At 67.9% G+C, this 461,373-nt stretch carries 408 protein-coding genes, 2 tRNA genes, 4 pseudogenes and 1 riboswitch (1 of these 415 only partly in view); of the genes and pseudogenes, 191 read left to right on the top strand and 223 right to left on the bottom strand.

Annotated elements, in window-relative coordinates:
- The 3 genes from ACFXIV_RS14225 to ACFXIV_RS14215 form a co-directional block, all read right to left on the bottom strand.
- A protein-coding gene (locus ACFXIV_RS14225) for an amino acid adenylation domain-containing protein (RefSeq protein ID WP_379399285.1) crosses the window boundary here: on the bottom strand, positions 1-10,818 show its 5' portion. 2,589 nt of this gene lie to the left of the window's left edge; only the first 10,818 of its 13,407 coding nucleotides appear in the window; the start codon lies at positions 10,816-10,818; the stop codon falls past the left edge of the window.
- Positions 10,819-10,827: 9 nt separating this feature from the next.
- Positions 10,828-11,538: a DUF6875 domain-containing protein gene (locus ACFXIV_RS14220; protein ID WP_379399286.1), complete on the bottom strand. Its 711-nt coding sequence runs from the start codon at positions 11,536-11,538 to the stop codon at positions 10,828-10,830.
- A gap of 190 nt (positions 11,539-11,728) precedes the next feature.
- Positions 11,729-13,120: a glycine--tRNA ligase gene (locus ACFXIV_RS14215; RefSeq protein ID WP_364617741.1), complete on the bottom strand. Its 1,392-nt coding sequence runs from the start codon at positions 13,118-13,120 to the stop codon at positions 11,729-11,731.
- Positions 13,121-13,268: 148 nt separating this feature from the next.
- Here ACFXIV_RS14215 and ACFXIV_RS14210 point away from each other — a divergent pair, with 148 nt between their 5' ends.
- Positions 13,269-13,664: a metalloregulator ArsR/SmtB family transcription factor gene (locus ACFXIV_RS14210; protein ID WP_040861788.1), complete on the top strand. Its 396-nt coding sequence runs from the start codon at positions 13,269-13,271 to the stop codon at positions 13,662-13,664.
- A 3-nt stretch (positions 13,665-13,667) separates the two neighbouring features.
- Positions 13,668-14,078: a Fur family transcriptional regulator gene (locus ACFXIV_RS14205; protein WP_354835448.1), complete on the top strand. Its 411-nt coding sequence runs from the start codon at positions 13,668-13,670 to the stop codon at positions 14,076-14,078.
- A gap of 70 nt (positions 14,079-14,148) precedes the next feature.
- Here ACFXIV_RS14205 and ACFXIV_RS14200 read toward each other — a convergent pair whose 3' ends face one another.
- The gene (locus tag ACFXIV_RS14200) at positions 14,149-15,114 is read right to left on the bottom strand and encodes a hypothetical protein (protein ID WP_379399287.1); all 966 of its coding nucleotides are present in this window, start codon (positions 15,112-15,114) and stop codon (positions 14,149-14,151) included.
- Positions 15,115-15,216: 102 nt separating this feature from the next.
- Between ACFXIV_RS14200 and ACFXIV_RS14195 the strand changes: the two genes are divergently transcribed.
- Positions 15,217-15,855 carry a TetR/AcrR family transcriptional regulator gene (locus tag ACFXIV_RS14195; RefSeq protein ID WP_379399288.1) on the top strand — a complete coding sequence of 213 codons (639 nt, stop codon included), beginning with the start codon at positions 15,217-15,219 and terminating at the stop codon, positions 15,853-15,855.
- Between the two features lie 30 nt (positions 15,856-15,885).
- On the opposite strand, the gene ACFXIV_RS14190 is transcribed toward ACFXIV_RS14195, so the two are convergent.
- From ACFXIV_RS14190 to recO, 4 genes are all read right to left on the bottom strand, one after another.
- Positions 15,886-16,293, bottom strand: coding sequence for a hypothetical protein (locus ACFXIV_RS14190; RefSeq protein ID WP_379399289.1), 408 nt, complete (start codon positions 16,291-16,293; stop codon positions 15,886-15,888).
- On the bottom strand, positions 16,290-17,093 hold the full coding sequence (locus ACFXIV_RS14185) for an isoprenyl transferase (protein WP_364617730.1): 804 nt from the start codon (positions 17,091-17,093) through the stop codon (positions 16,290-16,292). The genes ACFXIV_RS14190 and ACFXIV_RS14185 overlap by 4 nt, the downstream gene beginning before the upstream one ends.
- Positions 17,094-17,220: 127 nt before the next feature.
- Positions 17,221-18,447 (bottom strand): arylsulfotransferase family protein, encoded by a 1,227-nt coding sequence (locus ACFXIV_RS14180; protein WP_379399290.1) that lies wholly within the window; start codon positions 18,445-18,447, stop codon positions 17,221-17,223.
- 112 nt (positions 18,448-18,559) lie between these two features.
- Positions 18,560-19,351: a DNA repair protein RecO gene (recO, locus tag ACFXIV_RS14175; RefSeq protein ID WP_379399291.1), complete on the bottom strand. Its 792-nt coding sequence runs from the start codon at positions 19,349-19,351 to the stop codon at positions 18,560-18,562.
- A gap of 301 nt (positions 19,352-19,652) precedes the next feature.
- On the opposite strand from recO, the gene ACFXIV_RS14170 reads away from it, so the two are divergent.
- A complete protein-coding gene (locus ACFXIV_RS14170; RefSeq protein ID WP_379399292.1) occupies positions 19,653-21,068 on the top strand; it encodes an amidase in 1,416 nt (471 codons plus the stop codon).
- Positions 21,069-21,259: 191 nt separating this feature from the next.
- On the opposite strand, the gene era is transcribed toward ACFXIV_RS14170, so the two are convergent.
- The 10 genes and pseudogenes from era to hemW all read right to left on the bottom strand — a co-directional run bounded on the left by era (position 21,260) and on the right by hemW (position 31,315).
- Complete coding sequence (gene era, locus ACFXIV_RS14165; protein WP_379399293.1) at positions 21,260-22,213, bottom strand: GTPase Era; 954 nt, start codon at positions 22,211-22,213, stop codon at positions 21,260-21,262.
- A gap of 158 nt (positions 22,214-22,371) precedes the next feature.
- Positions 22,372-22,668: pseudogene (locus tag ACFXIV_RS14160) on the bottom strand (cytidine deaminase); the annotation flags it as partial.
- Positions 22,661-23,986 (bottom strand): hemolysin family protein, encoded by a 1,326-nt coding sequence (locus ACFXIV_RS14155; protein WP_379399294.1) that lies wholly within the window; start codon positions 23,984-23,986, stop codon positions 22,661-22,663. The pseudogene ACFXIV_RS14160 and the gene ACFXIV_RS14155, both read right to left, overlap by 8 nt.
- Positions 23,983-24,540, bottom strand: a complete 558-nt coding sequence (gene ybeY, locus ACFXIV_RS14150) for an rRNA maturation RNase YbeY (RefSeq protein WP_354835462.1) — start codon at positions 24,538-24,540, stop codon at positions 23,983-23,985. The genes ACFXIV_RS14155 and ybeY overlap by 4 nt, the downstream gene beginning before the upstream one ends.
- A gap of 22 nt (positions 24,541-24,562) precedes the next feature.
- On the bottom strand, positions 24,563-25,633 hold the full coding sequence (locus ACFXIV_RS14145) for a PhoH family protein (RefSeq protein WP_379399449.1): 1,071 nt from the start codon (positions 25,631-25,633) through the stop codon (positions 24,563-24,565).
- A 209-nt stretch (positions 25,634-25,842) separates the two neighbouring features.
- Complete coding sequence (locus tag ACFXIV_RS14140) at positions 25,843-26,583, bottom strand: 16S rRNA (uracil(1498)-N(3))-methyltransferase (protein ID WP_379399295.1); 741 nt, start codon at positions 26,581-26,583, stop codon at positions 25,843-25,845.
- Between the two features lie 4 nt (positions 26,584-26,587).
- Positions 26,588-27,742, bottom strand: a complete 1,155-nt coding sequence (gene dnaJ / locus ACFXIV_RS14135; protein ID WP_379399296.1) for a molecular chaperone DnaJ — start codon at positions 27,740-27,742, stop codon at positions 26,588-26,590.
- Between the two features lie 37 nt (positions 27,743-27,779).
- On the bottom strand, positions 27,780-28,823 hold the full coding sequence (hrcA, locus tag ACFXIV_RS14130) for a heat-inducible transcriptional repressor HrcA (protein WP_379399297.1): 1,044 nt from the start codon (positions 28,821-28,823) through the stop codon (positions 27,780-27,782).
- Positions 28,824-29,043: 220 nt separating this feature from the next.
- Positions 29,044-29,901: an alpha/beta fold hydrolase gene (locus ACFXIV_RS14125; RefSeq protein WP_379399298.1), complete on the bottom strand. Its 858-nt coding sequence runs from the start codon at positions 29,899-29,901 to the stop codon at positions 29,044-29,046.
- A 247-nt stretch (positions 29,902-30,148) separates the two neighbouring features.
- Complete coding sequence (hemW, locus tag ACFXIV_RS14120) at positions 30,149-31,315, bottom strand: radical SAM family heme chaperone HemW (RefSeq protein ID WP_379399450.1); 1,167 nt, start codon at positions 31,313-31,315, stop codon at positions 30,149-30,151.
- Positions 31,316-31,520: 205 nt separating this feature from the next.
- Here hemW and ACFXIV_RS14115 point away from each other — a divergent pair, with 205 nt between their 5' ends.
- The 7 genes from ACFXIV_RS14115 to ACFXIV_RS14085 all read left to right on the top strand — a co-directional run bounded on the left by ACFXIV_RS14115 (position 31,521) and on the right by ACFXIV_RS14085 (position 38,398).
- Positions 31,521-32,384, top strand: coding sequence for an immunity 49 family protein (locus ACFXIV_RS14115; RefSeq protein ID WP_379399299.1), 864 nt, complete (start codon positions 31,521-31,523; stop codon positions 32,382-32,384).
- Between the two features lie 165 nt (positions 32,385-32,549).
- Positions 32,550-32,642, top strand: a complete 93-nt coding sequence (locus ACFXIV_RS14110) for an Ms4527A family Cys-rich leader peptide (RefSeq protein ID WP_354835468.1) — start codon at positions 32,550-32,552, stop codon at positions 32,640-32,642.
- A 120-nt stretch (positions 32,643-32,762) separates the two neighbouring features.
- On the top strand, positions 32,763-34,553 hold the full coding sequence (locus ACFXIV_RS14105) for a nitrite/sulfite reductase (RefSeq protein WP_379399300.1): 1,791 nt from the start codon (positions 32,763-32,765) through the stop codon (positions 34,551-34,553).
- Positions 34,554-34,568: 15 nt separating this feature from the next.
- Positions 34,569-35,279, top strand: coding sequence for a phosphoadenylyl-sulfate reductase (locus ACFXIV_RS14100; RefSeq protein ID WP_379399301.1), 711 nt, complete (start codon positions 34,569-34,571; stop codon positions 35,277-35,279).
- Positions 35,258-36,211, top strand: a complete 954-nt coding sequence (gene cysD / locus ACFXIV_RS14095) for a sulfate adenylyltransferase subunit CysD (protein ID WP_379399302.1) — start codon at positions 35,258-35,260, stop codon at positions 36,209-36,211. Before ACFXIV_RS14100 ends, cysD begins: the two co-directional genes overlap by 22 nt.
- Positions 36,211-37,500, top strand: coding sequence for a sulfate adenylyltransferase subunit 1 (locus ACFXIV_RS14090; protein ID WP_379399303.1), 1,290 nt, complete (start codon positions 36,211-36,213; stop codon positions 37,498-37,500). The genes cysD and ACFXIV_RS14090 overlap by 1 nt, the downstream gene beginning before the upstream one ends.
- A 1-nt stretch (position 37,501) precedes the next feature.
- Positions 37,502-38,398, top strand: coding sequence for a sirohydrochlorin chelatase (locus ACFXIV_RS14085; protein WP_379399304.1), 897 nt, complete (start codon positions 37,502-37,504; stop codon positions 38,396-38,398).
- Positions 38,399-38,414: 16 nt separating this feature from the next.
- On the opposite strand, the gene ACFXIV_RS14080 is transcribed toward ACFXIV_RS14085, so the two are convergent.
- Positions 38,415-39,122: a TIGR00266 family protein gene (locus ACFXIV_RS14080; RefSeq protein WP_379399305.1), complete on the bottom strand. Its 708-nt coding sequence runs from the start codon at positions 39,120-39,122 to the stop codon at positions 38,415-38,417.
- Positions 39,123-39,258: 136 nt separating this feature from the next.
- On the opposite strand from ACFXIV_RS14080, the gene ACFXIV_RS14075 reads away from it, so the two are divergent.
- The 3 genes from ACFXIV_RS14075 to ACFXIV_RS14065 all read left to right on the top strand — a co-directional run bounded on the left by ACFXIV_RS14075 (position 39,259) and on the right by ACFXIV_RS14065 (position 41,378).
- On the top strand, positions 39,259-39,825 hold the full coding sequence (locus ACFXIV_RS14075) for a hypothetical protein (RefSeq protein ID WP_379399306.1): 567 nt from the start codon (positions 39,259-39,261) through the stop codon (positions 39,823-39,825).
- Between the two features lie 24 nt (positions 39,826-39,849).
- A complete protein-coding gene (locus tag ACFXIV_RS14070; RefSeq protein WP_379399307.1) occupies positions 39,850-40,497 on the top strand; it encodes an HAD family hydrolase in 648 nt (215 codons plus the stop codon).
- A gap of 116 nt (positions 40,498-40,613) precedes the next feature.
- Positions 40,614-41,378 carry an SDR family NAD(P)-dependent oxidoreductase gene (locus ACFXIV_RS14065; protein ID WP_379399308.1) on the top strand — a complete coding sequence of 255 codons (765 nt, stop codon included), beginning with the start codon at positions 40,614-40,616 and terminating at the stop codon, positions 41,376-41,378.
- Positions 41,379-41,820: 442 nt separating this feature from the next.
- On the opposite strand, the gene ACFXIV_RS14060 is transcribed toward ACFXIV_RS14065, so the two are convergent.
- From ACFXIV_RS14060 to ACFXIV_RS14030, 7 genes are all read right to left on the bottom strand, one after another.
- The gene (locus tag ACFXIV_RS14060) at positions 41,821-43,962 is read right to left on the bottom strand and encodes an Hsp70 family protein (RefSeq protein WP_379399309.1); all 2,142 of its coding nucleotides are present in this window, start codon (positions 43,960-43,962) and stop codon (positions 41,821-41,823) included.
- Between the two features lie 690 nt (positions 43,963-44,652).
- Positions 44,653-46,236, bottom strand: a complete 1,584-nt coding sequence (locus ACFXIV_RS14055; RefSeq protein ID WP_379399310.1) for an FAD-dependent oxidoreductase — start codon at positions 46,234-46,236, stop codon at positions 44,653-44,655.
- A gap of 16 nt (positions 46,237-46,252) precedes the next feature.
- On the bottom strand, positions 46,253-47,257 hold the full coding sequence (locus ACFXIV_RS14050) for a diiron oxygenase (protein ID WP_379399311.1): 1,005 nt from the start codon (positions 47,255-47,257) through the stop codon (positions 46,253-46,255).
- Between the two features lie 157 nt (positions 47,258-47,414).
- Positions 47,415-48,437, bottom strand: a complete 1,023-nt coding sequence (locus tag ACFXIV_RS14045; protein WP_379399312.1) for an Hsp70 family protein — start codon at positions 48,435-48,437, stop codon at positions 47,415-47,417.
- Positions 48,438-48,780: 343 nt separating this feature from the next.
- Positions 48,781-50,568, bottom strand: coding sequence for an N-acetylmuramoyl-L-alanine amidase (locus ACFXIV_RS14040; protein ID WP_379399313.1), 1,788 nt, complete (start codon positions 50,566-50,568; stop codon positions 48,781-48,783).
- Between the two features lie 366 nt (positions 50,569-50,934).
- The gene (locus ACFXIV_RS14035; RefSeq protein ID WP_379399314.1) at positions 50,935-51,396 is read right to left on the bottom strand and encodes a ubiquinol-cytochrome c reductase iron-sulfur subunit; all 462 of its coding nucleotides are present in this window, start codon (positions 51,394-51,396) and stop codon (positions 50,935-50,937) included.
- A gap of 131 nt (positions 51,397-51,527) precedes the next feature.
- Entirely contained in the window at positions 51,528-52,085 is a 558-nt protein-coding gene (locus ACFXIV_RS14030) for a sigma-70 family RNA polymerase sigma factor (RefSeq protein ID WP_379399315.1), read from the bottom strand.
- Between the two features lie 184 nt (positions 52,086-52,269).
- Between ACFXIV_RS14030 and ACFXIV_RS14025 the strand changes: the two genes are divergently transcribed.
- The 3 genes from ACFXIV_RS14025 to ACFXIV_RS14015 all read left to right on the top strand — a co-directional run bounded on the left by ACFXIV_RS14025 (position 52,270) and on the right by ACFXIV_RS14015 (position 54,288).
- Positions 52,270-52,650 (top strand): hypothetical protein, encoded by a 381-nt coding sequence (locus ACFXIV_RS14025; protein ID WP_379399316.1) that lies wholly within the window; start codon positions 52,270-52,272, stop codon positions 52,648-52,650.
- A gap of 73 nt (positions 52,651-52,723) precedes the next feature.
- The gene (locus tag ACFXIV_RS14020; protein ID WP_379399317.1) at positions 52,724-53,473 is read left to right on the top strand and encodes an SDR family oxidoreductase; all 750 of its coding nucleotides are present in this window, start codon (positions 52,724-52,726) and stop codon (positions 53,471-53,473) included.
- Between the two features lie 62 nt (positions 53,474-53,535).
- Positions 53,536-54,288, top strand: coding sequence for an alpha/beta fold hydrolase (locus ACFXIV_RS14015; protein WP_379399318.1), 753 nt, complete (start codon positions 53,536-53,538; stop codon positions 54,286-54,288).
- A 75-nt stretch (positions 54,289-54,363) separates the two neighbouring features.
- On the opposite strand, the gene ACFXIV_RS14010 is transcribed toward ACFXIV_RS14015, so the two are convergent.
- The 4 genes from ACFXIV_RS14010 to ACFXIV_RS13995 all read right to left on the bottom strand — a co-directional run bounded on the left by ACFXIV_RS14010 (position 54,364) and on the right by ACFXIV_RS13995 (position 58,663).
- Complete coding sequence (locus ACFXIV_RS14010) at positions 54,364-55,737, bottom strand: bifunctional lysylphosphatidylglycerol flippase/synthetase MprF (protein WP_379399319.1); 1,374 nt, start codon at positions 55,735-55,737, stop codon at positions 54,364-54,366.
- 112 nt (positions 55,738-55,849) lie between these two features.
- Positions 55,850-56,812 (bottom strand): DUF5996 family protein, encoded by a 963-nt coding sequence (locus tag ACFXIV_RS14005; protein ID WP_379399320.1) that lies wholly within the window; start codon positions 56,810-56,812, stop codon positions 55,850-55,852.
- 52 nt (positions 56,813-56,864) lie between these two features.
- Complete coding sequence (locus ACFXIV_RS14000) at positions 56,865-57,521, bottom strand: FMN reductase (protein WP_379378829.1); 657 nt, start codon at positions 57,519-57,521, stop codon at positions 56,865-56,867.
- Positions 57,522-57,529: 8 nt separating this feature from the next.
- Positions 57,530-58,663, bottom strand: coding sequence for an LLM class flavin-dependent oxidoreductase (locus ACFXIV_RS13995; RefSeq protein WP_379399321.1), 1,134 nt, complete (start codon positions 58,661-58,663; stop codon positions 57,530-57,532).
- A 306-nt stretch (positions 58,664-58,969) separates the two neighbouring features.
- On the opposite strand from ACFXIV_RS13995, the gene ACFXIV_RS13990 reads away from it, so the two are divergent.
- The 5 genes from ACFXIV_RS13990 to ACFXIV_RS13970 all read left to right on the top strand — a co-directional run bounded on the left by ACFXIV_RS13990 (position 58,970) and on the right by ACFXIV_RS13970 (position 66,492).
- Positions 58,970-59,332, top strand: a complete 363-nt coding sequence (locus tag ACFXIV_RS13990) for a hypothetical protein (protein ID WP_379399322.1) — start codon at positions 58,970-58,972, stop codon at positions 59,330-59,332.
- 92 nt (positions 59,333-59,424) lie between these two features.
- Complete coding sequence (locus tag ACFXIV_RS13985; RefSeq protein ID WP_379399323.1) at positions 59,425-62,766, top strand: BTAD domain-containing putative transcriptional regulator; 3,342 nt, start codon at positions 59,425-59,427, stop codon at positions 62,764-62,766.
- A gap of 63 nt (positions 62,767-62,829) precedes the next feature.
- Positions 62,830-63,210, top strand: coding sequence for a nuclear transport factor 2 family protein (locus tag ACFXIV_RS13980; RefSeq protein WP_379399324.1), 381 nt, complete (start codon positions 62,830-62,832; stop codon positions 63,208-63,210).
- Between the two features lie 2 nt (positions 63,211-63,212).
- Positions 63,213-65,282 carry an MMPL family transporter gene (locus ACFXIV_RS13975; RefSeq protein ID WP_379399325.1) on the top strand — a complete coding sequence of 690 codons (2,070 nt, stop codon included), beginning with the start codon at positions 63,213-63,215 and terminating at the stop codon, positions 65,280-65,282.
- Positions 65,283-65,427: 145 nt separating this feature from the next.
- A complete protein-coding gene (locus tag ACFXIV_RS13970; protein WP_379399326.1) occupies positions 65,428-66,492 on the top strand; it encodes an AraC family transcriptional regulator ligand-binding domain-containing protein in 1,065 nt (354 codons plus the stop codon).
- Here the strand turns inward: ACFXIV_RS13970 and ACFXIV_RS13965 are convergent.
- Together ACFXIV_RS13965 and ACFXIV_RS13960 are read right to left on the bottom strand one after the other, a co-directional pair.
- Entirely contained in the window at positions 66,419-67,150 is a 732-nt protein-coding gene (locus ACFXIV_RS13965) for a DUF998 domain-containing protein (RefSeq protein WP_379399327.1), read from the bottom strand. The genes ACFXIV_RS13970 and ACFXIV_RS13965 overlap by 74 nt on opposite strands.
- A gap of 2 nt (positions 67,151-67,152) precedes the next feature.
- Positions 67,153-67,905, bottom strand: a complete 753-nt coding sequence (locus ACFXIV_RS13960) for an SDR family oxidoreductase (protein ID WP_379399328.1) — start codon at positions 67,903-67,905, stop codon at positions 67,153-67,155.
- Between the two features lie 331 nt (positions 67,906-68,236).
- Here ACFXIV_RS13960 and ACFXIV_RS13955 point away from each other — a divergent pair, with 331 nt between their 5' ends.
- Entirely contained in the window at positions 68,237-69,688 is a 1,452-nt protein-coding gene (locus ACFXIV_RS13955) for a DUF1254 domain-containing protein (protein ID WP_379399329.1), read from the top strand.
- 89 nt (positions 69,689-69,777) lie between these two features.
- Here the strand turns inward: ACFXIV_RS13955 and ACFXIV_RS13950 are convergent, their stop codons facing one another.
- From ACFXIV_RS13950 to ACFXIV_RS13940, 3 genes are read right to left on the bottom strand one after another with little or no spacing between them, the layout of a single operon-like run.
- Positions 69,778-70,890 (bottom strand): alcohol dehydrogenase catalytic domain-containing protein, encoded by a 1,113-nt coding sequence (locus ACFXIV_RS13950; protein WP_379399330.1) that lies wholly within the window; start codon positions 70,888-70,890, stop codon positions 69,778-69,780.
- Positions 70,890-72,014: an acyl-CoA dehydrogenase family protein gene (locus ACFXIV_RS13945; protein ID WP_379399331.1), complete on the bottom strand. Its 1,125-nt coding sequence runs from the start codon at positions 72,012-72,014 to the stop codon at positions 70,890-70,892. The genes ACFXIV_RS13950 and ACFXIV_RS13945 overlap by 1 nt, the downstream gene beginning before the upstream one ends.
- Before the next feature lie 9 nt (positions 72,015-72,023).
- Entirely contained in the window at positions 72,024-73,190 is a 1,167-nt protein-coding gene (locus ACFXIV_RS13940; RefSeq protein WP_379399332.1) for an acyl-CoA dehydrogenase family protein, read from the bottom strand.
- Between the two features lie 127 nt (positions 73,191-73,317).
- Here ACFXIV_RS13940 and ACFXIV_RS13935 point away from each other — a divergent pair, with 127 nt between their 5' ends.
- Together ACFXIV_RS13935 and ACFXIV_RS13930 are read left to right on the top strand one after the other, a co-directional pair.
- Positions 73,318-74,271, top strand: coding sequence for a patatin family protein (locus tag ACFXIV_RS13935; RefSeq protein WP_379399333.1), 954 nt, complete (start codon positions 73,318-73,320; stop codon positions 74,269-74,271).
- A complete protein-coding gene (locus ACFXIV_RS13930; protein WP_354835528.1) occupies positions 74,268-74,852 on the top strand; it encodes a QsdR family transcriptional regulator in 585 nt (194 codons plus the stop codon). The genes ACFXIV_RS13935 and ACFXIV_RS13930 overlap by 4 nt, the downstream gene beginning before the upstream one ends.
- 31 nt (positions 74,853-74,883) lie before the next feature.
- Here the strand turns inward: ACFXIV_RS13930 and ACFXIV_RS13925 are convergent, their stop codons facing one another.
- Positions 74,884-76,038: an alkaline phosphatase family protein gene (locus tag ACFXIV_RS13925; protein WP_379399334.1), complete on the bottom strand. Its 1,155-nt coding sequence runs from the start codon at positions 76,036-76,038 to the stop codon at positions 74,884-74,886.
- Positions 76,039-76,075: 37 nt separating this feature from the next.
- Between ACFXIV_RS13925 and ACFXIV_RS13920 the strand changes: the two genes are divergently transcribed.
- Positions 76,076-76,678 carry a GNAT family N-acetyltransferase gene (locus ACFXIV_RS13920; protein ID WP_379399335.1) on the top strand — a complete coding sequence of 201 codons (603 nt, stop codon included), beginning with the start codon at positions 76,076-76,078 and terminating at the stop codon, positions 76,676-76,678.
- A gap of 293 nt (positions 76,679-76,971) precedes the next feature.
- On the opposite strand, the gene ACFXIV_RS13915 is transcribed toward ACFXIV_RS13920, so the two are convergent.
- Both ACFXIV_RS13915 and ACFXIV_RS13910 read right to left on the bottom strand, forming a co-directional pair.
- Positions 76,972-79,311 carry a heavy metal translocating P-type ATPase gene (locus tag ACFXIV_RS13915; RefSeq protein ID WP_379399336.1) on the bottom strand — a complete coding sequence of 780 codons (2,340 nt, stop codon included), beginning with the start codon at positions 79,309-79,311 and terminating at the stop codon, positions 76,972-76,974.
- 136 nt (positions 79,312-79,447) lie between these two features.
- Positions 79,448-79,741: a hypothetical protein gene (locus ACFXIV_RS13910; protein ID WP_379399337.1), complete on the bottom strand. Its 294-nt coding sequence runs from the start codon at positions 79,739-79,741 to the stop codon at positions 79,448-79,450.
- Between the two features lie 209 nt (positions 79,742-79,950).
- On the opposite strand from ACFXIV_RS13910, the gene ACFXIV_RS13905 reads away from it, so the two are divergent.
- Genes ACFXIV_RS13905 through ACFXIV_RS13895 form a run of 3 tightly spaced genes read left to right on the top strand, consistent with a single transcriptional unit; the run spans position 79,951 to position 82,691 of the window.
- Positions 79,951-80,304 (top strand): YciI family protein, encoded by a 354-nt coding sequence (locus ACFXIV_RS13905; RefSeq protein WP_379399338.1) that lies wholly within the window; start codon positions 79,951-79,953, stop codon positions 80,302-80,304.
- Entirely contained in the window at positions 80,301-81,533 is a 1,233-nt protein-coding gene (locus tag ACFXIV_RS13900) for an RNA polymerase sigma factor (RefSeq protein WP_379399339.1), read from the top strand. Before ACFXIV_RS13905 ends, ACFXIV_RS13900 begins: the two co-directional genes overlap by 4 nt.
- Before the next feature lie 42 nt (positions 81,534-81,575).
- Positions 81,576-82,691 carry an alpha/beta hydrolase family protein gene (locus tag ACFXIV_RS13895; protein ID WP_379399340.1) on the top strand — a complete coding sequence of 372 codons (1,116 nt, stop codon included), beginning with the start codon at positions 81,576-81,578 and terminating at the stop codon, positions 82,689-82,691.
- 48 nt (positions 82,692-82,739) lie between these two features.
- Here the strand turns inward: ACFXIV_RS13895 and ACFXIV_RS13890 are convergent, their stop codons facing one another.
- On the bottom strand, positions 82,740-84,188 hold the full coding sequence (locus ACFXIV_RS13890) for a DHA2 family efflux MFS transporter permease subunit (protein ID WP_379399341.1): 1,449 nt from the start codon (positions 84,186-84,188) through the stop codon (positions 82,740-82,742).
- A 114-nt stretch (positions 84,189-84,302) separates the two neighbouring features.
- On the opposite strand from ACFXIV_RS13890, the gene ACFXIV_RS13885 reads away from it, so the two are divergent.
- Entirely contained in the window at positions 84,303-84,962 is a 660-nt protein-coding gene (locus ACFXIV_RS13885) for a TetR/AcrR family transcriptional regulator (protein WP_379399342.1), read from the top strand.
- A 78-nt stretch (positions 84,963-85,040) separates the two neighbouring features.
- Here the strand turns inward: ACFXIV_RS13885 and ACFXIV_RS13880 are convergent, their stop codons facing one another.
- The 3 genes from ACFXIV_RS13880 to ACFXIV_RS13870 form a co-directional block, all read right to left on the bottom strand.
- Positions 85,041-85,412, bottom strand: a complete 372-nt coding sequence (locus ACFXIV_RS13880) for a hypothetical protein (protein WP_379399343.1) — start codon at positions 85,410-85,412, stop codon at positions 85,041-85,043.
- A 95-nt stretch (positions 85,413-85,507) separates the two neighbouring features.
- Positions 85,508-85,975 (bottom strand): hypothetical protein, encoded by a 468-nt coding sequence (locus ACFXIV_RS13875; protein ID WP_379399344.1) that lies wholly within the window; start codon positions 85,973-85,975, stop codon positions 85,508-85,510.
- 82 nt (positions 85,976-86,057) lie between these two features.
- Positions 86,058-86,369, bottom strand: a complete 312-nt coding sequence (locus ACFXIV_RS13870) for a hypothetical protein (RefSeq protein ID WP_354835563.1) — start codon at positions 86,367-86,369, stop codon at positions 86,058-86,060.
- Between the two features lie 325 nt (positions 86,370-86,694).
- Here ACFXIV_RS13870 and ACFXIV_RS13865 point away from each other — a divergent pair, with 325 nt between their 5' ends.
- Positions 86,695-87,879, top strand: a complete 1,185-nt coding sequence (locus tag ACFXIV_RS13865) for an RNA-guided endonuclease InsQ/TnpB family protein (protein WP_379399345.1) — start codon at positions 86,695-86,697, stop codon at positions 87,877-87,879.
- A gap of 216 nt (positions 87,880-88,095) precedes the next feature.
- Positions 88,096-88,746: a zinc ribbon domain-containing protein gene (locus ACFXIV_RS13860; protein ID WP_379399346.1), complete on the top strand. Its 651-nt coding sequence runs from the start codon at positions 88,096-88,098 to the stop codon at positions 88,744-88,746.
- Between the two features lie 7 nt (positions 88,747-88,753).
- Here the strand turns inward: ACFXIV_RS13860 and ACFXIV_RS13855 are convergent, their stop codons facing one another.
- From ACFXIV_RS13855 to ACFXIV_RS13835, 5 genes are all read right to left on the bottom strand, one after another.
- Positions 88,754-90,076 carry a serine hydrolase domain-containing protein gene (locus ACFXIV_RS13855; RefSeq protein ID WP_379399347.1) on the bottom strand — a complete coding sequence of 441 codons (1,323 nt, stop codon included), beginning with the start codon at positions 90,074-90,076 and terminating at the stop codon, positions 88,754-88,756.
- 118 nt (positions 90,077-90,194) lie between these two features.
- Positions 90,195-91,496 carry a hypothetical protein gene (locus tag ACFXIV_RS13850; RefSeq protein ID WP_379399348.1) on the bottom strand — a complete coding sequence of 434 codons (1,302 nt, stop codon included), beginning with the start codon at positions 91,494-91,496 and terminating at the stop codon, positions 90,195-90,197.
- Positions 91,493-93,007 carry a tetratricopeptide repeat protein gene (locus ACFXIV_RS13845; protein WP_379399349.1) on the bottom strand — a complete coding sequence of 505 codons (1,515 nt, stop codon included), beginning with the start codon at positions 93,005-93,007 and terminating at the stop codon, positions 91,493-91,495. Before ACFXIV_RS13845 ends, ACFXIV_RS13850 begins: the two co-directional genes overlap by 4 nt.
- A 1-nt stretch (position 93,008) precedes the next feature.
- On the bottom strand, positions 93,009-94,127 hold the full coding sequence (locus tag ACFXIV_RS13840) for a hypothetical protein (RefSeq protein WP_379399350.1): 1,119 nt from the start codon (positions 94,125-94,127) through the stop codon (positions 93,009-93,011).
- Positions 94,124-95,644, bottom strand: a complete 1,521-nt coding sequence (locus tag ACFXIV_RS13835) for a hypothetical protein (RefSeq protein ID WP_379399451.1) — start codon at positions 95,642-95,644, stop codon at positions 94,124-94,126. The genes ACFXIV_RS13840 and ACFXIV_RS13835 overlap by 4 nt, the downstream gene beginning before the upstream one ends.
- Positions 95,645-95,792: 148 nt before the next feature.
- On the opposite strand from ACFXIV_RS13835, the gene ACFXIV_RS13830 reads away from it, so the two are divergent.
- Both ACFXIV_RS13830 and ACFXIV_RS13825 read left to right on the top strand, forming a co-directional pair.
- Complete coding sequence (locus ACFXIV_RS13830; protein WP_379399351.1) at positions 95,793-96,362, top strand: lipoprotein LpqH; 570 nt, start codon at positions 95,793-95,795, stop codon at positions 96,360-96,362.
- A gap of 105 nt (positions 96,363-96,467) precedes the next feature.
- The gene (locus tag ACFXIV_RS13825; protein ID WP_379399352.1) at positions 96,468-97,256 is read left to right on the top strand and encodes a hypothetical protein; all 789 of its coding nucleotides are present in this window, start codon (positions 96,468-96,470) and stop codon (positions 97,254-97,256) included.
- An 81-nt stretch (positions 97,257-97,337) separates the two neighbouring features.
- On the opposite strand, the gene ACFXIV_RS13820 is transcribed toward ACFXIV_RS13825, so the two are convergent.
- Together ACFXIV_RS13820 and ACFXIV_RS13815 are read right to left on the bottom strand one after the other, a co-directional pair.
- The gene (locus ACFXIV_RS13820; RefSeq protein ID WP_379399353.1) at positions 97,338-97,904 is read right to left on the bottom strand and encodes a YbhB/YbcL family Raf kinase inhibitor-like protein; all 567 of its coding nucleotides are present in this window, start codon (positions 97,902-97,904) and stop codon (positions 97,338-97,340) included.
- Between the two features lie 29 nt (positions 97,905-97,933).
- On the bottom strand, positions 97,934-98,803 hold the full coding sequence (locus ACFXIV_RS13815; protein ID WP_379399354.1) for an alpha/beta hydrolase family esterase: 870 nt from the start codon (positions 98,801-98,803) through the stop codon (positions 97,934-97,936).
- Between the two features lie 473 nt (positions 98,804-99,276).
- Between ACFXIV_RS13815 and ACFXIV_RS13810 the strand changes: the two genes are divergently transcribed.
- Entirely contained in the window at positions 99,277-100,071 is a 795-nt protein-coding gene (locus tag ACFXIV_RS13810; RefSeq protein WP_379399355.1) for an SAM-dependent methyltransferase, read from the top strand.
- 33 nt (positions 100,072-100,104) lie between these two features.
- On the opposite strand, the gene ACFXIV_RS13805 is transcribed toward ACFXIV_RS13810, so the two are convergent.
- Positions 100,105-100,923, bottom strand: coding sequence for a GNAT family N-acetyltransferase (locus ACFXIV_RS13805; RefSeq protein WP_379399356.1), 819 nt, complete (start codon positions 100,921-100,923; stop codon positions 100,105-100,107).
- 167 nt (positions 100,924-101,090) lie between these two features.
- Entirely contained in the window at positions 101,091-101,918 is an 828-nt protein-coding gene (locus ACFXIV_RS13800; RefSeq protein ID WP_379399357.1) for a helix-turn-helix domain-containing protein, read from the bottom strand.
- A gap of 162 nt (positions 101,919-102,080) precedes the next feature.
- On the opposite strand from ACFXIV_RS13800, the gene ACFXIV_RS13795 reads away from it, so the two are divergent.
- The gene (locus tag ACFXIV_RS13795) at positions 102,081-102,515 is read left to right on the top strand and encodes a DoxX family protein (RefSeq protein WP_379399358.1); all 435 of its coding nucleotides are present in this window, start codon (positions 102,081-102,083) and stop codon (positions 102,513-102,515) included.
- An 18-nt stretch (positions 102,516-102,533) separates the two neighbouring features.
- Here the strand turns inward: ACFXIV_RS13795 and ACFXIV_RS13790 are convergent, their stop codons facing one another.
- Positions 102,534-103,523 (bottom strand): cyclase family protein, encoded by a 990-nt coding sequence (locus ACFXIV_RS13790; protein ID WP_379399359.1) that lies wholly within the window; start codon positions 103,521-103,523, stop codon positions 102,534-102,536.
- 90 nt (positions 103,524-103,613) lie between these two features.
- On the opposite strand from ACFXIV_RS13790, the gene ACFXIV_RS13785 reads away from it, so the two are divergent.
- The 4 genes from ACFXIV_RS13785 to ACFXIV_RS13770 all read left to right on the top strand — a co-directional run bounded on the left by ACFXIV_RS13785 (position 103,614) and on the right by ACFXIV_RS13770 (position 106,105).
- Positions 103,614-104,048, top strand: a complete 435-nt coding sequence (locus ACFXIV_RS13785; protein WP_379399360.1) for a T6SS immunity protein Tdi1 domain-containing protein — start codon at positions 103,614-103,616, stop codon at positions 104,046-104,048.
- A 45-nt stretch (positions 104,049-104,093) separates the two neighbouring features.
- The gene (locus ACFXIV_RS13780; RefSeq protein WP_379399361.1) at positions 104,094-105,263 is read left to right on the top strand and encodes an alpha/beta hydrolase family protein; all 1,170 of its coding nucleotides are present in this window, start codon (positions 104,094-104,096) and stop codon (positions 105,261-105,263) included.
- Positions 105,264-105,338: 75 nt separating this feature from the next.
- Positions 105,339-105,686 carry a DoxX family protein gene (locus ACFXIV_RS13775; protein WP_379399362.1) on the top strand — a complete coding sequence of 116 codons (348 nt, stop codon included), beginning with the start codon at positions 105,339-105,341 and terminating at the stop codon, positions 105,684-105,686.
- 26 nt (positions 105,687-105,712) lie between these two features.
- The gene (locus ACFXIV_RS13770) at positions 105,713-106,105 is read left to right on the top strand and encodes a nitroreductase/quinone reductase family protein (protein WP_379399363.1); all 393 of its coding nucleotides are present in this window, start codon (positions 105,713-105,715) and stop codon (positions 106,103-106,105) included.
- Positions 106,106-106,114: 9 nt separating this feature from the next.
- Here the strand turns inward: ACFXIV_RS13770 and hutU are convergent, their stop codons facing one another.
- A complete protein-coding gene (hutU, locus tag ACFXIV_RS13765) occupies positions 106,115-107,764 on the bottom strand; it encodes a urocanate hydratase (RefSeq protein WP_379399364.1) in 1,650 nt (549 codons plus the stop codon).
- Positions 107,761-109,305, bottom strand: a complete 1,545-nt coding sequence (gene hutH, locus ACFXIV_RS13760; protein ID WP_379399365.1) for a histidine ammonia-lyase — start codon at positions 109,303-109,305, stop codon at positions 107,761-107,763. The genes hutU and hutH overlap by 4 nt, the downstream gene beginning before the upstream one ends.
- 158 nt (positions 109,306-109,463) lie before the next feature.
- Between hutH and ACFXIV_RS13755 the strand changes: the two genes are divergently transcribed.
- Entirely contained in the window at positions 109,464-110,255 is a 792-nt protein-coding gene (locus ACFXIV_RS13755) for an SAM-dependent methyltransferase (protein WP_379399366.1), read from the top strand.
- A gap of 70 nt (positions 110,256-110,325) precedes the next feature.
- Here ACFXIV_RS13755 and ACFXIV_RS13750 read toward each other — a convergent pair whose 3' ends face one another.
- Positions 110,326-111,366 (bottom strand): hypothetical protein, encoded by a 1,041-nt coding sequence (locus ACFXIV_RS13750; RefSeq protein ID WP_379399367.1) that lies wholly within the window; start codon positions 111,364-111,366, stop codon positions 110,326-110,328.
- A gap of 122 nt (positions 111,367-111,488) precedes the next feature.
- On the opposite strand from ACFXIV_RS13750, the gene ACFXIV_RS13745 reads away from it, so the two are divergent.
- Positions 111,489-111,842, top strand: a complete 354-nt coding sequence (locus tag ACFXIV_RS13745) for a hypothetical protein (RefSeq protein ID WP_379399368.1) — start codon at positions 111,489-111,491, stop codon at positions 111,840-111,842.
- A gap of 1 nt (position 111,843) precedes the next feature.
- Complete coding sequence (locus ACFXIV_RS13740; protein WP_379399369.1) at positions 111,844-112,860, top strand: alpha/beta hydrolase; 1,017 nt, start codon at positions 111,844-111,846, stop codon at positions 112,858-112,860.
- A gap of 23 nt (positions 112,861-112,883) precedes the next feature.
- Here ACFXIV_RS13740 and ACFXIV_RS13735 read toward each other — a convergent pair whose 3' ends face one another.
- Positions 112,884-114,389: an MFS transporter gene (locus tag ACFXIV_RS13735; RefSeq protein ID WP_379399370.1), complete on the bottom strand. Its 1,506-nt coding sequence runs from the start codon at positions 114,387-114,389 to the stop codon at positions 112,884-112,886.
- A gap of 183 nt (positions 114,390-114,572) precedes the next feature.
- On the opposite strand from ACFXIV_RS13735, the gene ACFXIV_RS13730 reads away from it, so the two are divergent.
- Positions 114,573-118,406: an arabinosyltransferase domain-containing protein gene (locus ACFXIV_RS13730; protein ID WP_379399371.1), complete on the top strand. Its 3,834-nt coding sequence runs from the start codon at positions 114,573-114,575 to the stop codon at positions 118,404-118,406.
- Positions 118,407-118,643: 237 nt separating this feature from the next.
- On the opposite strand, the gene ACFXIV_RS13725 is transcribed toward ACFXIV_RS13730, so the two are convergent.
- Complete coding sequence (locus ACFXIV_RS13725; protein ID WP_379399372.1) at positions 118,644-119,774, bottom strand: alpha/beta hydrolase; 1,131 nt, start codon at positions 119,772-119,774, stop codon at positions 118,644-118,646.
- A gap of 164 nt (positions 119,775-119,938) precedes the next feature.
- Positions 119,939-120,319 carry a cyclophilin-like fold protein gene (locus tag ACFXIV_RS13720; protein WP_379399373.1) on the bottom strand — a complete coding sequence of 127 codons (381 nt, stop codon included), beginning with the start codon at positions 120,317-120,319 and terminating at the stop codon, positions 119,939-119,941.
- A 158-nt stretch (positions 120,320-120,477) separates the two neighbouring features.
- On the opposite strand from ACFXIV_RS13720, the gene ACFXIV_RS13715 reads away from it, so the two are divergent.
- Positions 120,478-121,092 carry a hypothetical protein gene (locus ACFXIV_RS13715; protein WP_379399374.1) on the top strand — a complete coding sequence of 205 codons (615 nt, stop codon included), beginning with the start codon at positions 120,478-120,480 and terminating at the stop codon, positions 121,090-121,092.
- A 187-nt stretch (positions 121,093-121,279) separates the two neighbouring features.
- Here the strand turns inward: ACFXIV_RS13715 and ACFXIV_RS13710 are convergent, their stop codons facing one another.
- Positions 121,280-121,486, bottom strand: coding sequence for a hypothetical protein (locus ACFXIV_RS13710; protein WP_379421260.1), 207 nt, complete (start codon positions 121,484-121,486; stop codon positions 121,280-121,282).
- A 383-nt stretch (positions 121,487-121,869) separates the two neighbouring features.
- On the opposite strand from ACFXIV_RS13710, the gene ACFXIV_RS13705 reads away from it, so the two are divergent.
- Positions 121,870-125,148, top strand: a complete 3,279-nt coding sequence (locus tag ACFXIV_RS13705) for a protein kinase (RefSeq protein WP_379399376.1) — start codon at positions 121,870-121,872, stop codon at positions 125,146-125,148.
- Between the two features lie 159 nt (positions 125,149-125,307).
- Here ACFXIV_RS13705 and ACFXIV_RS13700 read toward each other — a convergent pair whose 3' ends face one another.
- The 5 genes from ACFXIV_RS13700 to ACFXIV_RS13680 form a co-directional block, all read right to left on the bottom strand.
- Positions 125,308-125,928, bottom strand: coding sequence for a response regulator transcription factor (locus tag ACFXIV_RS13700; protein WP_379399377.1), 621 nt, complete (start codon positions 125,926-125,928; stop codon positions 125,308-125,310).
- Positions 125,925-127,226: a bifunctional 3,4-dihydroxy-2-butanone-4-phosphate synthase/GTP cyclohydrolase II gene (locus ACFXIV_RS13695; protein ID WP_379399378.1), complete on the bottom strand. Its 1,302-nt coding sequence runs from the start codon at positions 127,224-127,226 to the stop codon at positions 125,925-125,927. The genes ACFXIV_RS13700 and ACFXIV_RS13695 overlap by 4 nt, the downstream gene beginning before the upstream one ends.
- A 276-nt stretch (positions 127,227-127,502) precedes the next feature.
- The gene (locus tag ACFXIV_RS13690; protein WP_379399379.1) at positions 127,503-128,108 is read right to left on the bottom strand and encodes a TetR/AcrR family transcriptional regulator; all 606 of its coding nucleotides are present in this window, start codon (positions 128,106-128,108) and stop codon (positions 127,503-127,505) included.
- Between the two features lie 164 nt (positions 128,109-128,272).
- Positions 128,273-129,598: a flavin monoamine oxidase family protein gene (locus tag ACFXIV_RS13685; protein WP_379399380.1), complete on the bottom strand. Its 1,326-nt coding sequence runs from the start codon at positions 129,596-129,598 to the stop codon at positions 128,273-128,275.
- Between the two features lie 20 nt (positions 129,599-129,618).
- Positions 129,619-130,701 (bottom strand): LLM class flavin-dependent oxidoreductase, encoded by a 1,083-nt coding sequence (locus tag ACFXIV_RS13680; RefSeq protein ID WP_379399381.1) that lies wholly within the window; start codon positions 130,699-130,701, stop codon positions 129,619-129,621.
- Between the two features lie 315 nt (positions 130,702-131,016).
- On the opposite strand from ACFXIV_RS13680, the gene ACFXIV_RS13675 reads away from it, so the two are divergent.
- The gene (locus ACFXIV_RS13675) at positions 131,017-131,763 is read left to right on the top strand and encodes a hypothetical protein (RefSeq protein WP_379399382.1); all 747 of its coding nucleotides are present in this window, start codon (positions 131,017-131,019) and stop codon (positions 131,761-131,763) included.
- A 95-nt stretch (positions 131,764-131,858) separates the two neighbouring features.
- Here the strand turns inward: ACFXIV_RS13675 and ACFXIV_RS13670 are convergent, their stop codons facing one another.
- The 5 genes from ACFXIV_RS13670 to ACFXIV_RS13650 form a co-directional block, all read right to left on the bottom strand.
- On the bottom strand, positions 131,859-132,509 hold the full coding sequence (locus tag ACFXIV_RS13670) for a hypothetical protein (protein ID WP_379399383.1): 651 nt from the start codon (positions 132,507-132,509) through the stop codon (positions 131,859-131,861).
- 52 nt (positions 132,510-132,561) lie between these two features.
- On the bottom strand, positions 132,562-132,714 hold the full coding sequence (locus tag ACFXIV_RS13665; protein ID WP_379399384.1) for a hypothetical protein: 153 nt from the start codon (positions 132,712-132,714) through the stop codon (positions 132,562-132,564).
- A 226-nt stretch (positions 132,715-132,940) separates the two neighbouring features.
- Positions 132,941-133,258 carry a DMT family transporter gene (locus tag ACFXIV_RS13660; protein WP_379399385.1) on the bottom strand — a complete coding sequence of 106 codons (318 nt, stop codon included), beginning with the start codon at positions 133,256-133,258 and terminating at the stop codon, positions 132,941-132,943.
- Between the two features lie 55 nt (positions 133,259-133,313).
- Positions 133,314-133,838 carry a flavin reductase family protein gene (locus ACFXIV_RS13655; protein ID WP_379399386.1) on the bottom strand — a complete coding sequence of 175 codons (525 nt, stop codon included), beginning with the start codon at positions 133,836-133,838 and terminating at the stop codon, positions 133,314-133,316.
- Complete coding sequence (locus ACFXIV_RS13650) at positions 133,835-135,178, bottom strand: FAD-binding oxidoreductase (RefSeq protein WP_379399387.1); 1,344 nt, start codon at positions 135,176-135,178, stop codon at positions 133,835-133,837. Before ACFXIV_RS13650 ends, ACFXIV_RS13655 begins: the two co-directional genes overlap by 4 nt.
- A 399-nt stretch (positions 135,179-135,577) precedes the next feature.
- Between ACFXIV_RS13650 and ACFXIV_RS13645 the strand changes: the two genes are divergently transcribed.
- From ACFXIV_RS13645 to ACFXIV_RS13625, 5 genes are all read left to right on the top strand, one after another.
- Positions 135,578-136,609, top strand: a complete 1,032-nt coding sequence (locus tag ACFXIV_RS13645; RefSeq protein WP_379399388.1) for a phosphotransferase family protein — start codon at positions 135,578-135,580, stop codon at positions 136,607-136,609.
- A 40-nt stretch (positions 136,610-136,649) separates the two neighbouring features.
- On the top strand, positions 136,650-137,852 hold the full coding sequence (locus ACFXIV_RS13640) for an acyl-CoA dehydrogenase family protein (RefSeq protein ID WP_379399389.1): 1,203 nt from the start codon (positions 136,650-136,652) through the stop codon (positions 137,850-137,852).
- 190 nt (positions 137,853-138,042) lie between these two features.
- On the top strand, positions 138,043-139,305 hold the full coding sequence (locus tag ACFXIV_RS13635; protein ID WP_379399390.1) for a cytochrome P450: 1,263 nt from the start codon (positions 138,043-138,045) through the stop codon (positions 139,303-139,305).
- Between the two features lie 40 nt (positions 139,306-139,345).
- Positions 139,346-140,281: an SDR family NAD(P)-dependent oxidoreductase gene (locus tag ACFXIV_RS13630; RefSeq protein ID WP_379399391.1), complete on the top strand. Its 936-nt coding sequence runs from the start codon at positions 139,346-139,348 to the stop codon at positions 140,279-140,281.
- An 89-nt stretch (positions 140,282-140,370) separates the two neighbouring features.
- The gene (locus ACFXIV_RS13625) at positions 140,371-141,837 is read left to right on the top strand and encodes an amidase (RefSeq protein WP_379399392.1); all 1,467 of its coding nucleotides are present in this window, start codon (positions 140,371-140,373) and stop codon (positions 141,835-141,837) included.
- A 62-nt stretch (positions 141,838-141,899) separates the two neighbouring features.
- Here the strand turns inward: ACFXIV_RS13625 and ACFXIV_RS13620 are convergent, their stop codons facing one another.
- The 9 genes from ACFXIV_RS13620 to ACFXIV_RS13580 all read right to left on the bottom strand — a co-directional run bounded on the left by ACFXIV_RS13620 (position 141,900) and on the right by ACFXIV_RS13580 (position 152,243).
- On the bottom strand, positions 141,900-143,384 hold the full coding sequence (locus ACFXIV_RS13620) for an APC family permease (protein ID WP_379399393.1): 1,485 nt from the start codon (positions 143,382-143,384) through the stop codon (positions 141,900-141,902).
- Positions 143,385-143,471: 87 nt separating this feature from the next.
- Entirely contained in the window at positions 143,472-144,962 is a 1,491-nt protein-coding gene (locus tag ACFXIV_RS13615; RefSeq protein WP_379421259.1) for an APC family permease, read from the bottom strand.
- Between the two features lie 235 nt (positions 144,963-145,197).
- Positions 145,198-146,697, bottom strand: coding sequence for an aldehyde dehydrogenase family protein (locus ACFXIV_RS13610; RefSeq protein WP_379399395.1), 1,500 nt, complete (start codon positions 146,695-146,697; stop codon positions 145,198-145,200).
- A gap of 17 nt (positions 146,698-146,714) precedes the next feature.
- Positions 146,715-148,454 carry a class I adenylate-forming enzyme family protein gene (locus tag ACFXIV_RS13605; protein WP_379399396.1) on the bottom strand — a complete coding sequence of 580 codons (1,740 nt, stop codon included), beginning with the start codon at positions 148,452-148,454 and terminating at the stop codon, positions 146,715-146,717.
- A gap of 10 nt (positions 148,455-148,464) precedes the next feature.
- Entirely contained in the window at positions 148,465-149,598 is a 1,134-nt protein-coding gene (locus ACFXIV_RS13600; protein ID WP_379399397.1) for a thiolase family protein, read from the bottom strand.
- Complete coding sequence (locus tag ACFXIV_RS13595; RefSeq protein ID WP_379399398.1) at positions 149,595-150,035, bottom strand: Zn-ribbon domain-containing OB-fold protein; 441 nt, start codon at positions 150,033-150,035, stop codon at positions 149,595-149,597. Before ACFXIV_RS13595 ends, ACFXIV_RS13600 begins: the two co-directional genes overlap by 4 nt.
- Positions 150,028-150,846 carry an alpha/beta fold hydrolase gene (locus tag ACFXIV_RS13590; RefSeq protein ID WP_379399399.1) on the bottom strand — a complete coding sequence of 273 codons (819 nt, stop codon included), beginning with the start codon at positions 150,844-150,846 and terminating at the stop codon, positions 150,028-150,030. Before ACFXIV_RS13590 ends, ACFXIV_RS13595 begins: the two co-directional genes overlap by 8 nt.
- A gap of 56 nt (positions 150,847-150,902) precedes the next feature.
- A complete protein-coding gene (locus ACFXIV_RS13585; RefSeq protein WP_379399400.1) occupies positions 150,903-151,307 on the bottom strand; it encodes a RidA family protein in 405 nt (134 codons plus the stop codon).
- 30 nt (positions 151,308-151,337) lie between these two features.
- Positions 151,338-152,243 carry a Rieske 2Fe-2S domain-containing protein gene (locus tag ACFXIV_RS13580; RefSeq protein WP_379399452.1) on the bottom strand — a complete coding sequence of 302 codons (906 nt, stop codon included), beginning with the start codon at positions 152,241-152,243 and terminating at the stop codon, positions 151,338-151,340.
- On the opposite strand from ACFXIV_RS13580, the gene ACFXIV_RS13575 reads away from it, so the two are divergent.
- Positions 152,172-152,324 (top strand): hypothetical protein, encoded by a 153-nt coding sequence (locus ACFXIV_RS13575; protein WP_379399454.1) that lies wholly within the window; start codon positions 152,172-152,174, stop codon positions 152,322-152,324. The genes ACFXIV_RS13580 and ACFXIV_RS13575 overlap by 72 nt on opposite strands.
- 61 nt (positions 152,325-152,385) lie before the next feature.
- Here the strand turns inward: ACFXIV_RS13575 and ACFXIV_RS13570 are convergent, their stop codons facing one another.
- Positions 152,386-153,483 carry an LLM class flavin-dependent oxidoreductase gene (locus ACFXIV_RS13570; protein WP_379399401.1) on the bottom strand — a complete coding sequence of 366 codons (1,098 nt, stop codon included), beginning with the start codon at positions 153,481-153,483 and terminating at the stop codon, positions 152,386-152,388.
- Between the two features lie 359 nt (positions 153,484-153,842).
- Here ACFXIV_RS13570 and ACFXIV_RS13565 point away from each other — a divergent pair, with 359 nt between their 5' ends.
- The 5 genes and pseudogenes from ACFXIV_RS13565 to ACFXIV_RS13545 all read left to right on the top strand — a co-directional run.
- The gene (locus ACFXIV_RS13565; protein ID WP_379399402.1) at positions 153,843-155,573 is read left to right on the top strand and encodes a 4Fe-4S binding protein; all 1,731 of its coding nucleotides are present in this window, start codon (positions 153,843-153,845) and stop codon (positions 155,571-155,573) included.
- Between the two features lie 16 nt (positions 155,574-155,589).
- Positions 155,590-155,706 (top strand): annotated as a pseudogene (locus ACFXIV_RS13560) (3-hydroxyacyl-CoA dehydrogenase); the annotation flags it as partial.
- A gap of 333 nt (positions 155,707-156,039) precedes the next feature.
- Positions 156,040-157,383 (top strand): flavin monoamine oxidase family protein, encoded by a 1,344-nt coding sequence (locus ACFXIV_RS13555; protein ID WP_379399403.1) that lies wholly within the window; start codon positions 156,040-156,042, stop codon positions 157,381-157,383.
- Entirely contained in the window at positions 157,380-158,726 is a 1,347-nt protein-coding gene (locus ACFXIV_RS13550; RefSeq protein ID WP_379399404.1) for a flavin monoamine oxidase family protein, read from the top strand. Before ACFXIV_RS13555 ends, ACFXIV_RS13550 begins: the two co-directional genes overlap by 4 nt.
- A gap of 264 nt (positions 158,727-158,990) precedes the next feature.
- Positions 158,991-159,401 (top strand): annotated as a pseudogene (locus ACFXIV_RS13545) (transposase); the annotation flags it as partial.
- Here the strand turns inward: ACFXIV_RS13545 and ACFXIV_RS13540 are convergent.
- From ACFXIV_RS13540 to ACFXIV_RS13530, 3 genes are all read right to left on the bottom strand, one after another.
- A complete protein-coding gene (locus ACFXIV_RS13540; protein ID WP_379399405.1) occupies positions 159,398-159,763 on the bottom strand; it encodes a hypothetical protein in 366 nt (121 codons plus the stop codon). The pseudogene ACFXIV_RS13545 and the gene ACFXIV_RS13540 overlap by 4 nt on opposite strands.
- Before the next feature lie 118 nt (positions 159,764-159,881).
- Positions 159,882-160,421 (bottom strand): TIGR00730 family Rossman fold protein, encoded by a 540-nt coding sequence (locus tag ACFXIV_RS13535; protein ID WP_379399406.1) that lies wholly within the window; start codon positions 160,419-160,421, stop codon positions 159,882-159,884.
- Positions 160,422-160,469: 48 nt separating this feature from the next.
- The gene (locus ACFXIV_RS13530) at positions 160,470-160,820 is read right to left on the bottom strand and encodes a nitroreductase/quinone reductase family protein (protein ID WP_379399407.1); all 351 of its coding nucleotides are present in this window, start codon (positions 160,818-160,820) and stop codon (positions 160,470-160,472) included.
- Positions 160,821-160,921: 101 nt separating this feature from the next.
- Here ACFXIV_RS13530 and ACFXIV_RS13525 point away from each other — a divergent pair, with 101 nt between their 5' ends.
- On the top strand, positions 160,922-161,188 hold the full coding sequence (locus ACFXIV_RS13525; protein ID WP_379399408.1) for a hypothetical protein: 267 nt from the start codon (positions 160,922-160,924) through the stop codon (positions 161,186-161,188).
- Between the two features lie 106 nt (positions 161,189-161,294).
- Here the strand turns inward: ACFXIV_RS13525 and ACFXIV_RS13520 are convergent, their stop codons facing one another.
- Positions 161,295-162,542 (bottom strand): glycosyltransferase 87 family protein, encoded by a 1,248-nt coding sequence (locus ACFXIV_RS13520; RefSeq protein WP_379399409.1) that lies wholly within the window; start codon positions 162,540-162,542, stop codon positions 161,295-161,297.
- A gap of 32 nt (positions 162,543-162,574) precedes the next feature.
- Positions 162,575-163,210 carry a TetR/AcrR family transcriptional regulator gene (locus ACFXIV_RS13515; RefSeq protein WP_379399410.1) on the bottom strand — a complete coding sequence of 212 codons (636 nt, stop codon included), beginning with the start codon at positions 163,208-163,210 and terminating at the stop codon, positions 162,575-162,577.
- A 174-nt stretch (positions 163,211-163,384) separates the two neighbouring features.
- On the opposite strand from ACFXIV_RS13515, the gene ACFXIV_RS13510 reads away from it, so the two are divergent.
- Both ACFXIV_RS13510 and ACFXIV_RS13505 read left to right on the top strand, forming a co-directional pair.
- A complete protein-coding gene (locus tag ACFXIV_RS13510; RefSeq protein WP_379399411.1) occupies positions 163,385-164,320 on the top strand; it encodes a metal-dependent hydrolase in 936 nt (311 codons plus the stop codon).
- Positions 164,320-165,459, top strand: coding sequence for a hypothetical protein (locus ACFXIV_RS13505; RefSeq protein WP_379399412.1), 1,140 nt, complete (start codon positions 164,320-164,322; stop codon positions 165,457-165,459). The genes ACFXIV_RS13510 and ACFXIV_RS13505 overlap by 1 nt, the downstream gene beginning before the upstream one ends.
- A gap of 34 nt (positions 165,460-165,493) precedes the next feature.
- On the opposite strand, the gene ACFXIV_RS13500 is transcribed toward ACFXIV_RS13505, so the two are convergent.
- The 3 genes from ACFXIV_RS13500 to ACFXIV_RS13490 all read right to left on the bottom strand — a co-directional run bounded on the left by ACFXIV_RS13500 (position 165,494) and on the right by ACFXIV_RS13490 (position 168,918).
- Positions 165,494-167,209, bottom strand: coding sequence for a BTAD domain-containing putative transcriptional regulator (locus ACFXIV_RS13500; RefSeq protein ID WP_379399413.1), 1,716 nt, complete (start codon positions 167,207-167,209; stop codon positions 165,494-165,496).
- A 161-nt stretch (positions 167,210-167,370) separates the two neighbouring features.
- Entirely contained in the window at positions 167,371-168,393 is a 1,023-nt protein-coding gene (locus tag ACFXIV_RS13495; RefSeq protein WP_379399414.1) for an AraC family transcriptional regulator ligand-binding domain-containing protein, read from the bottom strand.
- Positions 168,394-168,516: 123 nt separating this feature from the next.
- Entirely contained in the window at positions 168,517-168,918 is a 402-nt protein-coding gene (locus ACFXIV_RS13490; RefSeq protein ID WP_379399415.1) for a hypothetical protein, read from the bottom strand.
- A 345-nt stretch (positions 168,919-169,263) separates the two neighbouring features.
- On the opposite strand from ACFXIV_RS13490, the gene ACFXIV_RS13485 reads away from it, so the two are divergent.
- The 3 genes from ACFXIV_RS13485 to ACFXIV_RS13475 all read left to right on the top strand — a co-directional run bounded on the left by ACFXIV_RS13485 (position 169,264) and on the right by ACFXIV_RS13475 (position 173,027).
- Positions 169,264-170,115 carry an SDR family oxidoreductase gene (locus ACFXIV_RS13485; protein WP_379399416.1) on the top strand — a complete coding sequence of 284 codons (852 nt, stop codon included), beginning with the start codon at positions 169,264-169,266 and terminating at the stop codon, positions 170,113-170,115.
- Between the two features lie 12 nt (positions 170,116-170,127).
- Positions 170,128-171,396 carry an MFS transporter gene (locus tag ACFXIV_RS13480; protein ID WP_379399417.1) on the top strand — a complete coding sequence of 423 codons (1,269 nt, stop codon included), beginning with the start codon at positions 170,128-170,130 and terminating at the stop codon, positions 171,394-171,396.
- A gap of 92 nt (positions 171,397-171,488) precedes the next feature.
- Positions 171,489-173,027: an MFS transporter gene (locus tag ACFXIV_RS13475; RefSeq protein WP_379399418.1), complete on the top strand. Its 1,539-nt coding sequence runs from the start codon at positions 171,489-171,491 to the stop codon at positions 173,025-173,027.
- Positions 173,028-173,093: 66 nt separating this feature from the next.
- Here ACFXIV_RS13475 and ACFXIV_RS13470 read toward each other — a convergent pair whose 3' ends face one another.
- Together ACFXIV_RS13470 and ACFXIV_RS13465 are read right to left on the bottom strand one after the other, a co-directional pair.
- Complete coding sequence (locus tag ACFXIV_RS13470; RefSeq protein ID WP_379399419.1) at positions 173,094-173,381, bottom strand: hypothetical protein; 288 nt, start codon at positions 173,379-173,381, stop codon at positions 173,094-173,096.
- Positions 173,375-174,592 carry a glycoside hydrolase family 1 protein gene (locus tag ACFXIV_RS13465; protein WP_379399420.1) on the bottom strand — a complete coding sequence of 406 codons (1,218 nt, stop codon included), beginning with the start codon at positions 174,590-174,592 and terminating at the stop codon, positions 173,375-173,377. The genes ACFXIV_RS13470 and ACFXIV_RS13465 overlap by 7 nt, the downstream gene beginning before the upstream one ends.
- Before the next feature lie 149 nt (positions 174,593-174,741).
- On the opposite strand from ACFXIV_RS13465, the gene ACFXIV_RS13460 reads away from it, so the two are divergent.
- The 3 genes from ACFXIV_RS13460 (at position 174,742) to ACFXIV_RS13450 (ending at position 177,558) form a co-directional block, all read left to right on the top strand.
- Positions 174,742-175,467, top strand: coding sequence for a hypothetical protein (locus ACFXIV_RS13460; RefSeq protein WP_379399421.1), 726 nt, complete (start codon positions 174,742-174,744; stop codon positions 175,465-175,467).
- A 26-nt stretch (positions 175,468-175,493) separates the two neighbouring features.
- Complete coding sequence (locus ACFXIV_RS13455) at positions 175,494-176,255, top strand: hypothetical protein (RefSeq protein ID WP_379399422.1); 762 nt, start codon at positions 175,494-175,496, stop codon at positions 176,253-176,255.
- 85 nt (positions 176,256-176,340) lie between these two features.
- A complete protein-coding gene (locus ACFXIV_RS13450) occupies positions 176,341-177,558 on the top strand; it encodes a lipase family protein (protein WP_379399423.1) in 1,218 nt (405 codons plus the stop codon).
- A 5-nt stretch (positions 177,559-177,563) separates the two neighbouring features.
- Here the strand turns inward: ACFXIV_RS13450 and ACFXIV_RS13445 are convergent, their stop codons facing one another.
- Positions 177,564-178,181 carry a TetR family transcriptional regulator gene (locus ACFXIV_RS13445; RefSeq protein ID WP_379399424.1) on the bottom strand — a complete coding sequence of 206 codons (618 nt, stop codon included), beginning with the start codon at positions 178,179-178,181 and terminating at the stop codon, positions 177,564-177,566.
- Positions 178,182-178,911: 730 nt separating this feature from the next.
- A complete protein-coding gene (locus ACFXIV_RS13440; RefSeq protein WP_379399425.1) occupies positions 178,912-179,721 on the bottom strand; it encodes an SAM-dependent methyltransferase in 810 nt (269 codons plus the stop codon).
- Positions 179,722-179,893: 172 nt separating this feature from the next.
- Here ACFXIV_RS13440 and ACFXIV_RS13435 point away from each other — a divergent pair, with 172 nt between their 5' ends.
- Positions 179,894-180,460 (top strand): hypothetical protein, encoded by a 567-nt coding sequence (locus ACFXIV_RS13435; RefSeq protein ID WP_379399426.1) that lies wholly within the window; start codon positions 179,894-179,896, stop codon positions 180,458-180,460.
- A 322-nt stretch (positions 180,461-180,782) separates the two neighbouring features.
- Here the strand turns inward: ACFXIV_RS13435 and ACFXIV_RS13430 are convergent, their stop codons facing one another.
- Positions 180,783-181,538, bottom strand: coding sequence for a Mut7-C RNAse domain-containing protein (locus ACFXIV_RS13430; RefSeq protein WP_379399427.1), 756 nt, complete (start codon positions 181,536-181,538; stop codon positions 180,783-180,785).
- A gap of 158 nt (positions 181,539-181,696) precedes the next feature.
- Between ACFXIV_RS13430 and ACFXIV_RS13425 the strand changes: the two genes are divergently transcribed.
- Entirely contained in the window at positions 181,697-181,888 is a 192-nt protein-coding gene (locus ACFXIV_RS13425) for a bacterioferritin-associated ferredoxin (protein WP_379399428.1), read from the top strand.
- A 57-nt stretch (positions 181,889-181,945) separates the two neighbouring features.
- On the top strand, positions 181,946-182,425 hold the full coding sequence (gene bfr, locus ACFXIV_RS13420) for a bacterioferritin (protein ID WP_379399429.1): 480 nt from the start codon (positions 181,946-181,948) through the stop codon (positions 182,423-182,425).
- 29 nt (positions 182,426-182,454) lie between these two features.
- Here the strand turns inward: bfr and ACFXIV_RS13415 are convergent.
- Positions 182,455-185,196, bottom strand: a pseudogene (locus ACFXIV_RS13415) (aminotransferase class I/II-fold pyridoxal phosphate-dependent enzyme); the annotation flags it as partial.
- A gap of 290 nt (positions 185,197-185,486) precedes the next feature.
- Here ACFXIV_RS13415 and ACFXIV_RS13410 point away from each other — a divergent pair.
- Positions 185,487-185,966, top strand: coding sequence for a hypothetical protein (locus ACFXIV_RS13410; protein ID WP_379399430.1), 480 nt, complete (start codon positions 185,487-185,489; stop codon positions 185,964-185,966).
- A gap of 42 nt (positions 185,967-186,008) precedes the next feature.
- On the opposite strand, the gene ACFXIV_RS13405 is transcribed toward ACFXIV_RS13410, so the two are convergent.
- From ACFXIV_RS13405 to ACFXIV_RS13325, 17 genes are all read right to left on the bottom strand, one after another.
- On the bottom strand, positions 186,009-186,860 hold the full coding sequence (locus tag ACFXIV_RS13405; protein WP_379399431.1) for a class I SAM-dependent methyltransferase: 852 nt from the start codon (positions 186,858-186,860) through the stop codon (positions 186,009-186,011).
- A 10-nt stretch (positions 186,861-186,870) separates the two neighbouring features.
- On the bottom strand, positions 186,871-192,351 hold the full coding sequence (locus ACFXIV_RS13400) for a biotin carboxylase N-terminal domain-containing protein (RefSeq protein WP_379399432.1): 5,481 nt from the start codon (positions 192,349-192,351) through the stop codon (positions 186,871-186,873).
- 46 nt (positions 192,352-192,397) lie between these two features.
- Entirely contained in the window at positions 192,398-192,754 is a 357-nt protein-coding gene (locus ACFXIV_RS13395; RefSeq protein ID WP_379399433.1) for a hypothetical protein, read from the bottom strand.
- A 357-nt stretch (positions 192,755-193,111) separates the two neighbouring features.
- A complete protein-coding gene (locus ACFXIV_RS13390) occupies positions 193,112-193,603 on the bottom strand; it encodes a TetR/AcrR family transcriptional regulator (RefSeq protein WP_379399434.1) in 492 nt (163 codons plus the stop codon).
- 57 nt (positions 193,604-193,660) lie between these two features.
- A complete protein-coding gene (locus ACFXIV_RS13385; protein ID WP_379399435.1) occupies positions 193,661-194,404 on the bottom strand; it encodes a thioesterase II family protein in 744 nt (247 codons plus the stop codon).
- Complete coding sequence (locus ACFXIV_RS13380; protein WP_379399436.1) at positions 194,394-194,912, bottom strand: DUF2505 domain-containing protein; 519 nt, start codon at positions 194,910-194,912, stop codon at positions 194,394-194,396. The genes ACFXIV_RS13385 and ACFXIV_RS13380 overlap by 11 nt, the downstream gene beginning before the upstream one ends.
- Positions 194,913-194,943: 31 nt before the next feature.
- Positions 194,944-195,339 (bottom strand): hypothetical protein, encoded by a 396-nt coding sequence (locus ACFXIV_RS13375; protein ID WP_379399437.1) that lies wholly within the window; start codon positions 195,337-195,339, stop codon positions 194,944-194,946.
- Between the two features lie 34 nt (positions 195,340-195,373).
- On the bottom strand, positions 195,374-197,566 hold the full coding sequence (locus ACFXIV_RS13370; RefSeq protein ID WP_379399438.1) for an MMPL family transporter: 2,193 nt from the start codon (positions 197,564-197,566) through the stop codon (positions 195,374-195,376).
- A gap of 27 nt (positions 197,567-197,593) precedes the next feature.
- The gene (locus ACFXIV_RS13365; RefSeq protein ID WP_379399439.1) at positions 197,594-199,036 is read right to left on the bottom strand and encodes a DHA2 family efflux MFS transporter permease subunit; all 1,443 of its coding nucleotides are present in this window, start codon (positions 199,034-199,036) and stop codon (positions 197,594-197,596) included.
- Positions 199,037-199,109: 73 nt separating this feature from the next.
- Complete coding sequence (locus ACFXIV_RS13360) at positions 199,110-199,622, bottom strand: TetR/AcrR family transcriptional regulator (protein ID WP_379399440.1); 513 nt, start codon at positions 199,620-199,622, stop codon at positions 199,110-199,112.
- A gap of 65 nt (positions 199,623-199,687) precedes the next feature.
- On the bottom strand, positions 199,688-201,574 hold the full coding sequence (locus ACFXIV_RS13355; protein ID WP_379399441.1) for an anthranilate synthase family protein: 1,887 nt from the start codon (positions 201,572-201,574) through the stop codon (positions 199,688-199,690).
- On the bottom strand, positions 201,571-202,197 hold the full coding sequence (locus tag ACFXIV_RS13350) for an isochorismatase family protein (RefSeq protein WP_379399453.1): 627 nt from the start codon (positions 202,195-202,197) through the stop codon (positions 201,571-201,573). The genes ACFXIV_RS13355 and ACFXIV_RS13350 overlap by 4 nt, the downstream gene beginning before the upstream one ends.
- Before the next feature lie 48 nt (positions 202,198-202,245).
- Complete coding sequence (locus ACFXIV_RS13345) at positions 202,246-203,010, bottom strand: 2,3-dihydro-2,3-dihydroxybenzoate dehydrogenase (RefSeq protein ID WP_379399442.1); 765 nt, start codon at positions 203,008-203,010, stop codon at positions 202,246-202,248.
- On the bottom strand, positions 203,007-204,497 hold the full coding sequence (locus ACFXIV_RS13340; RefSeq protein ID WP_379399443.1) for an amidohydrolase family protein: 1,491 nt from the start codon (positions 204,495-204,497) through the stop codon (positions 203,007-203,009). The genes ACFXIV_RS13345 and ACFXIV_RS13340 overlap by 4 nt, the downstream gene beginning before the upstream one ends.
- Entirely contained in the window at positions 204,494-204,763 is a 270-nt protein-coding gene (locus ACFXIV_RS13335) for a phosphopantetheine-binding protein (RefSeq protein WP_379399444.1), read from the bottom strand. The genes ACFXIV_RS13340 and ACFXIV_RS13335 overlap by 4 nt, the downstream gene beginning before the upstream one ends.
- On the bottom strand, positions 204,760-206,367 hold the full coding sequence (locus ACFXIV_RS13330) for a (2,3-dihydroxybenzoyl)adenylate synthase (protein ID WP_379399445.1): 1,608 nt from the start codon (positions 206,365-206,367) through the stop codon (positions 204,760-204,762). The genes ACFXIV_RS13335 and ACFXIV_RS13330 overlap by 4 nt, the downstream gene beginning before the upstream one ends.
- 9 nt (positions 206,368-206,376) lie before the next feature.
- Complete coding sequence (locus ACFXIV_RS13325; protein WP_379399446.1) at positions 206,377-207,411, bottom strand: ketoacyl-ACP synthase III family protein; 1,035 nt, start codon at positions 207,409-207,411, stop codon at positions 206,377-206,379.
- A 178-nt stretch (positions 207,412-207,589) separates the two neighbouring features.
- Between ACFXIV_RS13325 and ACFXIV_RS13320 the strand changes: the two genes are divergently transcribed.
- Both ACFXIV_RS13320 and ACFXIV_RS13315 read left to right on the top strand, forming a co-directional pair.
- Positions 207,590-208,924, top strand: coding sequence for a phenylacetate--CoA ligase family protein (locus ACFXIV_RS13320; protein ID WP_379399447.1), 1,335 nt, complete (start codon positions 207,590-207,592; stop codon positions 208,922-208,924).
- A gap of 46 nt (positions 208,925-208,970) precedes the next feature.
- Entirely contained in the window at positions 208,971-210,296 is a 1,326-nt protein-coding gene (locus ACFXIV_RS13315) for a salicylate synthase (RefSeq protein ID WP_379399448.1), read from the top strand.
- A 167-nt stretch (positions 210,297-210,463) separates the two neighbouring features.
- Here the strand turns inward: ACFXIV_RS13315 and ACFXIV_RS13310 are convergent, their stop codons facing one another.
- Genes ACFXIV_RS13310 through ACFXIV_RS13245 form a run of 14 tightly spaced genes read right to left on the bottom strand, consistent with a single transcriptional unit; the run spans position 210,464 to position 237,712 of the window.
- Positions 210,464-211,159 carry a hypothetical protein gene (locus ACFXIV_RS13310; RefSeq protein WP_379404542.1) on the bottom strand — a complete coding sequence of 232 codons (696 nt, stop codon included), beginning with the start codon at positions 211,157-211,159 and terminating at the stop codon, positions 210,464-210,466.
- A gap of 56 nt (positions 211,160-211,215) precedes the next feature.
- Positions 211,216-212,937 (bottom strand): ABC transporter ATP-binding protein, encoded by a 1,722-nt coding sequence (locus ACFXIV_RS13305; RefSeq protein WP_379404541.1) that lies wholly within the window; start codon positions 212,935-212,937, stop codon positions 211,216-211,218.
- Positions 212,934-214,676 (bottom strand): ABC transporter ATP-binding protein, encoded by a 1,743-nt coding sequence (locus ACFXIV_RS13300; RefSeq protein ID WP_379404539.1) that lies wholly within the window; start codon positions 214,674-214,676, stop codon positions 212,934-212,936. The genes ACFXIV_RS13305 and ACFXIV_RS13300 overlap by 4 nt, the downstream gene beginning before the upstream one ends.
- 13 nt (positions 214,677-214,689) lie before the next feature.
- Positions 214,690-214,923, bottom strand: coding sequence for a LuxR C-terminal-related transcriptional regulator (locus ACFXIV_RS13295; RefSeq protein ID WP_354835720.1), 234 nt, complete (start codon positions 214,921-214,923; stop codon positions 214,690-214,692).
- A gap of 24 nt (positions 214,924-214,947) precedes the next feature.
- On the bottom strand, positions 214,948-216,141 hold the full coding sequence (locus ACFXIV_RS13290; RefSeq protein ID WP_379404537.1) for a thioester reductase domain-containing protein: 1,194 nt from the start codon (positions 216,139-216,141) through the stop codon (positions 214,948-214,950).
- Between the two features lie 24 nt (positions 216,142-216,165).
- Positions 216,166-217,413 (bottom strand): aspartate aminotransferase family protein, encoded by a 1,248-nt coding sequence (locus tag ACFXIV_RS13285; RefSeq protein ID WP_379404535.1) that lies wholly within the window; start codon positions 217,411-217,413, stop codon positions 216,166-216,168.
- A 10-nt stretch (positions 217,414-217,423) separates the two neighbouring features.
- Entirely contained in the window at positions 217,424-217,834 is a 411-nt protein-coding gene (locus ACFXIV_RS13280) for a type II toxin-antitoxin system RatA family toxin (protein WP_379404533.1), read from the bottom strand.
- A gap of 13 nt (positions 217,835-217,847) precedes the next feature.
- The gene (locus tag ACFXIV_RS13275) at positions 217,848-219,635 is read right to left on the bottom strand and encodes an acyl-CoA dehydrogenase family protein (protein ID WP_379404531.1); all 1,788 of its coding nucleotides are present in this window, start codon (positions 219,633-219,635) and stop codon (positions 217,848-217,850) included.
- Entirely contained in the window at positions 219,632-221,449 is a 1,818-nt protein-coding gene (locus tag ACFXIV_RS13270; RefSeq protein ID WP_379404529.1) for an acyl-CoA dehydrogenase family protein, read from the bottom strand. Before ACFXIV_RS13270 ends, ACFXIV_RS13275 begins: the two co-directional genes overlap by 4 nt.
- Complete coding sequence (locus ACFXIV_RS13265; RefSeq protein ID WP_379404527.1) at positions 221,446-223,041, bottom strand: PfaD family polyunsaturated fatty acid/polyketide biosynthesis protein; 1,596 nt, start codon at positions 223,039-223,041, stop codon at positions 221,446-221,448. The genes ACFXIV_RS13270 and ACFXIV_RS13265 overlap by 4 nt, the downstream gene beginning before the upstream one ends.
- A complete protein-coding gene (locus ACFXIV_RS13260; RefSeq protein ID WP_379404523.1) occupies positions 223,038-230,030 on the bottom strand; it encodes a beta-ketoacyl synthase N-terminal-like domain-containing protein in 6,993 nt (2,330 codons plus the stop codon). The genes ACFXIV_RS13265 and ACFXIV_RS13260 overlap by 4 nt, the downstream gene beginning before the upstream one ends.
- A 31-nt stretch (positions 230,031-230,061) precedes the next feature.
- Positions 230,062-236,067 carry an SDR family NAD(P)-dependent oxidoreductase gene (locus ACFXIV_RS13255; RefSeq protein ID WP_379404521.1) on the bottom strand — a complete coding sequence of 2,002 codons (6,006 nt, stop codon included), beginning with the start codon at positions 236,065-236,067 and terminating at the stop codon, positions 230,062-230,064.
- Between the two features lie 28 nt (positions 236,068-236,095).
- Positions 236,096-236,377: an acyl carrier protein gene (locus tag ACFXIV_RS13250; protein WP_354835740.1), complete on the bottom strand. Its 282-nt coding sequence runs from the start codon at positions 236,375-236,377 to the stop codon at positions 236,096-236,098.
- Between the two features lie 33 nt (positions 236,378-236,410).
- Entirely contained in the window at positions 236,411-237,712 is a 1,302-nt protein-coding gene (locus ACFXIV_RS13245) for an NAD(P)/FAD-dependent oxidoreductase (protein ID WP_379404519.1), read from the bottom strand.
- 258 nt (positions 237,713-237,970) lie between these two features.
- Here ACFXIV_RS13245 and ACFXIV_RS13240 point away from each other — a divergent pair, with 258 nt between their 5' ends.
- Positions 237,971-238,795 carry a UbiA family prenyltransferase gene (locus ACFXIV_RS13240; protein ID WP_379404517.1) on the top strand — a complete coding sequence of 275 codons (825 nt, stop codon included), beginning with the start codon at positions 237,971-237,973 and terminating at the stop codon, positions 238,793-238,795.
- Here ACFXIV_RS13240 and ACFXIV_RS13235 read toward each other — a convergent pair whose 3' ends face one another.
- Both ACFXIV_RS13235 and ACFXIV_RS13230 read right to left on the bottom strand, forming a co-directional pair.
- On the bottom strand, positions 238,796-239,443 hold the full coding sequence (locus ACFXIV_RS13235; protein ID WP_379421258.1) for a response regulator: 648 nt from the start codon (positions 239,441-239,443) through the stop codon (positions 238,796-238,798).
- 8 nt (positions 239,444-239,451) lie between these two features.
- Positions 239,452-240,429: a sensor histidine kinase gene (locus ACFXIV_RS13230; protein ID WP_379421257.1), complete on the bottom strand. Its 978-nt coding sequence runs from the start codon at positions 240,427-240,429 to the stop codon at positions 239,452-239,454.
- Between the two features lie 579 nt (positions 240,430-241,008).
- Between ACFXIV_RS13230 and ACFXIV_RS13225 the strand changes: the two genes are divergently transcribed.
- The 7 genes from ACFXIV_RS13225 (at position 241,009) to ACFXIV_RS13195 (ending at position 248,769) form a co-directional block, all read left to right on the top strand.
- Entirely contained in the window at positions 241,009-242,013 is a 1,005-nt protein-coding gene (locus ACFXIV_RS13225; protein WP_379399609.1) for a hemin ABC transporter substrate-binding protein, read from the top strand.
- Between the two features lie 585 nt (positions 242,014-242,598).
- Positions 242,599-244,287, top strand: coding sequence for an MFS transporter (locus ACFXIV_RS13220; RefSeq protein ID WP_379399610.1), 1,689 nt, complete (start codon positions 242,599-242,601; stop codon positions 244,285-244,287).
- Positions 244,288-244,349: 62 nt separating this feature from the next.
- Positions 244,350-244,571, top strand: coding sequence for a hypothetical protein (locus ACFXIV_RS13215; RefSeq protein ID WP_379399611.1), 222 nt, complete (start codon positions 244,350-244,352; stop codon positions 244,569-244,571).
- Between the two features lie 393 nt (positions 244,572-244,964).
- Positions 244,965-247,352: a nitrate- and nitrite sensing domain-containing protein gene (locus ACFXIV_RS13210; RefSeq protein ID WP_379399612.1), complete on the top strand. Its 2,388-nt coding sequence runs from the start codon at positions 244,965-244,967 to the stop codon at positions 247,350-247,352.
- 55 nt (positions 247,353-247,407) lie between these two features.
- Positions 247,408-247,815, top strand: coding sequence for a roadblock/LC7 domain-containing protein (locus ACFXIV_RS13205; RefSeq protein ID WP_379399613.1), 408 nt, complete (start codon positions 247,408-247,410; stop codon positions 247,813-247,815).
- Positions 247,812-248,192, top strand: a complete 381-nt coding sequence (locus ACFXIV_RS13200) for a DUF742 domain-containing protein (protein WP_379399614.1) — start codon at positions 247,812-247,814, stop codon at positions 248,190-248,192. Before ACFXIV_RS13205 ends, ACFXIV_RS13200 begins: the two co-directional genes overlap by 4 nt.
- A complete protein-coding gene (locus ACFXIV_RS13195) occupies positions 248,173-248,769 on the top strand; it encodes an ATP/GTP-binding protein (RefSeq protein ID WP_379399615.1) in 597 nt (198 codons plus the stop codon). The genes ACFXIV_RS13200 and ACFXIV_RS13195 overlap by 20 nt, the downstream gene beginning before the upstream one ends.
- Positions 248,770-248,869: 100 nt before the next feature.
- On the opposite strand, the gene ACFXIV_RS13190 is transcribed toward ACFXIV_RS13195, so the two are convergent.
- The gene (locus ACFXIV_RS13190; RefSeq protein ID WP_379399616.1) at positions 248,870-251,968 is read right to left on the bottom strand and encodes a protein kinase; all 3,099 of its coding nucleotides are present in this window, start codon (positions 251,966-251,968) and stop codon (positions 248,870-248,872) included.
- 171 nt (positions 251,969-252,139) lie between these two features.
- A complete protein-coding gene (locus ACFXIV_RS13185) occupies positions 252,140-252,778 on the bottom strand; it encodes a TetR/AcrR family transcriptional regulator (protein ID WP_379421256.1) in 639 nt (212 codons plus the stop codon).
- A gap of 155 nt (positions 252,779-252,933) precedes the next feature.
- On the opposite strand from ACFXIV_RS13185, the gene ACFXIV_RS13180 reads away from it, so the two are divergent.
- The 4 genes from ACFXIV_RS13180 to ACFXIV_RS13165 all read left to right on the top strand — a co-directional run bounded on the left by ACFXIV_RS13180 (position 252,934) and on the right by ACFXIV_RS13165 (position 257,239).
- Positions 252,934-254,004: an alpha/beta hydrolase gene (locus ACFXIV_RS13180; protein WP_379399618.1), complete on the top strand. Its 1,071-nt coding sequence runs from the start codon at positions 252,934-252,936 to the stop codon at positions 254,002-254,004.
- Positions 254,001-254,981 carry an MBL fold metallo-hydrolase gene (locus ACFXIV_RS13175; protein ID WP_379399619.1) on the top strand — a complete coding sequence of 327 codons (981 nt, stop codon included), beginning with the start codon at positions 254,001-254,003 and terminating at the stop codon, positions 254,979-254,981. The genes ACFXIV_RS13180 and ACFXIV_RS13175 overlap by 4 nt, the downstream gene beginning before the upstream one ends.
- Positions 254,982-255,009: 28 nt before the next feature.
- Entirely contained in the window at positions 255,010-255,621 is a 612-nt protein-coding gene (locus ACFXIV_RS13170) for a fumarylacetoacetate hydrolase family protein (protein WP_379399620.1), read from the top strand.
- Between the two features lie 337 nt (positions 255,622-255,958).
- Positions 255,959-257,239, top strand: a complete 1,281-nt coding sequence (locus ACFXIV_RS13165; RefSeq protein ID WP_379399621.1) for a lipase family protein — start codon at positions 255,959-255,961, stop codon at positions 257,237-257,239.
- 72 nt (positions 257,240-257,311) lie between these two features.
- Here ACFXIV_RS13165 and ACFXIV_RS13160 read toward each other — a convergent pair whose 3' ends face one another.
- The 10 genes from ACFXIV_RS13160 to ACFXIV_RS13115 form a co-directional block, all read right to left on the bottom strand.
- Positions 257,312-258,757 (bottom strand): wax ester/triacylglycerol synthase family O-acyltransferase, encoded by a 1,446-nt coding sequence (locus ACFXIV_RS13160; protein WP_379421255.1) that lies wholly within the window; start codon positions 258,755-258,757, stop codon positions 257,312-257,314.
- A gap of 349 nt (positions 258,758-259,106) precedes the next feature.
- The gene (locus ACFXIV_RS13155) at positions 259,107-260,000 is read right to left on the bottom strand and encodes an SDR family NAD(P)-dependent oxidoreductase (protein ID WP_379399623.1); all 894 of its coding nucleotides are present in this window, start codon (positions 259,998-260,000) and stop codon (positions 259,107-259,109) included.
- A gap of 25 nt (positions 260,001-260,025) precedes the next feature.
- Positions 260,026-261,069 carry an NADP-dependent oxidoreductase gene (locus tag ACFXIV_RS13150; protein WP_379399624.1) on the bottom strand — a complete coding sequence of 348 codons (1,044 nt, stop codon included), beginning with the start codon at positions 261,067-261,069 and terminating at the stop codon, positions 260,026-260,028.
- 8 nt (positions 261,070-261,077) lie between these two features.
- Positions 261,078-262,223: an acyl-CoA dehydrogenase family protein gene (locus tag ACFXIV_RS13145; RefSeq protein ID WP_379399625.1), complete on the bottom strand. Its 1,146-nt coding sequence runs from the start codon at positions 262,221-262,223 to the stop codon at positions 261,078-261,080.
- Between the two features lie 8 nt (positions 262,224-262,231).
- Positions 262,232-263,284 (bottom strand): zinc-binding dehydrogenase, encoded by a 1,053-nt coding sequence (locus tag ACFXIV_RS13140; RefSeq protein WP_379399626.1) that lies wholly within the window; start codon positions 263,282-263,284, stop codon positions 262,232-262,234.
- Between the two features lie 42 nt (positions 263,285-263,326).
- Positions 263,327-264,898: an AMP-binding protein gene (locus ACFXIV_RS13135; protein ID WP_379399627.1), complete on the bottom strand. Its 1,572-nt coding sequence runs from the start codon at positions 264,896-264,898 to the stop codon at positions 263,327-263,329.
- 21 nt (positions 264,899-264,919) lie between these two features.
- Positions 264,920-266,224 (bottom strand): acyl-CoA dehydrogenase family protein, encoded by a 1,305-nt coding sequence (locus tag ACFXIV_RS13130; RefSeq protein ID WP_379399628.1) that lies wholly within the window; start codon positions 266,222-266,224, stop codon positions 264,920-264,922.
- Between the two features lie 13 nt (positions 266,225-266,237).
- Positions 266,238-267,083, bottom strand: a complete 846-nt coding sequence (locus tag ACFXIV_RS13125; protein WP_379399629.1) for an enoyl-CoA hydratase/isomerase family protein — start codon at positions 267,081-267,083, stop codon at positions 266,238-266,240.
- A gap of 34 nt (positions 267,084-267,117) precedes the next feature.
- Entirely contained in the window at positions 267,118-268,350 is a 1,233-nt protein-coding gene (locus ACFXIV_RS13120) for a thiolase family protein (RefSeq protein ID WP_379399630.1), read from the bottom strand.
- A 2-nt stretch (positions 268,351-268,352) separates the two neighbouring features.
- Positions 268,353-269,471, bottom strand: coding sequence for a saccharopine dehydrogenase family protein (locus ACFXIV_RS13115; protein ID WP_379399631.1), 1,119 nt, complete (start codon positions 269,469-269,471; stop codon positions 268,353-268,355).
- A 325-nt stretch (positions 269,472-269,796) separates the two neighbouring features.
- Between ACFXIV_RS13115 and ACFXIV_RS13110 the strand changes: the two genes are divergently transcribed.
- Positions 269,797-270,765 carry a helix-turn-helix domain-containing protein gene (locus ACFXIV_RS13110; RefSeq protein ID WP_379399632.1) on the top strand — a complete coding sequence of 323 codons (969 nt, stop codon included), beginning with the start codon at positions 269,797-269,799 and terminating at the stop codon, positions 270,763-270,765.
- Between the two features lie 209 nt (positions 270,766-270,974).
- On the opposite strand, the gene dmpG is transcribed toward ACFXIV_RS13110, so the two are convergent.
- From dmpG to ACFXIV_RS13080, 6 genes are read right to left on the bottom strand one after another with little or no spacing between them, the layout of a single operon-like run.
- Positions 270,975-272,003, bottom strand: coding sequence for a 4-hydroxy-2-oxovalerate aldolase (gene dmpG, locus ACFXIV_RS13105; protein WP_379399633.1), 1,029 nt, complete (start codon positions 272,001-272,003; stop codon positions 270,975-270,977).
- Positions 272,000-272,986: an acetaldehyde dehydrogenase (acetylating) gene (locus ACFXIV_RS13100; RefSeq protein ID WP_379399634.1), complete on the bottom strand. Its 987-nt coding sequence runs from the start codon at positions 272,984-272,986 to the stop codon at positions 272,000-272,002. Before ACFXIV_RS13100 ends, dmpG begins: the two co-directional genes overlap by 4 nt.
- Entirely contained in the window at positions 272,983-273,795 is an 813-nt protein-coding gene (locus tag ACFXIV_RS13095; RefSeq protein WP_379399635.1) for a 2-keto-4-pentenoate hydratase, read from the bottom strand. Before ACFXIV_RS13095 ends, ACFXIV_RS13100 begins: the two co-directional genes overlap by 4 nt.
- Before the next feature lie 37 nt (positions 273,796-273,832).
- Positions 273,833-274,663 (bottom strand): alpha/beta fold hydrolase, encoded by an 831-nt coding sequence (locus ACFXIV_RS13090; RefSeq protein ID WP_379399636.1) that lies wholly within the window; start codon positions 274,661-274,663, stop codon positions 273,833-273,835.
- Positions 274,660-275,598 (bottom strand): 3-carboxyethylcatechol 2,3-dioxygenase, encoded by a 939-nt coding sequence (locus ACFXIV_RS13085; protein WP_379399637.1) that lies wholly within the window; start codon positions 275,596-275,598, stop codon positions 274,660-274,662. Before ACFXIV_RS13085 ends, ACFXIV_RS13090 begins: the two co-directional genes overlap by 4 nt.
- A gap of 26 nt (positions 275,599-275,624) precedes the next feature.
- Positions 275,625-276,608 (bottom strand): zinc-binding dehydrogenase, encoded by a 984-nt coding sequence (locus ACFXIV_RS13080; protein WP_379399638.1) that lies wholly within the window; start codon positions 276,606-276,608, stop codon positions 275,625-275,627.
- Positions 276,609-276,935: 327 nt separating this feature from the next.
- Here ACFXIV_RS13080 and ACFXIV_RS13075 point away from each other — a divergent pair, with 327 nt between their 5' ends.
- The 8 genes from ACFXIV_RS13075 to ACFXIV_RS13040 all read left to right on the top strand — a co-directional run bounded on the left by ACFXIV_RS13075 (position 276,936) and on the right by ACFXIV_RS13040 (position 284,103).
- Positions 276,936-278,108 (top strand): SRPBCC family protein, encoded by a 1,173-nt coding sequence (locus ACFXIV_RS13075; protein WP_379399800.1) that lies wholly within the window; start codon positions 276,936-276,938, stop codon positions 278,106-278,108.
- Positions 278,105-278,443 carry a non-heme iron oxygenase ferredoxin subunit gene (locus ACFXIV_RS13070; RefSeq protein WP_379399639.1) on the top strand — a complete coding sequence of 113 codons (339 nt, stop codon included), beginning with the start codon at positions 278,105-278,107 and terminating at the stop codon, positions 278,441-278,443. Before ACFXIV_RS13075 ends, ACFXIV_RS13070 begins: the two co-directional genes overlap by 4 nt.
- Positions 278,443-279,657, top strand: coding sequence for an NAD(P)/FAD-dependent oxidoreductase (locus tag ACFXIV_RS13065; protein ID WP_379399640.1), 1,215 nt, complete (start codon positions 278,443-278,445; stop codon positions 279,655-279,657). Before ACFXIV_RS13070 ends, ACFXIV_RS13065 begins: the two co-directional genes overlap by 1 nt.
- Positions 279,658-279,722: 65 nt before the next feature.
- Positions 279,723-280,283 carry a 3-phenylpropionate/cinnamic acid dioxygenase subunit beta gene (locus ACFXIV_RS13060; protein WP_379399801.1) on the top strand — a complete coding sequence of 187 codons (561 nt, stop codon included), beginning with the start codon at positions 279,723-279,725 and terminating at the stop codon, positions 280,281-280,283.
- 24 nt (positions 280,284-280,307) lie between these two features.
- Positions 280,308-281,192, top strand: coding sequence for an alpha/beta fold hydrolase (locus tag ACFXIV_RS13055; protein WP_379399802.1), 885 nt, complete (start codon positions 280,308-280,310; stop codon positions 281,190-281,192).
- Positions 281,189-282,022 (top strand): 3-(cis-5,6-dihydroxycyclohexa-1,3-dien-1-yl)propanoate dehydrogenase, encoded by an 834-nt coding sequence (gene hcaB, locus ACFXIV_RS13050; protein ID WP_379399641.1) that lies wholly within the window; start codon positions 281,189-281,191, stop codon positions 282,020-282,022. The genes ACFXIV_RS13055 and hcaB overlap by 4 nt, the downstream gene beginning before the upstream one ends.
- 30 nt (positions 282,023-282,052) lie before the next feature.
- On the top strand, positions 282,053-283,642 hold the full coding sequence (locus ACFXIV_RS13045) for an AMP-binding protein (RefSeq protein WP_379399642.1): 1,590 nt from the start codon (positions 282,053-282,055) through the stop codon (positions 283,640-283,642).
- Positions 283,643-283,644: 2 nt separating this feature from the next.
- Positions 283,645-284,103, top strand: a complete 459-nt coding sequence (locus tag ACFXIV_RS13040) for a hypothetical protein (protein ID WP_379399643.1) — start codon at positions 283,645-283,647, stop codon at positions 284,101-284,103.
- A 35-nt stretch (positions 284,104-284,138) separates the two neighbouring features.
- Here the strand turns inward: ACFXIV_RS13040 and ACFXIV_RS13035 are convergent, their stop codons facing one another.
- Positions 284,139-284,777 (bottom strand): helix-turn-helix domain-containing protein, encoded by a 639-nt coding sequence (locus tag ACFXIV_RS13035; RefSeq protein WP_379399644.1) that lies wholly within the window; start codon positions 284,775-284,777, stop codon positions 284,139-284,141.
- Between the two features lie 360 nt (positions 284,778-285,137).
- Between ACFXIV_RS13035 and ACFXIV_RS13030 the strand changes: the two genes are divergently transcribed.
- Both ACFXIV_RS13030 and ACFXIV_RS13025 read left to right on the top strand, forming a co-directional pair.
- Positions 285,138-285,926 (top strand): IclR family transcriptional regulator, encoded by a 789-nt coding sequence (locus ACFXIV_RS13030; protein WP_379399645.1) that lies wholly within the window; start codon positions 285,138-285,140, stop codon positions 285,924-285,926.
- Positions 285,927-286,131: 205 nt separating this feature from the next.
- A complete protein-coding gene (locus tag ACFXIV_RS13025; protein WP_379399646.1) occupies positions 286,132-286,944 on the top strand; it encodes a response regulator transcription factor in 813 nt (270 codons plus the stop codon).
- A 5-nt stretch (positions 286,945-286,949) separates the two neighbouring features.
- Here the strand turns inward: ACFXIV_RS13025 and ACFXIV_RS13020 are convergent, their stop codons facing one another.
- The 3 genes from ACFXIV_RS13020 to ACFXIV_RS13010 form a co-directional block, all read right to left on the bottom strand.
- On the bottom strand, positions 286,950-287,195 hold the full coding sequence (locus tag ACFXIV_RS13020) for a hypothetical protein (RefSeq protein WP_379399647.1): 246 nt from the start codon (positions 287,193-287,195) through the stop codon (positions 286,950-286,952).
- A 489-nt stretch (positions 287,196-287,684) separates the two neighbouring features.
- On the bottom strand, positions 287,685-289,190 hold the full coding sequence (locus ACFXIV_RS13015; RefSeq protein WP_379399648.1) for a GAF domain-containing sensor histidine kinase: 1,506 nt from the start codon (positions 289,188-289,190) through the stop codon (positions 287,685-287,687).
- 281 nt (positions 289,191-289,471) lie between these two features.
- Positions 289,472-290,794, bottom strand: coding sequence for an amidase family protein (locus tag ACFXIV_RS13010; protein ID WP_379399649.1), 1,323 nt, complete (start codon positions 290,792-290,794; stop codon positions 289,472-289,474).
- Positions 290,795-290,913: 119 nt separating this feature from the next.
- Between ACFXIV_RS13010 and ACFXIV_RS13005 the strand changes: the two genes are divergently transcribed.
- The 3 genes from ACFXIV_RS13005 to ACFXIV_RS12995 are packed head-to-tail and all read left to right on the top strand — an operon-like array spanning position 290,914 to position 293,530.
- The gene (locus tag ACFXIV_RS13005; RefSeq protein ID WP_379399650.1) at positions 290,914-291,546 is read left to right on the top strand and encodes a DUF1989 domain-containing protein; all 633 of its coding nucleotides are present in this window, start codon (positions 290,914-290,916) and stop codon (positions 291,544-291,546) included.
- Complete coding sequence (locus ACFXIV_RS13000) at positions 291,543-292,664, top strand: NADH:flavin oxidoreductase (protein ID WP_379399651.1); 1,122 nt, start codon at positions 291,543-291,545, stop codon at positions 292,662-292,664. Before ACFXIV_RS13005 ends, ACFXIV_RS13000 begins: the two co-directional genes overlap by 4 nt.
- Positions 292,661-293,530, top strand: coding sequence for a polysaccharide deacetylase (locus tag ACFXIV_RS12995; protein ID WP_379399652.1), 870 nt, complete (start codon positions 292,661-292,663; stop codon positions 293,528-293,530). Before ACFXIV_RS13000 ends, ACFXIV_RS12995 begins: the two co-directional genes overlap by 4 nt.
- Positions 293,531-293,588: 58 nt before the next feature.
- On the opposite strand, the gene ACFXIV_RS12990 is transcribed toward ACFXIV_RS12995, so the two are convergent.
- The 3 genes from ACFXIV_RS12990 to ACFXIV_RS12980 all read right to left on the bottom strand — a co-directional run bounded on the left by ACFXIV_RS12990 (position 293,589) and on the right by ACFXIV_RS12980 (position 297,069).
- On the bottom strand, positions 293,589-295,163 hold the full coding sequence (locus tag ACFXIV_RS12990; RefSeq protein WP_379399653.1) for a PucR family transcriptional regulator ligand-binding domain-containing protein: 1,575 nt from the start codon (positions 295,161-295,163) through the stop codon (positions 293,589-293,591).
- An 89-nt stretch (positions 295,164-295,252) separates the two neighbouring features.
- Entirely contained in the window at positions 295,253-296,227 is a 975-nt protein-coding gene (locus tag ACFXIV_RS12985) for an aldo/keto reductase (RefSeq protein WP_379399654.1), read from the bottom strand.
- A gap of 185 nt (positions 296,228-296,412) precedes the next feature.
- The gene (locus tag ACFXIV_RS12980; protein WP_379399655.1) at positions 296,413-297,069 is read right to left on the bottom strand and encodes a response regulator; all 657 of its coding nucleotides are present in this window, start codon (positions 297,067-297,069) and stop codon (positions 296,413-296,415) included.
- A gap of 193 nt (positions 297,070-297,262) precedes the next feature.
- Here ACFXIV_RS12980 and ACFXIV_RS12975 point away from each other — a divergent pair, with 193 nt between their 5' ends.
- From ACFXIV_RS12975 to ACFXIV_RS12960, 4 genes are all read left to right on the top strand, one after another.
- Positions 297,263-297,553, top strand: a complete 291-nt coding sequence (locus ACFXIV_RS12975) for a hypothetical protein (RefSeq protein WP_379399656.1) — start codon at positions 297,263-297,265, stop codon at positions 297,551-297,553.
- Positions 297,554-297,807: 254 nt separating this feature from the next.
- A complete protein-coding gene (locus tag ACFXIV_RS12970) occupies positions 297,808-298,290 on the top strand; it encodes a Dps family protein (RefSeq protein WP_379399657.1) in 483 nt (160 codons plus the stop codon).
- A 49-nt stretch (positions 298,291-298,339) separates the two neighbouring features.
- Positions 298,340-299,317 carry an NAD(P)-dependent oxidoreductase gene (locus tag ACFXIV_RS12965; RefSeq protein WP_379421263.1) on the top strand — a complete coding sequence of 326 codons (978 nt, stop codon included), beginning with the start codon at positions 298,340-298,342 and terminating at the stop codon, positions 299,315-299,317.
- 133 nt (positions 299,318-299,450) lie between these two features.
- The gene (locus ACFXIV_RS12960; protein WP_379421254.1) at positions 299,451-299,648 is read left to right on the top strand and encodes a hypothetical protein; all 198 of its coding nucleotides are present in this window, start codon (positions 299,451-299,453) and stop codon (positions 299,646-299,648) included.
- A gap of 129 nt (positions 299,649-299,777) precedes the next feature.
- On the opposite strand, the gene ACFXIV_RS12955 is transcribed toward ACFXIV_RS12960, so the two are convergent.
- Positions 299,778-301,022, bottom strand: coding sequence for a M24 family metallopeptidase (locus tag ACFXIV_RS12955; RefSeq protein WP_379399658.1), 1,245 nt, complete (start codon positions 301,020-301,022; stop codon positions 299,778-299,780).
- Between the two features lie 121 nt (positions 301,023-301,143).
- Between ACFXIV_RS12955 and ACFXIV_RS12950 the strand changes: the two genes are divergently transcribed.
- On the top strand, positions 301,144-303,879 hold the full coding sequence (locus ACFXIV_RS12950; RefSeq protein WP_379399659.1) for a helix-turn-helix transcriptional regulator: 2,736 nt from the start codon (positions 301,144-301,146) through the stop codon (positions 303,877-303,879).
- Between the two features lie 16 nt (positions 303,880-303,895).
- Here ACFXIV_RS12950 and ACFXIV_RS12945 read toward each other — a convergent pair whose 3' ends face one another.
- The 5 genes from ACFXIV_RS12945 to ACFXIV_RS12925 all read right to left on the bottom strand — a co-directional run bounded on the left by ACFXIV_RS12945 (position 303,896) and on the right by ACFXIV_RS12925 (position 307,137).
- Positions 303,896-304,714 carry a class I SAM-dependent methyltransferase gene (locus ACFXIV_RS12945; protein ID WP_379399660.1) on the bottom strand — a complete coding sequence of 273 codons (819 nt, stop codon included), beginning with the start codon at positions 304,712-304,714 and terminating at the stop codon, positions 303,896-303,898.
- 99 nt (positions 304,715-304,813) lie between these two features.
- Positions 304,814-305,812, bottom strand: coding sequence for an MBL fold metallo-hydrolase (locus ACFXIV_RS12940; RefSeq protein WP_379399661.1), 999 nt, complete (start codon positions 305,810-305,812; stop codon positions 304,814-304,816).
- Positions 305,813-305,937: 125 nt separating this feature from the next.
- Positions 305,938-306,144: a hypothetical protein gene (locus tag ACFXIV_RS12935; RefSeq protein WP_379399662.1), complete on the bottom strand. Its 207-nt coding sequence runs from the start codon at positions 306,142-306,144 to the stop codon at positions 305,938-305,940.
- 11 nt (positions 306,145-306,155) lie between these two features.
- A complete protein-coding gene (locus ACFXIV_RS12930) occupies positions 306,156-306,647 on the bottom strand; it encodes a MarR family transcriptional regulator (RefSeq protein WP_379379002.1) in 492 nt (163 codons plus the stop codon).
- Between the two features lie 46 nt (positions 306,648-306,693).
- Positions 306,694-307,137: a nitroreductase/quinone reductase family protein gene (locus ACFXIV_RS12925; protein WP_379399663.1), complete on the bottom strand. Its 444-nt coding sequence runs from the start codon at positions 307,135-307,137 to the stop codon at positions 306,694-306,696.
- Positions 307,138-307,249: 112 nt separating this feature from the next.
- Here ACFXIV_RS12925 and ACFXIV_RS12920 point away from each other — a divergent pair, with 112 nt between their 5' ends.
- The gene (locus ACFXIV_RS12920) at positions 307,250-307,681 is read left to right on the top strand and encodes a hypothetical protein (RefSeq protein WP_379421253.1); all 432 of its coding nucleotides are present in this window, start codon (positions 307,250-307,252) and stop codon (positions 307,679-307,681) included.
- The gene (locus tag ACFXIV_RS12915) at positions 307,678-308,394 is read left to right on the top strand and encodes a class I SAM-dependent methyltransferase (RefSeq protein ID WP_379399665.1); all 717 of its coding nucleotides are present in this window, start codon (positions 307,678-307,680) and stop codon (positions 308,392-308,394) included. The genes ACFXIV_RS12920 and ACFXIV_RS12915 overlap by 4 nt, the downstream gene beginning before the upstream one ends.
- Positions 308,395-308,598: 204 nt before the next feature.
- Here ACFXIV_RS12915 and ACFXIV_RS12910 read toward each other — a convergent pair whose 3' ends face one another.
- A complete protein-coding gene (locus ACFXIV_RS12910) occupies positions 308,599-309,921 on the bottom strand; it encodes a family 1 glycosylhydrolase (RefSeq protein ID WP_379399666.1) in 1,323 nt (440 codons plus the stop codon).
- Between the two features lie 440 nt (positions 309,922-310,361).
- Here ACFXIV_RS12910 and ACFXIV_RS12905 point away from each other — a divergent pair, with 440 nt between their 5' ends.
- Both ACFXIV_RS12905 and ACFXIV_RS12900 read left to right on the top strand, forming a co-directional pair.
- On the top strand, positions 310,362-311,225 hold the full coding sequence (locus tag ACFXIV_RS12905; RefSeq protein WP_379399667.1) for an Ig-like domain-containing protein: 864 nt from the start codon (positions 310,362-310,364) through the stop codon (positions 311,223-311,225).
- Between the two features lie 331 nt (positions 311,226-311,556).
- Positions 311,557-312,096 (top strand): NUDIX hydrolase, encoded by a 540-nt coding sequence (locus tag ACFXIV_RS12900; protein WP_379399668.1) that lies wholly within the window; start codon positions 311,557-311,559, stop codon positions 312,094-312,096.
- Here the strand turns inward: ACFXIV_RS12900 and ACFXIV_RS12895 are convergent.
- The gene (locus ACFXIV_RS12895) at positions 312,080-313,447 is read right to left on the bottom strand and encodes a hypothetical protein (RefSeq protein WP_379399669.1); all 1,368 of its coding nucleotides are present in this window, start codon (positions 313,445-313,447) and stop codon (positions 312,080-312,082) included. The two genes, ACFXIV_RS12900 and ACFXIV_RS12895, sit on opposite strands and share 17 nt — an antisense overlap.
- A gap of 216 nt (positions 313,448-313,663) precedes the next feature.
- Between ACFXIV_RS12895 and ACFXIV_RS12890 the strand changes: the two genes are divergently transcribed.
- The 6 genes from ACFXIV_RS12890 (at position 313,664) to ACFXIV_RS12865 (ending at position 316,781) form a co-directional block, all read left to right on the top strand.
- Positions 313,664-313,840 (top strand): hypothetical protein, encoded by a 177-nt coding sequence (locus ACFXIV_RS12890; protein WP_379399670.1) that lies wholly within the window; start codon positions 313,664-313,666, stop codon positions 313,838-313,840.
- Positions 313,841-313,843: 3 nt separating this feature from the next.
- Positions 313,844-314,101 carry a helix-turn-helix domain-containing protein gene (locus ACFXIV_RS12885; RefSeq protein ID WP_379399671.1) on the top strand — a complete coding sequence of 86 codons (258 nt, stop codon included), beginning with the start codon at positions 313,844-313,846 and terminating at the stop codon, positions 314,099-314,101.
- Positions 314,098-314,457, top strand: coding sequence for a hypothetical protein (locus ACFXIV_RS12880; RefSeq protein WP_379399672.1), 360 nt, complete (start codon positions 314,098-314,100; stop codon positions 314,455-314,457). Before ACFXIV_RS12885 ends, ACFXIV_RS12880 begins: the two co-directional genes overlap by 4 nt.
- 550 nt (positions 314,458-315,007) lie before the next feature.
- Positions 315,008-315,466, top strand: a complete 459-nt coding sequence (locus ACFXIV_RS12875) for a hypothetical protein (RefSeq protein WP_379399673.1) — start codon at positions 315,008-315,010, stop codon at positions 315,464-315,466.
- Positions 315,467-315,555: 89 nt separating this feature from the next.
- Entirely contained in the window at positions 315,556-315,840 is a 285-nt protein-coding gene (locus tag ACFXIV_RS12870; RefSeq protein WP_379399674.1) for a hypothetical protein, read from the top strand.
- Positions 315,841-316,070: 230 nt separating this feature from the next.
- Entirely contained in the window at positions 316,071-316,781 is a 711-nt protein-coding gene (locus ACFXIV_RS12865) for a transposase family protein (protein WP_379421252.1), read from the top strand.
- A gap of 243 nt (positions 316,782-317,024) precedes the next feature.
- Here ACFXIV_RS12865 and ACFXIV_RS12860 read toward each other — a convergent pair whose 3' ends face one another.
- Entirely contained in the window at positions 317,025-317,330 is a 306-nt protein-coding gene (locus ACFXIV_RS12860; RefSeq protein WP_379399676.1) for a hypothetical protein, read from the bottom strand.
- A 415-nt stretch (positions 317,331-317,745) separates the two neighbouring features.
- Here ACFXIV_RS12860 and ACFXIV_RS12855 point away from each other — a divergent pair, with 415 nt between their 5' ends.
- Entirely contained in the window at positions 317,746-318,111 is a 366-nt protein-coding gene (locus ACFXIV_RS12855) for a hypothetical protein (RefSeq protein WP_379399677.1), read from the top strand.
- Between the two features lie 62 nt (positions 318,112-318,173).
- Here the strand turns inward: ACFXIV_RS12855 and ACFXIV_RS12850 are convergent, their stop codons facing one another.
- Together ACFXIV_RS12850 and ACFXIV_RS12845 are read right to left on the bottom strand one after the other, a co-directional pair.
- Positions 318,174-319,298, bottom strand: coding sequence for an RNA polymerase sigma factor (locus ACFXIV_RS12850; protein ID WP_379399678.1), 1,125 nt, complete (start codon positions 319,296-319,298; stop codon positions 318,174-318,176).
- 230 nt (positions 319,299-319,528) lie between these two features.
- On the bottom strand, positions 319,529-319,801 hold the full coding sequence (locus tag ACFXIV_RS12845) for an alpha/beta hydrolase fold domain-containing protein (protein ID WP_379399804.1): 273 nt from the start codon (positions 319,799-319,801) through the stop codon (positions 319,529-319,531).
- A 15-nt stretch (positions 319,802-319,816) separates the two neighbouring features.
- Between ACFXIV_RS12845 and ACFXIV_RS12840 the strand changes: the two genes are divergently transcribed.
- Positions 319,817-320,488, top strand: a complete 672-nt coding sequence (locus ACFXIV_RS12840; protein ID WP_379399679.1) for a helix-turn-helix domain-containing protein — start codon at positions 319,817-319,819, stop codon at positions 320,486-320,488.
- Positions 320,485-321,282 carry a hypothetical protein gene (locus ACFXIV_RS12835; protein WP_379399680.1) on the top strand — a complete coding sequence of 266 codons (798 nt, stop codon included), beginning with the start codon at positions 320,485-320,487 and terminating at the stop codon, positions 321,280-321,282. Before ACFXIV_RS12840 ends, ACFXIV_RS12835 begins: the two co-directional genes overlap by 4 nt.
- An 87-nt stretch (positions 321,283-321,369) precedes the next feature.
- On the opposite strand, the gene ACFXIV_RS12830 is transcribed toward ACFXIV_RS12835, so the two are convergent.
- Positions 321,370-321,442, bottom strand: a tRNA-Ala gene (locus ACFXIV_RS12830).
- A 188-nt stretch (positions 321,443-321,630) separates the two neighbouring features.
- Here ACFXIV_RS12830 and ACFXIV_RS12825 point away from each other — a divergent pair.
- From ACFXIV_RS12825 to ACFXIV_RS12810, 4 genes are read left to right on the top strand one after another with little or no spacing between them, the layout of a single operon-like run.
- Positions 321,631-322,734: a serine/threonine-protein kinase gene (locus ACFXIV_RS12825; RefSeq protein WP_379399681.1), complete on the top strand. Its 1,104-nt coding sequence runs from the start codon at positions 321,631-321,633 to the stop codon at positions 322,732-322,734.
- 9 nt (positions 322,735-322,743) lie between these two features.
- Positions 322,744-322,887: a hypothetical protein gene (locus ACFXIV_RS12820; RefSeq protein ID WP_356999350.1), complete on the top strand. Its 144-nt coding sequence runs from the start codon at positions 322,744-322,746 to the stop codon at positions 322,885-322,887.
- Positions 322,888-322,896: 9 nt separating this feature from the next.
- Positions 322,897-324,144, top strand: coding sequence for a hypothetical protein (locus ACFXIV_RS12815; RefSeq protein WP_379399682.1), 1,248 nt, complete (start codon positions 322,897-322,899; stop codon positions 324,142-324,144).
- Complete coding sequence (locus ACFXIV_RS12810; RefSeq protein WP_379399683.1) at positions 324,141-326,366, top strand: hypothetical protein; 2,226 nt, start codon at positions 324,141-324,143, stop codon at positions 326,364-326,366. Before ACFXIV_RS12815 ends, ACFXIV_RS12810 begins: the two co-directional genes overlap by 4 nt.
- Here ACFXIV_RS12810 and ACFXIV_RS12805 read toward each other — a convergent pair.
- On the bottom strand, positions 326,337-327,692 hold the full coding sequence (locus ACFXIV_RS12805) for a DUF2254 domain-containing protein (RefSeq protein WP_379399684.1): 1,356 nt from the start codon (positions 327,690-327,692) through the stop codon (positions 326,337-326,339). The genes ACFXIV_RS12810 and ACFXIV_RS12805 overlap by 30 nt on opposite strands.
- A 125-nt stretch (positions 327,693-327,817) precedes the next feature.
- A complete protein-coding gene (gene phaZ / locus ACFXIV_RS12800) occupies positions 327,818-328,657 on the bottom strand; it encodes a poly(3-hydroxyalkanoate) depolymerase (protein WP_379399685.1) in 840 nt (279 codons plus the stop codon).
- 216 nt (positions 328,658-328,873) lie between these two features.
- Here phaZ and ACFXIV_RS12795 point away from each other — a divergent pair, with 216 nt between their 5' ends.
- On the top strand, positions 328,874-330,547 hold the full coding sequence (locus ACFXIV_RS12795; protein ID WP_379399686.1) for a PHA/PHB synthase family protein: 1,674 nt from the start codon (positions 328,874-328,876) through the stop codon (positions 330,545-330,547).
- On the opposite strand, the gene ACFXIV_RS12790 is transcribed toward ACFXIV_RS12795, so the two are convergent.
- A complete protein-coding gene (locus tag ACFXIV_RS12790; protein ID WP_379399805.1) occupies positions 330,529-332,427 on the bottom strand; it encodes a heavy metal translocating P-type ATPase in 1,899 nt (632 codons plus the stop codon). The genes ACFXIV_RS12795 and ACFXIV_RS12790 overlap by 19 nt on opposite strands.
- 179 nt (positions 332,428-332,606) lie before the next feature.
- On the opposite strand from ACFXIV_RS12790, the gene ACFXIV_RS12785 reads away from it, so the two are divergent.
- Positions 332,607-332,966: a metalloregulator ArsR/SmtB family transcription factor gene (locus ACFXIV_RS12785; RefSeq protein ID WP_354835904.1), complete on the top strand. Its 360-nt coding sequence runs from the start codon at positions 332,607-332,609 to the stop codon at positions 332,964-332,966.
- A gap of 51 nt (positions 332,967-333,017) precedes the next feature.
- Here ACFXIV_RS12785 and ACFXIV_RS12780 read toward each other — a convergent pair whose 3' ends face one another.
- Positions 333,018-334,349, bottom strand: coding sequence for a putative glycoside hydrolase (locus tag ACFXIV_RS12780; protein ID WP_379399687.1), 1,332 nt, complete (start codon positions 334,347-334,349; stop codon positions 333,018-333,020).
- Between the two features lie 123 nt (positions 334,350-334,472).
- Here ACFXIV_RS12780 and ACFXIV_RS12775 point away from each other — a divergent pair, with 123 nt between their 5' ends.
- From ACFXIV_RS12775 to ACFXIV_RS12760, 4 genes are all read left to right on the top strand, one after another.
- Complete coding sequence (locus ACFXIV_RS12775) at positions 334,473-335,477, top strand: polysaccharide deacetylase family protein (RefSeq protein WP_379399688.1); 1,005 nt, start codon at positions 334,473-334,475, stop codon at positions 335,475-335,477.
- Positions 335,478-335,569: 92 nt separating this feature from the next.
- Complete coding sequence (locus ACFXIV_RS12770) at positions 335,570-336,643, top strand: hypothetical protein (RefSeq protein ID WP_379399689.1); 1,074 nt, start codon at positions 335,570-335,572, stop codon at positions 336,641-336,643.
- 74 nt (positions 336,644-336,717) lie between these two features.
- Positions 336,718-338,091 carry an FtsW/RodA/SpoVE family cell cycle protein gene (locus ACFXIV_RS12765; protein WP_379399690.1) on the top strand — a complete coding sequence of 458 codons (1,374 nt, stop codon included), beginning with the start codon at positions 336,718-336,720 and terminating at the stop codon, positions 338,089-338,091.
- 46 nt (positions 338,092-338,137) lie between these two features.
- Positions 338,138-339,211, top strand: a complete 1,074-nt coding sequence (locus tag ACFXIV_RS12760) for an amidohydrolase family protein (RefSeq protein ID WP_379399691.1) — start codon at positions 338,138-338,140, stop codon at positions 339,209-339,211.
- Between the two features lie 74 nt (positions 339,212-339,285).
- On the opposite strand, the gene ACFXIV_RS12755 is transcribed toward ACFXIV_RS12760, so the two are convergent.
- Positions 339,286-340,098, bottom strand: a complete 813-nt coding sequence (locus ACFXIV_RS12755; RefSeq protein WP_379399692.1) for a class I SAM-dependent methyltransferase — start codon at positions 340,096-340,098, stop codon at positions 339,286-339,288.
- Positions 340,099-340,220: 122 nt separating this feature from the next.
- Here ACFXIV_RS12755 and ACFXIV_RS12750 point away from each other — a divergent pair, with 122 nt between their 5' ends.
- Both ACFXIV_RS12750 and ACFXIV_RS12745 read left to right on the top strand, forming a co-directional pair.
- Positions 340,221-340,844 (top strand): TetR/AcrR family transcriptional regulator, encoded by a 624-nt coding sequence (locus ACFXIV_RS12750; RefSeq protein WP_379399693.1) that lies wholly within the window; start codon positions 340,221-340,223, stop codon positions 340,842-340,844.
- A gap of 14 nt (positions 340,845-340,858) precedes the next feature.
- Positions 340,859-342,268, top strand: a complete 1,410-nt coding sequence (locus ACFXIV_RS12745; RefSeq protein ID WP_379399694.1) for a sensor histidine kinase — start codon at positions 340,859-340,861, stop codon at positions 342,266-342,268.
- Here the strand turns inward: ACFXIV_RS12745 and ACFXIV_RS12740 are convergent.
- Complete coding sequence (locus ACFXIV_RS12740) at positions 342,182-342,904, bottom strand: response regulator transcription factor (RefSeq protein ID WP_379399806.1); 723 nt, start codon at positions 342,902-342,904, stop codon at positions 342,182-342,184. The genes ACFXIV_RS12745 and ACFXIV_RS12740 overlap by 87 nt on opposite strands.
- A 98-nt stretch (positions 342,905-343,002) precedes the next feature.
- Between ACFXIV_RS12740 and ACFXIV_RS12735 the strand changes: the two genes are divergently transcribed.
- Positions 343,003-343,716: a phosphatase PAP2 family protein gene (locus ACFXIV_RS12735; RefSeq protein ID WP_379399695.1), complete on the top strand. Its 714-nt coding sequence runs from the start codon at positions 343,003-343,005 to the stop codon at positions 343,714-343,716.
- Positions 343,717-343,751: 35 nt separating this feature from the next.
- Here the strand turns inward: ACFXIV_RS12735 and ACFXIV_RS12730 are convergent, their stop codons facing one another.
- On the bottom strand, positions 343,752-344,930 hold the full coding sequence (locus ACFXIV_RS12730; protein WP_379399696.1) for a cytochrome P450: 1,179 nt from the start codon (positions 344,928-344,930) through the stop codon (positions 343,752-343,754).
- Between the two features lie 129 nt (positions 344,931-345,059).
- Here ACFXIV_RS12730 and ACFXIV_RS12725 point away from each other — a divergent pair, with 129 nt between their 5' ends.
- Complete coding sequence (locus tag ACFXIV_RS12725) at positions 345,060-345,872, top strand: SAM-dependent methyltransferase (protein ID WP_379421251.1); 813 nt, start codon at positions 345,060-345,062, stop codon at positions 345,870-345,872.
- Between the two features lie 24 nt (positions 345,873-345,896).
- On the opposite strand, the gene ACFXIV_RS12720 is transcribed toward ACFXIV_RS12725, so the two are convergent.
- The 4 genes from ACFXIV_RS12720 to ACFXIV_RS12705 form a co-directional block, all read right to left on the bottom strand.
- On the bottom strand, positions 345,897-346,301 hold the full coding sequence (locus ACFXIV_RS12720; RefSeq protein WP_379399698.1) for a hypothetical protein: 405 nt from the start codon (positions 346,299-346,301) through the stop codon (positions 345,897-345,899).
- A gap of 32 nt (positions 346,302-346,333) precedes the next feature.
- A complete protein-coding gene (locus ACFXIV_RS12715; RefSeq protein ID WP_379399699.1) occupies positions 346,334-346,552 on the bottom strand; it encodes a hypothetical protein in 219 nt (72 codons plus the stop codon).
- Positions 346,553-347,065: 513 nt separating this feature from the next.
- The gene (locus ACFXIV_RS12710; protein ID WP_379399700.1) at positions 347,066-347,212 is read right to left on the bottom strand and encodes a hypothetical protein; all 147 of its coding nucleotides are present in this window, start codon (positions 347,210-347,212) and stop codon (positions 347,066-347,068) included.
- Positions 347,213-347,346: 134 nt separating this feature from the next.
- Positions 347,347-349,509, bottom strand: a complete 2,163-nt coding sequence (locus ACFXIV_RS12705) for a germacradienol/geosmin synthase (RefSeq protein WP_379399701.1) — start codon at positions 349,507-349,509, stop codon at positions 347,347-347,349.
- 280 nt (positions 349,510-349,789) lie between these two features.
- Here ACFXIV_RS12705 and ACFXIV_RS12700 point away from each other — a divergent pair, with 280 nt between their 5' ends.
- On the top strand, positions 349,790-350,998 hold the full coding sequence (locus ACFXIV_RS12700) for a glycosyltransferase (RefSeq protein ID WP_379399702.1): 1,209 nt from the start codon (positions 349,790-349,792) through the stop codon (positions 350,996-350,998).
- Positions 350,999-351,133: 135 nt separating this feature from the next.
- The gene (locus ACFXIV_RS12695) at positions 351,134-351,481 is read left to right on the top strand and encodes a ribosomal subunit interface protein (RefSeq protein ID WP_364608230.1); all 348 of its coding nucleotides are present in this window, start codon (positions 351,134-351,136) and stop codon (positions 351,479-351,481) included.
- A 33-nt stretch (positions 351,482-351,514) separates the two neighbouring features.
- Here ACFXIV_RS12695 and ACFXIV_RS12690 read toward each other — a convergent pair whose 3' ends face one another.
- On the bottom strand, positions 351,515-352,396 hold the full coding sequence (locus ACFXIV_RS12690) for a response regulator transcription factor (RefSeq protein ID WP_379399703.1): 882 nt from the start codon (positions 352,394-352,396) through the stop codon (positions 351,515-351,517).
- A 55-nt stretch (positions 352,397-352,451) separates the two neighbouring features.
- Here ACFXIV_RS12690 and ACFXIV_RS12685 point away from each other — a divergent pair, with 55 nt between their 5' ends.
- From ACFXIV_RS12685 to ACFXIV_RS12655, 7 genes are all read left to right on the top strand, one after another.
- Positions 352,452-354,089: an AMP-binding protein gene (locus ACFXIV_RS12685; protein ID WP_379399704.1), complete on the top strand. Its 1,638-nt coding sequence runs from the start codon at positions 352,452-352,454 to the stop codon at positions 354,087-354,089.
- Positions 354,086-355,786 (top strand): AMP-binding protein, encoded by a 1,701-nt coding sequence (locus ACFXIV_RS12680; protein ID WP_379399705.1) that lies wholly within the window; start codon positions 354,086-354,088, stop codon positions 355,784-355,786. Before ACFXIV_RS12685 ends, ACFXIV_RS12680 begins: the two co-directional genes overlap by 4 nt.
- A 41-nt stretch (positions 355,787-355,827) precedes the next feature.
- On the top strand, positions 355,828-356,019 hold the full coding sequence (locus tag ACFXIV_RS12675) for a hypothetical protein (protein WP_379379084.1): 192 nt from the start codon (positions 355,828-355,830) through the stop codon (positions 356,017-356,019).
- Positions 356,020-356,144: 125 nt separating this feature from the next.
- Positions 356,145-357,065 (top strand): AraC family transcriptional regulator ligand-binding domain-containing protein, encoded by a 921-nt coding sequence (locus tag ACFXIV_RS12670; protein WP_379399706.1) that lies wholly within the window; start codon positions 356,145-356,147, stop codon positions 357,063-357,065.
- Positions 357,066-357,156: 91 nt separating this feature from the next.
- Positions 357,157-358,029, top strand: coding sequence for an AraC family transcriptional regulator ligand-binding domain-containing protein (locus tag ACFXIV_RS12665; RefSeq protein WP_379399707.1), 873 nt, complete (start codon positions 357,157-357,159; stop codon positions 358,027-358,029).
- A gap of 9 nt (positions 358,030-358,038) precedes the next feature.
- Positions 358,039-359,031, top strand: a complete 993-nt coding sequence (locus ACFXIV_RS12660; protein ID WP_379399708.1) for an AraC family transcriptional regulator ligand-binding domain-containing protein — start codon at positions 358,039-358,041, stop codon at positions 359,029-359,031.
- A 258-nt stretch (positions 359,032-359,289) separates the two neighbouring features.
- Positions 359,290-359,481, top strand: a complete 192-nt coding sequence (locus tag ACFXIV_RS12655; RefSeq protein WP_354835950.1) for a hypothetical protein — start codon at positions 359,290-359,292, stop codon at positions 359,479-359,481.
- 22 nt (positions 359,482-359,503) lie between these two features.
- On the opposite strand, the gene ACFXIV_RS12650 is transcribed toward ACFXIV_RS12655, so the two are convergent.
- The gene (locus tag ACFXIV_RS12650; RefSeq protein ID WP_379399807.1) at positions 359,504-361,099 is read right to left on the bottom strand and encodes an NRAMP family divalent metal transporter; all 1,596 of its coding nucleotides are present in this window, start codon (positions 361,097-361,099) and stop codon (positions 359,504-359,506) included.
- A 155-nt stretch (positions 361,100-361,254) separates the two neighbouring features.
- Entirely contained in the window at positions 361,255-362,550 is a 1,296-nt protein-coding gene (locus ACFXIV_RS12645; protein ID WP_379399808.1) for a magnesium transporter MgtE N-terminal domain-containing protein, read from the bottom strand.
- 226 nt (positions 362,551-362,776) lie between these two features.
- Positions 362,777-362,957: riboswitch (M-box (ykoK) riboswitch) on the top strand.
- Positions 362,958-363,146: 189 nt separating this feature from the next.
- Between ACFXIV_RS12645 and ACFXIV_RS12640 the strand changes: the two genes are divergently transcribed.
- Positions 363,147-363,593, top strand: a complete 447-nt coding sequence (locus tag ACFXIV_RS12640; protein ID WP_379399709.1) for a hypothetical protein — start codon at positions 363,147-363,149, stop codon at positions 363,591-363,593.
- 97 nt (positions 363,594-363,690) lie between these two features.
- Here ACFXIV_RS12640 and ACFXIV_RS12635 read toward each other — a convergent pair whose 3' ends face one another.
- From ACFXIV_RS12635 to ACFXIV_RS12600, 8 genes are all read right to left on the bottom strand, one after another.
- Entirely contained in the window at positions 363,691-364,203 is a 513-nt protein-coding gene (locus tag ACFXIV_RS12635) for a DUF3558 family protein (RefSeq protein WP_379399710.1), read from the bottom strand.
- A complete protein-coding gene (locus ACFXIV_RS12630; protein ID WP_379399809.1) occupies positions 364,203-364,727 on the bottom strand; it encodes a DUF3558 family protein in 525 nt (174 codons plus the stop codon). Before ACFXIV_RS12630 ends, ACFXIV_RS12635 begins: the two co-directional genes overlap by 1 nt.
- Before the next feature lie 383 nt (positions 364,728-365,110).
- The gene (locus ACFXIV_RS12625) at positions 365,111-366,073 is read right to left on the bottom strand and encodes a DNA polymerase domain-containing protein (RefSeq protein WP_379399711.1); all 963 of its coding nucleotides are present in this window, start codon (positions 366,071-366,073) and stop codon (positions 365,111-365,113) included.
- 62 nt (positions 366,074-366,135) lie between these two features.
- Positions 366,136-367,365, bottom strand: coding sequence for a VWA-like domain-containing protein (locus tag ACFXIV_RS12620; protein ID WP_379399712.1), 1,230 nt, complete (start codon positions 367,363-367,365; stop codon positions 366,136-366,138).
- Positions 367,362-368,609, bottom strand: a complete 1,248-nt coding sequence (locus ACFXIV_RS12615) for an AAA family ATPase (RefSeq protein WP_379399713.1) — start codon at positions 368,607-368,609, stop codon at positions 367,362-367,364. The genes ACFXIV_RS12620 and ACFXIV_RS12615 overlap by 4 nt, the downstream gene beginning before the upstream one ends.
- Positions 368,610-368,646: 37 nt before the next feature.
- Positions 368,647-369,690 (bottom strand): hypothetical protein, encoded by a 1,044-nt coding sequence (locus ACFXIV_RS12610; protein WP_379399714.1) that lies wholly within the window; start codon positions 369,688-369,690, stop codon positions 368,647-368,649.
- Positions 369,691-370,198: 508 nt separating this feature from the next.
- Positions 370,199-371,467 carry a glycosyltransferase 87 family protein gene (locus ACFXIV_RS12605; protein ID WP_379399715.1) on the bottom strand — a complete coding sequence of 423 codons (1,269 nt, stop codon included), beginning with the start codon at positions 371,465-371,467 and terminating at the stop codon, positions 370,199-370,201.
- A gap of 144 nt (positions 371,468-371,611) precedes the next feature.
- On the bottom strand, positions 371,612-373,555 hold the full coding sequence (locus tag ACFXIV_RS12600) for a serine/threonine-protein kinase (RefSeq protein ID WP_379399716.1): 1,944 nt from the start codon (positions 373,553-373,555) through the stop codon (positions 371,612-371,614).
- 505 nt (positions 373,556-374,060) lie between these two features.
- Between ACFXIV_RS12600 and ACFXIV_RS12595 the strand changes: the two genes are divergently transcribed.
- The 6 genes from ACFXIV_RS12595 (at position 374,061) to ACFXIV_RS12570 (ending at position 381,904) form a co-directional block, all read left to right on the top strand.
- A complete protein-coding gene (locus ACFXIV_RS12595) occupies positions 374,061-374,471 on the top strand; it encodes a hypothetical protein (protein ID WP_379399717.1) in 411 nt (136 codons plus the stop codon).
- Positions 374,471-375,847: a hypothetical protein gene (locus ACFXIV_RS12590; RefSeq protein WP_379399718.1), complete on the top strand. Its 1,377-nt coding sequence runs from the start codon at positions 374,471-374,473 to the stop codon at positions 375,845-375,847. Before ACFXIV_RS12595 ends, ACFXIV_RS12590 begins: the two co-directional genes overlap by 1 nt.
- On the top strand, positions 375,844-377,184 hold the full coding sequence (locus ACFXIV_RS12585) for a VWA domain-containing protein (protein WP_379399719.1): 1,341 nt from the start codon (positions 375,844-375,846) through the stop codon (positions 377,182-377,184). Before ACFXIV_RS12590 ends, ACFXIV_RS12585 begins: the two co-directional genes overlap by 4 nt.
- Before the next feature lie 13 nt (positions 377,185-377,197).
- Entirely contained in the window at positions 377,198-378,316 is a 1,119-nt protein-coding gene (locus ACFXIV_RS12580; protein ID WP_354835976.1) for an AAA family ATPase, read from the top strand.
- A 2-nt stretch (positions 378,317-378,318) separates the two neighbouring features.
- Entirely contained in the window at positions 378,319-381,114 is a 2,796-nt protein-coding gene (locus ACFXIV_RS12575; RefSeq protein ID WP_379399810.1) for a DUF5682 family protein, read from the top strand.
- A gap of 160 nt (positions 381,115-381,274) precedes the next feature.
- Positions 381,275-381,904 carry a hypothetical protein gene (locus ACFXIV_RS12570; RefSeq protein WP_379399720.1) on the top strand — a complete coding sequence of 210 codons (630 nt, stop codon included), beginning with the start codon at positions 381,275-381,277 and terminating at the stop codon, positions 381,902-381,904.
- Positions 381,905-381,986: 82 nt separating this feature from the next.
- Here ACFXIV_RS12570 and ACFXIV_RS12565 read toward each other — a convergent pair whose 3' ends face one another.
- Positions 381,987-382,712 (bottom strand): BTAD domain-containing putative transcriptional regulator, encoded by a 726-nt coding sequence (locus ACFXIV_RS12565; protein ID WP_379399721.1) that lies wholly within the window; start codon positions 382,710-382,712, stop codon positions 381,987-381,989.
- Positions 382,713-383,111: 399 nt separating this feature from the next.
- Here ACFXIV_RS12565 and ACFXIV_RS12560 point away from each other — a divergent pair, with 399 nt between their 5' ends.
- The 20 genes from ACFXIV_RS12560 (at position 383,112) to ACFXIV_RS12465 (ending at position 403,249) form a co-directional block, all read left to right on the top strand.
- Positions 383,112-383,708 carry a TetR/AcrR family transcriptional regulator gene (locus ACFXIV_RS12560; RefSeq protein ID WP_379399722.1) on the top strand — a complete coding sequence of 199 codons (597 nt, stop codon included), beginning with the start codon at positions 383,112-383,114 and terminating at the stop codon, positions 383,706-383,708.
- A 241-nt stretch (positions 383,709-383,949) separates the two neighbouring features.
- Positions 383,950-384,882, top strand: a complete 933-nt coding sequence (gene fabD / locus ACFXIV_RS12555) for an ACP S-malonyltransferase (protein ID WP_379421250.1) — start codon at positions 383,950-383,952, stop codon at positions 384,880-384,882.
- A 100-nt stretch (positions 384,883-384,982) separates the two neighbouring features.
- Positions 384,983-385,408, top strand: a complete 426-nt coding sequence (locus ACFXIV_RS12550; protein WP_379399724.1) for an acyl carrier protein — start codon at positions 384,983-384,985, stop codon at positions 385,406-385,408.
- Positions 385,408-386,187 (top strand): SDR family NAD(P)-dependent oxidoreductase, encoded by a 780-nt coding sequence (locus ACFXIV_RS12545; RefSeq protein WP_379399725.1) that lies wholly within the window; start codon positions 385,408-385,410, stop codon positions 386,185-386,187. Before ACFXIV_RS12550 ends, ACFXIV_RS12545 begins: the two co-directional genes overlap by 1 nt.
- Positions 386,188-386,208: 21 nt before the next feature.
- A complete protein-coding gene (locus ACFXIV_RS12540) occupies positions 386,209-386,658 on the top strand; it encodes a hypothetical protein (RefSeq protein WP_354840748.1) in 450 nt (149 codons plus the stop codon).
- Positions 386,658-387,962, top strand: coding sequence for a beta-ketoacyl-[acyl-carrier-protein] synthase family protein (locus ACFXIV_RS12535; RefSeq protein WP_379399726.1), 1,305 nt, complete (start codon positions 386,658-386,660; stop codon positions 387,960-387,962). Before ACFXIV_RS12540 ends, ACFXIV_RS12535 begins: the two co-directional genes overlap by 1 nt.
- Entirely contained in the window at positions 387,959-388,456 is a 498-nt protein-coding gene (locus ACFXIV_RS12530; RefSeq protein ID WP_379399727.1) for a 3-hydroxyacyl-ACP dehydratase FabZ family protein, read from the top strand. Before ACFXIV_RS12535 ends, ACFXIV_RS12530 begins: the two co-directional genes overlap by 4 nt.
- Positions 388,453-389,727 (top strand): beta-ketoacyl-[acyl-carrier-protein] synthase family protein, encoded by a 1,275-nt coding sequence (locus ACFXIV_RS12525; protein WP_379399728.1) that lies wholly within the window; start codon positions 388,453-388,455, stop codon positions 389,725-389,727. The genes ACFXIV_RS12530 and ACFXIV_RS12525 overlap by 4 nt, the downstream gene beginning before the upstream one ends.
- A gap of 18 nt (positions 389,728-389,745) precedes the next feature.
- Entirely contained in the window at positions 389,746-392,151 is a 2,406-nt protein-coding gene (locus tag ACFXIV_RS12520) for a beta-ketoacyl synthase N-terminal-like domain-containing protein (RefSeq protein ID WP_379399729.1), read from the top strand.
- Positions 392,152-392,164: 13 nt separating this feature from the next.
- Positions 392,165-393,295, top strand: coding sequence for a 3-oxoacyl-[acyl-carrier-protein] synthase III C-terminal domain-containing protein (locus ACFXIV_RS12515; RefSeq protein ID WP_379399730.1), 1,131 nt, complete (start codon positions 392,165-392,167; stop codon positions 393,293-393,295).
- Positions 393,282-393,821, top strand: a complete 540-nt coding sequence (locus ACFXIV_RS12510; RefSeq protein WP_379399731.1) for an ester cyclase — start codon at positions 393,282-393,284, stop codon at positions 393,819-393,821. The genes ACFXIV_RS12515 and ACFXIV_RS12510 overlap by 14 nt, the downstream gene beginning before the upstream one ends.
- Positions 393,818-395,041, top strand: a complete 1,224-nt coding sequence (locus ACFXIV_RS12505; protein WP_379399732.1) for an FAD-dependent oxidoreductase — start codon at positions 393,818-393,820, stop codon at positions 395,039-395,041. Before ACFXIV_RS12510 ends, ACFXIV_RS12505 begins: the two co-directional genes overlap by 4 nt.
- A 1-nt stretch (position 395,042) precedes the next feature.
- Positions 395,043-395,750 carry a bifunctional 2-polyprenyl-6-hydroxyphenol methylase/3-demethylubiquinol 3-O-methyltransferase UbiG gene (gene ubiG / locus ACFXIV_RS12500; protein ID WP_379399733.1) on the top strand — a complete coding sequence of 236 codons (708 nt, stop codon included), beginning with the start codon at positions 395,043-395,045 and terminating at the stop codon, positions 395,748-395,750.
- On the top strand, positions 395,747-396,712 hold the full coding sequence (locus ACFXIV_RS12495) for an NADP-dependent oxidoreductase (protein WP_379399734.1): 966 nt from the start codon (positions 395,747-395,749) through the stop codon (positions 396,710-396,712). The genes ubiG and ACFXIV_RS12495 overlap by 4 nt, the downstream gene beginning before the upstream one ends.
- A complete protein-coding gene (locus tag ACFXIV_RS12490; protein ID WP_379399735.1) occupies positions 396,702-397,109 on the top strand; it encodes a hypothetical protein in 408 nt (135 codons plus the stop codon). The genes ACFXIV_RS12495 and ACFXIV_RS12490 overlap by 11 nt, the downstream gene beginning before the upstream one ends.
- A gap of 155 nt (positions 397,110-397,264) precedes the next feature.
- Positions 397,265-397,738 carry a DUF1772 domain-containing protein gene (locus tag ACFXIV_RS12485; RefSeq protein WP_379399736.1) on the top strand — a complete coding sequence of 158 codons (474 nt, stop codon included), beginning with the start codon at positions 397,265-397,267 and terminating at the stop codon, positions 397,736-397,738.
- A 66-nt stretch (positions 397,739-397,804) separates the two neighbouring features.
- A complete protein-coding gene (locus tag ACFXIV_RS12480) occupies positions 397,805-399,613 on the top strand; it encodes a BTAD domain-containing putative transcriptional regulator (protein ID WP_379399737.1) in 1,809 nt (602 codons plus the stop codon).
- Positions 399,614-399,615: 2 nt separating this feature from the next.
- Positions 399,616-400,119 (top strand): DUF2505 domain-containing protein, encoded by a 504-nt coding sequence (locus ACFXIV_RS12475; protein ID WP_379399738.1) that lies wholly within the window; start codon positions 399,616-399,618, stop codon positions 400,117-400,119.
- A complete protein-coding gene (locus ACFXIV_RS12470; RefSeq protein WP_379399739.1) occupies positions 400,116-401,048 on the top strand; it encodes an SDR family NAD(P)-dependent oxidoreductase in 933 nt (310 codons plus the stop codon). Before ACFXIV_RS12475 ends, ACFXIV_RS12470 begins: the two co-directional genes overlap by 4 nt.
- Before the next feature lie 5 nt (positions 401,049-401,053).
- Complete coding sequence (locus tag ACFXIV_RS12465; RefSeq protein WP_379399740.1) at positions 401,054-403,249, top strand: MMPL family transporter; 2,196 nt, start codon at positions 401,054-401,056, stop codon at positions 403,247-403,249.
- A 98-nt stretch (positions 403,250-403,347) separates the two neighbouring features.
- Here ACFXIV_RS12465 and ACFXIV_RS12460 read toward each other — a convergent pair.
- Positions 403,348-403,420 (bottom strand) — tRNA-Ala (locus ACFXIV_RS12460).
- Positions 403,421-403,549: 129 nt separating this feature from the next.
- Between ACFXIV_RS12460 and ACFXIV_RS12455 the strand changes: the two genes are divergently transcribed.
- Positions 403,550-405,142 (top strand): DUF222 domain-containing protein, encoded by a 1,593-nt coding sequence (locus tag ACFXIV_RS12455; protein ID WP_379399741.1) that lies wholly within the window; start codon positions 403,550-403,552, stop codon positions 405,140-405,142.
- A 189-nt stretch (positions 405,143-405,331) separates the two neighbouring features.
- Positions 405,332-405,652 carry a hypothetical protein gene (locus ACFXIV_RS12450; RefSeq protein WP_379399742.1) on the top strand — a complete coding sequence of 107 codons (321 nt, stop codon included), beginning with the start codon at positions 405,332-405,334 and terminating at the stop codon, positions 405,650-405,652.
- Between the two features lie 16 nt (positions 405,653-405,668).
- Here the strand turns inward: ACFXIV_RS12450 and ACFXIV_RS12445 are convergent, their stop codons facing one another.
- From ACFXIV_RS12445 to crcB (ACFXIV_RS12420), 6 genes are all read right to left on the bottom strand, one after another.
- Positions 405,669-406,406, bottom strand: coding sequence for a DsbA family protein (locus ACFXIV_RS12445; RefSeq protein ID WP_379399743.1), 738 nt, complete (start codon positions 406,404-406,406; stop codon positions 405,669-405,671).
- A 72-nt stretch (positions 406,407-406,478) separates the two neighbouring features.
- Positions 406,479-407,705 carry an MFS transporter gene (locus ACFXIV_RS12440; protein WP_379399744.1) on the bottom strand — a complete coding sequence of 409 codons (1,227 nt, stop codon included), beginning with the start codon at positions 407,703-407,705 and terminating at the stop codon, positions 406,479-406,481.
- Positions 407,706-407,782: 77 nt separating this feature from the next.
- Positions 407,783-409,423: a phosphoglucomutase (alpha-D-glucose-1,6-bisphosphate-dependent) gene (gene pgm, locus ACFXIV_RS12435; RefSeq protein WP_379399745.1), complete on the bottom strand. Its 1,641-nt coding sequence runs from the start codon at positions 409,421-409,423 to the stop codon at positions 407,783-407,785.
- A gap of 47 nt (positions 409,424-409,470) precedes the next feature.
- On the bottom strand, positions 409,471-409,833 hold the full coding sequence (gene crcB / locus ACFXIV_RS12430; protein ID WP_379379169.1) for a fluoride efflux transporter CrcB: 363 nt from the start codon (positions 409,831-409,833) through the stop codon (positions 409,471-409,473).
- On the bottom strand, positions 409,830-410,174 hold the full coding sequence (locus ACFXIV_RS12425; RefSeq protein ID WP_379399746.1) for a DUF190 domain-containing protein: 345 nt from the start codon (positions 410,172-410,174) through the stop codon (positions 409,830-409,832). Before ACFXIV_RS12425 ends, crcB (ACFXIV_RS12430) begins: the two co-directional genes overlap by 4 nt.
- On the bottom strand, positions 410,167-410,598 hold the full coding sequence (gene crcB / locus ACFXIV_RS12420) for a fluoride efflux transporter CrcB (RefSeq protein ID WP_379399747.1): 432 nt from the start codon (positions 410,596-410,598) through the stop codon (positions 410,167-410,169). Before crcB (ACFXIV_RS12420) ends, ACFXIV_RS12425 begins: the two co-directional genes overlap by 8 nt.
- A 131-nt stretch (positions 410,599-410,729) precedes the next feature.
- On the opposite strand from crcB (ACFXIV_RS12420), the gene ACFXIV_RS12415 reads away from it, so the two are divergent.
- A complete protein-coding gene (locus tag ACFXIV_RS12415) occupies positions 410,730-411,920 on the top strand; it encodes a lipase family protein (RefSeq protein WP_379399811.1) in 1,191 nt (396 codons plus the stop codon).
- 68 nt (positions 411,921-411,988) lie between these two features.
- On the opposite strand, the gene ACFXIV_RS12410 is transcribed toward ACFXIV_RS12415, so the two are convergent.
- Positions 411,989-413,485: an MFS transporter gene (locus tag ACFXIV_RS12410; RefSeq protein ID WP_379399748.1), complete on the bottom strand. Its 1,497-nt coding sequence runs from the start codon at positions 413,483-413,485 to the stop codon at positions 411,989-411,991.
- Between the two features lie 118 nt (positions 413,486-413,603).
- Here ACFXIV_RS12410 and ACFXIV_RS12405 point away from each other — a divergent pair, with 118 nt between their 5' ends.
- The 5 genes from ACFXIV_RS12405 (at position 413,604) to ACFXIV_RS12385 (ending at position 418,391) form a co-directional block, all read left to right on the top strand.
- Entirely contained in the window at positions 413,604-414,278 is a 675-nt protein-coding gene (locus tag ACFXIV_RS12405) for a TetR/AcrR family transcriptional regulator (RefSeq protein ID WP_379399749.1), read from the top strand.
- 33 nt (positions 414,279-414,311) lie between these two features.
- Positions 414,312-415,610, top strand: coding sequence for a D-arabinono-1,4-lactone oxidase (locus ACFXIV_RS12400; RefSeq protein WP_379399750.1), 1,299 nt, complete (start codon positions 414,312-414,314; stop codon positions 415,608-415,610).
- Between the two features lie 152 nt (positions 415,611-415,762).
- Complete coding sequence (locus ACFXIV_RS12395) at positions 415,763-416,128, top strand: hypothetical protein (RefSeq protein ID WP_354840665.1); 366 nt, start codon at positions 415,763-415,765, stop codon at positions 416,126-416,128.
- Positions 416,129-416,370: 242 nt separating this feature from the next.
- Positions 416,371-416,766 (top strand): large conductance mechanosensitive channel protein MscL, encoded by a 396-nt coding sequence (gene mscL / locus ACFXIV_RS12390; protein ID WP_379399812.1) that lies wholly within the window; start codon positions 416,371-416,373, stop codon positions 416,764-416,766.
- Between the two features lie 74 nt (positions 416,767-416,840).
- Complete coding sequence (locus tag ACFXIV_RS12385; protein ID WP_379399751.1) at positions 416,841-418,391, top strand: MFS transporter; 1,551 nt, start codon at positions 416,841-416,843, stop codon at positions 418,389-418,391.
- An 18-nt stretch (positions 418,392-418,409) separates the two neighbouring features.
- On the opposite strand, the gene ACFXIV_RS12380 is transcribed toward ACFXIV_RS12385, so the two are convergent.
- The 4 genes from ACFXIV_RS12380 to ACFXIV_RS12365 all read right to left on the bottom strand — a co-directional run bounded on the left by ACFXIV_RS12380 (position 418,410) and on the right by ACFXIV_RS12365 (position 422,227).
- Positions 418,410-418,925: a sigma-70 family RNA polymerase sigma factor gene (locus tag ACFXIV_RS12380; protein WP_379421249.1), complete on the bottom strand. Its 516-nt coding sequence runs from the start codon at positions 418,923-418,925 to the stop codon at positions 418,410-418,412.
- Between the two features lie 333 nt (positions 418,926-419,258).
- Positions 419,259-419,969 carry an ANTAR domain-containing protein gene (locus ACFXIV_RS12375; protein ID WP_379399753.1) on the bottom strand — a complete coding sequence of 237 codons (711 nt, stop codon included), beginning with the start codon at positions 419,967-419,969 and terminating at the stop codon, positions 419,259-419,261.
- 110 nt (positions 419,970-420,079) lie between these two features.
- Positions 420,080-420,766: a GAF and ANTAR domain-containing protein gene (locus ACFXIV_RS12370; protein WP_379399754.1), complete on the bottom strand. Its 687-nt coding sequence runs from the start codon at positions 420,764-420,766 to the stop codon at positions 420,080-420,082.
- A 117-nt stretch (positions 420,767-420,883) separates the two neighbouring features.
- Complete coding sequence (locus tag ACFXIV_RS12365) at positions 420,884-422,227, bottom strand: DUF3533 domain-containing protein (RefSeq protein WP_379399755.1); 1,344 nt, start codon at positions 422,225-422,227, stop codon at positions 420,884-420,886.
- Between the two features lie 75 nt (positions 422,228-422,302).
- Between ACFXIV_RS12365 and ACFXIV_RS12360 the strand changes: the two genes are divergently transcribed.
- Positions 422,303-422,923, top strand: a complete 621-nt coding sequence (locus ACFXIV_RS12360) for a TetR/AcrR family transcriptional regulator (protein ID WP_379399756.1) — start codon at positions 422,303-422,305, stop codon at positions 422,921-422,923.
- 130 nt (positions 422,924-423,053) lie between these two features.
- A complete protein-coding gene (locus ACFXIV_RS12355; RefSeq protein WP_379399757.1) occupies positions 423,054-423,653 on the top strand; it encodes a TetR/AcrR family transcriptional regulator in 600 nt (199 codons plus the stop codon).
- 23 nt (positions 423,654-423,676) lie between these two features.
- Here ACFXIV_RS12355 and ACFXIV_RS12350 read toward each other — a convergent pair whose 3' ends face one another.
- A complete protein-coding gene (locus ACFXIV_RS12350) occupies positions 423,677-425,788 on the bottom strand; it encodes a prolyl oligopeptidase family protein (protein ID WP_379399758.1) in 2,112 nt (703 codons plus the stop codon).
- 108 nt (positions 425,789-425,896) lie between these two features.
- Here ACFXIV_RS12350 and ACFXIV_RS12345 point away from each other — a divergent pair, with 108 nt between their 5' ends.
- Positions 425,897-427,144: a DUF4132 domain-containing protein gene (locus tag ACFXIV_RS12345; RefSeq protein WP_379399759.1), complete on the top strand. Its 1,248-nt coding sequence runs from the start codon at positions 425,897-425,899 to the stop codon at positions 427,142-427,144.
- Here the strand turns inward: ACFXIV_RS12345 and ACFXIV_RS12340 are convergent.
- From ACFXIV_RS12340 to ACFXIV_RS12325, 4 genes are read right to left on the bottom strand one after another with little or no spacing between them, the layout of a single operon-like run.
- On the bottom strand, positions 427,120-428,577 hold the full coding sequence (locus ACFXIV_RS12340) for an FAD-binding protein (RefSeq protein ID WP_379399760.1): 1,458 nt from the start codon (positions 428,575-428,577) through the stop codon (positions 427,120-427,122). The genes ACFXIV_RS12345 and ACFXIV_RS12340 overlap by 25 nt on opposite strands.
- Positions 428,574-429,074: a VOC family protein gene (locus ACFXIV_RS12335; protein WP_379399761.1), complete on the bottom strand. Its 501-nt coding sequence runs from the start codon at positions 429,072-429,074 to the stop codon at positions 428,574-428,576. The genes ACFXIV_RS12340 and ACFXIV_RS12335 overlap by 4 nt, the downstream gene beginning before the upstream one ends.
- Before the next feature lie 37 nt (positions 429,075-429,111).
- Positions 429,112-429,771 carry a TMEM175 family protein gene (locus ACFXIV_RS12330; RefSeq protein ID WP_379399762.1) on the bottom strand — a complete coding sequence of 220 codons (660 nt, stop codon included), beginning with the start codon at positions 429,769-429,771 and terminating at the stop codon, positions 429,112-429,114.
- Entirely contained in the window at positions 429,764-430,453 is a 690-nt protein-coding gene (locus ACFXIV_RS12325; protein ID WP_379399763.1) for a VC0807 family protein, read from the bottom strand. Before ACFXIV_RS12325 ends, ACFXIV_RS12330 begins: the two co-directional genes overlap by 8 nt.
- A gap of 227 nt (positions 430,454-430,680) precedes the next feature.
- Between ACFXIV_RS12325 and ACFXIV_RS12320 the strand changes: the two genes are divergently transcribed.
- Entirely contained in the window at positions 430,681-431,472 is a 792-nt protein-coding gene (locus ACFXIV_RS12320; protein WP_379399764.1) for a VOC family protein, read from the top strand.
- A 146-nt stretch (positions 431,473-431,618) separates the two neighbouring features.
- Here ACFXIV_RS12320 and ACFXIV_RS12315 read toward each other — a convergent pair whose 3' ends face one another.
- The 12 genes from ACFXIV_RS12315 to ACFXIV_RS12260 all read right to left on the bottom strand — a co-directional run bounded on the left by ACFXIV_RS12315 (position 431,619) and on the right by ACFXIV_RS12260 (position 443,135).
- Positions 431,619-432,494, bottom strand: a complete 876-nt coding sequence (locus ACFXIV_RS12315) for a fumarylacetoacetate hydrolase family protein (protein WP_379399765.1) — start codon at positions 432,492-432,494, stop codon at positions 431,619-431,621.
- 19 nt (positions 432,495-432,513) lie between these two features.
- On the bottom strand, positions 432,514-433,686 hold the full coding sequence (locus tag ACFXIV_RS12310) for a glycerate kinase (RefSeq protein WP_379399766.1): 1,173 nt from the start codon (positions 433,684-433,686) through the stop codon (positions 432,514-432,516).
- A 9-nt stretch (positions 433,687-433,695) separates the two neighbouring features.
- Entirely contained in the window at positions 433,696-435,474 is a 1,779-nt protein-coding gene (gcl, locus tag ACFXIV_RS12305) for a glyoxylate carboligase (protein WP_379399767.1), read from the bottom strand.
- A gap of 2 nt (positions 435,475-435,476) precedes the next feature.
- Positions 435,477-436,367, bottom strand: a complete 891-nt coding sequence (locus ACFXIV_RS12300; protein ID WP_379399768.1) for a 2-hydroxy-3-oxopropionate reductase — start codon at positions 436,365-436,367, stop codon at positions 435,477-435,479.
- Positions 436,368-436,421: 54 nt separating this feature from the next.
- A complete protein-coding gene (locus tag ACFXIV_RS12295) occupies positions 436,422-437,243 on the bottom strand; it encodes a hydroxypyruvate isomerase family protein (protein WP_379399769.1) in 822 nt (273 codons plus the stop codon).
- Between the two features lie 182 nt (positions 437,244-437,425).
- Entirely contained in the window at positions 437,426-438,832 is a 1,407-nt protein-coding gene (locus ACFXIV_RS12290; RefSeq protein ID WP_379399770.1) for a nucleobase:cation symporter-2 family protein, read from the bottom strand.
- A gap of 31 nt (positions 438,833-438,863) precedes the next feature.
- Positions 438,864-439,769 (bottom strand): factor-independent urate hydroxylase, encoded by a 906-nt coding sequence (gene pucL / locus ACFXIV_RS12285; protein ID WP_379399771.1) that lies wholly within the window; start codon positions 439,767-439,769, stop codon positions 438,864-438,866.
- A gap of 6 nt (positions 439,770-439,775) precedes the next feature.
- The gene (gene uraH / locus ACFXIV_RS12280) at positions 439,776-440,120 is read right to left on the bottom strand and encodes a hydroxyisourate hydrolase (protein ID WP_354840832.1); all 345 of its coding nucleotides are present in this window, start codon (positions 440,118-440,120) and stop codon (positions 439,776-439,778) included.
- The gene (uraD, locus tag ACFXIV_RS12275) at positions 440,108-440,605 is read right to left on the bottom strand and encodes a 2-oxo-4-hydroxy-4-carboxy-5-ureidoimidazoline decarboxylase (protein WP_379399772.1); all 498 of its coding nucleotides are present in this window, start codon (positions 440,603-440,605) and stop codon (positions 440,108-440,110) included. Before uraD ends, uraH begins: the two co-directional genes overlap by 13 nt.
- Positions 440,606-440,819: 214 nt before the next feature.
- Positions 440,820-442,247, bottom strand: a complete 1,428-nt coding sequence (locus ACFXIV_RS12270) for a nucleobase:cation symporter-2 family protein (protein ID WP_379399773.1) — start codon at positions 442,245-442,247, stop codon at positions 440,820-440,822.
- A gap of 266 nt (positions 442,248-442,513) precedes the next feature.
- Positions 442,514-442,885 (bottom strand): helix-turn-helix domain-containing protein, encoded by a 372-nt coding sequence (locus ACFXIV_RS12265; RefSeq protein WP_379421248.1) that lies wholly within the window; start codon positions 442,883-442,885, stop codon positions 442,514-442,516.
- A gap of 10 nt (positions 442,886-442,895) precedes the next feature.
- Positions 442,896-443,135 carry a thiamine-binding protein gene (locus tag ACFXIV_RS12260; RefSeq protein ID WP_356999696.1) on the bottom strand — a complete coding sequence of 80 codons (240 nt, stop codon included), beginning with the start codon at positions 443,133-443,135 and terminating at the stop codon, positions 442,896-442,898.
- A gap of 82 nt (positions 443,136-443,217) precedes the next feature.
- Between ACFXIV_RS12260 and ACFXIV_RS12255 the strand changes: the two genes are divergently transcribed.
- The 3 genes from ACFXIV_RS12255 to ACFXIV_RS12245 all read left to right on the top strand — a co-directional run bounded on the left by ACFXIV_RS12255 (position 443,218) and on the right by ACFXIV_RS12245 (position 445,315).
- A complete protein-coding gene (locus tag ACFXIV_RS12255; RefSeq protein WP_379379229.1) occupies positions 443,218-443,982 on the top strand; it encodes an IclR family transcriptional regulator in 765 nt (254 codons plus the stop codon).
- A 126-nt stretch (positions 443,983-444,108) separates the two neighbouring features.
- The gene (locus ACFXIV_RS12250) at positions 444,109-444,507 is read left to right on the top strand and encodes a CD225/dispanin family protein (protein WP_379399775.1); all 399 of its coding nucleotides are present in this window, start codon (positions 444,109-444,111) and stop codon (positions 444,505-444,507) included.
- Positions 444,508-444,826: 319 nt separating this feature from the next.
- Positions 444,827-445,315, top strand: coding sequence for a hypothetical protein (locus ACFXIV_RS12245; RefSeq protein WP_379399776.1), 489 nt, complete (start codon positions 444,827-444,829; stop codon positions 445,313-445,315).
- 23 nt (positions 445,316-445,338) lie between these two features.
- On the opposite strand, the gene ACFXIV_RS12240 is transcribed toward ACFXIV_RS12245, so the two are convergent.
- On the bottom strand, positions 445,339-445,761 hold the full coding sequence (locus ACFXIV_RS12240; RefSeq protein WP_379399777.1) for a MarR family winged helix-turn-helix transcriptional regulator: 423 nt from the start codon (positions 445,759-445,761) through the stop codon (positions 445,339-445,341).
- 105 nt (positions 445,762-445,866) lie between these two features.
- On the opposite strand from ACFXIV_RS12240, the gene ACFXIV_RS12235 reads away from it, so the two are divergent.
- From ACFXIV_RS12235 to ACFXIV_RS12210, 6 genes are all read left to right on the top strand, one after another.
- Positions 445,867-447,306 carry an MFS transporter gene (locus ACFXIV_RS12235; RefSeq protein WP_379399778.1) on the top strand — a complete coding sequence of 480 codons (1,440 nt, stop codon included), beginning with the start codon at positions 445,867-445,869 and terminating at the stop codon, positions 447,304-447,306.
- Between the two features lie 113 nt (positions 447,307-447,419).
- The gene (locus ACFXIV_RS12230; protein ID WP_379399779.1) at positions 447,420-448,574 is read left to right on the top strand and encodes a serine hydrolase domain-containing protein; all 1,155 of its coding nucleotides are present in this window, start codon (positions 447,420-447,422) and stop codon (positions 448,572-448,574) included.
- A gap of 99 nt (positions 448,575-448,673) precedes the next feature.
- Positions 448,674-449,201: a phenolic acid decarboxylase gene (locus ACFXIV_RS12225; RefSeq protein WP_379399780.1), complete on the top strand. Its 528-nt coding sequence runs from the start codon at positions 448,674-448,676 to the stop codon at positions 449,199-449,201.
- Positions 449,202-449,289: 88 nt separating this feature from the next.
- On the top strand, positions 449,290-449,979 hold the full coding sequence (locus tag ACFXIV_RS12220; protein WP_379399781.1) for a DUF899 domain-containing protein: 690 nt from the start codon (positions 449,290-449,292) through the stop codon (positions 449,977-449,979).
- A 127-nt stretch (positions 449,980-450,106) separates the two neighbouring features.
- Positions 450,107-451,150: a Rieske 2Fe-2S domain-containing protein gene (locus tag ACFXIV_RS12215; protein ID WP_379399782.1), complete on the top strand. Its 1,044-nt coding sequence runs from the start codon at positions 450,107-450,109 to the stop codon at positions 451,148-451,150.
- 101 nt (positions 451,151-451,251) lie between these two features.
- Entirely contained in the window at positions 451,252-451,743 is a 492-nt protein-coding gene (locus tag ACFXIV_RS12210) for a hypothetical protein (protein WP_379399783.1), read from the top strand.
- On the opposite strand, the gene ACFXIV_RS12205 is transcribed toward ACFXIV_RS12210, so the two are convergent.
- The 6 genes from ACFXIV_RS12205 to ACFXIV_RS12180 all read right to left on the bottom strand — a co-directional run bounded on the left by ACFXIV_RS12205 (position 451,744) and on the right by ACFXIV_RS12180 (position 456,995).
- On the bottom strand, positions 451,744-452,268 hold the full coding sequence (locus ACFXIV_RS12205) for a hypothetical protein (protein ID WP_379399784.1): 525 nt from the start codon (positions 452,266-452,268) through the stop codon (positions 451,744-451,746).
- 7 nt (positions 452,269-452,275) lie between these two features.
- Complete coding sequence (locus tag ACFXIV_RS12200) at positions 452,276-453,175, bottom strand: hypothetical protein (protein WP_379399785.1); 900 nt, start codon at positions 453,173-453,175, stop codon at positions 452,276-452,278.
- 194 nt (positions 453,176-453,369) lie between these two features.
- Complete coding sequence (locus ACFXIV_RS12195; RefSeq protein WP_379399786.1) at positions 453,370-454,158, bottom strand: hypothetical protein; 789 nt, start codon at positions 454,156-454,158, stop codon at positions 453,370-453,372.
- A complete protein-coding gene (locus ACFXIV_RS12190) occupies positions 454,122-455,594 on the bottom strand; it encodes a hypothetical protein (RefSeq protein WP_379399787.1) in 1,473 nt (490 codons plus the stop codon). The genes ACFXIV_RS12195 and ACFXIV_RS12190 overlap by 37 nt, the downstream gene beginning before the upstream one ends.
- Complete coding sequence (locus tag ACFXIV_RS12185) at positions 455,591-456,316, bottom strand: hypothetical protein (RefSeq protein WP_379399788.1); 726 nt, start codon at positions 456,314-456,316, stop codon at positions 455,591-455,593. Before ACFXIV_RS12185 ends, ACFXIV_RS12190 begins: the two co-directional genes overlap by 4 nt.
- Positions 456,317-456,350: 34 nt before the next feature.
- Complete coding sequence (locus ACFXIV_RS12180) at positions 456,351-456,995, bottom strand: Crp/Fnr family transcriptional regulator (protein WP_379399789.1); 645 nt, start codon at positions 456,993-456,995, stop codon at positions 456,351-456,353.
- Positions 456,996-457,578: 583 nt separating this feature from the next.
- On the opposite strand from ACFXIV_RS12180, the gene ACFXIV_RS12175 reads away from it, so the two are divergent.
- Entirely contained in the window at positions 457,579-458,985 is a 1,407-nt protein-coding gene (locus ACFXIV_RS12175; protein WP_379399813.1) for an alpha/beta hydrolase family protein, read from the top strand.
- A gap of 51 nt (positions 458,986-459,036) precedes the next feature.
- Here ACFXIV_RS12175 and ACFXIV_RS12170 read toward each other — a convergent pair whose 3' ends face one another.
- Positions 459,037-459,510 (bottom strand): NUDIX domain-containing protein, encoded by a 474-nt coding sequence (locus ACFXIV_RS12170; protein ID WP_379399790.1) that lies wholly within the window; start codon positions 459,508-459,510, stop codon positions 459,037-459,039.
- A gap of 135 nt (positions 459,511-459,645) precedes the next feature.
- On the opposite strand from ACFXIV_RS12170, the gene ACFXIV_RS12165 reads away from it, so the two are divergent.
- Entirely contained in the window at positions 459,646-459,858 is a 213-nt protein-coding gene (locus tag ACFXIV_RS12165; protein WP_379399791.1) for a DUF5302 domain-containing protein, read from the top strand.
- 755 nt (positions 459,859-460,613) lie between these two features.
- Positions 460,614-461,195 carry a DUF4240 domain-containing protein gene (locus ACFXIV_RS12160; protein ID WP_379421247.1) on the top strand — a complete coding sequence of 194 codons (582 nt, stop codon included), beginning with the start codon at positions 460,614-460,616 and terminating at the stop codon, positions 461,193-461,195.
- Positions 461,196-461,373: the final 178 nt, after the last annotated feature.

Genomic DNA, 461,373 nt, shown 5'->3' with positions numbered 1-461,373 from the left:
CACCCGGGTGGCGATGAGCGAATTGCCGCCGAGGGCGAAGAAATCGTCGTCACGCCAGACCTGGTCGACGCCGAGGACCTCGGTGAAGGCCGCCGCCACCGCCGTCTCGACGGGCCCCTCGGGCGGTCGCTGCTCCCCTGCCACCAGCTGCGGTGCGGGCAGGGCATCGAGGTCCAGTTTGCCGTTGGCGGTGCGCGGCAGGTCGGGCAGCACCGTGATGGCGGACGGCACCATGTAGGACGGGAGCCGTTGCGCGGCCGCCTTCTTCAGAGCCACCGGATCGGGTTCCGTGCCGTCCGCGGCGACCACGTAGGCGGCGAGCATGCCGCCGCGCCCGTCGTCGCGGACCACCGCGACCGCGCGCGCGACCGTGGGCTCCGCGGTCAGCGCCGCCTCGACATCGCCCAGTTCGATGCGCAGGCCGCGCAGTTTGACCTGGGTGTCGGTGCGTCCCAGGTATTCCAGGTCCCCGTCGCCTCGCCGCACCAGGTCGCCGGTCCGGTACATGCGCCGGCCGGCCGGGCCGTGCGGGTCGGCCACAAAACGGGCTGCGGTCAGGTCGTAGCGGTCGAAATAGCCACGCGCCAGGCCGATTCCCGCGAGGTACAGTTCGCCGACCACGCCGTCCGGAACCGGGCGCAGCCGGTCGTCGAGGACGAGGGCCCGCATGCCGGGTGCGGCCCGGCCGATGGTGATCGGCGCACCGGGATGCACGGGCGCGCCGGCAGCCGTCACCGTGGCCTCGGTCGGCCCGTAGTCGTTGAAGTGGTTGCGGCCCTCGGCCGCCCACGCGGCGACCAGTTCCGGCGGGCAGGATTCGCCGCCGGTGACGATCAGGCGCAGATCGTCCAGGCCGGACGGATCCACGGTCGACAGCGCCGAGGGCGTGAGCGCGATGTGCGAAACCCGTTCGCGTGACAGCAGTTCGCCCAGCTCGGGTCCGGCGAAGACGGTGGGGGGCGCGATCACCAACGTGGCGGCCGCGCCCACCGCCATCAGCAGTTCCACGACGGAGGCGTCGAAACTCGGCGACGCCACGTGCAGGACCCGGGATTCCGAGGTGAGTGCGTCCCGGTCCCGCTGTGCGGCAGCGAGATTCGCCAGACCCGCGTGGGAGACCACAACCCCCTTGGGTGCGCCCGTCGATCCCGAGGTGAAGATGACGTACGCCGGATGGGCTGTGTTCCTGCTGATTTCATGAACCGCGAGCGGATACTCCTCCGCCTCGCGGTCGTCCAGGCACCACCATTCCACCGTGCCCGGAAGTCGGTCCCACTGCGCGCGCACGGTGAGACCGAGACATACCCCCGAAACGTCGATGATCCGGGCGATCCGATCCGGCGGATAGGCCGGATCCACCGGGACGAAGGCCGCCCCGGCCCGCGCGACGGCCCAGACCGCCAGCACCGATTCGATGGACCGCGGAATGCCCACGGCCACCAGTGTTTCCGGTCCGGCGCCGGCCGCGGTCAGCCGCCGCGCCAGCTGCTCGGCCCGGGCGTCGAGCTCACGGTAGGTGAGCCGGCGGTCCCCGCAGATGACGGCGAGGCCGTCCGGGTTCGCCGCGACCGCGTCGGCCATGAGGTCGGCCAGCATGCGCGGGGACGCGACGGGTTCGGCGGCCGCGTGCAGCCGCTCGTGCTCCGCCGCGGTGAGCAGGTCGAGATCACCGATCGGGCGGGCGGGTTCGGCCGTGATCTCGGCCAGCACCCGCACCAGTCGGCCGGTGAAGTCCGCCATGGTCGACGCATCGAAGAGGTCGGTGGCGTAGCAGCACCGCAGTTCCATGCCGTCGGCGTCGCCGATGACCGTGAGACTCAGGTCGAAACGGCTGTTGGTCTGCGGCAATTCGAGCGGGGACACGGTCAGCCCGGGCAGCTGGAGCTCCGGCATGGCCAGGTTCTGGAACACCAGCATGACCTGGACGAGCGGGTGCCGGGACTCCGACCGGGCCGGGGCCAGCACCTCCACGAGCCGCTCGAACGGCACGTCCGCATGTTCGAAGGCAGCGAGATCGGTATCCCGCACCCGATCGAGCAGCGCGGCGAAACCCTCCTCCGGGCGAATACCGGTGCGCAATACCAGCGTGTTCACGAACATGCCGACCAGGTCGTCGAGTTCACGCACGCCACGCCCCGCGACCGGGGTGCCGACCACCACGTCCGCGGAGCCGCTGAGGCGGGACAGCAGCACGGCCAGTGCGGCGTGCACCACCATGAACGGGGTCGCCCGATGCGCGCGGGCGCAGCGGTCGATCGCGGCGGTCAGGTCCCGGTCCACGCGGGCGGTGCATTCGGCCGCCCGATGCGAGGCACGGGCCGGACGCGGCCGATCCGCCGGCAGCTCCAGATGATCCGGCACCCCGGCGAGGGTGTCCGACCAGTACCCGAGCTGCCGGGCCGCCAGCGAGTCCGTGTCCGCCTCGGAGCCGAGCCGATCCCGCTGCCACAGTGTGTAATCCGCGTACTGGACCGGCAGCGGCTCCCACGCCGGCGCCTGCCCGGCGGCCCGCACCGCATAGGCGGCGGCCACATCGCGGGTCAGCGGGGCCATCGAGAAACCGTCCGTCGCAATGTGATGCGCGACCAGCACGACCACGTGCTCTTCGAACTGGCCGTCCGTCATGGCGCGCGGGCCGTAACTTGCTGCGGCTTGGATTATTTCGCGGTCGTCGACGACAAACACCCGGACCCGGAGCGGGACCGCCGCGGTGACGTCGAACCCACGGCCGATGGTGTCCGCGACGACCTCGGGTAGCCGGTCGAGGGACACCGGCACCGGGTCGAGGTCGAGCGGGACGTCCTCGGCGGGGAGCACCCGCTGCATGCCGACGCCGTCGATATCGGGATAGACCGTGCGCAGTGTCTCGTGGCGGGCCAGCACATCCCGCAGCGCGGCGCGCAGGGCGTCCTGGTCCAGGTGGCCCGAAAGACGCAGCGCCACCGGCACGTTGTAGGCCGGGGAGGCCGGGTCGTAGCGGTTGACGAACCACATGCGCTGCTGAGCCGGGGAGAGCGGGACCAGGTCGGGGCGCTCGGTCCGGGTGAGAGCGGGTGCGGCGGTGTCGGTCTCGGCGGCAGACAGCCGAACGCCCAGGTCGGCGACCACCGGGGCCTCGAAGAGCAGGCGGACCGGAACGGTGCGGCCCAGGTGCGCGGTGAGACGGGCGGCGACGCGGGTCGCGATGAGCGAATCGCCGCCGAGCGCGAAGAAGTCGTCGCGAGCACCGACGCGATCCAGCCCCAGCACCTCGGCGTAGGTCTCGGCGATGGCCACCTCGGCACCCGCCGGGACGACGTATTCGGCCTGTACCAGCTGGGGTTCGGGCAGGGCGCGCAGGTCCACCTTGCCGCTCGCCGTCAGCGGCAACTCCGGCAGCACCTGCAGGCCGGCGGGCATCAGGTAGCGCGGCAGCCGGCCGGAAGCCCAGGCCAGCAGCTCCGGCACCGAGGCCGGATCCGACAGCGCGACATACGAGCACAGCGTCATCGCGCCGGCGGGGTTGCGGCGGGCGACGGTCACCGCGGCCTCGATGCCCGGATGCGTCAGCAGGACGGCGTCGACCTCACCCGGCTCCACCCGGATGCCGCGGATCTTCACCTGGAAGTCGCTGCGACCGGCGTACTCGAAACCGTCCGCGGTGCAGCGCATCAGGTCGCCGGTACGGTACATGCGCTGTCCGGCGGTGAACGGGTCGGCGACGAACCGGCTCGCGGAAAGCGCTGCACGACCGGCATAGCCACGCGCCAGCCCCGAACCGCGCACATACAGTTCGCCGACCGCGCCCAGCGGTACCGGACGCAGCCAGGCGTCCAGCACGAGCAGGGTCGTCCCCGGCACCGGTTCGCCGAGCAGGGTCGAGGTGCCGGCCGTCATCGGGTCGCCGAAGCTCGCGGCGATCGTGGTCTCCGCCGGGCCATAGGAATTCACGAACGCGCGACCCTGACCCAGACGTGTCACCAGCGCGGGCGGGCAGGGTTCGCCACCCATGACGACCGTCCGCACACCGTGCAGGTCTGCGGCATCGAGGGTCGCGAGCACGCTCGGCGTACAGGTCAGGTGGGTGGCAGCGCCCGCGCGGATGGCGGCCGCCAGCTCCGCACCCGCACTCGCCTCCGGCGGTGCGACGACCAGCGTCGCGCCGGCGGCGAACGCGGACATCCACACCAGCATGGCCGCGTCGAAAGCCGGGTTGAGGCAGTGCATCACGCGCGAATCGCGATCGATGCCACCGCGTTCCGCCATGGCCGCCGCCATATTGGCCAGCCCGGTGTGCGAGACCACGACACCCTTCGGCGTGCCCGTGGACCCCGAGGTGAACACCACGTAGGCCGCATGCTCCGGGCGCAGGAGCGCGAGCCGGTCGGCATCGGTGACCGGCTCGGCGGACATCGCCGCGCACTCGGCGACCAACGCGTCGCTGTCCAGCCGCAGCCATGCCACGTCGCCGGGCAGATCCGTCACCTGATCCGAGGTGATCCCCAGTACCGCACCGCATTCCGAGGCGATGGCGCTCGTCCGCGCCGCCGGCTGCGTGACATCCGCCGGCACGAACGCCGCCCCGGTCTTCGCGACGGCCCACACCGCGACCATCGACATCACCGATCGCGGCAGAGCCACCAGCACCGCCCGCTCGGGCCCGGCACCGGCTTCGATCAGCCTACGAGCCAATCGATTCGACGCGGCCGCCAGCTCGGCGTAGGTCAGCTCGGCAGCGCTGTCGGCCGTTGAGGCGGCGCCGACGATCGCGGTTGTGTCCGGGTATCCGTTGGCGGACAGGAGATCCGGGAGGAGCTGCACCTCGCGGGAGTCGGCCCCGGGTCGGACCGAGACCAGCGCGTCGGGGTCCGTGCCGCGCAGCCCGGCGGCGCGGCGGCGCGAGTCGCCGGTGAGGTCGGTCAGCAGGCGGGACAGCGCCGCTGCCAGCGCATCGGCCTGGGAGGCGTCGAAATAGTGTGGGGAGCGGGTCAGTTCGAGGCGGAGGCCGTTGTTGGCGTAGGCGGCCAGCGAGAGGGGGTAGTGGGTGCCGTCCTGGGCGCGCAGGGACGTGACGGTGAGGTCGGCCTGGCGGGTGGCGGCGGTGAGGGTCGCGGCGTCCACCGGGTAGGACTCGAAGACGGTGGCGGTGTCGAAGAGCGGGCCCAGGCCGGTGGCTGCCTGGATCTCGTCGAGGCCCAGGTGCTGGTGGTCGGCCAGGGCGGCCTGCTCGCGCTGCACGCGGGTGAGCAGGTCGGCGATCGATTCGGCCGGGTCCAGGGCGATGCGGACCGGGACGGTGTTGACCAGCATGCCGACCATGCGCTCGGCGCCGGCCAGTTCCGGCGGGCGGCCGGACACCGTGGCGCCGAAGACGATGTCGGAGCCGCCGGCCTGCTCGGCCAGCAGCAGCGCCCAGGCCACCTGCACGAGGGTGTTGACGGTGACCTGGCAGGCCGCGGCCGTGCGGCGCAGGGCGTCCGGCAGACCATCGGGCAGGGGCACCTCGTGGGCGACCGGGGCGGTCGCGGCGTCGGCGCGCGGCGCGGTCGGGGCGATCAGGGTCGGGCCGTCGAGGCCGGACAGGGACTGCGCCCAGGCTTCCCGGGCCAGGTCGTCGTCGCGGGCGGCCAGCCACTCCAGGTGCGTGCGGAAGGGGGCCGGGGTCGCGAATCCGGTGTCGTCGCCGGAGGTTTCGTAGAGGGCGATGAGTTCCGCGAACAGCATCGGCATGGACCAGCCGTCGAGGATCAGGTGGTGGTTGGTGATGACCAGCCGGAAGCGCCGATCCCCCGCCGCGATGCACAGGAATCGGATCAGGGGCGGGTGGTCGACCGAGAACGGCTCACGCAGTTCGGCCGCCGCGATCTCGTCGAGCTCCGCCGGCGTGGCGCCGATCGCCTCCCGATAGGCGCACGGCACCGCGACCTCGGCCGGAATCACCTGCACCGCACCGGTATCCGAGGCCAGGAAGCCGGCGCGCAGCACATCGTGGCGGCGGACCAGCGCCTCGGCGGCGGCCGTCAGCCGGTCGCGATCGAGGTCGGCCTCGACATCGATGATCGCCTGCACCGAGTAGCCGTCCGGGCCGCCCGCGGCCAGTTGCGCCTGGAACAGCAGGCCGCGCTGCAGCGGCGTCAGCGGCCAGGCATCGGTCAGACGGCCGAAAGCCCGCTCCCACGACTCGATCTCCGGCTGCGCGACGGTCAGCAGCGGCAGATCGGCAGGGGTGAGGCCACCGGCGTCGGGCCGCCGTACCAGCTCGGCGATCTCACCGACGGCCGAAAGCCATTCCCGCGCCAGCGCTTCCACGTCCCCGGCCGCGACCGCATGACCGGCGAACTGCCACACCGCCCGGATCCGCTGCCCACGCTCCGACTCCAGCGTGACCGCGTCCACCGAGATGACCGCCGCCAGCGGCATATCCGGATCCGCGTGCCCGCCCAGGCGGTCCCCCATCGCGACCGGCAGCCAATCGCCCACGGCGAGCTCGGGAATCTGCCCGAGGTAGTTGAATCCGATCTGCGGATCCGGCAGTGCCGCGAGCTCCCGGGCCGTCCGCGCGTTCAGGTAGCGCAGCAGCCCGTAGCCGAAGCCGCCGCGCGGCACGGCCCGCAGCTGTTCCTTGACCGTCTTCAACGCGCTGTCCACGCTGGCCGCGCCCGAATCTCGCTCCACGGCAACGGGTCCCAGGCGCACCGGCACCTGCGTGGTGAACCAGCCGACCGTCCGCGACAGGTCCGCACCGGGCACCGCGGCCTCGTCGCGGCCGTGCCGCTCGACCGTGACCACGGTCCCGGCGGCGACCGCATCCTGCCCGTCCCGCCAACGCGCCAGCGCCAGCGCGAGGGCCGCCAGCAGCGCGTCCTCGACGCCGCAGCGGTAGGTGCCCGCGAGCCGGGCGATGAGCGCCGCCGACACCTCGCCCGGCACCTCGATATCGATCCGCCGGGCGGTCCGATGGGTGTCCACCGCCACGTCCAGCCGGCGCCGCCCGATCAGGGCATCCGGGGCCAGCACGTCACGCCAGTACCCGAGTTCGCTGACCGGCCAGGGTGATTCGACGGCAGCCGAGTCATCGGCCGGCGCGCCCGGGATGTCCGGTGACGCCAGCGCCTCCAGTGCGTACGCCCAGGTGCGCATCGAGGTCCCGGTCTCCCGCAGCTCGGGTTTCGTCCCCGCCGCGGCCTGCGTCCAGGCGGACATCAAGTCGGGCAGCAGGATTCGCCACGAGACCGCGTCACAGGCCAGGTGGTGCACCGCGATCGCCAACCGGCCCGGCCGCGCCGGACCGGCGTCCAGCCAGTTCAGTGCGATCATCACACCCGCACGCGGATCCAACCGACCGGCGGCATCCGTCAGCGCTCGGTCGACCGCCGCCCCGGACACGTCGGCCGCCGTCCACTCGAAGTGTGTCAGCAGCGTCGCCGCCTCGATGTCATCCGCCGGGGGGACGTCCAAGCGGAGCCCGTCGTCGGTGTCGACCAGGCGGGCGCGCAGCACATCGTGGCGGTCGAGCAGCGCCTGGACGGCGCGCAGCAGCACCGGGAGTTCGACCCCGGCCGGCACCTGGACCACCATCGACTGGGCGAAATGCCGCCAACCGGGACGGCCGAGCAGCCAGGCCGCGATCGGCGTCAGCGGCAGGCGTCCGACGCCACCGCCCGCCAGTTCGGGCAGCCGTTGCGGACGGTCCTCGAGCCGGGTGACCACGGCCGCCAGGGCGGCCGGGGTGCGGTGCTCGAAAACCTCACGGGCGGAGAAGACCAGGCCCGCGGCACGAGCGCGCGACACCAGCGTGATCGCCATGATCGAATCGCCGCCCAGGGCGAAGAACGAGGTGTCCGGACCGGCCTCGGTCCCGAGAACCTCCGCGAACAGGCTGCAGAGCAGGCGTTCGGTGGCGGTGGCCGGCGCGCGACCCGACATCGATTGCGCCACCACGGGTTCCGGCAGCGCCCGGCGATCCACCTTGCCATTGGCGGTGAGCGGCAACGCACCCAGCACCGTGACGGTCGCGGGCACCATGTACGGCGGCAGGCGGTGGGTGGCGTGGTCGAGCAGCTCGGGCTCGGTGATCACCTGACCGGCGTGCGGAACCACATACGCGTCCAGCACGGTGCCGCCGCCGGGACCGGGCCGCGCCACCGTGACCGCGATCTCCACCGACGAGTGCGCGTTCAGCACGGCGTCGATCTCACCCAGCTCGATCCGCATACCGCGCAGCTTCACCTGGAAGTCGCTGCGACCCACGTACTCGAGCACGCCACTCTCGGTCCAGCGCACCAGATCTCCGGTGCGGTACATGCGGGCCCCGGCCGGACCCGAGGGGGCGGGCACGAAACTCTCGGCGGTCGGCCCGGGACGGCCGACGTACCCGCGCGCCACCCCCGGCCCGGTCACGTACAGCTCCCCGGCCACCCCGATCGGCACCGGCCGCAGCCAGCGATCCAGCACCAGCATCCCGGCGCCCGGAATGGGGTCGCCGAGCCCGGCATTCACGCCCGGCACCAGCCCCCGGGTGTAGGTGACGGCCACCGTGGTCTCGCTGGGACCGTATGAATTCAGCAGCTCCCGCCCGATCCCGAAGCGCGCCACGATATCCGGCGGCGTCGGCTCCCCGCCCGACGACACCGCGCGCACCCCGTCGAGCGCGTCCGGCTCCAGCGTGGACAGCACCGCGGGTGTCGAACAGCCCTGGGTGATGCCGAAATCCCGGACCAGCCCGGCCAATTCGGCGCCCACCACCGGATCCGATTCGGCCACCACCAGGGTCGTGCCCGATGCGAACGCCATCAGCCATTCCAGCACCGACGCATCGAAACTCGGATTCAGGCACTGCAGGACCCGTGCACCCGGCGCGACCCGGTACGCCGTCACGATCGCCGCGGCCAGCCCGGCCAATCCGGCATGGGTCACCGCCACACCCTTGGGCACCCCGGTCGATCCGGAGGTGAACACCACGTACGCCGGATTGCCGGCCCGCGGCCGCCCCCGCAACTCCTCGGCGGTGAGCGGCGGATCGGCCGGCGCCACGTCCTCGTCGAGCAGGTCGTCGAGAGTGATCCAGTGGACCGAATCCGGCAGCGCGGCAGTCGATTCCGCGATTGTCAGGCCGATCGTCGCGCCCGCGTCGGCGGCAATGCGCGCCATCCGGTCGGCGGGCAGCGCGGTACCGAGCGGCACGAACGCCGCGCCGGTCTTGGCCACCGCCCACAGCGCGACCATCGCCTCGATCGAACGGGGAAGCGCCAGCAGCACGGTCGATTCCGGTCCGACGGCCGCGGCTTCCGGTAGCCCGGAACCGGATTCGGCAGCGCCAGCCCGCACGATCCTCCGCGCCAGCCGATTCGACAGCGCGTCCAGCTCGCCGTAGGTCAGCCGCCGGTCGCGGCCCATGACGGCGACCGTCTCGGGTCCTGCGCGGCGCAGGCCGTCCGCCAGGATCTCCGGCAGCAGCCGCGGCTGCGGCGCCGCCGGCCCGTGCGCGCCCGCCAGCACCGGCTGCTCGTCCGGCACCGTGTAATCCAGTGCCGCGACCGGTGTTCCGGCCTCCGCCGCCAGCAGCGAATCCAGCACGGCGAGGAATCGCCGATGATGCCGGTTCAGCGAATCCTCGTCGTACAGGCGCGGATTCGCGGCGAAGTCGACATGGATCGGCGCGCCCGCACCGTGCTGGTAGAAGTTGACGAACAGGTCCTCGATCGGGCCCGAGGTGACCACGTGCAGGCTCGACTCCACGCCCTCGAAGTCGATCCCGTCCGGGAACATCATGATGTTGATGACCGGCCCGGTCATGCCGCGCCCGAACTCGTCCCGGTCGCCCTCGTCCCGCATGTCCTCGTGGCGGAAGCGCTGATGCCGCAAGGCCCCCGACGCCGCCACCCGCACGGCATCCAGGACCTCCCCCACCCGTCCCGCGCGCGGCACCGGCACCCGCAGCGGCACCACATTGGCGATCATGCCGCCGGAATGCCGCAGCACCGCGGTGGTGCGGCCGGACACGGGCAGGCTCAGGACGACGTCCTCGGTGGCCGTGAGTCGGGCGTAGTACAGCGCGACCGCGGCCATCACCACGCCCGCCGCACTGGTGTCGAGACGGCGGGCCGCGCTCGCCAGCCGCTCGGCCGTCCGTTCCCCCAGCTGGGCGCGCGCCTCGCGGGCCAGCGCGCTCGCGGGCGCGGTGGCCCCGACCAGGCTGCACCGGTCGGGCATGCCCGCGGTGGCCTCGCGCCAGTAGCGCTCGTCGGTGGCGTACCGGCTCGATTCCCGGTACGCCATCTCCGACTCGTGCACGTCCAGCAGCGAGGCCGCGGTGCCGGGAGGCGCCGTTTGCCCGCGCACCGCGGCGTTGTACAGCTCGGCGACCCGATACAGCATGGTCATCGAGCCGAATCCATCGATGAGGAGGTGGTGTGCTCTGGTGTACCACAGGTGATGGGACTCGCCGACCCGGATCACGGTGGATATCCCAGCCTGTGCACCGAACAGCTCGATCGGCGCCGCCACATCGGCGCGCATCCACTCCAACGCGTCCGCAACCGGGTCCGGTCGGTCCTGGAAGTCCAGGAAGCCGACCGTCGCGTCCAGTTCGGTATCGACCACCTGATACGGCCGATCCTCGACCTCGACGAATCGCAGGACACCGGAACCGAATTCCCGCGCTGCCTGCGCCCCCACGAGCCGCAGCGCCGCGATATCCAGCGGTCCGTGCATCTCGATGTACTGGGCCTCCGACAGCGGCACCGCCGGATCCAGTTGCTGCGCATAGAACATCCCCAGCTGAGCCGGGGAGAGCGGGAAGACGGTGGCGGTCCGATCCGCCGCGATCTCACGCGTCATAGGAACTACCTAACTGCTGGCCGAACAGGATGCGTCGTCGTCGGCGCCCACCTCGTAGGCGGGCACGAAGGCGGGACGAGATGTCAAGCGCTCCACCATGACCGAGCGCACATGCGCGGGCAGCCCCGGCGCGAACTTGCGCACGAAGGCGTCGGCCCACTCCGGTCTGTCGAGCAGGAACGGAAAATCGGTCGTCATCATGCTGCGCACCACCAACATCGGCATCGGTGCGTCCAGCGGCCGAAAATCCTTGTTCCACAGGCCCGCCTGGTCACAGCCCGGATAGAATTGCCCGAGCATGATGCCGCGTTCCACGAATTTGCTCTTGAATTCATCGTGGATCTCATCGATCAGCGAACAATCCGTCAAATTCGGGAATACGGTGATCAATGCGCGCAGCACGGAGGTGGAACTGCCGTTCCCCGTGGGCAGTCCGGAATAGGCCTCCAGCGCGTCACGGATGATCGCGCGCACCCACGTCGGCCGCGGCTCCACCGCTGGAACCTGCGCCAGCCACATCAGATCTCGCCGCATGGCCGGTCGTACATACGGGCAGACCGGCCCGTCGCGGCCCAGTTCGTCACTGGGTTGGGTCAGATAGGACTCGGCCCATGATCGAAATGCCGCCACCGTGGATCGGGCGGCAGGGCACGATGATCCGGTGTCCCCCAATGAGACCCATTGCAGCCCCGAGCGGGGGCCGATAACACGCTCGCTCATGACTCACCTCGGATGATCGAGCTACGGCAGAGATGCGCCGTTGCCCACATCCTTAAATAGTGCTCCGGTCATGGGCCGTTAACGTGAGTAGTCGGTTACCCAATTTCGCGACACCGCCCCGGATTTCGGGGGCAATGGAATAAAGAAAAGACCGGTCAGGCATTGACCGGTCTTTTCTGTGAACTTGGACTCAGGCGCCGACGAGGCGCGCCGCCAGGTAGCCCTCTACCTGATCGAGAGCGATGCGCTGCTGAGCCATCGAGTCCCGCTCACGCACGGTGACGGCCTGGTCCTCCAGCGTGTCGAAGTCGACCGTGATGCAGAACGGGGTACCGATCTCGTCCTGACGGCGGTAGCGGCGGCCGATCGCCCCGGCGTCGTCGAAGTCCACGTTCCAGTTCCGGCGCAGCTGCGCGGCCAGGTCCTTGGCCTTCGGCGACAGGTCCGCATTGCGCGACAACGGCAGGACAGCCGCCTTGACGGGCGCCAGGCGCGGGTCCAGGCGCAGTGTGGTGCGAGTCTCCATGGTGCCCTTGGCCGTCGGCACCTGCTCCTCGTGGTACGCGTCGACCAGGAAGGCCATCAGCGAGCGGGTCAGACCGGCCGCCGGCTCGATCACGAAGGGGATGAAGCGCTCGTTGGTGTTCTGATCGAAGAAGCTCAGATCCGTGCCGGAATGCTCGGAATGGGTCTTCAGGTCGAAGTCGGTACGGTTGGCGACGCCCTCGAGCTCACCCCACTCGGAGCCCTGGAAGCGGAAGCGGTACTCGATGTCCACCGTGCGGGTGGAGTAGTGCGAGAGCTTGTCCTTCGGGTGCTCGAACAGCCGCAGGTTCTCCGGGTCGATGCCCAGGTCGGTGTACCAGGCCAGGCGGGTGTCGATCCAGTACTGGTGCCACTGCTCGTCCTCGCCCGGCTTGACGAAGAACTCCATCTCCATCTGCTCGAACTCGCGGGTACGGAAGATGAAGTTGCCCGGGGTGATCTCGTTGCGGAACGACTTACCGATCTGCGCGATGCCGAACGGCGGCTTCTTGCGCGCGGTGGTCTCGACGTTCTTGTAGTTCACGAAGATGCCCTGCGCGGTCTCCGGGCGCAGGTAGTGCATGCCTTCTTCGGATTCGACCGGGCCCAGGTAGGTCTTCAGCATCATGTTGAAGTCCTTGGGCTCGGTCCACTTGCCCACGGTGCCGCAGTCGGGGCACACGACGAGCTCCATGGACACCGAGTCCGGGTTGTCGATCTTGTTCTTCTCGGCGTACGCCTCCTGCAGATGGTCCTGCCGGTGCCGCTTGTGGCAGTTGAGGCATTCCACCAGCGGGTCGTTGAACACCGCGACGTGGCCCGAGGCCACCCACACCGGACGCGGCAGGATGATCGACGAGTCCAGGCCGACCACGTCGTCACGGCTGGTCACCATGGACCGCCACCACTGCCGCTTGATGTTCTCCTTGAGCTCGACGCCCAGCGGACCGTAGTCCCAGGCCGACCTCGTTCCGCCGTAAATCTCACCGCTCGGGTACACGAGACCCCGACGCTTGGCGAGATTGGCGACGGTGTCCACCTTCGACTTGGGTGCCACTGAACAGTTCTCCATCCGTGTCCGGAAGATTGCAAAGGATTCGGTCCAGACTATCTGCCGTGTGCTACGGGTTTAACACCGTGTCGCGTTTGACATGCGTACACGTGCATATAAGAATGGCATCGGTTTCCAATAAGGAGTTGGTTCGATGACCACGGACAGCGGCGCGCCCCTGCGGCGCTCCCACGTCGCGACGGAGACCCCGGCCGCGATCCCCCACGACCCGTACCCCTACCGGTCTCCCCAGCCGCCGGCCGTGCCGTCGCGCACCATTCTGGACTCCGCCGGAGAACTATTGCGCGCACTGGCGGCGCCCGTCCGCATTGCCATCGTGCTCCAGCTCCGCGAGTCACCGCGCTGCGTGCACGAACTGGTCGATACCCTCGGAGTGACCCAGCCGCTGATCAGCCAGCACCTGCGCATCCTCAAGTCCGCCGGGGTGGTGCGTGGCGAACGCACCGGCCGCGAGGTCATCTACGAACTGGTCGACGAACATCTCGCGCACATAGTCATCGACGCGGTCGCACACGCCGAGGAAGGGTGATCCGTGGGAACAAGCGAGAAGACCGTCGGGGTCCGCAGCACCCGTCAGCGCAGTGCCATCGCCGCACTGCTCGCGGACATCGACGAATTCCGCTCCGCACAGGAGCTGCACGACGAACTCCGCAAGCGCGGTGAGGGCATCGGGCTGACCACGGTGTACCGCACCCTGCAGTCGCTCGCCGACGCCGGGATGGTCGACGTGCTACGCACCGACACCGGCGAATCGGTGTACCGGCAGTGCTCCACCGGACACCACCATCACCTGGTCTGCCGCCAGTGCGGCCGGACCGTCGAGGTGGAGGGGCCGACCGTGGAGGCCTGGGCGGACTCGATCGCCACCGAGCACGGGTTCACCGATATCAGCCACACCATGGAGATCTTCGGCACCTGCCAGAACTGCTGCCACAAGAGCTGACAGCGAGCAGCCGCGCACCCCTTGCTCATCGAGCGAGGGGTGCGCGGCTGCTGCCGTCCGGGTGGCGAGTTCAGGCCGCGGGCACCAGGTCCGGGGCGAGAGCCGGGACGGTCCGCCGAGTGCGGGCGATCCCCACACCGAGGAGAGCGAGACCGGCTGCGGCCCAGCACAGCAGGACCGTCAGCGGGCCCGCGATGGCGGCGTCACCGAAGAAGGCCGTCGAACGGAGCAGGGTGGCGGCAGCGCCGGGCGGCAGCAGCTGGCCGATCTCGCCCCACGGCTTGGGCAGCAGTTCGGGCGCGGAGGTGGCTCCGGAGAAGGGGTTTCCGACGAGCAGCATGGTGAGCGCGCCCAGGCCGATGCCCGCCTGACCGAGCACGGCGGCCAGACCGACCACGGTGCCGGCGACGGCGAGGGAGACCAGGCCGCTGATCGAGGCCATGGCCAGGTACGCACCGGGGAGCAGGTGCAGCCAGCCCTGGACGATCGACATGCTCAGCAGCCCACCGGCGATCGCGAAGACGGCCAGGCCGAGAGCGCGGGCGCGCAGCGACGGCACCAGCAGGGTCAGCAGCACGCCACCGGCCAGGCCGGACATGACCAGCGGGAGAACCATTGCGCCGAAACCGCTACCGCGCGGGTCGTGGACGTCGGCGGCGACCACGTCCTGCACCGGTGCCGCCTGCGCGCCGTTCAGCTGTTGCGCGAAGGCCGAGAGCTGCTGGGCCACAATCGGACTCGCGGCCGAGGCGATCAGCACCCGGGGCTGTCCACCGGTCAGGATGGCCCCGTATACATCTCGATGCTCGATGGCGTCGCGAGCAGTGGATTCGTCTGCGACGGTGCGGATGTCGAAGCCGCCGGGCTCGCGATCGGTCAGCTGCCGGGCGACCGCGGCGGCCTGCGGGCCGGTGATGGCGATGGGGAGATCCCGGGGCGCGACGCGGGCGGCGGGCCAGGCGAAGGCGATGAGCATCAGGGCCTGAATGGCGGCCGCGGCGAGACCGAGGGCGAGGGAGCGCTGGACTGTGTTCATGACCCATCCAAAGAAAGCGAAGGTTCGTTCTTTTTGATTGGGACAAGGCTGACACCCCAATGTCCCCTTGTCAAGAACGGATATTCGTTTTACTTTGGGCGCATGCCCAGAGTCAGCGAGGAACACCTGGAACGCCGCCGGCAGCAGATTCTCGACGCCGCGCAGTCCTGCTTCGCCCGCAAGGGACTGCACGCCACCACCATGCAGGACGTCTTCGCCGAATCCGGCCTCTCGGCCGGGGCGGTCTACCGGTACTTCAAGTCCAAGGACGACATCATCAAGGACCTCGCCACCGACGCCACCGTCGACCTGCGCGCGGCCCTCAGCGAAGCCGTCTACAGTGACCCGCTCCCCACTCCCCCGGACCTGGTCCGCATCATGTGCGAGGCCATCGTCCGGCTCAGCGTCCCCGGCGGGCCGGTCCGCATCATCCCGCAGGCCTGGTCGCTGGCCCTGACCGACGCCAATATCGCCGACTACGTCCGCACCAATATCCTCGGCATCCGCCGCCTCTGGTTCGACTACGCCGAACGCATGCGCGACGTCGGCTGGCTCCCCCCGGACGCCGACACCGACGCGGTGGCCAAGATCTTCCTCGGCCTACTACCCGGCTTCATCCTGCAGCACCTCATCCTCGGCGACGTCGACCCCGACACCTTCGCGCGCGGCATCACCGAGATCCTCCCCGACTACCGCCGCGCCGCCGAGGCCGCGGCCGCGGCCGAATCCGCCCGAGCCTGAACCGATCCCGGGCGGCACCGGGTATCGGTGTCAGAGCAGCAGGCCCTGGCGGGCACGGCCCGCCCCGGAGAGGGTCAGCAGCAGGATGGTGGCCAGCGGCTCGTCCTCGAGCCCGGCGGCCGGGAAGGTGTAGCGCAGGATGACATCCGCGAGCTTCTCGCGGGACACGACGGTGAGCGTGCCGAACTGGAGCGCGGCATTGCGTTCGGCGACCCGCTTGTGCAGCTGCGGTTTCACCGGACGATCCCAGGCCAGGATGCACATGAGCGCCAGCACATCCAGGCCGGGCGAGAGGTTGACGCCGCGCAGCGAGCACAGCGCGCCCTCGTACTCGAAGCCGAGGCCGCCGTCCTCCTCGCGAACCTCCACGCCGTAGCGCAGCAGCAGGGCGCGGGCGCGGTCCTGGAGCGCCTCGGCGGGGGTGAGCTGGTCGGTCATTTCACGCCTCCGAAGCGACGGTCACGCTTGGCGTACTCCAGGCAGGCGTCCCAGAGGTTGCGGCGGTCGAAATCAGGGAAAAGCGTTTCCTGGAACACGAATTCGGCGTACGCGGCCTGCCAGATCAGGAAGTTGGAGGTGCGCAGTTCACCCGAGGGACGCAGGAACAGGTCCACGTCCGGCATATCGGGTTCGTCGAGGTAGCGGGCCACGGTGGCCTCGGTGATCTTCTCCGGGTCGAGTTCCCCGGCGGCCACCCGGCGCGCGATTTCCCGTGCGGCGTCGGCGATCTCGGCACGACCGCCGTAGTTGACGCACATGGTGAGGGTCATCACCGTATTGTCCCGGGTGAGCTCCTCCGCGATCTCCAATTCCTTGATCACGCTGCGCCACAGGCGCGGTCGGCGGCCGGCCCAGCGCACCCGCACACCCATCTCGTGCATCTCGTCGCGGCGGCGGCGGATCACATCGCGATTGAAGCCCATCAGGAAGCGCACCTCGTCGGGGCTGCGCCGCCAGTTCTCGGTGGAGAAGGCGTAGGCCGACAGCCACTTCACGCCCATCTCGATACAGCCCTCGACGGTGTCCATGAGCACCGCCTCGCCGCGCTCGTGGCCCGCGGTGCGGGGCAGCCCGCGCTCCTGGGCCCAGCGGCCGTTGCCGTCCATCACCAGCGCCACATGCCTGGGCACGAATTCCGCCGGAATCGCCGGCGGCTTCGCCCCCGACGGATGCGGCGACGGCGGCCGCACAACACGCTGCTCAGTCGATGACTTCCGGTTCCCGATCACGACCACCATCCTGCCCGACGCTCCGCGAGGCCGGACGGCGCCCACACCATTGCCACCGGACCTCCACATTTCCTCCACCGGACGGCGTACGGCGGCGGGGAAACCGGCATTTCCCCGCCGCCGAGCGCCCGGCCGGTCAGCTGGGGAGACTGTCGAGGTAGGCGCGGTAGCTGCCGAAGGGCAGGACGGCGTCGTAGACCAGCTCGCCGCTCGGGGTGAACTCCGAGATGCGGGGCGTCATGCCCCAGCTGACCAGGGTATTGCCGTTCGGCAGGGCCTGGGCATTGCCCATGGCGGGGGTGACCAGACCGTCCGGGTGCTCCTGATTGCGCACCAGGGTGGCGCGCCCCGCGGCCGGGTCGAGGTGGATCCACTCCACGCTCGACTTCCCGCGCGATTCCACACCGCTGGAGTTGTTGTCGAACAGCCGCAGCGTCGAGGCGTCGGCGAACTCGGCGTCGTGCTGGAAGGCGAACTGCACGTCCGGATCGGCGGTCAGGGTCGGATGCTTGCCGCCGAGCTGCCAGCGGATATCGCCGGTGTTCGGGTCGACGTCGTAGACAGCGGACGTATTGCGCAGGGACACAACCAGATTCCCGGACGGATCCTGGCTGATCGAGTTCATGTGATACGGGTCGTAGACGTCGCCCGCCAGCTTGCCGGAGGTCTCCGAATCACTCAGCGGCACATGCTCGGCCGCGCTCCAGCGGAACAGCTGCCGGCCCGAGGCGACATCGATCACCAGGGCGACGGTATCGAACATCTTCCCGTTCGCCGGGCCGCCGATGGCGGTGAGATCGGCATCGACCTGCGGGTACGAGGTGAGCAGCGCGTGACCGTCGGGGGTCAGCCGGAATTCGTGCACATCCGCGCCCGCCCCACCCGGGTCGACGGTCGCCAGCACATTGAAGGTCTCGTCCGCGATGATTCCCACACCCGAGCCGTGCCCGGCGACCGTGCTGCCCTGCCACCAGGTGAGCACCTTGCGCCCCTGGTAGATCTGCGTCCGGAAGTTCGAGACATCCTGTCCCGCAGGCGGTTCGTAGCGTTTGATCTCCTTGCCGGACCGGTCGGCAATGACGTTCGCGGGCTTTCCGCCCGGCAGCACCTGCGCCACGGTACCCAGCCCGGGCACCAGCGCGGCGGCGCTCACACCGGTGGTGTAGTAGATGAATCCGTCGCTCTCGCCCGGCTTTTCGACCTTCACCGTGTACGCGAGCCCGCCGAACGGCGAACTCGGCAGCACCGGCTGGGCCGCGGCGGTCGCGGTCGCCGAGGCGGCCAGCACGGCGGCGACGGCCAGCGACACCGGCAGGCGGCGGACAGCCGCCGGCGAGGACTTTCGATGAGGAGATCCCGACACGCCGTGAACTTTAGGCTCCCTAACGTTCGATGGCTCTGTATCGAATCTCACTGATCCGGACCCGCTTTCCCGCGCCCGCTCACCGGGACTCCCAGGGTGATTCGGCCCGGCGTCAGCCGATGGCGGCACGGGGACGCTCGGCCGCCGCGTCGCGCTCGACGGCCTCGTGCGGGCGGGTGCGCTCGATGAGCGGCAGCGTGCGCAGCTGTCGTTCCAGGTGCCACTGCAGATGCGCGGCAATGAGACCGCTGGCCTGGCGTCGCATGGCGTCGGAGACGGCGTCGACGCCGGACCAGTCGCCCCGATTGAGAGCGCTCATGTGGTCGAGAACGCCGACCATGGGCGTGGCCGCGCCGGGCGGACGGCAGTGCACGCACACCGCGCCGCCCGCGGCCACATGGAAGGCGCGGTGCGGGCCGGGGGTGGCGCAGCGGGCGCAGTCGTCGAGGGCGGGCGCCCAACCGGCGAAAGCCATGGCGCGCAACAGGTATGCGTCCAGGATCAGTTCGTGGGGGCGGCGGCCCAGCGCGATGGCGCGCAGCGCGCCGGCGGTGAGGGTGTGCAGGCGGGCGGCGGGTGCGCCCTCCTCGCCGGCCAGGCGCTCGGCGGTCTCGAGCACGGCGCAGGCGGTGGTGTAGCGGCCGTAGTCGGCGACGATGTCGGCGGCGAAGGTCTCGACCGTGTGCACCTGGGTGACGGTGTCGAGATTGCGGCCCGGATACAGCTGCACATCCACGTAGGCGAACGGTTCCAGCCGCGCCCCGAACTTGGAGCGGGTGCGCCGCACACCCTTGGCGACCGCGCGCACCAGACCGTGCTGGCGGGTCAGCAGCGTGACGATGCGGTCCGCCTCGCCCAGCTTGTGCTGGCGCAGCACCACCGCCTGATCCCGATACAACCGCACCGCAACAGTCTCGCACGCGCGACCGACCGGACCACGACGAGTCACCGGACGTGTGCCGATCAGAAGTTCGTTGGCCCGCGATTGGCCGCGCGCCGCACGCTGAGCGCGCCCCTCGGACCGAGGATTCGGACGCGCTACACCGCCACGCCGCTGGTGTGGATCGCCGTGGGACACATCGGCCGCGCCCTCGCCGCCGATGAGGCGTGATCGACCACTGCCCGGTCGATCACGCCGCCACACGTTGGACGTGTGACCAGAATCGCGCTAGGTTACTCCCGAGTACGGGAGAGACGGGATTCACATGACACTGGCGTCGGTTGGCGAGCTCGGGCTGGCGGAACTCGCGGCGGCACTGGCGGCGGGCACACTCACCTCGGTCGAGGCGACCAGCGCGGCGCTCGACCGGATCGAGGCCAGCCAGGGGGCGCTCAATGCCTTCCGGATCGTGCGACGGGCCGAAGCGCTCGCCGAGGCCGCCGACGCCGACCGCAAACTCGCCGCCGGCCACCGCGAGCCCCTGCTCGGGGTGCCGCTGGCCATCAAGGACGACACCGACTTGACCGGCACCCCAACGGCTTTCGGCTGCGGCGGCGAATTCCCCGCCAAGACCGAGGACGCGGAGTCGGTGCGGCGGCTGCGTGCGGCCGGGGCGGTCATCGTCGGCAAGACCAATACCTGCGAGCTCGGGCAGCTGCCGTTCACCAGCGGAGACGCCTTCGGGCACACCACGAATCCCTGGAGCGCCGGGCATACGCCGGGCGGGTCGTCCGGTGGATCCGGCGCGGCGGTGGCGGCCGGATTGGTGCCCGCCGCACTGGGATCCGACGGCGCGGGCTCGGTCCGCATCCCGGCCGCCTGGAACAACCTGGTCGGCATCAAGCCGCAGCGCGGCCGCATCTCCACCTGGCCGCTGCCGGAAGCCTTCTACGGGCTCACCGTGAACGGCCCGCTGGCCCGCACCGTCGCCGATGCGGCGCTCCTGCTGGACGCCGCGGCCGGACCTCATCCGGGCGACCTGCACACCCCGCCCGCACTGCGCGTCTCCGACGCCGTCGGCCGCGATCCCGGCCGCCTGCGCATCGCGCTCTCCCTGCGAATCCCGTTCACCGCCACCAGGACCACCCTCGACCGCGAGGTGGAGGCCCGGGTGCACGCCACCGCCGCCACGCTGCGCCGCCTCGGTCACGAGGTCACCGTCGCCGACGTCCACTACGGCGTCCTGATGGGTGCGACCTTCCTCCCGCGCTCCATGGTCGGCATCCGCGAGGCGCTGGACCGCCTCCCCGGCGCGCAGGTGGATCCGCGCACCACCCACAATGCCGCCGTCGGCCGCATCCTCTCGCCGCTGCTGTTCGCCGCCCGCCGCGCAGAACCCTTGCTGCGCACGCGAACCGGCCGCATCTTCGACGACTTCGACCTGGTGCTGGCACCCACCACGGCCACCCCGCCCCCGGGCGTCCACGAGATCGACGACATCGGCAGCTGGGCCACCGACGAACTGATCACCGCGGCCTGCCCCTACACCTGGCCCTGGAACGTCCTCGGCTGGCCCGCCGTCAACATCCCCTCCGGCTTCACCGCCGCCGGCCTCCCCGTCGGCTCGCAGCTCATGGGCCCCGCCAACTCCGAACCGCTCCTGGTTTCTGTTGCGGCCCAGTTGGAATCGGAGCTGGAATGGCACAAGAACCGCCCGACACCCTGGTGGCCCCAGCCCTGACCCGCGGCCAGGAGGCGGCCCGTCCGATGCTCTGACGGCCTGGACTACGCCCCGACCCGTCCGCCCCACAGGGACATACACCCAGGCGATACCTGGTCCCGTGCCGCGGCGACGCCGAAATCGCCGACAGCACAGGGCAATCCGCTGAAACTGCCCGCAGCCGCTCACGTGGCCGCGGGCAGGCGGCGGGGTCAGAAGCCGAGCTTGCCGAGCTGCTTGGGGTCGCGCTGCCAGTCCTTGGCGACCTTCACGTGCAGGTGGAGATAGATGCGGGTGCCGAGGATGTGCTCGATCTGCTTGCGGGCGTTGGTGCCGACCTCCTTGAGGCGGGCGCCGCCCTTGCCGATGATGATGGCCTTCTGGCTGGGGCGTTCGACGTAGAGGAGGGCGTGGACGTCGAGCATGCCCTCGGCGGAGCGGCGGCCGTCGGTCTCCTGGTCCTCGTTCTCCTCGCGCTCGAGGACCTCCTCGATCACCACCGCCAGCGAGTGCGGGAGCTCGTCGCGGACGCCCTCGAGGGCCGCCTCGCGAATGAGCTCGGCCATCAGGACTTCCTCGGGCTCATCGGTGAGTTCGCCGTCGGGGTAGAAGGCGGGGCCCTCGGGCATCTGGGAGGCGATGACGTCGACGAGCACCTCGACCTGCTCGCCCTTGACCGCGGAGATCGGGACCACCTCGGCCTCGGGGCCGAGCAGCTGGGACACGGCCATGAGCTGGTGGGCGACCTGGTCGCGACTCACCTTGTCGATCTTGGTGACCACACCGAGCAGGGTCGTCTTGGGCGCCATGGTCTTGATCTGGTCGACGATCCAGCGGTCACCCGGGCCGATCTTCTCGTCCGCCGGAATGCAGACGGCGATGACGTCCACTTCCGAATACGTATCGCGCACCAGGTCGTTGAGGCGTTGGCCGAGCAGCGTACGCGGCCGGTGCAGACCGGGGGTGTCCACCAGGATCAGCTGCGCGTGATCGCGGTGCACGATGCCGCGAATGGTGTGCCGCGTGGTCTGCGGCCGCGAGGAGGTGATGGCGATCTTCTGCCCCACCATGGCATTGGTGAGCGTGGACTTGCCGGTGTTCGGCCGGCCTACGAAACACACGAAGCCGGACCGGAATTCACCGCTGTCCTGACCCTTGCCGCTCACTCGAAAACCTCCGATTCGGTCTCCACATCGAAGCCCGCCGGGACCTCGCGCTCGCCGGCCGCGTCGCCCGTCGTGGGCTGCTGTGCCGCAATGGGATTCTCGACGCCGTAGTCCGCGGGCGCACCGGGCTCCAGCACGTCGAACACCGCGCTCTTGGCATCGGTGAAAATGATGCGCGCCGACGGCGAAACCTCACGCACGGCCGACACCCCGGGATCCGACAGCTCGCCCGCGACCACCACGGCCGCCTCGAAACCGCCTGCGCCACTGGAGATCGCGGCCGCCACCGCCGACTGCAACGCGGTCAGCTTCAGCGCGGTCAGCTCCACGGTTCCGGCCGCGTAGGTGCGTCCGTCCGAATCACGCACGGCCGCACCGCCATTGCCGCCAGTACGGCCCATGGCGCCACGGGCGAGGACCAACAGCTTGTTGTCCTCCGCATCCAACTCAATCATCGGCCTCTCCATCCTCGTGTACGTCGTCGGCCGGTTCGTGTTCCGCCGGTTCGGTTCTCGTCTGCTCCGGGCCCTTGCGCACCACCACGGTGTGGATCCGCATGCGGCCGCGCGCGTCGGCCGCGCCCTCCCCCTTCAGTTGCAGGCCGTGGATGACGGCCTTGGAGCCGGGCAGCGGGACGCGGCCCAGGGCGTGAGCGAGCAGACCGCCGACGGTGTCGACGTCCTCGTCCTCGATCACCATGTCGAACAGCTCGCCCAGGTCGTCCACCGGTAGTCGCGCCGAGACCCGGAACTTGCCCGGGCCGATCTTCTCGATCGGCGCGATCTCGTCCTTGTCGTACTCGTCGGCGATCTCGCCCACGATCTCCTCGAGGATGTCCTCGATGGTGACCAGCCCGGCGATGCCGCCGTACTCGTCCACCAGCACCGCCATATGGTTTCTGCGCCGCTGCATTTCGTCCAGCAGCGCGTCCAGCGGCTTGGAGTCCGGCATGAACACGGCGGACCGCATGACCTGCCGCACTTTCACCTTCCGGCTCCGATCCGCGTACGGCACCAGGTCTTTCAGGTAGACGACACCCAGAATGTCGTCGACGTTCTCGCCCACCACCGGGATTCGCGAGTGCCCCGATCGCACCGCCAGCGACATGGCCTGCGCCGCAGTCTTCTCCGCCTCGATCCACACCATCTCGGTGCGCGGCACCATGACCTCGCGGGCCGGGGTGGTGTCGAGCTCGAAGACCGACTGGATCATGCGGCGCTCGTCGGCATCCACCACACCGCGCTCCCCCGCCAGATCCACCACCTCGCGCAGCTCGATCTCGGAGGCGAAGGGGCCGTTGCGGAAACCCTTACCGGGGGTGATCGCATTACCGATCAGAATCAGCAGCCGGCTGACCGGGCCCAGCAGCGAGCCGATGGCCTGCAACGGCAGCGACGCGCCCAGCGCCAGCGAATACGCGTGCTGGCGGCCCAGCGTGCGCGGCCCGACACCGATCACCAGATAGTCGACCAGCACCATGACCGCCGCGGTGATCAGCAGCGCCGGGCCCTCGTCCAGCCAGTCCATGAGCACCGCCGCCAGCAGCACCGTCGCGGTGATCTCGCACGTGAGACGCAGCAGCACCATGAGATTCACATAGCGCGGCCGATCCGCGATGATGCGTGCCAGCCGCACCGCCCCGGTCCGGTCGGCACGCACCAGATCCTCCACGCGCGCAGGCGAAATCGTGTTCAGCGCCGAATCCAGCGCCGCGAACACGCCACCGGCGGGGACCAGGACGATCGCCAGCAGGAGCAGAACGAATGAATTCACGCCGGGCCCAGCGGATCACCGGTGGTATCGGTGAATCCGGTCTTGCCCAGCAGCCGCTGGTCGCGCTCGGCGAGCTCCGCGCGGCGCATTTCCTGGCGCACGTTCTCGTACCAGCCCTCCAGCAGGGAGGCCTGCAGCGCGAACATCTCCTTCTCCTCCTCCGGCTCGGCATGGTCGTAGCCGAGGAGGTGCAGGACGCCGTGCACGGTCAGCAGCGCCAGCTCGTGATCCATGGAGTGCCCGGCCTTCTCGGCCTGCTGGGCCGCGAACTCGGGGCAGAGCACGATGTCGCCGAGCATGGAGGGGCCGGGCTCGGCGGCATCGGGCCGCCCGCCCGGCTCCAGCTCGTCCATGGGGAAGGACATGACATCGGTGGGACCCGGCAGGTCCATCCAGCGCATGTGCAGGTCCGCCATGGTGTCGAGATCGACCAGCACCATCGACAGCTCGGCCGCCGGATGCACATCCATCTGAGCGATGACGAACCGCGCGACGCTGACCAGTTCTTCTTCGGATACCTCGATACCCGATTCGTTGGCGATCTCGATACTCACCCGATCAGCCTAGAGGGAGAGGTCAGTGTCGTTCTCCTCGGCTCGCGGCACGTCGCTGTGCCCGATTGCCGGGGTAGTGGACCGCGGCCGGGGGCCGCGACTCCGCCTCGAACCGGTCGTAGGCGTCGACGATCTCCCCGACCAGGCGGTGACGGACCACATCGGCGCTGGTGAGCTCGGCGATATGGATGTCGTCGATGCCGTGCAGGATCTCCGTCGCCGCGCGCAGACCCGAGCGCGCGCCGTGCGGCAGATCGACCTGGGTGATGTCACCGGTCACCACGATCTTGGAACCGAAGCCCAGGCGGGTGAGGAACATCTTCATCTGCTCGGCCGTGGTGTTCTGCGCCTCGTCCAGAATGATGAACGAGTCGTTGAGCGTGCGACCGCGCATGTAGGCCAGCGGGGCGACCTCGATGACACCGGCCTGCATGAGCTTCGGGATCGCCTCCGGATCCATCATGTCGTGCAGGGCGTCGTAGAGCGGGCGTAGGTACGGGTCGATCTTCTCGTTCAGCGTGCCCGGCAGGAAGCCCAGCCGCTCGCCGGCCTCAACCGCGGGCCGGGTCAGGATGATGCGGTTGACCTGCTTGGTCTGCAACGCCTGCACGGCCTTGGCCATGGCCAGATAGGTCTTGCCGGTACCGGCCGGGCCCACCCCGAACACGATGGTGTGTGCGTCGATGGCGTCGACATAGCGCTTCTGGTTGAGCGTCTTGGGCCGGATGGTCCTGCCGCGCCGGGACAGGATGTCCAGGCTCAGCACCTCTGCCGGAGAATCCGAGGAGCCCTCGGTGAGCATGGAGTAGGTGTGCCGCACGGCCTCGGGCGAGACCACCCGATTGCGCGCGGTGAGCGCGACCAGCTGCGCCACCACTCGTTCCGCCAGCGCGACATCGGCCGGCTTACCGGTCAGCGTGACGGAATTGCCGCGGACATGGATGTCGGCATCGAGGAGGCGCTCGAGTTCACGCAGGTTCTCGTCAGCCGAACCCAGGAAACCGAACACCGATTCCGGTGCCAATTCGATGCTGGAACGAACGGTCCGCCCCGCCGGTCCGGAACCGTTGACGCCGGCGCCGATGCCGACAATGGGTGTGCTCTGATCGCCGATTTCGCCTGGTGTTCTCAAAAGTGGCTATGGCCTGCTTTCCGGTCTCGATGCCGTTTTCGTTGACAGAAGTTTACCGCCGCCCACCGACACCGCCCAGTGAATAGACGGCTACCAGCAGGGGTAACACACCGGTGTCATCCAACTGCCGCACCCCCGAATCCATTCCGTGGCGAACCGCGCGGAAAGGCCTACCAGCGCGGGGTGAGCGCGCCCAGCGCGCCGAGGGCGACGGCGGCCGCGGTGGAGGTGCGCAGCACGGTCGGGCCGAGCAGGACCACGTCGGCGCCGGCGTCGGCGAGGGCCTGCAGTTCCGAGTCGTCGAGGCCGCCTTCGGGGCCGACGATCAGGACCACTTCGGGGACGCCGGTGAAAGAAAGGTCGGTCAGGCGGGATTCGCCGGACTCGTGGAGGGCGGCGACGATCGCGCCGTTCGCCTTCGCGGTGCGGACCAGGTCCAGGAGGTCGCGGGTGGTGTGGAGGTCGGCGACATCCGGGATGTAGGCGCGGCGGGATTGGCGGGCGGCCTGTTTGGCGGCGGCACGCCACTTCTCGACGCCCTTGCGGGCCTTGGCTTCCCAGTTGGAGACGCAGCGCAGGGCCTGCCAGGGGACGATGGCGTCGGCGCCCGCCTCCGTCATGAGTTCGACTGCCAGTTCCGAACGGTCGGACTTGGGCAGGGCCTGGACCACCGTCACCTGCGGGGTCCAGGGCGCGGCCACCCGTTTGGCCAGCACCTTCAGTTCGAGGCGATCCTTCTGGGCCGCAACCACTTCCGAGTCGGCGAGGATCCCGTGCCCGTCGGAGAGGGTGATGGGTTCCCCGACCCGGATGCGACGCACCGTGGCGGCGTGGCGGCCCTCGGGGCCGTCCAGCACCGCGGTCGCACCCGGTTCGGGAATGTCGTCGAGGTAGAAGACGGTGGCGGCCAACGGATCAGCGTCCGCTGAAGGAGGCGCGCAGGCGTGCGAAGAGGCCGGAGTTGTGTTCGGACTGGGCGGTCATGACCTCGGTGTGCTCGTTGACGCGCATGCCCTTGTACTTGCGCAGCAGGTCGGCCTGCTTGGAGTCGAGCTTGCTCGGCACCACGATGTCGAGGTGCGCGATCAGGTCGCCGCGCGAGTTGGCGCGCAGCTTGGGCATGCCGTGGCCGCGCAGCACCGACGCCTCGCCGGGCTGGGTGCCCGCCGGGATGGTTAGCTCCACCGGGCCGTCGAGGATGGTGTCGATGACGACGGTCGTGCCGAGTGCGGCGTCCACCATGGGGACGCGGATGGTGCAGTGCAGGTCGTCGCCGTCGCGCACGAAGGTGTCGTGCGGCTGCTCGACGATCTCTACGTACAGGTCGCCGGCCGGGCCGCCGCCGGGTCCGACCTCGCCCTGCGCGGCCAGCCGCACCCGCATGCCGTTGGCGACACCGGCCGGGATGGGCGCGGCGATCTCGCGGCGCGAGCGCACGCGGCCGTCGCCGCCGCACTTGCGGCAGGGGTCGGGGATGGTCTCGCCCGCGCCCCGGCAGGTGGGGCAGGGGCGGGAGGTCATGACCTGGCCGAGGAAGGACCGCTGCACGGTCTGCACCTCGCCCGCGCCGCCACAGGTCTCACAGCGCACCGGCTTCGAATTGCCGTTGGTGCCGGAGCCCTGGCACAGGTCGCAGAGGATGGCGGTGTCGACGGTCAGGTGCTTGGTGACACCGACCGCGCACTCCTGCAACGACAGTCGCGTGCGCAGCAGCGAATCCGCGCCCGGCTGCACGCGGCCGCGCGGCTTGCGGGTGCTGCCGGAGGCGTTCATGCCGCCGAAGAACGCCTCGAACACGTCGCCGAGGCCACCGAATCCGGCGCCGGAGAAGCCGCCGCCCATGCCGCCGGCGGATTCCAGCGGGTCACCACCGAGGTCGACGATGCGCCGCTTCTCCGCGTCGGACAGCACCTCGTAGGCCGTGGAGACCTCGCGGAACTTCTCCTGGGCCTCCGGGTCCGGATTGACGTCGGGATGCAGTTCACGCGCCAGCTTCCGGTAGGCGCGCTTGATCTCCTGGTCGGTCGCACCGCGTGCGACTCCGAGCAGTGCGTAATAGTCCCGTGCCACGTGCGCTCTCTAGTCCTGTTTCGTCTTCTGGGCCTGCTCACCGTTCGGCGAGCACCTCACCGATGTATCGGGCGACAGCTGCCACCGAGGCAATGGTCCCCGGGTAGTCCATGCGGGTCGGTCCGAGCACCCCCATACCTCCGAGCACCGTACCGGTCAGCCCGTAACCGGTGGACACCACGGCGGTCCCGCGCATCTGCTCGACCTTGGTCTCCTCGCCGATCTGCACCGTCACGGTACCCGGGACCTGTGCCGCGGCCAGCAGCTTCAGCACGATCACCTGCTCTTCGAGGGCCTCCAGGACCGAACGCAGCGAACCCGGGAAACCGTTCCCGGCGAAGTCGGAGGCATTGCGGGTGAGGTTGGCGGTGCCGCCCAGCACCAGGCGCTCCTCCGGATGCTCGACCAGCGTCTCGACCAGCACGGTGGAAACGCGGATGAGCACATCGCGGAGCTTGGGCGACGGGGAATGCTCAGGGAGTTCGGCGACCGACACGGACGCGGCGGCCAGGCGCTTGCCGTCCATGGCCTTGCCGAGCATGCCGCGCAGGGCGGCCAGATCGTCCTCGCTGACGACGGTGCCCAGATCGACCAGGCGCTGGTCGACGCGGCCGGTGTCGGTGATCACGACCAGCAGCAGGCGGGCCGGGTTGAGCGCGACGACCTCGATGTGGCGCACGGTGGACGCGGACACGGTCGGGTACTGGACCATGGCGACCTGCCGGGTCAGCTGGGCCAGCAGGCGGACGCCGCGGCGCAGCACGTCGTCGAGATCGACGCCGCTCTCCAGGAATTCCATGATCGCGCGGCGTTCCGCGCCGGACAGCGGCTTGACCTCGGAGATGTGGTCGACGAACTGCCGGTAGCCCTTGTCGGTGGGGATGCGGCCGGAGGAGGTGTGCGGCTGGGCGATGTAGCCCTCGGCCTCGAGCACCGCCATGTCATTGCGGACGGTGGCGCTGGAGACACCCAGATTGTGCCGCTCGACCAGGGTCTTGGACCCGATGGGCTCCTTCGTCGCGATGTAGTCCGCGACGATGGCCCGCAGGACCTCGAGCCGTCGTTGCTCGGTGCTCGACATGATGGCCCCACCTCCTTGCTCGCCCTCGGGTACGCCTCGTGCACGCCCGAGCCCTCCGCGGCAGGAAGCAGCCGATCATTCGGCACCGGCCACGCGGATTTCCCGGATTATCTCCTCCAGTTTAGTGTCCCCGACGCAAGTCGCTGTGCGACCGCCCGCCACCTGGGCGGAGTCGGCGCACGTGCCGTGCCCCGGTGTCCGCATGTGCTGTGCCCCGGTGTCACTGACCGGCGGCGGCCTCCACGACTGCGGCCACATCGGCCGGGTGGGAGACGAGGCCGGCGTGGGAGGCGTCGATCGAGGAGGTGTGGGCGTTCATGCGCTTGGCCATATCCCATTGGGACGCAGGGGGAATCACGCGGTCGGCGGTGCTGACCAGATACCAGCTCGGGGTGGCGGCCCAGGCGGGTGAGCCCGAGGGTTCGAGGTTGGCGGACAGGGCCAGGGAGTGCTGGCGGGCGGCCATGGCGGCGGCGGTGGCCGGATCGACGTCCTGGGCGAAGACGTCGGGGAAACTGGCGGGGTCGATGTAGGCGTCCACATTCCTGTCCGCGATCCCCTGCTGGTCGTTCACCACCTTCAGCCGCAGGGCGAGGGTGAGTTGCGAGCCGGGGTACTGGATCGGATTCAGTTCCAGCAGTGCGGCTTCACCCTGGGTCGGCGCGAAAGCCGAGATGTAGACCAGGGATTCGATCTTCGAGTCGTGCACGTTGCTGATCACGGTGCCGCCGTAGGAGTGGCCGACCAGCACGATCGGGCCCGCGATGCCGTCGATCGTGTGCTGGATCGCCGCCGCGTCGTAGGCGGGTCCGCGCAAGGGATTCTCCGGCGTCACAACGGAATAGCCGTCGGCGCGCAGTTGGGCTGCCACGCCGTCCCAGCTGGAGGAGTCGGCGAAGGCGCCGTGCACCAGCACGATCGTGGGCAGGGCCGCGGCCGTGGCCGGTGCGGCGGCGAGCGGGGTCACGGCCGGCGCCAGGGCCACCCCCGCCGCGCACACGGTTCGGGAGGCCGCGCGACCGGCACGGATACGGAGGCGATTCAGAAGCTCGACGTGTCGCACAGGTGGCTTCACCATGAGATGTCCTCGGGCCGAAGGTTGTTCGGGGCACTGCCGTAGGTTGCTCCGGGGGCGCTACGGGCCGCGGCCGAGGCTCCGACCGCGATACAGACCGGCTGTACGAAATCTCCGTCCGTCAATCTAGTCCGGACCGACCGGTTTTATCCGATGTTCGCCGATCTCCGCAGGTCACAGCCCAAGTCCGACCGCGATCCGGAACGGAAACGGACAGTCCGGCCGGCCCTGTCGGGCGAAGGCGCCGAGGTCAGCCCAAAAGGGTCCGGACAACACCGTCCGCGAGCAGTCGGCCGCGGTCGGTCAGAATCAGGTGGTCGCTCACCCGCTCGGCCAGGCCATCGGCAATGACGCCGTCAGCAGCAGCGCGGCCGTCGGCATCGAGATCGGCCAGAGGGAGGCCCGTCCGGAGGCGGACGGTGAGCATGACGCGCTCGGTGTAGCGCTCCTCGGGCTTGAGGGACTCCCAGCCCGCTGCGGGGAGAGCGCCGGTCGTCACCCGATCCGCGTAGCGCGCCGGGTGTTTCACGTTCCACCAGCGGACGCCGCCGACGTGACTGTGCGCGCCCGGCCCCGCGCCGAGCCAGTCGCCGCCGTCCCAGTAGCCGAGGTTGTGGCGGCAGCGGGCCGCGTCGGAGGCGGCCCAGTTGGAAACCTCGTACCACTCCAGGCCGGCCGCGGACAGGCGGGCGTCGATGCGCTCGTAGCGGGCGGCGAGCACGTCGTCGTCGGGGGCGGGAAGTTCGCCGCGCCGGACCCGGCGGGCCAGGGCGGTGCCGTCCTCGACGATCAGGGAGTAGGCCGAAACGTGGTCGACCCCGGCAGACAGGACGGCATCGAGGCTGGCGTCGAGGTCGGCGTCGGTTTCGCCGGGCGTGCCGTAGATGAGATCCAGATTGACGTGCTCGATGCCCGCGGCACGAGCTTCCTTGGCGGCGGCCACGGCCCGGCCCGGCGTGTGGGTCCGGTCCAGGATCTTCAGCACGTGCTGGGCGGCGGACTGCATGCCCAGCGAGACGCGGTTGTACCCGGCCGCGCGGATGCGATCGAAGAATTCGGGCGAGGTGGATTCCGGATTGGACTCGGTCGTCACCTCGGCCCCGGGCGCGAGCGTGAAGTTCTCGCGAATGGCGTCGAGCACCCCCGCGAGCCCGTCCCCACCGAGCAGCGACGGCGTGCCACCGCCCACGAACACGGTCTCCACCGCCGGCGTGGCGGACGGCAGCCCGTCGAATTCTCGTGCCGTCGTGGCAAGTTCACCCTTCAGCGCCTCGAACCAGGATTGCGGTGACGACGAGCTCCCCAGCTCCCCCGCCGTATAGGTGTTGAAGTCGCAATACCCGCACCGCGTCGCGCAGAACGGCACGTGGATGTAGATCCCGAACGGCCCGCCCCCGAAATCGCGCAGCACCGGCACGTCGGCGGCGGCCGCCGCGGCAGTGCCGGAGGTCTGTTGGGGAGCAGTCGAGGTCACTCATCCAGTGTGACCGGTTGCCCCGGTCACAGCGCACCCGCCTGCGCGGGGACGCTGCTCGGACTGCGGGGCACCTCGAATCCGGATACATTCCAAGGGATTTCGGCGAGCCGGGCGAGCGGCTCCAGGTGCGGACGGGGACGGGCCGATGATCGAGGTACCGCGGCACGGGGTCGATGCCAGGTCGATCAGGGAGGTCGACGAGGGCTCCGTGGCCCCGGTGGTCTATCGGTCGCGAATGCCGGTGCGGCCGGAGGGCCCGAACTTCTCGCGGTCGATGGACGGTGTGCTGCTGGCCACCATGCTGATGTCGGATCCGCCGGCGTTTCGGGCGCGGACCTGGTATTTCGCGCATTCGACCGAGCAGACGGTGACGCGGCGGTTCCGGGCGAGCGGCATCGAATCCGGCTTCGACAAGTACGACCGGGTGGCGGGCTGGCGGGCGGCGTTCTGGTGGACGCTCGTCGCCCGCGATGCCGAGGCCATGGGTGAGCTGGTCGAGTATCCGATCGAGCGGCTGCGCGAGTTCGGTGACGGCGCCTTCGACGACTTCCAGTACGAGTGGGTGCGGCTGCTGCAGACGGCCTGGCGGTTCGGCCCGAAGAGCGTGTACGAGGCGGCCTGGGCGCTGGACACGACCAGCCGGGTGGGTGCGCAGCGGGTGACGGACCTGCTGTTCCGACCGGCCGTGGAGGTGTTCCTGCGCCTGGCGGACGGTGATTCCGAGGGCTTCGACTGGGAGATGACGAACGCGCTGCGGCTGCATCGCGCCTTCTTCGACAACGACACCTGGCGCAACGATCCCGAGGGCATCCTGGCGCTGCCGCTGCTGGCTCTGGCCTGCTGGGCGCGGGATCTGGGCTATCGGACGGCCGTCCGTTCGCCGTACCTACCGGCCGGATTCATCGATCGCCCGGATTGGGCGATCTCCCCCGAACTGGCCGATGAGCTGGGCCGGCTGGCGGCGGCCAAGGCCCGCCTCGGGGCGTCCGACGCCGATCGGATGACGTAGCCTCGTCGGCGCAGCCGTTCAGGTCAACCGTCCAAAGGTATGCCGGGCGTTGATCTATGATGCCCGTCACAAATCGGACAGTATATCCAGGGGATTTCCCGGGAAACTGCGGAAAATTCGATGCGGCAGTCGGAACGACCCTTCTGACGTGGCACAATAAGCCCCATGACTGGACTTGGAGTGCGACTCGTGGCGCGTCGCCATGTCGACTTCAAGCGTGTCTGCAGCGCGAGCTGTCTGCCTGGAAGCCTCCGGTAGATCGGCTCCCATTCTCCCGGAATCCGGCGTCCACCTGACGCCGTAAGAGCCGGTTCTCTGATATCGGAGGCGTGAGCCAGCCCCTCCCGCCTGCCCGCAAGACCCTTCAGGAGCGACCCCATGACGTCGAGCACCGACGCCACCAGTTCCGATAACGCTCGATCCGCCCGGCCCGAAAAGCCCGCCGCGGAGCGACGCGTGCGTCCGGATCGCCCGCGGTCGGAAGCGCCCGTCGCGCCGCGGGAGCGCACCGCGCGACCGGTGAAGCGCAAGTCCGAGGGACAGTGGGCGCTCGGGTACCGCGAGCCGCTCAATGCCAACGAGCAGAGCAAGAAGGACGACAACCCGCTCAACGTGCGGGCGCGCATCGAGAACATCTACGCCAAGGGCGGATTCGACTCGATCGACAAGAGCGATCTGCGCGGCCGCATGCGCTGGTGGGGTCTTTACACCCAGCGTGAGCAGGGCTACGACGGCACCTGGACCGGCGACGAGAACATCGACATCCTCGAGGCCCGCTACTTCATGATGCGGGTGCGCTGCGACGCCGGCGCGCTGAACCTGAAGCAGCTGCGCACCCTCGCGCAGATCTCCACCGAGTTCGCGCGCGACACCGCGGATCTGTCCGACCGTGAGAACGTCCAGTACCACTGGATCGAGATCGAGAACGTGCCGGAGATCTGGCGGCGGCTCGAAGCGGTCGGCCTGCAGACCACCGAGGCGTGCGGCGACTGCCCGCGCGTGGTGCTGGGCTCGCCGCTGGCGGGTGAATCCCTCACCGAGATCATCGATCCCACCTGGGCCATCGACGAGATCGTCAAGCGCTACATCGGCAAGAAGGAATACTCCAACCTGCCGCGCAAGTTCAAGACCGCCATCTCCGGCCAGCAGGACGTGGTGCACGAGATCAACGACGTCGCCTTCGTCGGCGTCGAGCACCCCGAGCACGGCCCGGGCCTGGACCTGTGGGTGGGCGGCGGCCTGTCGACCAACCCGATGCTGGCCCAGCGCGTGGGTGTGTGGGTGCCGCTGAACGAGGTGCCCGACGTGTGGGAGGCGGTCGTGTCGCTGTTCCGCGACTACGGCTACCGCCGCCTGCGCACCAAGGCCCGTCTCAAGTTCCTCGTGAAGGACTGGGGCATCGAGAAGTTCCGCGAGGTGCTCGAGACCGAGTACCTGAAGCGGAAGCTCATCGACGGCCCGGCGCCGGAGCAGCCGAAGCGGCCGATCGACCACATCGGGGTGCAGAAGCTGCGCAATGGGCTGAACGCGATCGGCTTCTCCCCCATCGCCGGTCGCGTCTCGGGCACCATCCTGAGCCAGGCGGCCGACGCGATCGAGCGCGCGGGCTCCGACCGGATCCGTTTCACCCCGTATCAGAAGCTCATCGTGCTCGACGTCCCCGACGACAAGGTCGAGCAGCTGATCGAGGAGCTGGAACCGCTGGGCCTGCACGGCCGTCCGTCGCACTGGCGGCGGAACCTGCTGGCGTGCAGTGGTATCGAGTTCTGCAAGCTGTCGTTCACCGAGACCCGCAAGCGGTCGCAGGTGCTGGCGCCCGAGCTGGAGACCCGGCTCGCGGATATCAATGCCGACCTGGACGTGCCGATCACGGTGAACATCAACGGCTGCCCCAACTCCTGCGGCCGGTCGCAGATCGCCGACATCGGTTTCAAGGGCCAGCTGGTCGACGACGGCGACGGGAATCAAGTGGAGGGTTTCCAGGTTCACCTGGGCGGCTCCCTTGGCCTCGACTCCGGCTTCGGCCGAAAGCTCCGGCAGCACAAGGTGACCAGCGAAGAGCTGGGCGACTACATCGAGCGCGTGGTGCGCAACTTCATCAAGAACCGTGATGAGGGTGAGCGCTTCGCGCAGTGGGCGGTCCGAGCCGATGAAGCAGACCTGCGGTAGTTGGGAGAAACATCAATGACCACAACGAAACTCGCGGAATCCGAGCTGCGCGCCCTGGTCGAGAAGGGCAATGCCGAGCTCGGCCCGAACGCGACCGCGCAGGAACTGCTGCAGTGGACCGAGGACACCTTCCGCGCGAATTACATCGTGGCGTCCAACATGCAGGACGCGGTGCTGGTGCAGCTGGCCGCCCAGGTGCGCCCGGGCGTGGACGTGCTGTTCCTCGACACCGGTTACCACTTCGCCGAGACCATCGGCACCCGTGACGCGGTCGAGCTGGTGTACGGCGTGAACATCGTCAATGTGCAGCCGGAACACAGTGTGGCCGAACAGGATCAGCTGCTCGGTAAGGACCTGTTCGCGCGGGACGCCGCCGAATGCTGCCGCCTGCGCAAGGTGGTGCCGCTGAAGAAGTCGCTGACCGGGTACAACGCCTGGGTCACCGGCATCCGCCGGGTGGAGGCGCCCACCCGCGCCAATGCGCCCTTGATCTCCTTCGACGAGGGCTTCGGCCTGGTGAAGATCAACCCGATCGCCGCCTGGTCCGACGAGGAGATGGCCGCCTACATCGAGGCGAACGGCATCCTCGTGAATCCCCTTGTCGAAGAGGGATATCCGTCCATCGGTTGCGCTCCGTGCACGCGGAAGCCGGAACCTGGATCCGATCCGCGATCCGGCCGCTGGGCCGGGCTCGCCAAGACCGAATGCGGGTTGCACGCATCATGACTTCCATCGCTGCATCTGATCTTCTCGCTCCGCTCGGGGCAGACTTCGACACTCTGGCCGCCCTGGAGTCCGAGTCCATCCACATCTTCCGTGAGGTAGCGGGCGAGTTCGAACGCCCCGTCATCCTCTTCTCGGGCGGTAAGGACTCCACGGTGCTGCTGCACCTGGCGATCAAGGCCTTCTGGCCCGCGCCGCTGCCGTTCGCGCTGCTGCACGTGGACACCGGGCACAACCTGCCCGAGGTCCTCGACTTCCGCGACAAGGTGGTCGAGAAGTACGGCCTGCGACTGCATGTCGCGTCGGTCGAGGAGTACCTCGCCGACGGCCGCCTGCAGGAGCGCCCGGACGGGATTCGCAATCCGCTGCAGACCGTGCCGCTGCTGGACGCCATCAACGAGAACCGCTTCGACGCGGTCTTCGGTGGCGGCCGCCGCGACGAGGAGCGGTCGCGCGCCAAGGAGCGCATCTTCTCGCTGCGCGATGCCTTCGGCCGCTGGGACCCGAAGCGGCAGCGGCCCGAGCTGTGGAACCTGTACAACGGCCGGCACGCTCCGGGCGAGCACGTGCGCGTGTTCCCGATCTCGAACTGGACCGAGCTCGACATCTGGCGCTACATCGCCCGCGAGGACGTGGAGCTGGCCAGCATCTACTACGCCCACGAGCGCCCGGTGTACCAGCGCGACGGCATGTGGATGACCCCCGGCGTGTGGGGCGGCCCGGCCGACAACGAGGAGCTGCTGATCAAGTCGGTGCGCTACCGCACCGTCGGCGACGGATCCACCACCGGCGCAATCATTTCCGATGCCGCCGACAATGACGCGATTCTGGCCGAGGTCGCCGCGTCCCGGCTCACCGAACGTGGCGCGACCCGCGGCGACGACCGCGTGTCCGAGGCAGCCATGGAAGACCGCAAGCGAGAGGGTTACTTCTGATGTCCGACCTATTGAGACTGGCCACCGCCGGATCGGTCGACGACGGCAAGTCCACCCTGGTCGGACGGCTGCTGTACGACACCAAGTCCGTGCTGGCGGACCAGATCGACGCGGTGACCCGCGCCTCGGTCGACAAGGGTCTGTCCACGCCGGACCTGTCGCTGCTGGTGGACGGCCTGCGCGCCGAGCGCGAGCAGGGCATCACCATCGACGTGGCGTATCGCTACTTCGCCACGCCCAAGCGGTCTTTCGTGCTCGCCGACACCCCGGGACACGTCCAGTACACCCGCAACACGGTGTCCGGCGCGTCCACCGCGCAGCTGGTCATCCTGCTCGTCGACGCTCGCAAGGGTGTCATCGAGCAGACCCGCCGGCACGCCGCGGTCATGGCGCTGCTGGGGGTGCCGAAGCTGGTACTGGCCGTCAACAAAATCGACCTGGTGGACGATCCGGCCGGCGTGTTCGACAAGATCACCTCCGAATTCGCCGAGCTGACCGCCAAACTCGGCTGGTCGGCCGGCGATGTGCAGGAGATCCCGGTCTCCGCGCTGCACGGTGACAATGTCGCCTCGCGCTCGGAGAACACCCCGTACTACGACGGGCCCTCGCTCATCGAGCACCTGGAGTCGGTGCCGGTCGACGCGGACGTGCACGGCCGCCACGAGGTGGGGCTGCGTTTCCCGGTGCAGTACGTGATCCGGCCGCGCACCGCCGAGTACCCGGACTACCGCGGCTACGCGGGTCAGGTCGCGGCGGGCGTGGTGTCCAAGGGCGACGAGGTCGTGGTGCTGCCGTCCGGCACCCGCACCACGGTCGAGCGCATCGACACCCCGAACGGTGAACTGGGTTCGGCCCAGCCCGGCCGCAGCGTCACCCTGATCCTGGCCGACGACGTGGACGTCTCGCGCGGTGACGTGATCGCCGCCGCCACCGGCGCTCCCGAGCCGATCGAGGCCTTCGACGCCACCGTCTGCTGGCTCGGCGACAAGCCGCTGCGCCCGGGCGCACGCCTGCTGCTCAAGCACGGCACCCGCACCACGCAGGCCATTGTCGGCACGCTGCTGGAGCGTTTCGACGAGCAGCACCTGGCTGCCGATCCGGACCCGGAGTCGCTGTCGCTCAATGACATCGGCCGCATCTCGGTGCGCGTGGCCGACCCGATCGTGGCCGACGACTACAGCGTCAACCGCCACACCGGTTCGTTCCTGCTGATCGACCCCGCGGGCGGCAACACCCTGGCCGCGGGCCTGGTCGGCGACGCGCTGACCGCAGTCGAGGTCGGGGCCTGAGATGAATCCGCCCGGCAACGGCGCAGTTCCGGCCGTCCCGCCGGGCGGAGCGGCCGCGCACCGCGCACCCGGGACGCTGTCCACGGTGCGCGGCGGCCCGGCCCGGCCCTTCCGGATCGAGGACGCGCCCGCGCTCATCGCCGTGGCGCACGGCAGCCGGGATCCGCGCTCGGCCGCGACCATGCGGGCCGTGGTCGCGCGGATCGCGGCCCAGCGGCCGGATCTCGATGTGCGCCTGGCGTTTCTGGATCTGAGCACGCCCTCGGTGGATCAGGTCGTGGATGAGGTTGCGGCCGACGGGCATTCGCATGCCATCGTGGTTCCACTGCTGCTGGGCAGTGCCTTTCATGCCCGGGTGGACCTGCCCGGGATGCTGGAGGCTGCTCGCGCCCGGCATCCCCGGCTGCGGCTGACCCAGGCCGAAGTGCTCGGCCCCGATCCACATCTGATCATCGCCCTGCGCGACCGCATCGCCGCGGCCATGACCGTCGATGCCCTGCCCGCGACCTTGACCGACGTCGCCCACGGCGCGAGCCGGTCCGCCGGTCCACGCTGGGGCATTGCCGTTGCCGCCGTGGGCTCCTCGTCCGCGGCCGCCAATACCCGCACCGGTGACGTGGCACGGCTGCTGACCGCGATGACCGGCTGGGACACCGAAATCTGCTTCGCCACCACCGAACCCACGGTGCAGAAGGCGTTCGCCCGGCTCCGGGCCCGCGGCGCGGTCCGTATCCTGGTCGCGCCCTGGTTCCTGGCCCCGGGCCTGCTCACCGACCGGCTGCACGACGCCCTGCCGCAACTGCCGCACGCCGAAACCATCGGCGCGCACCCGCTCCTGGCCGAAGTGGCCCTGGACCGCTACGCCACCGCCGCCCTCCCCCTCGAACTCTCGGCCTGACGTCACACCGGGTGCGTCAGCGCTGCTGGGCGCCGACTTCCGGGATGGGCAGGTACGGAATGAGGGAGTGGGCGAGGTTGGTGATGGTCAAGGACTGCAACCAGACTCGGCCGGGGCCGGTGAGGGCGGCGAGGAAGAGGCCGTCACCGCCGAAGAGCACATTGCGGATGCCCTTGACCATGGTGATGTCGAAATCCACCGAGGCGTCGAACAATCCGACGTGGCCGGGGTGGACGCGGAGGGTTTCGCCGGGGGCCAGATCGTATTGGATCACCTCGCCGGAGAGCTCCACCCAGGCGTAGCCGTCGCCGCTGAGGCGCTGCAGCGTGAAGCCGGTGCCCCCGAAGATGCCCGCGCCCAGGCGGCGCTGGAAGCTCAGGGCGACGCGGACATCGCCTGCGGCGCAGAGGAATCCGTGCCGGTGCACCAGGTATTCGCGCCCCTTGCCGATCTGCACGGGCAGGATCTGGCCGGGGAGTTTGGCGGCGAAGGAGACCCGGCCCGGATCGCGGTGGGCGGTGTACTCGGTCATGAACAGGCCCGCGCCCGCCATGGCGCGGCGGACCGCGCCGAAGACGCCGCCCGCGGCGCCGCGGGTGGAGGTGCTGAGGCGGATGGAGTCGGTCATCCAGGAGAGCTGGCCGGCCTCGGCGATGAGCCGGTCACCGGGGTCCAGTGCGACCTCGAGCACCGGCATGACGGTTCCGCGAATCCTGGCGTCCATCAGGTTCTCCCCTCCCGCGCACGACAACTCACACCAGTGTGCCTCGATGCGAGCCGCGGCGGGATCGTTGCCGACTTGCCACCGGGACGACCTTCTTAGTAGTTTAGGATTCCCTTACCTAACAGAAGGCTCAGCCATGCTCCAGACCAGTGACGCCCGGTATCACACCGGGACGGCGGGACTCCCGCACGATTCGTGGCGAATCGTGTCCGCCGCGGCGCTACTGGCCACCGGCACCTTCGCGGCCGCCGTCTGGATCGCCGCCCACGTCACCGCCAGCCCGGCCGTGCACACCGGCGGGCTGTTCGTCCACCTGGCGTCGCTGGTGGTGGGTTTCGGCGGGGTGCTCATGGCCGATTCCTTCGTCCTGCGGTGGGCCGCAGGACGTCTCGGACTGGCCGAGACCCTGCGGGCGGTCGGCCGCCTGCACGCGCCGATCTGGCTGGGCCTGGCCGGGCTGGTGGCCAGCGGCTGCGTGCTGGAACCGAATCTCGCCTCCACCATGACTCGCACCAAGCTGGCACTGGTACTCGTGCTGACACTCAACGGGATTCAGGCGTGCGCGCTCAACCGCCGCCTACAGGCCCGCGGCGAGCGCCCACTGACGCCGCGGCTGCTGGCCTGGGGCGCGGCCACCGGACTGGTTTCGCAGCTGTGCTGGTGGGGCGCGACCGTCATCGGCTTCCTCAACGCACAACGCTGAACCACGGCCCGATACGCTGGGCGAATGATCAAGGCTGCGGTATTCGATGTGGGCGAGACGCTGATCGACGAGACGCGCATCTGGTGCCGATGGGCCGATCGGCTCGGCGTGCCGCGCTTCGCGTTCCTGGGCGTGATCGGTGGCATGGCGGCCACCGGGCGGCCGCTCACCGACGCCTTCGAATTGGTGCGGCCGGGCATCGATATCGAGGCCGAGCAGGTCGCGTGGGCCGCCGAGGAGCCGGAAAGCCTGCGCAACAACTTCGACGCCGACGACCTGTACCCGGATGTGCGGCGGGCGCTGGGCGAGCTGCGGGCGCGCGGCATCAGCGTGATCATCGCGGGAAACCAACCGCCGCAGGCGAAATCGGCACTGGAGCGGATGGAGCTGCCGGTGGACGCGGTGTACACCTCGGCCGAATGGGCGCTGGAGAAGCCGGATCCCGAGTTCTTCGCGCGGGTCGCGGAGGTGGCGGGGGTCATGCCCGGCGAGATCTGCTACGTCGGGGATCGGGTCGACAATGACGTGCTGCCGGTCCTGGCGGCGGGCATGATGCCGGTGCTCATCCGGCGCGGGCCCTGGGGTTACCTGACCGCCGAGCAGCCCGGCGCCGCGCGGGCGACGGTCGTCGACGGACTCGACGAGCTGCCGGATCTCCTCACACGGGCCTGATTCCCGTTAAATGACACATCAAGTGTGACGGCGGTTTTCCGCCAGCGGCCGCTCCTCTCGCGGCGTTGACTATGACATGTCAACGAAATCAGCTCTACCGCAAGGGGAATGCAGTCATGACGGATGCTCGATTCGAATCCAAGGTCGTTCTGATCACCGGCGCCACCTCGGGAGTCGGTGCGGCCGTGGCGCGGCGGATCGCCGCCGAGGGCGGGGCCGTGGTACTCGGGGCACGCGGCAAGGACGCCGGTGACCGGATGGCGGAGGAGATCCGGGCCGCGGGCGGACGCGCGCTGTTCGTGCCCACCGACGTCACCGTCGAAGCCGACGTGGAACGGCTGACCGGGGCCGCCATCACCGAATTCGGCCGCCTGGACGCGGCTTTCAACAATGCGGGCGCGGTCAATGCCTTCGGTCCGGTGCAGGACATCGACGAGACCGGGTGGCGCGCGGATCTGGAACTCAACCTGACGGCCGTCTATTACGGCCTGCGCCACCAGGTTCCGGCGCTCGCGGCCGGCGGTGGCGGCGCGATCCTCAACAATGCCTCCAACCTCGGCGTCGTCGGCATGGCGCAGGTCGCGCCCTATGTCGCCGCCAAACACGGTGTGGTGGGCCTGACCCGGGCCGTCGCCATGGAAGCGGCCGACCAATCCATCCGGGTCAACGCCCTGGTCTCCGGCGCGGTCGACACCCCCGCCTTCCGCGCCTCCATGGGCGCCACCCCGGAGGGCGAGGCCGCCATCGCCGCCCTGCACCCCCTCGGCCGCATCGCCCGGCCCGCGGAAATCGCCGCCTTCTGCGCCTACCTGCTCAGCGACGAGGCGAGCTTCATCACGGGCGCGGCTCTCGCCATCGACGGCGGCTTCACCGCCCGCTGACCCGCGACTGGCCCACCACCGCGCCCGGGCACAGGAAACGCGAGGTGGGCCGGTCACTTTCGACGATGGGGACGCGGACGTTGCAGGTCCGCCACTCCCCCATCGCCGGTCCGTACGGGCGAGCTGCCGCTCGCCCGAGCCCGGGGACGAGGTGGGGCGGGTTGGTCAGTCCCGCCGGCCACCTACGTCACCGTGGGGAGCGGGCCGATGGTGGGACGCCACCGCCCGATCTCCCCCGCAACCCCCACCGGCGTGCGGGAGAACACGCCCGATGGGGGATTCGCCGAAAAACCTTCGCCCACAACGAATCGAGCCCATCTCAGGTCCGGCGCCCGAACGATGCAGGCGCCCACCGAAGATCAGTGCGGCCAGGAGCGTCGCGGCGGGATCCGCGGTGCGGCCGAACGACCCCGGCCGACTGGATGCACAGTGCCGCAGGGGATCAGTGGTGACCACCGCCGCCACCTCCGCCCCTGCCGCCGCCACCCATACCGCCACCCATACCGCCGCCGCCCATACCGCCGTGGCTGCCGCCGGGGCTGCCTATGCCGCCGCCGTGGCTGCCGCCGGGTGAGGAGCCGCCGGGGCTGCCTATGCCGCCGCCGAGGCCGCCGCCCTTAGGAGAACCGCCGCCGGAGGCGTTGCCGCCGGTGTTGGCGCCGCCGGTATGGGTGCCGCCGCCGGTCGAGCCACCAGGGGTCGAGCCTCCGGGAGAGATTGCGCCCGCGCCGGTTCCGCCAGGCTCCAAGCCACCGGGCTTCGAGCCACCGGGCCTCGAGCCGCCGGGGTTGGAACCACCCGGGTTCGAGCCACCAGGGTTGGAACCGCCCGGAGAACTGCCCGTGTTGGCTCCCGCCGGGTCGCCGCTTGCCCCGCCCGGAGTGCTGCCGCCACCGCCTGCTGGGGTACCGCTGCCGGGGGTCGAGGTGCCGGGATTGCCGCCGGTCTTGGTTCCGCCGGTGGAGGTGCCCGGGGCAGAACCGCCAGGGTTCGAACCGCCCGCGGTTCCGGCCCCGGGTGTTCCACCTGGGGTACCGGGTTGGGTTCCGCCCGAAGTACTTCCGGGAGTTGTGCCACCAGGCTGGCCTGCGCCGGGCTGACCGGTACCAGGCTGACCCGCGCCGGGCTGACCGGTACCACGCTGACCCGCGCCGGGCTGACCGGTACCGGTCAGGCCCGTGCCGGGTTGGGTTCCGGGTTGCGTTGCGCCGGGGAGGGTGCCGGGGACGCTGACCTTGGGGACCTGGCCGGAGTACGAGCCGACGGTCCAGCCGCCGAGGGCGGAGTTCTGGAACGGGAGGGGGTTGGTGAACTGCGCCGGGTTGCCGTAGGTGCTGACCGTGCCTGTGACAGAGCGGGTTTCGCAGTGGGTGCCGCCGCCGGTGGAATCGACGGGGTGGCCGGCGACCCACGTGGGGGTGACGGTCGGGGCCAGCGGGGAGTAGGCGCGGACGGCTGCCACGGTGGCGATGGCGTGGGTGCCGGTGCCGGGCAGCGCGCCGGCATCGTCGAGGACGATGACATCGTGGGTACCGAGGGGCGCGGTCCCGGCGGACGGGTCGGCGGGTTCGGGGGCGGCCTGGAGTCCAGGCGGTCCGGCAACGGGCCCGCCGAGTACGGTGGCGGCGGACATGGCGAGCGCGGAAGCCACTGCGGCGCCGGAGATCACGGCGGCGCGGGGGGCGTATCGGGCGATGGCGGAGCCGGTGTCCGCGCTGTGAAAGGCCGCGATGGACGCACCCACCGCCACGGTATTGGCCGGATCGGGCGACATGACGACCGGGCGGCCCAGGTCCGACAGCACGCGGGCCACCTCGGCGGGGCGGGCCGCACCGCCGATCAGCAGGACCCGGTCGATCTCCTCCATGTGCAGCCCGGCCCTGTGCACGACCGAACGCACCAACCGTAGCGAATTGCGAATGTGCCAGCTGCGCAGGCGATTCGTGTCGGAGGCGGGCACCACGGCCGAGACCGGCTGCGTCGAGCCGGGCGCAATGCTGCGCGCGTAGCGGGCCAGCAGGGTGCCCAGCGGCCGTCCGCCATAGTCGTGCGAGCGCTCGGCCCGCCCGAGGATGCCGCGTTCGTCGCGATCCGACTCGGTGCGCACGACCGCGACGTCCAGGGCGTTTCCGCCGAGATCGTAGACCAGGGTGAGCCCGGATTCGGAGATGCCGTATTCCTCGTCGAGCCATTCCACCGCCGCCACCGGCTCGGGCATGAGCATGACGTCGGCGGCGCCGGACCAGTCCAGTGCCCGCCGCAATCGCGTGACGTGTTTGTCCGAATAGCAAGCGGGATAGGTGGTTACGGCGGGAGCCTCGGGGGCGTTGGTCTCGATGAGCCCGTTCACCACGGCCGCCACCAGGTCCGCCGGGGACCAGATGCGACCGCCGATGACCACCGGGTCCGGCTCGCTGGTGAGATCGGCGAAGTCGGTGACCACCGGGACGAAGTGGGGAATGCCCCCGATCTGCGGGCCGCCGGCGCTGTCGAAGGTGACGGCGGTCCGGCGAACGCGCACCGCGGGCCGGTTCCGATCACCGGCCGTGGTCGCCCAGACGGAGTTCACTGTGCCGATGCTCATGCCAAAGCCAACTGTCATTGCTATCCCGTCAACGCACCGAGACCACGGCCCACGGGCGTACCAACCATGTGGTCGCGGTCGTTTTCCAAACAGCGCGTTCAGGTTAGCTGGCGATTGCGGTACTCGAATATCGGATTGGGAGAAAAGATTTCGCGTCCAGTAGCGAAGATAGCGAATCTACTGGTCACAGAATCGTCCGAACAAGATCGAATCCAACTGCACGATGAAAGCAACCGAACAGTCTTTCTCAATAGCTACAACTCAGCGAACAAATAATTCATACCGACCGGTAGGCGAAGAGTGTCCGAAAAATCAGACCGCAGTGTCAGTACGGGGGTGTGGACTTCCGATCACTGGTCGGTAGCTGCCCCGGATTACCCCACGCGAGCCGCTTTACCGTCCGTGATTCGCAATGAAATCTTCTCTACTACCGCAGATGTCGCAGCGAGCAAACACAGCATTACAACTCGCACAACAACATCGGTACAGTGCCTCCGCTCCACCCACGAAAATTCGCAGCCGGAGCGCGACCGGATACGTTGCCCAGCACAAAAAGTCATTACCGTTAATACGAGAAGCCCACCGAGGCAGGGGAAGACCGGCCACAAAAGGGACGAAACGGCGAAAGCCGCCGCACGCGCAGGGGGTTGGCGTGCGACGGCCTTCATGGGCGGCGCTGACCGGGGTGGGTCAGCGGCGCACCATCAGGGAAAGCTTGCGACGGGGGCGGTTGACCGCGCCGCCACGGATGGCGTGCGGTTGACGCTCACCGACCAGTCGGTCGAAATCGCCTGCGCTGTGCGCCGGTTGCGCCAGGCGGCCGGCATTGAAGTCGTCCACCAGCTGACGCACGGTCTGCTGCGCGCAGGACTTGTTGGTGCCGATGAACCCCGTCGGACCGCGCTTGATCCAGCCGGTGGCATAGGCACCCGGCACCACCGAGCCGCCGGACTCCTCGAGCACCCGGCCGTCCAGATTCGGGATGACCCCGGCCCGCTCGTCGAACGGTACGCCCGGCAGGGCCACACCCCGGTAGCCCACCGAGGTCAGCACCAGTCCGGCGTCGAGGGTCTCGATCTCCCCGGTCGGGACCGCGTGCACCGCACCGTCATCGCCGGTGACGAGCTCGTTGCGCACCACCTCGACCCCGGTCACCCGGTCCACGCCCGCGATCGCGACCGGCGCCGACAGGTACCGGAAGACGATACGCTTGCGACCGCCCACGGGCCGATCCGCCAAGCCGCGCAACAGCTTCAGCTTGTGCTCGACCTTCTGCGACATGCCCTCGACGATCTCGGGAATCTCACCCTCGACCACGATGTCGACATCCGCGCCCAGCAGGCCCACGAATTCCGGCACGGTGAAGGCGGATTCGGCCGGACCGCGCCGCCCGAGGATCACCACCTCCTCGATATTGCTGCGCCGCAGGGCGTTCAGCGCCCGCTGCGAGACATCGGTGCCGGCCAGCAGTTCCGGATCGGCGGTGAGAATCCGCGCGACGTCCAGCGCCACATTGCCGTTGCCCACGATCACCGCGCGCCGGTGCGACAGGTCGAAGAACCGGCCCGCCTGATCCGGGTGCCCGTTGTACCAGGCCACGAAGTCGGTGGCGGAGGTACTGCCCGGCAGCCCCTCCCCCGGAATCCCGAGCTTGCGGTCCGAGGACGCACCGACCGCGTAGATCACCGCGTGGTGGTGCGCCAGCAGCTCCTCGTGCGAGACATGCTGTCCCACATTCACATTCAGGTAGGACCCGAAGCCCGGCTGCGCCGAGATCACGTCGAAGAGGTCCCCGACCTTGCGAGTCTTGGTGTGATCGGGCGCGACACCGAAGCGGGCCAGGCCGTAGGGCGTGGTCACCTTGTCGAACACGGTCACGGAAACACCGGGCTGCGTGAGCAGTTCGTCGGCCGCGTACATGGCCGCGGGCCCGGAGCCGATGACCGCCACCCGCAGCGGCTCCCGCCCGGGCTTGACCTCCGCGGCCGGAATCGGCTGCGCCAGCAGCGGCCGCGGCCGCTCCTGCCGGTAGAAGTCGGCATTGATCTCGATGAACGGCAGCTGCTCGGAAGCCAGCTTCTTCGACGACGTGATGGCGTCCACCGGGCACGCAGTGGCGCACGCCCCGCAGTCCACGCAGGCCTGCGGGTCGACGTAGAGCATTTCCGCGGTCAGGAAGTCCGGCTCGTCCGGGGTCGGATGGATGCAGTTGACCGGGCAGGCGTAGACGCAGGACGCGTCGCTGCAACAGGATTGGGTGACAACGTACGGCACTGTACGTCCCCCTCCCCTACGCGGCCTTGCCGGAGCGGATCGGCTCCGAGCGGTAGCGCGAGGCCGGGCCGTCGACGCCGAGCAGCTTCCAGACCCGCTTGGAGATCGGGTTCATCAGGCCGATCTCGTGGGCCAGCGCGCGCACGTCGATGAAGTAGTCGCTGAAGACCTGCTTGGCCTCCTTGGAGCCGTAGAACAGCTCCTTGCGCACCTGCTCCGGAATGTCGAACTCCTGGAAGAACTTCTTCGGCGGGGTCGCGATGGAGCGGCCCAGGATGAACATGACGATCGGCATGGCGATCGAGAGGATGAAGCGGTTGGCCGCGTTCTGCTCCGGCACGTGATGCTTGAGGAACTCGTGCGCGAAGGAGATGTGGCGCGCCTCCTCGGCGACGTGAATGCTCATGACGCCGCGCATGATCGGGTGCACCTCCTCACCCGAGCGCAGGATCTGCTTCTGGATGTGGTCGATCGGCTCCTCGCCGGCGAGCACGGCCATGAAGAACAGGTTGGGGAACGCGATGGCGACCGGCACGCCGAACAGGCGCAGCTGCCGGACGAGCGGGCCCATGCCCGGGACGTCCGCGCCGATGCGGTTCACCATCTCCTGGAACATCAGGGTGTGGTTGAGTTCCTCGGCCATCTCGTGGGTGCAGTAGCGGAACTCCGCGTCACCGTTGGGCAGCGAGAAGGTGTGGTTCACCATGCCGCTGATCAGGATGGACTCGAACTGCAGGCCGACCTTGGCGATATTGGCCTGCCGGTACTTGCCTACCTCGATCTGCCGCTCCACCGTGAGCGACTGGTACCAGTCGTGGCGGCCGAGGGGGTCCGCGGACTCCGGCAGGATCCAGCGCTCGGGGCGGGCGTTGGCGTCGAAGTCGGGGTTGTCCCAGTCGATGTCCTCGTAGGGGTCGAAGTGCTTGTTCACCGACCCTTCCGAGAGCAGCAGCAGCTTGTTGGCGTACTCCTGAGCTTCGGCAACCACGGGGTCGTCAAGGGGGGTCGTGGTCGGAGACATCGTCGTCACCTCTCCAGTCAGTGGCGTTATGTGTATCCCATAGTTACACCAAACAGGAGGGGCGTCAACAGCCCGTTCGCAAGATGCTTGCACGAGTTAGCGCCGATTAGCACGCGAGGCCGCGGCGAACCGGCGAGTAGCAGGACAAATGATCACTTCAGAGCGCTGCCACCCTGGTGACGCGCCGGAACAGACCCGTCAGTGAACGAGGCCGATGGCTCCCCGAACCCTGGGCGATCAGCGCCTGCCGGGCCGCGATGGCAGCGCCATCGGCGATCGTGCGCTCCGGATCGGAGGCCACCATCACCGGACGCGCCAGCTCCTTGGCGAGCACCTGCGCCACCTCCGGCGGCCGCGCCGCGCCGCCGACCACCAGGATCCGATCCACATCGGCCATGGTGACGTCCGCGATGCGCAGGCACCGGTAGACCAGCGCCAGCGAACGGCGAATGTGCTCGCTGCGCAACTCGCCCGAATCGGCGTCCGAGAGCCCGCGCGGCACCACCTGGGATCCGGCCGTGCGCCGCAGTGTGCGCGCCACCAGGTCCCCGAAGGCCCGGCCCCCGAATTCGACCGAGTGCAGCGATGATCCGACGATGGGATTGCTCGGCGCGCCCATGCCCACCCGCAGCAGCGTGACATCCAGCCCGGACCCGCCGAGGTCGTAGACCAGCGCCAAACCCGGTGTGAGCGGCCCCCGTTCGGCAGCCAGCCAGGACACGGCGGCGATCGGCTCGGCCACCAGGGTGGCCCGGGTGAGGCCGACGCCGTCGAGGGCGGTGCGCAACTCGGCCACCAGGGCGGCGGGGTATCCGGCCGGATGGGTCACCGCGATTCCCGTGTCACCGGCGCCCAGCGGCCCCGCCGGCGCCTGCCCCAGCACCTCCGCCACCACGCTGCAGGCCACCGTCGCCACCAGATCCGCGGCCGACAGCGCCCGATGCCCGACCCGCGCGACCGGAGCCCCCCGCTGGGTGAGGTCCGCGAATTCGGTGATGACCCGCCCGTGCCGGGGAATGCGGCCGACCCGAGCGGTGCCCGAACTGTCGAAGGTGAGGGTGGTGCGCCAGGTGGCCGGAGGCGCACCCCGACGGCCGTGCGGAAGCTTTCCGGATCGATCCGCCGCCGTGGAACAGACCGTATTCACCGTGCCGATACTCAAACCCACACCGAGCGCCATCATCCACCTCGATCGATGAGTCGATTACGCCGGCCGTCCGACCCGACCCGAATTCATGCAACTCCTGCGCCGGATGCTTGCCAACCACCGGACACGAGGTTGTCCGCTCGTGCGCCGGTGAGCTGCCACGACCACGCTGTCCAGGCAGTCGATGGCGAGCTACCCCCGCGCGCGCTCGGATCGCGGAATGTTTGCCCCAATGTCGGCTGTTCGCCCGATACGGCACACCGGATGCCGAGCGGTTCGAATGGGGTCGATGTGGACGAAAATCGCCCCCGCTCCGGAGGATTCGGAGCGGGGGCGATTCGTACCGCACTGATGATTCATACCGCACTGATACGGACTACTTGGTGGCCGTGCTCAGCAACGTGCTGGTCAGCACCGACACGAGGCTGTAGGCCAGGTTGACCGCGTCGGAAGCGAGACCGGAATCGCCCGTGAGCATCTTGGCGAGCGGGCCGAGGAACTTGACGGCCAGCTGCACCAGCGAACTCACGGAAATCCCGTCCAGCCGAGTGGTTTTGGAATTCTTGTCGGTCGCCGGGGCCTGCGCACCCGGAACCTGGGCAGCCGGGGCCTGCGCACCCGGAGCCTGCGCACCCGGGGCCTGCACGCCCGGGGTCGACTGCGTACCCGGGACGGCCGGCGTGGCCGGAGTCCCCTGACCGCCCGTAGTGCCCGGCGATTGTCGTTGCGGCGCAAGCTGATCCGCGATCGGCCGCGCGACGGGCTTGGTCTGCGCCGGCGGTGCGGGCTGCGCCGCCTGCGGCTGGGCGCCGGTCTGCGGCGGCGTGCCCGGCTGCGGCGCGGCCTGCGGCTGGGTACCCGGCGTCTGCGACTGCTGCCAGGTCTTCAGGAACTGATCGGCGAGCTGCTGGGCGACCTGCAGACTGCCCTCGAGCGCCGCTTCACCCGGCTGCTGCGCAGGAGCCGGATTCTGTGGCGCCGGAGCCGGATTCAGTTGCAACGGTGCAGGCGCCGCCGCATACCCGGGAAGCTGCGCCGGGAACGTCGACGCCTGCCCCTGCTGAGCAGGCGTCGGCTCCGGTTGCGCCGGGGTCTGTCCCGCCTGGGCCGGCGCCGCCGGAACAGCGGCCTGGGGCGCCTGAGCCGGCACCACGGCCGGCTGCGCCTGCGGAACCGCCGCCTGCGGTGTCTGCGCCGCAGCAGGATTCTGTTGTGCCGCAGCCGGATTCGGCTCCACAGGAGCGCCGGCCTGCGGCGCCGGCGCCGGGACGGGGGCCCGCGCGGGCTGCGGCTGCGGCTCGGCGGGCTGTGCCGGAACCTGTTGTCCCGGTTGCGTTCCCGGCTCGGACGCCGGCCCGGCGTCGGCGGGCACCGGCACGCCTAGCAGGTAGGACGCGATCCCGGTGGTGATGGTGACGGCGTGCTTGAGCTGTCCCTCGGGGGATTCCAGCTGCTGCGCGTCCTCGGCATTGGCGCCGTTACCCATTTCGAGGAATACGTCCGGCACGGTGGTCAGCGCGGGCCCGGCGATGTCGGAGCGGGTCTGAAGTCCGTCGACCGCCCCGTTGTAGGTGGCGACCTGATACCCGCTCTGCACGTAGGTATCTCGCATCGCCTTGCTGGCGGTCAGCCCGGCGCCGCCCTGCACCTCGTTGACCTTGGCGTCGGCGACGGGCAACGCCGGCACGATGAGGTGGAAGCCGTGCCCGTCGGCAGGACCGCTGTCGGCGTGGATGCTGAGGGCGATATCGGCGCCGGAGGCATTGGCGGCCTTGGCCCGATCGTCGATGCAGCCACCCCAGCCGGTGTCGTCGGGGCGACTCATGACCACGTGCGCGCCCAGGCCCTCGAGCGAGGTGCGCACCAGCTGCGCGACATTCCAGTTGATGGTGTGCTCGGCAATGCCGTGCAGGCTGGTCATACCGGTGGTCTGGCACGCCTTGGTGCCACCGCGACCATCGCTGACCTGCTTGTTCTCATCCTGAGTGTGATTGTCGCCCTGATGGCCCGGGTCCAGGAAGATGGTCTTCCCGGCGAGCTTCTGGGGCAGCTCCGGCAGCGCGGGCGCGGCCAGGGCGGCGACCGGGACGATCCCGGCCACGGTGGTGATCGCCGCGGCGGTGACGGCGGTGCAGATTCCGGCCTTAGTGATGCTTGGCTTCATAAGCGGACGGCGCTCGGGGCGGAGCGCCCCTCCCTTCCCACTAGTAACACCAGACCCAGCTGTTCACTCTGGCAACACCAGTTACTTTCTGGCAAGCTTCGTGATGGAACCGTTACCAGTGGTCAGACGTCCGAAAATCACCATCCTGGGCGCAACCGGCCGCAATGGGCAAAAGACCACTGCGCCCACTATCCCGCACTTCGCAGCCCCCACCCGGGCGACGCGCCCGGACGGAATCCGCCCCCGCAGCTCGAGGCGTGCGGGGGCGGTCAGGTCGGTGCTGAGAGCAGGTAGCTCGACACGCCCGGAGCCGAGCTCGGGGCGGCTCGACGCTCTCCCTGGCGTCGAGCTCGATGACGGGTGAGATCAGGCCGAGACGATCTGATCCCCGTCGACGCGGATGGCCCTGGGGTCCAACGCGCGCGGCGCGGGACCGCCGGCGACCGTGCCGTCCAGGTTGAATGTGCTGCCGTGGCACGGGCACTTGATCAGGCCGCCCTCGACGGCATTCACCTTGCAGCCCAGGTGGGTACAGGTGGACGAGAACCCGTCGAAGGTGCCGGCGACGGGCTGGGTGATCACGGTGTCACCGCTGATGATGCCGCCGCCGACCGGAACGTCGCTGGTACTGGCCAGAACATTGCCCTGTTTCTTGGCGGCGGCCGGGTCGTTCTTGGCGGGGGCCGGATTGGGTGCCGCCGAGGCCGATTTGTCGGAGGTGCTGCTGCAACCGGCCACGGTGAGCGCGGTCGCGGCGACCGCGGTGGTGGCCAGGGCGGTCCGGCGGTCCATGCGGAACCCGCCGGGGGCCGGGGTGGTGTCGGTCATCGGTAACTCCTCGCTCGGGGCCGAGCCGATGTGGATCGGCCGCTGCTTGTTCGACGTGTGGAGGGGTCTGTGGGTTCACCCATCCGCGACATGCCTGCGGCCGCCCGGAAACTACCCCCTCCCGCGTCGGGTCACGCGCTGATCGGCAATCGGCGCAGCGAGCGCAGGGCGTAGTGCACCCGAGTCTTGACGGTGCCGACCGGTATGCCCAGGTCGGCGGCCACATCCTGGTAGGCGCGATCCCGCAGGATCACCTGCACAATGGCGTCGCGCTGCGGCGGCGGCAGCTGGTCCAGCAGGTCGGCGACCAGCAGCCCGTCGGTCAGCGCCTCGGTGAAGTCGGGGCGGGGGCAGCGGTTCTCGGCCTGCTCCCCGATCTGGTCCCAGCTGGTGTCGCCGGGGCGGGCGGCCCGGAAGCGGGCGGTATCGATGAGCACATTGCGTTCGATGGTGAGCAGCCAGGTGCGCACGCTGCCCCGATCCGGGTCGTAGCTGGCGCAGGCGCGCCACGCCCGCAGCAGGGTCTCCTGCACGGCGTGTTCGGCGAGGCCCGGGTCGCCGAGGCGGCTGATGGCCCGCCAGTGCAACAGGCCGCGGTCGGCGGCCAGGACGGCCGCCAGGCCCGCGTCGGTGCACAGCCGAGCGCAGTGGTCGGCGCATCCGGTGCTGACCGGGCGAAGACTTCCCATGCTTGAATATCGTCGCGGGAGCCGAAAGAGCATCGCTCGAGTTTGTGAATTCTCCGAAACCTCCCGATTTCCCGAAAACAGACCGCAATCTCTGATAGACCCTCCCCCGGGAGATGCGGGGATCTCTCCCGACGCCGCACGCCGGGAACCGTGCGGTGCAGTGAGCTGCTCAGGGAGGAACACCGTGCGTGCAGGCGCGCTCATGGTCGCGGGAGCATTCGCTTCCGCGCTGACAATGGCCGCAACCGGAATTGCGGCCGCCGAACCGGCCACCGATATCACGGTGGACGGGACGTATCTGGTCAATGTGGATATCAAGCCGGGCACGTATATCGGCGACGGGACGCCGGATCCGGGCGCCGGCGCGTGCTTCTGGCGGCGGCTGTGGAAGGTCCAGCAGCCGGGCGACTACCCGGACCCGAACTACTACATCATCGCCAGCGACTTCACCCGGACGAAGCCGATCACGGTGGAGATCAAGGCGACCGATGTGGGGTTCTCGACCGAGAACTGCGGGACCTGGCATCTGCAGCCCGCGCGGCCCAGTACGGGCTCGTTCGGGTGACCACGGTTCGGAAGGGGTTTCGGGGGCTTGTCCGAGACCCCTTCCGAGCGCATCCCACGGCTAGGGTGGCCGCATGACCAGGTGGAAGATTCTCATCACCGGCGCCAGCTCCGGATTGGGCGCGGGTATGGCCCGCGAATTCGCGCGTCGGGGACGGGATCTGGCGCTGTGCGCGCGACGGGTCTCGAACCTCGAGCAGCTGCGCGACGAACTGGTGGCCGCGCACCCGGGGATCACGGTCGCGGTGCGCGCGCTGGACGTCGATGATCACGCCGCTGTCCCGAAGGTCTTCGACGAGCTGCGCGCCGAGCTCGGCGGGCTGGACCGGATCATCGTCAATGCCGGGATCGGCAAGGGCGCGCGCATCGGCACCGGCCGCGCCGACGCCAATCTCGCCACCGCCACCACCAACTTCGTGAGCGCGCTGGCCCAGGCCGAGGCGGCCATGAGCATCTTCCGCGAGCAGCGGGCCGGGCACCTGGTGCTCATCTCGTCGATGAGCGCGGTGCGCGGGCTGCCGGGCAAGAAGGCGGCGTACGCGGCCAGCAAGGCGGGCGTGACGGCGCTGGGCGAGGGGCTGGCCATCGAGCTGCGCGGGACCCCGATCCGGGTGACCACGGTGCAGCCGGGTTTCATCGCCACCGATATGGCGGCCAAGGCCGGGGACGCGAAACTGGTTGTGCCGCTGGACAAGGGCGTGAATTCCATGGTGGCCGCCATCGAGCGGGAGGCGGTGCGCGCGTCCGTGCCCGAATGGCCCTGGCGGGTGCTGGGATTGGTGATGCCGCTGCTGCCGCGCGCGATCATGGCGCGGATGGGCTAGGACCGCGGGCAATCGGCGCGAAGACTGTCGCATGATCGAATCGCACCGATAGCATCGCGGCCATGGCGAAATTCACCACCTGGGACGGCTTGGAGCTCAACTACCGCGTGTGGGAGGGCGAGGGCGTTCCGGTGGTGCTGCAGCACGGAATCGTGGCCGACACCAATGCCAATTGGATGAGCGTGGGTGTGGTCTCGGCGCTGCAGCGGGCGGGCCATCACGTCATCTCGCTGGACGCGCGCGGCCACGGCCGCTCCGAGAAGCCGCACGACCCGGCCCGCTACTCGTGGCAGGCCATGGCCGACGACCTGCGCGCACTGTTCGACGAGCTCGGGCTGGATCGCGTCGCGCTGGCCGGCTATTCGATGGGTGCGATCATCTCGCTGCTGGTCGCGGGCGCCGATAAACGGGTGGAACGGCTGGCCATCGGCGGCATCGGCAGCGGCGCGGTGGACTGCGGCGGAATCGATTGGCGTGTCATCGATGCCGCGGACCTCACGACCGCCATGTCCGGTGACGGCTCCGGTGCGGTCCCCCAGGCTCGCATGTTCCGCATCCTGGCCGACGCCCTGGGCGCGGACCGCGAGGCCATCGCGACGCTCGCCGCCGGATTGCGTGAGGCCCCGATCGAATCCCTGTCCGGCATCACCATTCCCACCCTGGTGCTGGCGGGCGACAACGATCCGTTCGCGGCCGAACCGGAACGCCTCGCCGCCGCCCTGCCCGATGCCACCTGTGTGGTGGTCCCCGGCGATCACCTCGCCGCCGTCGCCAACCCCGCCTTCTCCGCCGCCCTGGTCGACTTCCTGCGGTGAGAATTGCGCTGGCGACGCCGACCCGGCTTCCAGGGGTTTCAGGGGCTTGCCCCTGAGAGTTACGAGAGTCGGCGGCTAATACTGCTTGCGGTGGGGGACGAACTCCAGGGTGAGCAGTGCCAGCGCGGCGATCAGGACCTCGCGCCAGCGGATCAGGACATAGCGCTGATCGCCGAAGGCGTTGAACTTGCGCAGGAATCGGTACAGCGATTCCAGCCGGATGAGCGGATCGCCCAACCGCACCGCGAGATACACCGTCTGCATGGTCCGCGTCCGGTGCTTGTCGGCGAAGATCTCCGGAAACGCCGCGAAGGCCAGCGAGATTCGCTTGATCCCGTGTTCGCGCGCGTACTCCACCAGGTCCACGATCATGCGCTCGTCGAGCCCGTTGGGTGCGTCGCGCCGCCGCCATGGCACGTCCAGGCTGAGTTCCTGGCCGTTGCCGGAGGCGCCGTAGCGCTGGAATCCCACCACCTGGCCGTCGGCGTCGCGGGCTATCACCACCAGCATGCCGGGGTGCCGGCCGTCGAGCAGGTGGTCGAGGATCATGGAGAAGCCGCGGGTCTGCCGCCCGCTCCCCCACTCGTCGACGATGGCCAGCAGTGTCTCGCGCTGGGGTTCGGTGAGTGCGACCTCGGGGAGGATCTCGGTGGTGACGCCGAAGTTCTTGGTGCGGCTCACCGCCTGCCGCAGATTGCGGTACTTGCGGCCGACCATGTCGAAGCGGTCGACGTGGACGATCACGTCCCGGCCCACGGCGATGGCGCGCAGCCCGCGGTGGTCCACCGCCCGCCGCTGCCACATCTCGGTGACCTCCGGGCTGGCGCCCAGGACCGCGATGCGCCAACCGTGGCCGCCCGCGAACAGCGAGAATTCGGTGAGCAATTCGGGGAACCGGCCGGGGTCGCCGATCGGATCGCCGGAGACGACCGCGATTCCGAGCCGGGCCCGGTAGGCGATGGCGGCGGAGCCGCTCTCGTTGAAGAAGTAGGTCTTGGACGAATGCAGCGCGAAGGGGGCCAGCGGATCCCCCTGGCTGCGCCGCACCAGTTCGGCCACCCGGGGCAGCTGCTCGGGCTGCGGCTTGCTGCCCTGCGGCAGCACCAGGATGGCGCCGCTGGCGGCGAGGAAGACGAAGCCGACCACCGGGTGTTCGGTGCGATAGCTGAAGTTCGAGACCACCAGGGTCAATGCCGCGTAGGTGAGGTGCGGCAGGGTGATGGGCCGGCGCAGGTACAGCCCGCGGGCCACGAACAGCCCGGCGAAGGACACCGCCACGAACCAGCCGTGGTCATTGCCCTCGCGGGAGGCCCGCTCGGCTGCCCAGACCAGGATCACGCTGCCCAGGACCAGCGCGCCCATCAGGCCGACACGGGTACTGGGCCCGGCGGTGAAGGTGGTTTCCCGATACGCGGTCAACGTCGGATTCGGTATGCGTTGCTCACGCATCTGGACCCCTTTTCTCCACATGCGAAAGTCTCACGGGCCCTCTCCCCATGGTGAGTCCTCCGCATCTCCCTCTCCAACACACTATGTCGGAGAGACGATTCGAGGCACCGAGTTATTCCGGCCAACCCAGCCGTTGCGAGGTGAGCACGGGGTCGGTTATGCCATTGTTGCAGGCCAGACCGACCGCGTCCCAGCCCGCGAGACTCGATCCGGCCTCGTATTGGGATTGGAAGAAGTCCAGGGCGGTGCCGACGGGGTCGGCGCTGGTACGGACGTCGTCGTAGGGCAGGTAGGCGTTGTGGCCGGACCCGGAGACCACCCAGTGGGCCTCGGCCGGTCGGAGCGGCCGATCGCTGAGTCCGGCGGGCTCGGGCGCGGTGTAGGAGTAGAAGGTCGGGGCGGGTGTCTTGTCGTCGCCGAACCAGAATCCGGCGCTGATCACCTCCCGGGAATACGCCTCGCGAGTGACCGGATCCACACTGTCGGGCATCGGGATCTTGCGGTCGGAGAAGCGCTGCACGGACAGGTCGAAGGTGTGCCAGAACAGCTGGACCGGGCTGATCTTGCCGGAGTAGGTGGCGCTGAATTCTTCCAGGATGCGCCCGACCTGGCTGTGTACGTGGAACGCGCGCCGGGCGGCAGCCGGGTCGTAGGTGTGGTGTTTTTCGTCCTCGTCGAAGGGCCGGCCGTGGTCGGGCAGGTCGAAGGGGGTGGGGTGGGCCAGGACCACCTCGACGCCGAGGTTGCGCAGCGCGTTCATGGCCTCGACGTAGAAGCTCGCCACCGACTGGCCCGCGAGCGGGACCTCCTCCTCCGTGCCGCGGTCGTTGCAGATCCGCAGCACGTGGTCGAAGAAGTCGAAGGAGCAGGTGAAGACCGGGCCCTCGGTTGCGGTGCCGAGCGGGACGGTGGTCCAGCCGCGGGCGGTCAGCCGGTAGGTCAGGTGCCACCAGTGGTTGCGTCTGATGCCCTTGGCCAGCGCTACCTTGCCGATGATCTGGGCGTAGCGGTGCAGAAGTTCCTTGGTGGGCCGCCACGAGTCGAGCGGGATGGCGGGCAGTATTTCCTCGGCCATGCGCTCATGCTACCCAGCGACCGATCGACTACCGCCCGTCTCCGGCGTGCGACTACCGACCGTCTCCGGCGTGCCCGGCCAGCAGCTCGCTGAACGGGCGCACCGCGCCGACGCCATTGCCTGAGCTGCGACGATGGACCGGCTCGTCCTGCAGAAAGCCCTGGACGCCTGTGGGTTCGGCGACCATGAGCTGGGCCAGTTCGGCCGCCGCGCGGTGGATGCGCTCGGCCAGTCCGGTGGAGCCGAAGTCCTCGGTGGCGGCGAAGACGCCGGTCGGTACCACCACGGACCGCAGGTAGGTGAACAGCGGACGCATGGCGTGGTCGAGCACCAGCGAATGCCGGGCGGTGCCCGCGGTGGCGGCGATCAGGACCGGCATGCCATTGAGCGCATCGGTGTCGAGGACGTCGATGAACATCTTGAACAGGCCGCTGTAGCTGGCCGTGAACACCGGTGTCACCGCGATGATGCCGTCGGCGTCGGAGACCCGCTGCCGGGCCGCGGCCACCGCGGGCGTGGGCAGCCCGCCGGTGGTCATGGTGGTGGCGAGATCGCTTGCCAGTTCCCGCAGTTCGATGACCTCGACCTCGAGGCTCTCCCCGCGCCCGCCCACCGCCGCGGTGACCGCGGCGGCGAGCTGGTCGGCGAGCAGCCGGGTGGAGGAGGGCTGTGAGAGCCCGGCGGTCAGCACTACGAGTTTGCGACTCATGCTCGTCCTCAGTTCTTTTCGGCGAGCACGCGCTCGCGGGCGGGCTCGACCAGGTGGTGCGGGGCGTCCGGTCCGGCGGCGACCAACGCCGCGTGGGTGGGCGGATCGCTGGGCACTCCGGCGGGGCGGCGCGCCTCGAATTCCTTGCGCAGCACCGGGACGACCTCCTTGCCGAGGATCTCGAGCTGGTCGAGGACCATGTCCAGCGGGAGGCCGGCGTGGTCCATGAGGAACAGCTGCCGCTGGTAGTCGCCGACATTGTCGGCGAAGCCCAGGGTGCGCTCGATGACCTGTTCGGGGGTGCCGACGGTGAGCGGGGTCAGTTCGGTGAAGTCCTCCATCGACGGGCCGTGCCCGTACACGGGCGCATTGTCGAAGTAGGGGCGGAAGATCCGCTTGGCCTCGGCCTCGGTCTCGGCCATGAAGACCTGGCCGCCGAGTCCGACGATGGCCTGTTCGGCGGCGCCGTGCCCGTAGTGCTCGAAGCGGCGGCGGTACAGGTTCACCATCTGCCGGGTGTGCTGCTGGTCCCAGAAGATGTTGTTGTGGAAGAAGCCGTCACCGTAATAGGCGGCCTGCTCGGCGATTTCGGGCGAGCGGATGGAGCCGTGCCACACGAACGGCGGGGTGCCGTCGAGCGGGGCGGGGGTGGCGGTGAAGCCCTGCAGCGGGGTGCGGAACTTGCCCTCCCAGTCCACCCGCTGTTCGCGCCACAGGCGGCGCAGCAGGTGGTAGTTCTCCACCGCGAGCGGGATGCCGTCGCGAATGTCCTTGCCGAACCACGGGTAGACGGGTCCGGTGTTGCCGCGGCCCATCATGAGATCCACCCGGCCGCCGGCCAGGTGCTGCAGCATGGCGAAGTCCTCGGCGATCTTCACCGGGTCGTTGGTGGTGATGAGGGTGGTGGAGGTGGACAGCACGAGCTTCTCGGTCTGTGCCGCGATGTAGCCGAGCATGGTGGTCGGCGAGGACGGCACGAACGGCGGGTTGTGGTGCTCGCCGGTGGCGAAGACGTCGAGGCCGACCTCTTCCGCTTTGAGGGCGATGCGGACCATGGCCTGGATGCGCTCGGCCTCGGTCGGGGTACGGCCGGTGGTGGGGTCCATCGTCACGTCACCGACGCTGAAAATTCCGAACTGCACGGGTCCTCCTCGGGTCGCTGCCATTTTTGGTGGATATGGCAACCACTTGAACATAGGGGGTGGCGGGGGTATTCCGGGGCGTGAACACGGGGTGATTCGCGCCACTACCGCACCCGCGGAGCAACCGGAGCCACAACGCCGGAATTCCGCCGACACCTGGCCGATTCGGCCTATCAGAGACTGTGCAGTACCCGCAAACTACCTGTGGGTACAGCGAAAGACTCAGTAGTGCAAGATCTTTCGACGTATCCTGAACATTCCCCGCGCAACGCCGGAGATCTCGAGCATGGACAGGGGGTAGATCCAATGGCGGACAACACCGTCGGTACGGCATACGCCGTTGTCGTCACCGCGGTCGCCGATCCGATGCAGGTGGAGGGCCTGGAATGGGATCGTGCGGTGGAATACCTGCCCAGTATCGATTCCCGCACCATGCAGAAGTGGGTGCGCTCCCAGGAGGACGGCCCCGATCCCCGCCGCGGCGTGGTCATTCCGGGCCCGCAGCGCCGGGCCGGGCACCGACATCCCTATCGCGAGGTCTGCGTCCCCTCGGCCGAATACCAGCTCTTCAGCGCGGCGGTCCGCACCAACCGCCGCCACGCCCTGGCCACCACCTGCGCCGAGGACGACGCTCGTCAGCGAGCCCGCCTGCTGTCCACGGCGCACTGACCCGTCCTATATATCCACTGACCGTCGCGTCGGGCCGCTCGGGGGGTCGAGCGGAACTCGGAGACGGGTTGGCGGCGTGTCAGACTCGCGGTGTGCGCATCGCGATTCTGGGTCCGCTGGAAGTAGTGGCCGGTGACCGCCCGGTGCCGGTCGCCGGAACGCGATTGCGCGGACTGCTGATTCGGCTGGCTCTGGACCCCGGACGTCCGGTGAGCGTGGGCGCGCTGGTCGAGGCGGTATGGCCGGAGCGGATTCCCGCACGGCCCGAACACGCCCTGCACGAACTGGTTTCCCGTCTCCGGCGCGCCCTGCCGGACGAGGTGAGGATCCGGTCGGGCGCGGGTGGCTATCGCCTCGAGGTCTCGGCGCTGTCCGTGGACGCCTACCGCTTCGAGCGGCTGGTGCGCGGCGGTCTGGTGAGCGGGGAACGCGGTGATCACGAGCGCTCGATCGCCCTGCTGCGCGAGGGACTCACACTCTGGCGCGGCCCCGCGCTGGCGGATGTCGCGGATCTGCCCTTCGCCGCGGCGGCGGCCGCCAGGTTGGAGGAGCTCCGCGTCAGCGCCACGGAATCGGTGATCGCGGCCGAACTGGCCGTACGCCCGGGCAATGCACTCCTGATCACCGAGCTGGAGGAACTACTCGCGGCGTACCCGCTACGGGAGCGCCTGCGACTGCTGCACATTCGCGGCCTGCACGACGCGGGCCGCACCGCCGACGCCCTGACCGCCTTCGATGGCTACCGCACCCGGCTGGCCGCCGAACTCGGCACCGACCCCGGCCCCGACCTGGCCGAGCTACACCTCCGACTGCTGCGCGGTGAACTCCCCCGCACCCAACCCCCGATCGACGATGCCGCACATGGGGCGTCGGTGACCGCGCGACCGGATTCGGGGGCGGGCCCGGGGAGCGAGACGCTGGGCCGGGGGCGGGCCGGGCGGCTGCGGGTGCCGTTGACGAGCTTTGTGGGGCGGGAGCGGGAGCTGGCCGAGGTCGGGGCGCGGGTCGGGCGGGCGCGGCTGGTGACGCTGGTGGGGCCGGGCGGGGCGGGGAAGACCCGGTTGGCGATGGCCGTCGCCGCGGAGTTGGGCGAGCGATTTCCGGGTGGGGTGGGGGTGGCGGAACTGGCTGCGGTGAGCGATGTTTCGGATGTACCGCAGGCGGTGGCGACGAGCCTGGGGGTGGTGATGGCACGCGGGCTCGAAGCATCGAGGGCGGATCCGGTGGGCCTGCTGGCGGACGCCTTGCCGACCGCGCCGACGCTGCTGGTGCTCGACAATTGTGAGCATCTCGTCGACGGCGTCGCGGACCTCGCCGGGGAACTGCTCGGCTGTGTACCCGAGCTGCGGATTCTCGCGACGAGCCGGCAATCGCTGGGGATCACCGGGGAAACACTGTGGGAGACCGCGCCTTTGGCGGTGCCGGCGCCGAACTCACCGGACGCCGCTACCTATCCGGCGGTGCGGCTGTTTCTCGATCGGGCCACGGCGGTCCGCCCCGACCTTCCGGTGTCCGGCCCGGAGCTGGAGACGATCGCGGAGATCTGCCGTCAGCTCGACGGTCTACCGTTGGCGCTGGAGCTGGCCGCCGCGAAGGTGCGCGTCATGCCGCTGGCCACGTTGCACGCGCGGCTGGCCGACAGGTTCACAGTGCTGGCAGGCGGCAATCGCACCGGGCTCCCCCGGCATCGCACGCTGCGGGCCGTATTGGATTGGGACTGGGAACTTCTCGGCGAGGCCGAACGCACGGCGCTCGCGCGTCTTGCCGTCTTCGCCACCCAGTTCACGCAGGCTGCGCCCGAGTCGCTCGGCGTCGCTGCCGCCGAGCTCGAGGCCCTGCTCGACCGGTCGTTGTTGCAACTGCTGGAGCCGATCCCCGATCCGTCGAATCCCGGTGCGCCGATACCGCAACCGCGCTATCGGGTGCTCGAAACGGTCCGCGAGTACGGGCTCGCACAGCTCACGGCCCGGGGCGAACTCGACTCCACCCGGGCGGCGCACGCGACCTACTACCTGGCGCTGGCGGAGCGGGCGCAGCCGCGGCTCCGCAGCCGCGATCAGCTCCCTTGGCTGCGCCTCCTCGATGCCGAGCAGGAGAATCTGCTCGCGGCCCTCCGCTTCTCGCACGACTCCGGCGACGCGCACACCGCGGCGCGACTGGGCTCCGCACTCGGCATGTACTGGGCTCTGCACGGAGCGCACGCGGATGCGGTCCGCATGCTCCGGCCGGTGCTGCACCTGCCCGCCGTCCGGCCCCATCCGCCGCTCGCGGCTGCGTTCGCCCTGCACTCCATGCTGGCCGCCCAGGCGGCCGAACTGAACGCGGCCACCGACCACATCCGCCGCTGGACCGGCGCCGGCCGCTTCGGCACATCCCCTGCACTCGAAAATCCCATGGGCCATCGGGATTTCACCAATGGATCCGCGGTGTCCGAATTCGACAAGCCGGGCGGGGATGGGTCTGTCGAATTGGCATGTGCACTAGTGGAATTAACGGCCGAGCGGATCGAGGCAGGGCTCGCACTGGTGAAACCGTGGCTGGGGCATCCGGATGCGTGGACCCGGGGGATGTTCTGGCTGGTGCGATCCTTCTTGAACGCCAATGAATCCGGGGTGGCCCGGCTGGATGAGGACTTGCGCACTGCGGCTGCGTGTTTCGAGGAGGCCGGGGAGCGGTGGGGGCAATCGACGGCCCTGACGTATCTGGCGTTCGCGCGTGCCACGCTCGGGGATCTCGATGGCGCGGCCGATGCGATGGCGGCTGCCCTGGTGGCGGCCGAAGAGCTGGGTAGCACTGTCGCACTGCGTATCTGGCTGGTCATGATTCGCTTGCACTCCGGTGAGGTCGAGGCGGCGCGCACGGATCTGAATGCGGTGCTCGCCGAATCGCTCTCGGCCCGGGACACGGTGATGGCGCGGTTCCTGGCCGCGGACATCGCGCGGATCGACGGAGATATGCCCGGGTCGGCGCGGCAGTTGCGGATCGTGGAGGCCGATCTGAATCGGGCCATGACCGAGGATCGGTCGTATCGGGCCATGTTCGGGCTGCGTATGGGTTTCTTGCGGGCGGCGGAGGGCCAGGTGGGTGCGGCGGTCGCGCACTGTGCCGACGCCTGGGCGAATGCGGTGGCGATCCGGGACATGCCGATGGCCGCCGAGGTGAGTGTCGGGGTGGCGCGGACCTGTCTGGCGGCCGGACTGGCCGCGGTGGCGGCCGAGTCGCTGGGAGCCGGGCACGCTCTGCGCGGTGCGCCCGATGCCCGGTATCCCGACATCGTTTCGCTCCGAACGGAATTGGACGCAGTGCTCGGAGCCGAGGCGACTGCAGTCTACGAGCGTGGCCGGGCGCTCCCCCGCGCCCAGGCCGTTGCCGTGATCGAAGCATGCCTGTCGGCGGCGCGCGAACACCGTGGTCTCCCTGGACCGGGTGAGTAGCGTGGACGCCCGTATGAGCGGGATGTGAGCTCGGTATGAGAGTGGCCCAGCACTGTGGGCCGCATGCGAAACGAATCCGATCTGTACGAGTACCTGACCACCTATCCCCAGGAGATGGCGTTCGGCGCCGACGATCCCGCTGTCCTGGTCGACCGCTGGTTCGCACCCGACATCGACTACCGCAACGACGGCTTCCGCCTGAACCGCCACGCCCTGGTCGCGCACGCCCGCCCCGCGCGCAAGAATGCCGAGTCGGTGCGGGTGGAGGTGCACCGCGCCCTGCTGTCGGGTGACGCCATCGCCGCCCACTACACGCTGTACGCCACCCTGCGCACCACCGGCCCGACCGCCACCGAGATCTGCATGGTGGGCAGGCTGGCCGCCGACGGCCGGATCGTGGAGGTCGATCAGCTCACCCGTGCCGTGCCGGTGGAGGGCGAGTAGCCGTGGGGAAGCTACTGCGCCGAATGGTGTGGGCCGCCATCGCCTTCTGGGTGGTGGCCATCGTCGCGACCGGTGGGTTGGCCGGCAAGCTGGGTTCGGCGGAGAAGAACGATGCCACCACCTGGCTGCCGAAAAGCGCCGAGTCGACGAAGGTTTCGGAACTGGCCGGGAAGTTCACCGGAAAGGATGTGTACCCGGCGGTCGTCGTCTACGACCGGGGCGGCGCGGTCCTGAGCGCGGCGGACCAGGATCGGGCCCGCGTGGATATCGGCCGGTTCGCCGCACTGCCGAATGTGCACGGGCCGGTCGAGGGGCCGATGGTGTCCGGCGACGGCCAGGCCATCCAGGTCGTGGTCCCGATCACCGTGGGGGTCAAGGGAATCAGCGGCACCCTGCCGACGGTGAAGTCCATACGAGCCATGGTCGCGGGCTCGGGAATGAGTGTCCATGTCACCGGACCGGCGGGTTACGGGGCCGACTCCGCGGACGCGTTCTCCGGGGTGAACTCCACCCTGCTGTATGTGACCATCGCGATCGTCGTGGCGATTCTGCTGGTCACCTACCGCAGCCCGGTGCTGTGGCTGCTACCGCTGCTCTGTGTCGGGGTGGCCCTGACCGTCGCGCAGGCCCTGATCTACCTGCTGGCCGCGCACGCCGGCCTGACAGTCAACAGTGATACCGAATTCCTGCTCACCGTCCTGGTTTTCGGTGCGGGCACCGATTACGCCCTGCTGCTCACCGCCCGCTACCGGGAGGAATTGCGCCGCCGGGAGGACCGCTATGCGGCCATGGCCACCGCCATCCGCCGGGCCGGGCCGGCGATCGCCGCGAGTGCAGTCACGGTGGCGCTGAGCCTCCTCTGCCTGGTCGTCGCGGACCTGAACTCGACCAAGAGTCTCGGTCCGGTGATGGCGACCGGTGTGCTCGTCGGCTTCGCGGTACTCACCACCCTGTACCCCGCCCTGCTGGTCCTGTGCGGGCGCTGGATATTCTGGCCCGCCGCACCACGTTTCGGCGATCCGGAACCGTCCGGCGGTCGCTGGATGCGCACCCTCACCCGGTTGACGGTTGCCCGCCCGCGCCGCGTCTGGCAGCTCACCGCCGCGGCCCTCGCGGTGCTGGCCCTGGGCCTGTTCGGCCTGCACGCGGCAGGCCTGAAGCCCCAGGACACCTTCCGGACCCGGCCGGAGGCAGTGGCGGGCGAGCAGGTGCTGCTGCGCCACTTCCCAGGTGGATCGGGCGATCCGCTGCAGATAATCGGCCCGGCCGCCCAGGGTGAGCGGCTGCGCGCGCTGGCCGCCGAAGTCCCCGGTGTGGTCGCGGTGTCCGCACCCGCGACCATCGACGGCCTGGCCTACCTCGAAGCGACCACAGCGGACGCCACCGACAGCGTTGCCGCCTTCGCAACCGTCGACCGGCTCCGGTCGGCCCTGCACCCGGTGCCCGGCGCCATGGTGGGCGGCGGCAGCGCGGTGGCGCTCGACACGCTGAACTCCTCTGGTCGTGACCGCAATCTCGTTGTGCCGCTGGTTCTCTCGGTCGTCTTCCTGATCATGGCCATCCTGCTGCGATCCCTCGTGGCGCCGGCGCTGATTCTGGCGACCGTCGTACTGTCTCTCGCGGCGGCGCTGGGCGTCAGTGCCGTGGCCTTCGACAAGCTCCTCGGCTTCCACGGCGCGGATGCGGCATTCCCCCTGTGGACCTTCGTGTTCCTGGTCAGCCTGGGCATCGACTACTCGATCTTCCTGATGGCCCGGATCCGCGAGGAGAGCACCCGCCACGACACCACCACCGCCACGGTCATCGCCGCCCGCACCACCAGCGGCACGATCACCGCCGCGGGCGTCGTCCTCGCGGGCACCTTCGCAGCATTGCTCACTCTCCCTCTGGTCTTCGCGGCGGAGATCGGCTTCGCCGTGGCCTTCGGAGTCCTCCTGGACACCTTCGTAGTCCGCACAATCCTGGTTCCCGCCCTGGCCATGGACCTGGGCGAACGCCTCTGGTGGCCACGACGCCGGGCGAAGACACCGAATGCCCGGCGAGAACTCGTCTCACCGGGCATCCCGGAGTAGCGACGGGACAGGTGGCCGCGAACAACTCATGCACGAACGGAAGTTCTTCGTCGACGAACACAACAATGAGCTGTACGAGCGCGAATTCTCCCTCTGCGAACACTGATTCGACCGAACCTCATCATGGCGCAGAATCGAGATGGTGATGGATATCGCGAATCCCGCGCTCGAGCGGACCGTGTCGGGGCACGTGGTGCGCATTGTGCTGGACACGACGGCCAGGTCCGGTATCGACGAGGTGGAGGCCACGCGAATCGGGGGCGTCGATCGGAAGTTGCTGGCCGATGACCGGATTCGCATTCCCTCGGAGAGCCAGTATCGACTGTGGGCACTGATGGAGCACGTCGTCGGCAACGAGGCGGGCGTGCGGGCCGCGGATATGGCCGATCGCGGGCGGTTGCATATCTGGGACTACCTGTTCAGCAGTGCTCCGACACTGGCCGAAGGATTTCACGACGCGTCCCGGTTCAGCGTCGTGATCTGCGATCCGGCGGCGCAGTTGGAGGTCACCGACAACGGGTCCGCGCTCACGGTCGGGTACCGCGGCACCACCTATGGCGAGACCCGCGGCATCATCAACGAGTTCGCGGTGACCGTGGCCGTCCGGCGCGCCCGCGATGCCTTCGGCGACGCAGCGGTGCCCGTGCGAGTCGACTTCGCGCACCCGGCGCCCCGGCATCATCGATATCTCGAAGATGCCCTGGGCACCAAGGTGATTCATTTCGGTCAACCGGCAGACCTGATCCACTATCGGATCACTGGAAGCCGGACCGAGGTGCGCCCGCATGATCCCGGCCTGCGCCGGATCCTGCACACCGCCGCCCAGCATGCCATCGACGCGGCGCGTCCGATTCCCGGATGGATCGAATCCTTCCGCGCAGCACTGTATTCGGAGGTAACGCAGAGCGCCGGGCCGACGGACAGCTCGCCGAAACGGGGCCCGCGGGTCGCCGCCGTGGCCGCGCGGCTGCGGATCAGTGACCGCACCCTGCAGCGGCGGTTGTCCGAGGCGGGCACCTCCTGGAGCGAGGAGCTGGCCGCGATGCGCTGTGAGCAGGCCACCCGGCTGCTGCGTCACACCACGCTCACCGTGCAGGCCATCGCGCTGCGCGTCGGCTACAGCGATGCTCGCGCGCTCAGCCGCGCCTTCGACGGTTGGACCGGCCTGTCTCCGGATGCCTACCGCCGTGCCGACCGCCTTCGGGGGTGAGCAACAGAACGCATCCGACCTGCCCGCCCCACACGGTGAGCGTGTCGAACGCGATGCGTTCCGACACGCCGGCACCGAGACCGAAATGGTTTTTCGCGAACAGGAACACACCGCCGATCACCGAGATCGTCACGGCCAGCGCGGTGCCGACGGCCAGGCCGCGCCGCCTGCGCGCCACCTCCGGCGTGATCAGCACCATGCCCGCCAACTGCGCGAACCACTGCGCCAACGCGATGGTGTCGTGTGCCTGCGGCCGAATATCCCAGGGCGCCAGCCCGATTCCCGTTATCCCGAGACCGGCGACAGCCACCAGCGCGCACCCGGCCCGGAATCGACGACCGCTCCACATCCGCGCCCAACCCAGTGCCCCGGCAAAGGTCAGCAGACCGGTCGACACGAACATCACGTTCTGCACCGCGTGATCGGGCGAGCACACCCATCGCGAGGCCCCATCGCGATCGACGTATTCGCCACACCGCGTGATGCCCAGGTCGCTGATGTAGTTGCCCGACATGCTGTATCCCGCCGGCCACGCGTGGGCCACCACCAGCGAGACGGGAAAGTACGACAGCGTGAGCAACCAGCAGGCGGCGGTGGCCCATGGCAGCCAGGTGCGATTCGACCGCACCCGGCCGGTGCCCACGGTTGAGGTGGGCATGCTCAGAACATCGCGCCGTTGGCCCGGATCGTCTGTCCGGAGACCCAGCCCGCCTCGACGCTGACCAGCCACCCGACCAACGGTGCCGTGTCGGTGGGGAGACCGAGACGCCCGTGCGGATTGTGCAGTGCCGCGGCCGCAATGGATTCGGGCGTCTCCGCGCCGCGGAAGAAGTCGTCGTCGACCGGACCGGGCGCGACGGCATTGACCGTGATACCGCGCTCACCCAACTCCTTGGCCGCGGCGACCACCATCCGCTCGACAGCCGCCTTCGATCCCGAATACAGCCCGTAGGTGCCGGTCATGATCGAGGTGAGGGTGGTGGACAACACGACATAGCGGCCATTGTCGGCAATGTGCCGGGCCGTGGCGCGCAGCGTATTGAACGCGGTCCGGGTATTGCGCACGATCAGCTGATCGAAGTCGTCGTCGGTGGTATCCGCGATCGGCTTCTTGATGACCCGCCCCGGCACGTGCACGACGATATCCAGCTTGCCGTGGCGCGCAACGACATCCGCGAACAGTGCGTCGACCTCCGCGGCCGAGGTGGCGTCGGAGCGGACCGCTTCCACTGTCACGCCGAATGTCTCGAGCGTCGTGAGCGTTGCCTTGGCGGCCTGCTCGTCCCCCTGATAGGTGACGATCGTGGTGGCACCGCGCCCAGCGATGTTCTTGGCGAATTCCGCACCCTGATTCCGAGTGCCGCCGATGATCAGAGCGACCTTGCCCTCGAGGTCCCGGATGACTTGCGACATCAGTCGAATCCCTTTTCTCTCTTCGGTTTCGAACCTCTGCCATTCTGTCGAGAACCGCACGCCAGGCCCAGGACCGATCGCGTCACCCCGGTAACCGACTACGCCAAGCGGACCGCTGTCGGCTCATCCCCGCAACGGCTGATCGCTATCTGATTGCTGATCACTGTTGAGATTCCAGCTAGAGAACGCCAGCTTGCAGGACAAGACTTGAAATGAGGTTTCGTCCTCTAAATTACGCACTTCTACCCCACCGCTCGATACTCTCGCTGAGAGTTTGCTGTCAATCAGTGAGCTCGCGCTGCGTTCGAAAATACCCAACCAGGAGGATGCGGTGATCACTAGTTCGAGAACCCGGTGGGCCCGGGCGGCCATGGCGACGGGCCTCGTGGCCGCAGTCGCGGTGGCGTCAGCCGCCTGCTCGAAGAATTCATCGGAGTCGTCAGCGACGACATCGCCCTCGTCCGCGCCCAGCGCCGACGATCTGGCGGTGCAGGCATACGCCTACACCTATCCGCTGGTGTCGGTCGAGGTGACACGGAGGCAGTCGACGAACCTTCCCGCGGCGGATCCGTCGACAGGCAGGGCGCCGATGAATCAGCTGGCGCCCCTGCACTTCCTGCCCGATGCGAAGTTCACCAGCGTGGTGCGCCCCAATGTCGACACCCTCTACACATCGATGTTCTTCGACGTATCCCAGGAACCGCTCGTGGTGAGCGTGCCCGATATGGGCGGGCGGTATCACTTGTTCCCGATCCTGGACATGTGGAGCAATGTCGATGCTGCCCCAGGCCCCCGCACGCTGGGGGATGTGCACGGTTACCAGTTCGCGATCGTCGGCCCGAACTTCCACGGCAGCCTGCCCGAGGGCGTGCACGAATACCGTCTCCCCACCGATTCCGGCTGGATGATCGGCCGCATCGAAGTCGACGGCCCCGAGGACGTTCCCAATGTGATCGCCATCCAGAACCAGATGACGGCGGCCCCGCTCAGCGCCCGCGGCACCGCGTACACGCCGCCGCAGAACACCGATCCGCACCCGGACTGGCCCAAGGATCAGGAGGTCGCCCAATACATTCACAATCTGACCCCGCAGCAGTACTGGGACCTGTACTACTCGGCCTTGTCGCACAACGAGACTCGCCCCGATGACAAGGCCCTGCTCGACAAGCTGGCCGCGGCCGGCTGGACGCCGGACAAGAAGCTCGACCTGTCCACACTGTCCGAGACCGAGCGCACCCGCTGGGAGCAGGCCTGGCCCAAGGCGCTTTCACAGATCGAAGCCATTCCGGACAAGAACGAGGTCAACGGCTGGAAGATCACGCGCAGCGATATCGGTGACTACGGCACCGATTACGCCACCCGCGCCATGATCGCCTACGCAGGTCTGGGCGCCAATCTGCCCCAGGACGCGATCTACCCGTCCAGTAGCGTCGACGACAAGAAGACCCAGTTGAATGCGGACAACACCTATGTTCTGCACTTCGCCGCCGACCGGATGCCACCGGTCAAGGGCTTCTGGTCGCTGACCATGTACGACCAGCGTGGCTTCTTCGTCGACAACCCGTTGAACCGCTACGCGGTGCGCGGCGAACGCCTGACCGAGAGCTCGGATGGGTCGATCGACATCTATGTTCAGCGCGAGAACCCGGGCCCGGAAAAGGAATCCAACTGGCTTCCGGCCCCCGCGTCGGGTGATTTCAACCTGATGCTGCGCACCTATTGGCCCGATCAGAAGATCGTCGACGGCAGCTGGAATCCGCCGGCGGTGACTCGGACCAACTGACATTCGACGTCTGAACCGGGCGAAGACCCGGCGAGAGGTTGGCTCGCCGGGTCTTCGCTGTCTTTCACTGCGGTGCAGCCACTCTCGATTCAGGAATGGTCGAACACGATGATCTGGCGAACCGCTGCTCCATCGGCCAGGAGATCCAACGCTTCATTGATCTCCTCGAGCCCGATTCGAGAGGTGATCAATTTCTCGACCGGCAGCCGCCCTTCCCGCCACATCTGTTCGTAGCGTGGAATATCCCGGGCCGGCACCGCGGAACCCAGGTACCTGCCGACAATGGTGCGGGCTTCGGCGGTGATGCTCAGCGGCGGCAGGGTGACCGTCGAATTAGGCCCCGGCAGGCCGACCGTGATGGTCATGCCGCCGGGTTCGGTTGCTGTATAGGCGGTTTCGAATGCGGCCGGATGCCCGGCGCACTCCACCACGTACCGCGCCCGGATCCCCTGGTCGGCGATCTGCTCCGGCATGTACGTCTCGGTGGCCCCGAGCTCCTTCGCCATGGCGAGTTTGTCCGCCAGCCGATCCACCGCGATGAGCCGTTCCACGCCAATGGCTTTCGCGGTCAGCAGGGCGGCCATCCCGACGCCTCCGAGCCCGACCACCATGAGACTGTCCTGCGGACGCGGATCGGCCACGTTCAGTACCGCCCCGCCGCCGGTCAGCACCGCGCACCCGAACAGTGCCGCGATCTCCGGCGGCACCGAGTTGCCGACCGGCACCAGGGAGGCCCGGTCCACCACGGCGTGTGTGGCGAAGCCGGAGACGCCCAGGTGGTGCCGCACCCGGTCGCCGCCGCGCGACAGGTGCCCGGCATGGTGCAGCAGTTCACCGGCGGTATTGGCGCGGGTGCCCGCGGTGCAGGGCAGCTGCCCGTCCCGCGCGCACGCGTCGCACTCTTCGCAGCGCGGCAGGAAGGACATGACCACTCGCTGTCCGATGAGCAGATCGGCGACCCGCTCGCCGACCGCCACCACGGTGCCCGCGGCCTCGTGGCCGAGCAGCATGGGCAGCGGGCGGGGCCGATTGCCGTCCACCACACTCAGATCCGAGTGGCACAGCCCGGCCGCCTCGATGGCGACCAGCACCTCGGTGGGCCCGGGATCGCCGAGTTCGAGCCGGCACACGCTGATCGGCCGCGACTGCGCGTACGGCCGCGCCCGTCCGATCTCCTCCAGGACCGCGCCGCGAATGTGCATCAGATTTCGACCATCTGGTAGTCGGCCACGTACCCGCCGAGGTAGCGCAGGTGGTCGGTGGAGTCACCGAGGGTGTGCTCGATGGCGGTGAGCCGGGCGGTGTAGTGGCCGACGGGGTATTCGTCGGTCATGCCGATGCCGCCGTGCATCTGGATGGCCTCCTGCCCGATGTGCCGGGCGGAGCGCCCGATCCGCAGTTTGGCGCGGGAGGCGACGACCGGATCGATGATGCCGTCGGCCAGCGACATGGACGCGTACATGCTCATGCCGCGGGCCAGCTCCAGCGACACGTACATGTCGGCGGCGCGCTGGGTCAGCGTCTGGAAGGTGCGCAGCGGCACCCCGAACTGCTTGCGCGTCTTCAGGTATTCCGCGGTGAGCCGCAGGGACTCCTCCATCGCGCCGATCGCCTCGGCGCACAGCGCGGCCTGCGCCCCGGCCAGGGCGGCCTGGATGGCTGCAGCGGCATCGACCGGCTCGCCGAGCGGCTCGGCCACCGCGCCGTCGAATACGATGTCCGCGCCGCGCAGCCCGTCGTGGGTGGCGTAGGGGGTGCGCCGCACGCCCGGATCGGCGGGATCGACGAGGAACAGCCCGATACCGTCGTCGAGCGCCGCGCTCACGATGAGCAGATCGGCGCAATCACCGTGGGAGACCGGGTGTTTACGGCCGGTGATCCGCCAGCCGTCCGGCTGCCGCACCGCCTGGGTGGCGGTGTCGGTGGCGGGCCAGCGCAGCCCCGGCTCGCCGTGCGCGAAGGCGAGCTTGAGCTCCCCCTCGGCGATGCGCGGCAGCAGGTCCTTGCGCTGTGCGTCGGCGCCGACGGCGGAGATGAGCCCGCCCGGCAGCAGCGCGCAGTCCAGCACGGGTTCGGGGGCCAGAGCGCGGCCGATCTCGGTCATGACCAGCATGGCCTCGATGGGCCCGGCACCCATGCCGCCGTCCTCCTCGGCGAAAGTCAGTCCGAGCAGGCCGATTTCGGCGAAGGTGGCCCATATCTCGGTATCCCAGCCGAGTTCGGTGCCGACGCTGTCGTTGCGGCGCTCGGGGGTGTAGCCGCGGGACAGCACGTCACGCACGGTGTCGCGCAGCATGTCCTGTTCGGGGGTGAGATCGAAATCCATGGTGCTGCCTCACAGTCCGAGGATCGTCGAGGCGATGATGCCGCGCTGCACCTCGTTGGATCCTCCGTAGATCGATGTCTTGCGGTAGTTCAGGTAGGTGGCGGTGCTGCGGCGGGCCCAGTCGGGATTCGACTCGTCCTCGCGCGCAACGGAATCCGGTCCGGCGATGTCGACCAGCAGCTCGGTGACGGCCTGCTGGAGTTCGGTGCCGCGCAGCTTGAGAATCGAGGAGACCGGGTTGGGCTTGCCGTCGGCCGAGCCCGCGGCCACCCGCAGCTGCACCAGTTCCAGTGCCAGCAGCTCGTTTTCGAGCTCGGCGAGGCGGGTCGCGAAGAGCTGATCCTCGAGCAGGGTCTTCTCGCCCAGGCGGGTCTGCTTGGCGTGCTCCTTGGCCAGCCACAGCTTCACCTTGGTCTGACCGACCGCGGCGATGCCGGTGCGCTCGTTGCCGAGCAGGAACTTGGCGTAGGTCCAGCCCTGGTTCTCCTCGCCGACCAGCTGATTCGCGGGCACCCGGACGTTCTCCAGGAACACCTCGTTGACCTCGTGGCCGCCGTCGATGAGCTTGATCGGCCGCACGGTCACGCCGGGGGTGTCGAGCGGGAACAGCAGCATGGAGATGCCGGCCTGCTTCTTGGGCGCGTCCGGGTTGGTGCGCGCCAGGCAGAACATCCAGTCGGCGGACTGGGCGGCGGTGGTCCAGGTCTTCTGGCCGTTGATCACGTAGCTGTCGCCGTCGCGGACCGCGACCGTGCGCAGCCCGGCCAGGTCGGAGCCCGCCTCGGGCTCGGAAAAGCCCTGGCACCACCAGATGTCGAGGTTGGCGGTGGCCGGCAGGAAGCGTTCCTTGAGCTCCTGGGCACCGAAGTGCGCGATGACCGGGCCGATCATATTGGTGTTGAAGGTCAGCGGTTCGGGCACCGAGGCCAGCTGCATCTCGTCGTGCCAGAGGTGGCGCTGGATGGGGGTCCAGTCCTTGCCGCCCCATTCCACCGGCCAGTTCGGGGTGGCCAGCCCGTGCGCGTTGAGGATGCGCTGGGTGGTGACGATGTCGTCCTTGCTCAGTTCCTGCCCGTGCCGCTGCCGGTTGCGGATGTCGGCCGGGATCTCGCTCCGATAGAACGCGCGCAGCTCGTCGCGGAAGGCGAGCTCGTCGTCGGTGAGCGCTAGTTGCATGCGTTGACCTCCAGTTTCATGGCTACCCACGCCATCGCCGGATATGATACACAGAGTCACCAGTGTCTCAAATAGGGTCGTATACTCGAACGGCCGCGCACACCACCGACAGCCAAGGGAGCCATCCGTGCCCGACCACGACCGCACACTCGGCGTCGGCGAGCTCATCGCCCACCGGCATCGCGAGGGCAGCGCGCCCGGGCAGCGCACGGACTCGCATCGGCTGGCCCTCGTCATCGAGGGCGGCTCCTCGCGCGGCGCGTACTCGCACGGCATGGCCATGGCCATCGAGGAATTGGGCATCCTGCCCTGCTTCGACGCGGTGTACGGGGCGTCGGCGGGCGCGTTGAACGCCGCCTGGCTGCTGTGCGGGCGCGCGGTGGACTCGCGGCGGGCCTGGAATCCCGAGGTGATCAACCGCGTGATCAATCCGGCCCGGGCCCTGCGCGGCGGCCGCGTGGTCGATACCGAATACCTGGTGCACACCGTGTACGAGCGCATCGTGCCCATGGATTTCCCTGCGATCCTGGCCAATTCGATCACCTTTCACCCCATCGCCACCGACGCCGACACCGGCGCGGCCGTCGATCTGCATCCGGAGCTCAGCGATGTGCGCTCGGTGCAGACGGCGCTGCGTGCCTCGACCTGCCTGCCGATCCTGGCCGGGCGGCCGGTGCCGATCGGCGCGCGCCGGTATGTCGATGCCGGGCTCTCCGAATCCGTCCCGGTGCGAACGGCATTGACCCAGGGCGCGACCCGCGTCCTGGTGCTGCGCACCCGCCGCGCCGGCGAAACCATGCGTCCTCCTTCGGGTCTGGAATCCCGGGTGGTGGCCCGCTTCCTGTCCCGGCACGCGCCGGGGACGGTCGGACCGTGGCTCGATCGGGTCCAGCGACACCACAGCGACGAGCGTGACTTCGACTCCGATCCGGCCGTGCTGCAGATCCGCCCGCCGCACAGCGCACCCGATATCGGGCGCATCGACCGCGATCCCGGGGTGCTCCAGCAGGCCCTCACCCTGGGGCGGGTGGCCACCGCCCGCACACTGTCGGCATACCTGGCCCCTAAGCTGTCCGCGTGACACGCGCGGAGGGAACCAGAGCACCGGGCCGGCCCGCCTCGGCCAGCCGGGACGATGTGCTCGAAGCCGCCATCGCCGTGTTCCTGAGCGGAAAACGGGTGGACGTCAATGCCATTGCCGCCCAGCTGGGGGTGGGCCGCGCGAGCATCTACCGCTGGTTCGGGTCCCGGGACGGCCTGCTGGGCGCGGCCGTGGCGCGGCAGCTGGAGCGGGTCGTGGCCCATGCCGATCGCCGCTCCCGCGGGGCGGGCGGTGAGCGGCTCACCGCGGCACTCAACCGGACCATCGATCTGCTGGTCGAGAACGACGCGCTGCGTTCATATTTCGACAATGAATCGACCGCGGCCCTGCGCCTGATCACCCGCGGTGACGGAATCGTGCACCAGACCGCGGTGGCCCTGGTGGAGCGGTTCATCGAGCGCGCCGAGTCCGAGGGCTACCAGCCTCCCATCGAGCGCGACACCCTGGCCTACGCCTTGGTCCGGCTGTGGGAGGCGTTCCTCTACAACGACGCCGTGGCCGGCTTCCGCGGTGATGTGGACCGCCTGCGCAAGGTCCAGACCGCGCTACTGCGCACCTGAGCGCTGCAGCGAGCGCCGCACCCACTCGAAATCAGGGTGTGGTGATGAGGGGGACGAGTTGCTCGGCCGGGGTGCGGGCGCCGTGGTGGCCCACGAGGGCGGACTCCAGGGGCTCGAGGGCGGGGCGGACCAGGACCGCGGCACCCTCGGCGACGGCGATGAGATCGCCGATGCGGGAGGCGATCACCGGTGTGGGCGGGGTCGGGCCGAACCAGTGCTCGTCGAGCGCCTGCTCGCGGGTCACGACCGTTGCGTGCGTGGACAGTTCGGCGGTCCACGCGGAGTGGGCGTCGGCCAGGGCTTCGGGGCGGTCGAGGTAGATGTGGCGGACCCGCGCCTCGCCGCCGATCAGCCGGACATCGCGATGCAGCGCGGGCCGCGCGTCCAGATCGATGACGGTGTCCACGTGGATCATTCCGTGATCGCCGGTGATCAGCACCGTGCAGGTGGAGGGGAGCTCGGCGAACAGGCCGGCGAGGCAGGCGTCGATATCGCGGAGCACGGCCAGCCACTGTGGCGATTCGGGTCCGTACAGGTGACCGTTGGCATCGAGATCGGGGAAATAGGCGTAGGCGAAGCGGGAGTTCGTGCCGGAATGCCGTGCGACAGCGAGGATTCCGGCGCGCAGCTCGTCGAGGGTGGTGGCCGGGTGCAGGGTGCCCGGCGCGCGGAAGGCGGCCCGGGTCAGACCGGAGGTGCGCTGGTAGGCGGGGATCACGTAGTGCAGCTCGACGCCGTGGGCGGCGAGGTCCTCCAGGCGGCTGGTGCGCTGCTGCACCGACTCCGGCGGGTACGCGTCGCGGGCGTCCTCGCCGGTCGCGCTGTCGAGACTCCAGCGCAGCGCATTCAGCAGGCGGAGACGGTCGCCGACGGGCAGGGCGAAGCTGTAGCCGATGATGCCGTGTGTCGCGCAGGGCGCACCGAGGGCGAGGCTGGCGAGACTGGTCGCGGTGGTGGCGGGGAAGCCCGCGGTGAGGGTGGTGCGGACGTGCGCGGCCAGGGTGGGCGCGCTGTCGGCGTGGCGGGCGAGGAGTTCCGCGCCGAGGCCGTCGATCAGCAGCACCACCACATCCCGGTTGGGCACGAGGGCCAGCGGATTGCGCTGGTCGAGCCCGAAGGACGCGGCGACGGACGGCAGGACGTCGGCGAGCGTGGCCGGCGACGTCCCCGAGGGTGAACTGGCCATTCGCCGACTCTATTGATCTCGGCGCGATAATTCACCGGTGTTCGAATCCGCCGACTTTTCGATCAAGCCCACCCTGACCGGCGCGAAAGTTCTCCTGCGGCCGTTCATCCCCGAAGACCTCGACGCCATCCTCGCGGCCCTGCGCGATCCCGACGTCCGCAGGCTGACCGGCAGCGTCCACGCGGAGTCCACCGAGCCCGTGCCGGAGGATCCGGCCGAGCACGAGCGCTTGCGCGACTGGTACGCCACGCGCGAAACCCAGCCGGACCGTCTCGATTTGGCCATTGTCGACATCGCGACCGGCCGCTGCGTCGGGGAGGCCGTCCTCAATCGGTGGGATCCCGGCAATGGCAGCTGCAACTTCCGCATCCTGATCGGCCCCGATGGCCAGGGCCTCGGGCTGGGCACCGAGGCGACGCGGCTGATCGTCGGGTACGGGTTCGAGAAGCTCGGCCTGCACCGAATCTCCCTGGAGGTCTATGCCTTCAACCCGCGCGCCCGCCGCGCCTACGAGAAGGCCGGCTTCCGTCCCGAGGGCATCCTGCGCGAATCCCTGCGCTACGGCGACGAGTGGATCGACGCGACCGTCATGTCCATCCTGTCCCGCGAATGGGCCGAGCACCGCGGCCACCCCGCATAACCCTGCCCGCATACGCGAAAACCGCCTCCGAGGAGGCGGTTTCGTGCGTTGTGGGGCGAATCAGGCCAGGCCCCACGCCTTCAGGAGGTAGGTGATGTTGGCGGCGATTCCGGTGACGGTGCTGGCCAGGTCGATGGCGGCGGAACCGAGGTTGACGATGGGCATGTTTCAAGTCTTTCGGGCCGGGAACATGGTGCAGTTCCACTGTATTAGCGGCAGCTAACTCCCAGCATCATGAATCCACTCACCCCTCGGCCGAGGTGTAACCCGGCGCACAGCGGTACCGGTGCGGCTCAGTCCCGTTCGGGCAGGCGCAAACGCTTCAGGGACAGGGCGTTCAGGGCCACGATGATGCTGGACCCCGACATGGACATGGCGGCGATCTCCGGTCGCAGCGTGAAGCCGAAGGCGGGCTCGAAGACGCCGGCCGCGATGGGCAGGGCCAGGCTGTTGTAGCCGACCGCCCAGGCCAGGTTCTGGTGCATCTTGCGCAGCGTGCCGCGGCCGATGCGCAGCGCGGTGGGGACGTCCAGCGGATCGGAGCGCATGAGGACCACATCGGCGGTCTCGATGGCGACGTCGGTGCCCGCGCCGATGGCGATGCCGAGATCGGCCTGGGCCAGGGCGGGGGCATCGTTGACGCCGTCGCCGACCATGGTGATCTTCCGTCCGGCGGACTGCAATTCGATGATCTTGGCGGCCTTGTCGCCGGGCAGCACCTCGGCGATGACGGTGTCGATGCCGAGTTCGGCGGCGATGCGTTCGGCGGTCGCCCGGTTGTCGCCGGTCAGCATCACCACTTCGACGCCCATGTCGTGCAGGTCCGCAACGGCTGCGGCGGAGCTCTCGCGGGGCGCGTCGGCAATGCCGATGACCGCGGCGGGCCCGCCGTCGACGGCGGCCAGCACCGCGGTCCGGCCCGCGCCCGCCACCCGGTCGCGGGCTGCGGCCAGCTCGCCCAGGTCGACGCCCTCGCGGTCGAGCAGGCGGCGATTGCCGATGACCACGCGGCGGCCGTCCACGGTGGCGATCGCGCCGTGACCGGGGACGTTCTCGAAGTCCACGGCGCGGGCGTCGGTGGGGCCGTGTTCCTTGGCGTAGCGCACCACGGCGTCGGCCAGCGGGTGCTCGGACTCGCGTTCGACGGCGGCCAGCAGGGGTAGCAGGTCGGCCTCGGAAAGCCCGGGGCCGGTGACGATTTCGGTGACCTCCGGCTCGCCCTTGGTGAGGGTGCCGGTCTTGTCCATCACCACGGTCCGGATGCGGGCCGAACTCTCCAGTGCCATCGCGTTCTTGAACAGCACGCCGCGTTTCGCGCCCAGGCCGGTGCCGACCATGATGGCGGTCGGGGTGGCCAGGCCGAGGGCGTCGGGGCAGGTGATGACCACGACCGTGATGGCGAACAGCATGGCCTTGGCGAAGGTGGCCCCCGCCGGCAGCCACACCGCCAGGGTCAGCACACCGCCGATCAAGGCGACCAGCACCAGCCAGAAGGCGGCCCGGTCGGCCAGTCGCTGGCCCGGGGCCTTCGAATTCTGGGCCTGCTGCACCAGATTCACGATCTGCGCCAGCGCGGTGTCCGCGCCCACCTTGGTGGCGCGCACCCGCAGCGTGCCGTTCTCGTTGAGGGTCGCGCCGATGACCGCCGAGCCCGGCTCCTTGTGCACCGGCAGGCTCTCGCCGGTCACCATGGACTCGTCGACCTCGCTGGTCCCGTCCTCCACCAGCCCGTCCACCGCGATCTTCGAGCCCGGGCGCACCAGCAGCAGATCGCCGACTTTCACCTCGGCCGTGAGGATTTCGATTTCCTGCCCGTCCCGGATCACCACCGCCTGCGGCGGCGCCAGATCCAGCAGCGTGCGAATCGCGTCGTTGGCACCGCCCCGCGCCCGCATCTCGAACCAGTGGCCGAGCAGCACGAAGGTGGCCAGCATGGTCGAGGCCTCGTAGAAGACCTCGCCGCCGCCGGTCAGCGTAATGCCAAGGGAGTACAGCCATCCCGCCCCGATGCCGACCGCGACCAGCAACATCATGTCCAGCGTCCGCGCCTTCAGCGCCGCCCACGCCCCGGTGAAGAAAATGGTCGAGGAGTAGAAGATCACCGGCAGGCTGAGGATCAATTCCCAGATGTCCGAACGCATTCCGAACGGCACCGGCAGATGCCACCCGAACATGTCGGTGGCCATCGGCGACCACAGCATCACCAGCACCGAGAACACGGCGGCCACCACGAACCGGTTCCGCATGTCAGCGGCCATGTCCTCCATGGACATCCCCGCATGCCCGGCATGTGCACCGTGCCCCATCGCGGCATGATCCATCCCCGCATGCGCTGCATGGTCCATAGCGGTAGGCGCCGGGGCGGCGGGCTCGGCCATGGGGTCGCAGACGTGGTTGGGAACCGATTGGCCGGCGCAGTGCAGGCCGCATTCCTGGATCCAGGTGCGGAGGTCGGCGACGGAGGTGTGGGCGGGGTCGAAGGTGACGGTGGCGGTTTGGGAGACGGGGTTGGGGTCGACGGCGAGGACGCCCGGCCGGCGGCCGAGGACCGACTTCACCACGTTCTGCTGGCTGGCCCAGTGCAGGCCCCGGATGTCCAGGACCGTGGTCCGCTGGTCGCTCTGCCGATCCATCTCGCACTCCTCAGCCGACTCGCTCTCACCGCCCTCGACCATATACCCCGTAGGGGTAATTGGCAGGCATCCGGCAGTAACGAGCCGTCAGGGCGGGCACCGGGCCCGGTGGGGTGCGGGCCCGGACACTCGGGCGTCAGGACATGGGGACGGGTTCGCCGACCTCCACGCGGCCGCCATAGGTCAGGCCCGGGCAGCCGGAGGCGAGTTTCACCGCCGAGTCCAGGTCGTCGGCCTCGACGGCGACATAGCCGGAGAGCCGGTCGGGCGCGGCGGGGTTGTCGCCCAGCATGACGGTCTGGCCCACGCGATTACCGAAATCGGTGACGCGCTCGCCGATCTCGGCGAACCAGTCGGCCCACAGCTGCTCCTGCTCGGGCGTGGCTGCGCGGTTGGGGTCGTTGCGGAAGGCGAGGATGTAGGTGGACATTGTCGTTTCTCCTGTCGGGTGGACGGCCCGGTCGGCCGACTCGTGAATCCGTCGCGCGGCTCCGGCCGGGAATCGACAATCGGGTCGAGAATTTTTTCGCGACCGTGTCGATTTCGCCGCCTTCCCGAACGACGGGTTGAGCGACAACGACGTCAGCAGTGACACGGCAACGGAGCCGTGCGATCCACCCGAGCGAAGGGAGCAGTGATATGCCCGAGTACCTGCTGCTGATCCACCAGGACGAACAGACCTGGCTGGGCGCGGATCCGGCCGTGCGGCAGCGCACCCTGCACGAGCACCTCGAGTTCATGGCCGCGCACGCCGACCGGCTGCGCGGCGGTAACCGTCTGCGCCCCACCTCGACCGCGACCACGGTCCGGCACGACGAGCACGGCCGCACGGTCATCACCGACGGGGTGTTCGCCGAGACCAAAGAGGTTCTGGGCGGCTACTACCTGGTCGAGGCGGCCGATCTGGACGAGGCCATCCGGATCGCCGTGGACGTACCGTCGCCGTTCGGGTGTGTCGAGGTCCGGCCGATCCACCCGCACGACGAGCCGTGACGACGCCGGAGGTGGCCGCCGCGGTCGCCGACGCGCACCGGCGCGAGTGGGGCTTCGTGCTGGCGGCGACCGTGCGGGTGACCCGCGATATCGATCTCGCCGAAGAGGCTGTACAGGAGGCGTTCACGCAGGCCCTGCAGGCCTGGCCGGAGTCGGGGATCCCGGATCGCCCCGGCGCCTGGCTGACCACGGTGGCCAGGCGGCGCGCCCTGGACGCCCTGCGCCGCGACATCGCGTTCGAGCGCTCGATTCCACTGCTGGTGGAGGATCCCGTGCCCGACCCGGCCGCCCCGGACTCGGTGGCCGACGATCGGCTGCGGCTCATCTTCATCTGCTGCCACCCGGCCCTGTCGATGGAGGCGCGGGTGGCGCTGACCCTGCGCCTGCTGTGTGGTCTGTCCACTACGGAGATTGCGCGCGCCTTCCTGGTCGCGGAACCGACCATGGCGGCGCGTATCACGCGGGCCAAGAAGAAGATCGCCGAGGCGCACATCCCCTACCGCCTCCCGTCCGACGAGGAACTGCCCGACCGCGTCGACGCGGTGCTGACCGTGCTGCACCTGCTGTTCACCACCGGCCACACCGCCCCGGCCGGCGCCGAACTGGTCCGCCCCGAACTGGTGGAGCGCGCCCTCGACCTGGCCCGCATGCTGCGCCTGCTGCTGCCCAACGACCCGGATGTGGCGGGCCTGTACGCGCTGCTGCTGCTCACCGACGCCCGCCGCGGCACCCGCACCGACGAGACCGGACGCTTCCTGCCGCTGGCCGAGCAGGACCGCGCCCACTGGGACCGCCGCGCCATCTCCGAGGGAATAGCCTTGGTGCGCAGATCATTACGCGGCCGCGCGCCGGGCCGCTTCCCGCTCATGGCGGCCATTGCCGCGGTCCACGCCGAGGCCCCCGCGTTCGACGCCACCGACTGGCACGAGATCGCCGGTCTCTACGATCATCTCATCGCCGTCTGGCCCTCCCCTGTGGTCGCCCTCAATCGCGCCGTCGCCCTCGGCCACGCCGACGGCCCGCAGCGCGGCCTGGACGAACTCGACCGCCTGGCCACCGAACCCCAGCTCACCGCCTACCACTACCTCCCCGCCGCCCGCGCCGAATTCCTCACCCGCCTGGGCAGATTCGACGAGGCCCGGCTCGCCTACCAGGAGGCCCTGCTGCTCGCCGAGAACAAGGTCGAAGCAGACTTCCTCACCTCCCGCCTGCACGACCTCGACCGCTGAATCGGATTGCCGCATCGCGCACCGGCGGTTAGATTGCCGCTCATGGGGATCCGCGGGGCAGTGGCACTGGTGGCGATCGCGCTGGTCGTGGGTACCGGCGGCGTGGCCGCGGCGGAGCCCACGGTCGAACGCGAGTCCTTCACCTTCCAGTTCGGAGATTTCACCGGCTCGGGTGAGCTCGACTTTCCTGCGGGGGCGCGCAATGCGCCTGTGGTGGTGCTGATTCCGGGGTCGGGCCCCGAGGATCTCAACGCCGACCAAGCGTCCGGCTCCCATATCTTTCTCGATATCGCGGACGACCTGACCAGCCGCGGGTACGCCGTCATGCGCTACAACAAGCGCTATGTGCGCGGCCCCGGCGATGTCGACAGCGCCGACTACTGGACCAAACTCGACCTGAACGACATGCGGGACGACGCCGATCAGGTTCTGCGCGCCGCCGAGCAGGATTCACACGTCGACGCGCACCGTGTCTTCGTCTACGGCTGGAGCGAGGGCAGCACTGTCGCGGCCGCCCTGGCGACGACCCATCCGGAATTGGCCGGAACCATCTTCCAGGGCCCGGTGGCACTCCCCTGGCGCGTGACCTTCGGCTATCAGGGCGAGCAGGTCTACGCGCCGTACCTCTCACGGTTCGCCTTGAACGGCCTGCTCGGGCCCGACGAACTCGACCGCGCCTTCCACGGCGACGGCGGGCTGATGGCCAAGCTCGCGCTCCGCTTCGCCTGCGTGAACGCCGATGCCGGAGACTTCACCGTCCGCCCGACCTGGGATCTCAACCGAGACGGCAAGCTCGACGTGGACCTCGAGTTTCGCCCCGTCTACCAGTTCTACCTGGAGTCCGCGATGCGCCCCGGCGGCATCTACGACATCTACGACCCGGCCCGCGCCCTCCCCAGCCTCATCGAACAGGCCCCGAAACTGACTGCGCCCGTGCTCATCCTGCAGGGGGTGGACGACGCCAACGTCCCTCCCGCGGGTTCGTCCAGCCTCGACGCCGCCCTGGCCGCCGCCGGCAACCGCGACCACACCCTCCATCTCTTCCCCGGCCTCGGCCACTCCCTCGGCCCCACCACCGATGTCCTGCACGACAACTTCCAGCCCATCGACCAGTCGGCCCTGGACACCCTGGCGCACTGGCTGGACGCCCGCCGATGACCAGCCCGCACGTCTGCCGAACCAGCTGTACCGGGACCGCATCGCCGATCAACTCGCCCCGGCGCTGACCGCCGGGCGCTTACGCGATCGACGCTCCAGCACCGCCAACAGCCCGGTCGGCAGGAGGGCGAGGGCGGAGCCCGCGAACACCCAGCCGAAGGTCACCGCGAAGGCGTCCCCGTGGCCAGGCCGGCCGATCCCGCCAGGCAGGTGCCGTTGCAGGATCACGACGAAGGCGGCGGTGCCGATCGAGCCGCCGACACGCTGCATGACGGTGAGTTGCGGTGTGGCGTCGATGATTTGGGAGGGAGTCAGATCCCGCATGGCCGCCGTCATGGCGGGCATGGCGGCCAGTCCGATACCCAGGCCGCGCACGATCATGGCGAGGCAGAGCAGCCAGTAGGGGGTGTCATCGGCGAGCAGCATGAACGGCACGGTGGCGACACAGCAGACGAGAGCACCCAGCAGGCAGGTGAGGGCGCCGACGCGCTCGTAGAGGCGCGCGGACAGGCCCATGGCAATGGCCGCGCCGATGCCCTGCGGTGCCATCAGCAGGCCGGTGTGGGCGGCGTCCTGATGGCGAATCAGCTGAAAGTACAAGGGCAGCAGCACCATTGCCCCGAACGTCACCGCGCCGATGACAAGGGTCGAGACCGTCCCCGCGGCGAAGTAGCGGTCCCGCCACAGGCGCAGGTCCAGGACCGGATTCCGGACCCGCAGCGAATGCGCGACGAATACCGCAACCAGAATCGCACCGCCGCACAGTGTTACGAGCACCTTCGGGTCGGTCAAGCCGCGCGACGCCGCCTCGGACAGTCCGTAGGTGATTCCGACCATGCCCGCCGAGACCAGGATCAGACCGAGCGCATCAAGCGCCTCCGCGGATTCGGCGCGCTCATCCCGCGGCAGCAGCCGCGCGGCCAGCACCAGCCCGATCGCGCCGATCGGCGCGTTGATCAGGAAAATCCATTGCCAGCCCGCGTATTCCAGCAGTAGCCCGCCGATCGTCGGTCCGATCACCGGGGTCAGCACCATCGGAATACCCGCTGCCGCCATGGCTTTCGCCATCCCGTCCCGCCCTGCCGCGGTGACCAGAATCATCTGCCCGACCGGGATCATGACCCCGGCCCCCAGTCCCTGGGCCACCCGGGCCGCGATCAGCATGCCGACGCTCCCCGCGGCGGCACAGGCCACCGAGGCGAGCGTGAACAGCAGCAGCGCACCGAGATAGAGCCGTTTACGCCCGACGCGCCGTGCGGCCCAGCCGGTCACGGGCAGCACGGCCGCCTGCATCAGCAGGTAGACGGTGACGACCCACTGAATCGCGCCGAGCGTGCCGCCCAGATCGGCGGCCAGCGATTTCAGGGACACATTGACGACGGTCGCGTCGAGGAAGGCGAGTACCGCGCCGACCAGCACGACCACGATGGCCCGGCGGGCCTGCGGAGTGAGCGCGGACCGATCCACGGCCGCGCCCGGGATGTTCGAGATAGTCACACGTCGAAGTGTCATCCGTTTGGATAAAAGTGTCAACCAAATGGATGACATACGGATGTATGACACAGTCGGCTCGGTGGATGACACAGTCATCCACCGCATTACGATGAACGGATGGCAACCGCGCCCGACCCCGACACGGACCCCGTCCCGCCTACCGCGGGCCGCCGGCCCCGGCGCGCGCCCAGCGCCGCCGATCGCCGACGCGATGCCGAGCGCTCCCGCCAGGCTCTGCTGGACGCGGCCCTGGACGAGTTCGCCGCCAAGGGTTTCGACGGTGCCCGGGTCCAGGAGATCGCCGATCGCGCCGGGGTCAACAAGCAGCTGATCGCCTACTACTTCGGCGGCAAAGAGGGCCTCTACCAAGAGATTCAGCGTGGCTGGCCCGCGGCGGAAGCCGAACGCGCGGATCCGGAACTCCCGCTCGACGAGGTCGCCGCCCGGTATCTGTCCGCAGTGCTCGCCGATCCCCGCCCGGCCCGCCTGCTGGTGTGGCGCGGCCTTACCGGAAGTGGTTCCGCCACCGACTATTTGGACGGATCGGCCACTGTCGACGCCGATCTGGAGAACCTGACCCGAGCCCAGGAACGCGGCGAGATCTCCCCCGGGATCGACCCCGCCTTCATCAGAATGGCCCTGATGGGCATGATCCTGGCACCTGTCATGCTTCCCGAGACAGCCTTGCAGGCGACCGGAAAGCAGCCCGGCTCACCGGAATTCGAAGAGTATTACAGTGCGCAGCTGCGCAAATTGATCCGGCTACTCGGCCGGTGAGTTTCGGAATTCACTGCGAGAGTAGCGGTTCGGAGCGATCTCACCGAGGGCGAGTCAGGATTTTCGACTGCGGGGGAATTATCTGCAGACCGTGGAATATCGGGTGCACACCGTCCAGCCGGTGCCATCGGGGCGGGCGACGGGCATCCAGGTGTGGTCCGAACCGCCGGTGCTGAGCCGGTTCGCGGTAGCCGGGTCGGGGGCAGCGGGTTGTGGGGCGGGGTCGACGTATTCGTACTGGTAGGAGTAGCCGTAGGGATCGGTCGAGTAGGTGATGACGGTGTGGTGGGATGTGCCCGGGGTGGTGGATCCGGCCCCGGAGCCGCCCGAGATCGTCGAGCCCGGCGGTTCGGCCACGGCGATGCCGGCGGCGGTGGCGAACAGGGCTCCGGCCGCGACCAGGCAGGTCAGCGGTTTCCGGACGGCGATCAGGGCGTTGTTGGTGTGCATTGAATGAACCTCCTCGTTCGCCCTAGATACGACGCCGGGTTACGTGGTGGCTCGGTAGTTGATCGAACAGTGAAGGCCGACAGTGGATTACGAGATCAGAAGCCCGGTCCGGGCGGCGGCGGCAAACGGCGCTCGCGGGGGATCAGCAGGAGCAGTAGCGACAGCACCAGCCCGCCGCCGACCAGGTACAACCCCCAGGTCCCGCTGAGCAGATGCCGATAGTCGGTGCGCAGCTCGTGATCGAAGCGCTGGTCGAGCCGCCAGGTCAGCACGCCGAGCCCGGCCAGGCCGACGAGGACGCCGATCCAGCCCAGGATCCGCGATCCGAACAGCGCGGCCACCAGCACCACGGCCGCCACTCCGAGCAGCCCGATGGCCAGGGAGGTCGTGAAGGACCCTGACTGCGCCCCGATCTGGTCCAGTGACCGGCCCGAAGCGAATCCGCTCCGCAGGTCGGAGAACTGGACATTCCGCGCGTCGACCGTGCCGACCAGCGGACCGAAAACCCCGACCGCCACCGCGATGGCGGCGGCGAACAGCAGCAGATGAACGAAAGTGCGCATACTCCACGGTATTGCGCTTCCGGTCCCCCGGCACGCCCTCGAACCTTACGGTCCGAAACACGCCGGAGAACCGGCGGATGAATCAGGCGCGACGGTCCACCGCGGCCCACGCGGCCACCGCGACCACACCGGACACGACCGCGACCGACGGCCAGGCGCCGATCTTCTTGGCGAGCGGGTGCGAGGCGCCCATCGCGCCGACGGCGAGCCCGGTCAGCGCGGCCGCACCACCGGTGCCGACCGTCTTGCGCCAGCGCGGGAAGGCGGCCGCCGTGCCCGCCGCGAACACCGCGCCACCGAGCTGACGCTTCTTGGTGGCCTGAGCGAGGGCGAAGCCACCGGTGAGCCCTCCGGCCACCAGCAGCGAGGTCGGTACCGCGGGAATCCCTGCCATCTCCATACCTCCAACAGACGAGCGAACGAACTATCGCTCCCGACATTAACCGGAGTCAGTTCCACCGGTTCGATCCGGGTCTGTCACCAGCGACCAGTTCAACTGTTCTGTGCTCATCGGCGTAAGCGAGTGAGGTTCCGTGCGATGTACCAACCACCACCGACAACGACGCGCCGAACCGATCCGGCGAGATAGGAACCCGATCACAGGAGGACCCTGCCGGTCAGCAAACCAAAAGTCCTCGAAATGCATAGGCAGCAGCAGCATTTCAGGTGAATGCCGGTGAACACCAGGTGACCATGAACCAACACGCTATGGTTGGCGGGTGAGCGATCGCGGGGGTCGAACGGCCAGGTATACGTACCGGCTGCGTGTCTCCGTGGTCGCGGAGGGTTGCTTGAACGCGGAGTGGGGTCGTTGCCGGTGGGTGTGGAACCAGTGCGTCGCCGAATCCCGTGCCGCGCACAAGGCCGGAGTGTCGTGCGGCCCGGCCACTTTGGACAAGATGTTGACGGGCTGGCGCGCCGAACATCAGTGGCTACGCGATGGTGCGTCAGTGCCGCAGCAGCAGATCATCCGTGACTTCGCCAAGGCCCGCGCGAAAGCGTTGAAAGACATCAAGAACCAGCTGCCGATGCGGCAACGCACCGGGATGCCACGGTTCAAGAAGCGTGACGTCGCTGACCCGACACTGAACTACACCAAACGTGGGTTCCGAATCCATGACGGGAACCTGTACCTCGCGGGCGGCGTGGTCGTGTCCGTGGTGTGGTCGCGCGGATTGCCCTCCGAACCGTCCTCAGTGCGCGTCTACCGCGACAGCATCGGCCACTGGTACGCCTCGTTTGTCGTAGAAACCAGCGTCGAGCCGTTACCGGCGACCGGCGCGAGCATCGGGATCGACTGGGGTGTCAGGGAAACCGGCACCACCACCAGCGACCAGCACGACCTACCGCACCCTGAATACGGGAAGAAAGCTGCCGCGAACCTCGCCCGCTATCAGCGGATGATGGCTCGCCGCCGCCCAGCAAAGGGCACAACGGCGTCGAAGCGGTACCGGAATGCGAAACAGAAGACGGCGAAGGCGCAGGCAAAGGTCGCCCGGCAACGCCGAGACACCGCGCGCAAGTGGGCAAAAACCATTGTGCGTGACTTCGACCAGATCGCGGTCGAGGACTTCCGCCCCAAGTTCCTCGCTGCATCCGCGATGGCGCGCAAGGCCGCCGACGCCGCGATCGGCGCCACCAAGGACGCGTTGATCGAGATCAGCCGTAAACACGGGCGTGATGTGAGGCTCGTGCCCCCAGCGAACACAACAACCGATTGCAGCAACTGCGGAGCGAGAACCAAGCTGCCGCTGTCGCAACGCATCTATTCGTGCACGGTGTGCGGTTTCGAGGCCCCCAGGGACAAGAACTCCGCGCTGATAATTCTCGCCAGGGCTGGTTTCAACCCTGCTGATGTCGAGGGCGGAAGACCCGACCGTACGCAGTGCGGCCGGGCAGCCTGAGTCAGGAATCCCCACCTTCGGGCCGGGGAGGAATCAATACCTCCAACACACGAACCCCCCACCCCGCCACCGTCCCCGCCCCGGCCGCGGGGGATTCGTGGGATGTGTTGCGGGCGAAGCGAGTCATACGATAAGAACCTGACGAAACACGGTCCGGGGGGCTCCGGGCGCGTCCGTTCACAGAGTTCCGCTCAGCCGCAAAGGAATAACTCGACCATGACCGGTCCGGTCGTCTTCACCAGCTACTACCACGACGAATCCAACGACGACGGATTCCAGTGGGAGTTCCGCTGTGATCGCTGCAGCACCGCTTACAAGTCGCCGTTCGAACAGAACTACTTCTCCCGCGGCCGGGGTGCGCTGCGTGTGCTGCGCGATCTCTTCGGCGACCAGGTGCGCGCCATCGACAAGATCTCCAACGCCGCGGAGAGCTACTCGAACCACTGGGGCGGCTCCTCCTCCAGCACCAAGGACAAGGCGTTCGCGCGCGCGGTCGAACAGGTGCGCGACGACTTCCGGCTGTGCGGCGGCTGCGGCCGCTGGGTCTGCCACCAGGTGTGCTGGAACGAGCAGGTCGGTCAGTGCACCAATTGCTCGCCGCAGGTGGCGCACCAGATTGCCCAGGCGCAGGCCGAGGCCCGCGGCTCGCAGATCCGCGAGGCCGCCTATCAGCAGGACTGGGCGTCCCAGCACGATGTGGCCACCCCGGCCCGGGTGTCCTGCCCGACCTGCGGCGCGCACACCACGGGCGGCAAGTTCTGCTCCACCTGCGGCACCGCCCTGTCCCTGCAATCGAATTGCCGGGGTTGCGCCCATCAGGTGCAGGTCGGGGCGGCCTTCTGCGCCAACTGCGGTCAGCCGCAGTAGCGTTCGGTCAGCGGATGCCGGGGGTCGCCGGGTCGGTCCCCACGCAGCCGAGGATGAAGCAGCCCGGCGGCCAGTCGCCGAACGGCGGATACAGCGGCTTGCCGAGGCATTCCAGAATGCCGCAGCCCGGGTAGGCCATCGGGCCGAGACCCAGCGCGGACAGCGTGGCGTCCGGGTTCATGAACATCGGGTCGGTGAGGCTGGTGTCCGGCCGCGGTACGTACGGACCCGGATCGGGCAGGCTCGGGGTCCGGAACGCGGTGGTGAGCCCACGCAGCACGTCGTGCGGAAAGCTCACCGCGCCATTGGGAACCGTGACACCGGTCCAGCTGACCAGCAGGCCCAGGCTGGGGACGATGAAGTTGTCCTGGCGCATCATCCCGGCCATCTGGATGGCGTCCTTGGGCAGTCCGGGGAACAGGTCCTCGCAATCCGGGCCGTTGACGGTGATCAGGAAGCCGTAGCAGGGATTGACATCGTTCGGCGTCGTGGCCGCGGCCAGGTAGCCGGTGGAGATCAGCTGCCGGCCATGCCAATTGCCGCGATTCACCAGCAGCAGGCCGAGTTTGGCGTAGTCGTCGGGCGGCAGCACCAGGTGAGCGTGCCCGTAGGTGTTGCCGCTGCGGTCCCGCGCCCAGAGATAGTCGGACTTCTCGATACCCAACGGGCCGAACAGATTCCGCTGCGCGTACGCCTGGAAGTCCTCGCCCACGGCCTGCTGGATGACATAGACCAGCAGGTCCACGGCCCGCTGACTGTACTGCCAGGTCTCGCCCTGCGCATGCTCGATCGGCATGGCCAGCGCCTGCGCCACCACGTTCGGGTCGAGCCGGGCCAGCCCGGTGACGCCCTCGGAGGCAATGGCGACCTCCATCCCGGAGGTCTCGGTCAGCAGGCTGCGCACGGTGATCGCGCGATGTCCGGCATCGCCGAGCCCGGCGGGCAGGTAGAGGTCGATCGGATCGTCCACGCGCAGTTTGTGTTCGTCCACGGCGATCCCCGCGACCAGGGACACCACGCTCTTGGTGCCGCTCCACAGATTCCACGCGACGCCGCCCGCGCGTTGATTGGTGGGCCCACCGCCGATCAGGCAGTTGTTGCGGAATACCTGCACGGTGAATCGGGTCGGGTCGGAGGCGAAGTCCACCGCCTGCCGCAGCGCGGCCGAATCCAGTCCCACCTCTTCGGGTGTCGCGGTCTCGGGCTGCCGGCCCGCGCTGACCTCGCAGTGCCGCAGGCCATCCGGCTCGGCGCGGCCGATCGGCCCCGCGATCAATGCCAGGGCGGCCGCCAGCGCCGCCACCACGATGCCTGTCACGATTCGCGCCATTCGCCCTCCGCTCCCGATCTTTCGTGAAGCTTCATCGGAGAGCCTGTGGGGCCGTTATCCTTTCGTGACCCGTGACTTCCTGGGGCGATAGTTCTGGGGGCTCAGCCGTTCCGGTGGCTCAGCGGCGGGCGTCGACCGTGGCGAAGGCGGCCCAGATCAGCGGGGAATGCTGGATCTCGCCGGTGCTGCGCCAGGCGGCCAGATGCGCACGCTGCCACGCATTGAGAGCGGCGACGGGATCGGGCGATTCGTGGGCAGCGTCGATGGCGCATACCGCTTCCTGGAAGGGGTGCGTGGTGGTGGGCGTGCCCGCGAAGCGATGGAAAGCGAGATCGGTGGGCAGTGGCCAACGTCCGGCCGTCACCACTTCCGCGCCTCCGGTGAGCATGGCCGCGACCAGGCCGAGGGGCTCGGCGAAGCGGAGATCGCCGCCGCTCTCACAGGCGATCAGGGCGACCCGGCTCGGGATCGGCCAGATTTCGGGTCCGGTGCGCGGAACCGCCGCGCCGTGCCCGTTGCCCGAATAGTCATGGCCCGCACCGTCCGTGAGCGCATGTGTGCCGAGCAGCAGGTCGCGGGCCGAGAGCGGGCGGTGGTCACGGTAGGCGGGTGCGCAGCCCGGACTGGCGGCGGTACAGGACAGGTGCAGGGTGGCCGATTCACTGCGGCCGGATTCGGGGGCCGCGGCGGTGACGTGACCGACGTACAGCAGGCGGGCCGCGCCCGCGTGCAGGGTGCGGCTCAGCCAGGCCCGGTCCAGATCGGTCCGGCGGAACGCCGCGAGGGGATCGCCGACGGCCGGGCTCAGCCGATCGGCGGCGGCGTGCGTGGCGACCAGGGCGGCGAGTGGCGCGTCCGCAGCCATCCGGCCGAGCACCGACCCCAGTGCGGAGTCGGCCCGGAAGCCGGGCACCCGTGGATCCAGGATGGCGACCACCGGCAGCGTCCGGGTCTCCGCCCACGACCGCGTCGCGCGGGCGGGCGCGTGCACGATGCCGGTGGGCGCGAGCACGCTCACGTCGGCGATCTCCACCAGCCGCACCTCCGGATCGGGAGCGATGAGCTCCCACGGCACCTGCGCGGTGCGCGGCGACGGCTGGATGCGGATGTGCGGCCGGATGCCCTGCGAATAGAGCTCGTGCAGCCGCACCGCCAGGTTGTAGGGCAGGAACGTCGACGAGAGGTATTGGGCCAGCGTGTTTTCCGCCGGATAGGAGGCCAGTTCACCGGTGGTGAGCGCGGATTCGAGACCACCGGCCACGCCGGGCGCGGGCAGGGCCGCCGCGAACCGGGCCACGGCCGCCGCGACCTGGTCCTCCGGCACCACGCCGACGCCACCGGGCGCGCTCTCGCCGGTCCAGCGCCAGGTCAGGTAGAGGTCGCCCGCATCGGCCATGCGGACACAGACGGTCGGTGTCATACGGGTATCACCCGCTCGGCGCGGACGCGACGGCCGTAGCGCTGCTCGGCGGCATCGAGCCAGGCGGACAGGGCGATATGGCCGTCCGGCGGAATGGAGACCCGTGGCGGCGGGCTGACGGGCAGGCCCGCGCCGGCCGCCACCGCCGCGAGCGCGGTGCCGAGTTGCAGCGCGTCCTGAACGGCGGCCGACTCGGACGGCGGTTCGAACGGCTGGAACAGATCGAGCGGCGCGGGCGGTTCCGCGGACAGACTGTCGATATCCACAATTGCTCCCGCACACTGATTTTCGATGAGATCGGCGACCAGCCGGGCATCACCGGCCAGATACGAGTACCGGAAGGCCAGGCGCAACGCGGGATTCACGATGCGACGGTTCCAGGTGTCGCGCTGGGCGCCGTCGGGCAGCTCGTAACGGACGGCGTCCAGGGCCAGCGCCGCCGGAACCGCGAGATCCACTGCCCGCGTGAGCAATCCGGGCACCTGGGCGACGAGCGGCTCCAGCAGCCCGGCGTGCCAGTAGTCGAGCTGCGCGCAGTGCAGGCCCAGGCCGCGCACCGCGTAGATGGCGCGGGCGGCGGCCAGTTCGGATTCGCCCTCCTCGAACCGCCCGGCCGCGAATGCCGTGGCGGCCAGGCGGAGTCGCACATCCGCGGTGTCGATGACCGCCCGGGATTCCTCGAATCGGCGCAACGCCTCGCGATACCGGGCCTGCGCCACCTCCGGCCGACCCCGGTGCTCGGCGATGAATCCCATGACCTTCAGCCCGATTCCGGCGCGATGCACCGCACCGGCCGCCTCGAAGTGCTCCTGGGCCGCGGCGAGCAGCGGCTCGGCCTCATCGAAGGATCCGGTACGCGTGTACATCAGCGCCAGGTTCTGCCGGGTCTCGGCCACCCCCGCGCTGTCGTTCACCGCCGCGAAGGCCGCCAGCGCCTGACCGGCGAAATCCTGTGCCAGCTCCCAGCGCCCGGTCTCGAAGTGGGCGGCGGCCAGGTTCATGAGCGGGTGCCCGACCCGCTCGGGATCGAAACGCCGTGCCGCATCCAGGGATTCGACCGCCAGATCGAGAGCCCGCCACCAGTGCTGCCGATGCAACGCCACCGCCGTGGACGACACCAGGCACGCCAGGCGCAGGTCCCCCGGCGCATCCGCGCGACCCAGCGCCGCCCGAGCCCGCTCGAGAGCCTCCTGCGCCCCGTCCAGATCCCCGAGGTTCTGCATGGCCTGCGACAACCCGATCAGCGCACCCGGATACATCCGCGGCGCGTCGGAAGACATCTGCCCCAACGCTTCCCGAAACCGCTCCACCGCCGCCGCGTGATCCCCCAGCTGATCTGTCACCACCGCCACGTCCACCAACGCGCACAGCCGCAGATCCCCGGTCTCCGTCTCCGCGGCCTGCTCGAAGACCCGCAGCGCCTCCCACAACTCGCCCCGCGCGACCGCGTCGGCCCCGGCCCGCAGCAGTGGACTCTCCGCTGTGTCGACCCCCGACTCCCCGTACGACATGTCAGTAGTCCGAATCCGCCTCTGCGGCCGCGATTTCGGCGAGCAACGGGGCCAGCGGGCCGGAGTCGTCGGCGGCCGGGCCGGCCGCTGTGCGGAGCCGGGCGGACGCGAAGTCGCGGATCTGGCGGCGCAGGGCGGCCGCGGTGTCGGCGGCCGGGCCATCGGCCGGGGCCGGGCCGGCCTCCGGATCCGGCCCGAAACCGGGAACGTGGATGGCGACCCGGACGGCGGAAGCCGGTGCGGACAGGACGGATTCGCCGATCCAGGTGTCCTCGGCGGCCCGCAGCTCGGTGTCGAGCTCGCCACGGCCGGTATCGATGCGGGCCCAGGGCCGCAGGTGGGCCGGAACCACATCGGGCAGGCCCGGGTGCGCCGCCACCGCGATGGCCACGCTGGTCGCTCCGGCGTCGCGGACGAGTTCCCAGGACACCGCGGATTCGGAGGCGTCGACCAGCCCGGGCGGGCAGCGGCGCCAGTCCCACCCGCCGGTACCGCGGGCCAGTACCAGGGTGCCGCCGGGCCGGGCCTCGTCACCGGCGGCGAGGGCGTAATCCGAAGCGCGCAACGATGTTTCGAGATAGGCGGGAGCGGGCGGGGCGAGCGCGTCCGCGCCGTCCACCAGCAGTTCGCACTCCTCGGTCAGCAGGGCGATATCGCGGTCCAGCAGCGCCGGGTCGAGGTCGGCGATGCCGTCCAGGGTGGACGCCGGCCACCACCGCGATGCCCAGTGCGCGTACGCGAGTCGGCGGGCGCTGACGGCCTGGGACCGGAGCACGGGAGCGGCGGGCACCTCGACCGGCCGCTCGTCCGTGGCGACCGCCGGCACCGGCTGATCGTCCGCTGTCGCGACCGGCCCGCCCGGACGGACGGAGTCGAGGGCCAGGGCGGCGGATTCGCCGTAGAGCGCCCACACCCATTCCTGCGCGGCATCCACATCGTCGATGAGGGCCGCCGGAAGTTCTTGTCCGGCAAGCACACTCCAGATGAGGTGGCCGCCGACGACCTCGAGCACCATGGAGTCGGGCCCCGGGGCGGTGTGCAGGGCGGCCGGGTCGCCGACCGGGACTATGCCGCGCAACCCGTCGGGGTAGCGGTGGATCGTGACCGCCGAGTTCGTCATCCCACCCTCGATTCCCGATCGCCGGGCTCGGCCGCCGCGGCGACGGCCAGGGCCCGTTTCACCCGCATCCGGTGGTCCAGGATCACCGATCGGGCCACGCCGTCCAGCAGATCCCAGAGCTCGTCCACGGCGTACACGGGGAACTCACGTACATCCCGCCCGTGCAGTCGCGCCCACAGTCTGCGCAGGTAGGGACGCCACGGCACGCGCAGATCCGCCGCTATCGCCCCCAGTGGACCGTCGACCGCGCCCACCCGCACCGCCATGCGCCGCGCCTGCAGCACATAGGCCTCGCGCTGCCATCGCCCATTGATCAACCGCGCCGCCGCACCGCCGCTCGATGGCGCGCCCGGCCGGGTCGGACCGGCTGCGGCACTGGTCAATCCGGCGACGGCGCCCGTCACCCCGGCCGCGGTACCCGCCAGCCCGGTCGAGCCGGCGAGCAGCCCGGCGGCCGTGCCGGTCAGGCCGACGGCCGCGCCCAGCAGACCGGTGGCCGCACCGGCCAGGGTGACAGTGGATCTGGAGGCAGGGGCGGCGTCGCCGTCCGGAGCGTAGCCGGTGGGAAGCGGTGCGCCGAGGGGGCGGAGGTCGACCGCCAGGGTGGCGCCGGCGGCAGCGGCCACCCGGAGGGATTCGTCCAGCAGGGCCCAGGGGGCGCAGGCACGGGCGATTTCGGCGGCGACCAGTTCGGGGATCTCAGGCAGGTCGGACCGTTCGCTGGAGGCTTGCAGAACGGTGAAGATCCGCTCGTGGATGGTCCGGTCCAGGGGCAGCCCGAGGGTGGCGGTGGAGGCCGAGAAGCCGACCTGGGGCGGGAGCGGGAGGGGGTACAGCGTGAGTCCGAATTCCTGTGCGGTGCAGCCTATTTCATTGATCCACAGCCGGATTCCGGTGTGGGTGCCGACGTAGGCGTCGATGACGGCGTCGATATCGGCGGGGTCACCGGCGCCGTCGAATCTGGTTGCGGCGCAATCCTCCAGGAGTCCGGCCAGCAGCTCGGAGTGGTCGGGCACCTCGGTCAGCGGGCGCCGCCGCCAGGCGGTCTGGATCAGTTCGGTCAGCTCGCCGACCCGGGCCGGTTCGGACAGGTATTCCTTGAGCGCCTGGGTGGTGCGGCCGGCGGCGAGCCCGTGGATCTCGCGCAGCGCGGCTTCCGCGGCGGTTCGGTCGCCGACCGGGTCCGGCAGGCCCGAGACGGTGGCGAGTTCGAAGCAGCGCTGGAAGTACAGGTCCTGGGCATTGCCCTCGGTGATCCGCAGCGCCCGGCGCGTCTGCTTGAGCAGTGTGAACCAGGCCGCGGTGGCGCGCAGGACATCGGCGGCGGCGTGAATCCGGGTGGCCAGCAACACCGCTCCGTCGGCGGAGAGCATCGAGCCCGCGCACTGCGGGTGCTGAACCGGGCGGATGACCAGCGGATCCAGGATCAGCTTGACGGTCCGCCGCAGGGGTCCGCCGTGCGGTCCGCTCAAGGGTTCGACCCCGTCGAGGCGGCGCCACACCTCATCCAGCACCATGGCCCGCGGTCGTCGCATTCGCCCAGGTTAGCCCAGTTTCACCGCCTTTCGCGTGCCGGAAGTTGGGATCGGTAGGCCGGGTGCCGATTTCTACGGTTCTGACATCGGTTCCACCACGGAGCCAGCATCACGAGAACGAGGAATGACCATGAACTCCAAGCCCGTCCGCCTGACCACCGCCGTCCTCGCCGCCACCGCCGCGGCGGCCCTGCTGGTCACCGGTTGCTCCAGCAACTCGAGCAGCTCCAAGTCCAGCCCGACCACCGCCGCCCCCGCGGCCACCTCCGCCGCGGCCACCTCGGCCCCGGGCTCCGCGGCCCCCGCCGGCGGCGCGTCCTCGGCCTCGGTCGACGGCAAGGCGATCACCGCCAAGTTCGAGACCACCTGCGCCAAGCAGGGCGGCAATCTGGCGCTGGCACTGACCGACAGCGGCAACTCCACCTACGGCACGCTCGGCGCGAGCGCCACCATCACCGGCGACACCACCGTGCAGGCGGTCGGCATCACCGGCACCAAGGGCGGCGACAACGGCCAGCCGTACGCGCTCGGCTTCGGCAACGGCATGCCGGGCGGCAACGCCAAGGTGACCAAGAGCGGCAACACCTACACCGTCACCGGCGAGGGCGTCGGCACCCCCGATCTGTCCAACCCGATGGCCGGCCCGAAGACCGAGAAGTTCGAGATCGTCTTCGCCTGCAGCACCATCGTCGGCGGCTGAGCCGGTCCGTCCACCGGCCCCCGACGCGGGGGCCCTGTTCTCCCCGCTCGTGCCATCGGGCATGAGCGGGCTCTTCCTCCCCCACGTCTCCGATCCGGAAAGCTCATGAAGAACCAAATCCGCTACGCAGCACTCGCTCTCGGCGTCCTGGCCATCGGCTACTACCTGTGGCACGGCCTCACCTCCGACAGCGTCTTCGGCTGGGTCGGCCCGCAGATGGCCCTGCCGATCATCGCCCTGACCATCGTCCCCATCGCCTTCGCCTTCACCGGCGACGGCATCGTGTCGGCCTTCACCGGCAACAACAGCTCCCAGTTCCGCGCTGGCCTGGTGGGTCTGGGCACCGTCGAGGGTGTCCGCCAGACCGGCGTCTACCTCAACGAGCAGCCCCAGGTGCGCATCGACTTCCGGGTCGAGGGCGCCGACGGCAAGGTCTTCGCCTCGCACGCCAAGATGATCGTGCCGCTGACCCAGCTGGCGCTGCTGCGGTCCGGCGTGGTGCTGCCGGTCCGCTACCTGCCCGACCGGCTCGAGAAGGTCGAGGTGGACATGTCCGGAGATACCTCCGCGGCGCAGGAGGCCATGAACGCGGCCAACATCCGCAAGGGCTTCACCACCCCCGCCAAGCTCGATATCGCCCGGCGCGGCATCGCGGCCCAGGCCGTGGTGCGGTCGCTGTCGGTGCCCGGGGAGATCCGCGACGGCCACTCGCGGCTGGATCTGGTGCTGGTGGTCACCCGCCCCGACGGCAGCAGCTTCGAGACGCGCACCGAGAAGTTCCTGCCCCCGGCGGCGGTCTCGATGGTCCAGGTCGGCCGCGTGGTGAACGTCCACTATCTGCCCGAGAACGAGCAGGAGGTGGTGCTGTCGCTACCGGTCAACACCGCCAACTGACAGTGGTATCCGAAAAGAACAGAGCCGCAGGCCTATCGGGCCGCGGCTCTTCGTCATGTCCGGGGTCTCTTTCGTATCCCGTCAGGGACGTTCGTAGAAACCGTCGATCCGGCCCCGGGCATGCGCCCTGGCAGCGGCGAGTACCGCCCGCGGCTTGGCCGATTCGGGAGCGCCGCCGCCGGGGATGGTGACCGGTTCTGTCAGCGCGAAGACCTGGAAGACGTACCGGTGCGGCCCGTGCCCCGGGACCGGACCCGGACCCAGGTATCCGCGCCCCCAGCTCGAGCGCAGCACCTCGACACCGTCGATGGTGGGGCCGGAAGCCAGTGCGCCACTGGGTAATTCGCCGATCTTCGGATCGAGCAGTGCGAGCGCGTGCACGAAGGGACCGCCGAACGGCGCGTCCTGATCCTCCACGACCAGCAGCAGCTGCACGGTGTCCGCGGGGACTCCCGACCAGGCCAGTTCGGGCGACAGGTCCTGTCCCCCGACCCGTTTCATGGCGTGCCGGACATCGAGCGCCGCCTCGTGCTCGAAATCCGTGCTGGTCACCTCGAAGACGTCACCCGCTGCCAGATTCGGCCGGCACCAGGCCAGGCCCTCGGGCCCGGCGCGCCGGTTCCGCAGCAGTCTGCCGATGATCGCCATTCCGTTCTCCTTTCGGCGGATAGACCTTTTCAGAGCTTGCGGGCGTCCGCTGACAACAGCAGCGGCTCGGCGAAGCGCCAGATCTGCTCGGCGGCATCGAATTCCAGCGACACCGCCGAGCCCGGGCTGCCGGCCCAGGGTTCCGGCACAGGTGTGCCGGGCCAGGTGTGGCCACCGCCGAAGACCGTCCACTCCGATACCACGGTGCCGCCCACGCCCTGGCTCACCGTGGTGCGGCTCGACCGGTCGGTGGTGACGGTCTCGGCGGGCCCGGCGCAGCCGTCGAGCTCGCGCCAGTACCGCGCGGAGTCCGCCAATCCCCTGGTGCCGCCCCGCGATTCGCCGTTCGGACCGAGATGCCGCGAGTAGCCGCCGGTGATGGGCACCACCGGATCGGCGTCGCCGTTGATGAGCATGGCCGACACCGCGTGCCCGGGGCGGATCCCGGTCAGCGCCTCCGGCAGCCCGCCCGCGACGGCGGCGAAGACCGCCACCCGATCGCCGGCCTCGAGCGCCATCCGGTGCGACATGAACGCGCCGTTGGAGATGCCGGTGACGACCGCGCGATCGTCCTGGGTGTCGAATTGCGCAGCGCACCAGTCGATCACGGCCCGCAGGAAGGCGACATCGTCCACGCCCGCCTCGTCCGCCGTGGTAACCCCGCGACCGTCGGCCCAGCAGCCTTCCCACCCGTCCGGGTAGACGACCCCGATCCCCCACTCGTCGGCGTGCCGGGCGAAGCTGGTCCAGTCGTACATCAGCCGCTCGGTCGTCGACGAGCCCTGGTTTCCGTGCAACACCAGCACCAGTGGCGCGTGCTGCCGCCGCGGTGGGCGCACCCCGAAGGTCCGGCGCAATCCATTGATGCTCAGTTCACCTTCGACCAGGTCAGCGGCCACGGTCGTCCCTCCTGCCAGGACGGCGCGGCCTGATGTTCCGCGAACCCGAACCCATCTTCACTATGTGCGCCTGTCATGGTAGTTCAAGTCGAATGTCCAGCTGGACCGGGTATTCCGGCGGCGCGAGGGCATGCCGGTCGAGCAATCCACTCCCACCCCCTGTGTCGAACTACCAAGGGACCCCAACCCGAGGCGTCAACACCGAACCCTCAACCCCGACCCAACCCTCTGATCCCGCACCGTCGACGTACTCGACTCGGGAGGAGATGCTGGCCGACGGGCTGCGCGCGGTGGGACCGAACATGCAGGTTCGGCCGATCATGGAAGTTGCGTTGGGGCAACATGTTCGGACTATTGTACGGGCTGGGTTGCGCTGTGTAGCGTCGGAGGACGCCGGAGGTGCACGACCGGGTCGGGGGTGGGCAGCACGGCTGGTGTGGGGCGTGTGCATCGACGAAGGAATGGAATTCGACGTGAACGAGACCGGACCGGTGATCCGTACCGATATCCCGCATTCGGCGCGGATCTGGAATTTCTGGATGGGCGGCAAGGACAACTACGAGATCGACCGGGAGGTCGGTGAGCAGAGCCTGAAGATCGATGCCGACATCGCGACCATGGCGGTGCAATCGCGCGAGTTCCTCATCCGCGCGGTCCGCCACCTCGCCCGCGAAGCCGGGATTCGTCAGTTCCTCGATATCGGCACCGGCCTGCCCACGATGCAGAACACCCATGAGGTCGCCCAATCTGTGGCGCCGGAAGCCAAGATCGTCTACGTCGACAACGACCCCCTGGTACTCGCCCACGCGCGCGCGTTGCTGACCGACACCACCGCTGAGGGTGTCACCACCTATATCGAGCGCGACTTCCACGATCCCGAGCAGATCATCGCCGAGGCCCGCACCGTGCTGAACTTCGACCAGCCCATCGCGGTGATGTTCATGGGGGTGCTCGGGCACGCCCGCACCTACGACGACATGCTGCGGATCGTGCGCACGGTTATGCAGGCGGTACCGTCGGGCAGCTATCTGGTGCTGTGGGACGGCACCACCGACAGCCGGCCGTACGTGGAGTTGTGCGAGGAATACGCCAAATCCGGTGGCGTCCCGTACTACCCACGTACCCAGGAGCAGATCCGGGCAGCCTTCGACGGCCTGTCCTTCGACGAGCCGGGGTTCGTGCGCATCACCGAATGGCGCATCAACCCCGCCCGAATCGGCGAACCCGCCCCGATCGCCGCCTACGGCGGCCTCGCACACAAGGCGTGACCGTCCTTCACTTAGCAGAAGGTGACACGACGCTCACTCGAAGGCGTAGTGCACCTCGTCCATGACCGCCTCGAATCCGATGGCGCGGTAGATCTTGTTCGAGGTCGGATTGTCGATGTCGGCGTACAGGCAGACCTCGGCCCCGGTCTCGCGCAGCCGCCGGGAAACCTCCGCTACCAGTGCCGAGGCGTAGCCGTGGCCGCGGGCGGCCCGGGGCGTGAAGACCGGCCCGATCCGGACCCAGCCGTTGACCGGGACCTGGTGCGCCGTCAGGGACACCGGTTGCCCGTCGTCCTCCCACAGCCACCAGCGTCCGGCCTCGATGCGGGCGCGGATTCCTTTGTCGTTCATGGCCAGGTGCTTATCGCCCAGTTCGCGGGCCATCTCGGCCAGCCAGCGCCCGCTGACATCGATATCCGCTGCGGTGGCGGGGCGAGCCCTGCCCGGGGGCGCAAGCGGCGGGCGCAGCGGCCCGAGCCGGTACAGCCGCGCACCGTGGTCCGCGTGACAGGCCCTGCCGCGCAGCGCACTCCACGCCGCCGCGAACGGCCCGGCCAGCGGCTCGGTGCCGTGCACGTCGTCGATCTGCGGCAGGAGCTCGGCGAACCGGGTCACCAGGAGCGGCACCGCGTCGATCGGCAACCGCCCCAGCCACACTCCGCGCCCGGCGCTCCGCATGGCAACGCCCACAACGTCATCCGTGTGCACCGACGCGAAATAGGAAGGCTCACGGGCGATGGTGAGACGGGCGATCTCATTGGCGAGGACCGTCGACATCACCGTGTGCCGCAAGGGATCACGCCCGAGAAACCCGGCCACCCGCCGCTGGAATTCCGCCGGATCGCTCGTCATCTCCACCCGCACCGGCCCAACCTAACGCGACGATCCGAGAGGTCACAGCCGAATCGCCCGGCAATCACAAAATTCCCCGAAACGATCTGTCGTGGTGGCGGCGCCGATGCCCGGACCGTCGGGCTCGAACAGCGTGCCGCGCGGTGATGCTTCGCCTCGGGCCGGATCTATTGCCCGGTGAGGTCCAGGCGGAAGCGGGTGGGGGTGGTGGCGGTGTTCGCGCGGAAGAACTTGGTGAAGTTGGCGGGGTCGTCGAAGCCGAGGCGGCGGGCGCATTCGGCGGTGGTGACCGGCTCGTGGGCGAGCAGGCGTTTGGCTTCGAGGGTGACGCGGGCGTTCAGGTACTGCTTGGCGGTGGCGCCGATGGCCGATTGCACGGCGCGCGAGAGGGTGCGGGGCGAGTAGCCGAGTTGGGCGGCGTACCAGGCGACTTCGCGGGTTTCGGAGTGGTACCGCTCGGCCAGGCGGGCGAAACGGTCGAAGAGGTCGGTGGGATCGGGCAGGGCGGGCAGACCCGCGGCCAGCCGGAGCGTCACCGCGCTGAGCAGGTGGTGCAGGATGGCCGTATTCGGCGGATCGACGGCATATTCACTGGTCAGATGTTCGAAGGCGGAGTCGGTCAACGGATTCGCGGTCACCACCGGGGGTGTGGCCGGGGACGGCAGGTGCCCGAGGGCCGCGGCGGGCACCAGTTCCGAGCGGCACAGGATGAGATCGCCCTTCAGCTCGGCGATGTCGTCCCAGCGGTGGGTCCAGCCGGGGCGGATCCAGGCGACCGTGTCCGCGGCCAGGTCGTGCGCGACGAAGTCGATGGTCACGCGCCCGCTTCCGGCGGTGCAGCGGGCCAGGACGTGGAAGTCGCCGCGGATCACCTCGTGGCCTGCGGCCACCGGCATCCGGCGCAGCTGGTCGAAGGTCAGCAGTTCGAGACCGGTGGGGGAACCGGCCGTCGGCGCGTACTGCAGTGTCCGGATGGGCTGTCCAATTTTGACCATGAGCGGTGCCGAATCTACCTGGCCGGCCCGGGTTTCGGGCCCATACCGCCGAGCCTCGTCCCGACGTCCGGGGTGGTCTGCCATCCTGGATATCCGGAATAAATAGTCGCTGATGATCATTCATGTCCCCGTCAAGATTGATCTCCCCCAGAGGAGTCCACGATGGCACCGCTCATCGTTCTCGTCGTCGTCTCCGGCCTGGCCCGCTTGGCCGGGTGGCTCGATCTCATCGATTGGCTGAACTCCTGGCCGCACGCCGCCCGGATCGGCCTGGCCGCCATGTTCGCGCTGACCGCGTCGGCGCACTTCTTCCAACCCCGCCGCGACGGCCTGATCGCCATGGTCCCGCCGCGCCTGCCCAATCCGGCGGGCCTGGTGACCCTGACCGGTGTCCTCGAATTGGCCGGAGCCATCGGCCTGCTCATTCCGTGGGCCGCGCCCCTGGCGGCCGTCTGCCTGGCCGTGATGCTGGTCTTCCTGTTCCCGGCCAACGTCCGGGCGGCCCGCGCCGACCTCGGCATCAAGTCCATGCCGCTCCCGCTGCGGGGCCTGGTGCAGGTGGTCTTCATCGCCGCCCTGGTGTTGGCGGCGTTCTGAAAGGTGTTCCCGGCCGGTTTATTTGATGGCGATGGGACTGATCGGGCTCCCCACCGCACCCGGGATCCGCAGGGCGGGCGCGCACAGCAGGAAGTCGTGGACACCGTCCTCGGCGCAGTCGCGGGCCAGGGCTTCGAGGTCCCAGATCTCGCCGAGCGGCAGTCCCATGTCGCGCAGCGCGAGCATGTGCAGCGGCATCATGACGTCGTCCTCGGGGCGCATGACCTCGACGGCCGGATTGTCCACCGCGACCGCGGCGATGTCGTGCTCGTGCAGCCATTCCGCGCAGCGCCAGCTCAGGCCGGGGCTGCCGCCGAACCATTCGGCGGCCCTGCGGGTTTCGAGGAATCGGGTCCACCAGCCGGTGCGCACCAGCAGGATGTCGCCGGGGCGCAGCTCGACGTCCTGCGCGTCCGCCGTCGCCTGCAGGTCGTGCGGCGTGACGACGGTCCCGGCCTCGAGCCGATCCAGGTTGTGGTGCCGGGCCACGTCCAGCAGCACGCCGCGGCCCACCACGCCGCCGCGCTCGGCCACGTGTTCGATGCCGAGCTTGGCGGCGCCGAAGCTGGTGACGGCCGCGGCCGGATAGCCGTTGTAGAGCAGGCCGTCGTAGTACACGTGGGAGAGCGCGTCCCACTGTGTGGCCGTCTGCAGCGGCATCATGATGTAGTCGTCGTTGTAGCGCATCGGGCCGGCGGCGTACATGCCCGCCACCTGTGCCTCGTTCCGGCCGCCCCAGCCGTCCAGGGCGGTCGCGAGGTCGGCGTCGCCGCCGTCCACGGCCATGAGGTGGATGGGGTTGCGCCGGAAGCCACTCGAGCCCTGCGGGCCGTACGCGTCGAACGGGATGCCCAGCTGGATGGTGCGGCCCGCGCGTGCCCGGGTGGCGGCAAAGGCGATGCGGTCCGGGGTCAGCAGGTTCAGGGTGCCGAGCTGGTCGTCCTCGCCCCAGCGGCCCCAGTTGCGGACGCGCTCAGCGACTTTGCGCCATTCTTCGGTCACGGGCACCTCCACTACGACGGTTGATTCGATCTTCGCGCGGTGCGGCCGGACCTGTCGAGGATCGGTCCCGGTCGCCGGTCTGGTTGGATGGGCGCAGTGACCAGCGTTCCCTTCCGTTTGATCGGCGACCAGCGTATGGACCGGGTGATGCCGGCCTGGGCCGAACACTATCCGCAGTTCGACACGGTGGTCGGCTACTCGGATCTGGGGTGCGCGTTCCTGATGAGCAGCCGGACCGGCGAGTACGGGATCCTCGATCCGTACAGCCCCGGCGTGAAGCCGTACGGCGTCTTCACCGAGATCACCGAGTTCGTCAGCCGGGTCCTGTTCGATCCGAACGTCATCACCTATGTCCTCCAGCCGGGGCACGTCGCCGACATCCGCCGGCGCCTGGGCCCCCTCGCCGACGGCGAGGTGTACATCGCCACCCCGTACCCGTTCCTGGGCGGATCCGAGACACCGGACGCGTACCAGAAGGGCGGCGTCTGGGTGTTCTTCGATCTGGTGGCGCAGGCCCACGGGATGGAATGACGACGGTATGGTCGGGGGGTTGCCCGCCGAAAGGGAGTGATGGCCATGCCGATTCGTCGCAGGTTCGCAGCCGCGGTCCGGCAGGCCGCACTGGCGGCGGGCACGATGAGCGCCTGCGCCGCGCTGACCGCCACCCTGACCGTGACGGCGGCGCCGGCCACGGCCGACAGCAATGATCTCGGGCGGCTGAGCGGGATCGAATTGCTCAATGGCGCATGGTCTTTCGACCGGGCCGCGGAGTCGCTCGGCTTCACCTACACCACCGTCGATCAGCGGGAGAATCCGGCCCGGGCCGGCGCGGCGCTGTATCTGCCGTCCGGGCTGCCGCCGCAGGGTGGCTGGCCGCTGGTGGTGTGGGCGCACGGCACGACCGGGATCGGCAATGACTGCGCGCCCTCGCATCGGCCGCAGTCGGATCGAAATCGCAGCTATTTCAACCAGATTCTGGACCGGGGCTACGCCGTGCTGGCGCCCGACTATCAGGGTCTGGGCACCGGCGGCAATTTCAGCTACTACAACACCGCGGTCGAGGGCCGCTCCATTCTCGACTCGATCACGGCGGTCCGCGGTCTGCCCGTCCCGCTGTCGGCGCACTGGGTGCTCATCGGCCAGTCCGAGGGCGCGCACGCCGTCATGAGCGCGGCCGCCCTGTACGCCCGGAACCCGTCCGCCGTCAGGGGACTCACCGGCGTGATCGCCACCGGCCTGCGCACGAATCCGGCCAAGAGCCTGCGTGAGATGTTCCGCCGCGGCTCGACCGGCTCCGAGAACCAGGTCGGCTACGCGGGCTACTATCTCGCCGCGCTGGAGGAGCTCGCGCCCGGCACCGTGACCCCGTACCTGTCCGACTTCGGCAGGCAGTACGTGGAAAAGGCTGCCACCGCATGCCTTTCGGATCTGGTGGCCGCCGCCGAAGGCCGCCGTCCCGAGGCGCTCGTCGCCGATCCGGACAACCCCACCCCGACCTTCGAGGCCGACATCAGATCGCTGGTCTCCTATCAGGAGGACCTGGTCCCCGCCGACCTCATGATCGGCTACGGCACCGCCGATATCGACGTCCCCCCGGCCGACACCCCCGCCTACGGTGCCGCCCTCCAGGACCACAACCCCTGGGTGCAGGTCACCGTCACGGCCTACCCCGGCAAGGACCACAGCGGCGCGTTCCTCGCCTCCCTGCCCGAGGCCCTCACCTTCCTGCAATCCCACCTCCCCTGACCCCGATGTCACTCCTCGGGCTCCCGCTTCGTCATTCAGGTAAGAGCACAGCAAACCTGAAAGGACGTGGCTCCCATGAACCTCGCCTACCACATCGTCGGTGTCGTCTCGGCCCTCTGGATCGGCTTCTCCGGCTACTCCCTGTTCACCAAGCAGCAGTTCGTCGTGGACCCGCTGATCGACTACGGCGTCCCCCGTACCTGGTGGAACTGGCTGGCCCTGGCCAAATCGGCCGGTGCGCTGGGCCTGGTGGCCGGTTTCTTCCTCCCGCCCCTCGGCATCGCGGCCGCCATCGGCGTGATCCTCTACTTCACCGGGGCCGCGGCCACCACCATCCGCGCCCACTCCTACAAGACCACCCCCTTCCCCCTGCTATACCTCGCCCCCGCCGCCGCCACGCTGGCCCTGCAACTGGCCCGGTGAGCCGCGGCCGGTGCTAGCGTCGGCTCATGCCGAGCCGACGCGATCTGCAACACGCCATGGTCACGACACTTCAGCGGAGGGTGGGCAACCCGATCCTGGGCCGCCTACCCATCCAAACCCTGCTGGAGACCACCGGCCGGGTCAGCGGCCGCCCCCGCCTCACCCCGATCGGCGGCCGCCGCTCCGGCGCGTCCTTCTGGCTGGTCTCCGAATTCGGCACCCGCTCGCAGTACATCCGCAATATCGAAGCCGACCCCCGCGTCCGCCTCCGCCTCCACGGCCGCTGGTACACCGGCACCGCCCACCTCCTGCCCGACGACGACCCCATCGCCCGTCTGCGCACCCTCCCGAAGGCCAACAGCGCAGCCGTACGGGTGATGGGCACCGACCTCCTGAGCGTCCGCATCGACCTGGATTGAGGCGCCGGATCAGCCCTCCCACAAAGGAATTCGAATATTCTTCGCGCGGGCGACCGATTCCGCTTCCGGGTATCCGGCGTCCACGTGACGCAGCACGCCCGTGGCCGGGTCGTTGGTGAGGACCCGGTCGATCTTCTGCGCGGCCAGCGGGGTGCCGTCGGCGACCGTGACCTGACCGGCGTGGATGGAGCGGCCGATGCCCACCCCGCCGCCGTGGTGGATGGAGACCCAGCTCGCGCCGGACGCGGTATTGACGAGGGCATTGAGCAGCGGCCAGTCCGCGATGGCGTCGGAGCCGTCGGCCATGGCTTCGGTTTCGCGGTAGGGCGAGGCGACCGAGCCGCCGTCGAGGTGATCGCGGCCGATCACGATGGGGGCCGCGACCTGACCGCCGGCGACCAGCTCGTTGAATCGGAGTCCGGCGGACCGGCGTTCGCCGTAGCCGAGCCAGCAGATACGGGCGGGCAGGCCCTGGAACGCAACCCGGTCCCGCGCCAGGCGGATCCAGCGGGCGAGGGACTCGTTCTCGGGGAACAGCTCGAGAATGGCGCGGTCGGTGGTGGCGATATCGGCCGGGTCTCCGGACAGGGCGACCCAGCGGAACGGGCCCTTGCCCGCGCAGAAGAGGGGCCGGATGTAGGCGGGCACGAAGCCCGGGAAGTCGAAGGCGCGCTCGTATCCGGCCAGCTTCGCCTCGCCGCGAATGGAATTGCCGTAGTCGAAGACCTCCGCGCCGCGGTCCAGGAAGCCGACCATGGCGCCGACGTGGATGGCCATGGAATCCCGTGCGCGCCGGGTGAATTCGTCGGGCTTGCGGCCCGCGTAGTCGTCCCAGTCCTCCAGTGCGACACCGATCGGCAGGTAGGTCAGCGGGTCGTGGGCCGAGGTCTGATCGGTGACGATGTCCACCTCGACCTCGCGGCGCAGCAGTTCCGGCAGTACCTCGGCGGCATTGCCGATGAGCCCCACCGACAGTGGCCGCCGTTCGGCCTTGGCGGCGAGCACCCGGGCCAGGGCGTCGTCGATGTCGTCCGCGATCTCGTCCAGGTACCGGGTCTCGACCCGGCGGCGGGCATGCCGCGGATTGCATTCGACACACAGCGCCACGCCGCCGTTCATGGTGACGGCCAGCGGTTGCGCCCCGCCCATGCCGCCCAGACCCGCGGTGAGCGTGAGGGTTCCGGCCAGGGTGCCGCCGAATCGCTTGGCGGCCACCGCCGCGAAGGTCTCGTAGGTGCCCTGCAGGATCCCCTGGGTGCCGATATAGATCCAGGACCCGGCGGTCATCTGCCCGTACATGGTCAGCCCGGCCGCCTCCAGGCGGCGGAATTCGGGCCAGTTCGCCCAGTCCGGAACAAGATTCGAGTTGGCGATGAGCACGCGCGGCGCCCATTCGTGGGTGCGCAGCACGCCGACCGGCCGGCCGGACTGGACCAGCAGGGTCTCGTCCTCGCGCAGGTCGAGCAGGGTCCGCGCGATGGCGTCGAAGCTGGGCCAGTCCCGGGCCGCCCGCCCGGTCCCGCCGTAGACGACGAGATCCTGTGGCCGCTCGGCCACCTCGGGATCCAAATTGTTGTGCAGCATGCGCCAGGCCGCTTCGGTCTGCCAGGTGCGGGCGGTGAGCGTGGCGCCGCGGGCGGCCCGGACGATTCGGGTCATGACGAAACCCCCTGGTCGAGAAGGTGATCCGCCGCACCCGACCGCACCAGTGCGGCCACGGTGGCGATATCCGGTGCGAGGTGGCGGTCGGGCCCGGGTCCCGGCACCCGTGCTCGCACCAGGTCCCGCAGCGCCCCGGTCACCGGAGCGGGCCGCAGAGGTGCGCGGAGATCCAATGCCCGTGCGGCGGTGAGCAATTCGATGGTGAGCACGGTGGTCAGCCCATCCACCGCGCGCCGCAGCTTGCGGGCCGCGGTCCAGCCCATGGACGCGTGGTCCTCCTGCATGGCGCTGGAGGGGATGGAATCCACCGAGGCCGGCACCGCGTACCGCTTCAGCTCGGTCACCACTCCGGCCTGGGTGTACTGGGCGATCATGTAGCCGGAGTCCACGCCCGGATCGGCGGCCAGGAATGCGGGCAGCCCGTGTGATCGGTGCACGTCCAGCATGCGGTCGGTGCGGCGTTCGGCCATGCCGGCCACGTCGGCGACCGCGATGGCCAGGAAATCCAGCACGTAGCCGACGGGGGCGCCGTGGAAGTTCCCGTTGGACTCCACCCGGCCGTCGGCGAGCACCACGGGATTGTCTATGGCGGACCGCAATTCGCGTGCGGCGACGGTCTCGGCGTGGTCCAGGGTGTCCCGCGCCGCGCCGTGCACCTGCGGCGCGCACCGCAGCGAATACGCGTCCTGTACCCGCGGGCAGTCCTCGCCCCGGTGACTGGCCACGATCTCGGAACCGGCCAGCGCCGCCAGCATGCGCGCCGCCGACACTGCCTGTCCGGGATGCGGGCGCAGTTCCTGCAGATCCGCCGCGAACACCCGATCGGTGCCCAGCTGCGCCTCCACGCTCATGGCCGCGGTCAGATCGGCCAGATCGAACAGCCGCCGCAGGTCCTCGATGGCCAGCACCAGCATGCCCAGCATGCCGTCGGTGCCATTGGTGAGGGCCAGGCCCTCCTTCTCCGCCAAGGTGATCGGTGTCAGCCCGTGCTCGGCCAGCGCGGGCCCGATCGGGCGCGGACCGCCCGGCCCGAGTACCGACCCCTCCCCCATGAGTGCCAGCGCCACCGCCGCCAGCGGGGCCAGGTCACCCGAACAGCCCAGCGAACCGTATTCCGGCACAACCGGAATCAGCCCGCTGTCCAGCAGTGCGGCCAGCGCCCGCGCGGTCCCGGGCCGCACCCCGGTGTGCCCGGACAGCAGGGTGCGCAAGCGCAGCAGCATCATGGCCCGCACCACCTCCGCCTCCACCGGTGCACCGGCCCCGGCGGCGTGCGAACGAATCAGCGAGCGCTGCAGGTCGGTTCGCCGGGCCGGCGGTATGTGCCGCAGCGCCAGCGCCCCGAACCCGGTGGACACCCCGTATACCGGCCGGTCGCTGTGTGCCAGCGCGTCGATGTGCTGCCGCACCCGCGCCAGCTCCGCCAGCGCATCCGCGTCCAATTCCACTCGTGCGCCGCGCCGGGCCACCGCCACCACGGCCGCCCGCGTCAGGGGTCCCGCTCCCACCGGCACCCGTTCGGCTCCGATTCGAGTCATGGGCACTATTCCAGCGCTTCCGGCCGCGCAGATCGAGCACCCTCGGCCCGGTTTCGCGAGCTTTTTCGGACGCCTGGCAGGTTGCCGACAAGCTGCGCATTTCTCTCTGGCGTGCGCCGCAAATTGTTACGATCGGCGGGGATCTCGAGGGAGGTGCGGTGTCTGAGCTCAATCGAGCACCGGTGGGCGTGGATCCATTCCGGCCCAACGCTGCTCGCGTGTACAACTACATGCTCGGTGGCAAGGACAATTACGACGCCGACCGCGCACTCGGCGACAAGATGCTGCAGGTCGCCCCGGACACCCGGGAGACCGCCTGGCACAGCAGGCAATTCCTGCTGCAGGCGGTGCGACGCGCGGCAGAGGAGGGCATCCGTCAGTTCGTGGACATCGGCGCGGGCATTCCGATCAGCCCGAATGTGCACGAGGTGGCACAGGAGGTCGACCCGTCCGCCCTCGTCGCCTCCATCGACTACGACCCCGTGGTGTACGCCCACAGCAACGCGCTGCTCCCCGGCGCACCGGGCGTCACGCCCATCCTCGCGGATATTCGCGAACCGGACAAAATTCTCGAATTAGCGCGCACCGAGGGCGGAATCGACTTCTCCCTGCCGGTTGCCGTCGTGATCGTCGGAGTCCTGCACTTCGTCATGGACGACGAGAAGCCCTACGAGGCCGTGGCACGCCTGCGTGACGCCATGGCGCCCGGCAGCCTGCTGGTCATCCAGCACGCCTCCACCAATACCCACCCGTTCTTCCAGAACGCCTCCACCAGCGACACCGTCGGCAGCCCCTCCCAGATCGACTTCCGGCCGCCGGAGCAGGTCGAGCGCTTCTTCGAAGGGCTGGAGATGTTGCCGCCCGGCCTCGCGCCCGCCAATGAGTGGCTCGCCGGCAACCTTCAGCCCACCCGCCTGGTGGTCCTCTGCGGCATCGGCCGCAAGAACTAGCCACCCGGACTCGAGCCGCCGCGCCGTCGCGGAACCCGCTGTGGCGTAACCGAACCCGCGCTGGCGCCGCTCAATCCACCGCAGCCAGCGTATCCGCCCGCGCGACCAGCGCATCGGCGATCGGGCGGGGACGCCGGCCCAGGCCGCAGGCGCTGGCGACGCCGTCGAGCGGGCGGCCCAGCACCGATTCGATGGTGCGCAGCGTCTGGATCTGCTGAGCCTCGGTCGGGGTCTCGTGGACGAAACCCGCATAGAAGCGGGTCGTCGGCGGTGGGTCCAGGCCCGCGAGCGGGGCATAGAACTCCGGGCGGGTGGAGGGCGGAATCTCACCGGCCGCGAGCGGGCCGTGGATGAATTCCAGGGTCCGGCCCGAGGGCCATTGCCGGGCAATGGAATTGGCCAGTTCGACCAGGGGGCGGGTATCGCGCAGTGTGGTCCGTGCCTTGTTGCGCATGCTGCCCAGGCACAGGTGCACGCCGATGCGGGTGCCCTCCGGGGTGGCCGCCGCGAGCTCCGCGATGCCGCGGCCCAGGCCCAGCGCCGCATCGATACGCCGGTGCAGCGGCTGGGTTTTGGCCATCAGCACCATTTCGGCGGTGGCCTCGAACTGCAGCACCACCTGGTCGCCGGCCCGGGCGCGAATGGCCTCGATATCGCGAATCGTCGCTTCGCGGAAGGCTTTCCGATACCGTCGCACCCCGCCCACCCCCATCGCGATGAAGGCCATCGTGAAATCGGTCGGCATGCCGATCTGGAGTGACAGCTCGGGTAGATCCCGTTCCGAGCGTAGGGTTTCGAAGGTCGGCAGCGCTTCTTCTGCCTCGCCGCGGTAGCCGAACTCCATCATGTCTCCGGTCAGCCCGGCGTCCCGGGCGGCGCGGTGGATGGTCCGCTCCCGGCTCGACGACCATGAACCGCTGCGTTTCACTTCCAGCGCACCCTGAGTAACCAGATTGTCGATGATCGGCTGGATGTACCACTCGTAGCGTCTGGTCTCCCCGGTCGGCAGCGTCCGCAACCGGGTGCCCGCACCGTCGAGCATCGCCCGCATCGCATCGCCGGTGCTCTCGGCCGGAAAGCTCCCGACGAAGTGCACATTTCGCGCGCCCATACCGTGCATAGTAGATCTTCGACCACGTTCCCGAATGCACCGTTCACGGATCATTGTGTGGAGTATCGTCATTCGCCAGAGAATGGCCGGACTCGGAACCGCTCCTGGGAAGAATTTCGGTGATGAAGAAGCTCTATGCCCGTTTGATGAAGGCCTCATGCCCCGTCGATCCGGAGTCGATGGCGGTCAATCTTCCCATCATCCAGGGTGAGGTCGTCCCGTACGCCATGTCGGATCCGGGCGCACGCCAGATCTTCTTCTTCCTGGACGAGCAGGACGGGACCATGTTCTCGATCACGCTGTACGACACCGAAAAAGACCTCGAACACGCCATGCGGGACGCCGACAGCGAGCACCGCCACACGACGCTGGCGCGGCTGGGCTGCACACCCATCGACGCGCGCACGCTCGAGGTGGTGGCGGGCGCGGTCGCCGACAACGCCGCGAAAGTCGACTTCAGCCAAGGGATTTCCTGACGTGCGCACCTCGTTGCGGGCGCTGGCCGTCTGCGCGGCCACGACCCTGCTCTCCCTCACTCCGGTACTGGCACAGGCCGATCCCGCGGTCCCGGCCGATCACTGCCAGGACGTGACGTTCCCGGTCCCGCAGGGCACCATCGCGGGCACCCTGTGCCTGCCGGACGGGCCCACGGACACGGTGATGATCCTGATGTCGGGATCCAACTACAACCACCTGTACTGGGACTTCCCGTACCAGCCCGACACCTACAACTTCCGACGCGCCATGAACGCGGCCGGTTACGCGACGCTGGTGGCGGACCGGCTCGGCAATGGCGCGAGCAGCCGGCCGCCGAGTCTCAGCCTGACGGCCTCCGAGACCGCGGAGGCCCTGCACACCATGGTGCAGGCGCTGCGCGGCGGCTTCGCGGGCAATGCCCCCTTCACCAAGGTGGTCACCGCCGGTCACTCGCTGACCTCCGGCACCTCGGTCATGGAGGCCACCAGTTACCACGATGTCGACGGCGTCCTGCTGACCGGTTACTCGCACACGCTCAGCGTGCCGGACGTGCTCGGCGTCATCAGCACCTACTACCAGGCGGTCAATGATCCCGAATTCGCCGGGCGCGGTTACGATCCCGGCTATCTGGTCACCCGACCTGGCACCCGCGCCGCCGATTTCTATGGCATGAACCCGGACCCCCGGGTCGTCGCGCTCGACGAGGCCAGCAAGGAGACCTTCTCCCTCACCGAGTACCCCGACGGCCTGCTCTCCACCCTGCCCGGCATGTCCAGCTTCATCACGGCGCCGGTGCTCATCGTGAACGGGAGCCGGGATCGCATGAGCTGCGGCCCGGATTTCGGCACCTGCACCGACACGACCACCCTGGATGCGGCCGAGCGCCCGTACTTCTCCCCCGCGGCGAAGCTGCGCACCTTCGTGCTCCCCGACAGCGGCCATGCCATCAATCTCGCGCCGAATACGGGTGACTACCGCGCGGTGGTCCTCGACTGGATGAAGTCGCTGGCCAACTGAGATCCGGTGCGGGCCTGCCGGACTCAGGTCGAGAACGGCGAGCCCGCGCCCTCCGCCCGGGCCGTACCCTCGCGTCGGGTGGCCGCCAGGGGCAGGGCGATGTCCTCGAGCGACCGGCCCTCGGCATCCACCGCGAGGAGCTGGGCCACCACACCACCCGCGATCATGACCGCCGCGCCCAGCAGATAGCCGAGGAACAGGCGGACCGGATGTGAGCCGTCGCCGATCAGCGCACCGTAGATGACGGGCCCGAGCGCGCCGAAACACTGTGCGATGGCGAAGAATACGGCGATCGCCTTGGCCCGGACCTCGAGCGGGAAGATCTCGCTCACGGTGAGATAGGCCGAACTCGCGCCCGCCGAGGCGAAGAAGAAGATGACGCACCAGCACGCCGTCTGGGTGATCGCATTCAGGACCCCGGCGTAGAACAGCACCGCCGAGATCGCCAGCAGCACACCGGAGAGGATGTAGGTGCCCGCGATCATGCGACGGCGGCCGATGGTGTCGAAGAAATGCCCGATGGTGAGCGGCCCGGCCAGGTTTCCGACCGCGAAGGCGATCAGATAGATGGGCGTGGAACCGGAGGGCACCCCGTAGAACTTGCCGAGCACCAGCGTGTAGGTGAAGAAGATCGCGTTGTACAGAAACGATTGGCTGATCATGAGACTCGCGCCCAGGATCGCGCGCTGCGGATACTCGCGGAACAGCACCTTGGTCAGTGCCAGATAGCCGATGCGATCGGCGGGTTTCACCGCCATGGCCCGGGATTCGTCGACCGGCGGCAGCGACACCCCCGTTGCCTCCACCTCGCGCTCGATCTCCGCGATCGACTGCTCAGCGTCGCGGGCGTGGCCGTGCATGATCTGCCAGCGCGGGCTCTCCGGGAGATGGCGGCGCACGAACAGGATCACCAGGCCCAGCACCGGGCCGATGAGGAAGCCCAGCCGCCAGCCCAGCGACAGGCTCAGGTGATTGAGCAGAATGTAGGTGCCCAGGGTGCCGATAATCGCTCCGGCCCAATAGGTTCCGTTCACCGCGATGTCGACGCGGCCGCGATAGCGGGCCGGAATCAGCTCGTCGATGGCGGAATTGATGGCCGCGTACTCGCCGCCGATACCGGTGCCGGCGATGAAACGGGTGACGTACAGGAAGACCACCCAGCCCGCGCCATTGCCGAGAGTCGCTGCGGTGAGCCCGCTTCCGAGCAGATAGACGCCCAGGGTGATCAGGAACAGCTTGCGCCGGCCCAGACGATCGGAGAGGTTGCCGAACACCAGCGCGCCGACCACCTCACCCGCCAGGTACACCGTCGCGATCAGGCCGACCGCGGTCGAGGACAGGTGCAGGGTCTCGGGTTTGGTGAGGGTGTCGGCGACCGCGCTGGCCACCGTGATCTCCAGGCCGTCGAGAATCCACGCCACGCCCAGCGCGACCACCAGCCGGGTGTGGAATCTCGACCACGGCAATCGATCGATCCGGGCGGGCACCAGGGTCCGCACCACGCCGCCGCCGTCGAGCGCCTCCGCCATCACGACTCCTGAGTCCGGTTACCGCGTCCTCTGTCCACCATCGAATGCCCCGACAAACGATAGGCCAATCATCGACGATCACCGCTCGAACTGCGAAGATGCGGGTCGATCGGCGCCGGAGAACGTGCCGGTCCGAATATTCCGCGATGAGTTTCGCGGAAGCTATGGCTAGCATCGGCGTTCGTGCGTTCAGTTTCCGGGGGAGTTTTTCCAATTCGACTGATCGCCCTCGTAACGGGGGTGCTCGGTGTTCTGCTGGCGGTGCTCACACCACTACTGCCGGTCCGGCAGGATCGGGCCGGCCTCGATTGGCCACAGGCACAGGCGCTTCAGATGACCGCGCCGCTGGTGGATTACGTGCCGCTGTCGGTGGATATGAGCGTGCCATGCGCCGTGCTGCGGGACATGCCCAGCGGGACAGTGCTATCCACGGTGCCCACACAGGCCCCCGGCGCAGCCGCCGAAGGTCTGATCGCCCGGGTCGAGGACCGACCGGGCACCGGCCGCACTCTGTCGGTGACGCTGCGCAACATCCCGCTGCTCACCGCCTCGATCTTCGAAATGACCGGTGTTGGAACAGCTTCCGACCCGGTCATCACCTCGCCCTCCAGCGTCGCCCCGCAATCCGGCACCACGCCGACCCCGACACCCGGAGCCACGCCGCCTGCCAACGCGAACCCCACGCCCGGCGCCACACCGCCGCCCGGTGCGAATCCCGCACCCGGAGCGGCACAACCGTCCGGCGCGAACCCTGCACCCGGCGCTGCACCACCCTCGGGCGCGAATCCGGCCCCGGGAGCGACACCGCCCCCAGGCGCGAATCCGCCTGCCGGAGCGACACCACCGCCAGGAGCCACGCCGCCGGCGGAAGCCGCACCGATAGCGGGCTCGAATCCGGCGCGAGGAGCAACCCCGCCGCCCGGTGCCACGCCGCCGCCGGGAGCGAATCCGCCTGCTGGAGCGACACCGCCGCCGGGTTCGACACCGCCGCCGGGAGCCACCATGCCGGCGGATGCGCCGCTGCCGCCGGCCGGTAGCACCGATCCCGGTACGGCTGCCGGGCCCGGGGCTGGGAGCGGGTCGAATCCGAATCTCGTGCCGCACGCCGGTTGCGGTGCGCTGGTTGTGCATTCGAGTGCGGAGGTCACCACCGCCGAGTTGACCGGGTTGACCAAGTCGGACGGTTCGCCGTTCCGGACCACGGTCACGCGGGATGTGCGGCCCCAGATCGTCGGGGTGTACACCGATCTGGATCGGACCCGGCTGAGTGATGCCAAGTTGCACGCCGAGGTGGATTCGCGGTTCTCGTCGAGTCCGAGCGTGCTGAAGCTGGCGGCCATGGCGGGCGCGGTGCTGTGCACCCTCGTCGCGCTGGTCTGCCTGTATTTCATGGATGCGGCGGACGGCAGGCGCAGGCGGAGGTTCCTGCCGGCGCGCTGGTGGCGGTTCACGCTCACCGACGCGGTCGTGCTTGCGACGCTGGGTGTATGGCATGTGATCGGGGCCAATACCTCCGACGACGGCTACATCCTCACCATGGCGCGGGTATCCGAGTACGCGGGATACACCGCCAACTACTACCGGTGGTACGGGGTGGCGGAAGCGCCCTTCGGGTGGCCGTACGAACTGCTGGCGCAGATGACCCGGGTCACCGATGCCGGTGTCTGGATGCGGTTGCCGGCGCTGCTGGCCGCGGTGCTGTGCTGGTGGGTGATCAGCCGGGAGGTGTTGCCGCGCCTGGGTTCCCGGGTGCGCGCCGCATCGGGTCCGCGCTGGGCGGCCGCGCTGGTGTTCCTGGCGCTGTGGCTGCCGTTCGACAACGGTCTGCGGCCGGAACCCCTGATCGCGCTGGGCGCGCTGCTGACCTGGTGCTCCATCGAACGCGCGATCGCCACCAGGCGCTTGCTGCCCGCCGCGGTCGCGGTGCTGATCGCCGCGTTCTCGCTGGCGGCGGGACCGTCCGGATTGATCTGCCTAGCAGCACTTTTCGCCGGTTCGCGACGGGTGCTGCGGATTCTCCTCACCCAGGTGCGCGCGGAAGCCGGCGGGCTCCCGGGCCTGCTCGCGCGCATCGCTCCGGTGCTGACGGCGGGCACCCTGGTCCTGACGGTGGTCTTCGCGGATCAGACCCTGGCGTCGGTCGCCGAGGCCACCCGGGTGCGAAAGCTGGTGGGCCCCAACCTGTCCTGGCCGGACGAACCCACCCGCTGGATCTCGCTGCTCTCCCTGACCCCGGACGGCTCGCTGTCGCGGCGCTTCGGCGTGCTCGCCATGCTGCTGTGCCTGGCCGTCTGCGTCGCGGTGGCGCTGCGCAAGGGCGGCCGGATTCCGGAGACCGCCCGCGGGCCGGCGGCGCGGGTGCTCGGCATCGCCGTCATGTCACCGCTGCTCATGGCCTTCACGCCGACCAAGTGGACGCATCATTTCGGTGTCTATGCCGGACTGGCGGGTGCACTGGCTGCGGTGACAGCGGTCGCGGTGGGCGGCAGGGGAATCCGGCTGCCGTACCTGCGCTCGCTGTTCGCGGCGGCGGTGCTGATCCTGGTGGCGTTCTGCTTCACCGGCTCCAACGGCTGGTGGTACGTGTCCGGCTACGGCGTGCGCTGGCCGGATCGCGCACCCGTGGTGGGCGGTACCAGCGTCGCCTCGCTGATCCTCGGGCTGGGCGCGTTGTGCCTGCTGGTGGCGGCCTGGCAGTACTTCCGCGAGCCCTATCAACCGGCCGGAAACGCCGCGGCGGCACGGGTTTTCGATCGAATCGCCATCCGGCCGCTCACGGTCGCCGCCGCCCTGGTGGTGCTGTTCGAGGTGGCGACCATGGCTTCGGCGGCGTGGACGCAGTACCCCGCATACTCGGTCGCGCTGTCGAATCTGCGGGCCCTGCAGGGGAAACCGTGCTCAATGGCCGATGACGTGCTCGTGGAGACCAAGCCCGAGGAATCCCTGCTCACGCCCTACACCGGCACCGCAGCCGACGGACTCGCCGCGGACAACAGCGGATTCACCGCCAATGGTGTCGGAGACCTCGCGCCCGAAGGCGGCGGCCCCGGCGGTGGCAGCGGTCCGGGCGGTGGCAGCGGCGGCGGGAGCGGCGGTCCCGGCGGTGGCGGCCAGCAACAGGGCACTCCCCCGCCCGGCGGCGGCCCCGCGGACAAACCCAAGGCCGACCCCGGCATCAACGGCAGCACCATCGCCCTGCCCTACGGCCTCGACCCCAAGCTCACGCCCATTCTGGGCAGCTACACCACCGGCCAACCGCAGCCCGCGCATCTCACCACCCAGTGGTATCGCATGGATCTTGCTGCGGCACAGCGGGATTCCAGCTACCACATCCTGGTGCTGACCGTGGCCGGCCGCATCGCCGGTGAGGAACAGGGCCGCCGGATCGACGGCGCTCAACTGCACCTCGAGTTCGCCCACCGAGCCGACGACGGCACCATCGAACCCCTCGGCACCCTGGCGCCCCCGACGATCGGCGGCGCCCCCGGCTGGCGCAACCTGCCCATCCCCCTGGACCGAATCCCCGCCCGGACCACCGCGATTCGCCTGGTGGCCACCACTGACGACCCGACCGGCAAGCAATGGCTCGCCCTCACCCCGCCCCGCCTGCCCCGCCTGGCCACCCTCGACACCGTCGTCGGCCACGACACCCCGGTCCTGACCGATTTCCATGTCGGCCTGGCCTTCCCGTGCCAGCACCCCTTCGACCACCGCGACGGCATCGCCCAGCTCCCGTCCTGGCGCATCCTCCCCGACAAGCTGAACGCCCAGGTCTCCGAAACCTGGCAGGGCGACACCGGCGGCGGCCCCCTCGGCTGGTCCAGCCTCCTACTCCGCTCCCAGCCCGTCCCCGCCTACCTCAACCACGACTGGACCCGAGACTGGGGCGAACTCCAGAAACTCACCCCCTACATCGACGCACCCCCCGCCCCCGCCACCGTCCACGTCGAAACCCGCTGGGGCTGGACCGACGACACCCCCATCAAGGCCGCCCCCGACCCCACCCAAACCCACTAGAACTCGACCGAGCCGGGCCTTCGGGCCCGGACTCGGTCGTGTATCAACGGAATTCGTGAACGACTTCGATCGGGCCCACCAGGTGCGCATTGAACTCTTCCAGTTCGAGAATGGTCGGCCCACCATCGCCGCGCAATTCGCGCGTGGCCGAGCTGACAAGCAGAGACCCGCCGCGGTCCGAATGCTCGGACGGCGGCGGGTCTTTCGGTTCGGCGTTGTTGATTCGGTTGGGCCCGGTCAGTTTTGCGGGGCCGGGGCTCCGGCGGGCGGGGCGCCGTTCGGGGGCTGGCCGCCGCCCGGGGCGTCGGCCGGGGGCTGGGCGGGCTGGGCGCCCGGGGGGAGGGGCTTGCCGATGTGCTGGGCGATGTCGGGGAGCATGCGGTTGGCGACCTGCTCCCAGTTGCCCCAGTTGTGGACGCCGATGCTCGGGAAGTCGTAGCTGACGTTGTCGTAGCCGAGGGACTGCAGGCGGGACTGGAAGGCCTTGGTGTTGGCCAGGGCGATGCCTTCCAGGGGCATGCCCTGGATGACCGCGTCCGCGGAGGACAGGTCCTGCTGAGCGGGGACGGCGCTGCCCGCGGCGATATAGAGGCGGGTGTTGTTGTCGATCAGCTGCTGGACGAAGCCGTACGGGTCCATCCGCTGCCACTTGGCGCTGCCCGCGGCGGCCATGGAATCGATGTTGTAGCCGCCGGCCGCGAGCAGGGCCAGGCGCAGGGCGTCACGCATGCCGGGCGCCGACATGTACAGGTAGCCCGACAGTGAACCGGCGTAGTTGAACTGGCCGGGGTGATAGGCGGCCATCAGCAGGGCCGCGCTGCCGCCACTGGACAGTCCGAAGATGCCATTGCGAGAGTCACTGAACCCCAGTCGATCTCGCAGCGCATTACGCAGGTTCTGGGAGAGGAAGGTCTCCCACTGGTAGGTGTAGGACTTGCCGGAGGTCTCGTCCCAGCCCGCGACCGCCGAACCGGAATCCCGGCTCGGGAACAGCGACGCATCGGGATTGGCGCCGCCGAAGCTGCTCGGGGCATCCCAGTCCTGATAGAAGCTGGATTCGCCGCCGACCGGCATCACCACATTGATATTGAATTTGGCCAGTGCCGCCGGGATGCTGGTGTGAATCTCCCAGCCGTTGTAGTCGTTCTGCGCACGCTCGCCATCGAGCAGGTACACCACCCGGTCGGTATTTCCGTCGGCCGCGCGCACGATCCGGGACTTGATCGAACCCATGCTGGAGTCGACATAGAAGTCGAACGCATCCGGATTCGTGTCTGCCGCAGCCGGTCCGGCCGTCAACGCCCCGAACGGCAGCAATACGGCCACCGCGGCTCCCGCCAGGCCCCGCTTGGCCCATCCACCCCGCATATCCTGTTGTGCCTTTCACTCCACGGCCGAACCCGGCCGCTCCCCTCGATCTTCCCCCGCTCCTCTGTTCCCGGCGCGGCGGTTCGCCGAGCAGCATAGCCGCTGCCGATGGATCGGGTCCCCCCGAATCATATTGCGGCACTGGGCCGGATCGGATTGCGGCGCTAGGCGAGTTCGACGCGGATGGGGTCGCCGCCGCGAACCGTGGCGAGTAGATGCGGGTCGCCGTCGATGCGGCCGAGGATATTGCACGGGCTGGCCAGACGGCATTCGCCGGCGCGGGATACCGGGGTGGGGCCGAACGGGAGGGCCAGGGCATCGCCATCGGTCCAGAAGGCGACGGTTCCCGGGTCGACTACCTGTTGGGCGTCGGGTTCGCGCGGGACGCTCACGTCGGTCTCGAAGTAGACCTCGTCACCCCAGGTGCTGGCGACAGCGCTGATCGGCAGAGCGTTGAGCAGCGCCCGCACCGTCGGGGTGTCGTCGAGGGTGGCAGTCAGGCGGTTGCCGGGCCAGCTGATACAGATGCGGGTCGGGTGCGTCACGAGTCACATTCAACAAGATGTTGAAGACATTTTCAACAAGATGTTGATATCCCTGCGGCGCAATGATCTGTTAAGCGAACCCGAAGGTTTCACACGAAGGCTGCTACCGCGAACAGTTCGAGTCCCACAGGACTGAACACCGGCGGAAGGGGACGGGGATGGAGGCAGCGGTGCTTGTCTTCGGTGTGTTGTTCGGGATCCCGCTGGTACTGCTGATGGTGTTGCTGCCCATCGCGATTCTGGCCGAACGGAATCGGAAGGCGCGACTGCGGGATTGGGCCGTGGTCAATGGCTGGACCTTCCAGGAACGATCGTTCGCGCCGTGGACCGCGCGGCTCCCGGGACGCAATCGCCGCGGGCTCGGCGTCACCCTGACCGGGCGGGTGGGCGGGCGCTGGGTGACCGTCGCCGAGTACTCGTACGAAACCACTTCGAGGACAGGCGAATCCACGACCACCACCACACACCGCTATCTGGTGGCGCTGGTGCTGCTGGACCGGCCGCATCCCGCCCTCGCGGTGCGGCAGCGCGGGCTGATGTCGCAGTTCGGCCGGGCCCTGTTCGGCGACAAGCCGACCGCCACCGGCAATGTGCTGTTCGACGCCCGCTTCCGGATCGATGCGATGGCCTCGGCGTACGCCAAGGCCATGGTCGGACCGGCACTGGTCGCCGCGCACATCGCGGGCGCGGTGCCGCAGTGGAGCCTGGTCGGCAACGAGTTGCTCACCTTCGCGCCCGGCGGAAAGCTGAAGGACCCGAACCTGATTCCCTGATTCGCCGGGCAGCTATGCCAGGTGGCCGACCTGCTCGGTCCGGTCGACTTCGCCGCCCGCCCCGGGCTGCCCGACACACCGCGCTAGCTAGTCGCGCGGGATGCGGTCAATAGCTGGCGGACTCGTTCGACGGTGATCTCGGCTTCGTGTTCGGCGATCTCGGCCGCGCAGCGCGCGACAACCTGGTCTATCTGCTCTCGAAGCGCTGCCGCCTCGCTGTCGCGGCGCTGCTCAGTCTGGGGAGCGCATTCCACGCGGTCAGGTAATTGCGCCAGATCCCGGCGTAGCTGTCCGGAATACCGTGTGCGGCCATCACATCCAGCGCCTCGTGGATCCAGACTTCGAGGTCCGAACCGTCGCCGACGTAGTCGGCGAAGACCATGGCTCCGGCCATGGCAGCTGGAACGCTGCGTATCGGCGATTCCGGGACCAGTGCAGAAGCCGGCTCGGTTGCCACGAACGACATGTCTCCGAACGCGACCTACGGAGCAAGGAAGCCTGGAGCAATGGATTCGGAGAATCCCGCCCCCGGTAGTCAGGGCAACGTCGATTGCACGATGCTCAGGCGCGACGGCCGTTCTATCCGCGACCTAACTACTTCCCGCTCTTCACCGAGGCGCCGGTGCCCGCGCGTCACCGGACGCAGCGGTGGTTCAGCCCGCACGCATCATTTTGCCGCGTTGCCTACCCACGGGACCGAAGGTGTTCGCCATGGTCCGGACACGCGTGCAGAGATACTCTGGCTGATGTCCGCCGCGGGCGAATTGCGAGTAACCGATGGTTGAGAGCGATCCATTCGAAACGCAGCGTGATGCCGGTCTCGACGTCGTCACGGAGTTACGCGCGGCCGGGTTCGACGACGCCGACGAGATCGGGCGGGGTGGTTTCGGGGCTGTCTATCGGTGTATTCAGGTTGCCGCGGACCGCACGGTGGCGGTGAAGGTCCTCACTGGTGAACTGGAGGAGAACCGGGAGCGATTCTTTCGCGAGCAACGTGCGATGGGGCGGCTCACCGGGCACCCGAACATCGCCGGGATGCTCGAGGTCGGGGAGACCGGTAGCGGTCGTCCTTACTTGGTGATGCCGTACCACTCTCAGGGCTCGCTCGACGCTCGTATCCGGCACGGCGGCCCTCTGTCCCTCGCGGAGATGCTTCATGTCGGGGTAAAGATGGCGGGTGCGCTGGAATCCGCGCATCGAGCCGGAGTTCTCCACCGCGACATCAAACCGGCGAACATCCTGCTCACCGACTACGACGAGCCGGCCTTGACCGACTTCGGGATCGCCCACATCACCGGCGGCTTCGAGACCACGTCAGGAGCGATCACCGGCTCGCCGGCCTTCACCGCGCCCGAGGTGCTCGGAGGACAGGCACCCAGCCGCGCCTCGGACGTCTACGGGCTGGGAGCCACGTTGTTCTGCGCGCTCACCGGCCACGCGGCCTTCGAACGCCGTAGCGGCGAGCAGGTGGTGGCCCAGTTCGTGCGGATCACCACCCATCCGATTCCGGACTTGCGCGAGAGCGGTATCCCGGGGGATGTGTGCGAGGTTATCGAGGCGGCGATGTCTCGCGACCCGCACGACCGCCCCACCGCAGCCGTGCTGGGTCAGCAACTGCGCCGAATACAACTGGATCACGGTCTCACGGTCGATGAGATGGCGCTGCGAGCGGAACCAGGGTCCGAACCCGAATCCGCCGCCCCTTCGGTACCTGTAGTGCCACAAGGAATTCCACGTATCCCCAGCGACGGGTTGCACGAGGGGGCAGGTAACTTGCCTCTCGAGCTGACCAGCTTCGTCGATCGCCGGACCGAGTTGTCCGAGGTCGCAAACCTGTTGCCGGGGTCACATTTGGTGACCGTGACTGGGATCGGTGGGGTCGGAAAGTCACGGCTCGCACTGCGAGTCGCTCACAAGGTCCGGCGAAAGTTCGCGAACGGGGCATGGCTGATCGAGCTGGGGGAGCTGAGCGATGCTGCGTTGCTGCCCGACGTTGTGGCTGCCGCTTTCGGAATGCGAAGCCAGGGCAGCAGATCCGTGCTCGACACGCTGGTGGAGGGCCTGGCCCCACTCGATCTTCTGCTGGTGCTGGACAACTGTGAGCACCTGATCGACGCGGTTGCCAAGCTGTCCGAGTCGCTGCTGCGGGCGTGTCCGAACCTGCGAATTCTGGCCACCAGTCGCGAGGCTGTAGGCATCGGCGGAGAAACCGTGTATCCGCTACGGCCGCTTGGGATTCCCGATTCGATCAGCCAGCGAACGTTGGCACAACACCACGCGGTGACGCTGTTCATGGAGCGCGCCGCCGCGGCGGTGCCCGGGTTCGAGGTGACCGAGGGTAACGAGCGCGGCATTGCCCAGATTTGCACCCGGCTGGATGGTTTGCCATTGGCAATCGAACTGGCTGCGGCACGGCTGCGCACGATGTCGGTTGAGCAGATCCAGACCCGGCTGAGAGACAGTTACAGCCTATTGACCCGGGGCGGGCGGGACGCGCCGAAGCGGCAGCAGACGCTGAGGTATTGCATGGGCTGGAGCTATGACCTGTGCACGCTCGACGAAAGGCGGCTGTGGGCCGGCTTGTCGGTGTTCGCCGGCGGTTTCGAACTCGACGCGGCCGAGCAGGTGTGTGCCGGTGACATGACCGAGTCCCAGCTGCTCGATACGTTGGCCGCGCTGGTGGATAAATCGATCCTCATCCGGCAGGAGACCGACGGGGCTGTGCGCTTCCGGATGCTGGAAACAGTTCAGGAGTTCGGCCGAGAGAAGGCCCAGGACTCCGGGCAGTTCCCGAGCCTGCTCCGAAGGCACCGGGACTGGTGTGAACGATTGGTGTACGAGGCGTACGCGGAGTTGATCGGTCCGCGCCAACTGGAGTGGGTTGCCCGGCTGGAGCGAGAGCTGCCGAATATTCGAAAGGCACTGGAGTTCAGCCTGTCCGAGTCCGACAGCGGCGGACTCCCGATAGTCGCAATGCTCTACCTGTTCTGGACTCTGCGTGGCCGGGTCAATGAGGGGCGCCGCTGGTCCGAGCGCGTGCTCGCGCATTCACCCGGTGGCCGGACCGCGGACCGAGGCAAGGCGCTCGCCGCGGCCGGTGCGATGGCGGCTATGCAAGGCGACCTACAGGCTGCGGCCGGCCAGGCCGCGGAGCTTCGCACCCTCGCCGAGCAGACAGGGGATCCGTTGGTCACGGCCCTGGTCGCCCACGTCGAGGCAAATGTCGCTCTCGTCGGCGGTAATGCCGGTCGGTCTCACGCGGCTGCCCGCCTGGCGGATGTCGTCCGCAGCCACGAGGTGTCCGGTGACCTCGGGATTCAGTTGGATGCCCGAATCTCCCTCGGCTGGGCCTACGCCCTGCAGGGCGATGTTTCCGAAGCCGTCGCCTGTCACGAGAAGACGGTCAGTATCACCGAAGACGCCGGGGAAACGATCTATCGATCATGGGCGTTGTGGGGGGCGGGCTTCGCCGTGTGGCGCGGCGGCGACGCCGAACGCGCCACGCACTTGTTGGAAGACGGTATTCGATTGTCCGAACTGATGGCCGATCCGTTCGTCGCCGCAGGCTGCTTGGAGTCGCTGGCCTGGATTGCTGCCGACAAGCGCGAAGCCCAACGTGCTGCCGTGCTGATGGGCGCGGCAGACACGCTGGGACTCGTCGCCGGCACCTCCACATTCATCTTCCCCGAACTGCTGACCTACCGTGACGAGTGCACGCTGAGTAGCCGCCGAGTGCTCGGCGTGCGAGCCTTCGACAAGGCCCGTGGGGAAGGTTCTGCGATGAGCCTCGACGCCGCGGTACGGTTCGCGCTCCATGAACGATCCGAAGCCGGCCCAGAGATTGATCGTTCGTCGGAGGACCTGACGAGGCGTGAACGCCAAGTCGCTGACCTTGTCGCAGAAGGTCTGACCAACAAGGCGATCGCCGGGCGTCTTGTGATCTCACAACGTACCGCGCAGGGGCATGTCGAACACATCCTGGCCAAGTTGGGATTCACCTCTCGCGCGCAGATAGCTGCTTGGGCCACAGCGCATTCCGGCAGCACATCGGACTGACCCCTGCCGGATCCCACTGAACGTCGAGGCAAGAGTGCGGTGCGGGCGACAGCCGCATATCATCCAGGTTTCTGGTATCCAGCCACTGCGGCCACTTCTGGATCGCGATACCGCAATCAGGGGACTGAGCCGAGACACCAAAGGCAGCCTCGGCGTGAGTCATGCAGGCAAGGGTCGGCGCGGCTCCACGATTCCCAGACGTTTGCCGCGTAGGACTGCGTCGGTTCGGTTGCGTGCGCCGAGAGTTCGCAGCAACCCCCGGGTGTGTGCCTTGATGGTATGTGGCGACAGTGAGAGCTGTTGTGCGATCTCACGATTCGTGGCGCCGGTCATCATCAGTCGAAGAACCTCGAGTTGGCGAGCCGACAGTGCGGGAGCACTGCCCGCCTGGGACGATTCCCGCGGAGCAAGGCGCCCCTTGTCCCCCTGCATCACGGCACTCAGGAGTGTTCTCGCATCCCAGTCCCGTCCGATCCAACCAACGATGCTGCGGTCCGCCACCGGGCTGGGGCGAGAAGTGTGCACCGTTTCCATCGCCAGGATGTGGCACTGCGGCCACGCCTGCGCGATCTGCGGTGCGATGTCGTTGACGGACACCTCGCCGAGCCAGTCCTTGACGATGGCAACATGCGGCCGCCACCGCCGTGCGGCTTCAACGGCTCCTTCGAGCGAGGCCGCAGTGAGGCAGCGCTCGACCCATTCCTGGCTGTTGAGCAACGCACGGAAGCCAATGCGCACGACTTCGTGGTCGTCGACGATCAGTATCCGGCGGCCGTTCATCGTGCACCCCGCATAGACGCGGTGCCGGTCCGCGGCAGATCGAATAGCCGATCTCTGGTTTCGAGACCGTCCAGCAGGTGGCCGAACCTATCTCGTTTGGTACGGAGATAAGTGAGACTCTCGGCGGTCGCCGCGGGCGTCAGTGGGACCCGCTCCAACACATCCAGACCGGTGTGAAGCAGTGCCGCGACCTTGTCCGGATTATTAGTGAGCAGTCGAACTTGCTGCACGCCAAACCATTTCAGGACCTGCCCGGCAAGGGTGTAATCCCGCGCGTCGGCTTCGTGACCCAGCTCGACGTTGGCATCCACGGTATCCAGACCCTCGTCCTGGAGTGCGTAGGCACGAATCTTCTCCAGCAATCCGATTCCGCGTCCCTCGTGGCCGATCGCATAGAGCACGATGCCACGCCCGACCTCGGCGATGATCTCCATCGCCGAGGTCAGCTGACGGCCGCAGTCGCAGCGCGCCGAACCGAACACATCACCGGTGAGGCACTCCGAATGCAGCCTCACGTGCACAGGCGCCCCGGTGGTCAGATCACCGAGCACCAGGGCGAAGTACTCGGAGCGCTCCGGCCAAACCGGCCGGAATCCGAACGCCCGGAACTCTCCGAACGACGTAGGGAGGCGAGTCTCGGCGACGCATTCCACCAACTGCTCGGTGGCGCGGCGGTACTGCGCAATCTCATCGACGGTCACCAGCACGAGATCGTGCCTTCGGCTGAAATCAACCAACTCACGACATCGAGCCATCGAGCCGTCTGGCGACATGATCTCGCAGAGAACGCCATATGGCAGGAAGCCCGCGAGCCGGGCCAGATCGCTGGCTGCCTCGGTATGACCCCGGCGTTCGAGGACACCGTGCGGTCTCGCCCGTAACGGGAACATGTGGCCCGGGCGAACGAGGTCGGTGGGGCGAGTCTTCGGGTTGCAGAGGGCCAGGATGGTCTCGGCCCGATCCGCTGCGCTGATCCCGGTGCGTCCCTCGCCGGCGATATCCACCGACACCGCGAAGCCGGTGTGGAAGGAGCTCGTGTTGTCCGAGACCATCGGCGGCAGCTCGAGCTCGTCCAGGCGCTCCGACGGCAACGCCACGCAGGTCAAGCCGCGCCCGAACTGAGTCATGAAGTTCACCGCCGCAGGCGTCACCGCCTGCGCTGCCATCACGAGATCGCCTTCGTTCTCGCGGCCTTCGTCGTCGACGACCACCACCATGCGGCCGGCCTTGATGCTTGCGATGGCGGCCTCGACCACCTGGAGGGCATCCCTGGGACCGCATGTATCGAATTCGCCCATTGTGTTCTACCTAAACGTCAGCCGATGTGCTCGGGCCGGGCGGCAACCGTAGTTACCGGTATCACATCAATCTATACGTACGTTTGTTTACGCGCAACCCTGGGTTTGGACGCCAGCAATTGCCGAAGACCAGGCAATTCCCTGTTACAGCAACATTTTCGGCAGCGTGCAACGCTGGGTTGCACACACAGGCACACGACAAAAGAAGCCACCAGCCATCACAGAGTGATAGCTGGTGGCTCTCGAGTTTTGGATCGCGGCGCGAAACGAAGCTGGTCAGACTACGTCAACCTGATGACCATCCGCAGCATCGGTCCCGCGAAACGAACTGAACATCCGCCGCTGGGCGGCGGCTACCCGAGCCGGATCCAGCACGCGACTCGGATCCAGGAACGCCTGCATCAGCAGACCGTCGAGGACGGCCATGATGATGCCCGCCGCGTCGTCCGCAGCCTGGTCATCCCCGAGCCCGAACGCAATCGCCATTGCAGGACGCAGCGTCGCGTAGGACTCTGCGAGCGGATGACGCACCCGCTCGTCGTGCGGTGCGCGAGCCAAGGCCGTGAAGAATGCTCCCAGTAGCCCGGAGTACTGGCCCATCCCGGACAGCACGACGTCTATCGCCTGCTCGAGCCGATCGCCGAAGTCTCGGACCGGCAGTCCGACAATGTCGGCGATGACCTCGTCCTGCCAGCGCTGAAAGGCCACATCCATCGCCTCGGCGAGCAATCCGTCCTTGGAGCCGAAGTGATAACTGATCGATGCCAGATTCGCACCGGCTTCCGTCGAAATCACCCGGGCGGTGATGGATTCGGGCGGCAGTGTCTGCAGGCAGCGGATTGCGGCCTCTACGAGGGCGGTTCGGTTGCTGTGTTGGGCCATTACCGATCATTCGTGGTTGTGTGTCGAGAAGTGCGGCACGACGATTCCGTGAGGAACTGGTTGACATCGACCTTAACGCGGGTGGTCGTCCCTCCGGGCCAGCCCATGTCCGGATGGGTTGCGCCGGACAGCGCCGCTCGACACCGTCCGGCGCTCCCCAGGCCTCAACGCCCTAGCATCCCCGACAGTTGAGACGCAGCCAGATAGCCGCTCTGGATCGCACCGTCGATCCAGCCGACCAACCCCGTCGCGATATCGGCGCTCGCGAAGGCGATTCGGCCTTCCGGCGCCCGCATGCCGGACAGGTAGGGCAACATTCCGACCGGGTACGCGGCCCATCCGCCGCCGGCGAACGAATCACGAGTCCAGTCATGCCCGCCGACCTCGACCACCGTGCATCCTGGGATGAAGCGATCGAATGCCTTCTGCACCTGGGCTCGGTCGTGGATGTCGAACTGCTGCTCGCGCGGCTGATCCGCACGGTATCCCAGCGGCGTGAAGTAGCTCATCAGCTGTGCGTCACCCAGATCGTATTCCGAGATGACCGTGGTGACGCCGTCACCCGATTCGGGGCTGGCCAAACCACTGAACGCGGGTGGCGCGTCTTTGACCAGAGCCCAGCCCTTCATACCGGTGCATCCGGGCCGGAGGTAGGCGCCCTGTTGTTTGGCATCGCTCAGCTCCGGCGAGAACTCGATCGAATTCCAGCAGTTCGCTGGAACAGCCACGACCGCGCCGCGAGCCCACACCACATCCCCGCTGGCAAGCCTCACGGTGACGCCCTCGTCGCACTGGTCGATCTTCGTCACGATGGCGTTGCACCGAACTTCGATCGCGTTCTCGGCGAGCATCGCCTCGAGCAGTTCCATCGATCGAGTCGGTCGCCGCAGCTCGAGGGTGAACCAACCGGCAAGACTCTTACCGCGATTGGCCGTCCACCACAGAAACATCAGTGCGCTGAATTCGTCGGAGGGACGGCCGCCCTCGGTCGTGGGCCACGACTCCAGCAGATCGCGGAAGCCGGGGGGCGGCTCCAGACGATCCAGCATCTCGCGCCAACTGACGTCCAGGTCGTCCAGCTGCTGCGACTCGAGGGGCAAAGCCGGGTCGATTCGATGGACCATCTGCAGCAGTTGGAATGCAGCCTTCTCGGATCCGAGGATCTCCTCCGGCAGCAGTGGAACCGGGTGGGTGATGCGCTGGCCCCCGAAAAGGTAGGCGAAGCTCTGCGCATCCCGGGAGTGCGACCACTCCACTCCGTAGTAGGCCATCTCCCGTTCCATGAACGGGCATCCGGGCGGACTCCAGGCGCCGCCCATGTCCACCGTCACCCCGGTGCTACCGAAGGTATCGGTGAACACCTTGCCGCCCACACGATTTCGACCCTCCAGGAGCAGGACACGCTGACCTTCGCGCGCCAGATTCCGGGCGGCCGTGACGCCTGCATAGCCGGCACCTACGACAATGACGTCCCAGCCAAGCTCATCCATATTCGAATTCCGTATCGCGATCAGCGGACCGCGGCTTCGACATCCAGCGCCCGCAAGCCCGGCAGCACATCGCGGGCGAAGACCCGCATGCTTTGCTCGACATCGGCCATCGGCACACCACCGGAGGCAAAGGTCACCACAAGGTGTCCGCACCCGGTCTTCTGCTGGATCAATTCGAGCTGTTCGCGGCATTCGGCCGGGTTGCCCCACACACAGGTGTCGATGAATTCCTGAACTTCGGCATTGTCGTCCGATTCGGTGGTGTCGGCCGAGGTGTCGTAATGCTCGTAGCCCTTCACCTTCGCGAAGGTCTCGGACTTATTCAGGCCGTAGTGCTCGACAACGCTGCGGTAGTAATTCCCCATGTAGCGGTGGGCGATCTCGCGAGCGCGCGCCGAGTCCTCGTCGCAGAAGACGAGAACATTCGTGAGCGGCGCGGGTGCCGGCGTGCCGTGTGTTTCGGCGAATACCGCCCGGTATCGCGACACATCCGCGGCCACATCGTCCCACGATTTGAATGCGATGAGCAGCACGCCGACACCCAGCTTCGCGATGATCTCGAATGAATCCGGAGACATTGCTGCAGCGAAAGTGCGGTTCCGGAAAGGAGCGGTCGGCGCGGGACGCAGATTCCGCTCCGGCTGCTGAAAATGCTTTCCATCGTAGGCCAGCATGCCGGTGTCCAGAGCCTTCAGAACAATGTCTGCCGATTCGAGGAAGCGCTCCCGGGATTCGTCCATCGGAATACGCAAGCCTTCGAATTCGGTCTTTCCGAGACCACGGCCGATGCCCAGAATCACGCGGCCACCGCTGAGCACGTCCAGGACGCTGATCTGCTCGGCCACCCGCACCGGGTCGTGCCAGGGCAGAATCGTCGCCGCCGTACCGAGCCGGATATCGGGATTCAGCGCCGCTACGTAGGTCAGGAACTGCAGCGGGTCCGGCGTGATGTCATAGCTGGTGAAGTGGTGTTCCGTAGCCCAGACACCGTCGAAACCGAGTTCGATGGCCAATTCGGAGCTGCGTACCGCGTTGGCCCAGACCTCGGTGTCGGTGAGCGCATCCTCGAAGCTTTGGAAGGAAAGGCCAAGACCAACGTGCATGAGAAGAACCTCTCGGAAGTGGACCCGGCGGGGAGAAAGTATTCCCTCCGCGTGGGCTGGTCAGATTCGGACAGGGTCATCGTCTGCAGCCCACCGCAATCCAGTCAATGAATCACCCTCGGGAATCACCCCATTGGGTAAGTGTCGAGTCCCGTTCGCACCCAGATCCTGGGCCACCACCGATATCCGCGGTATAGCCCATCAGGCTAGTCCACGGCACACCCGCTTGACGCGATCGGAAACCGAGCAGCAGCATCTTCGCAGTGATTCCAATCACACCGAGGCAAGACTTTTCGGAAAGAAAGATTGAAACCGATGAACAAACTCACCCGAACCGCTGTCACCTCGACATTCGCAACCGCGGCACTCTGCCTCATGGCAGGCACGGCCACCGCCGATCCGGCCACCGACTCGACGGTGACGACCGACATCGCACCGGGCGTGCGCTACACCGGAAATACGTCGGATAATTCGGCTGCGGTGGACACCGCATTCGGGTCGTTCGTCATGCGGGACGGCCAATTCCAACTCCGCGACAGCCAAGGAAATCTGGTGGTCGGCAATCCGGCGGTCGGAGATGTGCAGTCGGTCGCCGCGGTCGATTCCGGATCGGAGGCGGCGGAGCCGAATACCCCGGCGGCGGCCACCTCTTGGAACGAAGAGTCCGCCCCCGCCCCGGTACCGGACGTACCCGCCCGAGTCGCGACCGACGCCGCCGCGGCGTCGACGCCGATGCTCCAGAACGTCGATGCCACAGCCGATTTCAACGGTGCCCTGGGCGTCGTGGCCACCCAGTTCGGCCTGGCGACCGGTGTCGGGACGCTCGCCGGCGGCATTATCGGCGCTGGTGTCGGCTGCGTCGGCGGCGCGCTGACCGGAGGGTTCGCAGCGATTCCGACCGGACCTGTCGCCCTGCCCGCGGCGGCCCTGGGATGCCTGGTGGGCTCGAGTGTCGGTATCGCGCTCGGCAGCCTCGCCGGAGCCGCACTCATCGGCATCCCCGTGGGGATCGCAAGCGGTGTGCAGATGTACAACAGCCTGCACGATCAGGGCGATATCTGACCTTCTCCGCTCTTTCACGGCCCGGCTTCCCCGACCGAAGCCGGGCCACACCGCTGTCCACACCGGGCGGTCGCCCGCCTACTGGTTCCGCAACGTCACTCGCCGAGCGCCAGGGCGACGGCCGCCGCACCCGACATGTCCTCACCCGCTCGGCGCGCGGTCGCGAACTCCGCGTCACCGAGAGCCGCAATGGCACGCCGGACACATTCGGTGTGGCTGGTGAGCAGGTTCGGCGAGAGGATCGGCCAGTTGCCGGCCGCGGTGGCCAGCGCCCCGGCCGCCCCCGTCAGCACCGCAGCCCGCTCCGGGTCGTCGGTGTCGCAAGCGATCCAAGCCAACGCCTCCAGACACATTGCCGTACCGACCGGATCGACGATCAGCCTGGCCAGCCGTTGCAACGCCTCGTCCAAAAGCTGTGTAGCCCGGTCGAATTCACGGTGTTGCCACTCCAACAACCCGGTTGCCCACTGCGCGTAGGAACGGGCCACGGACTCGCCCGACGACTCGGTGATCTCCAGGACCCGTACGTAGCATTCGTTCGCCTGCTCGGCGGATCCGCACATCGCGTGGCAGAGGCCCAGCATGAAGAGCGCCTCGACCTCGAGAGCGAGTCTGTGCTGCTGACGGAGTTCCGCCGCGACATCCGTCAGCACGTCGCGGGCCTGGTAGGCGCGCCCGCTGTAGTAGGCGGGAAATCCTTCGGCATAGGCAGCTGTGGTATCGACGGGTCGAATCCGACAGGACACCCGCCAGCGCGTGCCCCTCCTGGACCAGCGCCTCGCCCGCTTCGAGGTCGCCCTACATATCGGCGAGCGCGCTGTCGGCATAGAGCGACAGCACCCGATCAGCCTCGCCACGGCCCCGATCGCGTTCCAGGAGCCGATCGAACCAGCGTCGACCTTCGCTGTAGCGGCCACGGGAGCTCCAGTACAGATATGACGCTGTCGCCATTCGGATTCCGGCTCCGGGGTCGTCGGAAATGCTGGACTCCAAAGCATCTCGCAGAAGCGCCTGTTCACGCTCGAGTCGAGTGATCCAATCCAGTTGCCGCGCACTGGTCCACTACCAACCGCAGGCACCAGTCGCGATGTCGGCGCCGTAGGTCCAGCAGGATCCGTCGGATTTTCACGATAACGCGGCTCAGGCGAAGCGTGCCGGGAACCGCTTCGGTCGATACTCACGAGGCGAGCTTGATGATCCCCGCTCCCACCAGCACCAGCAGTACCCCGGCGATTTGTGCCGGAGTCAGGCCTTCGCCCAGGAATGCCGCGCTGATCAGGGCGATCAGCACCACCCCGACTCCGGCCCACACGGTGTAAACGACCGCAAGCGGCAGCCCGCGCCGGATGACCTCGGCGAGCAGGACGAACGATGCGGCATATCCCGCCACGACCATGCCGACCGGGCCGGCGCGGGTGAACCCGTCGACCAGTCGCAAGGACATGGTCGCGGTGACCTCGCACAGAATCGCCGCGCCGAGCAAGATCCAGACCATCTGGTCTCCTTCGAGTTCACGTGCTGGTCGATCCGGCGCACCGGCGAGCCCGCTGTCAGGAGCGATCGGCGGGCGCGGTGATCGCGTAGCCTCCGCGATAGAACAGCAACGGCAATCGGTCGGGATCGGCACCGAGATGGCGGACTTGGCCGACCACGATCGTGTGATCGCCGCCGTCGTATTCCTTCCACAGCTCGCAGTCGATCCACGCGCTGACACCGGGCAGCAGTGGCGCCCCTGAGGGGGTGCGTGTCCAATGCACGTCGGCGAATTTGTCCGCACCGGAGCGCGCGAATCCGGCGCTGTGATGCTCGTGGTCCTCGGCGAGCACGTTGACGCAAAACGCACCGATCTCGCGAATTCGGGGCCAGGTGGTCGAGGTCCGGGCCGGCGAGAAGGTGATCAGCGGCGGATCCAGCGACAGCGAGGCGAACGACTGACAGGTGAAACCGACCGGACCGTCAGGGCCGGTCGCGGTGATCACCACGATTCCCGATGCGAAATGCCCCAGTACCTCGCGCAGTATCTGGGACGTCACAGTGTCCGAAACAACTGCCGTGTCCACCGAATTCACCGTCATGTCCGATCTCCATTCAACCCGTTGGTTCCTGCCGTCCGCGCCGGTAGGATGTTGTAGTTCAAGTGAAAGACGTTCTCCGGGTCATAGATCGACTTGAGCTGGGCAAGCTTCTGATAGACATCCGGGCCGTAGTTCTCCACGACAATGGCTTGGGAGACATCGGAAATACTGTGAATATTTCCGGACACCGGCGAGATGACCCCGGCGCTCGACAGCGTCGTGTTCAACCCGTCGATTAGCGCGTCGAATCGCACCGCGTGGTCGATCCCGCGCCATCCAGCCTCGATCATGACGCCCGGTCCATCGCGGTGTTTGGCCGGCGTGCCCAGCGCGTTGTCGATCGGTTTGCCTTCGACGATGATCGAGACCGTGCCGTGGCACTCCGCATCGGTGAGCAGCCGGTCCGCATTCGCGGCGACGACCTCGCCGAACCGTTTTGGCGTGCAAGCCAATTCGTAGTCGGTCCAGCGCCGGCAGAGTCCATCCTCGAATCCCGCCAGCTCGTCGATGCGCTCCTGCAACACCTTGACCGCATCCGGGTATTCGTTACGAGCGATCGAGTCGTCGACCGCGGGCTCCAGCGCACGGATCGAGCCGATCTCACGATCGGCGTCCTCGACCGCCCCGACATGGCACAGCACCGCCGACACCGAGACCCCGCCGGACTCGTCGCGACCAATGATCATGACCGGGTAGAGATCATCCGAGGTGGCCTGCAGCGCGGTGAGCAGCGTTGCCAGAAACTCGGCCAGCCGCTCCCGTACCGGCATCCAGGTGATCATCCCGGAGAGCACGCTGTCGGGCAGATCGTGCAGCGCGATCTCGATCTCCGTGACGACCCCGAAGTTGGACCCGGCGCCTCGCAACCCCCAGAACAGTTGCGGGCGTTCGTCTTCCGAACAGCGAACCAACCCACCGTCCGCGGTCACCAGAGTCGCGCCGGTGATGTTGTCGCAGACCATCCCGTGCCGGTAGGTGAAGAACCCCTCCCCACCGTTGAGCGCGAGCCCGCAGAAGCCGATCGCCGGCAGAATCCCCGTCACCGGGACCAGCCCGAACTCCGCGGCCTCGCGCACCACGTCCCCGGCCAACGCCCCGCCGCCGACTCTCGCCCGGCGCGCGACAGGATCGATGTGCACGCTGTTCATCCCCCGCAGATCCAAGACGATGCCACCGTCGTTGATCGCATAAGCGTTCGGATTGTGGCCGCCACCGCGGACCGAGACCTCGAGATCGTGGCTTCTCGCATAGCGCAGGGCGGCGCGCACGTCCGCCGCGCCCGAACACCGTGCAATGAGCGCGGGACGGCGGCCGTGGCGGTCGGCCCAGATCGCGGCCACCTCGTCGAAGCCGGCTTCTCCGGCGGCCAGAACCTCGCCTCGAAGCTCCAGATCCGGGTGCGTGGTCGATGTCATCAGAAGCTATCTCTTTCTACCGATCGGACCCGTGCCGGCGGGATATGAATCGCTCGGCGAATCGATCGTGCCGATAATGCGGTGTTCAATCAGGTTGACCACCAAAGGAAGCGACGCTGGGCGTCCAGATGATGCTGTCCTCACAATTCCGGAGCGGTCAAGCGCTATGGCACCGTATTGACCCATCGGGACTACATGCGAGTCGGCGACGATATTGCCGACTGACCCAATGGGCGAGAGTCGACGTTCTGATCGTTGACAGCGCGTGGAGGGCCTTGCGACCGTGCCACCTGCCCCTATCCCAGAACCGCGAGGCTGCCGTTTATGACCGACATCGATATGCTGCTAAGCCCGGAACGGCTCGGACCGGCGCTGGCAGAGGCCACCGACGACGACCGCTGGCGGATGTTCGACGCCGCACTCGTCTCGGGCGGCAAATCGAACCTCACATTCCTATTGCGCAGCACCGCAGGAGAACTCGTCTTACGCCGGCCACCGGAGGGGGAATTGCTGCCCAGTGCCCATGACATGCGGCGTGAGACCCGGGTGCAGCATGCGCTGGCGGATTCCGAGGTCCCGGTCGCGAGGGTTGTGCTGGCCGTGGAATCCTCCGACCTGATCGGGGTGCCGTTCTATGTCATGAGCAAGGTCGACGGCCACATCATCCGCGGGGCGATCCCCGTGGGCTACGCCGACGCCGACGCTGATCGGGTACGCATGACCGATGCGCTCGTCGACACGCTCGCACTGCTGCACAGCGTCGAACCCGCCGCCGTCGGGCTCTCCGATTTCGGCCGCCCCGACGGCTTCCTGGCCCGCCAACTCCACCGTTGGCAGGCGCAATCGGCAGCCAGCCGTATCCGGGATCTCCCGGTACTGGATGAACTCGCGCACAGGCTCACCGCGGCGCTGCCGGCCAGTCCGCCGGCCGCCCTCGTACACGGCGACTACCGCCTCGACAACTGCATGATGGACTCCTCCGACCCGGGCCGGATCGCCGCTGTTCTCGATTGGGAGATGTCGACGCTCGGCGATCCGCTCACGGATCTGGGCCTGCTGGCGTTCTATTGGACGGAGCCGGGCGATCCGCCTGTGCCACTGGTCCCCGATGTCACTGCGCAACAAGGATTTCCGCCTCGGGCGTATCTGCTCGAGCGATATGCCGCCCGCACTGGGCACGACCTGACGGACTTCCCGTTCTACGAGGCCTTCGCGAGATTCAAGTTCGCGGTCATCCTGCAGGGCATCGCCGCGCGGTCCGCAGCGGGTGCGATGGGCGGGCAGCAGTTCGGTGATCTCGAGGATGATGTGGTCCGGGTCGCGGAATCCGGGCTGGCCGCCCTGCATCGGTCGTGACAACGACCTCCCCGAGCGATCACCCAGCCAGGAGCATCCAATGGACTTCAGCCCGTCTCCCCGTACCACCGAGCTCTGCGCCCGGGCCTGGGATTTCATGCGCGAGCACGTCTTTCCCGCCGAATCGGCGCTGAGCCACCACCTCACGTCCGCTGCGCATCTCGGGGCGAACCTGCAGGCCGCTCTGGCCGAGGAAGCTCGGCGACGCGGGCTGTGGAACCTTTTCCTCCCCGCCGTCTCCGGGTTGTCGACGCTCGAGTACGCCCCGATCGCCGAAATCACCGGATGGTCGCCGGTGGTGGCGCCACAGGCGATGAACTGCGCGCCGCCCGACAGCGGGAACATGGAGATTCTGCACATGTTCGGCACCGAGCAGCAACGGGCGCAGTGGCTGGATCCCTTGCTGGACGGCACGATTCGATCGGCCTTCGCGATGACCGAACCGGCCGTCGCCAGTTCCGACGCCGCCAATATCTCGACCTCCATCACACGCGACGGTGACCACTACGTCGTCAACGGGCGCAAATGGTGGATCACCGGAGCCGCCGACACCGCCTGCGAGATCTTCATCGTAATGGGCAAGACGGATCCCACGGCACCGCGCCACAAGCAACAGTCGATGATCCTGGTGCCGCGCAACACGCCCGGGGTGCAGATCCTCCGGCGACTGCCGATCTTCGGATACTGGGACCGCCAAGGACATTCGGAGATCGTCTTCGAGAACGTGCGAGTACCCGCAGCCAACATCCTGGCGGGTGAGGGCGAAGGGTTTGCCATCGCGCAGGCTCGGCTGGGTCCAGGACGGGTCCACCACGCCATGCGGGCGATCGGCATGGCCGAGCGGGCTCTGGCGCTGATGGTCGAACGGGCGGGCAGCCGTACCGCTTTCGGCGATCTCCTCGTCGACCGGGGCGTCGTCCGCGATCTGATCGCCCGCTCCCGCATCGAGATCGATCAGGCGCGTCTACTGATCCTGCACACCGCCTGGCTCATCGATACCTACGGCGCCCAGCGGGCGACCACAGAGATCGCGGCTATCAAGGTCGCCGCGCCCGCGGTGGCGACACAGGTCGTCGACCGTGCGATCGAGATCTTCGGCGCCGCCGGTGTCAGCGATGACTTCCCGCTCGCCTACTTCTACGCCGCCGCCCGGACCCTGCGCATTGTCGACGGGCCGGACGCCGTGCATCTGCGCACCATTGCCCGCCGGGAAATCCGGCGAGACCGGCCGTATGTGGGTTAGCCCGAAAGGCTAGTAGCGGACCCGCGGCGCTTGACGGCCGCGTAGCCGACTACGAGCATATAAGGACGAGACCCCATGCTGAGAAACAGCTCCCCCGGTCGCCGAGTCGCATTGTTAATTCGATTTCGGATCAATTGTTCCCGCGCTGAACAATACCCCAGAAAATTCGCTTCGAGAGGACAAACGGACCATGCCGGATTCTCCGGGAACGACAGGTATCAGCGCCTGCCCCCATTTCGCGAAGTATGATCCGCTCCACCCCGACGAGCTCCGCGATCCCTACCCCAGCCTCGCGGTCTCGCGCCGCGAGAATCCGGTGTACCACCTGGAGGCCTTCAACATCTGGGAAGTCACCCGGCAGGCCGACGTGCTGGCCATTCTGCGCGACGACGAGAACTTCTCGGCCGAGGGCGCGCTCGAAAGCTACCCGCTGCCACCGCAACTGCGGGAGCGGATGGCCGGCTATCCGTGGTCGGAATCGGTGCTCATGCTCGACGATCCCGACCACCGGCCGATGCGGGCGCTGGTACAAGCCCCGTTCACGCCGCGGAGCCTGGCCGCGCGCGAGCCGTTCCTGCGTGAGCGCGCGAAGCGGCTCCTGCAGCCGCTGACCGACGAGGGCACCATCGATTTCGTCAACGAATATGCCATTCCGCTGTCGCTGGGCGCGATCGCGAGCATCACCGGCGTGCCGGAGGACAAGTCCGACCTGATGATGCGCGCAGTCGAATCGGAGTTTCGGCTTTGCAGCTTCGCACCGATCGACGAAGCCGAGTATCTCGCCGCCGCAACCGATATCGCGGAACTCTACGAATACTTCGGCGAACTGATCGCCGACCGACGTGCCCATCCACGCGACGACTACGCGTCGGTGATGATTCAGCGGCTCCGCAACGACCAGTCGCCGGAAGCCACCAAACGCATCATCGTCGGCCTGTACGACATCCTCGTCGCCGGATTCGAAACGTCCGCGCAGATGATGGCTCAGGGCGTCAGATCCCTACTGACACACCGTGATCAGTGGGAGTTGCTGGTGCGGGATCCAGCGCTGGTGCCCTCGGCGGTCGAAGAGACCCTCCGGCAACGGACACTCGTCAAAAGGATCTTCCGGCTGGCCAAGCACGAGGTTTCGGTGGGCGGGGTCAGTATTCCGGCCGGCGGGCTGGTGTCGTTGATCCTCGCCTCAGCCGACCACGATCCCGACGTGTACCCGGATCCGGAGCGCTTGGACATCACCCGGCAGGCCCCACATCTGGCCTTCGGCAAGGGCAAACACTTCTGCATCGGCGCGCCGCTGGCCCGCATCGAAATGCGGATCACCCTCGAGGTACTGCGCGAGCGCTTCCCCGACCTCGAGCTCGCCCCGGACCAGGAACTGGAGTGGCGCCCCGACATTCGGATCGACACCATCAACCAGCTTCGGCTCCAACTACCGACAACCGCCCGGGCCTGAACTCCCCATCGAGCAAGCATCCCGAACGAAGGATCGACACATGAGTAAGAGACTGCACGGGAAGGTCGCAGTCGTGACCGGAGCCGGGCGGGGAATCGGGCGCGCATATGCCCACGCCCTGGCCGCCGAGGGAGCGAAGATCGTTGTCAACGATCTCGGTGCTGCTGTCGACGGCACCGGCGGGGAGGAATCCTCGGCCGCCGCGGTCGCCCGCGAGATCGTCGAGCTCGGTGGCGAAGCCGTAGCCGACACCCACAGCGTCGCCGATTTCGACAGCGCCGAGCAGATCATGCAGACCGCGGTGTCGGCATTCGGCCAGCTCGACATCCTGGTCGCGAATGCCGGCAACATTCGCATGGCGCAGCTGCACGAGTCGAGTCCCGGTGACTGGAGCGACGTGATGGCCGTACACGCCGACGGCACCTTCAACTGCATCCGCCACGCCGCGCCCCTCATGCGTGAGCACGGCGGCACGATCATCACGACCGGCGATCTCTCACAGGGCTTCTACTACCCCAAGCTCGGCGCCTATCGCGCCGCCAAGGCGGCCATCATGGTCGTCACTCTGACTGCGGCGCACGAGTTGAAACAGCATGGAATCAACGTGAATTCGGTCTTCCCCGGCACCACGTCGACTCGCATGGCCGAGGCGTTCTTCGACGGCCTCGACGACAGGGAGAGTTTCTACGCCGATGCCAAGGAACACTTCCAAGCCGACAGCGAGGCGGCGGCAGCAGCGCCCGAAACCGTCCCGCCGCTGGGGGTCTACCTCTGCACCGACGAGGGACGCTCCATCACCGGCCGCTCGTTCGTCATGGACGGCACCGGAATCGGTCTCTGCACCACTGCTTCGGAGTTGAGCTTCATCGCACCGAACACTGACGCCTGGACCACCGAAGAGCTCATCGCCCGAATCCCGACCTGGCTGACGGCCACCGAAACCTCCGCCGCCGCGGTTGCTTCGATCCACAGCTGACGCGTACAGCCCGGGCCCGGTACCTCCTCCCATGGTCAGGTGCCGGGCCCGTGTCGTACCCGTCGACGCCACGTATCCGAAAGAGTCCCATGACAAATCCCCACCGTCCCCCGGATGACCTCGACTACCTGTCTGCGAGCGAACTCGCGCTACTCGTTCGCCGACGAGAGGTGTCGCCGGTCGAATTGGTCGAGCACACCCTGGGCCGGATCGAGGCCCACAACGGGCAGCTGAACGCGTATCTGACGGTCTGCGCCGAACACGCTCGATATGCGGCGCGCTTCGCCGAGCAGGAGGTCATGTCCGGCCGCAACGAGCTCGGCCCCCTGCACGGAGTGCCCTTCTCCGTGAAAGACCTGCTCGAAACCGCCGGTGTCCGAACCACATACGGATCCCGCCTGCACGAGACCAACGTGCCGTATGTCGATGCGCTCGCGGTCACGCGGCTGCGGCTGGCGGGCGCGATCCTGGTCGGCAAGACCAATACCTCCGAGTTCGGAATGCTCGGCGAGACAAGGAATCTCCTGGCACCGGATTGCCGGAATCCGTGGGATCTCGCACGAACCACCGAAGGATCCAGCGGCGGCGCCGCAGCTGCGGTAGCCGCCGGCCTGGGACCGTTCGCGGTGGGTACCGACGGCGTCGGCTCGATTATCGCGCCCTCCGCCGTCTGCGGCGTCGTCGGCTTCAAACCGACAACCGGCCGCGTACCGATGTGGCCGACCCCGCCGTCATCACGCTTGTTCGTGACAGTGGGTCCGATCGCCCGGACGGTGGCCGATGCCAAGCTGGCGCTGGAGGTCATGAGCGGCCCGGACCGGCGCGACCCGATCTCTCTACGCGACCCCATGCCCTGGTGGCGCGAGGCCGACGATATCCCGCCGCCGCGGGTGGCATGGACTCCGGACCTGGGGCAGTTCGCGGTCGACAACGAGGTGGTCGCATCCTGCGAGCTCGCCCTGGGCGTGCTCGCCGAACTCGGCTGGTGTGTCGACTCGGCCCACCCCGCCATCCCAAGCCCCTGGCCGACCTACGGTCCCTTGTTTCGCGCGGATGCCTGGCTCGAGCTCGGGGAAGCCGCTGAGGCCACTCCCGAACTGTTCGATCCCGAGGCACTCTCGGAACTCCTCCCGGCAAGGCACGTCAGCACCGGAGAGGTCATCACCGCGTTGAACCGGCTCACCGAGCTCCGGCGGACGATCGACGACTTCTTCCTCGACTACGACGTACTTGCGATGCCGGCGACCGCGACCACGGCATTCCCGATCGGCTTGCCTCCCACGGTGATCGGCGGACGCCGCGTCGAACCCGGCTGGACAACCTACATGCCGTTCACCGCGGCCTGGAACATGGGCGACAATCCGGCCGTGACGATTCCCTGCCCGCCGACCGCCGGCGGCCTCCCCGTCGGTCTGCTGCTCGTCGCCCGCGTCGGTCGCGAGGACCTGGTCCTGCGCACCGCCAGGGCACTCGAGGAAGCCCTGCCGTGGGCGCATCGCCGCCCCGATCTCGAGCCCGCACCGGTCGATCGACGAACTTTGGATCGACTGATCTGAAACCTCGTGCAGCCACCCAGGTTTCGGCTACTAGCCGGTCCTGGGTGGCCGCGCTTCGAGCGTTAGCCAAGCCTGCGACCGATTCTGCGGTAGACGTGCGGCCGCCAAGCGCGGAGCGCAAAACCGTATCCGACTCCCCCGACGAGCACGATCAGCAGGGCAGCGGGAACTGCATAGTTGAAAATCGAGTCCCGGCCGGCCAGCGCCGACGGATTCGCCAACGCCAAGACGAGGATCGCAGCCAATCCCCCCAGGGCGACGCCGGACGAGAACAGCAGCCGGCCGGTCACCAGCGCGAGTTTCCGGTTCCGCACGAAGTAGACGAAAATACTCGCACCGACCACGACGTAACTGGCGAGCAATGGGATTCCGGCGATGAACAATGCCCAGGTGAACACATCCATGGGCGACAACCCGCAGGCGGCGACGGCGAGTGTCAGCGCGACGCTCGCGATTCCCAGCAACACGGCGGCCCGATGCGGCGAACGATGCCGAGAGTGCGCACGCCCCAACGCATTCGGGAGGACGCCGTCGCGGCCCATCGAGTACAGGTACCGACAGACAGTGTTGGCATAGGACAGCTGGCAGGCGAAAACACTGGTGATCAGCAGATAGCTCGAGATGGTCATCGCGGTCGAACCCAGGTAGCGCTCGACCCCGCCGAAGAACATTCCCGCAGGGTCCTCTTGCGCACGGCCGACCGCCTCCTCGGTGCCGAACGCCGTGATCATGCACCAAGCCGACAGCGCATAGAAGACCGCGATGAAGCAGACGGATACGTAGGTGCTGCTTCGTATTGTTCGTACCGGATCCTTGGCTTCCTCACGGAAGAGCGTGGTCACCTCGAATCCAACGAACAGCAGGAAGGCGAACAGGGCCGCGATCGCGGGCGAGCCGGAGAAGGCCGCATGCGCGGTGAACGATTCGAGCGATCGCCCGGTCGGCCCGCCGCGAAGACCGACGAACAGGTCGAAGACCACCACGATCCCGACTTCGAGCGCCATCACCACGGTCATCACCCGCACCGACGCGTCGATCCTGCGATAGCTGAGCGCGGTGACGGCACCGATGAATCCGAGTGTGTAGGCCCACCACGGTACGGCGGCGCCGCCGATCCGCACGTGAATCGTGCTGCTCGCGACGATTCCACCGAAGACGCAGAATCCGAAACCGCCGACCAGATATCCGATCGTCGTCAACAGCCCGGTGCCCAATCCGACTGCACGCCCAAGGCCCACGGAAACATAGGCGTAGAACCCGCCGGCATTGGGCACCAGCTGCGTCATCCTGGTGTATCCGGTTGAAAAGATGAGAATCAGAATCCCAACGGCGATAAAGGCGGCCGGTGCACCCAGGCCGTTTCCGCTGGCGATGATCAAGGCGACATAGCCGGCTACGCCGCCCAGCGGTGCGGTGAATGCAAGAACCGCAGACACCACACCGAGGACACCCAGCCGCCCCCGCAGTCCAGCTGTCGGCTCGGTCGAGTTCGAGCCCTCCGCTGTGGCAGCGTCTTTGTCCGCATCGTCGATCGAGGATGAAGCCATCGTGTTGTCACTCCGTTTTCGGGTGGACCGAGGATAAGTCCGCTGGGGTTCGAATCGCACCGAGCCGACAGTCCGGGGCGGAAGCCGCTACTGCCGGCCGATCCGCCGGTAGACGTCCGGCCGCCGGATCCGCAGGTATATGGCGTAACCGGCGCCGCCCACGGTGACGAGCAGCAGACCGATCGGTATCAGGTGGTTGAAGACCGACTCCTGCCCGGCGACCGCTTCGGGATTGAGCAGTGCCCAGATCAACGTCGCCGCGAATCCGACGACAGCGATACCGGCGAGCAGAAGGCGTGCCGCAGTAGCGATTCCGTCGCGTCGGCGTGCGAAGAAGACGAAGACGGCCACACTCATGAGGAAGTAGCTGGCGAGAATGGCTACCGCGACGGCGAAGGCGGACCAAGCGAATATGTCGCTCGGCGACTGCCTCGCGACCAGCACGACGATCAGGCCGACGAGATGGAGCATTGCCAGTACCACAGCAGCCCGGTGCGGTGAGTGCCGCTCATCGTGCGCACGGCCCAGGGCCGGTGCGAGAACACCGTCCTTGCCCATCGAGTACAGGTAGCGGCAGACCGAATTGCTGAGCGACAGTTGGGAAGCGAAGACGCTGGTGACAAGCAACACGCTGGTCACCGTCATCATGGTCGACCCGAGGTAACTCTGCACCGCGGTCGCGAAAATGCCGGTGGGGTCCTGCTGCGCCTCGCCGACGACCTTGTCAGTACCGTACGCCGTGATCAGACACCAGGCCGAGAAAGCGAACAGCAGCGTAATGAGGGAAACCGAGATGTAGGTGCCGCGGCGAATGGTCTTCACGGGCTCCTTCACTTCCTCACGGAACAGCGTCGTCACTTCGAAGCCGGTGAACAGCAGCACCCCGAAGAGCGCGGCCATCGGTACCGAACCAGAAGCAAGCGAGTGCCAGGTGAACGAATCCAGTGGCCGACCGGTCGGACCGCCGCGGAAGGTGACGACGAGATCGAACACCAGGACGATTCCCACCTCGAACACCATCACCGTGGACAGGGCTCGGACCGACGAATCGATGCCGCGGTAGGCCAAGGTCGAGACGACCAGAATGAAGCCGGCCATATACACCCACCATGGAATATCCGGGCCGTGCAACGCAGTCCGGACAGTACTACTGGCAACGATTCCACCGAAAATATAGAAACCGAAGCTGCCGACGAGATAACCGACCGTGGTCAGTAGACCCGTTCCCAGGCCGGCCGCTTTGCCGAGGGCGGCAGTCACATAGGCATAGAATCCGCCTGGATTCGGCACCAACTCGGCCATCTTGACGTACCCCACCGAGAAAATCAGCACCAGAGTACCGACGATGGCGACCGTGACCGGGGCGCCGAGTCCATTGCCGCTCGCTATTACGAAGGCCAGGTAACCGGCAACGCCGGCCAATGGGGAAGCAAAAGCAACAACAGCCGCGACCAGGCCTGGAACCCCGAGTCGTCCACGCAGCCCCGGCGGAGCTTCCGCGGGTCTCGCTGCCGTCGTCTCGAAATTCGCCTCGCCGGGGATGCCATCCACATTGTTGGAAACAGGGGGTACGCTCACGGTATTACTCTCACTTCGGGGAGAATGGCGCTCGAATGAGCGCTCTGATCGGATCGATAGCTCCGCCAGAGGCCCCTACTACGGTGACGAAGACGCTATGTGATTGTCGGGAAATATCGACCAATAATTGCGGCCGCGTGCCTACCCGGTCTGATATTCGGGTGCCGGTATACGCGGCCACAGAGATCCCTCATCCGCATCAGAGATCTCCGCACCCGGCGAATCCGGTCTCCTCTCAGCTGAATTGGATGAAGGTGGACTTCGGTTCGAGATAGGCGGCCAGACCTTCCTCGCCGTGCTCGCGGCCGATGCCCGAGGCTCCGAACCCGCCGAACGGCGCAGCCGGATCGCCCAGACCCCAGCAGTTCACGTAGACCGATCCGGCCCGCAGCAGCGCCGCGAATTTGTGGGCGGTCGCCAGGTCTCGGGTGAAAACGCCTGCCGCCAGGCCGTATTCGGTGTTGTTCGCCCGGTGCGCCACCTCTTCGATGGATTCGAACGGCTGGGCGACGAGAACGGGTCCGAAAATCTCCTCACGGACGATCTCGGCGGTGTCGTCGGTCGTGGTGAAGAGGGTCGGATCGACGAAGTAGCCGGCCCGGCCCGCATCGATCGTTCCTCCTGCGACCAACTCAGCGGATTTCCTTCCGCTTTCGATGTAACCCGCCACCCGGGTGTGCTGCTCGTGGCTCACCAGCGGGCCCAGGTAAGCGTCGTCGTCGAAAGCACTGCCTACGACGCTCGTCCGAGCCTTCTCGGCGATTCCGGCGACGACCTGCTCGAAGACGCTCTCGTGGGCGAGCAGCCTCGACGAGGCCGAGCACACCTGTCCCGAGTTGAAGTAGATCCCCGCGAACGCACGCTTGACGACGGCGTCCAGATCGGCATCCGGCATGACGATCAGCGGTGACTTGCCGCCCAGTTCGAGGGTCACCGACTTGAGGTCGCGACCCGCGCGCTCGGCGATGGCCCGGCCTACCGCCGTCGATCCGGTGAAGGAGATCTTGTCCACCCCCGGATGCGCGACCAGCGCCTTGCCTGTTTCGCCGTCTCCGGCAACGACATTGAACACACCGGGCGGAATTCCCGCCTCGAGCGCGAGCTGCCCGAGCCGCAGCGCGGTCAGCGGAGTCTGCTCGGCGGGCTTGAGCACGACGGTGCAGCCGGCGGCGAGTGCGGGCGCGATCTTCCAGACCGCCATGACGAGCGGAAAATTCCACGGGACGATCTGCCCGCAGACACCGATGGGCTCACGGGTTGTGTAGCAGAAGACGTCTTTGCCACGCACCGGTACGGTGCGTCCTTGAATTCTGGCCGGGGAGCCGATGTGGTAGCGCAGGTTGGCAATTGCGCCGGGAACGTCGATCTGGCGGGCGAACCGTCGCGGCTTCCCGTTGTCCAGCGCTTCGAGATCCGCGAGCTCGTCTGCGTGCGACTCCACCAGGTCTGCGAGCCGGCCCAGCAGGACACCGCGCTCCGCCGCGGCCATGCGGCGCCACGGCGAGCCGATCTCGAAGGCACGGCGCGCGGCCTGAACCGCAAAATCGACGTCGGCGGCGGTGCCGTAGGCAACCTTGCCCAGCACCGTCTCAGTGGACGGGTCGATCGTGTCGAAGGTCGATCCGTCCTGGGACGGCGTCGACTGCCCGTCGATGAGGTGGTTGTGCTGTGCGGTGGCGAGAAACTCGCGCGCCGGACGGCTCACGCTCTCGTGCAAAGTGAGGGATGTACTCATGAAGGTCTCCTGGTTGTTCAGGTGATCGGGGTGGCGCTCAACGCCTTTCGGCGCAACTTGCCCAGATGGTCACGCGGCAGTTCCGGGACGAATACGATGATTCGCGGCGCCTTGTACAGCGACATCTTGGATTTCGCGAACTCTCTGATGCTTTCCCGGAGGGCGTCGCCGTCGTCGGGGTATTCGGGGCGCAGGCAGATGAAGGCCTTGATGACTGCCGTGTGATCCGGCATCGGCAGAGCGATGACGGCGACATCCTCGACGGCCGGGTGCAGTTTCAGCACTTCCTCGACTTCGACGGCGGCAACGTTGCGCCCGCTGATGCGCATCATGTCGTGCACGCGGGACAGGAAGTAGAACCAGCCGTCGTCGTCGATGGCGACCTCGTCGTCGCTGAGGTGCCAGCCGTCCTGTTGGTCGGCCTTCATCAGCGCAGGCAGGTCCGGGTTGAGATTGGTCCAATAGGTCGGACCGACCGGTCCGCGAAACGCGAGACGCCCTGTCAGCCCAGGGGATTCGGGCAGCAACTCGCCGTCGGGGGTGACTACCGCGACCTCGATACCCGGGATCGGCAATCCGATCGACGCCGCCGGACCCACCTTCCGTCCCGCGATCAGCGACGTGATGAGCGTGCTCTGGGTTGTCACACACCCGTACGAATTCGCCAGGGGCGCAGCCGGACACACCTGCAGCCATCGGTCGCACAGCTCCAGGGTGAGGCCTTCACCGCCCGCCTTGGCCAGGCGCAGGCTCAGCTCCGGTGTCGAATCCCCCATGGCGTCTAGGATTCGGGCATACATGGCAGCGATGCCCGCGAAGTAGGTGACGCGGTGGCGGACCAGCAGTTCGAGACAGTCCGCGCCGGTCGGCCGGTCTTTGTAGACCGTGGGGATCAGCGCCCGCAGCGGATAGTTGATCTTCTCCATATTGCCGAACGCGTGTCCGAGGGGCGCGTGCGTCATCCAGACATCGTCGCCGCGCGGCCGCCTCGTCGACCAGATCGCCATATCCGTCGGCTGATGAGTCTCGTGGAAGTGCGTATAGATGACGCCCTTCGGCCGCCCCGTCGTGCCGCCCGTGTAGTAGATACTCGCTGCGTCCAGTGGCGCAGTCGCGGCGATGTCCACGTCCGGGCTGCCGGTCGCGACCAGCTCACCGAACGAAAGATGCGGTGATCCCGCCGGGGCGGCCGGCGACACGACGACCGCCCGCACGGCGCTCGAACCCTGTTGCGCCACCGCCTCGTCGACGACATTCAGGCGAGCGTCCTGGGCGACGACGATCGATACCTCGGCATCGGCGAGGACATAGGCGAGCTCGGCGGGACCGTCCTGCAGACCCGAGGGAATCGCGATTCCCCCGGCGATCAGGATTGCGAGCTTGGTGACCGCCGCATCGCCCACCTCACCGAAGCGATAGAGCACGCGGTCGCCAGGCTGTAACCCCAACGCCCGCAAGCTGTTCGCGAGCCGATTGGCGTTCTCCCAGATCTGCCCGAAGGTCAGTTCGATTCCGCGGGTCTCGTCGTAGATCCCGATTCGGTTCGCCGCTTCCGGGGTATCCGCGAGCCGGCGGCCCAGCAATTCGAATCCCGCGTTCAGCTGGGCGGCGTGAATTACCGTGTGCATCCACGGGATTGGGAAGTAGTAGGTGGCTGCGCATTCGGCCGGCGGCAGGAACCGCTCGGGCACGTTGCGAAACATGTTGTTGCCGCTGACCGGAGCGCCCAGCACGTGGGAATGGGTCGGGTCGTTCAAATCTCTCACCTCACCGTGTGAATATGTGGACGCTGCACGCGTCACCCTCGATCTCCGGGAAGGAGCCGCCGAAGATGTGTGCCAGACCGACGCGCGCGCCCGGAACCTGCCGGTCCTTGGCCTCGCCCCGAAGCTGGGTGACGATCTCGTGGACCTGCGCCAATCCCGTCGCTCCGAGTGGATGTCCGCGCGCGATCAGACCTCCGCTGGGGTTGATCGCGACGCCTTTGCCGTCGATATCCGCATATCCACCACTGATATAGCGGCCGCCGTGGCCGGCGTCGCACAGTCCCAGGCTCTCGGCGTGCAGGGGTTCGGAGATCGTGAACGGCTCGTGCACCTCGCACAGGCTCAGATCCTCCGGCCCGATGCCGGCCTCCGCGTACGCCAGGTTTGCTGTCCGTTTGGTCGTCCCGCGACGCGCGCCTGCCCGATCCGCGATCCCGCCCGACGTCAGCGCACCACCGGCGATCCGGACCGCCCGTTGCCGGCCCAACCGGCGCACCGCCGACTCGCTGACGACGACCGCCGCCGCGGCGCCGTCGACATTGGGGCAGCATTGCAGTCGTGTCAACGGCTCAGCGATCATCGGCGAGGCCAAGACCTCGTCCACCGTTACCGGCGTGCGGAAGTGAGCGAACTTGTTCAGCGCGCCATTGGCACGGTTCTTGACCGCCACCGCAGCCAGATCGGCAACCGTGACATCACATTCGTGGAGGTATCGGGCCGCAGTGAGGGCATAGATGCCAGGAATCGGCACGGCCACCTTCAGTGGGTCGCGATGCGCGGGCTCGATCGGGCCCGCGCTCGCCGAGGTCAGGATGTCGATACCGACGACGAGGGCCACATCGATGGCACCGGCCTCAATCCACATCACCGCCTCGCGCAGCGCGGATCCGCCACTGGCACAAGCCGCTTCGACATTGGTGATCGGAATCCCGGTCATCTCCAGGCCGGCCAGCACGCGCTGCCCGATTCCCACCCCGCCCTGCACCGAGCCGAAGAAGGCGGCTTCCACCTCCACCCGCTCGAGGTCGGCGTCGGTGAGGGCGGCCAAAATCGCCCGGCCACCGAGCGTCTCGGCGACGATGCCGTTCCATTTCGTGAATCGGGTCATTCCGACACCGAGAACGAAGGCGGTCACCGTGTCACCCCATCGCGTGCCGGGTGCAGCGAGACGGCGAAACCCGCCTGGTCGAGGCTCTCCGCGCCCGGCATCGGCACCAATTGCACGACATCGCCGATCGCCGCCCGGTCGGCGCCGTCACCGACGAGCACGGTGCGCAGTCGAATGCCTTCGGACAGATCGACTACCGCGACCGTGTACGGGACCAGGGTTCCGGGAAATCCGCGATGCACCACGGTTTTGCTGTAGATCGTCGCTGCTCCGGTGAGTTCGATCGTGGACGCCGATTCGCTCGTGCACCGGCGGCAGATGAGGTGGCGGCTGGGCAGACGCACCTGTCCGCACGAATTGCATTGCCATCCAATGGGTTTTGGATCACCGTCGGAGTCGACGAGCCACAGTCGCGCCCGCCCGGCCAAGTCCTCGACACCAGGAACTTCCACGACGTCAGTCATTGCCGTCGCCACCGATCGGGTGCGCGCGCAGGAATTCGAGGGTGGCCGTGGTGAACTCGGCAGCCATCTCCCACGGGAATGCATGGCTGGAGCGGGAGCCGGTGAACACCCGGAATTCGGCTTTGTCGATCCGGCGGGCCACCAGTTCGGAGTAGCGCGGCGGGATCATGACGTCGTCCGCTCCGGCGGTGACTAGGGTCGGCGCCTGGATCAGCGACAGCTTCGACAACGAGTCGTGGTTCGCGTTGGCGATCATGTGCCCACGCATCCCCGCGGTATTGCGCTCGGCGTTGGGATTCTGGACGTAGCACCTGGTGACCATCTCGGCGACCGCAGCGGGTTCGCGCGTCTCGAGATAGTCCGCACTGAGCATCCACATCATCGTGATGCGGAAAGCCGCCCGGGCGTCACCGTGGTCGAGAGCGAACTTGCTGGTGTAACCGAAAGCCCGGCGCAGCCATTCGTCATTGCGCGCCTTCGTCGCATGCAGCTGCAGGCTGTGGACGACCTCGGGATGCCGGATGGCGAGCTGCTGGCCGATGCTCGCGCCGAGGGAATGCCCGGACACATGCGTGGGACCGAGGTCGAGCGCGCGAATCAGACCGGCAATGTCGTCGGCCATGATCTCGGTGCTGTAACCGTCGGCGTCGGCAGCCGGGACATCCGAGTAGCCCGACCCTCGATTGTCCACCACGATCACGTCGTATTCACCGGCATACGCGGGTAACTGCAGGTCCCAGAACCGGCCGTCGGTGCCTGTTCCCGGCAGCAGCACCAAGGGTTCGCCGGCGCCGTAACGGTGGTAGCTCAACCGAACACCGGTTTCGAGGAGGACATCGGCGCGACATACCTCGGGTAGGGCCGACGTCATTGCGCGACCGCCGTTCCTCTGACCTCGAGCTTGGCCTGCGGATCGATGAGCCGCGACACCTCGACGATCGTGGTCGCCGGAAAATGCTTGCCCACATGGCGAAGCCACGGCGCGCCCAGACGATCTCGGCAGTCCAGGTACTCCTCCATGCTGGTTATGTAGATGACCAGCTCACAGATGTCGGTCCCGGTCGCGCCGGCCGCCTCGACTACGGCGGCCACGTTGGCGAGCGCCTGATCCCATTGATCTGCGAAATCGCCGGGTACACATTTCTGGGTCTCGGGATCCCACGGCAGCTGGCCCGCGATATGGATCTGGCGTCGGGGCGAGTCGACGATCGCGTACGAGTACCCGCTGGCGCGTGCCCAGCCCGCGGGGCGGATGGTGGTCAATTGGCTCACTGTGTTCCTCATTGGTTCCTGCGACAGGGGTCAGGGCAGATACGGGCCGACCCGGCTGAGTTTGCTCAGTAGTTGGCGATACCCGAGCGCGATCGCATCCGGCACCTTCAAGTGGAGCTCCTCGCGCAACTCGACGGGGATGTGCTCGGGACGCTGGCTCTCCACGATGACCTGGTCCTGATCGAATACGAGCTGGATGAGCTCACCGTCGAACTCGGCGTCAGGGACGTCGAGCGAGTAGTTCCGGCACGAGGCGTAGAAGATGCGGGTGAGCTTCTCGTCGACCGGTGAGTGGAATGCCGCCCAGCACATGACATTGTTCTCGAATTCACCGCTCACGGCGCCCGAACCATTCGCCGGGGCCATTCCGGACTTCTTGGCGATGACCGTGAACGGAGCATGAATCTGCCATTCCCAGGACACCTGGCCGTCGCGGTACATCGACCGCAGGCCGTAATCGGTGGGTTCGACCACGTGTTGGTGGATGACCGGTCCATCCTGCAGCGGAATGTAATCCCGATGCACGAAATTCAGGTGCGACAGATCGGCGGCATTCTCGGTGGCTCGTCCGGCATTCGCCCGCCATTCTTTCGGCAGCACGGCATGGCCATGGAAGTTCGGATCTTCCCACATGTCGTCCGGCCAGCGCGGAATATCCCGAATCGGACCTCCGAGCGCAACCCAGACCAGTCCGTACTTTTCGACCGCCTGGTACTTGCGGATCCTCGCTTTCCGCGGGATCGCCCCGCCCTCACCGAGCTGAGGAATATGGACGCAGGCACCGGTGCGGTCGTATTTCCAGCCGTGGTAGGCGCAGGTCAGGACGCCGCCCTCGGCGCTGCCAAGGGAAAGGGCCACACCGCGATGAATGCACAGGTCCTGGAATGCCACGACCCCTTCGGCATCGCGAAGCAGGACCAGGCGCTCACCGAGCAGCGTGAAAGGTGTGGGCTGGTCCCCGACTTCGCTGCTGTGAGCGACGGGATGCCAGAAGTCCTCGAGCGTTGCACCGACTAGCTGTTCACCGAATGATCGGCTGGTAATGGGCTGGACTGACACTTTGATCCTCGCTGATTTCTCACACGTCGCTGACGGAGTAGTCCGGCTGCTGCACTCGAGATACAGCGGCGGACTTGCCGGGGTTCGGCCGCCGGAACTCCGGGAAGACGTAATTGCCCAGCATCTTCATCGAGCGCACGATTTCGTTGTGCGGAATGCCGGCGTGGTTGATATTGATCTCGTCCACGCCGAGCGATTCGTACAGCCGCACCATTTCGATCCAGTGGTCGGGATCGCCGGAGATGATCACGCCGTTGGCGCGGAGTTTGTCGTATTCGTATCGACCAGCGCGCGCGCTGACCGGGTCCATGTCGGGCTTCTCCCGGCTGAGCTTGGCCTGATACATGGTGTCCGCGTCGCGAATCCAGTCGATGAACGGCGGCCCGGCGACCTCGCGCGCCCGCTCGTTCGTGATGCCGCAGTAGCCGCGCAGTCCGAGCACGACCCGGCTGTTTCCCTGGTACGGGCCGACCGGTTCCGGATTCGCCGCGGCGTCGCGATACAGCGCGATCCGTTCGGCGAACTTCTCGAAGGAGACGCCGGTCGGACCGGTCATGAGACCCAGTCCCAGTCGGCCGGCATTCTGGTGCGACTCCGGACTGATGGCCGCGTAGAAGATCGGCGGATGCGGCTGCTGGACGGGTTTGGGGCACAGCGTCCGGGGCGGAATCTTGTAGAACTTGCCGTCGTAGGAGAATTCTCCTTCGGCGGCCCAGGCTCCGGTGATGATGGCCAGAGATTCGGCGTAGCGCTCATAGGCTTCCGCGAGCGGAACTCCGAACGCTTCGAACGCGAGCATCGAATTACCGCGACCGGTACCGAATTCGATCCGCCCGTTGGACAGAATATCCAGCGTCCCGATTCGCTCGGCCACCTGCAGCGGGTGGTAGAGCGGCAATGTCGCCGTCGTCGTGCGGATCGTGATGTGGCGCGTATTCTTGGCCACCACCGCATGGAGGAGATCCGGCGCGGAAATAAGCGCTGACGGGGAAAAGAAGTGCTGATCCGAAGCCCCGACCGAGTCGAAGCCCAATTCCTCGGCAAGCAGCATCTGCTCGACTGTTTCATGGTATCTGCGGGCAGTGTCGGCCTCGCCGAACATGGTTGCCTCAGTCACGTATCCGAATCGCAACGCTGCTCCCTTGACGTCTGTGGGTGGTTTCGCCACGATGCTGCGGCGCAGAACTCGACGTGGTCAAGGATTGCCGCCGCCGATTAGCCGATCGGGTTATGCACCCTCCGCCACGACCGAAACCGCCGCTAGCCCAACAGGATTACCGGGCATTGCCGACGCCGCGGGTGCGTGGCAGCATCGCCCGCACCTGTTCGCTGGGCCCCTGCAAAAGTCGGCGTTCAGGCGTTCCTCACCTGGGGAAGCCGCGCCCCAGGTGAGGAATCCTTCGCCGGCCCAACTCGAGCCTGGACCGCTCGGCCGGACACGGCCCCGGTCCAGGTCGGTCAACCTGAGGACTGAAATTGCCTTACGTCATTACTCAACCGTGTTGCAACGACGCCACCTGCGTGGAGGTCTGCCCGGTGGATTGCATCCGCCCGAGGCCGGACGATCCGTCCTTCGCGGCCGCGGAGATGCTCTACATCGACCCCGATACCTGTATCGACTGCGGGGCCTGCGCCGACGCGTGCCCGGTCGACGCGATCGTGCCGGTCGACGAATTGACCGCCCGTAGCGCTCGATACGAGCAGATCAACGCGGACTACTTCCAGCGCTTTCCGTTGGAGTCCGACTGGGATGCATTCGGGGCGCCGGAATTCGATCCGCAGGAAGGCAATTCGCGCGGCAGTATTTCCGGCGAGTCCGAGACCACCCGGATTGCGATCGTCGGTGCCGGCGCCTCGGCGTGCTATGCCGCCAACGCCTTGACAGCGCGGCTCGGGGACGCGGTCGAGGTGGAGATGTTCGATCGCCTGCCGACACCGTGGGGACTGATCCGGGCCGGCGTGGCTCCCGATCACCAGGGCACCAAAAGGGTGACGGACACCTTCCGATCGGTGAACAAGCAGGCTGTGCGCCTGCACCTCAATGTCGACATCGGAACACACCTGACCCACGAAGAATTGATGGCGCACCACCACGCGGTGATCTACGCAAACGGCGCGAGCGGGGATCGGAACCTCGGAGTTCCCGGCGAAAGCCTGCCAGGATGCCATGGGGCCACCGCGTTCGTCGCCTGGTACAACGGCCACCCCGATTACGCGCATCTGAAGGTCGATCTGTCCTGCGAACGAGCCGTCATCATCGGCAATGGCAACGTCGCGCTCGACATCGCTCGAATTCTGGTCACCGACCCGAGCGAGCTGGCCGCCACCGATATCGCGGACTACGCACTGGAAGCCTTGCGCCACAGCGCCATTCGAGAAGTCGTGGTACTCGGCCGCCGCGGTCCGGCCCAGGCCGCGTACACGAATCCGGAGCTCCTGGCCCTGGGCCATATCCCGGGGGTCGACATCGTGGTCGATCCCGCCGAGCTTGTCCTCGACGACCGCAGTCGCGCCCTGCTGGACGACCATGCGGATCCCGCGACCGTGCTCAAAGTACAGGTCGTCGAGGAGTACGCGGCGCACACCGCACGCACCGGCGACAAGCGAATTGTCCTGCGCTATCTCGCCTCCCCCACCGAGGTACTGGGTCGCGATCGGGTCGAGGCTCTACACATCGTGCACAACAAACTCACCGAGGACGAGAACGGCCGACTCGCCGCCGCACCGACGGACCGCACCGAGACCATCGCCACCGGACTCGTCCTTCGCTCGATCGGATACCGCGGAATTGCGCTGCCTGGCCTCCCGCCCCTCACCCAGTCCGGCGCGCTCCCGAACATCCACGGTCGGGTGCTCGGCGAAAACGGGGTTCTCTTGCCCGGGGTCTACACGACGGGCTGGCTGAAACGCGGGCCTTCAGGCGGCATCGGCACGAACCGGCATTGCGCGAACGAGACCGTCGACATGCTCGTCGAAGATTTGGCCGCCCGCCTTCTACCCTCTCCATCCCACGACCGGCAAGCCCTCGCAGCCCTGGTCACCGAGCGTCGACCCGAAGCGATCGACTGGGCCGGATGGCAGGCAATCGACGACATGGAGCGTGACCGAGGGCAGGCGGTTGGCCGCCCTCGCAGGAAGATCATCTCGACTGCGGCAGCGGTTGCCGTCGCCCAAAGCCGTTCGCGCGCTGAGGGAGAGAGCAAATGAACATCGACAAAGCGGCCTCCCCCGCGTCGCCACCACCTCGCCCGGACTATATGAAACCCCGATGATGGCGGGCCTTCCCGAGGCTGCGCAGAAGTCGCTGGAGAAACAGGTGCCACACCCCTCCAGGCTCGGCAAGGCACGCCGAACGCCCGGCGCGGTGCCCCCAGCCACCGACCTGGCTGCGCTTCAAAAGAATCACGGACTTAGCCCGAAGGGCTAGTAGCTCCGCCATTTCTGTTGACGCAGTCGGGGGTGCAGAGCAGCATTATCTCGACGAAACTCACGAAAACAAATAGTTTTCCGGATATATTCAGCCGGCCGCTGGAGTATCGATACAAGAATTCCAGCCGAGATATTCGTCGCGATTTGATCGGGTTCCTCGTGATCCCACCGATTCACGGAGCGCCCGCAGGATCGGCAATCGGTCGATTCGATTGCCACAGAACAAGAGTGAGAGTGACATCTGATGCATTCCAATGAAGGGCTGTACGAGGACACGTACGACGCGGTGATCATCGGCGCTGGGTTCGCGGGTGCGATCGTCGCGCGCGAGTTGGCCAACCGTGGGCTGCGAACAGTGATCCTGGAGGCGCGCGATCGGATCGGCGGGCGAACCTGGACCATTCAGACCGACGACGGCGAACCCCTCGACATCGGTGGCACGTTTGTGCACTGGACTCAGCCCCAGTTCTGGGCCGAGGTCACTCGATACGGACTGACCGGCGACCTCGTCGACTCGATCGAGACACCGGCGGACTGGGTGCTGTCCCCCGCGGGCGGCGGTCTCGACTGGCGCACGGCCGAGCAGCACGCCGAAATCGAGAAGCATTTGATGGAGCGCTTCTTCGAGCAGTCGTGGACGGTCTTTCCGCGGCCGTACGACCCGCTGTTCGCCCGCGACGAGGTAGCCGCTCTCGACCATATGACGGTCCGCGATCGCCTCGATCAACTCGACTTGGCGGCGGATGACGACGCTCACTTGAGTGCCGTCTTGTCGGCGATGTCGTCGAACACTGCCGAGGAGACCAGTTACCTCTCCCTGTTGCGGTGGTGGGCGCTGACCGGTCACACCTACGAAGGACTGTGGTCGGCGCTGTCCGGCTACAAGCTGAAGCACGGCACCCTGCCGCTGCTCGATGCGATCCTGTCCGACAGCGGGACGGAGGTGAGGTTGTCCTCGCCGGTCAAGGGGGTCGCCTCCGACGAAACCGGTGTGCAGGTGACGCTGGCCACCGGTGAGGTGGTCAAGGGCCGCGTCGCGGTGGTGGCTACCCCGAGCGGGATTTGGCCGAATCTCCAGTTCTCCCCGACACTTTCGCCCGAACGACTCGAAGCCGCACGCGCCGGAATGCAGACACCGCGCGGATCGAAGGGTGTCGTTGTGCTCAAGGGCGAGCCGCGGAACATATTCATCAACGGCCGTCCGGGCGATCCGATCAACCTCTTGTGGACCGGGAAGCGGATCTCCGAGGATGAGCAGGTCGTGGTGTTCTACTGCGGTCCGTCGATGAAAGACCCGGAAGACCCTGTGGAGATCGAGGTGGAACTCACCAAACTGTTGCCGCATGTCGAACTCGGCGAATTGCATGCCAGCCTTTTCGGTCCTACCGATGAGTTCTCGCTCGGCGGCTGGCCGATGTTGAAGCCCGGCCAGCTGACCCGGTGGGAGCCCTACGAGAACTTCTCCAAACAGGAGGGCAGGGTGGTGTTCGCGACAGGCGACATTGCCTCGCACTGGACCTCGTTCATCGATGGGGCCATCGAGTCAGGGTTGCGCGCCGCCCGCGACGTTCGCGAGATTCTGCGATGACCGGGCAAACGCCTTCGGCGGCCTATGACGTGGTGGTGATCGGCGCCGGATTCGCCGGCGCCACGGCGGCGAGAGAGTGCGCGATCCGCGGTCTGCGCACGCTGGTGCTCGAGGGCCGAGATCGGGTCGGCGGGCGGATCTGGACTTCGCAACTGTCCGACGGCGAGACGATCGACCTCGGCGGGACGTTCGTGCACTGGTCTCAACCGCACACCTGGACCGAGATCATGCGATACGACCTCACCGGCGACGTTGTGGACGCCAATGCCGCACCCGCCGACTGGGTCCTCTCCGCCCATGGTGACGGACTGGAATGGACCACCGCCGAAGCACACGCGGAGCGCGAAAAGGCGCTGCTGGAGCGGTTTTTCGAGGATTCCTGGCGAGTCTTCCCCCGACCGTACGACCCGCTGTTCGCCGCCGACGCGGTGGCCGAAGTCGATCAGCTGACGGTACGGGATCGGATCGACCAGCTGGATCTGGCTCCCGACGACGCCGCGCACCTGAGCGCATTGTTGTCGACGCTGTCGGGCGAAGTGGCGGAAAAGGGCAGCTACTCCGCACTGCTGCGATGGTGGGCGTTGGTCGGTCACGGGTACGACGCTTTGTGGCTGGCTTTGGCGAGCTACAAGCTGAAGCACGGCATGACGAGTCTGCTCGACGCGATTCTCGCCGACGGTGGGGCGGAGGTCCGCCTGGCCGCACCGGTCAAGGGCATCACCTCCAGTGACACCGGGGTCGAAGTGACACTGGCTACCGGTGAGGTGGTCTCTGCGGGAGCCGCGGTGGTCGCAACACCGGCCGGCGTTTGGCCCTACCTGGAATTCTCGCCGGCTCTCTCGCCGGGACGACTCGACGCTGCACGCGCAGGGTTGCAGTCGCCGAGGGGATCGAAGGGCGTTGCAGTGCTGAAAGGCGAGACTCGTCGGATCTACGTCAATTCCCGGCCCGGCGACCCCCTTGCCCTGCTCTGGACAAGCCATCATCGATCGCAAGATGAGCAGGTCGCCTTGTTCTATTGCAGCTCCGCAATGCACGATCCCGACGACCCCGAAGAAGTCGGTGCAGCCATCCGTGCACTGCTGCCGAACGTCGAGGTTCTCGAGGTTCACAGCGGCAGCTGGGGCGCAGACGATGAGTTCACGCGTGGCGGCTGGCCGATCCTCTGGCCTGGGCAGCTTTCCCGTTTGGCACCCCATCGGACGCTGAGCAAACCGGAAGGACGAATTGCCTTCGCAAGCGGCGAAATTGCGTCGTTCTGGAGCTCTTTCATCGATGGCGCGATCGAATCGGGCATCCGAGCCGGCAGGGACGTGAGAAAGATTCTCGGGCTGACTTCATAGGCTGGAGAAGGCTCCCCGCCTCGACGATGTGACGAGCTACCGAACGAGCCCCGGACCGATCTGCGTTGGTTCGGGGCTCGTTCGGTGGTAATCGCCCATGATGATCACTCAGCATGTTTGACGGCGAGGACAGTGCGCGGCGTATATCCAGGGCCAGCATGACAGTTGTATCTCGTTGTGCTGCAGCCGTATTGATTCAGACAGGCTTCTTGTCCTGCCGGATGATGTTGTCGCTGAGGATGTTTCGGCATAGGGGTCAGGCTCTATCTGACCGGGATGCTGGCGCCGGTGGAGCGGAAGAACTCCTGGCCGTTGCCCGAGGCCGCGGGTGTGGTGGAGACGGGTGGGTTGCAGCACTTCTTGAACCGGTCCCACTGGGATGCCGATGAGCTGCGTGATCGGTTGCGTTCGTATGTGGCCAAGGCGCTCGCGGGCCCGGATCGTGTCCTGGTGGTCGACGAGACCGGATTCCTCAAGAAGGGAACGAAATCGGCCGGCGTCCAGCGTCAGTATTGGGGCACCGCTGGGCGGGTGGAGAACGGCCAGGGTGGCCCGTGGTATCGGCATATCACCCTCGCCGCCGCAGACTGGCGCAGAGGCCATCAAGCCCACTCCAGAAACCCCAGATACCAGCGAAAACGATTACACCGCAACGAAATACAACTGACGCGCTAATCGGCGTCGGCGGATTCGGCCGCCTCGGGCTCGACGGTGAAGACCGGGCTGCGCCCGCGGGCGTCCAGCCGGCCGTCGCCCCAGCTGGCACTGCCGTAGGCGTCGATATCGATGGCGTACGCGCCGGCGGGGAGCGCCTCGGGCAGCTGGATCGAGGTCCGATCCTGCCCGTCGACCAGCCCCAGATAGGTCCGGCAGGGCCGGGAACCGAGCGCCACCAGGAAGATTCGCGCTGATTCGAACCGCCGGTAGGCCGCCGCGTCCACCGACCAGCCCACCCCCAGCGACCGATGGGCCGCGTCGGTGAAATCGACGGTGACGCGCAGCGCCGAGCGCTCCCCGAGTCCTGCCCGGTCCTTCACGGCTGCCTCCTCGAGCACCCGGCCGGACGCACATCGATATGCCCGGGCAGATGTCCCACTGCAACCAGGCTGGCACGGACCCCGCGGCGCGGCAACGCGAATCCGCCCGGGGAGACGCTCAGCCGCGTCGTACCGCGTTCTCGAGATAGGCCATCGCGTGCGCACCGTCGGCGGCGAAGTACACGAGGTCGGCCAGCGGCAGCGGCAGGAAGCCCTCCGCCTCCATGCGCTCGAACTGCTGCATCAGCCCGTCGTAGAACCCGGCGGTGTTCAGCAGGACCACCGGCTTCCGGTGCATCCTATGCTTTTTCATCTCGAGGATCTCGGTGGCCTCGTCGAGGGTCCCGGTGCCGCCGACCATGATGACCACGCAGTCGGCGAGCTCGAGCAGCTTCGCCTTCCGCGCGGCCAGATCGGGGGCGATGATCATCTCGTCGGCGTTGGCACGCGCCTTGCCGCGCAGGAACTCCGCCGACACCCCGACCAGCCTGCCGCCGCTGTTCTGCACCCCGTCGGCAACGACCTTCATCAACCCGGCTTCGGACCCGCCCCACACCAGCGTGTGCCCGCCCTTCCCGATCAACTCCGCGAACTCGCGGGCGGGCCCGGTGTAGCGCTCGTCGAGGTCGGCGGCCGACAGAAACACGCAGATGTTCATGCAGCCACTGTATTGCCGAAATGGGCCGCGGCCCGGCCGCGGTGGCGCTCAGGCCTTGTCGTCGAGGGTGACCCGCACCGAGACCCGGCCGTCGTCGCGCTGGGTCACCGCGTGGCCCGTGCGGTCGACGCCGTTCAGGTGCAACGAGATCGGCCCGCCCTCGCCCTGGAAGTTGCGCCACCAGCTCTTCTTGTCCGGCATGCCGACGCCGATGACGAGTTCGTCGCCCGAACGCCAGTAGTTGACCGGCGTGGAGAAAGTCTTGCCCGAGCGGCGGCCCGTGTAGGTGATGACGACGAATCCGCGGCCCATGAGCGGGCCGATCACCGGGAGCTTGGTCAGCGCCACGATACCGGCATTGACCCCGCCCACAACCTGTGCCACAACATTTTTCACCATGTGCGCCCTCCTGTTCCGGGGCACGGTAGCACGGGTGAGATCGGGGTCCGGGGCGGCGGACCGCCCCGGACCGGCGGCTCTACGGGAGGAACCACTTCGCGATGAGGGTGTTCACAGCGTCGATGAAGTCGCCGATGAAGTGCGGAATCATGGGCCTTTCCTCCTTTGTGGAAAATTCTGAACAAATAACCGTTACCAGTCGGTTCGTACCTGAACCGCCAACGGTGCTGATCACCTATTCGTTGCCGGAGACTGGACGGATGGCAATCAAATCCATTCCTGCCGGAATAGTCCGGGAAATGCCTTGGAAAGGAACAAAATTCGCCGCCGGACCGCACCTTTCACCGCTGACAGCGTGTTTGCTATGAATTTCCTAGGCTATCCCTCTCCGGTACCGCATCGTCACGGCAAATCACGATGAATAAATCGGAGTATTCGATCAGCGACCATGGCCCGCCGCGAATCTCGTGTATGTCAGCCGACGCGGATCGGATCCGCGACCGATGCCCCGGGCCGCTCGACCTCGGCGCGGCGCGCCACCGACAGGCCGTACAGCAGGGCGAACCCGTACACGATCACGTGGGCGTTCTCCAGAATCGGCTCGGTGTGCCAGGGTTTGGGCAGGACGAAGACGCCGACCGAGGCGAAATCCGGAGTCCACTGGTACGTCCATGCCCCGGTGGCCACGAACAGCAGCGCCGCCGCGAGCCACCACGGCGGCCGGGTCTGCGCCCGGTGCACGAGATGGACCAGCAGCGGGACGAACCACACCCAGTGGTGTCCCCACGAGAACGGCGACACCGCGCAGGCCGTCATCCCGCCCAGCGTGACCGCGAGCAACCGCTCGCCGCAGCGGTCCAGCACGGCGACGAGCGTCAGGCCCACACCCGCCACCACACCCCCGAGGATCAGCCACAACCAGACGGGCGCGCCGCCCCCGGTAAGGTGCGCGAGCACTCCCCGGACCGACTGGTTGGCCGGCTCGGTGTCGGGCGCGATGCGCTCGGAGTGGAAGAAGGTCGAGAACCAGTACTCGCGGGATTCACCGGGTGAGACGAGCCAGGCCAGGGCGACCGTCGCCGCCAGCGTCACCGACGCCGTCGTGGCCGAACGCCATTGGCGCAGCACCAGATACTGCACGATGAAGAAGGCCGGCACCAGCTTGATCCCGGCGGCCACCCCGACGCCGAGGCCACGCAGCCGCCCGCCCTCGGGCCGTGCGAAGTCCCACAGCACCAGCAGCATGAGCACCAGGTTGATCTGCCCGTAGAACAGCGTGGTGCGCACCGGTTCGAGGAAGACGCACGTAATCGCCAGCAGCGCACCGATACTCGCCACGCGTGCGTTCATCCGGTAGCCGAGCATCCGCCAGCACAGCAGGACACAGGTATACAGCACACCGAGATTCACCAGCAGGAACGCAGCGGTGATCCAGGCCGCGGGCACGGCGAGCCCCGGGATGAACGCCATGGCCGAGAACGGCGTGTAGGTGTAGAGCAGCCCGCCGACGGTCTCGTCCCGATACAGCGAATGCCCGTGCAGCAAACGCCAGGCACCCTCACGGTAGATGTGCACATCGAGCCCGCCCGCGAGAATTCCCGCCTTCTCCAGCCAGGGATCGACCGTCGTGAACACCAGCACCAACGCCAGCAACGCACTCAGTGCGAGCACGAAAAGCGTTGCACCGGAGCGGGAAACCTCCATCGAGCGTGAATCCGACACAACCAATTAGCCTAGTGAATAACCTGGCGTGATCACGACCGCCCGTTCGGCGCACCCGACACGGTGCTCGCCTGGGCGATGATCGCCGACCCCATCCAGCGGCGCAGATACCGCCGCAACTCCGCGTCTTCGCGCGGCGGATTGCCCGGCGAGATGAAGAACGACTGCATGGTGCGCAGCAGGAATTCCACCAGCTCGCGCAGGGATTCGTCGTCGTAGCCGTAGTGCCGCCAGTCCACGTCGAAGCGTTTGATCATGGTCATGCCGAAGGCCTGCGCCTCCGCGGAGGTGATGCCGGCGGGGTCGGCATTGGAGTAGGTGGCGGCCAGCAGGATGCCCAGGTGCGGCGTCCGGCGCACCTCGGCGAGGGTGTAGACGACGCCCTCGGTCATGGCCTCGACCGGATCGGTCATGCCGCTGACCTGCGCGGCCAGCCGGTCCAGGAAGTCGTCCACCGAGGCGATGGCCGAGGCCCGCATGAGCGCGTCCGCGCTGGGGAAGTACCGGTACACGGTCTGGCGGATCACCCCGAGCGATTCCGCGACGTCCGCGATGCTGATCTCCGCACCGGTGCGCGCGATCAATTCGACTGCGGCGGCGACGATTCGACGGGATGCCTCCTCGTCGTTCTCCGGCGGACTCCCGCCCCACCCGCGCCTTCGTGCCACGGCCCGACCGTAACACGCGGGATCGTCCCGTCCAGTACGGCATACGGTCTGAGCTGGGTTTTCCAATCATACACTTGTACGCGCCTGTGTATGTTTGTATGTTCACAGCGGCATCGGAGCGCTCGACCGGGCCACCGGACCCATCCACCGCCAGAAGACGAGGTATCGCCCGACATGACGGATTTGATTGTGCGGAAGCTGACGTTCGCGTTCGAGGAACACGACGTGCCGTTCCTCTGGAATCCCGAGAACCCGGCCTTCTCCAGCATGGCCAACGCGGTGTCGTTCCTGGCCATCGGTTTCGAGAAGATGATCGTGCAGATGATCACGCAGGCCAAGCCGCGATTCACCGACGCCGCCGTCGCCGAGGAGGCCGACGCCTTCATGCGGCAGGAGGGGCAGCATTCGACCGCGCACCGGCAGCATGTGCGCGGATTGATCCGCGCCTATCCGGGATTGCAGGAGACCCTTGACGAGGTGGTCGGCGAATTCGACCGGCTCACCGCCGAGACACCACTCGAGTACCGGCTGGCCTACACCGCCGATCTGGAAGCCACCTTCACCTCGGTCTTCAAGCTCATGCTGGACAACGAGGCGACGCTGTTCCGGCCCGGGGACGACCGGGTCGCGTCGCTGTTCATCTGGCATTTCGTCGAGGAGGTCGAGCACCGAAGTTCCGCGCTCATCATCTTCGATTCGCTGGTGGGCAGCGATCTCTACCGCATGCGGGTGGCGCCGTCCATCTTCCGGCATGTGCTGCGGGTCGTGCGCATCGCCTGCGCCGGATTCAACAAGCATGTGCCACTGGAGGATCGGAAGATCGACGCCATGTCGATGTTCGCGACCTACCGCTACCAGCAGTTGCTGGGCAAGCTGGTGCCGCGCTTCGCGCTGCCCTACGCGGGCCCGGGGCCGCGCGCCTTCGACGACCTGCCGCTGGGCGAGCAGCTCACCGCGCTGCGCGGCATCATCCGCAGCCAGCTGCCCAACCATGATCCGGCACACGAGAACACACCGGCGCTGGCCGATGTGTGGTTCGAGCGCTACCGCAACGGGTATGACGTCACGCGCTGGTACACCGCGGAGGCGACCGGGGCGGAGGCGAACTGATGGCCGGCCACTGCGCACCCACCTTCGACCAGCTCGCCCGATCGCTCGGCTTCTCCTGCGATACGGCGGGCGGGCTGGTCGAGGTGAGAAACCCGCTGGCACTGGAGAACTGGACGCTGCCCGTTCTCGAGCTGACCGTGATCCTCGGCTCGGTGCTCGCGCTGGTGTGGGCCATCGTGCGGCTGCGCCGCCACGGCGATCCCACCAACCTGGTGCTGTGGTTCGGCGCGACCGCGTACCTGTTCATCATCGAGCCACCGTTGTATTTCCCCGCGGCGTTCGGTATTTCGGGGCATGTGGACACGATGTTCGCGCACAACGTCTTCACGGTGGATTTCCTGTGGGGGCGGTTGCCGCTCTACATCGTGGCGATCTATCCGTTCATGGCGACGCTCGCGTACGAGATCGTGCGCATGCTGGGGGTCTTCCGGACCTACGGTGCGATCGCCGGGGCGGCCTGCGTCGGATTCGTGCACCACGCGTTCTACGAGATCTTCGATCAGATCGGGCCGCAGCTGCGCTGGTGGGAGTGGTCGACCTCGAACCCGCTCAACCAGCCCATGTTCGATTCGGTACCGCTGTCGAGCGTGGTGGTCTTCGCCGCGCTGTGGCCGATGTCGCTGGCGTTCTGCGTGTACTGGTTCGTCGGGCGCCGCGTCGACGGCGGCGAGCGCTTCACCGGCTTCCAACTGGTCTGGCGCACCATCGTGATCGGCCTGCTGGCCTCACTCGGAACCTTCATCCTCCCGCTGCCCGCCACCGTGCTCGGAGCCGGCAGCACGACCGTCCGCGGCATCATCTACGCGCTCGAACTGATCGTTCTCATCCTGGCGGCGATCGTGCTGATGTACCGCCAGTGGACGCGCCGACGACAGCCCGGATCGGCCGACCCCGGCTACGACAACCGGTTCGTCCGCGCCTACAGCGTGGTCTACCTGCTCGTCATGGCCGTCCTGTGGGCCACCGCCCTCCCCGACTTCCTCGACGCCACCGGCGGAGTCACCCGCAACGGCGACCCCATCGGCAACCTCTGGTACACCCTCGCCTGCTTCGCCATCGGCATCCTCTGCATCGCAGCCGTTTTCACCCTGCCCACCACCGCCGTTTCGGAGAAGAAGGATTCACCCGCGACTGCTTGATCGAATGCGGTACCGGCGCACCCGATCCCGGTGACTACGCGACGCTCTGCTCGGAGCAGACGGTGGAACCGACGAAAGCCCGGATGGTTTCCAGCATCCGGTAGCGGCGGCCGTCGAACTCGACCAGGGATTTGTTCACCAGGCGGCTCAGCGGGCCCAGGATGTCGCCGGGGCCGACCTCCTGGAGGGTTTCGAGGGTCGCGCCATCCGGGAACAGCCAGAGGCGTTGGGCCAGGCGACGTTCCGGGGCGGCAAGGGTGTCCCAGCTCCATTCGATGGCGGTGTAGAGGGAGCGGTGCCGTTCCACGGCGGAGCGTGTGCCGGCCAGCAGGCGGAAACGGTCGTCGAGGCGGCGCAGGATCTGGGCGGGGGTCATGGTGTGGACGCGGGCGGCGGCCAGTTCCAGGGCCAGCGGGATGCCGTCCAGGCGGCGGCAGATGGCGGCGATCGTCTCGTAGTTCTCGTCGGTCAGGGTGAAGCCGGATCGGACCGCGCGGGCCCGGTCGAGGAACAGGTGTACCGCGGCGGAGCCGAGGGCCTGCGCGGGGGCCGATCCGGGTGGCGGCGACGCCAAAGGCCGGACCGGGAACAGGGTTTCGCCATTGATGCCGAGGGGCTCGCGGCTGGTGGCCAGCACCGTCAGGTCGGGGCAGCGGCTGAGCGCGTCCGCGACCAGCTCCGCGATATCGAGCACGTGCTCGCAGTTGTCGAGGACGAGCAGCAGCTTCGCGCCGACGGCCGGGCGGTGAATCGGGCAGGCGTGCAACGAATTCGGCTCGGCGCGCAGCCCGAGCCCGGCCAGCAGGTGCTCGCCCGCGGTGGCGGCGTCGCCGATCGCGGCCAGCTCGACCAGGCGGCAGCCGTCCGGCCAGTGGGGGGCCAGGCGGGTGGCGGCCTCCAGGGCGAGGCTGGTCTTGCCGATCCCGCCGGGACCGGTCAGGGTCAGCAGCCGGGTCGAGGGCAGCAAGGTCGCAAGGCGGTTCAGGTCGGGTTCGCGGCCGATCAGGCTGGTCAGGCGGACCGGCAGGGCAGGCGCGGGAGCGGCTGCGGGGCCCTCGCCGCGGTCGAGGGCGAGGACCAGCTCGCGGGACGGCGGCACGCCGAGCTCGCGGCGCAGCTGCGTACGGGTGGCGTCGAAGACCTCCCGGGCCCGGCCGGACCGGCCGGCGGCGGTCAGCGCATGAATCACCCGCACCGCCAAGGACTCTCGCAACGGCTCGTCGCGGAGTTCCGCCTCGAGGGAGGCGACCAGCTCCCGTGCCCGGCCCAGTGCGATGTAGGCGTCGGCACGGGCCTCGACCGCGTGCAGGCGCAGCTGGTTCAGCCGGTCCGCGTGCCAGTACAGTTCCGGATGATCGGCCAGGTCCGCGAAGGCCGCACCGCGCCACAGGCCGAACGCGACATCGAGGGTCCGGGCGGCGGCGGCGACCTCACCGGCCGCCAACCGGCCGATGCCCTCCTCGGCCAGGCGCGTGAAGCGGTGCATGTCGATGTCGTCGGCCGCGACGCGCAGCCGATACGCGCCGCCGTCCGATTCCACCGCCGCGTGCTCCGGCAGCACCGCGCGCAGCCGTTTCACCAGTGTCTGCAGGGCATTCGCCGGATCGGCCGGCAGGCTGTCGCCCCAGATGGCGCCGATCAGCGCGTCACAGGTCGTGGCCCGGCCGGGCTGCAGGGCGAGCAGTGCCAGCAGCGTGCGCACCCGCGGACCACCGACCCGTTTCACCTGCCCGTCGGCCGAAATGCCCACTCCACCAAGGAGCGTTATCTGTCCCACACGTCCCTCGCTCGACATCAACCCACTCGATTCGGCTCCCCCGCATCGTCAGTTTCATGGGACGACCGGTCCGTGGACGAGGGTTGATTGCGCCAATCACAAGGCAAAAACGTGCCAATCCGGACGAGAGTGCGTCAGTCCTGCCACCGTTCCACCGCGCGGCGGGCCGACCGAAGATCCTTGTAACCGAGTAATTCCGTCTGTTCCGACCGGGTGAGCGGGCCGTCCACCGCGGCCTGCTCGTACCGTCGGCGCCGGGCGCGCTCGAGCTCGGTGCGCCAGGTCGTGCCGTGCTCGGCCAGGCGCCGCTGCAGTGAGCGGCGGCTCAGGAACAGGCGGGCGGCGACCTGGTCGATGGTGACCGAATCCTGCTCCAGGGCAGCCGAAATGACCAGGCCCAGATGGTCGGTCCAGGTGGTGGCGCGCGGCGGCGCCACGGGCTGGGTGGTGGCCGCGTACCGCTGCAGGATCTCGGCCAGCCGCGGGTCCGCGGTGCGCAGCGGGCGGGCCAGATCGGCGGTGCTGACCGTGATGCTGTCCGCGGGTGCGCCGAAATCGATGGCGTCGGTGGCGAACAACTCGACCAGCCGGTCGTGGTTGCGCGGCGCCCGCTGGTGGAACGCGATACGGACCGGGCTCACCGGACCGTCCATGACCAGCCTGCTGCGCGTGAAGATCGCGGCCAGGCCCCACTGCGCGGCCAGCTCACGGCCCCGGCCCTCGCCATTGATCATGCCGATCTCGAAGGTGACCTCCTCCTCGGTCTCGAGGCCCGGCTCCATACGGAAGTTCGTGGTGATGGCCCCCAGGTACGTTCCGCACATTTCCAGCCCGGCCCCCAGCGTCGGCGCGGTGCTGAAGAGATAGTCGTACAAACCCACTTGGCCCAGGACGTACCGCTCGGCGATATCGAGCGCCGCGTCCGGGTTACCGAGCCCGTGCTCGACCACCTCCCAGGTGCGCAGGTATCCGGCACTGGGGACGCGATACTCCTCGCCGTCGCTCAGCGACCAGGTGGGTACTCCCGAGTCCCGGGTGAGCTGTCGCGGTTCCAGTCCCGCGGAAACCGCGTGCCGCAGTATCGATTGCGGCAGCCGGACATTGTCGGTCGCCTCGACCTGCACGCGGAGCTCCTCCGCCGCCGAAACCGCAACCATCGGCCTACCTCCCTGCCTCGCGCACACACCAGGTTCAGCGCGTTCTCCCTCACATAGCTTGTGGCGCGACGGGATCCGGAACAAGAGCGATCGTCGAGAAGAGCGGTTCAGCCCAACGGCGGCCTACTGTGCGAAGCAGGTGCTGCCCAGGTTGACCCCGGCGCCGCCGACCTGCACGGTCGTCGTGGCGGGCGCCTGGTCACCGGTGGTGAACAGGGCCGTGATGACGTGGGTGCCGGTGGTGGAGGGTGTCCAGGCCAGCGAGGCGGTGTTGCCGGAGACCTGGAGGTTCTGGTTGCTGCGGATCGGATAGTCGTTGTCCATGAAGGTGATTCGGTAGGCGTCCTCGTCCACGGTGGCGGACACCTGGTAGCTGCAGCCGGTGCCGTAGCCGCCACCCACGCCGGGGGCGACGGTGACCGCGGTGATGGTGTGCGCCGCGGCCTGTGGCGCGGTGACGACCAATCCGGCTGCGACGGAGGCTAAGACGGCGATCGGGGCGACGCGGTGCGCGGTATGCGACATGGTTGACTCCTTCAGTTGGTACGGACGTCGGTGCGGTGGAACGGCTTTCATATAACCGGACGACCACTGACGGTGATCTCGGGGACCTCCTCGCGCAGTCCCGAGGCTCGGCGATGCAGCCGTCGGCGGTGCGGAAGGTGTCGACCACGGCGGTGCAGCGGTCGCCGTCATGCCCCGCAGTTTGCGGGACCATCCTGGCAAAGCGCTGTCAGCGCGATGGCACCGTCGGGCGGCCTACCCTTGCGCTCTCGACGTGATCGGTGCAACAGGCTAAGCTGACCGACTTATGAGTCAGTCTGCTTGCTTCGGATGGCGGAGACGAGCGAAAACCCAGGAAGGAACCTCATGTCTGAATCAGATCTGTTCAGCGGCCGGACCGCCGTGGTCACCGGCGCGGCCGGCGGGATAGGAGCCGCGCTCGCGGCGGAGCTCGGCGCGCGCGGAATGTCGGTCGTGCTGGCCGACATCGACGAGATCGGTGTCCGGCGGGCCGCGGCGGAGCTGCGCGAGAGTGGGGTACGGGCGCTCGGCTACGGGGTCGATGTGGCGGATCCGGGGTCGGTGGCGGAGCTGGCGGCGGCGAGCTATGCGGAGTTCGGATCGGTCGAATTGCTGTGCAACAACGCGGGGGTGCTGCTGTTCGGGCCGGTCGCCGACGCGACGATCGGCGACTGGCGGTGGCTGTCGTCGGTGAATGTGGAGGGGATGCTGAACTGCCTGCACGCCTTTCTCCCCCGCATGAGCCGGGCCACCGGGTGGCGGCACGTCATGAATACCGCGTCCACGCACGCGTTCCTGCCGGACACCGCCACCAGCGCGCTGTACAGCGCCACCAAGCACGCGGTCGTCGGCGTCACCCTCGGACTGCGGAGCGAGCTGGCCGATGACGGCATCGGCGTCACCCTGCTGTGCCCGGGACAGGCGGCGACCCGCATCCTCGACGCACAGCGCAATCGGCCCGACAGTTTCGGGCGGCGGGCGCGGGAACCGTTCGGCACCGGAGTGATTCCGCTGGCGATCGAACCGCACGACGTCGCCCGGGCGGCAGTCGACGGGATCCTGCGTAACGAACCCCTGGTCTTCGCGCTGCCAGAGTTCACCCGCGACACCTTCCGCAGTCAGGTCGAGGAGATGTGGCGGCTGGCCGATGACGCGCTCGCCGCTCGGGTCGAAACACCATGCCCTTCCGGCGATTAGCGCGAGCACCAGATGGACGAAAAGCTCGCTCCCGCCGCCGCGATGCGCACCCCCGACGGCGCTCCCCCGGCCGACCGCGCGCTGAAACGATTGCTGGCCTCGGTGCCCTTCGCCAGCGCGAGCTCCGCATTGGGCTTCGCGGTGTCGGGATACTATCTGGCACTTCAGGTTCAGGCCGTCGACGCCGATGCCAAGGTCGGCAATCTGGCACTGGTACAGGCGGCCGGCGCGGTGGCCGCCATGGTCGCCCAGCCGCTGATCGGGGTGCTGTCCGATCGCACCCGCACCCGGGCGGGGGCCCGCTCCCCGTGGATTCTGCTCGGCGCGCTGATCGGTGCGGCCGGGCTGATCACCGCGGGACTGTCGACCACCATCGCCTGGCTGGTGGTGGCCGCCATGACCATCCAATTCGGTTTCAACGCCCTGGCGGGACCACTGTCGGCCATCCTTCCCGACCGGATTCCGATCCCGTTGCGCGGCCGGTATTCCACGCTGTCCGGATTGGGATCGATCGCCTCGGCCATTGTCGGACCGGTCCTCGCCTCGCTGTTCGCCGACCGAATTCCGCTGGGGTACTTCAGCGCGACCGGCGTGATCCTGGTGATCGTCGTGGCCTTTCTCGCGGTGAATCCGGAGGCTGACAATCGCGGCATCCCGCGACCCGGATTCTCGGTGCGGGACTTCCTCACCGCCCTGTGGGTCGATCCTCGCGAACATCCCGATTTCGGCTGGGCCTTCCTCGGACGCCTGTTCATTTTCGGCGGCTATTTCATGGTGCTCACTTATCAGCTGTATCTCGCGCAGGGCTACATCGGGCTCAGCACCGGCGAAGCCGCCAAGGTGGTGCCGCTGGTCGGCGTGGTGGGCCTGCCCGGATTCCTGGTGGCCATCGTGGTGGCGGGGCCGTACTCCGATCGCATCGGCCGCCGCAAACCCCTGGTGCTGGTGGGTGGGCTGATCGTCGCGGCCTCGACGCTCATTCCGCTCGCCGCCCCGACGGTGGCCGGACTGTTCGCCTCCGGCGCGGTGACGACCATCGGCTTCGGCATTTTCACCGCGGTCGATATCGCGCTGGTCTCCGAGGTGCTGCCCGCCAAGGACGACTTCGCCAAGGACCTGGGCATTCTCAATATCGCCACCACCCTGCCCAGCGTGCTGGCCCCGGCCATCGCGGCCGCGATCGTGCACCTGTCCGGCAGCTACGGCGCGGTCTATCCGACCGCGGCCATCGTCTCCGCCCTCGGCGCGTTCGCGGTGCTGCCGATCAAGAGCGTCCGCTGAGGACGCGGGGAACCCCTCCGAACACCGAAAACCCTTTCAGGGCAACGGCTTCACCCTTCTCCACTCACAATCCCTCGAAAGGACTCCCTGTCGTGACCTCCTCTGCCTCCTTCGACGGCACCGAACCCGCCCAGCAGGTCGAACCACCGGGGATACCGCAACCCGGCTGGAATTGGCGCGCGGTCTGCTCGCTGGCCGCGCTGGTCGCCGTCGTCGAGACGCTCGCCCTCAGTTACCCGCTGGTGCCGATGGCGGAACCCGCCATCACGGCGCACTTCCATACCACCCAGGCCGGCTGGGTGATGACGTCGTTCCTGCTGGTCGGCGCCGCCACGGCGCCCCTGCTGGGCAAGCTGGCCGATCTGCACGGCAAGCGCCGAATCCTGCTGAGCTGTCTGGCATTGTCGGCGGCCGGTGCGTTGATGTCCGCGCTGGCGCCCAGCTTCGCGATCCTCCTGGCCGGGCGCTGCCTGTTCGGACTGCTGGTGCCCTGCCTGTTCCTGAGCTACTCGCTGGTCCGGGATATGTTCCCGCCCAAGATTATTGCGCTGGCGGTGTCCATCGTGACCTCGGCGGTGGGACTGGCCGCCATTCCCGCGCCGTATCTGACCGAACGACTGCTCGACGATCACGGGTATCGCACCGTCTTCGGGTTCTTCTTCCTGGTCACCGCGTTCGCGGGGGTGGCGGTGGCGGTCACCACGCGGGAATCGACTGTGCGGCTGCCGGTCCGGGTGGGCGTGCGCGGCGCGGCGCTGCTCGGTCTCGGACTGGTGATCGTGCTCATCGGGGTGTCGCAGGGACCGGCGTGGGGTTGGGTCACGCCGTCCACGCTCGCCTGCCTCGGCGTCGGCGCCGTGCTGATCGTCGCCTGGCTCGCGACCGCGGCCCGGACCGGGGACGCGATGGTCGACATCAGGCTGTGGCGTCGTCGCCCGGTGCTGCTCACCGCCCTCGCCGCCGGATGCGTCTATGCCGCAACGGGTTTGTACGCCATGGTGCTGCCGATGCTGATCCGGACCCCGGCCATGCTCGGGCTGGGCTACGGCTTCGGCGTGACCCCGAAGGGCGTCGCCGAATATCTGGCGCCGATCGGACTGCTGAGCGTGGTCGGCGGTATCGCGGTCGGTGTTCTCGCCGGCCGCCGGCTGATCCGGCCCGGTCTGCTGCTGGCGCTCGGAATGCTGTCGACCGCAATGGGTTCCGCCCTCACGGCGTATTCCCACGACAGTAAGGACCTGCTGCTGCTCTTCGCCGGGCTCGTCGGCCTCGGCACCGGCCTGGCGTACGCGGCGACGCCGAATCTGCTGATCGCGGCGGTGCCGCCCGGTATCCAGGCGTCGACGGCAGCGCTGGTCAGCGTGTGCCAGACCGTGATTCCGGCGATCGCGCCGATCATCGCGTTCTCCATGATGAACGGTTCCCATGTCGCCAAGCTGCCGCCGATGATCACGCGGATGCTCAATGGCGCGGTCGTCTACACCGAAGCGGGACTGAAGATCGGATTCCTGATCGCGGCCGCGATCGCCCTCGCCGGGCTGCTGTTCGCACTGCTGCTGCCTCGCGCCATCGAGCAGGTGAGCATCGGGGCGATCGCGCCCGAACCCGCCTCGCCCGAACAGGCGGGCTGACCTCCCTCGAAACGCCGCTGGCCGGAACGGATTCCGTTCCGGCCAGCGGCCTGTTGCGGGAGGGGCTCAGCGTTCGAGACGGAGAGCGGCGATATGCGGCCGGAGCACCTCGATCCAGGCGGCATACCCGGCACCCGACAGATGCAGCCCGTCACGCGTGAATTCCTGCCGGAGCGCGCCATTGGCGTCGGCGAGGGCGGGCCACAGATCGATGTACACCGCATCGGCCTGCGCGGCGCTGTCGCCGAAGAACACCACCCGGCCGGTGGGCGCCGGCAGCTCGGCGAACTGCGAGGCGCGCATGGCGATGAAGGTTCGGAGCATGTAGCGACGGCCCAGTTTGTAGATCAGCACGGTTGCTTCTCCTGACAGGCGGCGACAGGCAGTACGTTCTCGCGGGCGACCGAGCCCAGCCAGGCCAGGCTGGGTTTGGGTGTGCGGGCGAAGGTCTTGCGGTCCACCGCGATGAGCCCGAAAGTCGGCCGCCAGTGCCCCCATTCGTAATTGTCCAGCGCCGACCAGTGCAGGTAACCGCGCACCGCGACGCCGTCGGCCATGGCCAGCCGCAGGTGGTCGAGTGCCTCGGTGGTGTAGGCGATGCGCCGGGTGTCGTCGGCAGTGGCAATGCCGTTCTCGGTGACCAGCACCGGAGTGCCGCCGGTGACCCGCCAGGCATGACGCACCGCGATAGCCAGTGCGTCCGGCCGATAGGCCCAGCCGGTGAGGGTGTTGCCGGGATCCTCGGCGTGCGGGATGGGACCGCCGGGTCCCACCACCCGGCTGGTGTACGCCTGGGTGCCGATGAAATCGTCGTCGCGGGCGGCCTCCAGGTACGGGTCCTCCCACAGCCGATTCGCCTGTGCCAGTTGCTCTTCGCAGCCCGGAGCGGCGACGAACGCCTGCTGCGCGACACTCCACCCGACCGCGGCGTCGGTCTCGGCCTTCACGATCTCGGTGGCGATGTGGTGGGCCGCGATCAGGATGCGGGCGGCGCCCGGGTCCGGGTCGGGCAGCGCACCGGAAGCGAAGGCCCGCACGGCTTCCGCGTCCGGAACCGCGCGCTGCACGCCCGCCATGGTGGCGACCATGTTCGGCTCGTTGATCGTGCACACCCAGGGCACATCGCCCAGGATCGGCGCCACGGTGCTCACGAACCGCGCGAAATGCCCGACCGCGTGCGGGTTCGTCCAGCCGCCCAGTTCGGCGAACCAGCGCGGGCCGGTGAAGTGGTGCAGCGTGACGACCGGTGTGAGACCGCAGTCGAGCGCGGTGTCGATCATGCGGCGGTAGTGGGCGAGCGCCGCGAGCGAGACCTGTCCCCGCTCGGGTTCGATACGCGCCCACTCGACGCCGAACCGGTAGGCGTTCAAGCCCGCTCCCGCGAGCAGGGCCATGTCCGCGGGGTAGCGGTGATAGCTGTCGACGGCGTCCCCGCTGCGCTCAGGAATGACCGGGTGTTCGGCGTTTTCGAGGGCCCACCAATCGCTGCCGATGTTGTTTCCCTCGGTTTGATGCGGTGAGGTGGCCGCGCCCCACAGGAATTCGGCGGGCAGCTTCGGGGTCATGTGCCGGGTACCTCATAGCGTCGATGCATTGTCGGAATCCTTTCCACACGGAATGTGCCTGATTTTCGTTTGGCGATTTTATAGCAGACTGACTCATCAGTCGGTACGCTCACCGGCGATAAGGCAGTACGAACAATTGAGGTATTCCCATGCAGAATCGTCGCGCGGGCCTGATCGCCGCCTGTGCAGTCGCCGGTGTGGCCGTGACCGCGGCCACCGCGAACGCGGCTCCCGAACAATCCGTTTCACCGGTCGGCTACCACGCCGGCCTGACCGACGGCACCGTGGTGGTCAGCCTGGACCACGGCACCTTCGCCCCGGCCGCCGCGGATGCCATCGGCATTCGCGACGACGCGGGCACCGTGCTGGACTCGCTGCCGCTGGCCTACACCATCGACGGGCAGCGGCTCTCGATTCGCCAGCAGGTGTCCGACGACGGCCGCACGCTGCGCCTGACGCCCGACGCGGCGGCCGTCGACCGCCCGATCGCGGCGCCGCTGACCCCGGTCGCCTCGCCGCTGGAGAACCAGCTGGCCATGAACGACATGATCAACTCCGTCAGCATCGGCACCTCGGTGGGCAGCCTGATCGGCACCGCCATCGGCGCAGCCATCGGCCTGGGCGTCGGATTCACCGTGGCGGGCGCGTCCTGCCTGGTCCTGAGCCTGGGCTGCGTCATCGCGGTGTTGCCGATCGTGAGTCTGGTCGGCGGCGTCGGCGGCCTGGCCGGATTGGTCATCGGCGGCGGACCCGCGGCCGCCTACGCCGTCTACCAGTACGTCACCGCGCTCAATGCGGCTCCGGGACAGAGCATTTACGCCAAGGACCTCCAGGGCAGGCCAGGCGTTCCGGCCGCGCCGGCCGAGGGCAACTGAACCGGGAAGCACCGAGGAACTCCGAGATGAACCTTCGCGCAACGCTTTCCGTCGCGTCCCTGACCGTGTGCGCGGTCGCCGCCGGGACCGGCACCGCCCTCGCCGAACCCGCCGCCGAGCCCGCTGCCGAGCCCACCGTCGCCGCCCGGGTGGTCGGCGACTCCGTGCTGGCCGTGCTCGATCACGCACTGTTCACCGCCACCGCCGACGGGCAGGGAGTCGAAATCCACACCCTGGACGGGCAATCCGTCCTCAGTCTGCCGACCCGATTTCTGCTCGACGGCGTGCTGCACCCGATGCGATACCAGGTCATGGACTCCGGGCGCGCTCTCACCCTGACACCGGACACCGGGCTGAAACCGGTCGCCTCCCCCATGGAGGAACAGCTGGCGGTCAACGACTTCGCCGCCAATATGGCCAAGGTGCCGCTGGGATCGATCGCGGGCGCGCTCCTGGGCGCGGCGGTCGGGGCGGTCATCGGTCTGGGCTCGTGCCTGGTGGTCGGGCCCGCGTGCCTGGCAACCGCACCCGCCGCCATCGGCACCTTCGCGGGCGCGGGCGGGCTGCTGGGGACGCTCGTCGCCGGTGGCGCCGCGCTGGCCGACGGCGTGTGGCGTTACATCTCGACGGTGAATGCCGCACCCGGCGAGAGCATGTACGCCCACCAGGGCGGCGTGCTCGATCCGAACGGTACCGGCGTGCCCGACGCCGTGCTCCGCATGCCGCCGTCGATCGGGTCGGGCAGCAGCAGCGGCGGGTCCGGCAGCAGCAGCGGATCCGGTAGCTGAAACCCGGGACGGCCGGTGGGGCGGCGGGCCGACGACGATTCGACAATCAACCGAGAGAGTGCATTTCATGTTTTCGCGTCTTACGGTGGCTGCCACACTGACCGTCACCGCGGCGGCCGCCACCGTGCCGATGTCCGCCGCCGTGCCGGTATCCGCCGAGGAGCCCCCCGCCGTCACCGTTTCCGTTGTGCCGGAACAGGATCCGTTCTACACCCCGCCACCCGATATCGGCTCTCTGCGCAACGGCCAGGTGGTGGCGGGGCGGGAGATCGGCACCAAGCTGCCGGTCTCGGTGCGCGCCTGGCAGGTGTCGTATCGCACCAATGATTCGCTGGGAAACCCGGAGCTGGGCCTCACCACGCTGCTGGTGCCGACCGCGCCCTGGACCGGTCCGGGCTCCCGGCCCGCCGTATCCGAACAGATTCCGGAGGACTCCACCGGCACCCGGTGCGCGCCCTCGTACGGAATAGCCACGGGCACTTTGCAATCCGGGGATCAGATCGCCGCCATGCTGTCCGAGGGCTGGGCGGTGGCGGTACCCGATTTCGAGGGGCCGAAGTCGGCCTTCCTCACCGGCCCGCAGTCCGGGCACGCCATCCTGGACGGGGTCCGGGCCGCCGGGGCATTCACGCCCGCCGGGCTCGGACCGGATACCCGCTGGGCGCTGGACGGTTACTCCGGCGGAGCGGCGGCCACCGGCTGGGCGGCGGAACTACAGCCCGCCTACGAACCCGAGCTGACCTTCACCGGAGCCGCCCTCGGCGGGGTGCCCGCGAATCTGCCGGCGGTCATGAAAAACGTTGACGGCGGGGTGTTCTCGGGCTTTCTGGTCGGCGTGCTGGTGTCGTATCAGCGCGAGTTCCCCGGCGCTCGCATCGACGAGCTGCTCAACGAGCGGGGGCGGGCGGACACCGCGGCCGCCGCCGACGTGTGCGTCATCGAACTGCTGATTCGCTACCCGTTCTGGCGGTTGGCCGCGGCCACCGCCGACGGGTACCACGACGACACTCGGCTGACCGAAGCGCTGCAACGGAATTCGCTCGGCGGCGGCGCACCGACGATGCCCATCCTCGACTACCAATCGGACTCGGACGAAGTCGTGCCGGTCGCCCAGGCCGACGATCTGGTTGCGGCCTGGCGGCGCGGCAGCACGACCGTCGTCACCGTGCGCGACCCGATCGGCGAGCACGGCTTGGAGGCGTCGAAGCGGCAGGCCACGGCGCAGCAGTTCCTGCGGGAACGGTTCGCCGGTGGCCCGGTCGCCAATGCCGACCTGGATCGCCCGGTGGGACCTGGGCAGTGAGAAGGTCAGTCCTGGTCCGGCGCCAGATCCCGGCGCAGCAGGCCGGTGAGCATCCGGACCGCGCCCACCATGTCCAGCGAGTCGTCGCGCAGCCAGAGTTCGGTCAGGCCGGTGAGTGCGCCCACCAGCAGCAGCGCGGCGGCCTCGGTATCGACGTCGGCGCGGATATCACCGGCGGCGGCGCTCTGCTCGATCACCCGGGCCAGGTTGTCGCGGTAGGTCCGGATGCGCTGATTCGACCACTCGTGCGCCACATCCGGGGCGTCGGCGGAGCCGAAGAGGGCCAGATGGCTCAACCGGGTGAGCTCCGGATCGGCCCGATTGCGCTCGGCCAGATCATCCACGATCTCGAGAGCGCGCAGTACCGCCGGACCCTGGTACTCGCGATCGACCTCGACCGCGTCGAACGCCTGCTGATCGCGTTCGGCCAGCACCGCCGACAGCAGCGCCTCCTTACTGGAGAAATGGTGCAACACCCCGGACCGCGTGATGCCCGCCGCGGCGGCGACCGCCGCCAGCGAGGTGCCGCGGTACCCGTTCTCGGCGAACAGCGTCATCGCGGCGGCCAGGATCTGGCCGCGCCGCGCCGCACCCGACTGTTCGGCGTCGCGTGTTCGCGCCATGCGTCCGACCTCCCGCCCGCCGAACGGGTTTCGTTTGCACCGATATTGCCCTCGCCAGCCTACTGTCCAGTCATGCGGCCGGATCACGGGGGCAAGCGCCACCGACTTCCCAGGAGAAGGAGCATCACATGATCACCTCGGGTGCGCGCCGCGCCGACTACTACCCGACCCGTCCCCCACTCCCCTGCTCCATCGCCGACCCACCCACCAGCTGCACCGAACCGGTGCGCTGATCGCGGCCCGACGCGGCCGATATTCCCATATCAGTTGCGGCGCAAGCCAATTAGAGCGCGAAATACAAAGAGCGAATGACCCCCGGGTCTGCGACCGGGGGTCATTCGCGTGATACCAGCGCACGAACCGTGCGGTGCCGACCCGGGTCAGATTTCGTGGTTACCAGGATTCACAACGGTCATCGCGGCGACCCCACTGATCATTGTCACTGTCGTGCCAGTAACCATTCCGATCACAATGCCGGTCACGATCTCGCGGACCGTCATCACCGCGCCAATCGCGACCTTCGTTGGGCCACATCCCTGCCGATCCGGGCGGCGGCGGTTGCTGATGCGACGGGACCGCGGCGCTCGCCACCCCCGCAAGCGGAGCGGACATCAATACACCCACCGCGATCGCGGCGAATACCCGGCCGACCCTCTCTTGTGCCACAGTGAGCCCCTTCCAGTCGTTCGACCTCGAAGAAGAACCACAGACAGCAAAATACGGGGACAGCCTAGATCTTCTTGCCCACGCCGCCGTAAAGCGACACGACCTTGTCGTGGCCGGGTGGGTGGTCGATGCCCTCGCTGCGCCAGCGGTGGATCACCTCTACGCCGGGGGGCACCAGTTCCAGGCCGTCGAACAAGCGCTCGACCTCGGCGCGGGTGCGGGGACGGACGGGAATTCCGCGGTCGATGTAGACCTGTAGCAGGCGGGCCATGCCGTCGGGGTCCGAGTCGCCGTCGTCGAAGTCCGTTGTCACATGCGAGATCGCGAGGTAGGAACCCGGTGCCAGGGGCTCCATGAGGGTCTTGACGATCTCGTGGACGTCGCCGGGAACGAAATGGAGCAGTGCCATCAGGGAGACGGCCACCGGCCGCGAAAGATCCAGTGTTTCCCGCAGTTCCGGGGCTGCGAGGATATCGAGCGGGCGCGCGGCGTCGGCCTGGACGTAGGCGATGCGGCCCTCCGGCGAACTCACCAGCAGTGCTCGTGCGTGTGCGAATACGAGCGGATCGTTGTCGACGTAGACGACCCGGGCGTCCGGCGCCAGTTCCTGCGCAACCTGATGCAGATTCGGCTCCGTCGGGATACCCGTGCCGATGTCGAGGAACTGCGTAATCCCCTGCCCCGCGAGATAGCGCGTGGCATGCCGCATGAACTCACGATTCGTGCGCGCGGTTACCCGAACCGCGGGAAACTCCTGCAACGCTTTTTCGGCGGCATCACGATCCGCCTCGTAATTGTCCTTGCCACCGAGGAAGTAGTCGTACATACGAGCCGAATGCGGCACGTCGGTGTGCAGATCGATCTGACCGGGCATCGGCAAGCCCCCTGTACGCTGAGATCTGAAATCCCGTATACCGCAGGTATACCCCACCCCGACATTCCATACGACACGATCACGAACAAGTGGCGGAATGGGCACGCCGCCTCGAGGGGCAGTCGGACATCCGCCACCGCCACCGCTGTTTCGAGGCTTCTAGAATCCCGGCGTGGCTCTCACTCTTGCCGACCTCACCGGCTACACCGAACGTGATCTCGGCGGCGATCTGGACCGCTGGTTCTCCGACGCCCCGACGGTTCAGGTGCCGGAGGAAACCCGTACGGTGGCACCGCTTCTCGCGCATCTCGCGCCGGGCGATGCCGCTGCGCTGGAGGCGTTCGATCGTCGAGTGCGGTCTGGCCGGATGCCGCAGTTCTTGGACATCTTCTTCTGGTCGTACGGCTTCGACTTCGCCGGAAACGATTGCGGTATCCGCGATTCGGACTACACCACCGAGCTCACCGACGACGACGTGTACTCGATCGGCGCGGACGGTGGCGGAAACCTGTACGTCGTTTTGACCAATGGTCAGGTGGCCGTGTGGTTCCACGAGGAGGAGGTGCTCGAGGCCAACACCCGCTTCGACAACCTCGATGTCTTCCTCTGGTCGTTCGTGCGCTACCGCGCAGTGCGCGCGGGGAAGCTCCCGCTCTCGGCGGTCGAGGCGGACTTCCTCGCACTCGGCCAGGACGGCGCGCTCGTCCCCGACCTCGGCCTGCTGAGTCTCATGAGGTAAATCGGGGCTCGGCTTGCACCGGAGAAACGACGGCGCGGCGACCCTGGTTGGTCGCCGCGCCGTCGTACGTTTGCCCCCGAACAGATCAGTCCCCGGTAGTCTCTATCGAAATCTCGAGTCTCAGTCGTCGCTGACCACTCGATTTTCCAATCGACTTGCCGGGGGCCTGGCCGAATCCTGTGGGCTCCACCGCTCATTTTGACGGACGTCTCCATCGCCATTGCGGCGTTCTCCGGTGTTTCGGTGTATACACAAGTCTCCTCCACCTTTGCCCGTAGTCAATACATGCGGGCACATCGGTGGCAATTTTTTTCTCGGCCCGTTACGCCGACCCGATCGCGGCGCGGATTCGGGCGACGAGGTTGTTCAGGCGGGGCTGATGCGAACCCTCCCAATAGATCCGGCCGCACTCCGGGCACTGGCGGAAGGTGTCGTAATAGCGGCGGGTGAGGGGTTGGAGCCGATCGATGATGTCCTGCTTGGGCACGTCGGTGAGCAGACCGCCGCAGCGCAGGCAACGGGTGAAGGGGGCCAGCCGATCGGCCAGGTCGAGGCGGCGGATCACCTCCACCAGCTGTTCGAATGGGCGGTTCGAGCGGACGAAGACGCCGTGGGTCACGTTGCGCCGCTTCAGAAGTCCGCGGTCGCGGGTGAGCAGGATGCGATTCTCCGCGGCGGCCGTCGCGGCGAGAGTGGCATCGTCGGCGTCCCACTCACAGCGAGCATCGAGTCCCATCAGCCGCAGCAGCGGTCCGAGCCCGCCGAGATTGACGTCGACGACGAAACGCGGATCACGCAGCGGATTGGGGCGTACCCGGGTCAGCGGGCCGATATCCAGCGTCTCGAACATCGGGTAGGCGACGAGCCGATCGCCCGGCTGCAGGTGGTGGCCGAAGCCGACGGATTCGCCGTTCACCAGGATCAGGTCGACCTCGGTGTGCGGGATACCGGCAGCCTCGACGACGTCTTTCACGGTCTGATGGGGACGGATCGGCCGAGGCTGCGCCGTGTACCGGACGTCCTGGTGCAGGAAGTCGTTCAGCTCGGCGTACACGCGCAGTTGGACACTGCCGGTCATACGACCATTGTCGGCCCGGGCAGCGGTACCCAGGTGCCGAGCGGCGAGCCGCGCGAGCGCGGCCTTCCCGATTCCCGCATACGGTGCTATAAATTAGGGGAGGCTTACCTCCATGGACGGTCTCTTCGAAAAATCACTCCCGCCAGCGAGGCCCGCCCGTGTATGTCTGCATCTGCAACGCCGTCTCCGAAGACGATGTGCACGACTGCGTTTCGCGCGGCGCCCACTCCGTCCGAGAGGTGAAACGCGCTTGCGGCTGGCGGCCGGGCTGCGGTAATTGCACGAGGCGACTGGCGGAGGTTTTCAGCCAGGCTCAGGCGTCGTCCGGCACCGAGTCCTCAGCGGCCTGATCCGACACGCGCGCTCGCACCTCGCCACTGCGTGTGATCTGTGCCACGATCACGCCCATGAAGGGCGACAAGGACATCATTGCACTGCTCAATGACCAGCTGACGGCCGAACTCACCGCGATCAACCAGTACTTTCTGCATGCCAAGATGCAGGAGCACTGGGGCTTCCCGAAACTGGCCCAGCACACCCGTCACGAGTCGATCGACGAGATGCGGCACGCGGAAATCCTCACCGATCGCATCCTGTTTCTCGATGGGCTTCCCAACTATCAGAAACTCGGCCTGCTACGTATCGGACAGACCGTTGCTGAACAGCTACAGGCCGATCTGCAGATCGAAATCGACGCCGTCGACCGGCTGCGCCCGGGCATCGAGCTGATGCGCTCGCGAGGCGACGCGACCTCGGCTCGCCTCTTCGAGCAGATCCTCGAGGACGAAGAGCAGCATGTCGACTACCTGCAGACTGAGCTAGACCTCCTCGAGAAGCTCGGCGAAGCGCTCTACCTCCAGCGCTATACCGACGCCCCGGAGGACTGATCTTGCCTCGTCACAGTCGGCACACCGTTGACCGTGGCGACACCCAGGCGCCGGGCCGTGAGCCGCGCGAGCGCGGCATCGGTGAAGACCGACAACCCGAGGTCGGGGTTGTAGCCGTGGATTTCCTTGACGTCGAGCTCGGCCAGGAAATAGAGGATCTCCCGCGAGATCACCTGACCCGGGACCAGCACCGGGAAGCCGGGCGGGTAGGGGACGACGAAAGTCGTCGACACCAGGGTCTTTCCCTGGGCGATCCGGCGCCCGGCCTCGCCGAGCAGGACGTGTTCGCGGTCGGACTCCTCGTATCCCGCGTAGAAGGCCGATCGCATGTCGCCGAACGAGCTGGCGCCGTCGGGACGGAAGGCGGTGTCGAACTCGCTGAAGTCGGGTAGCGCGGGCAGATCCTCGGTGATCGCCTCGACCCGGCGCAGGTGCAGGGCGCGATCGGCCTTGCCGGCCGCGCTCTCGCTGCGCTCGAAGTCGGTGGCGATCCGCCGCAGCACGTCGAGCAGGTACTGCACGCTCGACCAGGTGACGCCGATCGTGAAGATCAACAGCACACTGTTGATCGAGGTCTTGTTGATCTGGATGCCGAATCGGTCCATCAGGACCTTCCCGCGGAACTCGTATCCGTTCATGCCGGTCTTGCCGATGAACAGGGTGACCCGCGTCGCGTCGAGCACGAACTGATCGGACCGCCACGCCTCGTTCCATTCCGCCAGCCCACCCTGCCTGACCTGCCGGTACGAGCTGACCTCGGAGGCCCGGAACTCCTCGGGCACCAGGTCGGCCTCGTCCAGGATGCGGAACCACTTGCCGATCAGCCGGTCCTTGCGGACCCGGTGCCGGAAGACCAGCGCCATGTCGTAGACGTTCCGGACCAGCTGAAAGCCCTCGATGTCGACCTGCCGGCGCGCCAGATCCAACGACGCCAGCAGTTGCTGGTTCGGCGACGTCGAGGTGTGGGTCAGAAACGCCTCGGTGAACGTCTCGCGGACGAGAGCTGCGAAATCCTGGTCGCGGATATGGATCATCGACGCCTGCCGAAGCGCCGACAGCGACTTGTGGGTGGAATGCGTCGCGTATACGCGCACCCGCGCGCGCCCGGGGTCGGGAAGCAGCCGGCGGTCGGCCCACTCGGCACGGTCCACGCCCTCCATCGACGCCTTCCACCGGCGGTACTCTTGGGCGTAACCGGGTGAGGACAATGTCGATTCGAGTTGCTCTGCGGCGACCATCGCGGTCCGCTGCCGGGCCCACGGCACCGCGGTCGCGAACGCGTACCACGCTTCGTCCCACAGGAAGCAGATGTCCGGCTTGATCGCCAGGACCTCCTCCATCACCCGCCGGGGGTTGTAGACGATGCCATCGAAGGTGCAGTTGGTGAGCAGCAGCATGCGCACTCGGTCCAGCTGCCCGGCAGCCTCGAGGTCCAGCAACGCCTTCTTGATGGTGTGCAGGGACACCGCTCCGTAGATCGCGAACGGCGCGAGCGGGTAGGCGTCCAGGTACATCGGGTATGCGCCGGCGAGCACCAGGCCGTAATGGTGCGACTTGTGGCAATTGCGGTCGATCAGAACGATGTCACCTGGCCGGGTCAGGGCCTGCACGACGATCTTGTTCGCGGTGGATGTTCCGTTGGTGACGAAGTACGTCTGATCGGCACACCACGTCGCGGCGGCTTTGTCCATGGCCGCCCGGATCGTGCCGTGCGGGTCGAGCAGCGAGTCCAGCCCGCCGGAGGTGGACGACGTCTCCGCCATGAAGATGTTGCGGCCGTAGAACTCGCCCATGTCCTGCAGCGACTTGGAGTTGAAGATGCTGGCGCCGCGCGCAACGGGAAGGGCGTGGAACTGGCCGACCGGTGCGGCCGCATAGGCCCGCAGCGCATCGAAAAACGGTGTGGCGAACCGGTTCCGGATGCCGGCGAGCACTGTGCTGTACAGGTCGGTGACATCGTTGAGCCGATAGAACGTGCGGTCGTAGACGTCCAGCTCGCCCTCGGTCTCCGCGGCGATCGACTCGTCGGTCAGCAGGTACAGGTCGATATGAGGCCGCAGCTTCCTGATCCACTCACCACATTCGACCCAGTCGTGGGTGCGGTCGGTCACGACCACGTCCTCGTTGGCGCCGAGCAGTGTGTTCATCAACGGCACCCGGTCGCGGGAACGCAGCGGCAGGTCATGCCGGATGATCGCCGCCTGAATCTCGCCGTTCAACGCGACAGCGGTGATGGCGTCCTCGATGCTCGTGACGACGAGCAGCTCGAACTGCACATCGTCGGACGGGTCGCGAAGCGCCCGCAGGCTCTCCGCCAGGCTCTCGGGAGCCTCGGGCGGGGAATCGTCGCCGAGCACGACGGTATAGAACTGCTGCTGTTTGGTCCGAGCCACGAGTTCCTGATCGGCCAGTGGCGCGGCGGTGTCGAACAGAGCTGTGCGGTCGCCGTACTCGGAGAGCAGGCGCACGGCCAGGGACACCTCCTCGGTGAGCCGCGCCGTGGCAAGGTCGGCGACATATCTGTGAAACGCCGCCAGTCGCTCCGCTCCCGGATACAGCCAGTACCGCTCGTAGGCGCCGAGACGATCGAGGAGACGTCGCACCACGGCGACTTCGTGTGTGGTGTCCTGACCGGCACGGTCGACATCGGCCAGCTGACGGCACGCGTCGTCGAGCAGATTCCACGTATCGATGCGCGAGTACGACGGATTGGCTACCGCCGCCAGCGCGGAAACACTGAGCCGTTTGGGTCGCTCACCGTCTCGGTGCATGTCGGTTCCGCCCCAATCAGTGCAGACGAGGTGGGTCTGTCGAAAACGACAGATCGCTCTGGAACAGTCATCCCTGCAAGTATTGTGTCCCGTTGTCGAGCAAATTCCTAGCTCGCGTTCGGCGGCAGTGTGCCGCCACCGGGTTGCCCCGCGGCGACGCGCGGGGCGATGCCGTGAATATCGGATCTCGGGTTGTTTTACTGGCAGGGTGCTCGTTCAGGGCAGTCGTCAGCACGTCGCCGATCTCGATGCACGCAGGAATCAGCAGGAATCAACTGTGAGGAGGGCTAGTGACGAAGAACGTGATTCGCGGGGTTGCCGGCGCGGTCGGCAGGCTGGGTTTCGCGGGTGCAATCGCAAGCGCGCTGGTTCTGGGGCAGCACGCCGTCGCTCACGCCGCGGAGACGACCATCTTCCAGCTTCCATTGATGGAAGTATCCCAATCAATGGGAGTTCCGAAGCAATTCACGATCGCCTTGACGGCGACCGTCGGCGAGCAACGCGGAGTCACCACCTTCGGTGTCGCCACCCCACCACAGTTCGACGGTGGCAGCATCGACCCGGCCGTCCAGATCCACTGGGCGAACCTGACGACCGGAAAAACGGGTGTGACCGGCCTGCCAATTCGAGCAATTGCGCAGCAGCCCTGCGACTGCGCCCCGGTATCGGTGTCGGTGTTCACCGGAGCAGGCCGGATCGTCGCTGCCGCCACCGCCGACGGCCTAGCCATCAACGTGTTCTCGGGGCTGGGTACGTTCATGGCTTCTTGAGCCCCACGATCTCCGCGAAACGCCTGAAGCTCGGCCAGCGGCTCAGTGGGTCAGCCGGAGCACGGCGCTCCACGGGATGACCGTGCCCGGCTTGCGTGGATTCGGTTGCGGCAGACGGGAAAAGAAGCGATACATCGGTGAGAGCCGCCGAAACCGGCTCGCTGCCAGCAGGATCGACTCGATATCGAGCACTTCCCATCCTTCGTCCTCGAAGAACGCGACCCCATTCGCCGGTGTGAAGGTGAAGGGCGCGTTCTTCAGCAGGCCGTCACCACTACGTTCCAAACGCTCGGCAATCACGACCGACACGATGTCGACCGCCCACCAGGCGATCTCCTCGCGCCGGAAGTCCACTGCCAGTTGCCGGACCTCGTCGGGCCGCAGGTACATGACCAGTCCCTCGGTGATCACGAATGCGCGGGCGGCCCCGGCGAGGGCGTTGTTCAGAAACGCCCGCCGCGCCACCGAATCGGAGAGGTCGACGGCGCGCCTGATCAGCCGGCAACGCGGCGTGTACCGGTCGAGCAGCCGCTTCTTCTCCTCCAGCAGCGCCGGCAGATCGGCTTCGATCCACGTCAGGTCTGCGGGCAGATCGAGCCGGTAGGGCCTGGTGTCCAGGCCTGCCGCCAGGTTGATCACCCGGTCGCAACCGCCGTTGATCGCCGAGCCGATCATGTCGTCGATCAGCTTGGTACGGGCGACGATCGGCCACCCGTGATCGCCCATCACACGGGTCGTCTCGGCCGCGATGACGGGCCCGACGTCACCTGCGAGCATGCCCGCCAGCGGATCACGGAACAGTGCGTCCGGGCGCGCCGACTCGATCGCCCGGTACACCGCGACCCACCGTGCGGTGTCGGACACGCTGGAGATGATCGGTTTCATTTCTGTCATGGGAAGACGCTCACCAGACGGCGGCTATGGCGGCCGCGATGCGTGCGCGGAGTTCGGGAACGGAGACGACCGCGTCGACCGAGCCGACCTCGACCGCCCGCTGGATGCTGTGCACGCCATCGAATTCGGTCCCGAGGGCGGACAGGTGCTCGGCCCGTACCGTGACACGTTCGTCCGCCAACTCGGTGACCAGCTCGGCCCGCTTGCCGGGGTCTTCCGTCATGGCTATTTCCTCCTGGAGACGGCGGATACGCGGATCGGCTGCGGTCCGAGCGTCGACGGTGCGGGCGAACACCACCGCCGCGGCAGGGGCACCGCCGATCACGGATGCGAAGGAGCCCTCGACGGCCAGCACCGTCATGTTCGGATTGAGCGCCTTGGAGAACACCACGAAGGCTCCGCCGTGATAGCGCGAAATCACGCAGAAGACGATCCGTCCATCGAAATTGACTATGGCGCGGCCTATTTCAGCGCCGTACTCCAATTGGAGCCGCCGCATCGACTCGGGCGATCCGTCGAAGCCCGACAGGTTCGCCAGCACCACTACCGGGCGGTTGCCGCTGGCGGCGTTGATCGCCCGCGCCACCTTTTTCGACGACAGCGGGAAAAGAGTTCCGGCGGTGAAGGATTCGGGGCCATCGGCGGGCGGGAAGCCGTGCCGGGCAACCGGAGCTGATTCGATTCCGATCAGGCACACCGACCACCCGTCGATGCGGGCATCGGTGACAACCGCGGTCTCGGCCTCGGCCATGTCCGCCCAGCGCTCCGAGAGCGGGTAGTCCTGGTCCGAAACCGCCCGGAGCACGGCCCGGATCGAGAACGGCTTTTTGCGGTCGGGATTGGTGTCCGACGCGAATATCTGCCCGATGGTGGTGAATTCGCTGTCGAGATGGTGGTGCGGGAACTCCGTGATATCGCGATTCACCGGGTCGATGCTCGCTGCCCGGCGCGGACCGGGATCCCCGGGGGCGACGTAGGTGTGTTCGTAGTGGCTCATCAGAATCTCGTGCGCGGCACCGAGATCCGGAGCGAAGTACTGCGCCTGGCCGTTGGCGCCCATGACCCGGGCGTACCCGCCGATGCCGAAGTTGTCCTCCGCCGAGACCCCGCCGGAGAAGTCCAGCGACTGCTTGCCGGTGAGCACCATGGCACTGGCCGGAGTCATCACCAGGATGCCGCGGGTGTGCATCAGCATCGTGGCCTCGGCGTTCCAGTACGGCTGGGCACCGACATTGATCCCCGCGACCACGATGTTGATCTCGCCGCCGTGCTGGGTGAACTGCACGATGCGGCGCAGTACCCGAGCCACCCAGTCCATGTTCTCGGTGCCGGAGTCCATCGAGATTCGCGCACCCGAGGACAGCGAATACCATTCGAGCGGAATCCGTTCGCGCTCTGCCAGCACGAGCGCGGCATCGATACGAGTGCATTCGGGCTCACCGAGCGCACCCAGCTCGCGGTACGGGTCACCGAACAGCACGATCCGGCGCACCCCGTCCGGATGCAGCGGGGTCGGCGTGCTGACGATACCGACGACGATTCCGGCCTCATTGAGGCCACGCGGACGGTCGACCTCGATCAGGTCGCCGCCCTGTGGCGGAAGATCCAGCTCGGTGAAGCTTCCGTTCGGGCCACGCACCAGGTCGATCAGCTCGTAGGGATAGACGGCACCGCGACGCCGGACCCGCAGCACCTTCTGGTCGTAATCACGCAGCGGCGCCAGCGGTTCCGCGGGCGGGGCATCAACGGTGACCTCGGTGCCGCCGGTCAGGTCGTACCGGAACCGCGTCACCTGGAAGTCGTAGGCACCGTCGGGCTGACGGACTCGGCCGTGCACCACCACTTCCTGGATACCGGCCCGGATGATCTGCGGTGCAGTGGCGTGCAGCCAGTCGGCCAGCACGGCGGTATCGACATCGATCACCGGACGGATATCGAGCCACACGTGGTTCAGCGCCAGCCGCGTCCCGGCCGGATCCAGGTCTCGGCGGGCCCGCGCCACCACTTCGGCGCACGCATTGAGCACCGTTTCCGCACCGCGCACGGTGACGATGGCGCCGGCGCCGTCACGAACCGGCGCGAACCGGCGCACCTGAGCGAGGGCGACCAGACGTTCGTCGGACGAATTCTCCTTGGCGACCGCGTGATACACGATCATGTCCGATGGCGCCGGCAACCGGTCGAGGTGGAAGTTGCGCAACCGCCACAGATGCAGCCGGCGGCCCACCAGCGGGTGCACCCCGCGAATCACGGTATCTTCCACCAGTCCACCGGCGCGGGTGCGGAAGGTGAACTGTTCCAGCGGGCCGTCGTGTGGCGGCGCCAGCGCCACCGTGATGCGGCGCATATCCGAGGTCAGTCCGGCGTTCTGCAGCGCGTCCAGCAGTCCGCGGGCCCGTTCGTCGGCGGAACCGGGTGCGGCCGGCCAGGACAGCAGCAGATCGACCACCCGGACGTGGTCGGTGGGCGCGCCTTCCAGCAAGCCGCGCAGTGCGGTCGTGAGGGCGCCCGACGGCCCGTCCCGCAGATCGCTCATCCGCCCCATGGTCGCCACGCAGGTCGTGGGCACGGTGTTGCCCGGCCGGAGCTCGAGCTCGTAGTCGCAGATCGCGAAGGCCCGCCCCGCGATGGTCACCGCGCGCACGTCGCCCAGGTTCTGCTCGGCGTAGCGACGGCGGCACAGCACCTCGAGCAGCGGGTCGACCGGGAGGTGGATGTCTCGCTGGAGTCGTGCCGCCACCAGGTGATCCAGCGACTCGGCGATGTCCGCGATGGCCATGATGCGCCGCGTGCGTTCCGGGAGGTGCGGCAGGCCGGCGAGAATGCGCAGTTCGTCGGGCACCCCGGCCAGCGCCCCGGCCTTCGCCGCCTCGGCCTCGGGGTGCAGGTACCACCGGAATTCGACACTGCGAGCAAGATCGGCGAGCACCGGCGTGCGCGCCGCCCCGACACGGATCATTCGCTCCAGTGCGGGCCGGATACTGTCGTCGTGCTGGCGGGGCTCGCTGAGCCACACCTTCAGCAGATCTTGCATCGCGTGGCTGGATTCATCGAATCGCTTGGTAGCCAGCACAATTCGGTAGACAGCCGCTTCCAGCGCCGGGGTGCGCTCCAAACCGTCGACCCCGTAGCGGTGCAGTGCGCTGGTCAGAACCTGCCGGAAGCCCGCCGTCAGCCGACCGCGGTTCGCGTCCAGGCTCTGCAGATAGATGTGGAGCTGCTCACGCCGCGAGCGGTGGGTGTCGTCTTCCGGGCGCGGGTCGCACAGTTCCGCTATGTCGCAGAATGATTCGATCAGCTCGGCCTCGGCCGCCCACGGCGCTCCCGCCTCGGCGACGAGGCCGCTCCGGTCTCGCAGATATCGCGTCACCGCCGATTCGGCATCGTCGGCGTGGTCGAAACCGAGGATTACACCGGATACTTCGCGCAGCGCCCGCGCGGCCCGTATCGCTGTGGACGGCTCGTCGAGCTCCGGCAGCATCAGATCGACGGGTTCCTGCGGTTCCTCGGTGGCGTTCTCGTCCAGCACCTCCAGTTGTGCCAGCAGCGTTCCGGTGGACACCTGACTGCCCACCGCCACCAGCAGCTTGCGGACTCGTGCGTCGAACGGCGCCGGGAGCACCGTTTCCATCTTCATGCTCTCGAGCACGAGAACCGGTGCGCCCGCGCCGACCTCGGCGCCCTCGGCGACCGGCGTGGCGACGACCAGAGCGGGCGCGGGCGCGCGCACGGCGCCCCCTTCGTCGCGACTGACCCGGTGTGCCACGCCATCGACCTCGACGACCTGCACGGTGCCGTGTGTCGCCGTCACGACGCGATAGGTCCGATCGCCGACACCGAGCCGGCTGGAGTACGTGTCGATCCGCGTGAGGTCGACATCGAAGCCGGTGTCGTCGCCGATACCGATGCGGAAGCTGTTCGCACCGGTCCTGGCCGCGATCACCCGATGGCCCCGGCCTGCCAGCTTCACCTCGACAGCGCGCAGCGGTTCGTCGAGCACCTGCGGGCGGCCCCCGCGGCCGGTCTCCCACAGGCGGATCCGGCGTGCTGCCTCGTCCTCCTCGTATCCGGCGATGGCGGCGGCGGCGAGTGCGATCCCGGTGCGCTGGGCCGCGTGCAGCTCACCTGCGGCACGGGCCCGGTCCACCCAGCGGGTGTCGGCGGTGGCGTTCACCACCTCGGCGGACTCCAGCAGTGACATCAGCAGGCCCTTGTTGGTGGCGCCGCCTTCGATGACGACCGTCGTCTCGGCGACCGCCCGGCGCAGGCGGGCAAGGGCCTCGTCCCGATCCCGGCCGTACGCGATGATCTTCGCAATCATCGAGTCGAAATCCGAGGGGATCTCGTCGCCTTCGACAACGCCGGTGTCGATGCGGATGCCCGGCCCGACGGGCCAGCGCAGCAACTCGATCCGACCCGGCGCCGGGGCGAAATCGCGGTCGGCGTCCTCCGCGTTCAAGCGGGCCTCGATCGCGTGGCCGCGCTCGACCGGCTTGTCACCGCGCAGCGGCAATCCGGCCGCCACTTCCAATTGCGCTTTCACCAGGTCGATTCCGGTCGTGACCTCGGTGACCGGATGCTCCACCTGCAGCCGCGTGTTGACCTCCAGGAAGGCGAACAGCAGTTCCTGCGGCTGGTACAGGAATTCCACGGTGGCGGCCCCGCAGTACTCGACCGCCAGGGCCAGCCGCTCGGCCGAATCCTTCACTGTCGCAATCTGTTCCGCACTCAGCAATGGGGAGGCGGACTCCTCGATGATCTTCTGGTTGCGCCGTTGCACGGTGCAGTCGCGCACACCCAGCGCCCAGGCGGTGCCGTGCGAGTCGGCGATCACCTGTACTTCGATGTGCCGGGCACCGGAAACCAGCCGCTCCAGAAAGACGGTCCCGTTGCCGAACGAACGCGCCGCCTCTTCGCTGGTCCGCGCGTAGGCCTCACGCAACTCCTGAGGAGTCGTGACAATCCGGATGCCCCGGCCACCACCACCGGCGGTCGCCTTGAGCATCAGGGGGTATCCGATCGCTTCGGCCGCGCCCAATGCGTCGTCGAGCGACTCGACCGGCCCGCGGCTCCAGGCCGCCACCGGCACACCGACCTGTTCGGCCAGCAGCTTGGCGCCGATCTTGTCCCCCAGTGCCCGCATGGCCGTAGCGCTCGGGCCGATGAATGTGATCCCGAGGCGGTCACACAGCTCGGCGAAGGCCGGGTCCTCGGCCACGAAACCCCAACCGACCCACGCCGCGTCGGCCCCGGATTCGGTCAGCGCCCGCTCCAGCACCGCCAGGTCCAGATACGGCCGGGCCGAGGCCGGCCCCAGGCAGTACGCCTCATCCGCGTCGCGAACGAACCCCGCCTGCCGCTCACCATCGGTGTGTAGCGCGATGGTGAGCAGCGGCTCCCGATCGCGATGCTGGGCATTGAATTCCCGGACCGCGTGGATCAGGCGGCGGGCCGCCTCTCCACGGTTGACGATGGCGATGCGCGTGAACATTGACTACTCCAGGCAGGAAACGTCGAAGACGTGAAACGCGAGACGATCAGCGACGCAGCAGAGCTACGCCGAGACTTATCAATCCGGTGGTCAGGCTGATGACTCCCAGCCACAGCACGATGACCAGGGGGTTCGGCTGAGTCCGGCCGCTCCCGAGAGCCGAGAGGAAGAACCCGGCCGAAATCAGCACCGCGGCGGCCGGAATCGCCAGCCGGGTGACCCAGCCGAACCAGCCGGTCAGCCGCAGCGAATCGGCGAGCAGCAGGGAGACGAGCGACAGAATCAACAACACGGCCGCGTGTGCGTGGCCGGCGCGGTCGAAGCTCTGCTGGAATGTGGTCTGCGGCACCTTGCCGGTATCGACCAGGGTGAGGAAGTATCCGCCGAATTCCACTGATGGCATGACCAGTAACAGAATTCCGGCAATTCGACAGGTCGTCCGTGACAGGGTCGGCGCGACTGCTCCACTGGAACGCGTTTGGCTTTCAACCGACATCGGACCGGTTTCCTTTCAGTGACTACGGGGTCTGGATCGAGAACAATCGATCAGGCCACCCGGGTTTCGGCCTCCGGCGGGAGTAGTGCCCGCAACCGATTCAGCGCGCGTCCGCGCAATGGGCCGATCGATCCAATGTCCTCGGCCATGCCCAACCTTTGTCGTTCGCAACAAGACTCGCTCTCAGGCTATGGGCGCGGACGTAAGGACTGGAGTCCACTTTGGAGGTAACCGCATACCTCGAAAGAGGTAGCGAGGAGAACCTCATGGCACCCGGGCCTGCACACCAATGGTCCGTACCAACATCTCGCCCAGCAGCGCGTTCACTTTGGAGACATCGCCGCCGAGCAGATCGAGCAGCAATGCGCATACCCGCGAGAAGCCATCGCTTGCCACCCGCTGTATCTCATCGTCGACGCAGGCACAGCTGTAGAGCTGGACCAGGAATCGTGAGATGGTCTCGTCCTCCAGCAGTCCGCGACAGTTCGCGAACGAACCCGGCTCAGATGGCGCGCCGGCCTGGCGCAGCAGGTCGGACAGCTGCCGTTCGATACGGTCGAACACGTACTCGGCTGCCGCCACGAAGATCCCTGTCTTGCTGGCGAACAGGCGGACCACGTACGGCTGCGAGACACCCACGCTGCGAGCGATCGCGTCTGTGGAGGTCGCGGCATATCCGTGGGCAGCGAACACGTCGACCGCCGCGATCGCGATCTGCTGCCGACGTTCGTCGGCCGTCAGTCGGGGACCGGTCACGGCACCTCCTCCGAGTCGCTACTGCCTCTCACGAATACAGAGACCCGAGAGCGGATCTCAGATACAGCCGTTGATCACATGTGCGATCTCCGCAGGCCGGGCGTCGAGGTAGAAGTGTGAACCGGGGAAGATGTGCAACTCGAACGCCCCGATGGTGTGCATACGCCATCGTTCGAGCTGGGCGGGTGTGACCACGGGATCGTCGGCACCGGTGAGACCGACGATCGGACAACGCAGCGGTTCGCCGGGGATGTGAACGTAGCGCTCGATCGCGTGATAGTCGTTCCGGACCGAAGGAAGCACGGCAGCGGCAAGCGCGGCGTCGGTGCGCAGGACGGCCACCGACCGAGGGTCGTTCGCCAAACGCTCCATTTCGGCGATCAAGGTGGCGTCGTCCGTCTCGATCGTCGTGTCCGGCGGCGGCTCGGAGGGAGCAGTCCGGCCGGAGACGAACAACCTTCTCAGGCGGCGGCCGTGCGCCTCGAGACGCAGGGCCGTCTCGAAAGCCACTGTGGCACCCATGCTGTGGCCGAAGAAGGCCAGCTCACCGTCGAGCGGTTCCAGTGCCTCGGCGACGTGATCGGCCAGCTCGGTCAATGAGGCGATCGGTGCTTCGCTGATGCGATCGCGGCGGCCCGGGTACTGGATGGCGTAGACCGCGATTCCGTCGGCGATGTGGTTCGCGAGTGCCCGATAGCCACCGGCTGCCCCGCCGCCGGGTGGAAAGCACACCAGCGTGGGTTGTCCCGGCGCCCCGGCCCGCATGCGCCGGGTCCAGGTCGCGAACACGTCACGCGCCACCGAAAACCTCCGCACCGCGCGATTTCAGCCAGCGCTCGGTGAACGCGTCCACCGCGCCCGAGTCCTCGATGACCCCCTTGGCGAAAGCCCCGGCGATCAGCCTCCCCGCCATCGGGATTCCGGATTCGACCGTCACCACGTATTCGCACACGCAGCCGTCCGCGCTGTCACGCAATTCGAAAACGCCGGACATCGAACCGATCGCGGAAATGGTGCCCCGGACCACCGCCCGGGCCGCCCCGTCGGCGAACGGCGACCAACGCTCGGAGTAGTCCAGGCGCATGCCGGCCGGCCACGCCTTCGACAGCCGGGGCGGGATGCGGTCCGGAGCAAGGGGTTTGGACACGGTGGCGATCATGTCGTCCGAGTCGTGCCGAATCGACAGCTCGGCAAGCGGCCCGTCCAACTCCGCCACCCGCGCCCGCCAGTACTCGGGACTGACCATCGCGTCATGGAGCAGTCCGGCCGAGAAGGGAAATTCACTGATCAAACGAATCTTTTGACCCACAACCACTCCTAGATCTACTGCTCGGCAGCCCTCAGGGCAGCAACTTCTGGATTCGAGCCCGGGCATCCGGCCAGGACAGCGGGATGTCCTGCGTGGTCGCCGTCGAATCCACGAAGCTCGGGTTGCCGATCCGGCCCTTCATATCGGCGAGCATTTTCGCGTGAGTGCCGCTGTGCGCGAAGCTGTCCATGGCCTCCTTGTCCGACCATGCGGACAGCGTCCAGAAGGTTTTGGTGATCAGCTTGGCGTCCAGCGCGAACCCGATGCAGCCGGGCGCCGACTGCAACTGGCTGCGGATCCTCATGGTCCAGTACAGAAATCGGGGCACGTCGGCGTAGCTCCGAAGCGGCAGCCGTGAGGTGAGCACGTGGAGTTGATCACCGGCAGCGGGCTTGTGAGTTCCTTTGGTCCAGGGCAGAGCGGGCATGACGGGCCTCTTCTTTCTCTTGTTTTTTCTCTGATTACGACGGGATTCCGGAGACCGCTGGTTCCGTATCGCCTGCGGGCTGCTCGATCTCGATGTCGCCGTCCGACTCGCGGATTCCGAATCGGTCGTAGAGGCGACGCAGGGGGGCCGGGGCCCACCAGCCGAGGTGGCCGAGCAGTCGCAAGATGGCCGGGACGAGCAGGATACGAACCACCGTGGCGTCCAACACGATTGCGACGACCATGCCTACGCCGAACAGGATCATGGTGAGGACCTGGCTGGAGGCCATCGCCGCCAACGGCACGCACATCAGCAACGCGGCGCTGGTGATGAGCCGGCCGGTGCGCTGCACGCCGGTGGCCACCGCGGCGGTCGGGTCGCCGAGCGTGTCGTACTGTTCGCGCACCCGCGAGAGCAGGAAGACCTCGTAGTCCATGGACAGTCCGAAGATCAAGGCGAACAACATGATCGGCATGTTCGGTTCGATATTGCCGGTGGGCTGGAAACCGAGCAGATCGGCGAAGTGCCCGTCCTGGAAGATCCAGACCAGCACGCCGAAGGTCGCCGACAGCGACAGCAGGTTCATCACGATCGCCTTCAGCGGCAACAGCACCGAGCCGAAGGCCAGGAACAGCAGCAGGTAGGTGGCGACGGCGATGTAGATCAGCATGGCGGGCAGTGCGTCGCCGAGCCGGTTCAGGGTGTCGTCGTAGGTCGCGGTCTCGCCACCGAAGTACACCGACGCGCCCGGGGGGTTCGGCTGATCACGCAGCCGGTGCAGCAGCTCGCGGCTGGGCTTGGACACCGCCACGCCGTCGTAGGCCACCGATACCCGCGCGACCGTGCCCTGGGCGCCGGTGATCTCCGCCCGGCCCGCGCCGGACACGCCGGCCAGCCGGCGTGCGTAATCCGCCAGTGCCGCTTGCTCGTTCGGTGTGTCCACGCCCGCGGGCAGCACCACGACCGCGTCGATCGTCTTCGCCGCACCGCGCGGGAAGTCCTTCTCCAGCATGCTGAACACTTGGCGGCCCTGCGCCGAGTCCGGCAGCTGCCGCGCGTCGTTCACACCGAATTCGATGCGCAGCACGGGCGACGCCAGCACCAGCAGCAGCGCGATGGCGGCCGTCGCGACGAGCACCGGCCTGCGCATGACGCCCTGGGCCAGCCGGTACCAGAATCCGGTGGCGCTCGGGATCACCGAACGCTGCTTCCACAGCGACAGCGCGTTGATGCGGTGTCCCAGCAGCGACAGGGCCGCGGGCAGCGCCACGAGCGAGAAGAACATCGACAGCAGCACGGCCGCGACACCGCCGTAGGCCATCGACTTCAGGAACACGAACGGGAAGAAGCTCATCGAGGCGAGCGCGACCGCGACGGTGATACCGGAGACGGCGACCGTGCGGCCGGCGGTGGCGAGGGTGCGAGCCAGCGCGTCGCCACCCGTATGGCCCTGTTCCATCTCTTCGCGGTAGCGGCTCACGATGAACAGGCCGTAGTCGATGGCGACGGCCAGGCCGAGGATGGTCACCAGACTCATTGCGAAGACGGAGATGTCGGTGAAGCGGGCGAACACCCGCAGGACGGCCATCGAGCCGAGGATCGAGAGACCTCCGACCGCGAGCGGCAGGCCGGCTGCGACGAATCCACCGAACACGATCACCAGGAAGATGAACAGCACCGGGAACGACAGTCCCTCGGCCATGCCGAGATCCTTGCCGACCTGATCACCGGCTTCGTATCCCGCGGGTGTGTTACCGCCCCGGAAGGTCTGCAGGCCCGCCGCCGACAGCTTGTCCTTGATCTTCAGATAGCTGTCCTGCTTGGCATTGTCGTCGCCACCGACGAAATTCAGCAGCGTGTAGGTCGCGTGCCGGTCATGACTGACGAGTTCGTCCAGACCGCTACGCCAATAGTCGACCGATCCGGTGACCGCCGTGCTCGGCAGGCCGTCGAGCACATCCTCGACCGACTTCCGGAACGCCGGGTCGTCGACGGTGCGATCCGCGCTGCGGTAGATGATCACCGCGTCGGGACTGCGCTGTGCGAAGGACTTGTCGGCCAGTTCGGCCGCTGTGCGGCTGTCGGAGCCGCGTGCCTCGAAGCCGTTCGGCACCATGTCGCCGAACACCCCGAGCCCGTAGATTCCGGACAGTACGGCCAGCACCGCCGTGACGGCCAGCACGATCAGTCGCCGGCGGTGGATGAAGTAACCCAGTCTTTCGAACACTGCTACACCCCTTTCGAGCAGGAAAGATCAACGAGCCGTTACCGTTTCGGGCGCATCCGTGGCGGTCTCCGCCGCTGCGGCCGCCCCGCCGCCGGACCGCTCGTGCCGATGCGGAAGCAGGATCGCGACGACCGCGCTCACCGTCAGGAAGGCGCACGCCCACCAGAGCGCGGGCACATAGCCGTCGGTGAAGGTCCGCGGGTTGGCGTAGCTGCCGTGGGCGGCGAACACCGCTCCCAGCACCGCGATACCGAGCACCGTCCCGAAGTACCGGATGGCACTGGACACGCCCGAAGCGACGCCTTCGAATTGCGGCGCAACATATTCCAGCGCGAGTCGTGCGATCGGCGGGAAGAACAGGCCCATCCCCGCGCCACTGATCACGAAGGAGGGCACGAGCACCGCGTAGGAGACGTCGGGGGTGGTGACCGCGGCCAACCATCCCAGGCCGATGGCCTGGAGCACCAAACCCACGACCAGCACCGGCTTTCCGCCGATCTTGTCGATCAGGATGCCTGCGATCGGGGCCGTGAAGGTCGGCATGGCCGTCCACGCCAGGGTGTGCACGCCGGCCGACAGCGCCGAATAGTGCTGGGCCGACTGCAGGAACTGCACCAGGAAGAACACCGCGCCGAACATGCCGACCGACATCCCGAGCGCCGCCAGCGCGGTCAATGTGAAACCGCGGCTGGTGAAGATCACCGGCGGCACCATCGGCTCGGAGACCCGGTTGATCCACGCGACGAACACCGCGAGCAGCAGCGCGCCACCGATCAGCGAGCCGAGCACACCGGCACTGGTCCATCCATGATCATTGCCGCGGATCAGACCGAACACGATGCCGAGCAGGCCCAGCGCGATCAGTGCATTACCCACCAGGTCCAGCCGGGCACTCGTGCCGAAGCTCTCCCCGACCAGGGCGATGGCGAGCGGAACGAGAACCACACCGATCGGCACGTTGATCCAGAAGATCCATTGCCACGAGGCGTAATTCGTGATCGCACCGCCGACCACCGGGCCGAGGCCGACCGCCAGACCGCTCATGGCACTCCACATCCCGATGGCCGCACCGCGCTTGGCCGGTGGGACGGCCTGGGCGAGCAGCGTCAAGGTCAGCGGGATGACGATGGCCGCACCCACGCCCTGCACCGCGCGGGCGGCGATCAGCAGGCCGATCGACGAGGACAGGGCGCAGGCCGCGGACGCCGCGGTGAAGATGGCCAGGCCGACCACGAAGGTGCGCTTGCGACCGAATCGATCACCCAGTGATGCGCCGGCCAGCAGCAGCACCGCTTCGGTCAGCGTGTAGGAATTGATGATCCACTGCAGGCCGTCCAGGCCGGTGTGCAGTTCCGTCCGAATGGTAGGAAGCGCGTTGAAGACGACCAGATTGTCCAATGAGACCATGAAAATGGCGATTCCACTGACAATAAAGGTCCACAACACACGACGAGAGTCGGTATTCGACATGGTGGTTCCTTATGAAGAATTATGGCGTAGTTCGTAAATCGACTGCGCTAAGAAACCGCCAGCAACCCGGACGCTACTCGCCCGCCTCCGGGTTCAACAGTTCCAGTTCCAGCACACTCGTGACATTCAGCAGCATGCCCTGAGCCATGAAATTGAACGCCCCGCCGGCATCGCTGCCGGACAGCTCCCGCACCGCCTGGTAGAGCCGATGGAAGCGTTCACGCGCCAGGGTCCGGATCTCCTCGTCGAGAGCCGACGCCGCGTATATCTGCAGTTGAAAGGTCAGTGACTGGCGATCGCCCAGCAGATCGATGTAGGCGTCCGCCATCGCGTCCATACGATCGGCTTCATCGGTTGCGACGCTCCGGGCGGCCGCCGCACGAAAAGCGTTCTCCACCGTGTCGAATGCTTGATTCGCCGCGGCGAGGAAGATCGCTTTCTTGGTCGGGAACAATCGGAAAAGGTAGGCCTGCGAAATTCCGGCGCGCTGGGCGATCGACTCCGTTGACGTCGCCGCATAGCCACCGGCAGCGAATTCGGCTATGGCGGCAGCCAATACCTGTTCGCGTCGCGCGCTCTTCGACATGCGCGCCCTTACCGGTGAGCTCATGGTCCTTAGTTTAGTGAGCACTCACCCAACTAAGCAACGCCCTAGGCGGACAGTTCAGCAGTCGTTAACAGTTCGGACACCAGCCTCGACACGATCCGGCTCCCGTTGCGGGACATCACCGACGCCGGATGGAACTGCAGCGAGGCGAAACCGTCGCCACGCAGCCCGTGCACCTCGCCGGTGTGCGGGTCGCGCGCCACCAGCACGCGGCCGCCGTTACCTCGAGCCTCGAAAACCGCACTGTCGCTGTGCGCTTCGAAGGCGTTGTAGAAGTACACCGGCTCGGCGACGCCGAACAGGTCGATCACCCTCAGGACACCTTGATTCGACACCGCTCTGCGCCGAATCGGCAGCCCCAGCACCGTACTCAGCACCTGATGGCCCAGGCACACCGAGAAGAACGGTCTCCGGGCGGCGAGCAGTTCCTCGGTGAGCTCGCGCAGCCTCGCGATCTTCGGATCCCGCACGTCGCGAGGATCTCCGGGCCCGGGGCCGACGACGGCCAGGTCGAATCGCGAAACATCGAGCGGCGCATCGAATCTGCGCACGGTGATGGTGAATCCGAGCGCGCGCAGCATCCGCGCGCCCATCGCGGTGAAGGCATCCTCGCCATCGATGATCACCGCGGTGCGACCGCCATACTCGGGTGCGGGTGGCAACGGATCCAGCCACAGCGGTGCGAGCGGGCTGTTTCGCGCACGCAATGCCTCACGAACGGCGACATGGTCACCGATGCCCGCATACGCCGGAGGCGCGGTGTCGCGGCGCAGGGCGTTCAGCAACCCCGCGGCTTTGGCCCGCGTCTCCAGCGCCTCCGCCGCGGGATCCGAATCACGAACGATCGTGGCGCCCACGCCGATTCGCATGGCTCCCGCGGAGTCGATGTCGGCGGTCCGGATCAGAATCGCCGAATCCATTCGCCGCGTGCCGCTGTCGTCGCGGCCGACAAGTGCCACCACCCCGGCGTAATAGCCGCGGCCGTCCGGTTCGAAGCGCGCGATCACCCGGCACGCGTTCTCCAGCGGGCTGCCGGTGACCGTGGGCGCGAGCAGGGTCTCCCGCAGCACCTCTCGATAGTCTCGATCGCTGCGCCCGGTGATGAGGTAGCGGGTGTGGGCGAGGTGAGCCATCTCCTGCAGCTCCGGGCCCTCCACGTAGGGCTCGTCGCAGATTCGGCACATCATCTTCAACTCTTCGTCGAGGACCATGTACAGCTCATTGGCCTCCTTGCCGTCGGCAAGGAAATCCAGGACGCCCGCGGGGGTCGGCCCGCCGGCCGGATAGCGGTACGTGCCGCTGATGGGTGTCATGGCGACGGCGCCGCGATCGAGGCTGACATGGCGTTCCGGGCTGGCGCCGATGAGCATCCGCTCGCCGGTGTAGACGAGGAACGTCCAATACGCACTGCGCTCGCCGGTGAGCAGGCGCGCGAACAATGCCAATCCGGACGCCACGTCCCAGTTGTCGACCTCGGCCCGCCAGGTTCGCCGCAGCACGAAGTTGGCTCCCGCGCCGTGGCCGATCTCCTCGGCGACGACGCGTGCGACCAGGGCGGCATATTCGTCGTCGCTGATGTCGAATTCGCCCTCGCCCACATCGATCCGGTGATCGGCGAGACCCCTCCGGAACGCGTCCGGCTCGAGCTCGAAACTCTCGGTGACCTTCAGGTACGACACCGGCTCCGCGTCCGGCGGGTGAGCGAAGCCACGTTCGCCGACCACTCGATACGGCAACAGCGCCAGCAGCTGGTGGCAGTCCGCGCTGCCAGTGTCGGCATCGGGCAGCTGAGCGGTGCCCGCTACCTCGTGCATATCGCCCAGCAGCACCTCGATACGATTCCCGGGTCCGGTCTCCGGGCGATACAGCAGCGCGAAAGGCTTTCCGCCGCAGCCCAACTCGGCGATCCGCTGCTGGTTCCGAGCGGTCAAGGCACTCTCGTCTCGTACGCTGCGAGTTCCGCGGCCACCTGCGAGGTCAGCACCACGCGGCCACAGCGGGTGGCCACGTATTCCGTCGCCATCCTGTGGTGTTCGGGCGTGAAGTCGGCGACCGCGTCGGCGATCACGAAGGCCTGCACGTTGTTGGCGAAGGCGTCGGCGGCGGTCAGCAGCACGCCGACGTGGGCGTAGACACCGCAGATCAACAGTTGGTCGCGTTCCAGGTAGTGCATCCGCTCGAGCAGATTCGTGCTGTGGAACGCGCTGGCCCGCCACTTAGTGAGGACGGGATCGCCGAGAGCGGGGGCGATCTCCGCTGGAATGCCTCGATCCTCGGGCCGTGCGGACATGCCCGGACCCCAGAAGTCCAGCAGCAGACCCCGCTGCTCAGGGGTCATGCTGCCCGGTTGCGCCGTATAGATGATCGGAATGTCCAGCTGCTCACAGTGTTCCCGCAGCCGTCGCGCGTTTCGCATGAGTGCGCTCCGCGGCTCGCAGCCGTCCGCGAACGGCTGCAGGAAGTAGTGCTGCATGTCGTGGACGAGCAGGACGGCCCGGTGCGGCTCGATCGCCCAGTCGACGAGGTTGCCTGGCAGCTCCGACTCGGTCGGCATGGGATAGGGGGCAATAGGCGAAATCGCCACGGAGACAGTCCTCTTCGGTCAGACACCCAGGGTCGCGCCGCCGTCGACGACGAGCTCCTGCAGGGTGATGTGGGCGGCGGCGTCGGACAGCAGGAAGCGGACGGCCGCGGCGATGTCATCGGGCTGTGCGATGCGGCCCAGGGGAATCCCGATTCGGAAGGCCTCCGGGACGCCGTCCACCGCAACCCGTGAAGCCTGCTCGTGGTTCCACAACGCGGTCAGCATCGGGGTGTCGGTGGATCCGGGAGCCACTACGTTGCAGCGGATCCCGTGCTTCGCGAGCTCCAGCCCGAGACAGCGGGTGAACATGGTCGCGGCGGCTTTCGAGGCCGCATAGGCGGCCATGCCCATGCGTGGGGTCGATCCGGCGTTGGACGACACGGTGACGATCGCGCCACTCGACCGGCCCACCATCTGCCGCGCGACGGCGCGGCTCATATGAAAGACACCGCCGACGTTCACCGCCATGGTGTAGTGCCAGTCCTCGTCGGACATGTCGGCAATCCAGCCGGACTGGAGGACCCCGGCCGCATTGACGAGATAGTCGATACCTCCGAGCGCAGTGCAGGCCTGGAGCACCGCGCCCTCGGCCTGCTCGGCACAGCTGACGTCCGCGACCAGCGACAGCGTCCGGCAATCCGCGAGTCCCGGCCCGGATGCCACCCGTTCCAACGCGTCTCGATCCCGGTCGACCATGGCGACCGCGATTCCGGCGAAGGCCAGTTCGCGGACGATCGCCGCGCCGATTCCGCCGGCCGCTCCCGTCACCAGCGCTACCTTCATCGCGCGACCCCGCTCAGGATGCCGTCGACCACGTCGCCGGGGACGCGCAGGCAACGCGTGGTGAAGGAGCCCAGCGCGTCGAGGTAGCGGTCGCGCAGCTCGGCGAAGGAGATGCCGACCGGCTCCCCGCCCGCGATCAAGGTCCGCCCGGCAACCATCACCGTGTCCACGTCGGCAGAACCACCGAGCCACAGGAAGCTTTCCAACGGCCGGGGATTGAGCAGATAGCGCCAGTCGTCCGCGCGCACGAGCACCAGGTCCGCCTGTTTGCCCGGCTCCAGACTGCCGATCTCACCGGACCACTGCAGGCCCTTCGCGGCAATGCGGGTCGCCATGGCCAGCGCGTCCGTGGGCAGTACCTCGATCTGGCTCGCGGCCATCTCGTTGTAGGTGAGCCAGGCCGCGCGCATCGTCTCGGCCATGCCGGCGTTCGGAAGCGAGGCTCCGTCGGTGGACAGTGAGACGTCCAGACCCGCGCGCCGCAGCGCGGGCACCACACCCGTCTCGGTGATCGTGGATTCGCCTGCGGGACCGTACTTTCCGGGCGAGTGACTGATATGGACGCCCGCCTCGAGCAGCAGGCGCTGCTCTTCCTCGTCGACGAAGGCGCAGTGCGCCGCCATCAGCTTGTCGGTCAGCAGGCCGAGGTCGTGCAGCCGCCGCACACCGGTCGTACCGTAGAACGTGCGGAGCACCTCGGGCTCGTTGCGTACCGCACCGACGTGGGTTGCGAAGCCCACGTTGTGACCCTTGACGAGATCGGCGAAGCCGAAGCCGAGCTCGTCGGTCATATTGGTCACGTACGCGATGCTCGGGCGGCATCTGATGCGGCCCGTCGTATCGGAGTCGCACTGCCGCAGCAGGTCTTCGACCGCGGACAGCACCGTCTCGGTGTCCCGCGTGCGCTCGTACCGGTCGCCGCCGGGCGGGCAGACGGCGTCGCCCGCCCAGGTGGTCGCGCTGAAGCGGATGCCGAGATCCCGTGCGGCCCTGACCATGTCGTGCGGTCGATTGAGCGAACCGACGTCGCCGATCGTGGTGACGCCGCCGCGCAGCTGCGTCCACATGGAGTACTGGGCGATGGCGTAGGCCTCGTCGGGTGTCAGCCCGGCGATGAGTCCGTCGAAGGAGTCGAAGGTGCGCGAGATGGTGTGCATGTCACCGCCACCGCCGAAGAAGCCGACCTCATCGGCTCGATCGGCGGCGGGGCGCAGGGCGCCGCGCAGCGGGAATCCCATCGCGAACATGTCGTGCCAGTGCCCGTTGACCAGGCCGGGCAGCACCATCATCGCGCCGGCGTCGACGACTTCCAGCGCGTCACGGACAGCCGCGTCGAGGGTGGCGACAGCGCCGCGGACTCCCTCGACGGAGCCGACGGCGGTGATCCGCTCCCCCACCACGAGGACCGAGCCCCGCGGGATGACGGTGTCGCCGGAGTCGGCCGGGTAGACGCAGCCGCCTTCGATCAGGACCGCGCGCTCGCTCATCGGCTCGTCTCCAGCCCGGTAAAGTACGTCACCCAGGCCCGCAGCGTCGGGACGTCGATCAGCGCCTCGAAGTCCGCGGGAATGCCGGCCTTGTTCCAGCGCCCCACCATTCGCATGATCTCGAGTGAACTCAGCCCCAGCAGCACGAGATTCGCGTCCGCGTCGAGTTCGGCGGGGTCCGCCAACTCCAGGGGGACGGCCAGCAGCGCGCGAAGTTCGCTCTCGCCGGGGATCGCCGAAACACCTTGAACCGCACCGTTCGTCATGACGGCACTCCTTCCACTGTGCGCGCCAGCGCCTTCTTGTCGACCTTGCCCAGCGGGGTCAGCGGCAGTTCCCCGACCACCCGCACTTCGTCGGGCAGCTTGTAGTCGGCGACCCCGCGCGCGTGCATCGCCTGCCGCAGCTCCGCGGTCGTCGGCGCGGGCCCGGACGGCACGATGAACGCGCAGATGCGTTCGCCGAACAGCTCGTCGGGCAGGCCGACGACGGCGGCCGCCGCGACCGCCGCGTGCGTGAGCAGATGCTCCTCGACCTCGCCGGCGTTGATCTTGTCGCCGCCTCGGATGACCACGTCCTTGATCCGGCCCTCGATCACCAGATCACCACGCGGTGTCAGCCGGGCGAGATCGCCGGTGCGGTAGAAACCGTCCGTGGTGAACGCTCGTTCGTTGTGCTCGGGCGCGGAGTAGTAGCCGCGAATCGTGTACGGGCCGCGCGTGATCAGCTCACCGACGCTACCCAGCGGTACCGGCTCGACTCCGTCGACGATCCGGATCTCGTCCGCGTAGGAAACCGGTCGCCCCTGCGTGGTCAGCTTCACCTCGAGCGGGTCGTCGGCGCGCGTGAAGCACAGCAGGCCCTCCGCCATGCCGAACACCTGCTGCAGATCGCAGTCCAGTGCGGGCATCACCCGCGCGGCCAGTTCCCGGGACAGCTTCGCGCCGCCGACCTGCACCAGGCGCAGGCTGCTCAGATTCGCGGTCGTCCACTCGGCGACCTCGATCCACAGCGCCAGCACGGACGGCACCAGCGAGGTGAAGGTCACCCCTTCGCGCTCGACGAGCGGCATGCAGGCCATGGGATTCGGGGTGTCCGACAGGACCACGGTGCCGCCCGTCGCCAGCGTGCCGACGACGCCGGGGCACCCCCAGGCGAAATTGAACTCGATGGGCAGCGCCGCCAGATACGTGTCGTGGCTGGTGATTCCACACAGCGCGGTCGTCTGCGCCAGCTGGTACGCGTAATCGTCGTGGGTCCGTGGCACCAGTTTCGGCAGGGCCGTGGTGCCTCCGGAGAGCAGGAAGAAGGCGATGTCCGAGGGGTCGGCCGGCGGCGGCGTCCAGTTCTCGTCGACGCCGAGCGCGTCCACCGCCACCAGACCGTCGACGGCCTCTCCGGCCACGAAGAGCCCTCGCAGCGAGGGGTTCTCGCTCCGGATGCGGAGGGCGAGCTCACGATGGTCGAAGGTGCGGTGCACATCCGGGAACACGTAGTGGGTCGCGCCGGACAGCCGCACGAGGTGGGTGATCTCCGTATGCCGGTGGGCGATCAGCGAGAAGACCGGCTTGGCGCCCATTTTCATCAGCGCGAAGACGATCGCCACGAACTCCGGCACATTCGGGAGTTGCACGAGCACCCGGTCGCCGGCGGCCACGCCCTGCCGGGCGAAACCGGACGCCAGCCGGAAGATCCACTCCTCCAGTTCGCCGTAAGTGTATCGGCGATCGCCGTATACCATTGCGACAGCGTCGGTTTCGCGATGGGCGGCGTGCGTCATCAGCGCGTCGAGCGGCTCACCGCGCCAGATTCCCAGTCGTCGGTATCGCTCGGCGGTGTCCGCCGGCCACGAGGTGCATCCGGTCAGCATCACGGTCCCCTACGCGGCCGGCGCCGGAGTCAGGATCTCGACGACCGCCGCGCCGGCTTCCATGCCGACCGCCGTCGCGATCATGAGCACATGGTCGCCGGGTCCGACCTGGCCGGTCCGCCACACGTGCTCGAGCCCCAGGAACAGGTCGGCGGTACCGGTGTGGCCGATGGTCCGGACGAAGTCCCAGACCTCCTGCTGCTCATCGATTTCCAGCGGCAGCAGGAACATCGCCTCGAGCGAGTCGCGGGCGAAGCCGAGATGGCAGACCTTCGTGATCTTGTCCATTCCGATCCCGGCCTCGTCCAGCGTGCGCTGGGCGATCTCGGCGACCCGCAGCCCGAAGTTGCGGATAGGCGGGGCCTGGCCCGCGGCCCACTGCTCGCGCACCTTCAGGGCACGGTCGTCGAAGTTCAAGCCGACACCGCGGGTGACGCCGGGCGGGAAGAGCTCCTCACCGGCGCGGTGCAGCACCTCCATCGAGGAGTCCGAGAGCGAGCCGACCGCGAGCACCTTCGCGAAACCACCGCGGCGCGAGACCACCGCGGCCGAGCCGGCGTCCGCCAGCACGAACAGCTTCGAGGCCCGCCAGCGGTCGACCAGCGGCGTGGAGAAGTTGTCGCCGGTGGTGATCAGCACGGCGTCGTGAGAGGGGTTGGCCACCAGGCGATTCGCGGCGGCCTCCAGGCCGGCGAGCATGCCGAGGCAGCCCTGCTTGATCTCCAGGGCCGGGACGGGGCGATCGACGGTGTTGTTCAGGACGTAGTGCGCCGCCGACCAGCCGTCGGGACCCTGGTGGTGGGTGTAGGTGTGCATCAGCGCACCGACGTCGGCGGGCTCGTGCCCACTGGCCGAGAGCGCCTTCCGGGCTGCCGCGATGGCGAGTTCGGGCGCCGGAGTGCTCGCGCTGACCGCGATCGACTCGAGGCCGGAGGCCGCCAGCGCCGACTCGTCGTACCAGCCCGCCGCGACCGCCGACGACGTCGGAATCAGTTCCGGCACTTCGCTTCCGATGCCCGCCAGATACAGGTCTTGGGTCCGCATGGCGACTATACGACCATTTCGCGGCCCCGATCTCATGAGTAGTCGGTACTCAATTTGCTTGCGATGGACAACTTCTCGCAAATTTGAGTAGCCCCGGCCGAAGTTTGAGTAGCCTTGCCTCTGGCAAGGCCCGCCGAGCCCGGGATAGTCATGAATACGTTCCGCTGAAGGAGTATTCATGACACACGTGTCGGCCGTGCCCGCGCCAACCCGCCGCCCGGAGCCGGGCGACTGGTCGAGCTTCGAAGAACTCGCGGAGCTACAGCGCGCCAGTCTGCCCCGGCTGTTCGAACGCGCAGTTCGATCCCCGTTCTACGGCAACCGATACGCGGGCGGTGGCGCGCCGGTCGAGGCCGCGGACTTCGAATCCCTCGCCCTGACCACCAAGCAGGATCTGCGGGACTGCTATCCGTTCGGGCTCCTCGCGGTGGACCGCCGGGAGCTGGCCACCTATCACGAATCCAGCGGCACCTCGGGCCATCCCACCGCGTCCTACTACACCGACGAGGACTGGATCGATCTCGCCGAGCGATACGCCCGCAAATGGGTGGGAATCACCCCGGAGGACACCTTTCTGGTCCGGACGCCGTACGCGCTCGTGATCACCGGGCACCTCGCGCAGGCCGCCGGCCGGCTGCGCGGCGCGACGGTCGTCCCCGGGGACGCGCGCTCGCTGGCGCTGCCGCTGGCGCGGATCGTGCGGCTGCTCGCCGCCCTGGACGTCACCCTGACGTGGTGCAACCCCACCGAGGCCGTGATGATCGCTGCGGCGGCCCGGGCGGCCGGCCTGCGCCCGGACACCGACTTCCCTGCCCTGCGTGCCATGTTCGTCGCCGCCGAGCCGATGACCGCCGCGCGCAAGCGCCGGCTGAGCGAGATCTGGGGCGGGGTGAAGATCGTCGAGGAGTACGGCTCGACCGAGACCGGCACCGTCGCCGGTGAATGCCAGGACGGCCGCCTGCATCTCTGGGCCGACCGGGCGATCTTCGAGGTGTACTCCCCCGATACGGGCCGGATTTCGGCCGCGGGCCGCGGCCAGCTGGTCGTGACGCCGCTCTATCGCGAGGCCATGCCGCTGCTCCGCTACAACCTCGCCGACGACGTGGAGGTGAGCTACGACCCCTGTACCTGCGGGCTGGTGCTGCCGACCGTGCGCGTCCTGGGGCGCGCGGGCTTCGGTTACCCGGTGGCCGGTCGGACGGTGACGCAGAACCAGCTGGAGGAGCTGGTCTTCGCCCTGCCCCGCGAATTCGAGGTGATGTTCTGGCGCGCCCGGGCGACACCGGACGCGCTGCTGCTGGAATTCGAGGCGGCCGACGACGTCCGCGACTGCGCCGCACGCGAATTGGGCGCCGCGATCGATGCGACCCTCGGCATCCCGCACCGGATCACACCGCTGCGGCCGGGCACGCTCGTCCCGGCCGACGCACTGACCGCGGAGCGCGACATCCTCAAGGCCCGCTACCTGTTCGGGCCGGACGAATCCTGGGACAAAGCCCTGATGTACCAGTGACCCGCCACGAATCGGCGGGGACAGTAGAGAACGACGGAGAAGGCACGTGACCACAACAGAGTTTGCCGCCACCGACACTGTCGCCGACCCGGTGGCCGCTGTCAGCCGGCTGGCGAGATCGGGACTCTTCGGCGACTACGTCGTCTACGAGCGCCCCGGCGCTTGGGTTTTCGCCGCGGACCCCCTGGCAACGATCGAGCTGAACACCGACCGGGTGCGGATCACCGCGCGCGGGACCACCAGCGAAGAGTCCTGGACAGGCCGCCCGGTGACCGCCCTCGAGCAGGCGCTCGACCGCGTCCGCCTCGATGATCCCACCGCCGCCACCAGCTCCGCCTATGGCTGGATCGGATTCGAGTTCTGTGCCCATGCCCTCGACGCGCGGCATCACCTCGCTCCCGGAATCACGCTGGCGCACCTGATCATTCCGCGCGTCGAGGTCACCATCACCGCGTCGGCGGTCACGGTCTGGGGCGCCGGCGCCGGGGAGGCCGATCACATCGACGAGATCCTCGCCGCGCCGGTCGATCCCCTGCCGGAGGCCGCGGCGGTGGATGTCGCGGCCGACCCGACCGGCTATCGCCGCCGGGTCGCGACCGCGATCAAGGAGATCCGATCGGGCTACTACGACAAGGTCATTCTCTCGCGCCGGGTCGATCTGCCCTTCCGGATCGACATCGCGGAGACGTACCGCCTCGGACGTGCGCACAACACCCCGGCACGATCGTTCCTCCTGCAACTCGGCGACCTCGAGGCGGCGGGCTTCAGCCCCGAGCTGGTGCTGTCCGTGGATACCGACGGCACCGTGACCACCGAACCGCTCGCCGGGACCCGCGCCTTCGGCCGGGGCCTCTCGGCCGACCGCGCCGCTCGCGACGACCTGCAGAGCGACCCGAAAGAGATTGTCGAACACGCGGTCTCGGTGCGTGCCTCCTGCGCCGAGGTCGCCAGGGTCGCCGACCCGGGCACCCTGGCGGTCACCGACTTCATGTCGGTGCGCGAACGCGGCAGCGTCCAGCACCTCGCCTCGACCGTCCAGGGCCGGCTCGCCTCCCACCACACCCCCTGGGACGCCCTCGAGGTCCTCTTCCCGTCGGTCACCGCCTCCGGCATCCCGAAGCGCCCCTGTGTCGATGCCATCTTCCGCATCGACGGCTCCACCCGCGGCCTGTATTCCGGTGCGGTGGTGACCCTCTCACCCGATGGCGCCCTCGAGGCGACCCTCGTCCTGCGCGCGGTCTACCAGTCCGCGGGCGTCGCCTGGCTCCGAGCCGGCGCGGGCATCATCGCGCAGTCGAGCCCCGAACGTGAATTCGAGGAGACCTGCGAAAAGCTCGGCAGCGTCGCTCCCTACCTGGTTCGACGTAGCTGACCCGAACTCGCCGCTCACGCGAGACAGCCGGATTGCCTCCCGCGAGACCAAGGGGTCTCGCGGGAGGCAATCCGGTATCGGGCACCAATCCGCCGACACGACATCACGATTCACGAAAGCAGTCGGGCCTCCCGCGCAGGTGCAGCGCGGGAGGCCCGACCGGTGTATCAGTTCTGGCTGTTGGTGAGCATGTTGTAGACCTCGATCACGGTGACGACCGCTACCGGCACACCGAGGGCGAGGGTTCCGACGGCCGTGGCGAGGCCGGCGCCGACGGCCGCGCCGGCGATGCAGCCGCCCGGGGCACCGGCCAGGAAGGCCGGGGGCATGAGGGCGGTGCCGACGGCCATGCCGGCCACGCAGCCGCCGACCAGACCGATTGCGGCGCCGACCATTCCGCCGATCGCGGTGGCCAGGCCGATCTGCGAGCTGGCCAGGCCGATGGCGCTGTTGAGGTCGTCCTGGGAGAAGACCGTCTTCAGGGTCTGCGGAGCGGCGGGGACCGCCTGGGCGGGATCCGTACCGGGGGTGAGGGTGATGGTGCGGCCGTCGGCGTCGATCCGGGCAGCGATCGGCCAGTCCTGCTGATCCAGCCGGTAGGTCAGCGGCATACCGAAGGCGAGGTTGTCGCCGGCGTCGAGGATCTCGAACTGATTGCCGCGCACCGTGATTCGACCGGCATCGGTGCGCAGCACCACGGAGTGGTCCACGACACTCGCCGTGTAGTGGAGGCCGGGTAGGACGTCGGTGCTGACGGTCGTTCCCGGGCGGGCCGGAACCGCGGGCGCGTCGGCGGAGGCGGTGCCACCGCCGACGCACAGGGTGAGTGAGGCGGCGATGGCGACCGCGTTCAGGGTCTTCATCAGGGCATGCTCCTTCCTCGCGACGGTGCGGTCGCGAGATGAACGATGGTGACGTGTCAGGTCAGGGACCAGTTGCGGGCACGGTCGCGCTGCGCCCAGAAGCCGGCGTAGCGGCCGCCGGCGGAGAGCAGTTCGTCGTGGGTACCGCGTTCGGCGATCTCGCCGTTGTCCAGGAAGAGGATCTGATCCGCGTGCATGACGGTGTGCAGGCGGTGGGCGATGACCAGGACGGTGCGGTCGGCGGTGAGAGTGGCGAGCGCGTCGTGGACCGCCCGCTCGTTCTCGGCGTCGAGGGCGGCCGTCGCCTCGTCGAGCAGGACGACGGGAGCGTCCTTCAGGATCGCGCGGGCGATCGAAACCCGTTGCCGCTCACCGCCCGACAGGCTCGCGCCGCCCTCGCCGACCCGCGTCGCCCAGCCGTCGGGCAGGCGATCGACGATCTCGGTGACCCGCGCTGCCTCGGCGGCGGCCCGGACCTGCGCGTCGGTGGCGCCCGGGTGGCCGAGCCGAATGTTCTCCTCGATGGTGTCCTCGAACAGGTAGACGTCCTGGAACACCACCGAGAGCCGGGCCATCAGATCGACGCCCGCGAGGGTGCGGATATCGACACCGCCCAGCGTGACGCGGCCGGCATTCACGTCCCAGAAGCGCCCGATCAGGCGGCTGACCGTCGTCTTGCCGGAGCCGGAGGGACCGATCAGCGCGGTGGTGGTGCCCTCGGGAATCACGAAGGACACGTCCCGCAGCACCGGGGTGTCGCCGTAGCCGAATTCGACCGACTCGAACCGGATCTCGTTGCCGGCGGCGGTCGCCGGTGTGAGCGGCTCGGGCAGTACCGGCTCGTCCAGCAGGGCCAGAACGCGATCCAGCGCACCGCCCGCGGACTTCAGCGTGGATCCCAGCACCGCCAATTCGGTGATGGGCTCGGTGAATCGGGCCGCCAGCACCAGAACCGCCACCAGGGTGGCGGGCGCGAGGCCGCGGTCGAGTACGAGGTAGGCGCCGAGCGCGATCACGATGGTGAAGGTCGCCTGGACGGCGAGGCTCAGGCCGACCAGACCGGGAACGGCGGTCGCCAGCACTCGTCGCGCGGTGCGGTGATCGGTCTGCAGTGCCTCCTCCAGCAGCCCGTCGCCGGCTCCGCGCCCGAAAACCCGCAGTACGGGCTGCAATTGGGCGAATTCCACGACGCGGCCACCGGTCTCGGCGCGCGAGGCGGCCCGGGCGGCGTCGGCCCGGCCGCTGAGTGTCACACTCCAGCGGTAGACGAGGACGATCACGGGGACGGTCAGGGTCACGGCAACCGCGAGACGCCAGTCGAAGACATACAACGCCACGATCACCGTCGCCGGCGTGACGACGGTGTTCACCAGCGGGCGCAACAGGTGCGCGGGCACGCCCATGATGTCCATGACGCTCTTGGTGGCCAGCTGGCCGAGCATGCCCACCCGGTCGGCGCCGAACCAGCCCAGCGGCAGCGAGGCGACGGTGTCGCCCAGCCGGGTGTGCAGGCTCTTCGACAGGGCGGCGCCCACCCGGACGCCGAGTTGCAGGCTCACGTAGTACTCGACGGCGTACAGCACGAGTACGACCAGCAACACGTAGATCCACGGCCACAGCACCGAGCCCGGGTCGGATCCGAAGAGGGTCTTCAGGATCGGTACCAGCAGGGCGAAGGCGATGCCCTGCAGGACAGCGCCGATCACGAGCGCGGCGAGCATGTGCCGCAGGGCGCCGCGGTGCTCGGGCCCGACGACCGTCAGCAGTTTCCGGATCATGCGCCGGTCCTCTCCTCGATACGTTCGTACTCCGCCCACAGGCGGGCGTACCGCCCACCGGCGGCCAGCAATTCGTCGTGCCGGCCCTGCTCGGCGATGGCGCCGTCGGCGAGGACCACGATCTGGTCGGCCCCGGTCACCGTGGACAACCGGTGGGCGATCATCAGCACCGTCTTCCCGGCCGTCAAGCGGGACAGCGCATCCTGTACGGCGGCCTCGGACTCCGGGTCGGCGTAGGCGGCGGCCTCGTCCAGGACGACGATCGGGGTGTTCGCGAGCAGCGCCCGCGCGATCGAAACCCGTTGCGCCTGACCGCCCGACAGCCGGGCGTCCATGCCGGCCACCGAGTCGTAGCCGCGCGGGAGCGCCTCGATCTCCTCGTGGATCGCGGCCGCGCGAGCCATGGCTATGATCTCGTCCCGGGTCGCCTCGGGCCGGGCCAGTGCGATGTTCGCCGCGACGGTGTCGCGGAGCAGCTTGACGTCCTGGAACACGAAGGCCACTCGCCGGTACAGCTCCTGGGGCGCGATCTCCCGCACGTCCACGCCGCCGATGGTGACCGCGCCGGCGGTCACGTCCCGGAACCGCGGCACCAGCGTCGCGAGCGTGCTCTTGCCCGCGCCGGACGGCCCGACCAGCGCGGTCACCGTGCCTTCCGCGAGCTCCAGGTCGACACCCGCGAGCACCTCGACCTCACCGTCGTACGAGCACCGCACGCCCTCGAGCCGGACCGTATTGTCCTGCGGCATGCGCGGACTCGCGGACACCGGCAGGACGTCCGCGTCGAGCGTCGCGCGCACCTGCTCGGCCGCGGTCTTCGCCATGCTCAGTTCGTAGCCGGCGTAGAACAGCGACAGGATCGGGGCGGTGAGGCCGACGCCCAGCAGCGCGAAGGGCAGCAGGTCGACCGCCGCCAGCCAGCCGCGGGTCACGAATATCGCGCCCCCGCCGAGCACCACGGTCAGCACGACCACCGGCGACAGCACCACCTCGGCCACGGTCTTCGACGTCAGCGTCGAGCGCACCCAGGCGGTGAAGAACGTGGTGAAGGCGTCGGCGGCCCGGGAGTAGCGCTCGTGCGCCCGGCGGGTCTGCCCGAAGATCTTGACCACGCCGATGCCCTGCACGAATTCGACCGCACGGCTGTTGATCTCGGCCATCGCCCGGCCGTACTCGGGCATGCTCTTGCCGATCGCGGCCGCGGTGATGGAGTACAGCCCCAAACCGATGACCAGCGGCAGCACCGTCACCAGCGTCATCCGCCAGTCGACCCAGATCAGGTAGGCCAGCGAGGTGATCGGAACCACGGTGGCGGAGGTGATCTCGAGCATGGAGTGCGCCACCAGATGGTGCATGGCCTCCACGTCGTCGGTGACGACCTTCTTCACCGCCCCGGAGTTGCGGTCGGAGAACCACGCCAGTGGCACCTCCCCCAGCCGCCGCACCAGCCGCCGCCGGATGTGCAGCTGCAGTTCGTTGTCCGCGAAGTGGGTGATGCCACCCGCGGCGAGCAGCAGGATGGTCCGGACGAGCAACGCGACGACGGCGACCACCACCCACCGCCATGCGTCGTGGGCGCGGTCCGGTCCGGTACCGACCAGCACGCGCCCGAGCTCCGCGATCGCGATGAACGGCACGACCCCGGCGGCCGCGCCGAGACCCTGGGCCACGACGGCCGCGCGCAGCCGCCATCGAATCGGTCGCAGGAGCTCACTCAGTGTCGAACTGTTCTCTGCCATCACCTTTCCCCATTCATACGGCGGCGCGCACGCGCGCGGCGGCAGCGCCGAGCTCGTGCCGGCTGTGCACGCCGAGCTTGTGGTAACTGCGCTGCAGGTGGTTCTCGACGGTCCGGATGGAGATGAACAGTCGCTCGGCGATATCCCGGTTCGACATCCCCTGTGCCGCCAGGGCCACGATCACACGCTCGCGGCGGGTGAGCGTCGCGGAATGGTTGCTGTAAGTGGCGAACGATACGGTGGTCATCGAACTCTCCTGCTGCTCTGTGTCTTACGGTGCGGGCAGGAACCCGCGGCGGACGAAATAGTCCGTGTAGGTGGCGAACAACGCCGCGTCGATCGGCGGGCAGGTGATGTCGGCGCCCTCCGATCCTGCCCCACGCAGGAAGCCGCGCGTGGTCTCGTCGGTGAACGGTGGCTGTTCTTCCTGCTCCATCAGCATCGTGGTGCGGATCAGGGGGAACATGGCGTTGTCGACGTCGGCCGAGATCGCCTTCAGCCACTTGATGATGCTGACCTCTTTCAGGTCGTATCCGGCGGCGGCGATGAAGCCCTGGATGGTGGCCGAGTCGATGGCCTCCGGGCCGATGGCGTGGTAGATCCCGCCGAGCGCGTCGTCCTGCCGCGACACGGCCACGATGGCCGCGCACACGTAGTCGACCGGGACGAGGTTCATCTTCAGCCGGAACCGGCGCGGGTAGACACCCGCCTGGATGGAGCCGATGACGAAGCGCCACACGAAGTCGTTGCGCTGGCACGCCCCCGACCGCGAATCGCCCCACACCTGGGTGGGCCGATGCACCGTGACCGGCACGCCGCGCTCGCGCGCGTGCTCGATCAGCTGCTCGGCGACCCACTTGCTCTTGGTGTACCCCAGCGGCATTCCCTCGGCCGGCCCGGTCGGATGCTGCTCACCGCGCGGAGTGACATTGTCCCCGGTCTGACCGCTGAAGACACCGGTGGTCGAGACATGGTGCAGTGGAACGGAAGCCGCGCACGCGAAGCGCAGCACCTCGTGGATTCCGGTGACGGTCGACTTGCGCAGCCACTTGTAGGGCGTCAGGAAGTTGACCTTGGCCGCGGTGTGGAAGATCGCGTCGACCCGTCCGGCGAGGTCCTGGTAATCCGATTCGGACAGCCCCAGCCGCGGCAGCGTGATGTCGCCGGGCACGAGCTCGATGCGCTCCATGGCGACCTGGTCGGTCAGGTCGTAGGACGCGAGATTGGCGTGCAGCCGCTCCCGGGCCTTCTCGACCGAGTCGGCCCGGACCAGGCAGTACACCGTGAGGTCGGCCGCGAGCAGTTCACGCAGCAGGAACACGCCGAGAAAGCCGGTCGCGCCGGTGAGCAGTACCGACTTCATCCGTGCCGCCGGAACCCGCGGGGTGAAGCCCTCGATGTCGTCCGCGAGCACCGTGTCCTCGGCGAACTGCGTTGCGTCGCCCTCGATGTCGAGCGATGTCATGTCCTTGCCTTCCCGTTCTGGTGGCTACGCGACCGCGGCGCGCGCCTGTTCGATCGATCCGCGCAGCAGGAACAGCGCCTCGGCGATGTCCTCGGAGCCGGCGACGATGGGCGGAATGAGGCGCAGCACCTCGGGGCGGCTCAGGCAGGTCGACACGATCAGGCCGCGCTGTGCCAGACCCACCTGCACCTCGCCGACGAACTCCGACGAGTGGAAATCGATACCCCACAGCAGACCCTTGCCCCGCACCTCGGTGACGACCTGTGCGTGGTCGGCGGCGATCTCCGCCAGCCCGGCGGCCATTTCGGCACTGATGCGGACGCCGTCCTCGACGTGCGCCTCGATGGTGGCGAGCGCGGGCTCGATCGCCGCGGTGCACAACGGATGTCCGGAGAAGGTGGCGGTGTGCAGCACCGGATCGGCGGCCAGCGGGGCGTAGAGCTGCTCGGAGCACACCACCGCGGAGACCGGGACGACACCGCCGCCGAGCGCCTTGCCCAGCAGGACCGCGTCCACCGGCAGACCGGCGGCCAGGGCGACGGAGCGTTCCCCGCAGCGACGCAGGCCGACCTGGATCTCGTCGGCGATCACGAAGGCGCCGGCCGCTTTCGCGTCGGCGCACCACTGCGCCAGGATTGCCGGGTCGAGCGCGGTGACGCCGTTCTCGCCCTGGACGGGCTCGAAAATCAGTGCGGCGACCTCGGTTTCGGCGACCACGCGCGCGACGGCGCCCGGGTCGGCCGGGTCGATGTGCACCGATCCGATCAGCAGCGGGCCGAGGTTGCCCTTGAACCGCTCGTGGTGGGTCAGCGCCAGCGCCCCGAGCGTCTTGCCGTGGTAGGAACCCTCCACGGCGATCACGGTCTGCCGCCCGGTCGCGAGGCGGGCGAGCTTCACCGCCGCCTCGACCGCGTCCGCGCCGCTACCGCCGAGGTACACCTTCGGCAGGGTGCCGCCGAGGTGTTCGACGATCGTCTCGGCGGCCTGCCCGGGCAGCGGGTTGAGCACCGAGCGGGTCGAGGTGGGCATGGTCTCCAGCTGCCGGCGCACGGCCTCGACCACCGCGGCATTGCGGTGACCGAGCAGCGCGACCGCGTACGAGCCGAAGTCGAGGGCCTGACGACCGTCGGAGAGGGTGACCCGGCAGCCGCTGGCGGAGGCCTCGACCGCGCCCTGGCCGGTGAACTTGCCGGCCAGCGCCATCGACGGGGAGAAGTGCCGCTTCACCCGCTTGAACGTGGTCTTGGCATCGCCGGTCTTGATGTCGCTCATCGCATTTCCCCTACTGCCCGGCACGGGCGACGATGGACCCGGCGTAGCCTTCGAGCGCCTTGGCGATGGCGGGGTGGATCATCTCCGCCACCAGGGGCATCCCGATGTCGAACTCCACGCTCAGCTCCAGCTCCTCCGGGTGGACCTGCCAGTAGCCCCGGTATTCCGCGAGGTCACCGTCGAGCTGGCGGAATTCGATGCGGCGCTGCTCGGCGGCGATGAGATCCTCCTGCTCCCACTCCATCTCCGACCCCTTGAGCTCGACCACCCAGCTGCTGGTGCGGCGCTCGCCTTCGTCGTCGAGGATCTCCACCTCGTTGACGCCGGTCATGTATTCGGGGTAGGAGGCGCAGTCGAGCAGCACGTCCCACAGCCGCTCGGGCGGGCACGTCAGGGCGTGCCGGGAGGTCATCGAGTACATGTATTCGTTCCGTTCATTCGTCGGTTCCGGCCTCGCCGGATGCCTGAACCTGGATCTGCCAGTGCGAGAACAGCTTTCGTTCACCGTGCAGGCGCAGGAGGACTTCGGTGACGTGGTCGATCTCGGCCGCGTCCGTGCAGGTCTCGGTCGGGTGGAAGGTGCGCCGGACGCGTTCCAGGCAGAGCAGCAGGACCGCGCCGTCGGGGAACGGATCCGCCAGCACCGCACCGGAATTGACGGTCAGGTGGATGATCGCCGCGGCGGCGTGCAGGGCGCAGTACTGCTCGGCCAGGCGGTAGAGCTCGGCGGAGGGCCCGTAAGCGCGGCCCAGTCGCTGCTGCAGCTCGCGCTGGTCGGCGGCCAGCCGGTCGACCTCACCCAGCAGCAGGTCGGCCAGGTCGGCCGATCGCTCGAACCAGGCGCGCTGGTCGCCCTCGCGGGTCGCGGCCAGCGCCCGCAGCCGCTCGATCGCGGCCGGCAGCGCCAGCAGCACGAGATCACCTTCACGGCAGAACAATTGCTGTTGCGCCGGAACCCATTCGTCGAGTTTGGCGTCGATGTCGTACATGAGCGCGACCTTGGCCTCGGCGGCCGCGCGCTGCTCCGGTGTCGCGGTCGCGCCGTGGGTCAGGATCGTCTCCAGCTGCGCGCCGACGCTCTTCAGGTTCACGACGGTATTGCCGTCGGCGAACACCGAGACCAGGATGTCGCGCAGCATCTTCTGGAAGATGCCGTAGTGCGGGTGCTCACGCAGGTACAGCCGGGCGCCGAGCACCAGGGACAGCTGCGACAGCGTGCGTTCCAGGGAGGTCGGCACGAAGTACTTGACGATGGCGGAGAAGATGCCCGCCTGTTCCGGGCAGGCCTGCAGGCCGCGTACGCCGCCGGTCGCGACCGCCTCCGCGAGCAGCAGGTCGGCGAAACTCTCGGCCATCTGACGGCGGGTGTAGGGAATCTGGGCGACCTTCTGCCCGAAGATCTCCCGGCTGACGATGAAGTCGCAGGTCACCCGGAGCGCGGTGTCCGCAGCGCCGAGGGCGATGCCACTGATCACGGTGCGGGCCACCTGTGCGCTCTTGAGGACCAGTTCCAGGCCCTGGCCTTCGGCGCCGATGCGGTGGCTGTCGGGGACGAACACCTCGTCGAGCTGGATTCCGCTCAGATCCAGCGCGCGCAGGCCGTGCAGCCGCTCATTGGGCACCTCGCGCACGGATCCGGCGGGGCACAAACGCTTTTCGAGCGCGAACACCGACCAGTCGCCGGGCCCGCCACGGGCGCCGGTGCGCGCGTGCACGGTGACCACGTCGGCGAGCGTCGCGATGCCGATGAGCCACTTCTCACCGGTGAGCAGGTACCCGCCGTCGGTCTTCTCGGCGCGCATGTCGTTGGACAGCACATCGCTGCCGTGGTGCCGTTCGGACAGGCCCCAGGCCATCTTCGCGCCGTTGTTGATCATGGAGACGAATCGGGTGCGCTGGGTGTCGCTGCCGCCGATCCAGGTCGGCATGAAGGCGAGGTCGGTCAGCATGAGCGCGCTGGCCGTGGTGGGGTCGCGGCGCGCGACCAGGCGCAGCAGCAGGAAGCCGGTCTCGACATCGCCTGCGCGCCCGCCCCATTCGGCGGGCAGGCAGTACTCGTGCACGGCCTGCCGCTGCAGTTCGCCGACCAGTTCGTGCGGGAACTCCTCCAGCTCGTCGTACCGCAGGATGCGCTGGAACGACAGCAGGGTCGCCGGATCGTGGGGATCGCCGAGATGACGTTCGAGTCCCTCGGCGAGCGCGATATTGTGCTGAACGGTCATGCCAGCATCCGTCCTTTCTCGTCTTCCGGGTCTGAGTGGGGTCCGGCCAGCTGGATCGGCGCGGCGGAGAACAGCCGCTGCTCCCGCCACAACCGCGACACGATGCGGAATGCGTTGTCCGCCACCGGCATCGGGAGCCTGGCGGTGCGCTCCGAAGCCCGGGCCCGCAGCAGCGACAGAGCGGCGGTCAGCCAGCCGACCGCGCCGGGTGGGCAGCCGTACAGCGAGCGGTGCCGGTTGAACCACCACAGGTGCACACACGACGCGGCCGCGTGCAGATACGCGATCCGGGCGGCCAGGTCCAGCTGTGCCGGACCGCGCTGTGCGGACGGCTGCGCGGCGATCCTTCGAATGTCGGCCGCGGCCGCACGCAGCTCGGCCTCGAGCAGTTCGAGTTCCTCGAGCAGCAGCGCCGCATCGGCTTCCAGGACGCCCCGGTCGAGCACGACCGGATCCAGCCCCGCCCGGACCTCCGCGAGGACACCGGCCAGTTCACCGGTCACCACGTCGCGGCCGCGGGTGCTGAGCGCGAGCCGATCGAATTCCAGTGGCGGCAGGTCGCGGCCCAAATCGTAGGTGGCAGCCAGTAATTCGGGGTCGCGGTCGATCTCCTTCGCGTCCGCGAAGCAGTTCAGCTGCATCGAGACCAGGCGCAGATTCGCCGTCGGGCTGGTGTCGAAGTACCGGACCGCGGCATTGTCGGCACGCAGCACGTCGAAGGCTCCCGCCGGCCCTTCCCGCAGCACGCTCCGGGTGCCGAGAACATCCGCGCACCGCGCGAAGACTTCCTCGGACAGCCCGGTGAGGACCGTCTTCAGCGTCCCGGACCACAGGCTCTGCGCTTCCGGGAACGTGTGCATCGCGCGCACGCACGCCAATGCGGCGGCGTCACAGGCGATCAGCGCGGCGGCCGCGGTCCCCAGCTCCCGGCGGTTGGCCGGGTGGTGATCGACCGGACGGTTCGCGACCACGTGTCCGCGGGCGAAGTCCAGGGTGAGCCGCAGCGCGCTGTCGGCGCCGGCCAGGTTGGCGGCCGTGCTGGTGGCGCGCACGATCTGCATGGCCTTCATGGCCGTTTCCATGCCCCGCCCGAGCTGCCCGACCAGCGCGTCGGCGGCGACGGGGACCTGGTCGAAGTGGAACTCGGTGAAGTGCGCGCCACGCATGCCCGCGACGCGCTGGAACCGGATCGAGGTGGCGGAATCCGGTCCCGCGGAAGGCAGGTCGAGCGGATTCTCGAGCAGGACGGCGCTGAACGCGGCCGGGCCACGACCGCCGGTGTGCCCGATCACCAAGGCCGCCTCGGCCCGGCGCCCGAAGCCCGTGAGCCACTTCGACCCGTCCAGGCGCCACCCGGTCCCGGACGGTGTCAGCGCGCAGGTATTGGCGAGCAGGTCACTGCCGTGGCCGGGCTCGGAGAACGCGAATCCGATGGAACCGCCGCCGCGCAGCAGCTCGACGACCCGCTGCCGCTGCGCTTCCGAGCCCGCCAGCAGGACACACGAGGTGGCCGTGATGTCGATCATGGTGGCGGGCATGACGGTCAGGTCGCGCCGGGCGGCCACCCGCACCAGCGCGAACGTCTCGTCGTACCGCACCAGATCGCCACCCGCCGCCACGGGTACGTAGGACATCCGCAGCGCCGGGCCGGCCGCCTCGGTCAGCGCGTCGGGAAACGCGCCCCGCTCGGCCCGGGTGACCATGGCGGCGAATCCGCACGCGTTTTCCGGATCGGTGGGATCCCCGAGCGCGGCGTCCAGCGCCGCCGCGCCCGAATACAGCTGGGCGGGCGCGATATTCGCTACCGCAGTCACAGCTCGTTCCCGCTCTGATCGGCCGGCGCGGGGCGGAAGTCGCCGCAGCCGCGGGGCATCCGCACCCCGGCCAGCGCCAGCTGGTGCACGCGGGAGGTGAAGGCCGCGCCGTGCATCAGGTTCCGCGCGACATCGGCGACGCGACGGTTCTCGGCGGCCGCCAGGTAGGAACCGCGAACCCATTCGTTGAAGCTGCCCATCGCCGGGCCGCACCAGATCTGGTAGTCCAGCGTCCGATCGCCCTCGCCGACGACCGCCCACCGCGAGGCCATGCCCAGGTACCACCGGAAGATGAGCGCCATCTTCCGCTTCGGGTCGTCGGCGGCCCGGGTCAGCTGGTCGGGGTCGCGGCGGGTGAAGTACTCGACCACGTCCTGCCACACCTCGTCCACGGTGCGGCGCAGGATCTGACCCTCGAGCCGGGCCAGCTCCGCCTGCGGCAGGGCATCCAGACCCGGGTAGGCGCAATAGATTTCGTAGAGGCGCTTGGCGCGCATCGCGAACATGGTGCCCTTCTTCAGCACCTGCAGCTCCACGCCGAGCTCGAACATGTCGGCGGCGGGGGCCATGTCGACATCGGCGACGCCGGACTGGGCGAGCAGGTGCCGGACCTCGCTGGACGTGCCTGCCTCCAGGCAGGATTGGTTCACCGAGCCGGTCACGATGTAGTCGGCCCCCATCGCGAAGGCCGCGGCCGCGGCGATCGGGGTGCCGATGCCGCCGGCGGCGCCGATCCGGACGTCCAGCGGCAGGCCCAGTTCGTTTCGGATCTGGTCGCGGCGGCGCACCAGCGACGGGAACAGGGTGGTCAGCGGACGGCGGTCGGTGTGGCCGCCGGAGTCGGCCTCGGCGGTGATGTCGTCGGCCAGCGGGACCAGCCGGGCCAGCTCGGCCTGCTCGGCGGTCACCAGACCGGCGGCGACCAGCTCGGCGACCATGGCCTCCGGCGCCGGGCGCATGAACTTCTCGGCGACCTCGGCGCGGGAAACCTTGGCGATCACCCGGTTTCCGGTGATCACCCAGCCGCCGGCGGAGCGGGAGAGCCCGGCCACCCGGTAGCGCACGATGTTCGGGGTGATGTCCATGAAGGCCGACGCCTCGACACAGCGGACGCCGTAGCGCAGGAACAGCTCCACCGCGGCGCGCTCCAGCTCGGCCTCGCTGGGGCTGTGAATCAGGTTGGCGGCGTAGGGAAGTCCCGGGATCTCGGCCGCGAATCGCTGCAGGGCGGCCTCCACCCGTGACGGCAGCAGTCCGGCCGCGCCGAACGAGCCGAGGTATCCGGCCCGGGCCAGCGCGATGACGTAGTCCTCCGATGCGATGCCACCGGCCATCGCGCCGCCCATGTAGGCGTACCGCACGCCGTGGTGGGCGCGGAACGCCTGCGAGCCCAGGCTTTCCGGGAGCAGCGGGCCGACCGCGGCGACCACGGTCGCGTCGTCGAGCGGCCGGTGCACGCTCAGCCCGGCACCCTCGGGCGTGCGCACCACGTAGACGGACGATTCGAGGTCGGTGAGGGTGTCGTAGCAGCCTTCGACGGTGGTGTGGACAATCGGTTCGACGAAGTCGTCGGTTCCGAGGGTGATGCTCATCGTTCGTCCTCTCGACGGTTGTGCACCTCAACGGCGATGTCAGTGATCTCGTAGATGCGCATGCCCGGCTTCCAGACGTTGGCGTCGGCGATGACCAGCGCCCGGCCGTCCTCGCGCCGGATTTCCTTGATGTGCAGGTCGAAGGTCATCGGACCCTCGGTCCGCAGAATCTGACCGCGGTACTTCCAGGTCATCGGCACGCCGACCGGCATGGCGAAGACCGGGTCGTCGAACTCCCCGCCGAGTCCCGCTTCGATGGCGTAGACCTGCAGCGCCTGGATCAGCGCCTCGACGCCCAGCGAACCGGGCATGACCGGGTCGCGGTAGAAGTGGCACTCGAAATACCAGTCGTCGTGGTCGATTTCGCGGTGGCCGCGCAGGTACCCCTGCTCGTACTTGCCGCCGCCGGCGACGATGTCCACGGTGTCGACCATGCGCAGATGGCCATCGGCCAGCCGCAGGCCCGGCCGCGAGAACCAGTCGTCCGCGCCGCGCACCGCGAGGGTGCGAATCGCGCTGGGCGGCAGGCTGTCCTGCTGATCCAGCCAGGGAGCCACGTACTTGCCGCCGTCCAGGCCGATCTGGTTGGCCAGTGCGTCGGCGGTGTGATAGCCGAACATGGACTCGCCCCGGTAGAAGAGCTCGCCGTCCGCGAACAGCTCGTAGCTGAACTTCTGCAGCGACGTGCCGGGCATGACCTGGTTGAAGGTCATCCGCGTGTGCTGGCGAATCGTCTTGCCGCGCAGGTCGATCTGCTTGACCACACCGGCGGTGCCGTCCAGGTTGCGGATGTTGAGCTCCTGCTCCGGCGTGGCCAGGGTGGCGCCCAGGTAGTAGCCGAGCAGGATGGCCGCCTGCAGCGAGGACTCCATGTACACGCAGTTCGGCATGCCGGGGAAGGCGTTCTCGTGGAAGTACCACGCTTCCGGCGGGCAGTCGTACTCGGTCTCCATGGTGGCCCCGGACTTCAATTGGCCACGGACACCACCGAATCGCATGATCCGGTCCACGAAGCGGAAGTCCCCGTTGGGGATGTAGGGCGCCTTGCGGTCGGCGTAGATCTCGAATTCCGGTCCCATGGCCGTCGCCAGGTCGCCCTTGGCGGCGTGGGCCAGGTGCAGCTCATTGATGAACGCGGGCTCGCCCTGGGCGTTGCGCCGGCCGAGGAACGCCGGGATGCCACCGGTCTCGGGCCGGTACGGGGTGCCGGGCTTCTCGCGGACCTGCACGCCGAAGTTCTGCATGCTGATCATCGCCTTGTCGCCGTCGTAGACGACGATGTCGGCGATGACGGTCGGGCGCGGCAGCATGGACAGCTTGGTGATCTCGACGTGATAGCGCAGGCTGCGCTGGCGCGGCGTGATCTGGCCGCGCACCTTGACCTGCGTCTTCAGGCCCGGCACGGACTGGAACTCGCCGTCCGGGACCACCAGGTGCATGCCCAGATACATGGCGTAGACCTGCAGCAGCTGCACGCCGCCCTCGGCGACCAGGGAACCGGCCAGCACCGGGTCACCCGGGAAGTGGCACTTGAAGTACCAGCCCTCGGGGTCCAGGTACTTGACCGCGCTCAGTTCGCCGATCCCGCACGGGCCGCCGAGCCGGTCGATCACGGTGATCTCGTCGATCATGCGCAGCATCGAATCCGGCAGGCGCAGTGAGCGATTGCAGCCGTCGGCGGTCTGGTCCCAGGCCGGGCCGAACACCTCGGCGGGGCGGCCCTGGGCGAGCAGTTCCAGATCGGCGCCCGACAGCGACGTCCGGTCGGTGCGCACCAGCGGCTTGAACCAGGTGCGGCTCATGGCTTCCCGCCGCTTGCGGTCGGCCGCGCTGGTCACCACGCCGAGGGAGTTCTCCAGCTCCGCGCTGGAGAAGAAGCCCGCGCAGGCGTTGAGCAGCTCGAGAATGAGCACGCCGTCGGCGTAGCAGCGGTAGTTGAAGAAGAACAGCAGGCTGTCGCCGTTCCAGACGAAGCGCGCGATATTGATCTCGTAGCGCAGCGTCTGGCCCTCGCGCGGGAGACCCCCGTGGAAGACCAGTTCACTGTCGAGCAGGCGGTAGACGCGCTCGCCCTTGTTCCGGAAGTCGATGCCCAGGTAGCTGATCAGCAGCAGGTCGCACTGGCCGGCCTCGATGGTGACCGCGCAGGGCACCAGGCCGTCCACCGAGTACCAGGCGCCGACCGGCACGTCGTATTCCGTGGTGATCGACGAGGGCTCGTAAACACCCGGCGTGCCGTTGATCTCGGTGACGCGGGTGACGAAGTGGTAGGGCGGCTCGGGCAGTCGCACCCGGACCGGGTAGGTGTCGTACTCGGCGAAGTCGGGACCGAAAACGTTCACGACCTTGCCGGAGGCGAACTCCAGCAGCTGCGCTTCATCCCACACCACCGGTCGGGCGGGCTCGGCCGGGACGGGCGCATCCGGCACGGCCGGAGGCGCCGGCGGCACCGGTCCGCGGCTCGCCTCGAGTGCGTCGAGACTGGCCAGTGCCAGGGCGTTCTGCACGCGCAGGAAGGATTCGTGCGCCTCGGAGACGCTGAGCCGCATGGGCTGGATGACTCGGGTGCGTGCCGCGACCACATGCGTGGCGACAATGGCCGGCTGCGGCTGGATCGTTGTCGGCTGGACCTGGATCGCCGTCGGCGGCACCGGGGCGGCGGGTGCCACGGCGAGCTCGGCGGGACGACGGGACGGTAGAAACACGAACGGCTCTCCCTCGATGACGATGGCATCCGGTTCGACGGTGATCGGAAGCAGAATCTGGACCTCGGCCTCGAAGGCGCGACGCGTAATCGCCTCGGCCAGAACGGGTTCCGCACGCTCGCGGACCCGCTCGACCAGCGATTCGCCGCCGCAGGTGACCGCGGCGCGGAACGCGGGCCGGGCCGGCGCGGACTCGGCGGGGAACAAGCGGTCGAGCCGGACCTCGACCCCGTGGCTCACCAGCCGGGCCAGGGCCGCGCACACCGACTGTCCGGTGGACATGCCCCGGCGGTCCACCGAGACGGCGACGTGCGGACGGTCCCCGAGGGTGTCCCCGATCCAGCGGGTGCACGTCGCGCCCGGGCCGACCTCGATGAACACGCGGAATCCGCGGTCGTAGGCGGTTTCGGTGAGTCTGGCGAAATCGACCGTGGTGCACAGCGTGTCGGCGATGCGGCGGGAAATCACCGCGCGGTCCGACACGTCGACCAGGCCGTAGTCGAAGTTCGACAGCAACTCCAGGTCCGGGGCAGGCGCGCCCAGCGGGTGGTCGTTGAGGGACGCGAACTCGGCGAACTCGGATTCCACCACGGCGCAGTGCATGACGTGGTTCGCGGGAGCCTTGGCGGACTTGCAGTCCAGGCGGGCGATGAGCTCGCGGACCTGCTCCGCGAAACCCGCCACCACCACTTCGCGCGGAGTGTTGATGTGGGTCAGGTAAACCCGGTCCAGACCCGGCATCGCCGCGCGCACCTGCTCGGCGCCGGCGAGCAGCACCTGGGTGGTCCACACTTCGCGGTCGGGCGTCGCATCCGGCAGCCCCCACGCCGAACGGATGAGGCGCTTGGGTCCGCGCAGCTGGTCGATGAACAGCGGCGACCGGGTCAGCGGGGTGTCGTCACGAACGGCGGCATCCCACACGTCGAGGGCGAAGAGCATGCTGCTCTCCCCCAGGCTGTAGCCGAAACCGCCGTGCGGGCGAATGCCCATGGCGTCCCGCAGCATCCGGGTCGCCAGCACGGCGGCGTTGGTGCCGAGGGCGAGCATGGTCGGGATCGACTCGATGAGCTCGCCCTCGTGCCGCATCAGCGCGGCCCGGTCGACACCCAGCGGAGCGGTCGGGAACAGCGCCGCGTGCTTGTACTCCGCCCAGGGCGTGCGGGCATCGCGTTCGAATTCGGACAGCAGGCCCGGGAAGAGCGTGAACAACTCGCGGCCCGCGCCGGGGTAGGCGGTGAAGGCGCCCGGATAGACGAACGCGATCTTGCCCTCGGCCCCGGCCGGGCGCGGCGTGCAGTAGCTGCCCGCGGGTGTCGTCCAATCCCGTTCCGCCGCAATCGTTTCCGGCAGGTGCTTCACGGCCGCCGACAGCTCGCGGCGCAGCGCCGTGGCGTCGGCGGCGACGATGGCCGCGACATAGCGCCCGCGACGTTCGGCCGTCGCCTGCTGCCGGGCCAGGTCCAGCGGTGTGGTCCCGGCGTCGAGCGCGTCCAGGCACGCCTGGGCGGCCGTGGCCAGTTCCCGGCCGCTGTCGCCGGACAGCGGCACCAGCAGCGGCGCGACGGATCCCGACCAGTCGAGGGTTTCGACCGCGGGGCGCGCGGGCGGGGCGGACAGGATGATGTGCGCCGCGGCGGTGCCGTCGACCGCGTGCACCGCGGCGACGAGGCGGTCCTCGACACGGCGGCCGAGCCACGGGACAGGGCCGTCGAGCAGCCGCAGCGCGGAATCGGTGAATCCGTCCGTCGCGTCGGCGGTCTCGCCGATTCCGGCCGCGGCGGGCGGCAGTTCGCGGTGCCGCAGGCTCAGCGCCGCGGCGACCACGCCCACCAGCACGCTCGCCTGCTGGGTGTCGCCGAACAGCGGCGGGTGGCCGGCCAGCGCGCAGCCGGGGACCTCGCTGCCGCGGTCACCGTAGAGCCGGGCGAGCTCGCCGAGCCGCTCGGCATCCAGGTCGGCGGCCAGTTCCAGATAGCCGATGTCGTCCAGCGTCAGGTCGTGGGCGGTGAGCGCCGAGCGCACCTTGTCCGCCAGCGATTCCGGACCGGCGGCATCGGTCACCACCGCGTCGATGGTGAGCGGAGAGTCCGCCGCCGCCCGGGTGAGCACCACGGCCGCCGCGCCATCGCCCAGCACCGGGCGGGCGCCTTCGGCCAGAGCCGTTCGCACGAGGGTGTTCTCGTATCCGGCGGCCAGCTCGACACCGCCGACGAGTACGGCCTCCACGCTCGGGTCGAGCAGCAGCAGGCCCGCGATCTCGAGCGCGCGGGCGCCGCCGGTGGCGTCGGCCGACACCGTGAAGGCCGGACCGGTGAAGTTGTGCGCGGAGGCGATCCGCGCGGCCATCACGTTGCCGATGTAGCTCAGCACCTCGTTGGCGCCGATCGGGTCGTGCACGCCGGCGCGGACCGCGGCCTCCAGCCGGTCGAGCTCGTCCGCGGTGAGATCCAGTCCGGTGCGGGCACATTCGGACCGCACGTGGGCGCCGATGTCGAAGCGGGCGCGATGCGCGTGCGAGCGCGGCTCCATCTCCATGGCGATCACCACGCCGATGCGGCGCTCGGCGCGGTCCTTGGCCGACGCGGCGGCGAGTCCGGCCTCGGCCAGCGCCTCGTCCGCGGCCTCGAACAGCAGCAGGTGCTGCGGATTGGCCTGGGCGAGTTCGGCGGGCGGCATGCGGTAGCCGCGCACGTCCACCTCGACGGTGTCGACGTAGCCGGCGTCCGAGTCCGGCTCGAGCTCGGCAATGCCGAGCGATTCCGCTCCGTACCACCGTGTTTCGGGGCGCTGCACGAGCGCGGCGCGCCCCGCGCGACGGGCGCGGCGCAGTGCGGGCACCCCCGCGACTTCACCCACGCGAACGCCGAGGCCGCTGATCGCCAGCTGGATCGGCTGTGGCGCAGCGGTTTCCGAAGCCGCTTCCACCGCGTCGGTCAGGATGAGATGGGCGTTGGTGCCGCCGAATCCGAAGGCGGACACACCCGCTCGGCGGGGCCGCTCTCCGGAGCCGGGCCAGGGCTGGTTGGCGGTCACGAGCCGATCGGCCGCGCGTTCCGCACCGGCCGGCCGGATCGGCTCGGTGGTGGTCGGCGTGGCGGGAATGATGCCGTGCCGCATGGCCAGGATCGCCTTGAGGACACTGGTGAATCCGGCGACGGTGAGCAGGTGGCCCACATTGCCCTTCACCGACCCGAGCAACGGCACCTGGTCCGCGCCGAAGAATTCGGTGAGCCCGCGCAGTTCGATCGGATCGCCGACCGGGGTGCCGGTCGCGTGGCATTCGATGTAGTCGACGGTCTCGGGGTTCACGCCCGCGCCGTACGCCTGCCGGTAGGTGGCGAGCTGCCCGGAGATGTTGGGCACCAGCGGATGCGCGCCGGCGCCGTCGTTGCCGAGGGCGATGGATTCCACCACCGCGTGGATACGGTCGCCGTCGCGCACCGCGTCGGCGAGCCGCTTGAGCACCAGCACGCCCGCGCCCTGGCCGGTGACGATGCCGGTGGAGGCCGAGTCGAAAGGCTGGCTGATGCCATTACCCGGGTAGGCGTGCAGGTCGCTGAAGGACAGGTGGATCAGCAAGGGATCCGGCGCGCACACCGCGCCGGCGAGGACCACGTCGGCCGCGCCGGTGGCGAGGTAGTCGCGGGCCAGGCTCATGCTGTACAGCGCGGAGGAGCAGGCGGCGTCCAGCGCCAGGCGCGGACCGCCCAGGCCGAGGGCGTCGCTCACGACGGTCGCGGGCAGCCCGGACGGCCAGAGCGACCGCACCGGCGCGTCCGGCTGCCACGCTCGGGACTCGCTGTCCGGCACGGGAAGTCCGGCCAGCCGCAGTCCCCTGCTGACGCCCTCGCGGAACATCGGCAGGCACAGCCTGACCGACTGCTCCGTCGGGAAGGAGTAGTTGCCGAGGACGAGTCCGGTGCGGGCGAGCGCCGGATCGTCCTCGGCGATCCCGGCATCGGCCAGCGCCTGCCGGATCGCATACAGCGGCCACTGGACCACCGCACCGAGGCCCTCGATGGTCTGCGCGTCGATGCGCAGGCCGTCGTGGTCCATTTCGGGTTCGGTCACGAAACCACCACGCACGGAGGTGATTCCGTGGGTCTCGTCACCCCACGCGCCCGGCGTCGCCGGGTCCGCGCCGAAGGTGTCGGCGGTGCCCGGCCGACGCAGGTCGGCGCCGGCGAGCAGGTTGTCCCAGAACTGCTGGGGCGTATTCGCGCCCGGGAGCAGGCAGCCGATGCCGACGATGGCGATCGGCGTACCGCTGTATGTGTCCGACATGGATGTCACACTGTCCGATCCGATTGATCCGTCAGGAATGGAATTTCGCGCCCAGAGCGGCGTCCGCCACCAACTGCACCGCCTCGAAGCGCAACAGCACGCGGCCGTCGCGAGCGCAGGCGGTGACCGTGCCTCTGGCCACTGAACCGTTGATCTGGAGGGCATCCACGACCACCAGGAATTCACCCGTCCCGGGCAGGGCGTCGTACACCTCGACCGCACCGATCGCCGTCGGCAGGCTGTTCAGCCCGACGGTCCGGTGCACCTGCACCAGCGCCGCTTGCAGCAGCAGATCGGCCGACTCCGGGGAGTACTGCCCCGCGGCGAATTCGCCTGCGCCGAGCCGTGACTCGACCGGGCGGCACACCGCCACCAACCGCCCGTCCGCCGCCGCCACCGTGCCGGTGATCGCGGCCAGGGACGGTCCGTGGAACAGCACGCCGTCGGTGTAGGCCGTGACCGGTTCGACGACGCTCAGATCGGGCAGGGCCAGCACCGGTGCGGCGCCGGCCGATTCCGCCGGAACCTGCGCGCGGAAACGCGGGCGGCCGGCCGAGTCGGTGACCAGCACCTGCTCTCCTGTCACCGCCAGGTCCAGGTGCTGCGGCGCATCCTCGTCGAGCACCACACCCTTCAGGACGGAGAAGCCGGTCAGCCGGGTGGCCGGGATGCCGCGCAGACGCTGCACCGCACCCAGGATCGCACCCACCGCCGCCGTGGCCGGCAGCACCGGGATCCCGCCGATGGCGTGATCGGACAGCACCTCGTCGTCCGCCAGACCGGTCATCGGCAACCGCAGTACCGTTGTCCCACTTGCGATCTCACGCGGCGGCTTCGCCGACAGCGGCTGGTTCGGCCCGACCACCACCACCACATCGTGGGAGCGGGCCGTGCTGAACTGCTCGGCGAAGAAGTCCACGCCCGTCGGCAGCGGAATCAGGGTCACACCGCGTTCGGCGAACATCCGCTCGAGCTCCGGAGTCACCATGCCGCCCGCCCAGGCGCCCCAGTTCACCGAGGTGACGCGGGCGGCCCGAAGACGGCGGCGCAGGGCCGCCGCGACGCGGTTGAGCGCCTCGTTCGCACTGGCGTAGCTGGACTGCCCACGGTTGCCGAAGAATCCGGCGATCGAGGAGAACAGCACCACATGGTTCAGGCGGTCCTCGCCGAGGGCGTCCAGCACCGAGCGCAACCCGGCCAGTTTGGTCGCCAGCACCGGACCGACGTCAGCGCTGCGCTGATCGACGATCGCCTTGTCCGCGAGCACGCCCGCCCCGTGCACCAGGCCGGTGATCCGGTCCCGGTGCGGAGCCAGCGCGGCCGCGGTCGCGGCGGCGTCGGTCACGTCCACGGCCAGGTACTCCGCGGTCGCGCCGGTCGCCCGGATGGCCGTCAGCGTTTCCCGGATCTCCCGGCCCGCGATGAGCCCGCGGTAGACCCGCTCCACGTCGCGCGGCGTCGGCTTGGTGCCCGCCGCCCGCAGCTCGCCCACGATGGCGCCCTTGAGAGCGCCGTCGGGAACGCCTGCGGCCCAGGCGGGTTCGTCCGCGAGTTCACTGCGGCCCAGCAGCAGCAGGCCGCTGCGGTAGCGCCGGGCCAGGCCGATGGCGCACGCCGCGGTGACGCCGCGGCCACCACCGGTGACCACGAGCAGATCCGCCTCGGTCGGGGCGGCGACCGAATCACCCTGCGGGAGCAGTGGATCGGTGCCGTCCTCGATCGTCGCGGCCAGCGTGCGGCGGCTCAGGTCCGCCGCCACGCCGACCTCGACAGCCGCGGTGTCCGCATCGGCGATCTCCGCGATCAGCTGGGCCACCGCCTGCTCGCCGGTGAGTTCCGGGCTCAGGTCGACAGCGCGGCAGAACAGCGAAGGTGCTTCGATCGCCAGGGTTTTCACCAGGCCCGGCAGTCCGCCGAGGAGTCCGGCGGCATCGCTGCCGCCGGACAGGCCCAGGAGCCCATCGATCCGGCTGACCGTGACGAAGGCCGCACGCCCGTGTTCGGCGGTCCGTTCCAGCGGGCGCTGCACGGAAGCCGCTGTCAGCAGTGCGGATTCGAGGGTCACGATGGACTCCGACCATCCGGCCGGGGCATCCGGAGCCAGGAACAGCACCAGATCCACCCGATCGGCCGGCGCCTCCGTGCCACGCTGCACGGTCCAGCCCGCCGCCTCGAGGGCGGCGGAGATCGGCTCGGTCAGGGCGCTACCGTCGCCGGCGACCAGCGCCACCGGCTGTTCGGCGTACGCCCCGACCAGAGTGAGGACAGAAGGAATCTCGACAAGGCGCGCCTGCATCCGGCCAATCCGGGACGCGCCGTCAGCTTTTGGGAGAACCGCCTCCGCCCCATTGGCACCGGCGAGCGCGCCGCTGATGAAGGTGACGATGCCGCCCAGGGTCCGCAGCTCACCCATCTGCTCGGGTCCGGCCTGCGGGCTGTCGGGGAAGCGCTCCTGGAGCGCGCCCATGATCTCGACTCGCTTGATGGAGTCGATGCCGAGGTCGGCCTCGACATCCATGTCCATGTCGAGCATGTCGGTCGGGTAACCGGTCTTCTCGGCCACGACCTCCAGCAGGGCCTGCTGGACGACCTCGGCGGGGGCGGCGGCCGGTGCGGGGGCCGGCGCAGCGGCGACGGGGGCGGCAACCGGGGCCGGAGCCACGGGAGCGGCGACCGGAGCGACGGGGGCGACCGGAGCGGTGGGGGCAGCGACCGGGGCCGCGGGAGCGGCGACGGCGACCGGCTGCGCGACCGGGGCGGGCGCGGGGGCCGGAGCGGCGATGGCCTGGGTGTGGGCGGACTGGCCCACGTTCAGCTCGGGGCGCGGCAGGCGCTCGACCGGACGGCGCACGGCCGGGGCGACGCCGCCCATGCCGGCCTCCAGGTACGCGAAGCCCAGCAGCACCTCGCTGGCCTGGCTGTGCGCCTGGCCGATCGCGACGCTGTGGTCGCTGACCGAGGCGAGCCCGGCGACCGTGCGGTCGGTCAGGTTGCCCTGCAGCGCGTCGTATTCCAGGATGCCGCTGAGCCTTTCGGCCACCCGCAGCTGGCTGCTCAGGTACTCACGGTGCAGCGCGAGGTGGTCACCGGCCATGGTGTCGGACCCGGACGCCACCGGCGCCGCGGCCGGAGCCGGGGTGCTGTGGCCATTGCCGTTCCCGTTCCCGTTCCCCGGGGCCGGCGCCGGAGCGGCCTCCGGCCGGGGCACCTGATAGCCGTTCTCGAGTGCGTCCCGATAAGCGCCGCGACGCTCCTCGGAGACGTAGTTGATGCCGTTCAAGGGAATCCTCATTCCTTTGGTTTCGACTACATCGGGGGCTGTGACGCTGTAGCGGTTGAATCCGGCGAGCGGCAGGCCGAGCACCGCGAGGCGCGCCGCGAGCTGCTTGAGCGAGCGGTCGCCGTCCGTGGCGGGGCCGGCATCCGCGGCCAGCACCACGACGTCGTCGCGGTCGGCCAGGATCTTGCGCACCAGTCCGGAAAGCACTGACTTGGGACCGAATTCGACGAACACCCGGTACCCGGCCTCGTACATCTCGAGCACGCGAGGCGCGAACGAGACCGGCTGCGACAGCTGCTCGACCAGAACCGATCGGTTGCGGTCGAGGTCCGTGCCATACTCGGCGCCGGCGGTGTTCGCGAACACCGGAATCGACGGAGCGGCGCAGACCGCCTCGGCCACCGCGGCGCGGAAGGCCGAAACACCGTGTGCGACATAGGAGGTGTGGAACGCCGCCGACACCGGCAGCAGGCTCGCACCCAGACCGAGCCGGTCGGCCTCCTCGGCGAAGGCGCGCACCGCGTCGGTACCGCCGCCCACGACCGTCTGCTCCGGGGCATTGAGGTTGCAGATCACCACATCCGGGTGGGCCGCCAGCAGCTCGGTGAGCTGCTCGGCGCCGCAGCGGAGCGCCGCCATGGTGCCCCGGTCGGACGCGCCTTCGGGCAGCTGGGCCATGGCCTGCCCACGGGCCCGGGCCAGGCGGTGGAAGGTGTCGTCGTCCAGGGCGCCGGCCGCCCACAGGGCGGTGAGCTCACCGAAGCTGTGCCCCAGGGTGCCTTCCGCGTCGAAACCCAGCTCCAGCAGGTACCGGTACTGACCGGAGGACAGCGCGCCGATCGCGGGCTGCGCGAAGTCCGTGCGGCGCAACGCCTCTTCCTGGCGCGCGGCCGTCTCGGGATCGAAGGCCTGCGGCGGGTAGATCACCCGGCTCAGCGGCTCGGCGGGCTCCGAGATCCGGCTGGCGGCATCGAGGGTGGCACGCACCGGCGGCACGGCCAGCGCGGTCCGCACGCCCATGCCGACGTACTGGCTGCCCTGACCGGCGAACAGCGCGGCGACCTTGCCGGGCACCGCGGCCCGGCGGCGGTACCAGGCGCCGCCCGGCAGCTCGAAGGCTTCGGCGTCCGGCTCGGCACGCAACCGCTCGATCGCCTTGTCCCGCAACGCGTCCAGCTCGGCGGCGTCACGGGCGACCACCGCCAGGCGGGCGTGCGCGGCCTCGATCGGCGCGTCCATGTCGCCGCCCGCCGGCCGCTCCGCGACCGCGGCCAGCAGCGCCTCGGCGTCCGCGCCCTGCCACACGTGCACCCGGTAATCACGGTGCAGCGCACGGGCATCCGCCCCGGCCGGGTCGTATTCCTCGAGCACGCAGTGGAAATTGGTGCCACCGAATCCGAACGACGAGCTCGCCGCCCGGCGGCGGTCGCGATTCGGCTCCAGCACCCACGGCCGGGTCGACGTGTTCACCCAGAACGGCGAGTTCGGGAAATCGACGGACTCCTTGGGCTTCTCGACATTGATCGTCGGCGGCAGCACCTTCTGGTGCAACGCCATCGAGAGCTTGATCAGACCCGCCGCGCCGGCCGCCGCCTTGGTGTGGCCGATCTGCGATTTGACGCTGCCGACCGCGCAGAACTGCTTGTCGTCGCTCGCCTCGGTGAAAACCTCACGCAGCGCCGACAATTCGGTCACATCGCCGACCGCGGTGCCGGTGCCGTGGCATTCCAGCAGGCCGATCTGCTCCGGCCCGAATCCGGCGTCGTCGTAGGCGCGCTTCAGCGCGACGATCTGGCCTTCCTTGCGCGGCGCGTAAATGCTCTTGAAACGCCCGTCGCTGGAACTGCCGATACCGCGCAGCACCGAGTAGATGCGGTCGCCGTCGCGTTCGGCGTCGGCCAGTCGCTTGAGGGCCAGCATGCCCATGCCCTCGCCGATCATGGTGCCGTCCGAATTCTCGTCGAACGGGCGGATCATGCCGGACTTGGACAACGCCGGGGTCTTGCTGAAGCACAGGTACATCAGGATGGTGTTCTCGGCGTCGCAGCCACCGCTGATCATCAGATCGGCACGGCCGGACACCAATTCGGCCACCGCCATGTGCACGGCGGCGAGCGAACTCGCACACGCGGCGTCCACCGTGCAGTTGGTGCCACCCAGGTCGAAACGGTTGGCGATGCGGCCGGCGACGACATTGCCGAGCATGCCCGGGAAGGAGTTCTCCTCCCACGGCGCGAAGGCCTTCACGAACTTCGCCGCGATCTCCTCGGCATCCTGGTCACTGAGCCCGCAGCTGCGCACGACCTCCTTCAGGACCGGCGTCTGCAGGCGCGTGGCCAGCGGCTGGGTGAGCGAGTTCGCGCCGGTGATACCGAGAATCACGCCGGTACGGCTCGAGTCGTACCACGCCGAGTCGAGAGCGCCCGCGTCCGCGAGGGTCTGCTTGGCCACCACCAGGCTCAGCAGCTGCAGGACGTCGGTGACCTCCAGCTGGTTCGGCGGCAGGCCGAATTCGAGCGGGTTGAAGTCGATCGTCGGAATGAAGCCGCCGCGTTTGGCGTAGGTCTTGTCCGGCGCACTGGGATCCGGGTCGTAGTAATCCTCGATCCGCCAATGCGATTCCGGCACATCCTCGATGCAGTCGGCGGCCTCGACCACATTCGACCAGAATTCCGAGAGATCGGCGGAACGCGGGAACAGCGCGCCCAGGCCGACGATGGCGATAGGCGTATCGCCGAGCTTCATCCGATTGTCCATTGCACTTTTCCTTGGCTGGAGCGTCCGGTCAGGCCGCCGCGAGGCGGTCCTTCTCGGTGACGATGTAGCGGGCGAGTTCGGCGATGGTCGGGTGGTACCACAGCGCGGTGGTCTCCAGTTCGAAACCGAGCCAGGATTCCAGTTCGTTCCCCAGCACCAGGGCCTCGGTGGAATCCAGGCCGAAAGAATCGAAGAAGTCGTCGAAGGAAATCTCGGACGGCTCTGCCTGCAATTTGAAAGCAATCTTTTCGGCCAGCCAGTCCTGAACCTGCTCGACGGTGAGATCGGTGGTGTCAATCTTGTCGGTCATGATCAAACTCCAACAAACTGTAGGTAATTCGGGTCAGCGAGCGTTCTCGACGGAAAGGCTCCGAACGACCGCATCGGCGGCGGCCGCACCGGAATCGAAGGCCGACTCGTGGCTGCCCACGATGTCGATGCCCATCTTCCGGGAGTGGAAATACGAACCGGCGAACTTCACTCGGGAGTCACCGGCATTGATGGTGTGAATCTTGGACTGCAAGGACCGCGCCTCGACGGTGAACACCGGGTGCCGATAGTCGAATTCGCGGATCATCTTCTCCGGCGCGACCTCGAACGGATAGTCCAGCGTCAGGAAGTAGTCGGTCGCACTGGTGAAGTCGTGCAACTGGTTGAGGTAGTAGACGACCCAGGTGCTCATATCGTCATTGCTGCCCGCGCGCGCGTAATTCCAGCTGCGCCACTTCTCGCGGTCGACCGGCATGCACGCGGCGTCGGTGTGCAGGGCGGCGCGGGTGTGGTTGTAGCGGATCGCCTCCAGCATCCGCTGCGCCGGCGTCGGCTCGGCCAGCATGGCCAGCGCGTCATCGGCGTGCGCCGCGATGATCACCTCGTCGAAGCGCTCGGTACCGGCATCGGTGGAGACGATCACGCCCTCCGCGTCCTCGGCGACCCGGTCGGCGCTCGTGCCCAGCCGCACCTGCTGACCGGCTTCGGCCAGGCGTTCCAGCGCGGCACGGACATAGTTGATGCTGCCGCCGGTCACCGTCCGCCAGGGCGCGGTGCGACCGCCCAGGCCCTCCCGGCCGTGGCCGAGGAAGAAGGCGATCACGGTCGCGGCGGGCATGTCCCAGATCCGGTCCGCGGGCACCGACCAGGCTGCGGTCGCCACCAGCACCACGAATCCGTACCGGAAGGTGTCGCTGTAGCCGTTGCTGGTCAGATACTCGCCGAGCGGCATCTCGGCCTGCTTCCGGATGAAGTGCTTCGGCGACTCCTCGTAGAAGCGCTCGGCCTCGGCCCACAGCTGCACGAAATCTTCGGGGTATTTGGCGCGAATCGCGGCCTCGTCCAGTTCGAAATCGTCCGACACGTAGCAGATACCGGTGTCGGCATTGTTGAAACTGAATCGGCCCGGATGGTCCTGACCGGCGACCCCGAGATCGGCGAAGAACTTCGTGATCTTCTGGTAGTGCGGCTCGTTGTAGACGATGAATGCGGTGTCCAGCCCGAGGGTCCGGCCGGCATCGGTCACCTCGACCGAATTGGCATGCCCACCGGCATTCGATTCCTTCTCGAATACGGTCACATCGGCGTGCCCACGCAGATGATAAGCGGCCGAGATACCTGCTATTCCGGCGCCGATCACAGCAACCTTTGCCATGCCCATCCCTTCACGGTTGATCACGATCCGGTATCAACCATAAACACGAAGGCGGCCGGTGGAGAACGCCACGAAGGGAGCACTCGGGCATGTATCCAAAGAGGTATTCGAGGCGCGGTGGCAGTCTGCGAGACTGCGACCATGGCGATCGACAGAACGACGTCTGGACACCATTGGAAAACCCAAGCCTATCGAATTGTTAATCTAGCACGAATTCTCCGCCTCTGTTTCGCGGAAGCACGACCATTCGTTCAATTCATGTTCGCACTACGTTTTGCCGCCGCGTCGGCGCTCGCCGCGCCCCCGTTCTCCTCGATACCGCTCACGGCCTGGATCGATTACTCCTGGGCGGTCGCGGCGTGGTTTCTCACAACGGTGTGCGTCTATTTGATGAACGGCATCGCCGACGGCGTGAACGATCGGATCAACGGAGTCGGGCGGCCGATCGGCCGCGGCGACCTGGACCCACGCGACGCGGCGGCGGTCACGCAGCTGGCCGCGATCGCCGCGCTCGTACTCGCACTGCACGTCGGAATCACCATGGCCGTCCTGGTTTCGGTGTTCCTCGCGCTCGGCTACCTCTACTCCGTGCCCCCCATCCAGCTCAGCCGCACCTGGGCCGGCTCGAGCGCGATCGTCACGGTCGGCGGATTGTGCACCTATCTGGCGGGAGGCGTGGCCATCCGCGCCCAGCTCACGCCCGACCTGGTGGTCTTCGCGGTGGTGATGTCACTGTGGATGGGATTGATCGGCGCGGTGGTCAAGGACTTCTCCGATGTCGCCGGTGATCGTGCGGCACAGCGGCGGGTGCTCACCCTGCTGGTCGGCGAGATGCCGTTGCGCAGGTGGGTATCCCTGGCCGCCCTCGGGGTGGCGACCGGCCTCGCGGTCGGCGCCTCCCGGCTTCCGACCCTCGAATGCCCCTGCGTCCCAATGATGTTCGGCGCGGCCCTGGTGGCGGGTTACACGCTCACCACCCGCTATCGCGATCCCCGGCCGGTGAGCCGGCGACCATACCGCGCCTTCATGATCACCCAGCTGGCCGCCAATCTCGGTGCGCTGATCAGCGGCCTGCCGGTGTGATCACTCCGGCGGATAGGGAGAGATCAGCTTGGCCGCCGTCGCGCGATTGACCATGTCCAGTCGCGACACGGCGCCGAGCTTCCGGAAGATATTCCGCAAGTGCCGCTTCACGGTGCCCTCGGTGATCCCGAGGGCATTCGCGATCTGCCGGTTGCTCAACGCGCCGGCAACCTGTTCCACGACCTCGAGTTCCCGGTCGGTGAGCGCCTGGTCCGGCAGCGGATCCCGGTTCCCCCCACCGAATCCCTTGTCCTCCTGCCACGACACATAGACGACCACCTCGCCGCCCGCGTCCGCGGCACGAATCGCCGACAGCAGCGTCTCCCGCTTGGCGCTCTTGTGCAGATATCCGGCTATGCCGTACTCGACGAGGTCGCGGATCAGGGCCGTGTCCTGATGCATGCTCACGATCAGCACTCGCGACTCGGGGCTCACGTCCCGCAGGGTGAGGAGGTTCTGCACCACGTCGCTCCCGGGCATCTCGACATCGAGGATCACGACCTTCGGGTGCAGCCGCGCCGCGTATTCCGCGCCGGCGCGGCCGTCGGCCGCCTGGCCCACGACGGTGATATCGCTTTCGCGGTCGAGGATCTCGCACAGCGCACCGCGCAGCATGTTGTGATCGTCGATGACCAGCACCGTAATCATCGCGGCCCTCACTCCACGCCGATAGGCAGCGGTATCCACACCGCGACGCGTGTTCCGATGCCGGGAGACGAACCGAGAGTGACCGATCCGGACAGCAACTCGGCCCGCTCCCGCATCGAATGGAGCCCGTTCGCCCGCCTCGGCTGCGAGGGGTCGAATCCGATCCCGTTGTCCACCACCCGTGCCCAGACCTCGTGGGGCGCGATATCGACCTCGACGGTGACACGGGTGGCCTGGGCATGGGCGAAGGCATTGCGCAGCGCCTCACGCAGAATGAGGAACGTCTCGTCCATGACCTCCGTGGACACCCAGGACTGCGACCCGTTGACCCGGATCTCGACCATCGGAGTCGTCCGCCCGACGGAGCGCACGAATGCCGTCAGAGCATCCCGCAGGGAGTTTCCGCCCTCCTCCGCCCGCAAACCTGTGGTGATGGCCCCCAATTCCGCGATCGCATCCGAAAGAACGTCCACGGCAGCGGCAATTCCATTGCGGCCCTTGGGTTCTCCCGCCGCAACGATCTCCAGCTGATGCATGGCGAGGCTGAGCGTGTTCCCCAACCGGTCGTGAACCTCTCGCGCGAGCTTCCGCCGATCGGCATCGTTCACGATCCGGATCTGGTCCAGCAGAAAGGCGTCATACCCCTTGGCCCCGGCCTCCAGCCGAGCGAACAGGCTCCGGCTGAGAGTCGTTGCCAGCGTGACGATCTGATCCCGCTGCCCGGAGCCCGGACCGAGCGCATCCACCGCTTCCGTCATCACCAGTTCGAACATGATCACGGCCGCGCGCACCGAGCAGTCCGGACGGATTCCGCGGATACCCCGCCGCTCGGCCATGTTCACGAACCGCTCGACCGGAACCTCGACTCGGCCCGCCTGTCCGGTTCCCAGCGACTCGGCGCATTCACCGATGATCTGACGCGCCTGAACGACACATTCCTCCCAGACCGCACTGTCCGAAACCAGCGCGCTCCCAGCGTGTTCCAACTCCGTGCGATAGCGATCGATCAGATACTGCTGTCGGTCCCTCAAGCGCGCGGCCGCGCTCTCCGGCAGATTCGGCCTCATACATCAGCCCCGCCGTACTTCCCCGCTCCAGCTATTATGCCGCTATCGTTAACTCGCCGAAAAGCCCAGTGCCAACGCCATGTTCGTGCCACGATTACCATCGCCGATTTCCCTCACGATTCCCACACACGATGCACCGGGTTACTCCTCGGAGACATCCCGGAGTCAAGCCGTACTGTACCCAAGGATCCCCCGTTCATCGACCGATCCGGCGCTCATCACAGGGCTACCGATCGGTTCGAAAATCGGGCAAAATACCTGGTCAGTCGCCCATTTCGGCGTGGTTCACGCCGCGTTCACCCCAGCCCCCTCGATTTCACCATGCGCACACGCCGAACCTGTCCTGTCAGGGGCACTTCGGCAGACGACAGGGGCGGCCGAGCGCTCACATTAATGCATCCTGAACACCTGAAAGCCGTTGCGGGAAAGGAACATGCACCGTCCGTCACACGAGAATTGAGTAGCGGTGGATGAGCTGCCGGCCGATACGCTGAGTGCGTGTTCAGCTGCGGCAAGCTCGGAATACTCACACTCGGACTGGTGGTCTCACTCGGGCTGGGGGCGTGCTCGGCCACCGATACCGGCGACAGCGCCACCAAGAGCAATGTCACAGCTACGCTGGGAGACGCCAACCCGCAACCGATAGCCTCGGACCCGCACCCGACGCTCCCGGTCACGGCTCACAGTTTCGACGGCACCGACGTGACGATCCAGGACTCGAGTCGCATCATCGCCGTCGACAGGTTCGGCACCCTCGCACAGACCGTCTACGCGCTGGGCCTCGGCGGCCGTCTCGTCGGGCGCAGCACCTCTGCCAAGATCCCCGCGCTCGCCGGCCTGCCCAACGTCACCCCGGACGGCGAGGCCATGAGCGTGGAAGCCGTCCTGGCCCTGCACCCGACCGTACTGCTGACCGACACCACCACCGGCACTCCCGCGGTATTCGAGCAACTGCGCGCCGCAGGGGTGCCGATCGTCTTCTTCGACCCGGCACGAACGCTGAACGGCACCGGCCCACAGATCCAGGCGATCGCCGATACGCTGGGTGTCCACGACCAGGGTGTCGCACTCGCACAGCGCACAACCGCCGAAATCGCCACCGCGACTGCGGCTCTCCCCGCAGAGAATCCGAAGTTGCGCATCGCATTCGTCTACCTGCGCGGCACGGCGCTCACCATGCTCGCCGGCCCGGGCTCCGGCGCCGACGCGCTGATCACCGGCCTCGGCGCGGAAGACGCGGGAACTGCGGCCGGACTCGGCGAACCCTTCGTCACCATCACCGGCGAGGCCATGATCGCGGCCCGCCCGGACATCCTCCTGGTCATGACCGACGGGCTCGATTCGATCGGTGGCACAACGGGATTGCTCAAACTCCCCGGCATCGCACAAACCCCCGCCGGGCACGCGCACCGGATCATCGACATGTCCGACAGCGTCCTACTCAGCTTCGGCCCCAACACCGGCAGAGTGCTGGCCGCACTCCGATCGGCGATATTTCGCTGAGTACCAGGGCACATAGCAGCCGCCTTGAACAACATCAGGCCCGGCATTCGCCGAGCCTGATCATTTTCCCTGTGGAGCTAAGGAGAATCGAGCCCCTGACCTCCAGCTCTGGGGCCCTGCTCACCTGGTCGAGCAAAGTCGAAACCGGTGGTAACAGCGATTCCGGGGGATCTCGCTGCAGTTGGCGACCGAAACGATCGTGCTCCCGTGCTGACATCGCCACACGCCTTGGGAACGCAGCCGTGCGGCGCGGCCGCCTCTGTCGAGGCTGCCCTGCGAAAGTCCCGGACCGCCGTCGGTCGCTGAGCCGATGCCGGGCAGACCGGACAGCCACCGCGCCCCGACTAAGGAAGTGGTACCACCCGTCCGGAGTCTCCAAGAAGTAGCTGATGCGCTTGCGGCCATTGCAATAACTGTCCATCGAACCGAGGCGGTCCAATTACCGCCCATTGCACGGATCGACAACCGACACTGCACTCTCGATCAAGCATATCGGCACCACGACTGTAAAGGTGTTGGGCACGGAGAGTGACTGGCGCCACATCAGAGACTCACCCTGAACCGTCAGCTAATTTAGGGAATCGTATGACCAATGATCTTGCCCCTGCAAAACCGTATGGAAATTGGATGTGGCAACGTCAGCTTGCGCACTATCCAGTCGGCCCGCGTCGGTACGCATATCTCGGTATCACCGTCATTGCAACGGTCGTCCTTTATTACGAGTTATATGTGCAGGGCGCAGTCGCTATCAACATCATGCGCGACTTTGGCATGAGCTTCACACAGTACGTGTGGGTCGCGATCTCCTCGACGATAGCTGGTGCGCTGGCCTCCGTTGCCGCGGGGTTGGCCGACAGGTGGGGACGCGCCAACCTTGTGGTGGCCGGACTGTTCTCGAGCGGTCTGCTGGTATTGGTTGGCTTGCCGCATGCATCCAATAAGACAGCGTATATGGTGATATTCGCGTTGCTGGGTGTCGTGGAGGGCGTGACGCTCGTGGCAACGCCCGCGCTCATCCGCGATTTCTCGCCGCAACTCGGTCGAGCGTCAGCCATGGGCTTCTGGGCATTGGGACCGGTGCTGGGCAGCCTCATCGTGACCGAGGTTTCCAGCAGCACACTCGATTCGCACCCTTCGTGGCAATTCCAGTTCTATGTCTGTGGCGTCGCCGGACTCATCGTGGCGGCCATCGCGTTCATCGGGCTGCGGGAATTGTCACCCCGCCTGCGTGACCAATTGATGGTGAGTATGAACGATCGGCTACTCATTGAGGCCCGGGCAGCAGGAATCGATCCCGAAGCTGCGCTGAAGGGTGGATGGCGCCAGATGTTGAAGTTCGATATCGTGGGCTCTGCATTGGCCATCAGTCTGTTCTTGATGTTCTACTACATACTTGTCAGTTTCGTGATCGTGTATTTCGCAACCATCTTCGGCTACTCCGAAGCGCGTGCCAATGCGCTGGGCAACTGGTATTGGATCACCAATGTGATCGCACTCGTGCTCGCCGGCGCCTTGTCCGACAAGTTGCGCGTTCGTAAGCCGTTCATGGCCGTCGGCACCGTTATCTCGATGATCGGTACCGGCATATTCGCGGTGTTGGCAACCAAGCCCGCAACCTCCTACTACACCTTCGCGGTGGTGTTCGTCGTCATCGCGATCGGTGTGGCAATGACGTACTGCGCATGGATGGCGAGCTTTACCGAGACCGTCGAGAGACATAACCCAGCGGCCACAGCCACCGGTCTGGCTGTATGGGGTGGCACGCTGCGCGCCTTCATCACAGTGGCACTGATCGTGTTCGCCGCTGCGTTGCCCGCTACGTCGGTGTTGGTCGATCGGGGTCCACAGGTCACCGCTCTCGCCGCGAAGTACCACGATCAAATCGCAACCGCGACTGCGGTGTCTCCCGTGGCGCTGGCTTCGCTGCAAAAGAACCCCGCTGATCCGGCGGCAGGCGCGGCCGCGGTGGGTGACCTGATGAAGGCAGGTCTGGCTTCCGACCCGCAAGCGGCGGTGAGCCGGTTGACACAGTTGGCGACGAGGCCGATCCCCGCCGCTGATGCGCAGTATCTCGCAGCACATGGTGCGGAGGTGCAGCAAGCAGCAAAAGACAGCCCTCGCCAATGGCAGCGGTGGTGGTGGATCTGCTTCGCCTGTCAGGTTCTCTTCTTGCCGTTCCTTTTCATCATCGGGGGCCGTTGGAGCCCAGCACGCGCCCGTGAAGATGCCGAGCAGCATGAGGCTCTGGTCCAGAGGGAACTGGCCACCCTGTAGGTGGACTGCTAGTGCCTCATCCGAAAGGTTGACACAGTAATGCCTGGAGATGGTGACCGGCCATGACTGCCGAAGGATGGTTCCCGCCCGAAGGTGATGTCCACGTGCGAATCTGGCTGGCCGACGTGGTCTTCGACTACAGGGCCACCGCGGCGGCAGTACGCAACTTGATCCACGATTGGAGGCGAAAGCATTGGTTCACAATCGAATTGATACGCGCCACCATCGACGACTGTCGGTTGCTGCCGCGCCTGCCGTGCGAACAACTGTTCCTCGGACCGTGACCAGCGCAGTATAGCGCCGAGGGTTCCGCTTACTGAACCAACTTTTACGGAAATGACACCAGGCGAATGTCCCGCTCGAGATGCCAGCTCGGGCGGGACCCGGCGGGATGTGGCCCGCAGAAAATGATTGATACGACATCTGGGCGCGGGGGTTGTCGCTCTCGTGTCAAATCGTCTGGCCGAGGGCGTGTTCGGCTCCGATGGTCGCTCGCCAACCCTCTCCTGTCACCCGGTCACCTGCTGAACGCTGATCGAATCCCGCTCGGCTCTGGATATCGGCGCGTCACCGAGTGCCGACCCAATCGACCAAGGAAAAGCGTTGAACAATCCGATCTTCACAGGACATCCTTCACTCTCGGTGCGAATTCGACTGCACCGCAAAGGGAGCACGCGATGCAGCAAGGCGTAGAAGCGCCCGTCACCCGATCGACGGGCTGGGCCCGCTATCGCGCCCTGCTGCGGTTTCGACCGCGTACGAGCATCCGGAGCAGGGTGCTGGCAATCGCGCTGATCCCGAGCATCATCCTGCTGATTACCGGCAGCTTGGTCGTGGTGTCGCTGGCAAGACAAGCACAATCGGCGCGCGATTGGTCGCAGTATCAAAGCAAGATCACCGACCCCAGCCTGGGATTTGTCAGTGCAGCCCAAGACGAGCGGACCGACAGTCTCCTGGCGCTGGCCGGATCACAGTCCGCCGCTGCGGAACTGGCGGTGCGACGCAACCAGACAACTACATCGGTCGCCGATCTGGGTCGGGCAGTCGCCGGGCTTCAGGACATCGATGCCGGCTCAGTCTCGAAATCCAGCGCCGCCTTCAAGGACCTGTCACAGCAATTGCAGCTCGTCAGACAGTCCGTCGACACGAAAAGTACCGACACAGGGAAGATCGACAGCTTCTATTCCCAGCTGGTAGCGGTTGTCTCCGCCGGCGTCCTGGAGAGCGCCGCTCGCAACGCACCCAATCACGAGAGTGTCGCGCAGCAATACGTCGCGGCAGCGTTGCTACAGGTCGCCGACCTTCATTCCCGCGCAGTCGGTTTGGCAGCTTTTGCCGCAGTCCACGGCAACCCGGACCCGGCCCAGCAGCGCAGGATCGCCGCCCTCGACGGCGCGTTTGAAGAGCAGGCCAAGACCGTCGTTGCGCAGCTGCCCGAGCAGACAGCAAAGTCCTATCGGGATCTGTCCGGAAGCCGTCAGTGGCAACTTGCAGCCCTCGGTCGCGAAACCCTGGCAGAGGACGGCACCTTGTCGATGCCGTACCAAAACTGGTTGACCGCGGAGAAAGCGGTTGACGACGGATTGCTCGGATTGCTTCGAAACTACGGCGCGTACACCTTCAAGGCTGCCGATACGGCGGCTACCGATTCGCTGACGCGATCGATCGTGGGCGGGGCCGCGTTGGCTGCCATGACATTGGCAGCCCTGTGGGTGGCTGCAACTCTCGCGAATCGACTCGTCACCAGGCTACGGAATCTGCGTTCACGCAGTCTCGAGCTCGCCGAGGAGGAGCTGCCATCTCTGATGCAGCGGATTCACAATGGCGAGGATGTCGATATCGAGGCCGAGACAACGGCTCTGGACACCAGGCCGGACGAAATCGGGCAGGTCGCGGCAGCATTCATCAGCGCACAGCGCACCGCTCTTGCGGCGGCTGTCGGCGAAGCGCGGACCCGATCGGGGTTCGGCCGAGTCTTTCTCGATATCGCCAATCGCAACCAGGCGGTGGTGCGCAGGCAACTTCAAGTACTGGATGCCGCCGAGTCCAAACAGACCGACCCCGAACAGCTGCAATACCTGTTCGACCTGGATCATCTGACCACACGGGCTCGACGAAACGCCGAAAATCTCCTCATCCTGGGCGGCGGCGAAGCAGCCAGGCGATGGCGAAAGCCCGTTTCACTCGAAGAGATCGTCCGCAGTGCGGTTTCGGAGACCGAACATCTGACCCGCGTCGGTGCCGTGCGTGTACCGGAGGTGTGGGTCGAGGGCCGGGCAGTCGCGGACCTTGTCCATCTGCTTGCCGAGCTCATCGATAATGCGACCGACTTTTCCCCGCCGGAGGCACCGGTCTCGGTGTACGGCAACGTCGTTGGGCGCGGAGTTGCTGTCGAGATCGAAGATCAGGGTCTCGGCATCCGGTTCGAGGAACGTGAGCGACTCAACGAACTCCTGCGGAATCCGCCCGACTTCCACGAGATGGCATTGGCGGGCAGACGAAACCTCGGTCTCTTCGTTGTGGGCCGGCTCGCACGCAGACAATCCCTCACCGTCAGCCTGCAGGAGTCCGCTTACGGTGGAATCAAAGCCATCACGCTGATTCCCGAAGGGTTGCTGCGGGAATCGCCCAGCGACGCAGCGCTTGTGCAGTCTCCGGACATCGCCGACCCTGATATTGGACGCAGCCGGGCCCGCCCCGCTCCCGCGACCAAGCCTTCAGGGTTCCGCGGCGGGGCCGACATATTGCCGGCGACCTCATCCTGGGAGGTCTCCGGTCCCACCGTTTCCATGGTGGACGACAACGGATTTGCCCACTCGTCCGCAGCCGACAGCCAACCCTCTGTGGGAGTTACAGGAACCGAGGGCCGCACCCAGCTACCTCGGCGGCAACGTCAGAAGCATCTGAAACGCGAGCTACGGGTCGATGGTCGCCGACCGGAAGCCGACGTCGATCAGACGAGCCACGACGTTCGGCGGACTCCAGATGCCGCACGAGGTGCGATGGCTTCCTTCCAGCGCGGTACACGACAGGGCCGCGCGTCCTTTCCAAGTTCCTCCGAATGAAACGAGCAACCCCACGATGAAGAATGAAACTCCTGTTCGGCTGGCGTCGCCCGGTTTGGACTGGCTGCTCGATGGTCTGGTCGACCGTGTCCCAGGCGCCGAGAACGCCGTGGCTCTCTCCACGGACGGCCTTCCGCTCGCCGCATCTCGCGGACTGGATCGTGAGCAGACCGAGCATCTGGCGGCGATGGGGTCCGCGCTATACAGCTTGGGCCGTGGCGTGGGTATGCGATTCGGCAAGGGCGCGCTCCAGCAAACCGTGATCGAACTCGACCAGGGCTACCTGGTCGTCACATCCGCGGGCTTCGGTACCTGCCTCGCATTACTCGCGGATCTGAGCGCCGATCTCGGCATGATCGCCTACGAATTGAACGTGATCGTGGGGCAGGTTCGCGATCAACTCTCGACCGGTTCACGAGTGCCCTCGGCTGGCAGTTCCCTTCGGACGCAACACCACCCATGAACGACAACGACATCGATTTCTGGCAGGACGACGACGACCCCGGTCCCTTGATCAGGCCGTTCGCGGTTACTCGCGGTCGAGCCGGTTCCGGAATCCACAACCTCGACCTGCTCACATTGGTGGTCGCCGTGGGGTCGGGGACAGCGGCGGTCACGTTGGAGCGGGAGTACGGCGCCATCGTGCAAATGTGTCAGGGCCGACCGTTGTCCATCGCCGAGATCGCCGCTCATCTGAATCTGTTGGTCGCAGCGGTGAAGGTACTCGTCAGCGATCTGATCAACTCGGGGTATGTCATCGTGAGATCTCCTGTGGCAGCAGGCAATCGCCCCGATTCCCTTCTCCTCCAGGCGGTGCTCGATGGCGTTCGCAAGCTCTGATTCGTTCGGCGCAGCCGGGCTGCAGACGGTTCAAGTGGCAAAACTACTTATCGCCGGCGGGTTCGGCGCCGGTAAGACCACCATGGTCGGCGCCGTCAGCGAGATCATGCCGCTCCGCACCGAGGAGCTGATCACCGACCTCAGCGTCGGCGTCGACGATCTCGCCGGCGTCGAGAACAAGACGACGACCACGGTGGCGCTGGATTTCGGCCGCATCACCCTCAGCTCGGAGGTGGTCCTCTATCTGTTCGGAACCCCAGGGCAGGACCGGTTCTGGTTCATGTGGGACGAGCTCTCAACGGGTGCGCTCGGCGCTGTCGTCCTCGCCGATACTCGGCGATTGGAGGACTGCTTCGCGCCGGTGGACTATTTCGAGTCCCGTGAAATGCCGTTCATCGTTGCGGTCAACTGCTTCGACCGCGCCGATGTCTATCTCGAGGACGAGGTCCGCGTGGCGCTCGACCTGCCGACGGATGTTCCCGTGATGCTGTGTGACGCCCGTAGCCGGGAATCTGTCAAGAGGGTGCTGATCTGCTTGCTGGAGTATGCGATGTCGGCAGGAACGAGGTACTCGTGAGCCTCATGAAGTCCCATGACGGAGCTGACGGCTACGGCGTGCATCGCGCTGTCCGGCACACCGGTGCGGTTGAGTAGTTCGGCGACCGCGCCGGCGGTGATCAAGAGTCGGGGTCGTCCGCTGGAGGGTCGGGAGATTGGTCGTGCGTAGTCGAGATGTGTTCGCCGAGTGCGTAGTCGATAGCAGCGTCGAAACTGAGCCCTTCGCCTTTCCGGCGAGCCGCGGCGAAGCTTCGCTCACTCATCGCCTGGCGGACTTTCTGTTCACACTCGTCTTGGTAGACGAGCAGGTCCGGGAAGAGCACCGGCGGACTCCCCACCGACTGGCTGAGCCGCTCCGCGGCTGCCGTGAGAACCACCGCTCGTTGAGCATCGTTACTGTCGGCGGCAATCCATGCCAGAGCTTGCATGCACAAGGTCGCGTTCAGGCGGTCCTGGACTTTACGTCCTGCCTCGAGTGCCTGCCCGAGTTGTCGAATCGCTCGGGCGTGATCACCTTGCCGCCACACCACAATCGCCTGCGCCCACAGCATGTACGACCGGAACCCCGATTCTCCCCGCGTCTCGGTGATCGCAAGCGCGCGCTCGTAGCATTCGATCGACTTCTCCGTGTCGTCGAGCAGCAAGTACGTCAGCCCGAGGACGCCCAACGCCATGAGCAGGAAGGCGAGGACGTCCCTTTCGGCGTATACCTGGGCGGCTTTCTCGAGATGCGGACTCGCGTCGGAAGGATTCCCGCGGAACACATGGAGAAGTCCGTCGGCAAGGTCGATATGTGCGTGGGCCAAGGGGTCGGTGGTCCGGTCGATGAGCGCGTGCCCGTCACGCATCGGAGCGGCCATTGCATCAATGTCGCCCTGCATTCCGGCCATATAGACACCGAGGCAGAGCGCAGCGGCGCGGTCGACGGTAGCTTGGTCCGACTGGCAGGCCAGAAATCGGTCCAGCCAGCGCCTGCCCTCGGTGATCGAACCGTGAGAGTGCCAGAAGGGGAAGAGAGTCGTGGCGATCCGGGTTCCGATTTCGGGGCTGTCGGACACGCAGAATTCCATCGCCTGCCGTAGATTCGGAAGCTCCCGACCGAACCTGGTAATCCACTCGAGCTCCCGGGGACTGACCCAATCGTCTTCCGCGTCGAGCGCGAGCTTCTCGTACCAGTCTCGGTGGCGGCGGCAGAGTTCAACGTATTCGCCCGACGCTCGGGCCTTCTCGAGGCCGTATGCACGCACGGTCTCGAGCATTCTGAACCGCACCGCGACATCTGCCTCCTGCCGTGTCAGGATCGACTTGTCGACGAGGAAGGCTGCCGTGTCCAGGAAATCCTGTGCCGTGAGGCCATCGCCACAAACGTATTGCGCCGCATCGAGTTCGAAGCTTCCGGCGAACACCGACAGCCGCACCCACAGCTGTTGTTCGGCCGGGGTGCACAGGTCGTAACTCCAGTCGACACACATGCGCAGCGTCTGTTGCCGGGACGGGGCGTTCCTGCTGCCGCGGGTCAGCAATGCGAAGCGGTCGGTCAACCGCTGCAAGATCTGCTCGGGCGACATCGCCCGCAGCCGTGCCGTCGCCAACTCGATCGGCAACGGCAACCCATCCAGCCGCTGACAGATTCGCGCGACGGTGACCTTGTTGTCCTCGGTGAGCTCGAACCCCGCGACAGCCGCGCGACCACGTTCGGCAAAAAGTGTCATCGCGTCGTTTCGGGGCAGGCCACTGGATAGCTGATCGGGGTCAGGGATCGACAGCGGGGGAATCGGCAGCACCGCTTCACCGCCGAGGCCGATCGGCTCACGGCTCGTCGCAAGAATCCGCAAGCCGGCACACCTGCGAAGCAGCGATTCAGCGAGCGTCGCGACCCTATCCACCAACTGCTCGCAATTGTCCAATACCAGCAACAGTTTCCGCGGCGCGAGGAAATCGACGAGCGCTTCGTCGACCGGCCGCGCGGCGCGGTCTCCCAATCCCAGTGCACCCGCCACCACACCGGCCAACAGTGACGCGTCACGTAAATCGCCCAGCTCCACAAAGGCCACGCCGTCGGGGAAATCGCGTTGCACGGTGGCGGCAACCCGCACCGCCAGGCGGGTCTTTCCTACCCCACCGATCCCGGTCAACGTCACCAATCGCGAGGTAGACAACGAATTCTTCGCCTCGATCAGCTCTGCGCTCCGATCAACGAAACTGGTCAGCTCCAGCGGAAGCCCACCGATTCGGCCCGGCCCCGACGGCGGATGGGGGTGGGACACGTGCCCTGCCGAGGAGGACTTCGGGCGTCCTGCCGCATGTTCTGCTTCGGACCTCGTGGCCAGACCCATCTCATCGACGGGGAAACCATGGCGAAATTGGGATGCCTGGAGTTGTTCACCCAATTCCGCCGCTGAGGGGCGACCCGCCGGCTCGCTGGACATGGCACATTCGATGATGGTGCTCACATCCTCGGGAATGCCGTGCTCACGCGGGTCCGGAGCGGGCTCGGCGGTAATTCTGAGGAATTGGGCCACCAACTGCTCACCGCTGCGTCGTTCGAACGCGGCATGACCAGTGACCGCAGCGAACAATGTCGCACCCAGACCGTAAATATCCGTCGCGGGACTCGGCGGCTCGCCGGCCACCACCTCGGGAGCAGTGAACGCCGGCGTACCGGTCAGAAACCCGGTGGCAGTAACGAATCCGCCCGCAATATGGGCGATTCCGAAGTCCGTCAGCGCAGGATCGCCGTAGTCGTTGTAGAGGATGTTCGCGGGCTTGACGTCACGGTGGAGCACCCCGCGGCGGTGTGCAGCCTCCAAGGCCCCGGCCATCCGCACCCCGAGCCGGAGCGCTTCCTGCAGCGGGAGCGGTCCGTGATGGCGGATCCGCGCGTCGAGAGAGCCTTGGGGATAGTAGGGCATGACGATGAAGGGGCGACCGTTATCGGTGGCACCGGCCTCGAGGACATTGACGATATTGGGGTGCCCGGTCAGCCTGCCCGCCGCACGCTGTTCGCGGAGAAAGCGCGCCCGATTGTCCTCGTCGAGATCGGCGGTGAGCACCTTGACCGCCACGACCCGGTCCAGCGAACCCTGGGTGCAACGATAGACAACACCGAAACCACCACGGCCGATCTCCTCGGCATCGTCGAACCCAGCCATCGCTAGTTCCGCCACGACCGAACCGGATACGTCGCGTTGCGTCGGAATCGGATCGACGTCGCTCATCGACTACACCTCACCCCAAGAATATCGCCGGTCGACCCGTCGGAGACCGACAAGTAGCTGGAGGGGGTTGCATGGTCAGGCCAGCTCGAACCTGCGACGTCATGATCGTGGCTTCGAACCGCACATGAGTAGTAGCCGCGGAGGCGAGGGGCGTCCCGCGCAAGAAGTGCATTACGGGCGAGCGTTCACGTTGCGGGCCAAACCATCGAGGATCAAGCCGAGCTTGGCGTGCAGAGCGGGAGCAAGGGGGAACGGGATGCGGCTGTGCTCAGCGGCTTGAAGCCAGCGTTGAAGGGTGTCCGTGTAACAGGCGGACAGGACCTCGGCGACGATCTCGGCCTCGGGCGATGGCTCGAATTCGCCAGATGCTTGGCCGTTCCGGATAGTCACCACAAACGACTCGAAGACCGGGAAGGGGCCTTCGAAGGTGCCCAGTTCGGTGAGCCAGCCCATGGCGAGGACCTTGGCCATGCGCGGGTCGGTCTCATTCGCATGCGCCAATGCTTCGAATTGCAAAGCCAATTGGTCCCGCGCCGACTCCCGGTCCGCACCATCGACAAGCCATGCTGAAGCCAGGGCGCGGCGATCGGCGGCCCACACGGCGAGCATGTCCTGCTTTCGCGCGAAATGGTTGTACACGGTGCGGCGAGCCAGGTCAGCGCGAGCAGCGATCTGGTCGACGGTGGTGGCGGCATACCCCTGGTCTGCGAATAGCTCCAATGCTGAAGACAGGATCCGGTCGCGAATCTCCTGGCGACGCCGATCGCGACGGTCGGGTGGGGGTCCTTCTGCCACGGCTCGCGCCGACATGGCCGTGGGATCGGTCCGCTCGCTCACTCGCTCTCCTGTCGTCGATCTTCCGTAAGCATAATCTGCACTATTAGTGCATGCGTGCACTCTGTGTGCATATACTTCGGGCATGGCTGTGAGAACGACGTCCGCGGCTGCAGGTCCGGAGGTTCACCATGGCATTCACCTTCCCCATCGACGCGCAAGAGTTGATCGATGAACGCGCAGCTCAATGGATCAGTCAGGGCGTCCAGCCCGGGGTGGTTCAACAGGTACGCGGCCGCATCACCAACATGTGGCTGGACGGCCCTGGAGGGTGGGCACACGAATGGTCCGCAGCCGCAACGCAGGCCGAACAGGACAGCGATCCACTGTCGGCAGCCTTGCTCTACGGTGTCGCGAAGTTCCCTGTCCTGGCCGATGATTCACATCGACGTGCATACGACAACCAGCTCCGCACCTATCTCGCTGCGGCCGAGCACCTTCCGGTCGCGTTCGAACGCCACTCCGTCGATGTGCCGTTCCGGGCATCGTCGGTACCGGTGGCCACACACCTGTACCAGCCCACGGATCTCCCGGACGACGCACCCCTCGTGCTGGCCCTCAGCGGCGTCGACACCTGGAAGGTGGAACTGCATCGCACCGCCGTCGGCGCCGCGCAGGCAGTGCGCGCTCGGATCGCAACCGTCGATATGGCCGGCACCGGCGAGTCGCTGGTACCCAACGGCCCCGACGGCGAGCTGTATCTGGTCGGGGTTATCGATTGGCTGCGCAAACGTTTCCCGGCGAGCCGAAAAGTGGGAGCCATCGGCTTCAGCTTCGGTGGGCACTGGACCACCAAGCTCGCACTCACCCGACGTGTGGACGCGGCCGTCAGCATCGGCGGCCTCGTGGAAGCGGCGTTCTCCGCCGAGAACGTCACCGCCCTCCGGTTCGGTATGGCGGGAATCTTCGGCAATTCGCTTCGGCTGGACGTTGCCCCCAGCCCCGCGCAACTCGTCGAAACCATGGCGTCGTTCTCCCTGCGCACCCAGGGGCTGCTCGACAATTGGGGAGCCGATCCGATCCCACTGTTGTCGGTCAACGGCGACCTCGACCAGCATGTGCCGACGGCGGATACGACCGTGCTGGAAGACCGCCCGAATACCATCGCACGGCTTGTCCCCGGCGCATCGCATTGCGCCGCAGAGCGTCTCGGTGACCTGATGCCTTGGATTCTTGATTGGCTGCGAGCGGAGCTGTCATGAGCGACGTAACGAAATCCATTGCAGCAGTAGGGAACACCAGTACCGCATCCCAATTCGGAACGCCCGGCGGCCAACTCACCGAGCTGCGCCGCGGTGTCTACGCCTGGATACAACCCGACGGCTCCTGGTGGATCAATAACGCCGGCGCAATCGCGGGCGGCAATGGTGTCGTGCTGGTCGATACCTGCGCCACCGCCGAGCGCACACACGCGTTTCTGAACGCCGTCGACACCGCAACCTCCGGAACGCCCGTTCGCGCGGCCATCAACACCCACGTCCACGGCGATCACACCCATGGCAATGCTCTTCTCCCGGACACTGCGCGGATCATCGGTCACCGGGAGACCCGGGACGGCATAGCATCCGACACGGTACTGACCGCTCCCCCACCGGTGTGGAATCCCATGCCGCACTGGGGGATCGACCGCCATCGGCTCCCTGATGTAATCGCAGACGGTCCGCTGTCACTGTTCGCCGGTGACCGCGAGATCATCGTCCAACATCCCGGATATCACGCACACACCAGCGGCGACCTGATCACCTGGCTGCCGCATGAACGCATTCTGTTCGCCGGTGACCTGCTGTTCAACGAGGTCACTCCGTTGGCATTCATGGGATCAATGGAAGGGGCCCGTCGGGTTTTGACCTGGATTGCCGAGTTCGAACCGGCAGTGGTCGTTCCCGGCCACGGTCCGATCATCGAACGCACTGAGCTCAGCGGGGTTCTCGACGCGCACGACCGGTACTACCGTTTCGTCCTCGACACAGCCCGCGAGGGCCGCGCAAAGGGCTGGACACCGCTGGAGTCAGCCCGCAACTGCGACCTCGGCGCATTCGGACACTGGGGTGACCCGGAACGGATCGTGCTCAACCTCCATCGCGCCTACTGCGACGCCGACGGCACCGATCTCGATCCGGCAGCCGCCTTCGCCGATGCGGTGGCATTCCACGGAGGCCCCCTGCACTGCCACGCCTGATCACGGAAATCGGTACAGGAGTTCCACATTGCGATACATCACCTATGTACACCCCACTGACGGCGAGCGAGTAGCCGTACTCGAAGACAACAACGCCTTCGCCCTCGAACCGGGACTTCGATTGATCGACCTACTCGGCGACGACGGCGAGCGGTTGCACGAAGCAGGCCGCCGAGCCCTGGCCGATCCACGCCAGGTACGCGCCGTCTCGGAGGTGACACTGCGCTCACCAATCCCGCAGCCACCAACCGTCCGCGACTATATGACGTTCGAAAGCCATCTCGAAGGGGTCATGAAGCTGACCGACCCCCGAGCGGCGATCCCCGCTGAGTGGTACCACGCCCCCGCGTTCTACTTCACCAACCCCTACGCGGTGATCGGCCCGGCCGACCCCGTACCGATCGCACCCGGCAGCCACGCATTCGATCTCGAACTCGAGGTCGCCGCCGGTACCTGGGTCAAACCTGGAGACGTGCTCGGATCGGGTACCTGCGGCGGCGGATGTCTCGCAGAGCTGTGGGGCCGGAAGGGCCGCGATGCGCATCCGGCTTTGGCCCCCGGCGATTCCGTCACGGTCACCGTGGACCGGCTGGGTTCACTGACGACGCGGATAGCCGCGGACTCCGAAGTGGCCGGCTAGCAGCCACTTCGAGCGATCGAAGCACATCCGGCCCGGAACGACGGACATGATCGCGCTCCGCGGAGCGGCCAATCGTGAATTCCCGTCCGGCAGAGGAATTTTCATCGACTGAAATTCGACTCGCTGGTTGTTGATCGCCCAGTGCACAGATCGGCAAGTGACGCTGCGCTCTCGGTCAAGCGCGTCGTGAGCGCAGCGGTGAAAGTGGTGGGCGCGGCGAGTGACCGGCGCCACATCACGGGGTGGAGACGTATCGGTTCTCGTGGCGTGCGGGCAGCGCACGCCGTGGAGAGGACGAGCAACCATGGGATTGTGCAGGCGAATAGCGGCATCTTTCGTGGCCGCGGCCGTTATGGCGGTATCGGTCGCGAGCACCGCAGCTGCCCGGCCGGGCGGCGATTTCTACGATCCACCGGCACAACTACCAGCGGAGCCCGGACAGATAATCCGTTCCGAACCCTTCACACCCGCAGTGCCTGCGATCGGTGACACCGGGCTCGAGGCGGCCACCGCACTACGAATCATGTATCGCAGCAATGACACTCACGGCGATCCGCTCGCGGTGACAGGATCATATTTCGAACCGATCGCATCCTGGCGCGGGCCGGGACCTCGGCCTTTGATTGTCGTGGCACCAGGCACCGTTGGCCAAGGTCCCCAGTGCGCTCCGTCGAAGCTGTTCGGCGAGCTCGCGCATTACCAGCCGCCCTTCGACTTCATGACCGCATACGAGGCGACCACCGTGTACCCGCTACTGGCGCTCGGAGCGGCAGTCGTCATGACGGACTATGACGGATTGGGCATGCCAGGGGTGCACGATTACGTCAATCGGCTCGCCGAGGCCCACGCGGTGCTCGATTCCGCGCGGGCCGCAAGGAATCTGCCGGACGCGGAGATCACGGAGCGAACACCGATCGTGCTCTTCGGCTATTCGCAGGGTGGGCAGGCGTCCGCTGCTGCGGCCGAGCTCCACAGCGCATATGCCCCCGAGCTGAATATCGTCGGCGCCTACGCCGGCGGCGTTCCCGCAGACCTGCGCGCCAATTTCGCGGGCGGATCCATCGATAGCGGCCCCCTCGCCGGGGCGGGCGGCGCCACCGGACTGATCGGGTACTTCCTCAACGGCGTATACGCCGACTACCCACAGATCCGTCCCGAGATCGACAGAATGCTCAACGATACAGGTCAGGCGATGCTGCGCGCGGCGGCCGGAATGTGTATCCCCGAAACGACACTACGCTTCGGCTGGCATCCATCGAACGAATTCACTTCCAACGCAATGAGCTTCAGTGAGTGGATCGCCAACTCACCACTCCTGGGCGGAATAGTTGATGAGCAGCGGCTCGGCGGCGCAATACCGGATATGCCGGTGCTGCTGATGAACTCCACCTCGGACGACGTCATGCCGTTCGAGCCGGTGCGCCGCCTCGCTCAGCAGTGGTGTGCACGCGGTGCCACGGTGCAGCTGACCGCGATCGATTCGGTGCCCTCCCTGCTGCCGAGCAGCGGTCTCAGCCATAGCCTCGCCGATCTGCCTGCGATGATCGACGCGCGCGACTGGATCATGCGGCTGTTGAGCGGTGCCCCAGCGCCGTCAGACTGCACCGACCTGCCATGAATCGAGGGGCTCGGATGCGCAGCCCGTGAATAGATTTGGCCCGGCGACCGTAGTCGCCGGGCCGCGGGTGCCCTACCGCACCAGTTTCAGCAGCTCCCGGTGGCTGCGGTCGTAAGCATGCGCGAGCTGCCATGGGTCGGCGTCGGCGCTCGCGTCGACCACGAATCCCACATTCAGCTCTCCGTCATAGCTGAAGACGATGACGCTGAATCCGAACCCTTCGACCACACCTCCCACCGGATAGATGGCTTCGACTCGTTCACCGAAAACCGCGACCGGTCCCGAAGGCCCGGGCACATTCGAGATCACGGCATTGGCGGTCGCCCCCGTGAGGCCGGCGAGACGGGACGCCGCTCGTGAGGCTCGCAGGAACAGCGCAGGCAGCACCAGATCGTTGGCACCCTCGATTGCCGACAGCGGGACCGCATGTTGGCGGGCCTTTGCAAGACGCAACGTCTGATGTGTACGCCTCAGCATCGATTCAGGATCGAGTTCATCGGTTCGCAGCTCGACCAGCATCACTTGGACGTGGTTGCCGTCTTCGGTGGCGTCGGCGGAGCGCACCGACATCGGTACCAGTGCGACCAGCGGCTCGTCGGGAAGTTCGCCGAGTTCGGTGAACCAGTCGCGAACGGCACCCGCCGTGGTGGCCACGATGACGTCGTTCACGGTGACCCCGTAGTGCGCCTTCAACCGCTTGACCTCGTCGAGCGGCACACGGGTGAACGCCCATCGGCGTTGACCGAGCGGCGGACGATCGCACCTCGTGCCCGGCACACGCAGTTTCGGCGTATCGAGACCGTCTCCCCCGGCTGCGATTCGGCTCAACCGAGCCACCCTGCGCACGGTGCCGGAGAGAGTTCCCGCACCTGGCACGACCCGGAACGGCATGAGGTGATCAAGGTAGGGAACCGACCGAGCCCCGCCGCGTACTGCACGAAGTACCTGGTCGGGCAGGCTCGACAACCCTTTGGTCAGCAAATCCCAATTGGAGGGCACGAGCTCGCCGGCCGGCATCGCAGGGTGCCGCAGAGGGGTCGGAAGCGGCTGATCGAAGAGCACGGAGTGCGCGCGCAGGCCCGAGATACCGTCCACCGCAGCGTGGTGCAGTTTGAACATGATGGCCCGGCGGCCTCCCTCCAGCCCGGTGATCAGGTACAACTCCCACAGTGGACGCGTGCGATCCAGGGGCTGGGAAACGATCTCGGTGACCAGCTCGGCCAGCGCACGGTCGTCGCCCGGACTCGGTGCCCTCACCTCGCGCACGTGATGGTTCAGATCAGGGCTCGGCTCATCAGCCCAATACGGAAAGTCCAGCCCGAATGGCACATTCACGAGTTTGCGCCGCAAAATCGGCGCCAGATGTATGCGTTCGTCGATCCGGTCGTGAAGCAGCTGCCGCGTAATTTGCTCAGTCCCGTTGCTGGGCGACAGAATCGACACCGAGGCCATCTCCAGCCGCTGTGTTGCGGTCTCGACCGCCAGCATGAACGCGTCGGTCATGGACAGCTTCTTCATTTGTATCTCCCCGCTGGATCCGTATGCCGTCATCGCTGGGCTCGGTTCCCGAGAAGGGCGTGAACGCCGCACCGGCCGCGGGGGCGGACCGGTCGGCAGGTGAGCCCGATCTCAGGCACCCCTGCCTTGTGATGCATACAACTCTTCCAGCGTCGTACCGAGCTCCGCTTGTCCCACTGCGCAGATCAGGTTGCCGATTCACGCAAACGCTGCCGCCATTCAATATGGCGGCAGCGCTGTGGGTTTCGTGTGTGCACAGTTCGGAACGCGTAGTCGCTGCGGGCGGGTTCGAGCCCAAACCCGCTGGCGGATTCGGTGATGACAGCTACTGATGCCGACACGAATCTTTCTACTCCGTGGCGGCACCGTCCGCTCGGCGCTGCTGCGCGACCAGCGCTCCTCGGCTGAAACCTGCTGCGAAGGCGCCCCTTTCACGCACCTTGGCCTCGGTCAGAGCATCCACTTCAACTGCGATGCGGCGGAACGGTCGATCGATGAGTGACCACAGCACGCCCCGTAGCACGTGTTGGATACGCAGCGAGCGCGGTACGAAGACGCGCCGGGCACGGCCGTTCACGCCACGCGCCAGCAGGTCGGCCGCCATCGCCACCGGGTAGGTCCTGGCCGCGGCACCGGGAAGCTTCCGGCGCATCCGCGCCAGATCGGCGTGCTCACGATCCCCGTCTCGCACCATCGGGGTGTCGATGAACATGAGATAGGCGATACCGACGTCGATTCCGAGATGGGCGACCTCGGTTCGCAGGGTGTTCAGCAATGCCTCGAGGCCGGCCTTGCTCGCACCGTAGAACGCCTCGCCCGGAGGGCTCATGATCGCGGCCGCCGACGCCACGCCGAGTACGTAACCGCGGCTGACGGCAAGGTGAGGCAGGCAGGCGTGCAGGAATCGCCAGTTGCCGGTCAGGTTGACATCCAGTTGGACTGCGAGCACATCGGGATCCAGATGCCTTGCCGCGCCGACCGTTCCGATGCCCGCATTGGACACGGCCACATCGATCCGGCCGAATCGTTCGATAACGGCGGCGACCGCCGCAGCGACGGAATCGGATCGCACGATGTCGCAGGGGACGGCGGCGGCCGCGTCACCGATCTCGGCGGCGGCCCGTTCCGCGGCGGCACCGTCGATGTCGAGCAGGGCCACCCGGTGGGTCCGAGCCAACCGGCGAGCGAGTTCGAGCCCGATTCCGCTGGCGGCACCGGTGATGACAGCTACTGGTGTGGACACGAATATTCCTTACTGCGAATGAGTCTCAGGCGGGATCGGCTACTTTGAGGACGAGCTTTCCCGGCTTCTTGCCACTGAACATGGTGGGCAGCAGTGCAGGCGCATTGTCGAATCCCTCGACGATGTTCTCCTCGACGTGCAGGCGACCCTCGGCCACCCATTCGGCAAGCTGGGCCGCGCCTTCGGCCAGGCGGTCACGGTAAAAGAAGAGCAGGATCCCCTGGACGGTGAGCTGGTGGGTGCAGATCCGCATGTAGTTCTTCGGCCCCGGCACCTCCACATCCGTATAGCCGGACGACATTGCACCGCAGATCAGCACCCTCCCGAGAGGGGCCATGTGGAGCAGCAGCGTATCCAGCATGTCGCCGCCCACATTGTCGAAGTACGCATCGACTCCGTCCGGGCACAATTCCTGCAGCCGGGCGGCGATGTCGTCGTTCTTGTAGTCGATGGCCGCGTCGTACCCTGCCTCCTCGACCGCCCAGCGGCATTTGTCCGGGCCACCCGCGATACCGATCACCTTCTTGGCACCGAGAACCTTTGCGATCGCCCCTGCCAGGGAACCGGTGGCACCGGTGGCGGCCGAGACCACGACAGTGTCACCGGGCTTCACCTTCAAGCCGTCGACGACGCCGAAGTATGCGGTCAGTCCGCCGACGCCGAAGACCCCGAGATTCCATGACAGCGGATAGTCGGCGAGCGGCAGTACTCGCAACGGCATCGGCCCGTCGCTGCGTGCGACCACATAGTCCTGCCAGCTCATGAATCCTTCGACGAAATCACCGACCGCGTAGGCGGAATCGTTCGACGCGACGACCTGCCCGATGCCCATCGTGCGCATCGGTTCGCCGATCTGAACAGGTGGCATATAGCCGCCGTCGTCGGTGATCCAGATCCGCTGACTCGCGTCGTATCCGAAATACAGTGTGCGCACGAGCACTTCGCCATCACCGATGGTGGGAATGTCGGTCTCGTGGTATCCGAAGTCGTCCGGCTCGACGTCACCGACGGGACGGTTCACCAGACGCCACTGACGATTGATCAGAGCAGGGGAGGTGATTTGCGACATTTCTACTCCTAGAGGCCGAGATCGCGGCCGATGAGTTCTTTCATGATTTCGTTGGTGCCGGCCCAGATCTTGGTGATCCGTGCGTCGCGCCAGGCGCGGGCGACCCGGTATTCGTTCATGAATCCGTAGCCGCCATGCAGCTGGACGCACCGGTCGAGAACCCGGTTCTGAGCGTCCGCTGACCACCATTTGACCTTCGCGGCGTCGATAGCGGTGAGCTCCCCGCGTACATGCGCCATGATGCGGTCGTCGAGGAACGCCGTCGTGACGTCCATCAGGGTGACCAGCTCGGCGATGGTGAACTTGTTGTATTGGAATGCACCGACCGGTTGACCGAAAGCCCGCCGCTGCTTGACGTATTCGATTGTCTCGCTCAGGATTTGAGCAGCACTCCCGACGTTGGTTACCGAGGTCGCCAACCGTTCCTGCGGCAGCAAGTGCATCATCGAGATGAACCCGCGGTCGATCTCACCGAGCCGATTGGCGTCGGGCACCCGGACCCCGTCGAAGAACAGTTCGGCCGTGTCCGCTTCGTCTTGGCCGACCTTGTCCAGCTTGCGTCCGCGGGTGAACCCGGGTGTACCGTCCTCGATCACGAACAGGGTGATGCCCTTGGACCCGCCACCGGGCGTGGTGCGTGTCGCGACGATCACCAGGTCAGCTTGGAAACCATTGGTGATGAAGGTCTTCGCACCGTTGATCACCCAGCCGTCACCGTCGCGGACCGCGGTGGTCTTCAGCGCGGCCAGATCGGTGCCGCCGGAGGGTTCGGTCATCGCGATGCCGCAAATGAGCTCGCCCGCGGCCATGCCGGGCAGCCATCGTCGCTTCTGCTCCTCGGTGCCGAGCTCGATGAAGTAGGGCGGACAGACGTCGGCGTGAATACTCAGGCACGAGGCCACGCCCAAGCTGAAGGCCGAGACCTCTTCGGCGACAATCGCATTGAATCGGAAGTCGTCGGCACCCGCGCCTCCGTACTCCTCCGGGATGCTCAGACCGAGCAGCCCCTGTGCACCGGCTTCCTTCCAGATATCGCGCGGCACTGTCTTCTCCGCCAGCATCTGCTCGTGACGCGGTGTCAGGTTTCGACTGATGAACGCCCGCACCGAATCGCGGAATACGTCGTGATCGTCGTCGTAGATAGAGCGCTGCATGATTCCTCTCAGGCCTGGGGCAACACGACCAGGCGAACCGGGTTGCCCTGGCGTGCATTCAGTTGGGCGATGCCGTCGGCGATGTCGGTCAGCGGCATGGTGGCAGTCACCGAGCCCGAGACGTCCAGTCGTCCCAGTTCGACCAGCGCGACCAGCTCCTCCAGGTGCCGTAGTCCTCCGCCGAGGTGCCCGCGGACCTCCTGCATGCGCAGCTGGAAGGTGAACGGGTCCGCCAGCGTGATCGGCTCGGGCGTCAAGCCGACCAGTACCGCCTTACCGCCCTGGCCCAGCGCGGCCACGGCCTGTGCCCGCACGGCGTTCACGCCGACGAATTCGGCCGCGATGTCGAGCCCGGAACCTTTTGTCACCCGCCGTATTTCATCCAGGTGCGTGGGGTCGGTGGGGTCCAATGCGATATCCGCGCCCAGGCGCAGGGCGCGCTCGCGAGTGGCCGGTACCGGATCGAGGGCGATGATCGGTGCGGCCCCGGCCAGCCGAGCGATCTGCACAGCGTGAGTACCGAGACCACCGAGTCCCCAGATACCAACCGATCGCGACGGGCCGACCGCGGCGGTGTCCACGAGCGCGGCATAGGGAGTCGTGACCGCATCGGCGAGGATGGCCGCCTGCGCGAGCGGGATGCTTTCCGGCACCGCGACGAGCTGTTCGTATCCGACGACCACGTATTGCGCCCAGGCCCCGTCGTAATAGGCGCCCATGACCTGAAGGTCGGTGCAGGCATCGGCGCCCATTCCACGTACACAGTTCTCACAGCGCCGACACGCCCTGCCGGGTGTGAGCACCACTCGCGCACCATCTTTCCAGCGATCGGGCACGTCCGGCCCGATCGCAGCGATGGTGCCGGCGGCCTCGTGGCCCGGGGTGACGTCCGGAATCGGGGGCGGCAGCAGGCCCTCGATCAGATGCACGTCCGACATGCAGATCCCACACGCCTCGACCCGCACGAGAACCTCGCCTCGACCCGGTTCCGGGATCGAGACCTGCTCGAGCGCAAAAATCCTGGCGTCGGAGTGGTACCGCGCAGCTGTCATTGTGTTCATTGCCGTCCTCGATTCCGGGTGGGGCCACGACCGGCCCGCTGGTCAGATCTGCCGCGCGTGCTCGCGCCAGAACGGCTCGCGTACATCCTTTTTCAGGACCTTGCCGTTGGCACTGCGGGGCAGTTCGGCCACGAAGACCACGCTCTTCGGCGTGCGAATACCGCCCAGGCGTTCCCGGCAGTAGGCGATGAGCTCCTCCTCGGCAACCTCGGCGCCAGAGTTCAGCTCCACTACGGCTGTGACCGCCTCGCCCCAATCCGGGTGCGGCGCCCCGATCACGGCGCAATCCTGCACGGCCGGATGCGACCATACGACCTGCTCGACCTCGCTCGGGTAGACGTTGAAGCCACCCGAGATGATCATGTCCTTCTTGCGGTCGGTGATGTGCAGGAAGCCCTCGTCGTCGAGATAGCCGATGTCGCCGGTGTGCAGCCAGCCGTCGATGATGGTTTCGGCGGTCTTGTCGGGGGCCTTGTAGTAGCCCTTCATGACCAAGTCACCGCGCACGCAGATCTCACCGGGTGTTCCGGTGGGCAGCATCTTCCCGTCGGCGTCGAGGATCTCCACCCGCACCATCGGGCCCGGCCGACCGGCCGCCGAAAGCCTGGTGTCATCGGCGATTTCGCCGTTGCGGAAGTGATCTTCCGGGCGCAGGAACGCGATGCCGGACGGGGCCTCGGTCTGGCCGTATCCCTGATGCAGCACCGGCCCGAACACCTCGATCGCGCGGCGCAGCTTCTCGGTCGACATCGGGGCCGAGCCGTACATCAGATACTCGAGCGAGGAGAAGTCCCGCTGTTCGACGCCCGGTACCTCGAGCAGCCGGTAGATCACCGTCGGCGGCAGGAAAAGCTCGGTGACGCGGTGCTTTTCGATCAGGTCGAGCAGTGCGACCGGATCGGGCCTGGTCATCACGACGACGGTTCCGCCCCGGGCGGTGCACGGCAGGGTGAGGGTACCCGCCGTGTGCGTCATCGGGGCGGCGACGAGGTTCACGATCTGCTTATCCGCCGGATAAGGGGCGGCGAGCATCTGGTGCACGGCACTGACGGTCAGGCTTCGGTGGGTGTTCATCACCCCCTTCGGAGCTCCGGTCGTGCCGCCGGTCGGCATGATTCCCGCGACGGCGTCCGGTGCTGGAATGTAGTCGGGGAGAGCGCTGGACACGCCCTCGAGAAAGCCCTCCAGCAGGCGCGCATCGGCCGACGCCGCCGTCTCGCCGTCCGAACCGAGCGAGACCACCGTGTGCAGCTGCTCGAGCTCTGGGCGCAGCTTGGCCACCAGCGGCAAGAACTGTTCGTGGCAGAACAGCACCTCGCAGTCGAAACCGGACAACAGCCGTTGGGTCTCCTCCGCCGGGTTGGCCGGATTGACCGGCACCCACGCCAGCCCGGCCCGCCACAGCCCGAGCACACACGCCCAGGCCAGCGGATCGTTGCCGGACAGTACAGCGCCCTTCGTCTCCGGCGGAAGCTCCTGCGCGAGAAGTGCGTTCGCGACTCGACAGGAGAGTTCGCCGATTTCGGCGTAGGTGTAGCTGCGATCGCCGGCGATGAACGCCACACCCTCCGGGTGAGCGCGCCAGCCTCTATCGAAGAAATCGGTGATTGCCATGAATACTTCCTTCTCGGCGAGCTACGGATGTAGCTTTCCAGCGCGGTGCAGCATCGAGTTGAGAGAGCCGAACTTCATTGTCAGCAAATGGTTTTCACCATCCTCGATGCGCGCGGCGCGCGCGTCGCGGAACAGCTTCTCCATCGGGTATTCCTTGGTGAGGCCGTAACCGCCGAACAGCTGCAATGCTTCGTCGGCAACCTCGAAGGCGAGTTCGGTCGTGGTGACCTTCGCCGAGGCCGTGTAGTACGGGTGTTTCTGCGGTGACAGGAAGGTGTAGTCGGTGGCCCGGCGTGCGACTGCCCGCATGGTCTCGACGTTGCGGGCCATGATGCCCAGCCGGTACTGCACCAGCTGATGGTCGGCCAGCAGCGCACCACCTTGGCGACGCTGGTGGGTGTACTCGACGGCGTGCTCGAGGGCGGCACGCGCCAGACCGGTCATGATCTGGGACATCGCGACACCAGCCGACGACCAGGTCCCGGCGTGCCCGCGCCAATAGTCGTCACCCAGCGACAGCGCGTATCGCACCGGCACTTTCACGTTATCGAAGAAGATCTCGCCCTGGGGCTGGGCGCGCTTGCCCAGCTTCTCCAGCGGCCGACCGCGGCTGACGCCAGGAAGGTCCAGCGGGACGATGACTTCCACGCCGCGAGGGTGCCCCTCCTCGTCGAAGAAGCCCTCACCGTAGTCGGCGGCAATGGTCAGCAAGCCGACGTGCGCGACGGGGCCATTGGTCACCCACGCCGAACTCTGGCCGTTGATCACGATGTCGCCGCCGGAGACCCGCGCCGTCAGATTGCCCTTGTTGCCCTGTGCGGCGTTGGCGTGTCGTTCGCTCGGATACAGGCTCAAGCCGTCGGAGCCGCGGTCGGGCTGGGTGCCGATCCAGGCGCCGAGCTTGCCCGTGCACAGATCGACCAGCTCCTGGTTGCCGGCGCGGGCGGCCATCATCTTCGGGAAGGCGCCGGCGCCGAGCGTCACGGCCAAACCGGCATCGCCCCAGCCGAGTTCCTCCACCGCGATGGCCTGCAGTCGACCCATGATCGCCGGGGGCACGCCTTCGAGCGTGGTGTCGAATTCGATTCCGGATGTCGCTGCGGTCTGCAGGAACTCCCAGAACGGCGAGCCGTGGGCGACCACGTCCTGCGCGGTCATTCTGTCGAGCACGACGCCGACCGGGCGCATCACCTCGCGAGCGAATCCGTGCAGCGCCTGCTGCACGGCACGCTCGTCATCGCCGAGCACCTCGAAGCCGGAAAGCTCCACGTGCGGGATGCCGGGCCGCACCGATGTGCGGACTTCATTGCCGAGCTGTTGTGTCATGAGCCTGTCTCCTCTACTTGGCCACGGCGGCAAGCGACTTCGCGATGGATGCCGGCAGGTCGCGTTCGGACTCGGGGTCCTGGAGCCCGGCCAGGCCCTGCAGGAACGCCTGGACGGCCGGACTCGTCAGCAGCGTCTTCATTGCGTCGTTCTCGACCCGGAAGCCGGCGAACTGGGCGTCGATGGCGCTCTCGTAGACGGTCTTGAGCACCTCGTCGACCGCGGCCACCGATCCGGTCGAACGGTCCGCGATCCGCTGCGCGAGATCCTCTACGTAGGAAACGATTTCGTCCCTCGGCACGGCGCGGTTGACCAGCCCGTAGGCCGCAGCCTCGGCGCCGTCGAAGTCACGAGCGGACAAGATGATCTCTCGTGCTCGCGCCGGGCCCAGCTGGAGCGCCAGACGGGTGGTGCCGCCGCCGGTGGGCAGGAATCCACCGCTGGTCTCGGGGAGGCCGAACTTGCTCTCCGGGGTGGCGAAGCGCATATGGGTGGCGAGCAGGAACTCCAGTCCCCCGCCACGCACGATGCCGTCGACCAGGCTGATGGTGACCTGCGGCACCGCCTCCCACATCGTGGTCAGCGCCTGCACGACATTGATGTCGTCGTATTTGCTCTGCGGCACGGTCGGGTCGCTCATCGCCCGGAACAGGTCGTTCAGGTCGAAATGCGCGATGAAGAACTCCGGGTTGGCACTGCCGAACACGACCACCCCGGTTGTCGGGTCGAAGATCAGCTTTCCGGCCAGGTCGAACAGTTCGCCGACCATCTCGATGGTCATCAGGTTCAGCGGCGCGTTGTCGAAATCGACGTACAGCACCCGGCCGTCGCGACGAACCTTCAGGGTCTTGTAATCCATTGTGACTCCGTTATTTCCACTAGCCGTGCGTGAATCACGCACTCAGGATGGTGATTGCGGCAACGGCTTCCTCCCCGCCGTACATGCCGCCCCCGTTCTCCGCGAGCGCGATACGCGCGCCCGGGACCTGACGCTTGCCGCTCTCGCCGCGCAGCTGCTGCACCAGCTCGTACACCTGCGCCAGGCCGGTGGCTCCCATCGGATGGCCCTTGGACTCGAGCCCTCCGGAGGGATTTACCGGCAGTCGGCCGCCGAGCCTGGTCGCGCCGGATTCGGCGAACTTGCCGCCGGTACCGATCTCGCAAAGACCGAGCATCTCGGTCTGCAGCAATTCCCCGAAAGCGGAGGCGTCGTGCACCTCGGCCACGTCCACTTCGTACGGGCCGACCCCCGCCTGCTCATAGGCACGTAGCGCAGCCAGTCGGCTGACGCCGTGATCCCAATCCGACAGCGCGCGAACGGTTCCGGTTCGAGTCACGGCGGCCAGCACCTTGATCGGCCGGGTGGCTCCGAGGCGGCGCATGGCCGCCGTGCTGCATACAATCGCGGCGGCGGCGCCGTCGGTCATCGGCGCGCACATCGGCACCGTCAGCGGTTCGGTCACGACGCGTGCGGCCAGGATCGCCTCGACGGACATCGGCGCCCGGAAGTGCGCGAGTGGATTGTGCTCGGCGTGACCGTGGTTCTTCGACGCGATCAACGCCAGTTGTTCCCTGGTGGTGCCGAAGGCGCTCATATGCGAACGGGCGAGCGCCCCATAGATATCCATGAACATGCTGCGCGGCGCCTCGCCCTCGGCCGGCACCTCGCCGCCGAGTTCGCGCAGTATCTGCCGCACACCTTCGGAGTCGTGGACGTCGACGCCACCTTCGAAGACACTCAACATCTTTCGTTTGTCGTCGATGTTCGTCTTCTCGGTGCCGACAGCCAGCACCACGTCACCGGCACCGGACCGTACATGCATCACCGCCTGGTGCAACGCGCTCGCGGCTGTCGCACAGGCATTTTCGACATTCACGATCGGAATGCCCTGAAAGCCCATGCTGCGCAAGGCCATCTGCCCGGGCACCACAATCTGGCCTTCGAGCACCGCCTGGCAGGTATTGCCGAAGTACGCAGCCTCTATCGTGCCCAGTTCGAGTCCGGCATCGGACATCGCCTCGGTGACGGCCTCGCGGGTCAAGTCTTTGACCGATGCCTGCGGCCGCACACCGAATCGGGTCATACCCACTCCGATGATCCATACCGGTTCGGCAGCGCCGGTCATCGTCACGCGACGCTTTCTTCGGTGATGCGTGCGAAGCCGTAGGATTCGAGCGCACCCATGAGCTCGCGGTGACCGACAAGCTCTGCCGGAGAACGGAATCCGTTTCCGTTGTAGGTGTCACCCAGCAGTCGCATCGCGGTGTAGGCCTGAACGAGTCCCGTCATCTGATAGCCGGTGCTGGAGTGGATGACCACACGCGAGGTGGCGATATTGCCACGGGCGGTACACCAGTCGACCGAGCGCTGAATCTGCCGGTTCTCACGCGGCGGGCTGTCAGGGGTCATCGTGGCGGCCATACGGTCCAGCACCGGGTAGAGCGTCTCCTCCGGCAGCCACTGCAGTGACACCTTGAACAGGCGCTCGACATCGAGGACCCGCTTCCAGATGTCCTGGTTCTGCATTGCCACATACATCCGGCAGTTGCGGACGCGACGATCGTTGCGGAAGAACACCGGCATGGCCGTGCCGCCCCAGTTGGTGCCCTTGAGCACCAGGCCGGTACCGGGCACGACCAGGTCTTGAACGACGACGCCGTCGTACTTCTTCAGCTGCCCGCCCTCGAGGTAGTGCGCCTGCGCCCGAATGACATCGAAGATCGACTGGGTCGAACCCACGGTCGGGATAGCGGTCGCGTAGGAGCCGAGTTCGAGAGTGTCGACGCCGGGGGTCTCCAAGCAGATACGGGCGGCGATGTCGTGCAGCGCGTACTGAATGGATACCGCGGTGGAGACCGCGCGCCCGTTGGCGGCGAATCGCGGCCCGAACTCCTCCTGGACGCGCAGCATGTGCAACTGCTCGCCCGCCGTGTCGAGGTAGTGGATACCGGCCCGCGCGGCCGCCTCCAGCACCACCGGGGCATAACGCAGGAATGGCCCCACCACGTTGCACACCACCTGGCGGCCTTCGAACAGCTCGGTCAGCGACTCCACCGAGCCGTCGACCTCCGCGATCTCATAGTCGGCGGTCTCGATACCCGGGACCTTGTCCATGACCTCCTGGATGCGCGCCTTGTTCCGGCCGGCGGCCACGAACGGAATGCTGTACTCACGCAGATACTCGGCAACCAAGCGGCCGGTCGAACCGCTGGCACCGTAGACGACAACCGGACGCCGATCGCTCACGGCTGCTCCTTCCGATATGCGCCGAAGCTCCGGCATCGCCGGGCTCGGCCTGAGAATCGAATGGCAGGTGGGCCCGGATTCGGGGCGCCCCTGCCCGTGTGACGTAGACAACTCTGACGGTTCTCCAGGACCTATGCTTGATCGTGAGTGCACGACCGATTGCCGATTCGCGCACCCGCGCGCAAGCCGGGTACGGACTGATTCCGGACCGCCCGTTGTTCCGCACGACGGAACGGGACCATTGCCCGTCACAACCCACCGGAGCTTGACTGAGTAATGGATTGGCACGTTTTCCCCGCGTGCCCTCCAATGGAGGTGGGTCCTTGTGACCGAAGCAGTGATCTGGTCAACCGACGGGTTGCCGCGTACCGGCGCTTTCGACGCCTGGACGAGCAAGATGGCCGAGCTGCATTTGAGCTGGGCGCTGTCGTTCCCTACGGATGAGCAGTTCGAAGCAGCGGTGCGATATCGGCGGTTGGGCGACCTCACGATCGCCGACTTCCGCGGTGGTCGGTTCGCTGGGCGTCGCGTACGCAGCGGAAGCAATCAAGACCGAGACCAACTCGTCGGTGTCTCGATGAATCTGGTCGGCCGGGTCGCATGCCAGTACGCCGGCAGCGAACTATTGGTAGGCCCCGATCAGCTTCTGATTTGGGATGGTGAGCTCGCCCAGGGTTTCGACGCCGTGGACCCACACCGCGAGCTGACGCTGCTACTTCCCCGCGAGCGCGTGCCGCGCGGCCTGGCTGCGGCGGCCTCACGGGTCGACAGCTCGGTCTCGACGGCGGCCGGGACCGGTCTGTTGGCCATTGCTGGAGATCAATTACGCTCCATAGCAAGGGAATTGGATAATCTCAGTGATGCCGCTCTGGCGATCGCCTGCCAGAGTTTCTTCGACACCCTCGATTCCGCCCTCACCCCACTGTCCGAACGTCCACCGTCGACGGCTAGGGCGGCACTGATGGTCAGGGTCCGTCACCATATCGAGGACAATCTGGGCGACCCGGGGCTGTGCGCGTCGTCGATCGCCACGGCACATGGCATCTCTGTCCGTACTCTGCATCTGCTTTTCGCCGATAGCGGCACCACGGTGGGTCGCTGGATCCGGGAGCGCAGGCTCGAGGCATGTCGTCGTGAACTCGCCCGCGGCGGCGGCCACAAGACCGTCACCGATATCGCGTTCCGGTGGGGCTTCAATGACACCGCGCACTTCAGCCGTAGTTTCAAGCAGGCCTTCGGCGTCACCCCCAGCAGCGTGCTGTCGCAGGCCGGCGGAACGGCCCCGCGCGCCTGAGGCACACCGGACCGCCAACGCAGAAGGCCGCCGTCGTTGGATACGACGGCGGCGCTGTTCCTGCATCCGGCGATCAACAACCGAACCCCGTGTGCCGGCAGCGTATTCGACAATGCGGCGCGGCCGGCTGCCAGCGGTGGCTACGCCACCACCGCGGCGACGCGTGGATCGGCGGCCGCGACCTTGACCGCCATATCGAGCGGACCGCGTCAGCCGGCCGGGACCGCGTCCCGCTCCGGCAGCAGGTCCAGGGCGATGTCGACGATCATGTCCTCTTGCCCGCCGACCAGACGGCGGCGGCCGACCTCGAGCAGCAGGGTGCGGGCGTCGATGCCGTAGCGCTGCGCGGCGATCTCGGCGTGGCGCAGGAACGAGGAGTACACGCCCGCGTAGCCGAGGGTGAGGGTTTCTCGATCGACTTGAACCGGACGGTCGCGCAGGGGCCGGACCAGATCGTCGGCGGCGTCCTGGAGTGCGAAGAGATCGCAGTTGTGCTGCCACTCTTGCAGATTCGCCACCGCGATGAACGGTTCGATCGGGCAGTTGCCCGCTCCTGCACCCTGCCCCGCCAGGGAGGCGTCGACGCGGGTGACGCCCTCCTCGACGGCGATCACGCTGTTTGCCACCGACAGCGAGAGATTCTCGTGAGCGTGGATGCCGATCTGTGTGGCCGGGTCGAGCACATCGCGGTAGGCCCGGACGCGGTCGCGCACACCGTCCATGGTCAGGCGGCCGCCCGAGTCGGTGACGTAAACGCACTGTGCGCCATAGGATTCCATGAGTTTGGCCTGGGCCGCGAGATCGGCGGGCGGCGCCATGTGACTCATCATGAGGAATCCGGAGACATCCATACCCAGCTCACGGGCTTTGGTGATGTGCTGAGCGGAGATGTCGGCTTCGGTGCAGTGCGTGGCGATACGCACCGACCGGACACCGAGCTCGTAGGCACGTTCGAGTTCGACGATGGTGCCGATACCGGGCAGCAGCAGGGTGGTGAGAACGGCGTTGGTGATATTCGCGGCCGCGGCCTCGAGCCATTCCCAGTCGGTATGACTGCCCGGACCGTAGTTGACCGAGCCCCCGGCCAAGCCATCGCCGTGCGCAACCTCGATGGCGTCCACGCCGGCGGCGTCCAGTGCCGCGACGATGCGGCCGACGTCGGCCGGGTCGATGCGGTGACGGATGGCGTGCATCCCATCGCGCAGGGTCACGTCCTGGATGTAGAGCTGACGGGTCATCGCACTGCCTCCCCGGCGGTCGTAAGTCCCAGCGCGGCGCTGTCTTTCCGGCGGGCGATGGATTCGGCGACACGCAGCGCCGCCGAGGTCATGATGTCCAGATTGCCCGCGTAGGCGGGCAGGTAGTGTGCCGCGCCCTCGACCTCGAGGAACACCGACACCCTGGTCGTCACCGGACCCACACCTGCGGGAACCAGGGTGTGGACCGGCTCACTCGGGTCGACCGCGGTGAATTGCACCTGCTGCTTCAGCCGGTAGCCGGGCACGTACTGCGCGACCCGTTCGGCCATCTCGGCGATGGACGCGCGGATGGCGTCCTGGTCGGCGTCGCCGATCAGGCAGAAGACGGTGTCACGCATGATCAACGGCGGCTCGGCCGGATTCAGGATGATGATCGCCTTGCCCCGCGCCGCGCCACCGACGGATTCGATGGCATGCGAGGTGGTTTCGGTGAATTCGTCGATATTGGCGCGGGTGCCGGGGCCCGCGGACTTCGAGGCGATGGAGGCCACGATCTCCGCGTAGTGCACCGGGGTGACCGCGGAGACTGCCGCGACCATCGGGATCGTGGCCTGCCCACCGCAGGTCACCATGTTGACGTTCGCCACGCCGGCGTCGAGGTGCTCGTCGAGATTGACCGGCGGCACCACGAATGGTCCGATCGCGGCCGGGGTGAGGTCGATGAGATTCTTGCCGAAGGGTTCCAGCTTGGCGGCGTTGGCGATGTGTGCCTTGGCCGAGGTGGCGTCGAAGACGATGTCGATATCGTCGAAGTTCGGCAGGGCGATCAGTCCGTCGACACCCTGCGAGGTGGTGGGCACCTTCAAGCGCTGGGCACGCGCCAGCCCGTCGGACTCCGGATCGATGCCGACCATGGCGCCGACCTCGAGAGTGTCCGACAGTCGCAGCACCTTGATCATCAGGTCGGTGCCGATATTGCCCGACCCGATGATGGCCACCTTGGTCTTGGTGGTGTTGCTCATTGCCCCTCCTTGGGGGAGAACGTGGCGAAAACCGAACCGAGCGGACCGATTTCGGCCCGGATACGGGTACCCGGCGGCGCGGGCACCATCGGGCCGAGCGCACCCGAGAGGATGATCTGCCCGGCCCGCAACGGATTTCCATACGCCTTGGCCGTGCGGGCCAACCAGGCCAGGGCATTGAGTGGGTCACCGAGGCAGGCGGCGCCGGTCCCCTCCGAGACCAGCACATCGTCGGCGTACATCCGCATTGTCACCTCGCGCGGGGCGAAGTCGGCGAGGGTGAGTTGCTTGCCGGCAAGCACGAACAGGCCGCTCGAGGCGTTGTCGGCCACCGTGTCGGTGATGGTGATGTCCCAGTCGGCGATGCGGCTGTCGACGATCTCGAGCGCCGCGACGGCGTAATCGACTGCCGCGCTGATCTGCTCGTCGTCCAGGTCACCGTCGGCCAGATCCTCTTTCAGAATGAAAGCGACTTCGGCCTCGGCCTTGGGCTGCAGCAACCGCCGTGAGGGCACTTCACCGGCGCCCGAGACATCCATGTCGGCGAAGAGCACCCCGAAATCGGGCTGGTCGACGCCGAGTTGCTGCTGCACCGCCGGTGAAGTCAGGCCGATCTTGCGGCCGACGACCACGCCGCCCGTGGCTTCCCGCCGCCGGGTGAGCTCCTCCTGTACGGCGTAGGCGACGCCGATGTCGCCCACGCCGAGCAGATCGCGGACCGGTGCGACCGGCCGCAGTGCGCGGATCGCGCGCGTGAGGTGGTCGGCAGCTTGCCCGACGATGTTCGCGTCGATACCGGTTGCGCTCATAGGTGAAATCACATCCTTCTGATAGCTGCCACGCCGATCATGCCCGGGCACGGTCGTGCCGATCAGTGGCGCGTTCCGCTGGACGGAACGAGGCTTCCTGCGACCCAATCGAATTCGCGAGGTGGGTGTCGACCAAGGTGTTGAACTCCAGCGGCTTCTCGATGTTCGCCAGGTGCCCGCAGCCTCTGATGAGCCGGAGTTCGGAATCGGACACGAGCGCGTGCATCTCCCGCACCAGTGCGGGCGGGGTGACATGGTCGAGTTCTCCGGCCAGGATCAGCGTCGGCGCGGTGATACGCGGCAACAGCGCACCGGCGTCGTGGGTGGCGAGTGCATCGCAACAGGCCGCGTAGCCCAGCGGGTCCATGGTCGCGAGCATCAGCAGCGATGCCGCGTAGGCCTCCGGCTCCCGCAGGTCGAAGCCGGGGGCGAAGCGGCGCAGCGCGGTGCGCTGCAGCACGCCGGTCAGCCCACGCTTTCGGACCTCCTCGGCCCTGTCATGCCAGAACTCCGCCGTGTAGCGTGGTGCGGCACAGGCGATTACGACCGATTCGATGCGATCGGGATGACTTCCCGCAAGGGCCTGCACGACCGCCCCACCGAACGACAAACCTACTACCGAGAACCGAGTGACACCCAGCGCGTCCATGAGCCGAAGTACCTGGGCTGCGAACCCCGGCACCGTGCACGGTGTTTGCGGCACCGGAGTGCCTCCGTGCCCCGGCAGGTCGACCGCGATGGTGCGATATCGCCTGCCGAGCTCTTCGATCTGTGCGTCCCACATTGTCAGCGTGGTGCCGAGCGAGCCGATGAACACCACGGCGGGCGCACTGCGCAGGCCGTTGTCGGTGTAGTGCGGATACCTCATTGCCGGAGCGCCGTGGTGACGGAGAACCCGGCGATCCAGGCCGGGATCGCTTCGTAGAAGCGGTATTTCAGATCGAAAGGACCGCCCGCCGCGAGCGAGGCGTAGGCGGCCAGCCAGGTGCGCACCTCATGAGCGGAACCGCCGCCCTGCTCGCCCATCCAGTCCACCGGCCAGGAAGCGAACTCGCCGAGGCGGTTCTGCTCCAGCAAGTCCAGTAGCCGGTTATCCCATTCCGGGTTGATGGGGGTCATCGTGCTGGTTCCGGCGACATAGTCGCGGCCGGCCTGCACGACCCGTTGTTCGCCCTTGGCACGTTGCTCGGGGGTCGGTGCGTGGCCTTCGATCAGCGCGTCGGCGACCCGCGGCGGCGCGCCGTCCAGCACCGGCACCGGCGGATCGTGCGAGAGACCGCCGGAGGCGAGATACAGGACGCGCAAATCCAATTCGCCGGCCGCCTGGCCGATCGCGGTGCCCAGTGCGTGGACTCGGCTCATCGGTCCCAGCGGAGTGGCGACACCGTTGACGAACACCGGAACCACCGGTACTCGGTCGATGCCGCCGAAAAGGGTTTCGAGCGGCTGCGCGAACCCGTGATCGACGATCATCCGGGCCGAGATGGTCAGATCGACGCCGCGGTCGAGCACGCCCTTCGCGATCAATTTCGCCGCACCCGTGTCAACCGAGAGCTGACCCGCCGCCGAGTCGAAATCGCCGACCGCGTGTGCCTCGGTGGCCAGGCAGAACGGCGGCATCTCCTTGTAGAAGAAGCCGTTGTAGTGGTCGGGGGCGTACAACACGACCAGCTCCGGGTCGAAGTCGCGAATGAATTCTTTCGCGGCGGACACGGCCTGGTCCACCCGGGCCAGTACGTCCGGAGCTGGATCGTTCTTACCGATGAGCGGTGAGTGGGACAGTCCCACGGCTGCTGCAGTCATATCGATTCCTCGAGCTGGGTCGGATGTCAGTGCGAGACGCCGGGCGGATGGATCACGAGCTTGCCGGTGAGATCGCCGTCGATCATCAACTGGAAGCCCTTGTGAATGTCGCTGAGCGGCAATGTTCGATCGATCACGGGCCGCACGCCGGTGGATCCCATCATGCGCAGCATTCCCTCCAGCTCGGCGCGGGTGCAGCCGGTGGAACCGAGAATTCGCTGCTGCAGATAGAACACGCGGGTCAGATCGGCGGGTGGGTTGGCACCACTGGTCGCTCCGGCGACGACGATGGCGCCACCCGGTCGCAGCGACTTCAGGGAGTGTTCCCACGTCGCCGCGCCGACGGTTTCGATGACCACATCGACCTTCTCGGGCAGCCGCTCACCGCTGGGAACGGCGGCGTGGGCACCCCATGCCAGCGCCTCGGCGCGTTTGCTCTCGCTGCGGCTGGTCGCGTACACCACGGCGCCGGCAGCGGCGGCGAGTTTGATGGCCGCCGAGGCGACTCCTCCACCCGCCCCCTGGACGAGCACGCGATCGCCGGGTCGAATTCCCGCCTTGGTGAACAACATCCGGTACGCGGTGGTCCACGCGACCGGCAGACAGGCCGCCTCATCGAAGGACAACCATGTCGGTTTGGGCACCAGATTCCGACTGGGCACGGCCAGGTATTCGGCGAAGGTGCCGTCGTAGAGTTCGGACATCAACGCGCGGTTCGGATCCAGGGTCTCGTCCCCGCTACCCGCGTCCGGGTCCGCGATCACCGGATGGACGATGACTGCATTGCCGTCGGCGTCGTAACCCGCAGCATCGCAGCCCAATACGATCGGCAGTCGTTCCGGCGGATGACCGACGCCACGCAGCGTCCACAGGTCGTGCATGTTCAACGAGGCCGCCACCACCCGGACCAGAGTCCAACCAGGTGGCGGCAGCGGGATGGCGATATCGCGCACGACAAGACCCGACAACGGGTCGGTGGCGCTCTGGGCGATGGCCTGTGCAGCGAGCATGTGGCCACACTCGCTGTTCGGATCCCCGCCGCCCTAGTCCGCGTGCCGCCCTGCGGAACAGCGCGCGGATCTCGCGTGGGGCGTGCCGTCCTGCGGAACATGCGGTGGAGTCAGCGGTTTCCGCCGGGTTCGCTGAAGACCATGACCTCCACCATCGAACCCGCGACCGGTTGCGAGACCGCCACCGCCACCCCGTGCGGCGCGCTGCGGCGGCCGGTCGAGCTGGCCCGCACTATCGATGTCTCCGGGCTGGTCGATTCCGAGGGCGGCCTGCTGGACCGGGCCATCTTCACCGACGAGCAGCTCTACCGCCAGGAGCTGCGACGGGTGTTCGCCCCGAGCTGGCTGTTCCTGGCGCACACCGACCAATTCCACAAGCCCGGGGATTTCTTCACCACCTACATGGGCGAGGACCCGGTCATCGTCACCATGGACAAGAACCGGAACATCCGGGCCTACCTGAACTCCTGCCGCCATCGCGGCGCGCGGGTGTGCCGGGCGGATGTCGGGGCGACCCGGAATTTCACCTGCACCTATCACGGGTGGGCCTACGACCTGGACGGCAAGCTCGTCTCGATCCCGAACAAGGACGGCTATCCGGCCTCGTTCGACACCGCGGACTGGGGCCTGGTCGAGGTGCCGCACGTGCAGAACTATCGCGGGCTGATCTTCGGGACCTGGAATCCGGAACCCCTCTCGCTGCGCGAATACCTCGGCGACATGGCCTGGTACATGGACGCCATGCTGGACCACGACCCGGAGGGAACGGTGGTCGTCGGTGGCGTGCACAAATGGGTGCTGGACGGCAACTGGAAGCTGGCGGCCGAACAGTTCGCCACCGACTGGTACCACGTGAACATGAGCCACGCGTCGGCACTGATGGTGTTGTCGCCCAGCAAGAATCCGAAGAACGAGATCGTGCACCGCAGTGGCCGACAGTACCTGGACCCCAATGGCCACGGCGCGGGATTTCCGGTGCATCCGAAGAATCGGTTCAACGCGCAGAAGGTCCACGAGTGGACCGACTACGAAGCGCTGCGCGAGCGTCTCGGCGACGCGCGCGTCGAGGGACCGCTCACCGACGGCCACGCCACCGTCTTCCCCAATTTCTCGTATCTGCCGGTGATCGGCACCATCCGGGTCTGGCACCCGAAGGGCCCCGACCGCATGGAGGTGTGGGCCTGGACCGTGGTGGACAAGTCGATGCCGCCGGAAGTCCGTGAGGCACAACGCCTGTACAACCTGCGCACCTTCGGCCCCAGCGGCATCTTCGAGCAGGACGACGGCGAGAACTGGAGCGAGGTGCAGCACATCTCGAATGGCTTCATCACCAACCGGGTGCCACTGAACTACCAGATGGGCATGGGTTCCGAGGGTGAGGACGGCCGCTACCCCGGCACCACCAGTGAGCTCTACAGCGATGCCGCCGGGCGCGCCTTCTACGGCCGCTGGCGCGATCTGATGAACACACCGGCCTGGCATGAAAAGGAAAAACGATGAGCAGCACGGGAATCCGGGTAGCGGCACTCGACGACATCCCGGTCGGCGAGGGTATCGCGATCGACAAGGTCGTCGCCGGCACCGACGACGACATCGCGCTGCTGCGCGACGACGACGGCAGCGTCTACGCGTTGAACGACACCTGTACCCATGAGGTCGCCTCGCTCGCCGAGGGCTGGGTCGAGGGCGGATACGTCGAATGCCCGATGCACTCGAGCAAGTTCTGCCTGAAAAGCGGTGAGGTCCAGTGCCTTCCGGCCACGGAGAACGCCCGTCCGCATCGCCTGGAAGTCCGCGACGGCGAGGTCTACCTGTTCCCGAACGAGGCACCGTGATGGTCGGAAACGTTGTGATCGTCGGCGGCGGAATCGCCGGCGTCAGCACCGCCGCCGCGCTGCGGGCGGGTGGCTTCGTCGGCGATGTCACTCTCGTCGACGCCGGGGAGTTTCCCTACGACCGCCCACCGCTGTCGAAGGAGTTCCTCGAAGGCCGCAAGACGCTCGCTGACATCGCGCTGCAGCCGCCGCGATGGTACGACGACAATAAGATTCGCCTGATCACACGAACGAGCGTCACGGCGCTTCACACCGGCCTGGGCAGTGTCGAACTCTCCGACGGCACAACGCTTTCCACCGATCGCGTGGTGCTGGCCACCGGCGGCCGGGCCGCGCGGCCGCCGATCCCGGGCAGCGACAGCTCACGGGTGCACGTGCTGCGCACCGCTGAGGATGCCGACCGGCTGCGAGCCGCCCTGGTCCCCGGGGCGCGCGTGCTGGTCGTCGGCGCCGGACTCATCGGTGCCGAAGTCGCCTCCACCGCAGTCGATCTCGGCTCCGATGTCGTCTTGGTCGACCCGGTCCGGCCGCCGCTGACGACCGCGGTCGGCTCCGAGCTCGCCGTCTGGCTGCACATGCTGCATACCCACCGCGGCGTCATCACCCTCCAAGCTGGAGTGGAGTCGTTGCGCGACACCGTGTTCGGCATCGAGGCGCGGCTCACGGGCGTAGATCTCCCCCGCACCTTCGATGTGGCCGTCCTCGGCGTCGGCATGGTCCCGGAAACCGGTTTGGCCGCGGCGGCCGGTCTGGAAGTGGATCGGGGCATCATCGTGGACCACCGCCAGATGACCTCCAATCCGGCCGTCCTCGCGGTCGGCGATCCGGCCCGCACTCAGCGCAACGGTGTGCTGCTACCCCGCACCGAGCATTGGGAGGCCGCTCAGCACGACGGGCAGCGGGCTGCCGCAACCATTCTCGGTACCGCTGCGCCCGCCGACACCGCGCCGTGGTTCTGGACCGATCGGCATCACCGGCACGTCGAGGTGGTGGGCGAGATGGCCGCCGCCGCGGACATCGTGCTGCGCGGCTCCCCCGGCTCGGCGTCGTTCTCGGCCTTCGGGCTGCGGGATGGCCGGGTCGTGGCAGCGGTCGGCGTCGACAACTCCACCGCCGTGCGCGCCGCTCGCCGCCTCATCGACCGCGGCATCGCAGTCGACGGCGACCGGCTCGCCGACCCCTCGACCGACCTCCGCAAGCTGCTGCGCGGCTGACGTGCCGCCGTGCGGCACAACCACTGTGGCGCTGCCCGTAGAAGGGATGGAATGAGACCGTGAGCATCACGACAGCGCAGTTAGCGGCCGGCTCGAAGGCCGACCGCGAGATTCACTTCGAGGTCGAGCAGTTCTACTACGAAGAGGCCGAACTGCTCGACGACGGACGCTTCACCGACTGGCTGGACCTGCTCGACGACGACCTGGACTACTGGATGCCGACCCGCACCAACCGGTTGCGCCGCCAGCAATCGCTGTCGATCGCGTCCCGCGGCGAGGCGGCCTACTACGAAGAGACCAAGGAGAGTCTCACCTGGCGCATCCGGCGCTTCGACTCCGGGATGGCCTGGGCCGAGGACCCGCCCTCCCGCACCCGCCACCTCGTCACCAATGTGGTTGTGCACCATGCAGATCCGGCCGATCAACCGGGCTTCACGGCCGACGACCTGCTGGTGCGATCGGCATTCCTGGTCTACCGCAACCGCCTCGAACGCGAAGAGAACGTCTTCGCCGGGCAGCGCACCGATGTGCTGCGCCGCAGTGGCGACCGGCTGCGGGTCGCCCGCCGCGCCATCCTGCTGGATCAGAACATCCTGCAGGCCAAGAACATCTCGACCTTCTTCTGACCAACCGAAGGGACGACCGTGTCCGTGTCCGAACTCGATTTCGCCCTGCAACAGCGCGACATTCAGCTGACGCACCACACCGTGGCCACCACCCTCGGCCCTATCGCCGTGGCCGAAGCCGGGCGCGGCCCGGTTCTGGTCATGCTGCACGGCGGCGGCCCCGGCGCCTCCGGTGTGAGCAACTATCACCAGAACCTGGCCGCCCTTACCCGGCGATTCCGGGTGATCCTGCCTGACCAGCCCGGCTTCGGCGGCAGCTACCGGCCCACCGAGGCCGACCTCGATGCCCGTTCCATCACCGAGCTCACTGTCGACGCCCTGTTCCAGGCACTCGACACGCTGGGTATCGACAGCTTCCATCTACTGGGCAACAGCCTCGGCGGGGCCGCGGCGCTTGCGATGGCGCAAACCCAGCCGGACCGGATCACCGGTCTGGTGCTCATGGCACCCGGCGGCGGATGGCTCCCCTTCGGCCCCACGCCCACCGAGGGCCAGAAAGAGATGTTCCGCTACTACAACGGCGGCGGGCCCAGCGTGAAGAAGATGGCCAACTTCATCCGCACCATGGTCTTCGACCACAAACAGTTCGGCGAGGACGTCGTCAAGGCCCGCTACGAGGCATCCCTCGACGAGAGCCATATCGAGTTCTACCACCGCTACAACGCTGCCTTCGCCAAACGGCACGGCATGGACCCGCTCTGGCGCGACCTGCACAAGATCAAGGCACCCACGCTGCTGCTGTGGGGCCGCGACGACCGCACCATCACCCTGGACGGCGCCCAGCTCATGCTCAAGAACATCCGCAACGTGCAGATGCACATCTTCGGCAATTGCGGGCACTGGGTCCAACTGGAGCGTGCGCGCGAATTCGAGCGCCTGGTCGGCGATTTCCTGGCGGAGCTGTCATGAGCGGGTGGCTGGAGGGTTACGTAGCACTGATCACCGGCGGCGGCTCCGGGATCGGACGGGCGGTCGCCGAACGATTTGTCGCCGAAGGCGCGAACGTGGCCATTCTCGGACGCGACCGCAACAAGCTGGACGAAGTCGTAGGAGCCTGTCCTGACCAGTCCCGCATGCTCGCCTTCGAGGCCGACGTGCGCGATTCCGCTCAGATGCACGCTGCGGTCGCCGAAACCGTCTCCCACTTCGGCAAACTCGACACGCTGGTCGCGAACGCCGGCATCTGGGACTACCAGCGCCAACTCACCCGCCTCAACGGCAAGGAACTCTCCGACACCTTCGACGAGCTGTTCTCGGTCAATGTGAAGGGATACTTCCTCGCTGCCGAGGCAGCTTGGCGCGAACTGGTGAAAACCCGGGGCAGCATCGTGATGACGCTGTCGAACGCCTCCTTCTACGTCAACGGCGGCGGACCGGTCTACACCGCGAGCAAACACGCCTGCCTCGGGTTGATGCGCGAACTCGCCTATGAGCTCGCACCCAAGGTCCGCGTGAACGGCGTCGCCTGCGGCGGCATGAACACCGACCTGCGCGGCCCTGAATCGCTGTCGCTGCAAGAACGTTCACTGGCCGCGTCGTTCGCCAAGCGCAGCCCCGACGCTCCCCCGCCGCCGATCCCGCTGCACGACTCCAGCACCGACCCTCGCGATTTCACCGGGTCCTACGTGCTGCTCGCTTCGCGGGAACAGAGCGGACCGATTACCGGACAAGCGATTTCGGTCGACGGCGGCATCGGTGTCCGTGGCTTCGCCACCGCCGCCGGCGGTGACCACCTGTAATTCGCTCGACGACGAGCACAAGGAGACCCGATGAGCACCGTGGCGCATCCAACCACAACGGTGAATATCAACCCGGCCACCGCAATCAGCGCGCTCGCCGGATTTCAGCCCGACAGCACGGTGATCCGCTATGCCGGAGGCGATCTCACCTACAGCCAGCTCGACTGCAAAGCCGCCCGCGTGGCCGTTCTGCTGGCAGCCCGCGGCATCACTACCGGTGATCGTGTCGCCTACCTGGGGTTGAACAGCTCTGGCTACCTCGTCACGATGCTGGCCACGTTCCGGCTCGGGGCAATCTTCGTTCCGGTGAATTTCCGACTGGCCGGACCCGAGCTGCGGGCCGTGCTGTCCGGCAGTGGAGCCTCGGCCATCGTGTGCGAGCCAGGGCACCGCGCCGCAGTGGAGGCCGTGCGCGAGTACACCGAGCTGCGCCACTTTCTGCTCATCGACGATGACCCACAGGTGCCGAACGAGGCCGAAGCGCCGGGTTATTGGGAACCTTGGGCACCCCTCATCGAAGCCGCGGGGGCTACGCCCGCTGTCTCCGCCATCCCCCGAGGATTCGACGATCCGGCCATCCTCATGTTCACCTCCGGGACAACGGGGCTCCCCAAAGGCGTTGTCCTCACCCACGGCAACATCTGGTGGAACGCTGTCAATGTGGACAGCCGCCTGGACACTCGACGTGGCGACATCACCCACGCGGTGGCTCCGCTCTTCCATATCGGTGGAGTCAACGCGCTGGCACTGCGCACTATTGTCCGTGGCGGCACCCTCATCGTCCGTCGCAGCTTCGATCCGGCCGCCTTCCTCGGCGATCTCGTTTCGCATCAAGTGAATTCGTTCTTCGCGGTTCCAGCAATGCTGTCCGCCCTGGCAAGAGTTCCCGGCTGTTTCGAGACCGAGCTGCCACACCTACGCACCGTAGTGGTCGCCGGAGCACCGGTCGCACCGACACTGATCCGACGCTTTGCCCAGCACGGCATTCGGCTCCAGCAGGCGTGGGGGCTGACCGAAACCGCGCCTTTCGCCACCCATCTGCCCGTCGAGCGCACCCTCGACAAACTCGGATCCGCAGGAATCCCCATGCCGTACACCGAAGTTCGGGTTGTCGACCCGAACCGGAACACGCAGGTCGCGCCCGGCGTCACCGGTGAGGTGGTGGTCCGTGGCCCCAATGTCACGCCCGGTTATTGGAACAATCCCGACGCCACTACTGCGGCCTTCGACGATGCAGGCTGGTTCCATTCGGGCGATATCGGTTACCTCGACCAGGACGGCTACCTCTTCATCGTCGACCGCTTGAAGGACATGATCATCACCGGCGGTGAGAATGTCTATCCCGCCGAAGTCGAACGCGCCCTTGCCGATCTGCCGGGGCTGGTCGACGTTGCAGTGGTGGGCGCCCCCGACGAGCAGTGGGGTGAAACGGTAGTCGCGATCGCCAGCCTCGCAGAGGGTGCCCGCCTCACCATTGAGGACGTACGCGAGTACGCGGCAGAACAGCTAGCGCGCTACAAGTTGCCGCGCCGACTCAAACTCGTACCGTCCGTGCCGCGGAATGCCTCCGGCAAGCTCGACAAGATCGCCATACGGCGGCTCGCCACGGAAGGGCCCTGATCATGTCGGTCCCGCCGATCTTCATGCCGGTCCTCCCCGAACCGTGGACCGTCGATCTCCGATCCCGTTCCCGGACAACGGTTGTGCTCGATGTCCGCCGCCCCGTCGACGGCGGCGTCACGGTCGAACTCGAGCGCTGCGCATCCGGCCGCCTGCGCCATACCTATCCCGTCAACAGCCACGATGTCGAAGCGCGCGTCACCGGCACGCTACCGGGACCGCTGCTGGCCGACCTGCTGGGCGCGCTCTTCGCGGCCGTCGAGGCCGCCGACCCCAACAGCCGTCGTCTGGTCTTCGCGGCATCCGCGGATGACCACAGCGCCATCGCCGCCGCCGAGTCGGTCGGATTTCGGCATGTCGTCGACGTGGACCTGCCAGACGACGAGCTGAGCCTGCTGGTCGCCGAGCCGAACTGGGTCACCGCCGTGGATATGGATCTCGACCATGTCCCCGGAACCTGATTGCGGCACAACACCTTCGCGCCCAGGTTGACAGCTCAGCTCGCAGTCTCGGTCACCGTCGGAGTCCCGCCGCTCCGGATCACAGTCGGCCCGAACTGACGCACCTGCGGCACCGTGGTAACCACGTGCGCGACGACCCGCTCGGTCAGGCAGACGTGCCGATGCGGCACATCACCCGGGAACCGTACGAAATCACCCGCCGCCAGATCGACAGGCTCGCTGAGCGGGCCCGTACGCAGTCGTCCTGTCACAACGTAGACGTGGTGCAGCGTGCCAGGAGCATGCGGTTCGATGACAACGGGTTCCGGTCCGGTGCGTTCGAGGCGCAGCATCAGCGTGCGGACGTGACCCGAACCGTAGGTCTCGTCGAGCAGCCGTTCCGACCAGTGGGCACCCTCCGTCCACTCGCCATCGGCGGCCCGCTGCACGTAAACGGGCGTACCCCATTCGGTGAGCAACCGCCGGGCCGGCACATCCAAAGCGGTCCCCAATTGCGACAGCGTCTCGACGGTCGGATTGCCTACACCCTGTTCGATCTTCGACAGGGTCTGTTTGGACAGTCCCGATCGACGCGCCAGATCTCCCAGCGACATTGCCCGCTCCAGCCGGTACCGGCGGACGTTGCGCGCCACCAGCTCGTTTTCATCGAGCCGCCCGTCACTTTTGATATGCATATCGTCATTGTTGACGAACAGGCCACGAAATGCACCCTACGTATCAACAGCCGGTACGCCCGACTCCCGGTCACCGGGGCGGATCGTCGGAACCCGGCCATCGACGTCCGGCACCGACGCCCCGGATACGGGGATACCACTTCCGTCCGGAGTGTCGGACGGCCATGCCGGACGTGGCAGTCTCACACAACATGCCAAAGGCAATCGCAGCAGCAACCCCAGCTAACAGCTCTGGGTGTCACTTATAATTGACTGGTCGTCACTGTTGACGAACGGCTCGCAGGTTTGCATGATTGTCACATAGAAGTGCCGAAGCGGTGTACTGAAGTTGACACCACAGCATGAGCAAGAGGAACCAGCATGACCACGTCAATTGCCGAACCGGTCCGCGACGACCGCGCCGCCGTCGACAAGGCCATCAGCTTGCTGGTCGCCTTCGGCGACCAGGCCAGCAGCGGCTTGGGCGTCAGCGAGCTCGCACGACGCGCCCAACTGAGCAAGTCGACCGCATTTCGCGTGCTCGGGATGCTCGAACGCAACGGTGTTGTCGAACGCATGGGCACTGGCTACCGCCTCGGTGCCCGATTGCATCAGCTGGGTCAGGCGGTGTACTCACCCGAGCACGAACGCGTCCGAGATCTGCTGCTGCCCTTCCTCACCGATCTCTACGAAACAACGCGGCATACAGTGCATTTGGCCGCGCTACACAGCACCGACGTGGTGTACCTCGCCAAGCTGTACGGCCACCGCACGATTCCGGCACCCTCCCGCATCGGTGGGCGACTCCCGGCCCACTGCACCGCGGTAGGCAAGGTCCTGCTCGCCTACCATTCCCAGACCGCCACCGAGGTCTTTGCCTCCCCACTGCAAGCAATCACCCCGCACACTATCGTCGACCCAGCTCAGCTGGCCAGCGAACTGACCACCATCAGGCGCAATGGTGTGGCCTACGACAACCAGGAAAGCCGACTCGGGCTGTCCTGCATCGCTGTGCCGGTCTTCGATGGCCGTGGCCGCGCCATCGCAGCACTCTCGGTGGCCGGACCCCACGGCCACCTCGAAGCCCGCCGCCTCGAGACCACCCTCCGCCAGGTCTGCGCCTCAGCGACGAACACCCTCGGACGCGCGCAGCTGCCCCAGACGGCATAACCGCACGGGACCAGACAATCCTGCGCGGCGGCAGAATCATCGAACCGTGCGTGCGACATCCGCGACACTTGAACCCCCGGGGCCCGGGTGAGGAGGTCCTGCTCATTCGGGCGAGCGAAGTCAAAGCCGGTGGTAACAGTGACTTCGGGGGATCTTGCTGCAGCCGGGCCGGCGAGATGATCTGATCGCAGATCAGCTCCAGGTGATGGGCGACGCCGACGTGGACCACGCGCACGACCTCGTGGCCGGCGCCGTCGATATCTACGAAGCGTTCGGTGAGCTCAGCCGGCAGTTGGATGCGCTGATCTCGCTCGGATGGTCTTGCGCGATCCTGGGTGACACGTCGCGGGCCATCGGATGCTTCGAGCGGGTGCTCGCAATCACCGAATCCGCCGGCGAAACAATGCTCCGATCCTGGGCGTCGTGGGCAGCGGGGTACACCGTATGGCGCGCGGGCGAGCCCGACCGCGCTGTGCACTTGCTGGAGGAGAGCATTCGGTTGGCCCGGCTGGCGGCAGATCCGCTCGTTGCCGCGGCCTGTATGGAGGCACTGGCCTGGGTCACGGCCGGGCAACACCCTGATCGGCGCGCAGCTGTGCTGATGGGTGCCGCCGATTCGCTGGCAAGCGTTGCCAGCAGCTCCGCATTCGTGTTTCCCGTTCTGCTCGCTCAGCGCAATGACTGCGTGCGCAGCAGCCGGGAGGCTCTCGGTGCGCGAGCGTTCGAGGCGGCCCGCCAGGAAGGCGCCGCCATGACATTCGATTCCGCTGTGGCCTTTGCGCTCGGCGAGCAGTCCAACGCTGCCGCACCCGCCCAGGGTCCTGGCGCGACCCTGACGAAGCGTGAGCGCCAGGTCACCGAACTCGTTGCCCGAGGTTTGTCCAACAAGGCGATCGCCGCCCAGCTCGTGATCTCACAGCGCACCGCGGAAGGTCACGTCGAACACATCCTCACCAAGCTCGGTTTCACCTCGCGCTTACAGATCGCGACATGGGCGGCCGAGCAGCCCGACTCCTGAATCCGTTACCACCCAACAGGTTGCGGATCGCGGAACAATCGCTCATTCGGCAGGCGCGTTTCCGGCAGCGATTCCTCGATCTCCTGCATGATCAATTCGATTGCACACCAACACTTTCGGCGACAATCACGAATCAAGTTCTGCGCGGCATCCAAGGTTGCCCGGTAGTCGAACACCGTTCCGCTCAACCAGATCCGCAAGTGCACATCGCCCTGAGCCAGGAACCGGGCTTGCTCGGCGAGGGTCAGCATCGAACATCTCCGGTCGTGGTGCGACCAGGAGGACGCCACGCCGATGTCAACAAGTCCCACAACCTCTGCTTGAACCACCGCTCCTCAGAGTTGTCGGATCGCCGGGTCCACAGCGCTTCCTCGAGCAGCGTCATGAACCGCCGCCGGTCGACACCGAATGCCACGAACAGATCGCCCGCACTCGCACCGCCGAACGGCGCCCACCGGATCGCGAATTCGATCATCGCCCGCGAGTCCGGTTCGATCGATCTGCCGGATGCGAGAAACTCCAGCTGACTCAGCGCCGACCGAACCCAGAATGCGTCGTGACCTCGTTGTTGATTCCGTCCGTCCATGATGTTCCCGAGCGGTAGTGGCTGACCTGTCCTCCACCACCTTCTTCGGGAACAGCCGCTCGGACGACGGGAGATCTACCTACCCACATACCTGTTTTCAGCGCGCCACCTACCTGTTTTCCGCGCGCGATCGGGCGATCGGGTGACGACGAGGCTATTCCTCGGATATCGCAGCCGAGGTCGCGAACGGGATGCTGGCCCGCAGCGACGTCCCCTCGCCGGGATGGCTGGTCAGATCCATCCGGCCGCCGAGGGCTTCGATGCGATCTCGCAGACCGACCAGCCCGGAGCCCTTGGCCGGGTCGGCGCCGCCGATTCCGTCGTCTCGGATCGAAAGCTGGAGCTGGTGACCGGCGGTGGTGATGCGCACGGTCACCTCGGTAGCCTGCGCGTGTTTGGCTGTGTTCGTCAGCGCCTCTGCCGCGATGTAATAGGCGGCTGTTTCGGTGGATTCGGGCATGGGCGTGTCGAGGTTCAGGTCGAGGTTCACCGGAACGGTGCAGCGGCGGGCGAGCGCCTTCAGCGCCGGGCCGAGTCCGCCCTTCGACAGGATCGCCGGATGGATCCCGCGGCAGATCTCGCGGAGTTCGTCCGAGACGCCGACCAGGCCCTGCACGACGTCGGAAAGTTGCGCTTCGAGTGTGGTCAGCTCGGGTGGCACCGATGCCTCGGCGCTGCGGAGCGCGAGTCCCAGCGAGACGAGGCGCTGTTGCGCGCCGTCGTGCAGATCGCGTTCGATCCGGCGCCGTGCCTCGTCGGCGGCGGCGACGATGCGGGCGCGGGATGCGGTGAGTTCGGCCCGGGCCTCGGTATTCGCGATCGCGGTCGCGACGAGGTCCGCGAATTCGGCGAGGCGCTCCTCGGTGTCGGGCGGCAGGGGCTCGCGGCGCGACGATCCGGCGACGATCGCGCCCCACAGGTGGCCGTCGACGACGATCGGCGCCCCGACGCCCGAGCGCAGACCCAGCTCACGGATGCGCGCGGCGGCGGAGCCGGTCGCCTGGTCGTGACTGTCCATCCGGGCGGTGCCGCCGGTGCGCAGCACCATCGCCGCGATGTTCTCGCCCTCGAGCGTGAACCGCTCGCCGAGCGGCATCCTGGGCAGCCCTGGTTCGTCACGTGCCGCGACGAACGTGCCCGAGCCATCGGGTGCGTAGAGGAACAGGGACGCGTTGACCACGCCCAGACACCTGGCCGACTCCTGCGCCACCGCGGAGAACACCTCCGACGATGTCGCACCGCGCGCGACCAGGGTGGCGACCCGCCGCAACGCGGCTTGCTGCTCGGCGACGAGGTCGGCCGCCCGGCGGCGGCGATTCGCCTCCGCGGCATGCGATCTGGCCACTGCCGCAAGGGTATTGGCCAGCAGCGCCACGCAGAGGAAGACCGCGATGGTGACGCCGTTCTGGGCTGCGGTCGGGCTGGATTGCTCCGGCCGGTTCTGGAAATAGCCGAAGGCGATGGCGCTGGCGACCGATGTCGTCACCGCCAGACCGAGTCCCCACACCGTCGATACCACCAGAACACCGAGCAGATAGACGACACCGAAGGCATTGCCGGGAGCGATCTGCCCGAGCCAGAGGACGAGAACCGACTCCGCCGCAATGAAGAACGCGGCCACTGCGACGCCCAACGGCAGGGGCGGGGTCGTCGGGCGCATCGACCACGACAGCACATGTGCACGCGTCGAGAAGACGGGCTTGTCGGTCTGGTGACGCGCGTATATCGCACCTGGCGTGAAGGTTGGCCAGCCGTGCACCTCAGACCGTTTCCACATCATCACCCAGCGTTCACGTCAAGCCGACGGGCTCGGACAGGGTCCTCGAATTGGATCGATCGTCACCTTGCAGCCTACGCACCGTTCGGCACCTGTCCGGCGATGGACATCGGAGTTGCGGGTCAGCGGCCAGCGACGCGACCCGGGGCCGGCACGCACGGCCGTCACGACGTCTGCACATTCACGAAGATGCGCCGCGCCCACGCGGCGTGCGCCAGCAGGTCGCCGTCGCGCCCGGACGGCAGCGACAGCAGCAGCCCACACGGCCCGCCTACCGAAGTCCCGACAGGTAGCGTAATTCCGCAGGTGCCCAGGTAGCTGAGGACCATCGTGGTGCGCAGAGTGGCGGCATTCGCGCTGTCGTAGTCGGCCGGGTCGCGGAGATCGGCCAGGCGCGGCGGTGGGTGACGCACGGTAGGGCACAGCAGTGCCGCACCGTCGAGTTCAGCGGCGAATTCCGCGCGCAAGGCGCTCATCCTGGCGTACACCGGGGCGATGGAATCCGCTGTGTGGGAGTTGCTTTCGAGCCTTCGCCGGGTGGCGGGCTCGATCGGCAGGCTGGAGCCGAGACGGTGCCGGTGCAGACGGTATGCCTCCGCGCCCACGATGGTGCCGGCGCCGTCCATCAATTCCTGTGCAGCACTCAGCGATGCCATGTCGCGCCTGCGAATATCAGCTCCGGCGCGGCGGATTTCGGCAAGAGCGGCCTCGAAATCGGCGGCGATCCCGGGCGTGACGTCTTCTGTCCACTCGCCGCCGGGCACGACGAATCGCCGCAGCGGCGTGCGCTCGCCGCGTCGAATGGGCGCGAAAATCCGGTCGAGGGCGATGATGTCGTTCACGCTGGTGGCGAGGATGCCGGTGCTGTCGAGTGTGCTGGACAAGGGCGCGAAGTCGTTCGCACCGTAGCGGCCCGGGCTGGCGCGATACCCGATGATTCCGCAGTAGGCGGCGGGCACCCGTACCGATCCCGAGGTGTCGGTGCCGACCGCCAGCGGGACGATTTCGCGCGCGACCGCCACCGCAGATCCGGATGAGGAGCCGCCCGGGACCAGCTCCGGGTCGAAGGGATTGGCGGGGGTGCCGAAGTGGAGGTTGATCCCGAGACCGGAGAAGGCGAACTCGCTGAGGTTGGTCTTGCCGATGGTGACCAGCCCGCTGTCATGGGCGCGCCGGACGAGGCGGCTGTCCACCGCGGCGGGTTCGTCGTGCAGGTGGCCGGCCGAACCGCTGGTCGTGACCGTGCCCTGGATATCGAAGACGTCCTTCCACGCGATCGGGACTCCGTCGAGCGGACCGCGCCGGGTGCCGCGCAGGCGGCGGCGATCGGCAGCCCCGGCCTGGTATCCGGCGCGCTCGGCGGTGACGGTGACAAGTACCGCGGTCGAATCCGATTGCCGGGCCCGGTCTATGGCGGCTGCGGCCAGTCGGGCCGAGGTCGTATCGCCCGCTGCGAGCGCCTGCCCCAAGGCGGTGGCGGTGGTCATGGACAGGACGCTACCCAGCAGTATTTCCGCTTCGATATGTAGGAAGATCCACTGAATGCCAATGATGCTGTGTGATCGTCCATTTCGACAGCGTCCTGTCGTTCGGTTGACTGACCTCCATGACAGTGTTGAGCCATCCGGAGCCGATTACCGTGCCGGCGAGGCGAGCCCGAGCGGTGACCCTGAGCGCCGGTGAGAGGTTGCGGATCACCGACGTCGATGGCGGCCAGGTGGGTGATGTGTTCGCCTACAACGCCCACGACCTCACCGAGCACCACAGCGCCTCTCACACGCGCACCCACACCGCGCGACTGTTTCCCGCGCTCGGCGAGTCATTCGTGACCAACCGGCGGCGACCGATCCTCACGTATGCCGACGACACCTCGCCGGGTGTGCACGACATGCTGATCGCCGCCTGCGACCCGGAACGCTATGCGGCGTACGGGGATCCGGAACACGCCAACTGCGCCGACAATCTGCGCCGAGCAGTGACCGAGCTGGGATACGGTGCGCCGCCGTTCATTCCGCAACCGATCAATGTGTTCATGCGCATTCCGGTCGCCGCGGACGAGAGCCTGACCTGGCTCGAGGCCGCCACCGCGCCCGGGGACGCCATCACCTTCCGCGCCGAAATGGACTGCCTGGTGGTGGTTTCCGCCTGCCCGCAAGACCACAACCCCATCAATGGCGCTCGACCCACGCCACTGGCCCTGACCGTCCTTCCCCCGATCAGCGAGGAGAACCACCGATGACCACCACCGAACTCGCCCACCCCGCACTCGAGCCGTTCGGGCTGGACACCCTGAAACTACGCAACCGATTCGCGGTGGCGCCGATGACGCGGGTCTCGGCCACCCCCGACGGCACTCCCACCGAGCAGATGACCGCGTATTACCGCGAATACGCGCTGGGCGGATTCGGCCTGATCATCACCGAGGGCATCCATCCCGACGCCGCCCACAGCCAGGGTTACTTCAACCAGCCCGGCCTGGTCACCGAACAGCACGTCGCGGGCTGGCGCGCGGTGGTCGACGCCGTGCACGCGGCCGGGACTCCGATCGTCGCGCAGCTGATGCACGCCGGAGCCATTTCTCAGGGCAATGCGCACGGTTTCGAGACCATCGGGCCGTCCGCGGTGGCGCCGCGCGGGCAGATGATGGTCGATTACGGCGGGGTCGGTGGAGCGTGGAACGCGCCCCGGGAGATGACCGCGCACGACATCGACGATGTCGTGGCCGGTTTCGTCGCGGCGGCGGAGAACGCCCGTGCGGCTGGTTTCGACGGCGTCGAGATCCATGGGGCCAACGGCTATCTGCTCGATCAGTTCCTGACCGACTACACCAACCAGCGCACCGACGAATACGGCGGGCCGGTGCAGAATCGCATCCGGCTCACCGCGCGGGTGCTGGGTGCGATTCGTGATGCCCTCGGCGACTTCCCGATCGGAGTCCGGCTGTCGCAGACCAAGGTCAACGACTTCACCTATCGCTGGCCGGAGGGTGAGGCCGACGCGCGCGCCATCTTCGCGGCCCTGACCGAGGCGACGTACCTGCACATCGCCAGCGAGGGCCGGGACTTCCTCGAGACCGCGAAACTCCCCAGCGGCACGACGGTCACCCAGCTGGCTCGGGAGGTGTCCGGTCGCCCGGTCATCGCGAATGGGGGCATGCACAATCTGCCCCAGGCCGCCGACGTGCTGACCGGCGGGCACGCCGACATCCTGTCTCTGGGTACGGGCGCACTGGCCAATCCGGATCTGCCGCGCCGGGTCGAGGCCGGGGCTGAACTCTCCTCGTTCGATCATGAGATGCTGCACCCCATGGCAACCCTGGACTGCGCCGCGGCCTGGCGCGAGCGCACCGGCGAATGAGTGCTCGGACCTGGACCCGCGGCGGGGCCGCGGTGGCGACGCTGACCTTCGACGTGGACGCCGAGACGCCGATCCTCGCCGAGGGCCGGCACTACGCCGAGCACCCCATGGTGATGTCACACCAGGCCTACGGACCGGATGTGGGGGTGCCGCGCATTCTCGACCTGCTCGACGAGATGGGTGTTCCCGCAACGTTCTTCGTACCCGGTTGGGTCGCCGAACAACGCCCGGGACTGGCCGCGTCGATCGTCGAGCGCGGGCACGAGGTCGCGCACCATTCCTACAGCCACCGGCCGCCCACCTCGCTGCCGGCCGGCGCCGAGCGCGCCGATTTCGAACGCGCCCTGCAGGTATTCACGTCCCAGGGCATCGAGATCGCCGGGCATCGCGCCGCGATGTGGAGCGCCAGTCGCGAAACCCTTTCCCTGATAGCGGAATACGGCCTGGCCTACGACTCCTCGCTGATGGGCGACGACCGGCCGTACCACGTGGACACCCCACAGGGCTCGGTAATCGAACTGCCCGTGCACTGGTCGTTGGACGACTGGGAGCAGTACGCGTACCTGCCCGCACCGCGCATCGGCTCGGTCATCGAGTCGCCGGTCAAGGTCGAGCAGATGTGGCGGGCCGAGCTCGACGGCATGCGTCACTACGGCTGCCTGTTCAACGTGTGCATGCATCCGTTCCTGACCGGTCGTCCGGGCCGGATGCTGGCCCTGCGCAACCTGATCGCCTACGCCCAGGAACGCGGAGACGTCACCTTCGGCCGCTGCCGCGACGTAGCGACCTGGGCACGGGAGGACGCCCACACCCCGACCCGTCCCCTGCCCGCCTACGACTTGGACGAAGCCGTCTACCCGCAGTAGCACACCGCTCACGTCGACGCGGGTGTGCGGCGTGGGAGCGCATCCGGAGCGAGGCCGGTCAGTAGGTGGCCGGTCCCAGCGGTTCGGCCACCAGGGCCAGGTACAGGTCGATGGTGTCCTCGAGGCGATTGACATTGCGGCCGGTCAGCTCGGTGATGCGTGCCATGCGATTGCGCAGGGTGTTGACGTGGACGTGCAGGGCAGCGGCCGTGACCGCCCACTGGCCGTCGTGCGCGAGGAAGGTGCGCAGGGTGTGCTCGAGGTCGGTGTGGGTGCGGGCGTCGTGGTCACGGATGACGCCCAGCACCTGCTCCGAGAACCGTTGCCGCACCTGGTCGTCGAGCAGGCCGAGCAGCATCCGGAAGGTCGCGATATCGGCGAAGACAGCGGTGTCCGGGCCATGCTGCACTCGCAAGATCTGGCAGACCTCGCGGGCGCGCACCAGCGATTCCCGCAGTCCACCGGCGGTGGCGATATCTCCTACGCCGATCACGACCCGTTCGGCGGAGACCCGTCTGCCGACCTCCGCGGCCAGATCGCGGGCGAAGCGCGCCAACTCGTCCGCCGAGCGCTCCCACAGGCAGATGGACACCACATCCCGGCTGCCCGCCGCGGTGAAGACGGGTATGCCGTGGGTGGCGAAGAACGCGCCGACCGCGTGGGCGATATCGCCGGGCAGGGTATCGGCGTCGGAGGCGGCGACCGGTGCGGACACGAGCACTCCCAGCGGCCGGTCCGGTGGCACGCCATAGGCGCGCAGGCGGCGAATCACCTCACCGCTGCTTCGCGGCCCGGAGAGGATCATCTCCAATAGCTCTGTGGCGAAACGCGCCTCGATGGCGTGTACGGCCTGCTGTTTGGTGACCTCCAAGCTCAGGAAGCGCGCCGCCTGGGCCAGCGCGTCTCGATCGGCAGCGGTGAGAGTCGCGGCCGGTTCCAGGCAATAGAGCCCGGCGTCGATCTCCCCCATCGCACCCTCCACGAGATACAGCACCGCCGGTCCGGGCCCGAGCAGATCGACCTCGATCGGCGGCGGGGTGCGATTGAGCGCGGCCGCGGCCATCCGCACCTGCTCATCGGTCGGCTCACAGCCGATACTGGCCAGGCGGCGACCTTTGCGATCTACCACGAGCAGCGGCAATTCCGTTTCACCGCGCAGGATTTCGAGTACACCCGCCGCACCGCTGCCGCGCGAGAGAGCGGTGGCGAGGGCGTCGCCACGATGGACTGTGGCAGTCAGTTCCGCCTGGAGCACCTCGTTCTGGATCCGGGCGGCCGCTCGGGTGAGCGCGGCGAACGGCACCCCGACACACAGCTCGATGAGCGGCAAACCGCGTGAAAGGCACAGCGCGGCAAGCTCTTCGGGCAGCGACGGGGTTTGCGCCGTGAGCCCGAACACCAACCCGGCCGCACCCGCCCGCGCGACGGCCGCCACGAACCGGTCCGCCGAAACATGTGACAGCCACAGGCCATTGGTCAGCACGAGTTCGCCGGACCGGACATAGGGCGACGGGTCGGCGAGCTCCGTCGTGTGCAGCCAGTGGATCTCCGTCGCCAAGGATTCGGTGAGTTCCGTCGTCACGACTCGCAGCCCCAGGGCGGGATCCGCGACGAGCCGGCCAATAGTCAACACCTGGCGGAATGTACACGGAGAGCCAGTGATTGGTGGATGAACATCCATCCCTGCATTTGAACCTGCCGGCCCCGGTGATGGCCACCAGCTCACACACTCTCCGGAGACGGCCCGGCGATCGGCATGGCCCATGCCATGATCTTGTCGATCTCGTCCAGGTCGGAATCGTCGAGCACGATGTCCGCGGCGCCGAGGCTGTCCTGGATATGGCGGGCATGCCGGGCGCCGACGATCGCGACGTGCACGGCGGGATTGGCCAGCGTCCAGGCGATCGCCAATTGACCGACCGTGATGTTGCGGTCGGCGGCAAATGTCTCCAGTTCCCACAGGGCTGTCAGATTCTGCCGGTAGACATCGCCGGTGAAGTCGGGGCTCGTGCTGCGCCAGTCGTCATCGGCGAACGTCGTGTCACGATGCAGCGTTCCGGTCAGCAGGCCATGTGCCAACGGCCCGTACACCAGCACGCCGATGTCCTGAACCCGGCAGTACGGCAGCAGATCGTCCTCGATGTCCCGCCGGAACAGGTGGTACGGCGGTTGCACCGTCTCCACCGGCAGCACCGCGGAGAATTCCGCGATCTGCGCCGGGCTGTAGTTCGAGACCCCGACGTGGCGGATCTTGCCCGCGGCGACGAGGTCGGCCAGCGCGCCCGCGGTCTCGGCGGCCGGCACGGCCGCATCCGGCCAATGCACCTGATAGAGGTCGATGTGGTCGACGCCGAGCGCGGCCAGGCTGGCGTCCACTCCCCTGCGCAACCAGTCGGGGCTCGCATCGCGGACCAGGCCGGTATCGGTCATGCGCAGCCCGCCCTTTGTGGCGATCACGAGTTCGTCACGGGCGCAGGTGAGTTCGGGGCGCAGCGCCCGGCCCAGGATCCGTTCGGACGCACCGAAGCCGTACGCCTGCGCGGTGTCGAAGAAGTTGACGCCGAGATCACGGGCGCGCCGGATCGCACTGATCGCGGCGTCCTCGTCGAAGCGGCCCCACTCGCCGCCGAGTTGCCAAGTGCCGAAGGCAATTCGAGAAACGTGCAGTCCGCTTCTGCCCAAAATTGTTGTCTTCATGTCGCTCTCCGAATCTCCGTAGGGGTCTTGCTGCCTACTGTCGCGCTCCGGAGGGCGCTTGTCGCCACGGCCAGCGCCCATCGACGGATTCCTGCCAGCAGCAATCCCGGCGTTCCCGGCAGCTGCACCTGGCCTGCGTTTGCGCAGCACGGCGGCACTGCTGCGGGGCGGAGGAGCAGCTCGGGTCAGCGCGATTCGAGGAAGGTGATCACCGCCAGCACCCGGCGATGATCGTCGTGGGTCTCGGCCAGATTCAGCTTGGTCAGAATGCTGCGCACGTGCTTCTCGACGGTGCCTTCGGTGACCCACAACTGCCGGGCGATACCGGCGTTGGAACGCCCCTGCGCCATCAGGGCCAGCACCTCGTGCTCGCGTGCGCTGAGCGCTGCGAGCGGATCGTTACGCCGGCGGGCCGACACCAACTCCGTCACCAGCACCGGATCGACGACCGCCGCGCCCTTGGCAATCCGCTGGAGCGTGTCGATGAAATCCTCCACATCGGTGACCCGGCTCTTGAGGAGGTAGCCGATCCCCCGGCCGCTGGCCAGCAATTCCATCGCATGCTCGACATCGGAGTGGGCCGACAGCACGAGAATGCCGGTTTCCGGTAGTTCGTCGCGGATCGCGCGGGCCGCGTCGAGCCCCTCGGTGGTGTGGGTCGGCGGCATTCGAATGTCGACCACCACCAGATCGGGCCGTGTGTCCCGGACCAGCTCCAGCAAGTGCGAGGCGTCTCCGGCCTGCGCCACGATGTCGAAACCCGAACGCGTGAGCAGGCTCGCCAAACCCTCCCGGAGCAGCACATCGTCATCGGCCAGCAGCACCCGCAACGGAGTCGTCACTGAACTCTCGCCTTCCTTGGCTGCGCCGGACGTGGATGGCCGATAGACGTCGAGCATAACCGGGCCGATTGCAGGTAGCCGCCATACCCGCTGTGGTGCTGGCGGGGAGCACCGATGGAGGTCAGCAGCGACGACACCAGCTCGGGTGACAGCGATTCTGGAAGTCCCAGAAGGCAAACCGAGGAGTCGCGACATGGTCACATTCGAAGAGGCCGCCGCTGTCCGCGCAGCTGAACCGCACCGGGCGGCCGCTGCCCGCCGGACCGCGGCGAAGTACGCCGTCGAGCTGATCGGGACATTCTTCCTGGTGTTCACGGTCGGCACGGCCGTCCGCAGCGTCGGCCCGTTCGCACCACTGGCGATCGGCGCGGTGCTGATGGGGATGTTCGCCTGGCCGACGCTGTGGGTGTACCTCACGGCTCAGCTGATTGCCGGCGCTGCCGCCGGCGCCGTCTTCCTCGCACTCGATCCCGACGATCGATGACCGCCCCCTCCACCACCAGAAAGGCAAGACCATGACCAAAACGGCGCCCCGAGCAACGCATGGCAGCGGTCGACACCGACTACCACACCCGCGACCTGTTCGAGACGATCGCCCGCGGTGACCACCCGAGCTGGACGCTGACGCGCCTTCGAGTACTGGCGCAATGTCGACAAGAACCTGGGCGACCGCATCGAGCAGGGTGTCCGCGCCCATCCCGAACAGTCCACCACCCCAACACATTCAGGAGCACCATCATGACCACCCACATGGAATCGGCAATCGCATTTCGCGCGTCGTCACGACTGGCGGGCAATCTGCAGCAGGTCCTCGTCGAGCTCACCGCCCTCCACCTCAACGGCAAGCAGGCGCATTGGAACGTCGTCGGTCACAACTTCCGTGACCTGCACCTGCAGCTCGACGAAATCGTCGATGCCGCACGCGAAGCCGGTGACACCATCGCCGAACGGATGCGCGCCCTCGAAGCGGTGCCGGACGGCCGACCCCAGACGGTCGCGTCGACCAGCCTCCTGCCGGAACTCCCGGCCGGCGAGCAGCACACCGCCGTGATCGTCGACCTGGTCACCACACAGATTCGCGATGTGGTGGCGACACTGCGCGCCGTGCACGACGACACAGATGCCGAAGATCCGTCCACCGCGGACCTGCTCCATGCCGTCATCGATCAACTCGAGAAGCAGGCGTGGCTGCTCAGCAGCGAAAACCGCACCGCGGGATAGACAACGGCGATGTCGGACGAGGCGATGTCGGACAAGGGGAGGACGATGAATCGGGCTCGGTCCGTCCGGCCCGGTCCCACTGGCCTTCGACCTGGAGACGGCCGCCGTTCGGCCGGTCGGCCGACGACGACGACGACAACGAGGAGTGTGCATGACCGGAATGACAGTTGGTTTCATCGGGCTCGGCGCAATGGGACAGGGCATGGCCGCCAGCCTGCTGCGGGCCGGCCATCGGCTCCGGGTCTGGAACCGCTCCCCCGAGCCGGTCGCCGCGCTGGTCGCCCAGGGCGCCGACGCGGCCGGGAGCCTCGCTGACGTGTTCGCCGCCGAGGCGGTCGTCTCCATGCTGGCCAACGACGACGCCGTCGAACAGCTGCTGCTCGACCCGGCGCTGCTGGCCGGCGCGAAGGCCGCCGTGCACGTCAACATGGCGACGGTCTCGATCGCGCTCGCCGACCGGGCCGCAGCCCTGCACGCCGAGCACGGCATCGGGTACGTCGCCGCGCCCGTCCTCGGCCGGCCCCAGGTAGCCGCCGCCGGCGAACTGAACATCCTCGCCGCCGGCGGTGACACGGCGCTGGCGCAGGCGGCACCGTTGCTGTCCGCGATGGGCCGGCACACCTGGCCTTTCGGCACCCGCCCCAGCCACGCCAACGCCGCGAAGATCAGCGCCAACTTCCTGATCGCCTGCGCCATCGAGTCCATGGCCGAGGCGTGCAGTCTGGCGGAGTCCCACGGTGTCCGGCCCACCGACCTGGTCGAAATGTTCAGCGGCACACTGTTTCCCGGTCCGATCTACTCCGGCTACGGCGAAATTGTCGCCGCCCGCCGCTACGAACCGGCCGGCTTCCGGCTGCCACTCGGCCTCAAGGACGTCAACCTGGCCCTGACCGCCGGCGCCGCGGCGAACGTTCCGCTGCCCTTCGGCAGCGTGCTGCGCGACGCCTTCCTCGACGCCCTCGCCCACGGCGACGGTGACAAGGACTGGGCCGCCGTGGCCCGCCGCCGGGCCGGCCTGCCGGCGTAGCCGAGGCAGCCACCTCGGCACCACAACTCGGCTGGTCAAGGGCCTATAAACCGGAACTGCAGACGCCGAACCGGTCCCACGGAGTAGCGTGCGATCCATGAGCGCATGCGAGGTTTGCGGTAATGATTACGCGATGCCGATCGTCGTCGAAGCTCAGGGAGTGCGGCACGTTTTCGACTGCTTCGAATGTGCGATCCACCGAATGGCACCCATCTGCGAGCACTGCAACTGCAAGATCATCGGTCACGGCGTGGAGGCAGACGGCAGGTTCTTCTGCTGTGCGCACTGCGCCCTGTCCGAGGGTGCCAGAGGCCTGGTCGACCACATCTGAAATCCCCAACCCGACAACGAGAACGGGGCCGAAGCCGCAAACCCTGCAGCCTCGGCCCCGCCGGGACCATCAGGTGCTCAGATCGCCAGGAAGAACAGCACACTCGTGGCGAGCGCTGCGGTCAGGCGGTCAGGGTTGTGCCCGCAGTAGATCGGTGGTGAGCGAATTCAGTTCCACCGCACCGTCTGCCCCGACTACGACGGTGCCGCCGATGTTCGCGAGCCTCCCGCCGATGACGCAGTTGGGTTCGAAGGCGAACACCATGCCTTCGGCCAGTGGCAGATCGCTGCCGATGGTCGGCACCTCGGCCAGCAGGCCGTACTCGGCGGCCTCCGGCAGTTCGCGCATCCCGCCGCCGAAACCGCACACGGTGCCATAGGGATTCATCCCGTGCACCAGTGGATGCACGTTCCAGCCGCCCGCCGCGTCGAGGGGTGCCTTCATGGCGTCGACCACCTGACCGAAGGTATTGCCCGGCCGCAGCGCAGCCACACCGGCTTCGTAGGAGGCGCGCGCCACCTTCGCCGCCACCTCGATGTCCGGATGCACCTCACCCACGGCGATGGCCACCTGATGCTGGGATTCGCGCATGCCGTACTGGCAGAACACTTCCGCCAGGATCACGTCGCCGTCCTCGATGGTCCGCGGTTCCTGCGGGCGGTAGGACCAGACCGGCGGTCCCCAGCAGGCGAAGCCGGGACCGGACTGGATGAGCATGCCGGGCGCGACCGTGCCCAGCCGGAACGACGTGGACATGCCGGCCGCGTACACCTCGGCCTCGCTCACGCCGGGCGCGGCGACGTCCAGCATGGCCTGCGCCATCGCCTCGCCGATCTCGGCCGAACGCCGCAGCACCGCAAGCTCTTCCGCGGACTGGGTCAGGGTGCGCAGCAGGAACGGAAACCACATCGGCTTGAAGTTCACCTGCGGCAGCTGCTGAAGGACCGCCGTCCACAGCCCGTACGGCATGATCGGGTTGAAGTGGAACGGCGGATACGGCTCCAGGCCGATCACCCCGACCGCCGACCGCTCCAGCCCTTGCTCCTGCAACACGTCGACGACGCCCTGGGCATGCTTGGCCACCCGCATGTTGTGCGGTTCGGTCCAGCAGGCCTCGCCGCGGCGGCGGGCCTCGATGTGGTCGGCGATGTGCATTGGCGACCACACCAGCGAGATGGGGTCGGCATCGCGCGGGAAGACCACGATCGCGCCGGGACGCTCATTGGTGAAGTAGACATCGGGGGCGAACGGTGCGGGTCCGCCGGTCTCGTGCTCGCCGTAGATCACCAAGGCGTCGACGCCCTGGTCGTCCATCAGCTCGCGGGCCAGCGCCCAGCGCCGATCACGTTCGCTCAGCGAGTAATTCGGATGCATGCGGGTTCCTTCTCGAGGTGTGATTCGACCTGGTAGGAACGCTATGTGTGGTGCGGGACCGGAGTATTCAGTCAATCGACCTGTCTGGTACCGATCAGTTTGCTTAGGTAGGGTCTGCCGAGTGCTGCGCGGGCGCGCCGACGAACAGGCGCTGATCGATCAACTCCTTGCGGACGTACGTACCGGCCGCAGCGGGGCGCACGTGCTGAGCGGGCCCGCCGGCATCGGCAAAACCGCGCTGCTCGACTACACCGCGGCGAAAGCCCAGGGATTGCGTGTGATTCGCGTGGCAGGCATCGAATTGGAAGCCGAACTCCCCTTCGCCGGCCTGCATCTGCTGCTGCATCCGGTGCTGGACCGGCTCGACGCCCTGCCCGCACCGCAGGCCGCGGCACTGCGCAGCGCCTTCGGACTGGCCCCGGCTGCACCCGGCGATCGCTTCCTGGTCGGCCTCGCCGTGCTGTCCATGCTGGCTGAACTGGCCGAAGACGGACCTGTGCTGTGCCTCGTCGACGACGCCCAGTGGCTCGACCGATCCTCCACCGAGGCACTGACTTTCGCGGCCCGGCGCCTGCACCACGAAGGCGTTCTGCTGCTGTTCGCGGTGCGCGGCGAAGCCCGGGAACCGGCCGGACTCACCGCACTCCCCACTCGCGAACTGACCGGACTCGATCCCGCCTCCTCGGCCGCGCTGCTGGACGAGCGGTATCCCGAACTCGCCGCACAGGTGCGCGCCCGACTCCTGGCCGAAACCGAGGGCAACCCCTTGGCCCTGGTCGAACTGCCCTCCGCGCTCAGCACCGAACAACGCACCGGCCAAGCACCGGCCGGCTCCTACGACCTGGCCACACTGCCCCTCTCCACCCGGGTACAGACGGCGTTCGGCGCGCGGGCCGCACGACTGGGCGACGCGGCCACCAGCCTGCTGCTGATCGCCGCCGTCGAGGAGACCGGCCGGCTCGAAATCATCTTGGCCGCCGCGGCCGCCCACCACGCGGGACCCACCGAACTGGCAGCCATTGAGGACTCGGGACTGCTTGTGCGCCAAGGCGATCGGATAGCCTTCCGGCATCCGCTGGCCCGCGCGGCCGTACTGGGCTCCGCACCGATGCACCGCAGGCTCGACGCGCACCGCGCGCTCGCCGAGGCGCTGACCGCGAGCCACTCTCCCGAGGCTGCCGACCGCGCGGCGTGGCACCGCGCCGCGGCCTCGACCGGCCCTGACGACGAGATCGCCACGGCACTCGAGACCGCGGCACTGCGGGCCTCCGAGCGGGCCGACCACGCGCTCGCCGCCGCAGCCATGGAACGCGCGGCCGAACTGACCGTCGAACCGCACACCGCGGCGCGACGCCTGACCTGCGCCGCCCACTCGGCGGCGACCGGCGGCGATCTACAGCGGACCGCCACACTCGTCCGCCGCGCGTATCGTGGACCCGTCCACCAAACCGACGCACCACGCCTGGATTACCTGCGCGCCATCGTCGAATCGGAATTCGGTTCCCGGCACCAGGCCGCCCGCATCCTGATCGACGCCGCCGGCCGGGCTCCGGCCGACCTTGTGAGCATGATGCTCGTGGACGCCATGCGCAATGGCGTGTTGGTCGGCGATGCCGAACTCACCGAAGAGGCCGCGACCCTGCTGCAACAGCGCACCGGCCGGACCCCGATCAGCGAGGGAATGATCGGCATGGCCCGCATGCTGGGTGGCGACGACGAAGCCGCGCTACACCGGCTGCACGCCTGCGCGATGCACGCACATTCCCACCCGGCGGGCTTCAGCCCGGACGAGCGTATGAACGCCGCCGCGATGGGCCTGATGACCGGCCTCGACGACGAGGCACGCGACCTGCTCACGACCCTCGTCGCCGATGCCCGCGAGCAGTCCACACTCCGGCTGCTGCCGATGCGCCTGCACTACCTCGCCTCCGCCGAGTACGCCACCGGCCGCCTCCGCGACGCCACGGTCCACGCCGAGGAGGCGCTGACACTGGCCGACTCCATCGGACAACACCACCAAATGGACGGCCTGCGTAGCATTCTCGCTTGGGGTGCGGCACAGACCGGCGACGAGCAGCGCTGCCGGGAACTCGCCGAACCCACCCTCGCCGCCGCCCTCGACCGCGGCGAACTCGCCACCGCGCTACTGGCCACCACCGCGCTCGGGCTGCTCGACCTGGGCGCGGGTCGCTACGACCGAGTGCTGGACCGCATCGAATCCGCCTCCCGCGGCCCGATGGGCAGCCACTACATGGCCGTCTTCTTCACACCGCTGTGCGTCGAGGCCGCGATGCGCACCGGGCAGCCCGCGCGCATCGGCGAAGCTCTCGAACGCTTCCGCCGCTGGGCAGACGCCAGCCGATCACCGTGGATTCAAGGCGTTTACGCACGCTGCCTGGCCCAGACGAGCTCCGACGACGAGGCCGGCGAGCACTACGCCGCGGCGGTGCGGCTACACGAGAAAGGCGGCCGACCCTTCGAAGGGGCCCGCACCCAACTGCTGTACGGGGAGTGGCTCCGGCGCGCCCGGCACAAGACCGAGGCGCGCACGAGCCTGCGTGCGGCACTGGAGACCTTCGATCGAATCGGCGCGAGCGTCTGGGCCGGCCGAGCCCGGGCCGAGCTGCGCGCGACCGGCGACACCGGCCAGCAACCGGCCACCGCCTCGATACTGGATCTGCTTACACCACAAGAACTTCAGGTGGTCCGCCTGGCCGCGCACGGACTGTCGAATCGCGAGATCGGCGCGCAGCTGTTCCTCAGCCCCCGCACCGTCGGCTACCACCTCTACAAGGCTTATCCGAAACTCGGCGTCGCAGTGCGGGCCGAACTACCCGCACTGGTCCATCAGCTGTAATGGGAGCCGGTCCGAGTCAGAACCGGTAGCGCAGGATGCGTGCGCCCTGACGGGACAGGGCGGTGCTGCGGGACATGGTCCGGGTGAGTCCCCGCAGGGGTTGCGGCCAATCGGCTACTTCGGGTGCGCGAGTGAGGAAGTCCTCGTCGATGAGGGTCAGCCCGGCGCCCCAGGATTCCGGTTCACGGGGGTCGTCGAAACCCGCGGCGGCGGTGATGCCGAGCGCCTTGATGGTGGGATGGTATTTCATCGCCCACGCGGCGAAACGGGTATAGCCGTTGAGGGCTATCTCGCCGGTGCCGAAATGCGTTGTGAGAGCATGGGTCAGGACTTGGAACGAGCTGCCGGGCAAAAAGGGGATCAGCCCCTCGGCGACGATCATGGCCGGCCGGTCGCGCGGTATTCCCGCGAGCCAGTCCGCGGCGGTGACGTCCGCGCCCACGAGATGGGAAGGCTCCGGGAGGAATTGCGGACGCATCGCGACGACCTCGGGGAAATCGACATCATACCAATCGATTCCGGCGGTCGGCTGACAACGGACCATTCGGGGATCCAGTCCACAGCCCAGGTCGAGCACCACCGCGTTGGGATGCGCGGTGGTGAAAGACCGCACGGCATCGTCCAATTTCTTACTGCGCAGCGCTGTTTCGTAGGTCAGGGCGGCCTTGATCTTCAAGGTGTCGAAGTCGTAGTCGATCCGATCCGCGATCTCCGCGGAGCGGGTGTCGCCGAGCATTGGGACGCGCAGCCTGCTGTCGAGGGCCTTGGCCCACAGTGTGATCAGCAGGGTTTCCTCGATCTGGTTCAGAGTCAAACGGGTGCGTTGCGTGGTCATGCGATACCTAACTTCTTACATGAGGGTGCGCCGCGGAAAGGTCGCGGAGCCGGGTCGATGCCTGGGGGCGGCGCCGAATCGGCCGCCCTCATCCACGGATCACACCGAACGGGACGCGCTCCGGTAGGTCGCCAGCACATTGAGCCGGTGCAGATTCCGGCACAGCGTGAGCAGGCCCTGGGTAGCGAACTCCACCGGAATCGCGTAATCACCCAGCGCGTCGATCAGACTCGGTTCCAGCGTCTCCGCCCACGGATTCGAGACCTTCGCCTGCGTCTGCTCCAGGGTCTTTCCCGCGGCAACCGCCACGGCGACCTCGTCGCGGAGCTGCTCCAGGTATCCGATCAACCAGTCGACCGCCTCGAGCGCATTGCCCATCGGCCCGTGCCCCGGCACCACGATCGCCATGTCCGGCAGTGTTTTCCGCATCTTCCGCAGGGAGGCGAGATAGGGCTCCGGCCCGCCCTGCAGCAGCATCGGCGCGATGCCCGCATGACAAACGTAGTTGCCGGTCCATGCGGTGCGGGTATCCGGGACGTACACCACGGTGTCGCCCGGACCGTTGCCCGGCCCGAACTGCCACAGCTGCACGACGCGCCCGCCCAGATCGATCTCGGCGAAGTCGTCGAACACCACATCCGGTGTGCGCCAACGGGTCACCGCGTCGAACTCCGCCTCCGCACCGTACATGTTCCCGGTCCGCTGCCGCTTCTCGTTGTCCAGATCGGACATGTTCTCCTTGTTCAGCCGCGACGAGATCACCACCACCTCATCCGGGAACGCGGCATTGCCGAACGTGTGATCACCGTGATAGGTCGTATTCACCAGGTACCGCACCGGCCGATCGGTCAATGTGGCTGCCTGCGCCTGAATCCGTGCCGAAATGGCCGGCGTAATTCCCGCATCCACCACGAGCGCCGCAGCGCTGCCCACGATGACCCCGTTGTTATCCTTCGGCGGCAGCGTCGCCATCAGCGCGACAACCCCATCCGCGAACCACTGCGCCCGATGTTCGAGCCCCACCGGCGACAGGTTCGGTCCCAGATATCCGTCCGGCCGCTCGGTGAGCTCCCGGTCCGGTACAGCTTGGGCGTTCATCTCATTGCCTTCCCTCGAGAACGGTGAACCCGCCCAACGCTAAGAACCGGCCGCGTCAACGGAATCCGTCGAACGACTGGGGTCGGTCACTGTTCTTGCGGTGGTGATCGTGAGAACCGGGGGTATCAGTGCGCGGCAGCGGCACGTCCGGGGCCGGTCGCTGCGGCGAGGGCGGGTATGCCGATGAGATTGATCTGCTCGACCCGGGTGTAGATCGAGCCGCCGAAATCTCGCAGGGACAGCTCGATAACGCGCAGCGTCAGAAGGGATCCCGCGTAGAGGCCCGCGGAGAGCGGGGTGATCAATCTTGCGATCTTGATGGCCACGTCCATCTGATTTCCTCTCAGCTATCAGCCAATTCCTCGGCTGATTCGTGCCCGGCGGAGCCGGTTCTGCGGAGGAAGTCGGCGATCACCTCGAGTTCGGCCTCGGAGTAGTGGTCGCACAGTTCGTCCATCCTGTTGTTCATTCCGGCGAACACCCGGAACAACTCGGCGTTGCGTTCGCGGACGCCCCGCAGCGCGACTGCACGGCGGTCCGTCGATTCGGGGTCGCGCTCGCGCACGATCCAGCCGCCCTTCTGCAACCGATCGAGAATTCCGGTGAGCGTCGCGGGATGCAGGCCGGCCCGGCGCGCCAACTCGGTCGGGGTCAACGGACCGTGTCGATTGATGAGGTCGAGGCAGGTCCAGTCGACGTCTCTGAGTTCGATTCGGCCGCCGAACCGGCGGTTGAGCAGCGACAGCTGAATGTTCAAGTCGCGCAGCGCATCCTTGACGGCAACCGTGAGCTGCCTGCGGCGCCGAGCCCCTGCCTGATCCGCTGTCGAACTCATACGCGCCACTTCCGATCGGTTTGTACGGATTCCGTATGATATTCGATCAGATCGGCTCGACGCGGAACACCGCGATCCGATGCGCCGCCGCCGCGACTCCATCCGGAGTGGACGTCTCGGCGAGACCCGTAGTCACGAAGCGATTGCCGACGCTGGCCGGGCTGGTGGTCACCAACTGACGCAGCAGTGGCGGTCGTTCGTCCACCGGCACCTCGACCAGGCGGACGGTCGAGGACCGTCGGCCGCGAGCCAGCTCGACGGTCTCCGCGGCCCGTGCGTTCACCACCCATGCGGCCTTCGGGAAGGCCTGGAAGATGTACTGTCCGCCGTCGAGCGCGATCACCGCGATCGGGAAGGTCCGCAGTTGCCCACTGCGTCGCCCCCGGACCGTGAGCAACTGCATTGGACCGAAAGCGATTCCGCGCCTTTGCAATCCGACGATGAGGGTGTTGACGGCGTTGGTCAGGCGACGGTTGGTGTCGGCGTTCATGAGGTGCTCTCCCATCGGGACCGGGGCCGATCCCCTCCGAAAATACGCAAACCATAAGCTATGGAATTAATATAGTATCGAAGTCATATTAGATGGCAAGTAGGAGGTCGCGGTGCAAATAAGGACAGAACGAGTGCGGGTGCGGTTCGCCAGCGGCGACGTCGAGCGCGCCGCGTGGCACTACCCCGGCACCAACGGCGCCTGCGTGGTCATGGCGGCAGGCGGAGCTGTCACGAAGGAACCAGGTACCGACCCCTTCGCGCGCCGATTCCACAACGACGGGTTCACGGTGCTCGCTTTCGACTTCCGGCGGCTCGGAGAAAGCGGCGGGCAGCCGCCGGCCGAACTCGCGGTCGAGGTGGCGAGGTCGGCACCGCACGCGGACATCGCCCACGTGCCTGGCGGACACTACGCGCCGTTCCTCGACACGCATGAGCAGGCCGTCGACACCCAATTGCTGTTTCTCCGCAGGCAGCTGCTCGCTCACGGCCGAGCGCCGGGCGAGTTCCTCACCGCCACTTCCGAAAGCGACCGAATCAGATGAGCAACGACAACGCAGCACCGCGGATCGACCCGGCGACAGTCGATTACGAGCGGTTGTACCGCGGTGAGGAACTCTTCCCGGGCGTCATCGTCCAGCGACCGCCATGGGATATCGGAAGGCCGCAGCCGCTACTCGTGGCATTCGAGAGGGCCGGCCGTATCCGGGGCGAAGTCCTCGACGTCGGCTGCGGGCCCGGCGACACCGCCGTCCACCTCGCCTGCCTCGGCTACCGGGTAACCGGCCTCGACGTCGCACCCACCGCCGTCGAACAGGCCCGCCAACGTGCCACGGAGCGCGGTGTATCGGTGACATTCGAGGTCGCCGACGCGACGACCCTGGATGGTTACGACAACTGTTTCGACACCGTAGTGAGCAGCGCGCTGCTGCACTGCCTGGATCCGGCGCAGCGCCGAACCCACGTGAGCGCGCTGGCTCGGGCAATCAAACCAGGCGGCCGATTGATCCAGTTCTGCTTCACCCCCGCCGAACACACCGAGCTGTACGCCCCGTACCCGATCCCCGAGCCGGAGTTGCACACCCTGTTCGCTCCGCCGAAGTGGGCGATCACCACTCTGCGAGCCGATCGCCTGGAGGCGACAGTGCCCACCGAGCAACAGTCGAACCTGTTTGCCCAGAACAACTTCCGTCCCGACCGCGACGAGAATGGCGCCCTGCTGCTACCAATCCTGGTGCTCGAGGCGCAGCGCACCTGAATCCTGCGCCGGCTCGAGCGCTGATCGAGACACTCGGCATCCGCTGGGCCGGAAAAGACAACGAGGTCGGTGCCGCACAAGCGGTTCCGGCCTCACCGGGATCGGTTTGTCCAATGCCCCTTGGAGCATCGCGGATCAGCTTTCGAGCCGCTTCCCTGGTAACCGATTGGCCGGCCAGAATCTCGAACGTCATGCATGTAGTGCTCAGGGTGCTGTGACCGGGGTGTTGCAGCTGGCTGGGGGATCGACCAGCTCGCAGTCGGCGGGGGCGCGGACCGGTAAGTACTCGGCCGCCACGCCGTTGTGGGCGATGATGTCGTGGTACGTGTCGACCGCGTCGGTGGGTACGCGGTTCAGGGCCGGGTCGGTGCGTACGTTCACCGTGTAGAGGCCGAATCGTGGTGTGTAGGAGCCCCATTCGTAGTTATCGGTCAGGCTCCAGTAGTTGAAGCCGATGAGGTTCATGCCGTCGCTCTTCGCGCGCTGCAGCCAGTAGACGGTGTCTCGTAGATGCTCGGAGCGGGTGTAACCGTCTGCGCGGGGTTGCCCGTTCTCGGTGGGCATGCCGTTCTCCACGATCCATAATGGCTTGCCGGGAAACCGTTGCGAATAGTGTTGCAGCGCAAAGTAGATGCCCTCGGGCCGGACCGGAAGATCCCACATTCCCGCCGGGGCGGGTGCCGAGCCGCCGGGCGTGTTCGCGGCGGCGAGGTCCGGTGGTTGGTAGCCGAAGTAGTAGTCGATGCCGATGAAATCGAGTCTGTCGCCGATGCGTTCCAGCAGAGGTCCGTTGACCTGCGACTCCGCCCCGGCAACGTAGCCGACATTGCTGGTCACCAATGCGTTCGGCTGCACCTGATGGATGTAGTCGTAGATGCTGTTGTGCGCCTGCGCCACCTCGTTCAGCATCTGATCGGCGTCGGTCCGGTTCTGACGTACCTCGTGCACGATGTAGGCGACCGGCTCGTTTATCGTCACCCAGATCGGGTTGCGAGCCGAGTAGCGGTCGACCACCTTCCGCATATTGGTGAGCCAGTCCGGCACCATGCCGGGATTGCGCCAGCCGCCCCGGTCTGCCTCCCAGCCCGGATACACCCAGTGGTCCAGCGTCAGCATGGGGCGCATACCGGCTGCCACGATGGCGTCGATCACGTCGTCGTAGAAGGCGAAGGCGGCCGGATCCCATACTCCCGGTTGGGGTTCCAGCCGTGCCCATTCCACGCCGATCCGAAACACCTTGACGCCGAGGTTCTCGGCCAAGGCGATATCCGACCGGAACCGGGAATGGAAATCGACGGAATCGCCGAGGCTGTCCCAGCCCGGATTGTCTTCGATGTAACGGGTCCAATTGCTGTCGGGTGACTGGCCTTCGGATTGGAATCCGGAGGCCGCCACACCCCAGAGAAAATCGTCGCCGAGCACGCCGATGTGTCTTTCCGGTGCGGTGCGGGCGGCCCCGGGCACCAGGAGCAGGGTGGCGGCCATGACCAGCCCGGCCGCGACGAGACAGCGAAATCGAGTGCGCATCAGCACTTCCCCAGGACCAGTACTCGAAATGAGTGAGCGCGGTTACTTACTCCTGGATAGCTGCGATTCGTCTCGGGAATATGCCAGGTCGATAGTGGTTTGGCACAACATCGCCCACGCGCTCCGCGCCCTTGCCGTGGCCCCGCACTCCAGGCAAGGAGTCGCGTCCACCGGAGTTTCCATACGACTGGGAGTGGATCAGTCGAGATCCTGTGTCCCAACGCCTACAGTGCGCTCGCCAGCAGACGCGGGCTGACCGTGCGGCCGGGCCCACCGGTCCATGACGACCTGGTCCGCCGCGGCACTCACCGAAACTGAATTACGATCATTTCAGAAACTGGTCCACTGACCATTTCACCGTGATCTAATGCTGCCCAACTCGGGTGCGGCAACCCCTCGACGACCGTGTCGAGGGACACCCGATGTCTGTGGGAGAAACAATGATGGACAGCAGTATGCGGCGGGCGGCCGGTTCGATGGCCGCGTTCGCGGTGGCGGCCGGTTTCGCGGTCGCCGCGATCCCCGGCACGGCCTCGGCCGCATCGGGAACGGTCACCTGGACCGACGGGAACAGCAAGTTCACCCGGACGGTCTCGGACACCAACCCGATCGCCGGCGAAACCATCACCGTCACGACGATGTTCGAGCGGACCGGCATCCCGGTCGAGTACATCTACTCGGTCAAGGACGCGCACCCCGCCTGCCTGACTCCGGTCGCGGGCTCGGGCAAGATGGGCGGCGACCAGGTCACGCTCGACACCTCGGCCCCGGACTCGGTCAGCGCCTCCTTCAGCATCGTCAAATACCCCGTGTACCCGAACATCTCACCGAAGTCCCAGACCTTCGAGGTGCAGTACACCGTGGGCGTCAACTGCGCCCGCGACACCCCGCTGCCGACCTCAATGAGTTACACCGGCTCCCTCGGCGCCGGCAACTACACCGACAAGGGCCCGGCCGTCACCGTGTCCAGCGACGCCGTATCGACCACCACGCTCACCCCGGTGAGCGGCGCCCAGGTCAACAATGCCGTCACCCTGCAGGCGACCGTCTCCCCGGCGGCAGCGGGCGGCACCATCCAGTTCAAGGCGGGCGACCAGGTTCTCGGTGACATCCCCGTCGCCGCGAACGGCACCGCCTCGATCGTCTGGACCCCGGGTGCCGCGGGCACCTACAACATCGCAGCCACCTTCTCCGGCCGCACCGGCGTAGCCGGTTCCACCACCACCCAGGCAGTAACCGTGGCCGACACCCCGACCCCCACCCCCACTCCGACCCCCAAGCCCAGCACCGGCTCCTTCGGCTGATCGCGGCACCCGGACGTACGTGACCTCATGCAGTCGGGGGGTACCCAGACCGCAAGAGGTCACGTACACGAAACCTCTAGCGGCCCGCGAGCACCCGCCGATACCGATGACCACGCCGCAGACGGCAGGGCTGCGCGCCCCTCCACGATCCGCTCTCCTTCGACAGCTCCTGCCGAATCCCGGGCCGAGCGTCGAGCCACACCGCACACGGGCGCGGCAGGTCCGAAGATCAACGGGCCTTGCGGTCGTGAGTGGTCGTCCGAAGCAGTGCTGCGTGGCAGAGACGAGGAGCTGACCTCCGAGAGGATGCTGACCGCGTAGGGTCTGGATCGTGAAGCGTGCGACGCAGTGGAACATCCTCGGGGAGCGCCTGGTCGACGAGAATCGGCACATCCGGCTCTCGACGGTCGACGTCGAACTCCCGGACGGTGTCCGGTTCACTCAGTACGTAGCGCGGATGCCGCGGTGCGCGATGACGTTGGTGCTCAACGAGAACCGTGAGGCGCTGTTGATGTACCGGCACCGGTTCATAATCGATCAATGGGTGTGGGAACTGCCGGGCGGCTATGTCGATCACGCCGAGGATGTCGCGGTGGCGGCGGCTCGGGAAGTGGAAGAGGAAACCGGGTGGCGGCCACGGACAATGGAGCACCTGGTGACCTATCAGCCCTCGATCGGCACCCTCGATCAGCCCCAGGAGATCTACCTCGCCCGGGGGGCGGATCTGACCGACACCGCACCCGACATCAATGAGGCCGAGGACGTGCGCTGGATCCCGCTGGCCGAGGCGGCGGCCATGATCGACCGGGGCGAGATCGTCGGCGCGGCAACGGTGGTCGCGATCTATCGGGCGCTCAGCCTCGCCGAGTGAGCTCGAGGATCTGCTGACGGAACTCGGCGACCTCGGTCAAGTCGCTGAACGGCCGCAACCGATAACGCAGGTCCCGCAGATAGGACAGACTGCGGCGGGATGCGAGATCGACGGCGATATCGAGCGCGCCGAGCCCGACCCTCACGGCCTCGCGCGGGTCGGTGACTGTCAGAGCGGAGGCGAGCAGGCTCAGGTTGAATGCGCGTCCGCGTTGGTAGCCCGCCGACATCGTCAACGAGCGCTGCGCGAATTGCGCAGTGCGCGTGTGGTCTCCGAGCTCACGGAAGCAATGGGCGGTTTTCGCGGACATGTAGGACTGGTCGAAGTATGCCAGCCACACCGGTTGTTCACCGGGCCTGGCGCGGTCGAATGCGCGTTCCGCGGCGTTGAGCGCTGTGGTGCAGGACGTTTCATCTTGACGGGCGGCATGTCCATGGGCTTCGACCATGTGGCATTCGGACTCGAGGGCAGCGAGCCCTGCCGTGCGGGCAGCGATCTGCGCGGCGCGGGCCAGGTCGATGGCATCCCCGGGCCGACCGACGTAGGTGGCCTGGTGGCTCATGGCGGCCATGATTTCTGCGCTGAGTGCGCCGTCGCTGGCGGCGCGGGCGAGTCGAAGTGCCTGGATCAGGTAGCGCTGCGCGAGGCCGTGATCTTCCTGGTCGTAGGCGGCCCAGCCAGCCAGGCGTACGAGTTCGGCTGTGGAGCCGAACAATTGGCGGCCGATGTGCTCGTTGAAGCTGCCGCGCAGCAGCGGCGCGACCGAGCTGTGCAGGTACTGCACGATCGTCGAGCGGACCTTGCCGCCACCAACCTTGTTGTCGAGATCCCGGAACGCGGCCGCCATGGATTGAACGGCATCGACGTCGATCTGCCCCACCCGTCGCGACGAGCCGATCGACACCGGATGCTCGGGGCCGGGCAGCGTCAGCCACCGCATCGACGCCGCCGGGTACACCGCGACCGCGTAGGAGGTGTCCTGCAAAAATCGTCGGTGCTCGATGTCGCTGCGCCACAGCGTGGTCGATGCCTCGACCGCGCCGGAGAGGCTCAGTGAGAACTCCAGGCCAAGATCTGCGGCCGCATCCCGGGGGTTGGGCATCCCGCACATGGCCGGTGTGATTGTGCGCCCGAGTAATTCGGTCAGCGTGTCCGCGATCAGCTGCGGCACCGGCGGCTGTGGCTGCTCCCCCGAGAGCCAGCGCCCGATCGAAGTGTGGTCGTAGCTGAGCTTCAGCCCGAGACCGCGACCCCGGTCGACGATACGGCGAGCGAGTGCCTTGCGCACCCCGCCGGCCTCTTCGACCAGCTCCTCGAACTGCCGATTCGGTTGTTTCGCACGGCGTCCCATAAACCGCAGTGTGGCACCGGTGACACCGAACCGCTATCAATCGGCGATCGCGCACACCCCCTGTGCACACACCCGCCCCTCCCGCGCGTCTACCGCCGATCGCCCGGCGTGCAGTGGACTGGCAGTCAGCCCCAATGCCGGGCGGGCTCTGCGCCCCACGAGCTCGCGGTATCTGGGTGCGCTGCAACGACCGCCGAGTACCGGGAGCTGCCGGACATGGACATCCTTCTTGCCATCACGCTCGTCTCGCTAGTCGTCTTCGCCGCCGCCGTGACCGGCCGAATCCTCCAGGACAGTGACCGTCCCGCGACCCGGCTGACCGTCGCCGACATCCAGGCGCGGCTGGCGGCCGAGCCGCCACGCACCTACATTCCGATCAGTCGAGGACGGTGAGCGATGGCGTTCACCGAACCGGAGGCGAAAGTGCTTGGCGCACTGTCGGTCCTGGACCCTGTCCAAGCGCTGACCGTGCGACAGCTCTGCCGAGCGACCGGGCTGCCCGAGACCTCGATCCACCGGGCGTTGCTGCGACTGTCACGCACCGGGCTGGCGATGGGCACCCTGCAAGGGCCTGCGCGCTGGCGCTGCACCGATCGGGGCCGACTCGCGATCACCCGCCCTGTGTACCGCGAATACGCCGGGACACGACCATGACCAACTACGTGATCGGATTCCTCCGCCCCGACATCTCCGGTGAGCGGTGGCAACAAGACCACGCACGCATCCACGCGCTCGCCAAGCAACGCGGATGGTCGGTGGTCCTCGTCTACTTTGGCGACCCGAAGCGCCCGGGCGCTGTGATCAATCGCCTGATGAATCTTGCCTACACCGAACGCGTGAACACGGTGATCGCCCCGAGCGCCGACCATTTCGAGCCCGACGACATACCGGCCCTGGTCAAGATCGCCGATGTGATCTGCGCTGACACCGGCACCAGGTACACCATCCCCACAGACGACGGCCCCACCGACGATCCGAAAGCCATGGTGATTGGAAAGGGGGTGAACTGATGAAGTCCTTGGAACCAGGACCGAATGGCAACAGCCACGACCTGTGGAACGTACCTGTGAACGCCGATGACGACGGGCAAGATCAAAGCGGCTTGGTCAACCGGCGATAGTCCGGTCACTCGCTACCACGAGGACATCCAGCGCCCCAGGGGTAAAGCAATCGCGCCGTGGGGCGCCCGCACGCTGTGGCACCATTTTCCGTCAGCAGTTCCTACAGGCGACTTGAATCGCCCCCGATCTCGACGCTCACCCTTCGCGTCGATCGTTATGGAACCTTTCCGCGCGGGAGTGTCGAAATCGGGGTCCCCACCTTCCGCATCCCCCAACCCGGAAACGACGTTGGGGCCGATACCGCGTCCGCGGTACCGGCCCCAACGGGAACGGTTCGTGCAATGACACGATTGGTGGACCTGACGTACCGGCATACGAACCGCGCCGTGCTTGTGGACAGGCCGGACGTCGCGATTCGCGCGGTGGGTGCCCGCAAGGCGGTGACGAGCCTTCACTCGAAGAGCTGAACTAATTCAGCAGTGTCAGCTATCATGGATGCATGAGGTCACTACCCTTCAGCGAGCTGATCAGGAAACAGACATCGGTGTTCCCACTCCTGGAGGATGCCGACGTACTGCTCGAGCGGCGGGACGCGGAGAACGTCGTGCTGATGCGCGACGAACGGTATCGGGCGATGGATGGCGCGCTGCGCATCGCGGCCAGGTCGCTCGCTTTGGTAGCGAAGGCGAACCGGGTAATGGCGGAAGAGGTGCTGGCTGTCGAACTGCCCTGGCTGGTTTGGCTGCCGCCGGAGCACCGCAGCGAAGCTGTGACGGAATTGCTCGACGATCTGCTCGCCGGTGTGGACACCGGCTACTACCTGCCGTTCATGCGGAACCTGATCGCGTGGAAGCACACTGCCGAGATCCACACCGATCCATCGCTGGTCGCGCAGCTCACCGGACCGTTCCAGCGTGCCGACTTCAGTGAGGTACAGCGACCTGGAAATACCGGATGAGCAAACTGAAGCGCGGCGACGAAGCCCCGCGCCCCAAGCCGTGACGAATCCTGCTGCACAGTACCCAGGCGGCGCGCGGCTGGACGGAGATGCAGCGGAACGCAATCGATGCGCTCGACCGGGCCTGGGTCGACATCACCGCCGACCCCCGCAGCGTCGCGAGGCCCCAGCGGCAGCACCGCCTGAAAGCCGATCTGAAATCGGTCAAGCTCGGCGACGAGGAATTCGAGCAGTGGCAGTACGAAGTCACCGCGGGTGGACGTATCTGGTACGCGATCGACGACGCCACCCGAACCCTCTGGGTTACGAAGGCCTACATGGGACACCCGGGCATCACTGACAAGGGAAAAGGCGGCGGTCGCCGAATTCGTTGACACACACCCAAGATCGGGAAGTGGCAAACGGAACATAGGTCCGGTCGTATCGAATTCGAGTGGAGCCAAGAGGACTCGAACCCCTACTTCCGGGGCTCGGAGGTCCTGCTCATTCGGTCGAGCTGTCAGCGCTCTTCGAAAACTGGATCTGGCACACACTTGGTGATTGACCCGGTTCAGGATGTGTTGGGGCGCTTTATGATTGACTGCAAACTGGTGTTCTGATCCTGGTGTGTCGAGGGGTTCTGTTCCCACACCTGGACGGGCTGGAGGTCGGTGCGGTTCATGGTGTCGGCTCCCCGGTGTGCATCGAGGTCGCCACGGGTGGCGAACCAGTTGATTGCCCGAGTTGCTCGGTACCGTCTCGACGGGTCCACAGCCGCCATCGGCGGCGGATGTCCGATACCTCGATCACCGGCCGGGAAGTGGTGATCGCGTTGCGGGTCTGCAGGTTGTTCTGCGACAACTTCGATTGCGGGAGTCCGACTTTCGCTGAGCAGGTGCCGCAACTGGCCGCCCGCTACGGTCGGCGGACACTCCTGTTGCAGCGGGTGTTGTGCGCGGTCGCGCTGGCGTTGGGTGGCCGCGCCAGCGCCCGGTTGACCGGACATCTGGCAGCGCGGGTGAGCCGGATGACCTTGCTGCGGCAGATCCGGGCGCTGCCCGATCCCACTCACCCGACACCGCGGGTGCTGGGTGTCGCCGACTTCGCGCTGCACCGCCGGACCCGGTGTCGCCGTCCGTGCTCGCGCCGGCTGGGCGACCTGCCAGGACCGAACCGGCCCAGGAGCGACGGTCATATTGACCATCGAGCTCTTGGCCTCCGTAGGGCGGCAAATGAGCATGTTCAACCGTGCTCTAGCGTGTGCGGCACGCCGACAAGCCGCGGCCAATGGCAGTTGAGATGTCGGCGAGCCGGTCGGCGGCACTCGCGTCGATGAAGCACAGCTCATACGAGTCCGCGGCATCTGTGGACTTGAATTCCGTCACCTACACCAGGGCAGCACCGGTTCGCAGGCATCGATCGCCGATCTCGTCGACTCTCGGCGACTTCGCCTGCGCTCCAGCGGACTTCGCGCAGAGGTATCGAGATCTTCTCCCGGCAGGCTGCGTTGGCAAACCTTGGGGTGCACTGTTCGGGCTTCGGGCAGTGGCGGTTACGGCCTGAACGATGTGGTGGGTGATCAACCGAGCATGTCCCGCGCAGTACGAGTGGTGGTTGTGTGGCGTTCACGCTCGGTGAGTAGAGCGGTGAATGTGGCGTATTCGATTGGGGGGACGCAGATCTGCCGGTGTGGCAGTGGACGTAGCCTGTCGGGGTATACGTCGTTGGGGGTGACGACGGTGTGGTCGGGTTGGTCGGTCGTGTTGTGCTGGCGGTTGATCCACGCTTGCATGTCGGGTGAGTCGATGCTGGGCAGGCTCGCTACAGCATGAACCCAGTCCAGTCCCGTGATGGCTATGGCCGCTTCTGCGACGGTCACCATCACGGCGTCGGTGCTATGCCAGCTGCCGCCCATCGCCGATCGTGCCTTTCGTGACGACCACTGAGGAAGATGGTCCGAAAGGGCCTGGACAGGTTCGGCAGCGGTGAAACCCCTCTGCATCAACGATAGACGCAATTCGTCGCTATGAGCCGTTCGATTCGCCGCGACCGCCGATGTGCCTACGCCTCTCGGCTCCGCGGCGCGACAAGCGTCGTTCGGGCCCGGTTTACAGGCGGGGGCTGGATGGGCGCGGAGAGGGTATAGCGTGGATATAGCGGTGATCGCTCGCGTACCGCCGTCCAGACGGTGCCATCACCCTTCAGCCGGCCAGTCCATGGTCAGACGGGAGCGTCGCAATGACGCTGCTCTACAACGGTTTTCGTTCCTTATCCACCTGGCCGCGGCCGGGGTGCGCGAGATGAGCGCGCAGGACGACGCTACCGGCTCACGCCGGGCATGTCTGAACGCGGCGCTGAACGAGAGGGCCGGCGATCTCACCGATGACGATGCGGGGGTGGCAGCGTTTCTGACCCTCGGTGATGATGTCGTGCGGAACCTGTTGGATGTGCTGCAGCGACTCGACCGGCTACGCGGCGTTATCGAGGACACCAAATCCACGCTGTTGCAAGTAGGTTCCGCCCGTATCGATCTGCGCGATCTGGTCGCCAGGCTGGAAACCGATTTACGTAGCGCGAACACCGCCATGCTCGCCATCGCCAGCAACTGGCTCATGTCCTCCCCCGAACGCGGCGGCCCCCTCACCATTCGGTCCACACCCCACTGACAAGACTCGGCATTCGTCCCAGGCGACGGCTATGACGAGCGCGGCGCCTGTGGGCGGATCGGTCAGTCGAGGTAGTCCTGCAGGGCCTGTGAGCGTGACGGATGGCGCAGCTTCGACATGGTCTTCGATTCGATCTGGCGAATTCGTTCACGCGTGACGCCGTAGACCTTCCCGATGTCGTCGAGGGTCCGGGGCAGCCCATCATCCAAGCCGTAGCGCAGGCGCATCACGCCTGCTTCCCGCGGGTTGAGCGTGTCGAGCACCGACTGCAATTGGCGCTGCAGCAGGGTGAACGACACGGCGTCGATCGCGACGACAGCCTCGGTGTCCTCGATGAAGTCGCCGAGTTGGCTGCTACCCTCGTCGCCGATCGTCTGATCCAGTGAGATCGGTTCACGCGCGTACTGCCGGATCTCCAGGACCTTCGCGGGTGTGATGTCCAGTTCCTCCGCGAGCTCTTCGGGCGTGGCCTCGCGGCCCAATTGCTGCAACAGCGCACGCTGGGCGCGTCCGAGCTTATTGATGATCTCCACCACGTGCACCGGGATGCGAATGGTTCGGGACTGGTCGGCCATGGCGCGACTGATCGCCTGCCGGATCCACCAGGTGGCATAGGTCGAGAATTTGAACCCCTTGCGGTAATCGAACTTTTCGACCGCACGAACAAGGCCCAAATTGCCCTCCTGGATCAGGTCGAGAAAGGCCATACCGCGTCCGGTGTACCGCTTGGCGATCGATACCACCAGGCGCAGATTCGCCTCCAGCAAGTGGTTCTTGGCCTTGACGCCGTCCTGCACGACCCAGGTCAGGTCGCGGCGACGCGCGGCGGTGATACCGGCCGCCGATTCGAGCTCCTCGTGCAGCTTCTCCGCCGCATACAGTCCAACCTCGATCCGGATCGCCAGATCCACCTCTTCTTCCGCAGACAGCAGGGGAACACGGCCGATCTGCTTCAGATACGCGCGCGTCGAATCCCCACCGGCCGTGAGCGCGGCTTCCTTGCGCGCCCGTCGCAGCGCCGGGGACTCGCTGTCCTCCCAGTCGGAATCATCCCCGGCATCACCTCGCTCCGCTGGGTCGACTGCGACCTCGAAGGTTGAATCCTCTTCCGGCGCATCGGTTTCGACGCTTACCGAGTCGACATCCGATGGAGGCTGGTCGGTCGTTTCGTTGGCGGAGGTTGCCACATTCGCCCTTTCGCGGGATTAGGGCGGCACCGCGATGTGAGATCCGCAGAGAGGCCTTGGACGCCCTCGGCAATCACCGAAGCCACTGGCCAGTGTACCGGCCACCAGCCGGTACACCGTGGCTGCAGCGTAGCTCGGGCCGGCAGTCGCCGGCACCGATGCGGCTGCATGCCGCTGGATTTCCATTCCGTCGCCGAGTCCTTCGTAGGCGGCGTGTCTGGATCACCCGATCAGGGAGGCAAGTCGGCGTGTGATGCGAACAGCGCACTGACTCGCGGGTCGTGCAGCGGGAGGCCTTTGAGCCACCGGGACTCGACTTCTTTGAACAAGCCCAGGGAAAGCATGGGATCGCGACGTGCCAGGGCTTTCTGATCGGGGTCCTCGCCGGTGAGGTCGAGCGCTGGTGAAAAGAGAATGAGTGCCTTTGGCTGTGGAAGTCCCGCATCGCAGGATCTAACTCGATCGTTTGGAACTGTCGGCTCTTTACAGAATAGGTCCGGAATGGGACATTATCTGTCATGAACGAGGGCGACTTCGTCAGCCTCGAAGCAGCAGCCGCAGCGCTTGGTGTTTCCGTTCGACATGCTCGTCGCCTCACGAATTCCGGACGCCTGACGCGAGTCACCCGCGGACTGCTTGATCGCGACTCGGTGGATCGTTATCTGATGTCGCAGCGCCAAGGTCGCACCCGGGCTTGGGCGGAGCACACTGCATGGGGGGCGATCACCGTTCTCTCGGGTGGACGAGCCGACTGGCTCGGGCCTACGCAGACCTCGCGGATCCGAAGCACGCTTCGGAAGCTGACAGACCCAAGCGAACTGTCAGTACGGGTGCGCGACCGCGCGCATGTGCGCGTATTTACGGCTCACCGCGCCGCGCTACCTCGACTTCGCACGGCCGTCGTATGCCCTGACATGGGTGCTCTCGGCATCGTCGACATCAACGAAGACCATCTCGATGGCTACATCGCCACGCACCAACTCGACAACATCATCCGAACCCTTGGACTCCGGGCAGCACCGTCCGGCAACGTCACCCTGCGCGTCACCGACTTCGACTTCGAACAGGTCGGCAAGCTCGTCTCCACAAGCGCCGTCGTTGCGGCACTCGACGCCGCAACCGCGCTCGATCCGCGCATCCGGGGAGTAGGACAACGCGCTCTGACCGAGATGCTGGAGGCCTATCGATGAGCGACCAACGACCACGACCGACACTCGAGGTCGCGTCCCCGCCCGGTGGCTGGCCTCCACCCTGGCCCAATGTCGCCGAACTGGCCGACGCGCTCCCACGCGACAAATGGACTCTGGTCGGGGGACTCATGACCCAACTGCACGCGATCCACTACGGACTCGGCATCGTTCGCCCGACCAACGACGTCGACATCGTGTTACACATCGAAACTCAGCGAGGCATCCCGGCAGCCTCGGCGACCGCCCTCGAAAATCTCGGATACCGTCTGCTGCCGTCCATCGACCCACGCAACAACACCGCGCACCGGTTCGTCCGCGGAACGACAACCGTCGATCTCGTCGCAGGGGTCTCGTCAGAAGAGCACGTCGACGTCCTCATCGCCGACCATCCGGCACCCAAGGTCGTCGAACGACTCCGTGGTCGCGAAATGGTCCGCGTCGAAGGCGGCACCCAAGCGCTGCGCCGAACCATCAACGCACGCATCGAGATAGCGGCGGGGATAGTCGCAAACATTTCCGTACCGCGCCCATTCGGGGCCCTGATCCTCAAAGCTGCGGCCTACACGACGGATTCCCGCGATCGGGATCGCCACCTCTACGACGCCGCGGCGCTGCTGGCCTGCATCGAGGATCCGTTCGCGGAACGTGACGACTTCGCCGGCTCCGATCGACGCCGAATCTCCATGCTCGCAACCCAACTCGTACCCGACCATTCCGCCTGGCGGGCGCTACCACGCCAACATCGTGCGCAGGGCGAGACCGCCCTGGCCATCCTCTCCAACCCGGACCCGTGACACCGGAGCCAACGACTTATCCGACAACAAATCCCCCGAAATAGAGAAAAAGGTCGGGCCCGGCGATTGCCGGGCCTGACCTTCAAGTGGAGCTAAGGGGACTCGAACCCCTGACCCCCACACTGCCAGTGTGGTGCGCTACCAGCTGCGCCATAGCCCCGGATGGTTGCCGCGCGGTTTCCCGGGCGACTGGGAGAAGGTACACCAGGGGACCCCCTCGAGTGCAAATCGGCTGGAAATATGGGTGGGCGGGGGGTGGGTGGGCGCGCGTACAGTGGGCGGTGATTCGTTGTCGTCCGGGGTGGTTCGCGGGGAAGGCGGCCGCTCCGCGGGGAAGGTCGGACGCCGGTGAGGCTGATCAATGGCCGGTACGAGCTGCGGGAGCTGGTCGGCAAGGGCGGGATGGCCGAGGTCTGGGATGCCTGGGATCGGCAGTTGCGCAGGCAGGTTGCGGTCAAGGTGCTCGACGCGGGCAGTGTCGCGGTGCGGGCGCAGGACGAGCAGGTGGCCTGGCAGCGGTTCGAGCGGGAGGCGCGGATCGCGGCGCAGATGAACTGCACCAATGTGGTGATGCTGCACGACTCGGGGGTGTTCGCCGAGAACGGGTGCCGCTCACCGTTTCTGGTGATGGAGTTCATTCACGGCGAGAATCTGCGGCAGTTCATGCGGACCCAGGAGAACTGGTCGCTGCCGGCGCTGGCCCGGATTCTCACCGACGCGCTCAGCGGGCTGGTGTACGCGCACTCCAAGCAAGTGGTGCACCGCGACATCAAGCCCGAGAACATCATGATCTGCCGCGACGGCACGGCGAAGCTGGCCGATTTCGGCATCGCCATCGAGATGCGGGAGAACATGCTGCGGCTCACCCGCACCAACCAGGTGGTGGGCACACAGAACTATTCCGCGCCCGAGTATCTCGAACACGGCAGGTTCACCCATCTCAGTGACGTGTACTCGTTCGCGGTGGTGTGCAACGAGGTGCTGGAGGCGGTGTTCGCGCCGGCGCCGCTGCCCGGCCGGCTGAAATCGGTGCTGGATCAGGCGCTTTCGCCGGATCCGTCGCTGCGTTTCCAATCCGCGGCCGAGTTCCAGCACTACTTCCGCGATGCGGTCCACTCCGAGACCCGCAGCCTGACCCGAACCGTCAAGGGCGCCAGGCCGGAACCGGTCACCGTGCCGGTGCGGGCGCAGACCAGCGTCCTGACCCCGGGCCCGCCGGTGCGGCCGCCGGAGGAACGGCACGGCGTCGACCTGCCCGAGACCGGGCTGTGGGGCATCTTCGTCCGCCCGGCCCTGGAATACCGCCAGCGCGTGCTGGAGGGACTGACCCGCGACGATCCCCGCTACATCGGCGGCGTGCTGCTCGGCGCGGCCGGTGCCGGAATCGTGCTGGGCTGGCTGGTTTTCGTGCTGCTCGCCTGGGTGATCGTGTCGATCGCCCACCACCTGTGAGGAACTGCGATGAACAACCGACGGGCCGGCCTGGCCTGGCAGCAGTACGTGTACGCCGGATCCCGCTCCTGGCACTGGCTGCGGGTGGCGTCCGCGGTCGGTGGGGCCTTCTTCCTGGCCACGCTGCTGTGGCTGACCTACACCGTGCTCTGAGGGGTGCCCGTGCGAATCGTCTGCCTGAACTGCCTGGCGGAGTTCAAGTTCGATACCGCCCGCCGCTCCTGGATCTGGGTGCTGCGCCAGCCCAACGGCGGGTTCGCGACCCGCGTCGGGGACTATTCGCGGCGCCTGGATCGGCGCTGCCCTAACGGCTGTGAGATCGACGAGGAGATCCTCGACCATCCGACCACCGTGATCGGCTTCGTCGGCGAATCCGCCTCGTCCAAGACGCATCTCATCGTGTCGATGATCTATTCGGTCATGAACGACCCGATGCTGGCCCGCGAATGGTCCATCGTGCCGTCCCGCCGTTCGACGAAAATGCTGGCCGCGCTGGAGAACACGCTGATGAACCGGCAGGCCATCGGCTACACCCAGAAGCGGGGCTACGTCGGCGCGCAGCAGCCACAGGAGAACGGCATCGGGCCGCTCGGCGCACCGCAGCCGCCGGGTCTGCCGCAACCCCCACGCCCGCCGCAACCGCCGATGGCGCAGCAGCAGAACCGGACCCACGCCTGGAGCGGCTGGCAGGTCCGCACCCCGATCCTGATCAAATTCACCTCGCTGTCCACCCGCCGCACGGTGAATCTCGCCTTCGTGGATGTCGCGGGCGAGGATGTGGCCGACGCCGAGATCGCCGCCAAGGTGAGCCCGCACCTGGCCATCGCCGACTTCCTCTGGTTCGTGGTGCCGTCCACGTTGAACAAGCAGTACCTGGCCATCATGCGCGAGCACGCGGGACCGGCCAACGAGGAGAGCCTGAACAACAATGTCGAGCACTCCCAGACCGTCGGCCGCACCAAGATGATGATCGATCAGATCGCCAAGCTGTGGCGCACGGCCAACAGCTATCCGCTGGATCTGCCCATCGAGCCGCCGCGCCTGCACGCCTCGACCATCATCGCGAAATCGGATCTGCTGTCGCTGATCAACCTGCCCGAGGTCGGCCTGGTCGCGCCGCCGCCGGACTGGGCGGATACGCCGTACAGCCTCAATGGTGCGGGCAACCTGTATCAGCCCGGCCAGATCGACTATCGCTCCGACGCCACCAGAAGCCTGGTGCGCAAACTGTTTCCGGCCGTCGACGCCACGCTGTCCATCCATTTCCCGCACAACCGCTACTTCCCGGTCTCGGCGGTCGGGTGCGGCAAGCGGGCCGACAACACCTATCCGGTGTTCAAGCCGTTCGCGGCCGTGGACCCGGTCATCCACATGCTCGACCGCATCGACCGGCTACGGGCGGACCGATGACGGGCTTCGCGCAGCTGCTGTGCGGCTGGGCCATGGTGACGCTGGAGTCCTCCGGGACCGGGGTCGGCGTGGTCGCCAGATCCGGAAACTGGCCCGCCGCACTGGGATCCACCACGCGGGAGCTGGGGTCGCTGGTCAGTTGGGATGGTTCGCCCGCGTCGCCGGAGGCGTTCGCGCTGGAGTACACCGTGATGCGGGGACTCGCGGTGGCGGTGCTGAAGACGCCCGCCAATGACCGGCCGGGCACCTGTGTGGCACACCTCGTCGCGGGTGGTCGCGGAACACTCGACGGCGCAACGACTTTGAGCCTCTACGACGCGGGACGATTCCGCACCTCGCTCGACGACGCCGAATTTCCCACCGACCACTGGCCGCCGCTGCCGAATTCCGTGGAGGACAGTCCCGCCGTCACCGCCGCGGCCGACGCCTATCTCGACCTGGACTGGCTGCCCGCGCTGCTCGGCTACACCCTGGCGCATCTGGCCGGGCGCGGCCCCGCCATCGAACTGCACGTCGAGAGCGGCACGGACGCCGTGGCCATGCTGCGGGCACTCTATGGCCTGCTGCCCCGGAACAGCCTGCGGGACTTGACCTTCTGCACCTCCAGCACGCCGTCCGCGGCCCCCGCCGCGATCACCGCGGTGACCCGCGACAGCCCCGCCCCGCCCGGCGCGCGCCGCATCGTCACACCGGGCGATCCCGGCGACGAATCGGACCCGTTCGTCCTGCTCGGGCAGCAGATCATCGGGCACCGGCGCGCCGGTGTCACGCTGCCCGAATCCCTGTCCACCGCAGACGAAATCGGCCACTGGTGCTATCGACGGCACCTGCGCGCCCTGGGTCCCGCCGAGCTGGACGACGACCACCTGGCCGAGGTGATCACGGACCCGGAGCTGAACCCCGACTGGCTCCGCGACGACGCGGTGGCCGGGCGCGCCGTCCGTCTCGCCATCGGAAGACCCGGCGTCGCACAGGCATTGGCGCGACTCGACCTCCGTCCCAGCGTCCGCCGCACCTTCGAGCAGGTTCTCACCGACCACGTCCTCACCGACGGCCGCGACCGCACCCGCACCGTCGAGGTGGCCCGGCAGCTCGGCATCGATCTCAGCACGGCGCTGGCCACCTCCGCCTGGCACCGCCTGGAATCCGGGACCGCGCCGCTGACCTCGTCCGATGCCGAATCGGTCTGGCCGCGCCTCCAGCGGGACTGGGCCACGGGCGAAGTCGAGCATCGCCGCATCGTCGCCGCCCATCTGCTGCGTCACCGCGCCCTGCGCGAGCAGGCGATCGGCTCCCGCGACCGGGCCCTGGTGTACGAGGCCCTCAGCGCCGAGGTCGACGATCCGGGCACCCACACCGGCGGCAGCCGAATCCTGCGCCAGGCCATGTACACCAACCTGGGCATCGTCGCCCAGCTGGTGGTGAACGTCTCGTGCAATGGCCGCGATCGCTATGCGCTGGAGCAGATCCTGGCCTGCGCGCCCGCCGACCTGCTGCCCACGCTGCTGGCCGAGGCCACCCGCTACCCCGCGATCGACGCCACGGCCCTGCTGAAGGCCCTCACCCTCACCCGCTCCGAACCGGCCGAACTGGTGGCCGCCCTCCGCCCCGCGTGGCGCACGCTGCGCAAGATCCTGGATCTTCCGGAACCGATCGAGGCCCTGGTCGTCCTCGCCGTCCCGGCGCCCACCGACGATCAGCAGCGAGACGGACTCCGCCTGCCGCGCAGAGCATTCGGATGGAGCAGGCAGCGCGGCACCTGGTCCCGCGCCGAACTCTCGGCCCTGCTGCGCACCCCGGCCGAGGAACCACTGGAGGCCGAATCCCCCACTGAAACCCTGTCCGCCGCTCTGACCGCGGACCTCGAATTCGTCGTCTCCGCCCTGGTCTCCCGCTCCCGCACCCCCGATGCCGTCCCCGCCCTGCGCCGCATCCTCGCCCTCACCCCCACTGATCAGCTCCCCACCCTGGTCACCGCCTGCGCCCGCCAATGGGACATGCCCCCATCCACCCTCCTGTCCGCAGTGGCAGCCCTCGACCTCCCCCCGGCCGATCTGACCGAAACCCTCACCGGCGGCTGGCCCTGGCTCCGCACCCGCCTGGACCTCCCCCAGGCCATGACCGCCCTGCTGGTCCTGGACCCCGCGGACAGCCTGCCGCCCGCGGCGACGCTCCTACCGCAGGAACAGGATTCACGCCGTGCCTGGCAATTCTGGCGTTGACACGGCCTGAATCAGCGGCAGCTCCGCGTCGCCGACCAGCACCCGGTACCGTCGCAGCACGTCCTGGAGATCCGCGTCCTCCGGCACCGACTCGCGCGCCGACCGCACGATCATCGCCGCCTGCTCCAGCAGGATGCTGCGCCGCTCGGGATCGGTGGTGTGGTCCGCGATCTGGGCCAGCGCTTCGAGCTGCCGGATCATGACCGCGGGCATGCCGCGCGCGGACTGTCGAATCTTCTCGAAGGCCCGCTGCACCAGCCGCTCGTAACTCGCCTGCGCCGCGATGACGCGGACATAACCGTTCTTGCCGCGGTAGACCGGGCTCGGCTCCCACGACACCGCGATCCGCGACAGGCAGTCACCGAGCCAGTCGATACAGGTCAGGGCGGTGAAGGTGTCGTTCACCGCGGTGGACAGCGCGCGCACGGCGATTTCGACCAGCTGGTCTATGCCGAAGGAAATGTCCTGGGCCAGCGACCGGGTGGGCCCGGCCATGTGCCCGCGCGAGAAGTTCTCCGCTATCCGCCCGGCCGCCGACGCGGGCCAGACGGCGGCCACCACCTGCCCCTCGGTGAGGAAGTGCCCGGGCCGGTAGGGCAGGTGAATCACCGCGTCCGCGTCGGTCGCGAGCCGCACCAGCTGCTCGTAGCGGATGTAGCGCAGGTATCCGCTGCCGGTCACCCGGACCTCGCCGCCCTCGCCCGCCATCCGTTCCAGCAGTTCGGCCGCCGTCGGCCCGCAATGCGGGGTGGCGGGCGCGTCGTTGCGCTGCGTCTCGATTCCGGCCGCCACCTCACCCGCGATCTCGGCGATGACATTGGGCAGCTGGATCGCCATGGCGATGTGATTGATGAAGTAGATCAGTACGGCGAGATCGAGCACCAGCGACGCGATCGAGACGGTCGTGCTGATGTGCGGCACGAAATCCGATCCGATGGACACCAGCGCGGCGATGGCGTAGACGAAGGTCGCCACGAAGGTACCGAGGGTGACCTGGGTACCCCGATCGCGAATGAAGGTGCGCAGCATGCGCGGACCGAACTGGGTGGAGGCCAGCGTCAGCGCCACGATGGTGATGGAGAAGACCACACCCACCACGGTCATGATGGCGGCGGCGATGGCCGTCAGCACCTGCCGCGCGGTGTCGGGCGGGCCGCCGATGACCCAGGACGGAAACGTGAACCCGCCGCGATATGCCGCCCGGTCCAGCAGGTAGGTGATCACGAACAGCCCGACGGCGGCGAGCACTTCCACGGTCGGCACGAACCACAGATTGGTCCGCAATGCCTCGCGGCGGCGGTCGAATTCGAGAGGAATGCCGGCCACGGTCGAGCCTCCTGCGCTGTTCCGGCGTCATGTCCTGACGCCGACCAGACTTCCCGGCTCACCCATCCGAGATCCCCGGACGTCTGATCACCGTACCCCTGCTCAGCGCCACGCCGCGCGCAGGGTCAGCGAACGGCATCCATTCGTTCCAGGTCGAGCGGCCGATCGCCCCGGAGGAATCGGCTCACCTCCGGGGCGAGTTGATCGGAAATCACGACCAGACCCAGATGGCCGTCGTGGTAGACGTGCAACCGCGCGTCGGGTATCAGCCGGGCCATGATCTTCGCGTTCACGAGCGGAATGATCGGATCGTCGTCGCCCGCCAGGATCAGCGTCGGCTGGCGGATCAAACCGAGGAACGGGAGGCTGGTCCACCCGGTGCCGGCCAGCAGCTGCAGCAGGTAGCCGCGAGCGGAGGACGCCGACGAGTGTCCGGCCAGCAGGGTGGTCACCCGATCCGGATCGGTGCGCAGCCGGCCACCATAGAGTTCCGCGGCGATCCTGGTGGCGTACTCGGCGTCGCGGTATCGGCGCGGAGTGATCATCTTGCGCAGCACCTTCGGGTGCGCGGGGACCATCATCCAGCCGGTGGCGGTGCTGACCAGGACCACGCGCCGGCAGCGCCGGGGGTTTTGCAGGGCGATCTGCTGGGCCAGGCCGCCACCCCAGGAGATGCCGAGCACATCGAAGGTGTCGTAGCCGAGTTGGGTGAGCAGTGTGGTGACCCTCCGGGCCAGCGTGGCCAGGAGATAGGGCCGCCGGGGCAATGGCGAGCGACCGATACCCGGTGGGTCGAACCGGATCACCGGAATCGCCGGATCGAGCTGGTCGACGAATGGCTGCAGCAGCTCGAGGCTTGCACCGATCCCATTGCACAGCACCAGCGGGACGCCGACGCCGGGACGGACCACAACGCGCAGGCGGTCGCCGGATACCGTGTACTCCCGGGCATTTTCACTCGCCATTGGGTGTCCTCGTGGGTATCGGAGCACGATCCGAGCACCAGAGTACGCATCGCCCCATGCGGGATGAATGTGCTCGACCACATCGTTAGCGGCATTTCATGTTTCCCGGGCACATAGGTTTGCCCGCGCGGCTCTCCGACGATTGACAGGTGCGAGTCATCGTCGACCTTCGCCCATCTCATCGAACGTGAAACCGTCTCTCCCAGAAGGACTGTCATGACCGATCTGGATGTCTCCGCACCCCCGGACCTGATCCTCACCGAGGCCACGACCGGGATCGCCCGCCGGTTCCTGCCGGGGCGCTCGGGACTGAGCCTGCTGCTGGCGATGGCGCAGCGGCCCCGGCGCGTCGCGAGCCGGGCGGCAACCCTGGGCGCGGAGCTGACCCGCATCGCGGCCGGTTCCTCCACGGTCGCCCCGTCCAGCCGGGACAAGCGGTTCGCCGATCCCGCCTGGACGGGAAATCCGTTGTTGCGCCGCGTGGTACAGGCCTATCTGGCCGCTGGGATCGCCGCCGAGGGCCTGGTGCAGGACCTGCCCCTCGAGTGGCAGGATGCCGAGCGGATCAAATTCCTCACCACGAATCTCGTCGAGGCGCTCGCACCGAGCAACAATCCGCTGCTCAGCCCGGTGGCTTGGAAGGCGATCATCGACACCGGCGGCGATAATCTCCGCACCGGTGCGCAGCAGCTGATCAGTGACTTCAGCCATGCCCCGTTCATCCCGTCCATGGTCGATCAGTCCGCGTTCCGCGTCGGGTCCGACCTCGGCATCACCCCGGGCGCGGTGGTGCTGCGGACCCCGATGTTCGAGCTGATCCAGTACCGGCCGCAGATCGAAACCGTGCGCGCGGTACCGCTGTTGATCATCCCGCCGACCATCAACAAGTTCTACGTGCTCGATCTGGCGCCGGGGCGCAGCCTCATCGAGTACCTGGTGGGGCAGGGCCAGCAGGTGTTCGTGGTGTCCTGGCGCAATCCCGATGCGCGGCACAGCAAGTGGGGCTTCGACGCCTACGTCGAGGCCGTCGTCGGGGCGTTCGACGCCGTCGACGAGATCACCGGTCACAGCACGGCACATGTGCTCGCCGCCTGCTCGGGCGGGCTGCTCGCGGCGATGGCGGCGGCCTATCGGGCCGAGACGGCGGGCTTCGACCAGCTGGCCAGCCTCAACCTGCTGGTCACCATGTTCGACCAGGCGCGTGAGGACGCGTTCGGCGCGATGGTGGACGAGCAGGCCGCCGCCGCCGCGATCGCCCGGTCGCGGCGACAGGGTTATCTGGACGGCAAGCAGCTGGCCGCGGTGTTCGCCTGGCTGCGCCCGCGAGACCTGGTCTGGAACTACTGGGTCAACAACTATCTGCAGGGCCGCAAGCCACCGGCCTTCGACATCTTGTTCTGGAATGCCGACACCACCCGGATGCCGGCGAAACTGCATCGCGACTTCCTCGACACCGCGCTGGGCAACAAGCTCGCCCGGCCCGGCGGCGTCACCGTGCTCGGCACCGAGATCGACCTGAAGCGGATCACCGCCGATTCCTATGTGGTCGCGGGCTCGGCCGATCACCTCTGCCCGTGGACCAACTGCTACCGCAGCAGCCAGATGCTGGGCGGCAAGGTGCGTTTCGTGCTGTCGACCAATGGCCACATCGCGGCCCTGGTCAACCCGTCGGACAATCACAAGTCCAGCTATCGCGTTTCCGACGACAACAGCCTCGACCCCGAGGCGTGGCAGCGCACCGCCACCACCGAACAGGGTTCGTGGTGGCCGGATTTCGCGCAATGGCTGGGTGACCGCTCCGGTGAGCTGGTGCCCGCACCGGCGCATCTCGGTAACGCCCGACACCAGCCGATCGAGGCCGCCCCGGGCAGTTACGTGCTGGACAGATAGGAGGCGGACCGCTGCCAGGCCGCGCGGCGCAGCAGGCGCAGACCATTGAGACCGACGAGCACGGTCGAACCCTCGTGACCGGCGACGCCCAGCGGCAACGGCAGCGTACCGACCAGGTCCCAGATCACCAGGACCGCAATGAAGGTCGCGGCGATCGCCAGATTGGCCACCACGACGCGGCGGGCGCGCCGGGACAGGGCGATGACGGCGGGGATGGCGGTGAGGTCGTCGCGCACGACGACGGCATCGGCGGTCTGCAGGGTCAGGTCGGAACCCGCTCCGCCCATGGCGATTCCGGTGTCGGCTGCGGCGAGAGCGGGTGCGTCATTGATGCCGTCGCCGACCACCACGACCCGGTCACCGGCCGACTGCAGGGCTCGGACGGCATCGACCTTCTGGTGCGGGAGCAATTCGGCGCGGGCGTCGGTGAGCCCCACCCGAGCCGCGAGCCGATGCGCGGCGCGACTGTTGTCTCCCGTCAGCAGAATCGGGGCGGCCCCCGTCACTCGGGCCGTGAGATCGATCGCGGTGGCGGCCTCGGGGCGGAGCTGATCGGTGATCGCCAGCACTCCGATCGGACGCGCATCACAGGAGACCACGACCGCGGTAAATCCCTTCTCCTGCAATCCGTCCACGGCCGTGCGGGCGGCCCGGTCCGTGTCCGGCGCACCCTGCGTGGAGCTCGACAGCAAGGCCGCCGGAGAACCGACCGCGATCCGACGCTGCCCGATCCGGGCGCTGACGCCGCGCCCGGGATCGGCGGCGAATCCTTCGACGGCCGGCAGTTGCTGCCCCGCCGCGCGGGCCGCGCGCACGATGGCCGCCGCGAGCGGGTGTTCACTGTCGAGTTCGGCGGCCGCCGCCAGCCGCAGCACCTCCGGCTCGCTGAATTCCGGATCGACACTGCGGATTTCGTCGACGTGCGGGGCGCCGCGGGTCAGCGTCCCGGTCTTGTCGAAGGCGACCCGCGTGGTCACGCCGAGCCGTTCCATGACCACGGCCGACTTGACCAGCACGCCGTGCCGCCCGGCATTGGCGATACCGGCCAGCAGGGGCGGCATGGTGGCCAGCACCACCGCGCACGGGGAGGCCACGATCATGAAGGTCATGGCGCGCAACAGGGCTCGCTGCAGCGGGTCGCCGAGGGCGAGGGGAATCGCGAACACCGCCAGGGTCACCGTGACCATGGCGAGGGAGTACCGCTGCTCCACCTTCTCGATGAACAGCTGGGTGCGTGCCTTGGTGTGCCCGGCCTGTTCGACGAGGACGGCGATGCGTGCCACCACCGAGTCCTCGGCACGGCGATCCACCCGGATCCGCAGTGCCCCGGTGCCGTTCAGGGTGCCGGCGAACACCTCGTCGCCGCCGGTCTTGTCCACGGGCAGCGGTTCGCCGGTGATGGTGGCCTGATCCACTTCGCTGCCGCCGTCGATCACGGTGGCGTCGGCGGCGATTCGCTCGCCGGGGCGGACCAGGACCACATCGCCGATGTGCAGGTCGGCGGCGCGCACGGTCTCCTCACCGGTGACGGTGAGCCGGGTCGCGGTCTCGGGCGCGAGGTCGAGCAGGCCGCGCACCGAATCCTCGGTGCGCGCGGTGGCCAGCGCCTCCAGCGCCCCGGAGGTCGCGAAGATGACGATCAGCAGGGCCCCGTCGGTGATCTGCCCGATGGCCGCCGCGCCGAGGGCCGCCACCACCATGAGCAGGTCCACGTCGAGGGTCTTCTCGCGCAGCGCCTGGAGCCCGGCCCAGCCCGGCTCCCAGCCGCCCGCGGCGTAGCAGGCCAGGTACAGCCCCCACCACAGCCAGCTCGGCGCGCCGGCCAGCTGAACGACCAGCCCGAGCAGGAACAGTGCGAGGGCCACTGCGGCCCATCGCATCTCGGCCAGCTCGAACAGGCGGGTCCGGCGGACCGCCACTTCCGGCTGCGCGGATGCCTGCACCGGCGTCGCCACGACCACGACTCACCTCCATTGCTACCCCTGACCGCCGCGACGATACCAGAACACATGAAGACGTCTTCATGTGTATAGAGTTCCTCGAGGTACCCTCCTGTGTTATGGGACATGGCGTCGAGGGCCGCGATCGGCCGACGGCACGGCTGGACGCCGAGGCCGCCACCCATGTCGCGACCACCCTGCAGGCGCTGGCCACCCCCAGCCGGCTACTGATCCTCAGCGAACTCCGCCAGGGCCCGCTCGCGGTCACCGAACTGGCGTCGTCGATCGGTATGGAGCAGTCGGCGGTCTCGCATCAGCTGCGCCTGCTGCGCAATCTCGGGCTGGTCGTGGGCACCCGGACCGGCCGCAGCATCGTCTACAGCCTCTACGACAACCACGTCGCGCAACTGCTGGACGAGGCCATCTACCACAGCGAACACCTGCGCCTGGGGCTCGCGGACCGCCCCACCACCGCCTGACCCGGACGCGATCGGCGGGGGCCGGCCCGACGAGAAGCGTTGCGAGGCAGATCAGTTGGGTGCGAGAGCGCCGGGGTGGTAGCTGACCGCGGGGTTCCAGAGGAAGAAGCCGTTGTAGCCCGCCGCGTAGGTGGCGTCGATCTGCGCCTTCACCTCCGCGTCGCCGTAGGCCACGCCGAGGCTGAAATCCTGGAGCCACGGGATGATCTGGGCATTGGTGCCCGCGGTGCGGGCGCGGAAGTCCTGCAGGGACCGGAAGATGATGTCGTAGGGCTGGGCATTCGGATTGGCGACCTCGTATTCGCCGGAGTGCCAGTGGCTCGGGTAGAGCATCGGGGCCAGGAAGTCGGCGTAGCGGGCCATGGACGGGATGTCCTGGGCGATCTCGTCGGGACGGGTGGCGGCGATGCCGAAGACGGCCGCGCTCAGCGAGGCTCCGGCGTCGTGCACGGGTTCGCGGCAGTCGCGCAGGAAGTCGGCGATGGAGTCCGACGGCGATTCGGCCAGGCCCGGGAACTGCATGCCGGCGAGGTTGCCGTCGGGGCGGCGGATGTAGTCGTACATGACGCCGTCGAAGCCGAGCCGAGCCGCCTCGACCGCGAGATCCCGGTTGTAGGACCGGATTTCGGGGCTGGCGAAGTTGGTGAAGGCGATCGCGCCGTAGCCGCTGGAGTACGGCTGGCCGGACGGATTCTGGATCACCCAGTCGGGGTGGCCGTTGTGCCAGGCCCAGCCGGCCAGGGTGGGGTCGCGGAAGGCGACGATGCGGCCGACCACCTTGATGCCCATGTCGTGCAGTTGCTGCAGCGCGGCGGGCGCGTCGTAAATCGTAGTGGCGGCGCCGGATTCGCGCGCCAGCGGCACCTGCGAGTCGTAGCCGACCATCCCGTCCTCGTCCTTGATATCGAGTTCGACGGTGTCGATGCGGCCCTCGCGCGCCATGTCGAGCACGGCATCGCGCATGGGGTCGTAGGCCCAGGCGTAGGCGGTGACATGGACGGCCCGGATGCGCGGCAGTGCCACCTCCACTTTCAGCGGGGTGGTGACGCGGTCGCCCGCGGCGCCGGTGGCCACGACGGTGGTGTCGAGCGGTGCGTGCGGCAGCTGGATCTCGAAGGATCCGTCCTTGGCGGGCTGGACGGACCGGTCGCCCACCGACACCTGCTTCGCGCCGATCGCCGTGCCGCGCACCGTCACCGGATCACGGTAGGAGGTCGCGGCGGCCGTCGGGGCCAGCTCCAGGCGGGCCGGGCGGGTGTCGGCACCCGCGGCCGAGGGGCGGCTGCGGCCGAAGACGAACACCAGCGCGGCGAGCACCAGAACCACGACCGCGCCGATCGCGAGCAGGGTGGACCGCCGGCGGCGGATCGACCGGAGTCGCATGAGCAACGTACACACCAACTTCCACTGACAGCTGTTGGCATCACTATCGCGCCTGCACGCAGGCATCGGCCGTTTTTCGCCGAGATCACCTCAAAACCGTTGTCGCCGCGTAGCGTTGCGGCGATGAAGGCGTCGACGACGCTGCGGATGGTCGCGGCGGCGCTGCTGTGCGCGACCGCCACCGCCTGCGGAGCAACCACCGCCACCGTGCCGCGCCCCGCGGCCGTCACCGCACCCCCACCGACCTCGAGGCCGCCGGATCCGGCCACGGTGGCCGCCAATGAGCTGGGTCGGATCCCGATCCTCATGTACCACCGCATCGAGGCCGAGCCGGGCAGCGAATACGACCAGACGCCAACGAAATTCACCGCCGAGCTGGACCGCCTCTACACCGACGGCTACCGCCCGATCACCATCGCCCAGTATCTGGCGGGCGTCATCGACCTACCCGCGGGCACCCATCCGGTGGTCCTCACCTTCGACGACTCCACCCGAACCCAGCTCACCCTCAGCGATTCCGGCGACCCCACCCCCGACTGCGCGGTCGGCCTGCTCGAGCAATTCCATTCCCGCCACCCGGATTTCGCCGCCACCGCCACCTTCTACGTCAACAACGAGCCGTTCGGCGACGACCCCCGCGCCCTGGCCTGGCTGGTCCGCCACGGCTACGACATCGGCGCCCACACCGCCACCCACCCCAACCTGGCGCACCTGTCCCCCACCGACGTGCAGCGCGAACTGGTCCAGAACGTCCGCGCCATCGCGACCGCCGCGCCCGGCACCGTCGTCCACTCCATGGCCCTCCCCCTGGGCGTCTACCCCGCCGACCACGCCCTCGCCACCGCCGGCACCTGGGACGGCACCCCGTACACCTTCGACGCCGTCCTCCTCGTCGGCGCCGACCCCGCCCCCTCCCCGTTCGCCGCCGCCCTCGACCCGACCGGCCTCCCCCGAATCCGCTCCGGCCGCACCGCAGTTCCCTTCGACTCCACCTACTGGCTCGACTGGTTCGCGGCGAACCCCACCGCCCGCTACACCTCCGACGGCGACCCCGCCCACCAGTCCTTCCCCCGCCCCCTCGCGGACCAGCTCTCCCCCCGCTTCTCCGCCACCGCCCACCCCTACTGATCCGGATGAGGCTCGCGGAACCTGATTCGGTTCGATGATCACCTGATTCGGTTCGATGACGCGGCCGCCGGTCATGTGCCACGGTGGACACCGTGTTCGGCGAACGTGTGGCGAGAATGCGGTGGCGGCCAGGCTCGGGCCGGCTGGTGACCATCATGGCGGTCTGTTTCGGACTCACCGTGGTGATCACGCGGCTGTATCTGATGGCCGCGGGCTATCCCAAGATCGGCGGCAGCACCTACCACATCGCGCATGCGCTCTTCGGCGGATTACTGCTCGTCATCGCCTCTCTGGTGATGTTCCTGTTCGCCGGGCACGGGGCGCTGACCACCGCCGCTGCACTCTCCGGGGCCGGGCTGGGCCTGTTCATCGACGAGGTCGGGAAGTTCATCACCTCGGACAACGACTATTTCTTCCCGCTGGCCGCGCCCATCATCTACCTCGCCTTCCTGCTGATCGTGCTGGTCGCCCGCTATGCCGCGCGCAGCCGGGTGCGCCCGCCCGCCCTGGTGCTGGCCGACGTCACCGAACAGGTCGGGATGGACGTGGGCGGCACGATCGACATGGAACAGCGCAACTACCTGCTGAACAGCCTCGACCGCATCGACCGCAGCGGTTTCACCCCCGACACCGTGGCCCTGTGCGACGCCCTCGCCACCTACCTGCGCACCACCCACGAGACCGCCCGGCCCTCCCGCTTCGCCCGGCTGCGACAGGCCTACCGGCGCGCCGAGGACACGATCCTGCCGCAGCGGGTGCTGGCGGCCGTCCTCATCACCGTGCTGATCGGCCACGCCGTCTGGACCCTGCTGCGGCTGGTGCTGGCCGTCATCGTGCTGGCCGGCTGGCACTCCCCCTGGGCCGCGCTCAACCACTTCCTCGACCTCACCCAGAACCACGGCTGGAAGGCCTTGGTGGGCTTGGGCATCGCCGCGGTCGCCGAAGTGCTGGTCGGCGTCGGCTGCGCGGTCGCGGCCGCGGCGTGGATGCGCGGCCGCGCCGATATCGGTGTCCGGCTGGGCATCTGGTCCAACATTCTGTCGCTGACCGTGGTGAATGTACTGGCCAGTTACTTCAGCCAATTCCTCACCGTGTTCACCGCCATAGCCGAAGCACTACTGCTTTGGCTCCTCATCCGCTACCGCACGCGATACTGTTCGGTGTGAGCGCATTTCGGCACAGCCCTCCCCCGGCAAGGTCGAGAGGGCGAGTTCCGCGCAATGCCGAGTTGCTACTCTGCGTGGCCGCGCTGGCCCTGATCGCCTTCGCCTACCTGGCCATGACCTCGGCCACCGGCAATGGCTTCGACGGGCAGAGTGTCCGTGCGCTCGGCGTTTTCACGGTCTTCGTGCTGGTCACACATCTGGCCGTGCGCCGCTGGGCGCCCGCCGCCGACCCGGTGCTGCTGCCGTGCGTGGTGCTGCTCAACGGCATCGGGCTGGTGCTCATCGACCGGCTGGACCGCGCCGAGGTGGTGAAGGCCAAGAACGCCGGCGAGCCGATACCGTCCTCGGACTCGGCGCATCAGCTGATCTGGACCGGCCTGGGCATGCTGCTGTTCGTGCTGGTGCTGGTCTTCGTGCCCGACCACACCAAACCGGCCCGCTACGGCTACACCTGCGGCCTGGCCGGGGTGATCGCGCTGCTCATCCCCGCCCTGCTGCCCTCCCGCTTCAGCGAGGTCAACGGCGGCAAGAGCTGGATCCTGATCAGCGGGTTCTCGATTCAGCCCGGTGAGTTCGCCAAGGTGCTGCTGATCATCTTCGTGGCCGCCTTCCTGGTCGCCAACCGGGACCTGTTCACCACCGCCGGAAAACGCTTCCTGGGTATGACCTTCCCGCGCCTGCGGGATCTGGCCCCGCTGCTGCTGGTCACCTTCATCGCGGTGCTGGTGCTGGTGTACGAGAAGAACCTCGGCTTCTCGCTGCTGGTCTTCGGCACCGTGCTGGCCATGATGTACATCGCCACCGGGCGGGCCTCGTGGCTGCTCATCGGCCTGGCCATGTTCTCGGTCGGCGCGGTCATCGCCTACCAGCTGTACGGGCACGTGCGGGTCCGCGTCGAGGTGTGGCGGGACCCGTTCGCCACCTATTACACGACCGGATACCAGATCTCGCAGGGCCTGTTCGGCATGGGCACCGGCGGGCTGGCCGGGACCGGGCTGGGCAGCGGGCGGCCGCAGGACGTGCCGTTCGCCGGTACCGACTTCATCATCTCCACCATCGGCGAGGAGCTCGGCCTGATCGGCCTGGCTGCCGTGCTGGCGCTGTTCCTCATCCTGTGCATCCGCGGTTTCAGCGCCGCCCTCACCACCCGCGACGCCTTCGGCAAGCTGCTCGGCGGCGGGCTGGCGTTCTCGATCGGCTGGCAGCTGTTCGTGGTGGTCGGCGGTGTCACCAAACTGATCCCGCTGACCGGTCTCACCACCCCGTTCATGTCCTACGGCGGTTCGTCGCTGCTGGCCAACTACATCATCCTGGCGCTGCTGATCCGCATCTCCGCCGACGCCCGCTCGGCCCCGCCGCCACCCACCCGGCCCACGCCGACGGTGCCGCCGATCGCGGACGCCATGACCGAGCACGTCTCCCGCCGCCTGCTGCCCCGCCGGCGCTGACCCGAATCGCGGTGTCGCCCGGGGCAAACGGGAGGAAGCTGGTTCGGTGACCTCTTCAAGCTCAGCGGGCCGGACGGCGCTCGACAATGTCCGCGTCTTCGACGGCCGCGCGCTCACCGAACCCACCACGATCGTCATCGACGGCGACCGCATCGGCACCGACGACACCGGCGCCGAACGCCTCGACGCCGGCGGCGCGATCCTGCTGCCCGGCTTCATCGACGCCCACGTCCACATCCACGATGCGCAGACTCCCGGGCTGCTCGCCGCGCACGGGGTCACCACCGCGCTCGATATGGCCAGCCTCGCCGAGGTGGTGGCCGACCTCCGGAACACCGTCGGCACCAGCGATATTCGCAGCGCGGGCATGGCCATCGTCGGCCCGGAGGGCATGCACGGCAGGTTCCTCGGCGAACCCGCCATCATCCGCAGCGCCGACCAGGCCGAATCCGCTGTCTCCCAGCGTCATTCCACCGGCTCCGACTACATCAAGCTGGTACTGGAGGCCCCCGGCGACGGCGGCCCCGACGCGACCACGGCCAAAGCCGTTGTGGCCGAGGCGCATGCCCGCGATCTGATGGTCATCGCGCACGCCACCAACCCGGCCGCCTACACCATGGCCCTCGATGCCGGCGTCGACATCATCACCCACATCCCCGTGGGCTTCGCGCTGCCGCAGGCAGTGATCGCCCGCCTGGCCGCCGAGGGCAAGGTCGTCGTCCCGACCCTGACCATGATGGAGGGCATGTCCGCCGCCCACGGCGTCCCCGGAGCCTTCGCCGACGCCCTGACCAATGTCGGTGCGCTACGCGCCGCGGGCGTCCCGATCCTGGCGGGCACCGATGCCAACTCCTCCCCCGGCGTGCCCATGAACCCGGCCTTCGGCGCGAGCCTGCACCACGAGCTGGAACTGCTGGTCAGCGCCGGACTGTCCCCCGTCGAGGCCCTCGATGCGGCAACCGCCCTGCCCGCCGAGCACTTCGGATTGACCGATCGCGGCGCCATCGCCCCGGGTCTGCGCGCCGACCTGGTTCTGCTCGACGCCGATCCGCTCGCCGACATCACGGCCACGACGCAGATCCGCGGCGTCTGGTCTGCGGGAATCCCGGTCCCCCGGTAACTTTCATGATCGGGGGAGCTCCGCCGCGGCCAACCGCGCAAACCCCGCACTCGGAGCTCCCCGATCCGCCCGCGCTACGGCAGAGCGCGCGCGACCGCGCGAACGGCACGCAGCCGGCCGTCGGCGAGCGCCCGGGTCAGGTTCTCGATCTTCACCGGGAAGTTCGGGACGAAGGCCTGCAGTCCAACGGGATTCGGCGGGGCGGCCAGCACCGCCCGCATGATCGTGCCCGCCGGGTCGGTGAGGTCGTCCCAGTGGTCGAGGGCGAAACCGGAGCGCTCCAGGGTGACGCGCAGATCGTCCGGTGTCACCAGGTGGCTCTGCTCGGAGCGGTCGGCCCACGGGACGGGGAAGTCGGGGCGGGCGCCGGAAGCGGTGGTGATGTCCCAGATGGCCAGCAGGCCATCGGGATTCAGCAGCCGCCGCGCTTCCCGATACAGCGCGTCCTTGTCGGCGATGTTCATCTGCACATGCTGGCTGAAGACCACGTCGAAGTCGCCGTCGGCGAAGGGCAGCGCGGTGACGTCGCCCTGCCGCACGGAGATCCGATCGTCCAGTCCGACCAGGCGATTGAGCCAGCGCGACGTCTCGCAGTAGTCCTCGGTCAGATCCACCGCGGTGACCCGGCATCCGTAGGTTTCCGCGACATACCGTGCGGTGCCGCCGATTCCGCTGCCGGCATCGAGCACCCGGGACGCCGGGGTGAGACCGGCCAGTTCCGCCAATGCACCCGTGGCGATCCGGCCCATGGTGTGGAAGTCCTCGACCAGCGCCAGGTCGGCGAGCCGTAGCCGATCGAGGTCGTGCCCGGCCGCGAGCAGGGCCTTCTGGATATCCGTCCGGGAGTTGCCGGAGGCGTACGGGGTATCGATGGAAATATCGTTCATATCAGCACTTTTCATTCGAAGGCCTGGTGGCGGGCCACAATGTTTCCATTGGTCACATATACGAGTATGTGAGCCCAAGTGACCGTCGTCAACATCTCGGCCGAATGTGCAATCCTGACGTTATGAGTCCAGCCGCCCGCGACCGCCGCACCACCTATCACCACGGCGCCCTGCGCGCGGCCCTCGTCGACGCCGGGCTCGCACTGGCCGACGACGGCGGACCCGACCGAGTGGTCCTGCGCGAGGTCGCCCGCACCGCCGGGGTGTCGCATTCGGCCGCCTACCGGCACTTCGCCGATCGCGAGGCCCTGCTCGCCGAGGTATCCGGCCGCGCCCGCGCCGCACTCGCCGCCGAGATGCGCCGGCGCATCGCCCGCACCGACGATCCACGCGGCCGCCTGCACGCGGTCGGCACGGCCTACATCGATTTCGCGCTCACCCACACCGGCCTGTTCCGCACCGCCTTCGGCGCACACTCACCCGCCGCGTCCGATGCCGCGGACGAACCGGCCGACGACCCGCACCGCATCCTCGGCCAGGTCCTCGACGAGACGCAGGCCGCCGGACTCCTCGACCCGGAGCTGCGGCCCGGTGCGGACATCGCCGCCTGGTCGGCGGTCCACGGCCTGGCCGCCCTGCTGCTGGACGGGTCCCTGCCCACTACCCGCGCCGATATCGATTTCGCGGTCGATCAAGTGCTCGGCCTGGTCAACCGTGGCCTCTTGGACGCCCCGGCGCGCGGGTGACCCATGATGGGAGCGTGAATCGGATCCGGGAATGGTTGCGGCCCTCGCACTGGGGGTTGCGGATTCGGTCGGCCATCGCGGCCGCGCTGACCGTGGGAGCGGTGCTGCTGCTGGCGGCGGGAGCCATGCTCGGACTGCTGAATCGGTCGCTGCTGCGGGAGATCGATACGGCGGCCGGCACGCGGGCCGAGACCATCGCCAGTGAGCTGACCCGGAATTCGGTGGCCGAGCTGCCGAATTCGCTGTTCGAGGCGACCGGGCAGATCGGAGTGGTGCAGGTCATCGACCCACAGGGGCGGATCGCGCGGGAGTCGAACGCGAAGCTGTCGGCACCGCTGCTGGACCCGGGGACCGTGGGCGCGCGAGAGACCGCGCGCCGGCCGGTCTCCGCGTACGACGAGGACCTGCGGGTGTCGGCCCGCACCCTGTCCGCACCGGGCGGCCGGTATCTCGTGCTGGTCGGGGGCGACAGCGAATCGGCCGAGCACGCGGTGAAGCGGGTCGCGGCCCTGGTCGCGGTGGGCGGGCCCATGGTGGTCGCGGCGGCCGCGCTGGCCACCTACCTGCTGGTGGGGCGGTCGCTGCGATCGGTCGAGGAGATCCGCAGCCGGGTGGCGGGCATCGGCGCGGCCGGACTGTCGGAGCGGGTGCCGGTGCCGGTGGCGCGCGACGAGATCGCCCGGCTGGCCGAGACCATGAACGACATGCTCGCCCGCATCGAGGCCGGGCACGCGGCCCAGCGGCGCTTCGTCGGCGACGCCTCACACGAACTGCGCAGCCCGCTCGCCGCGGTCACCGCCGCCCTCGAGCTCGCCCGGGACCGGCCCGAGGTGCTGGACGCCGAATTGATCGGCGGCACACTGCTGCCCGAGACCGAGCGCATGCGGCACCTCATCGAGGATCTGCTGACCCTGGCCGCCGCCGACGAGAGCGGGCTCGACATGCGCACCGGCGATGTGGATCTCGACGATCTGGCCGGCGAGCAGGCCGCGGCCCTGCGGGCGCGGGGCGGCCGCACGGTGCGGACCGCGATCGAGCCGGTGCGGATCCGGGGCGATCAACCGAAACTGGCTCGGGCACTGCGCAATATCGTCGACAATGCCGCCGCGCACGCCCGCACCACGGTGGCGGTGACCGTCCGGCGCGACGGCGACACCGCCCGGGTACTGGTGGACGACGACGGTCCCGGCATCCCCGCCGCCGACCGCGAGCGCGTCTTCGGCCGCTTCGTGCGATTGGAGGCCGACCGCGCCCGCGCCACCGGTGGCTCCGGGCTCGGCCTGGCGATCGTCGCGGAAATCGTGGCCGCGCACGGCGGTTCGGTCAGGATCGGCGAATCACCGTGGGGCGGAGCCCAATTCGTCATCGACCTGCCCGTCGCCGGACCAGTCGGGGTCGACCATCCGGTAGCCGACGCCCCGTAGCGTCTCGATGCTGGTGCTGCCGAACGGCGCATCGATCTTCTTGCGCAGGTAGCCGATGTACACCTCGACCACGTTCTCGGGACCGTCGTAGTGGGCGTCCCACACATTGCGCAGGATCTCGATCTTGGTCAGCGCCAATCCCTTGTGCCGCAACAGGAATTCCAGCAGCCCGAATTCGCGCGGGGTCAGCGTCAGCGCGGTCTCGCCGCGCCGCACCGTGCGCCGCGCCGGGTCCAGCACGAGATCGCCCGCCGTCAGCAGCACCGGCTGCTGCGGTGCGCGCCGGCGCAGCAGCGCGCGCAGCCGGGCGATGAGCACCACGAAGGAGAAGGGCTTGGTCAGGTAGTCGTCCGCGCCGAGATCCAGCGCGTCGGCCTGCTCGTAGTCGCCGTCCTTGGCGGTCAGCATGAGCACCGGCGTGGTCACGTCCCGGGCGCGCAGCCGGCGCAGCACCTCGTAGCCGCTCAGCCCCGGCAGCATGATGTCCAGCACGATCACATCGAAGCTGTCCTCGACCGCCGCCCACAGCCCGTCGGTCCCGGTGTGGGCGAGCTGTACCACGAACCCCTCCAGCTCGAGCCCGCGCTGCACCGTCCGCGCCAGCCGCTCCTCATCCTCGACCACCAGCACCCGCACGGGCACCAGCATGCCCGACGATCCGGCCGCGGGGCGGCCCGGCCCCGCCGGCCGGGCTCTCAACGTTCTCTCAGCGAGGCCATGGCAACCTCGGTGGCATGCTGTCCTCACCCCCTGCGCAGAAGGAAGCGTCCACCACGAAACGGCCCACCGGATTCCCCGGCCGCACCCTCACCGGCGTATTGGTCGCGCTGGCGCTGGCTGCCGTGATTCTCGTCATGACCTGCGTGGTGGTCTGGTACAACGGCCCGGCCGGACCGGATTCCCCCTGGTTGCAGTGGTTCATCGACCAGCGCACCGCCACCTGGACCGGCCTCGCGAAGGCGGTCAGCGCGGCCGGGGACACCACCTCGGTGGCGATCTACTCGATCCTGGCGTGCGTGCTGCTGGCGTGGCGGAAGTACTGGGACCAGGCGGTGCTCGTCGCCGTCGCGGCGGCCGGCGCGGGGGCGCTGGTCTTCTTCGGCAAACTTCTCATCGCCCGCGATCGGCCCCCGGTGATCGACCATCTGGTCACCGAGACCAATCACTCCTACCCGTCCGGGCACGCCCTCGGTTCGACCGTCGCGGCCGGCATCCTGGTCGCGGTCCTCCTGCCGGTCCTGGCCCGCCGGGTCACCCGCATCCTGGTGATCACCGTCGCCGCCCTGTTCGCCGTGGCGGTCGGCCTGTCCCGCCTCTACCTGGGCGTGCACTGGCCCACCGACGTCCTGGCCGGCTGGCTCATCGGCGCGTGCTGGCTCTCGGTGTGCCTGACCCTGCGCCCGTACACCCGCCTGGTGACCGACCGCCTGCCCGGCTCGTTGCGCTGAACCGGACCGGCGGCGGCACCGCACGGAGATAGCGCTCAGCGCAGCGTGACCGTGGTCGGCAGGCTCGCGAAGCCGCGGTTGTTGGAGGCGTGGATGCGCTGCAGCCCCGCCGGGTCGACCTCGAAATCGATTACCCGCGAAGCGATTTCCTGCAGCGCCGTGCGCAGTTCCAGCAGCGCCAGGTTGGAGCCGAGGCAGTGGTGGCGGCCGCTGCCGAAGACCAGGGAGGCGGAGGTGTCGCGGTCCAGGTCGAAGGTGTCCGGATCGGCGAAGACCTCCGGGTCGCGGTTGGCGGCGCCGGTGAGGAGCAGGATGCGGGCGTCGGCGGGAATCGACACGCCGTGCAGTTCGACCGGTTCGGTGGTGGTGCGCAGCTGGGTCTGGGTGGCCGGGTCCCAGCGCATGGCCTCGGCGATCCAGTCGTCGATGCGGCCGTCGAGGGCCCGCCGGCGCTGGTCGGGGTGCAGCCAGGCGGCGTGCCAGGCATTGCCGAAGGTGAGCATGCTCGTCTCGATGCCGGCCCCGACCAGCAGGATCAGCACGCCGACGATCTCCTCGGGGGTGAGCCGGTCATCGCCGTCGGCGGCATCGAGCAGACCCGAGAGCAGATCCTCCTGCCGGGACTTGCTGCGCTCGATGGTGAGCTCGGTGTAGTAGCCCACCAGCGCGCCGATGGCCTGCATGGCCTCCGGTCGCAGATCGGTGGACTCCTCCTCGGTGTACATGATCTCCATGCCGAGCTTGCGCAGCATCTCCCGATCGTTCTCGGGCACGCCGACCAGTTCGGAGATCACCTCGGTCGGGAAGGGCCCGGCGAATTCGGCCATGAGATCGAAGCTGCCGCGCTCCAGCAGCGGTTCCAGCAGGCCGATCGCGATCTCGCGCAGCCGCGGCTGCAGCGACTGCACCCGGTGCGCGGTGAACGCGCGTGTCACCAGGCCGCGCAGCCGGGTGTGCTTGGGCGGGTCCATAGCGACGAAGGAGAAGAACCGTTCGGCCTGCGGCCCCCAGAAGGCCGGTTCCATGCGCAGGCCGTTCACGCTGGAGAAGCGGTCCGAATCGCGGAGTGCGGCGAGCACGTCGGCGTGGCGCGAGAAGGCCCAGAAGTCGTCGGTGTCGTTCCGGTAGACCGGGGCCTCGCTGCGCAACCTGGCATAGTAAGGGTACGGATCGGCATGGACATCGAAATCGAACGGGCTGTAGCGCAACTGCATGACGAACCTTCCGGCGATGCTGCGGGGGCGGGCGCACGGCTCTTCCGGTTTCCGAAGGTACAGAGTCGCTACCGATCCGCAACTGGAGCTGACAGATTCAGACAGTAGCCGAAAAGGATTGTGAGCGTTTTGAACTCGGAATCAGCGGCGGACCGCGTCGACACCACCAAACCGCATCCGGCGCGCCGGTACGACTACTGGCTGGGTGGCAAGGACAACTTCCCCGCCGATCGCGAGTCCGCCGACGCGGTGTCCGAGGCGTTCCCGACCGTGCAGCTGTCCGCGGTGGAGAACCGCAACTTCCTGCGCCGGGCGGTCGCCTATCTGACCGGCGAGGCGGGCATCCGCCAGTTCCTCGACATCGGCACCGGCCTGCCCACCGCCGGGAACGTGCACGAGATCGCGCAGGGCATCGCCCCCGAGTCCCGCATCGTCTACGTCGACAACGACCCCATCGTGCTGGTGCACGCCCGCGATCTGCTCAACAGCTCCCCCGAGGGCCGGACCGCGTATCTGGACGCCGACCTCCGCGACCCGCAGCACATCCTGACCCATCCCGACCTGCTGGCCACCATCGACCTGAGCAAGCCGGTCGCGCTCATGGTGGTCGCGGTCGCGCACTTCATGACCGACGAGCTACGGCCCTACGACCTCGTCCGGCAGCTCACCGACGCGCTGCCCCCCGGCAGCTACCTGGTCATGTCGCACGCCACCAACGACTATCTCGACGAGCACGACCTGGCCCGCTCCGCGGAGGCCAATGCCCGCAGCGGCGTGCCGTTCCAATTGCGTTCCAGCGCCGAATTCGCCAAGTTCTTCGACGGATTCACCCTGATCCCGCCCGGCATCACCGCGGTCACCCTCTGGCGGCCCGAGGAGTACCGGCCGCATCCGCGTCCCGAGGCGGTGTCCATGCTGGGCGCGGTGGGCCGCATTCCCTGATCCGGCGACCCGCCGCGCGCACGGTCAGAGCCTGCCGACGTCCTCGAGCACCCGCCGGGTCTGGGCGAACAGCATGCCGACATTGACCGACTTGCGGCACACCACCACCACGACCACGTCCTCGCGGCTCTCGGCACGCACGAACAGGTGGGTGAGGTTGTCACTGTTGACCAGGACCTCCTGGAAGTAGTGGCGCTCCAACCGGATTCCGCGCCGCTCCTTCCAGATGTTCTCGATCATCACCACATTGCGGCCCTGGAACAGCTCCAGGGTGGCCGCGGCCAGCAGATCGAGGACCTCCTGGGGATGGTTGTCGACGGTCTCCACCGCCAGCAGCATCCCGGTGGCCATGTCGATGGCGCCCGCGGCGATGCATTCGGGCACCTCCGAGCGCAGGACCTTCACCAGCGTCGACACCCGGTCGGTCATGCTGCCGGGGGCACCTGCATTGCTCGATGTGTTCATTGCGTCCTCTCTGGTTTCCTCGGGGTGAGGGTTCGTTGACCGCCGCGCAGCATGGGCTGCGGCGGTCGCGGCGGGAGCATGTCGTTGATGCCGCTGGCGCTGCGGCGGCGGCGCGGCAGCAGGGACCGCCCGGGTGCGTCGCGGGGCGGCTCGAGGGCCGGCAGCGGCGGTTCGGGTTCCAGCGGGGCGATGGCGAGCAGGTCGTCGTCGAGCATGCGGACCACCTCGACGCTGACCGCATACAGGCTGCGGCACAACAGCTTCGCGATATCGCGGCAGCTGCGCCGGCCACCAATTCCTGGACCAATTCCCTGGCGGATTCGCGGCCCAGCGCCAGCAGCCGCCCGGGTGCGGCGACAGCTCCCGTAGTCATGCTCGAACTCCTGGGAAATAGGCACGGCGAAATGAGGCGTATCGCAGCCCGGAAGCATCCGAATGTGAAAGTTGCACGCCTGGTTGAAAATTCGACGGCGAATCGCACCGAACCCGTTCACCGCGTGTGGGATATCGTGACAGCCCAGCAGTTTTAGAGCAATGGATTCCGGTGAATCGATTACCTAAGTCCCACGGCATTGCGCGACCCGGCGCGCAGGGAAACCAGCATCACCTGCGCAAGCGATCCGCTATGTGCGCCGCCTACGGGTTAAGCGTGCTTGACGGTTGGATCACGAGAATATATTGCCGCGCAATATGAACCGTCCGGTCGAATTCATTTGTCCGAATTCGATTTATCGCTGCGCGGCGCATCCGGCCAGCGCCAGAGGATCCTCGACGGGCCGCTCGGCGAGCACGGCCGCGGCGCAGCGCACGTGCCGGTCCTCGCCCACCTGGAGGGCGATGCCCAGTTCCCGGCCGAACCGGTCCAAGGCCGCCACCAACTCCGAGGGCGCGCCCGCGCACAGCGCGCCCCGGGCGCAGGCGCAGGCGCAGGCGCAACCCAGCAGCGCGGCCCCCTCGTGTCATCGATCCTCCACAGCCGCCACACGCCAGGCGGCCGCAGCGTAGCGGGTCAGCGGCGGCCCGCCCGATCGGCGAGCACGCTGACGAAGGGGCCGAGCGGACCGGTGATGACCGGCCTGGGACGGGAGGCCCGCAGGGCCTGCTCGGAATAGCGGACGGTGCCGGTGTGCCAGTGCAGATTTCCGGCCATGTGATCACGCAGCCGGTCGACATGGCCGAGCAGCGCCGCACGCACCTCGCCGGGCAGCTCGTGGTCGGCGAAGAATTCGGGCAGCCGTTCGCGCGCGACGAGTTCGAACTGCGTCAACCGTTCATTGGCGAGATCGACGACGATATCGGCCGCATGCTCTCGGGAACAGCCCAGGAAGGACTGGGCGAGATACACGAGATTGTAGATCTCCTCATCGTATTCGATCTCCTTCTGATACGAATAGAGATCGTTGACGAGGGCCGCGTAGTCGTGGGCTGAATTCTGCAGCTGCCGAACAATACTGGAGTCGGATATTTCCGAAATCCGTGGGTCTGCGGCAATTTCGAGCGAATACAGGGCGTCCAGTGCGCAGAACAGCGGCCCGCCCGAGGTGAGACGTCGCTGCTCGAGATAGTCGACGGGATCGGGCAGACGGTGCCGAATCTCGTTCTCCAGCACACACTCCCAGCCCTCGAACAGCTCGATCAGGGCCGCCCGCAAGCGCTCGCGCCCCGCCTCGTCACAGCCGGCCGCTGTATCGCGCCACAGCGCGGCCAAGCCGTATTCGAGTGCGGTGAGCGGTGCTGGCGGGCTTTCGGAGAGCTGAAGCGGCAAGCGCCGCAACTGATCTCGGCCGGATACCGGTTCCGCCCGGAACACCCGGGTGGCCAGGTCGTCGGCGTAGGTGCCCCAGGTGCACCAGCGGGTGCGCAGCAGCAGCGCGGCCGCGTCGGCCCCGGGATCGAGCATGGCCATCAGCCCCGCGAAATCGGCGGCGGCCACGGTCTCGGCCGTCCAGCCGACCCGCGGATCCAGCAGCCCGACGGCCGCGGCCCACCTCGGCCCGTCCGCGCGAGCCAGCGCCACCTGCGGATTCATCGACACCGGATACGGCATCACCAGCCCGCGCACCGGCAGCGGTCCGGGTGTTCGCGGCGGCGGAACGTGCTGCTGGAGCTGGATTCGCAACCCCGGCGCGAGCCGGGCGGCCGCGCTGCCCAGCCCGGTCGGACCGCGGTCGACGCCGCTGTTCATGTAGCGGCTCGACCGCAGATGCCACTCGTGCCCGCCGGACTGCCAGTCCTGCAGGCCCCCGGTGTACCGTGCGACGGCCAGCTGTTCGGCGGGGGTGGCCGCGCGTTCCACGAAGAGCTGTGGCACGTCGACCGACGCGGTGTCCTCGAACTGCTTCAGCCGCGAGGTCAGCATGTCATTGGTCAGCTCCGCGGCCGCCTGCGTGGGCAGACCCAGGAACCGTTCCAGCACCAGCACGATATTGGCGTTCTCGCCCTCGACCCGGACCTCGCGCTCGTAGGAGAACAGATCGTTGCGCAGATGCACTGCGTCGGAGAAGGTTTCGCACAGCACCCGCAGCGGCCGCTCGGCGGCGAAACGGCCGGGCAGCTCGGCGCCGCAGGCGAACTCCACCAGATTGGCCGACCAGGGCGCGCCGCCCACCCGGCGGCGCATCTCGATGTACTCGACCGGATTGGCCACCCGGTCGCGGGCGATATTGTCCAGTTCCCAGAGGGATTCGACCATGAGGTTGTGGGTGGACCGACGCATGCGCTGCCGCCAGCCCGGGGACATGACCGGCACCGTCCGGGCCCAGCAGTCGGCCAGTCCGGCCTCCGACGGCGTCTCGGGTTCCGGTGCGGGACAGCCGGGTTCGGCCATGAACAGTTCCAGGCGCGTGAGATACCGGGTGGCCTCGGCCCGGTTGCCGGTGTACTTGTACTCGGCCAGGAACCAGTCGTCGAAATAGAAGACCCAGATGTACCACTCGGTGAGCAGCGCCAAAGCCTCGGCGTCGCAGTCGGGATGGGTGTACGCGCACAGCAGCGCGTAGTCCATACGGTCCAATCTCTCGGCGTCCCAGATGGGTTTGCCGTCGACTCCGAGCTCGCCGAGCATGCCCATGCGCAGCGCCCACGCGGTGGAGTGCGCGCGGGCGTACCCAAGATGGGGATTGAGCCGGGCGGGATGCGGGGTATAGAAATCGGGCAGGGTGAAGGGCTTCAATTCAGGGCCCTCTCGCTGGAGGTTGTGCACTCCGGTCGCCGGGGGCGACGTGCCGGTATTGCGCTGCTGTTTGCGATATGTCGAACGAACCGCGTCAGAACTCTCACTGCGACAACGTGATCAGCGTCACAATCATGGTAGAGGCCCGCCGCCGTCTCGCCAACACCTCGCAATCTTGTCCGACCGACCGGTACCTCCCGAACCGGCCGGCCCGCCCCCGCCCGAGATAGCCTGGGCGCTGCGCCACCCGCACCCGCCACCCACACCAGGAGGATCGTCCATGCCGAATCCCGCCGCCGACCGCGCCCCGATCCTGCAGCGACTGGGCGACCGTGGCCGGGTGCGCGTGATCGTCGCCGGTGGCGGCACGGGCGGCCACACCTATCCGGCGGTGGCGGCCGTGCGGGCGCTGCGGGATCTGGCGGCCGAGAGCGGGGCCGCGGCCGAGGTGCTGTGGGTGGGCGTGCCCGACAGTCTGGAGCAGCGGGTCGCGGCGGAGAACGACATCGACTTCACCGCCATCAAGGCCGGCAAGCTACGCCGCGACCGCAATCCGCTCAAGATGCTCAACAAGGACAATGCGCGGGATGCCCTGCGCGTGCCGGTCAGCGTCCTCACCGCCCAGGGCGTGGTGCGCCGGTTCCGCCCGGACGCGGTGCTGTGCACCGGCGGCTACGTGTGCGCCCCGATCGGCATGGCCGCCGCGCTGCGCCGGCGGCCGCTGGTGATCCACGAGCAGACCACCGGCATCGGCAAGGCCAACCTGCTGCTGGCCCGGATGGCCGACCGCATCGCGCTCAGCTCCGAGGCGTCGATCGCCATGCTGCCCGCGCGCGCCCGGGACCGGGCCGTGGTCACCGGCAACCCGATTCGCCCGACCCTCACGACCGGCGATCCGGCCGCGGCGGTCAAGGCTCTCGACTGGGAGGGCTACACCCCCGGCCTGCCGACGGTCTACATCACCGGCGGCGCGCAGGGCGCGGTGCAGATCAACGAGATGATCGGGCAGCTGCTGCCCGAACTCCTCCACTCCGCCAATGTGATTCACCAGTGCGGACGGCTCTCCTTCGAGCAGGTTCGCGACCACGCCGCCACCCTCCCGGAGGACGTGCGCGGCCGCTACCTGGTGCGGGAGTTCGTCGGCCCCGAGCTCCCCGATGTGCTGGCACTTACCGACGTGGTCGTATCCCGTTCCGGCGCAGGAACTCTCGCCGAGCTCACCACACTGGGCAAGCCCTCGGTGCTGATTCCGTACCCGCATTCGGTCGGCGGCGAGCAGATTCGCAATGCCCGAATCCTGGCCGACCACAATGCCGCTCGCGCTCTCGTCGGTGACGATGCCACCGTCGCGAACCTCCGCACGGCCCTCACCGAACTCCTGACCGATGCCGGGACCCGCGCCGCCGTGTCGGCCGCCGCCCGCGCCCTCGGCCACCCGGAGGCCGCCACGGACCTCGCCCTCACCGTCCTGGATCTGGCCACCCGCTGAGCGCGGACCACGAAAAGCCGTACGCCGCCACGCGATCTATTCCACACGCCACTCTCAGTCGGAGTGGGTATGGTCGGAAGGGTCAGCAAGCCCTCGGTTACTCCGGGGATTGCTACCCGAGAGATTGGAGATGCCATGCAAATCCAGGTCTTCGCCGACAAGAACATCGGCGGCGGCGCGATCGCCCAGGAAGCGACGGACACCATCGCTTCGATTCTGGATCGATTCGCTGATCACCTCACCCGGGTCGAGGCCCACATCACCGATGTGAACGGGCACAAGGGTGGTTCCGAGGACAAGAAGTGCAGCCTCGAGGCGCGGCCCAAGGGCCAGCCACCGGTGGCGACCACCCACCGCGCGGCCACCGCCGAGGACGCCTACACCGGAGCCGCCGACAGCATGGCTCACCTGCTCGACAGCAAGTTCGGGCGGCTACATCACGCCAAGGGCGGTGAATCGATCCGCCACCTCGTGTCGGACTGAGTCCGGTCGCGGGCCGCTGCCTCCGACATTCGGTTACGGGAGGAGCCCGAGGCGGCGTGCGCGCACGACCGCCTCGTGGCGGTTGTGCGCGCCGAGTTTGGTCATGGCGCTGCGCAGATAGCTCTTGACCGTCTCCGGGCGCACCGAAAGTCGCTGCGCCGCTTCCAGATTCGTGCAGCCCAGCGCGACGTGGGCGAGCACGTCCAGTTCCCGGGGCGCGAGGCTCACCGCGTCGTCCGGGGCCGCGACACCCGACACCAGGCGCGCGAGCTTCTCGGTCACCTCGCGCAGGCGCCGGCGGGCCGAGGCCTCCGAGACCACCTGGGTGATGCCGCGCAGTTCCGCGTGCAGATCCCGGAGTTGTTCGGTGACAACGGAATTGGCTTCGGCGACGAAGGCATGGGCGCTCGTCGTGGACTCCCGCGCGAAGGACAGGCGCAGCCGCCGATCCACTTCGTCGCGAATGGCCAGTTCCGTCGCGAGCCGGCGCCCGGCCTGCACCATCTCGTCGGCGATGCGGTCACCGATCACCCCCGAGTCCCGATTGGCGACGTACAGCACCGCCCGCGCCTCGCCCCTCACCACCACCGGCACCGCCACCACCGCGCGCAGACCCTCACCGAGCACCGGGGCGTCGTAGTGGTGAGTGATGGTCGAGGCCGAGCGATAGTCGGACACCGAGCGCGGCTTACCCGTCACCACCGCCGAGCCGCCCAGCCCGGAACTGGGTGCGACGGCCAGGCCGCGCATGCCGTTGGTGCGGGTGCCGACGAACTCGCTGAGCACCAGCATGCCCGCGTGCACCTCGCCGCCGAAGACGACCGGAAGCTTGCTGGCGGAGGCGAGAGTGCGCAGCTCAGCGCGCAGAGCGTCACCGTCGCTGGGGCGCAGGAGCCCGTCCGTGGCCGAAGTCATCGGTCAGCCCCTTTCGGGGGTAGTCCAGGGTGAGTGTGACGTAGATCCTACTGGTGTGAGCGAGAGCACGAGCTACACCTTCGGAGTCTGGGACGCTCCCCTGCTGGGCGACACCATCGGCGCCAACCTGGACCGGACCGCGGCCGCGCATCCGGACCGCGAGGCCCTCATCGACTACACCACCGGTATCCGCTGGACCTACCGCGAATTCAACGCCGAGGTAGACACGCTGGCGCTGGGCCTGCTGGCGGCCGGCATCGGCAAGGGCGACCGGGTGGGCATCTGGGCGCCGAACTGCCCGCAGTGGACGCTGATCCAGTACGCGACCGCCAAGGTCGGCGCGATCCTGGTCAATATCAATCCGGCGTATCGGGCGCACGAACTGCGCTACGTGCTGCGCCAGGCCGGAATTCGGATGCTGGTCGCGGCACCGTCGTTCAAGACCTCCGACTACGCGGCCATGATCACCGAGGTGCGCCCGGAGTGCCCGGCGCTCGAGCAGGTGGTGCTGCTGGACAGCCTCGAATGGCAGAGTCTGTTCACCAGCGGCCGGGCCGCGAATCCGGATCTGCTGGCCGCGGCGCAGTCGGCGCTGTCCACCGACGATCCGATCAATATCCAATACACTTCCGGCACAACGGGTTTCCCCAAGGGCGCGACCCTCAGCCACCACAATATCCTCAACAACGGCTATTTCGTGGGCGAGCTGTGCGGCTACACCGAGCAGGACCGGATCTGCATTCCGGTGCCGTTCTACCACTGCTTCGGCATGGTCATGGGGAATCTGGCCGCCACCACGCACGGCGCGGCCATGATCATCCCGGCCCCGGCCTTCGACCCGCGCGCCACCCTGGAAGCCGTTGCGGCCGAACGCTGCACCTCCCTGTACGGGGTGCCGACCATGTTCATCGCCGAACTGGCCGATCCGGAGTTCGACACCTACGACCTGTCCTCGCTGCGCACCGGCATCATGGCCGGATCGCCGTGCCCGGTGGAGGTGATGAAGCAGGTCATCGAGCGCATGGGCATGCGCGAGGTGAGCATCTGCTACGGCATGACGGAAACCAGCCCGGTCTCCACCCAGACCCGCGGCGACGATTCGCTGGTGCAGCGCACCGCGACGGTCGGCCGCACCGGGCCGCACATCGAGGTGAAGATCGTGGACCCGGTGACCGGGGTGACCGTGCCGCGCGGCGCGGCCGGCGAACTGTGCACCCGCGGCTACTCGGTGATGCTCGGCTACTGGGGCGAACCGGAGAAGACCGCCGAGGCCATCGACGCCGCGCGCTGGATGCACACCGGCGACCTGGCCACCATGGACGACGAGGGCTACGTGGCCATCACCGGCCGCATCAAGGACATGGTCATCCGCGGCGGCGAGAACATCTACCCGCGCGAGATCGAGGAATTCCTCTACACCCATCCCGACATCGTCGACGCCCAGGTGATCGGCGTGCCGGACGTCAAATATGGCGAGGAATTGCTGGCGTGGATCCGGATGCGCCCGGGTACACCGCCTTTGACCGCCGAGAGTCTGCGTGAGTACTGCGCCGGCAAGCTCGCCCACTACAAGATCCCCCGCTATGTGCACGTCGTCGACGAGTTCCCGATGACCGTGACCGGCAAGATCCGCAAGGTCGAGATGCGCGAGATCGGCGCGCGACTGCTCGGCCTGACCGAGGAGAACGCATGACGAACACCGAGGCCTACCGCGCCGCCCGCGACGGACTACTGGCCGTGTCGACGGACTACGACGCGGCTCTGCGCGAGTTCGAATGGCCACGGCTGACCGGCGAATTCAACTGGGCCACCGACTGGTTCGACCACATCGCCCGCGGCAACGACCGGCCCGCGCTGTGGATCGTCGAGGAGGACGGCTCCGAACAACGGATCAGCTTCGCCGAGATGGCCGAGCGCTCGGACCGGGTGGCCACCTGGCTGGCCGGGCTGGGCGTCGGCAAGGGCGACCGCGTGGTGCTCATGCTCGGCAACCAGGCCGAGCTGTGGGAGGCCATGCTGGCGGTGGCCAAGCTGGGCGCGGTCATCATGCCCACCACCGGGGCGCTGGGGCCGGCCGATCTGAGCGACCGGATCGAGCGCGGCGGAGCGCGTTTCGTCATCGCCAATCACGGCGATACGGGCAAGTTCGACGAGGTTCCGGGCGACTACACGCGAATCGTGGTGGGCGAGCCGGTGTCTGGCTGGCACGACTACGCCGAAGCGGCGTCCGTCGAATCGGCCGGGCCGTTCCGGGCCGTCACCGAGGTGACCGATCCGCTGCTGGTGTACTTCACCTCGGGCACCACCAGCAAGCCGAAGATGGTGCAGCACTCCCAGATCAGCTACCCGGTCGGTCACTTGAGCACCATGTACTGGATCGGCGTCCGCCCCGGCGACGTGCACCTGGCCATCAGCGCGCCCGGCTGGGCCAAGCATGCCTGGAGCTGCTTCTTCGCACCGTGGCTGGCCGAGGCGACCGTATTCGTCTACAACTACGCGCGTTTCGACGCCGCGGCCCTGCTGGCACAGCTGCGCCGGGCCGGGGTGAACACGTTCTGCGCGCCACCCACGGTGTGGCGCATGCTGATCCAGGCCGATCTGGGCGAGCGTCCGGCCGGGCTGCGCGAAATCCTCGGCGCGGGTGAGCCCTTGAACCCCGATGTCATCGCACAGGTCGAGAAGGCCTGGGGCCTGGTCATCCGCGACGGCTTCGGTCAGACGGAAACCACCCTGCAGGTGGGCAATACGCCCGGGCAGCCGCTCAAGCCCGGCTCCATGGGGCGGCCCGCGCCGGGCGTCCCGGTGGTGCTGGTGGATCCGATCACCGGGCAGCGCGCCGAGGAGGGCGAGATCTGCCTGGATCTGGCCGCGGCACCGGTCAATCTGATGACCGGCTACCTCGGCGATCCGGAGCGTAATGCCGCGGTCATGGACGGCGGCTACTACCATACCGGCGATGTGGCCGTGCGAGACGCGGACGGATACATCACCTATATCGGGCGCACCGACGACGTTTTCAAGTCCTCCGACTACAAGGTGTCCCCCTTCGAGCTGGAGAGCGTGCTCATCGAGCATCCGGCCGTGGTGGAGGCGGCCGTGGTGCCGCAGCCGGATGACACGCGGCTCGCGGTGCCCAAGGCATACGTGGCACTGGCGGCAGGATGGGAGCCGAACCGTGAAACCGCCCGCGCCATCCTGGAATACGCCCGCGATCACCTGGCGCCCTACCTGCGTGTCCGCCGGCTGGAGTTCACCGAGCTACCGAAGACGATTTCCGGCAAGATCCGCCGCGTCGACCTGCGCCATCGCGAGGAACAGGCGCACGCTGCCGGCGAGACCATCCCCACCGAGTACCGCTACGAGGAAGTACTGAGCGACACCATCCGCTGAAACCGCACCGCCCCATGCCCCTACGACAGACCGGAGCTCCCATGCCCCACACCGTGGAATCCGCGACCGCCTACGTCATCGCCGCCCTGGAGGCCAAGGGGACGGCGACCCGTGAGGACTTCGATATCCCCGGGATCGTCAGCACGACGCACAGCATCACGCAGACATGGGATTTCCAGGCGGTCGACCGCCGCCGGTTCTGGGGCATAGCGGCCACGTTCCTGCGCGCCTGACCCGCAGAAAGACCAGGGAGCGACACCCGCTCGCCCGGACCCACAGGAAATCGGGGACGAGCGGGCTGTCTCACAGTTCGGCGAATTCCGGGTTTCCGGCCGCGAATTCCCCGCACCATTGGCTGATGCACACCTCCGACTCCGTGCTGCTGCCACGTTTCGTCCTGTCGCGCGCCGCGGCCGCGGGCCTGGACCCGGCCCGCCTCGCCCGCGAGGCCGGCATGCCGGGCTGGCTGCTGGAGGACGGCGATGCCCGGGTGTCCAGTGACTACTTCCCGCGGCTGTGGGAGCTGCTGGAGTACGAGCTGGACGACCCGGAGGTCACCCTGCGGGCCACCGGCAGTTACCGGCTCGGGGAATTCGGGCTGATCGACTATCTGATCTCGACGGCCGAGACCGTCGGCGCGGGTTTCGGCGTGATGGGCCCGTTCGTGGGGGCGATCTCCACCAACTACCGCGTCGAGCCCGGCGCGCAGACCGAGACCGAGTCCACCTTCGACATCTACACCGTCAATACCGAGGGCCGCGCCCGCGACCTATCGGTACAGATGGCGCTGGCCTCCCTGATCTCGCGCATGCGCCAGACGACCGGCCGCCCGATGGATCCGGTGCGCATCCGGTTGCGCGAGCGCGCGCCCCGCCGCCTCGACGCCTTCTCCGAGCAGTTCGGCACGGCGCGGCTGGATTTCGGCGCTCCGGTCGACCGGATCACCTTCCGCAACGCGGACTTCGAGCTGGCCCAGATCACGGCGGACCCGTTGCTGGCAGCGGTATTGCGCCGCCACGCCGCCACCATGCCGCCCCCGCCGCCGCGCGTCACCGAGTGGCCGGACCGGGTGGCGGCGGCGCTGGCCGAGGTCCTCGACGGCACCGACGCGCTGCTGGACCAGGTCGCGCGCCGCCTCTACACCAGCCCGCGCACCCTCCAGCGCCGCCTCGCCGAATCCGGCACCACCTGGCGCCTCGAGGTCGACCGCGCCCGCAAACGCCACCTCGAAGATATCGAATCCGGCTGGGCCGCCGAACACGACGGCGATACGCCATGATTCGCCGAAGTTCCAGGGGGTACCCACTCCGGCGAGGTGACCCGGGGTGGCGTGGGCGAGGCGGTGTGGCCGGGCGAATGGAGCAGCGATCATGACCGCCTCGGACAGTGTGCTGCTGGCCCGGTTCGTGCTGACGCGAGCCCGGGCGGCGGGGCTGGATCCGGTGGAATTGGCGCGGGCGGCGGGAATCGGGGCCGGCGCGCTGGACGGGCCGCCGGGAAGTATTCCGGGGCAGTGCTATCCGCGATTGTGGGAGTTGTTCGAGCGCAGGGCGGAATTGCCGCACGTGGGACTGCGGGCGGCCGAACGGTACGGAATGGGGGAACTGGGGATGATGGATTATCTGCTCGCCACGGCGTCGACCGTGGGCGAAGGGTTCAGGGCCGCAGGGGAATTCGGATCCGCGCTGTCGACCACGCGGCGCGTGGCCGTGGTCGGCGAGGACGACCGGCACGTCACCTTCGCGGCGGAGACGGCCGGGGAAGGCCGGGGCGCGGAGGTCGCGGCGCAGGCGAGCTTCGCCTTCCTAACCGGTCGCGCGCGTCTCGGTGCCCGGGCGCGGATCACGCCGGTCGCGGTGACCCTGCGGGAACGCGCGCCGCGCCACCACGCACCGTATACCGAGTTCTTCGGCACGGCCGCGGTCGATTTCGGCGCCGAGGCCGACACGCTCACGCTGCACCACGCGGACCTGGACCGGCGGCAGTTCACCGCCGATCCGGGGCTGGCGGCCGTGCTACGCCGGGCCGCCACGGCTGCGACCCTGTCCACCCCGCCCGCGCGCGCCTGGGCCGATCTGCTTGCCGCCGAGCTCGATTCACTACCGTCGCTGGACACGGCGTCCATCCACGGCGTGGCCCGGCGGCTGGATACCAGCCCGCGCACCCTGCAGCGGCGGCTGGCCGCGGCCGGAACCAGTTGGAGCCGGGAGCTGGCGAGCGCGCGCCGCCGGGCGGCGTGGTGACGGGCGGCCGTGACTACTCGATCCGACTCTCACGACAGCATTCTGATGGCCCGGTTCGCACTGGAGCGGGCGGCCCGGGCGGGGCTCGACCCGGAGCGGATCGCCCGGCTGGCCGGGATATCCGCCTGGCGCGAGGGCGGCGAGGGGACCCGGGTGTCGTCCCGGTACTGCCTGCGGGTGTGGGAGCTGCTCGAACAGGAAACCGGTGACCCGGATATCGCCCTGCGCGTGCCGGAGGACAGTACGACCGGCGAATTCGGGCTGCTTGAGTATCTGTTCCTGTCGGCGGAGACCCTGGGTGCGGCGCTGGACGCCTGCGTGCGCCACACCGGCAGTCTGACAACGAGTTACAACTTCCGGATCACGCATCGCACCGAACACGAGGTCTGCTACGAGGTGCTGTCCGGGGTGGAGGACTGCCGCGGGCGGGAACTGTTGGTGCAGGCGGCTTTCGCGCTCCTCGTGGGCCGGGGCCGGGCGGCCACCCGCTATCCGATCGTGCCCGCGCGGGTGACCTTCCGGCAGGCCGCGCCGGTCGATCTCGCCGCCGTCACCGAGCTGTTCGGCACTCGCGCAATCGATTTCGGGAGCCTGGTCGACTCCCTGACGCTGCGGGCCGCGGATCTGGCGCTACCCATGAAGTCGGCCGATCCCGAGTTGACGGCCGTGCTGCTGTCCTACGCGGCCACGCTGCCGGCCACTCCCGAGTCCGGCGTCACCTGGCTGGAACGGCTCGGCGACGTCCTCGACGGCGCCCTCGACGAGGGTATGGCGACACTGGAATTGGTTGCGCGGCGTCTGCTGACCTCACCAAGATCACTACAACGCCGCCTGACCGAGGCCGGAACCACCTGGCGCCGCGAGGTGGACCGGGCGCGGCGCCGCAGATTGCAACGGGCCGAACACCTTCCACGCGCTCAGCAGGCGGAATTCCTGGGATACGCGGATCCGGCCAGCCTGCGGCGCGCCGTACATCGCTGGCGCGATCGCGACGATTCCTGAAAGAAGGACCCCGCGTGCGGGCCGAAATCGCACCTACCGTACGGTATTCCGGCAACCACACAGCAAGGTTGGCGTGTACTGGCCCGGTTTGGCGTCTTCGGAACTCCCGCGCGACGCGGGCGGAAATGAAACTGGACGGAAACGCCACGACGTGCCCGCCGCGAGGCTCGCCACGGCGTTTCCGATGCGTGGTTGTGGCCGACGCTGTCCACGGCCGCGTGTCCCCATCCGGTCCCGGTCCTCGATTGGAGCTTCCTCGTGCCCCACACCGCAGAAACCGCCACCGCCTACGTCGTCACCGCTGTGGAGGCCAAGGGCACCGCCACCCGGCACGACTTCGACATCCCGAGCATCGTCAGCATCACGCACAGCCTCACCGAGAGCTGGGATTTCAACAGCGTGGACCCGAACATGTTCTGGAACATCGTCGCCACTTTCCTCGAGCACTGAGCTCGGCCGTGCCCCGCGACCGTCAGCCCCGCCCCAGCTGAATCGCCTTGACCAGCAGCAGAATCGCGCCGACGACCAGATAGGCGCGCAGGGCGATCATGCCCAGCCGGGTACCGGCCGACCAGGTCACCGGTTCCAGCAGCGTCAGCGGCGGCATCCGCCAGGTGTCCTTCGCGGACGCCTCGAAGCGGGGCCGCGGCGTGGGCGCGGGCGCCCCGCGCTGCGTGAACCTCAGCGCCACCACCGCGATCACGGCCAGGAGCACCAGCGCCACCGCCAGGTATCCGGCCGTGGCGACCACATCCAGGTCCGGGAACAGCGTGGTGGCCATGAGGATTCCCGACAGCAACAGCAGCACGCCGACGATGATCGCCGCCACGATGTTCAGCCAGGTGCGATTCACCCACGGCCCGAGCACCTGCGGGTCGTTGCACAGCAGCAGCAGGAACACGCTGGCGCTGGGCAGCAGTAGCCCGGCCAGGGCCTGCACGGCGGTGGTGATCAGCCCCAGGGGCGCACCCGGAATCAGCACGACGCCCGCGGCGAGCACCACCATCGCGATATAGGACAGATAGAACTGCCTGGCGTCCTTGAACCCGCGGTGCAGCGAGTGCTTGATGCCGAACACGTCGCCGAAGGCGTAGCTGGTGGCCAGGGTGACCGCCGCCGCACCGATGATCGACGCGTCCAGCAGCACGATCGCGAAGACCGACCCCAGCAGGTGGTGGACCTGGCCCAGCAGGTGCGCGATCTCGCCCGCGTCGGTGAACTTCCCGACCGCGTCATTGGCGCGCGCGGCGTAGTCGGCGGTCATCACGAGCGCGGCCGCACCGATCACCACGACGAACGCGCCCAGGGTGGTGTCGGCCCGCTCGTAGCCGATGAACCGCGGGGTGATGCGCTTGTCGACGATATTGGACTGCTGGAAGAACAGCTGCCACGGCGCGACGGTGGTGCCGACGATGGCGATGATCAGCAGCACCGCGTCGGAGGTCCAGCTGCCCTCGACACCGGGCACCACGAAATCCTTTGCGGCGCGGCCCCAGTCGGGATGCGACAGCAACAGCATCGGAATCTGCAGCAGGGTGACCAGGATGAAGACGAACATCGCCCGTTCCCACCGCCGGAAGCTGCCGGTGGCCATGATCGCCACCAGCGCCGCGGCCGCCACCGGCACCACGACGTATTTCGAGATGCCGAAATACTCCGCGGCCAGGCTGACACCGATGAATTCGGTCACGATGGTGAGAAAGTTCAGAACGAAGAGATCGCCCACCGAGAACCAGCCCCAGCCGCGGCCGAAGCGCTCGTTGATGAGCCGCGCATGCCCGACGCCGGTGACCGCGCCCAGGCGAACCACCATCTCCTGGTTGACGATCAGTACCGGGATCAACAGCAGCAGCACCCACAGCAGGCTGTAGCCGTAGTTCTGCCCGGCCTGCGCATAGGTGGCGACACCACCGGCGTCGTTGTCACCGACCATGACGATCAGCCCGGGGCCGATAATGGCCAGCAGCGTCAGCATCCGGGTCTTGAACGTGCGCGAATGCTCGATGTCACCGATCTTGATCTTGCCGAGCGCGCCCTCGATATCGCCGAGGTGCGCCGAATCCAGCACGGCCGACTGGCGATTCGTCACTACGGTGGCGGGATCCTCAACAGCAGCGGGCTTCTCGATGGTAGCGGGCTTCTCCGCGGCAGCGGGCCGTCCGCTCCCCGCCGGGGGCTGCGGCCCGGATCCGTTGGGGGTGGAACGGTTTTCCTCGGCATCGGTCATAGCTGTGCCGCGCCGTCCGGGCTGTCGCTGGATCCGGTGGCGACCGGCCGGGCCGGCCGGGGCGCGGGTTCACGACGCCGCCAGTCCTCCGGAATGACATCCTCGAGCACATCGTCGACGGTGACCACGCCGAGCACCCGGTCGGCGTCGTCCACCACAGGCACCGCGTACAGGTTGTAATCGGCCATCAGCAAGGCGATGTCGGTGATATCGGTCTCGGGCGAGACCCGCACCGGATCGTCGTCCATGATGTCGGCGACCGCCGTCGCCGGGTCGGCCTGCAGCAGCGCGATCACCGAGACCACGCCCATCAGGCGGTCGGAGTCGAGCACATGCACCTTCAACAGGGCCTCCGGCTGCAGCGCGTGCGCGGCGGAGATCGCCGAAAGCGCCTGCGCCACAGTGGCGTCCAGCGGACACGAGACGACGTCGACATTCATCAGGCCACCCGCGCTGTCCGGGTTGAAACCCATCAGCGTCACGACCTTGACGCGCTGCCCGGCCGGCATCAGGTCCAGCACCCGGCGGCGCCGCGACTGCTTGAGTTCAATGATGGAGTCGGCCGCGTCATCGGCGCGCATGCGCCCGAGCAGGGCCGCGACTTCCGAATCGGACATGTCGTTGAGCAGGCGGCTGGACTTGTCGGAGTCGAGCTCCTCGAAGACATCCGCCTCCAGCTCGGGATCGTCGTGCACCTGATCCAGGATCTCGTCCTGCTCGTGCTTGTCGGCATCCTCGAGCAGATCGGCGATCTCGGCGGGCTTCAGCCCGCGGACCCGGCTGCTGACCCGCAGGGTCAGCGACTGCTCATGGCCGATCAGCGGCTCGAACGCCTTCCAGTCCCGGGAGGCGTGCCCGCCGGTGGACTTGATCAGCCCGAACAGCCGCGCCGGGCGGCGAGTGTCCAGTCGCGCGAGCACCCAGCCCGAGCCCGAGTCGTCGGGCACGCCGACCCTGTCGAGCTCGACGTCGTAGGCGCGCACCAGCTCGACAGCCTCCACATCGATCAGCCGGTGACCCAGGATGTCGGCGCGCAGCAGCACCTCACCCGCACGCCGCTCGAAGGACCGCAGATCGACCTTGTTGACCGAAAGGACGATCCGATCGGCCTCGAACTGCCGGATACGCTCCGCGGAGACGAACACCTCGCGCCCGCCCATCCCGACGACCACACCGGTCACCGGCGGATAGGCGTCACCACCCGGCAGACGCACAATAAGGTCGTCCACCCGGCCGATAGTCTCTCCCGACGCGGCGATCACCGGTGCCTTCAGCAACTGCGACAGATGCATCGTCGCAACCGCTTCCGGTTTCGACGACACTGTGGGTTCGGTCATATGTGCTCCTGACTCGGCGTCCCCGGATTTCCGGCGGCCACGGGCAACATTGCACGGTTTTCGGCGCTTCTCGTCGAACAATGGCCCAACGGTAAACGTCCAGCGGACGAATGAAGCGCCCATTGGGACGTATGTCCGAATTGACGAATCAATCCTCTACTGCCAGACTTTGCGGCGTCAATCAGCACCTCGCTAGGCGAGGCTCCTGTACGAACACAGGCCACTGATCCGACGACGTCGAGAGACGCCCAGGGTTAGGACAGGTTTCCCCGGATTAAGGGGTCACCCGAAGTGGCTTCCCAACGTCATTGTCATTGGGGATACGTCGTGCAGTGCCGAAGCTCTGACGAGAGGGGTGCTCGCCCTCCGGCCTGCTACCGTGGCGACTCCTCGTGTGCACCCGTGATCAGCGCCCTCGTGCGCTCCGGCCGCAAGGAGGTGAGGACGACCCATGGCCCCCGGCGACAGTCCGTATCCGAGTCATCCGTTCCACTCACCCGTTTGCGGGTGGAAATTCGAAATCATCCACCCAGAATTTCGAAGGTTCACAAATGAGGAAAATCACCGCGTACCCCCTGGCCGCCGCCGTCCCCGCCCCGGCCCTACACGCTCCGGTGCCGGTGCCGTTGCCGTTGCCGTTGCCGAAGAACGTCGTGAGCCAGGCTGACCAGGATGCCGCGTTCTCCGCGGCGGTCAACCAGTTCGGTCTGGCCACCTCGATGGGCACTCTGATCGGCACCCTCATCGGCGGCGCGGCCGGTTGCGCCATTGGCGCCGCGGGCGGCGCCATCGCCGGCGTCACGGTCATGTCGGTGCCGACCGGCATCGCGGGCGGCCTCGCGGGCGCCGCCATCGGCATTCCGCTGGGTGCGGCGGCCGGTCTGGTGCTGACCGGTGTACCCGCCGCCATCGCGGTCGGCATCGGCCTGGCCCAGCGCCTGTCCGCGCCCGACTCCACCCCGGCGCCCGCGGGCGCGGCGCCCGCCCCTGCCGTATAGCGGGCGGGTCCGCTTGCGCTGGCGAAACCCGTTGCGGCGGTGAGTGTCTCGATACTCGCCGCCGCTCCCTTCTTATCCGGCAGCGGGTTCGGGACGGTCACACACCGTCTACCGAGAGGGTGGCCTGCATGAGAGTCATGGCGCCCGCGCACGGGTCCGGTTGCGCCGCGTGGTCGCGGTTCTGGACCCACCAGGTGACGGTGCCGGTGTCGGAAGCGGTCACGGCGCAGGTGCTCGGATCCTTCGGATCACGCCAGTACATGCCGCCGAAGTGCCTGATCACCAAACGCTCGACCTGATAACCGAATTGGTCGGCGATCTGGACCTCACGGCTCAGGGTGTCGTTCTCCAGCCAGGCGTAGGTGATGTCGACCGCACCGCCGTTCGGACTGGTGGCGGTCCAGTTGCAGATGGTGGGGGCGCTCTGCTGCTTGATGCCCGAGACGTGCAGGTTGCTCGCGATCTTCTGATCCTCCAGCGGGCCGCAGCCGGCTAGCAGGTTCGGGGCGTCGGCGGCGCGCACGGGTGATTCCTTCGGGCCCTGCGAGCACCCCGCCAATGCGGCGATCAGTAAGGCCGCCAAGGCGATTCGCGTTCGAACCGTACGCATTACCCCTGCCCTGCCTTCGTCAGAGTGGACGCCGCCAGCTGCTCCAGGCCCTTGCAGGGCTCCTTGGCGGTCTCCGTGATCGCGGCCCGCTCCGACCAATCGATGAAATCGCTGTCCCCGAACGGAAGTGCCACCTCGCACGACTGCGGCCCCTGCCATTCGATGCCGGATTGCCCGGCCACCTGAACGTCGGACGGGCGCGCGTCGGTGATCTGAGTCCGGCGGTCCGCGAGCGGACTGCCCCGGAACCAGTGGAATACCACCGCGTAGTCACCGCCCGCGGGCCGCTGCCACGCACATCCCAGCGGATTCACCGCCACGCGCTGCAGCCCATTGAGCCCGGTCGCCTGGCCGACGTCGGCATCGGCCACCCCGCCGCACAGTCCGATGGTGTTCGGCGCCGGCATCACCGCCGCCTTGGATGTGGTCGTCGCCGGGGCCGCCTGCTGATTCGACGAGCCGCCGCAGCCCGCGATCGCCGCCCCGATCAGGGCGATACCCGCCACCGCGCCCACCGCTCTCATCACGCCGACCAGCGTAGGCGAACCGCCCGAATCATGCGATCGGCGACGCGGCGGACGACTTGTGACATGGCGCCCAGCGCATGTAAATACGCGCTTTTGACAATTCATGAGGGCTTGTCTACGGATCTCCCGTCCGACGCTCTCAACTCTTTCCGATATTCGGCGACGCACCTGGCGCTCGCCTATTTCCGCGTGCCTTTTCTCGAATAGATGCGGATTCATCCATGACTCTCGAACTCACCATTCCGAATCGTCCCGCGACGATCGTCGGGCTGGCCGAATTCGGGCCCGCCACCATCATGGGCCAGGCCGGCTTGAGCCGGGTGATCGTACTGCTGGTGTGTCCACCATGGTGTGGGTGCCGTCGGCGTGCATGGCCTGAGTCAGTTCTCCCGGCGGGCGCGGGCGCGGCGCTTGCCCTCGTGCATGGCCTGCACCCGCGCCACCGGGATGGTGTGCCCCTCGGCGATGAGATCGGCTGGGAGAGACTGGGGTTCGGGCATGGCCTCGGCCCAGGGATCGCGGTCGCCGAGCATCTTGGCCGCCGTGCGAATCGTGAAGTCGTGCGGGTCGATGTCGGGCAGGTCCGCCCAGGCGACCGGGAACGAGACGGTCGCGCCCGGACGGATCCGCGGGCTGTAGACCGACACCACCGTCGCGCCGCCGGCGCGGGTCGAATCGAGAAAGACCTTGCCGCCCCGGTCTTCTCGAATGAACGCCGTGGTGGCGAGCTGCGGATCGAGACGTTCGGCACGCGCGGCGATCGCCCGCGTCGCCGCCGCGGCATCCTCGAGATCGACGCCCGGCACCACCGGGACGAAGATGTGCACGCCCTTGGAGCCACTGGTTTTCACCGCGCCCGCCAGCCCGTCCGCCGCCAGCGCTTCCCGAATGAGCTGCGCGGCCCCGACCACCTGGGCGAAGGGCTGATCCGGCGCCGGGTCGATATCCAGCACGAGATGCGTTGGGCTGCCGGAATAGTCGGCGAGACCCTCCGCGTACAGCAGTGTCACGTGGTACTCCACCGCGCGCTGATTCCCGAACCACAGCAACGTCCGCACGTCATCGCACAGCGCGTAGGACACCTCCCGCTTCGAGCTGCCCGCCCACAGCGTCACCCGCCGCACCCACTCCGGTGTGTACTTGGGCAGGTTCTTCTGCATGAACGGCTCCTGCCCCGGCCGCACCCGCACCACCGACAGCGGACGCTCCCGCAATGACGGCACCATCCGCTCCCCGATCGCCTCCAGGTAGTCGATCAAATCGCCCTTCGTGGCCTCTGCCCCGTCGAACAAGGGACTGTCGAGACTGGAGAACTTCAACCCGGCCCGCACGTCATCGCCCATCGGCCCACCATGCGCCACACCCGTACCGCCGTCAACCATCCCGGCCGGGGCGGCCCGCGCCGTCACCCGATATCGACGACCCCTGCCCAGGTGGGCGGGCGGTCCGGTACGTACTCCGGATCGTCTTCCCGCCAGGCGGGGTCCCGGCGGAACAAGCCCACGACCGTGCGGCACCCGGGGCGGGCGGCCGGCCAGGGTGTCCGACCGTCCGTCAGCACCACGACCACATCCGGACGAGGTTGCGCGCGTAGCGCTTTGGCGAAGCCGGTGCGCAGATCCGTTCCCCCGCCGCCGATCAGCGGGATGCCCTCGGCACGGCACAGGGGATCCGCGATCCGGGCCGCGGCATCGCACGACAGCACGGTGACCAGGTCGCGGCGGCCGCCCACGGTCCGGGCGATGGCTGCCGTCTCGAGCAGCGCGCTGCCCAGTTCGGCGTCGCTGACCGACCCCGAGGTATCGATGATCACGGTGACGCGGGGTGGGGTGCGCCGCAGGCTCGGCAGGACGACGCCGGGCACTCCGGCCGAGCGCCGCGCGGGCCGTCCGTAGCTGTAGTCCGCGCCGACGCCGGGGGCGGAAGCTGCCGAGCGGATCGCCGCTCCCAGCAGATCTCGCCACGGCTGCGGCGGGTGCACCGCCTCCTCCGCCCACCGGCGCCACCCCTCGGGTGCGTGCCCCGGACGGCCGATGATGCCCTGCGCCACGCGAAATCGGACGGCGTCGCGTTCCTGTTCGCTCAGTCCGTCCGCGCCGTCCGGCCCCAGTTCCCATTCCCGGTCGAGGCCGTCGGCGCCGCTGCCGCAATCCAGCCAGGCCAGGTCCGCGGTGCGCGGCCCGAGGCGGAACTGACGCAGGTAGTCCTCCATGAGCTCACCGGAGTCCAACCCCAGCGTCGACGGCAGCACCGCCCCCTCGGGCTGGACCAGGCCGTCGCCGAACGCGTCGTCGTTGATCTCGGCATCCGCGGCGATATTCATCCGCAGTCGCTCCGCCGGGCCGGTCAGGTCGTGCTCCCGGGCGAATCGGTCACTGCGCCTGTGATGTTCGCGCAGCAGATGCGACACCTCGTGCACCAGGACCGAGGCCAGGTCCGCCACCGGCGTGCAGTTCACGAACGCCGGCGACACATAACACCGCCAGTACCGGTCCACACCCATCGTCGGCACCCGCGGCGACTCGACCAGGTGCAGCGCGAACAGCGCGGTCGCCAGATACGGTCGGGCCCGGGCGGCCAGCAGCCGGGCGGCGAAGAGCTTGTCGAAGTCGAGCCGCGCGATGTCCGGTGTCATCGGCCCGCCTGCGCGGCGACCCGGGCCGCGGCGCGATCCGCGCCCTGCGACACCGACACCATGCCGGCCAGTCGTTCGATCGAGGCGGGCACGTCCCAGTCGTCCCGGCGCAGGGTGGCGAGGGTCGTCGCGGGGACGACCACCAGGTCCGGCGCACCGGATTCCACGGCCTTCACCAGCAGCGCCCACGCCGCGTCCCAGCGGGATCGCTCCGGCCGCAAGCGGACTGCCGCCACCACACCGTCGAGCACGGCCTGACGGAGATCGCCACGCTCGGGCAGCTCGGCGGCGGCCGGATCGGCGAGCAGCACCTCCGGATCGGGCAGGTCCATCCGATCGATGCTGGTCAGCAATTCGAAACCGGGACCGTCACCGACGGCGCCCCGGACCAGCAGGGACAGCACGTCCCGTCCGGAGCCGGCCGCGGTGGCGAAGGCGATCAGCCGCACGGTCATCTCCCAGCTGCGCGGCGACGGCCAGGCGCCATCCCTTCGAGTTTCGGTGCTGGGCAGTTGATGGACGAGTTTGGGACGCGCCGCGAGCAGCGCGCACACCGCGCGGCGGGCGAAAGCCACTGCCTCCGTGACCTTTTCCGGGGCGAGCGTGGGCAAGGTCGCGCGCGGCCAAGTGCCGCCGAGGCCCCGGACCACCACATCGTGATCGTGCGTCCACTGCAGGTGCACGAAGCGGTTGGCCAGCGGCGGACTCAGCTCCCAGCCGTCGGCCGCCGAGGAACGCGGGTTGGCGGCGGCGACGATGCGGACACCGTCGGGCAGGCGCAGTGCACCGATCCGCCGCTCCAGGACCAGACGGAGCAGGGCGGCCTGCACGGCCGGCGGAGCGGTCGACAGTTCGTCCAGGAACAGCAGCCCGCGACCGGCCCGCACCAGCCGGACGGCCCAGTCCGGCGGCGCCATCGGCACGCCGTGCGTCGCCGGGTCGTCTCCGATGATGGGCAGGCCCGAAAAGTCCGACGGCTCATGGACACTCGCGATCACGGTGGTCAGTGGAAGATCCAGAGATGCGGCGAGCTGGGTCAGGGCCGCGGTCTTGCCGATTCCGGGCTCGCCCCACAGCAGCACCGGCAGGTCGGCGGCGACCGCCAGTGTCAGCGCGTCCAATTGGATGTTCGGGCGCGGCTCGGTGGTCACCGCGCCCAGCAGGTTCAGCAGTTCGCCTGCGACGTCGAGTTGGGAAATATGGGGGCTGTTCGCGGTCGGAGCGCACGAGGTATCTACAGACATGTGAATCACCTATGGGTGTAAAGGAATTGAGGAAAGATCAGCGTGAGGTCGCGTGGCGCGGATGCGCGCGACGTGCGCTGCGGCATCGGCGAGCATGATCGTGTTCGGCCGCCGGTGGGGTCAGCGCTGGTCTGGTCAGCCCGGCCCGGAACAGTCCGTAGCCGATCCGCCGTTGCGCGGAAGCCTCGAGCTCGTCTCGCAGCGCTCCCGCACGCAGCAGCGCGTCGGGTCCGAGCAGACCTTCGACGACAGCCAGCGCACCGGCGGTGTCGCCGTGGTCCAGCCGTTCACGAACGCCGACAAGACAATCCGGATGCCGATGCGCCCGGTCGATGGCCTGCAGACAGGGCAGCGGAGTGCCGGTCAACGCGACCAGCAGCTCCTCCCTGCGGATCTCCGCCGGATCGTGGTCCAGTGCGGCCAGCACCCCGTTCACCAGTCCGATGCGGTGCAGCTCGCCCCGGCAGTCCACCAGGTGCGGCCGGCCCGCCGGGTCGGCAATCGGGGAGATATCGGCCGGCGAATGATCCGTTACCAGCGCCGACGCAACCAGTGGATGCAGCCGATCGGGCGTGATGGCACCGGCACGAAGCAGTTCCAGATCGGGCAATACCCAGGTCGCCGCGTCCGGCAGCACCGGCAACGCAGATATCCCGCCGCGCGGATACCTCTCCTCGATCCGCAATACCGGCGAATCATCCTCGGGCACAGACACATCGACGACGACCCGTCGCCGTGCACCACACCGCACCAGGACCGGCCCGGCCCGGCGCCCATGGGCCCGCAGCAGTATTCCCGCCTCCGCCGCCCATCGGTCGACGGCACACCCCGGCGGCACCAGCTCCGACAGCCCGGAGCCCGGTGTGCCTTCGCCGGCGAGTCGCGCTGCACCGGACCGCATCCGCAGCTCATCACTGCTGCGGGCATCCCACAGATGACGGTGCAGATCGAGCCGGAACCGCCGGTTGGGACGGGAATGCGGGTGCAGGCCGCCACCGGAGCGGGATCCGTCCCAGAGTGCGAGGCTGATTCGCTGGCCCGCATCCGCCCAAGCGGGCGCAATCCGGACGATCAGATGCACGGAACGCTCTCTGCCACAAGGGCTTCCGGAGTCTCCCGGATCGTATCGCGCCAACGTGATCGTCAGCCCCGGCCGAAGCAGACCGTCAGGAGCAATCCGCGGCATGTGCCAGCGCAACAGGTCCGGTGCCAAGTGGCGTAGATCGGCCCGCACCCGAGCGGCGAGGTCCCGGCCGTGGGCGCGCACCAGCGAACGCATATCGATATCGACATCGAAACCCGCTGCGGCACAAGCCCCAGCCCAGTCCCCGACACAACGCCGGGCAGTCGCGGTCTCGATCATGGACGGCGGCACGGCGTAGTCACGCACGCGAAGCCAGAAGGAAAAGCGGGAATCGTTCCTATTCGTACTCGAAGTGCGCATCAGCACTCACCTGGCACGAACGGGACCCCCAATCTTTGTTCAGAAGGAGTCGACACCTGGCCGAGAATAACCCCTTCCCCCGCTCCGGTCCAGCCGCGGTGCATTACCGCGAGCCGAAACAGGAAATGGTGAAACAGGAAGGGGCCTAACGGACCAGCGCACCAACCGCATGGTTCTGGTCGACCGGCCGCGTACGCCGGGTGCCGAGCAGGAACAGCGCCACCAGCAGCACGCTGAACCAGACGTAGGTGTTGCCGATGAGGTGCTGCCAAGGCGTCCAGTGCGATTCGCGGTGTTCACCGTCCGGGAGCCAATTCTGCGGGCCGATCACGAAGATCGCGGCCGTGATCGCGGTGACCAGGTACCAGCCCGCGGCACGGCGCCAGGGCAACCGGGTCGCGTAGCCGAGCATCGCCAGCAGGGCCGGGGCGATCCAGATCCAGTGGTGCGACCAGGAGATCGGAGACACCAGCAGCGTGAAGACCGCGTTGATCCCGAGGGCCAGCGGCGGGAAGTCCGCCGCGCGGCGCATAGCGGGCACCACCAGCGCCAGCAGTGCGGCGCTCAGCACCAGCCACAGAATCGTGAGCAGTGGCTTGTGGATCTCGAACCGAGCCAGCACCGCCTGAATCGACTGATTGGTGTGGAATGCCGAACCGCTGAGCCCCGACACATTGCCCAACCCGCCGAACCAGTACTTCACCGACGCCTGCGGCAACACGGCAAAGGTCAGCGCGGTCGCCACGGCACCGGTGATCGCGGCCGTGACGGCGGCCTTGTAATCACGCCGGATCAGGAAGTAGAGGATGAACGCGGCCGGCGTCAGCTTCACCGCGGCCGCGATACCGATCAGCATGCCGCGCCGCCACTTCGGCTGCTCCGTCAGGCAGTCGGCCACCACGAGCACCATCAGCAGCAGATTGACCTGCCCGAAATCCAGCGTCGAGTGGGTCGGCTCCAGCAGCAGGGCCAGCGGCGTGGCGCAGGCGGTCACCCACAGCCCGAGCCGCTGCCGGCTCTCCCCCGGCCACACCCGCAGCGCCACCAGATAGAACGAAATCGCCAGCGCGGCCACCGAGGTCACGAAGAACCCGGTGCGAGCCACGTCCCAGGGCAACGCCGCGAACGGCGACAGCACCAGCGCGGAGAACGGCGGATAGATGAAGGGCAGCCCGATCCCGATCGTGGTCTGCGGCAGCTGCCCGTACATATCCCCGCCGTGCCATAGCGTCTGCACGCCCAGCCGATATACCTGCAGGTCGATGAACCCACCGGTGATCTGCTTGAAGGGCCACACGGGCAGCATCAGGCACAGCGCGGTGAAGGCCACACACAACGCCGGAACCAGCCACATCACCCGCCCGAAACGGCGGGTCAGCGACTTCGGGTCAGCAACAGCGGTAGAACAACTCATCCGACATCACATTATCGGCGTCCCCTCCCAGGCGTACACCCGCACCCACCGAGACTCGCCGATGGGGATGGACGCCGGTCGCGGACGGCCCCGCGAACCGCTCGGACCAGCGCAACCGCGGTGCCCGTGTGGGACTCCTGACCGCTAGTCCTGCCGCCGAGTCGTCTCTGATGCCGTATCGGGGCTCGGCCCGTCCGCGCCTGCGGCACACGTATCGGATGCGGAGGCAACGCGTTCGAGTGCCTCGAGGTCTTTCTCGATGACGCCGTACAGCAGATAGGCGAGCACGAAGCCGATGATGCCGCCGATGCACAGGATCCGGACCGCCCAGATAATGGATTCGATCTCCGCGCCCGGAAGGAAGGTTATGCCGGTCACGCCGACCAGCGGCACCGCGGCCGCCGCGGTGAGGTAGAAACCGGTGCGCCCGGCGAGGCGGCCCAGGTGGTCGATATCGGCGGCGTCGGACCGTCCGTGCACGAGGAAGACGGGATACAGGCACCGCACCACGTACCAGGTGACCGCGAAGTACGGATACGCCACGGCGATTGCGCCGCACACGACGACCGACAGCAGGAAATGCACGTAGGTGCCGCGTGGCACGCCGCCGGCGATCAGGTTCAGCATCACCGGGACGATCACGCCGCAGAGCACCCAGAACACGAAGGCGATCCGCGCCGCCCGGCTGCCGAGCCGCAGCGCATCGATACGCGTCCGAGTGAGGGTCTCGTCGCTGTAGTTCCATCCGAGCCGCAAACCAATGGGTACGACAATGAGGCGGCGCGACGCGTAGAGAATCAGGATTCCGCCCACCGCGATAGCGAGCGGATACAGCACCGAGGCGACATAGTCGAAGGACCGCTGGGCTGCGGGCGCGAGCTTACTGACGATGAGCGTTTTGTTGTAGTAATAGTTGTACCCAGCCGCCACCACATTCGGTATCCCGATCGCTATCGCAATCATCGGTAGCGGCCACAGCGGTCCGGTCGGCCGCCGGGAGTGCTGCGGTGCATCGACCAGATCCCGGGCCCGGGGGTCGAGACACAGCTCGAATTGCTGAGCCAGCTCCGCGCCATTGGCCCACCGATCATCCCGTCGTGGCGACAGGCAGGTCAGCAGCACGCGGCGCAGCGAGGCCGGGCAGTCGGCGGGCAGGTCGTCCAGGAATTCCTCGGCGATCGGGCGGCGGCGGATCGCGAGCTCCTGCTCGACATAGTCCTGCGAATCCTTCGCCTCGACCTGGGGGAACGGTCGCCGCCCGGTCAGCAGCTCCCACAACACGACGCCGAGGGCGTAGATGTCACTGCGCGTGTCCAAGTCGTCGACCGTGCCGGGCAGCGCCGGGTGGCTCGCCGCGAGATGCTCGGGCGACATGTAGGCCAGGGACCCGCCGAAATACGCCACCGGACTGCTGCCCGCAAGGTGGTCGCTGAAACTGATATTGAAATCGGCCAGCTTCGGCACACCGTCGGCGGAGAGCAGGATGTTCGCGGGCTTGATGTCGCGGTGCAGTACACCCTGTCGCTCGGCGTAGTCCAGTGCCTCGGCGAGCCGGCGTCCGAGCCAGGCCACGGTCTCCGGCCACGACAGGGCGGCGATTTCCTCACGCACCCGCATGCCCGTGGTGCGGATCTCGCCCTTCTCCTCCAATGCCGCGTCCACGGCGTCCAACAGCAACCGCCCGCTGCGTAGCTCCGGCGGGGTCTCGCGGACCCGCTTCAGCACCGCCGCCAGCGTTCCCCCCGGCAGGTACTGCATGTACAGGAGTTTCAGCCCGCGCTCCGGCAGCACCCGCTGGTCGTAGACCCGAACGATGTACTCGTGCTCCAACCGGGCGAGCGTCTGGGGTTCGATGCCGTGGTCCGTGGAAACCTTCACCGCCACCAGTCGCTGCATCGAGCGCTGCCGCGCCAGGAACACCCGGGCGAACGAGCCGTGGCCCAGCTCCAGCAGCAGATCGAAATCGTCGATCCGATCCCCGGGCTCGAGTTCGTCACTCGCGATCGGCGCGCTCGACCGCTCACTCACCGCCCGATCGGCCAATGGATCGAAGGCAGCGGTGGCATCGCCGGTCGGCCGATCACCCATTGCGCATCACCCCGAGCTGAAACCCCGAGCCATGATCGATCTTATCGCGCGGCGAGTTGCAGAGCGCACCGATCTTCGTGGAGCTGAGGGGACCATCCATAGGCACGGATGCGACGAAAATCCGAGTGACCGTTGCCGGTGGACGAGCCGGGTCACGGCACCGGACGATGCGAATGGCGGTGAATTGCAAGACATCCCGAGCCAGGCATCGGAATTGCGTTGCGAGTCAGTGAAATACGTCCGCCTCGAGTGGCACGACTCCGTTCACGGCAGCCGCCGTCACCGGCGGATGGGCCCGGGAGCTGCCACGGGAAGGGATCCTCACCAGCCGTTTCGGGGGTGGGACGGGACTTGTCGGTGGGGTCACATACCTTGGGCGCATCGTGATCGACCGGGAGGGAGAACGATGGCCTCGAATCCGAGTGCCACGCCGGGTGAACCGGCTTGGGAAAGCGCTGCTGTGGTGCGGGTTTTGCCCGCTGTCGCGCCGCGGAAATTGAACAAGGTGCCGTTCGTCGAGCTGGCCGACGGACGCCTGCAGGGGGTGGTGTCGAGTGGCTCCGATATCTCACGGGTGTACGTGGCATCGGTGACCGCGGGGACGCACGGGCTGAGCTGCAGCACCAACAACAACCGGCCGTGCGGCGGGTTGAACCAGGGGTGGGGCTGCAAGCATCTGGACGCGCTGATCGACGAAGCGGTGCTCCAGTACGGGCAGGATCGGGTGGCACGGTTCCTGCGGGTCGAGGTCCCGGATGGTTCTCGACTTGCCCACTGTCTCAAGGGAACTCGCGATCCGGCTCCGGCCGCCGCGGTGTTCAGCCGATTCCTGCGGCATCTGACCTACCTGGAGCTGCCGGGTAGCGCGACGCCGATTCCGGAGCTGCACTGGTTCCCGGCGGGGGTGGGTCGCTGATGCAGGCGGTACAACTGGCCGCGCTGACGGATGCGCCCGCCGGTGTCGAGGCGGCCCTGGATGCGGTGAGCGGCTTCGATTCCGCTCTGGTCAATGGCTTCGCCCGGGTTTCCGAACCGCAGAGCGCGGCGCTGGCGGCATTGGCCGCTGCGGTGGCGGGTTCACCTCTGGCCGAGGCGGTTTCGGCGGCGGTGTCGAAGGTGAGCGCGGGGGCGATCGGCGCGGATGAGCTGTCGGCGCTGGCCGCCGCGCGGGCCGCCCTGCTGGGCGCGGTGCACGACGCACTGGTCGACCAGGCCGATACGGCCGTGGGGCGCAATCGATCCGAGTGGACGGCGACGCCGGATGCGGCCGCATCGAGCCCGCTCGCGGCGGGTTCCCGCGCCTGGCTGGGTGAACTGGCCATCGCCGGATGGCGCGGCGTGGACCACGACCTGGTGGCGGCCGCGGATCAGACCGTGGAGTCGCTGCTGGCCGAACCCGCGCTGCGGCGGCTGGCGATGCTGCTGGACGGCTTCATCGCCGAACTGGGCGCGTCCGCGCCGATCGCCACCATGGACCGGGTGCCCGCGCGACGCTGGGCCGATCTGTGGACGCGCGCCCTGCTGCTGTCCTGGCGCGGCGCGGAATCCGCTGCCACCGAGCCGGTTTCGGGTCGCCTGCTCCCGCTCGGCGTGGACCTGCACGAGCACGGGACCGCGGTACAGGCACAGCTGCACGGCGTGCTCGAGGTCGCGGGCGCACCGGCCCGCCGGGTGCGGGTGTCGGTGGCGGCGGCCAAGGTGGACACCATTGTGGGACCGGCGGTGTGGCAGCTGCTGGGTGCGCATCGCCAGTTGCTCACCGCGCTGGCCGGGCAGCGCGCGCTGGAGCTCACCGATATGCCGCTGACGGCGACCGGTGACCTGCTGTGGGATGACGATCGGGCGAAGGCTGGGGAGGCCGCCGATCCGTTCGTCACCGCCACCGTGCAACTGCCGCAGGCGCAGGCCCCGGCCGTCGCGCCGCTGGATCGCGATCCGGTGCACATCGCCGAACCGGTTGTGCTCGAGGGGTACCGGTTCCGCGACGGCGTACTGGAGATGGGTGACCAGCGGATCCGGGTGGAGCTGGACGCGCTGCCGTCGGCCGGTCCGCTCACTCCGGCCGGGGTGACCGGGTCCAGCGCCATGATCGGATTGCTGCGCTGGGATGCGGGCATCTGGTCGGTGCGGCCGCTGGCCGTGCAGCGCAAGGTCAAGGGCGCGCTCACCGCCTTCCACAACGGTGATTGGGCGCTCGGCCCGACGGATCCGAAAGTCGCCAAGGCACAGGCCAAGTCGGGCGATGCCGTGGCGGTATTGCGCGAGCGCGCGGGACGGCTGCTGCGCAAATGACGAATCATGAAACGCGACGGCAGATCCTGTACTGGCGTCTCCTGGCCGGTGTCTTCACCGGAGATCAGCAACCGGCGCTGGAGCAGGCCAGCGCGGGCATCGTCGACGATCTGGGGCTGCCGCTGGCCGTGCTCGATCCGGGCATCTCCATCGACAATGTGGTGCAACGCTATCCGGAGATGCAGGCGGAGTTCGAAAGTCTCGACTTCTCCGAAACCGGGAACTCCGCGACCGAGGGAGCGGCAGCCGAAGACGCCGGGAACGAGGCCGAAGCCGCCGCGCCCCAATCCATCGGCGCGGCCGATGTCCGCACCGCCGCACTGGTTTCCAAGCTGCTGCTGAACGTCTTCGCCACCGGCTCCGGCCAGGTCAGCGCCACCCAGCTGGCGGGCTGGCAGTCCGATGCGAACTGGTTGCGGCGCTGCCTGGGCGAGGAGCAGGCCGGCGCCGTGCAAGGCGTGCTCACCGGTCTGGAAGGTGAGCTGGTGTCCCGCATGCGGCTGCGCGAGGTGCTCGCCGATCCGCACCTGGCCGCCCAGCTCACCCCGAGCATGTCGCTCATCGAACAACTGTTGCGCGACAAGCACAATCTGTCCGGCGTGGCCCTGGCCAATGCCAAGCGCCTCATCCGCCGCTACATCGACGAGGTCGCCGAAGTGCTGCGCACCCAGGTGCAGCAAACCAGTGTGGGCACCGTCGACCGCTCGGTCCCGCCCAAGCGCATCCTGCGCAACCTGGATGTGGACCGGACCATCTGGAAGAACCTGCCCAACTGGAACCCTCAGGACGAGCGCCTCTACGTCGACCGGCTCTACTACCGCCAGACCGCCAAGCGCACCGTCCCCGCCCGCATGATCGTGGTGGTGGACCAGTCCGGCTCCATGGTCGACTCCATGGTGAACTGCACCATTCTGGCGTCGATCTTCGCGGGCCTGCCCAAGGTGGATGTGCATCTCATCGCCTATGACACCCGCGCCCTGGATCTCACCCCGTGGGTGCACGACCCGTTCGAGGTACTGTTGCGCACCAATCTCGGTGGCGGCAACGACGGCCCGGTCGCCATGGCCATGGCCCAGCCCAAGATCACCGACCCGAAGAACACCGTGCTGGTGTGGATTTCGGACTTCTACGAGTTCGATCGCTCCCAGCCGCTGTTCGAGGCCATGGAGGCGGTGCAACGCTCCGGGGTGAAGCTCATCCCGGTCGGCTCGGTGAACAGCTCCGGCCACCAGAGTGTCAACCCGTGGTTCCGCGAGCGGTTCAAAAACCTCGGCACCCCGGTGATTTCCGGACGCATCCAGAAGCTTGTGCACGAACTCAAGAACTTTCTCGACTAGGAGACCAGCCATCATGAACGACGTTTTGCGCGCCCCCGCCGAGGTCAAGTACGCCGAGGAACTGGATTGGCTGGAGTCCATCGACGACGGCCCCAAGCCGTTCGCGTGGCGGCTGAGCCCGAAGATGGTGCGGCTGTTCATCCTCGGCTCCGAACGCGCCGACGGACTGGACCGCGAGGTGGAGCAGAAGTGGTTCGGCGACCGCAGTTTCGTCGAGCGCAGCATTGTCACGCTGGCCTCGGACCGGGGTCTGCTGCTCATCGGCGATCCGGGTACCGGCAAGAGCTGGCTGGCCGAGCTGCTGTCGGCGGCCATCAGCCGCAATTCCACGCTGGTGGTGCAGGGCACCGCCGGCACCACCGAGGACCACATCAAGTACTCGTGGAACATCTCCATGGTCATCGCCAAGGGTCAGTCGCGGGAGTCGATGATCCCGTCCCCGATCATGACCGCCATGGAGCAGGGCGTGATCGGCCGCTTCGAGGAGCTCACCCGCTCCACCAGCGATGTGCAGGACGCGCTGATCTCCATCCTGTCGGAGAAGTACGTCTCGATCCCCGAGCTCGATGACGACAATGTGGTGTTCGCGCAGCCGGGCTTCTCCATCATCGCCACCGCCAACAGCCGCGACCGCGGCGTGAACGACCTGTCCTCGGCACTCAAGCGGCGCTTCAACTTCGTGCGAATCCCGGTGGTGTCCAACAAGAAGAGCGAGGCGGAGATCGTGCGCTTCCGCACCGCGGAACTGCTGCGCCGCCACTCCATCGAGCTGGAACTGCCGCCCACGCTGCTGGACATCCTGCTGGAGAGCTTCGCCGATCTGCGCGCCGCCGCGGCGGCCGCCACCAGCGACGACGACAAGCTGGAGTCGGCACTGTCCACCGCCGAGCAGATCGGCGTACTCGAGGACGCCATCCTGCACAGCCAGTTCTTCGGTGCGAAGGAACTGCGCGCGGAGACCCTCGCCGGTTCGCTGGTCGGGTCGCTGGCCCGGCGCACGCCCGAGGACCTGGCCATTCTCAACAAGTACCTGCACGGCGTCGTCGAGCCGCGCACCAAGGACAAGAAGGGCGATGCCGCCTGGGGCGAATTCCTCGAGGGCGGCCGGGCGGCGATCGCGAGGCTGTCGTGAGCATGTCCGATACCCGGCCCGCGCCGAATACCTTTGCCGCGCTGCGGGACCAGCTGGCGGACGCGGCCGTCGCGTTCGCCGGCGCACCCGGGGCGGCGGGCGACATCCTGGCGGGCATCGTCGACGATGTCGACCGGGCGCTGTCGGAGCGGCTGGAGATCTTCCCGGTCTGTCACCACTCGCCCGCCTCCGGTTTGGCCATGGTGCGACGGCTGCGCGAGAAGCAGCCGAGCGTGATCTACCTGGAATTGTGCGAGGACATGCGGCCGCTGCTGGACGAGCTGCGCAACTGCCGCCTGCCGATTGCGCTGCAGGCCTTCGCCACCGAGATCGAGGGCTTCCCCGCGGAATGGGCGCCGCTGTCGGTGGTCGCGCCGATCACCGAATCGTCGGCCGAGTACCAGGCCATCGCCTACGCGCTCGATACGCCGGGCGTCGAACTGGTGCTGGTGGATCGGTCCACCGATCACGTCTTCCAGTGGGCTCCCGAAGCGAGGCAGTCCGAGACACCCTCCGACGGCGAGCAGCCCGAGGACGACGGCCTGCACGGCGGCGCGGTCGGCCTCGAAATCGGTGATCTACGACCGCGTTTCGCCGAACTGGAAGAACACCTGCTGCACCACGGCAAGGTCCGGCACTGGTCGGAATGGTGGGACCAGTACGTCGAGCAGCCCCTGGTGGACGCCGACTACGACACCTACCGCCAGGTCATGGTGATGATCGGCAGCCTGTTCCGGCGGCTGCGGCGCGGCAGCACCGTCGAGGACGAGGACCGCGAACGGTACATGTGGACCCGCATGCGGGAACATTTGGCCGCCAACGACATCGATCCGGCGCAGGCGTTGTACGTGTGCGGCGCGGCCCATGCGGCCAGCCCGGTCGAACAGTTCGGACTCGCCGCGTCGGAGCAGTTCGAGATCTCGCCGCGCTCGGCCACGAAATGGCACTACGGGCTGATCCCCTCCAGCCACTCCGCCATCGAGGCGCAGTTCGGGCTGGCCGGCGGCGCGGTGTCGATCGCGGCGGCCACCTGGGCGAAGGGCTTGCGGCGCGGCAAATTGCAGTCGTTCCAGCTGGAAGGCCAGCAGGGAGCGAAGAAGCGCGCCAAGCGGCCGCCGCTTCCGGCGGAACCGGAAGCCGAAGTGACGGACCAGCTTTCGGGCTTCCTGTCCCGGCCACCGGTCCTGGACCCGCTCGACGAGGCCGAGCTCCTGGAATGGTCGGTGGATATCGTCCGGCTGGCCCGGCGCAACGGCTACCTGGCCAGCACCGCCGACGCCATCGCCATCTTCGAGACCTCGATCCTGCTGGCGGGCTTGCGCAATCGTGCCCGTCCGACGCCGTACGACTTCCAGGACGCGGCCGTCACCTGCCTCGAGAAGGACCGGGTGCCGGGGCGGCGGGATGTGCGGCGGCTGTGCGAGATCCTGCTCGGCGGCGACCGCATCGGCCAGGTCGGGTACGCGGCGCTGCCGCCGCTGGCCCGCGACGTGCTCGACCGGCTGGCACCGCTGGGACTGGATCTGTCCAAGCGGACGCTGCAACGCGCGCTGCTGGACCTGAAGGCGAATCCGGACCTGCGGCCCTGCTCGGATCTGCTGTGGCTGCTGCGCAGGCTGCTGCCGCAGGACGCGCTGCGGCCGATCATGGGCTCGCGCGGACTGGGTGAGACCTCGATCCAGGAGAGCTGGGACATCGGGCTCGGCAAACATCAGCGCTCACTGGTGGAGCTCGGGTACGAGGGCGTGTCGGTGGAGCAGGTGCTGGAGCAGCGCCTGCGGCGCGCGGTCGCCGCGCCGGACGCGACCGCGGCCGTGGCGCTGGGCGCGGTCGAGGACGCGCTGGTGTATCTGGGATCGGTCCGGCTCGCCGATGAGCTGGGCAATCGCGCGGTCGAACTCCTCGCCGCCGAACGGACAGTGGACGACGCGCCCGTCGTGCTGCGGCGGATCCGGGTGCTGCTCAACTACTTCCGCTCCACCGAGGGCGGCCTACCGGCGTGGTGCGAACGGTTCGTGACAGCCGGGTACGCGCACTACTGCACCCTGCTGCCCACCGCCTTCGCCGCGGAGGAGACCGGGTCGGCGCAGGTGGCGGCCATGCTGGGCTTCCTGTTCGGGATGGAGAATCTGGCGCTGTCGCTGGGCTGCGATCACACCCAGCTGGAACTGGCTGTGCTGCAATCACATCCGGAGGCGCCGGCCAAGGTGGCCCTGCTGTGGGCGGCGCGGTTCCAGCTCGGCCTGCTGACCATGGCCGAGCTGCGCGCGCGGTGCGACGGGATGCTGGCCAATCCGCTGGTGCTGCCGACGGTTCCGCAGTACGTGAGCGGTTTCGTGCAGGCCATCGACCCGGCTCCGGCACTGAAACCCTTTGTGGTGGAGCTGTTGTCGAAGGCCTTCGGCACGCTGCCGGACGCGGTGCTGCTGCCCTGGCTGCCGAAGTTGATCACCACCCTGAAGGATCAGGCGGGCGACCTGATCCCGGGCCTGGTCCGGGAAGCGGGCCGCACCTTCCCCGGCGCACTGCCCGCCGTGGACGCCTTCGTCCCGCCCTGGTCGGTCGAATTCACCACGGCCGCACCGCCGGTGGCCGCCGCACCGCGCGGGCCGGTCACCGAACTGCTGGCCGCCCGCCCCGCCGCGTGCGAAGCGCTCAGCGGACTGCTCGGCATCGAGGGCGGCTGGCAGGAGGCCGGGCCGGCCGGAAACCACGAGGTTGCCGGCCTGCTCGAGCGATTCCCGGGCACCGCCGCGGCATTGGCCGCGCTGCTCGGCGTGCCGGCCGTGCGGAGCTGACGCGGGTCCGGCCGGCTCGTCCTTCCGACGGGCGGCCGGCCGGACAGTCATTCGAACCGTGCATTGCTGGTAGGCGGGCCGCACAGCACAATTCAAACGGTTCGGTCTCGAATTCGGGAGCGCCTCGCGATCGGGCGCGAGAACACGTTACAGTCCGCCCGTGAAATATCTTGTGGGATGCGCAATGGCCCTGTCGTTCGCGGCGGGTTCACCGGTGGCGCAGGCGGATTCCGCACCGACCTGTACCGACACCCCGAACGCCTACACCGCCGGCTGGCAGACCGGCTGGGCCACGTATCAGGCCGAGCAGAAGAGTCCGTCGTCCGGCACGTCGTCGCGGACGGTCGATCTGCCGATCACCATCAATGCGCCGATCGCCAAGGTATGGACGGTGTACTCGAACCTGCGCAACGACATCGGGCGGCATCCGTTCCTGAAGGACATCATCGTGCATCGCACCTGCACCGATGGCGCCACCGAGACCATCGATTTCACCGCGCTGGAGAACATCCCGATGGGCTCGGTCGACTACCCCGCGAAAACCCAGGCAGAACAGCGCCTCTATCCGGTCGATCACTACTACCTCACCGACAGCTATGACTCGCCCGGCATCATCACCCATCAGAAGGTCACCTTCGTCGACAACGGCAACGGCACCACCTCGGTGAACGAACACCTCACCTTCATCGCCAACCCGCTGCTCATCAACTTCACCGTCGACAATGGCGTCTCATCCCACCAGGCGTACCAGGCGGCGCTGAAACGCGACATCGAAAACGGCACCCTCTGAATGCGGAAAGGCCCGGTCCATCAGGACCGGGCCTTTTCACATGAGCAGGGTTGCTCAGGCACGGCACGCTCGGTCTCCGCGGTCAGGCGATCGAGCCCAGGCGATTCGAGACGCCGTCGCGAGCCCGCCGGCTCGCACCGACCGGGCGGGAACCCTCCAGGAATTCGCTGCCGAGCAGGCGATGCCGCAGCGACCGCGTGTCCTGGTTGGGATCGATTTCGAACTGCTCCCGCAGACGTTGCGCACACAGCGCGTACCACTGTTCCGCCTGCTGCAGCTCCCCGCGCCGGGCGTGGATCGTCATCAGTCGGCGGAAAGCCGCCTCGTTCGCCGTATCGATGGCCAGCGTGCGGCGGCACGCGTCGGCGGCGTCGGCGAGTTCTCCTGCCTCGAGCGCGTATTCGGCCAACGTGTTCAACGCGCTCAGGATCATCGAGCGCAGCCAGTGCCGGTGTTCGATCACCCAACTGTCGGATTCGCCGTCGAGAAACTCGCCCGAGTACAGTGCGGCGGCCCGTCGATACAGGCCCAGCGCCTCCTCGCGCAGGCCCCGCGCGGCGGCGTCACGTGCGGCCGCCGTATACCGCTCGAATTCCTGGCAATCGACGATCACATCGTCACTCACGTCCATGACGTAGCCGAAATCCCGGAACTCGATGCGCAGGTCTCGCCGTTCGGTTCCGAAGTGGGCATCCAACGTTCTGCGCAGGGCGTGCACCGTAACCTTCAACGACGTACTGGGCCCATCGATGTCCGGCCACAACAACTCTCGTAGCCGCTCCTTGCCCACGACGCTGTTGCGGTTCACGAGCAACACTCCGAACAGTGATCGAGCCTTGCTCGCACGCCACCGAACACAATCCGCACCGGAGACCGAAATGGCGAACTCGCCCATCAGTTTGACATGGATCGCCCGTTCACCAGATGCTCTCAATGAAACTCCTTGCGTCATGGGCGAACCGCAGAAATATTCAAATGTATTTCGCCACAATCCATCTCGCATCCCATTTCCGCTGGCGGCAATGTTCGCACGACCAACTTGCCTGCGCAAGTGGATGTTTCGCAAATTGACTCCAGCCGCGAGACTTCTTTACGCGACCCACGAAACAGTAATGTTTCCTTCACGCCGCTACCTGGCGGATCGGACGAAAAGTCATGTTCCGCTCATGTTTTGCGGCCACGCCGAGTCGTCTGCAATCATGATCGCGTGTCCGAGCTGGCGCGCCTCCGACGCGCACCTGTGCAGTCGCGCAGCAGGGAACGCGTCGAGCGCATCCTGGACGCGGCACGGGAACTCGTGGACGAGCACGGCGTGGACGCCGTGACGACCCGCGCGATCGCCGAGCGCGCCGGCGTGCCGATCGCGACGCTCTACCAGTTCTTCGCAAATCGGGAGGCGGTGTTCCGCCAGCTACTCGACCGCGACATGGACCGGATCGACCGGCGGGTCGCGGCGGAGATCGAAACGCTTCGCGCAGACAGCATCCCGCACGCGATCGACCTGTTCGCCGCCGTGCATCGCACCCACTTCCTGCGGCATCTCGAGTTCGTCGCGCTCTACTTCGCCTACGGCGACAGCGACGTGGTCCACGTCCATCAGCGCCGTTGCGCGCAGTCGTTCGGCCACCTGCTGCTGCAATCCGGGGTGATGCCCGCACACACCGATCCCCGGGTGTTCGGGGTCGCGATCGCGATCGCCGAGGGCACCATCGAACACGCCTACCGGGACGCTCCCCGCAACGAGTGGGCGGTCAGCCAGGGCCGGCTGGTACTGCGGCTCTATCTCGAAAGCCACTGCGGCTGAGGCCGATCGCGCTCGCTGACCCCTAACCCGGTCCTAACCGCCCCTGGTTAGCGTCGCGCCATGTCCAGTTACCGCACGAGCAGCGGCCGGCCGAAAAGCGGGCTTCGCTCAGATAGTTACTGCGTGTTTGGTTTTCCTCGAGGACTGCTCGAGCCGGGATTCACATACTCGGGGCGAGAACAGCGACGTTCAGGATATGTCTCGCAGTAGCCGTGGCTACCAGCAGGATTCGGAAGACAACATGAACGCCAGTGTGATCGCCATGTTTCCCGGCCAGGGTTCCCAGCGCGAGGGCATGGCCGCCCACCTGATCCGGGAACACCCCGGCACGGCGGGGGTGGTATTCGAGCGCGCCGACGAGGTGCTGGGCCTGCCCCTGGCCAAGCTGTGCACCGAGGGTGACGCGGAACAGTTGCGGGCCACCGAGATCGCGCAACCCGCGATCCTGGCCACCTCCGTCGCCATCTTCGAGGTGCTGCGCGCCGAGGGCTTCTCCCCCGACATGGTGACCGGGCACAGCCTCGGCGAGTTCACCGCGCTGGTCGCGGCCGGGGTGCTGGACCTCGCCGACGCGCTGACCCTGGTGCGACGCCGGGGCGAGCTGATGGCGGAAATCGCCGCGGCGATACCGGGTGCCATGACGGCCGTGTCCGGGGTGCCCGCGGCGCGGATCGAGGAGATCTGCGCGGGAGTGGCCGGCGTGGTCGAACTCGCCAACTACAACGCCCCCGATCAGTCGGTCATCTCCGGCACGGCGGAGGCGGTGGACGCCGCCGTGGAGTTACTGCGCGAGGAAGGCGCGGGCTCCTTGGTCGCGCTGCGGGTCGGAGCGCCGTTCCATTGCTCGCTCATGGCCGCGCTGGAGGAGCGGTTCGCGGCCGACCTGCATCGCGCCGAATTCCGCGATCCCGCCATAGATGTCCTCAGTTCCGTTACCGCGCACAAGATTTCGAGTGGCGATGACGCCCGCGACCTACTGCGCCGACAGCTCACGGCCCCCGTCCGCTGGATCGAGGTGATCGGCACCGCCGCCGATCTCGGCTGCACCGACTACCTCGAGATCGGTCCCGGACGCGTGCTGTCCGGGCTAGCCAACCGCATGCTGGACACGGCCACCGTGCGCAGCACCCAGGACGCCCGCCGCATCGCCGCGGCCATCGCCGCCTACGCCTGATCCACCTAATCCGACCGATTTCCCGGCCTTTCCCCACCCCTGTGGCGTTCCGCGCCCCAGGGGACCCAACGGTGTCCCCACCACGAAGGAAGAGATAACCATGCCCGAAACCAGCACCGATTTCGCTCCCGCCGTCATCGACGCGATCGCCGACGCCCTGGGCATCGACCAGTCCGAGGTGACCCTCGACGCCACCCTCATCGACGAGCTCGGCGCGGAATCCATCGACCTGCTCGACATCCTGTTCCGCATCCACCGCGACACCGGCGTGAAGATCGCCGTCGCCGATGTCCAGGAGCTGCTGCAGGGCGGCATCCCCGACGACGAGTTCGGTGACGAGAACGAGATCGTCTCCGACATCGGCCTCGCACACCTGGAAAAGGTACTGCCGCAGTTCGATCGGACCGAGCTGAACGGCCCACTGCGCGGTGAGCAGGTGCTCGGCCTGGTCACCGTGCGCAATCTGGTGGACCTGGTCGCCCAGCGCGCCGCCGCCGGTCCGGCCGACGCCGAGGCTGTCGCCTGATGTCCGGCGACTTCACCGGCCGGGTCGCGCTGGTCACCGGCGCGTCCCGGGGCATCGGGCGGGCCGTGGCCCTGACCCTGGCCGGTCGCGGCGCGGCCGTGGCCGTCAACTACCGCTCCCACAAGGACGAGGCCCTCGAGGTGGTCGCCGAGATCGAGCGCTCCGGCGGGCGCGCGGTCGCCATCGGGGCCGATGTCGCCGACGGCGGCACGGCCCGCGATCTGGTGGAGCAGACGCGAGAACAGTTGGGCGGCTTGCACATTCTGGTCAACAACGCGGGCATCACCCGCGACGGCCTGCTGCACGACATGGATCCCGAGGTGTGGTGGGAGGTCATCCGGGTGAACCTGGGTGGCGCGTTCAACTGCACCCGTGCCGCGGCCGGGCACCTCATGGCCCAGGGCGAGGGCTCGATCGTGAACGTGTCGTCGATCATGGGCGAGAAGGGGCTCACCGGGCAGTCCAACTACTCCACCTCCAAGGGCGCGATGAACGCCTTCACACTGGCCTGCGCGGTGGAGATGGCCCGGTTCGGGGTCCGCGTGAATGCCGTTCTGGGCGGCGTGATCCCGACCGATCTGATCGGTGACCTGCTGCAGCGCGACGGCGGGCGCGGGCGCACCCATGTCCCCATGCGCCGCTACGGGACCGTCCAGCAGGTCGCCGAGGCGGTGGCCTACCTGGCGAGTCCGGCCGCCGACTACGTGACCGGCGAGTTGCTGCGCGTGGACGGCGGACTGGCGGTGCAGCTCAGCAATGGCCGCCTGGTCTCCCGCTGAATCGGAAAAGGAGTGACTGCCATGCGATTTCATCTCATTGACCGCATCGAGTCCTGGGAACCGTTGCAGCACATCACCGCTCGCAAACTCACCTCGGTCTACGAGAACGTCTGGCAGCCCTCCGCCGCCGGCCCGGTACTGCCCTTCGGCCTGGCGCTGGAGGCGCTGTGCCAGGCCGGCGCCTGGCTGGTGCTGCTGAGTTCGGCGCACACCCGCCGGGCCGCGCTGCTCACCGTGGGTGAGGTGACCGTGTACCGCGACGCGGTGCCCGGTGACGTGCTGCGCATGACCGCGCAGGTGGTGCACGCGACGCCGGAGGCGGCGGTGGTGGACGGCTGGATCGAGGTGGACGGCGAGCGAATCCTGTTCGCCCGCAACATCATGTGCGCCCTCATCGAGGCCGATCGGCTCGACGATCCGGTCGACACCGAACGGATGGCGCGCCAGCTGCTCGGCGAGGAGCTGGTCTGATGAGCGCCACGAACGCGGCGGGACTGCGGCGGGTGGCCGTGACGGGCGTGGGAGCGGTCACCCCCCTGGGCGTCGACGCGCCGACCACCTGGGCCGGAATGATCGAGGGCCGCAATGCCATCGGGACATTGACCACTTTCGACTGCACCACCTTCCCGGTCCGGATCGCCGGCCTGGTGCCCGACTCCTTCGATCCGGCCACCGCCGTCCCGGCAGCCGCCGACCGGCGCTGGGTGTCGCGGCCGGGGTTGTTCGGGCTCGCCGCGACCGGCGAGGCCCTGCGGTCGGCGGACCTGAACCCGCTCACCGAGACCCCCTACGCGCCGTCGGATCGCGGCGTCGCCATGGGCGCGAGCGTGGGCCGCCCGGATCTGAACCTGGTGCTGAAGGTATCCGAATTGCGTGCTCGCACCGGGCAACCCGACGCCTTCGTGCGGCCCGCGCCGTCGGCGACCCTGACCGGGAATCAGAACCTGGCGCTCAATGCCATGGTGCGGATGATCGGCGCGACCGGGCCCATGGTGGGCATCCACACCGCCTGCGCCGGCTCCGGGCACGCCCTCGGCGAGGCGTTCCGGCTGATCCAGGAGGGCGATGCCCGCATGATGGTGGCGGGCGGCTACGACTCGCTCACCACCTGGGCCGACATTCTCGGATTCGGTCTGCTGGGCGCGATGACCGACCGCTACAACGACAATCCCGCCAAGGCGTCCCGGCCCTTCGACGCCGACCGCAGCGGGTTCGTCATCGGCGAGGGCGCGGTGGCCTTCGTCCTGGAGGATCTCGAGTCCGCGCTGGATCGCGGTGCGCCGATCCTGGGCGAGTTGCTCGGGTACGGGTCCACCATGAACGCCTGGCGCATCACCGACTCGCCACCGGACGGCTCGGGCGCGATCGAGGCCATGGAATCCGCGCTCGGCGAATCCGGCTTGGGCACAGCAGATATCGACTACATTGCCGCGCACGGCACCAGCACGCCGGGCAATGACGTCTCCGAGACCCGGGCGATCAAGAAGGTCTTCGGCGACGACGCGCACCGGCTGGTGGTGTCCTCCCCCAAATCCATGACCGGGCATCTCACCGCCGCCGCGGCGGCGCTCAATCTGCTGGCGGCGCTGGGCGCGCTCCGGAATTCGGTGGTTCCGCCCACCCTGAATCTCGACACCCCGGACCGGGCACTGGATCTCGACTACGTCCCCCATCGCGCGCGCTCCATGCCGGTGCGCGCGGCCATGATCAATGCCCTCGCGTTCGGCGGTTCCAATACCTGCCTCGTGGTGGGCAGACCCCAGGAGCTGCCATGACCGCGTCCTACACCGTGCCCACCGCACTCCCGACGCCCGCCGAAGTCCCGGCCGCGGGTATCGGCACCCCGGGATTCGATCGAATCCTGGAGGTGAGTCCCGGAATTCGCGCCGAGGCCCTGCTGAACGTGACCGGCACCCTGCCGTTCTTCGACACCCATTTCCCGCGCCGCCCCATCCTGCCCGGCGTGCTGCTGACCGAGAGCATGATCGCGCTGGCCGTGCTCGCGGCCGGTGATCCGCTGCTGCGGCTGCGGGCCGCCGAGGGGCTGCGCTTCCGGCGCTTCGTGACGCCCGGTGACCAGGTGCGCATCACCGTCGAAACGGCCGGTGCCGGCGCGGATCCCGCCGAATCCCGGTGGAAGGCCACCGCTCGCGTGGGCGAGGCCACCGTCGCGGCCGTCCGCACCCTCCGCCTGGTCCGCGGGCCGGTCGCGGAAGCGAACGGGCGCACCGCGGAAGCGAATGGGCTTACCGCCGAGGCGAAGTCGTGAACGCGCGGCGCGTCGTGATCACCGGGATCGGTCTGGTCACGGCGCTCGGCGAGGGTGCGGACGACACCTGGTCGGCGATCGTGGCCGGGCGCACCGCCATCGGCCCCCTGCGCGCCTACGATCCGTCGCCGCTGCGCACCCGGCTCGGCGCGGAGATCCCCGACTTCGATCCCAGCCGGTTCCTGTCGCTGCGCTCCATGCGCACCTCCACTCGCGGCGACCAGTACGGCGTCGCGGCGGCCACCCTCGCGCTGCGGGACGCGGGACTCGAGGAACGCGACCTCGGCCACCGCACCGGCCTGTATCTCGGTGGGAACAAGGACATCTGCCAGCGCGACGACTCGATCACCGATATGGAGGCCATCCGCGGCGCGGACGGCGGACCGGACATGCGGCGGCTCGGGGAGCTGGCCCGCTCGATCGTGCCGCCGCTGGCGTACGTGGAGGGTTTGCAGAACGGCGGGACCTACCACATCTCCTCGCTGTTCGGCCTGCGCGGACCCAATGCCTTCTATGCGGGCGCGGCCGATTCCGGGGCGACCGCGATCGGGCGGGCCATGCGGGCGATCCGCCGGGGCGAGGCCGATATCGCGGTGGCGGGCGGGTACGACGACGCCACCAACTGGTGGGCCATGGCCAAACTGGACGGGCTCGGGGTGCTCTCGCCACGCAACGATCTGGGCGGCAAGGCTTTTCGCCCCTTCGACAGGGAACACAGCGGTTCGGTCATCGGTGACGGCGCGGCGATCCTGATCCTCGAAGAGCGTGACCGGGCACTGCGACGCGGCGCGCGCTGTTATGCCGAGCTCGCAGGCTACGGCATGGGCAATGACTGTGTGCGCGTACCCGCCTCCGATCGGGACGGACGGGGACTGACCCGCGCCATCTCGACGGCCCTGTCCGACGCCGGAGCGCCGGCGGTGGACGCCGTGTTCTCCCACGGCTGCGCCACCGCGCTCGGCGATGCCAGTGAGGTGCGCGCCCTGCGCACCGCCCTCGGTCCCGAAGCCCACAGGGCCGCGGTGACCAGCGTCAAACCACAGACCGGTCACTTGGTGGGCGGAGCCGGTGCGCTGAATGCCGCACTCGCGGGACTGGCCCTGGACTCCGGCGTCGTGCCCGCCACCGGCAACCACGAAACACCCGCGCCCGGCTGCGATCTCGACATCGTGTCCGGCGCCGCGCGCCAGGCGAATCCGCGGGTCGCGCTGGCCCTGGCCCGCGGCCTGGAGGGCCAGGCCGTGGCGCTCACCCTCACCGCATCGAACTGACCGACAGGAACTTCGGCCATGCACGAAACCCCTCATCCCGCGCCGCACCGGCGCATCGTGATCACCTCGCTCGGCGCGATCACCGCGCACGGCGTCGGCGCGGAGGAACTGTGGCAGCGGGTGCGCCGCGGCGAGGTGGCCATCCGGCCGCTGCGCGAGCTCGCGGTGCCCGGACTCGCCGGGGCCATCGGCGGCGAGATCCTCGACCCGCCGCGCCCCAAATACGACTACCTCACGCCCCTGGGTCTCACCGACCCGGAACCCGCCGTCGACTACGCGCTCATCGCGGCCGAGGAGGCCATGGCGGGCGCGGGTCTGGGCGTGCTCGAGGACGGCGCGCCACCACGACCGGACGCCCTGCCCGCGCACCGGTGGGGGGTGGCGTTCGGCAGCTGCAACAGCGGAATCCGCAGTGCCGAGAAGGCGGTGCGCCGCGCGGTCGACGCCGGGCGGACGGTCGACGCGGACGGGCTGGGTCTCGGCGACGACCGGCATCTGCTGCTGGTGCCTCCACAGTTCTGCGCGGAGGCGCTCAGCGCGGCGTTCGGGCTGAAAGGTCCTGTGCTGTCGGTGAATACCGCGTGCGCGTCCAGCGCGCACGCGCTGGCGCACGCGGTCGAGCAGATCCGCGCGGGCCGGGCCGACGCCATGCTGGTGGGCGGCAGCGACGCGCTCACCGAGATGGCCTACTACGGATTCACCAGCGTCGAATCGCTGTCCACGCGCCCGGCCCGGCCGTATTCCCGTGATCGTGACGGGCTTTCGCTCGGCGCGGGCGCGGGCATGATGGTGCTGGCGGCCGCCGAGGTGGCGCTGGCGGCCGGTGCTCCGATCATCGCCGAGGTGCTCGGCTACGGCATGTCGGCCGACGGCTACCACGCCACGGCCCCGCATCCGCAGGGCGCGGGTGCGGCCCGGGCGATTCGCGCGGCCATCGACGCCGCCGGTGTCGCGCCCGAGGACGTGCCCTATATCAACGGCCACGGCACCGGCACGCCGAAAAATGATGCGGCGGAGAGCAATGCGGTGCGGGCCGCACTGGGCGAGGCGGCGTCGACGGTGGTGCTCAGCAGCACCAAGTCCATGATCGGCCATCTGCTGGGTGCGGCCGGGGCGGTCGAGGCCGTCGTGACCATCCTCGGACTGCGCGATGAAATGGTCCCGCCGACAGCCGGTTTCGCCGAGACCGACCCGGGCTGCGGCCTGGACCCCGCACCCGAGGCGCGGGCGCTGCCCATGCGGGTCGCGGCGTCGAACAACTTCGCATTCGCCGGAGCCAATGCCTGTGTGGTGTACGGCCGGCCCGGTACCGCCCGCACCGATCTCGAGCCCGTCGCCGCCGACGAGGTCGTCGTCACCGGGATCGGCGTGCTGATCGGCGGGGCATCCGATGCCGATCAACTCTGGGACGCCTGGACCGGTGACACCGTGACGACGGAGTCGCACCAGGGATTACGGCTCGCCCGCGTCGGCACCGACCCGGGTGCCGATATTCCGGCCAAGGCCCGCCGGCGCATGGACCGCCTCGGGCAGCTGGCAGTCACGACCAGTCAGCAGGCGCTCGCCGCGGCCGGACTCACCGCCCACGAAGGCGTGGGTGTGGTCGTCGGCACCGGTATCGGGCCGATGAGCAGCATTTCCCGATTCTTCGAACCGACCGTGCTCGGCGGACCCACCCAGGGCAGCCCCGCCATCTTCCCCAACACAGTCTTCAATGCCGCCGCCGGACAGGTGGCCATGGCCCTGGGGGCCAAGGGCCCGACCTCCACCCTGACCTCGGGCCACGCCGCCGGGGCCGCTGCCCTCGGGACCGCGTTCGACCTGCTGCGCGCCGGACGCGCGGACGCCGTGCTGTGCACCGGCGCGGACGAGCTGTCCCCCTACGCCCTCGATGCGTACCGGGGCGCGGGGCTTTTCACCGGCCGCCACGGCCGGGGCTTCCGGCTCGCCGAGGGCAGCGTCACCCTGCTGCTGGAGCGGGCCTCGGTGGCGCGGCAGCGGGGCGTCACCCCGATCGCGGTGCTCGCCGGGTACGCGACCACCTCCGATGCCCTGGGCATCGCCCGGTGGGACCCGCGCGGCCGCGGGATGGAACGGGCCATGCGCGACGCCCTGGCCGCGGCCGGGGTATCCCCCGCCGACCTCTCCGCCGTCTGGACCGCCGCGGCGGGCCTGCCCGTGGTGGACGGCCCGGAGCGGCGTGCCATCGACCGGCTCGGTCTCAGCGCGAATTGCGCCCGGCCCGAGCCGAAGCGGGTCCTGGGCGATCCCATCGGCGCGGGCGCGCAACTGGCCGCCGCGCTGGCCATCACCACCTGGCAGCGCGGCGGCGACCACGGCCCGGTGCTGGTCAACGGTTCCTCGCTGGGCGGCACCCACACCAGCTTCGCGCTGCGGCACCCCGCCGCGGCCATCCACTCGTGAACGGAGACACCACATGCCGAATCCCGAACCACGTCACGTCTCGATCCTGGCCACGGGCTCGTTCCTGCCCGGCGACCCGATCGACAATGCCACCCTGGAGCGCCTGTGCGGCACCCTGCCCGCCGAGGTGCTCGACAATATCCAAGTACGCCAGCGGCATTGGATGATCGATCCCGCCACCGGCAAGCACGGCACCGGCACCAACACCATGGCCGCCACCGCCGCACGACGCGCCCTCGCCCGCGCGGACATCGATCCGGCGGAGGTGGACCTGCTGGTGGTGTCCTCGGCCAGCCCCGAATACCAGCTGCCGGCGGTGGTCACCTATGTTCAGGAGCAATTGGGCCTGGGGCACTGCGCGTCCATCGAATTCCGGGCCGCCTGTACGGGTTTCGTGCAGGGACTGGACTACGCGCGGCGCATGCTCGCGGACGGCACCTACCGCACCGCCGTGGTGATCGGCGCGGAGGCGATCTCCCCGCTGCTGGCCCCGATGTACCTGGGCATGGACCCGGAGTCGGTGCGCATGCGTGACCGGCTGGTCATCAACTCCTTCGGCGACGGGGCCGGGGCGGTCGTGCTGCGCGCCGGGGAACCGGGCACCGCCGACCCGAACGGCGAATTCCAGTTCGCCACCGCCTGTTTGGGCGGCGACCGCAAGCCCGGCATGCAGATCGTGGGCGGCGGCACCCACGAGCCCGTGGCCGATCAGGCCAAACGCAAGCGCCTGGTGGAGATGAAACTCGATGTCTCCGGGACCGCCACCTTCGGGCCGAAGGTCTTCGTGGCGGGCATGCGCGACATGCTGACCCGCACCGGGCTCACGGTGGCCGAGATCGACGCCTGCGTGCTGCCCGAGGGCAATGCCGACTACTTCACCGCCGAGTTCGATGCCGCCGGAGTCTCTCCCGAGGACCAGGCGGTGCTGGCCAAGAACATCGTGGAGAACCTCGCCACCGTCGGCGCGACCGGCTCCGCCGCCGTGCCGCTGGCCCTCGACGAGGGCTGGGTGCAGGGCCGCGTCCGGCCGGGCGACCAGGTCCTGCTGCTGGCCGTGGAGGCCAGCCGCTACCTGTACGCCGGCCTGTCGCTGCGCTGGGAAGCGCCCGCGCCCGGTGAGGAGACCACGAATGTCCACGCCTGAGCCGGTTTTCACCCCCGAGGACAATGCCCGCATCATCCGGCGTGTGTTCGACGAGTTCGTCAACGCGGGCGACTTTTCCGTGGTCGACGAGATCTACGCGCCGGACATGGTCGATCACCAGCCCCTGCCCGGCGCGCCGGAGGGCACCGAGGGCGTCAAGTACACCATCGCCGGTCTGCGCCAAGGCTTTCCGGACCTGCACGTCACCATCGAAGCGCTCAGTGCGCACGCCGACCATGTGGTCATCCACAACACCTGGCGCGGCACCTTCACCGGTGAGTTCCTGGGAATGGACCCCACCGGGGAAGGGATCGAATTCCACGGTGTGGTGGTGTGGCGGCTGGCGAACGGCCTGATCGCCGAGCGCTGGGGCATCGGCGTCGAGTCCTCCATGCTGGAGGCACTGGGCCTGGGCTGGCTGATGTCCGGCGCGTTGGCCCGCAAGGGCCGCCGCCGCGGCGGCGGGATGGATCTCGCGGATCTGGCGGCGGCCGCCACCGCGCTGACCGCGACGGAACAGCCGTGACGGCCCAACCGCTCACCGTCCTCATCTCCGGCGGCGGCATCGGCGGCCTGGCCGCCGCACTCGCCCTGCGGGAGCGCGGCATCCGCGTGCGGGTGTTCGAGCGGGCCACCGAACTGCGCGATGGCGGTGCCGGACTGCACATCTGGACCAATGGCACCATCGCGCTGCAACGGCTGGGCGTACTCGACGAGGTGCTGGAAACCGCGCCGATCCAGCACATCACCCACTTCGGCACCTGGCGCGGTGACCTTTTCGGCGCATGGCCGGTCGGCGACTTCGCCGACCGGTACGGCGCTCCGACCATCGCGGTCGAACGCTCGGTGCTGCATCGGGTGCTCAGCGCGGCGGTGTCGGCGTATCCGGGCGGCACCGAGATTCGCACGGGCGCCGGAGTTGCCGGCTTCGAGCAGGACGACGCCGGCGTCACCGTGGAACTGTCCGACGGTGAGCGGGTGCGCGGCGACGTCCTCATCGGCGCGGACGGCATCAACGGCGCGGTGCGCCCCGGACTGCTCGGCGAGCGCCCGCCGCGCTACACCGGCTACATCGCCTGGCGCGGCAAAGCCGAACTGCGACACGAGAAGATCCCGCCGGGCACCTTCTACGCCCTGTTCGGTCCCGGTACCCGCTTCACCTTCTACGACGTCGCACCCGGCGTCGTGCACTGGATGAGCGTCGCCAACGGCGCACCCGGCGGCCGCGATACGGGCGACGTCCGGGCGATGCTGCTCGAGCGTCATCGCGGCTGGATGCCGCCGATCGCGGACATCCTGGAAGCCACGCCGCCGGAGGCCATCATCCGCAGTGATGTGCTGGACCGGCCGCCGGACCGGCGCTGGGGGTCCGGCCGGGTCAGCCTGCTCGGCGACGCCGCCCACCCGATCACCTTCAATATCGGCCAGGGTGCGTGCCAGGCGCTCGAGGACGCGCTGGTGCTCGCCGAGGAACTGGACACCACCGATCCCGTGAACGCATTGCGCCGCTATGAGAAACAGCGCCGCGCCCGCACGGCCGGTCTGCAGCAGGTCGCCCACCGCATCGGCCGACTGGGCGCGCTGGAGAACCCCCTGCTCATTCGGCTGCGGGAACTCGGCATGCGCGCGGTGTGGCCGCGGCTGGTGTTCCGGATCGCCGAGCGCGACCAGATCGCCTACGCCACCCGCTGGCGCACACCAGCGAAACCCCTGCCGGACAAGAGTTTTCAGACAGACGGAGCATGACATGAAGCAATCCCAGACGGAGAGCGACTTCTTCGGCGACTTCGCCGAATCCTGGTGGGACGACGATTCCGCCATGAAGGGCCTCACCTCCTTCCAGCGCCCGCGCTTCGAGTACTTCGACCGATTCGTGAAGGACTGGTCGGGCAAGAAGGTTCTCGACGTCGGCTGCGGCGGTGGCTTCACCACCGAGTTCCTCGCCGGGCGCGGGGCCGTGGTCAGTGGGATGGACCCGTCCGCCCGCCTGGTCGCCGCCGCCCGCGCGCACGCCGAGGCGACCGGCAAGGCCATCGAGTACGCGGTCGGGCGGGCCGAGAAGCTGCCGTACCCCGACGCCGCCTTCGACGTCGTCACCTGTGTCGACGTGCTCGAGCACGTCGACGATCCGGCGCTGGCGGTCCGTGAGATCGCCCGCGTGCTGCGCCCCGGCGGAATCTTCTGCTACGACACCATCAATCGCACGCTCATGGCCCGGATCGTCATGATCTGGATCCCCGAGTACCTCACCGGCATGGTGGCCCGCGGCACCCACCATCACCACCAGTTCATCAAGCCCGCGGAGCTGCGCCGCCACCTCGACGCGGCGGGCCTGACACCGCTGGCGAAGCAGCGCGGGCTGACCATTCTCGGCAAGCGACGCGACGGCAACCTGCTCATGTTCACCACCCCGGACCTGTCCTCCACCTACATCGGCGCGGCGGTGCGGTCGTGAAGGCGGTCTTCTACCGGCGCTACGGCGACGCGTCGGTCCTCGAATACGGCGAACTGCCGGTGCCCAAGATGGCGCTCGACGGGGTGCTGCTCGACGTCAAGGCCGCCTCGGTCAACCCGATCGACTGGAAGGCGCGCGAGGGCTATCTGGATCCCTTCGCCGACACCGTGTTCCCGATCGTCCCCGGTGCCGACGTATCCGGGGTGGTGCGCGAAATCGGGATCGGCGTCACCGAATTCGCCGTGGGCGACGAGGTCGTCGGCTGTGTCCGCGAGGACTATCTGAGCCGGGGCGCCTTCGCCGAGGTCATGCCCGCCCCGGTGCGAGCGCTCGCGCTCAAGCCGCCGAATCTGGGCTGGGCCGAGGCCGCCGCCATGCCGCTGGCCGCGCTCACCTCCTACCAGGCACTGGTGCGGATGCTGGATGTGCGACGCGGCGAGACGGTGCTGGTGCACGGCGCGGCGGGCGGCGTCGGCAGTGTCGCGGTGCAGCTGGCGGTGCACCTGGGCGCACGCGTGATCGGCACGGCCAGCGACCGCAATCACGCCTTCCTGCGCGAACTGGGCGCGGAGCCGGTGAATTACGCTGTGGGACTGGCTGATTCGGTGCGCACGCTCGCGCCGGCCGGGGTCGATGTGCTGCTCGACGCGGTCGGCAAGCGCATACAGCGCACGGTGCTGCCGCTGCTCGCGCCGCACGGCCGGTTCGCCTCGGTGGTCGATCCCAAGGCCCGCGAACTCGGCGGCGCGTACGTGTTCACGCGACCCGACACCGGGGATCTGGCGGTGGTGGCCGCGCTCGCGGGCAAGGGCGTGTTCCGGGTGCCGGTCGGCGCGGTCTACCCGCTGCCCGACGCCGCGCAGGCGCACTTGCTCAGTCAGGGCGGGCATGCCCGCGGAAAAGTGGTGGTCGCCGTGGACGTGGCCGCCTGTGCGGAGGAAAGACTCTACGATGAACGGTAATTCGATGCTCGTCCGACGCACCCAGGCGATGGTGCGGCAGGCGGCGTGGTCCCAGGCACTGGCCCGCATCGCCATCGGCACCGGCATGCTCACCGCGCCCGCGGCCGTCGCGAAGTCCTGGTCCGGTGAGTACGACGAGGACGCCTCCTCGCTGCCGACCCGCGCGTTCGGCACCCGGGACGTGGTGATCGGGCTCGGCACCCTCTGGTCGCTGCGGCGCGGACATCCGGTGCGGCACTGGTTCGTCCTGGGTGTCGCGCTCGAACTGGTGGATGCGACAGTGACGCTCAACAAGCGCGCCCGCCTCGGCCTCACCGGCCCTCCGGACACCTGGGAGTTGCTCACCGCGGCCGGATTGGCGGGCGGAATTATGGTGGCCGCGGCCTTGCGCGAGTAAATACCTGACCAAGTCCGCTTATATCGGATCACAGCCCACACCGGGCAGGAACTGGACATCGTGACAATCACAGTTCGGTGAAACCTGTTGTGCTGCAAGGTGCAACATACTATTCACGACACCTTGCGACGATAACTACGCCGAGGATTCTTCCCATGAATTATTTCTTACTGTCCGCCATCGGAATTTCGATCATGACGACGGCTGTGGTCTACGGGACGGATTTTTTCTGCGCCCTGGTGTTGCGCACGGCGCTGGCTCGCATCGACGACCGCGCGCTGACGGCCGCCACCGGACGCATTCACGAGGTCGCCGACAAGCGCATGCCGATTCCCGGCGCCGTCGGCGTGGTCGCGGCGGTCGTCGCCGCCGGGGCCGCCTTCCTGGACGGGAAGGCGGCCGCGGGCATTCTCACAGCGGCGGCAGTGCTGGCCCTGGCCATCTGGCTCGGCATCTACGCGCGGGTCAGCGCTCCGGTCAACAAGGAACTCACCGCCGCGGTGCTGGCCGACCGGGTGCCGGTCGACGTCCGGGACATGCAGCGCACCTGGGACAGCGTCATCGTGGTCCGCGTGATCCTGCAGGGAATCGCCCTGGTCGCACTATTTCTCGCGGCGCTCTCGGTGTAATCGAGTGCGCCGCACCATAACCCGCCCGCGCGTTCGCGCGTGACGACGGGAAACGAAGGCGTGGCAATGATTCAGTTCAAACTCCTCGGGCCCGTGCAGCTGCACGTGCACGGCAAGATCGTGGACCTGGGTCCGCCCCGGCAGTGCAGCCTGATGGCCGCGCTGCTGGTGGATTCGGGCCGGCCGCTGTCGATCGACACCCTGATCGACCGGGTCTGGGGCGACTCCCCGCCGGCCGCCGCGCGCGACGCCGTCTACACCTACGTCGCCCGGCTGCGCGGTCTGCTCACCGAGGCCACCTCCGGCACCGGCGCGGACCCGGTCCAGGTGCACCGCGGCCCCGGCGGCTACATGCTCTCCACCCCGCCGGAATCGGTCGACCTGTGGCACTTCATGGATCTGGTCGACCGGGCCCGCGCCACCGACATCGACGATCCCGATCGGGTCGAGCGGCTGTCGGCCGGGCTGAACCTGTGGAACGGCAGTGCCATGACGGGTCTGGACAGCGAATGGGCCCGGCGGCTCAGCGAATCCCTGCACCGGCTCAAGCACGAGGTGACCGCGGACTGGGCCGACGCGGAGATCCGGCGCGGCAATCACTCGCTCGTCATCAACCGGCTGCACACCACGCTGCTCGAGGATCCGCTGGTGGAGGGGTTGCAGGAGCGGCTGATTCGCGCCTACTTCCTCAATGGCGAGACCGCCCAGGCGCTGCGGCAGTACGAGCTGGCGCGCCGGCTCATCGCCGACGAACTGGGCGCGGACCCGAGTCCGGGGATGCGGGATCTGCACAGCCGCATCCTGCGCGGCGACCTGCCCGAGCTGGACGCACCGGCCTACCCGCCGCTCACCGTGCGCGCCGAATCCGGTGGGCTCCGGCCGCACGGCCTGGCCGTCGCGCCCGATACGCTGCCGCTGGCTCCGCTCGGATTCAGCGGCCGGGACACCGAATTGGCGACGCTCACCGGCATGCTGACCGACGATCCCGCACCGCGGCCGGTGCTGGTGACCGGCGGCGCGGGGGTCGGCAAAACGGCGCTGGTCCTGCAGGCGGCGGACTGCCTGCGCGACCGCTTTCCCGAAGGACTGCTGTACGCCGACCTCGCCGAGGGGCCGTGCACCACCCCGGAGACGGTGCTCGGACGGCTGCTCACGGCGCTGGGCATACCGGCCGACGCCATGCCGAAGTCCCTGGCCGAGCGGGTCAATCTGTACCGGGCGCGGCTGGCGCATCGGCGGGTGCTCGTCATTCTGGACAATGCCGCCACCGAATCCCAGGTCATCCCGCTGCTGCCCCCGGGCGGGGTCGGCACCGCCCTGATCACCAGCCGATTCGCCCTGGGGCTCACCACCGTTCGCACCTTCGTCCTGCACGAGCTGTCCCGCACCCAGGGGCTGCAGATGCTGGTCGCCACCGTCGGGCGCGCCCGCGTGCTGCCCGAATGGGAGGACGCCGGGACGGTCGCCGACCACTGCTCCGGCATTCCGCTGGCCTTGCGCGCCGTCGCCTGCCGCATGACGACGCGGCCCCATTGGACCTTCGCCCACATGCTCGCGCGGATCAGCGATGAACAGCGCCGCCTCGAAGTGGTGTCGTATCAGGCGCTGGACATGCGCGCGAGCCTCGATCTCACCTTCGACCGGCTCGACCCCACCGCCGCCGGACTGTTCCGGGAGCTCGGTCGCCGGATACCGGCCGGAACCGAGTTCACCGCACCGGCATTGGCCGATCTGCGCGTCGATCAGGTGGAGGACGCCCTGGACCGGCTCGTCGACGCCTACCTGCTGTCCGAGGTCGGTCGCGACGATGCCGACCGCACCCGCTACCGAATGCTCGACATCCACCGCATCTATGCCAAGAACCTCGGAGACTGATCATGTCGCGTTCCGTGCAACACACCACCCCCTACCCGTACCCGGACACCCTGTTCCATCGCGTCCTCGGCTCCCGCGAGTATTGGGACCAGCGTATTCACGAAATCGACGGTCCCGATGCGGAATTGGCTGCCTTCGATGCGGCGGGCGGCCTGGCAATGGTCACCGTGAACACCGTCATCCCCGCTTCGGCGCTGCCCGGTCCGGCCGCGACCTTCCGGCCCCACGGGGTGCGCTACCGCTACAGCGAGTCGTGGCACGAACCCGAGGACGGCGTGGCCCGGGGACGGATGCAGGGGCAGGTGGAAGGCATGACCATCTCGCTCACCGCCGATCTGGTGGTGCGCCGCACGGAGATCGGTTGCGAGTTCACCATGTCGGGCTCGATCGAGGCGCGAGTTCCCCTGATCGGCAGGCTGATCGAGGCCGATATGAGCAAGACCTTCGCGAACACCGCCGCCGCCATCGACGAATTCACGATGAAGTGGCTGGAGAACGCGGAATGAACGACCCCGTGCTGATTACCGGGGCGACCTCGGGCCTCGGTCTGGAGACCGCGAAATGTCTGGCCGCCGAGGGTATTCCGCTGATCCTCGGATGCCGTGACCCGCAGCGGGCCGAGGCAGCGGTTCAGCAGATCCGCACGCTCGCGCCCGATGCCAGGATCGAACTGGTCGAACTGGAGCTGGCCTCGCTCGATTCGGTCGACGCGGCCGTGGCGGAACTGCGCCGCCGGAAGAATCCGCGGCTGGGCGCGGTGGTGTGCAATGCCGGCCTCCAGATCGTGGACCGCGTGCGGACCTCCCAGGACGGCTATGAACTCACCTTCGCGGTCAATCACCTCGGGCATTTCGCGCTCGTCACCGGGTGCGCCGATCTACTCGCGCCGGGCGCGCGGGTCGTCGTGGTGTCCAGCGATGTGCACCAGGGGCCGCGCAAGTCCATGGGCTTCCCCGCGCCGCAATGGCGTCACCCCCGGGAGCTGGCCGACGGGAACGACCAGCGGGACTCGGGGGCGGACGGCCGAATCCGTTATGCCACCAGCAAACTCGCCAATGTCTACTTCACCCATGAGCTCGCTCGGCGTTGGCGCGACCGGGGTGTCACGGCCAATGCCTTCGATCCCGGGCTGATGCCGCAGACCGGGCTGTCGCGCGGCTACCCGACTGTTGCGCGTATCGGATTCCGGTTCCTCGCACCGGTTCTCATTCGGGTCATGCCCATCGCCCGCACCGTCACACGGTCGGCGGCGGACCTCGCCTGGCTGGTCACCGCACCCGAACTCGCCGACACCACCGGTAAATACTTCACGGGGGCGGCGGAGGTGCCCAGCGCACCGGAGTCCTACGACGAGGAGCGAGCCGCCGAACTCTGGCGGGTCTCCGAAGATCTGGTCCGGGCCGGGCGACACGTGCCGCCCGCCGAACGGCGTTGAGCCCGATGCTGACTCGAATCGCGCTCTTCGCCCAGCACCGCGCGCGGGCCGTGCTGGCGGTGGCGGGGCTGGCCGCCGTGCTCTGCTACGCCGTCGGCTGGTCCGCGCCGATGCACCTGCAGTCCGGTGGCTTTCAGGCGCCCGACTCCGAATCCACCTGGGTGGACCAGTATCTCGAACAGCATTTCCCGGGTGCCGCGCCGAACGTCGTGCTACTGCTCACCGCGCCCGACGGCATCGACGGTCCGGCCGCCACCACCGTGGGAAAGCAACTCACCGATGAACTGCGCGCCGATTCGGATCTGCAAGGCGTGCAGTCATATTGGAGCGTCGCGACCGAGATGCGGCCGGCCTTGCGCAGCAAGAATCAGCACAGCGCCGTCATCGTGGCCTTCGCGCGCGGCGATGACACCGCCGCACCCAAGGTGGCCGACGCCATCGCCGAGAAGTACAACGGCACCCGCGACGGGGTCGAGATCCGGGCGGGCGGTGAAGCGGTCGCGCTCGCCCAGATGAGCCGCCAGGTGACCCTCGATCTGGTGCTCATCGAATCGATTGCCGTCCCGCTGGCCGGTATCGCCCTGGTGCTGGTGTTCGGCAGCCTGATCGCCTCCATGCTGCCGCTGCTGGTGGGTGTGGTGACCATCGGCGCCGCGCTGGCGGTCCTGCGCGGGCTGGCCGCCGTCGGGCATGTCTCGATCTTCGCGTTGAACATGACCACCGCGCTCGGGTTCGCGGTGGCGCTCGACTCCAGCCTGTTCATGGTGAGCCGGTTCCGGGAGGAGATCGCGGCGGGCGCAGACACCGCCGAGGCCGTGGTTCGCACGGTGCGCACAGCCGGGCGCACCGTGTTGTATTCCGGTCTGACCGTGGCCCTGTCGCTGTCCGCGCTGCTGGTGTTCCCGCTGTACTTCCTGCGCTCGTTCGCCTACGCCGGGCTGGCCGTGCTCGCGGCGGCGGTGTTCACCACGCTGCTGGTGCTCCCCGCGGCCCTGGCGCTCATGGGTTCCCGGGTCGACGCCTGGGATGTGCGGCGGTTCCTGCGCCGCCGTCTCGGACGCCCCGACCCCGTACCCGTTCCCGTCGAAGACGACCGCTGGTACCGCTTCGCCATGGGTGTGATGCGCCGTCCCGTGCTGTGGATCACCGCCGTGGTGGCGGTCCTGCTGCTGCTCGGATCACCGTTCCTCACCGTGCGTTTCGGCTGGGCCGACGATCGGGTGCTCGCCGCCGGCTCCAGCCGCGATGTCGGCGACGCCTCCCGGTCCGGCTTCTCCGAGAACCTGACCGCGGGCATCCTGGCGATCCTGCCCGACGATCATGGTGGCACCGCGGCGGTCGGCGACTACGCGAAGACGCTGTCCCAGATTCCCGATGTCACGTCGGTACTGTCCAGCGCCGGGGCCTACGCCGGCGGATTCCAGGTGGCCGGACCGCAATCCGCGCTGGCCGGGGACGCGGGCACGTATCTGCGGATCGGCACCCGCCTCGACCCCTATTCCACGGCGGCGACCACTCAACTCGACCGCCTGCGCGCGGTCCCCGCCCCGGGCCGGGTGCTCTTCGGCGGACCGGCGGCCCGCAATGCCGACTCGGTGTCCACCCTGGCCCGGCGAGTTCCCCTGGCGCTGAGCATCATCGCGGTGTCGATGTTCCTGGTGCTGCTGATGTTCACCCGCAGTGTGGTGCTACCGATCAAGGCACTGGCGCTGACGGTGCTGTCGCTGACGGCCACCTTCGGCGCGATGGTGTGGATCTTCCAGGACGGACACCTCTCGGGCGTACTGGGATTCACCTCGACCGGCTATCTGGTCCCGACCATGCCGATCCTGATGTTCTGCCTGGCATTCGGCGTATCCATGGACTACGAGGTGTTCCTGCTGTCACGCATTCGGGAGGAGTATCTCGCCTCCGGCGCAACCGGTCGCGCCGTCGCCGTCGGAATCGCCCGCACCGCAAGGATATTCACGGCCGCGGCGGCCCTGCTGGCCATCGCCTTCGTCGGCATGGCGTTCTCCGGGGTGTCCTTCGTCCAGCTCTTCGGCCTGGGACTCACCCTGGCCGTACTGGTCGACGCAACGATCATCCGCACCATCCTGGTCCCAGCCCTCATGCAGACCATGGGCCGCCTCAACTGGTGGGCTCCGGGCCGGCGGCATCCGGAACCAGCCGAAGTGGCCTGCAGCCCGCAGGTGTTGTAATCGGCCAGGCGGCGCTGTCCGAGCCTGCGCCCCGGATTCATGCATCGCAGGAAAAGCGACAGAGCCGCAGGTCGATGACCTGCGGCTCTGTCGTTCTGTGGAGCTAAGGGGACTCGAACCCCTGACCCCCACACTGCCAGTGTGGTGCGCTACCAGCTGCGCCATAGCCCCGTGTTCACTTCTCTGCCAGCCGGGCGTTGCCCTGCTTGCTTGAACGAAGTTACACGACTGGTGTCGAACAAACCAAATCGCCTGTACAGAGGCTGGCGGCGGCGATCTTATCGATGTAGTCTCGAACGCATGTTCGATAGCCGAGAGGTGGAGGCGATGGGCGAAGAAGAGCTGATCGACGCGCTGCGGCGGGCACACGGGGCGGCGGCGTTCGCACAGGCGGCGGAAATCACAGCGGTGCGGGAGGTGTATCGCCGGCATCGGGCCGGGAATGCCGCGCCGGGAGCGGGCGGGGTGCGTGCCGGGGAGTTCGCCGCGGCGGAGATCGCCGTGGCGGTGCACGTATCGGAGGCGGTGGCGGCGGCCCTCATCGATATCGGGTTGGCGCTGGATTCCCTACCGCAGACCAAGCACGCCTTCGCGGCCGGGCGGATCGACCTGTCGCGGGTGCAGGTGATCGCGGACAGTCTGCGCGGCCTGCCGCACGAGGTGCGAGAAGTGCTGGAGCCCAAGCTGATCGAGGCGGCGCTACGCTCGGATCCGGCCCGATTACGCCAGACCGCCCAGCGCTGGGTCACCCGCCTGGACCCCGAGGGTGAGACCCGCCGCCGCGAGGAGCGCGAGCAGGACCGCGACGTCCGCATTCGCGCGGTGCAGGACGGCATGGCCGTATTCGACGGCCTGCTGCCCGCCGCCGGAGCCCAGGCGCTCGCCATGCGGCTACGCGAAATGAGCCTCCAGGTCTGTGAGGCCGATCCCCGCACCATGTCCCAGCGCCGCACCGACGCGCTGGTCGCGCTCGCCGACGGCTCCGGCCGCCTGCGCTGCGGCTGCGGCCGGGGACTCGACTGCCCCAAGGCCGACGCCCCCACCACGCCCCGCCGCCCGCTCATCCAGGTCGGGGTCTCCGCCGAAACCCTGCTCGGACTGCGCGACGATCCGGCCTTCCTCGCCGGCTACGGCCCGATCGACGGCGCCCTCGCGCGCACCCTTGCCGAACACGCACGTTTCCAGGTGATTCCGGAGTACTTCCCGAACGAGGCCGCCCAGGAGACGAACGCGACGGACGGAGCGGCCCCTCAGCGCGCCGAACCGGCCGGCGCGCCGGGCCCCCGCACCTCGCACAGGCCGGAGTCACGGACCAATACGGTCCGGCAAGCTCCCTGGGAACGCGCCATGACCGCTCTGGATTCGAAACCCGTGGCGGTAAGAGCTTTTTCGAGCGCGCCACCCCGTGAGGTCCGCGCCGTCGATGGCCTGTGCCGCTTCCCCGGCTGCACCATGCCCGCGGCGGAAACCACTCTGGTCCAGTTCGAGCCGCATCCCTCGCGCGGCGCCACGGGCCCGAATCCCGCCTACCGCGCCGTCCTGTGCACCCATCACCATCGGCTGAAGTTACTGGCCGACAGGGGAAAACACCCCTGGCGCGTCTATCTCTCGGACACCGATCGCATGCGCTGGATCGACCCCAGTGGCGAGTCGCACGAAACCGTGCGCGAAGGTGCGCGCTACCTGTTCCCGCACACCGATATCGACGCACCCGCCAGGCCACACCCCCTGCGCGTCGTTCCCGACCCCATCGAAACCGCCACGGCTGGAGCAGCTTTCACCCAGGACCTGGCCTACCCGATGGAATCCCACATCCTCATCCACCCCCAGCTGTCCCGCGCCACCCCGGACAACGACATCCCCGAAACCCCCAGCCGAGCCGCATCGCGCTGACCTGCAAGATCCCCTCCCCGACCACGGAGCCGAGTCCCCAGCCCGGCTCCCTCCCCGGGGTGCGGCTCACTTCTCCGTTCCCCCGAGGGCCGCACCCCACCCATTCCGCCCGGCATGCGGTGGTGCACAAGAACATCCGAATTCCTGTGCACCACTGCATGTTCTGGCCCACCACGGCATGCTGGTCGCATGAGCGACCACGAATCGAGCCAGGAAGCCGACCTGCGGGACCCGCTGTTGCTGGAGCAGCGGCGGCAGCTACTGCAGGATCGGCTGCAGACCCTCCGCGCGGACCTGGCGGACCTGACCGCCGCCTACCGCGATCTCCCCGACTCCGGCCTGCTGCTCGATACGCCGGGCACCGGCGCACTCACCACCCCGGCCTACTGCGTCGCCGGCGCCGCCGAGGTGTTCGACGAGGCCCTGATCGAACTCGATGCCGCCGAGGACGCGCTGGGCCGGGCAGCCACCTACACAGGTTGCCTGCGCCGGCCCGTCCTCGACGCCTGAAGCCTTATCGCCCAGCCTATTTCGCGGCGTCGAGGACCCAGTTCTTGTTGTTCACGTCGACCTTCTTGCCGTCGATGAAGACCGACGGGGTGGCGGCGCGATTGTTGAGGGCGTCGTTGAGGGCCTTCAGCGCGGCTTCGGCGTGGGCGCGGCCGGTGTCGGCGCGGTCGCCGGAGGTGATGCACTTGGCGACATCGTCACCGGCGCCCGCCTCCTTGGCGATGGCGGCCAGTTCCTTGTTGTCGTGGTCGGAACCGCCCTCGGCGGGCTGCTTGGTGGTGAACAGCAGCGAGTGGAACTTCGAGTAGACCGGACCGTCACCGGCCTGGGCGACGCACTCGTTGGCGGCCACCGCGCGGGTGGAGTAGTCCTTGCTGCCCGACCGCGGGTCGAGGAAGTTCACCAGGCGGTACCGCACCGCGATCTTGCCGAGGTCGACCTGCTGGGCGATCTCCTGCCCGTAGATCTTCTCCAGCTGACCACACGCCGGGCACAGCGGATCCTCATAGATGTCAATGGTTTTCGCATTGGGCTTGCCCAGCACAATGGCTCCGTCGGAATCCAGCGCCACCGACACCGCAGGATCGTGCACCGGACCGTACCCGTCGTTGCGCACCTCGTCCCCGCCGCCGCGATTCCACAGGTAGAGGGCCGCCACGATCACCACGACCACGACAACGGCCAGCCCGGCCAGCGCGTAGGTGGTCTTGCTCGAGACCGGCCGCGGTGTGTGCTTCGAAGTCGGTTTGCTCACCCGCAACACTCTGCCCGACGCCCCCACCCGAGCAACACCCACCCCGCCCCACCAAAATCTGCGGCCGGCCCGCTAGGCGGCGGTGGATGCGGCGGGTTCTCTTCGGCGGAGGGTTTCCGGTACCAGCAGCCAGACCGCCGATGCCGAGGCCAGTAGGGCGCCGGTCACACCGAGGGCCACGCCGTAGGAGACGCGGTCGGCGAGCATGCCGATCGCGTAGGGGCCCAGGAAGGTGCCCAGGTCGGCGGACATCTGGTAGCCCGCGAGGACCGGGCCGCCGCGGGTGCCGGGGCCGATGATGTCGGCGACCGCCGCTTGCAGGGCGGGGGTGAACATGCCGGAGCCGATGCCCGCCACGCAGGAGGCGACCAGAAGCCAGACGAGGGTGGGGGCCAGGCCGATGCCCGCGGTGCCGACTGCGCAGACCAGGGTTCCTGCGATGAGGAAGGGCTTGCGGCCCACCGTGTCCGACCACCGCCCGGACAGGAACAGCACCGAGGCATTGCCGAGGGCGAAGGCGGTCAGGGCCACGCCCGCGAGGGCGGCGTCCTGCTTCAGCACCTCCACCACGATGAGCGGCACCAGCGCCATGCGCACACCGAAAACGGCGGCGCCATTGCCGAAGTTGGCCCACAGCGCGGCCCGGTAGGCGGGCCGGGCCAGCCCCTCACGGAAGGTCATCACGGGCGCGCCGTTCGATTTCTCCGGCAGGGCCAGCGGGGAATCCCGCAGCGCCACATACACGATCAGGCTGGCGATCAGCAGCGCCACGCAGTAGATGAGGAACGGCGCACGCAGGCCCAGGAAGGACAGCGCACCCCCGACCAGCGGCCCGCTGATCGAGCCGATCAGGAAGCTCGTCGAGTACACCCCCGACACCCGGCCTCGTTCGGCGGGCGGGGACATCCGGATGACCAGCCCCAGCGAGGACACCGTGAACATCGTCGACCCGATCCCGCCCAGTGACCGCAATACCAGCAGCTGCCAATAACTCTGGGCCAGCGCACACGCACCGGTCGACACCGCCACGATCAACAGCCCGGTCAGATAGACCGGCCGCTCCCCCAGCTTCTGCAGCAGCCGACCCGCCAGCGGCGCGAAGATCAACCGCATCAGCGCGAACGCGCTCACGATGAACGAGGCCGCGGCCACCCCCACATCGAAACTCCGCGCGAACTGCGGCAGCGCCGGCGCCACCAACCCGAACCCGATGGCGATCGTGAACGCCGACCCCACCAGCACCCAGATCTCCACCGGCAGCCGGTGCCGCCCGCCGACCGGCCCCTCGACCTCACTCACCACGTCGCACCGCCCACCCGGATCCGCCCGGCGCACACATCGATCCATCCATTCGCCACACCTGACCGAAGGCCGCGCTATTCACCCGTGAGGGCGTGTCCGACGATCTCCTCGGCCGCGGCCTGGACCTGCGCGAGGTGCTCCGGCCCCTGGAAGGATTCGGCGTAGATCTTGTACTTGTCCTCGGTGCCCGACGGGCGGGCGGCGAACCAGGCGTTCTCGGTGGTGACCTTGACGCCGCCGAGGGCCGCGCCATTGCCGCGGGCACGGGTCTGGATGCCGGTGATGGGTTCGCCGGCGATTTCGGTCGCAGTGATCATGTCGGGCGTCAACGCCGCCAGGCGGGTCTTCTGTTCCGGGGTCGCGGTGGCGTCGACACGGGCGTAGGCGGGTGAGCCGTAGCGTTTTTCGAGTTCGGTGTAGCGGGTGGACGGACTCTGCCCGGTGACGGCGGTGATCTCCGCGGCCAGCAGCGCGAGCAGGATGCCGTCCTTGTCGGTGGTCCACACGGTGCCGTCCATGCGCAGGAACGACGCGCCCGCGGATTCCTCGCCGCCGAAAGCCAGGCTGCCGCTGAACAATCCGGGCACGAACCACTTGAACCCGACCGGCACCTCGTACACGTCGCGGCCGAGCACGCCGACCACCCGGTCGATCATGGAGGACGTCACCACCGTCTTGCCGATCTTGGTGAGCGCGTCCCATCCCATCCGATTGGCGATCATGTACTCGATCGCCACCGCCAGGTAGTGGTTCGGATTCATCAGTCCCGCATCGGGAGTCACGATCCCGTGCCGGTCCGCGTCCGCGTCGTTGCCGGTGGAAATGTCGTAATCATCGCGAATCGCCACCAGCGAGGCCATGGCGTACCGCGACGAGGGATCCATCCGGATCCGCCCGTCGGAGTCCAGCGTCATGAATCGCCAGGTCGGATCGACGAACGGATTCACCACCTCGAGCTCGAGGTCGTACCGCTGCCCGATCTCCTCCCAGTAGTCCACCGAGGCCCCGCCCATGGGGTCCGCGCCCAGCCGAATCCCGGCGCCCCGAATGGCGTCCAGGTTCAGCACATTGGGTAGGTCCGAGATGTAGCGGTCCAGGTAGTCGTAGCGCTCCACGTTGGTGGCCAGCGCCTGCGCCAGCGAGGTGCGCTTGACGTCGGCGAGCCCGGTGCGCAGCAGCTCGTTGGCGCGCGCGGCAATGGCATCGGTGGCGATGGTGTCGGCGGGACCGCCGTGCGGCGGGTTGTATTTGAACCCGCCGTCGCGCGGCGGATTGTGCGAGGGCGTCACCACGATGCCGTCGGCCTGGTGCCGGGTCCCGCCCCGATTGTGCCGCAGCACGGCGTGACTCAAAGCCGGTGTGGGCGTGTACCTGTCGCGCGAGTCGATGACGGCGGTGACGTCATTGGCGGCCAGCACCTCCAGCGCGGTGGTCCAGGCGGGCTCGGACAGCGCGTGCGTATCCCGTGCCAGATACACCGGCCCGGTGATGCCGCGCGAGGCACGGTATTCCACGATCGCCTGGGTGATGGCCAGGATGTGCGCCTCGTTGAAGGCACAGTCCAGGCTCGATCCGCGATGCCCGGAGGTGCCGAAGGACACCAGCTGCGCCGGATCCGACGGATCCGGAATCCGGCTGTAGTAGGCCGTCACCAAGTGCGCGATGTCCTCGAGGTCCGTGGCCCGGGCCGGTCGTCCGGCTCGATCGTGGGCCATGCTCGCACCTCCCTTCCGTATCGCCTGGGCCCGGCTGGTCATGAGAATCACGGCCACACCCACTGCCCGAGGAAGGCACCGAGGTAGGCCGCGGCCAGGCTTGCGCCGACGCCGATCACGACGTTCGCCACCGCATAGCTGTAAGCGCCCTCCTCGGCCAATCGAACCGTTTCGTACCCGAACGTACTGAACGTGGTCAGCGCGCCGCAGAACCCCGTTCCCACGGCAGCCAGGAGCCAATGATTCGCTCCCGCACCGATCAACGCGCCCAGCACGGCCGAACCGCCCATGTTCACCGCCAGTGTGCCCAGGGGGAGAACACTATCGAATCGATAGGCCACCGCGCGATCCACCAGATACCGGACGGGCGCCCCGAAGAGCGCGCCGAGGATCACCAGCAGCCCTGTCACCGCCGCACTCCGGCGAAGACCTCGACCGGCGAGAGCGCCACCGTCACCGAATCCAGCAGGTCCGCATTGCTTTCCACGAACGCCCGCAGCCGTGCGGTGTCGTCGACGATCATCACCATCACCGGCAACCGCTCGGCCAGATCGAGCAGCCGGGCGGTGTGGATATGGGAGGACACCCCGTAACCCTCGACGCCGCGCCACACACTGGCCCCGACCAATCCGGCATCCCGGGCACGCCGCACGATCTCGTGATACCGGGGCCGGTGCCGATAGGTGTCGTCCTCGCCGAGCAGCACCGTCAGCCGAGACGCGGGTACCCACTGCCGAACCATGTCACTCATCGCCTGCCCCCAATCGTCGTGCCGTCTCCGATACCCATCGTGTCGCACTCACGCCCAGCAGGACCGAAATCAGTCCTGTCACCACCGTTCCCCCGAGGTAGGCCAGTCCGGCGCCGACCCGGCCCGACTCGAGCAGTGTACGAACTTCCACCGCGTAGGTGGACATGGTGGTGAATCCGCCGAGAATCCCGACCCCGAGAAAGGGCCGCAACAGCCGGTGCGCCACCCAGATCTCGGTGATACACACCATCAGTACCCCGATGAGGAAGCAACCGATCACGTTGACCGCCAAGGTCTGCCACGGAATCGAGCCGTGGTGCGGCACCCACAGGCTCATGGCGTAGCGCGCTTCCGCGCCGATCGCGCCACCGAGGGCGATGACACCGAGCAGGGCGGCGTCCACGCCCGCGACTCTCGCTGCCACCGCCCCTCCTCTCCAATTAGCCAAATAATTGCTGTTCGGCGTGTTGGTGAAGCCGAACAGCAGCCCGGAACTGCGAGGATAGTGCCGCTTGCCCGGAGTTGTCCCATCGGCCTCGAGGAGTCAAGTTGGCGGTGCGGCAGTCGATCAGAAAGTTGCTGGTTCAAGGGTTCGGAATCGCCACGGTACTGGTGGCCGCCATGGCTGCCACCCCCGCGGCCCAGGCCGGGCCGATTTATCCGGTTTCCGACCCGGACGGGTTCTACTACGCCACAGGGAATCTCAACGCCGCCCATAACGGTGACGTCCTCGATTCTCGCCTGGTGCCCAACCATCCCTTCCCCGGAGCGACGGTGTGGCAGCTGAAGTTCCGCTCCACGAACTCCACCGGCGTGCCCATCGCCGCGGTGACCACCCTCATCACCCCGGGCCCCGGCCCGCGACCGCTGGTGTCGTATCAGCCGTTCGTGAATTCCCTGGGCATGCAATGCGCGCCGTCGCACGCCCTGTTCAACGGCGGCGTGCGGGAGGCTGCCGCTTTCCCGCTGCTGCTGGCGCGCGGCTGGGCGATCGCCGTGCCCGATCACCTCGGCCCCGACAGCGCCTACGGCGCGGCCCGCATGGGCGGGCAGATCACCCTCGACGGCATTCGCGCCGTCGAGCGTTTCGCCCCGGCGGGACTGGGTGATTCGCCGGTCGGCCTGGCCGGTTACTCCGGCGGTGCGATGGCCACCGGTTTCGCGGCCGCCATCGCCCCCAACTACGCGCCCGAGCTGCCGATCGTCGGCGTCGCGGAGGGCGGCGTGCCGGTCAATCCGGGCAAACTGGCCATCCAGGTGGGCAATACGCCCCAGCCGCTGTTCGGCCTGGGCTTCGCGGTGGCAGTGGGCATGGAGCGCGAGTACCCCGCCCAGATCCAGCTGGACAGCTCGCTCACCCCCTTCGGCTTCTGGATGCGCGACCGCATCGCCAATTCCTGTGTGGACGACATCATTACGGTCGGCGCGAACCACAGCATCGGCGACGTCTTCCACCCCGGCAAGGAGAACGACCCGGACCTGATCCACACCATGCACGCCAATGCCCTCGAGGTCGTCCCGGAGCTCATCCGCCAACCCCTCTACGAATGGCACGGCAGCAACGACCAGGTCCCCCTGGACCTCGCCCTCGAGACCGCGGACCGCTACTGCGCCGCCGGCACCCCGGTCCAGTTCGACATCATCCCTGGCGCCGACCATGGCACCGCCATGGTCGGCGCCGCCACCGCCGTGGACTACCTGTCCGACCGGTTCGCGGGCCTGGCCCCGCCCTCCAACTGCCGCTGATCGCGGTAAGCCGAAAAAGAAGCGGCCCCACTCACTTTCGTGAGCGGGGCCGCTTCCACGTCCGGAACTCAGTGCGCCAGAACGGGTTCACCCTCTGCCGGAACCGGCACCTTGTTGGGCATGATCAGACCGGTGACCACCGCGCCGACCACGAAGATCGCTGCGGCCCACCAGAAGGTGGTGGTGTAGCTCTTCACCGCGGCCTCGGCCAGCACCGCCGCCGACGGCGGCACGTGGCTCGACGCGTAGTTGTTGAAGGCCGTCGAGGCCAGCGTGCTCAGCAGCGCGGTGCCGATGGAACCGCCGACCTGCTGGCTGGTGTTCACCATCGCCGAGGCGACACCGGCGTCACTGTGTTGCACGCCCGAGGTCGCGCCGCTGAAGGCCGTCGACATCGCCATACCGAGACCCAGGCCCATCAGGACCAGGCTGGGCAGGATGTGGCTGGCGTAGCCGGTGTCCACTCCGATGCGGGTCAGCAGCACCATTCCCACTGTGGCGAGCAGGAATCCGCTCACCACGGTCACCTTCGGGCCCACCCGGGGAATCAGCAGGGCGGGCACGGTGGTGGAGGCCGCCACCATGCCGGCGACCATGGGCAGGAACGCCACGCCGGTGCGGATCGGCGAGTACCCCAGCTGCTGCTGCATGTAGTAGGTGAGGAACAGGAACATGGCGAACATGCCGATGCCGATGGTGAACACCGTGACGTAGGACGCGCCGCGGGTCTTGTCGAGCACGACGCGCAGCGGCAGCAGCGGATGCGCGACCCGCTGTTCCAGCCAGGCGAACACGCCGAGCAGCACCACGCCGCCGATCAGGAAGGACAGCGTCAGGCCATTGGTCCAGCCGTCCGACTCGGCGTGTGAGAAGCCGTAGACGATGGCGAACAGCGCGGCGGTCACCGCGAGGGTGCCGGGCAGATCCAGCTTGGGCCGCTCGGTGGCGGTGTGCCCGGCCAGCAGCAGTACCGCGCCGACCAGCGCGATGGCCGCGAAGACCAGGTTCACGTACATCACCCAGCGCCACGAAGCCCACTCGGTGAGCGCGCCGCCCAGCAGCAGGCCCAGGGCGCCGCCGGCGCCGGCGATGGCGCCGAAGATGCCGAAAGCCTTTGCGCGCTCGGCGGGTTCGGTGAAGGTGACGGTCAGCAGCGAGAGCGCGGCGGGCGCGAGCAGCGCGGCGAACACGCCCTGCGCGACGCGGGAGCCGACCAGCACCTCGAAGTTGCCGGCCGCGCCGCCGACGGCCGAGGCGACCGCGAAGCCGACCAGGCCGGTGATGAAGGTGGTGCGCCGTCCGAACAGGTCGGAGAGCCGTCCGCCCAGCAGCAAGAGGCTGCCGAAGGCGAGCGCGTAGCCGGTGATGACCCACTGCCGATCACCATTGGAGAAGCCCAGATCGGCCTGCGCGTGCGGCAGCGCGATGTTCACGACGGTCGCGTCCAGCACGACCATCAGCTGGGCGACGCCGAGTACGGCGAGCACCCACCAGCGCAGCGCGTGCGATCCGCGCCGCGACGCGGCGGCCGGTGCCGCGACCTCTTTCTCGAGAGCTGTTGTCATGGTGGTTTTCCTCGTCCCCTAGGATTAGTGGAGAACCGGTCTCCGCTTACCGGTAAAAGCTATCAGCAAAGCGGAGACTGGTCCTCCAGATAATCCCGATTGCTGTTAGGATCAGGGTGTGAATCACGTCACCACCGCGCCCCCACCTCGGCGTCTGCGCGCGGACGCCGCCCGCAATCAGCAGCGCATCATCGCGGCCGCCCGCGAGCTGTTCGCCGATCGCGGGCTGGAGGTCACCCTCGACGATGTAGCCGAGCGCGCCGGCGTCGGCGTCGGCACCGTCTACCGCCGCTTCGCCAACAAACAGGAGCTCATCTCCGAGGTCTTCGACCAGATGGTCACCGAACTCGCCGGGGCCGTGGATGTGGCACTACACCATCCGGACCCCTGGGAGGGCCTGGTCGACCTGTTCGAGTACTCGTGCCGGCACGTCGCGGTCAACCGCGGCTTCGGCGAGGTCATCCTCGAATTGCACGACAGCATGGATCGCTTCTGCGCCATGAAGGATCACATCCGGCCCGGCATGCAGGCGGTCATCCAGCGCGCCAGGGACGCCGGCGCGCTGCAGCCCGATATCGAGGCGGGCGACTTCTTCGCCATGGTGAACATGGTCGACGGCATCGCCGGATTCGCCCGGCCGGTCAACCCCCAGGTCTGGGAGCGCTATATGGCGCTGATTCTCAATGGCGTGCGCGGCGACGGCGTGCCCCGCCTGGCGCTGGCCCAGCCGCCGCTCACCGAGGACGAGGTGGAGCGAGCCAAGGCAGCGGCGTACGCGCCGCGCAAACGGTAGCGCGCATCACACTCGCGGTTTAAAGTTGGTCGCATGACCAATTCTTGGGCGAACTGGGCCGGGGATCAGAGCTGTACCCCGGCGGCCATCGCCGAACCGAGCTCGCCCGAGGACGTCGCGGCAGTACTCGCACAGGCCGAAGCGAACGGGCACACCGTCCGGGTCGCCGGATCGGGACATTCCTTCACCGAGACCGTGCTCACCGACGGCACGCTCCTGCGCCTGAACAAGCTGGACCGGATCCTGAACGTCGACCGCGAATCCGGTCTGGTCCGGGCGGAAGCCGGCATCACGCTCAATGCCGCCAGCAATGCGCTGCACCCGCTGGGCCTGGCCTTCCCCAATCTCGGCGACATCGACGTGCAGTCCATCGCCGGCGCCACCGCGACCGGCACCCACGGAACCGGATCGAAGCTGCAGAACCTTTCGGCCGCACTGCATTCCGTCGAGCTCATGCTCGCCGACGGCAGCCGGGTCGAACTCAACGAGCAGACCGACCCCGACGGCTGGCGCGCCGCCCGCGTGAACGTGGGCGCGCTGGGCGTGGTCACCGCCGTGACCCTGCAGATGGTGCCGTCCTTCGTCCTCGAGGGCATCGAACGACCGGTGCCGGTCGAGGAGGTGCTGGCCGATCTCGACAGCTACGTCGAGGGCAACGAGCACTTCGAGTTCTACATGTTCGCGCACAGTCCGCTGGCAATGACCAAGCGCAACAACCGGGTCGAGCTGCCCGAGCAACCGCGCGGCAAAGCCGTGGACTGGTTCTCCGACATCCTCATGACCAACTACACCTTCGACGCGCTGTGCCGGCTCACCCGCCGCCGCCCGAGCCTGATCCCGCTGGTGCAGCGCAGCGCCGCCTACGCGGGCAGCTACCGCCGCCAGGTCGAGCGCTCCTACCGGGTCTTCGCCAGCCCCCGGCTGTTCCGCTTCACCGAGATGGAATACGCACTGCCACGCGAGCATTCGGCCGACGCCATCCGCGAGATCAAGGAGGTGGCCAAGCATTTCGACACCCCGATGCCGATCGAGGTGCGCTGGGTCGCCCCCGACGACGCCTTCCTCTCCCCCGCGGGCGGCCGCGAGACCTGCTACATCGCCGTGCACCAGTACCAGGGCATGAACTACGAGCCGTATTTCCGCGCCTGCGAACGCGTCTTCGACCGCTACAACGGCCGCCCGCACTGGGGCAAGCGCCACTTCCAGACCGCCGAGACCCTGCGCGAGCGCTACCCGGACTGGGACAGGTTCGCCGAGGTCCGCCGCCGCTTCGACCCGAAGGGGCGCTTCACGAACGAGTACATCGAGCGCGTCCTGGGTCCCGTGCACTGAAAGTGCGGCCACCGCGCACCGAAAGAGTGCCGATGGCGCACCGAAAGAGGACTACTATCGGTTGCTGAAAGATGGCTGCAACTGCCCGAGCGTGACCGACGTAGGGAGGGTTCCGATGCCTGAGCGGCGGATCGAAGTAAGGAACCACGACGATGCCCACTGATGACGACTCCGATGACAAGGTCGAACGCCTGACCGACGACCTGCGCACCACCGCCGACGATCTGACCACCGACCTCGGGGTCACCGCCTCCGACCTGAGAGAGCGAGCCGAATCAGCGGCGGGAGCGCTGGCCGAGCGGGCCAGCGGAGCCGCCGCCGAACTGGCCGACCGGGCACAGAGCGCGGCCGCCGATCTCGCCGATATGGCGAAGGCCTTCGCCGACAAGATCACTCCCGAGGATCTCCAGAGCACTCTGGAATCGGTGCGCGCCAACCTCGACCACGCCGCCCAGGACGTGCTCGCCGCGGTCAACGAGATCGTCACCGCCCTCAAGAACAGGGCCGGCGGAAAGTAGTCCACACCCAACCCCGGTTCCGGGCCACACGACCCGGAACCGGGGTTGTTCGCTTTCGTCCGGCGGCTTCGTTCGCTCCGGACGACCCCGTTGGGTTGCCGATTGTGTGCCATCCCCCGACCGACCGTCCGGAGTGATGCACGTCAAGGGGGCTGTGCCAGGTGCGCGCCACACCGCGACCAGCCCTTAAACTCCCATCCAGAAGATAACGAAAACGTCTCGGATTGGATCAAGCGCGCATCATGCTCAAGGGCTTCAAAGACTTCCTGATGAGAGGCAATGTCATCGATCTCGCGGTGGCCGTGGTCATGGGCACGGCCTTCACCGCCATTGTGACCTCGATGACCAAGGGTGTGATCGAGCCGCTGCTGGCCACCCTCGGCGGCAACAAGGAATACGGCCTGGGCTTCCAACTCCTGGCCGACAAGCCGTCCACCTTCGTCGCCCTCGGTCCGATCATCAGCGCCGGCATCAACTTCCTGTGTGTGGCCGCGGTCCTCTATTTCGTGCTCATCCTCCCGATGAACACCATCAAGAACCGGCTCAGCAAGCCCACCGCGGTGAAGGCCGATCCCACCGAACTGGAGCTCCTCACCGAGATCCGCGACCTGCTGGCGAAGCAGAACGCGAACAAGTGAGCCGCGCACCCCGGGTAGGCTAGCCAGGTTGTTGCCAGCAGCTTGACCTATGCCTAGCCGAGGAGGCGGAAGACGTGGGCCGCATCCCACCCCGGGAACAGTCGGACGATCTGGCGAACCGGGTGGCGCCCGCGCCGGCGAGCCGGTGGGCCATGCTCGCCGTGCTGTGCGCGAGCCTGCTGCTGGTGGCGATGGACGCGACCATCCTCAATGTCGCGCTGCCGTCGCTCATCGATCACATGGCACCCACTCCGATGGAACAGCTCTGGATCGTCGACCTGTACGGCCTGGTGCTGGGCGGCCTGCTCATCACCTGCGGCGCGATCGGCGACCGCTACGGCCGCAAGCGGCTGTTCCTGTCCGGCTTCGTGCTTTTCGGCCTGGCCTCGGTGGTGGCGGCGACCGCGCACGCGCCCGCGCAGCTCATCGCGGGCCGCGCACTGCTGGGCGTCGGCGGGGCCATGGTGATGCCGTCCACCCTCTCGCTGATCCGCAATATCTTCTCCGATGACCGGGAACGCACGCTGGCCATCGGCATCTGGGCCTCGGTGGCCGGTGCGGGCGCGGCCATCGGCCCGCTGGTCGGCGGCCACCTGGTCGAGGCGTTCGGGTGGTCGGCGGCCTTCTGGCTGAATGTGCCGGTGGTGATCATCACGGTCGCCGCCGGACTGTGGCTGCTGCCGGAATACCAAGCGCCGCAGCACGGCAGCCTGGACTGGGCGAGCGCGGCGCTGTCGGTGCTGGGCGTCGTGGCGCTGGCGTGGGGGATCAAGCATGTGGCCAAGGGCAATCCGGCCCCGATCGATCTGGTGATCATGGCCGCCTCGGTGATCCTGCTGGGGCTGTTCGCCTATCGGCAGCTGAAGTCGCCGGATCCGCTGCTGGATGTGCGGCTGTTCCGCAATCGCGCGTTCACCGCGGCGGCGCTGGCCACCCTGCTGGCCATGCTGGCCATCGGTGCGGCACTGTTCCTGATCTCGTTGTGGCTGCAATACATTCACGGCTACTCGCCCTCCCGGGCGGGCATGCGCACGCTGCCCGCGGCGCTGGCCACCCTGTTCGGCTCGCTGTCCACCCCGTGGCTCATGCAGCACGTGAGCGTGCGCGCGCTGATGGGCGTCGCCCTGGGCGCGCTGGCTGGGGGTTTCGCGGTGCTGGCAGCAGTGCCGGACACCACCTATCCGATTGTCGCGCTGGTGCTGGTGTGCCTGGGCATCGGTGACGGCATCGCCATCACCACCGCGGCCGCGGTGCTGGTATCGGCAGTGCCGGCCGAGCGCGCCGGGCAGGCGGGCGCGGTCGAGGAGACCAACTACGAGCTGGGCATCGGCCTGGGTGTCGCGCTGCTGGGCAGCATTCACGGTCGTCTGTTCACCGGCCACATGACCGGATTGCCGCTGCAGGGCGACGATCTGGCCGAGGCGCGCGGCTCGGTGGGCGGCGCGGCCCATATCGCCGAGAAGATCGGCGGGCCCACCGGTGACGAGGTGCTGCGCATCGCCCAGCACGCCTACGATGCCGCGCTCACCACCACCTCCTGGATCTCGACCGCCATGGTGGGCACGGTCGCGGTGCTCACCGTGATCCTGGTCCCGCGCGGCTTCAAGGCCACTGCCGCGCACTGATCGGCACGCCGTATCCGGTTACGCCAGTGACACTTTGAGCTGGGCCAGCGCCGAGCGGATGCGTGCCTTCACCGCCGGCAGCCCGATGCCCAGCTGCGCCGCCACCTGTGGGTAGGTGAGACCGCCGTAGAAGGCCAGCACCACCGATTCGCGCTGATAGGGGGTGAGCGTGGCCAGGCCGCGACGGATGGCGCGCTCGTCGTGGCGGCGCAGGATCTCCTCGGTCACCACATCGATGGCGGGCCGGTAATCGCAGACGCCCCAGCGGTGTTCGTGCCCGGCCGCACTGCATTCGCGCCGCACCCGGTCCACTGCCTGATGGTGGGCCAGGGTGGTGAGCCAGGTCAGGGCATTGCCGCGGGCCGGGTCGAAGGTGGCGGCGCTGCGCCAGACCTGCAGGTAGACCTCGTGGCAGGTTTCCTCGGCATATCCGGTGTCGCACACGATGTTCAGGACTCGGGAGTAGATGAGGCCGCGGGTGCGGCGGTAGAGCTCCTCGTAGGCGTCCCGATCGCCCGCGCCGATCCGGCGCACGAGCTGATCGAATTCACTGCCGCGCCGGGTGGATCGGGATGCGGCGGGCCGGACGGGTGGGCTGGGATGCGAGTGGGTTGCCGGGTGGGCAGCGGAATATTGCGGTGCACGTGAGGAATTCACGATTGCCCCCAGATCGACGGAAAGCGAGCACAGACTTGCCGAAACGAGCCGTCGAGGACTGGGACGGTCGTCAACCGCGAACGGAAACCGGCCGGGGACAGGGGCTTTCGGTTCCGCCAACTCACCAGGCTACTCCACGACCACCCTGTTCCCGTCGTGATCTATTTTCGGGGATGAAATTCCGGGCAAAGTGTGCGAATCCATCGCCGATCAAATCCGCAGGCCCAGTTCGACTATGCCGTGGGCGACCGCGTGCACGGTGACGCGATTGCGCCGCGCGTGGGCGCGGATGAGTGCGAAGGCGGCATCGGGGGTGGTGTGGTGGGCGTGCGCGATCACGCCCTTGGCCTGTTCCACCACGATGCGGGTGGTGAGGGCGTGCTGCAGCTGCTCGGTCACCCGCTGCTGGCGCTGCACCAGGTTGGCGGTGACGATGTGGCCGGTGGCCATGCCCGCCAGCAGGGTGGCGACCGAGAGGTCCTTGCCGGTCCAGTGCCGCGGGTCGCGCGAATACAGGCTCAGCACACCGGCTTCGGTGTCGTCGAGGCGCAGGGGGACGGCGGCCACCGAGGAGATCCGGTGCCGCCCGGCCAGACTCGTGTACTCCGGCCACATGTCGCCGTAGCTACCGATATCGGTGACGGTCACCGGCGCACCGCAGGCGTGGGCTACCACGCCGGGTCCGCGGGCGTGATCGCGCTGGCAGACCTCGAGATCCAGCAGCTCCTCGGGGATGCCGCCGAAGAGTTCCGACCGGTCACCCCGCAGTTTCGGGGACAGCGCCACCGTCACACCGCCCGGTTCCAGCACATCGATGGCACTGTGCATCAATTCGTCCAGAATATGGGGCAGTTCGGTTGCCGCCGGTAGCAGGCGCGCGAACCTGGCCAGCACTGCCACCAGCAACTCACTGTCGGACACCGTGATCACCCCTCGGCGAACGCCGGGCGCCCGCCATGAAAGTCTTCCTGTGCCGCTCTTGCCGTCAGCTCATGGTATTTGCCGGGCGGGGCGCTGCGGAACAGTTGCGCTCATTCGGCTTCGATCCGAATCTCGCGCTCCACCACCCGCCGTGCCACCTCCACCAGGGAAAGCCCATGGGTGAAGGCGTATCCGCGCAGGCGGGCATAGGCATCGGCGATCTCGATGCCGAGCCGGGCGCTGGTCATCCCGGCCGCCTGGTGAATCCACCGGCTGGACAACGGTTGTGCCCACTGCCGAGCGTCGTCGCCGGTGGCCAGCACCAGGCTGGCGGTGACCAGATCCGCGATGTGCAGCGCCGCCGACAGCAGCCGCGGCCCCGGCCGTTCGACCGAATCGCGGTACAGATCCACCGCGCCCAGCCGAATCGTGCCCAGCCGCAAGGGCACTGCGAACAGGGAACCCGACACCGGCTCCCCCGAGAGCGCCTCGGCGAACCCGGGCCAGTGCTCGCAGTCCGCGCTCAGATCGGTGATCACCACCGGCACCCCGTCGGCCACCGCCGAGACCGCGGGCCCCTCCCCCGCGGTGGCCTGCGCCCGCTCCACCCGCTCGGCGAATCCGTCACTGGCACACCAGGGTTGCATGCCGGCATCGCGTTCCTCGAGCACGATGGCCGCGCGCCGGACCGGCAGCACCCGCACACACGCGGTGCACACCGCGCTCAGACCGCCGCCGGCATCACGCACGGCGCGCAGGAACTGTCCCGTCAGCTGATCGAACTGCGACGAAGCCATCACCATCGAACCGCCCCACAATCATCGCCCGGCGATGAGTAATTCGGTGCCCGGGGCCAGTATCACCGTCACAGCTCGACAACGAACAGGGCCGAAAGTCACTGTGGCAGACGATGGTCAGGGCTGATGGGCCACACCGAGCCGGGAAAGACCGCGCAGGTCGTAGGTGTGGGTGGCGACCGCACCCAGCAGCAGACCCACGGTCAGGCCGAATACCGTCATCCAGATACCGGTGCTCAGACCCGCCTCCAGGTGCCCGTCGAAGAACAGGATGGCGCGCACCGACAGGTAGATCTGGTGCATGGGCTCGAAGCTGGACAGCGCCGCGATCCAGCGCGGAATCGCCTCCACCGGAATCGAACCCGAGGAGGACGGAAGGCCCAGCACCACGAAGACGATCATGTTGATCAGCAGCCCGGCGGTGCCGAAGGCCGCCAGCACCGACAGCCCGGTCACCCCCACCGCGATGATGGCCAGCGTGCCGTAGAGGAACAGCGGCAGCGGCTGGTCGATCGGCATGCCGAAGATCCTGGCGATGCCCATGAACATGCCCGAGAGGACCGGCGCGGTGATGACGGTGATGGCCCACTTCACCAGCAGGGTGCGCCAGCGGCTGATGGACGCCGGCTCCGGCGCGCGGAACCACGGGCCGTATTCGGCCGGGGCGTAGCCGAGCACATTGTCGATCATGGAGTGGATGATCATGGCGCCGCTGAAGCCCGCGAACAGCAGCACGAGGGTGTAGAAGAAGGCCGACAGGCCCTGGCCGGTGCCCGCGGGCAGCGGCCGGTACGGACTGACCACGACGTCGATGGGCTGGGCCAGCTGCAGCCGTGCCGCGCCGGACAATTCGGTCGCGGGAGCGCCCGCCTTGGGCGCCAGCTCGGCCTTCACCTGATCGGTGAGCTGCGCACCGACGGTCGTATTGACCTGTGCCATGGCGCGATCGGTGATGCGCTGCATGATCGAGGACGCGTAGGTGCCCGCACGCGGATTGGTCTGCACGGTGATGGCCGGGCGCTCCACGTCGCCGGGGACCACCGAGGCCGCCGCCAGAATGGACAGCCGCTTGGTGAAGTCGCTCGGAATGATGATGGCGCCGTAGATCTGGCCATTGCTCAGCTGCTGGCGGGCGTCATTGATGCCGACCAACCGCAGATCGATCTTGTCCTTCGGAATCTGCTCGGTCAGCGCGCCGGTGATCTGGTCGCCGACATTGAGGGTCTTGCCGTCCATCACGTCGCCCACATCCTGATTGACCAGGGCGACCGGGAAGTCGTGCAGGTTCTTCTCCGGGTCGGAGGTGTAGCCGAGGTACATGGTGCCGATCAGCGCCGCGAGCAGCGTGAGCACCAGCATCGGGCCGATCCAGCCGCGCAGCGGCACGGCCCGCCGGGCCGGGGTCGCCGCCGGGGTCACCGTGGCCTCCGGGCCGGTCGGGGAGGCACTGTCATTCGCCATGCGACGAATGTAGGCAGCGACAACAAAGTAGTCAACGCCAACATCCCCGAGTGTGTCCGATATCCTGCTCTCACCATGAGCATCGCCAAGCGCAAAGCCCGCGAGGTGGTGGAGCGCGCGCGGTCCTACCACCACGGGGACCTGCGTGCCGAACTACTCCGGCGCGCCGAGGAGACCCTGCGCGGCGCGGGTGTCGACGGCCTGTCGCTGCGGCAGCTCGCCCGCGACACCGGCGTCAGCCACGCCGCGCCCAGCCGGCACTTCCGCGACAAACAGGCACTGCTGGACGCGCTGACGGTAGCCGGATTCGAGCGGCTCGGAGCCGGATTCGAGAAGGCCGCCGCCACCGGCGCCTTCCTGGAGCGCCTGCGCGCCATGGCCCACACCTACCTGCGCTTCGCCATCGACAATCCGGCGCTGCTGGCACTCATGTTCGCGCGCAAGAACAGTCCGACTCCGGCCATCGGCGAGGCCGCCGCGCGCGCCTTCACCGTGCCCATCGAAATGGTCACCGATGCGCAGGCGAGCGGCGAGGTGGTGCCCGGCGACGCGCGGCGCATCTGCCTGTCGGCGGTCGCCGCGCTACACGGGCTGGCCGCCATCATGGGGTCGGGCCTGGTCGACGCCGAGGAGGCCGACGGTCTCTTCGACGAGATGGTCAGCCACATGATGAACGGTTTGCGTCCGCGACGCTGACGCCGCGTCCGCGAACCGGGCTGCGGAAATCCGCGAACCGGAATCCGTGGGCCCGCACCCGTAACCTTTCAGGCGTGACGATCGAGAAACGACAGTGACGATCGAAGGCAGGCAGTACGGCGGACGCGCCGTGACCGAACGAAAAGCCGAGCGCCGGCAGCGCTTCCTCGACGCGGCCATCCAGATTTTCGGTGAGCGCGGCTACGCCAACTGTTCGCTGGCCGATGTGTGCGCGGCCGCCGGACTGTCCAAACGCCAGTTCTACGAGGAGTTCCAGACCCGCGAGGACGTGCTGGTCGCGGCATACGACCAGATCCAGGACCAGGCCGGCGCCGCGCTGGCCACGGCCTTGAGCGCCATGGGACCGGAACCGGACCCGACCGACACCGTGACGCGGGCCCTCTCGGCGTTCCTCGGCTCGATCGGCGCCGACCCGCACCGCGCCAAGGTCGCCTTCGTCGAGGTCGTCGGCGTGAGCGAGCGCATGGAGCAGCACCGGCGCGATCGGCGGCACGCCTGGGTCGCCACCCTGTATCTCGCGGTGGAACCGCTGGCCGGTTCGGGCGCGCGGGTGCGCGGCGCGGGCGAACTCGCGGGCAGCGCCCTGATCGGCGCGATCAACGGCCTGGCCCACGAGTGGCTGCTGTCCGAGCCGCGCCCGCCGGTGAGCGACCTGGTGGAAGTGCTCGTCCCCATGGCGGTTTCGCTCATCGTGCGGGATCCGGCCTAGGCGGTCACCGCGCACCGAGCCTGTCACATCAGCTGCCGCATGAAGTAGGTGTACTCCAGCGCGCTGGTGTGCGCCTTCTCGTCGTTGTTCGCGCCGGACCCGTGGCCGCCCTGGGTGGCCTCGTAGAACAGGTACGGATCGCCGAATTCGGCTAGTCGGGCGGCGAACTTGCGCGCGTGCTGGGGCCCGACCCGGTCGTCCTTGGTGGTCGTCCAGATCAGCGGCTCGGGGTACTTCACGCCCTTCTTCAGCTGTGCGTACGGCGAAATGGACGCGAGGAAGGCCCGTTCGTCCGGATCGGCCACCGATCCGTACTCGCCCACCCAGGACGCGCCCGCTGCGATCTGCTCGTAACGGACCATGTCCAGCAGCGGAACCTGGATGTCCACCGCACTCCACAGTTCCGGATGCTGCGTGAATTCGACACCCATGAGCAGCCCGCCATTGGACCCGCCCTGGATCCCCAGCCGCCGCGGCGAAGTGATCTTGCGCGCGACGAGATCGTCGGCCACGGCCGCGAAGTCGTCGAAGGCCTTCTGCCGGTGGGTCTTCAGGGCCGCGTCGTGCCAGGCGGGCCCGTATTCGCCGCCGCCGCGGATATTCGCGATGACATACGCGCCACCGTGTTCCAGCCACGACTTGCCGAGCAGCCCGTTGTAGCCGGGCGTGGACGAGGAGGCGAAGCCGCCGTACCCCCACAGGATCGTCGGGGTGCTGCCGTCGTAGGGCAGCGTGGCCGGATGCACGATGAAGTAGGGCACCTTGGTCCCATCGGGCGAGGTGGCCTTCAGTTGCTCCACCACGAACCCGGACGAATCGAACCGTGCGGGTGCGGCTTTCACCTGGTTCAGCCGTCCGGTCGCGGTGTCCAGGCTCCAGATGGTGGACGGGGTGAGCATCGAGGTGACCGACAGGTAGGCCGTCTCGCCCTGGGAATCGGCGTCCACGCCGGAGACGGTCGCATTGTCCGGCAGGGAAACCGGTGCGGACGTCCAGCCGCCGTCGGGCTGCGGGGTGTAGACGGTGGCGCGGCCCTTCACGTCGTAGAGCGAGGTCACCACCACGTGGTCCCGGGTTGTCATGACCCCTTCGAGGGTCTCCTGCGGCCCGGGTTCGTAGACGAGGGTGACCTTCGGCTGATCCGGGTGCGCGGTCAGGTCGTCGGCATCGAGGGACACCAGTGCGCCGGACTTGAAGGTGGCGCCGCCGGTGGTCCAATCCTGTTGCAGCGCAACCAGGACCCGATTGCCGACCATGCCCTGGAGCCCGGACTTCGGCGGCAGCCCCAGCCGCACGGGCTGCACGCCCGCGAGCAGGCTGACCTCCGACTCGTAGAACGACGGCCGCCGCTCCACCAGGTTCATCCGCCGCCCTGCCCCGTTGTCCAGCAGCACCGCCGCGGTGGCAAGCCCATCACCCTGGCTGCCGCGGGCGACCTCCACCGCCTGGTCGAGCGTCTGCCCGCGCCCCAGACGCTTCACGACGTACGGATAGCCCGAGGTGGTCTTCTCCCCCGGCTGCCATTCCCGCGACACCAGCAGCGTGTCGGTGTCCACCCAGGCGGCGTACTGCTTGCCGCGGTCGAGCACGAATCCGCCGGCCACGAACGTCCCTGTCCCCAGATCGAATTCGCGCAGGGTGACGGCGTCCTCGCCGCCCTCGGACAGCTCGACCAGGCAGCGCCGATGGGTGACCGGGTCGCAGGACATGCCCTTCCACACCCAGTTCTTGCCCTCGTCGCGGGCCAGGGCGTCCAGATCCAGGACGGTGCGCCACTGTGGTTGCGGCGATTCGTAATCCGTGACCGTCGTCTCCCGCCAGATGCCCCGCTGATGGTCGGAGTCCTGCCAGAAGTTGCCGATCATCCCGTCGTGGAACTCCGGGACCGGCAGGCGATCTGCCGCATTCGCCAGCGACTTCGCCTGGGCCAGATTGTCGGCGTAGCGCGGATCCTGTTCCAACACGCCGAGGGTCTTCGTGTTCTCGGCCGCCACCCACGATTGCACGCGGGGACTGTCCAGCTCTTCGAGCCACTGATACGGGTCGCTCGCCGTGCTCGATCCCCCGCACGCGGCCAGCAGGACCACCGCCAGACCCGCGAGGGCGGCCCGGATTCCGCTCTTGCTCCAAACCATGAAATCCCCCATCCCATGATCACGAGGCGACCCCGATCGGGGTGTCAGCGAGCCACCCTACCGCCGCCCACCGACAACCTGTCAGTGCTGCCCACCGACAATCTGTCAGTGCCGCCTGCCGACAACCTGTCTGCGCCTGCTGCCGACAACCTGTCGGTGCCGGGCGGCAAGATCACGGGCATGACCGACGAGGAGAGGCGCTGGGCCGATCCGCATGCCACCACGGCGGTGCGGAAGTTCCTGCGCCGGCATCGTCGAGTGGTGGAGACCGTGCTGACGGCGGCCCGGCTGGACGGGCTGGACGAATTCGCCGATGCCGCAGCGGAATACGCCGCCGACCCCGCCGGACCGGTCACGCCGGAAGGCGCGGCGGTGGTGTTCGCCATCGCACAGCAGGCGGCGATCGCGTACCGGACCGGGGCGCAGCGGGAGCAGGAGTTCATCGACCGGTTCATCGACAGCTGGATGAACGAGCACGGGTACGCGTTCACGGCCGCGGTCGCCGAGACACGGCGAGGCCTGCGCGTCGAGGAACCGGAGCCGCGCGCGGGACGGATGACACCGTGGCTGCGGGCGACAGTGCCCGGCGAGGAGCCCGAGCCCGCCGCGGAGACGCTGAGTCTCCGGGTGCATGCCCGGCTAGGTGTGCAACCGCCCTCTCCCGGCGCGGACACACCACACGCCCCCGCGGAGCCGAAATCGGTGACCACCGACCAGATTCGGCGACTGGAGGCGGCCATGGTGGACGCCCGGCGATGGCGGGCCGCGGCTCACCGGCGGCTGGTGCTCGAGGATCCCGCGCTCGGTCAGCTGGCCCGGCGGCTGGTGTGGGCGAGCTTCGACGGCCGCGGCACCGTGACGGGCACGTTCCGGATCGATGCCGAGGGCGTACTCCGGGCCGTGGACGACGGGCCCGTCGAGCTGCCGCGCGAGACGCTGGTGGGTGTGGCCCACCCGCTGCACCTCGCGGAGTCCCTGGCGGCATGGCGGAATTCCTTCGCCGGCAACCGATTACGCCAGCCGTTCGAGCAGCTGGAGCGACGAACGTACGCTCTCACGCCGGAGGAGGCGGAAGCGGATCGCCTGTCCCGCTTCGCCGATCGCCAGGTCCGCACCGATCGGGTGTTCGGACTGCAACAGCTGGGCTGGGAGTTGTCAGGAGAGCTCCTGTATCGCCGGTTCGGTCCGTCCCGGGAGGTGGCCGTCACGCTGGACCCCGGGCTCGCGGGCGGTTATCGCTACGAGCCCGAGCTCCAGCGGGTGCTGGCGGTGGAGCTGCGGGGCGGCACGTTCGGGTCGTTCGATGCCGTCACCGCCTCGGAGCTGATCCGTCAGCTGGAGCGGCTGGCGGCGTGACGTCCGGCGCGGCGCCCGAAGAAGGAGCCCGCGCCGAGCTGGGTGCCGCTGGAGTAGCCCTTGCCGTCCTGGGCCAGGGTGGAGGCGGTAGCGCCCGCCGCGTAGAGCCCCGGAATCGCTGATCCGTTGTCCCGCAGCACTTCCGAGTCGGCCGAGGTGCGCAGGCCGCCGAGGGTGAAGCCCGCGTACAGCGCCTTGCCCAGGGTCAGGTCGAAGGCCGCCCACGGCCCGTGATCCTGCGGCTCGAGCCATTCGGCCGCCTTGTGGAAATCGGGATCCTCGCCGCGGGCCGCGTTCTCGTTGTATCGGTCGAGGGTGGATCGCAGTGCCTCGTACGGGATTCCGAGCGCGGCCGCCATCTCCTCGACGGTCTCCCAGCCGTCGATGAACGGAGCGAGCGGGAACATGGGCCGTTCCATGTGCTCGGAGTCCACGATCAGGTACGCCACCGCGCCGGGCTGATCGAGCACGAAGGCGGAGGTCCGCGCGTGATAGGAATCCTCGGCGACGAAGCGTTCGCCCCGCTGGTTCACCACGATTCCGGTCAGCAGCTTCGCGGGCGGATACACGGGCGCGGTGACGAAGGCCTGGTCCATCATGCGGGTCACGCCGCCCGCCGAGACGCCGAGCCGAATGCCCAGCCCGTCGTCGAAGGGCGTCCCCAGCACGAAGGGTTTCTCGGTCAGCCACGGCACGTGCTCGGCCACCATGTCGGTGTTCATGACGAAGCCGCCGGCGGCGAGCACCACCGACTTCGCCCGCACCGCACCGGTGGTGCCGAGGTGCTTCCAGCTCACGCCGGCCACACTGCCGTCGGCCTCGGTGATCAGATTGGTCACGCCGGTCTCGTACCGCACCTCGACGCCGAGCGCGGCGGCCCGCTTCACCAGCAGCTCGATGATCATGGCCGCGCCCTGGGTGTCGCCGGGCACCGGAACCTTGTGCCCGCGCGGCGCCGGCGTCGCCTGATCCCGGTAGGGCCAGACCTTTTCGTTGCCGGTGTACATCAGCCCCTGGGTGCCGGGCTGGATGACCGCCTTCTCCGGGTAGTAGCTGCGCTCGAATTCGAAGCCCAGGCTCTCCAGCCAGTCGAAGTGCTCGACGCTGCCGTCGCAGTAGGCGCGGATCTTGTCCGGTTCGGGATCGCGCGCCACCGACAGCAGGTACTTGTACATCTCCTCGGCCGAATCGTCGTGGCCGGTCGCCCGCTGCACGGCGGTCCCGCCGCCGAGGTAGAAGTGCCCGCCCGCCAGCGCGGTGGTGCCGCCCGCGACGCCGGCCCGCTCCAGCACCAGTACGCGGGCCCCGTTGGCGGCCGCCTCGACCGCCGCGCAGCCGCCCGCGATGCCGAATCCGGCCACGACCACGTCGACCTCGTCGGACCACTCGGTAATCGACTCCGCCACAAGGGTTTCCGGGATCTGTGTGCTCACTGCGCATCCTTCTTGATCTGCTCGAAGAACAGCCGCATATTCGGCCCGATCTCGGCGAGTTCGATGAACGGTACGCCCGAGGCCGCGCCGTCGAGGTAGGCGAAACGCATCTGCCCGCTCATGTCGCCCTGCTGCACCACCGGGATCCCCTGCGCCGCGGCGTCTTTCAGCGCGGCGTCGAAGTCGTCGGGTTCCAGGCAGACGTGGTGCAGGCCGGGTCCGCCGCGTTCGAGGAATTCGGTGTAGATGGAGCGGCCGCGCACCGGCTGGATGAGTTCGAGCTGGGTGTCGCCGCTGTAGGACAGCGAGACGTGCGCGGTGAAGTCGGCGGGTTCGCCACGGTAGACGCAGCTCTCGGGCCCGAAGTGGATCTCGGGCATGCGCATCCAGCCGCGGGCGCCCATAGTGGTCTTCAGGAACTGTTCACCGGCCGCGATGTCCTCGACCACCCAGGCGATCTGGCTGACCGAGCCGCGGGCCACACTTGTGCTGTCCACCCCGGCAGTTAATCACAATCGCTTAAATTGGCAAGGGTTACTCGTCGTCGGGATCCGGATCGGACGGCGCCGTCCACCCTTTGTTGCTGAGGCCGTAGAACGTCGAGACCAGCAGATACAGCACCAGAGCCGTGATAGGCGACAAGAATCCGACCCCGATGCACACCGCGTAGACCAGGATGCCCGGCCAGGCCCGCCAACTCTCGCGCCGCGCGTAATCCGCACCCAGACCGGGCTTCAACATCTCCGGCCGCTTCGCCAGCCGCCACCACATGGGCGCCCACGGCACGGTCATCATCACCCCGACGACCCCGTACAGCGCCACCGCCACCACAGCGTCCCGGCGCGTCCCGTGCACCACATTGTCGGCCACCACCATCGTCGGGAACGGCACCAGCGAAATGCCCAGCAGCAGCATCAGATTCCACCACCGCAGCACGTGGTCGATGCGCCGCAATCGCCCGAAGAAGGTGTGGTGGTTCATCCACACGACGCCGATCGTCATGAACGACGCCAGATAGGCCACATAGGCCGGCCAGACATGCGCCAGCGCCTGCAGCAGGCGCCCGGGCTCGTGGTCGGGCACCCGGACATCCAAAATCAACAGGGTGATGGCAATCGCCATCACCCCGTCGCTGAACGCTTCCACCCGGGCGGTTCCGGCGAGCGTGCGATCCGGAACCGATCCGTCACTCATGGACGGAAGCGTAACCCGATTCCGTGATCGCTTCAGATCGCTTGGCCCGCTTGATGGTTCGAACCGTGATCGCCATCAGCACCACGGTCACGCCGATCATGAGCGCGCTCGACAGCCAGGCCATGGTGTGGATGGGCAGCCGGTAGGCGAGCACCACCCGCAGCACGGACTCGCCGACCAGGCCCACGCCCCACATCCCGGCGATCCGGTTGTGCACGCGGCGCACCAGCGGGTTGGTGCGGAAATTGTGCTCCATCTCCGCCAGCTTCGCCGGTGAGTTCGCGAAGGCCTTCCGGGCCGCCACGTAGGTCAGCGGCTTGCCCAGCAGTGCGCTCACCCCGAACGCCAGACCGATGACGGCGGTGGTGAGCGAGTCCCGCACGATCATCATCCGGGCGTCGCCGCTGATCAGCGAGCTGGCGATGCCGAAGACGAAGCCGGCCAGGATGAGCGCGGCCAAGGCGTCGACGCGCCGGGCCCGGATCACCTCGACGAGGACCACGACGCCGGAGAACACCGCGCCCGCCAGCAGCGCGAGGAAATCGGAGTACCCGGCCCAGTGCAGGAGGTAGTACGCCGCGAGCGGCACCGCGATGTCACGGGCGGTGGGTGCGAGCATCCGCAGCAGGTTCGGCCGGTCCTGCGACTGCGGCGCGGGCACTGCGGCGATGTTGTCGGCCATGGTCGGAACTCCTGTAATCGGTTTGTGCGCTACAGGAATGACGCTACGGTCGCGCCGACCTCGCCGAATCTGCCAACCATCACCTCCCGGCCATGACAGTTGTCATGCCGGCGCCGGACACGCCGTCCGCCGCCATCCCCACTTCGGGCCGACGGCAGACGATGATTTCCGGAGCCGGGCGTCGTCTCCATTCCCGGGGACCGAAATACCGATTCGAGGAGTTGACCATGTCCTACGTGACGCAGCCGGGCGATCCGGTCTGGACCGATCTCTTCACCACCGATACCGACAGCGCCATCGACTTCTATGGCGAGCTGTTCGGGTGGAGTGCGGATGTCGCGCCCGAGTACGGCGACTACATCACCTTCCGCAAGGACGGCCTGGCCGTGGCGGGCGGGATGCGCAATGGCGGGAACAGCGGGCCCGATCAGTGGACCGTGTACCTGGCCAGCCCGGACGCCGAGGCGACCGCGGCGGCCGTCACGGCGTCCGGCGGGATGATCGCGGCGCCGGTGACGACGGTCGGGGACCTCGGCAAGTTCGGGGTATTCGGGGACAACGGCGGGGTCGGGATCGGCGTGTGGGAAGCCGGGACCATGGCCGGGTTCGAGCAGCGCGGCGTGGTCGGCGGCGGGCAGTGGGAGGGGCATGTGGGAGTGCCCTCGTGGTTCGAACTGCACACGCGCAACTACGACGACGCCCTGAAGTTCTATCGCGCGGTCTTCGGCTGGAAGGACCCGTTCAGCATTGCCGATACACCCGAATTCCGGTACACCACCATCCATTCCGCGACCCCGATGCTGGGTGGCGTGATGGACTCGACCAGCTTCCTGCCGCCGAGTGTGCCCGGATACTGGACCGTCTACTTCGGCGTCGAGGACGTGGACGCCGCCGTGCGCAAGGTGGCCGAGCTGGGCGGCAGTGTGGTGCGGCCCGCCGAGGACACCCCGTACGGCCGGCTGGCGGCGGTGGCCGACCCGTCCGGCGTGCGATTCAGCCTGGGCGGCAACAAGTCCTGACCGGTTGCATAGCTGCGCATACCCGATCGATGACCGTCCCCGGACAGGACGAACGGCCCGGTCCCCACAGTGACCGGGCCGTTCGGATCATCCCGCGGCGACGTGGTCGGCGCCCCAGCAGCGCTTCGGACGCCGCCGCGGGAAACTCAGCCCCCGATGACGACGGAGCCGCGCACGCCGGTGGCCAGGGTCTGCTGCCTGCCCAGTCCGCCGACCTCCACGACCACGACATCGCCGTCGCGCAGATAGGGTTTCGGCTCCGGCCGGCTGACCGCGACGCCGCCCGGGGTTCCGGTCAGCACCAGATCACCGGGTTCCAGGGTCATCAGCGTGCTCAGGTACCGCAGCAGTTCGCCCACCCCGGCGACCATGTTGCCGGTCGTACCCGCTTGCCGCTGTTCGCCGTTCACCCACAGCTGCAGGCTCAGCGCCTGCGGTTCGGCGACCTCGTCGGGTGTCACCAGCCACGGGCCGATGGGGGTGAAGGTGTCGAAGGACTTGCCCTTCACCCAGGTCGGTTCGCCCGCAATGCCATTGCGCTCGGTGACGTCATTTGCGGTGACATAGCCGCCCACCGCCCCCAGCGCGGTGGCGGCATCAGGGCAGTCGCGCAGCGTGCGGCCCATCACCACGCCCAGCTCCACCTCGTGGTCGGTGGCACGGCTGCCGGGAGGCAGCTCGATGGCGTCGTAGGGACCGCTCACCGTGGTGCCGGGCTTCAGGAACACCACTGGCCGTTCCGGAATGGCCGCGCCGATGGCCGCGGCGTGGTCGGTGTAGTTGAGCCCGATGCCGATCACCTTGCCGGGCCGGGCAATCGGTGCGCCGACCCGCGCGGCCGGATCAACCTCGGGCAGGGATCCGGCGGCGAGCGCGGAGCGCACCGCGCTCAGCGCCGCCGGATCACCCAGCAGCCGGCCGTCGATATCGGCGGTCACGGACGACAGATCGCGCAGCGCGCCCTCATCATCGATGGCCACGGGACGCTCGGCGCCCCGGGCCCCTACGCGCAGCAGTTTCATACATCGCCTCCCGGCTGCTTCATTTCTCGGCCCCCGATTGCTCGGCGGCCACCGCCGCCACCCCCGCGCCACCCGGCAGGTGTTCGTGCGCAATGCGAATACCCAACTGCTGCAACAGCATTGCCCCGGCACTCAGGCAGCGCTGCTCATCCGGCTCGATCTCGATGAGCGAATACGCAGCGGCGAACCCGGTTTCGCGCAGCCGGTCCGACGGCAACGTGTTCCGGCCGCACACGGCGACCACCGGCACACCCGCGGCCCGCGCGGCGGCCGCCACGCCCGCGGGCGCCTTGCCGTGCAGGGTCTGCTCGTCGAGCTTGCCCTCACCGGTGACGACCAGGTCCACCCCGGCCAGCCGCGCGTCGAAACCGACCAGCTCCAGCATCAATTCGATGCCGGGCCGCAGGGTCGCGCCGAGGACGGCGAGCGCGGCGAATCCGACACCCCCCGCGGCGCCGGCCCCCGCCGCGTCGCGCCGATCCGACCCGAGTTCCGCGGCCAGTCGCTGCGCCCACTGCCCGAGCGCGGCGTCCAGCTCGGCCACCTGGGCCGGATCGGCGCCCTTCTGCGGTCCGTAGACCGCAGCGGCCCCATAGGGCCCGGTGAGCGGATTGTCGACATCGCAGGCCACCGTGACCTCGACGCCGTCCATCCGCTCGCGCAGGGCGGTCAGGTCGATAGCGTGCACCCGGGTGAGAGCCGCCCCGCCGTCGCCGATGGGCTGCCCATCCGCGTCCAGCAGCCGGGCGCCGAGCGCCTCCAACAGACCTGCGCCGCCGTCGGTTCCGGCACTGCCGCCGATACCGAGCACGATGCGGCGGCACCCGGCCGCGACCGCGGCCGCCATCACCTCGCCGGTGCCCCGGCTGGTGGCGGTCATCGGTCGCAGCCGGCCTTCCGGCAGCCGCACCAGGCCCGACACATCCGCCATCTCCACGACCGCGAGATCGTCGCGCCGGGCGTAGGCGGTCAGCACCGGTTCCCCGGTCGGCCCCGACGCAGTCAGCGGGACCGCATCGAAACCGGCCGCGAGCGCGGCGGCGACGGTGCCGTCACCGCCGTCGGCCACGGGCACGACCGCCACCGAGGCGTCGGGACGCGCCCGCCGGATTCCGGCTCGCACGGCGGCCCCGACCTGCGCCGCGGTCAGCGAGCCCTTGAATTTGTCGGAGGCGATCAGCACACGAGCCATGGGAATCCTCTAGTCCAGCGGGACGGTTGCGGTCGGGGCGTCGACGAAGGCCGAGGCCAGCTCCTCGAACTCCACGACCTCGTTGATCTCACGCGCGCCCATGGACACATTGGTGACGCGCTCGAGAATGCACTCGACCACGACGGGCACCTTGAACTCGGCCATCAGCGACTTGGCCTTCTCGAAGGCGGGACCGATGTCCTGCGGCTCGAAGACGCGAATCGCCTTGCAGCCCAGACCCTCCGCGACCTTGACGTGGTCCACGCCGTAGCCGTTGACCTCGGGCGAGTTGATGTTCTCGAAGTCGAGCTGGACGTAGTAGTCCATCTCGAACGCCCGTTGCGCCTGCCGAATCAGCCCCAGGTACGAGTTGTTCACCAGCACATGGATGTACGGGATGTTGAACTGGGCGCCGACGGCCAATTCCTCGATGAGGAACTGGAAGTCGTAGTCACCGGACAGCGCGACGACCTGCTCGTCCTTGCACGCGGTGGCGACACCCAGCGCGGCGGGCAGGGTCCAGCCCAGCGGGCCGGCCTGGCCGGCGTTGATCCAGTGCCGAGGCTTGTACACGTGCAGCAGCTGCGAGGCCTGAATCTGCGACAGGCCGATGGTGGTGACGTACCGGGTGTCCCGGCCGAACGCCTTGTTCATCTCCTCGTACACGCGCTGCGGCTTGAGCGGCACGTTCTCGAAGTGCGTCTTGCGCTGTCCGGTCGCGCGGCGGGCGCGCACCTGCTCGGCCCAGTCACCGTGGTCGGTCAGACCACCCACGGCGTCAAGGGATTCCGCGACGGCGATGAACTGCTCCAGGGCCGCGCCGGCGTCGGAGACGATGCCGTAGTCGGGCGCGAAGACCCGGCCGATCTGGGTCGGCTCGATGTCGACGTGCACGAACTTGCGGTCCTTGGTGTAGGTGTCGATACCACCGGTGTGGCGGTTGGCCCACCGGTTGCCGATACCCAGCACGAAGTCCGAAGCCAGCAGCGACTCGTTGCCGTAGATGTGCGAGGTCTGCAGACCCACCATGCCGGCGTTCAACTCGTGATCGTCGGCGATGGTGCCCCAGCCCATCAGGGTCGGGACGACCGGAACACCGGTCAGCTCGGCGAATTTCACCAGCAGTGCGTCGGCGTCGGCATTGATGATGCCGCCGCCGGCGATGATCAGCGGACGCTTCGCGGCGTTCAGCATCTGCAGCACCTTGGCGGCCTGCGCCCGGGTGGCGGCCGGGCGGGCCACGGGCAGCGGCTCGTAGGTGTCGATGTCGAACTCGATCTCGGCCAGCTGCACGTCGATCGGCAGATCGATGAGCACCGGGCCCGGACGGCCTTCGCGCATGAGCCAGAACGCCTTCTGGAAAGCGCCGGGCACCTGGGCGGGCTCGAGCACGGTGTGCGCCCACTTGGCCAGCGGCTTCGCGATGGACGCGATGTCGACGGCCTGGAAGTCCTCCTTGTGCAGCTTGGACACCGGGGCCTGGCCCGTGATGCACAGGATCGGAATGGAATCCGCGCTGGCGGCGTACAGACCGGTCACCATGTCGGTGCCCGCGGGGCCCGACGTCCCGATGCAGATACCGATATTGCCGGGCTTGGCCCGGGTGAAGCCCTCGGCCATGTGCGAGGCGGCCTCGACGTGGCGGGCCAGCACGTGCTTGATGCCGCCGTGCGCCTTCATGGCGCTGTAGAACGGGTTGATCGCGGCGCCCGGCAGGCCGAAAGCCTGTGTGGCCCCTTCCTTTTCCAGGATCAGGACCGCCGCGTCGACGGTGCGCATGCGCGCCATAATCAGTTCTCCTTGTCCAGCTTGCCGCTCAGGCGCTCGACGCCGCGCAGCAGTGCAGAGTGGTCCAGGTGGCCGTCGCCATTGGCGCGAGCCGAGGCGACCAGCTGCGCGATGAGCGAGCCGGCCGGGGTCACCAGACCGGCCTCACGCGCGGCGGTGGTGAAGATGCCCATGTCCTTGTGGTGCAGGTCGATGCGGAAGCCCGGCGCGAACTCGCGGTTGATCATCTTGTCGCGCTTCTGGTTCAGCACGGCCGAACCGGCCAGGCCGCCGCCGAGCACGTCCAGGGCGGGGCCCAGCTCGACGCCGTAGGCCTCGAGGAAGACCACGGCCTCGGCCACGGCCTGGATGTTGCTGGCCACGATGAGCTGGTTGGCGGCCTTCACGGTCTGGCCCGCGCCATTGGTGCCGACGTGCACGATGGTCTTGCCGACGGTGTCGAAAACCGGCTTGGCGGTGGCGAAGTCCTCGGCCGAGCCGCCGACCATGATGGACAGGGTCGCGTTCACGGCGCCCGGCTCGCCGCCGGAGACCGGGGCGTCCAGCAGTCGGAAGCCACGCTCGGCGGCCTGCTTCGCCAGCTCCTGGGTGACATCGGGGCGGATGCTGGAGAAGTCGATGATCAGCGCGCCCGGCTCGGCAGTCTCGAAGACACCCTTCTCACCGGCCAGCACCTCCTGCACGTGCGGGGAGTCCGGCACCATCACCGCGATGACCTCCGCGCCGCGCACGGCGTCCGCGATCGAGGTGACCGCACGGCCGCCCGCATCGACCAGCGGCTGGGCCTGGGCCGGGTTGCGGTCGAAGCCCTTGACGGCGTGGCCGGCGTTCTGGAGGTGGACGGCCATCGGGCTGCCCATGATGCCGAGGCCGATGAAAGCGATGTTGGTCATGATCTGTTCCCTAATCCTCTGTATGGCAAGTTCTCTGGGTCTCTGGACGGCGGGCTACTTCGCGGCGCGACGCTCGCGCGGCAGCCATTCGAAGGCGTCCTCGGAACGGCCGGACGGCTTGTACTCGAGGCCGACCCAGCCCCGGTAGCCGCGCGACGCGAGGTCGGTGAGCTGAAGCTCGAGCTGGAGCTCGCCGGTGCCCGGCTCGTTACGGCCCGGGTTGTCGGCGATCTGCACGTGGGCGATCCGGTCGGTGTACTCGGAGATCACCTTGTCCACGTCGTCACCGTTCACGGCGAGGTGGTAGAGGTCGGCGAGCAGGCCGATATTGCTGACGCCCGCATACGCCTGCACCTTGTCGATGACGGCGAGTCCGTCGACGGCCTTCAGCAGCGGGTAGCGCGGTGCGCCGGAGGCGGGCTCGACCAGGATGGTGGCCCCGATCCGGGAGGCGGCCACGGCCGCCGCCGCCAGATTCTCGACGGCCAGCTCGTCCTGCTGCTCCGGGGTGGCGTCGTCGGCGCGGTTGCCGTAGAGGGCGTTGAAAGCCTTGGTGCCCAGTCGTTCTCCGATGCCGACCGTGACGTCGATATTGTCCTTGAACTCCGCGGACCGCGATGGCCAGGAGACCAGGCCGCGGTCGCCGCCGGCCATGTCGCCGGCGAAGAAGTTGAGGCCGATCAGCTGCACGCCCGCGTTCTGCACGGCGGCGACGAAGGCGTCCACGTCCCGGTCCGACGGGACCGCCTCGGCGAAGGGCCACCAGAACTCGATGGCGTCGAATCCGGCCTGCCGCACGGCTTCCGGGCGCTCCAGGATGGGCAGCTCGGTGAACAGCAGCGAGCAGTTCACGGCGTAGTTGAGCGAGTGGGTCATCAGGAATCCCTCCAGTTCGTTCCCGCAGTGCTTCCGCTGTTTTCCACAATGCGGAAATGTTTTTTCGGGATATGAAAATGCTAGTGCTCCCGAAACAACCCCGTCAAGAGAGTTCCGGGAGCTACCGGCCAGTACGGCACGAGATATACGAAATAGCCGATTCAGACGCGGATGTCGTCGACTCAGTCGCGGATATCGTCGTCCAGGCGCTCGCCCAGATCGTCCTTGTGATCCTCGGCTGCCGCGAACACCGAAGCGCCCGCTTTGTTTCCACGCTTGATCTCGTTGAACACCAGGTTCAACGCGATCGCCACCACCGCCGTGGCGGAGATGCCGGAGTGCATGATCACCCCGAGCCAGGTCGGGAACCTGTCCCAGAATGTCGGCGCCGCAATCGGAATCAGGCCCACGCCCATGGCCACCGCGACGATGACCATATTGAGGTTGTCGGTGAAGTCCACCCGCGCCAGCGTGCGGATACCGCTCGCTGCCACGGATCCGAACAGGACGATGCCCGCACCGCCCAGCACCGGATACGGAATCCCGGCCACCACCGCGCCCACCACCGGGAACAAGCCCAGCAGTACGAGCACCAAACCGCCTGTCGCGACCACGAATCGGCTCTTGATGCCGGTGAGCGCCACCAGTCCCACGTTCTGCGCGAAGGCGCTGCACGGGAAACTGCCGAACACCGGCGCGACCGTCGTGGACAGCATGTCGGCCCGCAGGCCGGCCGCCACCCGCGCCGAATCCACCTCGGTGCCGACGATCTCGCCGATGGCGAGGATATCGGCGGTGGTCTCGGTCATGATCACCAGGATCACGATGGTCATGGACACGATCGCCCCGGCCTCGAAGGCCGGCTCGCCGAAGTGCAGGATCGGCGGCAGCGCAATGATTTTCGCCTTGCCGACCGCCGAGAAGTCGGCGTGGTGGGTGACCACGGCCAGCAGGGTGCCGATCGCCAGGCCGATCAGGATCGACAGCCGCGAGATCGCGCCCTGGAAGAGCCGGCTGATCACCAGAATGATGAGCAGGGTCAGCCCCGCGAAACCGATATTGCCCATCGAGCCGTAGTCGGCCGCCTTGGGATCGTTGCCCATCGCCCACCGGAATGCGGTGGGCAGCAACGAGAGTCCGATCACCGTGATGATCGTCCCGGTCACCACGGCCGGGAAGAGCCGTACCAGCTTGGCGAAGAAACTGGACAGCACCAGCCCGATCAGACCGGCGACTATGATCGCGCCGAAGACCGGCCGGAGTCCGCCGTCGCTCGCGATGGTGACCATCGTCGAGACACTGGCGAACGAAATGCCCTGCACGATCGGCAATCTGGAGCCGACCGGCCCGATGCCGAGGGTCTGTAGCAGGGTGGCCAGACCGGAGAGGAACAGGCCCGCCGTCACCAGCAGGGCCATGTCCGACGCCGAGAGCCCGGCCGCACCGCCGACGATCAGCGGCGGTGCGATCACACCGCCGTACATCGTCAGGATGTGCTGAGTTCCGTAGACCACCAACTGGCCCAGGGGATGTCGCGCATCCTCGGGACGGGTGATGGTCTCTGTCACGCGGCTCTGGTCATCACCCATCGCCGCACCTCCTAGATCAGCACCGAGCCAATTAGCAAAAGCCCGGGGTGGCGAGCCAGGCGTTCCCGGCCTCGTTGGCGTCGTCGCGCTCGACGGTGGCCTCGATCAGGCCGTACGGACGGTCCGCGGCGATGAAGACCTCGCCCGGGTTGTCCACATTGAAGGGGCTCAGGTCCACCAGGAAGTGGTGCTTGTTCGGGGCCGAGAAACGGATCTCGGCGACCTCGGTGAACTGCTCGAGCACCGCGCGGCCCATGGAGTAGAGGGTCTGCTGCAGCGCCAGCGAGTGCACCACGGCGAACTGCCGCAGGATGGTCTTGAGGATCGCGTCGTAGGTCTTGTCCCAGTCGACGTCGGTGTGGTTGTAGCGCCACCGGGCCACCAGCGAGGTCGCCATGATGCGGTCGTTGGTCGGCTGCAGGGTGGTGTACTTGTCCTTGAAGAAGCCGTGGAACTCCGAGCCCGTGGTCTTCAGCAGGGTCAGGTCCTTCACGCCCGAGACCACGTGGGCCTTGCGGTCCGGGCCGACGCCGTCGACATTCACCACGGTGGTGCGTACGCCCCGGCCCGACTTCACGAACGAGTGATCGTGGCCCTGGCCGTCGACCTCGATGCGATCCCAGGCGTACTCCTCGATCTCGACGCGCGCACCGGTGGCGGTGGGGGCCCGGGAGATGAAGTGGTCGGCGAGGGTGAGACCGAACTCCTCGATGGAGTGCACGCCCTTCTCCTTGGCGAAGGAGAAGGCGGTGTTCTTCTGGGTGTCGGTGGGCAGCACGTCGCCCTGGTCACCGGTGATGTGGGCGTCGGTGAAGTCGCCGCGCAGCGCCGAGGAGACGTTCAGGTCGCGGATCTGGTGGCGCGGGGTGTCGCGGTAGACGCGGACGACGCGGTTCTCGGCCTTGCCGTACTGGTTCTGTCCCAGCTTGATTGCCATGTGAGTTCAGCTTCCTCGGTAGGTGGAGTAGGCGAAGGGGCTCATGAGCAGGGGCACGTGATAGTGCTCGCCCGCCGCCCCGGCGACCTTGAAGGTGATGGAGACCGACGGGTAGAAGTAGGTCTGATTCGTTGCGGCGGCATAGCTTTCGATATCGAAGGTGAGCCGGTAGACACCGGCCGCGAGCCCTTCGGGGCCGAGATCTCGGATCCGGCCGTCGTCATCGGTCTTGCCCTCGGCCAGCACCCGCGCGTCCGGGCCGACCTGTTCCAGCCGCACCTCGACACCGGCCGCGGGCTTGCCCAGCGCGGAGTCCAGGATGTGCGTCGTAATGGTGCTCACTGCTCGAATACCTTTCGCAGGCGCAGGACCGCGATCTTGCGCAGCTCCTCGGCCACCACGGCCGCCTCGGTGGCGTCGTCGTTGGTGAGGCGCTGGTGCAGGCTCGCCAGAATCTGCTCGGCGGACAGGCCGGTGGCACAGATCAGGAAGACCCGGCCGAAACGCTTCTCGTAGGCGCGATTGCCGTCCAGCAGCTGCGCGGCGATGGCCACGTCCTGACCGACCCCGGCCTGCTCCTGGCGGGACCACGCGGATCCGGTGTCGGTGCCCGACACGCGGTCACCGATGCGGGGGTGCGCGGCCAGCGCGCGATCCACCTCGGCTCCGCTCAGGGCGCCGGCCAGCTCGCCGGCCCGGGCGAGCACGCTGCCGATATCGGCATAGGGCCGGGCCGCCAGCACGCCGTCGGCCCAGGCGGGCACGTCACAGCAGGTCAGCAGGTCCGGCCGGAGTTGTTCCCCGGCTGTCGAATTGAATTCGCTCAATGTCACCATCGGCGCTACCTCTCTCGGATAGCGGAAGGGTGATTCCGCTACTCGAGAAGAGTGTCACGGGCCACAACAACTCGTCAACATTTTGTTGAAAATATACAGAGACTGCAGGTCAGGACGCTAGCCGAGCATACGTGCCGGCCAACCCGAAACGCTGACAGCGGCGGAGGGCCGACCGTGGTCGACCCTCCGCCGCTGATCATCGCACCGGCGTCGGCTAGGTATTCTGCGCGGCCGGTGGCGCCGCCAGGGCGGCGCCGGTGCGGGATCTGAACAGCTGGTGCAACACCAGGGCCGCCAGACAGCCCGCACTGATCCCCGACGCCAGGATGATCGACACCGGTGCCGGCAGACCGGCGTAGAACGAGGGCGCGACCGTCGGTGTCATGCCGATGAACAGCGCGACGCCCACGATCAGGGAGTTGATCGGATCGTGCAGATCGGCCTTGGCCAGGGTGCGGATACCGCTCGCGGCGACCGTCCCGAACAGTACGAGACCCGTTCCGCCCAGAGCCGGTTTCGGCACCAGCTCCACCACCGCGCTCGCCACCGGGAACAGCCCCAGCAACACCAGCAGCGCACCGCCGGCGGCCACGACGAAACGGCTGTACATGCGGGTGAGCGCCACCAGTCCGACGTTCTGCGCGAAAGCGCCGCAGGCGAATCCGCCCATGACCGAGGCCAGCATGGTGCCGACACCGGCCGCCCGCAGACCGCCCGCGATGTGCTGCTCCTCGGCGGGCCGGTCCACGATCTCGCCGAGCGCGATCATGGTCGCGGTCGACTCGGTCATCACCACGAGCATCACGATGCACAGCGAGACGATCGCACCGATCTGGAACTGCGGTGCACCGAAGTGCATGGGCGGTATGAAACCGACCAGCGCGCTGTTGCGCACCGGGCCCGTATCCAGCAGTCCCAGTGGCCATCCCGCCAGCGAACCCGCGACCAGTCCGATCAGCAGGGCCAGCTGCCGCCCGAACCCTTTCAGGAATCGATGGCACAGCAGCACGACCACCAGCGCGATCGCCGCGTCCAGCAGGTTCTTCAGCGGCACGTGCGCCGAGCCCATGGAGCCCTCGCCCGCGCCGCTGATCCAGCCGAGCGCGACCGGCAGCAGCGACAGGCCGATGAGCGAGATGACCGTGCCACCCACGATCGGCGGGAAAAACCGGTGCAGCCGTGAGAAATACGGGGCGGCGAGGACGGCCAGCATGCCCGCCACCAGGGTGGCCCCGAAGATGACCGGCAGCGCCTCGCCCGGCGCGGCGTCCTTGGCGATCGCCAGGATCGGTCCCACCGCCGCGAACGATCCGCCATTGATGAGCGGCAGCCGCGCGCCGAACTTCCACCAGCCCAGGGACTGCAGCAGGGTGGCCAGTCCGGCGGTGAACAGGCTCACGGTGATGAGCATGACCGTGTCCCGGGTGCCCAGGCCGACCGCGGCGCCCACGATCAGCGGAGGCGCCACGACGCCGGCGACCATGGCGGCGATATGCTGCAGACCGCCGGCGAGCAACTGCCAGGGCGGCGGGACGACATCGACCGGATGTCGTTCGGGCGCTTCGGGTTCCAGGACCGCCGATGCGGTGGACTCCGGCGTGGAGGGAGTTCCCGGGACGCCGGGTGCGGATTCAGCAGTCACGGGCGGGCCGGCCCCCTCGATCAGCGGAGGAAGCAGCACTTCCGTCGCGCAGTCGGCCCGATCGCGACGGCCGGACGACCGTCGAAAGTCTTCGGTATGGCGTCGCAACTCTTTGGCCCGCAGGTGAACCGCGTTCGCTCAACGTCTCCATTGGCGCAACCTCTCTCGGATAGCGGAAGGGTCATTCCGCTATCCGAGAAGAGTGGCACGGGCCACATTGGCCGTCAACAATTCGTTGAATATATATCGGTCGGCCGACAGCCCGGTCAGGCGCGTTCGCGGTTCAGGTAGTTGTAGACGGTGAAGCGGGTGACACCCAACGCCGCCGCCACGGTCTCCGCCGACTTACGGAACGTGAAGGCGCCCCGCTCTTCCAGCAATCGCACAGCACGCTGCTTCTCGACGCGCGGCAGTCCGGCCAGCGGCCCGCCCAGCTCTGCCGCCACCTCGTCCAGCAGCCGCTCCAGGCCGCCGAGGGTGTCGGACTCGGGCTGACCGAAACGCACGCAGGCCAGGGTCGTTCCTTCCCAGACCAGGGGGACGTCGTCGGCGGTGGCCTCCTGCGCGGGCACCAGGCGGCCGCCGGTTCTCTCCAGCAGCGGGGCGAGGGTCACCAGCACGGGGTGCGACTCGTCCATCGGCGAACGCTCAGTCATCCTGCTCGACCTGCATGGTCACCCGGGTCGCCCCGTGCGCGAATGCGGTCACCATGATCTCGCCCAGCACCGGCAGCAGTCGGTCGTCGGTCCCGGCCACCGAGGTGCCGAGCGGACCGAAATCGCATTCCAAACCGGCCGATTCGGCGAGTTCGAGGGCCGCTCTGGCATGCGGCGGCGTCTCCCCTTCGCCGTGGAACGGTTCGGTCGTGAACTCCGCGCGTAGCCGCATGGGCCTCAGGCTACTGGGCAGAACAGGTGATCTACGATCTGCCCTAGAATTCCGGCATTCGGAAAAACTGAGGAGGACCGGGGTGCCAGCAGCGAAGGAGCCCAAGAGCGGCACCGGCGGCGTGCAGTCCATCGAGCGCGCGTTCGCCCTGCTGGAGCTGATGGCCGACGAGGGCGGCATGATGGGCCTGTCCCAGCTCGCCACGGAGTCGGGGCTGCCGCTGCCGACCATTCACCGGTTGGTGCGCACCCTGGTGGATCTGGGTTACCTGCACCAGGAGCCGTCACGCAAGTATGTGCTGGGCCCCAAGCTGATCAAGCTCGGTGAGAGCTCCTCGCAGATGCTGGCGGTGCTGGCCCGCCCGCACCTGTCCCGGCTGGTCGATGAGCTCGGTGAATCCGCGAACATGGCCATGCTGGACGGCGATCAGATCGTCTATGTGGCGCAGGTGCAGTCGCGGCACTCCATGCGCATGTTCACCGAGGTGGGCCGGCGGGTGCTGCCGCACTGCACGGCCGTGGGCAAGGCCATCCTGGCCGGATCGGCGCCGGATCTGACCCGAGAGCTGTTGCAGCGCACCGGAATGCCGCGCTACACCGACAACACCATCACCGATCCGGAGGAGTTCGCCCGGCAGCTGGACGAGGCCGCGCGCACCGGATACGCCATGGACGAGGGCGAGCAGGAGCTCGGCGTGCGCTGCGTGGCGGTCGCGGTGCCCAAAGCGCCTGCCCGGCTGGCGATTTCGGTGTCCGGCCCGGTGGGCCGGATGACCGAGGAGCTCATCGACCGCGCCGCACCGCTGCTGACAGAGGTCGCCGCCGCCCTGTCCGACGACCTCCGATAGTTCTCGAATCTCCTACGCAGCGATCTCACCGGCGGTTCTCGGTCGGTTACCAGACAGCGATGTCCTAATCGACCTCATAGAACCCGCGAAAATTCGCGGACCAGGCAATTCGAAAAGGATTCTGCCATGACGACCCCCGAACCGGCCGCGACGCCCGACGAGCCTCGAACAACCGAGCTTCCAGACGCGGCCACAACCCCCGCAACCTCACAGCGACCCATCACTCGCCCGCCGAACAATATCGGCTGGGCCGTCGCGTCCCTCCTGTTCTTCTGGCCCCTCTCCTTCTCCGCGTTCACCCACGCCCTGAACGTCTTTCCCCTGTGGTCCGAAGGCGATGCCGACGGCGCCCGCTACGCCTCGCACCGAGCCCGCTACCTCGGCATCCTCTCCCTCTGGATCGGCGGCGCCCTCTTCGTCCTGTTCGCCATCCTCTACATCGTGGGCATGCTGGTCCTCATGCACCACGGCCATCACGGCCACCACAATTGGGGCGGCCCGGGCCCGCGGATGCACCGCGGCTGACCGTTCCGGGGCCCGTGCACGACAGTGCGCGGGCCCCAATTTCCTCCCATACCTCGCACAACTTCTTCCAGTACCTCGGAAAACCGATCGCTGCCAACAATTCCCATAATCTGGACAGATCCGAGAGGGTTCCGGTTTCGAATCCTGATGCGAAGTCATCGACATCTCGGAATGAGGTTTCCCTATGGGCACAAGGCAGCCCACAAGTTCGGTTCAGCTTTGTCGGCGTGCGGCCCGGGTCGCCGTTGCGGGGGCTCTTCCCCTCTCCCTGGCTCTTCTGGGAGTAACACCCGCCCTGGCCGAGGAAGCGCCACCGGCCGTGGCGAGTCAGCCGGCCCTGGATATCCCGGACTCGTCGATTCACATCGGCACCCTCCAGCTCGACCGGCCGTTCTTTCTGACCCCCGAGCAGACCCAGCAGATCAATACCGCGACCACGGGCACGGAAACCGGTCTGGCGCAGTCGCTGGAAGCGGCCGGGCTCGACCATGCCCGCTCCACCAGTGTCGCGAAGGCCATCCTCGGTGACGCGGCCATCGGCGCGTCGGTCGGGTCCGTCCTGGCCAGTCCGATCGCGTGGACCGGCGCACTGGTCGGCGTGGTCTCGGGCGCGATCGCCGGACTTCCCTTCGCGCCGATCGGCCTGGTCATCGTCCCGGCCATCGGCGGCGTCATCGGCTATGCCATGATCGCCGCGCCGTTCATGGCGCTCGGCGCCGGTGTCGGAGCGGCCGTCGGCGTGGCGGACGGTCTGATCAATCCGGCACCGGCAACCCAGCCCGGCCCGGCTGCCCCCCAGCCCAGCTGAACGCTGTGCCGCTCAGCTGAATCCTATTGGGAGACAACGAGTTCCAGCAGCGCATAGAGCTCGCGCTGCTGGTTCGCGTCCAGCACGGCCAGCGCCGGTACCGACCCGAAGACCTGCTCATCGAGCTGGGTGCGGAGCGCTTCCCCGGCCGGGGTCAGCGTGACCAGGCGGGCGCGGCGGTCGGTCGGATGAATCTGCTTCTGCACCAAGCCCTGTGACTCGAGCCGGTCGATCGAGGTGGCCGTATTGGACAGGTCCGCCCCGAGCCGGGCGGACAACTCCTTGAGGGTCAGCGGTTCCGCGAGGTGACCCAGCGCCTTGGCCTGCACCGGAGTGACGCCGAGGCGGGTCGTGGTGACCGCGAAGTGGTTTCGGACCAGGGCGACGGCGCGCTGCAGCACATCGACCAGTTCGGCGGTGGTGGGCTGGCGCTGCTCATCGGTCACTCGCCCACTCTACCGGCGCGCGCCCATAAATTAGTGGTTGACCACCAACAGTTTTGGTCGCACACTCTCATTTATTAGTGGTACACCACCAATAAATGGAGAGTCATGACAACCGCACCTCCCGTGGCGAGCCGAGCCACCCTCCGCTACCTCACCCTGGGCCTGCTCTGCTCGGTCCAGATGATGCTCAACCTCGACGACACGGTCGTGAACGTCGCACTGCCCACTATCCAGCGGCACCTGCACATGTCCGAGACCGACCTGACCTGGATCATCAATGCCTACCTGCTGCTGTTCGGCGGCTTTCTGCTGATCGGCGGGCGCACCGCGGACCTGTTCGGCGGCAAGCGCGTGTTCCTGATCGGCGTGACGGTCTTCGGCCTCTCCTCGCTGGCCACCGGCCTGGCGCAGGACTCGGCCATGCTCATCGCCAGCCGCGCGGGTCAGGGCATCGGCGGCGCGTTCGCCAGCCCCGCCGCCCTGAGCATCGTCGCCGGACTCTTCGCCGAACCCCGCGAACGCAGTCGCGCCCTGGGCATTTGGGCCGGGCTGGGCGGTCTGGCGGCGACCCTCGGTGTCGTCCTCTCCGGGGTCATCACCGAATATGCCGGGTGGCGTTGGTGTTTCCTCATCAATGTGCCGGTCGCGGTCCTGGCACTGGTCCTGGTACACCGGCTGCTCCCGGACAATCGCCCGCCCCGCACCGACATCCGTCTCGACGGCCTGAGCGCGGCCCTGATCACCGGCGCGATCGCCGCCCTCGACCTCGGCCTCATCGACAGCGGCCACTCCGCCGGCCTCGCCACCGCAGCCCGCATCACCCTGGGCCTGATGCTGCTGGCCGCATTCCTGCTGCGCGCCGGCCGTTCCCGGGCCCCGATGATCCCGCTGTCCTTTTTCCGGGACCGCGACCGCGCCGTCGCCAACACCGCGAACATCCTCTTCTGCTCGGCCATCCTGTCGATGCTCTTCTTCCTGACCCTGTACCTCCAGCAGGTCCTCCGCTTCACCCCGCTCCGCACCGGCCTGGCCTGGCTCCCGTTCTGTGCCCTGGTCATCGCCGGTTTCGCCGCCGCCGCCGGCCTCGTCCCCAGGGTCGGCGTCCGCCCGATCCTGGTTGCCGCCATGGCCTCCGGCGCCGTCGGCATGCTGCTGCTCGCCCGGATCCCGGCGACCGCCTCCTACCCGGACCTCCTTCCCGGCATGCTGACCGCCGGTTTCGGCATGGGCCTGGGGTTCGTCTCCATCACCATCGCCGCCGTCGGCGAGACCCACGCCGATATCACCGGCCTGGCCTCCGGTTTCGTCACCACCACCCAGCAACTGGGCGGGGCTCTGGGACTCGGCGTCCTGACCACCATTGCCCTCCATCACCGCACTGCCCGGCTGGCCGCCGGCGCCTCCCCCACCGAGGCTCTGGCCCAGGGTTTCCAGCTCACCTACCTGGTGAGTGCGGGAATCCTCACCCTCGCAGCCCTTCTCGCCGCCGTCGGCATCACCGCGACGGCGGGCGCCGCCCGCCCCGAACCGGTGCCCGTCGCCTGACCGACCGTTGAAATCCCGGCACCCCGGTGATCCGTGGCGAAGACGGCCCAAGCACCGGCGTAGATTGTCATCCACGCTGCTCGGGCCGTCTTCTTCGATGAAGGGATCCGGTGATGGGTGTGTCGACTCGATGCCGAGTGGGTGCGGTCCTGGCGATCGTGCTGACCGTGGCCGCGGGTGCCTGCGGATCCGATCGGGGCGGTGAGACACAGAGCTCCGGCACCAACTCCCCCGAAGCCGCGCAGATCGCCGATATCGTGCGCACCAAACTGACCCAACTCGACCTCACCGCAGCGGTTTTCGGAGTGTGGCGGGGCAAGGAGCCGATCACCATCGGCGCGGCGGGCGACTCGCCGCTGGGCATCCCCGCGACCAGCGACATGCAGCTGCGGGTGGGCCAGCCCATGGAGCCGATGCTGTCCACCGTGCTGTGGCATCTGGACGCGGCCGGCACCCTGTCCATGGACCAGCCGATCGCCAAATGGCTGCCGGCCTTCCCGCGCGCCGACCGGATCACCCCGCGCATGCTCGCCGACAGCACCTCCGGAATCTCCGACTACGTCACCGACCCCGACTTCCTGAAACGCTTCGCCGACAATCCATTCCACACCTGGACCGCCCAGGAGCTGTTCGACCTGGCCAATGCCCGCCCGCCCCTGTTCGATCCCGGCACCAGCTTCGCCTACGCCCACAGCGACCTGGTCGTCCTGGGCGAGGTGCTGCAGCTGGCCAGCGGCAAATCGCTGGGCGACCTGATCTCCCAGTACGTCCTGGGCCCGCTCGGCATGCGGCATTCCGCGGTGGTCCGCACCGCCCGGATCGACGAGCCGATCCTGCACGGCTACACCGACGAGCGAAAGATCTTCGAAGACGCCACCTTCTGGAACCCGACGGCCTTCCTGCACTCCGGCAACATGAATTCCACCGTCACCGACGTGGGCCGCTGGGTCCGGGCCCTCGGCACGGGAGAACTGCTCTCCACCAGCCAGTTCCAGCAGATGATGGCCCCCTCCACCGCCGGCCTCGGCCCGCTCACCGCCCAGAAGTTCTTCGCCTTCGGCGTCCCCCACATGGCCGACTGGCTGTTCATGAACCCCGCCTACGGCGGCTACAACGGCATCGCCCTCTACGACACCAAATCGGGCACCACCATCGTCGTCTACGCCACCCTGGGCCCGACCGCCAAGCCCGGCACCGACAACGCCATCCCCATCGGCGCCGCCATCGCCACCCTGCTGGTGCCCGACCGCCCGCCGCCCCTGCCCTGATCCGGAACATCCGTGGAGATCATCAGGGAAGGCCTGCTCAGCGGATAGGCTGAGCGCGACGCCCGGGTCCTGACGCAGGTCGGCCGAGAGGAGTTAGCGATGAGCGCCGAGGATGCCGCCGCCCCACCGGCCCTGGCCGGTGACCTGTCGGGAATCGTCGGGCGACATCTGATCTATGCGTACGAGAACGGCTGGAAGTTCGACCTCTACGTGCGCAATTCGCAGACTGTCGCCTTCCGCTGCCTGATGGGACCGATGTTCGGGCGCTGGTCCACGGCGCAACCGGCCAAGATGATCCAGCTCAGCGGCGATATGTACAAGCTCGCCTGGGTGGAGCCGACCGGGGCGGTCACCGTGCTCATCGTCTGGCTCCGCGAGCGCCGGGTGCACACGACGATCTGCTATCCGCAGTGGATGCTCGACTTTCCCGAGAGCACCCTGGGCCATTACGAGGACGACATCCCGCAGATCATCGCCGACCGCGACCAGGGCCCCACCTACCCGCAAACCCTGGTCGCCTCCACCGGCCGCATCACCTACCTCGAAACCCGGGAACCCGACGACGACACCGTCATCGACTGCCCACCGGCCAAACTCCCCCTCGATTACGCGAATCGCACCAACTGATTCGACGGTGGGTCACCGATGAGTTCTGCGCGCCCGCGGCGTCTATGCCTACAACACGCACTCTGTGAACCCGGTGAGGGAGGATCCTGTGAGCACCAACCCGCTGCCGCCCGTCGTCGACATCGACACCTGGCGGACCGAACTCGAAGCACTGCGTCTCCGTGAGAAGGCCGCGACCCGCGAGCTCGACGCCATCGCCGCCCAGCGCCGCCGCCTGCCGATGGTCGAACTGCCCGATTACACCCTGGAAGGCGAGGACGGCCCGGTCCGCCTGGCCGACGTCTTCGCCGGCAAGTCCCAATTGATCGTCTACAGCCACATGTGGTTCCCGGGCGAGGAATGGCAATGCCCCGGTTGCACCGGATTCACGTCGCAATTCACCCGTTTGGAATTCCTGGACCTCTACGACGCCCGCTTCGTCATCGTCACCCAGGGCCCGATCGACGAGGCCCTCGCCTACAAGCGCCGCGTCGGCAACCAGATGCCCTGGTACTCCACGGCCAACAGCCCATTCGGCGCGGACATCGACGCCCCGCCCGGCGGCGGCTTCGGCGTCAACGTCTTCCTCCGCGGCGGCGACACCGTCTACCGCACCTGGCACACCAACGGCCGCGGCGTCGAACAACTCACCCACACCTTCCCCCTCATCGACCTCCTCCCCTACGGCCGCCAGGAAGACTGGCAAGACGTCCCCACCGGCTGGCCCCAGTCCCCCACCTACAACCGCTGGCCCAGCTCCAAAGACATCGCCGCCACCTACGGCAACCCGAATCCCTGAGGCCGCCAAGGGAATAACGGATACCCGGCCGATCACGAATCGAGTTGCGTTCCCGTCCAACACGATTCACAGCAAACCGACGGTTCAGTTCATTGTTTTGTAACAGGTTCCAGTTAGGGTTTGCGGCGTGTTCCTTCGACGTGATCGTTCGGGCCTGTCCGAGCTGGCGCGCGATCCGCGCGCCGACCACTATCCGATGCCGACGGTGCCCGAGGGCTGGTATGCGGTCTTGCGCAGCAAGCACCTCCGGTCCGGAAAGATCGTGAATCTGCACTACTTCGGTCGCGCGCTGATCGCCTTCCGGGGCAGCGACGGCCGGGCCACCGTCCGCGACGCACACTGCCCGCATTACGGCGCCCATCTCGGGGCCGGGGGCCGGGTGGTGGACGGGCAGGTGGAGTGCCCGTTCCACGGCTGGCGTTTCGATGCCGACGGTGCCTGCGCCTCAGCGCCTTTCGCGCCCCGCCCGCCGCGGGTGACGCTGGGCGGTTTCCCGGTGCGCGAGCACAGCGGGCTGATCTTCGTCTACTCCGGTGCCGGCGAACCGCTGTGGGAAGTGCCCGAGATCCCCGAGGCCACCGATCGCGCCTTCGCCCGTCCCATCGACGATGTCCTGCAATCGCGCATCCACATCCAGGAGATGCGCGAGAACATCGTCGACGAATCCCACTTCCACCACATCCACGGCCAGAGCGAGCCCCCCGTCCAGGAACTCATCCCCGACGGCCCTTTCGCCGAAATCCACACCCGCTTCTGCAAACCCGTCCTCGGCTACCCGGTCGACAACAGCTTCGACGTCTTCATGTACGGCCCCGGCGTCATGGTCGTCCGTACCACCGGCGCACTGATCACCATGACCGCCATCGCTCTCACCACCCCCATCGACGACACCACCAGCGAACTCCGCATGCTCTACTACATCCGCCGCCGCCCCGGATTCCCCTTCGCCGCACCGATTCTCAAACTCGCCCTCCGCCTGGTCGCCTTCGGCGAGGTCCGCGAAGAACTGGCCATCTGGGACCACAAGATCCACCGCCCCCGCCCCGTCCTCCTCCCCCACGAGAAGGGCATCAAGTCCCTCCGCCGGTGGTACGCCCAGTTCTACCCACCTCACTCTCCAGAAGAGGTCTTCGCGACCGACACCGCCCGTCAGCTGGAGGCCCTCGGCTAGCGAAGAAGCGGTCGCACCCGATCATCGCTCCGTGATCACATTTGCCGCTGTATGCGTCTTTGTACCTGGAGAGCGTCTCCTGCCGATGCTCTGCTGATCCCATGGCAAATCGCACGACGCGACTCGAACCCGTCAACGACCTGGACGCGGCCCTTCGCACCATCTCCGAGTTCAACCGCATCCTCATCGCCGCGGATACGAAGGTCGGGCTGTTGCTGACCGCGAACGGGTTCGCCTTGATGGGGCTGGTGAGCTCGCATCCGAAGCCGGTGAACCTGGCGATCTACATGACGGCGACCGCACTCGAATTGAGCTTGATCGTATGCATGGGTTATCTCGCTGCCACACTTCGGCCGAATCTTCGTAGCTCCGGGGCCGGGAACTGGTTCGGTTTCCCGACCTTCCCGGCCGAGGCCGGCAAGCGTCCGGCAGCACCGGAGCTCGCCGACTACGCCTGGCGGCAGGCGGCTGCTCTCGCCGAGATCGCCCAGCGCAAGTACCGACGTTTCGGAGTCGCGTTGCGCTGGAGCGTCATCAGCCTGATCATTTTCCTGATCTGGTACACCGTGGTATTGCTCGGCACCGCTGCGTAATTACTTCGTGGATGCCTGGTGGCTCCATTGCCCTGCCGGTGAAACACACGGACGCGAATCGCCCACGCAAGTTCCGCTGTTCCACCACAGGAATCCGAGGATGACGAGTACCGCCGCGATCAGGCGGCGGTGCTTGCCGACCGTGGTCAGCACCCGCAGCACCGCGGTGAGTACGACTTCGAGTCCGTCGGCCAGTGCCAACACCCCGTCCCCGTAGCTGTACACGAAGGGCCCCGGCGCGCGGCCGGACCTGACCACGAATTTGGTGACCACCCATTCCGGTGCCAGCAGCAGGGCGGGCACCGGCGCGGTCACCAGATCCACCCGGCCCAATAGCTTCTCGCTCAGCCAGGGCACGAGCTTGCCGACCAGAACTTGGAGGACGAAGAACAGCGTGACCACCAGGACGATGAATTCCACGGACTCCGCCCACCACGCCGAGAAGCCGAAGTCGGCGAGGAGTTTGTCCAGCTGTGCGACCAGGTTCCCCGCCACCGGAAAATCGGTCAGCGGACTGTCCGCCAAGGATCGACTAGATATCGTCATCGTCGTCCTCGTCGTAGTCCTCATCGGACTCCACGATCTCGGCGTCCTCGACCGAGAGAGCCGATGACGCACTCAGCTCCGGAGTCTGTCCCGCGAGGACGGACGCGGCCGCCAGCGGTGTCGGACTCCAATGGTCCGCAACAGCTTTGGTCGTGCGCGCCATGATGTCCCGGACATCCCCCCGATTGAGGAGACGCTGCTCCAGCAGCGCGCTCAGCATGGTATGCGCGTTGTCATAGTCCACCTGGCGCTGATGCATCATCAGCTTGATGACATCGTTCACATCGTCACGGTTGGAGGACAGCCTGAGCGCGATCATGCTCTCCGCACCCGATTGCAGCGCGTCCGAGTAGAAGCTCATGCGCTGCCGTTCCATATCGAGTGCGTGCTGCTGCTCGATCCTGGCCTGTTCCTGCTCGAACAGCGCGCTCTGCACGTCCAACTCGTGCTGGATCACATTCTCCCCCTTTTGGAGCTCGGCCTTGTGCCGCTTGGCGCGATGCTCCGCATCGCGTCGTTCCTCTTCCCGGTCGTCATATGTCACCTGCTGCATATGAAGTTTGGTGCTCGACTCCGCAGCGAGCTTCACCAAGCAGCTCAGCATCGTGATGCCGCAACGCAATTCGGACGGCCCACCGGCGAAGTGGCCGTTGATCCGCTGCTCGGCCTCAGCGAAGCGTTCGACCTCGAACTCTCGGCTTATCGTACGGAGCTCCTTCGTGAGGAAGGGCCCGTAGATTGCCTCGCCGCCGGTCACCTTCTCCCGCACCGCGCGCACCGGATCACCGATCCGCCACGACAGGTCGACCTCGGCAATGAAGTTGAAAACACCTTCAGCAGTGGGCAGTTCGAGATTGATCGTGTCGTGATGCGCCGAGGTGTCCACCCAGTACACCCCGGTGGCAGGGTTGTAGAAGACCTCGGACGCCGAGGGCCGCCGACCCATCAGCGCGAGGCCGCCGGCCCGGTCGACGGCGACCGCTGCGGTATGCCCGCCCGAGGACGGACGGAACTTTCGCCAGGAGGTGCGCGTCATCTCCTCGTAGCGGATCAATGGGTTCGAATCGCCGGAATACATTGTCAATTCGTCCTTCTCGAATGAAGTGCGTCAAGCAAGGCCGCAACGGCGCGAACCGGGCCGTTGCGTTCCTCCGCCCACCTGCGGAGGTGATCGGGCAGGATCTCGGTGTCGCCGATGGCTTCTTCGAGATCGATCAGCAGACTCGCCAGCGGTCCCAGGAACTGCGAATCCTTGTCCGCGATCCGGACCCAGCGCCGAATCTCCTGGTACGCCTCGGGTCCGAAGTACGGTGCTTCCATCAGACGCGCGAAGAGCACGACGATATCGTCGCGGTGTTCGCGCAACTCATCGGCCAGCCACACCATCGCCGGCCACGCCCGTCCTCCGCGGGGAGTGTCGACCTCGAGGTCGAAGCTCAACTCCAGCACGCACTGGAACCCGGCGGCGCGCATACGGATTCGGTCGGAGCCGGTCCAGCTCCGCAGTTCGCCGAGAATACGGCCGGTCAGCTCGGGCACTTTGAAGAGCTGCATCATGCTGTAACACACGGCCTCCTGCACCGGGAGTTCGCCGCTACGGACAGCGCGACGCAGCAACTCGAGCGCGCGATTCGGCATGAGCTGCCCCACCGTACTGCCGAGCGCCGCGGCGGCCGTCACACGCCGCGGCAACGGCTGATCACCCCGCAGCCACGCCGCGAGCATCCGGGTGACCAAGGGTGCGAGTTCCGGTTGCAGGCTGGGGAACTGCAACGCGCCGATGGCGGCGAACCGGTCGTGCCCCTGGCCGCTGTCCGCCCACGGTTCGATGATCAGCTGCCTGGCGTGCTCGAACTCGAAGGTGGACAAAACAACCCCGCCGCGACTCCGACGCGCGTGCACACGCGGAGGTCGGGATCATTGCCGAGTTCCCGCATCCAATCCCGGACCAGCTGATGGGCGGTGTGGTATTCCTGCCACACGTACTCGAGAATGCGACGCGGATAGCGATCGTCGACGAATCGTGCCGCTTCGACGGGGATTCGGCCGAACTCGGTGTCCTCCGATGACAGGAAGAGCTCCGCGCGGGCCTTGTCCAGGATTTCGGCGCTGCGCGCGCCGAACACCGGCTGTGCGGGTGTGGTGTCGTCGGGTGTCTCCACCCGGGCGATGATCTCCGCCAGCATCCTGCCCGCGCTCGATACGATATGCAGCGGCATCTTGTTGAAGATCGCCAGCGCGATCGCGAACGCGCGGACCTCGCCGTCCAATTCATCGAACCACTGCCGGAAATGGCCGTCGACCGTTGCGGAGTGACGGTCGACGACGTCGGCGATATCGCTCCGCCCGGCGGCCACTTCCGCCAGTTCTGCGGCCAACACGGCGAGATCCCTTGCAGGCGGCCGATATTCGGCCACGTAGGCCAGGAGCGAGGTCACCTCGACGCGGTCGAGGATGTCCGAACCGGCGCCTCGAAGCCGCCAGAGCAGATGCTTACGTACCAGTTCCGCTACGTCGGCGGGCTCACCCGCTTCGACCAGATACGGCTCGATGTCAGCCGATAGCTCGGTCTTGTCGCCCACGATGACGACCAGCCGGCAGTCCTGTTCGGCCAGCTTCTGGCTCAACTGCTCGAGATGAAAGACATGCAGGGTTCTCGCCTGCTCGATCTCCAGGGACTCGAGCAGGTATCCGGTCTTCGGAGTGAACTCGATATCCAGCGCCCGCAGCCGGACGTCAGGATTCAGCTTGTGCACACCGGCAGAGCACGATTCGTGGAGCGCACGGAGCGATGTCGCCGTCCGGCCCCAACCCTGTGGCGCACGAAGCAGCAGTAGCGGCTGCGCGCGGAGCCGGTCACGAACCTCCGCGAATCCCGGCGGCGGAACGAAGGTGTTCTCCAGGTCCATCAGTACTGTGGCCGACACCTTTCCGCTGGGCACGAGACCCGATCCGGAGGGACCGGTATGACTGTCGCGCCCTATCAGAGTGCCGATTCGCGCCCCTCCGAAGATCACGGTGTGAGCGTTGACCGACGCTCCCCGTAGCGCGTCGACGGCGTCGGACAGGGCGTCGACGGCATTCTTCGCCTCGCGGCGTCTGGTCGGATCCCCGGCCCGCTTCCGAACCTTGTCATCCTCGAACTCGCGACGCCGGGGGCCCGAGTCCGCCGCGGATTTGCCACCCTCCGGCTCCTCACCGTTGGCAACCGCGTCGCCGGAAGAGTCGGACTGCTCCGGGCGCACCGGAACGTCCTGGTGCTCGGCCTCTTCGGCCTTGGTTTCTCCCGAGCCAGGCCCGCTCATACCGACCCGCCGTAGTAGTCCCGACCGACGAATGTGTCGGACTGCAGGTCGCCCATGACCACCGTGTTGGCGGTGACAGCATCGAGTCCGTCGACGCGGGCCGCGGCCTTCTTGCCCGGAGCACCCGCCCCCTCCGACGAACTGTCGGGAAACGGCGGCTGCGAGTAACCCGGTACGCGAACCCAGATCCGGACGTCACCGTCCTTCGTGCCGATCATGGTGCTGCGATATTCGGTGGAAGTCACTGTGGGGCGGTAGTTATGGCGTACCACCCCCTGGTACACGACATCGGAGACGACGATCACGCCGGTGGCGCGAGCGGCCAGTTCCAAGGTCTTCTTGACCATCGGCGAGTCGTTCAGCCCGAAGGTCGCGTTCAGCGCGTCGCTCGACCAGCCGTGCTCGTCCTGGTTCACATAACCCTCGTGGACCGCGATGCGTACTCGCAACCAGTCGGGCGGATCGACCGCGAAATTGTACTGACGCACGCCGGCCAGGAATCCCCCGGCGAAGTGATCGAGCACGTCCAGCACGGGAAGATCGAGGATGACCAGGAAGCCGTCTCCTCGATCCTCCTTCGCCACAACAGTTTCCGGATACGAGATGGTCTCGTCCACTATGCGGTAGAGCGCAGCGCGCATCGCCTCGAGTTCGCGGTTGTGCCGTCCCCGCGAATTCTCGACGTCGACCACCACGAATGATCGGTGCTTCGGTTCGGTCATGCTTCCTCCCTGGAGGTTTCGAGTCGCGTCATGTCTAATGGGGATGACGGGGCACGTCTGCGTCCAAATACACACTCGGAAGATCCCTGGCAATTTCGCCGAGTAGTTCGGGCCGGAGTAGTTCCACACGACGCCGTGCGGTCCGCACCACACCTTGGTCACGAAGTCGCTTCAACGCCTTGACCACAGCTTCGCGCGATGCGCCCGCCGCGTGCGCCAGTTCCGCCTGCGACAGCGGCAACGCGATGAGGACCCGATCGCCATCGGTGCGCCCGTACAGTTCGGAGTAGTCGAGCAACAGGCGCGCGATGCGCTCGTCGACGGTGTACGCGCCGTACTCGAGACGCCTCTTGTCCGCTTCTCGTACACGGTTGACCACTATTCGCAGTACACCGACAGCGGCTTTGCCATCCTTGATCAGGATGGCGCGAAACTCACTGCCCTGGATGACGACCGCGCTCACCGGTGAGAGTGCGGTGACCGTCGCGGACCGCTCGCTGCCGTCGATTGCCGCGAACTCTCCGACCAGATCGTCCGGTCCGCGGATGGCCAACAGGACCTGCTTCCCGCTCGTCGCCGACGAGGTCACCTTCACCCGGCCGGTTTCGATCACCACGACATGGTCGGACGAGTCACCCTCGCGTAAAAGTGCTGCCCCTGCGGGCCACCGACGCCGCACACCCGCATTGATCAGGACATCTCGGGTATGCCGCGCAATTTCGTCGAACTCCAGCGCCCACTCCCCCTAGCAACAATGGTCGTATCCGGTTACCGCTATGCCGATCTCATAATGAAATGGCCACGGAACCTGCTCACGTAGGGTAGTGACGGGTTCACGAACTTGGATCCCTATTTTCCCGACACAGGAAAACTTCCGGCCCCAAAATCCGCCCAACCGGTCGCTACGACACAGCGCATTCTCCGATAAATCCCTGCACCTCTGCGTGTTTCGGCCACAGCGCCCTGATAATGCGTCGGCGCAGGAACACCTTTGAGCCAGAACAAAATGCAGAACAACCAAAGTGGCACGACAGTAGGAATTGATCACACGAATTCAACTTGCCTGAACACGATTTGAATGACTGGGTACACGACGATGTTCGGGTATGAAACAAAAGATGCTACCCCGACCCAGCGGCACCATGACCACCTCCTTCGTGAGCAATTACTGGGTCCGGCCAGTACTGGCGGGTGAGAGGCACCGGTACCGCGGTGCGATGCCCGGAAGTGGTTGACGTCCCTATGTTTCCGGTGTGCGAGTGATGATGGTCGCGATGCTGGTCCTGCTGTGCTTCGGAATCGGTGGCGGTAAGGCCGAAGCGCAACCCGGACCAGCCGATCCCGAGCAGGAGCAGGTGGCCTTCGACAGCGACGGGGTGACGCTCCACGGTGCGGTCTACCGGCCCACGGGGGCCGGGCCGCATCCGGGGATCGTGCTCATCGGCGGATCGGGGCCGGGGCCTCGGGCCGAATACCATCCCGAGGCAGCAGCTTTCGCTCGCGCGGGCATCACCACACTGGTTGTGGACAAGCGCACTGTCGGATACTCGACCGGCCACCGAGACTTCTCTGTACTGGCCGACGATGCGCTCGCCGGGGTGCGACTGCTGCGGGATCGGCCCGATGTGGATGCCGCTCACGTCGGCCTGTGGGGGTTCAGCGAGGGCGGCTGGGTGGCGACACTCGCGGCGTCCCGCTCGTCGACGGTCGGTTTCGTGGCCACCATCGGCGGGTCCGGACTGACACCCTTACGCACCCAAACCTGGTATCTCTCGAATCTCCTTCGGCACAACGGCGTTTCCGGCCACCTGCCGGATGCAGTGAGCGGCCCCGGCGCTGCTGTGGTCGACGGACTCGGCGCGTTCCCGGAAGCGGACTACGACCCGGTGCCCGCTCTGCGGCGAGTGCGGGTGCCCGTGCTGGCGCTGTGGGGTGACCACGATGTGAAGGTGCCGAGCGGCGAGAGCGCGGCAATCTTCCAACGCGAACTGGCAGCCGCCGGAAATCATTCGGTGACAACATGTTTCGTACCAAATGCCGGCCACAACGGCCATCGCACCACCGACGGCTTCGACAGCGTCGGCGGCGAGCTCTTCGAGGGCAAGCCGCTCGGCGAACTCGACCCCGGCTACACCGACGTCATGACCGACTGGATCCACGCGGTAGCGGCCGATCAAGCACCACCCACCAGCGCCGCCACCTCGCCCCAGCAGCCAGCCGGCCGCGCGCCAGGCGCCCACCCCGGCCTCGAGTACGCAGCACTGGCTGCCCTATTGCTCGGCTTCGCCACCTACCCACTCTCTGCCCTCGGCCGGATGATACTGCGACGCAGTCCATCCGAAGCGGGCCGCGGACCACGCCGGGCAGCTCGAGCAGTATCCGCCATCGGACTGCTGGCCATCCTGGGCACCGTGACCTACGTCGTAGGAATCCTGGCCATAGGTGGCAAGCTACCGCCAAAGGCCTTCACCCTCGGCCAGCCACTGCCCTGGCTCCTGCTCCATGGACTGGCATTGGCAGTCCCGGTAACCGCAGCCGTCCTGGCCCTGTCGATCTGGCGCGCACGAGCCCAAATGCACGTACCGCTACGTCGGCAGACTCTCGTACTGCTGGCAACTGCAGTGGCATTCGTGCCCTGGGCCCTGCACTGGCAATTGTTCAGCCGATGAGCCGGCTCACCACCAAAATCGGACGATCCGTCTCGCAGCGAACATCCCTGATCAACCAGACAACAGCGCAAGTTGCGTCATCTTCCGTGCCACCGCCCCAACTTCGGCTGCAGACAACGGGAGCGAAACATATTGGCAGGCAGCAACATCAGTGCCATTGCCGTGAGGGCGCACGGTTCCCACTACACCGCCGACGTAGTAGCAGCGCGTCGACTCCCAACCTCGCCGGGACTGAAGGTCATAGAAGTATTCGACGAACTCACAGAGATAAGCCGGCTCACCTGCCAGCCGAAGTCCCGTCTCCTCCAGCAGCTCCCGATCGAGAGCATCCAGACGCCCCTCTCCAGGCTCGAGACCCCCACCGGGCAAATCCCATCTCCCCTTCTGTCCGGTGCCATCTCGAACCAGCAGCACCGCATTGTGGCAGAGCGCCACGAGGTACGCGGACGTCCGTTGAACCAGTTCAGCTTCGGGCACCAGGTGAGCATCGCCGTTGATGTCACAACACAGATACATCCTGCTCATATGGCCTCCGGGTCGGGCCGAACCTCCCACGGACACAAGTAACTCTGCGCCCGGCGTCGCTGAGCGCCATGGTGAGCATGATCCGCTCAGGCCTGGTGACACGCCAGACGCGAAACGCAACGATAGGCTAGGTACATGGCCGACGAACAAGAAGTCCCAGCCGAGCTACTCGCGGGTGATGCTATCGAGTCGCCTGAGGAGACGACCAAACGCAAGTTCCGGGAAGCACTCGACCGAAAGAATGGCCACGCCTCCGCAGGCGGTTCCGCCCAACACTCCGCCAAGGTGCGCGGCACGCACGCTCAAGCAGGCGGCAAACGCACCTTCCGCCGCCGAGCAGGCGGCTAGACGCGGAAGCGTTGCCGTAACTCCGGCTGCCACGTCAACAGCAGAATGACGAAGGCCCGGTCCATGCGGACCGGGCCTTCGCAGTGGACATACCGAGTTCGCCAGGGTCGGCTCATGGCGCACGCGCGGCCGCCATCGCGGCGATCGCGGATGATGCGCTGCTGGGCTATACACCGGCCTCGACCGGACAGGACGCGCGCTTCCTGGACTGCTCGGCCGACAGTTGGATAGTGCTGCCCGGCTCGACCTTTGCGGTCGAAGCAGTCGTGGCCCCGCGCAGACTGGAGTCGAGTGGATCGTGGTGCCGCGGCGCGTGTCCGGTGCACGGAAGTCCCGCCGATCGAGGGTCGGGATCGAATCGGTTTCGGCCAATAGTCCACAATCAGGCGTCAACCCGGTGTTCCGAGGGCACTCAGGATCGCCAGTGCGTCCTCCCGCGCGGATGAGTACACATCCGAGGCGAGTTCGCGAAGCTGTGCCACGAGTCGACTCCGGTCCGCCGCATTGCCCCACCGAGGATCGCTCGTGATCGCATCCCGAATGTCCTCGGCAGTCAGCAGATCCGCCGAGCACTCGACCAATGCCGCTAGGACCAGGCATAGTTCGTACGGCGCGTCATAATGCTGGTCCAAGAAGCCTTCAGCCGTGGCATGTATGGCCGCGAGGTCCTGCCCGTCATCCTGCAACCGACGCAGCAGACCCGATACCCCGCGGATGCTCGCATTCATAGTGGCCACTCTGACACAGTGTCATTCGTGAATAGCGATTCGTTCTGGCGCATCATCGACGCCGCCGGCACAGACCGTGCACCGTTCGCCGAAGCGTTGGTCGATCACCTGGCGGACCTCGCGCCGGAAGAAATCCTCGAATACCAGGACCACTTCCTCAATATCCATGACGCCCTTTACCGCTGGGACGTATGGGCAGCCGCATACCTGATCGGCGACGGTTGCTCGGACGATGGGTTCGAAGACTTCCGCGCCGGCGTCATCGCGCTCGGCAAAGACTGGACCGACAAGGTATCCGCCAACCCCGACAACCTGGCCGACCATCCGGTCGTGATCGCCGCGGCCGCAGAATACGACCAAGACGCGATAGCCGACGAAACCGTCCTCTACGCAGCCATGACCGCCTACGAACGAGGTACGGGCGAGGGCACCTTCACCGAAGCATGGCAACAGTTCCAGGCCACCGCCCCAGACAGCGAGCCGATGACGGCAACCGATGAGGACCTCGACTTCCCCGACATGGGCGAGCCGTTCGATTTCTCCGACCACGAGCAGATGCACCAGCGACTCCCCCGGCTCGCCGCCCTCTACCTCCACCGGGATTCGTAGACCGAACGGCGACCACGCGTGGCACCGTCACAGGCACGCGGAACGGAAAAGGCGAGTGCTCGCCATGAGCACTCGCCTCCGTCAGTGGAGCTGCCGGGAATCGAACCCGGTCCGAGGCAATGGCAGCGGGATCGAAACCGTCTCTACCTGGGAAAGTAGATCACTGGAGATCACACCA

The sequence above is a fragment of the Nocardia sp. NPDC059236 genome (genome assembly GCF_042754085.1).
GTDB lineage: Bacteria > Actinomycetota > Actinomycetes > Mycobacteriales > Mycobacteriaceae > Nocardia.
Note: the sequence above shows the minus strand (reverse complement) of the source record. Positions and strands in the feature narration are given on the sequence as shown.

What these genes read in the sequence shown, in the direction of transcription:
- ACFXIV_RS14220 (WP_379399286.1), bottom strand. Translation starts at nt 11,538, where the DNA reads ATGAGCGAGCGTGTTATCGGCCCCCGCTCGGGGCTGCAATGGGTCTCA.
- ACFXIV_RS14210 (WP_040861788.1), top strand. Translation starts at nt 13,269, where the DNA reads ATGACCACGGACAGCGGCGCGCCCCTGCGGCGCTCCCACGTCGCGACG.
- ACFXIV_RS14200 (WP_379399287.1), bottom strand. Translation starts at nt 15,114, where the DNA reads ATGAACACAGTCCAGCGCTCCCTCGCCCTCGGTCTCGCCGCGGCCGCC.
- ACFXIV_RS14195 (WP_379399288.1), top strand. Translation starts at nt 15,217, where the DNA reads ATGCCCAGAGTCAGCGAGGAACACCTGGAACGCCGCCGGCAGCAGATT.
- ACFXIV_RS14190 (WP_379399289.1), bottom strand. Translation starts at nt 16,293, where the DNA reads ATGACCGACCAGCTCACCCCCGCCGAGGCGCTCCAGGACCGCGCCCGC.
- ACFXIV_RS14185 (WP_364617730.1), bottom strand. Translation starts at nt 17,093, where the DNA reads ATGGTGGTCGTGATCGGGAACCGGAAGTCATCGACTGAGCAGCGTGTT.
- ACFXIV_RS14170 (WP_379399292.1), top strand. Translation starts at nt 19,653, where the DNA reads ATGACACTGGCGTCGGTTGGCGAGCTCGGGCTGGCGGAACTCGCGGCG.
- hrcA (WP_379399297.1), bottom strand. Translation starts at nt 28,823, where the DNA reads ATGTCGAGCACCGAGCAACGACGGCTCGAGGTCCTGCGGGCCATCGTC.
- ACFXIV_RS14125 (WP_379399298.1), bottom strand. Translation starts at nt 29,901, where the DNA reads ATGGTGAAGCCACCTGTGCGACACGTCGAGCTTCTGAATCGCCTCCGT.
- ACFXIV_RS14115 (WP_379399299.1), top strand. Translation starts at nt 31,521, where the DNA reads ATGATCGAGGTACCGCGGCACGGGGTCGATGCCAGGTCGATCAGGGAG.
- ACFXIV_RS14110 (WP_354835468.1), top strand. Translation starts at nt 32,550, where the DNA reads ATGACTGGACTTGGAGTGCGACTCGTGGCGCGTCGCCATGTCGACTTC.
- ACFXIV_RS14105 (WP_379399300.1), top strand. Translation starts at nt 32,763, where the DNA reads ATGACGTCGAGCACCGACGCCACCAGTTCCGATAACGCTCGATCCGCC.
- ACFXIV_RS14100 (WP_379399301.1), top strand. Translation starts at nt 34,569, where the DNA reads ATGACCACAACGAAACTCGCGGAATCCGAGCTGCGCGCCCTGGTCGAG.
- cysD (WP_379399302.1), top strand. Translation starts at nt 35,258, where the DNA reads ATGCGGGTTGCACGCATCATGACTTCCATCGCTGCATCTGATCTTCTC.
- ACFXIV_RS14090 (WP_379399303.1), top strand. Translation starts at nt 36,211, where the DNA reads ATGTCCGACCTATTGAGACTGGCCACCGCCGGATCGGTCGACGACGGC.
- ACFXIV_RS14085 (WP_379399304.1), top strand. Translation starts at nt 37,502, where the DNA reads ATGAATCCGCCCGGCAACGGCGCAGTTCCGGCCGTCCCGCCGGGCGGA.
- ACFXIV_RS14080 (WP_379399305.1), bottom strand. Translation starts at nt 39,122, where the DNA reads ATGGACGCCAGGATTCGCGGAACCGTCATGCCGGTGCTCGAGGTCGCA.
- ACFXIV_RS14075 (WP_379399306.1), top strand. Translation starts at nt 39,259, where the DNA reads ATGCTCCAGACCAGTGACGCCCGGTATCACACCGGGACGGCGGGACTC.
- ACFXIV_RS14070 (WP_379399307.1), top strand. Translation starts at nt 39,850, where the DNA reads ATGATCAAGGCTGCGGTATTCGATGTGGGCGAGACGCTGATCGACGAG.
- ACFXIV_RS14065 (WP_379399308.1), top strand. Translation starts at nt 40,614, where the DNA reads ATGACGGATGCTCGATTCGAATCCAAGGTCGTTCTGATCACCGGCGCC.
- ACFXIV_RS14060 (WP_379399309.1), bottom strand. Translation starts at nt 43,962, where the DNA reads ATGAGCATCGGCACAGTGAACTCCGTCTGGGCGACCACGGCCGGTGAT.
- ACFXIV_RS14050 (WP_379399311.1), bottom strand. Translation starts at nt 47,257, where the DNA reads ATGTCTCCGACCACGACCCCCCTTGACGACCCCGTGGTTGCCGAAGCT.
- ACFXIV_RS14045 (WP_379399312.1), bottom strand. Translation starts at nt 48,437, where the DNA reads ATGGCGCTCGGTGTGGGTTTGAGTATCGGCACGGTGAATACGGTCTGT.
- ACFXIV_RS14040 (WP_379399313.1), bottom strand. Translation starts at nt 50,568, where the DNA reads ATGAAGCCAAGCATCACTAAGGCCGGAATCTGCACCGCCGTCACCGCC.
- ACFXIV_RS14035 (WP_379399314.1), bottom strand. Translation starts at nt 51,396, where the DNA reads ATGACCGACACCACCCCGGCCCCCGGCGGGTTCCGCATGGACCGCCGG.
- ACFXIV_RS14030 (WP_379399315.1), bottom strand. Translation starts at nt 52,085, where the DNA reads ATGGGAAGTCTTCGCCCGGTCAGCACCGGATGCGCCGACCACTGCGCT.
- ACFXIV_RS14020 (WP_379399317.1), top strand. Translation starts at nt 52,724, where the DNA reads ATGACCAGGTGGAAGATTCTCATCACCGGCGCCAGCTCCGGATTGGGC.
- ACFXIV_RS14015 (WP_379399318.1), top strand. Translation starts at nt 53,536, where the DNA reads ATGGCGAAATTCACCACCTGGGACGGCTTGGAGCTCAACTACCGCGTG.
- ACFXIV_RS14010 (WP_379399319.1), bottom strand. Translation starts at nt 55,737, where the DNA reads ATGCGTGAGCAACGCATACCGAATCCGACGTTGACCGCGTATCGGGAA.
- ACFXIV_RS14005 (WP_379399320.1), bottom strand. Translation starts at nt 56,812, where the DNA reads ATGGCCGAGGAAATACTGCCCGCCATCCCGCTCGACTCGTGGCGGCCC.
- ACFXIV_RS14000 (WP_379378829.1), bottom strand. Translation starts at nt 57,521, where the DNA reads ATGAGTCGCAAACTCGTAGTGCTGACCGCCGGGCTCTCACAGCCCTCC.
- ACFXIV_RS13990 (WP_379399322.1), top strand. Translation starts at nt 58,970, where the DNA reads ATGGCGGACAACACCGTCGGTACGGCATACGCCGTTGTCGTCACCGCG.
- ACFXIV_RS13980 (WP_379399324.1), top strand. Translation starts at nt 62,830, where the DNA reads ATGCGAAACGAATCCGATCTGTACGAGTACCTGACCACCTATCCCCAG.
- ACFXIV_RS13970 (WP_379399326.1), top strand. Translation starts at nt 65,428, where the DNA reads ATGGATATCGCGAATCCCGCGCTCGAGCGGACCGTGTCGGGGCACGTG.
- ACFXIV_RS13965 (WP_379399327.1), bottom strand. Translation starts at nt 67,150, where the DNA reads ATGCCCACCTCAACCGTGGGCACCGGCCGGGTGCGGTCGAATCGCACC.
- ACFXIV_RS13960 (WP_379399328.1), bottom strand. Translation starts at nt 67,905, where the DNA reads ATGTCGCAAGTCATCCGGGACCTCGAGGGCAAGGTCGCTCTGATCATC.
- ACFXIV_RS13950 (WP_379399330.1), bottom strand. Translation starts at nt 70,890, where the DNA reads ATGCACATTCGCGGCGCGGTCCTGGAGGAGATCGGACGGGCGCGGCCG.
- ACFXIV_RS13945 (WP_379399331.1), bottom strand. Translation starts at nt 72,014, where the DNA reads ATGGATTTCGATCTCACCCCCGAACAGGACATGCTGCGCGACACCGTG.
- ACFXIV_RS13940 (WP_379399332.1), bottom strand. Translation starts at nt 73,190, where the DNA reads ATGCAACTAGCGCTCACCGACGACGAGCTCGCCTTCCGCGACGAGCTG.
- ACFXIV_RS13925 (WP_379399334.1), bottom strand. Translation starts at nt 76,038, where the DNA reads ATGGCCAGTTCACCCTCGGGGACGTCGCCGGCCACGCTCGCCGACGTC.
- ACFXIV_RS13915 (WP_379399336.1), bottom strand. Translation starts at nt 79,311, where the DNA reads ATGGATCGGCAGAGCGACCAGCGGACCACGGTCCTGGACATCCGGGGC.
- ACFXIV_RS13910 (WP_379399337.1), bottom strand. Translation starts at nt 79,741, where the DNA reads ATGTCCACCTACATCCTCGCCTTCCGCAACGACCCCAACCGCGCAGCC.
- ACFXIV_RS13905 (WP_379399338.1), top strand. Translation starts at nt 79,951, where the DNA reads ATGCCCGAGTACCTGCTGCTGATCCACCAGGACGAACAGACCTGGCTG.
- ACFXIV_RS13895 (WP_379399340.1), top strand. Translation starts at nt 81,576, where the DNA reads ATGGGGATCCGCGGGGCAGTGGCACTGGTGGCGATCGCGCTGGTCGTG.
- ACFXIV_RS13885 (WP_379399342.1), top strand. Translation starts at nt 84,303, where the DNA reads ATGGCAACCGCGCCCGACCCCGACACGGACCCCGTCCCGCCTACCGCG.
- ACFXIV_RS13880 (WP_379399343.1), bottom strand. Translation starts at nt 85,412, where the DNA reads ATGCACACCAACAACGCCCTGATCGCCGTCCGGAAACCGCTGACCTGC.
- ACFXIV_RS13875 (WP_379399344.1), bottom strand. Translation starts at nt 85,975, where the DNA reads ATGCGCACTTTCGTTCATCTGCTGCTGTTCGCCGCCGCCATCGCGGTG.
- ACFXIV_RS13870 (WP_354835563.1), bottom strand. Translation starts at nt 86,369, where the DNA reads ATGGCAGGGATTCCCGCGGTACCGACCTCGCTGCTGGTGGCCGGAGGG.
- ACFXIV_RS13860 (WP_379399346.1), top strand. Translation starts at nt 88,096, where the DNA reads ATGACCGGTCCGGTCGTCTTCACCAGCTACTACCACGACGAATCCAAC.
- ACFXIV_RS13855 (WP_379399347.1), bottom strand. Translation starts at nt 90,076, where the DNA reads ATGGCGCGAATCGTGACAGGCATCGTGGTGGCGGCGCTGGCGGCCGCC.
- ACFXIV_RS13850 (WP_379399348.1), bottom strand. Translation starts at nt 91,496, where the DNA reads ATGACACCGACCGTCTGTGTCCGCATGGCCGATGCGGGCGACCTCTAC.
- ACFXIV_RS13845 (WP_379399349.1), bottom strand. Translation starts at nt 93,007, where the DNA reads ATGTCGTACGGGGAGTCGGGGGTCGACACAGCGGAGAGTCCACTGCTG.
- ACFXIV_RS13840 (WP_379399350.1), bottom strand. Translation starts at nt 94,127, where the DNA reads ATGACGAACTCGGCGGTCACGATCCACCGCTACCCCGACGGGTTGCGC.
- ACFXIV_RS13835 (WP_379399451.1), bottom strand. Translation starts at nt 95,644, where the DNA reads ATGGTGCTGGATGAGGTGTGGCGCCGCCTCGACGGGGTCGAACCCTTG.
- ACFXIV_RS13830 (WP_379399351.1), top strand. Translation starts at nt 95,793, where the DNA reads ATGAACTCCAAGCCCGTCCGCCTGACCACCGCCGTCCTCGCCGCCACC.
- ACFXIV_RS13825 (WP_379399352.1), top strand. Translation starts at nt 96,468, where the DNA reads ATGAAGAACCAAATCCGCTACGCAGCACTCGCTCTCGGCGTCCTGGCC.
- ACFXIV_RS13820 (WP_379399353.1), bottom strand. Translation starts at nt 97,904, where the DNA reads ATGGCGATCATCGGCAGACTGCTGCGGAACCGGCGCGCCGGGCCCGAG.
- ACFXIV_RS13805 (WP_379399356.1), bottom strand. Translation starts at nt 100,923, where the DNA reads ATGACGAGCGATCCGGCGGAATTCCAGCGGCGGGTGGCCGGGTTTCTC.
- ACFXIV_RS13800 (WP_379399357.1), bottom strand. Translation starts at nt 101,918, where the DNA reads ATGGTCAAAATTGGACAGCCCATCCGGACACTGCAGTACGCGCCGACG.
- ACFXIV_RS13795 (WP_379399358.1), top strand. Translation starts at nt 102,081, where the DNA reads ATGGCACCGCTCATCGTTCTCGTCGTCGTCTCCGGCCTGGCCCGCTTG.
- ACFXIV_RS13780 (WP_379399361.1), top strand. Translation starts at nt 104,094, where the DNA reads ATGCCGATTCGTCGCAGGTTCGCAGCCGCGGTCCGGCAGGCCGCACTG.
- ACFXIV_RS13775 (WP_379399362.1), top strand. Translation starts at nt 105,339, where the DNA reads ATGAACCTCGCCTACCACATCGTCGGTGTCGTCTCGGCCCTCTGGATC.
- ACFXIV_RS13770 (WP_379399363.1), top strand. Translation starts at nt 105,713, where the DNA reads ATGCCGAGCCGACGCGATCTGCAACACGCCATGGTCACGACACTTCAG.
- hutU (WP_379399364.1), bottom strand. Translation starts at nt 107,764, where the DNA reads ATGACCCGAATCGTCCGGGCCGCCCGCGGCGCCACGCTCACCGCCCGC.
- hutH (WP_379399365.1), bottom strand. Translation starts at nt 109,305, where the DNA reads ATGACTCGAATCGGAGCCGAACGGGTGCCGGTGGGAGCGGGACCCCTG.
- ACFXIV_RS13750 (WP_379399367.1), bottom strand. Translation starts at nt 111,366, where the DNA reads ATGGGCGCGCGAAATGTGCACTTCGTCGGGAGCTTTCCGGCCGAGAGC.
- ACFXIV_RS13745 (WP_379399368.1), top strand. Translation starts at nt 111,489, where the DNA reads ATGAAGAAGCTCTATGCCCGTTTGATGAAGGCCTCATGCCCCGTCGAT.
- ACFXIV_RS13735 (WP_379399370.1), bottom strand. Translation starts at nt 114,389, where the DNA reads ATGGCGGAGGCGCTCGACGGCGGCGGCGTGGTGCGGACCCTGGTGCCC.
- ACFXIV_RS13725 (WP_379399372.1), bottom strand. Translation starts at nt 119,774, where the DNA reads ATGCGGGGTGGATGGGCCAAGCGGGGCCTGGCGGGAGCCGCGGTGGCC.
- ACFXIV_RS13715 (WP_379399374.1), top strand. Translation starts at nt 120,478, where the DNA reads ATGGAGGCAGCGGTGCTTGTCTTCGGTGTGTTGTTCGGGATCCCGCTG.
- ACFXIV_RS13710 (WP_379421260.1), bottom strand. Translation starts at nt 121,486, where the DNA reads ATGGCCGGAGCCATGGTCTTCGCCGACTACGTCGGCGACGGTTCGGAC.
- ACFXIV_RS13705 (WP_379399376.1), top strand. Translation starts at nt 121,870, where the DNA reads ATGGTTGAGAGCGATCCATTCGAAACGCAGCGTGATGCCGGTCTCGAC.
- ACFXIV_RS13700 (WP_379399377.1), bottom strand. Translation starts at nt 125,928, where the DNA reads ATGAACGGCCGCCGGATACTGATCGTCGACGACCACGAAGTCGTGCGC.
- ACFXIV_RS13695 (WP_379399378.1), bottom strand. Translation starts at nt 127,226, where the DNA reads ATGGGCGAATTCGATACATGCGGTCCCAGGGATGCCCTCCAGGTGGTC.
- ACFXIV_RS13690 (WP_379399379.1), bottom strand. Translation starts at nt 128,108, where the DNA reads ATGGCCCAACACAGCAACCGAACCGCCCTCGTAGAGGCCGCAATCCGC.
- ACFXIV_RS13685 (WP_379399380.1), bottom strand. Translation starts at nt 129,598, where the DNA reads ATGGATGAGCTTGGCTGGGACGTCATTGTCGTAGGTGCCGGCTATGCA.
- ACFXIV_RS13680 (WP_379399381.1), bottom strand. Translation starts at nt 130,701, where the DNA reads ATGCACGTTGGTCTTGGCCTTTCCTTCCAAAGCTTCGAGGATGCGCTC.
- ACFXIV_RS13675 (WP_379399382.1), top strand. Translation starts at nt 131,017, where the DNA reads ATGAACAAACTCACCCGAACCGCTGTCACCTCGACATTCGCAACCGCG.
- ACFXIV_RS13665 (WP_379399384.1), bottom strand. Translation starts at nt 132,714, where the DNA reads ATGGCGACAGCGTCATATCTGTACTGGAGCTCCCGTGGCCGCTACAGC.
- ACFXIV_RS13660 (WP_379399385.1), bottom strand. Translation starts at nt 133,258, where the DNA reads ATGGTCTGGATCTTGCTCGGCGCGGCGATTCTGTGCGAGGTCACCGCG.
- ACFXIV_RS13655 (WP_379399386.1), bottom strand. Translation starts at nt 133,838, where the DNA reads ATGACGGTGAATTCGGTGGACACGGCAGTTGTTTCGGACACTGTGACG.
- ACFXIV_RS13645 (WP_379399388.1), top strand. Translation starts at nt 135,578, where the DNA reads ATGACCGACATCGATATGCTGCTAAGCCCGGAACGGCTCGGACCGGCG.
- ACFXIV_RS13640 (WP_379399389.1), top strand. Translation starts at nt 136,650, where the DNA reads ATGGACTTCAGCCCGTCTCCCCGTACCACCGAGCTCTGCGCCCGGGCC.
- ACFXIV_RS13635 (WP_379399390.1), top strand. Translation starts at nt 138,043, where the DNA reads ATGCCGGATTCTCCGGGAACGACAGGTATCAGCGCCTGCCCCCATTTC.
- ACFXIV_RS13630 (WP_379399391.1), top strand. Translation starts at nt 139,346, where the DNA reads ATGAGTAAGAGACTGCACGGGAAGGTCGCAGTCGTGACCGGAGCCGGG.
- ACFXIV_RS13625 (WP_379399392.1), top strand. Translation starts at nt 140,371, where the DNA reads ATGACAAATCCCCACCGTCCCCCGGATGACCTCGACTACCTGTCTGCG.
- ACFXIV_RS13620 (WP_379399393.1), bottom strand. Translation starts at nt 143,384, where the DNA reads ATGGCTTCATCCTCGATCGACGATGCGGACAAAGACGCTGCCACAGCG.
- ACFXIV_RS13610 (WP_379399395.1), bottom strand. Translation starts at nt 146,697, where the DNA reads ATGAGTACATCCCTCACTTTGCACGAGAGCGTGAGCCGTCCGGCGCGC.
- ACFXIV_RS13595 (WP_379399398.1), bottom strand. Translation starts at nt 150,035, where the DNA reads ATGACTGACGTCGTGGAAGTTCCTGGTGTCGAGGACTTGGCCGGGCGG.
- ACFXIV_RS13575 (WP_379399454.1), top strand. Translation starts at nt 152,172, where the DNA reads ATGAATGCACAGGTCCTGGAATGCCACGACCCCTTCGGCATCGCGAAG.
- ACFXIV_RS13555 (WP_379399403.1), top strand. Translation starts at nt 156,040, where the DNA reads ATGCATTCCAATGAAGGGCTGTACGAGGACACGTACGACGCGGTGATC.
- ACFXIV_RS13550 (WP_379399404.1), top strand. Translation starts at nt 157,380, where the DNA reads ATGACCGGGCAAACGCCTTCGGCGGCCTATGACGTGGTGGTGATCGGC.
- ACFXIV_RS13535 (WP_379399406.1), bottom strand. Translation starts at nt 160,421, where the DNA reads ATGAACATCTGCGTGTTTCTGTCGGCCGCCGACCTCGACGAGCGCTAC.
- ACFXIV_RS13530 (WP_379399407.1), bottom strand. Translation starts at nt 160,820, where the DNA reads ATGGTGAAAAATGTTGTGGCACAGGTTGTGGGCGGGGTCAATGCCGGT.
- ACFXIV_RS13525 (WP_379399408.1), top strand. Translation starts at nt 160,922, where the DNA reads ATGAGGGTGTTCACAGCGTCGATGAAGTCGCCGATGAAGTGCGGAATC.
- ACFXIV_RS13510 (WP_379399411.1), top strand. Translation starts at nt 163,385, where the DNA reads ATGACGGATTTGATTGTGCGGAAGCTGACGTTCGCGTTCGAGGAACAC.
- ACFXIV_RS13505 (WP_379399412.1), top strand. Translation starts at nt 164,320, where the DNA reads ATGGCCGGCCACTGCGCACCCACCTTCGACCAGCTCGCCCGATCGCTC.
- ACFXIV_RS13495 (WP_379399414.1), bottom strand. Translation starts at nt 168,393, where the DNA reads ATGGTTGCGGTTTCGGCGGCGGAGGAGCTCCGCGTGCAGGTCGAGGCG.
- ACFXIV_RS13490 (WP_379399415.1), bottom strand. Translation starts at nt 168,918, where the DNA reads ATGTCGCATACCGCGCACCGCGTCGCCCCGATCGCCGTCTTAGCCTCC.
- ACFXIV_RS13485 (WP_379399416.1), top strand. Translation starts at nt 169,264, where the DNA reads ATGTCTGAATCAGATCTGTTCAGCGGCCGGACCGCCGTGGTCACCGGC.
- ACFXIV_RS13480 (WP_379399417.1), top strand. Translation starts at nt 170,128, where the DNA reads ATGGACGAAAAGCTCGCTCCCGCCGCCGCGATGCGCACCCCCGACGGC.
- ACFXIV_RS13465 (WP_379399420.1), bottom strand. Translation starts at nt 174,592, where the DNA reads ATGACCCCGAAGCTGCCCGCCGAATTCCTGTGGGGCGCGGCCACCTCA.
- ACFXIV_RS13460 (WP_379399421.1), top strand. Translation starts at nt 174,742, where the DNA reads ATGCAGAATCGTCGCGCGGGCCTGATCGCCGCCTGTGCAGTCGCCGGT.
- ACFXIV_RS13455 (WP_379399422.1), top strand. Translation starts at nt 175,494, where the DNA reads ATGAACCTTCGCGCAACGCTTTCCGTCGCGTCCCTGACCGTGTGCGCG.
- ACFXIV_RS13445 (WP_379399424.1), bottom strand. Translation starts at nt 178,181, where the DNA reads ATGGCGCGAACACGCGACGCCGAACAGTCGGGTGCGGCGCGGCGCGGC.
- ACFXIV_RS13440 (WP_379399425.1), bottom strand. Translation starts at nt 179,721, where the DNA reads ATGCCCGGTCAGATCGATCTGCACACCGACGTGCCGCATTCGGCTCGT.
- ACFXIV_RS13430 (WP_379399427.1), bottom strand. Translation starts at nt 181,538, where the DNA reads ATGACCGGCAGTGTCCAACTGCGCGTGTACGCCGAGCTGAACGACTTC.
- bfr (WP_379399429.1), top strand. Translation starts at nt 181,946, where the DNA reads ATGAAGGGCGACAAGGACATCATTGCACTGCTCAATGACCAGCTGACG.
- ACFXIV_RS13405 (WP_379399431.1), bottom strand. Translation starts at nt 186,860, where the DNA reads ATGACAGAAATGAAACCGATCATCTCCAGCGTGTCCGACACCGCACGG.
- ACFXIV_RS13400 (WP_379399432.1), bottom strand. Translation starts at nt 192,351, where the DNA reads ATGTTCACGCGCATCGCCATCGTCAACCGTGGAGAGGCGGCCCGCCGC.
- ACFXIV_RS13395 (WP_379399433.1), bottom strand. Translation starts at nt 192,754, where the DNA reads ATGCCATCAGTGGAATTCGGCGGATACTTCCTCACCCTGGTCGATACC.
- ACFXIV_RS13375 (WP_379399437.1), bottom strand. Translation starts at nt 195,339, where the DNA reads ATGCCCGCTCTGCCCTGGACCAAAGGAACTCACAAGCCCGCTGCCGGT.
- ACFXIV_RS13365 (WP_379399439.1), bottom strand. Translation starts at nt 199,036, where the DNA reads ATGTCGAATACCGACTCTCGTCGTGTGTTGTGGACCTTTATTGTCAGT.
- ACFXIV_RS13360 (WP_379399440.1), bottom strand. Translation starts at nt 199,622, where the DNA reads ATGTCGAAGAGCGCGCGACGCGAACAGGTATTGGCTGCCGCCATAGCC.
- ACFXIV_RS13350 (WP_379399453.1), bottom strand. Translation starts at nt 202,197, where the DNA reads ATGCCGACCGAGTCGGAGCTGCCAGGCAACCTCGTCGACTGGGCGATC.
- ACFXIV_RS13345 (WP_379399442.1), bottom strand. Translation starts at nt 203,010, where the DNA reads ATGAAGGTAGCGCTGGTGACGGGAGCGGCCGGCGGAATCGGCGCGGCG.
- ACFXIV_RS13340 (WP_379399443.1), bottom strand. Translation starts at nt 204,497, where the DNA reads ATGAGCGAGCGCGCGGTCCTGATCGAAGGCGGCTGCGTCTACCCGGCC.
- ACFXIV_RS13335 (WP_379399444.1), bottom strand. Translation starts at nt 204,763, where the DNA reads ATGACGAACGGTGCGGTTCAAGGTGTTTCGGCGATCCCCGGCGAGAGC.
- ACFXIV_RS13330 (WP_379399445.1), bottom strand. Translation starts at nt 206,367, where the DNA reads ATGCTGACCGGATGCACCTCGTGGCCGGCGGACACCGCCGAGCGATAC.
- ACFXIV_RS13325 (WP_379399446.1), bottom strand. Translation starts at nt 207,411, where the DNA reads ATGCGGACCCAAGACCTGTATCTGGCGGGCATCGGAAGCGAAGTGCCG.
- ACFXIV_RS13320 (WP_379399447.1), top strand. Translation starts at nt 207,590, where the DNA reads ATGACACACGTGTCGGCCGTGCCCGCGCCAACCCGCCGCCCGGAGCCG.
- ACFXIV_RS13310 (WP_379404542.1), bottom strand. Translation starts at nt 211,159, where the DNA reads ATGAAGACCCTGAACGCGGTCGCCATCGCCGCCTCACTCACCCTGTGC.
- ACFXIV_RS13305 (WP_379404541.1), bottom strand. Translation starts at nt 212,937, where the DNA reads ATGATCCGGAAACTGCTGACGGTCGTCGGGCCCGAGCACCGCGGCGCC.
- ACFXIV_RS13300 (WP_379404539.1), bottom strand. Translation starts at nt 214,676, where the DNA reads ATGGCAGAGAACAGTTCGACACTGAGTGAGCTCCTGCGACCGATTCGA.
- ACFXIV_RS13295 (WP_354835720.1), bottom strand. Translation starts at nt 214,923, where the DNA reads ATGACCACCGTATCGTTCGCCACTTACAGCAACCATTCCGCGACGCTC.
- ACFXIV_RS13290 (WP_379404537.1), bottom strand. Translation starts at nt 216,141, where the DNA reads ATGACATCGCTCGACATCGAGGGCGACGCAACGCAGTTCGCCGAGGAC.
- ACFXIV_RS13285 (WP_379404535.1), bottom strand. Translation starts at nt 217,413, where the DNA reads ATGAGCGACATCAAGACCGGCGATGCCAAGACCACGTTCAAGCGGGTG.
- ACFXIV_RS13280 (WP_379404533.1), bottom strand. Translation starts at nt 217,834, where the DNA reads ATGTACTCGATGACCTCCCGGCACGCCCTGACGTGCCCGCCCGAGCGG.
- ACFXIV_RS13275 (WP_379404531.1), bottom strand. Translation starts at nt 219,635, where the DNA reads ATGACCGTTCAGCACAATATCGCGCTCGCCGAGGGACTCGAACGTCAT.
- ACFXIV_RS13265 (WP_379404527.1), bottom strand. Translation starts at nt 223,041, where the DNA reads ATGAGCATCACCCTCGGAACCGACGACTTCGTCGAACCGATTGTCCAC.
- ACFXIV_RS13260 (WP_379404523.1), bottom strand. Translation starts at nt 230,030, where the DNA reads ATGTCGGACACATACAGCGGTACGCCGATCGCCATCGTCGGCATCGGC.
- ACFXIV_RS13255 (WP_379404521.1), bottom strand. Translation starts at nt 236,067, where the DNA reads ATGGACAATCGGATGAAGCTCGGCGATACGCCTATCGCCATCGTCGGC.
- ACFXIV_RS13250 (WP_354835740.1), bottom strand. Translation starts at nt 236,377, where the DNA reads ATGACCGACAAGATTGACACCACCGATCTCACCGTCGAGCAGGTTCAG.
- ACFXIV_RS13245 (WP_379404519.1), bottom strand. Translation starts at nt 237,712, where the DNA reads ATGGCAAAGGTTGCTGTGATCGGCGCCGGAATAGCAGGTATCTCGGCC.
- ACFXIV_RS13240 (WP_379404517.1), top strand. Translation starts at nt 237,971, where the DNA reads ATGTTCGCACTACGTTTTGCCGCCGCGTCGGCGCTCGCCGCGCCCCCG.
- ACFXIV_RS13235 (WP_379421258.1), bottom strand. Translation starts at nt 239,443, where the DNA reads ATGATTACGGTGCTGGTCATCGACGATCACAACATGCTGCGCGGTGCG.
- ACFXIV_RS13220 (WP_379399610.1), top strand. Translation starts at nt 242,599, where the DNA reads ATGACCAATGATCTTGCCCCTGCAAAACCGTATGGAAATTGGATGTGG.
- ACFXIV_RS13215 (WP_379399611.1), top strand. Translation starts at nt 244,350, where the DNA reads ATGACTGCCGAAGGATGGTTCCCGCCCGAAGGTGATGTCCACGTGCGA.
- ACFXIV_RS13210 (WP_379399612.1), top strand. Translation starts at nt 244,965, where the DNA reads ATGCAGCAAGGCGTAGAAGCGCCCGTCACCCGATCGACGGGCTGGGCC.
- ACFXIV_RS13200 (WP_379399614.1), top strand. Translation starts at nt 247,812, where the DNA reads ATGAACGACAACGACATCGATTTCTGGCAGGACGACGACGACCCCGGT.
- ACFXIV_RS13195 (WP_379399615.1), top strand. Translation starts at nt 248,173, where the DNA reads ATGGCGTTCGCAAGCTCTGATTCGTTCGGCGCAGCCGGGCTGCAGACG.
- ACFXIV_RS13190 (WP_379399616.1), bottom strand. Translation starts at nt 251,968, where the DNA reads ATGAGCGACGTCGATCCGATTCCGACGCAACGCGACGTATCCGGTTCG.
- ACFXIV_RS13185 (WP_379421256.1), bottom strand. Translation starts at nt 252,778, where the DNA reads ATGTCGGCGCGAGCCGTGGCAGAAGGACCCCCACCCGACCGTCGCGAT.
- ACFXIV_RS13180 (WP_379399618.1), top strand. Translation starts at nt 252,934, where the DNA reads ATGGCATTCACCTTCCCCATCGACGCGCAAGAGTTGATCGATGAACGC.
- ACFXIV_RS13175 (WP_379399619.1), top strand. Translation starts at nt 254,001, where the DNA reads ATGAGCGACGTAACGAAATCCATTGCAGCAGTAGGGAACACCAGTACC.
- ACFXIV_RS13160 (WP_379421255.1), bottom strand. Translation starts at nt 258,757, where the DNA reads ATGAAGAAGCTGTCCATGACCGACGCGTTCATGCTGGCGGTCGAGACC.
- ACFXIV_RS13150 (WP_379399624.1), bottom strand. Translation starts at nt 261,069, where the DNA reads ATGTCGCAAATCACCTCCCCTGCTCTGATCAATCGTCAGTGGCGTCTG.
- ACFXIV_RS13145 (WP_379399625.1), bottom strand. Translation starts at nt 262,223, where the DNA reads ATGCAGCGCTCTATCTACGACGACGATCACGACGTATTCCGCGATTCG.
- ACFXIV_RS13140 (WP_379399626.1), bottom strand. Translation starts at nt 263,284, where the DNA reads ATGAACACAATGACAGCTGCGCGGTACCACTCCGACGCCAGGATTTTT.
- ACFXIV_RS13135 (WP_379399627.1), bottom strand. Translation starts at nt 264,898, where the DNA reads ATGGCAATCACCGATTTCTTCGATAGAGGCTGGCGCGCTCACCCGGAG.
- ACFXIV_RS13130 (WP_379399628.1), bottom strand. Translation starts at nt 266,224, where the DNA reads ATGACACAACAGCTCGGCAATGAAGTCCGCACATCGGTGCGGCCCGGC.
- ACFXIV_RS13125 (WP_379399629.1), bottom strand. Translation starts at nt 267,083, where the DNA reads ATGGATTACAAGACCCTGAAGGTTCGTCGCGACGGCCGGGTGCTGTAC.
- ACFXIV_RS13120 (WP_379399630.1), bottom strand. Translation starts at nt 268,350, where the DNA reads ATGACCGGCGCTGCCGAACCGGTATGGATCATCGGAGTGGGTATGACC.
- dmpG (WP_379399633.1), bottom strand. Translation starts at nt 272,003, where the DNA reads ATGACCCGTCAGCTCTACATCCAGGACGTGACCCTGCGCGATGGGATG.
- ACFXIV_RS13100 (WP_379399634.1), bottom strand. Translation starts at nt 272,986, where the DNA reads ATGAGCAACACCACCAAGACCAAGGTGGCCATCATCGGGTCGGGCAAT.
- ACFXIV_RS13095 (WP_379399635.1), bottom strand. Translation starts at nt 273,795, where the DNA reads ATGAGCGCAACCGGTATCGACGCGAACATCGTCGGGCAAGCTGCCGAC.
- ACFXIV_RS13090 (WP_379399636.1), bottom strand. Translation starts at nt 274,663, where the DNA reads ATGAGGTATCCGCACTACACCGACAACGGCCTGCGCAGTGCGCCCGCC.
- ACFXIV_RS13085 (WP_379399637.1), bottom strand. Translation starts at nt 275,598, where the DNA reads ATGACTGCAGCAGCCGTGGGACTGTCCCACTCACCGCTCATCGGTAAG.
- ACFXIV_RS13080 (WP_379399638.1), bottom strand. Translation starts at nt 276,608, where the DNA reads ATGCTCGCTGCACAGGCCATCGCCCAGAGCGCCACCGACCCGTTGTCG.
- ACFXIV_RS13070 (WP_379399639.1), top strand. Translation starts at nt 278,105, where the DNA reads ATGAGCAGCACGGGAATCCGGGTAGCGGCACTCGACGACATCCCGGTC.
- ACFXIV_RS13065 (WP_379399640.1), top strand. Translation starts at nt 278,443, where the DNA reads ATGGTCGGAAACGTTGTGATCGTCGGCGGCGGAATCGCCGGCGTCAGC.
- hcaB (WP_379399641.1), top strand. Translation starts at nt 281,189, where the DNA reads ATGAGCGGGTGGCTGGAGGGTTACGTAGCACTGATCACCGGCGGCGGC.
- ACFXIV_RS13045 (WP_379399642.1), top strand. Translation starts at nt 282,053, where the DNA reads ATGAGCACCGTGGCGCATCCAACCACAACGGTGAATATCAACCCGGCC.
- ACFXIV_RS13040 (WP_379399643.1), top strand. Translation starts at nt 283,645, where the DNA reads ATGTCGGTCCCGCCGATCTTCATGCCGGTCCTCCCCGAACCGTGGACC.
- ACFXIV_RS13035 (WP_379399644.1), bottom strand. Translation starts at nt 284,777, where the DNA reads ATGCATATCAAAAGTGACGGGCGGCTCGATGAAAACGAGCTGGTGGCG.
- ACFXIV_RS13030 (WP_379399645.1), top strand. Translation starts at nt 285,138, where the DNA reads ATGACCACGTCAATTGCCGAACCGGTCCGCGACGACCGCGCCGCCGTC.
- ACFXIV_RS13025 (WP_379399646.1), top strand. Translation starts at nt 286,132, where the DNA reads ATGGGCGACGCCGACGTGGACCACGCGCACGACCTCGTGGCCGGCGCC.
- ACFXIV_RS13020 (WP_379399647.1), bottom strand. Translation starts at nt 287,195, where the DNA reads ATGCTGACCCTCGCCGAGCAAGCCCGGTTCCTGGCTCAGGGCGATGTG.
- ACFXIV_RS13015 (WP_379399648.1), bottom strand. Translation starts at nt 289,190, where the DNA reads ATGCGCCCGACGACCCCGCCCCTGCCGTTGGGCGTCGCAGTGGCCGCG.
- ACFXIV_RS13010 (WP_379399649.1), bottom strand. Translation starts at nt 290,794, where the DNA reads ATGACCACCGCCACCGCCTTGGGGCAGGCGCTCGCAGCGGGCGATACG.
- ACFXIV_RS13005 (WP_379399650.1), top strand. Translation starts at nt 290,914, where the DNA reads ATGACAGTGTTGAGCCATCCGGAGCCGATTACCGTGCCGGCGAGGCGA.
- ACFXIV_RS13000 (WP_379399651.1), top strand. Translation starts at nt 291,543, where the DNA reads ATGACCACCACCGAACTCGCCCACCCCGCACTCGAGCCGTTCGGGCTG.
- ACFXIV_RS12995 (WP_379399652.1), top strand. Translation starts at nt 292,661, where the DNA reads ATGAGTGCTCGGACCTGGACCCGCGGCGGGGCCGCGGTGGCGACGCTG.
- ACFXIV_RS12985 (WP_379399654.1), bottom strand. Translation starts at nt 296,227, where the DNA reads ATGAAGACAACAATTTTGGGCAGAAGCGGACTGCACGTTTCTCGAATT.
- ACFXIV_RS12975 (WP_379399656.1), top strand. Translation starts at nt 297,263, where the DNA reads ATGGTCACATTCGAAGAGGCCGCCGCTGTCCGCGCAGCTGAACCGCAC.
- ACFXIV_RS12970 (WP_379399657.1), top strand. Translation starts at nt 297,808, where the DNA reads ATGACCACCCACATGGAATCGGCAATCGCATTTCGCGCGTCGTCACGA.
- ACFXIV_RS12960 (WP_379421254.1), top strand. Translation starts at nt 299,451, where the DNA reads ATGCCGATCGTCGTCGAAGCTCAGGGAGTGCGGCACGTTTTCGACTGC.
- ACFXIV_RS12955 (WP_379399658.1), bottom strand. Translation starts at nt 301,022, where the DNA reads ATGCATCCGAATTACTCGCTGAGCGAACGTGATCGGCGCTGGGCGCTG.
- ACFXIV_RS12945 (WP_379399660.1), bottom strand. Translation starts at nt 304,714, where the DNA reads ATGACCACGCAACGCACCCGTTTGACTCTGAACCAGATCGAGGAAACC.
- ACFXIV_RS12940 (WP_379399661.1), bottom strand. Translation starts at nt 305,812, where the DNA reads ATGAACGCCCAAGCTGTACCGGACCGGGAGCTCACCGAGCGGCCGGAC.
- ACFXIV_RS12935 (WP_379399662.1), bottom strand. Translation starts at nt 306,144, where the DNA reads ATGGACGTGGCCATCAAGATCGCAAGATTGATCACCCCGCTCTCCGCG.
- ACFXIV_RS12930 (WP_379379002.1), bottom strand. Translation starts at nt 306,647, where the DNA reads ATGAGTTCGACAGCGGATCAGGCAGGGGCTCGGCGCCGCAGGCAGCTC.
- ACFXIV_RS12925 (WP_379399663.1), bottom strand. Translation starts at nt 307,137, where the DNA reads ATGAACGCCGACACCAACCGTCGCCTGACCAACGCCGTCAACACCCTC.
- ACFXIV_RS12915 (WP_379399665.1), top strand. Translation starts at nt 307,678, where the DNA reads ATGAGCAACGACAACGCAGCACCGCGGATCGACCCGGCGACAGTCGAT.
- ACFXIV_RS12910 (WP_379399666.1), bottom strand. Translation starts at nt 309,921, where the DNA reads ATGCGCACTCGATTTCGCTGTCTCGTCGCGGCCGGGCTGGTCATGGCC.
- ACFXIV_RS12905 (WP_379399667.1), top strand. Translation starts at nt 310,362, where the DNA reads ATGATGGACAGCAGTATGCGGCGGGCGGCCGGTTCGATGGCCGCGTTC.
- ACFXIV_RS12895 (WP_379399669.1), bottom strand. Translation starts at nt 313,447, where the DNA reads ATGGGACGCCGTGCGAAACAACCGAATCGGCAGTTCGAGGAGCTGGTC.
- ACFXIV_RS12890 (WP_379399670.1), top strand. Translation starts at nt 313,664, where the DNA reads ATGGACATCCTTCTTGCCATCACGCTCGTCTCGCTAGTCGTCTTCGCC.
- ACFXIV_RS12885 (WP_379399671.1), top strand. Translation starts at nt 313,844, where the DNA reads ATGGCGTTCACCGAACCGGAGGCGAAAGTGCTTGGCGCACTGTCGGTC.
- ACFXIV_RS12880 (WP_379399672.1), top strand. Translation starts at nt 314,098, where the DNA reads ATGACCAACTACGTGATCGGATTCCTCCGCCCCGACATCTCCGGTGAG.
- ACFXIV_RS12875 (WP_379399673.1), top strand. Translation starts at nt 315,008, where the DNA reads ATGAGGTCACTACCCTTCAGCGAGCTGATCAGGAAACAGACATCGGTG.
- ACFXIV_RS12870 (WP_379399674.1), top strand. Translation starts at nt 315,556, where the DNA reads ATGCAGCGGAACGCAATCGATGCGCTCGACCGGGCCTGGGTCGACATC.
- ACFXIV_RS12855 (WP_379399677.1), top strand. Translation starts at nt 317,746, where the DNA reads ATGAGCGCGCAGGACGACGCTACCGGCTCACGCCGGGCATGTCTGAAC.
- ACFXIV_RS12840 (WP_379399679.1), top strand. Translation starts at nt 319,817, where the DNA reads ATGAACGAGGGCGACTTCGTCAGCCTCGAAGCAGCAGCCGCAGCGCTT.
- ACFXIV_RS12835 (WP_379399680.1), top strand. Translation starts at nt 320,485, where the DNA reads ATGAGCGACCAACGACCACGACCGACACTCGAGGTCGCGTCCCCGCCC.
- ACFXIV_RS12820 (WP_356999350.1), top strand. Translation starts at nt 322,744, where the DNA reads ATGAACAACCGACGGGCCGGCCTGGCCTGGCAGCAGTACGTGTACGCC.
- ACFXIV_RS12810 (WP_379399683.1), top strand. Translation starts at nt 324,141, where the DNA reads ATGACGGGCTTCGCGCAGCTGCTGTGCGGCTGGGCCATGGTGACGCTG.
- phaZ (WP_379399685.1), bottom strand. Translation starts at nt 328,657, where the DNA reads ATGGCGAGTGAAAATGCCCGGGAGTACACGGTATCCGGCGACCGCCTG.
- ACFXIV_RS12795 (WP_379399686.1), top strand. Translation starts at nt 328,874, where the DNA reads ATGACCGATCTGGATGTCTCCGCACCCCCGGACCTGATCCTCACCGAG.
- ACFXIV_RS12790 (WP_379399805.1), bottom strand. Translation starts at nt 332,427, where the DNA reads ATGCGATGGGCCGCAGTGGCCCTCGCACTGTTCCTGCTCGGGCTGGTC.
- ACFXIV_RS12785 (WP_354835904.1), top strand. Translation starts at nt 332,607, where the DNA reads ATGGGACATGGCGTCGAGGGCCGCGATCGGCCGACGGCACGGCTGGAC.
- ACFXIV_RS12780 (WP_379399687.1), bottom strand. Translation starts at nt 334,349, where the DNA reads ATGCGACTCCGGTCGATCCGCCGCCGGCGGTCCACCCTGCTCGCGATC.
- ACFXIV_RS12775 (WP_379399688.1), top strand. Translation starts at nt 334,473, where the DNA reads ATGAAGGCGTCGACGACGCTGCGGATGGTCGCGGCGGCGCTGCTGTGC.
- ACFXIV_RS12755 (WP_379399692.1), bottom strand. Translation starts at nt 340,098, where the DNA reads ATGAACGATATTTCCATCGATACCCCGTACGCCTCCGGCAACTCCCGG.
- ACFXIV_RS12750 (WP_379399693.1), top strand. Translation starts at nt 340,221, where the DNA reads ATGAGTCCAGCCGCCCGCGACCGCCGCACCACCTATCACCACGGCGCC.
- ACFXIV_RS12735 (WP_379399695.1), top strand. Translation starts at nt 343,003, where the DNA reads ATGCTGTCCTCACCCCCTGCGCAGAAGGAAGCGTCCACCACGAAACGG.
- ACFXIV_RS12730 (WP_379399696.1), bottom strand. Translation starts at nt 344,930, where the DNA reads ATGCAGTTGCGCTACAGCCCGTTCGATTTCGATGTCCATGCCGATCCG.
- ACFXIV_RS12720 (WP_379399698.1), bottom strand. Translation starts at nt 346,301, where the DNA reads ATGACCGACCGGGTGTCGACGCTGGTGAAGGTCCTGCGCTCGGAGGTG.
- ACFXIV_RS12715 (WP_379399699.1), bottom strand. Translation starts at nt 346,552, where the DNA reads ATGCTCGACGACGACCTGCTCGCCATCGCCCCGCTGGAACCCGAACCG.
- ACFXIV_RS12700 (WP_379399702.1), top strand. Translation starts at nt 349,790, where the DNA reads ATGCCGAATCCCGCCGCCGACCGCGCCCCGATCCTGCAGCGACTGGGC.
- ACFXIV_RS12695 (WP_364608230.1), top strand. Translation starts at nt 351,134, where the DNA reads ATGCAAATCCAGGTCTTCGCCGACAAGAACATCGGCGGCGGCGCGATC.
- ACFXIV_RS12690 (WP_379399703.1), bottom strand. Translation starts at nt 352,396, where the DNA reads ATGACTTCGGCCACGGACGGGCTCCTGCGCCCCAGCGACGGTGACGCT.
- ACFXIV_RS12680 (WP_379399705.1), top strand. Translation starts at nt 354,086, where the DNA reads ATGACGAACACCGAGGCCTACCGCGCCGCCCGCGACGGACTACTGGCC.
- ACFXIV_RS12675 (WP_379379084.1), top strand. Translation starts at nt 355,828, where the DNA reads ATGCCCCACACCGTGGAATCCGCGACCGCCTACGTCATCGCCGCCCTG.
- ACFXIV_RS12670 (WP_379399706.1), top strand. Translation starts at nt 356,145, where the DNA reads ATGCACACCTCCGACTCCGTGCTGCTGCCACGTTTCGTCCTGTCGCGC.
- ACFXIV_RS12665 (WP_379399707.1), top strand. Translation starts at nt 357,157, where the DNA reads ATGACCGCCTCGGACAGTGTGCTGCTGGCCCGGTTCGTGCTGACGCGA.
- ACFXIV_RS12645 (WP_379399808.1), bottom strand. Translation starts at nt 362,550, where the DNA reads ATGCATCTGTCGCAGTTGCTGAAGGCACCGGTGATCGCCGCGTCGGGA.
- ACFXIV_RS12640 (WP_379399709.1), top strand. Translation starts at nt 363,147, where the DNA reads ATGAGGAAAATCACCGCGTACCCCCTGGCCGCCGCCGTCCCCGCCCCG.
- ACFXIV_RS12635 (WP_379399710.1), bottom strand. Translation starts at nt 364,203, where the DNA reads ATGCGTACGGTTCGAACGCGAATCGCCTTGGCGGCCTTACTGATCGCC.
- ACFXIV_RS12630 (WP_379399809.1), bottom strand. Translation starts at nt 364,727, where the DNA reads ATGAGAGCGGTGGGCGCGGTGGCGGGTATCGCCCTGATCGGGGCGGCG.
- ACFXIV_RS12625 (WP_379399711.1), bottom strand. Translation starts at nt 366,073, where the DNA reads ATGGGCGATGACGTGCGGGCCGGGTTGAAGTTCTCCAGTCTCGACAGT.
- ACFXIV_RS12620 (WP_379399712.1), bottom strand. Translation starts at nt 367,365, where the DNA reads ATGACACCGGACATCGCGCGGCTCGACTTCGACAAGCTCTTCGCCGCC.
- ACFXIV_RS12615 (WP_379399713.1), bottom strand. Translation starts at nt 368,609, where the DNA reads ATGTCTGTAGATACCTCGTGCGCTCCGACCGCGAACAGCCCCCATATT.
- ACFXIV_RS12605 (WP_379399715.1), bottom strand. Translation starts at nt 371,467, where the DNA reads ATGAGTTGTTCTACCGCTGTTGCTGACCCGAAGTCGCTGACCCGCCGT.
- ACFXIV_RS12600 (WP_379399716.1), bottom strand. Translation starts at nt 373,555, where the DNA reads ATGGGTGATCGGCCGACCGGCGATGCCACCGCTGCCTTCGATCCATTG.
- ACFXIV_RS12590 (WP_379399718.1), top strand. Translation starts at nt 374,471, where the DNA reads ATGCAGGCGGTACAACTGGCCGCGCTGACGGATGCGCCCGCCGGTGTC.
- ACFXIV_RS12585 (WP_379399719.1), top strand. Translation starts at nt 375,844, where the DNA reads ATGACGAATCATGAAACGCGACGGCAGATCCTGTACTGGCGTCTCCTG.
- ACFXIV_RS12580 (WP_354835976.1), top strand. Translation starts at nt 377,198, where the DNA reads ATGAACGACGTTTTGCGCGCCCCCGCCGAGGTCAAGTACGCCGAGGAA.
- ACFXIV_RS12575 (WP_379399810.1), top strand. Translation starts at nt 378,319, where the DNA reads ATGTCCGATACCCGGCCCGCGCCGAATACCTTTGCCGCGCTGCGGGAC.
- fabD (WP_379421250.1), top strand. Translation starts at nt 383,950, where the DNA reads ATGAACGCCAGTGTGATCGCCATGTTTCCCGGCCAGGGTTCCCAGCGC.
- ACFXIV_RS12550 (WP_379399724.1), top strand. Translation starts at nt 384,983, where the DNA reads ATGCCCGAAACCAGCACCGATTTCGCTCCCGCCGTCATCGACGCGATC.
- ACFXIV_RS12545 (WP_379399725.1), top strand. Translation starts at nt 385,408, where the DNA reads ATGTCCGGCGACTTCACCGGCCGGGTCGCGCTGGTCACCGGCGCGTCC.
- ACFXIV_RS12540 (WP_354840748.1), top strand. Translation starts at nt 386,209, where the DNA reads ATGCGATTTCATCTCATTGACCGCATCGAGTCCTGGGAACCGTTGCAG.
- ACFXIV_RS12535 (WP_379399726.1), top strand. Translation starts at nt 386,658, where the DNA reads ATGAGCGCCACGAACGCGGCGGGACTGCGGCGGGTGGCCGTGACGGGC.
- ACFXIV_RS12530 (WP_379399727.1), top strand. Translation starts at nt 387,959, where the DNA reads ATGACCGCGTCCTACACCGTGCCCACCGCACTCCCGACGCCCGCCGAA.
- ACFXIV_RS12520 (WP_379399729.1), top strand. Translation starts at nt 389,746, where the DNA reads ATGCACGAAACCCCTCATCCCGCGCCGCACCGGCGCATCGTGATCACC.
- ACFXIV_RS12515 (WP_379399730.1), top strand. Translation starts at nt 392,165, where the DNA reads ATGCCGAATCCCGAACCACGTCACGTCTCGATCCTGGCCACGGGCTCG.
- ACFXIV_RS12510 (WP_379399731.1), top strand. Translation starts at nt 393,282, where the DNA reads ATGTCCACGCCTGAGCCGGTTTTCACCCCCGAGGACAATGCCCGCATC.
- ubiG (WP_379399733.1), top strand. Translation starts at nt 395,043, where the DNA reads ATGAAGCAATCCCAGACGGAGAGCGACTTCTTCGGCGACTTCGCCGAA.
- ACFXIV_RS12490 (WP_379399735.1), top strand. Translation starts at nt 396,702, where the DNA reads ATGAACGGTAATTCGATGCTCGTCCGACGCACCCAGGCGATGGTGCGG.
- ACFXIV_RS12485 (WP_379399736.1), top strand. Translation starts at nt 397,265, where the DNA reads ATGAATTATTTCTTACTGTCCGCCATCGGAATTTCGATCATGACGACG.
- ACFXIV_RS12480 (WP_379399737.1), top strand. Translation starts at nt 397,805, where the DNA reads ATGATTCAGTTCAAACTCCTCGGGCCCGTGCAGCTGCACGTGCACGGC.
- ACFXIV_RS12475 (WP_379399738.1), top strand. Translation starts at nt 399,616, where the DNA reads ATGTCGCGTTCCGTGCAACACACCACCCCCTACCCGTACCCGGACACC.
- ACFXIV_RS12470 (WP_379399739.1), top strand. Translation starts at nt 400,116, where the DNA reads ATGAACGACCCCGTGCTGATTACCGGGGCGACCTCGGGCCTCGGTCTG.
- ACFXIV_RS12465 (WP_379399740.1), top strand. Translation starts at nt 401,054, where the DNA reads ATGCTGACTCGAATCGCGCTCTTCGCCCAGCACCGCGCGCGGGCCGTG.
- ACFXIV_RS12455 (WP_379399741.1), top strand. Translation starts at nt 403,550, where the DNA reads ATGTTCGATAGCCGAGAGGTGGAGGCGATGGGCGAAGAAGAGCTGATC.
- ACFXIV_RS12450 (WP_379399742.1), top strand. Translation starts at nt 405,332, where the DNA reads ATGAGCGACCACGAATCGAGCCAGGAAGCCGACCTGCGGGACCCGCTG.
- pgm (WP_379399745.1), bottom strand. Translation starts at nt 409,423, where the DNA reads ATGGCCCACGATCGAGCCGGACGACCGGCCCGGGCCACGGACCTCGAG.
- ACFXIV_RS12425 (WP_379399746.1), bottom strand. Translation starts at nt 410,174, where the DNA reads ATGAGTGACATGGTTCGGCAGTGGGTACCCGCGTCTCGGCTGACGGTG.
- ACFXIV_RS12410 (WP_379399748.1), bottom strand. Translation starts at nt 413,485, where the DNA reads ATGACAACAGCTCTCGAGAAAGAGGTCGCGGCACCGGCCGCCGCGTCG.
- ACFXIV_RS12400 (WP_379399750.1), top strand. Translation starts at nt 414,312, where the DNA reads ATGACCAATTCTTGGGCGAACTGGGCCGGGGATCAGAGCTGTACCCCG.
- ACFXIV_RS12395 (WP_354840665.1), top strand. Translation starts at nt 415,763, where the DNA reads ATGCCCACTGATGACGACTCCGATGACAAGGTCGAACGCCTGACCGAC.
- mscL (WP_379399812.1), top strand. Translation starts at nt 416,371, where the DNA reads ATGCTCAAGGGCTTCAAAGACTTCCTGATGAGAGGCAATGTCATCGAT.
- ACFXIV_RS12370 (WP_379399754.1), bottom strand. Translation starts at nt 420,766, where the DNA reads ATGGCTTCGTCGCAGTTCGATCAGCTGACGGGACAGTTCCTGCGCGCC.
- ACFXIV_RS12365 (WP_379399755.1), bottom strand. Translation starts at nt 422,227, where the DNA reads ATGGCGAATGACAGTGCCTCCCCGACCGGCCCGGAGGCCACGGTGACC.
- ACFXIV_RS12360 (WP_379399756.1), top strand. Translation starts at nt 422,303, where the DNA reads ATGAGCATCGCCAAGCGCAAAGCCCGCGAGGTGGTGGAGCGCGCGCGG.
- ACFXIV_RS12350 (WP_379399758.1), bottom strand. Translation starts at nt 425,788, where the DNA reads ATGGTTTGGAGCAAGAGCGGAATCCGGGCCGCCCTCGCGGGTCTGGCG.
- ACFXIV_RS12330 (WP_379399762.1), bottom strand. Translation starts at nt 429,771, where the DNA reads ATGAGTGACGGATCGGTTCCGGATCGCACGCTCGCCGGAACCGCCCGG.
- ACFXIV_RS12325 (WP_379399763.1), bottom strand. Translation starts at nt 430,453, where the DNA reads ATGGCCGACAACATCGCCGCAGTGCCCGCGCCGCAGTCGCAGGACCGG.
- ACFXIV_RS12320 (WP_379399764.1), top strand. Translation starts at nt 430,681, where the DNA reads ATGTCCTACGTGACGCAGCCGGGCGATCCGGTCTGGACCGATCTCTTC.
- ACFXIV_RS12315 (WP_379399765.1), bottom strand. Translation starts at nt 432,494, where the DNA reads ATGAAACTGCTGCGCGTAGGGGCCCGGGGCGCCGAGCGTCCCGTGGCC.
- ACFXIV_RS12310 (WP_379399766.1), bottom strand. Translation starts at nt 433,686, where the DNA reads ATGGCTCGTGTGCTGATCGCCTCCGACAAATTCAAGGGCTCGCTGACC.
- gcl (WP_379399767.1), bottom strand. Translation starts at nt 435,474, where the DNA reads ATGGCGCGCATGCGCACCGTCGACGCGGCGGTCCTGATCCTGGAAAAG.
- ACFXIV_RS12300 (WP_379399768.1), bottom strand. Translation starts at nt 436,367, where the DNA reads ATGACCAACATCGCTTTCATCGGCCTCGGCATCATGGGCAGCCCGATG.
- ACFXIV_RS12295 (WP_379399769.1), bottom strand. Translation starts at nt 437,243, where the DNA reads ATGACCCACTCGCTCAACTACGCCGTGAACTGCTCGCTGCTGTTCACC.
- ACFXIV_RS12290 (WP_379399770.1), bottom strand. Translation starts at nt 438,832, where the DNA reads ATGGGTGATGACCAGAGCCGCGTGACAGAGACCATCACCCGTCCCGAG.
- pucL (WP_379399771.1), bottom strand. Translation starts at nt 439,769, where the DNA reads ATGGCAATCAAGCTGGGACAGAACCAGTACGGCAAGGCCGAGAACCGC.
- uraD (WP_379399772.1), bottom strand. Translation starts at nt 440,605, where the DNA reads ATGGTGACATTGAGCGAATTCAATTCGACAGCCGGGGAACAACTCCGG.
- ACFXIV_RS12265 (WP_379421248.1), bottom strand. Translation starts at nt 442,885, where the DNA reads ATGGACGAGTCGCACCCCGTGCTGGTGACCCTCGCCCCGCTGCTGGAG.
- ACFXIV_RS12260 (WP_356999696.1), bottom strand. Translation starts at nt 443,135, where the DNA reads ATGCGGCTACGCGCGGAGTTCACGACCGAACCGTTCCACGGCGAAGGG.
- ACFXIV_RS12250 (WP_379399775.1), top strand. Translation starts at nt 444,109, where the DNA reads ATGACGACCCCCGAACCGGCCGCGACGCCCGACGAGCCTCGAACAACC.
- ACFXIV_RS12235 (WP_379399778.1), top strand. Translation starts at nt 445,867, where the DNA reads ATGACAACCGCACCTCCCGTGGCGAGCCGAGCCACCCTCCGCTACCTC.
- ACFXIV_RS12230 (WP_379399779.1), top strand. Translation starts at nt 447,420, where the DNA reads ATGGGTGTGTCGACTCGATGCCGAGTGGGTGCGGTCCTGGCGATCGTG.
- ACFXIV_RS12225 (WP_379399780.1), top strand. Translation starts at nt 448,674, where the DNA reads ATGAGCGCCGAGGATGCCGCCGCCCCACCGGCCCTGGCCGGTGACCTG.
- ACFXIV_RS12210 (WP_379399783.1), top strand. Translation starts at nt 451,252, where the DNA reads ATGGCAAATCGCACGACGCGACTCGAACCCGTCAACGACCTGGACGCG.
- ACFXIV_RS12190 (WP_379399787.1), bottom strand. Translation starts at nt 455,594, where the DNA reads ATGAGCGGGCCTGGCTCGGGAGAAACCAAGGCCGAAGAGGCCGAGCAC.
- ACFXIV_RS12185 (WP_379399788.1), bottom strand. Translation starts at nt 456,316, where the DNA reads ATGACCGAACCGAAGCACCGATCATTCGTGGTGGTCGACGTCGAGAAT.
- ACFXIV_RS12175 (WP_379399813.1), top strand. Translation starts at nt 457,579, where the DNA reads ATGATGGTCGCGATGCTGGTCCTGCTGTGCTTCGGAATCGGTGGCGGT.
- ACFXIV_RS12170 (WP_379399790.1), bottom strand. Translation starts at nt 459,510, where the DNA reads ATGAGCAGGATGTATCTGTGTTGTGACATCAACGGCGATGCTCACCTG.
- ACFXIV_RS12165 (WP_379399791.1), top strand. Translation starts at nt 459,646, where the DNA reads ATGGCCGACGAACAAGAAGTCCCAGCCGAGCTACTCGCGGGTGATGCT.